Origin of the sequence: Candidatus Contubernalis alkalaceticus, assembly GCF_022558445.1 — a bacterium.
Taxonomy (GTDB): Bacteria; Bacillota; Dethiobacteria; order SKNC01; family SKNC01; genus Contubernalis; species Contubernalis alkaliaceticus.
The window spans coordinates 2245001-2706373 of the sequence record NZ_CP054699.1 but is presented as its reverse complement, the minus strand read 5'-3'; the positions used below and the strand labels follow the sequence as shown (position 1 = coordinate 2706373).

General features: G+C 40.8%; 442 protein-coding genes, 12 tRNA genes, 2 other RNA genes, 6 pseudogenes, 4 riboswitches and 5 other annotated features (1 of these 471 running past the window's edge). Of the genes and pseudogenes, 398 read left to right on the top strand and 64 right to left on the bottom strand.

Going from position 1 to position 461373, the window contains the following annotated elements; translation table 11 throughout:
- The 5 genes in view from HUE98_RS13565 to HUE98_RS13545 are tightly spaced (at most 56 nt apart) and all read left to right on the top strand, a layout consistent with a single transcriptional unit that may run on beyond the window.
- Positions 1-636, top strand: partial view of an ABC transporter permease gene (locus HUE98_RS13565; RefSeq protein WP_320415617.1) — the 3' portion only. It extends 372 nt beyond the left edge of the window; 636 of the gene's 1008 nt are visible here — the last part of the coding sequence; the start codon falls outside the window, past its left edge; its stop codon occupies positions 634-636.
- 41 nt (positions 637-677) lie between these two features.
- Positions 678-1502: an ABC transporter permease gene (locus tag HUE98_RS13560; protein ID WP_241423565.1), complete on the top strand. Its 825-nt coding sequence runs from the start codon at positions 678-680 to the stop codon at positions 1500-1502.
- 55 nt (positions 1503-1557) lie between these two features.
- Positions 1558-3249, top strand: a complete 1692-nt coding sequence (locus HUE98_RS13555) for an ABC transporter ATP-binding protein (protein ID WP_407080322.1) — start codon at positions 1558-1560, stop codon at positions 3247-3249.
- A 56-nt stretch (positions 3250-3305) separates the two neighbouring features.
- On the top strand, positions 3306-5066 hold the full coding sequence (locus HUE98_RS13550; protein WP_241421156.1) for an ABC transporter ATP-binding protein: 1761 nt from the start codon (positions 3306-3308) through the stop codon (positions 5064-5066).
- The gene (locus HUE98_RS13545) at positions 5066-6901 is read left to right on the top strand and encodes an ABC transporter ATP-binding protein (protein ID WP_241421155.1); all 1836 of its coding nucleotides are present in this window, start codon (positions 5066-5068) and stop codon (positions 6899-6901) included. The genes HUE98_RS13550 and HUE98_RS13545 overlap by 1 nt, the downstream gene beginning before the upstream one ends.
- A gap of 19 nt (positions 6902-6920) precedes the next feature.
- Here the strand turns inward: HUE98_RS13545 and HUE98_RS13540 are convergent, their stop codons facing one another.
- From HUE98_RS13540 to HUE98_RS13525, 4 genes are read right to left on the bottom strand one after another with little or no spacing between them, the layout of a single operon-like run.
- A complete protein-coding gene (locus HUE98_RS13540) occupies positions 6921-9002 on the bottom strand; it encodes a hybrid sensor histidine kinase/response regulator (protein ID WP_241421154.1) in 2082 nt (693 codons plus the stop codon).
- Positions 9003-9025: 23 nt separating this feature from the next.
- Entirely contained in the window at positions 9026-9157 is a 132-nt protein-coding gene (locus tag HUE98_RS13535) for a cyclic lactone autoinducer peptide (protein ID WP_241421153.1), read from the bottom strand.
- A 19-nt stretch (positions 9158-9176) separates the two neighbouring features.
- Entirely contained in the window at positions 9177-9800 is a 624-nt protein-coding gene (locus HUE98_RS13530) for an accessory gene regulator ArgB-like protein (RefSeq protein WP_241421152.1), read from the bottom strand.
- Positions 9793-10230, bottom strand: coding sequence for a hypothetical protein (locus tag HUE98_RS13525; RefSeq protein ID WP_241421151.1), 438 nt, complete (start codon positions 10228-10230; stop codon positions 9793-9795). Before HUE98_RS13525 ends, HUE98_RS13530 begins: the two co-directional genes overlap by 8 nt.
- A gap of 763 nt (positions 10231-10993) precedes the next feature.
- Here HUE98_RS13525 and HUE98_RS13520 point away from each other — a divergent pair.
- From HUE98_RS13520 to HUE98_RS13485, 9 genes and pseudogenes are all read left to right on the top strand, one after another.
- Positions 10994-12610 carry an ABC transporter substrate-binding protein gene (locus tag HUE98_RS13520; protein WP_241421150.1) on the top strand — a complete coding sequence of 539 codons (1617 nt, stop codon included), beginning with the start codon at positions 10994-10996 and terminating at the stop codon, positions 12608-12610.
- A gap of 158 nt (positions 12611-12768) precedes the next feature.
- Positions 12769-12909 carry a hypothetical protein gene (locus HUE98_RS13515; RefSeq protein ID WP_241421149.1) on the top strand — a complete coding sequence of 47 codons (141 nt, stop codon included), beginning with the start codon at positions 12769-12771 and terminating at the stop codon, positions 12907-12909.
- Positions 12910-13169: 260 nt separating this feature from the next.
- Positions 13170-13870, top strand: a pseudogene (locus tag HUE98_RS13510) (response regulator transcription factor).
- Between the two features lie 125 nt (positions 13871-13995).
- Positions 13996-15384 carry a sensor histidine kinase gene (locus tag HUE98_RS13505; RefSeq protein WP_241421148.1) on the top strand — a complete coding sequence of 463 codons (1389 nt, stop codon included), beginning with the start codon at positions 13996-13998 and terminating at the stop codon, positions 15382-15384.
- Between the two features lie 220 nt (positions 15385-15604).
- On the top strand, positions 15605-16660 hold the full coding sequence (gene vanG, locus HUE98_RS13500; protein ID WP_241421147.1) for a D-alanine--D-serine ligase VanG: 1056 nt from the start codon (positions 15605-15607) through the stop codon (positions 16658-16660).
- Position 16661: 1 nt separating this feature from the next.
- On the top strand, positions 16662-17429 hold the full coding sequence (locus HUE98_RS13495) for a M15 family metallopeptidase (protein ID WP_241421146.1): 768 nt from the start codon (positions 16662-16664) through the stop codon (positions 17427-17429).
- 1 nt (position 17430) lies between these two features.
- A complete protein-coding gene (locus HUE98_RS13490) occupies positions 17431-18912 on the top strand; it encodes an alanine racemase (RefSeq protein WP_277623678.1) in 1482 nt (493 codons plus the stop codon).
- Entirely contained in the window at positions 18864-19583 is a 720-nt protein-coding gene (alr, locus tag HUE98_RS17685; protein WP_277623677.1) for an alanine racemase, read from the top strand. Before HUE98_RS13490 ends, alr begins: the two co-directional genes overlap by 49 nt.
- A gap of 281 nt (positions 19584-19864) precedes the next feature.
- A complete protein-coding gene (locus tag HUE98_RS13485; RefSeq protein ID WP_241421145.1) occupies positions 19865-20749 on the top strand; it encodes a class I SAM-dependent methyltransferase in 885 nt (294 codons plus the stop codon).
- A gap of 139 nt (positions 20750-20888) precedes the next feature.
- Here the strand turns inward: HUE98_RS13485 and HUE98_RS13480 are convergent, their stop codons facing one another.
- The 3 genes from HUE98_RS13480 to HUE98_RS13470 are packed head-to-tail and all read right to left on the bottom strand — an operon-like array spanning position 20889 to position 21661.
- Positions 20889-21122, bottom strand: coding sequence for a helix-turn-helix transcriptional regulator (locus HUE98_RS13480; protein ID WP_241421144.1), 234 nt, complete (start codon positions 21120-21122; stop codon positions 20889-20891).
- A complete protein-coding gene (locus HUE98_RS13475) occupies positions 21112-21357 on the bottom strand; it encodes a hypothetical protein (RefSeq protein ID WP_241421143.1) in 246 nt (81 codons plus the stop codon). Before HUE98_RS13475 ends, HUE98_RS13480 begins: the two co-directional genes overlap by 11 nt.
- 52 nt (positions 21358-21409) lie before the next feature.
- Positions 21410-21661: a hypothetical protein gene (locus HUE98_RS13470; protein WP_241421142.1), complete on the bottom strand. Its 252-nt coding sequence runs from the start codon at positions 21659-21661 to the stop codon at positions 21410-21412.
- 362 nt (positions 21662-22023) lie between these two features.
- On the opposite strand from HUE98_RS13470, the gene HUE98_RS13465 reads away from it, so the two are divergent.
- Together HUE98_RS13465 and HUE98_RS13460 are read left to right on the top strand one after the other, a co-directional pair.
- Positions 22024-22959 (top strand): ABC transporter ATP-binding protein, encoded by a 936-nt coding sequence (locus HUE98_RS13465; RefSeq protein ID WP_241421141.1) that lies wholly within the window; start codon positions 22024-22026, stop codon positions 22957-22959.
- Positions 22949-23737 (top strand): ABC transporter permease, encoded by a 789-nt coding sequence (locus tag HUE98_RS13460; protein ID WP_241421140.1) that lies wholly within the window; start codon positions 22949-22951, stop codon positions 23735-23737. Before HUE98_RS13465 ends, HUE98_RS13460 begins: the two co-directional genes overlap by 11 nt.
- Before the next feature lie 41 nt (positions 23738-23778).
- On the opposite strand, the gene HUE98_RS13455 is transcribed toward HUE98_RS13460, so the two are convergent.
- The 10 genes from HUE98_RS13455 to HUE98_RS13410 all read right to left on the bottom strand — a co-directional run bounded on the left by HUE98_RS13455 (position 23779) and on the right by HUE98_RS13410 (position 32149).
- On the bottom strand, positions 23779-24315 hold the full coding sequence (locus tag HUE98_RS13455; protein WP_241421139.1) for a nitroreductase family protein: 537 nt from the start codon (positions 24313-24315) through the stop codon (positions 23779-23781).
- 77 nt (positions 24316-24392) lie between these two features.
- Positions 24393-24491, bottom strand: coding sequence for a DUF1624 domain-containing protein (locus HUE98_RS13450; protein ID WP_241421138.1), 99 nt, complete (start codon positions 24489-24491; stop codon positions 24393-24395).
- Positions 24492-24505: 14 nt separating this feature from the next.
- The gene (locus tag HUE98_RS13445) at positions 24506-25249 is read right to left on the bottom strand and encodes a hypothetical protein (protein WP_241421137.1); all 744 of its coding nucleotides are present in this window, start codon (positions 25247-25249) and stop codon (positions 24506-24508) included.
- Between the two features lie 2 nt (positions 25250-25251).
- A complete protein-coding gene (locus HUE98_RS13440; RefSeq protein WP_241421136.1) occupies positions 25252-25953 on the bottom strand; it encodes an ABC transporter permease in 702 nt (233 codons plus the stop codon).
- Positions 25950-26804: an ABC transporter ATP-binding protein gene (locus tag HUE98_RS13435; RefSeq protein ID WP_241421135.1), complete on the bottom strand. Its 855-nt coding sequence runs from the start codon at positions 26802-26804 to the stop codon at positions 25950-25952. The genes HUE98_RS13440 and HUE98_RS13435 overlap by 4 nt, the downstream gene beginning before the upstream one ends.
- A complete protein-coding gene (locus HUE98_RS13430; protein WP_241421134.1) occupies positions 26797-27444 on the bottom strand; it encodes a TetR/AcrR family transcriptional regulator in 648 nt (215 codons plus the stop codon). The genes HUE98_RS13435 and HUE98_RS13430 overlap by 8 nt, the downstream gene beginning before the upstream one ends.
- Positions 27445-27766: 322 nt before the next feature.
- A complete protein-coding gene (locus tag HUE98_RS13425; RefSeq protein WP_241421133.1) occupies positions 27767-29521 on the bottom strand; it encodes a ferrous iron transporter B in 1755 nt (584 codons plus the stop codon).
- The gene (locus HUE98_RS13420) at positions 29511-29813 is read right to left on the bottom strand and encodes a FeoA family protein (protein WP_241421132.1); all 303 of its coding nucleotides are present in this window, start codon (positions 29811-29813) and stop codon (positions 29511-29513) included. The genes HUE98_RS13425 and HUE98_RS13420 overlap by 11 nt, the downstream gene beginning before the upstream one ends.
- A complete protein-coding gene (locus HUE98_RS13415; protein WP_241421131.1) occupies positions 29810-31525 on the bottom strand; it encodes a flippase-like domain-containing protein in 1716 nt (571 codons plus the stop codon). Before HUE98_RS13415 ends, HUE98_RS13420 begins: the two co-directional genes overlap by 4 nt.
- 69 nt (positions 31526-31594) lie before the next feature.
- Positions 31595-32149, bottom strand: coding sequence for an SAM-dependent methyltransferase (locus HUE98_RS13410; RefSeq protein WP_241421130.1), 555 nt, complete (start codon positions 32147-32149; stop codon positions 31595-31597).
- A gap of 426 nt (positions 32150-32575) precedes the next feature.
- On the opposite strand from HUE98_RS13410, the gene HUE98_RS13405 reads away from it, so the two are divergent.
- From HUE98_RS13405 to HUE98_RS13365, 9 genes are all read left to right on the top strand, one after another.
- Complete coding sequence (locus tag HUE98_RS13405) at positions 32576-32842, top strand: hypothetical protein (RefSeq protein WP_241421129.1); 267 nt, start codon at positions 32576-32578, stop codon at positions 32840-32842.
- A gap of 367 nt (positions 32843-33209) precedes the next feature.
- On the top strand, positions 33210-33665 hold the full coding sequence (locus tag HUE98_RS13400) for a DUF3842 family protein (protein ID WP_241421128.1): 456 nt from the start codon (positions 33210-33212) through the stop codon (positions 33663-33665).
- Positions 33666-33765: 100 nt separating this feature from the next.
- A complete protein-coding gene (locus HUE98_RS13395; RefSeq protein ID WP_241421127.1) occupies positions 33766-34671 on the top strand; it encodes a methyltransferase domain-containing protein in 906 nt (301 codons plus the stop codon).
- 29 nt (positions 34672-34700) lie between these two features.
- Entirely contained in the window at positions 34701-36266 is a 1566-nt protein-coding gene (locus HUE98_RS13390) for an ABC transporter substrate-binding protein (RefSeq protein ID WP_241423564.1), read from the top strand.
- A gap of 80 nt (positions 36267-36346) precedes the next feature.
- A complete protein-coding gene (gene nikB, locus HUE98_RS13385; RefSeq protein ID WP_241421126.1) occupies positions 36347-37291 on the top strand; it encodes a nickel ABC transporter permease in 945 nt (314 codons plus the stop codon).
- A 29-nt stretch (positions 37292-37320) separates the two neighbouring features.
- Positions 37321-38121 carry a nickel transporter permease gene (nikC, locus tag HUE98_RS13380; RefSeq protein ID WP_241421125.1) on the top strand — a complete coding sequence of 267 codons (801 nt, stop codon included), beginning with the start codon at positions 37321-37323 and terminating at the stop codon, positions 38119-38121.
- 19 nt (positions 38122-38140) lie between these two features.
- A complete protein-coding gene (locus HUE98_RS13375) occupies positions 38141-39160 on the top strand; it encodes an ABC transporter ATP-binding protein (RefSeq protein WP_241421124.1) in 1020 nt (339 codons plus the stop codon).
- Complete coding sequence (locus HUE98_RS13370; RefSeq protein WP_241421123.1) at positions 39161-40192, top strand: ABC transporter ATP-binding protein; 1032 nt, start codon at positions 39161-39163, stop codon at positions 40190-40192. It begins immediately after the preceding gene.
- A gap of 205 nt (positions 40193-40397) precedes the next feature.
- Positions 40398-41018: an FmdE family protein gene (locus tag HUE98_RS13365; RefSeq protein WP_241421122.1), complete on the top strand. Its 621-nt coding sequence runs from the start codon at positions 40398-40400 to the stop codon at positions 41016-41018.
- Between the two features lie 168 nt (positions 41019-41186).
- Here the strand turns inward: HUE98_RS13365 and HUE98_RS13360 are convergent, their stop codons facing one another.
- Positions 41187-42899, bottom strand: a complete 1713-nt coding sequence (locus HUE98_RS13360; protein WP_241420966.1) for an IS1634 family transposase — start codon at positions 42897-42899, stop codon at positions 41187-41189.
- A gap of 261 nt (positions 42900-43160) precedes the next feature.
- Positions 43161-43331, top strand: a riboswitch (M-box (ykoK) riboswitch).
- A 204-nt stretch (positions 43332-43535) separates the two neighbouring features.
- On the opposite strand from HUE98_RS13360, the gene HUE98_RS13355 reads away from it, so the two are divergent.
- The 13 genes from HUE98_RS13355 (at position 43536) to ppdK (ending at position 56611) form a co-directional block, all read left to right on the top strand.
- Complete coding sequence (locus tag HUE98_RS13355) at positions 43536-43826, top strand: CBS domain-containing protein (protein ID WP_241421121.1); 291 nt, start codon at positions 43536-43538, stop codon at positions 43824-43826.
- 108 nt (positions 43827-43934) lie between these two features.
- Positions 43935-44120: riboswitch (cobalamin riboswitch) on the top strand.
- 295 nt (positions 44121-44415) lie between these two features.
- A complete protein-coding gene (locus tag HUE98_RS13350; RefSeq protein WP_241421120.1) occupies positions 44416-45192 on the top strand; it encodes an Mrp/NBP35 family ATP-binding protein in 777 nt (258 codons plus the stop codon).
- Between the two features lie 172 nt (positions 45193-45364).
- Entirely contained in the window at positions 45365-45751 is a 387-nt protein-coding gene (locus HUE98_RS13345) for an iron-sulfur cluster assembly scaffold protein (protein WP_241421119.1), read from the top strand.
- Positions 45752-45805: 54 nt separating this feature from the next.
- On the top strand, positions 45806-46246 hold the full coding sequence (locus HUE98_RS13340; RefSeq protein WP_241421118.1) for a Fur family transcriptional regulator: 441 nt from the start codon (positions 45806-45808) through the stop codon (positions 46244-46246).
- A 22-nt stretch (positions 46247-46268) separates the two neighbouring features.
- Positions 46269-46739, top strand: a complete 471-nt coding sequence (locus tag HUE98_RS13335; protein ID WP_241421117.1) for an HAD family hydrolase — start codon at positions 46269-46271, stop codon at positions 46737-46739.
- A 144-nt stretch (positions 46740-46883) separates the two neighbouring features.
- The gene (gene era, locus HUE98_RS13330; RefSeq protein ID WP_241421116.1) at positions 46884-47777 is read left to right on the top strand and encodes a GTPase Era; all 894 of its coding nucleotides are present in this window, start codon (positions 46884-46886) and stop codon (positions 47775-47777) included.
- Positions 47778-47794: 17 nt separating this feature from the next.
- Positions 47795-48547, top strand: a complete 753-nt coding sequence (recO, locus tag HUE98_RS13325; RefSeq protein WP_241421115.1) for a DNA repair protein RecO — start codon at positions 47795-47797, stop codon at positions 48545-48547.
- Between the two features lie 149 nt (positions 48548-48696).
- Positions 48697-49077: a DUF4342 domain-containing protein gene (locus HUE98_RS13320; protein WP_241421114.1), complete on the top strand. Its 381-nt coding sequence runs from the start codon at positions 48697-48699 to the stop codon at positions 49075-49077.
- A 315-nt stretch (positions 49078-49392) separates the two neighbouring features.
- Positions 49393-50274, top strand: a complete 882-nt coding sequence (gene glyQ, locus HUE98_RS13315; RefSeq protein WP_241421113.1) for a glycine--tRNA ligase subunit alpha — start codon at positions 49393-49395, stop codon at positions 50272-50274.
- A complete protein-coding gene (glyS, locus tag HUE98_RS13310; protein ID WP_241421112.1) occupies positions 50274-52361 on the top strand; it encodes a glycine--tRNA ligase subunit beta in 2088 nt (695 codons plus the stop codon). Before glyQ ends, glyS begins: the two co-directional genes overlap by 1 nt.
- A 105-nt stretch (positions 52362-52466) precedes the next feature.
- Positions 52467-53105: a helix-turn-helix transcriptional regulator gene (locus tag HUE98_RS13305; protein WP_277623676.1), complete on the top strand. Its 639-nt coding sequence runs from the start codon at positions 52467-52469 to the stop codon at positions 53103-53105.
- A gap of 22 nt (positions 53106-53127) precedes the next feature.
- The gene (locus HUE98_RS13300) at positions 53128-53958 is read left to right on the top strand and encodes a pyruvate, water dikinase regulatory protein (RefSeq protein ID WP_241421110.1); all 831 of its coding nucleotides are present in this window, start codon (positions 53128-53130) and stop codon (positions 53956-53958) included.
- Positions 53948-56611: a pyruvate, phosphate dikinase gene (gene ppdK / locus HUE98_RS13295; RefSeq protein ID WP_241421109.1), complete on the top strand. Its 2664-nt coding sequence runs from the start codon at positions 53948-53950 to the stop codon at positions 56609-56611. The genes HUE98_RS13300 and ppdK overlap by 11 nt, the downstream gene beginning before the upstream one ends.
- A gap of 173 nt (positions 56612-56784) precedes the next feature.
- On the opposite strand, the gene HUE98_RS13290 is transcribed toward ppdK, so the two are convergent.
- On the bottom strand, positions 56785-58011 hold the full coding sequence (locus tag HUE98_RS13290; protein WP_241421108.1) for a D-alanyl-D-alanine carboxypeptidase family protein: 1227 nt from the start codon (positions 58009-58011) through the stop codon (positions 56785-56787).
- Positions 58012-58271: 260 nt separating this feature from the next.
- On the opposite strand from HUE98_RS13290, the gene HUE98_RS13285 reads away from it, so the two are divergent.
- From HUE98_RS13285 to rnpB, 13 genes are all read left to right on the top strand, one after another.
- Entirely contained in the window at positions 58272-58871 is a 600-nt protein-coding gene (locus HUE98_RS13285) for a flavodoxin family protein (RefSeq protein WP_241421107.1), read from the top strand.
- A 92-nt stretch (positions 58872-58963) separates the two neighbouring features.
- Entirely contained in the window at positions 58964-59959 is a 996-nt protein-coding gene (locus HUE98_RS13280) for a deoxyguanosinetriphosphate triphosphohydrolase (RefSeq protein WP_241423563.1), read from the top strand.
- A 416-nt stretch (positions 59960-60375) separates the two neighbouring features.
- Positions 60376-62193, top strand: coding sequence for a DNA primase (gene dnaG / locus HUE98_RS13275; protein WP_241421106.1), 1818 nt, complete (start codon positions 60376-60378; stop codon positions 62191-62193).
- 30 nt (positions 62194-62223) lie between these two features.
- Positions 62224-63318 carry an RNA polymerase sigma factor RpoD gene (gene rpoD / locus HUE98_RS13270; RefSeq protein ID WP_241421105.1) on the top strand — a complete coding sequence of 365 codons (1095 nt, stop codon included), beginning with the start codon at positions 62224-62226 and terminating at the stop codon, positions 63316-63318.
- A 58-nt stretch (positions 63319-63376) separates the two neighbouring features.
- Positions 63377-63451: transfer RNA gene (locus tag HUE98_RS13265), tRNA-Asn, on the top strand.
- A gap of 6 nt (positions 63452-63457) precedes the next feature.
- Positions 63458-63532, top strand: a tRNA-Ile gene (locus tag HUE98_RS13260).
- 253 nt (positions 63533-63785) lie between these two features.
- A tRNA-Glu gene (locus tag HUE98_RS13255) sits at positions 63786-63860 on the top strand.
- Positions 63861-63864: 4 nt separating this feature from the next.
- A tRNA-Val gene (locus tag HUE98_RS13250) sits at positions 63865-63940 on the top strand.
- Positions 63941-64169: 229 nt separating this feature from the next.
- The gene (locus HUE98_RS13245; RefSeq protein ID WP_241421104.1) at positions 64170-64775 is read left to right on the top strand and encodes a TetR/AcrR family transcriptional regulator; all 606 of its coding nucleotides are present in this window, start codon (positions 64170-64172) and stop codon (positions 64773-64775) included.
- A 60-nt stretch (positions 64776-64835) separates the two neighbouring features.
- Positions 64836-65534: a tRNA (adenine(22)-N(1))-methyltransferase gene (locus tag HUE98_RS13240; protein WP_241421103.1), complete on the top strand. Its 699-nt coding sequence runs from the start codon at positions 64836-64838 to the stop codon at positions 65532-65534.
- Complete coding sequence (locus HUE98_RS13235) at positions 65525-66637, top strand: Nif3-like dinuclear metal center hexameric protein (protein WP_241421102.1); 1113 nt, start codon at positions 65525-65527, stop codon at positions 66635-66637. Before HUE98_RS13240 ends, HUE98_RS13235 begins: the two co-directional genes overlap by 10 nt.
- A gap of 40 nt (positions 66638-66677) precedes the next feature.
- Positions 66678-67400, top strand: coding sequence for a zinc ribbon domain-containing protein (locus HUE98_RS13230; RefSeq protein ID WP_241421101.1), 723 nt, complete (start codon positions 66678-66680; stop codon positions 67398-67400).
- Positions 67401-67460: 60 nt separating this feature from the next.
- Positions 67461-67987: RNase P RNA component class A (rnpB, locus tag HUE98_RS13225), an RNA gene on the top strand.
- A gap of 270 nt (positions 67988-68257) precedes the next feature.
- Here the strand turns inward: rnpB and HUE98_RS13220 are convergent.
- Positions 68258-69970, bottom strand: a complete 1713-nt coding sequence (locus HUE98_RS13220; protein ID WP_241420966.1) for an IS1634 family transposase — start codon at positions 69968-69970, stop codon at positions 68258-68260.
- 338 nt (positions 69971-70308) lie between these two features.
- Between HUE98_RS13220 and HUE98_RS13215 the strand changes: the two genes are divergently transcribed.
- Positions 70309-71688, top strand: a complete 1380-nt coding sequence (locus HUE98_RS13215; RefSeq protein WP_241421100.1) for a CalY family protein — start codon at positions 70309-70311, stop codon at positions 71686-71688.
- Between the two features lie 134 nt (positions 71689-71822).
- Here HUE98_RS13215 and HUE98_RS13210 read toward each other — a convergent pair whose 3' ends face one another.
- Positions 71823-72311, bottom strand: coding sequence for a J domain-containing protein (locus tag HUE98_RS13210; RefSeq protein WP_241421099.1), 489 nt, complete (start codon positions 72309-72311; stop codon positions 71823-71825).
- Positions 72312-72526: 215 nt separating this feature from the next.
- Between HUE98_RS13210 and selD the strand changes: the two genes are divergently transcribed.
- The 4 genes from selD (at position 72527) to HUE98_RS13190 (ending at position 75722) form a co-directional block, all read left to right on the top strand.
- Positions 72527-73573, top strand: coding sequence for a selenide, water dikinase SelD (gene selD / locus HUE98_RS13205; RefSeq protein WP_241421098.1), 1047 nt, complete (start codon positions 72527-72529; stop codon positions 73571-73573).
- Between the two features lie 245 nt (positions 73574-73818).
- Positions 73819-74499, top strand: a complete 681-nt coding sequence (locus tag HUE98_RS13200; protein WP_241421097.1) for a hypothetical protein — start codon at positions 73819-73821, stop codon at positions 74497-74499.
- A gap of 1 nt (position 74500) precedes the next feature.
- On the top strand, positions 74501-75244 hold the full coding sequence (locus tag HUE98_RS13195) for a DUF3793 family protein (RefSeq protein ID WP_241421096.1): 744 nt from the start codon (positions 74501-74503) through the stop codon (positions 75242-75244).
- Positions 75234-75722 (top strand): ferritin-like domain-containing protein, encoded by a 489-nt coding sequence (locus tag HUE98_RS13190; protein ID WP_241421095.1) that lies wholly within the window; start codon positions 75234-75236, stop codon positions 75720-75722. The genes HUE98_RS13195 and HUE98_RS13190 overlap by 11 nt, the downstream gene beginning before the upstream one ends.
- A 96-nt stretch (positions 75723-75818) precedes the next feature.
- On the opposite strand, the gene HUE98_RS13185 is transcribed toward HUE98_RS13190, so the two are convergent.
- The 3 genes from HUE98_RS13185 to serC all read right to left on the bottom strand — a co-directional run bounded on the left by HUE98_RS13185 (position 75819) and on the right by serC (position 79138).
- Positions 75819-76406 (bottom strand): DUF2179 domain-containing protein, encoded by a 588-nt coding sequence (locus tag HUE98_RS13185; protein ID WP_241421094.1) that lies wholly within the window; start codon positions 76404-76406, stop codon positions 75819-75821.
- A 308-nt stretch (positions 76407-76714) separates the two neighbouring features.
- Positions 76715-77905 carry a pyridoxal phosphate-dependent aminotransferase gene (locus HUE98_RS13180; RefSeq protein ID WP_241421093.1) on the bottom strand — a complete coding sequence of 397 codons (1191 nt, stop codon included), beginning with the start codon at positions 77903-77905 and terminating at the stop codon, positions 76715-76717.
- A 150-nt stretch (positions 77906-78055) separates the two neighbouring features.
- Entirely contained in the window at positions 78056-79138 is a 1083-nt protein-coding gene (serC, locus tag HUE98_RS13175) for a 3-phosphoserine/phosphohydroxythreonine transaminase (protein WP_241421092.1), read from the bottom strand.
- A gap of 269 nt (positions 79139-79407) precedes the next feature.
- On the opposite strand from serC, the gene hisG reads away from it, so the two are divergent.
- Complete coding sequence (hisG, locus tag HUE98_RS13170; RefSeq protein WP_241421091.1) at positions 79408-80280, top strand: ATP phosphoribosyltransferase; 873 nt, start codon at positions 79408-79410, stop codon at positions 80278-80280.
- 147 nt (positions 80281-80427) lie between these two features.
- Here the strand turns inward: hisG and HUE98_RS13165 are convergent, their stop codons facing one another.
- Complete coding sequence (locus HUE98_RS13165; RefSeq protein WP_241421090.1) at positions 80428-80616, bottom strand: ferredoxin; 189 nt, start codon at positions 80614-80616, stop codon at positions 80428-80430.
- A gap of 318 nt (positions 80617-80934) precedes the next feature.
- Here HUE98_RS13165 and HUE98_RS13160 point away from each other — a divergent pair, with 318 nt between their 5' ends.
- From HUE98_RS13160 to HUE98_RS13130, 7 genes are all read left to right on the top strand, one after another.
- Positions 80935-81663, top strand: a complete 729-nt coding sequence (locus HUE98_RS13160) for a coenzyme F420-0:L-glutamate ligase (RefSeq protein WP_241421089.1) — start codon at positions 80935-80937, stop codon at positions 81661-81663.
- A gap of 121 nt (positions 81664-81784) precedes the next feature.
- On the top strand, positions 81785-82612 hold the full coding sequence (locus HUE98_RS13155) for an SDH family Clp fold serine proteinase (protein WP_241421088.1): 828 nt from the start codon (positions 81785-81787) through the stop codon (positions 82610-82612).
- A gap of 248 nt (positions 82613-82860) precedes the next feature.
- Complete coding sequence (locus HUE98_RS13150; RefSeq protein WP_241421087.1) at positions 82861-83313, top strand: cytochrome c3 family protein; 453 nt, start codon at positions 82861-82863, stop codon at positions 83311-83313.
- A gap of 106 nt (positions 83314-83419) precedes the next feature.
- Positions 83420-83514, top strand: a tRNA-Sec gene (locus HUE98_RS13145).
- A gap of 76 nt (positions 83515-83590) precedes the next feature.
- Positions 83591-85018 (top strand): L-seryl-tRNA(Sec) selenium transferase, encoded by a 1428-nt coding sequence (selA, locus tag HUE98_RS13140; protein WP_241421086.1) that lies wholly within the window; start codon positions 83591-83593, stop codon positions 85016-85018.
- Between the two features lie 21 nt (positions 85019-85039).
- Complete coding sequence (selB, locus tag HUE98_RS13135; RefSeq protein WP_241421085.1) at positions 85040-86944, top strand: selenocysteine-specific translation elongation factor; 1905 nt, start codon at positions 85040-85042, stop codon at positions 86942-86944.
- Between the two features lie 15 nt (positions 86945-86959).
- On the top strand, positions 86960-87871 hold the full coding sequence (locus tag HUE98_RS13130; protein ID WP_241421084.1) for a selenium metabolism-associated LysR family transcriptional regulator: 912 nt from the start codon (positions 86960-86962) through the stop codon (positions 87869-87871).
- Here the strand turns inward: HUE98_RS13130 and HUE98_RS13125 are convergent.
- Positions 87821-88027 (bottom strand): aspartyl-phosphate phosphatase Spo0E family protein, encoded by a 207-nt coding sequence (locus HUE98_RS13125; RefSeq protein WP_241421083.1) that lies wholly within the window; start codon positions 88025-88027, stop codon positions 87821-87823. The genes HUE98_RS13130 and HUE98_RS13125 overlap by 51 nt on opposite strands.
- Positions 88028-88355: 328 nt before the next feature.
- Between HUE98_RS13125 and folE the strand changes: the two genes are divergently transcribed.
- From folE to folK, 5 genes are all read left to right on the top strand, one after another.
- A complete protein-coding gene (folE, locus tag HUE98_RS13120; RefSeq protein ID WP_241421082.1) occupies positions 88356-88925 on the top strand; it encodes a GTP cyclohydrolase I FolE in 570 nt (189 codons plus the stop codon).
- Between the two features lie 7 nt (positions 88926-88932).
- Positions 88933-89424 carry an HD domain-containing protein gene (locus tag HUE98_RS13115; RefSeq protein ID WP_241421081.1) on the top strand — a complete coding sequence of 164 codons (492 nt, stop codon included), beginning with the start codon at positions 88933-88935 and terminating at the stop codon, positions 89422-89424.
- Between the two features lie 25 nt (positions 89425-89449).
- On the top strand, positions 89450-90661 hold the full coding sequence (folP, locus tag HUE98_RS13110; protein ID WP_241421080.1) for a dihydropteroate synthase: 1212 nt from the start codon (positions 89450-89452) through the stop codon (positions 90659-90661).
- 61 nt (positions 90662-90722) lie between these two features.
- Complete coding sequence (gene folB, locus HUE98_RS13105; protein ID WP_241421079.1) at positions 90723-91094, top strand: dihydroneopterin aldolase; 372 nt, start codon at positions 90723-90725, stop codon at positions 91092-91094.
- On the top strand, positions 91087-91557 hold the full coding sequence (folK, locus tag HUE98_RS13100; protein WP_241421078.1) for a 2-amino-4-hydroxy-6-hydroxymethyldihydropteridine diphosphokinase: 471 nt from the start codon (positions 91087-91089) through the stop codon (positions 91555-91557). The genes folB and folK overlap by 8 nt, the downstream gene beginning before the upstream one ends.
- Positions 91558-91645: 88 nt before the next feature.
- Here the strand turns inward: folK and HUE98_RS13095 are convergent, their stop codons facing one another.
- On the bottom strand, positions 91646-91807 hold the full coding sequence (locus tag HUE98_RS13095; protein WP_241421077.1) for a hypothetical protein: 162 nt from the start codon (positions 91805-91807) through the stop codon (positions 91646-91648).
- Positions 91808-92138: 331 nt separating this feature from the next.
- Here HUE98_RS13095 and HUE98_RS13090 point away from each other — a divergent pair, with 331 nt between their 5' ends.
- From HUE98_RS13090 to dapG, 25 genes are all read left to right on the top strand, one after another.
- Positions 92139-92756 (top strand): ABC transporter ATP-binding protein, encoded by a 618-nt coding sequence (locus HUE98_RS13090; RefSeq protein ID WP_241421076.1) that lies wholly within the window; start codon positions 92139-92141, stop codon positions 92754-92756.
- On the top strand, positions 92728-93411 hold the full coding sequence (locus HUE98_RS13085) for a heme exporter protein CcmB (RefSeq protein ID WP_241421075.1): 684 nt from the start codon (positions 92728-92730) through the stop codon (positions 93409-93411). The genes HUE98_RS13090 and HUE98_RS13085 overlap by 29 nt, the downstream gene beginning before the upstream one ends.
- Positions 93412-93620: 209 nt before the next feature.
- Entirely contained in the window at positions 93621-94274 is a 654-nt protein-coding gene (locus tag HUE98_RS13080; protein ID WP_241421074.1) for a cytochrome c biogenesis protein, read from the top strand.
- Positions 94275-94287: 13 nt separating this feature from the next.
- Positions 94288-94395 (top strand): CcmD family protein, encoded by a 108-nt coding sequence (locus HUE98_RS13075; protein WP_241421073.1) that lies wholly within the window; start codon positions 94288-94290, stop codon positions 94393-94395.
- A complete protein-coding gene (locus tag HUE98_RS13070; RefSeq protein WP_241421072.1) occupies positions 94392-94760 on the top strand; it encodes a cytochrome c maturation protein CcmE domain-containing protein in 369 nt (122 codons plus the stop codon). The genes HUE98_RS13075 and HUE98_RS13070 overlap by 4 nt, the downstream gene beginning before the upstream one ends.
- Before the next feature lie 5 nt (positions 94761-94765).
- Positions 94766-96934, top strand: a complete 2169-nt coding sequence (locus HUE98_RS13065; protein WP_241421071.1) for a heme lyase CcmF/NrfE family subunit — start codon at positions 94766-94768, stop codon at positions 96932-96934.
- A gap of 53 nt (positions 96935-96987) precedes the next feature.
- A complete protein-coding gene (gene hemA / locus HUE98_RS13060) occupies positions 96988-98304 on the top strand; it encodes a glutamyl-tRNA reductase (RefSeq protein ID WP_241421070.1) in 1317 nt (438 codons plus the stop codon).
- A 3-nt stretch (positions 98305-98307) separates the two neighbouring features.
- Positions 98308-98967: a precorrin-2 dehydrogenase/sirohydrochlorin ferrochelatase family protein gene (locus tag HUE98_RS13055; protein ID WP_241421069.1), complete on the top strand. Its 660-nt coding sequence runs from the start codon at positions 98308-98310 to the stop codon at positions 98965-98967.
- Positions 98964-99884 carry a hydroxymethylbilane synthase gene (gene hemC, locus HUE98_RS13050; protein WP_241421068.1) on the top strand — a complete coding sequence of 307 codons (921 nt, stop codon included), beginning with the start codon at positions 98964-98966 and terminating at the stop codon, positions 99882-99884. The genes HUE98_RS13055 and hemC overlap by 4 nt, the downstream gene beginning before the upstream one ends.
- 46 nt (positions 99885-99930) lie before the next feature.
- Entirely contained in the window at positions 99931-101457 is a 1527-nt protein-coding gene (cobA, locus tag HUE98_RS13045) for a uroporphyrinogen-III C-methyltransferase (RefSeq protein WP_241421067.1), read from the top strand.
- A gap of 11 nt (positions 101458-101468) precedes the next feature.
- The gene (gene nirJ1 / locus HUE98_RS13040) at positions 101469-102644 is read left to right on the top strand and encodes a putative heme d1 biosynthesis radical SAM protein NirJ1 (protein ID WP_241421066.1); all 1176 of its coding nucleotides are present in this window, start codon (positions 101469-101471) and stop codon (positions 102642-102644) included.
- Between the two features lie 52 nt (positions 102645-102696).
- Positions 102697-103671 carry a porphobilinogen synthase gene (hemB, locus tag HUE98_RS13035; RefSeq protein ID WP_241421065.1) on the top strand — a complete coding sequence of 325 codons (975 nt, stop codon included), beginning with the start codon at positions 102697-102699 and terminating at the stop codon, positions 103669-103671.
- Positions 103672-103704: 33 nt separating this feature from the next.
- The gene (gene nirJ2 / locus HUE98_RS13030) at positions 103705-104685 is read left to right on the top strand and encodes a putative heme d1 biosynthesis radical SAM protein NirJ2 (RefSeq protein ID WP_241421064.1); all 981 of its coding nucleotides are present in this window, start codon (positions 103705-103707) and stop codon (positions 104683-104685) included.
- A gap of 143 nt (positions 104686-104828) precedes the next feature.
- Positions 104829-105323, top strand: a complete 495-nt coding sequence (ahbA, locus tag HUE98_RS13025) for a siroheme decarboxylase subunit alpha (protein ID WP_241421063.1) — start codon at positions 104829-104831, stop codon at positions 105321-105323.
- A 62-nt stretch (positions 105324-105385) separates the two neighbouring features.
- Positions 105386-105853 (top strand): siroheme decarboxylase subunit beta, encoded by a 468-nt coding sequence (gene ahbB, locus HUE98_RS13020; RefSeq protein ID WP_241421062.1) that lies wholly within the window; start codon positions 105386-105388, stop codon positions 105851-105853.
- 28 nt (positions 105854-105881) lie between these two features.
- A complete protein-coding gene (hemL, locus tag HUE98_RS13015; RefSeq protein ID WP_320415612.1) occupies positions 105882-107174 on the top strand; it encodes a glutamate-1-semialdehyde 2,1-aminomutase in 1293 nt (430 codons plus the stop codon).
- A gap of 30 nt (positions 107175-107204) precedes the next feature.
- Positions 107205-108392, top strand: a complete 1188-nt coding sequence (locus HUE98_RS13010) for a M20 metallopeptidase family protein (RefSeq protein WP_241421061.1) — start codon at positions 107205-107207, stop codon at positions 108390-108392.
- Between the two features lie 371 nt (positions 108393-108763).
- The gene (locus HUE98_RS13005) at positions 108764-109246 is read left to right on the top strand and encodes a SoxR reducing system RseC family protein (protein ID WP_241421060.1); all 483 of its coding nucleotides are present in this window, start codon (positions 108764-108766) and stop codon (positions 109244-109246) included.
- 29 nt (positions 109247-109275) lie between these two features.
- Positions 109276-111480, top strand: coding sequence for a heavy metal translocating P-type ATPase (locus tag HUE98_RS13000; RefSeq protein WP_241421059.1), 2205 nt, complete (start codon positions 109276-109278; stop codon positions 111478-111480).
- A 16-nt stretch (positions 111481-111496) separates the two neighbouring features.
- Positions 111497-112660, top strand: coding sequence for a M24 family metallopeptidase (locus tag HUE98_RS12995; protein ID WP_241421058.1), 1164 nt, complete (start codon positions 111497-111499; stop codon positions 112658-112660).
- Positions 112661-112894: 234 nt separating this feature from the next.
- Positions 112895-113077: riboswitch (Lysine riboswitch) on the top strand.
- Between the two features lie 88 nt (positions 113078-113165).
- Positions 113166-114518, top strand: a complete 1353-nt coding sequence (lysA, locus tag HUE98_RS12990; protein ID WP_318036558.1) for a diaminopimelate decarboxylase — start codon at positions 113166-113168, stop codon at positions 114516-114518.
- 20 nt (positions 114519-114538) lie between these two features.
- The gene (gene dapF / locus HUE98_RS12985) at positions 114539-115375 is read left to right on the top strand and encodes a diaminopimelate epimerase (RefSeq protein WP_241421056.1); all 837 of its coding nucleotides are present in this window, start codon (positions 114539-114541) and stop codon (positions 115373-115375) included.
- Between the two features lie 43 nt (positions 115376-115418).
- Positions 115419-116597: an LL-diaminopimelate aminotransferase gene (locus HUE98_RS12980; protein ID WP_241421055.1), complete on the top strand. Its 1179-nt coding sequence runs from the start codon at positions 115419-115421 to the stop codon at positions 116595-116597.
- Positions 116598-116737: 140 nt separating this feature from the next.
- On the top strand, positions 116738-117772 hold the full coding sequence (locus HUE98_RS12975) for an aspartate-semialdehyde dehydrogenase (protein ID WP_241421054.1): 1035 nt from the start codon (positions 116738-116740) through the stop codon (positions 117770-117772).
- Positions 117773-117786: 14 nt separating this feature from the next.
- Positions 117787-119028 (top strand): aspartate kinase, encoded by a 1242-nt coding sequence (gene dapG, locus HUE98_RS12970; protein ID WP_241421053.1) that lies wholly within the window; start codon positions 117787-117789, stop codon positions 119026-119028.
- Between the two features lie 183 nt (positions 119029-119211).
- Here dapG and HUE98_RS12965 read toward each other — a convergent pair whose 3' ends face one another.
- Positions 119212-120846 carry an IS1634 family transposase gene (locus HUE98_RS12965; protein ID WP_241421052.1) on the bottom strand — a complete coding sequence of 545 codons (1635 nt, stop codon included), beginning with the start codon at positions 120844-120846 and terminating at the stop codon, positions 119212-119214.
- A gap of 760 nt (positions 120847-121606) precedes the next feature.
- Here HUE98_RS12965 and HUE98_RS12960 point away from each other — a divergent pair.
- From HUE98_RS12960 to HUE98_RS12860, 20 genes are all read left to right on the top strand, one after another.
- A complete protein-coding gene (locus HUE98_RS12960; protein WP_241421051.1) occupies positions 121607-121954 on the top strand; it encodes a type 2 periplasmic-binding domain-containing protein in 348 nt (115 codons plus the stop codon).
- A gap of 69 nt (positions 121955-122023) precedes the next feature.
- Positions 122024-122746, top strand: coding sequence for a TRAP transporter substrate-binding protein DctP (gene dctP, locus HUE98_RS12955; RefSeq protein WP_241421050.1), 723 nt, complete (start codon positions 122024-122026; stop codon positions 122744-122746).
- A 100-nt stretch (positions 122747-122846) separates the two neighbouring features.
- Positions 122847-123410, top strand: coding sequence for a TRAP transporter small permease subunit (locus HUE98_RS12950; RefSeq protein WP_241421049.1), 564 nt, complete (start codon positions 122847-122849; stop codon positions 123408-123410).
- Entirely contained in the window at positions 123407-124738 is a 1332-nt protein-coding gene (locus tag HUE98_RS12945) for a TRAP transporter large permease (protein WP_241421048.1), read from the top strand. The genes HUE98_RS12950 and HUE98_RS12945 overlap by 4 nt, the downstream gene beginning before the upstream one ends.
- Positions 124739-124856: 118 nt before the next feature.
- Complete coding sequence (locus HUE98_RS12940) at positions 124857-125885, top strand: uroporphyrinogen decarboxylase family protein (protein WP_241421047.1); 1029 nt, start codon at positions 124857-124859, stop codon at positions 125883-125885.
- A gap of 482 nt (positions 125886-126367) precedes the next feature.
- Positions 126368-128104, top strand: a complete 1737-nt coding sequence (locus HUE98_RS12930) for a UGSC family (seleno)protein (RefSeq protein ID WP_273701411.1) — start codon at positions 126368-126370, stop codon at positions 128102-128104.
- A 757-nt stretch (positions 128105-128861) separates the two neighbouring features.
- Positions 128862-130148 carry a glycine/sarcosine/betaine reductase component B subunit gene (locus tag HUE98_RS12925; RefSeq protein ID WP_241421044.1) on the top strand — a complete coding sequence of 429 codons (1287 nt, stop codon included), beginning with the start codon at positions 128862-128864 and terminating at the stop codon, positions 130146-130148.
- A 22-nt stretch (positions 130149-130170) separates the two neighbouring features.
- Positions 130171-131502 (top strand): glycine/betaine/sarcosine/D-proline family reductase selenoprotein B, encoded by a 1332-nt coding sequence (locus HUE98_RS12920; RefSeq protein WP_241421043.1) that lies wholly within the window; start codon positions 130171-130173, stop codon positions 131500-131502.
- A 205-nt stretch (positions 131503-131707) separates the two neighbouring features.
- Complete coding sequence (trxB, locus tag HUE98_RS12915) at positions 131708-132931, top strand: thioredoxin-disulfide reductase (RefSeq protein ID WP_241421042.1); 1224 nt, start codon at positions 131708-131710, stop codon at positions 132929-132931.
- Between the two features lie 31 nt (positions 132932-132962).
- Positions 132963-133280, top strand: coding sequence for a thioredoxin family protein (locus HUE98_RS12910; protein WP_241421041.1), 318 nt, complete (start codon positions 132963-132965; stop codon positions 133278-133280).
- Between the two features lie 13 nt (positions 133281-133293).
- Entirely contained in the window at positions 133294-133737 is a 444-nt protein-coding gene (gene grdA, locus HUE98_RS12905; RefSeq protein WP_241421040.1) for a glycine/sarcosine/betaine reductase complex selenoprotein A, read from the top strand.
- Positions 133738-133808: 71 nt separating this feature from the next.
- A complete protein-coding gene (gene grdC, locus HUE98_RS12900) occupies positions 133809-135344 on the top strand; it encodes a glycine/sarcosine/betaine reductase complex component C subunit beta (RefSeq protein WP_241421039.1) in 1536 nt (511 codons plus the stop codon).
- 5 nt (positions 135345-135349) lie between these two features.
- Positions 135350-136507: a glycine/sarcosine/betaine reductase complex component C subunit alpha gene (gene grdD / locus HUE98_RS12895; protein WP_241421038.1), complete on the top strand. Its 1158-nt coding sequence runs from the start codon at positions 135350-135352 to the stop codon at positions 136505-136507.
- 120 nt (positions 136508-136627) lie between these two features.
- Entirely contained in the window at positions 136628-137836 is a 1209-nt protein-coding gene (locus tag HUE98_RS12890) for an acetate/propionate family kinase (RefSeq protein ID WP_241421037.1), read from the top strand.
- 474 nt (positions 137837-138310) lie between these two features.
- A complete protein-coding gene (locus HUE98_RS12885) occupies positions 138311-138712 on the top strand; it encodes a hypothetical protein (RefSeq protein WP_241421036.1) in 402 nt (133 codons plus the stop codon).
- 47 nt (positions 138713-138759) lie between these two features.
- Positions 138760-139467: an ABC transporter ATP-binding protein gene (locus HUE98_RS12880; RefSeq protein ID WP_241421035.1), complete on the top strand. Its 708-nt coding sequence runs from the start codon at positions 138760-138762 to the stop codon at positions 139465-139467.
- Positions 139464-141038: an ABC transporter permease gene (locus HUE98_RS12875; protein WP_241421034.1), complete on the top strand. Its 1575-nt coding sequence runs from the start codon at positions 139464-139466 to the stop codon at positions 141036-141038. The genes HUE98_RS12880 and HUE98_RS12875 overlap by 4 nt, the downstream gene beginning before the upstream one ends.
- 13 nt (positions 141039-141051) lie before the next feature.
- Positions 141052-141552 (top strand): hypothetical protein, encoded by a 501-nt coding sequence (locus tag HUE98_RS12870; protein ID WP_241421033.1) that lies wholly within the window; start codon positions 141052-141054, stop codon positions 141550-141552.
- Between the two features lie 177 nt (positions 141553-141729).
- Positions 141730-142425 (top strand): GntR family transcriptional regulator, encoded by a 696-nt coding sequence (locus tag HUE98_RS12865; protein ID WP_241421032.1) that lies wholly within the window; start codon positions 141730-141732, stop codon positions 142423-142425.
- Positions 142426-142748: 323 nt separating this feature from the next.
- Entirely contained in the window at positions 142749-143198 is a 450-nt protein-coding gene (locus tag HUE98_RS12860; RefSeq protein ID WP_241421031.1) for a pyridoxamine 5'-phosphate oxidase family protein, read from the top strand.
- Positions 143199-143237: 39 nt separating this feature from the next.
- Here HUE98_RS12860 and HUE98_RS12855 read toward each other — a convergent pair whose 3' ends face one another.
- Positions 143238-143795: a DUF1648 domain-containing protein gene (locus tag HUE98_RS12855; RefSeq protein ID WP_241421030.1), complete on the bottom strand. Its 558-nt coding sequence runs from the start codon at positions 143793-143795 to the stop codon at positions 143238-143240.
- A gap of 590 nt (positions 143796-144385) precedes the next feature.
- Here HUE98_RS12855 and HUE98_RS12850 point away from each other — a divergent pair.
- The 29 genes from HUE98_RS12850 to aspS all read left to right on the top strand — a co-directional run bounded on the left by HUE98_RS12850 (position 144386) and on the right by aspS (position 175413).
- On the top strand, positions 144386-144958 hold the full coding sequence (locus HUE98_RS12850; protein ID WP_241421029.1) for an RNA polymerase sigma factor: 573 nt from the start codon (positions 144386-144388) through the stop codon (positions 144956-144958).
- A gap of 3 nt (positions 144959-144961) precedes the next feature.
- Entirely contained in the window at positions 144962-145384 is a 423-nt protein-coding gene (locus tag HUE98_RS12845; RefSeq protein WP_241421028.1) for an anti-sigma factor family protein, read from the top strand.
- 12 nt (positions 145385-145396) lie between these two features.
- Positions 145397-146086: a hypothetical protein gene (locus tag HUE98_RS12840; RefSeq protein ID WP_241421027.1), complete on the top strand. Its 690-nt coding sequence runs from the start codon at positions 145397-145399 to the stop codon at positions 146084-146086.
- 68 nt (positions 146087-146154) lie between these two features.
- On the top strand, positions 146155-146532 hold the full coding sequence (locus HUE98_RS12835) for a GerW family sporulation protein (RefSeq protein ID WP_241421026.1): 378 nt from the start codon (positions 146155-146157) through the stop codon (positions 146530-146532).
- A gap of 216 nt (positions 146533-146748) precedes the next feature.
- Positions 146749-147588: an arginase family protein gene (locus HUE98_RS12830; protein ID WP_241421025.1), complete on the top strand. Its 840-nt coding sequence runs from the start codon at positions 146749-146751 to the stop codon at positions 147586-147588.
- A gap of 193 nt (positions 147589-147781) precedes the next feature.
- Positions 147782-148061, top strand: a binding site (T-box leader).
- Positions 148062-148198: 137 nt separating this feature from the next.
- The gene (gene aroF / locus HUE98_RS12825) at positions 148199-149212 is read left to right on the top strand and encodes a 3-deoxy-7-phosphoheptulonate synthase (RefSeq protein WP_241421024.1); all 1014 of its coding nucleotides are present in this window, start codon (positions 148199-148201) and stop codon (positions 149210-149212) included.
- Positions 149213-149323: 111 nt separating this feature from the next.
- Positions 149324-150433: a prephenate dehydrogenase gene (locus HUE98_RS12820; protein ID WP_241421023.1), complete on the top strand. Its 1110-nt coding sequence runs from the start codon at positions 149324-149326 to the stop codon at positions 150431-150433.
- 24 nt (positions 150434-150457) lie between these two features.
- Positions 150458-151735 carry a 3-phosphoshikimate 1-carboxyvinyltransferase gene (gene aroA, locus HUE98_RS12815; protein ID WP_241421022.1) on the top strand — a complete coding sequence of 426 codons (1278 nt, stop codon included), beginning with the start codon at positions 150458-150460 and terminating at the stop codon, positions 151733-151735.
- Positions 151736-151820: 85 nt separating this feature from the next.
- Complete coding sequence (locus HUE98_RS12810; RefSeq protein WP_241421021.1) at positions 151821-152429, top strand: hypothetical protein; 609 nt, start codon at positions 151821-151823, stop codon at positions 152427-152429.
- Positions 152430-152731: 302 nt separating this feature from the next.
- Positions 152732-154012 (top strand): histidinol dehydrogenase, encoded by a 1281-nt coding sequence (gene hisD, locus HUE98_RS12805; protein ID WP_241421020.1) that lies wholly within the window; start codon positions 152732-152734, stop codon positions 154010-154012.
- The gene (gene hisB, locus HUE98_RS12800; protein ID WP_320415611.1) at positions 154005-154595 is read left to right on the top strand and encodes an imidazoleglycerol-phosphate dehydratase HisB; all 591 of its coding nucleotides are present in this window, start codon (positions 154005-154007) and stop codon (positions 154593-154595) included. Before hisD ends, hisB begins: the two co-directional genes overlap by 8 nt.
- Positions 154596-154628: 33 nt before the next feature.
- Entirely contained in the window at positions 154629-155249 is a 621-nt protein-coding gene (gene hisH / locus HUE98_RS12795; RefSeq protein ID WP_241421019.1) for an imidazole glycerol phosphate synthase subunit HisH, read from the top strand.
- A gap of 4 nt (positions 155250-155253) precedes the next feature.
- The gene (gene hisA, locus HUE98_RS12790; RefSeq protein ID WP_241421018.1) at positions 155254-155970 is read left to right on the top strand and encodes a 1-(5-phosphoribosyl)-5-[(5-phosphoribosylamino)methylideneamino]imidazole-4-carboxamide isomerase; all 717 of its coding nucleotides are present in this window, start codon (positions 155254-155256) and stop codon (positions 155968-155970) included.
- 22 nt (positions 155971-155992) lie between these two features.
- Positions 155993-156754 carry an imidazole glycerol phosphate synthase subunit HisF gene (hisF, locus tag HUE98_RS12785; protein WP_241421017.1) on the top strand — a complete coding sequence of 254 codons (762 nt, stop codon included), beginning with the start codon at positions 155993-155995 and terminating at the stop codon, positions 156752-156754.
- Positions 156754-157089, top strand: a complete 336-nt coding sequence (hisI, locus tag HUE98_RS12780; RefSeq protein WP_241421016.1) for a phosphoribosyl-AMP cyclohydrolase — start codon at positions 156754-156756, stop codon at positions 157087-157089. The genes hisF and hisI overlap by 1 nt, the downstream gene beginning before the upstream one ends.
- Positions 157090-157198: 109 nt before the next feature.
- Entirely contained in the window at positions 157199-158005 is an 807-nt protein-coding gene (locus HUE98_RS12775; RefSeq protein WP_241421015.1) for a histidinol-phosphatase HisJ family protein, read from the top strand.
- Positions 158006-158039: 34 nt separating this feature from the next.
- Positions 158040-158570 (top strand): methylated-DNA--[protein]-cysteine S-methyltransferase, encoded by a 531-nt coding sequence (locus tag HUE98_RS12770; protein WP_241421014.1) that lies wholly within the window; start codon positions 158040-158042, stop codon positions 158568-158570.
- A complete protein-coding gene (gene aroC / locus HUE98_RS12765; RefSeq protein WP_277623735.1) occupies positions 158545-159717 on the top strand; it encodes a chorismate synthase in 1173 nt (390 codons plus the stop codon). The genes HUE98_RS12770 and aroC overlap by 26 nt, the downstream gene beginning before the upstream one ends.
- Positions 159718-159869: 152 nt before the next feature.
- Positions 159870-160976: a 3-dehydroquinate synthase gene (gene aroB / locus HUE98_RS12760; RefSeq protein ID WP_241421013.1), complete on the top strand. Its 1107-nt coding sequence runs from the start codon at positions 159870-159872 to the stop codon at positions 160974-160976.
- Positions 160977-161216: 240 nt separating this feature from the next.
- Positions 161217-162929, top strand: a complete 1713-nt coding sequence (locus tag HUE98_RS12755) for an ABC-ATPase domain-containing protein (protein ID WP_241421012.1) — start codon at positions 161217-161219, stop codon at positions 162927-162929.
- Between the two features lie 121 nt (positions 162930-163050).
- A complete protein-coding gene (locus HUE98_RS12750) occupies positions 163051-163725 on the top strand; it encodes an HD domain-containing protein (protein WP_241421011.1) in 675 nt (224 codons plus the stop codon).
- A gap of 40 nt (positions 163726-163765) precedes the next feature.
- Positions 163766-165040, top strand: coding sequence for a protein translocase subunit SecD (gene secD, locus HUE98_RS12745; protein ID WP_241421010.1), 1275 nt, complete (start codon positions 163766-163768; stop codon positions 165038-165040).
- Complete coding sequence (gene secF, locus HUE98_RS12740) at positions 165018-165914, top strand: protein translocase subunit SecF (RefSeq protein ID WP_241421009.1); 897 nt, start codon at positions 165018-165020, stop codon at positions 165912-165914. The genes secD and secF overlap by 23 nt, the downstream gene beginning before the upstream one ends.
- Positions 165915-166156: 242 nt before the next feature.
- A complete protein-coding gene (locus HUE98_RS12735; protein ID WP_241421008.1) occupies positions 166157-166528 on the top strand; it encodes a LapA family protein in 372 nt (123 codons plus the stop codon).
- 42 nt (positions 166529-166570) lie between these two features.
- A complete protein-coding gene (gene recJ / locus HUE98_RS12730; protein ID WP_241421007.1) occupies positions 166571-169024 on the top strand; it encodes a single-stranded-DNA-specific exonuclease RecJ in 2454 nt (817 codons plus the stop codon).
- Positions 169021-171177, top strand: coding sequence for a RelA/SpoT family protein (locus HUE98_RS12725; protein ID WP_241421006.1), 2157 nt, complete (start codon positions 169021-169023; stop codon positions 171175-171177). Before recJ ends, HUE98_RS12725 begins: the two co-directional genes overlap by 4 nt.
- A 15-nt stretch (positions 171178-171192) precedes the next feature.
- Positions 171193-171630 (top strand): D-aminoacyl-tRNA deacylase, encoded by a 438-nt coding sequence (dtd, locus tag HUE98_RS12720; protein WP_241421005.1) that lies wholly within the window; start codon positions 171193-171195, stop codon positions 171628-171630.
- 135 nt (positions 171631-171765) lie between these two features.
- Positions 171766-172026 (top strand) — a binding site (T-box leader).
- A 160-nt stretch (positions 172027-172186) separates the two neighbouring features.
- On the top strand, positions 172187-173446 hold the full coding sequence (gene hisS, locus HUE98_RS12715) for a histidine--tRNA ligase (RefSeq protein ID WP_241421004.1): 1260 nt from the start codon (positions 172187-172189) through the stop codon (positions 173444-173446).
- A 197-nt stretch (positions 173447-173643) separates the two neighbouring features.
- Complete coding sequence (gene aspS / locus HUE98_RS12710) at positions 173644-175413, top strand: aspartate--tRNA ligase (RefSeq protein ID WP_241421003.1); 1770 nt, start codon at positions 173644-173646, stop codon at positions 175411-175413.
- Between the two features lies 1 nt (position 175414).
- Here aspS and HUE98_RS12705 read toward each other — a convergent pair whose 3' ends face one another.
- Positions 175415-175696: a hypothetical protein gene (locus tag HUE98_RS12705; protein ID WP_241421002.1), complete on the bottom strand. Its 282-nt coding sequence runs from the start codon at positions 175694-175696 to the stop codon at positions 175415-175417.
- A 168-nt stretch (positions 175697-175864) separates the two neighbouring features.
- Here HUE98_RS12705 and ssrS point away from each other — a divergent pair.
- From ssrS to HUE98_RS12565, 28 genes are all read left to right on the top strand, one after another.
- Positions 175865-176045: non-coding RNA, 6S RNA (ssrS, locus tag HUE98_RS12700), on the top strand.
- Between the two features lie 74 nt (positions 176046-176119).
- A complete protein-coding gene (locus tag HUE98_RS12695) occupies positions 176120-176389 on the top strand; it encodes a metal-sensitive transcriptional regulator (RefSeq protein ID WP_241421001.1) in 270 nt (89 codons plus the stop codon).
- 37 nt (positions 176390-176426) lie between these two features.
- A complete protein-coding gene (gene mgtE, locus HUE98_RS12690) occupies positions 176427-177776 on the top strand; it encodes a magnesium transporter (protein WP_241421000.1) in 1350 nt (449 codons plus the stop codon).
- Positions 177777-177883: 107 nt separating this feature from the next.
- On the top strand, positions 177884-178429 hold the full coding sequence (locus HUE98_RS12685; RefSeq protein WP_241420999.1) for a pyruvate kinase alpha/beta domain-containing protein: 546 nt from the start codon (positions 177884-177886) through the stop codon (positions 178427-178429).
- 213 nt (positions 178430-178642) lie between these two features.
- Positions 178643-178825, top strand: coding sequence for a hypothetical protein (locus HUE98_RS12680; RefSeq protein ID WP_241420998.1), 183 nt, complete (start codon positions 178643-178645; stop codon positions 178823-178825).
- A gap of 283 nt (positions 178826-179108) precedes the next feature.
- Positions 179109-179552, top strand: coding sequence for a division/cell wall cluster transcriptional repressor MraZ (gene mraZ / locus HUE98_RS12675; RefSeq protein ID WP_241420997.1), 444 nt, complete (start codon positions 179109-179111; stop codon positions 179550-179552).
- A gap of 19 nt (positions 179553-179571) precedes the next feature.
- Positions 179572-180522, top strand: a complete 951-nt coding sequence (gene rsmH, locus HUE98_RS12670) for a 16S rRNA (cytosine(1402)-N(4))-methyltransferase RsmH (RefSeq protein WP_241420996.1) — start codon at positions 179572-179574, stop codon at positions 180520-180522.
- A 6-nt stretch (positions 180523-180528) separates the two neighbouring features.
- Positions 180529-180900, top strand: a complete 372-nt coding sequence (gene ftsL / locus HUE98_RS12665) for a cell division protein FtsL (protein ID WP_241420995.1) — start codon at positions 180529-180531, stop codon at positions 180898-180900.
- 23 nt (positions 180901-180923) lie between these two features.
- Entirely contained in the window at positions 180924-183023 is a 2100-nt protein-coding gene (locus HUE98_RS12660; protein ID WP_241420994.1) for a penicillin-binding transpeptidase domain-containing protein, read from the top strand.
- Positions 183024-183173: 150 nt separating this feature from the next.
- Complete coding sequence (locus HUE98_RS12655; protein ID WP_241420993.1) at positions 183174-184664, top strand: UDP-N-acetylmuramoyl-L-alanyl-D-glutamate--2,6-diaminopimelate ligase; 1491 nt, start codon at positions 183174-183176, stop codon at positions 184662-184664.
- Positions 184665-184709: 45 nt separating this feature from the next.
- Complete coding sequence (locus tag HUE98_RS12650) at positions 184710-186113, top strand: UDP-N-acetylmuramoyl-tripeptide--D-alanyl-D-alanine ligase (protein ID WP_241420992.1); 1404 nt, start codon at positions 184710-184712, stop codon at positions 186111-186113.
- Position 186114: 1 nt separating this feature from the next.
- On the top strand, positions 186115-187071 hold the full coding sequence (gene mraY, locus HUE98_RS12645; RefSeq protein ID WP_241420991.1) for a phospho-N-acetylmuramoyl-pentapeptide-transferase: 957 nt from the start codon (positions 186115-186117) through the stop codon (positions 187069-187071).
- Positions 187072-187102: 31 nt separating this feature from the next.
- Entirely contained in the window at positions 187103-188482 is a 1380-nt protein-coding gene (gene murD / locus HUE98_RS12640) for a UDP-N-acetylmuramoyl-L-alanine--D-glutamate ligase (protein ID WP_241420990.1), read from the top strand.
- Positions 188479-189582: a stage V sporulation protein E gene (gene spoVE / locus HUE98_RS12635; protein ID WP_241420989.1), complete on the top strand. Its 1104-nt coding sequence runs from the start codon at positions 188479-188481 to the stop codon at positions 189580-189582. The genes murD and spoVE overlap by 4 nt, the downstream gene beginning before the upstream one ends.
- 130 nt (positions 189583-189712) lie before the next feature.
- Positions 189713-190816, top strand: a complete 1104-nt coding sequence (gene murG, locus HUE98_RS12630; protein ID WP_241420988.1) for an undecaprenyldiphospho-muramoylpentapeptide beta-N-acetylglucosaminyltransferase — start codon at positions 189713-189715, stop codon at positions 190814-190816.
- A 151-nt stretch (positions 190817-190967) separates the two neighbouring features.
- Entirely contained in the window at positions 190968-191873 is a 906-nt protein-coding gene (gene murB / locus HUE98_RS12625) for a UDP-N-acetylmuramate dehydrogenase (RefSeq protein WP_241420987.1), read from the top strand.
- A gap of 17 nt (positions 191874-191890) precedes the next feature.
- Positions 191891-193159 carry a UDP-N-acetylglucosamine 1-carboxyvinyltransferase gene (murA, locus tag HUE98_RS12620; RefSeq protein WP_241420986.1) on the top strand — a complete coding sequence of 423 codons (1269 nt, stop codon included), beginning with the start codon at positions 191891-191893 and terminating at the stop codon, positions 193157-193159.
- A 56-nt stretch (positions 193160-193215) separates the two neighbouring features.
- A complete protein-coding gene (locus tag HUE98_RS12615; RefSeq protein WP_241420985.1) occupies positions 193216-193986 on the top strand; it encodes a cell division protein FtsQ/DivIB in 771 nt (256 codons plus the stop codon).
- Positions 193987-194110: 124 nt separating this feature from the next.
- Positions 194111-195334 (top strand): cell division protein FtsA, encoded by a 1224-nt coding sequence (gene ftsA / locus HUE98_RS12610; RefSeq protein ID WP_241420984.1) that lies wholly within the window; start codon positions 194111-194113, stop codon positions 195332-195334.
- Between the two features lie 26 nt (positions 195335-195360).
- Entirely contained in the window at positions 195361-196416 is a 1056-nt protein-coding gene (gene ftsZ / locus HUE98_RS12605; protein WP_241420983.1) for a cell division protein FtsZ, read from the top strand.
- Between the two features lie 225 nt (positions 196417-196641).
- Positions 196642-197541, top strand: a complete 900-nt coding sequence (gene spoIIGA / locus HUE98_RS12600; protein ID WP_241420982.1) for a sigma-E processing peptidase SpoIIGA — start codon at positions 196642-196644, stop codon at positions 197539-197541.
- A 34-nt stretch (positions 197542-197575) separates the two neighbouring features.
- A complete protein-coding gene (sigE, locus tag HUE98_RS12595) occupies positions 197576-198298 on the top strand; it encodes an RNA polymerase sporulation sigma factor SigE (protein WP_241423559.1) in 723 nt (240 codons plus the stop codon).
- A gap of 104 nt (positions 198299-198402) precedes the next feature.
- Complete coding sequence (sigG, locus tag HUE98_RS12590) at positions 198403-199173, top strand: RNA polymerase sporulation sigma factor SigG (protein WP_241420981.1); 771 nt, start codon at positions 198403-198405, stop codon at positions 199171-199173.
- Positions 199174-199209: 36 nt separating this feature from the next.
- Positions 199210-199428, top strand: coding sequence for a hypothetical protein (locus HUE98_RS12585; RefSeq protein WP_241420980.1), 219 nt, complete (start codon positions 199210-199212; stop codon positions 199426-199428).
- Positions 199429-199691: 263 nt separating this feature from the next.
- Positions 199692-200165, top strand: a complete 474-nt coding sequence (gene nrdR / locus HUE98_RS12580; RefSeq protein ID WP_241420979.1) for a transcriptional regulator NrdR — start codon at positions 199692-199694, stop codon at positions 200163-200165.
- Positions 200162-202249 carry an anaerobic ribonucleoside-triphosphate reductase gene (gene nrdD / locus HUE98_RS12575; protein ID WP_320415609.1) on the top strand — a complete coding sequence of 696 codons (2088 nt, stop codon included), beginning with the start codon at positions 200162-200164 and terminating at the stop codon, positions 202247-202249. Before nrdR ends, nrdD begins: the two co-directional genes overlap by 4 nt.
- Positions 202250-202256: 7 nt before the next feature.
- Positions 202257-202787, top strand: coding sequence for an anaerobic ribonucleoside-triphosphate reductase activating protein (gene nrdG, locus HUE98_RS12570; RefSeq protein ID WP_241420978.1), 531 nt, complete (start codon positions 202257-202259; stop codon positions 202785-202787).
- A gap of 161 nt (positions 202788-202948) precedes the next feature.
- On the top strand, positions 202949-203215 hold the full coding sequence (locus HUE98_RS12565) for a YlmC/YmxH family sporulation protein (protein ID WP_241420977.1): 267 nt from the start codon (positions 202949-202951) through the stop codon (positions 203213-203215).
- A gap of 98 nt (positions 203216-203313) precedes the next feature.
- On the opposite strand, the gene HUE98_RS12560 is transcribed toward HUE98_RS12565, so the two are convergent.
- The gene (locus HUE98_RS12560) at positions 203314-204303 is read right to left on the bottom strand and encodes a M23 family metallopeptidase (RefSeq protein ID WP_241420976.1); all 990 of its coding nucleotides are present in this window, start codon (positions 204301-204303) and stop codon (positions 203314-203316) included.
- Positions 204304-204673: 370 nt separating this feature from the next.
- Between HUE98_RS12560 and HUE98_RS12555 the strand changes: the two genes are divergently transcribed.
- The 9 genes from HUE98_RS12555 (at position 204674) to HUE98_RS12515 (ending at position 214167) form a co-directional block, all read left to right on the top strand.
- Complete coding sequence (locus HUE98_RS12555; protein ID WP_241420975.1) at positions 204674-205195, top strand: peptidylprolyl isomerase; 522 nt, start codon at positions 204674-204676, stop codon at positions 205193-205195.
- Positions 205196-205590: 395 nt separating this feature from the next.
- Positions 205591-206319 carry a SurA N-terminal domain-containing protein gene (locus HUE98_RS12550; protein ID WP_241420974.1) on the top strand — a complete coding sequence of 243 codons (729 nt, stop codon included), beginning with the start codon at positions 205591-205593 and terminating at the stop codon, positions 206317-206319.
- Between the two features lie 784 nt (positions 206320-207103).
- Positions 207104-207517 carry an RrF2 family transcriptional regulator gene (locus tag HUE98_RS12545; protein ID WP_241420973.1) on the top strand — a complete coding sequence of 138 codons (414 nt, stop codon included), beginning with the start codon at positions 207104-207106 and terminating at the stop codon, positions 207515-207517.
- Between the two features lie 203 nt (positions 207518-207720).
- Positions 207721-209349 (top strand): hydroxylamine reductase, encoded by a 1629-nt coding sequence (gene hcp, locus HUE98_RS12540; RefSeq protein WP_241420972.1) that lies wholly within the window; start codon positions 207721-207723, stop codon positions 209347-209349.
- 153 nt (positions 209350-209502) lie between these two features.
- Positions 209503-209826, top strand: a complete 324-nt coding sequence (locus HUE98_RS12535; protein WP_241420971.1) for a cupin domain-containing protein — start codon at positions 209503-209505, stop codon at positions 209824-209826.
- Between the two features lie 148 nt (positions 209827-209974).
- Positions 209975-211159: an ammonia-forming cytochrome c nitrite reductase subunit c552 gene (locus HUE98_RS12530; RefSeq protein WP_241423557.1), complete on the top strand. Its 1185-nt coding sequence runs from the start codon at positions 209975-209977 to the stop codon at positions 211157-211159.
- A 343-nt stretch (positions 211160-211502) separates the two neighbouring features.
- Entirely contained in the window at positions 211503-211829 is a 327-nt protein-coding gene (locus tag HUE98_RS12525) for a cupin domain-containing protein (protein ID WP_241420970.1), read from the top strand.
- 274 nt (positions 211830-212103) lie between these two features.
- Positions 212104-213183, top strand: coding sequence for a redox-regulated ATPase YchF (locus HUE98_RS12520; protein ID WP_241420969.1), 1080 nt, complete (start codon positions 212104-212106; stop codon positions 213181-213183).
- 147 nt (positions 213184-213330) lie between these two features.
- On the top strand, positions 213331-214167 hold the full coding sequence (locus HUE98_RS12515; RefSeq protein WP_241420968.1) for a GGDEF domain-containing protein: 837 nt from the start codon (positions 213331-213333) through the stop codon (positions 214165-214167).
- 19 nt (positions 214168-214186) lie between these two features.
- On the opposite strand, the gene HUE98_RS12510 is transcribed toward HUE98_RS12515, so the two are convergent.
- On the bottom strand, positions 214187-215203 hold the full coding sequence (locus HUE98_RS12510; protein ID WP_241420967.1) for a uroporphyrinogen decarboxylase/cobalamine-independent methonine synthase family protein: 1017 nt from the start codon (positions 215201-215203) through the stop codon (positions 214187-214189).
- 330 nt (positions 215204-215533) lie between these two features.
- Between HUE98_RS12510 and HUE98_RS12505 the strand changes: the two genes are divergently transcribed.
- The 30 genes and pseudogenes from HUE98_RS12505 to HUE98_RS12370 all read left to right on the top strand — a co-directional run.
- Positions 215534-217246 (top strand): IS1634 family transposase, encoded by a 1713-nt coding sequence (locus HUE98_RS12505; protein ID WP_241420966.1) that lies wholly within the window; start codon positions 215534-215536, stop codon positions 217244-217246.
- A gap of 196 nt (positions 217247-217442) precedes the next feature.
- A complete protein-coding gene (gene pgeF / locus HUE98_RS12500; protein ID WP_241420965.1) occupies positions 217443-218204 on the top strand; it encodes a peptidoglycan editing factor PgeF in 762 nt (253 codons plus the stop codon).
- Positions 218205-218316: 112 nt separating this feature from the next.
- A complete protein-coding gene (locus HUE98_RS12495; RefSeq protein WP_241420964.1) occupies positions 218317-219630 on the top strand; it encodes an HlyD family efflux transporter periplasmic adaptor subunit in 1314 nt (437 codons plus the stop codon).
- Positions 219631-219688: 58 nt separating this feature from the next.
- Positions 219689-220354, top strand: coding sequence for a YggS family pyridoxal phosphate-dependent enzyme (locus tag HUE98_RS12490; RefSeq protein ID WP_318036557.1), 666 nt, complete (start codon positions 219689-219691; stop codon positions 220352-220354).
- 98 nt (positions 220355-220452) lie between these two features.
- Entirely contained in the window at positions 220453-220896 is a 444-nt protein-coding gene (locus HUE98_RS12485; RefSeq protein WP_241420962.1) for a cell division protein SepF, read from the top strand.
- A gap of 55 nt (positions 220897-220951) precedes the next feature.
- Positions 220952-221215, top strand: coding sequence for a YggT family protein (locus tag HUE98_RS18160; RefSeq protein WP_407080321.1), 264 nt, complete (start codon positions 220952-220954; stop codon positions 221213-221215).
- A gap of 28 nt (positions 221216-221243) precedes the next feature.
- Positions 221244-222017 (top strand): YlmH family RNA-binding protein, encoded by a 774-nt coding sequence (locus HUE98_RS12480; protein ID WP_241420961.1) that lies wholly within the window; start codon positions 221244-221246, stop codon positions 222015-222017.
- Positions 222018-222097: 80 nt separating this feature from the next.
- Positions 222098-222607, top strand: coding sequence for a DivIVA domain-containing protein (locus HUE98_RS12475; protein ID WP_241420960.1), 510 nt, complete (start codon positions 222098-222100; stop codon positions 222605-222607).
- Positions 222608-222686: 79 nt separating this feature from the next.
- Positions 222687-222910, top strand: a binding site (T-box leader).
- Positions 222911-222962: 52 nt separating this feature from the next.
- The gene (gene ileS / locus HUE98_RS12470) at positions 222963-225773 is read left to right on the top strand and encodes an isoleucine--tRNA ligase (RefSeq protein ID WP_241420959.1); all 2811 of its coding nucleotides are present in this window, start codon (positions 222963-222965) and stop codon (positions 225771-225773) included.
- A 294-nt stretch (positions 225774-226067) separates the two neighbouring features.
- Complete coding sequence (locus HUE98_RS12465) at positions 226068-226370, top strand: DUF5665 domain-containing protein (protein ID WP_318036499.1); 303 nt, start codon at positions 226068-226070, stop codon at positions 226368-226370.
- Between the two features lie 62 nt (positions 226371-226432).
- Entirely contained in the window at positions 226433-226942 is a 510-nt protein-coding gene (locus HUE98_RS12460; RefSeq protein ID WP_241423556.1) for a nitroreductase family protein, read from the top strand.
- Positions 226943-227024: 82 nt separating this feature from the next.
- Positions 227025-227699, top strand: a complete 675-nt coding sequence (locus tag HUE98_RS12455; protein WP_241420957.1) for a TraR/DksA C4-type zinc finger protein — start codon at positions 227025-227027, stop codon at positions 227697-227699.
- Positions 227700-227938: 239 nt separating this feature from the next.
- Positions 227939-228382: a signal peptidase II gene (lspA, locus tag HUE98_RS12450; protein WP_241420956.1), complete on the top strand. Its 444-nt coding sequence runs from the start codon at positions 227939-227941 to the stop codon at positions 228380-228382.
- Positions 228383-228398: 16 nt separating this feature from the next.
- Positions 228399-229157 (top strand): prolipoprotein diacylglyceryl transferase, encoded by a 759-nt coding sequence (lgt, locus tag HUE98_RS12445; protein ID WP_241420955.1) that lies wholly within the window; start codon positions 228399-228401, stop codon positions 229155-229157.
- Positions 229141-230070, top strand: coding sequence for an RluA family pseudouridine synthase (locus HUE98_RS12440; RefSeq protein ID WP_320415607.1), 930 nt, complete (start codon positions 229141-229143; stop codon positions 230068-230070). The genes lgt and HUE98_RS12440 overlap by 17 nt, the downstream gene beginning before the upstream one ends.
- Positions 230071-230239: 169 nt before the next feature.
- Complete coding sequence (pyrR, locus tag HUE98_RS12435; RefSeq protein ID WP_241420954.1) at positions 230240-230776, top strand: bifunctional pyr operon transcriptional regulator/uracil phosphoribosyltransferase PyrR; 537 nt, start codon at positions 230240-230242, stop codon at positions 230774-230776.
- Positions 230777-230974: 198 nt separating this feature from the next.
- Positions 230975-231184, top strand: a complete 210-nt coding sequence (locus HUE98_RS12430) for a hypothetical protein (protein WP_241420953.1) — start codon at positions 230975-230977, stop codon at positions 231182-231184.
- Positions 231185-231187: 3 nt separating this feature from the next.
- Positions 231188-231562: a spore coat protein gene (locus HUE98_RS12425; RefSeq protein WP_241420952.1), complete on the top strand. Its 375-nt coding sequence runs from the start codon at positions 231188-231190 to the stop codon at positions 231560-231562.
- A 236-nt stretch (positions 231563-231798) separates the two neighbouring features.
- Positions 231799-232233 carry a hypothetical protein gene (locus tag HUE98_RS12420; protein WP_241420951.1) on the top strand — a complete coding sequence of 145 codons (435 nt, stop codon included), beginning with the start codon at positions 231799-231801 and terminating at the stop codon, positions 232231-232233.
- A 493-nt stretch (positions 232234-232726) separates the two neighbouring features.
- Positions 232727-233125 (top strand): isoprenoid biosynthesis enzyme family protein, encoded by a 399-nt coding sequence (locus tag HUE98_RS12415; RefSeq protein WP_241420950.1) that lies wholly within the window; start codon positions 232727-232729, stop codon positions 233123-233125.
- 6 nt (positions 233126-233131) lie between these two features.
- Positions 233132-233650 (top strand): response regulator transcription factor, encoded by a 519-nt coding sequence (locus HUE98_RS12410; protein WP_318036556.1) that lies wholly within the window; start codon positions 233132-233134, stop codon positions 233648-233650.
- Complete coding sequence (locus tag HUE98_RS18155; RefSeq protein ID WP_318036498.1) at positions 233613-233738, top strand: LuxR C-terminal-related transcriptional regulator; 126 nt, start codon at positions 233613-233615, stop codon at positions 233736-233738. Before HUE98_RS12410 ends, HUE98_RS18155 begins: the two co-directional genes overlap by 38 nt.
- Positions 233739-233793: 55 nt before the next feature.
- Complete coding sequence (locus HUE98_RS12405; RefSeq protein WP_241420949.1) at positions 233794-235593, top strand: sensor histidine kinase; 1800 nt, start codon at positions 233794-233796, stop codon at positions 235591-235593.
- Between the two features lie 977 nt (positions 235594-236570).
- Complete coding sequence (locus HUE98_RS12400; protein ID WP_241420948.1) at positions 236571-237923, top strand: B12-binding domain-containing radical SAM protein; 1353 nt, start codon at positions 236571-236573, stop codon at positions 237921-237923.
- 58 nt (positions 237924-237981) lie between these two features.
- Positions 237982-238161, top strand: a complete 180-nt coding sequence (locus HUE98_RS12395) for a hypothetical protein (protein WP_241420947.1) — start codon at positions 237982-237984, stop codon at positions 238159-238161.
- A gap of 76 nt (positions 238162-238237) precedes the next feature.
- Positions 238238-239257 (top strand): radical SAM/SPASM domain-containing protein, encoded by a 1020-nt coding sequence (locus HUE98_RS12390; protein ID WP_241420946.1) that lies wholly within the window; start codon positions 238238-238240, stop codon positions 239255-239257.
- 28 nt (positions 239258-239285) lie between these two features.
- Positions 239286-240083 carry a hypothetical protein gene (locus tag HUE98_RS12385; protein WP_241420945.1) on the top strand — a complete coding sequence of 266 codons (798 nt, stop codon included), beginning with the start codon at positions 239286-239288 and terminating at the stop codon, positions 240081-240083.
- A 45-nt stretch (positions 240084-240128) separates the two neighbouring features.
- Positions 240129-240482: an SdpI family protein gene (locus HUE98_RS12380; RefSeq protein WP_241420944.1), complete on the top strand. Its 354-nt coding sequence runs from the start codon at positions 240129-240131 to the stop codon at positions 240480-240482.
- Between the two features lie 28 nt (positions 240483-240510).
- Positions 240511-242223: an ATP-binding cassette domain-containing protein gene (locus tag HUE98_RS12375; RefSeq protein WP_241420943.1), complete on the top strand. Its 1713-nt coding sequence runs from the start codon at positions 240511-240513 to the stop codon at positions 242221-242223.
- Between the two features lie 280 nt (positions 242224-242503).
- Positions 242504-243076: pseudogene (locus HUE98_RS12370) on the top strand (reverse transcriptase N-terminal domain-containing protein); the annotation flags it as partial.
- Positions 243077-243423: 347 nt separating this feature from the next.
- Here the strand turns inward: HUE98_RS12370 and HUE98_RS12365 are convergent.
- Together HUE98_RS12365 and HUE98_RS12360 are read right to left on the bottom strand one after the other, a co-directional pair.
- Positions 243424-243762 (bottom strand): DUF6618 family protein, encoded by a 339-nt coding sequence (locus tag HUE98_RS12365; protein WP_241420941.1) that lies wholly within the window; start codon positions 243760-243762, stop codon positions 243424-243426.
- Between the two features lie 10 nt (positions 243763-243772).
- Complete coding sequence (locus HUE98_RS12360) at positions 243773-244006, bottom strand: hypothetical protein (RefSeq protein ID WP_241420940.1); 234 nt, start codon at positions 244004-244006, stop codon at positions 243773-243775.
- Between HUE98_RS12360 and HUE98_RS12355 the strand changes: the two are divergent.
- A pseudogene (locus tag HUE98_RS12355) lies at positions 243975-244724 on the top strand (ISL3 family transposase); the annotation flags it as partial. The gene HUE98_RS12360 and the pseudogene HUE98_RS12355 overlap by 32 nt on opposite strands.
- 180 nt (positions 244725-244904) lie before the next feature.
- Here HUE98_RS12355 and HUE98_RS12350 read toward each other — a convergent pair.
- The gene (locus HUE98_RS12350; RefSeq protein WP_241420938.1) at positions 244905-245642 is read right to left on the bottom strand and encodes a helix-turn-helix domain-containing protein; all 738 of its coding nucleotides are present in this window, start codon (positions 245640-245642) and stop codon (positions 244905-244907) included.
- Between the two features lie 95 nt (positions 245643-245737).
- On the bottom strand, positions 245738-246163 hold the full coding sequence (locus HUE98_RS18150) for a DUF6431 domain-containing protein (RefSeq protein ID WP_241423554.1): 426 nt from the start codon (positions 246161-246163) through the stop codon (positions 245738-245740).
- Here HUE98_RS18150 and HUE98_RS12340 point away from each other — a divergent pair.
- The 20 genes and pseudogenes from HUE98_RS12340 (at position 246130) to HUE98_RS12250 (ending at position 267888) form a co-directional block, all read left to right on the top strand.
- Positions 246130-246288 (top strand): hypothetical protein, encoded by a 159-nt coding sequence (locus HUE98_RS12340; protein WP_241423603.1) that lies wholly within the window; start codon positions 246130-246132, stop codon positions 246286-246288. The two genes, HUE98_RS18150 and HUE98_RS12340, sit on opposite strands and share 34 nt — an antisense overlap.
- A 360-nt stretch (positions 246289-246648) precedes the next feature.
- Positions 246649-246990 (top strand): HEPN domain-containing protein, encoded by a 342-nt coding sequence (locus HUE98_RS12335; RefSeq protein WP_318036497.1) that lies wholly within the window; start codon positions 246649-246651, stop codon positions 246988-246990.
- The gene (locus HUE98_RS12330) at positions 246960-247280 is read left to right on the top strand and encodes a nucleotidyltransferase domain-containing protein (protein WP_241420937.1); all 321 of its coding nucleotides are present in this window, start codon (positions 246960-246962) and stop codon (positions 247278-247280) included. The genes HUE98_RS12335 and HUE98_RS12330 overlap by 31 nt, the downstream gene beginning before the upstream one ends.
- Positions 247281-247706: 426 nt before the next feature.
- Positions 247707-247907 (top strand): hypothetical protein, encoded by a 201-nt coding sequence (locus HUE98_RS12325; protein ID WP_241420936.1) that lies wholly within the window; start codon positions 247707-247709, stop codon positions 247905-247907.
- 129 nt (positions 247908-248036) lie between these two features.
- Positions 248037-249020, top strand: a complete 984-nt coding sequence (locus tag HUE98_RS12320; protein ID WP_241420935.1) for a polyprenyl synthetase family protein — start codon at positions 248037-248039, stop codon at positions 249018-249020.
- Between the two features lie 6 nt (positions 249021-249026).
- Positions 249027-249635 carry a response regulator transcription factor gene (locus tag HUE98_RS12315; RefSeq protein ID WP_241423552.1) on the top strand — a complete coding sequence of 203 codons (609 nt, stop codon included), beginning with the start codon at positions 249027-249029 and terminating at the stop codon, positions 249633-249635.
- A 55-nt stretch (positions 249636-249690) separates the two neighbouring features.
- Positions 249691-251559 carry an ATP-binding protein gene (locus HUE98_RS12310; protein WP_241420934.1) on the top strand — a complete coding sequence of 623 codons (1869 nt, stop codon included), beginning with the start codon at positions 249691-249693 and terminating at the stop codon, positions 251557-251559.
- Positions 251560-251953: 394 nt separating this feature from the next.
- Positions 251954-252241, top strand: coding sequence for a hypothetical protein (locus HUE98_RS12305; RefSeq protein ID WP_241420933.1), 288 nt, complete (start codon positions 251954-251956; stop codon positions 252239-252241).
- 13 nt (positions 252242-252254) lie between these two features.
- The gene (locus tag HUE98_RS12300; protein ID WP_241420932.1) at positions 252255-253340 is read left to right on the top strand and encodes a hypothetical protein; all 1086 of its coding nucleotides are present in this window, start codon (positions 252255-252257) and stop codon (positions 253338-253340) included.
- Between the two features lie 102 nt (positions 253341-253442).
- Positions 253443-253601: a hypothetical protein gene (locus HUE98_RS12295; RefSeq protein ID WP_241420931.1), complete on the top strand. Its 159-nt coding sequence runs from the start codon at positions 253443-253445 to the stop codon at positions 253599-253601.
- 73 nt (positions 253602-253674) lie between these two features.
- Positions 253675-254496 (top strand): hypothetical protein, encoded by an 822-nt coding sequence (locus tag HUE98_RS12290; protein WP_241420930.1) that lies wholly within the window; start codon positions 253675-253677, stop codon positions 254494-254496.
- A gap of 390 nt (positions 254497-254886) precedes the next feature.
- The gene (locus HUE98_RS12285; protein ID WP_241420929.1) at positions 254887-256119 is read left to right on the top strand and encodes a tyrosine-type recombinase/integrase; all 1233 of its coding nucleotides are present in this window, start codon (positions 254887-254889) and stop codon (positions 256117-256119) included.
- Positions 256112-257122: a tyrosine-type recombinase/integrase gene (locus HUE98_RS12280; protein WP_241420928.1), complete on the top strand. Its 1011-nt coding sequence runs from the start codon at positions 256112-256114 to the stop codon at positions 257120-257122. The genes HUE98_RS12285 and HUE98_RS12280 overlap by 8 nt, the downstream gene beginning before the upstream one ends.
- A 45-nt stretch (positions 257123-257167) precedes the next feature.
- A complete protein-coding gene (locus tag HUE98_RS17680) occupies positions 257168-257299 on the top strand; it encodes a hypothetical protein (protein WP_277623674.1) in 132 nt (43 codons plus the stop codon).
- A 38-nt stretch (positions 257300-257337) separates the two neighbouring features.
- Positions 257338-258585 carry a group II intron reverse transcriptase/maturase gene (gene ltrA, locus HUE98_RS12275; protein ID WP_241420927.1) on the top strand — a complete coding sequence of 416 codons (1248 nt, stop codon included), beginning with the start codon at positions 257338-257340 and terminating at the stop codon, positions 258583-258585.
- A gap of 549 nt (positions 258586-259134) precedes the next feature.
- The gene (gene ltrA / locus HUE98_RS12270) at positions 259135-260439 is read left to right on the top strand and encodes a group II intron reverse transcriptase/maturase (RefSeq protein WP_241420926.1); all 1305 of its coding nucleotides are present in this window, start codon (positions 259135-259137) and stop codon (positions 260437-260439) included.
- Positions 260440-260601: 162 nt separating this feature from the next.
- Positions 260602-261030: an integrase core domain-containing protein gene (locus HUE98_RS12265; RefSeq protein ID WP_407080263.1), complete on the top strand. Its 429-nt coding sequence runs from the start codon at positions 260602-260604 to the stop codon at positions 261028-261030.
- 780 nt (positions 261031-261810) lie between these two features.
- On the top strand, positions 261811-263574 hold the full coding sequence (locus tag HUE98_RS12260; RefSeq protein ID WP_241420925.1) for a sensor histidine kinase: 1764 nt from the start codon (positions 261811-261813) through the stop codon (positions 263572-263574).
- 1406 nt (positions 263575-264980) lie between these two features.
- Positions 264981-266201, top strand: a complete 1221-nt coding sequence (locus tag HUE98_RS12255) for a hypothetical protein (protein WP_241420924.1) — start codon at positions 264981-264983, stop codon at positions 266199-266201.
- Positions 266202-266645: 444 nt separating this feature from the next.
- Positions 266646-267888: pseudogene (locus tag HUE98_RS12250) on the top strand (IS4 family transposase).
- A gap of 399 nt (positions 267889-268287) precedes the next feature.
- On the opposite strand, the pseudogene HUE98_RS12245 reads toward HUE98_RS12250, so the two are convergent.
- Positions 268288-269304, bottom strand: a pseudogene (locus HUE98_RS12245) (IS30 family transposase); the annotation flags it as partial.
- A 197-nt stretch (positions 269305-269501) separates the two neighbouring features.
- Here HUE98_RS12245 and HUE98_RS12240 point away from each other — a divergent pair.
- Both HUE98_RS12240 and HUE98_RS12235 read left to right on the top strand, forming a co-directional pair.
- Positions 269502-269738 carry a hypothetical protein gene (locus HUE98_RS12240; RefSeq protein WP_241420922.1) on the top strand — a complete coding sequence of 79 codons (237 nt, stop codon included), beginning with the start codon at positions 269502-269504 and terminating at the stop codon, positions 269736-269738.
- A 145-nt stretch (positions 269739-269883) separates the two neighbouring features.
- Positions 269884-270969 carry a hypothetical protein gene (locus tag HUE98_RS12235; protein WP_241420921.1) on the top strand — a complete coding sequence of 362 codons (1086 nt, stop codon included), beginning with the start codon at positions 269884-269886 and terminating at the stop codon, positions 270967-270969.
- Between the two features lie 173 nt (positions 270970-271142).
- Here the strand turns inward: HUE98_RS12235 and HUE98_RS12230 are convergent, their stop codons facing one another.
- Positions 271143-272918 carry an Rqc2 family fibronectin-binding protein gene (locus tag HUE98_RS12230; protein WP_241420920.1) on the bottom strand — a complete coding sequence of 592 codons (1776 nt, stop codon included), beginning with the start codon at positions 272916-272918 and terminating at the stop codon, positions 271143-271145.
- Positions 272919-273106: 188 nt separating this feature from the next.
- Between HUE98_RS12230 and HUE98_RS12225 the strand changes: the two genes are divergently transcribed.
- The 14 genes from HUE98_RS12225 (at position 273107) to coaBC (ending at position 289543) form a co-directional block, all read left to right on the top strand.
- Positions 273107-274549, top strand: a complete 1443-nt coding sequence (locus HUE98_RS12225) for a menaquinone biosynthesis decarboxylase (RefSeq protein ID WP_241420919.1) — start codon at positions 273107-273109, stop codon at positions 274547-274549.
- Positions 274536-275393, top strand: a complete 858-nt coding sequence (locus tag HUE98_RS12220; RefSeq protein ID WP_241420918.1) for a UbiA-like polyprenyltransferase — start codon at positions 274536-274538, stop codon at positions 275391-275393. The genes HUE98_RS12225 and HUE98_RS12220 overlap by 14 nt, the downstream gene beginning before the upstream one ends.
- 119 nt (positions 275394-275512) lie before the next feature.
- Positions 275513-277030, top strand: coding sequence for a UbiX family flavin prenyltransferase (locus tag HUE98_RS12215; RefSeq protein WP_241420917.1), 1518 nt, complete (start codon positions 275513-275515; stop codon positions 277028-277030).
- A 41-nt stretch (positions 277031-277071) separates the two neighbouring features.
- The gene (locus HUE98_RS12210) at positions 277072-279051 is read left to right on the top strand and encodes a peptidase U32 family protein (protein WP_241420916.1); all 1980 of its coding nucleotides are present in this window, start codon (positions 277072-277074) and stop codon (positions 279049-279051) included.
- A 105-nt stretch (positions 279052-279156) separates the two neighbouring features.
- Entirely contained in the window at positions 279157-280443 is a 1287-nt protein-coding gene (locus HUE98_RS12205; protein ID WP_241420915.1) for an aspartate aminotransferase family protein, read from the top strand.
- Between the two features lie 263 nt (positions 280444-280706).
- Positions 280707-281675: an ABC transporter substrate-binding protein gene (locus tag HUE98_RS12200; RefSeq protein WP_241420914.1), complete on the top strand. Its 969-nt coding sequence runs from the start codon at positions 280707-280709 to the stop codon at positions 281673-281675.
- Positions 281676-281679: 4 nt separating this feature from the next.
- Positions 281680-282450: an ABC transporter ATP-binding protein gene (locus HUE98_RS12195; protein ID WP_241420913.1), complete on the top strand. Its 771-nt coding sequence runs from the start codon at positions 281680-281682 to the stop codon at positions 282448-282450.
- Positions 282428-283180 carry an ABC transporter permease gene (locus HUE98_RS12190; RefSeq protein WP_241420912.1) on the top strand — a complete coding sequence of 251 codons (753 nt, stop codon included), beginning with the start codon at positions 282428-282430 and terminating at the stop codon, positions 283178-283180. Before HUE98_RS12195 ends, HUE98_RS12190 begins: the two co-directional genes overlap by 23 nt.
- Positions 283181-283281: 101 nt before the next feature.
- Positions 283282-286071: a calcium-translocating P-type ATPase, SERCA-type gene (locus tag HUE98_RS12185; protein ID WP_241420911.1), complete on the top strand. Its 2790-nt coding sequence runs from the start codon at positions 283282-283284 to the stop codon at positions 286069-286071.
- Between the two features lie 59 nt (positions 286072-286130).
- On the top strand, positions 286131-287003 hold the full coding sequence (locus HUE98_RS12180) for a YicC/YloC family endoribonuclease (RefSeq protein WP_241420910.1): 873 nt from the start codon (positions 286131-286133) through the stop codon (positions 287001-287003).
- 91 nt (positions 287004-287094) lie between these two features.
- On the top strand, positions 287095-287367 hold the full coding sequence (remA, locus tag HUE98_RS12175) for an extracellular matrix/biofilm regulator RemA (protein ID WP_241420909.1): 273 nt from the start codon (positions 287095-287097) through the stop codon (positions 287365-287367).
- A 24-nt stretch (positions 287368-287391) separates the two neighbouring features.
- Positions 287392-288015 carry a guanylate kinase gene (gene gmk / locus HUE98_RS12170; RefSeq protein WP_241420908.1) on the top strand — a complete coding sequence of 208 codons (624 nt, stop codon included), beginning with the start codon at positions 287392-287394 and terminating at the stop codon, positions 288013-288015.
- Positions 288012-288218, top strand: a complete 207-nt coding sequence (gene rpoZ / locus HUE98_RS12165; protein WP_241423551.1) for a DNA-directed RNA polymerase subunit omega — start codon at positions 288012-288014, stop codon at positions 288216-288218. Before gmk ends, rpoZ begins: the two co-directional genes overlap by 4 nt.
- A gap of 137 nt (positions 288219-288355) precedes the next feature.
- Positions 288356-289543 (top strand): bifunctional phosphopantothenoylcysteine decarboxylase/phosphopantothenate--cysteine ligase CoaBC, encoded by a 1188-nt coding sequence (gene coaBC / locus HUE98_RS12160; protein WP_241420907.1) that lies wholly within the window; start codon positions 288356-288358, stop codon positions 289541-289543.
- 78 nt (positions 289544-289621) lie between these two features.
- Here coaBC and HUE98_RS12155 read toward each other — a convergent pair whose 3' ends face one another.
- A complete protein-coding gene (locus tag HUE98_RS12155) occupies positions 289622-290239 on the bottom strand; it encodes a stage II sporulation protein M (RefSeq protein ID WP_241420906.1) in 618 nt (205 codons plus the stop codon).
- Between the two features lie 108 nt (positions 290240-290347).
- Here HUE98_RS12155 and priA point away from each other — a divergent pair, with 108 nt between their 5' ends.
- The 14 genes from priA to HUE98_RS12085 all read left to right on the top strand — a co-directional run bounded on the left by priA (position 290348) and on the right by HUE98_RS12085 (position 304934).
- Positions 290348-292585, top strand: coding sequence for a primosomal protein N' (gene priA, locus HUE98_RS12150; RefSeq protein ID WP_241420905.1), 2238 nt, complete (start codon positions 290348-290350; stop codon positions 292583-292585).
- Positions 292586-292602: 17 nt separating this feature from the next.
- Positions 292603-293067: a peptide deformylase gene (gene def, locus HUE98_RS12145; RefSeq protein ID WP_241420904.1), complete on the top strand. Its 465-nt coding sequence runs from the start codon at positions 292603-292605 to the stop codon at positions 293065-293067.
- 80 nt (positions 293068-293147) lie between these two features.
- Positions 293148-294089, top strand: coding sequence for a methionyl-tRNA formyltransferase (gene fmt / locus HUE98_RS12140; RefSeq protein WP_241420903.1), 942 nt, complete (start codon positions 293148-293150; stop codon positions 294087-294089).
- 6 nt (positions 294090-294095) lie between these two features.
- Positions 294096-294866: a DUF116 domain-containing protein gene (locus HUE98_RS12135; protein ID WP_241420902.1), complete on the top strand. Its 771-nt coding sequence runs from the start codon at positions 294096-294098 to the stop codon at positions 294864-294866.
- A 167-nt stretch (positions 294867-295033) separates the two neighbouring features.
- Positions 295034-296386, top strand: a complete 1353-nt coding sequence (gene rsmB / locus HUE98_RS12130) for a 16S rRNA (cytosine(967)-C(5))-methyltransferase RsmB (RefSeq protein WP_241420901.1) — start codon at positions 295034-295036, stop codon at positions 296384-296386.
- A gap of 245 nt (positions 296387-296631) precedes the next feature.
- On the top strand, positions 296632-297387 hold the full coding sequence (locus HUE98_RS12125) for a Stp1/IreP family PP2C-type Ser/Thr phosphatase (RefSeq protein WP_241420900.1): 756 nt from the start codon (positions 296632-296634) through the stop codon (positions 297385-297387).
- A gap of 33 nt (positions 297388-297420) precedes the next feature.
- Positions 297421-299325: a Stk1 family PASTA domain-containing Ser/Thr kinase gene (gene pknB, locus HUE98_RS12120; protein WP_241420899.1), complete on the top strand. Its 1905-nt coding sequence runs from the start codon at positions 297421-297423 to the stop codon at positions 299323-299325.
- Positions 299326-299340: 15 nt separating this feature from the next.
- On the top strand, positions 299341-300213 hold the full coding sequence (gene rsgA / locus HUE98_RS12115; RefSeq protein WP_407080320.1) for a ribosome small subunit-dependent GTPase A: 873 nt from the start codon (positions 299341-299343) through the stop codon (positions 300211-300213).
- 2 nt (positions 300214-300215) lie between these two features.
- Positions 300216-300875, top strand: coding sequence for a ribulose-phosphate 3-epimerase (gene rpe, locus HUE98_RS12110; RefSeq protein ID WP_241420897.1), 660 nt, complete (start codon positions 300216-300218; stop codon positions 300873-300875).
- 39 nt (positions 300876-300914) lie between these two features.
- Positions 300915-301065, top strand: a riboswitch (FMN riboswitch).
- Between the two features lie 72 nt (positions 301066-301137).
- The gene (gene ribD / locus HUE98_RS12105) at positions 301138-302247 is read left to right on the top strand and encodes a bifunctional diaminohydroxyphosphoribosylaminopyrimidine deaminase/5-amino-6-(5-phosphoribosylamino)uracil reductase RibD (protein ID WP_318036555.1); all 1110 of its coding nucleotides are present in this window, start codon (positions 301138-301140) and stop codon (positions 302245-302247) included.
- 4 nt (positions 302248-302251) lie between these two features.
- Positions 302252-302905 (top strand): riboflavin synthase, encoded by a 654-nt coding sequence (locus HUE98_RS12100; RefSeq protein ID WP_241420895.1) that lies wholly within the window; start codon positions 302252-302254, stop codon positions 302903-302905.
- 17 nt (positions 302906-302922) lie between these two features.
- A complete protein-coding gene (locus tag HUE98_RS12095) occupies positions 302923-304119 on the top strand; it encodes a bifunctional 3,4-dihydroxy-2-butanone-4-phosphate synthase/GTP cyclohydrolase II (protein ID WP_241420894.1) in 1197 nt (398 codons plus the stop codon).
- Positions 304120-304199: 80 nt separating this feature from the next.
- Positions 304200-304667 (top strand): 6,7-dimethyl-8-ribityllumazine synthase, encoded by a 468-nt coding sequence (ribH, locus tag HUE98_RS12090; protein ID WP_241420893.1) that lies wholly within the window; start codon positions 304200-304202, stop codon positions 304665-304667.
- 42 nt (positions 304668-304709) lie between these two features.
- Positions 304710-304934, top strand: coding sequence for a sulfurtransferase TusA family protein (locus HUE98_RS12085; protein WP_241420892.1), 225 nt, complete (start codon positions 304710-304712; stop codon positions 304932-304934).
- Here the strand turns inward: HUE98_RS12085 and HUE98_RS12080 are convergent.
- Positions 304931-305851 carry a LysR family transcriptional regulator gene (locus HUE98_RS12080; protein ID WP_241420891.1) on the bottom strand — a complete coding sequence of 307 codons (921 nt, stop codon included), beginning with the start codon at positions 305849-305851 and terminating at the stop codon, positions 304931-304933. The two genes, HUE98_RS12085 and HUE98_RS12080, sit on opposite strands and share 4 nt — an antisense overlap.
- Before the next feature lie 320 nt (positions 305852-306171).
- Between HUE98_RS12080 and HUE98_RS17675 the strand changes: the two genes are divergently transcribed.
- Both HUE98_RS17675 and HUE98_RS17670 read left to right on the top strand, forming a co-directional pair.
- Entirely contained in the window at positions 306172-306816 is a 645-nt protein-coding gene (locus tag HUE98_RS17675) for a YeeE/YedE thiosulfate transporter family protein (RefSeq protein WP_277623672.1), read from the top strand.
- A gap of 32 nt (positions 306817-306848) precedes the next feature.
- A complete protein-coding gene (locus HUE98_RS17670) occupies positions 306849-307385 on the top strand; it encodes a YeeE/YedE thiosulfate transporter family protein (protein WP_277623671.1) in 537 nt (178 codons plus the stop codon).
- Positions 307386-307671: 286 nt separating this feature from the next.
- Here HUE98_RS17670 and HUE98_RS18145 read toward each other — a convergent pair whose 3' ends face one another.
- The 6 genes from HUE98_RS18145 to rpmB form a co-directional block, all read right to left on the bottom strand.
- Entirely contained in the window at positions 307672-307749 is a 78-nt protein-coding gene (locus HUE98_RS18145; protein WP_407080319.1) for a stage V sporulation protein M, read from the bottom strand.
- Positions 307750-307783: 34 nt separating this feature from the next.
- A complete protein-coding gene (locus HUE98_RS12070; RefSeq protein ID WP_241420890.1) occupies positions 307784-307957 on the bottom strand; it encodes a hypothetical protein in 174 nt (57 codons plus the stop codon).
- Between the two features lie 196 nt (positions 307958-308153).
- Complete coding sequence (locus tag HUE98_RS12065; RefSeq protein WP_241420889.1) at positions 308154-308690, bottom strand: C-GCAxxG-C-C family protein; 537 nt, start codon at positions 308688-308690, stop codon at positions 308154-308156.
- Between the two features lie 21 nt (positions 308691-308711).
- The gene (locus HUE98_RS12060) at positions 308712-308981 is read right to left on the bottom strand and encodes a hypothetical protein (RefSeq protein ID WP_241420888.1); all 270 of its coding nucleotides are present in this window, start codon (positions 308979-308981) and stop codon (positions 308712-308714) included.
- A gap of 428 nt (positions 308982-309409) precedes the next feature.
- Positions 309410-309730 carry a hypothetical protein gene (locus HUE98_RS12055; protein WP_241420887.1) on the bottom strand — a complete coding sequence of 107 codons (321 nt, stop codon included), beginning with the start codon at positions 309728-309730 and terminating at the stop codon, positions 309410-309412.
- 234 nt (positions 309731-309964) lie between these two features.
- Entirely contained in the window at positions 309965-310156 is a 192-nt protein-coding gene (rpmB, locus tag HUE98_RS12050; protein WP_241420886.1) for a 50S ribosomal protein L28, read from the bottom strand.
- Between the two features lie 455 nt (positions 310157-310611).
- On the opposite strand from rpmB, the gene HUE98_RS12045 reads away from it, so the two are divergent.
- The 6 genes from HUE98_RS12045 to coaD all read left to right on the top strand — a co-directional run bounded on the left by HUE98_RS12045 (position 310612) and on the right by coaD (position 315357).
- Positions 310612-310971: an Asp23/Gls24 family envelope stress response protein gene (locus HUE98_RS12045; protein ID WP_241420885.1), complete on the top strand. Its 360-nt coding sequence runs from the start codon at positions 310612-310614 to the stop codon at positions 310969-310971.
- Positions 310972-310994: 23 nt separating this feature from the next.
- Positions 310995-312662, top strand: a complete 1668-nt coding sequence (locus HUE98_RS12040; protein ID WP_241420884.1) for a DAK2 domain-containing protein — start codon at positions 310995-310997, stop codon at positions 312660-312662.
- Positions 312663-312692: 30 nt separating this feature from the next.
- The gene (locus HUE98_RS12035; RefSeq protein WP_241420883.1) at positions 312693-313532 is read left to right on the top strand and encodes a DegV family protein; all 840 of its coding nucleotides are present in this window, start codon (positions 312693-312695) and stop codon (positions 313530-313532) included.
- A 243-nt stretch (positions 313533-313775) separates the two neighbouring features.
- A complete protein-coding gene (locus HUE98_RS12030) occupies positions 313776-314033 on the top strand; it encodes an alpha/beta-type small acid-soluble spore protein (RefSeq protein WP_241420882.1) in 258 nt (85 codons plus the stop codon).
- A 246-nt stretch (positions 314034-314279) separates the two neighbouring features.
- Positions 314280-314840: a 16S rRNA (guanine(966)-N(2))-methyltransferase RsmD gene (rsmD, locus tag HUE98_RS12025; RefSeq protein ID WP_241420881.1), complete on the top strand. Its 561-nt coding sequence runs from the start codon at positions 314280-314282 to the stop codon at positions 314838-314840.
- A gap of 1 nt (position 314841) precedes the next feature.
- The gene (gene coaD, locus HUE98_RS12020; protein ID WP_241420880.1) at positions 314842-315357 is read left to right on the top strand and encodes a pantetheine-phosphate adenylyltransferase; all 516 of its coding nucleotides are present in this window, start codon (positions 314842-314844) and stop codon (positions 315355-315357) included.
- Here the strand turns inward: coaD and ylbJ are convergent.
- The gene (ylbJ, locus tag HUE98_RS12015; RefSeq protein WP_241420879.1) at positions 315354-316607 is read right to left on the bottom strand and encodes a sporulation integral membrane protein YlbJ; all 1254 of its coding nucleotides are present in this window, start codon (positions 316605-316607) and stop codon (positions 315354-315356) included. The genes coaD and ylbJ overlap by 4 nt on opposite strands.
- 94 nt (positions 316608-316701) lie before the next feature.
- On the opposite strand from ylbJ, the gene HUE98_RS12010 reads away from it, so the two are divergent.
- From HUE98_RS12010 to ftsY, 15 genes are all read left to right on the top strand, one after another.
- Positions 316702-317469 (top strand): patatin-like phospholipase family protein, encoded by a 768-nt coding sequence (locus tag HUE98_RS12010; RefSeq protein WP_241420878.1) that lies wholly within the window; start codon positions 316702-316704, stop codon positions 317467-317469.
- A gap of 82 nt (positions 317470-317551) precedes the next feature.
- Positions 317552-318649, top strand: a complete 1098-nt coding sequence (locus tag HUE98_RS12005) for a YlbL family protein (protein WP_241420877.1) — start codon at positions 317552-317554, stop codon at positions 318647-318649.
- Positions 318650-318755: 106 nt separating this feature from the next.
- The gene (locus HUE98_RS12000; RefSeq protein ID WP_241420876.1) at positions 318756-319265 is read left to right on the top strand and encodes a YceD family protein; all 510 of its coding nucleotides are present in this window, start codon (positions 318756-318758) and stop codon (positions 319263-319265) included.
- A 23-nt stretch (positions 319266-319288) separates the two neighbouring features.
- Positions 319289-319465 (top strand): 50S ribosomal protein L32, encoded by a 177-nt coding sequence (rpmF, locus tag HUE98_RS11995; protein ID WP_241420875.1) that lies wholly within the window; start codon positions 319289-319291, stop codon positions 319463-319465.
- Between the two features lie 198 nt (positions 319466-319663).
- Complete coding sequence (gene plsX, locus HUE98_RS11990; protein WP_407080318.1) at positions 319664-320668, top strand: phosphate acyltransferase PlsX; 1005 nt, start codon at positions 319664-319666, stop codon at positions 320666-320668.
- Positions 320669-320686: 18 nt separating this feature from the next.
- Positions 320687-321679, top strand: coding sequence for a beta-ketoacyl-ACP synthase III (locus tag HUE98_RS11985; protein ID WP_241420873.1), 993 nt, complete (start codon positions 320687-320689; stop codon positions 321677-321679).
- A gap of 63 nt (positions 321680-321742) precedes the next feature.
- Positions 321743-322708, top strand: a complete 966-nt coding sequence (gene fabK / locus HUE98_RS11980) for an enoyl-[acyl-carrier-protein] reductase FabK (protein ID WP_241420872.1) — start codon at positions 321743-321745, stop codon at positions 322706-322708.
- Positions 322708-323658: an ACP S-malonyltransferase gene (gene fabD, locus HUE98_RS11975; RefSeq protein ID WP_241420871.1), complete on the top strand. Its 951-nt coding sequence runs from the start codon at positions 322708-322710 to the stop codon at positions 323656-323658. The genes fabK and fabD overlap by 1 nt, the downstream gene beginning before the upstream one ends.
- Positions 323645-324382, top strand: coding sequence for a 3-oxoacyl-[acyl-carrier-protein] reductase (gene fabG / locus HUE98_RS11970; protein ID WP_241420870.1), 738 nt, complete (start codon positions 323645-323647; stop codon positions 324380-324382). The genes fabD and fabG overlap by 14 nt, the downstream gene beginning before the upstream one ends.
- Positions 324383-324422: 40 nt before the next feature.
- Positions 324423-324650: an acyl carrier protein gene (acpP, locus tag HUE98_RS11965; protein ID WP_241420869.1), complete on the top strand. Its 228-nt coding sequence runs from the start codon at positions 324423-324425 to the stop codon at positions 324648-324650.
- Between the two features lie 79 nt (positions 324651-324729).
- Positions 324730-325971 (top strand): beta-ketoacyl-ACP synthase II, encoded by a 1242-nt coding sequence (gene fabF / locus HUE98_RS11960; protein ID WP_241420868.1) that lies wholly within the window; start codon positions 324730-324732, stop codon positions 325969-325971.
- A gap of 11 nt (positions 325972-325982) precedes the next feature.
- A complete protein-coding gene (gene rnc, locus HUE98_RS11955; protein ID WP_241420867.1) occupies positions 325983-326675 on the top strand; it encodes a ribonuclease III in 693 nt (230 codons plus the stop codon).
- A gap of 135 nt (positions 326676-326810) precedes the next feature.
- A complete protein-coding gene (locus tag HUE98_RS11950; RefSeq protein WP_241420866.1) occupies positions 326811-327071 on the top strand; it encodes a stage V sporulation protein S in 261 nt (86 codons plus the stop codon).
- A 133-nt stretch (positions 327072-327204) separates the two neighbouring features.
- Positions 327205-330765, top strand: a complete 3561-nt coding sequence (gene smc / locus HUE98_RS11945; RefSeq protein WP_241420865.1) for a chromosome segregation protein SMC — start codon at positions 327205-327207, stop codon at positions 330763-330765.
- 12 nt (positions 330766-330777) lie between these two features.
- Positions 330778-331683, top strand: a complete 906-nt coding sequence (gene ftsY, locus HUE98_RS11940) for a signal recognition particle-docking protein FtsY (protein WP_241420864.1) — start codon at positions 330778-330780, stop codon at positions 331681-331683.
- Between the two features lie 81 nt (positions 331684-331764).
- Here the strand turns inward: ftsY and HUE98_RS11935 are convergent, their stop codons facing one another.
- On the bottom strand, positions 331765-331929 hold the full coding sequence (locus HUE98_RS11935) for a hypothetical protein (protein ID WP_241420863.1): 165 nt from the start codon (positions 331927-331929) through the stop codon (positions 331765-331767).
- Positions 331930-332109: 180 nt separating this feature from the next.
- On the opposite strand from HUE98_RS11935, the gene ylxM reads away from it, so the two are divergent.
- From ylxM to HUE98_RS11860, 15 genes are all read left to right on the top strand, one after another.
- Positions 332110-332442 (top strand): YlxM family DNA-binding protein, encoded by a 333-nt coding sequence (gene ylxM / locus HUE98_RS11930; protein ID WP_241420862.1) that lies wholly within the window; start codon positions 332110-332112, stop codon positions 332440-332442.
- Positions 332443-332470: 28 nt separating this feature from the next.
- Positions 332471-333814, top strand: a complete 1344-nt coding sequence (gene ffh, locus HUE98_RS11925; RefSeq protein ID WP_241420861.1) for a signal recognition particle protein — start codon at positions 332471-332473, stop codon at positions 333812-333814.
- 69 nt (positions 333815-333883) lie between these two features.
- The gene (rpsP, locus tag HUE98_RS11920) at positions 333884-334129 is read left to right on the top strand and encodes a 30S ribosomal protein S16 (protein WP_241420860.1); all 246 of its coding nucleotides are present in this window, start codon (positions 333884-333886) and stop codon (positions 334127-334129) included.
- Between the two features lie 58 nt (positions 334130-334187).
- Entirely contained in the window at positions 334188-334418 is a 231-nt protein-coding gene (locus tag HUE98_RS11915; protein ID WP_241420859.1) for a KH domain-containing protein, read from the top strand.
- Between the two features lie 17 nt (positions 334419-334435).
- A complete protein-coding gene (rimM, locus tag HUE98_RS11910) occupies positions 334436-334954 on the top strand; it encodes a ribosome maturation factor RimM (RefSeq protein ID WP_241420858.1) in 519 nt (172 codons plus the stop codon).
- An 8-nt stretch (positions 334955-334962) separates the two neighbouring features.
- Positions 334963-335697: a tRNA (guanosine(37)-N1)-methyltransferase TrmD gene (trmD, locus tag HUE98_RS11905; RefSeq protein WP_241420857.1), complete on the top strand. Its 735-nt coding sequence runs from the start codon at positions 334963-334965 to the stop codon at positions 335695-335697.
- Between the two features lie 120 nt (positions 335698-335817).
- On the top strand, positions 335818-336159 hold the full coding sequence (gene rplS, locus HUE98_RS11900; protein WP_277623669.1) for a 50S ribosomal protein L19: 342 nt from the start codon (positions 335818-335820) through the stop codon (positions 336157-336159).
- A gap of 42 nt (positions 336160-336201) precedes the next feature.
- Entirely contained in the window at positions 336202-336717 is a 516-nt protein-coding gene (gene lepB, locus HUE98_RS11895; protein ID WP_241420856.1) for a signal peptidase I, read from the top strand.
- A gap of 23 nt (positions 336718-336740) precedes the next feature.
- Positions 336741-337577 carry a ribosome biogenesis GTPase YlqF gene (gene ylqF / locus HUE98_RS11890; protein WP_241420855.1) on the top strand — a complete coding sequence of 279 codons (837 nt, stop codon included), beginning with the start codon at positions 336741-336743 and terminating at the stop codon, positions 337575-337577.
- A gap of 50 nt (positions 337578-337627) precedes the next feature.
- On the top strand, positions 337628-338404 hold the full coding sequence (locus HUE98_RS11885) for a ribonuclease HII (RefSeq protein WP_318036495.1): 777 nt from the start codon (positions 337628-337630) through the stop codon (positions 338402-338404).
- Positions 338405-338410: 6 nt separating this feature from the next.
- Positions 338411-338791 (top strand): YraN family protein, encoded by a 381-nt coding sequence (locus tag HUE98_RS11880; protein WP_277623734.1) that lies wholly within the window; start codon positions 338411-338413, stop codon positions 338789-338791.
- Between the two features lie 517 nt (positions 338792-339308).
- Positions 339309-340013: a cell wall hydrolase gene (locus HUE98_RS11875; protein WP_241420853.1), complete on the top strand. Its 705-nt coding sequence runs from the start codon at positions 339309-339311 to the stop codon at positions 340011-340013.
- A gap of 432 nt (positions 340014-340445) precedes the next feature.
- Positions 340446-343049 carry an ATP-dependent chaperone ClpB gene (clpB, locus tag HUE98_RS11870; RefSeq protein ID WP_241420852.1) on the top strand — a complete coding sequence of 868 codons (2604 nt, stop codon included), beginning with the start codon at positions 340446-340448 and terminating at the stop codon, positions 343047-343049.
- A 463-nt stretch (positions 343050-343512) separates the two neighbouring features.
- The gene (locus HUE98_RS11865; protein ID WP_241420851.1) at positions 343513-344499 is read left to right on the top strand and encodes an acyl-CoA dehydratase activase-related protein; all 987 of its coding nucleotides are present in this window, start codon (positions 343513-343515) and stop codon (positions 344497-344499) included.
- Positions 344500-344501: 2 nt separating this feature from the next.
- A complete protein-coding gene (locus HUE98_RS11860; protein WP_241420850.1) occupies positions 344502-345584 on the top strand; it encodes a CoA protein activase in 1083 nt (360 codons plus the stop codon).
- Here HUE98_RS11860 and HUE98_RS18140 read toward each other — a convergent pair.
- Positions 345581-345913 (bottom strand): magnesium chelatase subunit ChlI family protein, encoded by a 333-nt coding sequence (locus HUE98_RS18140; protein ID WP_407080317.1) that lies wholly within the window; start codon positions 345911-345913, stop codon positions 345581-345583. The two genes, HUE98_RS11860 and HUE98_RS18140, sit on opposite strands and share 4 nt — an antisense overlap.
- Before the next feature lie 15 nt (positions 345914-345928).
- A pseudogene (locus HUE98_RS18135) lies at positions 345929-346309 on the bottom strand (ATP-binding protein); the annotation flags it as partial.
- A 2453-nt stretch (positions 346310-348762) separates the two neighbouring features.
- Between HUE98_RS18135 and HUE98_RS11850 the strand changes: the two are divergent.
- The 32 genes from HUE98_RS11850 to HUE98_RS11695 all read left to right on the top strand — a co-directional run bounded on the left by HUE98_RS11850 (position 348763) and on the right by HUE98_RS11695 (position 380876).
- Positions 348763-351495, top strand: a complete 2733-nt coding sequence (locus tag HUE98_RS11850) for a hypothetical protein (RefSeq protein WP_241420849.1) — start codon at positions 348763-348765, stop codon at positions 351493-351495.
- A gap of 928 nt (positions 351496-352423) precedes the next feature.
- Positions 352424-352759 (top strand): hypothetical protein, encoded by a 336-nt coding sequence (locus tag HUE98_RS11845; RefSeq protein WP_241420848.1) that lies wholly within the window; start codon positions 352424-352426, stop codon positions 352757-352759.
- Between the two features lie 106 nt (positions 352760-352865).
- Positions 352866-353270 (top strand): hypothetical protein, encoded by a 405-nt coding sequence (locus HUE98_RS11840; RefSeq protein ID WP_241420847.1) that lies wholly within the window; start codon positions 352866-352868, stop codon positions 353268-353270.
- Complete coding sequence (locus HUE98_RS11835) at positions 353263-353442, top strand: hypothetical protein (protein ID WP_241420846.1); 180 nt, start codon at positions 353263-353265, stop codon at positions 353440-353442. The genes HUE98_RS11840 and HUE98_RS11835 overlap by 8 nt, the downstream gene beginning before the upstream one ends.
- Positions 353443-353457: 15 nt before the next feature.
- Positions 353458-356118 (top strand): hypothetical protein, encoded by a 2661-nt coding sequence (locus tag HUE98_RS11830; RefSeq protein WP_241420845.1) that lies wholly within the window; start codon positions 353458-353460, stop codon positions 356116-356118.
- A gap of 86 nt (positions 356119-356204) precedes the next feature.
- The gene (locus HUE98_RS11825; RefSeq protein WP_241420844.1) at positions 356205-356909 is read left to right on the top strand and encodes a GIY-YIG nuclease family protein; all 705 of its coding nucleotides are present in this window, start codon (positions 356205-356207) and stop codon (positions 356907-356909) included.
- Between the two features lie 460 nt (positions 356910-357369).
- Entirely contained in the window at positions 357370-357603 is a 234-nt protein-coding gene (locus tag HUE98_RS11820; protein ID WP_241420843.1) for a hypothetical protein, read from the top strand.
- The gene (locus HUE98_RS11815) at positions 357603-357968 is read left to right on the top strand and encodes a hypothetical protein (protein ID WP_241420842.1); all 366 of its coding nucleotides are present in this window, start codon (positions 357603-357605) and stop codon (positions 357966-357968) included. The genes HUE98_RS11820 and HUE98_RS11815 overlap by 1 nt, the downstream gene beginning before the upstream one ends.
- A gap of 9 nt (positions 357969-357977) precedes the next feature.
- Positions 357978-358199 (top strand): hypothetical protein, encoded by a 222-nt coding sequence (locus tag HUE98_RS11810; RefSeq protein WP_241420841.1) that lies wholly within the window; start codon positions 357978-357980, stop codon positions 358197-358199.
- On the top strand, positions 358200-358712 hold the full coding sequence (locus HUE98_RS11805; protein ID WP_241420840.1) for a hypothetical protein: 513 nt from the start codon (positions 358200-358202) through the stop codon (positions 358710-358712).
- Complete coding sequence (locus tag HUE98_RS11800) at positions 358712-359020, top strand: hypothetical protein (RefSeq protein WP_241420839.1); 309 nt, start codon at positions 358712-358714, stop codon at positions 359018-359020. The genes HUE98_RS11805 and HUE98_RS11800 overlap by 1 nt, the downstream gene beginning before the upstream one ends.
- Before the next feature lie 110 nt (positions 359021-359130).
- Entirely contained in the window at positions 359131-359484 is a 354-nt protein-coding gene (locus tag HUE98_RS11795) for a hypothetical protein (protein ID WP_241420838.1), read from the top strand.
- 160 nt (positions 359485-359644) lie between these two features.
- Entirely contained in the window at positions 359645-360037 is a 393-nt protein-coding gene (locus HUE98_RS11790; protein ID WP_241420837.1) for a terminase gpP N-terminus-related DNA-binding protein, read from the top strand.
- A 484-nt stretch (positions 360038-360521) separates the two neighbouring features.
- Positions 360522-362048, top strand: coding sequence for a phage terminase large subunit (gene terL, locus HUE98_RS11785; protein ID WP_241420836.1), 1527 nt, complete (start codon positions 360522-360524; stop codon positions 362046-362048).
- Positions 362049-362070: 22 nt separating this feature from the next.
- Complete coding sequence (locus HUE98_RS11780; protein WP_407080316.1) at positions 362071-363399, top strand: phage portal protein; 1329 nt, start codon at positions 362071-362073, stop codon at positions 363397-363399.
- Complete coding sequence (locus tag HUE98_RS11775) at positions 363399-364313, top strand: phage minor capsid protein (RefSeq protein WP_241420834.1); 915 nt, start codon at positions 363399-363401, stop codon at positions 364311-364313. The genes HUE98_RS11780 and HUE98_RS11775 overlap by 1 nt, the downstream gene beginning before the upstream one ends.
- A gap of 186 nt (positions 364314-364499) precedes the next feature.
- Positions 364500-365063, top strand: coding sequence for a hypothetical protein (locus tag HUE98_RS11770; RefSeq protein WP_241420833.1), 564 nt, complete (start codon positions 364500-364502; stop codon positions 365061-365063).
- 73 nt (positions 365064-365136) lie between these two features.
- Positions 365137-366042, top strand: a complete 906-nt coding sequence (locus tag HUE98_RS11765) for a N4-gp56 family major capsid protein (RefSeq protein ID WP_241420832.1) — start codon at positions 365137-365139, stop codon at positions 366040-366042.
- Between the two features lie 76 nt (positions 366043-366118).
- Positions 366119-367255: a S8/S53 family peptidase gene (locus tag HUE98_RS11760; RefSeq protein ID WP_241420831.1), complete on the top strand. Its 1137-nt coding sequence runs from the start codon at positions 366119-366121 to the stop codon at positions 367253-367255.
- The gene (locus tag HUE98_RS11755; protein ID WP_241420830.1) at positions 367256-367555 is read left to right on the top strand and encodes a hypothetical protein; all 300 of its coding nucleotides are present in this window, start codon (positions 367256-367258) and stop codon (positions 367553-367555) included.
- Positions 367555-367929 (top strand): HK97 gp10 family phage protein, encoded by a 375-nt coding sequence (locus HUE98_RS11750; protein WP_241420829.1) that lies wholly within the window; start codon positions 367555-367557, stop codon positions 367927-367929. Before HUE98_RS11755 ends, HUE98_RS11750 begins: the two co-directional genes overlap by 1 nt.
- 57 nt (positions 367930-367986) lie before the next feature.
- Positions 367987-368787, top strand: coding sequence for a hypothetical protein (locus HUE98_RS11745; protein WP_241420828.1), 801 nt, complete (start codon positions 367987-367989; stop codon positions 368785-368787).
- Between the two features lie 10 nt (positions 368788-368797).
- The gene (locus HUE98_RS11740; RefSeq protein WP_241420827.1) at positions 368798-369310 is read left to right on the top strand and encodes a hypothetical protein; all 513 of its coding nucleotides are present in this window, start codon (positions 368798-368800) and stop codon (positions 369308-369310) included.
- Positions 369303-369680, top strand: coding sequence for a minor capsid protein (locus HUE98_RS11735; protein ID WP_241420826.1), 378 nt, complete (start codon positions 369303-369305; stop codon positions 369678-369680). The genes HUE98_RS11740 and HUE98_RS11735 overlap by 8 nt, the downstream gene beginning before the upstream one ends.
- 54 nt (positions 369681-369734) lie before the next feature.
- Positions 369735-370256: a hypothetical protein gene (locus HUE98_RS11730; RefSeq protein WP_241420825.1), complete on the top strand. Its 522-nt coding sequence runs from the start codon at positions 369735-369737 to the stop codon at positions 370254-370256.
- A 3-nt stretch (positions 370257-370259) separates the two neighbouring features.
- Positions 370260-370841: a 7-cyano-7-deazaguanine synthase gene (locus tag HUE98_RS11725; RefSeq protein WP_241420824.1), complete on the top strand. Its 582-nt coding sequence runs from the start codon at positions 370260-370262 to the stop codon at positions 370839-370841.
- A 27-nt stretch (positions 370842-370868) separates the two neighbouring features.
- Positions 370869-371243 (top strand): hypothetical protein, encoded by a 375-nt coding sequence (locus HUE98_RS11720; RefSeq protein ID WP_241420823.1) that lies wholly within the window; start codon positions 370869-370871, stop codon positions 371241-371243.
- Between the two features lie 71 nt (positions 371244-371314).
- Entirely contained in the window at positions 371315-371590 is a 276-nt protein-coding gene (locus HUE98_RS11715; protein ID WP_241420822.1) for a hypothetical protein, read from the top strand.
- 203 nt (positions 371591-371793) lie between these two features.
- The gene (locus tag HUE98_RS11710; RefSeq protein WP_241420821.1) at positions 371794-374271 is read left to right on the top strand and encodes a phage tail tape measure protein; all 2478 of its coding nucleotides are present in this window, start codon (positions 371794-371796) and stop codon (positions 374269-374271) included.
- Between the two features lie 34 nt (positions 374272-374305).
- Positions 374306-375196 carry a phage tail domain-containing protein gene (locus tag HUE98_RS11705; protein WP_241420820.1) on the top strand — a complete coding sequence of 297 codons (891 nt, stop codon included), beginning with the start codon at positions 374306-374308 and terminating at the stop codon, positions 375194-375196.
- 15 nt (positions 375197-375211) lie between these two features.
- Positions 375212-378847: a phage tail protein gene (locus HUE98_RS11700; protein WP_455423875.1), complete on the top strand. Its 3636-nt coding sequence runs from the start codon at positions 375212-375214 to the stop codon at positions 378845-378847.
- Between the two features lie 340 nt (positions 378848-379187).
- The gene (locus tag HUE98_RS11695; RefSeq protein WP_241420818.1) at positions 379188-380876 is read left to right on the top strand and encodes a recombinase family protein; all 1689 of its coding nucleotides are present in this window, start codon (positions 379188-379190) and stop codon (positions 380874-380876) included.
- 4 nt (positions 380877-380880) lie between these two features.
- Here HUE98_RS11695 and HUE98_RS11690 read toward each other — a convergent pair whose 3' ends face one another.
- Both HUE98_RS11690 and HUE98_RS11685 read right to left on the bottom strand, forming a co-directional pair.
- Positions 380881-381744 (bottom strand): YifB family Mg chelatase-like AAA ATPase, encoded by an 864-nt coding sequence (locus HUE98_RS11690; protein ID WP_241420817.1) that lies wholly within the window; start codon positions 381742-381744, stop codon positions 380881-380883.
- Positions 381745-381746: 2 nt separating this feature from the next.
- Positions 381747-382229 carry a TIGR00725 family protein gene (locus HUE98_RS11685; RefSeq protein WP_241420816.1) on the bottom strand — a complete coding sequence of 161 codons (483 nt, stop codon included), beginning with the start codon at positions 382227-382229 and terminating at the stop codon, positions 381747-381749.
- Between the two features lie 344 nt (positions 382230-382573).
- On the opposite strand from HUE98_RS11685, the gene HUE98_RS11680 reads away from it, so the two are divergent.
- On the top strand, positions 382574-385462 hold the full coding sequence (locus tag HUE98_RS11680) for a PAS domain S-box protein (RefSeq protein ID WP_241420815.1): 2889 nt from the start codon (positions 382574-382576) through the stop codon (positions 385460-385462).
- A 17-nt stretch (positions 385463-385479) separates the two neighbouring features.
- On the opposite strand, the gene HUE98_RS11675 is transcribed toward HUE98_RS11680, so the two are convergent.
- Genes HUE98_RS11675 through HUE98_RS11665 form a run of 3 tightly spaced genes read right to left on the bottom strand, consistent with a single transcriptional unit; the run spans position 385480 to position 388084 of the window.
- The gene (locus tag HUE98_RS11675; RefSeq protein WP_241420814.1) at positions 385480-386295 is read right to left on the bottom strand and encodes an ABC transporter permease; all 816 of its coding nucleotides are present in this window, start codon (positions 386293-386295) and stop codon (positions 385480-385482) included.
- Positions 386285-387061 carry an ABC transporter ATP-binding protein gene (locus tag HUE98_RS11670; protein ID WP_241420813.1) on the bottom strand — a complete coding sequence of 259 codons (777 nt, stop codon included), beginning with the start codon at positions 387059-387061 and terminating at the stop codon, positions 386285-386287. Before HUE98_RS11670 ends, HUE98_RS11675 begins: the two co-directional genes overlap by 11 nt.
- Before the next feature lie 18 nt (positions 387062-387079).
- On the bottom strand, positions 387080-388084 hold the full coding sequence (locus tag HUE98_RS11665; RefSeq protein ID WP_241420812.1) for an ABC transporter substrate-binding protein: 1005 nt from the start codon (positions 388082-388084) through the stop codon (positions 387080-387082).
- Positions 388085-388381: 297 nt separating this feature from the next.
- Here HUE98_RS11665 and HUE98_RS11660 point away from each other — a divergent pair, with 297 nt between their 5' ends.
- From HUE98_RS11660 to HUE98_RS11635, 6 genes are all read left to right on the top strand, one after another.
- Positions 388382-389494: a DUF362 domain-containing protein gene (locus HUE98_RS11660; protein WP_241420811.1), complete on the top strand. Its 1113-nt coding sequence runs from the start codon at positions 388382-388384 to the stop codon at positions 389492-389494.
- A 154-nt stretch (positions 389495-389648) separates the two neighbouring features.
- Complete coding sequence (gene glgB / locus HUE98_RS11655; protein ID WP_241420810.1) at positions 389649-391538, top strand: 1,4-alpha-glucan branching protein GlgB; 1890 nt, start codon at positions 389649-389651, stop codon at positions 391536-391538.
- A 133-nt stretch (positions 391539-391671) separates the two neighbouring features.
- The gene (locus tag HUE98_RS11650) at positions 391672-392883 is read left to right on the top strand and encodes a glucose-1-phosphate adenylyltransferase (RefSeq protein WP_241420809.1); all 1212 of its coding nucleotides are present in this window, start codon (positions 391672-391674) and stop codon (positions 392881-392883) included.
- Positions 392880-393995 (top strand): glucose-1-phosphate adenylyltransferase subunit GlgD, encoded by a 1116-nt coding sequence (glgD, locus tag HUE98_RS11645; protein ID WP_241420808.1) that lies wholly within the window; start codon positions 392880-392882, stop codon positions 393993-393995. Before HUE98_RS11650 ends, glgD begins: the two co-directional genes overlap by 4 nt.
- Positions 393996-394035: 40 nt before the next feature.
- Positions 394036-395487, top strand: coding sequence for a glycogen synthase GlgA (gene glgA, locus HUE98_RS11640; protein WP_241420807.1), 1452 nt, complete (start codon positions 394036-394038; stop codon positions 395485-395487).
- Positions 395488-395550: 63 nt separating this feature from the next.
- Positions 395551-396729, top strand: a complete 1179-nt coding sequence (locus tag HUE98_RS11635) for a THUMP domain-containing class I SAM-dependent RNA methyltransferase (protein ID WP_241420806.1) — start codon at positions 395551-395553, stop codon at positions 396727-396729.
- Between the two features lie 524 nt (positions 396730-397253).
- On the opposite strand, the gene hpt is transcribed toward HUE98_RS11635, so the two are convergent.
- Both hpt and HUE98_RS11625 read right to left on the bottom strand, forming a co-directional pair.
- On the bottom strand, positions 397254-397778 hold the full coding sequence (gene hpt, locus HUE98_RS11630) for a hypoxanthine phosphoribosyltransferase (RefSeq protein WP_241420805.1): 525 nt from the start codon (positions 397776-397778) through the stop codon (positions 397254-397256).
- A gap of 38 nt (positions 397779-397816) precedes the next feature.
- The gene (locus tag HUE98_RS11625; RefSeq protein WP_241420804.1) at positions 397817-398659 is read right to left on the bottom strand and encodes a cytidylate kinase family protein; all 843 of its coding nucleotides are present in this window, start codon (positions 398657-398659) and stop codon (positions 397817-397819) included.
- 333 nt (positions 398660-398992) lie between these two features.
- On the opposite strand from HUE98_RS11625, the gene HUE98_RS11620 reads away from it, so the two are divergent.
- Positions 398993-399226: a glutaredoxin family protein gene (locus HUE98_RS11620; RefSeq protein WP_241420803.1), complete on the top strand. Its 234-nt coding sequence runs from the start codon at positions 398993-398995 to the stop codon at positions 399224-399226.
- Between the two features lie 150 nt (positions 399227-399376).
- Positions 399377-400597: a cation:proton antiporter gene (locus HUE98_RS11615; RefSeq protein ID WP_241420802.1), complete on the top strand. Its 1221-nt coding sequence runs from the start codon at positions 399377-399379 to the stop codon at positions 400595-400597.
- A gap of 153 nt (positions 400598-400750) precedes the next feature.
- On the opposite strand, the gene HUE98_RS11610 is transcribed toward HUE98_RS11615, so the two are convergent.
- Positions 400751-401062, bottom strand: coding sequence for a hypothetical protein (locus tag HUE98_RS11610; protein WP_241420801.1), 312 nt, complete (start codon positions 401060-401062; stop codon positions 400751-400753).
- Between the two features lie 203 nt (positions 401063-401265).
- Between HUE98_RS11610 and HUE98_RS11605 the strand changes: the two genes are divergently transcribed.
- The 20 genes from HUE98_RS11605 (at position 401266) to HUE98_RS11510 (ending at position 414866) form a co-directional block, all read left to right on the top strand.
- The gene (locus HUE98_RS11605) at positions 401266-401946 is read left to right on the top strand and encodes a YetF domain-containing protein (RefSeq protein ID WP_241420800.1); all 681 of its coding nucleotides are present in this window, start codon (positions 401266-401268) and stop codon (positions 401944-401946) included.
- Positions 401947-402069: 123 nt separating this feature from the next.
- Positions 402070-402627, top strand: a complete 558-nt coding sequence (locus tag HUE98_RS11600; RefSeq protein WP_241420799.1) for a class I SAM-dependent methyltransferase — start codon at positions 402070-402072, stop codon at positions 402625-402627.
- A 157-nt stretch (positions 402628-402784) separates the two neighbouring features.
- Entirely contained in the window at positions 402785-404077 is a 1293-nt protein-coding gene (locus HUE98_RS11595) for an NAD(P)-dependent malic enzyme (RefSeq protein ID WP_241420798.1), read from the top strand.
- 206 nt (positions 404078-404283) lie between these two features.
- Entirely contained in the window at positions 404284-404856 is a 573-nt protein-coding gene (locus tag HUE98_RS11590) for a 4Fe-4S dicluster domain-containing protein (RefSeq protein ID WP_241420797.1), read from the top strand.
- Entirely contained in the window at positions 404856-405725 is an 870-nt protein-coding gene (locus tag HUE98_RS11585) for a CoB--CoM heterodisulfide reductase iron-sulfur subunit B family protein (RefSeq protein WP_241420796.1), read from the top strand. Before HUE98_RS11590 ends, HUE98_RS11585 begins: the two co-directional genes overlap by 1 nt.
- A 342-nt stretch (positions 405726-406067) precedes the next feature.
- Positions 406068-407036 carry a polyprenyl synthetase family protein gene (locus HUE98_RS11580; protein WP_241420795.1) on the top strand — a complete coding sequence of 323 codons (969 nt, stop codon included), beginning with the start codon at positions 406068-406070 and terminating at the stop codon, positions 407034-407036.
- 43 nt (positions 407037-407079) lie between these two features.
- Positions 407080-407721, top strand: coding sequence for a redox-sensing transcriptional repressor Rex (locus HUE98_RS11575; protein WP_241420794.1), 642 nt, complete (start codon positions 407080-407082; stop codon positions 407719-407721).
- Between the two features lie 75 nt (positions 407722-407796).
- A tRNA-Val gene (locus HUE98_RS11570) sits at positions 407797-407872 on the top strand.
- 16 nt (positions 407873-407888) lie between these two features.
- Positions 407889-407964 (top strand) — tRNA-Asp (locus tag HUE98_RS11565).
- Positions 407965-408040: transfer RNA gene (locus HUE98_RS11560), tRNA-Phe, on the top strand. It abuts the tRNA gene before it with no gap.
- Between the two features lies 1 nt (position 408041).
- A tRNA-Gly gene (locus HUE98_RS11555) sits at positions 408042-408116 on the top strand.
- A gap of 8 nt (positions 408117-408124) precedes the next feature.
- Positions 408125-408199, top strand: a tRNA-Cys gene (locus HUE98_RS11550).
- A 5-nt stretch (positions 408200-408204) separates the two neighbouring features.
- Positions 408205-408293: transfer RNA gene (locus HUE98_RS11545), tRNA-Leu, on the top strand.
- A 216-nt stretch (positions 408294-408509) separates the two neighbouring features.
- On the top strand, positions 408510-408683 hold the full coding sequence (locus HUE98_RS11540; protein ID WP_241420793.1) for a Spo0E family sporulation regulatory protein-aspartic acid phosphatase: 174 nt from the start codon (positions 408510-408512) through the stop codon (positions 408681-408683).
- 268 nt (positions 408684-408951) lie between these two features.
- Positions 408952-410082 (top strand): site-2 protease family protein, encoded by a 1131-nt coding sequence (locus HUE98_RS11535; RefSeq protein WP_241420792.1) that lies wholly within the window; start codon positions 408952-408954, stop codon positions 410080-410082.
- 4 nt (positions 410083-410086) lie between these two features.
- Positions 410087-411397, top strand: coding sequence for an MFS transporter (locus HUE98_RS11530; RefSeq protein WP_241420791.1), 1311 nt, complete (start codon positions 410087-410089; stop codon positions 411395-411397).
- Between the two features lie 186 nt (positions 411398-411583).
- Entirely contained in the window at positions 411584-411772 is a 189-nt protein-coding gene (locus HUE98_RS11525; RefSeq protein ID WP_241420790.1) for a hypothetical protein, read from the top strand.
- A 158-nt stretch (positions 411773-411930) separates the two neighbouring features.
- Complete coding sequence (locus tag HUE98_RS11520; RefSeq protein ID WP_241420789.1) at positions 411931-412374, top strand: hypothetical protein; 444 nt, start codon at positions 411931-411933, stop codon at positions 412372-412374.
- Positions 412375-412680: 306 nt separating this feature from the next.
- On the top strand, positions 412681-413382 hold the full coding sequence (locus HUE98_RS11515; protein ID WP_241420788.1) for a response regulator transcription factor: 702 nt from the start codon (positions 412681-412683) through the stop codon (positions 413380-413382).
- 95 nt (positions 413383-413477) lie between these two features.
- Positions 413478-414866 carry a sensor histidine kinase gene (locus HUE98_RS11510; RefSeq protein ID WP_241420787.1) on the top strand — a complete coding sequence of 463 codons (1389 nt, stop codon included), beginning with the start codon at positions 413478-413480 and terminating at the stop codon, positions 414864-414866.
- A gap of 65 nt (positions 414867-414931) precedes the next feature.
- Here the strand turns inward: HUE98_RS11510 and HUE98_RS11505 are convergent, their stop codons facing one another.
- Positions 414932-415423: a DUF1440 domain-containing protein gene (locus HUE98_RS11505; RefSeq protein ID WP_241420786.1), complete on the bottom strand. Its 492-nt coding sequence runs from the start codon at positions 415421-415423 to the stop codon at positions 414932-414934.
- Positions 415424-415890: 467 nt separating this feature from the next.
- Positions 415891-416634: a ZIP family metal transporter gene (locus HUE98_RS11500; protein ID WP_241420785.1), complete on the bottom strand. Its 744-nt coding sequence runs from the start codon at positions 416632-416634 to the stop codon at positions 415891-415893.
- 393 nt (positions 416635-417027) lie between these two features.
- On the opposite strand from HUE98_RS11500, the gene HUE98_RS11495 reads away from it, so the two are divergent.
- Both HUE98_RS11495 and hypD read left to right on the top strand, forming a co-directional pair.
- Positions 417028-417246 (top strand): HypC/HybG/HupF family hydrogenase formation chaperone, encoded by a 219-nt coding sequence (locus HUE98_RS11495; RefSeq protein ID WP_241420784.1) that lies wholly within the window; start codon positions 417028-417030, stop codon positions 417244-417246.
- 34 nt (positions 417247-417280) lie between these two features.
- Positions 417281-418423, top strand: coding sequence for a hydrogenase formation protein HypD (gene hypD / locus HUE98_RS11490; protein WP_241420783.1), 1143 nt, complete (start codon positions 417281-417283; stop codon positions 418421-418423).
- Positions 418424-418462: 39 nt separating this feature from the next.
- Here hypD and HUE98_RS11485 read toward each other — a convergent pair whose 3' ends face one another.
- Positions 418463-419488 carry a Gfo/Idh/MocA family protein gene (locus HUE98_RS11485; protein WP_407080315.1) on the bottom strand — a complete coding sequence of 342 codons (1026 nt, stop codon included), beginning with the start codon at positions 419486-419488 and terminating at the stop codon, positions 418463-418465.
- Positions 419489-419988: 500 nt separating this feature from the next.
- Between HUE98_RS11485 and nifH the strand changes: the two genes are divergently transcribed.
- The 13 genes from nifH (at position 419989) to HUE98_RS11420 (ending at position 431777) form a co-directional block, all read left to right on the top strand.
- The gene (gene nifH / locus HUE98_RS11480; RefSeq protein WP_241420781.1) at positions 419989-420807 is read left to right on the top strand and encodes a nitrogenase iron protein; all 819 of its coding nucleotides are present in this window, start codon (positions 419989-419991) and stop codon (positions 420805-420807) included.
- A gap of 29 nt (positions 420808-420836) precedes the next feature.
- A complete protein-coding gene (locus HUE98_RS11475; RefSeq protein WP_241420780.1) occupies positions 420837-421163 on the top strand; it encodes a P-II family nitrogen regulator in 327 nt (108 codons plus the stop codon).
- A 12-nt stretch (positions 421164-421175) separates the two neighbouring features.
- Entirely contained in the window at positions 421176-421550 is a 375-nt protein-coding gene (locus tag HUE98_RS11470; protein WP_241420779.1) for a P-II family nitrogen regulator, read from the top strand.
- Between the two features lie 18 nt (positions 421551-421568).
- Positions 421569-423152 carry a nitrogenase molybdenum-iron protein alpha chain gene (nifD, locus tag HUE98_RS11465; RefSeq protein WP_241420778.1) on the top strand — a complete coding sequence of 528 codons (1584 nt, stop codon included), beginning with the start codon at positions 421569-421571 and terminating at the stop codon, positions 423150-423152.
- Between the two features lie 29 nt (positions 423153-423181).
- Positions 423182-424546, top strand: coding sequence for a nitrogenase molybdenum-iron protein subunit beta (gene nifK / locus HUE98_RS11460; RefSeq protein ID WP_241420777.1), 1365 nt, complete (start codon positions 423182-423184; stop codon positions 424544-424546).
- 162 nt (positions 424547-424708) lie between these two features.
- Positions 424709-426067 carry a nitrogenase iron-molybdenum cofactor biosynthesis protein NifE gene (nifE, locus tag HUE98_RS11455; protein WP_241420776.1) on the top strand — a complete coding sequence of 453 codons (1359 nt, stop codon included), beginning with the start codon at positions 424709-424711 and terminating at the stop codon, positions 426065-426067.
- A 138-nt stretch (positions 426068-426205) separates the two neighbouring features.
- Entirely contained in the window at positions 426206-427594 is a 1389-nt protein-coding gene (locus HUE98_RS11450) for a nitrogenase component 1 (RefSeq protein WP_241420775.1), read from the top strand.
- Positions 427591-428499, top strand: a complete 909-nt coding sequence (gene nifB, locus HUE98_RS11445) for a nitrogenase cofactor biosynthesis protein NifB (protein WP_241420774.1) — start codon at positions 427591-427593, stop codon at positions 428497-428499. The genes HUE98_RS11450 and nifB overlap by 4 nt, the downstream gene beginning before the upstream one ends.
- A gap of 104 nt (positions 428500-428603) precedes the next feature.
- Complete coding sequence (locus HUE98_RS11440; RefSeq protein ID WP_241420773.1) at positions 428604-428915, top strand: 2Fe-2S ferredoxin; 312 nt, start codon at positions 428604-428606, stop codon at positions 428913-428915.
- Between the two features lie 67 nt (positions 428916-428982).
- Positions 428983-429618, top strand: a complete 636-nt coding sequence (locus HUE98_RS11435; RefSeq protein ID WP_241420772.1) for a Fe-only nitrogenase accessory AnfO family protein — start codon at positions 428983-428985, stop codon at positions 429616-429618.
- A 32-nt stretch (positions 429619-429650) separates the two neighbouring features.
- The gene (gene modA, locus HUE98_RS11430) at positions 429651-430433 is read left to right on the top strand and encodes a molybdate ABC transporter substrate-binding protein (protein WP_241420771.1); all 783 of its coding nucleotides are present in this window, start codon (positions 429651-429653) and stop codon (positions 430431-430433) included.
- 58 nt (positions 430434-430491) lie between these two features.
- Positions 430492-431151 (top strand): molybdate ABC transporter permease subunit, encoded by a 660-nt coding sequence (modB, locus tag HUE98_RS11425; RefSeq protein WP_241420770.1) that lies wholly within the window; start codon positions 430492-430494, stop codon positions 431149-431151.
- Between the two features lie 5 nt (positions 431152-431156).
- Positions 431157-431777: a sulfate/molybdate ABC transporter ATP-binding protein gene (locus tag HUE98_RS11420; protein ID WP_241420769.1), complete on the top strand. Its 621-nt coding sequence runs from the start codon at positions 431157-431159 to the stop codon at positions 431775-431777.
- Between the two features lie 218 nt (positions 431778-431995).
- Here HUE98_RS11420 and HUE98_RS11415 read toward each other — a convergent pair whose 3' ends face one another.
- Positions 431996-433708, bottom strand: a complete 1713-nt coding sequence (locus tag HUE98_RS11415; protein WP_241420768.1) for an IS1634 family transposase — start codon at positions 433706-433708, stop codon at positions 431996-431998.
- 250 nt (positions 433709-433958) lie between these two features.
- On the opposite strand from HUE98_RS11415, the gene HUE98_RS11410 reads away from it, so the two are divergent.
- The 17 genes from HUE98_RS11410 to HUE98_RS11330 all read left to right on the top strand — a co-directional run bounded on the left by HUE98_RS11410 (position 433959) and on the right by HUE98_RS11330 (position 450578).
- A tRNA-Val gene (locus tag HUE98_RS11410) sits at positions 433959-434033 on the top strand.
- Between the two features lie 293 nt (positions 434034-434326).
- Positions 434327-435217, top strand: a complete 891-nt coding sequence (gene ytxC / locus HUE98_RS11405) for a putative sporulation protein YtxC (RefSeq protein WP_241420767.1) — start codon at positions 434327-434329, stop codon at positions 435215-435217.
- 112 nt (positions 435218-435329) lie between these two features.
- Positions 435330-435929, top strand: a complete 600-nt coding sequence (locus HUE98_RS11400) for a DUF445 domain-containing protein (protein ID WP_241420766.1) — start codon at positions 435330-435332, stop codon at positions 435927-435929.
- Between the two features lie 46 nt (positions 435930-435975).
- Positions 435976-436204: a binding site (T-box leader), on the top strand.
- Positions 436205-436256: 52 nt separating this feature from the next.
- On the top strand, positions 436257-438179 hold the full coding sequence (gene thrS, locus HUE98_RS11395; RefSeq protein WP_241420765.1) for a threonine--tRNA ligase: 1923 nt from the start codon (positions 436257-436259) through the stop codon (positions 438177-438179).
- Between the two features lie 198 nt (positions 438180-438377).
- Positions 438378-438923 carry a translation initiation factor IF-3 gene (infC, locus tag HUE98_RS11390; RefSeq protein ID WP_241423547.1) on the top strand — a complete coding sequence of 182 codons (546 nt, stop codon included), beginning with the start codon at positions 438378-438380 and terminating at the stop codon, positions 438921-438923.
- Positions 438901-439092, top strand: a complete 192-nt coding sequence (gene rpmI, locus HUE98_RS11385; RefSeq protein WP_241420764.1) for a 50S ribosomal protein L35 — start codon at positions 438901-438903, stop codon at positions 439090-439092. The genes infC and rpmI overlap by 23 nt, the downstream gene beginning before the upstream one ends.
- A 61-nt stretch (positions 439093-439153) precedes the next feature.
- The gene (rplT, locus tag HUE98_RS11380) at positions 439154-439513 is read left to right on the top strand and encodes a 50S ribosomal protein L20 (protein WP_241420763.1); all 360 of its coding nucleotides are present in this window, start codon (positions 439154-439156) and stop codon (positions 439511-439513) included.
- A 115-nt stretch (positions 439514-439628) separates the two neighbouring features.
- Positions 439629-440960, top strand: coding sequence for a TrkH family potassium uptake protein (locus HUE98_RS11375; protein ID WP_241420762.1), 1332 nt, complete (start codon positions 439629-439631; stop codon positions 440958-440960).
- Between the two features lie 12 nt (positions 440961-440972).
- Positions 440973-441623: a potassium channel family protein gene (locus HUE98_RS11370; RefSeq protein WP_241420761.1), complete on the top strand. Its 651-nt coding sequence runs from the start codon at positions 440973-440975 to the stop codon at positions 441621-441623.
- Positions 441624-441636: 13 nt separating this feature from the next.
- Positions 441637-442452 (top strand): TrmH family RNA methyltransferase, encoded by an 816-nt coding sequence (locus HUE98_RS11365; RefSeq protein WP_241420760.1) that lies wholly within the window; start codon positions 441637-441639, stop codon positions 442450-442452.
- 77 nt (positions 442453-442529) lie between these two features.
- Positions 442530-442628, top strand: coding sequence for a YqzL family protein (locus HUE98_RS18130; protein ID WP_318036494.1), 99 nt, complete (start codon positions 442530-442532; stop codon positions 442626-442628).
- A 3-nt stretch (positions 442629-442631) separates the two neighbouring features.
- Positions 442632-442878: a binding site (T-box leader), on the top strand.
- Positions 442879-443030: 152 nt separating this feature from the next.
- A complete protein-coding gene (locus HUE98_RS11355) occupies positions 443031-444053 on the top strand; it encodes a phenylalanine--tRNA ligase subunit alpha (RefSeq protein ID WP_320415605.1) in 1023 nt (340 codons plus the stop codon).
- A 107-nt stretch (positions 444054-444160) separates the two neighbouring features.
- Complete coding sequence (gene pheT, locus HUE98_RS11350; protein ID WP_241420759.1) at positions 444161-446572, top strand: phenylalanine--tRNA ligase subunit beta; 2412 nt, start codon at positions 444161-444163, stop codon at positions 446570-446572.
- Between the two features lie 106 nt (positions 446573-446678).
- Complete coding sequence (locus HUE98_RS11345; protein ID WP_241420758.1) at positions 446679-446957, top strand: cell division protein ZapA; 279 nt, start codon at positions 446679-446681, stop codon at positions 446955-446957.
- Positions 446954-447490 carry a CvpA family protein gene (locus HUE98_RS11340; RefSeq protein ID WP_241420757.1) on the top strand — a complete coding sequence of 179 codons (537 nt, stop codon included), beginning with the start codon at positions 446954-446956 and terminating at the stop codon, positions 447488-447490. Before HUE98_RS11345 ends, HUE98_RS11340 begins: the two co-directional genes overlap by 4 nt.
- A gap of 30 nt (positions 447491-447520) precedes the next feature.
- A complete protein-coding gene (locus HUE98_RS11335; protein ID WP_241420756.1) occupies positions 447521-448129 on the top strand; it encodes a DNA-3-methyladenine glycosylase in 609 nt (202 codons plus the stop codon).
- 91 nt (positions 448130-448220) lie between these two features.
- Positions 448221-450578 (top strand): endonuclease MutS2, encoded by a 2358-nt coding sequence (locus HUE98_RS11330; protein WP_241420755.1) that lies wholly within the window; start codon positions 448221-448223, stop codon positions 450576-450578.
- Between the two features lie 152 nt (positions 450579-450730).
- Here the strand turns inward: HUE98_RS11330 and HUE98_RS11325 are convergent, their stop codons facing one another.
- On the bottom strand, positions 450731-453436 hold the full coding sequence (locus HUE98_RS11325) for a transglycosylase domain-containing protein (RefSeq protein ID WP_241420754.1): 2706 nt from the start codon (positions 453434-453436) through the stop codon (positions 450731-450733).
- A gap of 254 nt (positions 453437-453690) precedes the next feature.
- On the opposite strand from HUE98_RS11325, the gene tyrS reads away from it, so the two are divergent.
- From tyrS to HUE98_RS18125, 6 genes are all read left to right on the top strand, one after another.
- Positions 453691-454896 carry a tyrosine--tRNA ligase gene (gene tyrS, locus HUE98_RS11320; protein WP_241420753.1) on the top strand — a complete coding sequence of 402 codons (1206 nt, stop codon included), beginning with the start codon at positions 453691-453693 and terminating at the stop codon, positions 454894-454896.
- A 118-nt stretch (positions 454897-455014) separates the two neighbouring features.
- Complete coding sequence (gene yunB, locus HUE98_RS11315; protein ID WP_241420752.1) at positions 455015-455698, top strand: sporulation protein YunB; 684 nt, start codon at positions 455015-455017, stop codon at positions 455696-455698.
- A gap of 640 nt (positions 455699-456338) precedes the next feature.
- Entirely contained in the window at positions 456339-457439 is a 1101-nt protein-coding gene (locus HUE98_RS11310; protein ID WP_241420751.1) for a saccharopine dehydrogenase NADP-binding domain-containing protein, read from the top strand.
- Between the two features lie 173 nt (positions 457440-457612).
- A complete protein-coding gene (locus tag HUE98_RS11305) occupies positions 457613-458047 on the top strand; it encodes a hypothetical protein (protein WP_241420750.1) in 435 nt (144 codons plus the stop codon).
- Positions 458048-458599: 552 nt separating this feature from the next.
- A complete protein-coding gene (locus tag HUE98_RS11300; protein ID WP_241420749.1) occupies positions 458600-459025 on the top strand; it encodes a hypothetical protein in 426 nt (141 codons plus the stop codon).
- 58 nt (positions 459026-459083) lie between these two features.
- The gene (locus tag HUE98_RS18125; protein ID WP_407080314.1) at positions 459084-459446 is read left to right on the top strand and encodes a CPBP family intramembrane glutamic endopeptidase; all 363 of its coding nucleotides are present in this window, start codon (positions 459084-459086) and stop codon (positions 459444-459446) included.
- 264 nt (positions 459447-459710) lie between these two features.
- Here the strand turns inward: HUE98_RS18125 and HUE98_RS11295 are convergent.
- Positions 459711-460872 (bottom strand): IS3 family transposase gene (locus HUE98_RS11295; RefSeq protein WP_407080262.1). Its coding sequence is split into 2 segments (ribosomal slippage): positions 459711-460599 and positions 460598-460872, totalling 1164 coding nucleotides; the frame shifts between segments, so codons are not numbered across the junction.
- Between the last annotated feature and the right edge of the window lie 501 nt (positions 460873-461373).

Below are 461373 nucleotides of genomic sequence, written 5' to 3'. Positions count from 1 at the left end.
GGCTGCATATCCGCCTGGTATAGGGAGAAATGGCCGGACAAGCTCTTGTTTTTTCAATTAATTGTTTTAGCAGAGATTCCGGTTTTTCTTCTGGGTCTTATTATATTGTTTATATTTGCCGCCGGGTTGGGACTATTCCCTTTGGCAGGGGCCATAACGCATTTTGCCAACTATGATAGCTGGTGGGAAAATCTTTTAGATATTTTACACCATGCTTGTTTACCGGTTATGGCCTTAACCATTTCCCGGATGGGCGGCATGTATCTGCTTGCCAGAAACAGTATGACAACGGTGTTGAAAAAGGATTACCTGCGTACTGCCTGGGCCAAAGGGCTTCCCCAAAAGCGTATTATTTTTCGTCATGCTTTAAGGAATGCCCTGCTTCCTATCGTAACCCGTGTATTCTTAAGCCTTGGAACCCTTATCGGTGGTGCTATATTAGTAGAAAATGTTTTTGCTTATCCAGGGCTGGGGCTTTTAATGAGAGAAGCGGTAAGGCGCCATGATTATCATGTTATACAGGGTATTTTTCTGGTGGTTACCCTGCTTGTTTTATCAGCTAATTTTTTTGCGGATATTGTTTACAGGAAGCTTGACCCAAGGGTTAACGATTATAGTAAGAAACATGGAGGTTAATTGTGGCCGCAATACATGAATTTTTGCTGAAAGTATTAAAAATGGTAGATGAGTTTTCCCTGCTGGGGAAAGCAAGCCTTTTTTTAATTTTGCTTATCTTTTTGGCAGCTATTTTTGCTCCTTATATCTCAATTCATCCTCATAACTTTACCTCGGGTCCAGCTCTTTCTCCGCCGAGAGGAGTGCACCTTCTGGGCACCGACGATTTGGGTGTTGACCTTTGGGCTCAAATTTGTTATGGGGCCAGGGTCAGTCTGCTCATAGGTTTTGGTGCAGCTTTTTTGGCAGCTCTGGGTGGCGGCCTTATAGGTATTATTGCAGGATACCTGGGCGGGTGGATGGATAAGGTGATTATGAGGTTAATTGATGTGATGATAGTGCTGCCGGATTTTCCGCTGATGATTGTGCTGGCCGCTTTTTTGGGGCCCAGTCTTCTAAATATTATTTTAGTGTTGGCTTTGTTTTCCTGGGTTTTCCCCGCTAGAATTGTCCGTTCACAGGTATTGATGTTAAAGGAACATAGTTATATCAAATCAGCGGAGACATATGGTGCCGGTGCCTGGTACCTGATGAGGAAACACTTTTTTCCGGAAGTTTTTCCTTTGTTGGCAGTGAATATGATCAGGCTTACAGGGAGGGCCATTGTTTCTGAAGCGGGACTCTCTTTTTTGGGTTTGGGAGACCCTACATCCAAAAGCTGGGGTTTAATTATCAATCATGCTACCAGTTTCCGGGGAATATATTATACAGAATTTTGGAAGTGGTGGTTGCTATATCCATGGTTAGCTTTAACGATAATAGTAATTTCCCTGGCTTTTATTAGTCGTGAGTTGGAAAGAATAGTTGACCCCCGCATTAGGAGTTAACAATTTTCTTGAAGGAGGAGCCGATTTGACTGTTGAAAGTAAGTATTTATTGGAAATGAAAAACTTTTCTATTACCTATGATTGTGTGCATCCGCCGGTAAAAGCCGTTGATGGTTTTTCCTTGCAGCTTAGAAGACAAGAGAGTGTGGGGATTATTGGGGAATCCGGGTGCGGTAAAAGTTCTCTGGCCTTAGGTATTATGGGCCTGATCAAGGAGGGTGTCGTCGCAGGTGAGATGATTTACAACGGACAAAAGTTGACGGGGCTGCCGGAAAGTGAAATGAGGAAGTACCGTTGGAAAGATATTGCCCTGGTATTCCAAAATTCCCTGGAGGTACTTAATCCCGTACTTACCATAAAAGAGCAAATAGGAGAGCCATTAAAAACTCATTATAACTTTTCTTCTGTGGAGATTGACCAAAAAGTAGTAAAGCTATTAGAAATGGTGGGGCTGGACCCGCAGTGGAGGAAACATTACCCGCATCAACTATCAGGGGGGATGAGGCAGCGAGTGCTGTTGGCCATGGCCTTATCCTGTGACCCGGAATTAATAATTGTTGATGAGCCTACTACTGCCTTAGACCCTTTAAGTAAAAATGAGATTTTACAGTTACTGCAAAGCTTACAAAAAAAGTTGGGCTTTACAATGGTTATAATATCACATGATTTGGGAGTAGTTAAAAATCTTACTTCCAGGGTTATAGCCATGTACTGCGGACGGGTAATTGAGACGGGAATTACTTCGGAAGTGCTTAAGAACCCTATGCATTGTTATACCCGGGGCCTGCTTAATTCTTCTTCTAATCTTTTTAAATACAAGGACCTGTGGGGGCTTGAAGGAGAACCTTCCTTAGGAAGCTCTTTAGAGGGCTGTTCTTTTTATCCCCGCTGCTGCCAGGGGGAAGAAAGCTGCAGCTATACCAGGCCTTCTCTGGAATATGTAGCTTTGGAACGCATGGTAGCGTGTAACAAAGGAGGCATTGAAACCTTTCTCCAGGCTGTGGGCATTAGAAAGACATATAAGATGAAAGATATGGAAATTAAGGCTGTAAATGACGTCAGCCTGGAAGTAAGAAGCGGTGAAGTTATAGCTTTGGTAGGTGAATCCGGTTCCGGCAAATCTACCCTGGCTCATATATTAGCAGGGGTATTACCGGCAGATGCGGGTCAGATATATTTTAAAAACAAAAAGGTGGAGGGAAGATGGGTCACCAAGATGCTGGAGGGGATGCAGATAATTTTCCAAGATCCCTTTTCTGCCACAAGTAATCGTATGAGTGTGCTGGAAGTGGTGAAAGAACCCCTGGACATAATTAAATGGGGCAGTAAAAAAGAAAGAGAAGAAGAGGTAATTAAGGTTTTAGAGACGGTCCAATTGCCCGTTTCTAAAGATTTTTTAAATCGTTATTGTTACACTTTAAGTGGTGGACAGCGTCAGCGTTTGGCCATTGCACGGGCACTGGTAACAAAGCCCAAATTGTTAATTGCCGATGAAGTGACTTCTATGCTAGACCCTTCAACCCAGGCTAACCTTTTAAGAGAGCTCAAGGGACTTCAAAACAAGCAGGGGTTTGCTATGTTATATATTACCCACGATCTGCATCTGGCCCGGAAAGCTGCTGATAAAGCTTATGTTATGTATCAAGGGGAAATTGTGGAACAAGGTGTATCTTTTGAAATATTTGAAAACCCGGAACACGTTTATACAAAACAACTATTGAGGGAGTCCTTCAGAGATTTGGTTTAAATTAATCTGATTTACCTTATTGTTTACCTTACATAGATAATTGGAGGCTTAAAATAATGTTATACAAACTTTTGAAGTTGGCCCGACCTTCTGTGTTATTGCTTTCATTAACGCTACTTTTGATAATTCTGTCAACAGTTTCCGGCCTGGTTTCCCCCTGGGTAATTCGTTACTCTATAGATAATTTTATTTTAACAGGAAGGGAAAATTTACTGGGGATGGCGGCATTGGCTATTATCGGGTTTTCTCTCCTGCAGATTGTTTTTAATTTTGGGGCCCGATATCTGGCAGAATATGTGGGGCAGAATTCCCTTTTTCGGCTGCGTAATACCATGTACCGTCATTTAAACCAATTATCTTTTTCATTTTTTGACGGTGCCGGCACCGGGGATATCATGTCCCGGCTTACGGTAGATACCAATATCTTGAATAATTTTTTTGGTTTTGCCCTGGTCAATATTGCTGCTAATTTAATGACTATAACCGGAATTGTGGCCGTCATGTTTTATTGGGATTGGCAGTTGGGATTAGCCTTTTTATTAATTACACCGGCCATAGCCCATGGTATTTTAACTTATGCCCGCAAAGTTCATCCAGCTTATTCCAGGATATATAAGCAGTTAGGGAAAATGAGCAGTACTCTGGAAGAAAGTTTAATGGGGATTACACTGGTTAAGTTAACCGGCAGCGAAGAGCATGAATTAAATAAATTCAAGAAGCAAAACAAAGAGTATCTTTCAACTACTTTGGGTGTGTTAAAAATATCAGCGCTGTGGCAGCCTTATGTACAATTTTTAACCGCCTTGGCTACTGCGGTGGCCTTGTGGAGCGGTGGCCGGGCAGTTATAGAGGGGCGGGTTTCCCAGGGTGTGCTGGTGGGGTTCATAACTTATATGGGGATGCTGGTCAGGCCCATCCGCATGAGTGGAAGAATGGTGGGGATAGTAACCCAGTCAGCTGCAGCAGGGAAGCGAATCCTGGAGGTATTGGATTGGGAATCCGATATTAAAGATGCTCCTGATGCTTATTCCCTGCCCCCGGTAGAGGGCAGGGTTAGTTATGAAGGCGTGGACTTTTCATATGACGGCAAGAATCAGATATTAAAGGATATAAATTTTACCATAGAACCTGGACAAACAATTGCATTGGTGGGGCCTACGGGTACCGGTAAAACTACCCTGGTACATTTATTAACTAGATTTTACGATCCAGAAAAGGGCAGAATTTTAATTGATGGCCATGATATTAAAAAAGTTACTCTGGAAAGTTTGCGAAAGCAAATTGGCGTTGTGCTTCAAGATGCTTTTATTTTTAATACTTCTATCCGAGAAAATATTGCTTATGGTAAACCTTCTGCTTCTTCTGCAGAAATTGAAAGGGCTGCTAAGCTGGCCCAGATTCATGACTATATTTCTACTCTACCCATGGGTTATGAGACTCTGGTGGGCACCAGGGGGATGACCTTATCCGGCGGGGAAAGGCAGCGGCTGGCTGTGGCCAGAGTGATTCTTACGGACCCAAAGCTGCTGATTTTAGACGAAGCCACCTCTGAGCTGGATGCACAAACAGAGGGAGCTTTACATACAGCGTTGCAGGAAGTAGTCAAGAACCGGACAGTTTTTATAATAGCTCACCGGCTGTGGACAGTACAGAATGCAGATAAAATACTGGTGCTTTCCCGGGGCAGGGTGGTTGAGTCAGGTAGTCATAAAGAACTCCTGGGTTCAGGAGGAATGTATGATAAGTTTTATAATCATTTTCTGCAGAACAAAAATTTTCCCCGTGATGACAATTATTGGGAAGGGGGGCAGGTATAATGAAAGGAGAAGGATTCTTTCAGAAGTATTCCTCCCGTCAGGAAAAAAACTTTCGATTTTCTAACTTGAATACCGGTGCTTTACGGTTTTTCCTGGCATACCTTAAACCCCACTATCCATGTTTGTTGGGTGCTCTGGCTGCTGCACTGCTGGTGACTGTTTGTACTGCCGCTGCTCCTTACCTGGTTATGCAAGGAATAGATAGGTACATTGACGGGGGTGATTTACATGGGCTAACGGTATTAACGCTTTTCTACATTGGAATTAACGGTCTTTTATGGGTTGGTTCCTACTGGCAGTCATATCTGGCCGGAGTTGTTGGGGAGAAAGTCGTTTTTAAAATACGTCAGGATTTCTTTGCCCATCTGGAAAGATTATCCCTGGACTTTTTTGTAAAACAATCTCCCGGTGGGATTATGTCCAGGCTGATTAATGATGTTAATATTTTATCGGACCTTATATCCACAGGATTGGTGGAGCTAATTGGCGATCTTTTTATTATCATCGCTATAATGGGGATGATGCTGGCCCTTAATACAAACCTTGCTTTACTGAGTTTTATTACAATTCCTATAATTTATATTTTCACCGTGTATTTCGGGAAAAAATTGCGGGAGGCCTTTCATGAGGTCAGGGCAAAAATAGCTGAAATTAACTCAGAGCTGCAGGAAAACATTACTGCCAGCAAAGTGGTCCAATCCATGTACCGCAAGGAGACAAATATTGAGAAGTTTGAAACAATTAATTTTGATAATATGAAAGCTAACCTTAGGGCTATGGGTATTTTTGCTCTGTTTTTCCCTCTGGTATTTTTAATCGGCAGCCTGGGCACAGCCCTAGTTTTATGGTACGGTGGAAATCTTGCCGCTGGGGGCCTGGTAAGTGTTGGCCTGCTGGTAGCTTTTTTGCAGTATGTGGAAAGATTTCATCGTCCTATACGGGAAATCAGCCAGATGTTCAACGTTATTCAATCAGCGGCGGCTTCTCTAGACAGGATATATGAATATCTGCAGATGAAGCCCCAGGTAGTGGAACCTGATGGCATTATATCTATTAAAGAGGATGGAATTACACAAATAAAATATGAGGGGAAAGTTGAATTCTCGGATGTCAGTTTTGCCTATGAAAATGACCGGCCCGTGCTTCAAAAAATCAACATGCATTTTGAGCCGGGCAGCACAGCAGCAATAGTTGGGCTTACCGGGGCAGGCAAAACTACAATAGTAAGCCTTTTGGCCCATCTTTATGAAGTGCAGGAGGGGCAGATTTTTATTGATGGGGTGGATATCAGGAAAATTCCTTCGGTGAGCTTGAGAAATATTTTGGCGGTTGTCCCTCAGGATCCCTTTTTGTTTTCTACTACAGTTATGGACAACATACGTTATGGTAATCCATCGGCATCTGATGAAACGGTGATTAGTGCAGCAGAGTCCCTGGGGGTTCATCAGCTGCTAATGAAGCTGCCTGAAGGGTACATGACAAAAGTGGGCCGCCGGGGTGAGCGTCTTTCTGGTGGGCAGAAGCAGTTAATTGCTCTGGTCAGGGTGTTTCTATCTAACCCCCGGATTCTGGTGCTGGATGAAGCTACTTCCAGCCTGGACAGTTCTACCGAAGCCATTCTTAAGAAGGCACTGAAGCTTATGCTCAAAGGCCGAACCGGTATTATCATAGCCCATCGTTTTGTGCTGTTGGATTTAGCGGATCAGGTCTTTGTCCTGAAAGAGGGAAATATCGAAGCATCAGGTCAGCAGGAACAGGTGCTTATGAAGAGTGAATTATTTAGGGAACTGTATGAAAGTCAGATGTTTTTAGAGAAAGTAGAAAGCGAACACTAACAGTATAAATATTTTTAGGTTATGATAAACTTTTTTCATTATTCATAATTTTCACCAGGGTTCGGCTTAATTCTTTAATTTGATAGGGTTTTCTTAGACAAGCGGAAAAACCGTATTCTTTATAGTTGGCCATCACGGGATCATCGGAATAGCCGCTGGAGACAATGGCTTTTACTGCTGGATTCAATTTTCTGAGCTGCTTGATGGCTTCTTTCCCTCCCATACCGCCTGGTATGGTTAAATCCATTATTACAGCGTCAAAGTCAAATATGTCTCCTTCTTGTGCAGATTTTTTGTAAAGGCTTATGGCTTCCTCTCCATGGTATGCCCAGGAAACCTGGTAGCCCAGGCTCTTCAGCATTTCTCCACAGGTTTTCAGGACTAACTCATCATCGTCCATGATTAAAATATGGCCGCTGCCGAAATATAGTTCTTCATTTTTATCCGTTTCCGGGCAGGCACCGGCACAGGCAGGCAGATAAATAAAAATTGTTGTCCCCATACCTGGTTGTGACTCTACCTGAATCAAACCACCGTGGTTTTGGATGATTGTATGGGCGGTTGCCAGGCCAAGGCCGCTTCCTCCTGGTTTTGTGGAGAAGAAGGGGTCAAATATTTTATCCAGATGGTAGGGGGTTATGCCGATTCCATCATCGCCAATGGTTATACATACATAGTCACCGGGGGATAAGGGTATACTGTTTAATTCATCGTCTGTTAATATTAAGTTACAGGCGGTTAAGGATATTTTCCCCCCTTCCGGCATGGCCTGTACGGCATTGATCAGGATGTTATTAATTACCTGGCCGATTTGTGTACTGTCGGCCTCTATGGGAAAGAGATCCTCTGCTATCTGGACTTTGCAAATGGAGGCAGAACCGCTTAAAATAAAACCGATGGTATCCTTTAACAGATTTTTTAGGTAGATAGTTTTCTTGATCGGTGCGCCCCCCTTGGCAAAAACAAATAACTTACAGGTTAGCTCCTCGGCCTGCAGGGCTGCTTTCTCCATATGCTCCAAATAAACACTAATTTTTTTATCTTTATTGCGAATATTTACCAGGGAGATATTGCCCAGAATAACCGCCATAAAATTATTAAAATCGTGAGCGATTCCACCGGCCAAAAGGCCTATGGAGTTCAGCTTATCCGCCTTAAGGATTTCTTCATTTATTTTCTTCTGCTGGGTGATATCGTTCACGGTGAGAACGACTTGCTCAACGTTATCCTCCGCATCAAAAACCGGTGCACCGCTGATGGAGACATAAGCTGTTTTCTCATTTCCATCTAAAGTGCCTGAATAATTATAGGCCGGTTTTTTTTCAGACATAACTATTTGGAATACTTCTTTTGGGTTGTGGGGATTGTTTTCTTTTGGACCGGCTGCCTTCTGCCATAACAGTTTCTGCAGCTCAGTTTTTTTAAGTTTGAAAATCTGTTCTAGCCGGGAGTTGGCATAAATAATATTTCCACAGCGGTTTAACACCATGATTCCGGCGGGGCTGGTATCCATCATACGGGCGATCAGGTCCCGTTCCTGCCGGAGCTGTTTGGAGTTTTCTTTTTCAATTTCCAGGATCCCTCCCAGAAACCAGGCTAAGAGAAAAAAAATACTACCGAGAACCAGGGTTGGTTCAAGGATACCCAATTCCTGGTTCCCGGTAAAGTTTAAACCGCTGGACAAGAAGAAAATGCACAGGGATGCTGCTCCGGCAAAGGCTGTTCCCCATCGTTTCCCCAGGGCGATACAGGAGAGGGCTACCGGCAGCAGGTAGATTGAACCAAAAAGCCAAACCTGTTCTCTCTGGGAACTGGCCAGCACCATAGTAATTATTATGAACAGTAAGGTGTGTTTGGCAATATTCCACCATAGAAGCACCGGGTATCGATATTTTCGCTGTAAAAAATGATAATCTATCAGGATAAATACTGCTGCTGGGGATACAGTTCCTGTTAATAATATAGTTGAAGTATAAAAGGTATATTCTTTTAAATTAGCTACGAAAATTAATATTATAACTGTTACCAAATAAGCCAAAATATGTGTAACAAGGTTTACCTCTGCCAGACTTTTTTGCCTTTTTTTTTGCCAGTTTTTCATTTTTTATACCCCTTTAAATACCTTTAACGTTTCAGTTTGGTTGGCATTTCTGGTTCGTAGGAAAACCACCAGGAAGCTGAGGCAGCACCAGCGTTGGCTACTAGGGTCAGCAGAAAAGCCAACATTGATGATAGTAAAATAAGTGTCCTTTTCACAATTATTCACCTCCTTTTTTTAGAAGCGGCTAAGCTTTTCTAGTTTTTGATCCAGGCGTTTTACTAAACGGAACCCAATGGGAGAAAGCATAATTCCTCCTGCTGCCAGCCCAGTAGCCCCTGCTGCAGCTAAAGATGACCAGGGTTCAACAGTAATATTTGAAGCGAAAATAACCAATGAGCTAATAACTGTAACCATAAACAGAGCCCTCAAGCGCAGTTTTCTACGCATCTCTGGTTCATTCACCGGTTTTTCGCTGTTATTGGGTGCCCACAGCCAGGTGGCAGATATAGCCCATATTACGGAGATGCCAACCCAGAAGATTGTAGGGAAAAAGTAATAAACACCCTTGGTAAAAAATATAGCTGCAGTAATCCCTAAACAATTGACAACGGTGCAGCGCCACAGTGCTGTGCAGTGGACTCCGCCGGCAAAAATTCGTATAAAGGTCCAGCAAGAAATAATAACTAGAGTTTCTGAAAAGAACCCCAGTGCCAAGCCAATAGCAAGCATCAATGTCAGCCCTATGATCCCAGAGAGTAGGTAATCCAGTCCGTAAGCCACTACCTCTCGGTCTTCGGGGGAGAGTCCTGCCAATTGTCCAATTTTTTCGGCAGTTCCCTGAGCCAGGTATTTAGCCATGATATTTTTTTCCTTTCTTATAGTGGCCTTTTTTCCATTTTTCTACAACCAAGGCCATTACAAATAGAAAAGCTATGTGACCCCAACCAAAAGAAATGTGTAATAGAAGGCCATGTATTTCCGGGTCCATATTAATACCTGTTAACAATGAAAAAAAATTAATAAAAAATGTTTCAGAAACAGCCAGGATCATACCTACTAATAATGCTGTTAGCAGGCAACTACTTAAAGATTTTTTCAACTGCGCAGCAAGTTGCATTGAAAGCAATATCATTAAAATAATAAAGTGAACACCAAATTCAAGAGGAAGCAGGCGTACCAGGAAGACTGAAAAAGCAAAAGGTATGCTAATTATGAAAACTTGCTTCCATTCTAATTTGCCCACACATAAAACTACCGCCAGGCTGGCTACGGCCAGTGATTCCGGCAAAGTATGGCACAACCAAAATAATAGGGATAGTCTCATTTTTTTATCTCCTAAAATATAGTTAAAAATACCAATATTATATATTTCTACTTCACCCCAAAAAACCCCTTTTTTGCTAATGCATAAAAAATAAATATAATTATTGCCATATTGGCACTAAAAATAATAAAACCCGTTCTTGAGTATTGTTAATGAAACGATTTTCTTCTAAAGAAAGTGGTTAATTGAAACTTTGCACAACTTTTTGCCAAAAAATATCCGCACCCTAAATTCTAATTTATGCAGGGGTGTGCATATTTTGTTTAGGGCGTGCGAAAAAACTCAGACAAAGCACTCAAAGTCGTTTATGATGTAATTTCAGTAAGGTCGAAACCATCTGCGTTCATCACTCTATTCCAGGTGGATCGAAGTAAAAAATGCTAAAAAAATTTTTTTATAAAGTAAAAGGAATAAAATAAAATATGTCGAAATGAATAATAACACCAATTGTAAAAAAGTAGCAACAAAATTGCTGTAATATAATAACTTTAAAATGTGACCATGAAGGTTATTGTCTTCCAGAAGGAAGAGCCTTCTTTTGGTCATATTTTTATTTGAAATATTTAATATTAATATGGCTGATTCAGTGATAAATACGGCTATCAGGAGACAGCTTCTGCATCAGCGTTGAGAAGGAGGCGTAGCAGGTTATTATAAGCAGTTTACCAGTACAAGGGTCTTTCTGCTTTTTATGTTAAAAAAGCTTTATAATCAAGGGGGTTTTATAATGAAGATTAATTTGGCAGGGATGAAAAAATGTTTCATTTTTTGTTTGGTGTTTCTCCTCATGACCGCTTTCCTGGGTGGATGTAGGGGAGATGGACAAAAAGATGAACAGACAACGGAACAAAAAACTGAAAAAAGCATTGAAGAACTAGTGGAAGATCCTGTAATTCAGGAGGTTGTTATTGGGGAGCAGTTTGACCTGGGAGGGTATGACCCTTCCTCCTCCATGTCCTCTTTTGTAAGGGCGCTGGTTTATAATAACCTGGTGGAACTGGATTTAAATTTTAATAAGGTTCCCGGTCTGGCGGAATCATGGGAAATGAGTCCTGATGGAAAAACCTGGACCTTTGGCCTCCGGAGGGATGTTTTTTTTCATGACGGCACTCCCTGGGATTCCGAAGCGGCAAAGTTTAACCTGGAATGGCAAATAGAAAAGGGGCAGACCTGGCTTTCAGCGGTAGAAGATATACAAACACCGGATTCCCATACCCTGGTTATAAACCTTAAAGTGCCGGTGTTTACATTCGTGTCTGACATTACTCCACCCTTTTTAGCCATGGTGAGTCCAAAGGCCATTGATGATGAGGGAAATGTTACAGAGGCTATAGGTACTGGCCCTTTTAAACTGGTCAGCTGGACTAAAGACAGCCAGTTTGTTATGGAAAAGAATGAAGATTATTTTGATAGCGCTCCTACGCTGGACCGGTTAATTTTTAAAATAATTCCCGATGCGGAAACTCGGGCTCTGGCTCTGGATGCCGGGCAAATTGATATGATGAGCGGCCGGGAAGCACTGACGGTAGTCCAGCGTTTCAGCGATTATGAGGGTATCGATATTATCAAGAGAATGGGACAGACCTCAGAACTGCTCTTTTTTAACATTTATAAAGAACCTTTTGAAGATATCAGGGTCCGGCAGGCTGTGGCTTATGCTGTGAACATGGAGGCATTAGTTAGCGACCTTCTGACAGATTTGGCAGAACCGTCGTCAAACTTTTTTTCTGAGGCATATAAGGAGTATCTCAACATCAACCCCAATATGCCGTCTTATAATCCAGAAAGGGCTCAGACCCTGCTGGAGGAGGCAGGTTGGACCATTGCTAGTGATGGAATTTTGGAAAAGGGCGGACAAAAACTGAAAGCAGTCCTTTGCTTTGGGGCAAAAAATGAAGAGAACCGCCTTTTAAGCACAGCTATTCAGGGGATTTTAAAAGATATTGGAATAGAGGTGGAGTTAAAAGCCTTGGAGGATGCGGCTCTCAGGGAATCGTTGACAGAAAAGGATTATGACATGCTGATGATAGGTCAGTGGTTTGTGCCCCATGATGACCCCACTAGCCATTATCAAGGGGGTTACTGGCATTCAAATTCGGCATATACCATCTACACTTCAGAACAACTTGACGGTATGATTGATGATTTGGCCGGCAGTCTGGACTACCAGGAGCGGGTAAAGCTCCACCGGGCAGTGCAGGCAGAAATACTGGAACATACACCTTTTATGGTGGTTTTCCACCGCAATAATATTATGCTGGTTAACCAGAAAGTGAAGAATTTTAATATTTCCATAGGAACCTGGCAGATATTCCGCGGCCTTACGGAGACAGTGGTGGAGTAAATCCACAAGCCGGGAAGGAGCAGTGTAACAACGGTATCTTATTTAGATTTAAAGTAAGAGAATAATTAGGGAACAAGGAGGTACAAACAGTGCAGGGAAGAATCGAAAAATATTGGGAAGGGTAAGCATCACAATATAGTCAAAGTGTATGGTAGGAGATGAATAGTTTTAAAAAACAAGCATGGGTTGATTTAATAATTGAGTACAGGCCTGGTGGCTCTCCGTTGGAGGTTTTAGATATTAGAACCGGTCCTGGGTTTTTTACAATGTTAATGGCTGAAGCGGGATATCCTGGATAATATTAGGCACAGTAAGAAATAGCCTTTAATTGCTAAATTAATAAGTTAATCAAAGATTAATTTTAAGAAAATCTTAGGATTTTTCCATATATAAACTTAAGAATAATTGATTAGAATGTCACTATCTTACTCAATCTTTAGGATAGTGGCATTTTGATTGAAGTTCCTATGATTATGAAATATACTATATCCAGTGATTGAATAGCAGGCAATTACATAGTGGTTGGTCACATAGTTTAAATTTAGAGGTGAATGGCGTTATGGAACAATTCAACATATTAGTTTGTGATGACGACAAAGATATCGTATCTGCAATAGATATCTATCTGACCAATGAAGGCTACAGAGTCTTGAAGGCTTTCGACGGCCTGGAGGCCCTGGAAAAACTTAAGGCAGAAGAAATTCACCTTATTATCTTAGATATCATGATGCCAAAAATGATGGCATTCGGGTGATAGTAAAGATCCGTGAAGAAAAGAAACTGCCTGTTATAATGCTCAGCGCCAAGGGGGAGGATACAGACAAAATTATAGGGCTTAATATGGGAGCTGACGACTATATCACTAAACCCTTTAACCCTCTTGAACTGATGGCCAGGGTGAAGGCTCAACTTAGAAGATACTCTTCGCTTGGCAGCCTGGAAATAAATGATAGTATATATCAATCAGGGGGGCTTTTGCTGGACGACCAACAAAAACAGGTGACAGTTGACGATAAACCGGTGAAACTAACCCCAATTGAGTATAATATCTTAAAATTGCTAATTTCCAATAGAGGGATGGTCTTTTCTTCGGACCAAATTTATGAAAAAGTTTGGAATGAACTGCCTGTGGGATCGGATAATATTGTTTCGGTGCATATTCGGCATCTGCGGGAAAAAATTGAAGCCAATCCCAAAAGCCCTATGTATCTGAAGGTAGTTTGGGGGCTTGGTTACAAGATTGACAGGGTGGGAAAATGAAGGGTTTACGATATAGCCTTGCTGCAAAAATTTTCGCTTACATTTTATTGTTTGTATGTATTATGCTCTGCCTTGGGGCTGCTTATATCCTCGTTCTTAATTATATTATGTTTAAGCAGGTTTATATGATATTATTAAATATTTCTTATTATGTTTTACCTCTTTCATTGTTTGCTGGTATTTTCTTGTTTGCTTTTTTGATATCCAGCGCGGGAGTAATTAAAGGTAAAGATGCTCCCGCCCTTAATGGATTGGACAGGATTTATACGGATCTTTATATACTACTTTCAGCAGCGGCCTTGATGCCAGGAGCATTAATTTATCTAGATATAGAGCGCGTGCTTAGAGGCGATATTATGCAGTACATGCTGTTTTTAATCGCTGCCTTTTATCTCTATTCCATTATTATGTTGGGTGCCATGACATTTTCTAAGCGCATAAGGAGTGGTTCCTTTTTAAAAAACACAATTATTTATGGATTGATAATGTTTGGCAAAGAGGTCTTTACCAATATAGGCACAGTCTATCAGGCAGGTTTGGCTGTTATTATTTTCGGTATTATAAATATCTTACTACTTAATAATATCCGCGACGGGATTGCAAGCCTGGCCTTTTTAGTTTTTAACCTTTCTGTATTTGGATTTGTGCTGTATCTGTCCCTTCAATTTGATAACCTAAAAAAAAGCGTGGGTCAAATCGCCGGCGGTGATTTGGAATCAAAAATTGATAGTTCCAAACTCATTTTAGGTTTTAAAGAGCAGGCGGAAGCACTAAATGAAATTAGTGATGGACTTAATAAAGCTCTGGATGAGAAAATGCGAAGTGAGCGGTTTAAGACTGAACTTATAACTAATGTCTCCCATGATATCAGAACGCCGCTTACCTCTATTATTAACTTTATTGATCTTTTAAAAAAGGAGGATCTGCAGAATCAAAAGGCCTTGGAATATTTAAATGTTTTAGAACAGAAGGCCCAGCGGTTGAAAGATCTCATTGAGGATCTAATGGAAGCTTCAAAAGCCAGCACCGGCAATATTACAGTGCTCTTAAATGAGATTAATGTAAATGAGCTGGTAAAACAGGTAACGGGAGAGTACCATGAGAGGCTTAGGGAAAAGAGACTGGAAATTATACACACCCTGCCCAAAGAAAAAATAATTATAGAGGCTGACCGAAGGCATATGTGGCGAATTTTGGACAATCTTTTGTCCAATATAAAAAAATATGCCCTGCCGGGCACCCGTATGTATATCGACCTTAAAACCAATGAAGGATTAATGAATCTTACCTTGAGAAACATATCTTCTGAGATGCTGAATATTTCTCCGGAAGAATTAATGGAACGTTTTGTGCGGGGTGACCAGGCCAGAACCACAGAAGGCAGCGGCCTGGGCCTTTCTATTGTCAGAAGTTTGACTGAGATTCAAGGGGGAACTTTTGATATAAAGATTAAAGGGGATTTATTTGAGGTAGAATTATGTTTCCCGGTAAAAGAGATTAAATCCTTGTTATAGGTTTGTGTGTTCTTGGTAAGTATTTTTTAGTGGAGAGCCATTTTTAATTCACTCTCTGAATTAACAGGATAAGACCTTATCATCAGCCCCTGAGCTATAAGGGGTTTTTTTGCATGGTGGAATAATCACCTTAAGATAATCTTAGGATTTTACTATATCTGAAGTTAAGATTCATTGGTTAAAATGTCATTATCTAAAGATCTGGAGGTGGCATTTAACTATGAAAAAGAAAAAAGTTGCCGTATTATTTGGAGGCTGCTCTACAGAATATGAGGTTTCTTTAAAGTCTGCTGCGGCAGTAATAGACAATTGCTGTAGGGACAAATACGAGATTATTTTAATTGGAATTACCAGAGAGGGAAAATGGTTTCGGTATTATGGCGATACCCAAAAGATTGAAAATGATACATGGTTCTTAGAGGGTGTTTGCGTAGAAGCAATTATTTCTCCCAGCAGAGATGTGCATGGAATGATTGAGTTTGGCAGTGAGGGTTTTTGTAGGACAAGAATTGACGTGGCCTTTCCTGTTTTGCATGGGAAAAATGGCGAAGATGGAACTCTGCAGGGGCTGTTAGAGGTGGCAGGTATTCCTTTTGTTGGTTGTGATACTCTTTCCTCCTCCATGTGCATGGACAAAGATATTGCACATAAGATTGTTGGGCTTGAAGGGATAAAAACGCCCAACAGTATCTGCATAACAAAACCCCGGGACAACCAGCCTGCCCTTGATTTTGCATTACAGCAGGGCTTCCCAGTATATGTGAAACCCGCCAACGCCGGTTCATCCATGGGAATTACCAAAGCTAATTGTGAAGCGGAACTACTTGCTGGCATGGAAAAAGCTTTTGAACATGATCGTAGGGTCCTTATTGAAGAGAACATTGACGGGTTTGAAGTGGGATGTGCTGTTTTAGGTAGTGACAAATTGCTCACAGGGGAAGTAGATGAAATTGAATTGTGCGGAGGTTTTTTTGATTACAGGGAGAAATATACCCTGGAAACTGCCAAAATACATCTGCCGGCAAGGATAGATGAGCGGACAACTGAAAAAATCAAGGATACCGCATTAATTATATATAAAGCTTTGTGCTGCAGGGGTTTTGCCAGGGTGGATATGTTTTTAACAGGGCAGAAGGAGGTTGTATTTAACGAAATAAATACTATTCCCGGCTTTACGACTAAAAGCAGGTACCCCACCATGCTTTGCGCGGTAGGATTATCCTATGGAGAAATTATTGATAACCTCATAAATTTTGCTCTAAGGAGTGGGGATTAAAATGAACATAATACATATGAATACTTTGTCAAATTTCTATATTTACCAGGGGGACCTCATTCTCGTAAATAGAAAGTGGCCTGTCAGTACAGATAACGGCATATTACGAAAGAACCTTGTCCCCTCTATTAATGATAGCATTGTTCTTTTAGAAAAGAGATGCGCCTTAATGTTCCAAAGGCTTCTTAGTGCCTGCGGCGGAGCAGCAGAAATTATTCCCGTAAGCGGATACCGTTCCAAAGTTGAGCAGCAGCAGATATACAGTGAATCCATGAGGGAAAATGGCGCTGCCTTTACTTCAAAATTTGTCGCCCCTCCCAATGAAAGTGAACATCAGACGGGACTGGCCATTGATGTGGCTAAGAACAAAGAAAGTGTTGATTTTATTTGCCCGGATTTTCCTGATGAGGGGGCATGTAAAACCTTTCGAAAGCTGGCGCCGGATTTTGGTTTCATAGAGCGTTATCAAAAGGGTAAGGAACAAATCACAGGCATAGCTCATGAGCCGTGGCATTTTCGATATGTAGGTTATCCACACTCTGTTGTTATGAGGGATTATAATTTTTGCCTTGAGGAGTATCATGATTTTTTAAAAAACTTTCTCTTTAACGGGAAACATTTTATAATTCCCAATGGTAAGCATCAATTTGAAATTTATTATTATCCGATATTAGAGGCATCGGACAAGAGTATAGAAATTTCACTTCATAAGCCCTGTCAGCTCTCAGGCAATAATGCAGATGGGCTTATTGTAACGGTGTGGTACTAAAATGAATGAAACTAAACAAGGATATAACTGGATTGATAATTTTAGAATAATCGCCGTGATATTAGTCATAGCCATACATACTTCACCCCTGGTATCTATTAATGAAACTGCAGACTTTATATTGACCCGCGTTTTGGCTCGCACCGCTGTCCCTTTTTTCTTTATGGCCACAGGATTTTTTTTGCTTCCGGGGCTGGTCACACTAAGCACTAAAGAAACTACAGATAATGCGGCTCTTTTAAGATTTCTGAAAAAGATAGTTATTTTATATGGGTTCTCCATTATCATATATCTTCCTTTAAACATTTATTCCGGGTTCTTTGGATTAAGGACAACTGTTTTTTCTCTTTTTAAAGCCCTGGTGTTTGACGGCACCCTTTATCATTTATGGTATTTTCCTGCAGTTACTTCAGGAGTTCTTATAGTATATCTGTTTGCCAAGAAATTACCGGAAAAAGCGCTGGGGGTAATGGTATTAATTCTATATTTATTGGGACTTTTGGGGGACAGTTACTTTGGAATTACAGTGCAGATACCCTTTATTAAAATATTTTACGATAATATGTTTGTTCTGTTTGATTATACAAGAAACGGATTGTTTTTTGCTCCTGTGTTCCTGGTAATGGGAGGTTGGATCGCCTGTGGGAAGAAAACAATTGGAGTAAGAAAAAGTATCATGGGATTAATTTTTTCCTTATCCTTAATGATTGTTGAAGCAATGATATTAAATCACTATGATTTACAGCGTCATGACAGTATGTATGTTATGCTGCTTCCCTGCATGTATTTCCTCTTTCAATTGATACTGTCAGTTCCAGGGGAAAGCCGAAAAAATCTTCGAACCCTCAGTATGCTTGTTTATATCTTACATCCTCTTTGTATTGTCCTGGTGCGGGGGTTTGCTAAGATGACAGGATGGACCCCTGTGTTAATTGAGAACAGTTTTACTCATTTTGTGGCTGTCACAGCAGCATCTTTTGCCCTCTGTATTATTCTGCAGAGAATATCAGGGTGGAGGAAAGAGAAACCGTACTCCAGAGGAAGAGCATGGCAAGAAATTAATTTGTCCAACTTGATTAGCAATGTAAAAAGTTTTCAAGGGATACTGCCGGAATCATGTTCAATCATGGCGGTCGTAAAAGCAAATGCCTATGGTCACGGTGATATTGCCGTTTCCAAGGCATTATACCAACAGGGCATACGTGCTTTTGCTGTTTCAACTGTTACAGAGGGAATTTCCCTGCGGCAGCATGGAATTGGTGGTGATATCCTTATAATGGGCTGTACCGGTTTTCAAGACCTTCATCTGCTTACGAGATATCGTCTGATTCAGACAGTGGTAGATTGTGAATATGCAGGCTTACTAAACAGTTATGGAAAGAAAATTAAGGTACATATAAAAATTGATACAGGGATGAACCGTTTAGGAGAAAATTGCCACAGGTTACATCAAATTGCACAGATGTATCATATAAAAATCTGATTGTCTGTGGAACTTATACTCATCTTTGTGCTTCTGATAGTATGGATGAAGAGGATGTGGTATTTACTAAAAACCAAATTGAGTATTTTTATAATGCCATATCTGAACTTAAAAAAATAAATATAAATACGGGAAAGCTGCACATACAAAGCAGTTACGGCGTGTTGAACTATCAGGAGCTTCAGTGTGATTATGCACGTCTTGGAATTGCTTTATATGGAGTACTCAGTAATCGAGATGATTGGACTAAAGTGCAAATAAATCTCCGGCCTGTATTTTCACTTAAAGCTAGGATTGTTCTTACAAAAAAGGTGGCTGAAGGTGAAACCATTGGATACGGGCGTAAATTTACAGCCCCTGGGGATATGCTGATTGCTGTTGTTTCCATAGGGTATGCTGATGGGCTGTCGCGAAATCTATCTTCCATGGATGGGTATGTCTTGATAAAAGGCCATAGGGCTAAAATAATTGGTTTCATCTGTATGGATCAGATGATGGTGGATATTTCCAACATTAAGGGTGTGCGGTCAAACGATATTGTAACCATTATAGGGGAAGACGGAGATCAGCAAATCAGGGCGGAAGAGGTGGCATGGCAGACGGGAACTATTACCAATGAGCTGCTGAGCCGGATGAACCATAATCGGGTAAAAAGTATTTGCGTAACTTAAAAAAATAAGCCTATAAGCCTATAAGCCTATAAGCCTATAAGCCTATAAGCCTATAAGCCTATAAGCCTATAAGCCTATAAGGAAGTATGATTGGAAAACGTTTTTAATACCATTACTTGAATAATTAGCCTTTTATATTTTAGAAAATGTTTACGATATTTTATAAAATTATGCAGGAAGTAGCAAGAAAATGTAGAAGTAAATAAGACGGCGTGTTACAATTATTTAATAAGTATTACTACGCATGCATTTATGTAAATTCTAGATAGGGAGGTTAAATAATGACTATAGTACAGAAGCTGGATCCAGAACGTTTGAAAAGCTCGGAGTTTTGGGAGGATGCCTGGTTTCAGGCTAAGGAAAATTCAATCTTTAAAAAAAAGAATAAAACAATGCAGGATATTGTAAAACACTGGAATAAGAGGGCAGAAAATTTTACGGAAAATGTGATGAGTGAGAAAGGGAAAGGTAGAATAAATAAGGTTATTCAATGGTTGGAAGTCCAGGGGGTAAAGCTTGAAGGTGCTAAAGTCCTGGACATTGGTGCCGGTCCCGGCCCTTTTTCTCTGGCCTTTGCCCAAAAAGTTGAACAGGTAGTGGCCCTGGAACCGGCAGAAAATATGGCAGCTTTTTTAAAAGAAAAAATACAAGAAGGCAAAATTACAAACATTGAAGTTATCCAGGATACCTGGGAGGAGATAGATTTGGAGGCTAATGGACTGAAGGGGCAGTTTGACCTGGTTTTTGCCTCCATGACCCCAGGGATTAACAATTGGGAAACCATACATAAAGCACTGCAGTGTTCAAAAAAATACTGTTTTATCAGTCAGTTTGCCGGCAAAAGGCAGAGCAGCATTATGGAAGATCTGTGGCAGGCGGTATATGGTGAGGAAATCCCTAAATGGCCTGCTCATGTTATGTTCATTTTAAACCTTCTCTATTCCAGGGGTTACCAGCTGGAGTTCAGTGTCTGGGAAGAAAAAAGGGAAATAGAAACAACTGTTGAAGAGGCAGTGCCCTTCTTTATAAATGAACTGCAGATGTTTGGTAAAGAGGAACCTTACCCGGAAGATTCAGTCCGAAAGTTTTTGGAGGGCCGGGTGCAAAACGGAAAGCTGTCTCATCAGATGGTCAGCCGTTTGGGGAAAATATTGATCAGACTGTAAAAAAAAATTCATTACAATACATTAGGGGGGCAAGCTTGAAATATTCCCTTGTTGAAGTAAGCGAATGAAAAGTCTCGACATTAATAACGGAATATTTCAAGCTTGACCCCTAACCTGCCCACATGACAAAACAAAATGGTTACTTGGGAGGGGCGGGAGGGCTAAAATCTTCATCTAAAGAAAATATTGTTTCCAGGGGTTTATTTAATAACTTTGAAATATTTAGTGCCAGGGCTAAGGTAGGATTATACTTTTCATTTTCTATAGCTATAATTGTTTGTCTTGATACCTTTAACTTCCCGGCAAATTGTTCCTGGGTTAAATTAAGCTGTTTTCTGTAAAATCGTACCCTGTTATGTACTTTATTTTGCATCTTTTCCCACTAACTTCTTTCTATAGTATAAAAGTGATAAGCTGTTTACTATTCCTGTTAATATTAGCAGGAAAAAAGGGAGCCCAAAAATTTTAGATGTAAAAAAATCATATAATATCCAAATAAACAAAAAGATATATACTAACAACAATTGATTTCTCATAGATAAATTTGCTATATACATATCCATTTCATCAGCTCTGTTAAAGCCAAGCTTTTTCAAAAACTTCTTCATCAAATCCCTCCAACGTTCCTTTTTTAAAAAAGCCTACAAAAGTGTTTTTAATTTACTGCTCACTATTACCTACAAATTTTTTTCTATAGTATATTATAGAACCAAAATATACTAATTTTGACAAGGCAGCTAAAAGGAAAGGAGTTCCAATAGTTTCAGTTTTAATAAAATCATACCATATCCAAATTAACAAAAATATCCAAACTAAACCTGCCAGGTTTCTTGCGGCCAAATAGGATATATGGATATCCATCTCATCAGCTGTGTTTAAGTTGTAAAAGCCAATTTTTTCTAACCATTTCATAGTAATCCCTCCGATGTAAAGAGCTCTTAACATTAGTATATCAAGATTTGCTCAAAATGTAAAGAGTGTTTAACAATTTTAATGAGAGGAGATATATATCGGAAGTTATGCCAATTGTTTTGGGGATATGGCTGGGAAGGATGGAAGTTAGTTGCATTACATAAAGGAAGAATAGAAAATCAGAAATTAAAGTGGGCTTTATATGGCGATAAGTTTATGGTTTAAAACGCCGGTAAAATAATACAATAATAATATTCTCAATTTGCTATACATTTCAATGAATATGCTATACTATCAATATACGTACGAAGACTGGCATTATATCCTTTAAATAATATGAGCTTTTTGAAAGTAGGAATAGCATGAACGTGGTAAAAGCAGAAAATCTTACAAAATATTATGGCAATGATAAAGCAGTAGATTCCATAAATTTTCAAGTTCATAAAGGGGAATGTTTTGGACTTCTAGGGCCCAACGGTGCTGGAAAAACTACTGTGGTAAAAATGATGTACTGCTTTTCTCCGGTCACCTCCGGTATTCTTCAGATCTTGGGCATGAACGTTATGAAAAATCCGATAGAAATTAAAAAAATAACTGGAGTTGTGGCGCAGGAAAACAACCTGGACCCGGAGCTGCACGTTCTAGAGAATATGATTGTCTATGCCAGTTATTTTAATATTAAACGCAAGATTGCAGAGAGTAGAGCCCGGGAACTGTTAGAATTCATGGATCTATCTTCGAAAATAAATACTCCCGTAGAAAACCTTTCGGGAGGCATGAGAAGACGGCTGGCTATTGCCAGATCTTTAATTAACCAACCTCAACTTCTGGTTCTTGACGAACCTACTACCGGCCTGGACCCCCATGCTCGGCACTTGGTTTGGGAACAGCTGCAAAAACTAAAAAAAGATGGCTTGACCATCATCCTGACCACCCATTACCTGGAGGAAGCTTCTGTTTTATGTGATCGGTTAATCATTATGGATCAGGGAGTAATTATTGAAAAAGGAGCTCCCCGGGAGTTAATATTAAAGCATGTGGGAAAAGAAGTGGTGGAAATAGAACTGGCGGAAAACCTTCAGGAAAAATCCAGTTACCTGGTAAGTGAATTTAGGGAACATGTAAGGGGATATCACCTGGAAAGGGGAACTCTTTATCTGTTTACAAACAAAGGACAGGAACTTTTATCTAAGATATCCCATTTGAATATTACCACTGGTTATCGGCTGCTGAGACCCGCTACTCTGGAAGATGTTTTTCTAATATTAACCGGAAGGAAACTAAAAAATGAATCCTAAAATGATATTTTTCCGGCCGCAAATTACCCCTCTCTTTATCAAAGTCTTTAAAAGAAACTTTCTGGTTTTTTTGAAAAACTGGAAAAGCAGTTTAATGTTTAACTTCCTTGAACCAGTTTTGTACCTGACCGCCCTGGGGTTTGGGCTGGGCTTATATGTTGAAGATATCCAGGGGCTAACCTATCTACAGTTCATTGCTCCGGGATTGGTGGCATCCTCAGCCATGTGGTCCACTTCCTTTGAATCTACTTACGGTAGCTTTACTCGGATGCAGCTGAACCGAATATTTCATGCCATGATCGCCACTCCCCTCAGTCTAGATGAGGTGGTGGCAGGAGAAATACTATTTGGAGCTTTTAAAAGTGTTCTTTACGGTACAGTCTTTTTACTGGTAATTTCCCTACTGGGATTGACTGCATCCCCCTGGGCGCTGTTAATTATCCCTGTTCTTTTCCTTACTGGTATTGTATTCTCGGAACTGGGGATGATTTGGACCAGCATCTCCCCCAATTTTGATTCTTTTGCCTATTTTTTTACTATAATTATTACTCCTATGTTTCTTTTCTCGGGCATCTTTTTTCCTTTAAATACCATGCCCCTGTGGGTACAGATTATAGGCTGGTTTACTCCTCTGTTCCATGCGGTACAGTTAAGCAGAAGTCTTGTTCTGGGTGAGCTGTCAACATTGCTGTGTGCCCATTTTTCCATTATTCTGGCCTTTGCTCTCGCACTGGCTGCTCCCCCTATGGTACTGATGAAAAAAAGGATGATTAGTTAAGCAGACACAAGCAGTCAAGGGGGACAAGGGCTTATATGGCTTTATGGTTGAACCGGTTCGCTATATTTCTCATACATCACTGTTTTCTCAAGCGGTTTTCTTTCAGTGGTATGGCGGTCAGGACTCAAAAAGCCCTTGTCAGGATAACCTAGGAAAATTAAAATTGTCGGCTCAATGTATTCAGGGATGTTAAATCCTTTTCTTATAATTTTAGGGTCAAACAATCCCACCATTACACTGCCGATATTTAATTCCCTGGCGGCCAGCATCATATGATCACAGATTATACCAATATCTAAATCGCCCGAACATTTCCCGTCAAAAGGACGTACTAAAGCGTTTCTCTTGTCCTGGCACACGATGAGGATACATTGCGAGCCGAAAGTTTGATATGCTTTTTCAACCTTAACAATATTATCTTTTCGCTGAACAACAACAATCCGCTGTGGCTGCATATTGCATGCAGTTGGGGCCACACGTCCGGCAGATAAGATTCGCTCAAGATCATCTTTGTTTATTTTCTTATCTGTAAATCCACGTGTAGTACACCGTTTTTTTACTAGTTTTAAAAAGTCCATTTTAAGATTCCTCCCTTTGGTTTAGATTTTTAAAGGTAACTTGTGAGCTAAAATTCTGGTTAGGCGGTCAGTGACAATTAACAGAAATGTGCATTAAGCATAAATAACACTGCCAATCCCCGCGCCAAGTCAAGTTCAACCTGCCTTTTATTGTTTACTTTTTTTGTTGCCAGCATATTTTTGCCTCCTTTTAATCTGCCTGATAAACCTTGCGGTCAAAAAGTTTGAGCAGTAAGTACAACAGAATTCCAGAGTAGAGCCACCCTGCAAGAAATGTCGGTAGTATCGGTTTGCCTTCAGCAATAACCTGATACAGGCGGCAGGGCCAATACAAAGGGATAATGCCTAACAGGTACTGCCAAGGCGGCGAGATATAAAACGCTGAAATAGGGGCAATCCACAAGGCGATTGTCCCTTTCATCATGGCAAAGCCCTGGATTTTGTTTTCTGCAAAGCAGGCCACTGCAAATGCCAGAAGTGGTGCCAGCGGCGAGGCGGACAGTGAGAGAACAAATAATCTTAACAGCCCCAAATCTGCCGGGTTCGCCAGAAGCAAAGCTAACCATGTGCCTAAGAGCGAACCGAAAAATGGCAGCAGCAGGTTGTAAAGCATATATTGACGGGGTGAAACCGGGGTTAACAGTAACACAGATGTTATCTTGTTATCTTTTTGATCCAGATGCAGAAACCCTGCAATAGCACCTGATATAATAGGAAGAAGCAAAAGAACTGAACAGACAGCTATGACCGCATAGTAAGAGCTTAAATCAGATGCAAAATATGTGCCGAGAGCATCAAGTACTGCTGGCAGCCCCCAGCGCAGCAGCAGCCCAAGACCAAGCGGCATAAAGATAAGGTAGCTGATATAGTCATCGCGCATTATGTTTTTTAAATCGTTTTTCCCCAGTATCTTTATCACCTGTATAGTCTTCATTGCTATCCCTCCATATCCTGGATAACCATACCTTGATACAGTCTTATACAGACATAAAAGAGGACGGCTAAGCTGATTATTGAATACAGAACACCATATGCCAGCAGCCCAATTTCAACAGGTGCAAAAGCTGACTGTAAGACTACTAATACAGCTTGAAGCGGATGAATGAATAAGAGAGGGCTTTCAAGTTGTGCCAGGCCTGTAATTAACGGCAAAGATGCAAGGGCACCGTACAGCACAGAAGGCAGCAGGTATTCTTCCAAAGAATTATAACGAGTGACACTGATAAACCCCACAAGCGCATAGAAGGCAGAAGCAAGAAAAATGCCGATGATAAAAGGAAACCAATTAAAGCCAAAACCATAAACCACAATTGCCAGCACAGTACTTTCTAAAACTGCCAAAAACCCAAGTGTTACTATTTTAGAGCAGAGATAATGCAGTGGAGAAAAGGGCATAACTGCACGTATTACTGAAATACCTTCGTCCTTTTCCAGCAGAACCTGTGCTGCAATAAAGTAGTAAGCCGTCATGTTCATATATAAAAGGATTGCCAGCGGTAAAAGCCAGCCCCAATCAACCCCGGGCAAACGGCTTAAACCAAGCACCACAAATAATAAAACAAAGAATGTTGCGGTATAAAACCCGTTTCTGAGCTGGATTAAAAAGTCACAATATATAGTGGATGGAAGCTGTTTCATGCCAGATTCCTCCCTGTTACCTTAATAAAGACATCTTCTAAGGTAGCATCTTTGCTATGTATGGAAAGCACTTTATGCTGCCGGATAAATGATAAAAACGATTCATTATAGCCCAGCCCATCCAGGGGAAAATCTGCACTCATTTGAGTTCCGTTTTGCTTATACTGAACCAGGACTACCGGCTCCTGGTGTTTAATGGCCAGCTCATTAGGGTCGGCAGTCAGCTTCAATTTGCCGTCCACAATAAAACCTACCCGAGCACAAAGCTCAGCGGCTACATTCATATCGTGAGTCGTCAGAAAGACCGTTCTGCCCTGTGAGCGCAGCGACAAAATAATATCCTTAACTTTGCGGACATGGATTGGGTCCAGGCTGGAGCTCGGTTCGTCAAGAAACAGGACAGAAGGGTTATGGATTAAAGCGCGGGCAAGGCTGAGGCGGTTTTTCATGCCTTTTGAAAACCTGCCAACCGGGATATCGGCACTATCATCGAGACCCAACTCTTTTAGTACCTCCAGGGGGTCCTGTGTAGCTTTCTGGTAAAGGGAGGCGAAATATTTTAAGTTCTCCAAAGCAGTTAGTTTGTTAAAATGGTGAGGCAGCTCAAAAGAGACACCAATTTCTTCATAGAAATCCCGCTTGAATCGGTTCAAGCTGTGTCCTAAAACTTTCACTTTTCCTTGATAACCCTTTAAGAGCCCAATCAGGATTTTTAGCGTGGTGGATTTTCCCGACCCACTGGGCCCAAGAAAACCAAAAACCTCACCCTGTTTTACAGAAAAACTTAAATCCTTAACTGCAGGGGCCGTACCTTTGGGGTATGTGTAAGAAAGCTGTTTTACCTCAATCATTGTTAATCCCCGTTCTATGAGCACTGTAGTTTCCTGCGCTGTTTCTTGCAATGTAATTAGCAATCAAATCAAACAAAGTATCAATAACCCTGGGGAATATTTCTGCAGGAAAGCGTTCTTCATGCAGAGAAACCAAAAAAACAGAACGCAACAGGCCGCTTACAAGCTGCGGCTCCTGCCCCATGTCTATACCGGCTTCGCTGCACAATTCCAGCAGCTGTTTTGAAAAATCTGCATCGTCAGACATGTGCTCAGCTATTAGCTCCGGCGGCATTTTTCTCAGCACATATTCCAGATCATCGCTGTCTAATCTTGCCGATAACGGATTTTCGACCCATGATTGTACAGCCTGCCTGAAGATAAATTTTAGAGTTTCGGCTTTATTGTCTGAAGGAGTATTTATTGCTGCATCCAAGATGTCTTTTTTAAATTTCTGCTGTGCCTCGTCAAGAAGGGAAAAGTATAGCTCTTCTTTAGAAGCAAAGAATTTGTAGAAGGCACCTTTAGAGATGTTTGCTTGCTGGACTAGTTCATCTACGCTGACTTTGCGAATACCTCGTGAGCCGAATAAATTTAGCCCTGCATCTAAAAGTTTCCTCCTGATATAACGGTTTTCTTGTTCTGTAAACGCTCGCGGCATTTTAACGTACCTCCAATATGACTAAATATAATATTATAGTCATATTGTCGCATGGGAAACATAGTATGTCAAGAGTTTGGACGTCCAGACAGCGAACAAGAATGAGCACAATGGGAAGTTAATAGAGAACAGTATAAGACTCCCCCTCTAAGCGTTAGCGTTTTTTAATCAGGTGGAGTAGAGTCTCCACCTGATTCCCCGATGTTTAAAGCTTGCTGAAACGAATTCACTTGTCAAAGAGGTCAATAGTATTATCAGAGATGGCTTATTTTGATGCTGACAGTAAATTTTCATACATTTTTCAAGAAGCATCCTGTTATTATTATAATATTAGAGCACCCAAACGGGCCAGTAAGCCTCCTATCAGGAAGGCACTGCCGGTGGTCATGATCAGTATCCCAAAGGCCAGGGTAAGTTTAAATTCTCTGGCTAATACCGCTATCATGGCAATGCAGGGAACATAAAAGAGCCCCACCACAGCCCCGGTAAAAAGCTGCAGGGTGTCTAGATTCATCTCCATTAAGGGAAGTACCGCCATTTCCCGGCGAAGTATACCCAGAATTAGTGGGACTGCGGCTTCTTCGGGCAGTCTGAGCCATCCGGTCACTAAAGGAGATAGAGCCTGTCCAACGACGGTCATCAGGCCGGTTTCATACATCACGGCTGCCAGTCCTACGGCTACTATCATTGGAACAGCACCGTCAGTAATAAAACGCTTAAGTCGAATCCATACTTTTTTAAAGAGAATTTCTTTTCTAGGAATCAAAAGCTCTGGTATTTCCATCAGGGTGTGGAACCGGGGGCCTTTGACCACCCGATCCAGGATCAGGCCTGCGGAGGCCATGGCAATAGCAGAAACACCAAAAACTGCCAGGACAACTGCTATGGAACGTTCCGCCAGTAGGGAAACGAAGGCGCCGGTCTGGGAGATACAGGGTACTGCTAAACAAATTAAACTGGAAACTACCACTCTTTCCTTTTGTGAGTTTAGATTGCGGGTGGCCAGTATTCCAGGAATACCGCATCCCAGCCCCAAAAGCAGAGGAACCACACTGGATCCCTGCAGCCCTATTTTATTTAATAGTCCGTCCAGCAGCGCTCCCAGTCGGGGCAGGTAGCCGCTGTCCTCTAGAATTCCCAAAACGCTGTAAAAGGATATTACATAGGGCAGTACCAGGGCAAAGGGCCATTCTAACCCTTTTACCAGGAAACCATACTCCCCAATAAAGATATTCTGAAAAATACCGGTGGGAATAACTGCTTCCACCACAAATACGATTTGTGGAATAATAAGGCTCTGGAAAAGTGGAAGAAGTACAAACCGTCTCAAACCCATTCCTATTCCAATAACTGCTGCCAGGATTAAAAACAAAAATAGGACTGCCATGGGTAGGCCAGGCCAGGGTTTAACCAGCCATTCCCCCCACTTTTGCCGCTGAAGCAGTGGAGGTTTTTGGGGGAGAGGTTTTAGTGCCCTGTGAGATAACTCCTCTGCTTTCTGCCATCGGCTGACTTTGTCCTCTTTCCAGCTTATTTCATGAGTAGGTCCCCGGGAAATAACTTTTTCTATCTCTTGTTTTAGATGCTGGATACCTTCTCCTACAACTGCTATGGTAGGTACTACCGGCACTCCCAGCTTTATAGATAAAAATGAAACATCAATTTCAAATCCCTTATCCCGGGCCAGGTCATAGCGGTTAAGGGCCACTATGGTGGGAAGCTTTTGTTCTAAAAGCTGGAGAAGCAGGTACAGGCTGCTTTCCAGGTTGTTAGCATCCACTACCACCATTACTCCTGACGGATTGCTGTTTAACATTTCTACCGCCACTTGTTCTGCTTCATTGGTAGCATCCAGGGTGTACGTCCCCGGAACATCTACCAGCAGGGCACTTATGCTGTTTAGTTGGGTTTTCCCCCGGGTATACTCAACGGTAGTTCCCACGTAGTTAGCAACGTTTACATCTAAACCAGTCAGCCGGTTGAAGAACACACTTTTACCCACGTTTGGAGGACCGATTAGTAAAATATTTAATAATGACCCTAAGTCTTTTTGAGTTTTTTCTTTACTACAGTGCATTGGCCTCAGCCTCACCACATATAACTTGAATCTCTCGGGCCAGGGTTAAACCCAGGGCGATACATCTTTTTTCTATTTCTGCTATTATGGGGCCTCCAAAGCTTTCCCGGCAGCACAATCTCACTTTTTTCCCCGGTCTGAAACCTAAGGGTGCCAGGGTCGGATTATCGGGGACAAAAAAGATAATGCCCTCCTGTCCTTTATTTAACTGCTCCAGGGTCATTTTACCGGACATTTCTTTTTTTTTAGTCAAGCTCATCGTTGTTTCCGCCTTAATTTGTTCATTTCTCATAAACAAGCTCTCCTTTCCAGTTTTTCCTCCGGGAAGATTTTTTTTAGTATTACAGTAGTTTTACCCATGGGTTGTGCTAATTTATGATGCTGGTGCTGATGGGAAGAATCCACTTCTTCCGGTTCTAACCGAGGGTACAGGAATTTGAGCCAACCTCCCGGGTTTCGGTAAATTAATACACCACCGTCTTTAAGGGTTTTGTAGGAATGAAGGATCACCTTTTTTTTTGGAAAGACATGAAGGGATATCCAAACCGCATCATAGCTGGAACAATTCAAGTCTTGTCCATGGGCTTCTTTTACATTTATTTGGTTTTCCATTCCGGCCCTTTTTACCATTATAGAAGCAGCCTTTACTGCCTTTACATCACTGTCCACAGCGGTTACGCTGCAGCCTGCACGACCCAGGGATATGGCCGTCATGGGCAGGGGTCCGCTGCCTATATGGAGTACTTTCATGCCCGGTTTCAGCCCTGCTGCTTCTGCTTCAGTGGTTATCATGGTTCGATAAAAAAAGATACCGTATAGTTTACCTAAAAAGGAATATTTGCTGCCTAAGTGTTCAAAAATTCCCACAGATATGGTAAACAGCTTAAGAATAAAAGCTCTGGGATATTTGAAATACCATAAAGGTAATAAATTTGAAAGTTTTTCCATTTTTTTTAACCCCCGTATTAAAATGATGTATTTATGAGTTTTTAACTGCAGTAAGCCGGATTCTTTGTTCAAGATAAGGTAAGCCGCTGCCCCTAGAGAGAGGAGAAGGGGAAACCAGTAGGTGACTAAACGAGAAACCAGTGCCACTGCCAGGCCCTCTGCCGGAGTTAATCCCATACTTGTTAACATCAATGTCATGCTGCCTTCAAAACTTCCCAGCCCTCCGGGCAGCAGTGGAACCATACTGATCATGTATGCTGTAAAAACTGCGGAAGCCAGGGGAAATATCCCAATTGAAAAACCCAGCATGTCAGCAGCAATTAAGGTCTTTACCGGATAAAGGATCCACACCAAAAGTGATATGGACATCAAAAAACACTTTTCCTTTCCGGTTACTGACAACCGTGAAGCGTGGGCGGCTTCTCTTAAAAAAAATTTAATTCTTCGAATTATTGCTATTAATTTTTCCTTAAAGGTTTTTAGTGAATTTTTTTCATATATTTCTTCTGCTGCCTGGGAAACCATTTTCCCCTGTATTTGATTTTGGTCATCCCGGGTGAACTTGAAAAGCAGGGCTACCAGTAGGGCCAGGAGGATAAATGCGGCATAAGCTGCAGTTGGAAGCTGTATCAACAGGGATGAAGTTATCAATACCAGGGAACAAAGCAGTAAAAAGGGAAGAAGAATGATATATTTTTGAACCAGCATCATACCCGTCAGCTGCGGGTATCCCAGGGAAGTGCTCTGGCGAAAGAGATAAATTCTGGCAGCTTCACCTCCTAATTTTACTGAAGGAGTTACACTTTCCACAAAGTTCCCTGTCAGGAAGAGCAGCCATACTTTCCCAAAGGAAATTTCTTGATTTTGTTTTTTTAGGAGAAAATACCACTGGTAAGAGGTCAGGGAAAGTGTAGTCAGCTGAATCAGGCTTAGAACAGCAATAGTTTTAGCATTAACATCTTTTAAAAGGCTTCCGATTTCATCCCCACCAAAAGTTATTACCATGAGAGTGATTATAATAATTCCCAGCAGCAGTAATAAAGGTTTTTTACCCATGATTATGCACTCCTTAGAAAAAGTAAGGCCAGTGGCATTTATAATTGCAGCAAAATATTTAAGTAATTTTTATTTATTTTTAATAAACAATAGAGATTTGTCAAAGGTTTTCATGTTTTGTTTTTGATGTGCTGCCGGGCAATATTTTTCAGGCAGCTGGTCATAGAATGATTTGTAAGAGGGGCTGGGATGTCGAAAGATAAGGCGGGCACCGGGACTTCCTAAGGAAAAAAGGTTTTTGAAGATAGTTTCCTTGGGTTCCGCCTGCAGGGCGACCACTGCTGCAGTAAAACCTGAGGGTATTTTTTCTGAGCCATCTCCCTCTATTACCAGTACTTTTTTAGTAAGGCCCAGCAGTTTTAAACTGTACCTGGCCCCTTCTACAGCGTTAATGTCCCGGTCTACCGCCCATACTTTGGCCCCGGTAAGCCGTGCCAGGTGTATTGCCGTAAAGGGTATGGCTCCGCAACCTATGTTTAAAACAGTATCCTGACAAGAAATGTTGGCCAAGGTAATTTCCCTGGTGACTACATCTTTGTAGAAGGATGTATATAAATTAATCAGCATCTTTTTTTTGCTGCATGTTTTTTCTATATAAGAAACTACTGGCTGAATAATTTGCATCTCTTTCCCCCCTGTGCAGCATGAGTTTTGTTTAAAACATAATGCACGAATGAAAAATATACATCTGTTAATATATAATGAAACGCAGTCTCAGTATATGCCAATATTATCTTAAGCCATAGTTTTTGTCAATAATAAAATGGGGAAAAAAGCAAATGTCTTGAATTGGTACTGAGTGAAAGTGAAGTTTGAGGTTGAAGTTGAAAGTTGGTTGAAAGTTTGCCCAATTTTATGCTTTAACCCTTGACAAGAAAAAAAAAAGTTGTTATATTAACCATAGTTGAAAATAAGACTCAATATCAATTATGGTTAATTTTTGCAAGAATTTCTTTAATCCAAAAAAAATAAGGGAGGGGTGTTTTATAAGAAATAATCTGTTTCTATTAATAATTCTATTTTTTAAAAACGCGAAAGGGAGTTGATGTTATGAATTTAATGGCTATAAACAACAAGAAGACCGCAATTGTTTTTGTTACGGCTTTAATATTAACTATGGCTTTATTAGCTATTTATGCGGATGGGGTACAGGCTCAGATTACCGAGGAGCAGGGAGCTGAAATAATTCATGAATTGGAAGAAATTGCACACGAATTAGAGCACCTTGATGGTCGACTTAAATTAATGTCTTATATGTCAGTTGGAATGTTTGCAGCCCTGTTGGGTTTAGTTGTGGTAAAATGGGTAAAGAGTTGACAAAAAACGTGGTATTATATTATTAATTCTCAATAGTATAACTTTTCCCAATAAATAACATTTCCTATCGGTTGTATTGCACATAAACAAAGGAATTGATAAGTAGACAGTTGTAAAATATAATTTTAATAGGCCGCTCATTCTCTTGGCAGTTTTGTTAGCCGGTAATTAAGAGAAATGAGCGGTTTTTATTTTGTAATTATTTTAAAATAAAAACTATTTTTTAAAGGAATTCAAGTAAAGATGTAGAATAAACAATAATTAAGAAGGTAATACAAAATAAAAAATAGTAACACACCAGGATGTTTATTTTTTACTCATGAGGTGGCACATGATTGAATTCAGCACAAGGAATGGATGTGATTTTATGAAAATTGCGGTTATTGATGGGCAGGGTGGAGGTCTGGGGAAGGTAGTAATTGAAAGGTTAATAAAGGAAAGAATACATGAAAAAGCAAGTCTTTTTGCCCTGGGCACCAACGGAGTAGCCACCTCAGTAATGTTAAAAGCCGGTGCTCATGAGGGGGCTAGTGGAGAAAATGCTCTTGTATATAATTTGACAAATACTGATATTATTATTGGATCATGCAGTATACTGCTGCAAAATTCCATGTTGGGGGAAATTACACCCGGGATGGCATGTGCTATTTTGGAAAGTCCAGCCTGTAAAATTCTTGTCCCTCTTAAGAATCATAAAATTATGCTGTTAGGATTGAAAGAACAGCAGCTTCCCCGATTTTTGGATGAAATGGTGCAGAAAGTAAATGAGTATTTACTGAATAGAGGAAGGACGGCAGGAATAAAGAAAACTAAAAGCAATTAACAGGGCCAAAAGGGTCTTTCTTCTTATTAGCACCATTGTTGTTGCTAAAAGTATCAAAATAGTTTACTTTATAATCTATTAAAAAAGGAGTAATTCCGGGTTGAAAAAGTCAGAGGCTATTAAAGATAATATGGGGTTGAACTATCCTTCTTTTTGGTTAAATGCCTGGCAAGAGCATCGGAATAATTCATTGAGAAGTAGAAGGATTAAGGGACAGGATGAGGTGAATTTCTGGAACGCCTTCGCTGAGAAAATGAAGCGCTGGTCTAAAGAGGAGAGGTCCATTTCCAGAGTCCAAAAGGTCTTGCAGTGGATAGGACAACAGGGAATTCAAATTTCGGACATGAGAATACTGGATATTGGAGCAGGAACCGGTTCTTTTGCCATTCCTTTTTCCAAGGCAGGGGGCCAGGTTACTGCCTTAGAGCCTGCCGAAAAACTGGTGGAAATATTGAGGGATAATATGAAGGGAGAGGGGGTGCGTGAGCTTTCTATAATAACTGATATGTGGGAGGACATAAATCCTAAAAAGGAAGGGATTGAGGGTGGATTTGACCTGGTTTTTGCATCCCTTACCCCGGCGATTCATGATAAAGATACGTTAGAAAAGATGATAACTTGTTCCCGAAAGTGGTGTTTTCTCTGTGAGTTTGCCGGAAGACGCCGAAATCGGGTTCAGGAAGAACTGTGGAATGAGATATTTATGGAATCCATGCCGCTGCCGGAATATAATATTTTTTATCCCTTGAACTATTTGTATTCTAAAGGATACTGCCCATCTTTACAGTTGTGGAGGGAGCAGTGGGAGGAAGAAGCTTCAGGGGAAGAGGCTGTTGAAAACTTAACCCGACATTTTTCCCTGTACACTAAAATAACTCCTGAGGTGAGGAGGATTATCTGTGATTATGTGGCGAAACATTTGCAGGAGGGTATTTTTCGGGAAGAATTTCAGTCTCTATTAGGGATGACCCTGTGGAATGTAAATGATATGTGGGGTGCGTTTTAAAAAAGAAAGAAGGTGTTGTAGTGTTAAAGATGAAAAGGAATGCAGTTTTCCTGCTGCTGTTTTTGTTTATGATGGGGTGTTTTTATGGATGCAGTGCAGAGGAAGAAGCTGTTGACCCGTCGGCAGCGTCGGATGGAGATAACATAGAAGAGGCTTTAGGCATACCTCAGGAATTAATTATTGGAATAGGAAGAGATTTTTATCAGGGACCGGAGAGCGGAGTATTTGTCCATGGCAGTACCGGGGTATGGGAAAGTTTTACCTATTTAAATGAAGATATGATACCCGAGCCTCAATTGGCGGAAGAGCTGACGCCCAATGATGATGCTACCCAATGGTCTGTTAAACTCCGTTCGGGAGTAAATTTTCACGATGGAACACCCTTAAATGCAGAAGCTGTTATGGCTAATATTGACCGTATTTTGAACAATCCCAAATTTGATGAGTATGGTACATTTTTACATTTTGAAGGAGCAGAAGCTGCTGGAGATATGGAGGTTGTTTTTAAATTTAATCAGCCTGAACCTGCCTTCCCCTTAAAGGTCAACTATCATGGGTTTGCTATTTTTAGCCCGGCAAGTTTTGATGAAGAAGGGGCAATTACCGTACCTTACGGAACCGGTCCCTTTAAATATGAAGATTACATAAAAGATGAGGAGTTGATTCTCACCCGTAATGATGATTACTGGGGAGAAAAAGCAAAGTTGGAAAAAGTCACTTTTAAGCCAATCCCGGATCCATCAACCCGCCTGGCTGCTCTTCAGGCAGGGGAAATACACGTGATTGCCGATGTGGGAGGGGTACTGCCGGAACAGGGAGTAGTTGTAGAAGGGGATTCTGATCTGGTGCTGCAAACAAAATTGGTGACTACTTCCCATTATATTTTATTCAACGGTCAAAAAGCTCCCTTTAATGATGTAAATATCCGTCAGGCCGTTAGCATGGCTGTAGACCGTTCTGTTATTGTAAACCAACTGCTGGAAGGTTATGGAGAGCCTGCGGATTCAATAATTACTCCAATTGCCACAGATTATGTGGTGAGGGATCTTTTTAAAACAGATAAGAATAAAGCAGAGGAACTAGTCAAAGGGGCCGATGGCCTTACGGTGACATTGGTAGTAAGTTCAGCCCTGGCCAACCGCTGGCCCTATAAGCCTGTTGCAGAAGTCCTGCAGATGGAGTTAGGAGAACTGGGGTTTGAAGTTGAAATCCAAATGATGGAAGCCGCTGCCTGGGGGGAGGCTTTGAAAAATGGGGATTATCATATGACTTTGACTCCTTACACCTTCATGACCGGTGACCCGGACTTTGTTTTTGCCCGATGGATTCATTCTCAAGGTCAGATGAACGCTTCCCGGGGGTTGGGATACAGTAATGCTGAGGCTGATCGGTTGATTGAGGAAGCTGCGGTTGAGAGTGATTTAAACAAAAGAAAAGATCTTTATGGTCAGCTGCAGAGATTGATGGATCAGGAAGTTCCCATGGCTCCAATTTTCCACGATGTTACCCTTTACGCCTATAGAAAAGAAGTTAAAGATATGACTCTGGATGCCTATTTTCGTCCCAGCCTGGATAAAGCCTGGATTGGAGAGTAGAGGTTAGATATATAACTTTTCAAATATAAACGGAGATAGCAATTTATTAAATTGACCCCTGGTTTGGGGAGGTAGGTTAGATGAAGAAATATATTGTTAAACGATTGCTGTATTTATTCGTGGTAATGCTGGGAGTTTCTCTTCTGACTTTTAGTATCAGTCAGCTTACACCGGGGGACCCGGCAGAACTTATTTTAAGGGAAAGTGGAGTGGAACCTACCCGGGAGGCAATTCAGGCCCTGCGGGAGCAGCTGGGCCTGAATGAACCACTTCCGGTTCAGTATGGTAAATGGCTTTGGGCCGTGCTCCAGGGAGATCTGGGACAGTCTTTTAGGACCGGTCAGCCGGTGCTGGAGGAAATTGCCCACCGGTTTCCTGCTACCATAGAGCTGACTTTGGCCGGGTTGTTGGTAATGCTGGTTGTTGCCCTGCCGGTGGGGATTCTGTCGGCTCTTTTTAAAAATACTTTTATGGACCATTTGAGCCGTTTTTTTGCACTGCTGGGGGCATCCCTTCCCTCTTTTTGGCTGGGACTTTTACTTATTTATTATTTTGCTGTAAAGTTGTCTATTCTGCCGGTTATGGGCAGGGGAGGCATTTTACATCTGGTTCTCCCGGCCCTAACTTTGGGGCTGGGGATGTCTGCTACTTATGCCCGTCTCCTGCGGGCCAGCATGTTAGAGGTTTTAGGTCAGGATTATATTCATGCCGCCCGGGCCCGGGGATTGAAAGAGCATACAGTTCTGGTGAAGAATGCCCTTAAGAATGCCTTATTGCCGGTGGTAACTGCTTTTGGTATGAGCCTGGGCCATCTGCTGGGGGGCACAGTCATTGTGGAAACCATATTTGCCTGGCCGGGAGTTGGGCGGTTTGTGGTGCAGGCGATATTCAATCGGGACTATCCTGTAATTCAGGGCTATGTCCTATTTATGGCGTTAATCTTTGTGTTGGTAAATCTCGTGGTAGATCTTTCTTATAAATTTATTGACCCCCGCATTCGTCTGGAAGGGGGGGACTCTTCATAGATATTATCAAGCGGCTTAAAAAAGATAAGATGGCCTGTCTGGGGTTTATTATTATTGTAATAATTGTAGTTGTGGGGCTGCTGGCACCTCTGTTTTCTCCCCATGACCCGGTAAAAATTGATTTAAGCCAGCGGCTGCAGGAACCTGGAGGGGAGTTTCCCCTGGGGACGGATCACCTGGGGCGCTGTATTCTGTCCAGGATCATTCATGGCACCCAGGTGTCCCTCAGGACCTCCTTCCTGGTACTGGTAATTATAATGACCGTTGGGATTTTTATTGGCACTCTGTCCGGATACATAGGGGGAAAACTGGATATTGTGGTTGTCAGCGTAATAGATGTGCTCCTGGCTTTTCCCGGGCTGATTCTGGCTTTGGCTATAGCAGGGATGCTGGGTCCCAGCATTACCAACGTGATGATTGCCATTGCCTCCGTAGCCTGGGTGGGTTATGCCCGTATTATTCGAGGGATGGTGGTTTCCATTAAGGAAAAAGAATATGTTCTGGCTGCCCGGTCTGTTGGAACCACTGGACCGGGGATTATTTTGCGTCATGTGCTGCCCAATGTATTATCCCCGGTGATTGTCCTGGCTACTCTGGATATGGGTTCAATTATATTAAGTATCTCCGGGCTTTCCTTTTTGGGCCTGGGGGCTCAGCCTCCTATGCCGGAATGGGGAGCCATGCTAAATGATGGCCGTCCCTACATGCAGACAGCCCCCTGGCTGATGATTTTCCCAGGGCTTGCTATTCTTATTTCGGTACTATCTTTTAACCTCATGGGTGATGGACTGCGGGATATTTTCGATATTCGGGGAATTAGAAGATTATAAATTATAGGGGTGTTCTACCATGGATTCATACCAGCAAAATTATTTGGATGTGAAAGAACTGACTGTGGAATTCCGTACGGACTTTGGGAAGCTGAAGGCCGTAAATCGGGTGAGTTTTTCATTGGGTAGGGGGGAGGTGCTGGGCCTGGTGGGAGAAAGCGCCTGCGGGAAAAGTGTTACGGCACTGTCTATGCTCCGCCTGCTTCCCCCCGGGGGAAAAATTAGCCATGGGGAAGTGTGCCTGGAGGGTGTAAATCTTCTTACTCTCTCCCGGGAAAAAATGCGTCGGTTAAGAGGTAAGAAAATTGCTATAATCTTTCAAGATCCCAGTTCGACATTGAACCCGGTGCGAGCCATTGGTCCGCAGTTTATGGAAACTTTGAAAACCCACCTGTCCCTGAGTAGGGAAAAGGCACGTCACAGGTCTATGGATATGCTTTCCGCTATGGGATTGGCTGCCCCGGAGGGGATCATGAGAAAATATCCTTTTCAGCTCAGCGGTGGTATGAGGCAGAGAGTAATGATTGCCATGGCTCTGGCCTTGGAGCCGGATATCTTGATTGCCGATGAGCCTACCACGGCTCTGGATGTAACGGTTCAGGCTCAGATTCTTTCAGAAATGAGAAGGCTAAAAAAAGACTTTGGCACAGGCATAATGCTGATTTCCCATAACATGGGGGTTATTGCTCAGCTTTCTGACCGGGTAGCAGTGATGTACGCCGGTTCAATTGTAGAATATGGACTGGTAAAGGAGGTATTTTATCGAGCATCCCATCCCTATACCCGAGCTCTTCTCAATTCAATACCGGACCTGGGCCAGGATAATCAGGAACTATGTTCTATTAAGGGACAGCCGCCGGCTCTGCATAGTATGCCGGAAGGGTGTTCCTTTTACCCCCGATGCAGCAGAGCAGAGGAGATTTGTAAAAGCATATATCCATTATGGATGGATATAAATGACGGTCATAAGGTCGCCTGTTTCTTCCCACTGGATGAAAAAACCTGCTGTGAAAGTCATGCCGAAGAGGTGCTGATATAGATGTCTGTGGAGATTGCAAATACTGTGGGAATTAACAGGTTAGAAGCAGGTACTTCCCAGGAAAAAGAAACTTTTCTTTTAGAAGTAGTTAATTTGTTTAAGCACTATTCACAAGACAGTCTGTTTTCTGAAAAGCAGGAGAAGGTCAGGGCTGTGGATGGTGTATCCCTTCAGATTCGGGAGGGGGAGACCCTGGGCCTGGTAGGTGAGAGTGGATGTGGGAAGAGTACCCTGGGCCGATTGATCCTGCGTTTGGAGGAATCTACCTCCGGAAGTATCTATTACTCTGGAGAGGATATTACTCAGTATAGGGGAGAAGGACTCAGGCAGTGGAGAAAGAATGTTCAGGTAATTTTTCAGGATGCCTACGCTTCACTGAATCCCCGGATGAAGGTAGAACAGATCATTGGAGAACCCCTTTATAACTACAAAAAAGGTTCATTTACACAGCGCCGGCAGCAGGTGGAAAGGCTTTTAAAGGATGTAGGGTTAGAACCGGAACATCGTGGACGTTATCCCCATGAATTCAGCGGCGGCCAGCGGCAGCGAATAGCTATAGCCCGGGCCCTGGCATTAAATCCGTCAGTTATTGTTTGTGACGAGTCTGTGGCCAGTCTTGATGTGTCCATTCAAGCCCAAGTTCTGAATTTACTAAAAAAGCTTAGGAATGACTACCAATTATCTTATCTTTTTATTTCCCATGACCTGGCTGCAGTCAAATACATCAGCCATCAGGTTGCGGTCATGTACCTCGGGAAAATCGTAGAAGTTTTGGATAGCCAACGTCTAGTGGAGGAAGCGCTGCATCCTTATACCCGCTCTCTTTTGGCTGCAGTCCCAAAACCGGATCCCGGGGAAAAAGCTAATGTAGAACAAATAATCAGGGGAGAACCACCCAACCCTATTTTTCCTCCCCAAGGCTGTCGATTTCATCCCCGATGCCCCCAGGTGAAAGAGGTTTGCTCTCGGGAGGAACCTCTTCTGTTGAAGATTGGAGAGCGACATTGGAAAGCCTGTCATCTGGTTTTTTGATCAAACTGTCAGTTAATAAATATGTTTTTATATAACAGGTTGGCATAAAAATTGTTTGGCTTTAATTCTAGAAGTGTGTTACCATATAGTTAGCGGTACCACTAATCATATGGTATTGTTGATTAGGGGCAAATGAATCTAAAGGTTGTTTCTAGCAAAGACCGGGCGATTTCAGCTCTATACTTAAAACTGGAGGGATTATAATATGTGTATGGAAAAAACACCCTGGGAAAAAGCTGTGGAGTTTCATGGTCATGTTTGTCCAGGGTTAGCTTATGGGTATCGGGCGGCTATGGAATATTTAAAGAGGATGGAAGCTGGCCCTTCTAAGGACGAAGAGGTAGTGGCCATAGTGGAAACAGATAATTGCGGGGTCGATGCAATACAGGTGTTGACCAGCTGTACCTTTGGTAAGGGGAATTTAATATTTAAAGACTATGGAAAAAATGTTTTTACTTTTGCTTCAAGGGATACACAAGAAGGTTTAAGAATTTCTCTAAAACATGGAGCTATGGAAAAAGTAGCTCCGGAGGGCTGGAAGGAACTAAGGGAAAAGCTTTTCAGTGGCGGGGAAGTGAAAGAAGAGGAAAGGCAGCTATTTAAAAAACATCATGCTGAACTAACCCAAATAATTCTTAATGTGCCCGTAGAAGAAATATTTGAAATTAAAACAGTTAAAGTTGACCTTCCATTTAAAGCCAAACTATTCGATTCTGTTCAGTGTGGTTTTTGTGGAGAAGGGATAATGGAGCCCAGGGCCAGGGTTAAAGAGGGTAAGTTTGCCTGTCCTGAATGTTTTGAAGGCTATCGCAGTAGAGTTAATTAGGAATTCCCACTCTAGAGCCCACTCTAGAGCAATAAACAGGAGTTTTTTTATTGAAAATTATTATTTTTTATCTCGTCTTTGACAGTTGTTACAAGCAAAAAGCTTGATGATCCCTGATTTACAAGGATTATCAAGCTTTTTTTGTATTCAAAAAAGTGAGTAATGTTTTTATTTTTTTGTCGCTTTAAAAATTTTTTTCATTTGTTTTGTTTTTATAATCTGGTAGTCTGTACGGAAATCAAATGCCTCATGTAAATCATCAGTAAAGTCAGTTCTCGTATATGTTGGAGTGTAACCCTCCCCCTTTATTTCATGAAAGTTCATATCCTTTAATCCTCTAATTATTTCACTGCAGGTATATTTCTCACCAAGCTTTTTTTCCAATAATCTGTAAATAATTAAGGATATAAAGCAAGTTGTAAAATGTGCTTCTATTCTGTCATCACGGCTTAAATAAACAGGTCTGGCTTTAAATTCACTTTTCATAATTCTAAAACATTCTTCAATCTCCCATCGTCTATTGTTTACTTTAATTATTTCAGAAGCATCATCCTCAAGGTTTGTACATACAGCATAAAACCCATCAAAGGCTTCTTCTTTAGCGATAACCTCTGTATCAATACTGTATATTTCTTTTTCAGCAATTTCTCCATCAGGAGTAAAATTAGTTTTTTTAATAAATCTTCTGCAATCATTCTGATTACATTTTTTTATTTTTGTAGGATTTGAATCTATTGTTTTTTGTGCACGTTCTATCTGTGAATTACGGATTTTTCTTTGATAATCTCTATACTTGATAGAGTACGTCACAATGATTTTTTGTTCAAGGTCATTTTCTTTAATCCAACGTTCTTTGTAAAACATTTTATTTTTAGCTTTCTCATCATCTAGTTTAGAGATGTCATAGGTTTTTACATCGTTAGAGAGGTGCCATTCGTTTGGATCAAGTGCCCATTTTTTTAGATGTGCTTTTAATTTCTTAATTGATTGAGTTGTAATAAATGCTCGTTCTTCCCTGTCGTTAAATTTTCTGTTATTTTTGGACGCTAGACCGGCATCGGTACATACGATAAATTTAGAAAGATTAAAATCAGATAGAATTTTCTTTTCTAAGGGTTTTAGTGTTAATTGTTCATTTGTATTTCCTTTGTTGATGCTAAATGCAAGAGGGATACCGTCTCCATCCATAAATAGGCCCATTTGAATGATTGGGTTTGGTCTATGCTCTTTTGATGGACCGTATTGCTTATCGCCATCTGCCTGTTCAATTTCAAAAAAATAATTGGTGCAATCATAATAAAGTACACCAGTATTTCTCTTAGAAACTTTTAAACTGTTGTTGTACAAGGATGATTGTAAAAAATCCGTTTCCTTAGCAATAACTTCAAGAGCTCTGTATATATGTTGAAGTTCAAAGTTAGGTTGTTCTATAAATCTTGAGGAAAGTTGGTAAGTGGCGAGCTTAGATGAAGGGAAGATTATTCTTCCGTAAATCAATCTGGAGAGTATGGAGTTTAGGTCATATGTAACCTTGTATTTTCCTAACATTTCTTTACATATTTTGTGAAGGCCAAGTTGATAGTATATTTGTTGAAGAAAAAGATAACCACCGTTAAAAGAGCGCTGTTCATCTTTCGTAATGACCTTGGAAGGTGAGTACTTTACCAACACATCAAGCTTTTCTTCCTTCTCTTTTTGATTCAGCTCTGCTATGTATTTCTTTGCCCATTCAATGGGATCCTGGCCGTTTAACTTTTTACTCAAATCATTAACTGTTCCAAGTTTTTCAACAATCTTTGATGAATGTACACCATTCTCATAAGTTGATTTAATTACGTAAAGAGATGTGGAATTTTTTGATTTCGAAATAGACAATCTCATATTAACCCCCCAATCCCTTATATTATAACATAATACTCAATAATACTCAATAGAAATAGGTGAAAAATTGACAAATTTGCAATAAAAAAAGCCCTATTTTCAAGGCTTTTAAGACATGTGTTCATTATTCAACTGTCAAAGACCCGGGTAACTTTTCATACTGCTGTTATCTGTTATTTGCCATCTCTTATTTATTAAATTAACCCAGGTTTCTATTGACAATTTCTCTTTAACTGTCATATAATAAAGGATGAAAAGTGAATATGCACTTGTTAGGGGAGGCTCCTAAATGAACACAGGCTGCTGCCCAAAAACGTCCAGAGACGCCAATGGGTATAACAGGCATGATCGGATTAAGGTCTGCTTAATGTAGCTGATTCTGTTTTGAATCTACGTCATTTAGTGCTGAATCCAAAACGAGGAGTTGTGGTTTCCATAGCAGGCAAATTTTAATTTTTTTGTCATGTGTGGTTGTGGTATTTAAACGGCTCTTCTGGGCCGTTTTTTGTTTATAAAGAATTTTTTTACAGAGGGGGTGGTGTTCGTGACAGGAGACCCTGATAAATCAGGCGACTTATTTGAAATTAAAAAGTTTCAAAGAGAGCAGTATAAAGTATTAACTCAGGAGGGATTAATATGGCAAACATCAGGAGGAAAGTCAGGACACTGCCGAAAAGAGTGGTTGATCAAATGGCTAAAAATGCAGAGAAGAATATACACTCCCGGCCCGTTAGCCTTAAAGAAGATGTTACCGTCCAGGAAGCCTTGGACCGGGTTAGAAATTCCGGAAAAAAAGTAAAAATTGTTTATGCCCTTTTTATTACTGATGATGGAGGAAAGCTAAAGGGATACTTGACCTTGAAAGATTTAATTGCAGCAGCTCCAGAAATGACTGTACATGATCTTATGGATGAGATGAGAGTGTGATTCCTTGGTCTATGCTGTCTTAATCTTTTTGGAATAAGGTATTTATAAATAAATTATTTCTTTAAAGAAGGAAAAATTAAATTTAGGTAGAATAAAAATATAAATAAGTTAATATCACATCAAACAGGTGCCAATTCATTTGGATAATAGGGAATCGGGTTAGAGTCCCGAGCGGTCCCGCCACTGTAAAGGGGAGTCTCCTGCTTTTTAGAACCACTGTTTCTAAAGGAAACGGGAAGGTGCAGGAGGACGAAGAACCTGAGTCAGGAAACCTGCCTGTTTTTTAGTCACTTGTTTACCTTCGGAAGAAAGGAAATGGTGTGGTGTGTAATGTATTGTACACAGACCGGTCTTCCAAAGGCCGGTTTTATTTTTGCGTGACCTGTTAAATTCATATCGGCTCTTTGCCGTACCTCCCCCGGGAGGTTTATTTTTTTGTTTTCGTAAGCCTTAGTAAAATATAACATTTGCTTTTAAGAAGGTCTTTACGGAAACCGGTCAATAAACTATAATTAAGGCGACAAGAATATTTAAGGATAAATTTGGAGAAGGTTATTATAGTATATTATGAAAAGAAGGAGAAAGTAAAGTGAATTCATCCAGGGATTGTTCGGTTGAAGAAACTGAGAAAAATACGGATCAGGAAGATTGTAAGATAAAAAAAGTGGTGGCGGTGATGAGTGGAAAGGGAGGTGTTGGGAAGTCATCCATCACTTCTCTTTTAGCGCTGCAGTTATCCAGACAGGGACATAAAGTTGGGATCATAGATGCAGATATTACGGGACCCAGCATTCCTAAAATATTTGGGCTGCAGCAGCGGCTCAAAACCGCTGAAGGGAAAATGCTGCCGGCAGAAACTCCGGGAGGTATTATGATTGTGTCTATTAACCTTCTTTTGGATGAAGAGGATGATCCGGTTCTTTGGAAAGGACCCAAGGCTGGAGGAGCAGTAAAACAGTTCTGGAAAGATGTAGATTGGGGAGAACTGGACTATCTGCTGGTTGACATGCCCCCCGGCACATCGGATGTTCCTTTGACAGTCCTGAAATCTATACCTGTAGACGGCATAATTGTAGTAACTTCTCCCCAAGAATTAGCCCTGATGGTGGTGAAAAAGGCGGTTAAAATGGCTTACCGCTTAAGGGTTCCCATAGTTGGTTTGGTGGAAAATATGAGCTATCTTCGCTGCTCCCACTGTCAGGAAAAATTAGAAGTATTTGGCCCCAGCCGGGCTGAAGAATCTGCTGAGATAATGGGGGTCCCACTTTTAGGCAAGATTCCCATAGATACAGATTTTACCCGTTTTTCTGATCAGGGGAAAGTAGAAGAATACCAGGGGAAAATAGAAATTAAATTGAATTTTTAAATTTTTCCCTTTGGTGAAATTCTCTGATTATTGCCCTGGGCAATTGTTTGTCAGTCCCATTATTAAATTAGTGATGCTAATTTACTATTTATATAGAAGGACTTTATTAAATTATAGAGAATAAAGAATTAAGATGCTTTTTTGTATGGAATCTCATGAGGTGGGGAAATATATGGAAAATCAATTGGTTGTAGACCACTTTACTAATCCCAGGAATATAGGGGATCTGCCTGATGCCCATGGGATAGGCACTTACGGAGCCCCCGATTGCGGAGATTATTTAGTTATTTATATAAAGGTGAATCGAGAAAAAATCTCTGATATTAAATATAAAATATACGGATGCAGTACTTTGATAGCTACTACCAGTATGATGACGGAAATGGCAAAGGGGAAAACTATTCAGGAGGCCAGATTGATCACCGGAGAGGATGTTGTGAAGGCTTTAGGCGGGCTGCCGGAAGATAAAACCCATTGCGCTAACTTAAGCATAACCGCACTTCATTTTACTTTTCAGGATTTTAATAAGCGGAAAAGCCTGGGCTGGACCCGTTATTAGGAGAGTCCAAGATATATTTGGACTGCGGTTAAAGTATAAAGTAGGTGAAAAGCTTTGAAAAAGGAAGCAATGGAAAAATTTAATAAGTACCTGAAGTTAAAAGGTTTTAAGCTCACCCAGGAAAGAAGAATCATACTGGAGCAGGTTTTTTCGGTTCATGATCATTTTGATGTAGAAGATCTTCTTTATATGCTCCGGAAAAGCAATCGACAGGTTTCCAGGGCATCGGTTTACCGGACTTTGAGCTTGCTGGTGGAAAGCGGCCTGGTGGAAAAAGTAGATTTTGGAGATGGCAGGGCTTACTACGAGCATGTTTTTGGTCACCTGCATCATGATCACCTGATCTGTAAAAATTGTGGTAAGGTGGTTCAGTTTGAGGATATGACTATAGAAAAGCGGCAAAAGGACATATGCAAAGAACATGGATTTCAATTGGAATATCACACTTTAAACATTTTCGGGTTTTGTACGGAATGTCAAAAAGAAGATAAGTAAAATAAAAAAAAGTAGGAAAATTATGTTAATAATTAGCATTCCAGGATACAAGGACTTGAATCTTAAATATCTGGTCACTGATTTAAATGGGACTTTAGCTAATAATGGTTTAATTAAAAAAACTACTGCTTTTCTTTTGAATAAAATATCTCAAAACTTGAAAGTATATATAATTACAGCAGATACCTTCGGCATAGCTGGTGAAGTTTGCTCATCCCTTCAAGCGGAGCTTACAGTTTTGAAAGGTGGAGGAGAAAGGGATGAGAAGGCGGCTTTTATCAAGGGACTGGGTAGTGAAGAGACAGTAACTTTAGGGAATGGTGCCAACGATGAATTGATGTTGGAGCAGTCAGTCTTAGGTATTGTAGTGATTGGGGAGGAAGGCTGCTGTACCAAATCTCTTTTAAAGTCGGACATTGTGGTAAAAGATGTAGATGATGCCCTGCGAATGCTTCTCAACCCTGACATATTAAAAGCGGCACTGAGATCATAATTTTTGACTAAAATTACACCTGGGGAATGAAAGGTGTTTTTTATATTTCAGGTTATTTGATGTAAGTTAAGGGGTTTCTTCTTATTAACTTCAGATTTCATGGGAAAATCAAATTTAAAAAGCTAATAATACAGGGGGCAAGAGATGTTTAAATCAGGAGTAGTAGCCGTAGTAGGCAGACCCAATGTGGGGAAATCCACCTTATTGAATTATTTAATGAAGCAAAAGCTTACCATTATTTCCGACAAGCCTCAGACTACCAGGAACAAGATAACTTGCATTCTTACTACCCAGGAAGCTCAGATTATTTTCCTAGATACTCCCGGGCTGCACAAACCCCGGACCAAGTTGGGAGAATATATGGTTAAGGTTTCGGTCGGTTCCTTGAGGGAAGTAGATATCGTTCTATTTTTGGTAGAAGCCTCTCATCCTCCCGGGAGAGGGGATGGGTATGTGGTAGATCTCTTAAAGCAGGCTGAAACCAGGGTATTTTTGGTTATCAATAAAATAGATCTGGTAGAGCCGTTAGAACTAGAAGGAATCATTGAGCGTTACCGGGAACTATATGATTTTTCTGAAGTGATTTTAGTTTCAGCGGTGAATGGTACCAATGTAACGCTGCTCCAGGAGAAGTTGGTAGCTCATCTTCCAGAAGGCCCAAAGTATTATCCTGAGGATATGATTACTGAACAGCCGGAACGTTTTGTGGTCTCGGAATTAATCCGTGAAAAAATATTGGAGCAAACTCGGGATGAAGTGCCCCATTCTGTGGCTGTTGAAGTGGATGAAATGAAGGAACGGAAGGGCAAAAATATGATTTACATTCGGGCTAATATCTTTGTGGAAAGAGATTCCCAAAAAGGAATTATTGTAGGTAATCAGGGCAAAATGCTCAAAGAAATTGGGATGAAAGCCCGTCAGGATATCCAGGTTCTGCTGGGCTGCAAAGTATTCCTGGAACTTTGGGTTAAGGTACAGAAGGACTGGCGCAATCGGAGTAAGTTTTTGAAAGATTTCGGTTATCATGACAGAGAATGAAAGGGCAGGGGCTTTAGATGAAACATCTAAAAACGGAAGCGCTGGTAATCAGGTCACAAAGTTATAGTGAAGCAGACAAGCTTTTGACCCTGTTAACCCTGGAAGGGGGTAAGATACCCTCCATTGCCAGGGGAGCCTGTAAAACTAAAAGCAAACTGTCTGCCTCTGTAGAGCTTTTTACCCGGGGGGATTTTCTTCTTTACAGGGGGAGAACTCTAGCTACTGTAACTCAGGGAGAGATTCTAAATTCTTTTTATTCCTTGAGGATGGATCTGTTAAGTTATGCTTACGGCCAGTACTTTTGTGAACTGATTGGCCGTTTGTTGGAGGAGAATGAACCCTGTCCAAAGGAATACCGCTTGTTTTTATCAGCCCTGGAAGCCATGAACGGTGACACGGCTTACCTGGAGGTGCTGGCACGTTCTTTTGAATTGAAGCTTGTGAAAAATCTAGGGTATACCCCATACCTGGATTCCTGTCTGGTTTGTTCTACACAAAAAACCCCCTTTCGTCTCAGCTTTCGGGAAGGGGGGCTTCTTTGCTCCAAATGTAGTATGCGGGATCCCGGGGCTAATAAGATTACTCCTGGGACCCTTTCACTTCTGGCCAAGCTGCTTACAGCTGATTTTAAAAGGCTGAGAATTCTAAAAATGAATTCAAAACAGCGGCAGGAGATTTTTTCCATTAACCAGGCACTTCTAAGTTATAATTTCAACCTGGGAAGATGTAAAGCTTTAGCCTTCCTGGAACAATTAGGATGTTCCAGATAATTTATGTATATATATCTTCAAAAATTCACAAGATTCCTTAAAATATATTATTAAAGACGCAGAAAATGTTAGTTATTCAGAAAATTATTATAAATTTCTCAATATTTACATAAACTATGCTCAAACGGATTATACAGGAGGGAAATACCGTGTCGATAACACTAGAAAAAATAGACCTGCTTCGGGATCGTACCGGAGCTACGTACAAGGAGGCCCGGTTGGCGCTGGAGGCCACCGGAGGAGAAGTGGTGGAGGCCCTGATTATACTTGAGGATCAAAGTAAGTCTTGGTTGGAGGAAGGACCGCACACAGATTTTATTGCCAGGGCGAAAGAATTTGCACAGAAGAGCGCCGATATTCGAATTTCTGTAAAGTCTCATGAAAAAACTGTGGTGGATATTCCTGCTCCTTTGGGGGTGGCAGGAGCTGTGTTTCTCCCCAAAGCCGCTGCTTTGGGGACACTGTTTTTACTTTTTACCAAGTACTCACTTCATATGGAGAAAAGACAGCCCCAAAATGGGGAGAATTAAGAAGGCCAGGCTTGACATTTGAACCCTAATTTGTTAAAGTTAATGAAATTAAATCCCTTATGCGATGCGGGAAAAGAGTAACCAGTGGGGCTTATACAGCGAGCCGGGGGTAGGTGAGAAGCCCGGTAAAGGAAACTGGCCAAAGGCGTTCTCAGGGCATAGATAAATCAAGGGGGGTCCAAAATAGTTTTTGGACCAAATAGGGTGGAACCGCGGGAGATCCTCTCGTCCCTATATGCATGTATTAGGGGTGTAGAGGTTTATTTTTTTGTCTAAAAAGCTATAACATAAATTTGAGGAGGAAGGATTAAAAAAATGAATTTTCAGGAAATCATATTAAATTTGGAGGATTATTGGGCCAAGAAAAACTGTATTATTTGGCAGCCCTATGACGTAGAAAAAGGTGCAGGAACCATGAATCCCGCTACTTTTTTACGTTCGCTGGGTCCTGAGCCGTGGAATGTAGCGTATGTGGAACCTTCCCGTCGTCCAACAGACGGAAGATATGGGGAAAACCCTAACCGTCTGCACCAGCACCATCAATATCAGGTGATTTTGAAGCCGGCACCCCATAACATTCAGGATCTTTATCTGGAAAGCTTGTACATTCTGGGGATTGACCCTTTAGAGCACGACATTCGTTTTGTGGAGGATAATTGGGAATCACCTACTCTGGGGGCCTGGGGGTTGGGCTGGGAAGTTTGGCTGGACGGCATGGAAATTACTCAGTTTACTTACTTTCAGCAGGTAGGGGGCTTTGATGTGGAGGCTGTCCCTGTGGAGTTAACCTATGGCCTGGAGCGCATCGCCATGTTTATCCAAAGGAAAGAAAATGTTTTTGACTTGGAATGGGTGAACGGGATAACCTATGGAGATGTTTTTCACCGGGCAGAGGTAGAGCACTCTTTTTACTGTTTCCAAAAATCAGATCCGGAGGTTCTTTTTAATCTTTTTACTATTTACGAAAATGAGGCTCAACGTCTCCTGGAGCAGGACCTGGTCTTACCCGGTTATGACAGTGTGTTAAAGTGTTCCCATACATTCAACCTGTTGGATGCCAGGGGAGCCATCAGTGTTACGGAGAGAACTGGATACATAGGAAGGGTAAGGAATTTAGCCCGACTCTGTGCGCAAAAATATTTAGCTCAAAGGGAAGAATTAGGATTTCCCCTTCTAAAGAAGGAGGTCAAAAGATAATGAGTAAAAGAGATTTGTTGCTGGAGATAGGAACTGAAGAAATACCAGCTCGCTTTATGGAGCCTGTGCTTAAGCAGATGGAACAAATCGCCACAAATTTATTTGGTGAAAATCGCATAGTATTTAATAATGTGAAAACCTTTGGCACTCCCAGGCGTTTGACCCTTTTGATAGAAGGAGTTGGAGAAAGACAGGCGGACCTGGAGGAACAGAAAAAGGGCCCTGCCAGGAACTCTGCCTTTGATGCTCAAGGCAAACCTACTCGAGCTGCAGTAGGGTTTGCTAAATCCCAGGGAGTTTCTGTAGAGGACCTGGAGGTAAAGGATTTTCAGGGAGGAGATTATGTTTTTGCAATTAAAAGGGTTATGGGCCAGGACAGCCGCAGCCTTTTACCTTCCTTAATGCAGGGAATTATAAAAGAATTACATTTTCCTAAGCCGATGTACTGGTCATCTAAAGACTTTCGTTTTGCCCGGCCCATACGCTGGCTCCTGGCATTGTACGGGAAAGACGAGGTTGTTTTCCCTTTGGATGAATTAGAGTCTGGTAGATTCACTTATGGTCATCGTTTTTTAGCCCCGGGCCCCTTTGAAGTGAAAGATATCCCCAATTATTTTCAAATTATGGAGGACTCCTATGTGCTGCTGGACCAGGAAAAGAGGAGAGGCCTAATACGGGAACAGGCTGAAAAAGCGGCCCGGAATCTGGGCGGCACTGTTCATTTAGATGAAGAACTTTTAGAAGAGGTAAATTATCTGGTAGAGTATCCCCAGGCAGTGGTAGGTGAGTTTTCTTCGGATTACCTGGAAATCCCCAAAGAGGTTTTAATTACCAGCATGCAATCTCACCAGAGGTATTTCCCGGTGGTGGGGGAAAAGGGCCTGATGCCAAACTTTATTACTATTAGTAATGCCCGGGAGGATCTAAAGGGCAATATAAAGATGGGAAATGAAAGGGTCCTTCGGGCCCGTCTGGCGGATGCCCGATTTTTCTATTCTGAGGATCAGAAAACTTCTCCAGAACAGTACGTGGAAAAACTAGAGAGCGTTCTTTTCCAGGAGGGTCTGGGTACAATGCTTGAAAAGACCTGGCGCCTGACTCAGATTTCCCAGTATATGGCTGACTGTTTAGGTCTGGAGGCTGAAGATAAAAAAACGTCTGCCCGCATTGCTCATCTTTGTAAATATGACCTGTTGACCAATATGGTATATGAATTTCCCGAAGTACAGGGTATTATGGGCCGGGAGTATGCTCTTTTGTCAGGTGAGACTCAGGAGGTTTCCCATGGAATTTATGAGCACTACCTGCCTCGGTTTGCCGGAGATGATCTTCCAGAAAGCCTCACCGGTTCCCTGGTGAGTATTGCTGATAAATTAGATAATATTGTAGGCTGTTTTGGAATTGGTATTAAGCCCACCGGTTCCCAGGATCCCTATGCATTAAGAAGGCAGGCCTTAGGTATTATGTACATACTCTTGGATTCAGAGATTTCTCTTTCCCTTTCGGAGCTTATAGGGAAGTCAGTAGATTATTACAGTCCTCACAAGTTAATAAAAGATAAAGAAGAAATTATCACCGAAGTGTTGGAATTCCTCCGTCAAAGAATCAGGAATATTTTCCTGGAAAAAGGACTGCGCTATGACCTGATCGATGCAGTGCTCAGTTCAGGGTTTGATGTGCTGCCCCATGCTTATAAAAGGGCAGTTAGTCTATCCAGGGAGATTGATAATTCTTCCTTCTTAAAATTGATGACCGCCTATACCCGGGCGGCAAACCTGTCCAAGAATGCTTCAGCCGGTGATTCTGTCAAATCAAATCTTTTGGAGGCTTTGGCGGAAAAGGAATTGTATAAAACTTTTCAGAAAATATCTGAGGAAGTAGCGGAAAAATTATCAGCTCAAGATTATGAAGGAGTCTTGGCTCAGTTTTCTAAAATGCAGGAACCGGTGAATAATTTCTTTGACCAGGTGATGGTGATGGTTGAGGATGAGAAGGTAAAAAACAATCGCCTGAACCTGCTCAGGGAGATCAGGGATATGTTTCATAAGTTTGCTGATTTTGGTAAGATTGTGATAACTCACAGTTAATCACAGTTGTTTTAAAAATTTCCTAAAAAAAGAAGGATTAAATCAAGTAAATATAGTATACTAATCTAACAAATTAATTAAATAGTACAGCATATTTATATAAGGATGGTGGTAAAGGTCGACTTAACTGAAAGACAGGCCAAAATAATTGAAATTGTTAAGAGAAACGGCCCCATTTCTGGGGAGGATATCGCCTCTCAACTTGAATTAAGTCGGGCCGCCCTAAGGCCTCACCTGAGCGTCCTTACCATGTCCGGCCATCTTGAGGCCCGCCCCAGGGTGGGTTATTATTACACCGGTAAAACAGAAAATTCTTTAGTTACTAAGGCGTTACGTAAAATTAAGGTAAAAGACGTCAAGAGAATGCCGGTGGTAGTAAAAGAGGATGTCTCCGTATATGACGCTGCCGTGTCTTTAATCTTAGAGGACACTGGGACTATTTATGTGGTGGGTGAAGACGGGTACTTAGCCGGTGTGGTTTCCCGTAAAGATTTTCTTAAGAGCTGTATCGGGGGAACTACTACCCGCAGCATGCCTGTTGGATTTATTATGACTCGTATGCCTAACATTATTACTACGGAGCCCGAAGAGGATGTTCTAGACGCAGCAAAGAAAATTATGGAATATCAGGTGGATTCTCTGCCCGTGGTCCGGGAAGAAAAAAACGGAAAATTAAAGATTTTGGGTAGATTTACTAAAACCAGTATAACCGGGCTTATGATAGAACTATGCGGAGAAATGTAAGGAGAGGAAAGGTGGTTTTGTGATGGACAATAATACACTGCCGGTAGTATATGTAATATCAGATTCAATAGGGGAAACCGCAGAATTTGTTGTAAAAGCGGTGGCAAGTCAGTTTAATTCGGGCCATGTGGAAGTAAGAAGGGTGCCCTTTGTGTATGAAATAGAGACCATATTGGATGTTGTGGAGGAGGCGGCAGGGGTTAACAGCATTATAGCCTATACCCTGATTCTTCCTGAGCTTAGGAAAACTTTAAAAACCGCTGCTGATAAAAAGAACATTGCTACGGTAGATATTTTGGGCCCCATGATGAACGCCTTTGAAACCATCATGATAGAGGGGCCCCGCATGGAACCAGGGTTGATGAGACGTCTGGATGAAGAATATTTTCATCGGATTGCTGCCATTGAGTTTGCTGTTAAGTATGATGATGGGAAGGACCCTCGGGGAATGCTCAGATCAGACGCCGTTTTGGTGGGAGTATCCCGGACTTCCAAGACGCCTTTAAGCATGTATCTGGCACATAAAAGGATAAAGGTGGCCAACCTCCCCTTGGTTCCGGAAATAGAGCTGCCCGAAGAGCTGTTTATGGTCCCTCCTCATAAGATTGTGGGATTGACTATAAATCCCCAACAGTTATATGATATTCGGGTAGAAAGGCTGAAAACTTTGGGACTGACTGCAAATGCTAATTACGCTAACCTAAAGAGGATAATTGAGGAACTGGAATATGCGGAAAAATGTATGAAAAGATTAGGCTGCCCAATTTTTGATGTATCTAATAAAGCAGTGGAAGAAGTTGCAAATTATATTCTGCAATATATAAGAGAAGGGAGAAAGCTGGATGGACATTGAGAAATTGGTTTATTTATTTACCGAGGGAAATGCTCAGATGAAGCAGTTGTTGGGAGGCAAAGGAGCCAATCTGTCAGAGATGACCGGTATCGGGCTGCCTGTTCCCCCAGGATTTATTATTTCCACCACGGCCTGTAATCAGTACTACCAAAAGGGTGATTCCTTGATGGAAGCGGTTCAGGCAGAGGTGGATGAGGCCCTGGCCGCAGTAGAACTAATGCAGGGTAAAAAATTCGGTGACCCTAATAATCCTCTTCTCCTGTCCGTAAGATCCGGTGCAGCAGTTTCCATGCCGGGGATGATGGATACTATATTGAACCTGGGATTGAATGACCAAACGGTAAAAGGTTTGGCAGAAGTTTCCGGTGATGAACGTTTTGCTTTGGACTGTTACCGACGTTTCATACAAATGTATGGGGATGTGGTCCTGAAGGTAGATCACGCATTTTTTGAGAGGGTTTTGGAAAGGAAAAAAGAGGAAAAGGGAGCCCGGGATGATACTCAGCTGACTAGTGAAGACCTGAAGGTACTGGTGGAGCAATACAAGGGGATTGTCAAAACTAAAGCTTCCAGAGAATTTCCTCAGGAGCCTATGGATCAGCTGATGGAGTCTATCAGGGCGGTTTTTGATTCCTGGAATAATCAGCGGGCTATAGTATACAGGAAAATACATAAAATTCCAGACCAACTAGGCACTGCCATCAATGTACAGGCTATGGTTTTCGGCAATTTGGGGGAAGACTGTGCCACGGGAGTAGCTTTTTCCCGGGATCCCTCCACCGGTGAGTCCAAGCTATACGGGGAATTTCTGGTTAATGCCCAGGGAGAAGATGTAGTGGCGGGAATCAGGACTCCTCTGCCCATATCACAACTGGAAGGGCTTATGCCGGAGCTGTATAATCAGTTCCATGATATTAGCAGGCGGTTGGAGACACATTACCGGGATATACAGGATATCGAGTTTACTATTGAAAAGGGACGCTTGTTTATCCTCCAGACCCGTGGAGGAAAGAGGACTGCCAGGTCTGCGGTAAAGGTAGCGGTGGATTTTGTTAAGGAGGGGATTTTAACCCGGGATGAAGCTGTCATGAGAGTGGAACCGGAACAGATTGATCAGCTGCTTCACCGCCAGATTGACCCAAAAGCTCAACTGGATTTTATCGCCAAGGGCCTTCCTGCTTCGCCCGGGGCGGCTTCGGGGAAAGTAGTTTTTAATGCGGATGAAGCGGAAAAAATGAATCAGCAGGATGAAAAAGTAATTCTGGTACGTCCGGAAACAACTCCTGATGATATTCATGGTATTGTAGCCGCTCAGGGAGTATTGACCAGCCGGGGTGGTATGACCAGTCACGCTGCTGTTGTAGCCCGAGGCATGGGTAAGCCTTGTGTATGCGGCTGTGAAAGCCTAAATATTGATTTGGAAAAGGAAGTTTTTAGTGTAGACAATGTAACCTATTCTAAAGGGGATATCATTTCTATTGACGGTGGGACAGGCAGGGTTTTTGTAGGGGAGGTCCCGTTAATTGATATTCAGTTAAGTGGTGAGTTCCGGGAAATCCTGGAGTGGACTGATGAAATAAAATCTCTGGGGGTCAGGGCTAATGCTGATAATCCCCAGGACGCAAAGAAAGCCCGGGAGTTTGGTGCGGAAGGCATAGGCCTTTGCCGCACAGAGCATATGTTTATGGCCCAGGATCGGCTTCCAATTGTGCAGGAAATGATTCTTTCGGAATCTGAAGTGGAACGGCGGAAGGCTTTAGATAAATTGCTTCCAATTCAACAAGAGGATTTTTATGGAATATTTGAGGCGATGCAGGGTCTTCCGGTGACTATCCGGCTTTTGGATCCTCCGCTGCATGAATTCCTGCCGGATTCCGAAGAGCTGGTGGAGGAATTGGTAAAGCTAAAACTTACCGGGGGAAGCCTTGAAGAAATAAGGGCCAAACAGATACTGCTGAAAAAAGTCAAGTCTCTCTCAGAATTTAACCCAATGCTGGGCCACCGGGGATGCCGGTTAGGAATCGTTTACCCGGAAATATATGAAATGCAGGTGAGAGCCATCTGCCAGGCAGCGGCAAAGCTGTCCAAAGAAGGAAAGGAGGTTGTTCCTGAAATAATGATTCCCCTGGTGGGGCACGCGGAAGAACTTCGCATAATGCGGGAACTTACCCAACAGGTGGCCCTTCAGGTCTTTTCCGAACAGGGGATAACCTTAGATTATAAAATAGGTACCATGATAGAACTGCCCCGAGCCTGTGTGGTAGCTGATCAGATTGCAGAGCATGCTGAATTCTTTTCCTTCGGCACTAATGATCTGACTCAGACTACCTTGGGTTACAGCCGGGATGACGCCGAGGGGAAGTTTCTCCATGAATATTTGGCAAAGAAGGTAATAGGGGAGAATCCTTTCATTACTTTGGACCGGGAGGGAGTAGGGCCCCTGGTACAAATGGCTGCAGAGAAGGGTAGAGGGCTGAAACCTGATATTAAATTGGGAATCTGTGGTGAGCACGGTGGAGACCCCGATTCCATCATCTTCTGTCATGAAGTCAACTTAAACTATGTCAGCTGTTCTCCCTTTAGGGTGCCTATTGCACGGCTGGCTGCGGCCCAGGCAAAACTTGGGAAAAAAGCCGGGGGATACGGAGACTAAAATTACTTGAGGCAAGGCTCTGGATATATAATCTGTGAGACACTGCCCATAAAAAACTGTCAACTATAAAATAAAAGCTGCCTAAATATAGGGCAGCTTTTATTTTATAGTTGTAATACAGGGAACAATTTATCTGATGAAGTTATTGTTGTTTTCCCACAAAAATATTTTTATTATTCAAAGATACCTTTTATCATATCTACTAATCCAGTGGTCATATTCTTAAAGAACCCTCCAACCTGCCTTAGGGCGATAACAGCAAAGTTTGTTTTTTCGATATCTTGTTCGGCTACCAAAGTAACCCGGCTGAGAATTTCATTCTCCAGCAGGATGTGCATTTCTCCTACCCTGTCTCCCTTTTCAATGGGAGCAGACAATTTATCATAAATAACCTGGGTTTCCAGTCTATCCTCATCCGGCAGGGTAATTACCGCACCTAGAGAATTTTGGGTAGAAGCTGCTACTTCTTTGTCTTTTCCGTCAGGTACCGGTGCCTCTCCCACAACTTCTCCCTTGTCAACCATGACCTTGAAAATATAGTTTCTAAACCCGTAGTTTAGTACAGCTTCCGTGGAAGACAGCCGGGAAGAAAGGTTGGGAGAATTTAGAATTACCGAAATTAAACGGAAATTATTTTGTTTAGCTGTTCCTGCCAGACAATAACCTGCCTCAGTAGTCCATCCGGTTTTTAAACCGTCTGCCCCGGGAAAACGCCCCAGCAAGGGGTTGCGGTTGTACTGAACGATATCATTAAAGGTGAATTCCCTTTGGGATTCCAGTTCTAGAATTTTAGGATAGTTATTGATGGTATAAGCGGACAGAATGGCGATATCTCTAGCGCTCATATAATGATTTTCATGGGGTAGTCCTGTGGTATTTTCAAAATGGCTATTTTTCATCCCCAGTTGTTGTGCTTTTTGATTCATTATTTGTACAAACATTTCTTCTGAGCCGTAAAGGTGTTCTGCTAAGGCTACGCAGGCATCATTGGCGGAGACTACGGATATTCCCTGGAGAAGTTGGTCCACCGTTACCTCTTGACCAATTTCCAAAAACATTTCAGAGCCCTTCATCCGCCAGGCGTTTTCGCTTACCTCAACGGTATCATTCCAATCTGTTTTGCCTTCTTCAATAGCTTCTAAGGCTATGAGCAGGGTCATTATTTTGGTTATACTGGCAGGAGGATATTTAGCGTCTGCGTCTTTTTCATAGAGTATTTCACCGGTGGTAGCTTCCATAAGCAGTGCAGATTTTGCATCTACGTCAAAGGGTAGTTCATCTTCTAGTTCTTCCTCTGTGGCGTCTGTATCAGGTTCAGCCCATGCAGTTAAAGGTGTCAAACTTAAAAAAAACAGGGAAAATATCAGTAATAGAAGCGCCAATTTTTTTAACTTAATCATAAATAATTCCCTCACTTTGCTGTTATAATTGTCAGATAAGTTTATGAAGCATTTTAGAATAATATTGTTATACCAATAATATTTTATAACACTTGAGATAATTCTTCTAACATATAATTATTAAAATTCCTTAAGCAGGAAATATAAATTATTAATTGTATTATATATAAGTACTGTTTTTTTATAGTTAGACATTAGAAATGAAAATCCTTTAATTCCGACACAATTATTGAAGGTACAATTTTTAAAGGAGGTTGATTATGTTAATATTAGGCATTAATGGCAGCGTGCATCAGCATGGAAATACTGCGGATCTTCTTACGTTTGGTTTGGACGAAGCAGCTAAGTTGGGAGCTAAAACACAATTAATTTTTGCTCAGGAGGCACTGGATGAATTAAAACAACCTTATTGTAATGTTTGTGAGCCCAGGTGTCCCGGGGTCTGTTACGAGGGGAAAAAACTGGAGGGCATTTATAATCTTTTGAGGGAATGTGATGGAATTATTTTAGGCAGTCCAGTTTACTTTGGTACGGTTTCTACCCAGTTAAAAAGTTTTTGGGATATGTCTCGTAAATTAAGAAATGAGCATGCCCTGCTGGATACCGTAGGGGGGGCCGTTTCAGTGGGGGCCGCCCGGTTCGGCGGTCAGGAAACTACGTTGAGGGCTTTACATGACATGATGTTGGTGCAGGGCATGCTTATTGTAGGGGATGGACACGTTTCTATGGATCCGGGACACCACGGTGCCTGTGCTCAAAGGCCGGCAATCAAAGATGATTATGCCATTACAAGGGTACAAATTTTGGCCCGCAGGTTGGTTGATGTTGCTAAGGCTACTTTGACTTTGCGAAAAAAGTAAATAAGAAATAATAAAACCCTTATGTATGGGAGGAAAGGGCAGCTGCCGGAAAAAAATGGTCTGCTTTAAGGTAAGTTTGCCCGATATCTATGATCAGTTTGAGGGAAAAAAGAGAACAACTGGAGGAGCAGATTCTTTCTCCCCAGGCTATGCGAAGCTCCAGGAGTAAAGGCCGTCAAGATTATGAGGAGGAGTGTTCGGTCAGGACTGCATTTCATCGGGACAGAGACCGCATTATTCACTCCAAAGCTTTCAGGAGATTAAAACATAAAACTCAAGTGTTTATCTCTCCTGAAGGGGATCATTATCGGACTCGATTGACCCATACTCTGGAAGTAGCCCAGATTGCCAGGACTGCTGCTCGAGCTCTTACTTTAAACGAAGATCTTACTGAGGCTATTGCGCTGGGTCATGATCTGGGGCACACTCCCTTTGGGCATGCGGGAGAAGCGGCTTTGAGTCAAATTTACGGACCATTTAAACATAACCAACAGAGTCTGAGAATTGTTGAAAGCCTGGAGGGGGGAAAGGGGTTAAATCTCACCTGGGAAGTAAGGGATGGGATATTGAATCATACCGGAAGCACTCTTCCATCTACCCTGGAGGGACAAATTGTTAAGATTGCAGACCGGATTGCTTACATAAATCATGATATTGATGACGCTCTTCGGGCGGGGATATTAAAAGAGGAAGATCTTCCCAGGGATGTACCTTATATTCTGGGCAATACCTCCTCCATGAGAATAAATACCATGGTGAGAGACTTGATAGAAAACAGTTTTGCCCAACCGTTAATTCAGATGAGTCCCCAGGTAATGCAGGTGATGTTGGATTTACGGGAATTCTTATTTGAAAATGTTTATGTAGGGTCTGAGGCTAAGAAAGAAGACCAAAAAATAATTAAAATGTTCAATCATGTTTTTAATTACTTCTTAGAAAGGCCTGAAGAAATTCCTTTGGAGAACGGGTCACTTCAAGGGGGAAGCCTTCTGGAAAGAAGGGTTTGTGATTACATAGCCGGAATGACTGATATTTACTTTATTAATCTCTATCAGAAATTGTTTATTCCCAAGCCCTGGTCTAGTTAACCAGACTTTGGGAACAGCCGTAGAAAAGATTTCTATTATTTCTATGATTTTGGTAAAGAGAGAATAAAAAACTATAAATGGTATATAATATTGATTGATAATCATAGGTTTTTATATATTATTATTATTTTTATTTACTTTGCAGGAAATAAAATGCGCCATGTAGAATATATTTTAATCATATAGAATATGTGTTTGTTAAAGAGAGACTAAACCGGGAAAGAGGAGGTAGATTCTTACCAAACCTGGTTGTGTAATTTAAGTTGGCAGATTAAATATTAAGCAGTATTTACACCTCGTCTCTCCTATTATGGGATGGGGTTTTTTGATAAAAATGTACGTTTGTGCAGGAATTTGTCATTTATTGACGAATATGAAAAAAATCTCATAAACCTTTTTTTACCTTGGGGGGTTTTATGGAAAATATCGTGCCGGAGGAAACCATAGAAGAAATCAGGCAGCATTTTAATCTGGTGGAGGTTATTTCCAATTATACTGCGTTAAAAAAATCCGGTCGTAATTACTCAGGCTTATGCCCTTTTCATTCTGAGAAAACTCCATCTTTTACCGTTTCACCGGATAAACAGCTCTATCACTGCTTTGGTTGTGGAGTAGGGGGAAACCTGTATACTTTTATTATGGCCATTGAAAACTTAACTTTTAGAGAGGCCGTAACGCTTTTAGCAGGGAGAGCAGGAATTTTTTTACCAGAAAAACCTTTATCACCCGGAGAAAAAAAAGTAAAAGATTTAAAGGAAGAATTACTGCTGATCAATGAAGTTAGTATGAAGTTTTTTTCCTCGGTTCTATTTAGCAAAAAATATGGAATTAAAGCGTTAAATTATTTAAAGGGTAGGGGGCTAAAAGGGGAAACATTAAGGAAGTTTAATATTGGTTATTCCCCTTCCTCTTGGGAATTTTTATTAAGATATTTAAAAAACAAAGGTTTCAGTGAAACAAACATAGAAAAAGCCGGTTTAATTGTTCGCCGTTCCCGAGGTTCAGGTTATTATGACCGTTTTCGAGATAGAATTATTTTCCCTATTTTTAATCAGCAAAATCAGGTGGCAGGTTTTGGGGGGAGAGTTTTGGAGGGTGCGCAGCCTAAATATCTAAATACTCCGGAAACTCACCTTTACAATAAAAGAAAAATTCTTTATGCTTTGAATCATTCTCGTTCTTCAATCAGGGAGAAGGATGAAGCCATAGTTTTTGAAGGATATATGGATGTGATTACTGCTCATCAAGAGGGAGTGGAAAATTGTGTTGCTTCTCTGGGCACCAGTCTTACGGAGGAACAGGCAGAAGTTTTAAGAAGAAATGCCTCCAGCGTGGTAATTGCTTACGATTCTGATGCGGCGGGGGAAGCAGCGGCCTGGCGGGGCATGGATATATTAGTGTCCGCAGGCTGCAGGGTCAAGGTGGCCCAAATGCCACAGGGTATGGACCCAGATGATTTCATCAAAAAAAAAGGAATCAAGGCATTCGAAAAAGAAATAATAGAAAAGTCTTTACCATTAATAGATTATAAACTGGAAAAAACCCAAAGAGATTTGGGTGTGCTGGATTTCTGTACGCCACAAGAAAAGCTTTTATATATTCAAAAGATATTACCTGTTTTAGCTAAACTGAATAGTTCTGTGGAGTTGGACGTATACCTTCAGAAGGTAAGCAGTCAGATTGGTGTTGGCCTGGATTCGCTGCAGTTAGAATTGAAGAAATTCAGGCGTGCCAAAGGAAAAAAACAGATAAAATTTGGGAACACAGAACCAGATGGTTCGGCAAACAATCAGGTAAAGCCCCCGGCAGCAGAAAAAGAGATTCTTGCACTTATGCTTAAAAATCCTGATTATATTTTTGAAGTAAAAAAATGGCTTAAGGATTCAGACTTTTGTTATCCTCCCTATAGAGGGATCATAGAGAAACTGTTTTATTTAAGGAACGATGGTAATGCCATTTCAGAACATACTATACTGAGGCTTTTCCCGGGCTTTGAAGAACAAAAAATTGCTGCGGCCTTGATTTTGGAGCAGGAAAGAAATCCGGATAATCGGGAAAAAATAATAAAAGATTGTGTTAGGAAGATCAAGTGTCATAAATTGAGCCTGAAAAGAAAAGAAATAGAAAAAGAAATTTCTAAATTGGATAGGCAGCAGGACGGGGAAAAAATCAATGGACTTCTGGTTGAGTGGACTGAAATAAAGCGCCTGGAAAAAGATTTTAATCCTCAGTGATAGGGTGTTATGGAAGGGGAGTAGTATAAATTGAGCGATAGAGACAAAGACATAAAAAAAGTTCAAAAGTCGTTGATTGACAGCGGAAACAAAAAGGGGTCTTTGACTTACCGGCAGATTATGGAGTATTTGCAGGATTATGACCTTAGCCCTGAAGAGATAGATGATTTTTATGACAAACTGGCTAACCAGGGAATTGAAGTAGTAGATGAAATAAACGAGGAAACCAAGGTTACAGAGGGTTTGGAAAAGGCAGAGATAGATACCAATATTAATTTGAGTGTTTTGGAAGGGGTCACTGTTAATGACCCTGTTCGAATGTATTTAAAAGAAATCGGAAAAGTCCCTCTACTTACTCCCAGTGAAGAAATTAATCTAGCCCAGGGGATGGAATCCGGGGATGAAGTGGCCAAAAGAAAACTAGTCGAGGCAAACCTGCGCCTGGTGGTGAGCATAGCCAAAAAGTATGTTGGTCGGGGTATGCAGTTTTTAGACCTGATCCAGGAGGGCAATCTGGGCTTGATTAAAGCCGTAGAAAAGTTCGACTGGAGGAAAGGCTATAAATTTAGCACCTATGCCACCTGGTGGATACGCCAGGCCATTACCCGGGCTATTGCTGATCAGGCCCGTACTATAAGAATCCCGGTGCACATGGTTGAAACCATAAACAAGCTGATTCGGGTATCCCGGCAGCTGGTTCAGGAGTTAGGCAGGGAACCTTCGCCGGAGGAAATTGCTCATGAGATGGATATCACTGAAGACAGGGTCAGGGAAATACTTAAGATAGCCCAGGAACCTGTTTCATTGGAAACTCCCATTGGAGAAGAGGACGACAGTCATCTGGGAGACTTTATCGAGGATCAGGAGGCTACGGCTCCAGCAGATGCGGCAGCCTTTGAACTATTGAAAGAACAGCTTAAGGATGTGCTGGACACGTTGACTCCCCGGGAGGAAAAAGTGCTCCGGCTGCGTTTCGGGTTGGATGACGGCCACTCTAGAACACTGGAGGAGGTAGGCCAGGTATTCGGGGTTACCCGGGAAAGAATAAGGCAGATTGAGGCGAAAGCCCTTAGAAAACTGCGTCATCCCATGCGAAGCAAGAGGCTGAAAGATTACCTGGAATAGACCTTGACTTAAAGTCAAATATCCTTTATAATCTTAAATGCAGTGAAAAAGATATTGTTCCTCAGTAGCTCAACGGTAGAGCAATCGGCTGTTAACCGATAGGCTGTAGGTTCGAGTCCTACCTGGGGAGCCAATATTAGGGCCCATAGCTCAATGGCAGAGCTCCCGGCTCATAACCGGTTGGTTCCAGGTTCGAATCCTGGTGGGCCCACCACTTATTGGAGGTTAGAAGTTGGAGGTTGGAGGTTAGAAAAGCATTCTACATCTTCCTGGACTTCCAACACATGTCAATATAAGTAGTTGGAGTTTACTTTTGTGAAGAAAATTTTTTGTAGTGTGGTTGAGAAGAGAGAAGTTAAAAGTGGGAAGAAGAAATAGACAGGATAGTTTTTTGGGCCGTCTTGTTAAGCCTAAAATCCCATATCTAACATCCCACCTCCCACATCTCACGTCCCACATCTCAATTTGGCCCCTTGGTCAAGCGGTCAAGACACCGGCCTTTCACGCCGGTAACGGGGGTTCGATTCCCCCAGGGGTCACCAATTAGGGCGATTAGCTCAGCTGGGAGAGCGCCTGCCTTACAAGCAGGATGTCGGCGGTTCAAGCCCGTCATCGCCCACCATGGTTATTAAAGGTTTTTTACCCTTTTATGATATTTATAAATTTTTAAAAATTTCTAAATTGAGGCTGCAGAATTCCTTAAATCTGCAGTCTCTTTCTTTTCTGAGAGTTAACGGAGCCGTCTTTAGGGTTTCTTTTAGCTTTACTTAAAATTCTTGACATAATAACATATGTTATATATAATAACAGCAGTTATAGAACATAATAATAGTTAGTAAGGATGTGGTCTTATGATTCAACCCAGTGTGTATTCATATGCCCAAATTATTGAGGCTGCCTTTGAACTAATTCGGGAACAAGGCTGGAGTGCAGTTTCCACAAGAGCCATTGCTAAAAAACTTGGATCGTCTACCATGCCTATTTACTCTCACGTGCGTTCTGTAGATGAACTGGAAAAGGAGCTGCGAATAAAAACCAGGGGTCTATTGAAGGAATTCCAACAGCGGCAGTATACCGAACACACTCTTTTAAACCTGGCATTTGGTTATGTAGTGTTTGCACGGGATGAAAAGAATTTGTTTCGTTTTCTTTATCTGCAGAACCCTGAGAAGATTGATTCAGAGGATACGTCAGTGATTAAAGAATCATTTTTTTTAGAATTTGGCGAGGATAGTGCAGCAGGAAAAGCTCTCTTGGAAATGCAGGAATCTGGTCAGGATGCGTTGGTTCAGTATACCTGGATCTTTACTCACGGCCTGGCTATGTTAGTTAACTCCGGTGCCTTTGATTCTAGCTCTGATCAGGCTATTCTTCGCTTCCTCATGGATGCAGGAGAAGCGTTTTATATGTGGGGGATCAATCAGGACAAGGGTAATACAGAGAAAAACGATGAGTGAATAAAGGTTTTTCATATTTTTTAAGGAATAGTAGAATATTAGCGGTTAAGGGGGAAAACGATGAAACTTACGCCCCGTCTACAAACCATTGCAGATTCAGTTCCAGGGGGCTGTACTGTGGCTGATATTGGCACAGATCATGGTTATCTGCCGGTATATCTGGTTGAAGAAAAAAACAGCCCCTATGTGATTGCCGGAGATGTGAACGAGAAACCTTTGGCAAAAGCTGGACAACTGGTTCATTCTTTAAATTTACAGGAAATAATAAGTGTTAGATTAGGAGACGGCTTAAAGATAATTGAGTTAGAAGACCGGGTTGAGGTTATTATTATAGCAGGGATGGGTGGAAAAACTGTATGTGGAATCCTGGAAGAAAGTCCTGAAATTACTGCCGGAATAAAAATGCTTGTTCTTCAACCTATGGTAAATATACCTCATGTTCGATTCTGGTTGGGGGAGAATAACTTTGCCATAATAGATGAGAAAATTGCTCAGGAGGGTAAGCATTTCTATGTAATTATTATGGCGGTTCCCGGAGAAGGGGAGCAGTTGGATGATGTTCAGTTAGAATTGGGCCCTCGTCTTTTGGAAAAGAAGGATGTTGATCCTCTTTTTAAAGCATTTTTTGAGCATAAAATGAGAAAATACAATACAGTTCTGGAAAGTTTAAAAGGATCAAGGCAGGAAATTGAGCCTCAAAAGTATAACTATTGGATAAGACTGGTGAATAGAATCCAGGAGGAACTCAAATGCATATAAAAACATTAACAAAATACCTGGAAGAGCTGGCTCCACCCTTCTTAGCCCTGGAGGGAGACCCTACGGGACTGCAGATTGGTTCCCTTAAAGCAGAAGCTGCCAATGTTCTGATTGCTCTGGATTTTAATCGGGAAGTGATGGAAGAAGCTCTGGAATTGGGGGCCAACCTGGTGGTAACTCACCATCCTATCATTTTCCGTCCGCTGAAGGCTGTAGAACCAGACTCTCCTGCGGGAAGCCTGATATGTGATGCAGTTAAAAAAGATCTGACAGTGTACTCCGCTCATACCAATCTGGATGTAACGGAGCAGGGAGTGAGCCGGAGACTGGCAGAACGACTTTCTTTAAAAAACCAGAAAGTTTTAAAACCTACCTATTACCAGAAGCTGTATAAAATTGTGGTTTTTGTTCCTAAAGGATATGAGAATGGGGTAAGGGAAGCATTAGCAGAAGCCAAGGCGGGATGGATTGGAAATTACAGCCACTGCACTTTTAACCTGGAGGGAGTAGGAACTTTTAAACCTTTGGAGGGCACAAATCCCTTTATTGGTCAACAGGGTAAAATAGAAACGGTATCTGAATTCCGGTTGGAAACTATTGTTGCAGAGGAAAACTTGAATAAAGCTCTCAGCAGTATGATTAAGGCACATCCTTATGAGGAAGCTGCCTATGATGTATACTCTTTGAAAAACAAGGGAAAAGTAATGGGATTAGGTATAGTAGGGGAGCCTACCCAAGAATTGAGTCTAGCAGAACTTGCAACAGAAGTGAAGGAGAGGTTACAGGTGAAGGAACTTAGGCTTGCCGGTCCTCGGGAAAAAATAATAAAAAAAGTGGCGGTATGTGGTGGCAGTGGAGGTGGTATGATAGAACAGGCTGCATCCAGGGGCGCTGACCTGTTAATCACCGGGGATATAAGTTACCACCAATTTCAAAAGGCCCTTTCTATGAACATTGCTTTGATTGATGCCGGTCACGATGCAACAGAGAGGGTGGTGGTTCCTTTTCTAGCGGATTATCTGCGAGACAGGGTAGAAAAAGGCGGTCATACTAACAAAATATTTGTATCCGGGGTTGAAACTAATCCCTGGTCAATTATGTAGAGATAGACTATATTTTAGTCTATCTTTTAATATTTAGGGGGTGAAGAAGATTAGCGATATTATGCTTTTGTGGGATCTTCAGGAAACAGAAAAGAACATGAACAAGATTAATAAACAATATAAAAGTCGTACATCACTAAAGGATGTGGAGGAGGCCAGAGCTTTGTTGGATGGTATTGAAAGGTCGCTTAAAGCTCTGGAAGAAGAACTAAATGCACAGAGAAAGGTACTTCGCCGCCTGGAACTGAAGGGAGAGGAGATTGCCGAAGATATTCAGGAAACTAATAAACAATTATATGGGGGAGAAGTTACTGCTACCAAAGAATTAGTTCAGATGGAAAAAAAGTTGAAGCTGTTATCTGAGGAAAACGGCAAACTGGAGGATATGGTTATTCAACAGATGGAAAAGATAGAAAAAAAAGAAAAAGAACTGCTGGGGAAACGAAGCCAAGAAAAGGAAACGCAGGAGAGTCTAAAGGAGTTGGAAGAAAAGGATAGACAGGAAAGCCGCAAACTGAAAGGCCGGTATCGAAAACACAAGGTAAGTAAAGAACAGCTGGAGGCAAAGATAACCTCTGAGCTTTTGGAAAAGTATGCTTACTTGAAAAAAAAGGCAGGATTTAATGTTGTGGCTAAAGTGAAAGGGGGGGTCTGCCTGGGGTGTCAGGTGTCCTTATCTTCTTCTACTATTGGTAGCCTTTACACTCCAGGAATCTTGATTACTTGCGAAAATTGTGGAAGGCTAATATTTCAGCAGGAGTAATGCATAAGGTATAATACTTTAAAAAATGGTGAAAATATGTTATAATTACTGCAGACAAAAGAAGTAGGCTGGATAGTCGCAGGAGCAGTACAATATTGTTTCTGAGGAAAGTCCGAGCTCCATAGGGCAGGGTGCTGGGTAACACCCAGTGAGGGCGACCTTAAGGAAAGTGCCACAGAAATAAACCACCCACACATTGGAGGTTAGAAGTTAGAGGTTGGAGATTAGAAAGGGAATTAACTCTTTATTTCAGGATACATTCCCATGCCGTCTAAATTCGGCAGCGCCATGGAAAGCAAGTATATAAGACAGGTGAACCGTCCCGTTTTTTTACTTGTCTTAAATCCAACTTCCAACTTCTAACTTCTAACCTCCAATGTGGGGTAAGGGTGAAACGGTGCGGTAAGAGCGCACCAGCGGTTAGGTGACTAACCGGCTAGGTAAACCCCACCCGGAGCAAGACCAAATAGGAGGGGATGAAGCGGCTCGCTGATCCCTCGGGTTAGGTCGCTTGAGATGTTAGGCAACTAACATTCCAGATAGATGGCTATCTAAGACAGAACTCGGCTTACAGGTCTACTTCTAACTTTACTTATAAACACTGCGTTTTTCTCGCAGTGTTTTTTGCCTTTGCTTTTATACGAAAAAAATGAAAAAACAACAGCAAAACAAAGAATGTTTAAAAATATTTACAAAAACAGGTGAATAATGTATAATTAGTATTATTATTGTTTGGTTTCCAATTGTGCTACAGTTTAATCTCGTCTTTGACAGTTGTTACAAGCAAAAAGCTTGATGATCCCTGATTTACAAGGATTATCAAGCTTTTTTTGTATTCAAAAAAGTGAGTAATGTTTTTATTTTTTTGTCGCTTTAAAAATTTTTTTCATTTGTTTTGTTTTTATAATCTGGTAGTCTGTACGGAAATCAAATGCCTCATGTAAATCATCAGTAAAGTCAGTTCTCGTATATGTTGGAGTGTAACCCTCCCCCTTTATTTCATGAAAGTTCATATCCTTTAATCCTCTAATTATTTCACTGCAGGTATATTTCTCACCAAGCTTTTTTTCCAATAATCTGTAAATAATTAAGGATATAAAGCAAGTTGTAAAATGTGCTTCTATTCTGTCATCACGGCTTAAATAAACAGGTCTGGCTTTAAATTCACTTTTCATAATTCTAAAACATTCTTCAATCTCCCATCGTCTATTGTTTACTTTAATTATTTCAGAAGCATCATCCTCAAGGTTTGTACATACAGCATAAAACCCATCAAAGGCTTCTTCTTTAGCGATAACCTCTGTATCAATACTGTATATTTCTTTTTCAGCAATTTCTCCATCAGGAGTAAAATTAGTTTTTTTAATAAATCTTCTGCAATCATTCTGATTACATTTTTTTATTTTTGTAGGATTTGAATCTATTGTTTTTTGTGCACGTTCTATCTGTGAATTACGGATTTTTCTTTGATAATCTCTATACTTGATAGAGTACGTCACAATGATTTTTTGTTCAAGGTCATTTTCTTTAATCCAACGTTCTTTGTAAAACATTTTATTTTTAGCTTTCTCATCATCTAGTTTAGAGATGTCATAGGTTTTTACATCGTTAGAGAGGTGCCATTCGTTTGGATCAAGTGCCCATTTTTTTAGATGTGCTTTTAATTTCTTAATTGATTGAGTTGTAATAAATGCTCGTTCTTCCCTGTCGTTAAATTTTCTGTTATTTTTGGACGCTAGACCGGCATCGGTACATACGATAAATTTAGAAAGATTAAAATCAGATAGAATTTTCTTTTCTAAGGGTTTTAGTGTTAATTGTTCATTTGTATTTCCTTTGTTGATGCTAAATGCAAGAGGGATACCGTCTCCATCCATAAATAGGCCCATTTGAATGATTGGGTTTGGTCTATGCTCTTTTGATGGACCGTATTGCTTATCGCCATCTGCCTGTTCAATTTCAAAAAAATAATTGGTGCAATCATAATAAAGTACACCAGTATTTCTCTTAGAAACTTTTAAACTGTTGTTGTACAAGGATGATTGTAAAAAATCCGTTTCCTTAGCAATAACTTCAAGAGCTCTGTATATATGTTGAAGTTCAAAGTTAGGTTGTTCTATAAATCTTGAGGAAAGTTGGTAAGTGGCGAGCTTAGATGAAGGGAAGATTATTCTTCCGTAAATCAATCTGGAGAGTATGGAGTTTAGGTCATATGTAACCTTGTATTTTCCTAACATTTCTTTACATATTTTGTGAAGGCCAAGTTGATAGTATATTTGTTGAAGAAAAAGATAACCACCGTTAAAAGAGCGCTGTTCATCTTTCGTAATGACCTTGGAAGGTGAGTACTTTACCAACACATCAAGCTTTTCTTCCTTCTCTTTTTGATTCAGCTCTGCTATGTATTTCTTTGCCCATTCAATGGGATCCTGGCCGTTTAACTTTTTACTCAAATCATTAACTGTTCCAAGTTTTTCAACAATCTTTGATGAATGTACACCATTCTCATAAGTTGATTTAATTACGTAAAGAGATGTGGAATTTTTTGATTTCGAAATAGACAATCTCATATTAACCCCCCAATCCCTTATATTATAACATAATACTCAATAATACTCAATAGAAATAGGTGAAAAATTGACAAATTTGCAATAAAAAAAGCCCTATTTTCAAGGCTTTTAAGACATGTGTTCATTATTCAACTGTCAAAGACCCGCGTTTTTCTCGCAGTGTTTTTTGCCTTTGCTTTTATACGAAAAAAATGAAAAAACAACAGCAAAACAAAGAATGTTTAAAAATATTTACAAAAACAGGTGAATAATGTATAATTAGTATTATTATTGTTTGGTTTCCAATTGTGCTACAGTTTAATGTTTGTACACAAGAACCAGTTTGCGGGGGATTATCTATGAAAAAGAAAATTATTTCAAGTTTGATTATGATAACGCTGGCAGCAGCCGCTATGTCTTTAGGAACTATGGCCTGGTTTACATATGAAAGTGATTCCATTGCGAATACATTTACTGCCGGCACCGTCCTTATTCAGGCGGATGAAACAATAACTCCGCCAGCTTATATGGTTGAAAACTGGAACCCCGGTGACTGTACAGAAAAAGAATATACTATCATTAATATGGGAACCAAGGCTGCCTATATAAGGGCTGTTATCACCGGAAGTTGGTACAACCAGGACGGAACTCCTTTTTTTCCTGATCCAGATTTAGATGTAGTTTACTGGGGTTTCTGTGACTTAGACATGGGATCTCAAGTGTCCGGTGAAGGAAATTCTGCTCAGGGGTGGATAAGAGATGGGAACACCTGGTATTATGAGCATCCCCTGCCGGGAACCTATAGCGGTGCATCTGAGACAGAGCGACAGGCGGTACTATGTCTTAGAGTCTGTCTTGACGGTTTAAACACTGATAACCAGTATCAGGGAAAAGTATTTAAGCTATCTGCAGTTTTTCAAGCGGTACAAAGTTCAAACGAAGCTGTTAACCAGGTATGGCCGGAAAACCCTTACGTCAGCAGCATTGATGAAAATATCCAGGACTTTAGCATGGCTGTTTTTGTTGATGATACCATTAGGGTTAACGGCAGCACAAAGATTATAGGAAATATTGCCACAAACTCTACAGCCCAAAATAGTGTTTCTTTAAATTTTCAAAATGATGTTATTGTTGGAAATGTATTCATTGGGCCAGGTGGGGACCCGGAAAACGTAATAAATGTACCAGGCTCTGGACGCACTATTGATGATGCCATAACTGGAAGTGTTTTTACTCTTGATAGTAAAAGGACGTATAATCTCCCGGCCTATCCCACTGATTTACCGGCTTTGGGAAATTTAACGGTGAATTCTTCAAACTATACAATAGAAAACGATAGTTATTATTCAAGTATAAACATAACAGGAAATAGTACTCTTTACATAAATACCGGAAATACTGATCGAATTATCCGGGTTGGTTCATTGAGCATTGCAGGTCATATTGTCCTGCAGGGTTCCGGAAGATTGCTGCTTTATGTTGATAATTTCAATCAGGTTACCCAAACCATTAATATTAATGCAGCAGGAACAGCCAGCAGATTGATCATGTATGTTCAAGGAAACAGTGTCAATTTCGGTTCCGGCAATACAGTCTTCCGGGGAGGGCTCTATGCCCCCAACGCTGACGTAAAATTGTTAGGAAGTTCAAGAATTATGGGTGCATTAATTGCAAAAAGTCTTGAAGCAGGAGCAGCGGATAAGGCTGCTGTGAGCTTTGAGTCTATTAATCTGAACTAATAATCATAATGATTATTAGTTAGCTTTTGCACATAACAAAACACTGCGTGTATCCATAGCAGTGTTTTGTTATGTCGTAGATTAGTGCGTTTGACCGGCTATAAGCAGCGCCGGATATCAAAGGCTATTGTGTATTATTGTGCGTGACCCGTTAACTGTTCTACAGCCCTTTCAGCGGCTTCTTTTAAGGCTTCTGCCGCAGGTTTTGTGCCATTATTGTCCAAGTCTAAATTTTTAATACGCTTATGATACTGCTCCCATATTTCATTTACGGAGGAGGGCTTTTGAGTGAAACCCAGAAGTTCATAATATTCATTAGTATTATTAATTTCAGAGGGCAGCCTCATTCCGGATAGCCAGGTGTCCAGATTGTAAATTCCCCGGTTAATTACCTTGTATAAATCTTCCAGGGCCAATACAATCTGGGCGAAAGCCTCTGATCCATAATGTATGATAATACCTTGAATTCTGGCTTTTTCAATATTGTGTTCCAACCTGTATAGGTCTTCTTTGTAGTGAAACTGTATCCAACTTCCGTACCTGTCCCAGTTGTAGTCATACTTATTTATTTTCAGGTTTTTCATGATTCTGTCTAGTTTTTTTTCATATTTGGATTTGTTCAAAGAAGTACCCTCCAATGATGGCTTTTTAAAGGGAAGTCTATAATGATGATCACATTGTCTCTTATTATTATTTAATATCTCCATAAATGATTAAAAATTATACTTTAATTGATGGATAAGGTGAGAACCTGCATTTTAAAGTACCTGTAATATATGTTATACTTATTATATTCAAAAGAAATACTGGAAAAATCATCAAAAGAGGGTGTTAAATTATGGATGAGCAGAAGATTAAACTCACACAGCTCAGCTGCAGTGCCGGGTGAGCAGCAAAAATCGGTCCCGGGACCCTGGCTCAGGTTCTGAGCCTGTTACCACAGCAGAAAGATGGAAAGCTTTTGGTAGGCAGTGATACTTTTGACGACGCTGGAGTTTATAAACTGGATGAAAACACGGCATTGATTCAAACCCTAGATTTTTTTACGCCTATTGTGGATGACCCTTACATGTTTGGTCAAATTGCGGCGGCCAATTCTTTGAGTGATATTTATGCTATGGGGGGAAAGCCCCTAACAGCTATGAATATTGTGTGTTTTCCCGTAAATACATTAGATATTTCAGTGCTGGGGGAAATATTGAGAGGTGGTTTTGATAAGGTTCAGGAGGCTGGCGCTCTTAGTCTGGGCGGTCACAGTGTAGACGATAAAGAACCTAAATACGGACTGTCTGTCACCGGAATCGTTCATCCGGATAAGATAAAAACCAACGCCGGAAGCAGAGCAGGGGATAAACTGATTCTGACTAAGCCCCTGGGTACAGGGGTAATCAGCACAGCTTTGAAAGGGGAAGTGATCAGCCAGGATGAAGCCCGGGAGGCTGTATTCTTAATGGCTGAGTTAAATGCAGGGGCGGCGGAGGCATCGCTGGCATTTAACGTAAGCGCCTGCACTGATGTGACTGGTTTTGGTCTTTTGGGACATATGTACGAGATGGCATGTGCCGGTAAAGTAGGTTTCCGTCTCAATTTCTCACGGGTTCCTTTCTTAAATAAGGTTAAGGAACTGGCAGAGGAGGGGCTTGTTCCCGGGGGAGCTTATCGTAACAAGGATTATTTAAAATCCTGCATTGAGATCAAGCCTTCGGTAAGCCAGTTGGAAGCTCTGCTTCTTTTTGACCCCCAGACTTCTGGAGGGCTGCTGCTATCTGTCGTCCCAGAGGAAGCCGATGAACTGCTTCTTCGTTTAAAGGAGAAGGGACTTCGGGCAGAAATAATTGGAGAGGCTGTAAACAATCCCGGTATAGTTACTGTATCCAGGGATTAATTATAATTGATTAAACGAAACTCTCTCCGGAGGCTTAATTGAAGCCGCCGGAGAGAGTTTTTTAATTAAAATTTTGCATTAGTGTTATAATAAGGAAAAAGCTTTTCAGGACATATAGGTTTTCAGGTATTTAAGTAATTATTTGAGCCGGCATTTTCTAAAACTTTAATAAAATTTCAGTTATCTTTTTAACTCATTGGACAAAAGATATAAGAAAAGATATTAAATAAATTTTGGAGTAAAATATGACCAGTTATAAATATCTTAATTATCTTAAATATTCAATAGGCAGTGGAAAAATGAAAGGCCACCTGGATGCTGTTCATGCTAAACCTCCCAAAAGTGATTTATATACAGAGGAGATTGTTAGAAAAACGACACAAAAAATTGGTTGTGGCGGCATTATTTCTCTCATCTCCAGGGTGGAAGCAGATTTGAATCGCACCTTAAATTCAAAAAACAGGAAAGCTGTAGAGGAATATCGCATGGTATTGAATGAGATTCTAAAAAAACAGGAAATCCTTGATAAAAATGGCCAAATTGTTTCACCATACCTTCATTTGAGTATTCATGGTATGGCAGACAGGCCCAGTTTTGACGTGGAAATCGGCACATATAAAGGGGCCAGTTGTTCTGAGAAGTTACGCCGGTGGTTTATTCCTAGATTTACACATTATCTAAAGGAAAAAATTCCTGGGATTAGAATTAAGGAGGATTTTTATTTTTATGGTTATCCTTCGTTAGTTCATCATCGTCTGGGGGATCCCTCCAGCCATTATCCTGGTTATGGGGAGCTTTTTAATACCATTCAGTTAGAATTTTCTAAGAGCCTTAGAGAAAAGAAAAGAGAAGAAATTATTAAAACTATTTCTGACATAATTTTAGAATTTAATGACTGGAAAGATGGATTAAAGTTGGTGAGGTAAAATGATTCAAGAAAAAAAGTACCTGAATCCTGTATTAAATTCCTTTATAGAAAAGGTCGGGGCAACTCTAGCTGGAGTTAAACCTGCAGAATTAATGAATATCTCTATGAGAGGAGAACGAAAAGATCAGTGGGAAGAGGGGAAAAAAATTCTGGAAGAATATAACTGCTTTAAAGTGATTGAAGTGCAGGAAAAAAAACATAAAAGGCAGGTTTTTTTCCTGCACCTTGAAGCATTAAATAATACCCTGAGTCAGAAGTCGGTGCAGCTGCTTTTAAAGGATTTAAATTATCCAAGGGAATACTCCCTAAAAAATTATGTACATTTTCTGGTAAAAAAAATAAAGGGTTCCAGCTTTCCTCATGAAATAGGAGTTTTTTTAGGATATCCGGTAAAGGATGTCCTTGGTTTTATTGGCTGCCCCACTTTAAAGCTTACGGAAATTAAAGGATGGAGATATTACGGTCATCGGGGGTTGTCTGTCAGAACCTATGAAAGATTTAAGGAAGCCAGGGAAAAAGCAAAAAGAATATTGGAAAAAAAAGAAGTTCCAGGGGAGATATTAAAGTTTTGGGAAGAACATAGTAAGCCAAGCAGTTATGGTTGCTGTTTCGAGCAATGCGGTAAAAAATTAGAAATGTTAGATGGTAAAAATGATAATATTTATCAAGGAAATTCATTCTCTTTGGAGAATTATTATAATATACTAAGTTTTGATGGGGAGGGTAAACCATATGGTAAATGAGTTGGAAATCATTAAGACAGCCGTTATAAATGAGGTTGAAGGTTATAGTTTTTATCGCCTGGCGGCAGAAAAAACAGATGATTTGGAAGTTAAAGAGTCATTTAATCTGCTGGCAGAGGAAGAAAAAAAGCATGAGACATGGTTAAGGGCTTTGTATCGTGATATTTCTGAAGGGACAAATGGCCAAAATGATGCAGATAAGCCGGTGAAGGGGCAGTCACCGGGTATTTTTAGACGGGAGAATATGAATTCTGAATCAGGATCCCTGGAGGTATCGGTCTTAAGAATCGGTATACTGATGGAAAAGGCCTCAATAGATTTTTACCGGGAAGCAGCTGAAAAAACTGGAAACCCCAGAGCTAAAGAATTGTATGAGAATCTGGTGGAATGGGAAAGGGAACATATGGAATCTTTGGAAAAAATGTACGAGATGGCCAGAGAAGAGTGGTGGGATAGACAGGGTTTTTCCCCTGCTTAAATCTTTAGATGTTTAATTAACTATTTGTCGGTTGAATAGAAAAGGTATTAAAGTTAGAAGAGGTCAGCCTAAAGGCAGTCCTCTTCTATATCGAAATTATATTTTTTTTGCTTTTGCTAATTTAAAAGCAGCGTTTTTTTTGCTGAATAACGGAACCTTCTGGTTGAAAGTATCTTGGCCAAAAAAGCCTCCGGATATTTTTTTGGCGTCTAATACAGTAATAAAACATTCCTTATCAATGGCTTCTATGTGTTTTAATAAAATAGCAAGTTTTTTTCTTTTTGTTAGAATATGCAAAAGACATCTTTCGGCCTGATCTTTTCCATAGCCGTTACAGACGGTTACCCCATACCCCAGGTTTCTAATTTCTTTTATCAATTGGTAAGAGCAGTGTTTGGAAATTAATTGTAGAGTCACATGGCCTATGGCGATCTTTTCCTCTAACAGGCTTCCTATATAATTACCCAGTGCAAATCCCAGGGAATAAAAAATCAGGTTTATTGGACTGTCGAGATGTTGGACCATCATTCCCAATATAAAGATGTAGATTAAGCATTCAAAAAAACCAATTATTGCAGCATAACCACGGCTTCCCTGCATCAGTAGTAGAATACGGATTGTTCCCAGGGAAACATCGATAACCCGGGCTAGAAGAATCAGTAAGGCTGTCAAAATAAAAGGCATTATAATCACCCCTCTTAAATAAAATAATATCTTTCATCATCCTAACTTGGATTCCTGGAAAAGTAAATATGTATAATACAAATTAACATATAAAAATTATTCATATATGGTATATATCTTAGAATATGGTTCTTAATAATCAAAAAATTTAAAATAAGTCAGTATTACTAAATAATACTTATAAATAGTGATTATTTAACCCAAAAAAGAAAGAAGAAAGTTTTAAAAATCTTTCTTCTTTCTTTTGATAAAGATAAAGTTTTAGTTCTGCTAAATAAATGGTAATCAATGTGCACGTTTTCTTGTTTCTAGCTTAATTCTCTGGCAAATGCTTCAATCCTTTTAAGGCCTTCTTGAATGTTTTCCATGGAGGTCGCAAAGGACAATCTAACACAGTCCGGAGAACCGAATCCGCTTCCAGGTACCAGGGCCACTTGATAGCCCGTCAGAAGGCATTGGGCAAACTGGTCTACATCATTGATAACCTCACCCCGGAAGGATTTGCCCAGGGCTGCTCCCACTTCCACAAATAGATAAAAGGATCCCTGGGGAGTAAGACAGTCCAGCAGGGGAATTTCTTTTACCCTGTTTACCATATAGTCTCGTCGTTCTAGAAAAGCTTTCCGCATAACTTCTACACAGTCCTGAGAACCTGTTATGGCCGCCAGGGAGGCTTTTTGAGCTATGGAATTGGCATTGGAGGTCAGATGACTTTGAATATCCCCCATGGCTGTAGCTAAAGCTTGGGGCGTTGCAGTATAACCAATTCTCCATCCGGTCATTGAATAAGTCTTGGAAACTGCATTAACCACAGCAGTAATTTTTTTAATTTCCTCACCTAAGGAAGCAATGCTCACATGTTCCACTTGATCATAAATAATCTTTTCGTAAACCTCATCGGATATTATGAACACATTGTTTTCAACTGCAAACTTTGCAATTTTTTTCAACTCTTCCCGGGAGTAAACCTGACCGGTGGGATTGCTGGGGCTGTTGAGAATCAGCGCTTTAGTTTTTGAAGTCAGGGTTTCTTTAAGTTGGTCCACGGTAATTTTAAAACAGGTTGTGCTGTTTGTTTCAATATACACTGGTATTCCGTCATTGAGTTTGACCATTTCCGGATAACTTACCCAGTAGGGGGCCGGGATGATTACTTCATCACCGGGGTCTAACAAAGCGGCAAAAATATTATCCAGTGAGTGTTTAGCTCCATTGCTGATTACAATTTCGGTGGGGTTGTAATCTAATCCGTTTTCCTTTTTTAATTTGGCGCTGATTGCTTTTTTTAAGTCAGGTATTCCTGCTGCCGGAGTATATTTGGTAAAACCCTCTTCAATTGATTTAATGGCTGCCTCCTTGATGTGATCCGGAGTGTCGAAATCCGGTTCCCCGGCACCAAATCCAATTACGTCAATCCCTTCACTTTTCATTTGTTTTTCCTTGGCACTGATGGCCAGGGTGGGGGATGGGCTTATATTTAAAGCTTTTTTGGATAACACTTTAATCCTTCACCTCCAGTAAAAAGTATTGTGTTTATTCTATTATAATTTGCGCTATAAGAAAAGAAAAAAATATTAAATATTTTTGTTTAAACAGCCAATATCTTTATTCCAACACTATGTTTTTATCAGCGGTAATAGTCAAGGGGATTAATTTTTCTTATTGAATTCTTTCATAAAGGAGGCCAGTTTTTCGCATCCTTCAAAGGGCATGGCATTGTAGATAGAAGTCCGTATTCCCCCTACGGAACGGTGCCCTTTTAGATTTACCAGACCATGAGAAGCTGCCTCCGTTACAAATTTCTTTTCCATTTCCTCGTCAGGCAGTCGGAAGGTTACATTCATGGTGGAGCGGTATTCTTTTTGGGCGTGTCCACGGTAAAACCCGTTACTTTGGTCAATAGCTTCATAAACCAGAGCAGCCTTGTTTTCATTAAATTCTTTTATTTTGGCTAAACCTCCCTGTTCTTTTAACCATTCCAGTACCAGTTTTACCATGTATATGGAAAAGGAAGGAGGTGTATTATAAAGAGAGTTATTTTCCGCATGAAGGTCATACCTGAACATTGAAGGAATGTTTGAGGGTACTTTCTCCAGCATGTCTTTTCGAATAATAACCACAGTGACTCCAGCGGGGCCCAGGTTCTTTTGGGCTCCGGCATATATCAATGCAAACCGGGAAACATCCAGGGGGCCGCACAGGATATCGCTGGACATATCTGCTACCAGGTTAAGGTTGTTAAATACAGAATAATCCTTCCACTGCGTTCCAAAAATTGTGTTGTTAGAGGTGATATGAACAAAGCTGGGAGATGGGCTGAAGTTAATTTCTGCAGCAGTGGGAATGCGGTCATGGTTGGTATCTTTAGTGCTGGCAGCAGTATGTATGCTGCCAATTTTTACCGCCTCTTTATATGCTTTTTCCCCAAAAATTCCGGTGGTAATATAGTCAGCCGTTTCCTCTTCCTTCAGAAAGTTTAAAGGAACCATGGCAAACTGTGTGCTGGCTCCACCCTGCAGGAAAAGAACTTTATAGTCATCGGACATTTGAAGCAGTTCTTTAAGGAGAGCTGCGGCATCATTGACGATGGCTTCAAATTCTTTGGAACGGTGACTTACTTCGATAACGGACATCCCTGTGCCCTGGTAGTTTAGTAGTTCCTTTTGTGCTTTTTCCAGTACGGATAAGGGCAAAGTAGCCGGTCCCGGATTAAAGTTAAATACTCTTTCCATAAAAATAATTCCTCCTTCTTATAATTAGGTTAATACGCTGCGAGAAAAGTTAGAGAAAAAAATAACTTATGATCCCTATTATATTATAAAACTCCCCTTTAGCTCAACCAATTTATTTATGGTTATTTACATAATTTTATTTTGTGATATACTATAGTAATCAAAAAGCCCTAAAACCCCTGTTATTTCAGGGAGTTTTAATATTAAGACTGGAATTGGCACCCAGGCAATGTTATAATTTATTATACCTTAGAAAGGATTGAGTAATAATGAACAAGTTAAAATTAGGGCTGCCTGCAGGAAGCTTGCAAAAAGCCACTATGGAGATGTTTAAAAAAGCTGGTTTTAACATATTTGTTGGGGAAAGGTCTTATTTTCCTTCTATAGATGACGAGGAAATCGAATGCACCTTGATCAGGGCACAGGAAATTGCCAAGTATGTGCAGGATGGAGTGCTGGATATGGGACTGACGGGGAAGGACTGGATTACCGAAACAAAATCAGATGTGGTAGAGGTAGCCGAGCTTATTTATTCAAAACAGGGACTAAAACCCATTAAGCTGGTCTTGGCTGTCCCTAATGATTCTGATATTAAAGAGGTAAAAGACCTGGAGGGGAAAAAAATAGCTACAGAGATGGTGGAGTCAACCCGGGAATACCTTAAAAAACATGGTATTAATGCCCGGGTAGAATTTTCCTGGGGTGCTACTGAGGTTAAGCCTCCCAAGTTGGCTGATGCTATTGCCGAATTGACGGAAACCGGTCGTTCTTTAAAGGCAAACAACTTGAGAATCCTGGATACTATTTTGGAATCTACCACTAGGGTTATCGCTAACAAAGAAAGTTTTAAAGATTCCTGGAAGAGAAAAAAGATTGAAAATATGGTAACTCTTCTTAAAGGGGCCCTTTTAGCCGAAGAAAAAGTGGGTTTGAAGATGAATGTCAGCAAAGATAACCTGGCTGAGGTTATGAGTCTGCTTCCTGCGTTGAGAAAACCAACCATTTCCAACCTTAACGATGAGGAATGGGTAGCTATTGAAACCGTCATTGATGAAAAAAAGGTGCGGGAACTCATTCATAAATTGAAAGAAGCTGGAGCAGAGGGAATTATTGAGTATGCTTTAAGAAAAATTATTCCTTAAAATCTGTGTTTTTTACAATAAGATATAAAACTAGAAAACAATTGCTTCAGTTGGAAAAGCCTATATTATATGTACTTAATCAAGGTAATAATATTACATAAAAACTGGATAGTGCCAACGAAAGCGCTGTCCGGTTTTTCTATTGCATTATTTTTTTTGTATGGCGTCTACCGGGCAGTCTTCCAGGGCTTCCAAAGAGCAGTCCTGTTGTTCTCCGGGGATTTCTTCTGCCATTACATCTGCTCTTCCTTCTTCGTTCCAGTCAAAAATATCGGGGCAGGTATCCACACAGAGTCCACAGCTTATACATAAATCCTGATCAACAATTAATTCCATAAAAACACCTTCCTCATAAAAGTATAAAAACATCTTATTGAATTTCCAGGGATAGCAGTGTATGTTTTTTAGGTCCCTGCATTGATGCATTGGATTGGATGTTGGAAAATAAGACAGGAGAACTGTGCCCACGCCTTATTATAATAGTTATGTTTCCCATTTTTAAGCCATATACTCTTTTTTTAGAAAAATAATCTCTCTTATTAATAACTAGAGGGGCAAGAAAAAGGAGTTTATTATTTTTTGGCGAAATATGTTTTGATATTTTTTATGTTTTTGACAATACGGATTCTGTCAAAAAATAAGGGGGAGAGTCACTTGAACGAAGCAATTGTCAGCGCAGAGGAAGCCGTAAAAACATCAATGGTTGAATTGAACGGTAATAGCTATGAAAGAATTCTTTTTAAAACTCATTTTATCCAGCGGGGAGAGGACATAATTAAAGTAATAAAGGATTATATGGGTTCTCATCTCCAGGAGGGGGATGTGGTTTTTGTTAGTGAAAAAGCTTTGGCCCACAGTCAAAAAAGGTCTATTCATGTGAAGGATATAAAACCGGGGCTTTTGGCTCGTCTGCTCTATCGTTTTGTGAGGCCTACCAAACACGGCCGTGGAATTGGGACTCCTGAGAAAATGGAAATTTCCATTAGGATTGCCGGTACCTTTAGAATTCTATTGGCTGCTGTGGTTAGTGCCGTGACCAAGCTGTTGGGCCTGAAAGGCTATTTTTATACCATTGCCGGGGAAGCGGTACAGAGATTAGATGGACAAAGCGGCGGTGAAAACTGGCCTTACTATAATTATGTGATACAGACTGTGGATGACCCCGATGGTGCTGCCGGAAGGATTAAAGAGAGTATTGGGTTTGAAGCAATCGTTGCAGATGTAAATGACCTGGGAGGTTCAATTGTAGGGTTTTCTTCTCCAGCGTTGAAGGAGGTTCCCTTTTTAGACATTTTAAAGGACAACCCTATGGGGCAGGAAACCCCCCAGACTCCCATAGGGATCATCAGAAGGAAACCTCTATCCGGCACAGATCAATCTTGAATGCTTTGGGACAAATTTAAGCAATCTTTTTTTAAAAAATCTTTGGGAAGTGCCCTTTTTAAAGGGCATTTTTTTTTAAATACAGGGATAAGCTATAAAAAATAATGTAGGGGTGGAAAAAATGTTTTTTAATGTTTTTTGGCTTCTTTTTATTCTTTATGCTTTGGTTCCCACTATTAAACAGTGGAGGACCTCAGCGCACCGCTTTCGAATGCTGGAGAAAATTGAAAAAAAGAAAAATTCCCGGGCCATTACCTTGATACATCGGCAGGAATCATTTAATCTGCTGGGTATTCCTATATCCCGATATATAAATATTGAAGATTCAGAAGAAATACTCCGTGTTATCCGTTTGACTCCCGATGATGTCCCCATCGATTTGATCCTTCATACACCGGGGGGATTGGTTCTGGCTGCGGAGCAGATTGCCCTGGCAATCTTGAAACATCCAGGGAAAGTGACGGTTTTTGTCCCTCATTACGCTATGTCCGGCGGCACTCTGCTGGCATTGGCTGCGGACCAGATTGTATTGGACCCCAATGCGGTTCTGGGGCCTATAGACCCCCAGTTGGGTACTTATCCTGCGGTTTCTATTTTAAAAGTTGTAGATAAAAAAGATATTAACGAGGTGGATGATACCACTTTAATTTGGGCCGACGTGGCACAGAAAGCCATGAAGCAGGTAAAAAGCAGCGTCAGCTATATTTTGAAAAGTAGGGATATTCCGGAGGAAAAGGCAGAGGAATTGGCTCAAATTTTTACCGAAGGCCGATGGACCCATGATTACCCTATTACCGGAGAAGAACTGGAAGCCATGGGACTGGATATATCTTATGATATGCCCCGGGAGGTGTATGCTTTAATGGAGCTATATCCTCAGTTTCCCCGGAGAAGGCCTTCGGTTCAGTATATTCCTGTCCCTTACCAGAGGAAAGAGGAAAGGGAATAGAAAAAAATAGTTTGTGATAAAAATAATTAATATTTTTTTTTTAAGAAGGATTATTAAGGAGCGGTATAGAAATAAAATATGGTTTAACATATGTGTGTTCATGTGTGTGCTGCCTTTATTCTTGTAGTTATATATTTTTATGTGCAGATATGTTAAAATATCTTTAAGTTCATATGAATACATATAAAATGTGTTATAACTTATTTAAGGAGGCATGGTCATTTCATAAAGAAAGGAGGGGAGCTTATTTGAGCAAAAAATCCATAATTATTATTGCTATTGTTATCTTATTAATTGTGGTCAACGTCGCAGCTTTAAAGTTTACCAGCACACCCAGTTTCTGCGGGTCCTGTCATTACATGGCTGAGTCAAAGGAATCTTGGGAGGTTTCGGAACATTATAAAGAAGCCAAGTGTTTAGACTGCCATTCTGATCCAGGCATGATTGGTTATTTAATGGCCAAGATGAACGGCATTAAAGAACTGTATGTTCACTTGACCGAGGATGTTACTCGGGAAAGAATTGAAGCCATGGACGTACATGTTAACAAAGAAAGCTGTATTCAGTGCCACCAAAGTGTTAAGGATGACGGTACCCATAAGCTTCATGAAAGTATGGAGTGCGGGCAGTGTCACATAGGGATCGGTCACGGTGCCGAAGTGGACACCATAACATGCAATACCTGTCACCCCAATATGTAATTTATTAATTTCTAATATTTTTACTTACAAGTAGGGGCTTTGCCCCTACTTTCTTTATGTACAACTTGACAAAATAATAATTATTCTCTATAGTAGGTGTTAAAGTGGGAGTAGATAGTAGTCTGGTGACGCTCTTGGACTTCAAATCCAATGGTGGGCCGAAAAGTCCACGGTGGGTTCGATTCCCATCTACTCCCGCCATTTATTTAGAAAAATTAAAGCGCTTTGGCGCTTTTACTTTTATCCTCCCTATTTGTACATGAATGGAGTGGTTTTTTTGAATGACAGCATTAGACAGAGATATCTCAGATCTCTACCTGGAGTAGATCAGATACTTCAGTGTGAATATCTTTTGGAAATAAAGGGGGATTATCCTCAGCGGGTGATAAATGATTCAGTCCGGGAAACGGTGAGCAGCTTGAGGGCAGCCATAATTCAGGCGGAATCTGAAGAGGAATTATTGAATATTGAGGTTCAGGTGGAGCAGCTGGCCCAGAGGGCTCTGGAAAAGGCAAAAGAAATTCTAAAACCTAATCTGTGCAGTGTAATTAATGCTACCGGGACGGTACTCCATACTAATTTAGGACGTTCACTGCTGGCCAAAAAAGCGGTGGAGGCAGTTAGTGAAGTATCCCGAAATTATTCAAACTTGGAGCTGGATCTTTCCACCGGGGAAAGAGGTTCCCGTTATTCCCATGTGGAGGAGATGCTCTGTAGTCTGACCGGAGCTCAAGGAGCTGTAGTAGTAAACAACAATGCCGCTGCAGTTATGCTGGTGCTAAATACCATGGCTCAGAGCAGAGAAGTAATTATTTCCCGGGGCCAGCTGGTAGAAATCGGCGGCTCTTTCAGGATTCCTGATGTGATGAGCCAAAGCGGAGCGCATCTGGTGGAGGTGGGTACCACCAATAAAACTCATCTTCGGGATTATGAGAATGCCATAAATGATAATACAGCTATGCTTTTAAAAGTGCATACCAGCAACTATCATATTGTGGGTTTTACCTCCCAGGTCAGCGGTTCTGAACTGGTGGAACTGGGAAGAAGATACAGTCTCCCTGCAGTAGAAGATTTAGGCAGCGGTGTGTTGATTGATTTGTCCAAATATGGTTTAATGGGCGAGCCTACAGTACAGGAATGTGTAAGGGAAGGGCTGGATGTGGTTACTTTCAGCGGAGATAAACTTTTAGGGGGCCCCCAGGCGGGAATTATTGTAGGAAATGAAAAATATATCCAACAGGTGAAAAAAAACCAGCTGACCCGAGCTCTGCGCATTGATAAGATGACCTGTGCGGCTTTGGAGGCAACGCTTAAGCTTTACATGGATGAAGGTCAGGCCGTCAGACAGATTCCTACGTTAAGAATGCTGACTATACCTGTACAGGTATTAGAGTACAGAGCCTCCAGTTTGGCTGCCTTTTTAAAGGAACATTTAACTGGTAAAGTAAGTATCCAGGTGATAGACGGTTATTCCCAGGTAGGAGGAGGCTCTCTTCCTCTGGAGAAAATGCCGACAAAACTAGTTTCTTTGCAGCCCAATAGAATGGTTACCACCGCGGAAGCTGTGGAAAGGTTGAGGAGAGAGGTAGTTCCGGTGGTTGCCCGGGTACACAAAAACCAGCTTTTAATTGATGTACGGACAGTTCTGCAGGAGGAAATACCTCTGCTGCAGGCCAGCCTGGTACGGGTATTTAAGAAGTTTTAATAATGAGGGGAGAAGTCTTTGATGAAATCCATTATCATTGGAACAGCAGGACATGTGGATCACGGCAAAACCATGCTGATCAAAGCTCTTACCGGCGAGGATACCGACCGGTTGAGGGAGGAAAAGGAGCGGGGAATTTCTATTGAGTTAGGGTTTGCTCCTTTCAGGCTTCCCAGCGGAAGAATTGCCGGCGTAATCGATGTGCCAGGTCACGAAAGGTTTATTCATAACATGTTGGCCGGCATCAGTGGAATTGATCTGGTGCTGCTGGTGGTGGATGCATCTGAGGGGGTTATGCCCCAGACTCGGGAGCACCTGGGAATTTTACAGCTGCTGAAAATTAAAAAAGGGATTGTAGTCATTACTAAAATAGATCTGGTAGAAGAAGAATGGTTGGACCTGGTGGAGGAAGAAATCAAGGAGGAACTGCAGGGGACTTTTTTGAAAAATGCCTTTATTCACCGGGTTTCTGTAGTTAAGGAAGAGGGAATAGAAGAACTGAAAGGCCTTTTGGACAAACTGGTGGAGGAGGTTCCTACTAAAAAGCAGAATGCTCCACTGCGGATTCCGGTAGACAGGATTTTCAGTGTGGCAGGTTTTGGCACGATAATTACCGGCACTCTGCTCAGCGGTACTATTTCTACCGGCGAGATAGTGGAGATCCTCCCTCAAAAAATTGAGGCCCGGGTCAGGCAGATCCAGGTTTTTGAAACTACAGTGGAAAAGGCTTTTGCAGGTCAGAGGGTGGCTTTAAATCTGGCGGGAATTGAAAAGGCCCGTATTGAAAGGGGAGACGTAATCGTCGGCCCAGGGTTTTTTAAGGCAACGACAATTATAGATGCCCGTCTAAATCTTTTGTCGGTGTTAAAAAAGCCTATGTCCAATCTTACACCGGTACATTTTTATCTGGCGGCAAAGAGGCTGGTAGCCAGGGTGCTGCTCTTGGAAAAGGAAGAACTTTCCTCGGGAGAATCTTCTTTGGTGCAGTGTATATTGGATAAACCTGTGGTAGCCCATTCCGGGGATCATTTTATCATACGCTCTTATTCCCCCATGACTACTATAGGGGGAGGGGTGGTTTTGGATGGACAGCCCGTAAGACACAAGCGCTTTCGGCAGGAGGTTATAGAACGGTTGAATATTCTGGAGGAGGGGGATCCTGCAGAATTAATTATGCAGGTTTTGGAACAGCAGCATACGGCCTCTCTACAGGATTTGAAGGTGCTTACCAAGCTGCCTGAAACCATTATTCATGAACAATTAGAAAAGCTAAAACAACTGAATCGAATTGTAGAGCTCTCCGTCAGCTTAATCAGTAAAAAAACTGTGGATTCTTGGGAAAAGATTACCCAAGAAAAGATATTAGAATATATAAATAAAAATAATTTGTCCCGGGGGTTGCCCCGTTCTCAGTTGAAAAGTATTCTGTCCTCAGAACTTAGTCAGAAGGATTATGATTCTTTTTTGAATTTGCTGGAGAAAAAAGAAATGATTCAGCTACAGGGAGAGATGATATCTCCCCGCGGTTATGAGATCCAGCCTACGCCCCAGCAGTCCAAAATCCTTGCAGGAATAGAAAAGCTGCTGCTTAAAAATGGGTATTCTCCTCCAGATAAAAAAGAGATTATAGAAACATTGAAAGTATCCTCCCGAGATATCGACAGTCTGCTGGCCTATCTTCAGGAAAAGCAGGTTGTGATAAAAATTAATGAAGATATTTATTTTCATTCAAAGACATACCATCAAGCAATTCAACTGCTGAAGGAGCAGCTTTTATCCCAGGGGGAAGTGGGGGTTTCCGATCTCAGGAATTTTTTGAAAACTTCAAGGAAATATGCGCTGCCCTTAATGGAACATTTTGACCAAAAAAAATTGACCCGAAGGATAGGGGACAAGAGAGTAGCCTGGAAAATAAAAGAGGAATAAAATGGGGGCATTCATATGAAAATATCCATTTTAAAAACTTTTCTAATGGTGGTGGAGGAAAAGAGCTTGACCCGGGCTGCGGAAGCCCTTTATTTGACCCAACCGGCTGTGAGCAAGCATATAAAAATGTTGGAAAAACATTTTAGCACCCGACTTTTTCACCGGCAGGGCCAAAAAATAACCCTGACTGAGGGGGGAGAAATATTATACCTCAAAGCTAAGAGGATTTTGAAGGAATGGGAGAATACAGAGCAGAGTATCAGTGAATTAAGCAGTACCGTGGGAGGGGTTCTAAGAATCGGAGCCAGTACCATCCCAGGGGAATACCTGCTTCCTTATCTGCTGGGTTCTTTTAAGAAAGAATACCCTGATGTAGAAATCAAGCTGGAGGTGGCAGATACATTGGAAGTGGTAAGAAAAATCCTTGCGGAAGAAATTCATCTGGGGGTGGTTGGAGCCTGGATTGAAAGAAAGAAACTGATGGCCAAAAATTTTGCAGATGATGAATTGGTCTTGATTATGCATCCCCAACATCCCCTGGCAAAAGAGGAGAAGGTCTCTCCTTCTGCCTTAGTAAAAGAAAGCTTTATCTGGAGAGAAAAAGGCTCAGGAACTCGAAGGGTCGTAGAGGAAAAACTTCAAAAAGTGGGAATTGCTGTGGACAACATTACTCCAGTTTTAGAGCTGGGGAGTACCCAGGCAATAATAACTGCGGTAGAGGCCGGCCTGGGCATTTCTTTTGTTTCTTTCTGGGCGGCACGCAGGGATGAGGCTTTAAAAAGAATAGCAGTAAAAAAGCTGGATGGTTTCCTGCTCAAAAGAAAGCTGTACTACCTTTACCCAAAAGAACAGTATCTTCCCAGGGCAGCAATAGAGCTACTCAGTTTCAGTGAAAAATTGGATATTCCTTCTCTTATCCAGTTCTAAGTCAGTGTACTCATAAATCAACTGGTCCAATTGAGTGCTTAGAGAATACATTTCGCTGTCATTCAGTGAAAAATCTTTTTTTTCTCCCATATGATTCAGTTTTTTCCTAAGTATTTCGATCCGGGTGGTAATTATGTTCTCTTCCCTTGTACACATAGCATTTAAAACCTCCTTACTGCGTTTAATTACCGTCTTAACATGTTCGACATGAAGTTCCAAATTCCTTTTTAAAAATTACTAAAAAAGTAATTATTTAGATTTTTCAACAATTAATTTAAATAATGTCTATAATAGCAAATGTTTAGGAGAGAAAAAATAACCATTGATTTTGTTTTTTATTCTTTAAAAACAGTTTTTTTCAAGTAAAAGATATTAAAAAAAAGGATTTTTCGTGTTTTAGCATAATTATTTAAGTAATTGAATGTGATGTGCCAGCTGATAGAACTTTAAATATTTATTATATTTAGAAGGAGTGTCACAAACAATGATTGATCAGCCGAAAATCGAAGAAGCAGTGAAAATGATTTTAGAGGCCATCGGGGAGGATCCACAGCGGGAGGGTCTGGTAGAGACCCCTAAGCGTGTGGCTAAAATGTATGAGGAGATTTTTAAAGGAATGCATGAAGATCCCAGCGTTCATCTTACAAAATGTTTCACTGAAGACCAGCACGATGAGATGATTTTGCTCAGGGATATTGCTCTTTATTCCATGTGTGAGCACCATCTTCTACCTTTTTACGGTAAAGCTCATGTAGCTTATATTCCCTCCCGAGGGAAGATTACCGGATTGAGCAAACTGGCCAGGGTAGTGGAAACTATTGCCCGGAGGCCTCAACTGCAGGAAAGGTTAACCAGTAAAGTGGCCGATGTTATTATGGAGACTTTGGATGCTAAGGGTGTAGTTGTAGTGGTGGAGGCAGAACATCTATGTATGACCATACGGGGCATAAAAAAACCAGGTTCATTTACGATTACTTCAGCAGTAAGGGGAATTTTCCGCAGAAACCAGGTTTCCAGGTCCGAAGCATTTTCTTTGATTAAAGGACACCATTAAAAGTAAGATGAAAAAGATATATATAATTCTTAAAGATACACGTTTCCAGGAGTATGTGCGTAAAAATTTTAAAGCAGAAAAAAAACGAGCATTCTGTCATCATAATTTTGAACATTTGCTTTCGGTAGCCCGTATTGCTTATATTCTGGTTTTAGAACAGGGACTGCAGTCTGAATTTTCCAAGGAAATGGTGTATGCCTCGGCGTTATTACATGATATTGGCCGCTGGAAAGAGTATGAAACGGGTAAGGATCATGCTTTATTGAGTGCAGAAATGGCCAGGGAAATATTAGAACAAGCCGGTTTTGAAAGAAAGGATATGGCTAAAATACTTCGTTCTATTAAGGAGCACCGGGGTCCTGAGCATATTGAAAGGACAATACTGGGGGATATTTTGCATCGGGCAGATATTTTTTCGAGATCCTGCTTTGACTGTGCCGCTCAGGAAAAATGCTATAAATTCGACAGTATGCCAACCAGCCGAGGACTGTGGTATTAGTATTTTTGATAAAGGGGAAGTTAAATTGTCAAAAGTTAGAATTCTCCTTCCCAAAAGCAGGGAGGACATCAGAAAAGAAATAGATAAAATTGGGGCCAGTAAACAGGGATCTGTGATTATGCAGTCTAAGGGGCAATTTTTTTGGGTAAAGTTGTATGATGTTTCTTTAAGAGCTTCTATATTTGTAAAACAGGAGATGCTGTCTAAGGGGGGGGAAGCTGCCGTTGCTCATGGAGTGGGGGATTTCTCTCAGGACAAAACGGATATCCTATTGATGGGAACTTTGAAGCAGTACAAACAGCTGATCTTGAAGTTGAAGATACAGCCCTTTGGATTAAAAGCAATTTCTGCAGACATTGAAGAAGCGTTGAATCAGTACAATAACCATCACTGGATGAATTCTTCAAAGGAAAACATCCTAAAATTAGGGAAAAAAGCTTTTAAACTGGGGCAGAGAACTCTGGTAATGGGTATTTTAAACGTTACCCCGGATTCTTTTTCTGACGGTGGCAGGTTTAATAAACTGGACAATGCTTTGGAGCAGGCCAGGCTGATGGTGCAGCAGGGAATTGATATTCTGGATATAGGCGGTGAATCTACCCGGCCTAATCATCAGTCAGTTTCTGAACAGGAAGAGATGGAAAGGGTGTTCCCGGTACTGGAAAAGATTTTAAAGGAATTGGAAGTGCCGGTTTCCATAGATACCTATAAGGCTTCAGTGGCTGAGGAAGCTTTGAAAATGGGAGCGCATATGCTAAACGATATCTGGGGCCTTAAGAAAGACCCACGTTTGGCCTCAGTAGCTGCCCGGTATGAAGTACCCTTGTGTATTATGCATAATCGAACAGTACATCAATATCAGGACCTGATGAAAGATATTGTCTTCGACCTGAAGGAAAGTGTGAATCTGGCCTGTGAGGCTGGGGTGAAGAATGAGAATATTATTCTTGATCCTGGTATAGGCTTTGCCAAAAATCTAAGTGAGAATCTGGAAGTAATGAATCATTTGGAGGAAATTTCTGCCTTGGGATATCCTGTTCTTCTGGGAACCTCTCGCAAGTCCATGATTGGAAAGGTTTTGGATCTACCCCCGGAGGCTCGCCTGGAGGGAACGGCTGCAACACTGACCCTGGGTATTACCAGGGGAGTTGATATTGTCAGGGTTCATGATATAGAATATATGAAGAGGGTAGTGGATATGACCGATGCAATGGTCAGAAGAAAGGAGTATTGTTAATTTTATAAAAGGAACTACAGGTGTGATGAGGATCAGGCCTGTTAGGGGAAAGGTGAAAAATATGGCAATAGGTAAAATTATATTAAATGAACTTTCTTTTTACGGTTATCATGGGGTGCTTCCCACGGAGAGGATTCAAGGCCAAAAGTTTTTGGTTTCCCTGGAAATATATATGGATTTTTCTAAGCCTTCAGAAACAGATGGATTGAAAGATACTATATGTTATGTTGAGCTTTATGAAAAGATTAAAAGATTGGTCCAGCGGGAACGGTATAACATTTTGGAGACATTGGCAGAAAAGATTGCTGAGATGGTGCTGGAAGATCCCCTGGCTGTGGAAGTGGTGGTCCTAATTAAGAAGCCCTGGGCTCCTATACCTGGTAATTTGGACTATGTAGGAGTAGAAATTAGAAGAGGCGGGTTAAGTGGCTAAGGTTTATTTAGGCCTGGGGACTAACCTGGGCCATAAGCAGGAAAATTTGGAGAAGGCTTTAGATATTCTAGGTTCCCACCAGGGGTTCCGGGTGCTGAAGATTTCTTCATTTTATGAGACTGACCCGGTGGGTTATGAGGAGCAGGATAAATTTTTAAACGCAGTTGTAGTGGGGGAAACTCTTTTGAGTCCCTATGAGCTTTTAGATTTTTGCCATGAAATAGAAAACGCTTTAAAAAGAGTTAGGAGCATTCGTTGGGGGCCCAGGACTATTGATGTGGATATTTTAATGTACGATTCCCTGGAAATAATGGATGAACCCCTTTTAATCATACCTCATCCCAGGATGGTAGAAAGGGAGTTTGTCCTGGAGCCATTGGCAGAAATTGCGCCAGAGGCAGTGCATCCGGGGACAGGGAAAAGCATTGCTGTTCTTCTAAGGGAATTGAAAAAGATTAGTTAAATGATAAAGAGAAAAAAAGGAAACCTATAAACAGGTTTCCTTTTTTTCTTGTGAAAATAATAAGATAGGCTGTTACAATTTAAATACACTAATTTCTTCCTTTGTCCACAAAGGCCAAAAGAATAACTTCCTGGCCCTTTTCGTTCATGGTTTTGTTTCCGGATCCGGTGTTAATTATCTGTTCCGTTTCTTTAAGTTTACTTAGCTCAGTGTCTGAAAGATCTGCAAATTGTAAGTTTTGTAACTCCATAAACATGCCTCCTATATTTTATTCAACCATTATTATTCTTTATTTGGTTTAAAAATATGCAGCATAGTACCCATAACTTACAAAAATTAGAATAAAGACATATTTCACGCAGTTTATTAGTTTTATTAATTACTAAGAAGAAAATCTTATAGGGATAATTAAAACTTATAATAAAAATTACTTACTTTTGTGGTAAGATATTAAGGGAAGTTTGACCTCTCTGATTAGGTATGATATTTTAGGGGAGAGAAGTCAATTCCAACAGTGCTATTTATTAATTATGCAAATAAAAATAATAGGGTATTTAAGCTGTTTAGGGAGAAGGGTAGATTTGATTTCAATTCAAATGTGTGATCTAACTAAGGTGTATAATGAGCAGGTAATTTTTAGCGGAATTGGGGAAGCTGTGGAACAGGGAAATTGCCTGGTTGTTTCTGGTTCCAATGGCTCCGGTAAAACTACCTTGTTAAAGATTATAGCCGGGTTGATCCGTCCTACCTCTGGGGAGATTCATTTCAAGGTAGAAGGGGAAAACATACCCCGGGAAAAGCAGAAGGACTGTATAGGTTATGTTTCTCCAGACCTCATGCTGTATGAAGAGCTCTCTGCCCTGGAAAATTTATACTTTTTCGCCCAGGTTAGAGGTCTTTTGGGGGGCCTGGAAAGGGCAGAAGAAATGCTTAGGAAAGTACAATTGGAAAAGTGGAAAGTAAAAATGGTTTCCACTTATTCCACCGGCATGAAACAGAGGCTAAAATTTGCTTTTGCTCTTTTGCACAGGCCACTGCTGCTTCTTCTGGATGAACCAGGTTCAAATCTGGATGAGTCGGGACATGCCCTGGTTCAGGAGATTATTGAGGAACAAAAGCGGTGGGGATGTGTGATCCTCTCTACTAATGACCCTGGGGAGGTGTCCCGCTATGGTGATCAGATTCTTCAACTGGATTAAGCAGGCATATGCACTGCTGGGGAAGGACGTTAGGGTAGAATTTCGCACTAAATATGCCCTGAATTCCTTTTTAATGTTTGCTCTAACTACTCTGGTTTTAGTAAGTTTTGCAGTGGGCCCATATATCTTAGATGAGATACTGCATTCAGCATTGATTTGGATTATTATATTTTTCTCTGCCATGGCAGGACTGGCCAGGTCTTTTGTAAGCGAGCAGGAAAAGGGGACAGTATATGCTCTAAAGCTTTCTGCAATTCCTGAAACCGTTTATTTTGGAAAATTTATTTATAATTTTGTTCTTCTTTTTTTCGTAATGATTATTGTAATTCCATCATATATTTTTTTTCTCAGCCCACCGGTAGGTAATCCTGGCCTGCTTATTCTAGTTCTGTTACTGGGGGGCCTGGGACTGGCCGCTACCACTACAATTTTGGCGGCCATGGTTTCTCAAGCAAATGTGAAAGGTAATTTGCTGCCGGTTTTGGCCTTTCCTGTCCTTTTGCCTCTGTTGATTTCAGCCATTAACGGTACCCGGTTGGCTCTGGAGGGGTTCCCTCTGGGGGAGGCCCGGGCTGAACTGCAAATTTTGTTTTCCTTTTTTATGATTATGATTACTGTTTCTTTAATGCTGTTTAGTTTTGTATGGGAGGACTAAAAATATATTTTAAAAAAGACAGCTTAGGTCAAGTCTAGAGAGAAGAATATCCTATATAATTGGGGATGAATTTCCTATATAATAATGTTTCTATAAAAGTTATAATATAAATGATATGAAGGCTTGAATTTATTTAATAATAGGATTGATTAACAAAGGGTAATTATTGTTTGAATTTGAACAGTTGATGAGATAGGGGTGAAAGAGATTTGATTTGGAAGATTATCGTAGGGTTGTGGATGTCTGTGGTGATTGTGGCTTCATTTTTATATGCCCCTCCGGCTTTGGAGTTGGGAGAAGTGTCACGAATTATTTTTTATCATGTTCCGTTGGCCTGGGTAGCCGTTTTAGCGTATCTGGTGTCCATGGTAAATGCTGTTCAGTATCTGCGGACAGGCAGTATGGAACTTGACCGGCGAACCGCCTTCAATGCAGAAATAGGAACTGTTTTTGCGCTGTTGGCTACGGTTACCGGAGCGGTTTTTGCGAAAAATACCTGGGGTGCTTATTGGAACTGGGATCCCCGGCAGACCTCAATATTTGTCTTACTATTAATCTATGCAGCGTATTTTGCTCTCCGTTCAGCGGTGGAAGAAGAGGGACAGCGGGCCAGGCTTTCGTCGGTGTATGCCATTATCGCTTTTTTGACGGTGCCCTTTTTGGTGTTTATTATTCCCAGAGTTTATGCTACCCTACATCCGGATCCCATAATTAATGTAGAGGGCAGTATGAATATGAACACTCAAATGCTTCAGGTCTTCCTGGCCTCTCTGGCGGGTTTTACGGGGATCTATTTTTGGATATACAGTCTGCAAAATCGAATTATTAAACTACAGGAAAAATTTAAGAGAAAAAAAATTTAAAGGAGGTAATGTCATGTCTGATCTCTATGTAGTAATGGTGGTTACGCTTTTATCCTGGATTGGCATATTTCTTTATCTGTTAAAAATGGATTTAAAAGTTCGGGAGTTGGAAAAGAAATGAAACCAAAGTTCTATATAGGTATTGTTGTAATTATTGCTTTTTCTATATTTGCCTTTGGTGCCTTCCAGTCTTCGGTAACCCCTTATGTCACCTTTAGTGAATCCTTTGATTCTGTCAGGAATGTTCAGGTCATGGGATATTTTACCGGAGGAGAGGCTCGTTATGACCTGGAAAAGGGGTACCTGGAATTTGAACTGGAGGACGTTGAGGGAACCCGGGTTTGGATTAATTTCCATGGGGCCAAGCCTGCCAATTTTGAAAATGCTGAAAGTGTCGTGGTGGTAGGGAAATACGACGGTATTCTTGAAGTTTTTCAGGCGGAAGATATTCTGGTGAAATGTCCCTCAAAATATGAAGGAGGTTAGGACACTTGATAGGTAGTTATGCAATATACGCAGCATTTTTCTTTGCTCTGTGCGCAGTTCTGATTTACGGGGGCGTATTTTTCTTTAAACGGGAGGAATTTCTTCCCTATGCCCGAGGCGTGTACTATTTAAAAACAGCAGCCGTTACTGCTGCTTCCTCATATCTTTTATGGGGATTATTAACGCATCAATTTAAGTATTTTTATGTTTATTATCACAGCAGCACTGACCTCCCCCTGGAATATTTAATTTCGGCATTCTGGGCCGGGCAGGAGGGGACTTTTCTCCTTTGGGTTCTTTTGGCTGCTGTTTTTGGCCTTTTTATTATTCGCTGGGAAAAAGAATACGAGAGTCCGGTGATGTTTTTTCTCCTGGTGGGACAGGCATTTCTTTTGCTATTTTTACTATTATACAATCCTTTTCGGATTATGCCGGGAATTCCTCTGGAGGGAGTCGGCCTTAACCCTCTCTTGAAAGATCCCTGGATGGTTATCCACCCTCCCATAATTTTCGTGGGTTATGCGGCCCTGCTCCTTCCCTGTGCGTATGCTTTTGGGGGGCTTTGGAAAAAGGATTACCAGGAGTGGGCTTCCCGGGCTCTTCCCTGGGCTTTGACCGGATGGCTGTTTTTAGGGGCAGGGATTATTATCGGTGGCTACTGGGCGTATCGAACCCTGGGTTGGGGTGGTTACTGGGGATGGGACCCGGTGGAGAACGCCTCCCTTGTGCCCTGGTTGACTTGTACTGCCCTGATACACGGGATTTTACTGCAGAGAGCCCGATTCTTAAGTTATCGTTCAAACCTGTTTTTTGCTTATATTACTTTTGTGCTGGTTATCTATGCTACCTTCCTTACCCGAAGCGGTATACTGGCAGACTTTTCAGTTCATGCCTTTGGGGAAACGGGATTGAATGCTTATATGCTGGCCTTTATGCTGTTTTATTTCCTGGTGGGGACAGTTCTTATGCTGTTCCGTTGGCGGGATATTCCCGGCCTTGATCCAGGGGAAAAGTGGTATTCCAAGGTGTCCACCTTTTCATATACTGCCATATTACTTTCTATTTCGGCGGTATTAATTACCGTGGGGACTTCATCTCCTATTTTGACAGGATTGTTGGGGGATCCCGCCAGCGTAGATATTTCTTTTTATAATCTAACCAATGCTCCTATTGTGGTTCTGTTAGCCTTGGTTCTGGCATTATGTCCCTTGTTGGGATGGAAAGATGAGGATCTCTCGGGGATTAAGCGTAAGATGAGAGGTCCAATGCTCTTTACATTGGCAGGACTGATAGTATCTATTGCCCTGGGGGTTTACTCTCCTCTTAAACTGGCTTTTATAGGCGCTTCCTTGTTGGCCCTGGGAACTAATGCCCTTGCCTTTTTACCGGCTGTCAAAAGGGGACTGAAGAACAGCGGTGGCTATTTGGCCCATTTAGGCCTGGCTTTGATGTTCATTGGCATTTTAACATCCTCTGCATTAAGTCACAGTCATATCATATCTCTGAAGCAGGGGGAGACGGTGGAGGCCCTGGATTATCATTTCACTCTTATAACTAATACTGTGGTGGATGAAAAGGAAGCCTTTGAGATTCAGGTGGAAAAAGGCGGTCGCACATGGACCGCTACTCCTAAGATCTATTTGGCTGGGAGTGAACCCCGTTTAATGAGGGAGCCCCATATACTTCGGGGATTAAGCCGGGACCTGTATTTGAGTCCCCTGGAGGAAAGGCTGGAGTTTCCTGGGGAGACGGTAACTATGATTAAAGGGGAAAAAGTGGAGGTTGGAGAATATTTAATAGATTTTGAGGGGTTTGATTTTGATTCCCATGAAGGTGGGAGTAAAATACAGATAGGGGTAGTGTTAAATATTGTTAAGGGAAACCTGGAGGAGAGGGTAGTACCTACACTGAAGAGCACGGAAGATGGAGTAAAACCTGGGGCTAAAGACCTGCCTGGAGGGATAGATGAGGTTTTGGTAGAAGCCCTGGATGCCAGCGAAGGAATGGTTAGATTTAGGGTAGCGCCCAAAGACAGCCCACCTCCGGAAGAATTGTTAGTGATTGAGGTAAGCCGCAAACCACTGGTTTCAGTTCTAGTTATTGGTTCCGTGCTGCTTATGGCAGGTACCGCCCTGGCGGCCTGGAGAAGATTTTCTGTGTATTTCAGGGGTTAACTGGTCACACTAAAAAATACTAATGTTTGAAAAGATTTAAGGGAGAGATATTGATGCAGAATGAAATTGTGGTTCTGGGAATAAACCACCGGACGGCCCCGGTAGAGATCAGGGAAAAGCTTTCTTTCACCGAAAAAGAACTGGATCAGGCTTTATCCTTTAGCAGTGAAAAAGACGAACTGGAGGAGACAGTAATTATCTCCACCTGTAACCGTACAGAAATTTACTGTGCGGGAGCGGGCTTGAAAAAAAACAGTGATGCTGTGGTGAGTTTCCTTACGGATTTTAAAGGTATCCGGGAAGAAAAAATGAAAGACTGTTTTTACTTGTATCAGGGGCAGGAGGCGGTGGAACATCTTTTCAATGTAGCTGCCGGCCTGGATTCTATGGTGTTGGGGGAGACTCAGATTCTAGGACAGGTAAAGGAAGCCTATCAGAAAAGCATGGAGAAGCAGAGGGTTGATACAATATTTCATGCCCTTTTTAGGCAGGCACTGGTGGTAGGGAAAAGGGTACATCGAGAGACGGCTATTAATGATCATCCGGCGTCGGTGAGTTACGTGGCGGTAAGCCTGGCTAACCAGATTTTCCCGGTGCTGAAGCATCAGAAGGTTATGGTGGTGGGTGCAGGTGAGATGGCGCAGTTGACTATTAAACATCTGTGCGACGAAGGGGTTAAGGATCTGGTGGTGGTTAACCGCAGTATTCAACAGGCGGGAAAGCTGGTTGAATTGTTCGGGGGACGGGTTGAGGATTACAACCGCTTGTTACAGATTATACCCCAGGCAGATATAGTAATTAGTTCTACCAGTGCACCCCACTTTATTTTGAACAAGGAAAAAATGACCAGGGTGATGGAACAGCGAAATCATAAAAAAATCTTTCTTATAGATATTGCGGTTCCCCGGGACATTGCCCCTGATGTTCGGGAAATTCCAGGAGTTAACCTTTATAATATGGATGATCTCCAGGCGGTTTTGGAAAACAACATGAAAGAAAGAAAGTTGGCGGCAAAACAAGCGGAAAAGGTCATTTCCCAGGAGACAGAAGATTTTCAAAATTGGCTGAACACCCGCAGGGTAGTTCCGTTGATTACGGCTCTGAGGGCTCGGGCGGAGGACATTCGCAGGGAGCAGTTGGAAAGTGCCCTGGAAAAACTTAATGGACTCTCCGAGAAGGAAAAAAAGACGGTGGAGCGGCTTTCTAAAAATATTATGAATGACCTTTTACGGATTCCGGTGCTCCGATTGAAAGAAAAGGCTGCGGAAAAAGATGTGGAAGGCTGTATTGCCAGCCTTTGTGAATTATTCAGCCTGGATATTGAGGGAGAACAAGGGGAAAAAGAAAAAAAGTCAGACAGGGGTTTTTAGTCGATGGAAGGGTTTTACCCTATAAACTTAAAAGTAAAAAAAAGAAAAGTCTTAATCGTTGGGGGCGGAAAGGTGGCTTTTAGGAAAGTGAAAAATTTGCTCTCCTATGGGGCACATATTCTGGTGGTAAGCCCAAGGGTGCTGCCGGAGATAGAAAGTATGGCTGTGGATGGGCTTATAAAGCTTTTTCAGGTAAAATACAACCGTACTTATCTGGAAGGCTGCTGTCTGGTGATTGGAGCTACCGATGACCGGGAGGTAAACGAAAAGATAGCTCAAGATGCGCAAAATGCCGGTATTCCTGTAAACATTGTGGACATTCCTTCCCTGTGCACCTTTCTGGTGCCGGCAGTTTTACGAAGGGGCTCTCTAACCATCAGTGTATCCACAGAGGGAAAAAGCCCGGCAATGTCTGGCAGGATTAAAAAAGGTTTGGAAAACAGTTATGGTGAGGAATTTAGCCTGCTTCTGGATTATCTGGGGGGCTTGAGGAAAAAAATTCTTCAGGAGGTTGATGACCCAGGAATTCGCCGGAAAATATTTATGGAAATGTCTGACCCGGAACTGGTAAAACTGGTTCAGGAGAAGGATTTGAGCCGGCTGGAGGAGAAGTGCAGGGAAATTATAAATAAAAATCAAGGTTTTATCATGGAGGATTTATGAAAACAATAGTAATCGGTACCCGGGGCAGTAATTTGGCCCGGGCGCAGGCTAACTTTATTATGGAGCGTTTAAAGAATCATTATCCTGATCTGGGTTGTGAGATTAAGATTATTCAGACCACCGGGGATAAATTTCTTACGGAATCCTTTGATAAAATGGAGGGCAAGGGAGTCTTTGTCAAGGAAATTGAAAGTGCCCTGTTGGAAAGGGAAATTGACATTGCTGTTCACAGCATGAAGGATCTTCCAACGGAGGAACACCCGGATCTGGTGTTGGCGGCCATAACGGAGAGGGAGGATCCCCGGGATGTGTTGGTGTCTCATAAAGACTACTGGCTGGCCACACTGCCCAAAGAGGCATTAATTGGTACCAGCAGTATCCGCCGCCGGTCACAACTTCTTCACTTTCGCCCGGACTTAAAATTTGAACCCATTCGGGGGAATGTAAATACCCGTTTAGGAAAGATGAGGGACCAGGGGATGGATGGTGTAATTTTAGCCTATGCCGGTTTAAAACGTCTGGGTTTGGAGGACCAGGCCCGGGAAATTATTCCTTTTAATATTTGTATGCCTGCCGTGGGCCAAGGAGCCCTGGGCATTCAGTTGAGGAAAGATGATGAAGAGGCCGTAAAACTGGTTTCATTTTTGAATCATTTTTCTACAGCCTGCACGGTTACAGCAGAAAGGTCAATGCTGAAAACTTTAGGGGGAGGGTGTCAAGTCCCCATAGGTGCTTTTGGAGAGCTTAAGGGTACGGAGGTTAAACTTTCGGGATTGGTAGCTTCCCCTGACGGAAAATTTGTCTTAAAGGATTCTTTGACAGGGCCTTTGACCCAGGCGGCTTTTGTGGGGCGGCATTTGGCCCGAAGGCTTTTAAAAAAAGGAGCAGATAAGCTCCTTAAAAGTAATCGATGTTAATAAAAGAACTCATGATAAATTAATTGTACAAAGGATGAAGATAATTATGAATAAAGGAACAGTTTACCTGGTAGGCGCAGGACCGGGAGACCCCCGTTTAATTACTTTAAGAGCTTTAGAATGTATTAGGGGAGCTGAGGTTTTGGTTTATGACCGTCTGGTCAACCCGGGCATTTTAGATTTTGCCTCCGATGGGGCGGAAAAAATATTCGTGGGTAAAAGGTCTGGGATGCATGCCCTTCCCCAGGAGAAAATTAATCTACTACTGGCGGAAAAAGCGTTAGAGAATAAAATTGTAGTTCGATTAAAAGGGGGTGACCCCTTTGTATTCGGGCGTGGGGGGGAAGAGGCCGAGCTTTTAGTGGAAAAGGGAGTACCTTTTGAGATTGTCCCGGGCATTACTTCCGCAGTAGCGGTGCCGGCTTATGCCGGTATTCCCGTAACTCATCGTGATTTTGTTTCCGCTTTTTCGGTGATTACCGGACATGAAGAGGAAAAAGAATCTTCAGCTCTGGATTGGGACAAACTGGCTAAATCTGAGGATACCTTAATTTTTCTGATGGGTATGAAAAACCTTTCCTTAAATGTTCAAAGCCTGCTTGCCCGGGGAAAGCCTCCGGAGACACCGGTAGCTCTAATTCGATGGGGTACTCTGGCTAAACAGGAGGTGCTGCAGGGCACCCTGGAGAATATCGTTTCTTTGGTAGAAGAAAGTGGTTTTAAGCCCCCGGCGGTGACCATAATGGGTAGGGTAGTGGGTCTTAGGGATAAATTGAAGTGGTGGGAGAAAAAGCCGTTAATGGGCAGGTCTGTTGTGATTACCCGGCCCCGTCACCTGCAAAAGTCTTTCCGAGAAAAAATACTGGACCTGGGGGGAGATCCGATATACTTTCCCACGGTGGAAGTGATTTCACCTCCGGACAACGTAGAACTGGATAGGTGCCTTGAACACATTAGTGAATATGGTTGGATAATTTTTACCAGCATCCATGGGGTACAATACTTTTTCCAACGTATGCGGGAAAAAGATATTGATTTTAGAGATTTGAAAGGGGTCAAGCTGGCAGCCATTGGGCCAAAAACCCGGGAGGCGGTAGAAGCCCTGGGGATTAAAGTAGAATTCCAGCCCGGTGAATACCGGGCGGAGGCCATTGCCCAAGGGATGAGGGGGTTTTTGACTCCGGGAGAAAAAATTCTGCTTCCCCGGGCGGATTTGGCTCGTCCGGAACTGGCGGAGGCATTGAAGCAGATGGGGATGCAAATAACTGAAGTGACGGCCTATTGCAATATCCTTCCCCGAGTAGAAGTTGATTTTCCCTTAGAAGACCTGTTGAATCGAAGGGAAAAACCGGTGATTACTTTTACCAGTTCTTCTACGGTTACAAATTTTTTCCGGCTTTTAGGGGAAGAACGGGGAAAATTGCTGGCAGACAGAGCTTTACTGGCCAGCATTGGCCCTATAACCAGCGAAACTATCAGGTCCTATGGAAAAAATGTAGACATTGAGGCCTCAACTTATACCATGGAGGGTCTGCTGGAGGCTATTTTAAAATACATGCTGGAGATTAGTTAGGGGGAAATAACTTGATTAGTATTACCAGGCTTTTATGTGGTTCAGAATACTATGGTGACAGTTTAAGATACCGCCCTGGCGCAGGGAAAGAGATTCACGGCACATCTCCCGGCAGTGGGCCGGTAGTAATCTGGAATATTACCCAGAGCTGTAACCTGAAGTGTAAACATTGCTATGCCAATTCGGAATCGAAAAAATATGAAGGGGAACTATCCCCAAAGGAAGGTCTAAAACTAGTTGATGACCTGGCGGCTTTTAAAGTTCCGGTTATTTTATTTTCAGGAGGGGAACCCCTGATTCGGGAAGATTTTTTTGATCTGGCCTCCCGGGCCGCTAAACTGGGAATTCGGGCTACTATATCTACCAATGGGACATTGATTACTCCAGATACAGCCCGCAGCATAAAAAAAGTAGGTATCAGCTATGTGGGAATCAGCCTGGATGGCCTGGGAGAGCTTAATGACCGTTTCCGAGGCAGCCAGGGCGCCTTTGATCAGGCTCTGCAGGGGATTAGAGCCTGTCGGGAAGCGGGACAAAAGGTAGGTCTTCGCTTTACCATCAATCGTCACAATTTCAACCAGATTGAAGATATTTTATACCTTGTCAAGGAGGAGAAGATTCCCCGGGTTTGTTTTTACCACCTGGTGTATACCGGCAGGGGTAAGGAAATGATTAAGGAGGATATCTCCCACGAAGAAACCCGGGAGGTATTGGATTTGCTCATGGAAAAAACTAAAGAGTTTCACCAAAAGGGCCAGGAAAAGGAAATCCTTACGGTAGATAATCACGCGGACGGTCCATATATTTATATGAAGATGAAGGAAAAAGATCCGGAAAAAGCCCAGGAAATCCTGGAACTTATAACCATCAACGGCGGCAATCGCAGCGGTATGGCCGTGGGCTCCATAAACAGTCTTGGGGATGTATACCCGGACCAGTTCACCCGGACTCATAAACTGGGCAGCGTTAAGGAGCGTTCCTTTAAAGAAATCTGGACCAATGAAGATAACGAATTTTTAAGGAAATTGAGGGATCGAAAGCCCCTGTTAAAAGGAAGATGTTCTTCCTGCCGCTGGTTGGATATGTGTAACGGAAATTTCCGGGCCAGGGCTGAAGCCTTTACAGGAGATTATTGGGAAACAGACCCTGCCTGTTTCCTGACCGATGAAGAAATCAGGGCAGACTGACAAGAAATTCATTTTATTATAACGATTGTTATTCGTTTGGAGGGAGTTTATTATGTACTTTCCTGAAAATAGGCCCCGACGCCTGAGGGTTTCTTCCAGCTTACGGCAGATGGTAAGGGAGACAGTGGTTACTGTGGAGGATTTGATATATCCTTTGTTTGTTGTCCACGGCAGGGGGGTGAAGGAGACCATTCCCTCTATGCCGGGGGTATTTAGATATTCTGTGGATTGTCTTTTGGAGGAGGTAAGGGAAGTGTCTGCCTTGGGCATAAAAGCAGTGCTTCTTTTCGGTATTCCTGCTTATAAGGATGACAGGGGATCTTCAGCTTATGATCCTCAGGAGGTGGTCCAAAGGGCAGTAAAAAAGTTAAAAAGAGCTTTCCCAGATTTGTTGGTTATTACTGATGTCTGTCTTTGTGAATATACCAGTCATGGCCACTGCGGCCTGATAGAAGAGGGCCAGATATTAAACGATGCCACTTTGGACCTGTTGGCAGAGACGGCTCTGTCCCATGCCAGGTGTGGGGCGGATATTGTGGCCCCCTCAGATATGATGGATGGCAGGGTGGGGGCTATCAGGGAGAGTTTGGATAGGGAGGGATACCAGTCTGTAAACATCATGTCTTACAGCGTGAAATATGCTTCTCATTTTTATGGTCCTTTTCGGGATGCTGCTGGTTCAGCCCCCTCATTTGGGGACCGGAGAACCTATCAAATGGATTCGGCCAATGCCCGGGAAGCCTTGAGGGAGGTTCAGCAGGATGAGTCTGAGGGAGCTGATATTATCATGGTAAAACCAGCTCTGGCCTATCTTGATATCATACAAAAGGTAAGAGAAGAAACTCTGCTGCCGGTAGCTGCTTACAATGTCAGTGGGGAGTATTCCATGGTTAAAGCAGCCCAGGAGAAAGGTTGGCTTGATGGACAAGATATTATGGTGGAAATATTAACTTCAATCAAAAGGGCCGGAGCGGATATGATTATTACCTATTTTGCCAGGGACATGGCCCACCTTCTTAACAAGTAATATTTAAAAATAAAAAACCGGGAGAGAATGAAGATGCTTGTATCTTGGAATACTACCAGACAATGCCATCTAAAATGTAAACACTGTTACCGGGATGCCGGATTAAAGGACTCCGATGAACTGGATACCGCTCAGGGGAAAAAGTTAATAAAGGACCTGGCGGCAGCGGGCTTTAAGATGATCATTTTAAGCGGGGGGGAGCCTCTGCTTCGTCCAGATATTGTAGAACTAACAGCATATGCCCGGGAATCGGGGCTGCGGACAGTTTTTGGCACCACGGGAACTTTGTTGGACTTTGAGCTGGCGAAAGAATTAAAAAGTGCTGGTGCCATGTGCATGGGCATCAGTCTAGACAGCGCCAACCCGGCGATGCATGATAATTTCAGGCAGGTGCCGGGTTCTTGGGAAAAAGCAGTGCAGGGTATGAAAAACTGTCTTCAAGTGGGCCTGCCTTTTCAAATTCACACCACCGTGGTGAATGAAAATTTTGAGGAATTTGAAAATATAACGGATTTTGCCGTAAAGATAGGAGCCCGGGCTCATCATATTTTTTTCCTGGTTCCCACGGGCCGGGGGAAAGATATTGAAGAAGATGGCTTGAGGCAGCGTCAGTATGAGCAGTTAATTCATCGTATATTAAAAAAACAAGGGGAAGTGGATATCGAAATCAAACCTACCTGTGCTCCCCAGTTTATGCGGGTAGCCGTTCAAAAAGGAATGGAAATGCGTTTTAACCGGGGTTGCCTGGCGGGAAGGTCGTACTGCTGTATCCTGCCCAATGGCGACCTTCATCCCTGTCCCTACCTTCCTATAAAGTTAGGAAACGTGGTAGAAACAGATTTTAAAACCTTATGGCAGGAATCACCAGTTTTAAAAGATCTACGCCAGCCCTCTCAGGGAAAATGTGGAGAATGCCGTTATGAGGAAATGTGCGGAGGATGTAGGGCCAGGGCCTATTATTACAGTGATGGAGACTATATGGCAGAAGATCCCTGGTGCGTATACGGCAAATAAGGTTATCAAGTTTCAAGGGTTGTCAAGGGGACAGTTCTTGTGACAATATTTTTGGCATGATTAATTTGTTTTATGTTTTTCAAGAATAAAAAAAACACCGGGATTCCTCGGTTCTCTATAGGGAATAAAAAAAGGAGTTAATTATGAATCCAGTGGACAGTAAGCTTTTAAATATAATTCAAAAGGAATTCCCATTAAGTTCCCGGCCCTATCAAGAATTAGGTAATCGACTGGGTCTTAAGGAAGAGGAAGTTATTAAAAAAATTACCGCTTTTAAGGAGCAGGGACTGGTGCGGAGAATTGGTGGGGTCTTTGACCCCCGGGGTTTGGGCTACCGCAGTACCCTGGTGGCACTGGAAGTTATTCCGGAAAAATTGGAGGAGGTAGCCCATCAGGTTAACAGCTTTTCTGAAGTGACCCATAACTACCAGCGGGATCACCGTTTCAACCTGTGGTTTACTTTGATTTCACCTGGGGAGGATAGGATTAAAGAGATAATACAGATTATTGGCAAAAACCCCTCAGTGGTTAATTTGATGAACCTGCCTTTTCTAAAGCTTTTTAAAATTGGCACTTATTTCGAGGTGGGCACAAAAACTGCTGAAGCAGTTCATACACAGCATTTAGATAGGAATTAAGAATATATTTTGGTAGCGTTATCGGGATGCTTTAACCAACTTTACAGCGGGGATGTGAAGGAATGTTAACAAATCAGGAAAAAAAGATTGTGAGTTTCCTCCAGGAAGATTTACCCTTGGATCCACGGCCCTTTGAAAATTTGGCAGATAGTTTGGGGATTGAGGAAGAGGAATTATTAGTTAAGGTGAAAGAACTTCAGGATAGGGGTCTATTGAGACGTATTGGAGCTGTAGTTCGACATTACCATGCAGGATATCGTTATAATGCCATGGGCTGTTGGCAGGTTGAGGAAAGCCTGGTAGATGAAGTGGGCAGTAAAATGAGCGCATATTCTGAAATTAGTCATGTCTACCAGCGTCCGGCTTTTCCTCCTCATTGGCCGTATAATTTATTTACGATGATTCATGGAAAATCAAAGGAAGAGTGCCAGGATACTGCGGAAAAAATTTCTAAGGAAACTGGGACAAAAGATTTTAATTTGCTGTATTCTATAAAAGAATTTAAAAAAACCAGCATGCGCTATTTTTAGCGCTTTTTTTAACAAAGGAGGGTTTAAGGTGACTGAAAAAAAATCCATAGAAGCATTTGAGAAGGCTAAGAAAATAATGCCTGGCGGGGTTAATAGCCCCGTAAGGGCTTTCAGTTCTGTTGGGTTGAATCCCCCTTTTATATCCGAGGGTAAAGGGTCTAAAATATATGACCTGGAGGGAAAGGAGTATATTGATTACGTTTGTTCCTGGGGGCCGTTGATTCTGGGGCACTGTCACCCTCAGGTGGTGGAGGCGGTAAAAACTGCTCTGGAGAGTGGTACCAGTTTTGGGGCACCCACAGAGATGGAAACGGAAATGGCGGAACTGGTGACAGGAGCTTTTCCTTCCATGGAAATGGTGAGGATGGTGAATTCCGGGACAGAGGCTACCATGACTGCTCTGCGCCTGGCTCGAGGATTTACCCAGAGGGATAAAATCTTGAAGTTCAACGGCTGTTATCACGGACATGTAGACAGTCTGCTGATTAAAGCCGGTTCTGGAGTTACTACCCTGGGTCTGCCGGATAGCCCGGGAGTTACCCCGGGGACGGCCCGGGATACCATTAGCATATCTTATAATGATATAGATTCGTTAAAAGAAGTATTTGAACAGCAGGGAGAGGAAATAGCCGCAGTGATTCTAGAACCGGTGGCCGGAAACATGGGGCTGGTTTTACCTCGTTTGGGTTATCTGGAATTTTTACGGAAAATCACTGAAAAGTATGGTTCACTGTTAATCTTTGATGAGGTGATTACCGGTTTCAGGGCTGCCTTTGGAGGGGCCCAGGAGGTTTATGGAGTGAGACCGGATCTGACCTGTTTGGGTAAAATTATTGGCGGTGGTCTTCCTGTGGGCGCCTATGGTGGAAGAAGAGAGATAATGGAGAGCATGGCTCCCCTGGGTCCTGTCTATCAGGCAGGCACTCTTTCGGGGAATCCTCTGGCCATGTCTGCAGGGATTGCTGTATTAAAGGTTTTAAAAGAAGGGTCAATCTATACCCAGTTGGAGGTTAAAACGAAGAAATTGTTGGAGGGGGTAAAGAAAGGTGCGGATAGACTGGGGATACCGGTTCGTGTCCATAGGATTGGATCCCTGTTTTGCGTTTTCTTCCAGGAAGGGGAGGTTTGGGATTTTGACACAGCTGCCCGCTCTGATCTAAATATGTTTACTAGATATTTTCAGGCTATGCTGGAGAGAGGAATATATCTGGCTCCTTCTCAATTTGAATCAGGATTTGTTTCTGCAGCTCATACGGAAGAAGATATTGAAAGGACCATCGAAGCGGGAACAGAATCTCTTGAAAAAGCAGCACGGAGTTAATTGAAAAATTGTTGTGCCGGAGGTGTCGAAATGTTTTTTAATGAAGAATTAAAATTCAGTGCAGAAATTTTAAAAGAGCAGCTGGTGGAAATCCGTCGGCATTTTCATCGTTATCCTGAGACAGCCTTTGAGGAGGAAAAAACCGGGGAATATATTTCTTCCCTATTGGAAAAATTGGGGCTGAAGGTCCAAAAGAACGTAGCTGGTACTGGAGTGACAGCTTTGCTAAAAGGAAGTGAGCCGGGCAAAACCATTGCTCTGAGAGCGGATATGGATGCTTTGCCCCTGCAGGATGGTAAGGATGCCGACTATTCCTCCCGTTACCCTGGTGTCTGTCATGCCTGCGGACATGATGCTCATATGACGGTAGTCTTGGGAGCAGCAATGCTTTTATTGAAATATTCAGAAAAGATAAAGGGACAGGTTAAGTTTATCTTTCAACCTGCTGAGGAAAAACCCCCCGGCGGTGCTTGTTTCATGATAGAAGCGGGTGTGCTGACCCAACCTTCAGTGGACGCCATTTTAGGGATACATACCAACCCGTACTATCCAGTAGGTTCTGTAGCCCTGAAAAGGGGACCGGTTATGGCGGCGGCGGACTCGTTTAAAATAAAAATTATTGGAAGCGGAGGGCACGGTGCAGCTCCTCACCAGACGGTGGATTCGGTGGTGGTGGCTTCCCAGGTGATACAAGCTTTGCAGCTGATTTCCAGCAGGAGGGTTAATCCAATAGAACCGGTGGTATTAAGCATTGGGAAAATTCAAGGGGGGGAAAAGTTTAACATTATTGCTGCGGAAGTGGAGATGGAGGGGACTGTGCGTACTTTGAGTTCTGAACTACGGGATCGGATGGAAGGAATGATTGATGAAATCCTTAAAGGGATTACTTCTGCTTGTGGTGCAGCATATGAATTGGAATACACCAGAAATTACCCGGTATTGGTGAACGAAGACAAAGTAACTGCTCTAGTTGAAGAAGCCTCTAGAGAAATCTTGGGAGAAGAAAATACGTTGATTATGGAAAGCCCACTCATGGGCAGTGAGGATTTTGCACATTATTTAGAGCATGTTCCCGGCTCCTATTTATTTCTGGGAGTTGCTCCTGAAGCAGGGAAGTCAGTTCATCCCTGGCATCATCAGGATTATGATATCAACGAAGAATCTCTGCCTGTGGGGGCAGCAGTGTTGGCTTGGGCTGCCTTGAAGTTATTGGAATGATTGATTAACCATAAATATAGGACAGACTGTCTGGTGTCTCAGCATAAAGTTTATGGTTTTGTAAAAAGGTTTAACCCAAGGTTTAAATCTTGTTATTTTCACCAAAAAAAAAGCCCAGTATAAACTGGGGATATGGGGAAATTATGAATAAGGGTTGGTAGTTTACGTTGTAAGCTCACTGTAAGTATTTGAAAATTTACTAAATTCTGAACTTAATTATAATACAAAGATTGAACCTATGCAAGGATTATTTTAAAATAAATAGAATAATTAATTATTAATATTTTTTATTGTGGTTTTCTTCAGCTGGAGGGTAATGATAATAATATAAATATTCTAGCTTAAAAAGAACTGGTAAAGGAGAGGGTTTTTTGGAGCAGGTTGGTGAAGTTTTTGAAGTAAATGATGATGGTATGGCAAAAATAATAGTTAAGAAACATTCTTCCTGTAAAAGTTGTGGTGGATGTGGCATTTTATCAGCAGGAGGGGGGACAGAAGTCACCATAGAAGTTCCTAATCCTGTGGGGGCAAAAGTAGGGGAATTCGTTAGAATAGGAGTAGAGACAAATAAAGTAATACTTGCTTCCCTCATTGTCTACGTCATTCCTGTAATTGCACTGGTTATTGCCATGTTTATAACGCAAAAGGTGGCCATAGGCAGTGGCTATCAGGAAACTGCAGAAGTTATGAGTATTGGAGTAGGCTTTTTGGCTATGGTATTAGTATTCGTGGTTATCAGGCTTATGGACAAGCGAATTGCCCAAACACGAAAGTTTAAACCCACCATAACGGAGATTATTCCCGAGGATCAGTTGGAAGCCTGTTTGGTAGAATACAACGGAGAGAAAGAATAATTAAGTCCACAGAGGGTAAGGAGTTTGACATGACAGGAAAAAACAATAATGATGGACACATAATAAAATTGAATATAGGAGGCATGCATTGTGCTTCCTGTGCGGCTAACATAGAGAAGAGCCTAAAAAAAACTGAGGGAATTATAGATGTTTCTGTAGTTTTCCCTCTGGAAAGCGCCACCGTTAGCTATGACCCTCAAAAAATAGAACCTGCTGAAATTGATAAAATGGTCCAGGATCTGGGGTTTGAAGTTCTGGCTCAGGACCCCCTCTTTGAATCAGAGGAAGAAACTAAAGTGGAACTGGAGCTTCGAAGCCGAAAAAGGGTGCTGTTTTTTGTGATGGCAGTTACGATATTCCTGGAAGCGCTGATGCTGATGGAGATGTGGCATGTGGTACATGTTCCAGGTCACGATTGGATTATGCTGGCGGCTGCCCTTCCTATTGTATTTTGGGCCGGCCTGCCCACCCATAAAGGCGCCATGAACTCCCTGCGCCACGGCAGTGCCAATATGGATGTGTTAATTTCCATGGGCACAATAGCGGCATTCAGCTGGGGTATTGCCTCTTTTTTCATATCGGACAGTGTTTCTTTTATGGGTCTATCCGCCATGATTATGGCCTTTCACCTGCTGGGCAGATATCTTGAAACCATCGCCCGGAGTAAAACCTCCTCCGCTATTCGCAAGCTATTAGAACTGGGAGCTAAGACTGCTCGAATGATAGTTGACGGAGAGGAACGGCAGGTTCCCGTGGAAGCTCTGAAGCAGGAGGATTTAGTAATGGTCAAGCCTGGGGAAAAAGTACCTGTAGATGGTGTGGTAGTGGAGGGTTACTCCAGCGTGGATGAGTCAATGGTTACTGGAGAGAGCATACCGGTAGACCGGACGGTTGGGGATGAGGTTATCGGAGGAACTATGAACAAAAATGGAGTCCTGATGGTAAAGGCCAGCAAGGTGGGGAAAGATACCTTTTTGGCCCAAATTATTAAGGCGGTGGAGGAGGCCCAGGCTTCCAAGGCTCCTATACAGGTGCTGGCGGATCGGGTTACCGCTTACTTCGTTCCAGTGGTAGTCACTATTGCTGTTCTCACCTTTATTGCCTGGTTTTCCATAGGAGGTCTCTCGGGCATGGAAAGAGCTCTGTTCGCTTCCATTGCTGTTTTGGTTATTTCCTGTCCCTGTGCTCTGGGGTTGGCTACACCCACGGCCATTATGGTGGGTACGGGTATGGGTGCGGAAAACGGAGTTCTGATTAAGGATGCCGAAAGTTTACAGACTATGAAAGACATAGATACGGTAGTTTTTGATAAAACCGGCACCTTAACTCGAGGAGAACCTTCTTTGACCGATGTAGTTGCTTTCAGTGAGGGGGAAGAAGATATCTTGAGGCTGGCCGGCAGTGTGGAGTATGGGTCGGAGCATCCTATCGGCCAGGCTTTGGTACAGGGAGCCCGAAAAAAAGGTCTAGTATTGGATTCAACAGAAGTGTTTGAAGCGGTGACGGGAATGGGGGTAAAATCCCGGGTTAATGGCAGGGAAGTTCTTTTAGGGAATCCCAAACTGCTCTTTAGTGCTGGTATTTCATTGGAGGACAGGATAAAAGAGGAAGTGTACCGCCTGGAGAACCAGGGAAAAACTGTAGTATACCTGGCAGTGGAGGGGAAGCTTGCAGGAATTCTGGCGGTGGCCGATACTCTGAAGGATGATGCCCGCTGGGCAGTAAATTATTTAAAGGGAAAAGGCTTGGAAACGGTTATGCTTACCGGTGACAACCAGCGCACTGCTACGGCTATTGGAGCTCAGGTGGGTATAAATCAGGTACTTTCAGAAGTGCTGCCCCATGAGAAGGAGGCGGAAATCCGCCGTCTACAGGAGGAGGGCAGAAAAGTGGCTATGGTAGGGGATGGGATTAACGATGCTCCTGCTCTGGCCCAGGCAGACGTAGGCATTGCCATCGGCACCGGCACAGATATTGCCATAGAAGCCTCAGATATAACCTTGATCCGAGGAGACCTTTCCTCAGTGGTAACCGCTTTGAATTTAAGTCGTTTCACATTTAATATCATTCGCCAAAATCTTTTTTGGGCTTTTGGTTATAACACCCTGGCTATTCCCATAGCTGCTTCAGGACTGCTGAGTCCGGTGATTGCCGCTATTGCCATGGCCATGAGTTCTATTTCGGTTTTGCTGAATTCTCTGAGATTAAAGCAAAAAAGAGTGGTTAAAAATTAAATTTTGGAGGGTAATGATGAAGAAGAGAATTGATGGTTTGAAGAGGAGAATGGAAGAAAAGGGATTTGATGTGGCATTATTGATGTATCCCCGGGATGTATATTATTATGCGGGCACTGCTCAGCCCTGTAATCTGTTGGTCACTCTGAAGGAGGAGCCAATTCTCTTTGCCAGAAGGGCCTGGGACTTTGTCCAGGAGGAGGCCACCCTGGAGGATATAAGGCCGGGAGGCAGCCTAAAAGAGATAAAAAAAATCCTGCACAGCTTTGGTGTCAAAGGGGGAGTTATAGGCATGGAGGAGGATGTGCTCCCTGCCAGGCTTTACAGTAAGACGGCAGAATTTTTTGAAGACTTCCGGTGTGAAAACATATCTCCTTTAATTATGGACCAGCGGATGATAAAAGATTTAGAAGAAATAGAGCTGGTTAAAAAATCTGCCGGGCTGTTTTCCCATATTCATGAGGTAATATTAAACAACCTCAGGCCGGGGATTACGGAGGTAGAACTGGCGACATTGATTTGGGTGGCTAATCGCAGAGAGGGTCATGAAGGTTTGACAGCCCACAGACGTTGGGATGGATATCTGCCTGGGGACGGAATTGTAGCTTCCGGTGATAACATGTGGAAAATTAGTGGATATGCCATGACTGTAACCGGTGTAGGAAAAAGTAAGGCTCTTCCCTGGGGTTCCTCAGACCGGGTAATCCAAAAAGGAGATTTGGTGATGGTGGATATAGCTCCCAGCTATCAGGGATATCACGGGGATATTGCCCGGACTTACGTGGTGGGTCAGGCAGATGACAGGCAAAAGGAAGTTTTTGGCTCATTACTTAAAATAATGGAGTCGGTGCTGAGCCATATACGAGCAGGTATTCCGGTAAAGGAGCTGTATCATCTGGCAGTAAAGATTGCGGAAGAAGAGGGATATGGTGATTATCTGCAGGGCTATGGCAGCCAGAAGGGTGAATATATTGGGCATGGGTTGGGCCTGGAGGTGGACGAACCCCCGGTGGTGGGCCCACATGCGGATATGCTGCTCCAGGAAAATATGGTCCTGGCTATAGAGCCTAAAATAATCATACCTCAGTGGGGTGCAGTAGATTTAGAGGACACGCTTCTTGTGACTAAAGAAGGGTGTGAAATATTCAGCCCCATTGATAAACAGCTTTTTGAAGTGTAACAAGACAGCAAGCCAAAAAAATTATCGGAGAGTAAAGATATAATAAGGTAAGGTGAGCTTGGGAAAATCAAAAGGTTCTGGCTGCATATCAGGGGCCCTTTTAAGAAATGCACATGACGGAGGCAATAGAGAAAGCTGGTTACAAGGTTTTTAAGCTAGCTATTATTTCCGTTGACTTTTATAGGGGTGTATGTTAGTATTAAAAAAAATTAAGAATTACCTCATCTCAAAAAGGGGTGGGGTAGAGGAGCGGTTGTCAAAAGTACTGCGGGGAGCTTAGGAAGGCTTTGAAGCGCAGGAAAGGGGCTGCCGCCGAAGTCGTAATTTTTCCTAAAATTACGGCTGGGTCTGCAGTTAAGAACTGCAGGACTGTCATCAAGGGTTTCCCTGGACCCCTGGTGGTGTGCTATCTCACGGTAGGGATAGGGAGAGGTGACTGTTTCGGCTGACTGAAATCACCTGTTAGTCGTTTTTTATTTTTACAGGTAAGGGAGAGAATATAATGATGTTAACAGGGACCATGAGAATCAACTCAAAAGGCCATCTGGAAATCGGAGGATGTGATGTGGTGGGTTTGGCCAGCCGCTACGGGACGCCTTTAAATATTATGGATGAATCACTGGTTCGCACCCGGTGTAGATATTATCTACAGAGTATGGAGAAGCACTATACAAACTTTGAAGTGATTTATGCAGGGAAAGCTTTTTTAACCACGGCTATGTGCCGACTGCTGGAGGAGGAGGGCATGTCCTTGGACGTGGTTTCCGGTGGGGAACTTTTTACAGCTCTTCAGGCGGATTTCCCTCCGGCTCGCATCTATTTTCACGGGAACAACAAAACCCCAAAAGAGATAGAAATGGCACTAGAAGCGGGCGTGGGGAGGTTTATCGTTGATAGTTTTAGTGAATTGGATCTGCTGGAATCTCTGGCCGGGAGTATGGGCCTGCAGGCAGAGGTTTTGTTCAGGGTGAAGCCTGGGGTAATGCCCGATACTCATCAGTATATACAGACCGGGCAGGTGGATTCAAAGTTCGGCTTTGGATTGACGGACGGCCAGGCTTTGGAAGCGGTAGAGAAGTGTTTGGGTATGAAGCATATTCTTCTAAGGGGTTTGCACTGCCATATTGGTTCACAGATTTTTCATACGGAGCCCTTTGTCCAGACGGCTAATATCATGATGTCCTTTTTACGGGAAATTGATGTTATTAAAAATGTGCAGCTGACAGAATTAAACTTGGGGGGAGGATTGGGCATCCGCTATTTAAAAGATGACCAACCCCCTTCTATTGATAGTCTTATCAGTGCCATGGCGGAAGCAGTAAAGACCAGGGCAGTGGAATATAATCTTCCTTTACCTAAATTAATGATCGAGCCGGGCCGTTCCATTGTGGGTGAGGCTGGTACTTCTCTCTATACTATTGGGACCATCAAAGAGGTTCCCGGAATCCGACGGTACGTATCTGTGGACGGGGGTATGTCCGATAACTTAAGACCGGCCTTATATAATGCTAAATATGAAGCTCTGGTGGCAAACAAGGCGGAACAGTCCCGGGGAGAAGTGGTATCTATTGCCGGTAAAGCCTGTGAATCTGGGGATATGTTAATCTGGGATGTGGATCTTCCTCCGCTGGAACGAGGAGATTTATTGGCTATCCTCAGCACCGGTGCTTACACTTACTCTATGGCAAACAACTATAACCGCATTCCCCGACCTGCTGTAGTCTTTGTGCAGGGGGGAAATTCAGACCTGGTTATAAAAAGGGAATCTTACGAAGATCTGGTGATGAATGACCTGATTCCCAAAAGAATGAGAAAAATTAAAGGTGAGCCGTTGATAAAGAAGGCAGCCAATCCATAATTCTAGGAGAGTTTTGAGAAATGAAATTTGTTAAGATGCACGGACTGGGTAATGATTTTATTGTTGTGGAGGATTTCTCGGGGAAAATTCAGCTTTCTGATTTACAAATACAAAAGCTCTGCCACCGTAATTTTGGCGTTGGGGCTGATGGATTAGTGCTGATCCTTCCCTCTCAAAAGGGAGATATTCGCATGCGTATATTTAACAGCGACGGCACTGAGGCAGAGATGTGCGGCAATGCTATACGCTGTGTGGCTCGGCATACTTATGAGAGAGGTCTGGTGGATAAGGAAGAAGTCCTGGTAGAAACCCACAAAGGTTTAAATCTGACTAAGGTTTTCTTAGTTGAAGATCAGGTGGACAGTGTAGAGGTGAATATGGGGGAACCTGTGTTGGATTCTCAGTTGGTACCTGCCCAGGGAAAAGATAGATTGATCCTCATGGAGGATCTGGTGCTGAACCAGTTGGGACTCACTTTTAAGATTACTGCTCTGTCCATGGGAAATCCCCACTGTGTAATTTTTGTGGAGGACGGTGAGAAAATGCCCTTTAACGAGATTGGGTATCAAATTGAGCATCATCCCCTTTTCCCTCAAAAAACTAATGTGGAATTTGTAGAAATAATAAGCGATAAGGAAATCAAGATGAGGGTCTGGGAGAGGGGCGTGGGGGAAACTCTCGCCTGCGGCACCGGAGCCTGTGCTTCCGTGGTAGCCTCGGTTCTAAACAACCTTACGGAAAGGAGGGTGACGGTTTACCTTCCCGGGGGGCAGTTAGAGATTTACTGGGATGAAGAACAGAAGACAGTATTTATGAGGGGCCCGGCAGAAAGAGTTTTTAATGGTGAAGTTCTGTAGAGGTTTTAAAAAAGGTCTATAGTAGAGGAAGAGGTGTTCTAGAGTGAAAAAAAAAGCAGGACGTATAGAGAAACTACCCCCGTATCTTTTTGCGGAAATCGATAAAAAAATTCGGGAGGCTTTAGATAAAGGCGTGGATGTGATTAAGCTTGGAATTGGAGATCCTGATCGGCCTACCCCGGCATATATTGTGGAACGAATGCAGCAGGAGGTTACACTGCCCCGTAATCACAGTTATCCCCCCGATGAGGGGTTGATGGAGTTTCGGGAGGCGGTAAGCCGTTATTACCTAAGAAGATTCGGGGTGAAATTGGATCCCCAAAGAGAGGTTCTCCCTCTAATCGGTTCTAAAGAAGGAATTGCACATATCTCTGCTTGTTTTGTTGATTCCGGAGATGTTAACCTGGTGCCGGATCCAGGATATCCAGTATACGGTATTGGAACCCTTTTTGCCGGCGGCCAGACTTACCGTATGCCTCTTCTGGAGGAAAACAGTTACCTTCCTGATTTAAGCATAATCCCGGAGGAGACAGCCCGTAGGGCGAAACTGATGTTTTTAAATTATCCTAATAATCCTACCGGTGCCGTGGCAGAAAAAGGCTTTTTTGAAAAAGCCGTAGAGTTTGCTAAGAGATACGATGTGGTAATATGCCACGATTCTGCTTACCTGGAAATTTCCTTTGACGGTTATCGACCAGTGAGCTTCCTGGAGGCCTCGGGAGCCCTGGAATGCGGCATTGAATTCGGTTCCCTGTCCAAGCCCTTTAACATGACCGGCTGGCGGGTAGGTTATGCCGTAGGTAATGCTGAGGTGCTGGAAGCACTTTACCGTTACAAGACCAATATTGATTCCGGTAACTTTAAAGCGGTTCAGTATGCCGGAGTGGAGGCCCTGGACAATCCCAAGGCATTGGAACATATGGAAAGCATGCAGAAGGTTTATCAGGACAGGAGAAACGTGGTGGTGGAAGCACTGCGGGAGGCAGGATGGACTGCTGCTGCCCCTAAAGCTTCTTTCTATGTATGGGCACCGGTCCCCCAGGGATATACTTCCACGGATTTTGTTTCTTACATTCTGGAGGAGACTGGAGTGGTGGTGACCCCCGGCAGCGGGTTTGGGGAATACGGAGAAGGATATTTCCGTATTGCTCTCACCGTAGAGGTGGAGCGGCTCAAAGAGGCTATGGACCGGATTAAAGGTGTTGTGCGTTTTAAAGGATAAGACTGTGCTCAGGTTGTCATTTTTATAAATTTCTAGAAAAATTCTTATGGGGGTAGAAGATAATCAGTCATATAATTACATTACAATAGTATACTCATGTATATTCATTATAAAAATAATAAATGGAGGGGATCAAACTAATGAAAAAGTATAACGTGGCTATCGTCGGGGCGACGGGAATGGTTGGGCAGACTATGCTTAAAGTGCTGTTGGAAAGGAATTTTCCCATGTCAGGGTTGAAATTATTGGCTTCAGCCCGCTCTGCTGATTCTACTGTAGAATTGGAGGGCAAGGAATACAAGATTGAGGCAGCAGAACCTGCCGCTTTTGAAGGAGTGGATTTTGCGTTCTTTAGTGCCGGAGGGGATGTCAGTCTGGAACTGGCTCCTGAAGCGGTAAAGAGAGGCACTATTGTGGTGGACAACAGCAGCGCTTTCCGCATGGATGCGGATGTTCCGCTGGTAGTTCCCGAGGTAAACCCCGATGCCCTGGTGGGACATAAGGGCTTGATTGCTAACCCCAACTGCTCCACCATCCAGCTGGTTGTGGCTTTAAAACCTTTACAGGACATTTCTCCCATGAAGAGAATTGTAGTTTCAACTTACCAGGCGGTTTCCGGTGCCGGCAAAGAAGCGGTGGATGAGCTGGTGGACCAGTGCAGGGCAGTAATTGAGGGTAATGAACTGGTAAAAACTATGATCCCCCACAAAGGTGCCAAGAAAAACCATCAGATTGCTTTTAACGTGGTGCCGCAGCTGGATGTATTCCTGGATAATGACTATACCAAGGAAGAGATGAAAGTAGTTAAAGAAACTAGAAAGATTATGGGTCTCCCTGACTTAGGGGTTTCTTCTTTTGCTGTAAGAGTGCCGGTGATGAATGGTCATTCCGAGTCGGTGAATATAGAGTTTACTGCTCCTATTACCGTGGAAGAGGCCCGGGAAGCACTGGCTAAATTCCCCGGAATTATTGTAGTTGACAACCCGGCGGAGCTGTTGTACCCCATGCCATGGGATTGCAATGGAAAAGATGAAGTATTTGTGGGTAGGATTCGTAAAGATGATTCCGTGGAACACGGACTCAACATGTGGGTGGTTTCCGACAATATTCGTAAGGGAGCTGCTACCAACTCTATACAAATTGCTGAGTGCATAATAGAAAAAGGACTTTGCTAGAGGCGGGGGATAAGATGAAAATTATAGTACAAAAGTTTGGAGGCACCTCTGTAGCCACTCCTAAACATAGGGAGATGGTGGTGGAGCGGGTCAAGGAGGCTATTGATCAGGGTTTTTCCCCGGTGGTGGTAGTTTCTGCCATGGGAAGATTGGGAGAACCGTATGCCACTGATACCCTTAAGAATCTGGCACTATGCGTAAATCCCGATACCAACTTGAGGGAACTGGATATGGTTATGAGTTGTGGAGAAATTATTTCTACTGTGGTTATGGCCAGTACACTGCAGGCCAAAGGGATTCCCGCCCGGGCCATGGCTGGTTTTCAGGCAGGGATGCACACCGATGGTGAATATGCTCAGGCGGAAGTGGTGAAGTGCAAGCCCCATAAGATTCGGGAAGCCCTGGAGAAGGGGGAAGTGGTAGTGGTTGCCGGTTTTCAAGGAATTTCTCCGGATTGGGAAATTAACACCATGGGCAGGGGTGGAAGTGATACTTCTGCAGTTATCCTGGGAGCAGCCTTGGATGCGGAACAGGTAGTGATTTTCACCGATGTCAGCGGCGTGATGACTGCAGACCCCAAAATGCTGGAGGACGCCCGTATCATAGATCACCTGACCTACAGCGAGGTATGCCATATGGCGTATGAAGGGGCAAAAGTGATCCATCCGCCGGCTGTGGAGATTGCTATGCAGCACAATGTCAGTTTAGTAATCAGAAATCCTGCGGATCCCGGATCCGGCACCCTTATTAACAATGAATACAGCGACCATGGAGGGTTTCATAAACGAAGAAGGATTATTACGGGAATTGCCCACGGACACGATTTGGCCCAGGTAAAAGTAAAATTTTTACAGAACAGCAGCGTTTCTGAGCTGGATCTTTTCCAGCAGCTGGCGGAGGCCAAAATTAGCATTGATCTGATTACGGTTTTTCCCGAAGTAAAGGTCTTTACCGTTCAGCAGCCGGTCTTACCCAAAGCGGAAAAAATTCTTACTGGCTTGGGAGTAGAATATGAGGTGATAAAGGACTGTGCCAAGGTTTCTGTGGTAGGTGTGGGTATGAGGAATATACCCGGAGTTATGGCAAAAGTGGTGAGGGCTTTTAATGATCAGGACATTAAAATACTACAGACCGGTGATTCTAATATTACTATTTCTCTATTAATCAACCAGGAAGATTTAAAAAAAGCAATCAAGACTCTTCACGATCACTTTGAATTGGGAAAGGGCCACAACTTTTCTGCAGAGGTTTATTAAAAATTATGTCATAATTTCTGTCATGAACAACCAGTTGGATTTGAGTAGTTACTTAATTATAAAAAAAGAGCGGAACATCGCTCTTTTTTTTTAAATATATGAGGATAATTCGGGGTCATTTCATCCTAGAATAGATATTCAACACCCTGGGACACAAAAATCTTTAGTTAATTTCTGGAATTTCTAGGAATTATCTTTAACATCAAGATAAATATCCGGCTCAAAACCAGCGAGTGCTAATACTCTGGGCACTTTAAAACTTTTAGAAAAAGCACGGCGATCAGGGTTTGAAGTGGTCATTACCAACACATATTCCAGGCTTTGCAGAATCTTTTTACCGGTTGGATTAAATGTTTTCACTTTTCCAGGGATGACGAGTGGTTCCGTTTCTTTTTTTAATGCTTCCCTGACTCGACGTTCCAGGATACCAAATATAAGTAGAGCAATTAACAAAACATAGGCCAATGCTTCTACCCGTTCCGGGTTCTTCAGGTAAATAGGACCGACAAAAAACGGGTCTTTGAGAAACTTAAAAGAAGTTTCCACACTGCTCTGGGCTTTGTATTCTTTTAAAATCTCAGACGATGTATACTCATTCAGGTTGGTAATTAGCACAAAACAACTCAGACGTTCCTTTTCTTTTTGTATCTCTTTTTCATCGGTGGAATACTGAAGCTTAAGAAAATAGACAATTTCTTTGGGGGTATTCTTCCCCGGTCGACCGGGCTTTCGCTTTTCCCGAGCCAAGACTTCACCTGTTACGGGATAAATTGAATCCCCGCACTGTTTTTTAAAGGCTTTTAGAGCAGCTTCGGCATCAGGTGCACAGGCATAGGCATTTTTCTCTAGTTCGTCAATGGCCTTTTCTAGCTCTTTTTGCCTTTTAAGAAGCTTTTTTTCAAGAGACCGGGTTTTACGACCGTCTAGCTTGGATGAATGCATCACCAGAAAACGATAGCTTTTTCCACAGAGCTCCTCTGTAAATTCCTGAACCCGGTAAACAGCTGAATCTTTTTTATCAGAAAAGGTTCCCAGTTCTATAAAGCTATCTTCTTTCCAGGCCCTAGCCTTGATTTCTTTTTCCAGTGAAAAATTGCCCGGGAGTCGGGAAATAAACTTTAGCTTGTGCTTGTCGATTTGCATCAAATTATTCTCAGTAACCAGAGATGAGTCAGCCACGTATATAATGTCTTTTAAAGTATCTGGGTCAAAATTTTCTGCTAGTTTTTCGATAAATTTAAAGTTCCAGGTCTTATCGCTGGTATTTCCGCTTTTTACCTCCGCACAGACCGGTACTTTGTCTTGAGTTACACTAAGGCCAAATAAGAATTGGTTAAGATCGGGCCTCTTGGCTTTGCTGTGTCCTTGCGTAATGATAAAGTCGTCTCCGTCTTCTTCGTTATAAGCACCGTACACAGATACAGATGTTGTGTCATTGTGTAAATACTTTATTTTAATTTGCTCATGACATATGGCCCTAAGGCATAAGGTGGAAAACACCTCCTGGGGCCCTCGATCTGCAAGTTTATCTAAAGAACGGGCCAGGGTATAGTCCGTCAGATCTTTTTTGATTACACCCTTGCCGAAAAGGTTTTCAATATCCAAATTTGCATAAAATTCATCCATTCGATATAGGGGTTTGCGTCCTCCAAACATATTGATGACCAGTGCTTTAATTCTTGTGCCAGGAGAAAGTCGGCACTGTGCCGGATCCCAGTAAACCATTTCATCAATGGTATTGCCAATCTTCAACTGGTCATATAGAGCTGAAATTAGTGCAGCAGGGCCACAATGGTACATTTCAATATCAGCAGTCATGTTCATCCCCTCCTGTTTTTATCATATAACAGAAGGGAAAATAGTACAAGGCAATATCTGTAAATTAACGCTATTTATGAAAATATTTTTCTTAAATGTGATTATCTAGTATAATTAGCTCGAATGGGAAAAATTAGGTTGTTGAATGTCTACTAGAACTAAGCCTTTGTGGTAATGGGCGAAATATTTTAATTATTCTAATTAATTATTTTAATTAATTGAAAAATGTGCAAAACTCATAGATAACGAGAGCAAATGTCAGGTAAAACAGTTTAAAAAAGTTTTTAGCAAGCTAAATTACACTTTGTTTAATTGGAACAAGTATGTTATATTTATAGCATGTAGACAGTAGTCAGTAGTCAGTAGACAGTAGTCAATCCTTGGCAGAGTAAAAATAACTAGAAGTTAAATCCATTGACACCATAATTGCCGTTTGATAAAATATTTTTGGTAGACAAATTAAAATTCTACATAATACTACATGATGCTACATATTTCGACATAAGGTATGGGTAAGTTGTTAAATTTTTTAAATATGTTTTTAGTAACAACGAAATTGAATTTCAAGGTTTTTCCTGGCTTGCCGGAATTTTTTTGAACCTCAAATATTAGTAGCAGAGTAAATATATTTATTATTTTTTACAATTATGAGGTAATCTTATAATTTTTGCAATGAATAATGATTGGAGGTGATAATGAATAGTTTTGAGAGGTTTTTTTACCGTGCAGTTATTATTTTAAAGGGAGGGGTATTTAAAAAGTGAAAAGTAAGAGGTTTCGTTTATTAATGATTGCTATGTTGGTCGTTGTTATGAGTTTTACCCTGGTTGGCTGTGGGGGAGATTCAGGGAATACTTCATCAGGAAATACAAGTAATGGGGCATCAACAGGTGGACAAGCTGTGGAACCTGAGCATGTCTGGACAGTTACTTCAGCCTGGGTTGCCGGGTTCAGATTTAATGAGTACGTTGAGAAGCATATGGAAATGATTGAGAAGTATAGTGATGGTCGTATTAAAATCAACCTTTACACAGGTAATGAGCTTGTTCCCTCAATGGAAACATGGGACGCAGTTGAAAGCGGTCTAGTTGACGCAGCACATATGTGAACTTGCTATTCAGCCGGCAGGGTTCCTGCCAGTCAGCTTATGTGTTATGCGGAATCTACAATTTCTTCTATGATGAAACATATGTGGTATACCGATGGTGGTGGGTTAGAGTTGATGAGGGATGTATTTAAGGATGAATATGGCGTTGTGCTTTTCCCCAGCACACCTCTTATTGCACAAACATATTGGTACACTAAAGATCCTATTAATAATGTTGATGATCTATTAAAATTGAAAGTACGATCCGCTGGTGCAAGGGCTCTTACTGCTGATAATGCTGGTATTTCAGTAGTTACACTTCCTGGTGGAGAAATTGTTCCTGCCATGGAGCGGGGAGTTATTGATGGATGCGAATTTAGTGATGCCTATTCAGACGGTGGAATAGGGTTTTTTGATGTCTCTAACTATTTATACTATACAGAACGTGCCATTGGCGGACATCTTGACTTTGCCGTCAACGGGGCAATTTGGGATGCGCTGCCCCAAGATTTAAAGGATGCAGTGGACCGGGCAAGCAGAGACGTTGCAGATTATGCTCTAACAAGATCTACTATTAATAATATAAACATCTGGAAAGAGGCTGAAGCACAAGGCCTGGAAATAAGGATGCTGCCCAAGGATGTTGAAGATTATATGCATGAGAAGAACTTAGAATTTTATGCTGAGTGGAGTGCGAAAGACCCCTTGGTTAAAAAGATTCTTGATTCTATGATGGAATTTGGAGAAGAGCATGCGCATTTTGAACAAATTGCTGCAAGAGGTGTGTTCCAGATTGATGACCTGGTTAGATAATTTGCAGATGAAGAGTTTAAGTTAAAATAAAGTTAAGTTCATTCGGTTTGGGCAGATGCCTGAACCGAATGAACTATCTTTAAAGAAGGGAAGTGACAAGTTGAAAAAGTTTACTAGTATTATAGATAGTATTACAGAATGGGCTGGTAAAATAATTAGTTTTCTTATAGTGCCCCTGATGCTAATGTTAGCCTATGATATCATAATCAGAAAAATAGATACGGCTTCTATATATGTTTATGATTTAAGCTTATGGTTATTTTCCTTGTTGTTTTTGACAGGGATCTCATGGGTTCTGTTAAATGGGGACCATATCAGCATTGAAGTTTTTTCTGAAAAATACCCTGCTCGCATGAAGATATTTCTTAACCTGATTACTCTGGTAATCTTTCTTTTACCTTTATGTTTAATACAGATTTCCGGAGGATTTGAAGACTTTATGTTCGCACTTACAACAAAACAGCAGTCTGTTTATTCACCCTGGCGGGTAGTTGTCTGGCCGATGAAGGCGATGCTGCCGGCTGGGTTTGCCTTATTGCTTTTACAAACAATATCTGAAACTGTGAAGAACATATATGCGTTAATTGATTCCCCGAAAGATGCTTCAACAGATGCTTCGGCAGATAATTCAACAGTTATTTCAGAAGGGAGTGATCCTGCATGAATCCAGAAATAATTGTATTGGTAGGGTTGGTTGTTTCCATATTATTAATGATTGTAGGCATTCCAATAGCATTAGCTCTTGGTGGAGTGGCCATTGTTTGTGGATTAATTACACTGGATGCTGTCTTCTTAATGGACATGTTTGCTCTCCGTGCTTTTGGGGTGATGAGCAACTATACATTGATTGCCATACCGTTGTTTGTCTTTATGGGGGCAATATTACAGCGGTCCGGAATAACGGAAAAACTTTTTGACGTGCTTTTTGTAATGTTTGGAAAGTTAAGAGGCAGTTTGGCTCTGGTAACTATTATTGTTGGGATTGTCTTCGGTGCCTGCACGGGCGTTGCCGGAGCTTCAGTAGTTACTTTGGGTATGTTGGGAATTCCTGCTATGTTAAAAAGAAAATATGATCACAGCTTAATAGCGGGGTGCATATGTGCCGGTGCCGGGCTGGGAGTTATTATACCTCCTAGTATCGTGTTTATTCTATACGGCAGCACGGCAGGTGTCTCCATAAGCGCACTATTTGCGGCGGGAATTCTACCCGGTTTGCTTCTTGGTCTCTTATATCTAGTATATATATACGTCAGATATCATATTCTGCAGCCGAACTTAGCCCCTGCAATATCTATAGAAGAAAAGGGAGAATATACACCAGCTGTTTTAATTGCAATGACTATTAAATCGGTGCTCCCACCCCTTTTACTCATCGGAGCTGTATTGGGTGCAATATTTGTTGGATGGGCTGCCCCGTCTGAGGCAGCTGCTTTAGGAGCTATTGGCGCAATATTAGTAAGCCTTGCTTACAAGCAATTTAATGTAAGAACCCTTGTTGATTCTTGTTATTCAACCATAAAGGTATCCAGTGCCATAATGTTTATTGTATTGGCCGCTGATATGTTTGCCGGTGTATTTCTCAGGGCAGGAGCAAATAGATTTGTTCGAGACTTGATCCTGGGAATGGATGTTAGTCCATTAGGCACCATTATTATTATGGTATTGATTTTGTATGTTTGCGGCATGTTTATGGACTGGATTGGGATGATTTACATTTTCATTCCTATATTCTCTCCAATTGTTGCTACTTTGGGATATGACCCTCTTTGGTTTGGAGTAGTATTCTGTATTATTTTACAGCTGTCTTATCTAACTCCACCATTCGCTTACAATGTTTTTTATCTAAAAAGTATAGCGCCTAAAGAGATAACTATTGGAGAAATGTATAAAGGAGTTCTTCCTTATATTGCGGTGCAGCTTGTATTTTTAATTTTAATCATTGCCTATCCCAATATCATCCTTTATGTGCCAAATCTCATAGCAGGTCAATAATATTTTGCCTGGCTGTCACTTTATAGGGGTATATGTAAAGTGACAGCAATTATAAGTAAAGTTTTTGTAATCTTGTTCAGTCATGAACAACTAATCAAAATAATAGGAGGGAAGCATTATGAATTCATTTGAAAGAGTAATGACGGCAATGTCCGGAGGGAAACCTGACCGAGTGCCGGTGATACCTTGGGTCAGGGATTGGTGTGCTTTTCAAGCTGGTTTTAACATTAAGGATATTATGGATAATGTTGAGAGGCACGTATTTTCTCAGTATTACTGCATGAAAGAGTTTGGCTATGATGCGGTATTCGATCTCTTAGGTTGTATGGCGGAATCTGAAGCAATGGGGATGAAACTCAAGTATAGTGAAAAAACAGCCCCAATGCCAACAGACCATCCTGTTCATAATTATGCAGAAGATTTTCCAAAGCTTAGAATTCCAGACCCGCAAAAAGATGGACGTCTACCCATGGTTCTTGAGGGAGTTAAAAGGTTAAAGGAAATTTGTCAGGGTGAGGTTCCGGTCATTTCTTATGTTCAGGGTCCCATGAGGCATACCACTATGCTTAGAGGCTTTGACAATGTTATGAAGGATATGTATAAGAAAAAGGATGACTTAAGGGCTCTTTTAGACCTGGCCACTGAATGTCAGATCATTTATGGTACTGCACTGGTTCACGCAGGGGCAGATATAATCATGATTTCTGACCCATCCTCATCCGGTGATGCTATTTCCGGTAAAATGTACAAAGAATGGAGCGCTGAACCTACAAAACGATTGGTTCAAGCAATGAAGAGGGCAGGGGCAAAAGCAGTCATGCTTCATATTTGCGGTAATATTACCGATAGATTAGATCAAATCGCTGATTTCGGATTGGATGCCATGAGCCTTGATGATGAAGTAGATCTGGAAGTTGCCCGGGAGATTCTGGGAGACAAGACTTGTCTTTTTGGAAATATCAGTCCTGCTACAACTTTGTATTCCGGGCCGGAGGAAAAAATTATTGCGGCAGCCAAGGAAAACATTGAAAAAGTAGGGAAAGACGGAGCGTATATTCTGGGGTCTGGCTGTATAGTATCCGGTATTAACCCGCCTGAGAATATTAAAGCAATGGTGGACGCAGTTAACCAGTATGGTGTTTATTAATACCTGGCCAAGGTCAGTTGAGTTGTATTGAAAAGAAGCTCTACCCTTTATGTGGGCAATATTTGTGGGGAATTAGTAATAATTTAAGGGTTCCTTATCCTTGTAAAAATAAATACATAAGGTTTGGAACTCAGGGGAAATGCAGGAAAAACTAATTGGCAATTTGTTTTGCTGGTTCTAGCAGAATATTTTTCATCTTTGACAGCCATATATCATTAGGGGTAAATGTGTTCTATTGTTTGTCTTTCAGGAGATTTAAATAGGCAAATATCACTATTTGGTATGATACGGCTGGGTGATACAAATAATGGGGCGACTTTATGGTCGCCCTAATAAATCCCCTGTATTTTAGTAAAAAGGGAATTTGGAGTAGCATAATAAATAGGCAGAGATAAAAGGCAGTGAACTGAAATAAGAAAGAAGTAAACCTTAAAGAATCACAAGAATGACTTAAGGTTAGATGCCTTGAAAGGAGGAAAAAAATGGATAATCAGCAGCCAGAAGTTAAGCTTGAGGTGCTTAATCCTCGGGGTGAAATATCTCCCCCACCTACTTATAGTCTAAGTCCCCGTCTTGATGATTTAAATGGTAAGACAGTTGGTTTAATGGATAACTGGAAGTCTGGAGCTGTATATTTACAGGATGCTTTTGAAGCTTTGCTAAAAGAAAGATACCCTGACATAAAAGTAGTACGTACAACTAAACCCCAAGGAAAACCAGGGGGGGGAAGATTGTTATTTTCTACTGAAGACTGGTATAAAGATGTGGCCTCTCAGTGTGATGCATTCATCTTTACCGTAGGCGATTGAGGGTCCTGCACATGGTGGGGTTCCCACGATTCAATCGGAGTAGAGAAGGAAGGCACTCCAGGTGTTCTGCTTGTAACTGAAACATTTTATCTTGATGCAATTCACGCTGGGGAAGATGTTGGAATGCCCGGGTTGCGTTTAGTTAAAATGTCTGATAGTTGGTACCGGGCACGAATAGACCCGGTAATGTGTAAGGATCTTGTAGGTAAAGTTTTTGATAAAGTGGTGGAGGCTTTAATTAGCCCCTTAACTCCTGAAGAAATTAATCCACCGCAAAAAGAACAAGAGAAGCTGGAAGAAACCTTAACAGTTGTAGGAAGGGATATTCCAGATACTGTAGATGTATTAAATCAATTGTTTATGGAAAAAAAATTAAGCGACGGTCTGCCCATCGTTCCACCCACTAGAGAGGCCGTCCGCCAGATGCTTACGGGTACAACTCGTTCGCCCGAAGAGGTTATCGGTACTTTTCCTCCAAAAGGAGGGATTGCCACTGTTGAAAAAGTTGCCGTTAATGCAGTAATGGCAGGGGCCAGGCCGGAGTATTTCCCAGTCATTCTTGCTGCCTTAGATTGTTTGGCAGATAAATATTATGATGTCACTTTTTGGCGGATGTCAACGTCTTCTTCTATGCCGGTTATTATTATCAGCGGTCCAATCGCTGATGAATTAAATATTAACAGCAGTTCTGGATTAATTGGTTATGGCTATCGTGCCAATGCTTCCATTGGACGTGCCGTACATTTGACCACTATGAATATGGGACATACATGGCCTGGAGAAAACGATATGGCGGAAATAGGCAGGCCCAATTCACATACCTTATTTACCTTTGCAGAAAATTTAAAGCATAGTCCCTGGGAATCCTACGCTGAGGAGAAAGGACATAAGAATGTTGTGTTGGTGTCTACCGCAGTTGCAGGAAGCTTGGTTGTATTGGGAGGGGGAGCCATTGCCCCCTGGACGGAACAGGGGGTTTTAGACAAGTTAGTCGCACATATTATTAGCGTTGGCGGACTATCCCCTCATCCCGGTAGTTTCATTTCTGCAGGAACTGCCTGGACCAGCGCATATACGGTGGTAATGCATCCGGAATGTGCAAGGTTGTTAAGGAAAAGAGGCATGTCCAAACGGGATGTTCAAGAATATCTTTATGAAAAAACTAAAGTGCCTTTTGAAGAGGTAGGGCCAACCAATGTTGAACTAATCCAGGAGGCTCTTCAGGGCGGCAATTTTATTCCAGAAGCAGTATCTGTGTATGAAAATGCTCTAAAACCAGGCGGCATGGTACCAAGTGTTCAGGTTCCGGATCATATTGACATTATAGTTGCCGGCAGTAGATCTGGTCATACTTTTGTGTTTGGAGGCTCAACTCCCAATCCAAACCATCAGATAAGATCAATACTGTAAAAATGCCTGCAAACTGAGAGCTTCGCTTAAATTAACTTTTACACCTATCGTAAGAGTTTGAAGCTTTTTTCGGAAAAACATCAATTGAAAACTGAAAACCTGTTAAGGCGCTGTTAAAAAGAATCAGGCGAATGGAATGACTAATCTCGGTGAACTGTGTGTTAGGGAAATCATGTATTACTGCCTAAAAAAAAGAAGGCCGGTTTTACATGATTTCCATTTTGAACTACTGCAGGCATCACCATGATGGTTAACAAGGTTTGTGAAAATTAAAGTTAGTTAGACGTTTAAGAAAAACGACAAAATACATAGATATAGAAAGCTAATTGTCAATTAAAAACCCTAAAGAGTTATAACAAGTAATAAGATAACTTGTGTTATCAAAAGCGCGTATGTTAAAGTGTAGACAATAGACAGTAGACAATAAGAGCATTTAAGATATAATAGTGTGGAGTATATGGAACATCCTCGGGAGCCCTTCAGGTATTTTTCGATGAATGGCAAATGTTAAGCAGATTTTTAGTTAAAATCAAGTAATTTAAACGGCGGCCGCCATCCAGTAAACGTTAAATAACTGAGCAAAGTCTTATTCTGGGCGGTCACAGCATATCCGGTGGAGAAAGGATGTGAGAGTGCAGCCAAAAATAATAAAGAAGATCCCTTACAGTCAAAATTGATTTTACTTAAGGATTTTGGAAAATATTTAGTAGATTTTAGATTATGTTTTTTATTCTTGTATGTTAGGAGATGAGAACAGATGAGATTAGAGTTAGAATCCATTGAAATTAATGATATTCAAGAGGGTTCAAAGACATTTGCCGAAGACTGTGTATTGTATGTTAATCTAAAGGAACTAGAGGAACTAATTCTTGGAGATTCCAGGATAGCATCTGTAGATATTAATTTGGTTTATCCCGGTGATAAAACACGAATTTTGAACGTTCAGGACGTTGTACAGCCTCGCTGCAAGGTTGATAAAGAAAATGCTGACTTTCCCGGATTTATTAACAAGATGCAAATTGCAGGGGATGGAAAGACCAGGTCTTTAAAAGGGGTTGCAGTAATAGTCTCCAATCCCAGCACCAACAGAAGAGAGAGTGGGCTGCTTGACATGAGCGGTCCCGCTGCTGAACTGAGCCCCTATGGAAAAATGAAGAATGTCAGTATTGCTCTATATGCTGCAGATGGGGTAGAGGAAAGAGATTTTGAAGATGCTGTTAAAAATGCAGGGCTTTTGACAGCAGTCTATCTTGCTAAAGGTGCAGAAGGACACCCGGTCAGCCAGGTGGAAGTCTATGATCTGGATATTCCTAATCTTGATAACAATCTTCCCCGGGTAGCCTGTTATTATCAGGCATACAGCCCACAGTTTGATTACCTCGCAGTATCGGACCGCATAGTTTATGGAACCGCTCTTACTAACATGGTTCCTACAGTGTATCATCCAAATGAAATCTTAGACGGTGGGTTTGTAGGGTGGAATGCTCTTAAAGCTATTGATACCTATAGTATTCAAAATCATGGGGTTATTAAAGAGCTGTTAAAGAACCATGGAAAGACATTAAATTTTGTGGGTGTGGTTGCTGTATCTGCAAACATGAATGCTGAATCGAGAGAACGCTGTGCCTGCATGTCTGCTAATTTAATTAAAAATGTATTAGGGGCAGACGGAGCGATTCTGGTTAAGATTTTAGGTGGAATGCCCCACATTGACATTTCTGCTACAGGGGAAGAATGTGAAAAGCTTGGCGTTAAAACTGCTGTATTTACTACTCCACTGACTGCTGTGGGCACTTTGTCTGATACTATTTTGTTTAATTCAGAATCACTGGATTTGATTATAACCTCCTGTGCCCCCTTTGAAAGAACTAAAGTGCCTTTTAAAGCGGAGAAGTTTCTGGGAGGGACAGCTGAGACTAGAATATATCATCCGGAACCTGTTGTTCAGTATGCGGGTGACCCTGAAATTGATGTTGAACAGTATCTGCTTGCCGGAGTTCATGATCATACCGGAAGTGCAAAGGTAGTCGTTAAAGAATATTAAGCGTGAAAGGAGAGGTGTAATTATGGTTAAAAAAAGAGTAGTTCACTATCTTAATCAGTTTTTTGGCCAGGTCGGCGGGGAAGAACAAGCCAAGGAAGGTTTTGTTGTTAAAGAAGGTCCTGTGGGTCCCGGTATGTCATTACAAAGAGAGTTTGGAGATGAAGCTGAAATTATAGCCACAGTTATTTGCGGTGATGACTATTTCGCGGCTCACCCCGAGGAGAATGCAGCAGAGGGTTTAAAATTAGTCGCATCATATAAGCCTGATTTGTTTTTTGCTGGCCCTGCTTTTGCTGCCGGAAGGTATAGTGTTGCCTGTGGTGCGATGTGTAAAGCGGTGGGTGAAGAATTAGGCATTCCTGTTATAACGGGAATGAATGAGGAAGTTCCCGGTATGGAAATGTACAGGAAGCATGCCTTTATATGCAAGACCGGCAATCACAGCAGAGAGATGGTTGCTGTTTTGAAAAATATGGCAAAGTTAGCTTTCAGAGTTATTTCTGAAGAAGAAGTATCAAACCTGGTAACCTTAGAAAAATTACCGAAACCTGAGGAATTTAACTACTTCTCCCGGGACATGTTGAGAAATGAGTTTTGCGAAAAGACTGTAGCTGAAAGAAGTGTCGAAAAGCTGCTGCAAAAACTAAAAGGGGAACCCTTTGAGACTGAAGTAGTTCCTCCGGTATTTGAAAACTTTGAGATTCCTTCAGCTGTTAAGGATTTTAGTACCAGTGAAATTGCTTTTGTCAGCGATGGAGGCCTGGTGCCAAAGGGGAATCCTGATGGAATGACCACCAGAAGTAATCTTCGCTGGGGAGCCTATAAAATTGATGAACTTTTCGAGAATTATGAAGTGATTCATGCAGGCTATTTCAATGACTATGTTCTGCAAAGTCCTGATAGGTTAGTACCGTATGATGTACTGAAGGATTTGGTTAGTGAAGGGAAGCTTGGGAAAGTGCACGACACATTCTACTCTATGCCGGCCTGTACCACAGTTGCTAAGGCCTGTGAAGATAATGGTGCAGAGATAGCTGATGAAATTATAAAGAGGGGAACTGTTGATGCAGTTATCCTTACATCTACGTGAGGAACTAGTACTCGTTGCGGGTCAACGATGGCTAGAAGTATCGAAAAGGCGGGTATTCCTGTAGTTCAGATAACAGCTATTCCTAACATTGCAGAGATGTTGGGGGTAAACAGAATTGTAGTCGGAGATGCTGTTCCTCACCCGACAGGCAATCCTAAGCTGGAAGATAGTGAAAAAGAAAAAAATTTACGACGTAAGTATGTTTTAAAGGCTCTGGAGTTATTGCAGACAGAGGTTGAAGGACCGACGATCGCAACTTTATAGTAATAGAAATTTAAGCTAGATCAAAACTGGTGAAGTGTGGGGACGGTTCTGGACAAGCTGTGTTAAAGGTAACATGGTTAAAGGGATAGAACTGTTCTCTTCACTTCTAAAAATACAGTTAAGCTGCTGGTGCAAAAACATTTTACATTCTGCCGGAAACAGATAGCCGGTAAGTCGTGATTTTTGAGATAAGAGGTGAAACAATTTGAATCAAGAGATTTGGGATGCCTTGATTATAGGTGGAGGTCCTGGGGGATTGGCTGCAGGTATATACTGCGGAAGGTCTAAGCTTGAGACTTTAATGCTGGAAAAAGGGTCTTTGGGTGGACAGGTTGTTGAATATGAAGAATTGGAAAACTATCCTGGATTTCGCAGGGGGAGTAAGGGAACTGAAGTTGTTGGTTCAATGGCGGAACATGCCAAGGATTTCGGCCTGCAAATTGAAAAGGAAGAAGTTATAAAAATAGAATTGGAAGACAATTTAAAGGTAGCTGTCACAAAGAGCGGCAAGAAGTATTATGCTAAAACTGTTATCCTTGCACTGGGAGCAAAACCTCGTTTTTTAGGGGCAAAAGGGGAAAAGGAATTGACAGGAAAAGGCGTTTCCTACTGTGCAACTTGTGATGCTAGTTTCTTTGAAGAGTTGGAAGTTATGGTTATAGGAAATGGTGATAAAGCAATTGAAGAAGCTATGTATCTTACTAAGTTTGCTGAAAAGGTGACGATAGTAATAAGGCGGGGTATGACTGAAATTGGTGCTAACAAAGTGAGTGTAGAAAAAGCCCTGGCCAATCCTAAAATATCCTGGATATGCCATTCAACAGTAGAGGAAATCAAGGGGGACGGGATTGTAGAAACCCTTGTTTTAAGAAACCTAAAAGATGGTGGACTCTCAGAACATACAACTGATGGAGTTTTTGTTTTCATAGGGATAGAACCCAAAACGTCATTTCTTTCTGATTTGATTGAACTGGATAGTCATGGTTGGATTGTTACAGATGACAAGATGGAAACGTCGGTTGAAGGGATTTATGCAGTGGGAGATGTAAGAAATAAATATCTGCGTCAGGTGGTAACCGCAGTAAGCGATGGGGCCATAGCAGCGGTAGCTGCGGAAAAATACATGGAAGAACAGGAGGATTTCAGAGAGCGAGTTCTGAATTCCCAAAAACCTGTGGCAGTAGGGTTCTGGTCAATGGATAAAAAGGAGAGCGCTGTTGTTTTAGAAGAAGTAGAGAAAATAGTGAATGAAACAGAAGGCAGCGTTACAATTACAAAAATTGAAGTAAGTAAAAAACAAGAACTGGCTTCCAGATATGATGTTAAGGAAGTTCCCACCGTTTTATTTTTTGAAAAAGGTCAGGTGATCAATCGTTTATCCGGGAGCTTTAGTATGGAGGATGTCAGGTCTATTCTAAAAAATTTTTAGTCTCTTATATAAATTTGAGAGGAGCCAAAGTATGCTTGAATTAGATAAAGATAATTTTGAAAAAGAGGTATTGCAGGAAGAAGGAGTAGTATTGGTTGATTTTTGGAGTACACAATGCGGCCCGTGTAAGGAATTGCTGCCTGAGTTGGTTGAATTGGCTAAAAAATATGACGGTAAGGTAAAGTTCTGCAAATTAAATATTGCAGGAAACAGGAGACTTGCCATTGGGCAAAAAGTGATGGGAGTGCCTACGGTAGCGATTTACAAAGGGGGGATGAAAGTATCCGAACTGAGTAAAGAATTTGATATTAATGATGTTGAATCCAAACTAATAGAGGTAACAAAGTAAAGGAGGGTAAAAAATGCTTGACGGGAAAAAATTAATAATTTTAGGCGACCGGGATGGTGTGCCTGCACTAACTATCGAGCAGTGTGTCGGCTCTTTAAATGTTGAAGTTGTGTTTTCATCTACCGAGTGTTTTGTCTGAACAGCTGCAGGAGCAATGGACCTTGAGAATCAGTCAAAAGTTTTGGAAATAGCTAATAAATACGGTAAAGAGAATATTATGGTTATTCTCGGCAGTGCTGAAGCAGAAACTGCTGGCCTTACAGCCGAAACCGTAACGAATGGTGATCCTACTTTTGCAGGTCCGTTGGGTGGAGTTCAGTTAGAGCTCCCAGTGTATCACATATTTGAATTAAAGGAATTTGTTGACGCTGATGTTTATGAGGAACACGTTGGTACTATGGAAATGATACTGGAAGTGGATCAGGTAATTGCGGAAGTTAAAGCGTATCGAGCTTAAATGATGGTTATTGATAAGGGTAATGAACATTGCCCTTATCACGATTACATTATTTTCTGGAGGTGTCAAATATGGGATACCCGGTTATAAAAGGAGCCAGTTATGCTCTTATACATGCCAGGGGAACACTTTTGAATCATGGCACGACTCAAACGGTAGAATACAGGAACGACCCAACTAAAAAATATTATTCAGAGCTTTCTAAGCAGTTAAGGAGCTTTGAACAGGCAGTAAGTTATGCTCCAAACCAGGCATTTATAGGCAATATTTCTCCTGATGACCTGAAAGAAATTCCTCGTCCCTGGTATGAAAATGGTTTAAGTGATGCAAAAAAAGATGGTAAATTTGGGGCGATTATAGAAGAGGATGAATTAATCGGACTGGTAAAAATTGCTGATGTTTTCAATCTGGTAGTACTGGAAGAGAAATTTCAGGAAACAATCAGGGAAAAATTGTCAGCCGATTCCGATATAGCTGCTCTTGGTAATTTTAAAGTCCTTAATGGAAATGCTGCTGCAATTGAAGAAATAGAGGAACTTATCAAAAATAAAGGAGCCCAACCTTTAAGTAATGGAACACAACTGGTGGGTTGTGTAAAGGCAGCTCATCCCTATGACCATGCTTTATCAAGTGAGGCAATGGTGGAAAATCTTGTTTCCAAGGCTACTGCCGCATATACTATACTGCTTCACTTCAAAAAGAATGACCTGCGGCCAGAAGATGTTGATTACATTATTGAATGTTCTGAAGAAGCAGTTGGAGATATGAATCAAAGAGGCGGAGGAAATCTTGCCAAGGCTATCGCTGAAATGTGCGGCTGTCTAAATGCTACCGGATCAGATACAAGAAGCTTTTGTTCAGCTCCTGTCCATGCTATAGTCCAGGCTTCAGGCCTGGTACAGTCAGGTATTTTCAAAAATGTAGTGGTGGTTGGAGGAGGCTCTACTGCCAAATTGGGCATGAATTCAAGAGAGCACCTGAAAAAGGGCATGCCCATACTGGAAGACATGATGGGGGCATTTGCTATCCATATCACTGAAAATGACGGAGTAAATCCTGTTATTCGTACTGATGCTATTGGCAGGCATAAAATAGGTTCCGGTAGTTCTCCGGTTGCCTCCATGAGTGCAGTTGTTTTAGAACCTCTGCAAACACTTGGTTACGAAATTACGGACGTTGACCGATTTGCGGCTGAATTGCATAACCCGGAATTAACAGAACCAGCAGGAGCAGGAAATATTCCCCAGGGTAATTTTAAAATGATAGCTGCTTTGGGCGTACAAAAAGGACAAATACTAAAAGAAAATTTAATGGCATCTGTAGAAAAGTTTGGTATGCCTGGTTTTGCTCCTACCCAGGGGCACGTTCCTTCGGGAGTACCTTTTGTAGGTCATTGTCGGGATTGGATCCTGGAGGGAAAAATTAAAAGAGGGTTGATTATAGGTAAAGGAAGTCTGTTCTTAGGCAGAATGACCAATCAGTTTGACGGTATTTCTTTTGTTCTTGAAGAAAATACCGGAATAGAAAAGGAATTCTCAGGAGAAGAAGAAGTAAGAAAAACGGTTGCTAAACTATTACGTGACTGTGCGAACTCGCTGAAGGAGTGATCACTGTGAGTGAAAAATTAGCGATACAAACGCTTGCCCGTGTACTGGAGGATACGGCTGATTCTTTAGAATTTGGGTTCAGTCAAAAGAAGACCAGAGTTGGCATTACTATTTATGGCAGTGAACTGGGTGTAGAAGAAGTAATGTTGGGAGCACAGCTTGCTCAAGATAAAAATCCTGACATTGAGATAGTTGTAATAGGAAGCGGAGTACAAACTGACCTTGAAGTGGTGGAGGCAAGCAGTGAAGAAGAAGCCCACGAATTGATGGATAAAATGCTTGCATCAGGAGAAATTGAAGCCTCGGTTACCATGCATTATAATTTTCCCTTGGGAGTATCAACGGTAGGAAGAGTAATCACTCCTGCCAGGGGAAAGGACATGTATATTGCCACAACCACAGGGGTATCCGATACTGACAGGATAATATCCATGTTAAAAAACACAATTTATGCCATAGCCACGGCTAAAGCCTGCGGAAATGAAAATCCCAGTGTTGGGATATTAAATGTTGACGGGGCCAGGCAGGTGGAAAGAATATTAAAGCAGTTAAAGGAAAAAGGTTACCCCATAAACTTTGCAAATTCCGGGAGGTCTGACGAGGGCGTTGTTATGAGGGGGAATGACCTTATCATGGGTACTCCGGATATTATGGTAACTGATAGTCTTTCAGGTAATATTTTTATGAAAATATTCTCCGCATATGTAACCGGAGGAAAATATGAAGCTCTAGGATACGGTTATGGCCCTGGCATAGGAGAAGACTACAAAAAAGTGATTTGTATTATATCCCGGGCTTCAGGAGCTCCAGTAATAGCAGGAGCCTTAAAGTTTGCAGCAGAGTCTGCCAGTGGGAATGTAGTAAGCAAAGTAAAAGAAGAATTCACCTCTGTTAGGAAAGCCGGATGGGCTGAAGCTCTTGATTCCTTAAAGAGCAAGCCTGCCACAGAGCAGGAAGAAAAAGTTGCGGCTCCTCCTCAAAAAGTCGTAACGGAAGAAATCCCAGGAATCGAAATATTGGAAATTGAAGATGCAGTACAGTCTCTATGGAAAAACAAAATTTATGCAGAAAGCGGAATGGGTTGTACAGGTCCCATTGTGCAGGTTGCGGAAGAAGATAAAGATAAAGCGCTGGAGATTTTAAAGGAAAAGAATTATATTTAATTAATGCTTTCAATGCACTTGTCATGGGGGCGCTTGTTTCAAAAGATGCTTGCACAGCGAGTAAAAAACGAGCGTCCTTAAAATTGTAATTGGATGATGTAGTAATAGGAGGTAAGCCTGGTGAAAGTTTTGATATTAAATAGTGGCAGCTCATCTTTAAAATATCAAGTTTTTAATATGGAAAATGAAGATGTCCTGGCAAAAGGATTAGTGGAGCGTATTGGATCAGCCGGTTCTAAGTTTAGTCATAAAAAAATATTGGCGGAAGAAATAAAAGAGTTAGAAATAGTTAAAGATGTTAACAATCATAAGGAAGCTATAAGTTTACTGGTGGATGCTTTGCAGGATAAAGAATTTGGCATGCTGACGGATTTGTCAGAGATTAAGGCCGTTGGACATAGAATCGTTCATGGTGGAGAAGATTTTTCTGATTCAATGGTTATTGATGATAAGGTTTTGAGTGTAATTGAAAAATGTTCTGAACTGGCACCTCTACACAATCCACCTAACATTTTAGGAGTAGAAGCGGCCAAAGAGTATTTTCATGATACGGTACAGGTAGGTGTTTTTGATACAGCGTTTCATCAAAGAATTCCCAGGAAAGCTTATTTATACGGTTTACCCTATGAATTGTATGAAAAGTATGGTATTCGTCGTTACGGTTTTCATGGAACTTCTCATAAATATGTGGCAGAAAGAACTGCACAAATTCTCAAAACACCTTTAGAGGAGTTAAAAATTATCACCCTTCACTTAGGTAATGGGGCCAGCATTGCAGCAGTTAAAAATGGTATGTCCGTGGATACATCAATGGGATTAACGCCACTTGAAGGCTTAGTAATGGGAACCAGGACCGGCAGCTTTGATCCGGCCATAGTACCTTTTATTATGGATAAAGAAAATTTAAATCTTGATGAAATTAACAACTTGCTAAATAAGAAATCTGGTGTGCTGGGCTTATCAGCAGTAAGTAGTGATTTTCGTGATTTGGAGCAGGCTGAAGAAGAAGGAAACCAACGGGCTAAAATGGCACTAGAAGTATTTGTTTATAATATAGTTAAATATATAGGCTCTTATTACATGGTAATGGGGGGAATTGATGCTCTTGTATTCACTGCCGGAATAGGTGAAAATTCGAATACCATCCGGGAAAGAGTTTGTAATTATTTGAACTTTGCGGGGATCGAGATTGATAAAGATAAAAATGACATCAGAGGTGTAGAAGCCGAAATCAGCACTGATAATTCTTCATTTAAAGTATTTGTTATTCCTACTAACGAAGAGCTGATGATTGCAAGAGAAACCAAAAGATTAAGTATGATGTTGTAATATTCATTTAATTTGTTGATTTATCCAATGGATTTTTTCAGCCGAATTTTAGCTGCCTTTTTATAATATTCAACAGAAACAAGCATTAGCAACTGCTCCAAGTTTTGGTTAATGGAATGAGAGCAGACAAAAAAAGCGGTAATGCTCCAAGGTAATAGAAGCATTACCGCTTTGTAGTTAGAAATGTTAACTTTAGGAATATCGGCGGGAACCCTTGGGGTCTATTGACACGAAGAGGATGTCACTAATAATGCTTGACAATAAATATTGTCTTTGGTAGCCTTATGTTAGTAGGAGTGAAACTTATTTATTATTGTTTATGTTTAAATATTCTTTTGTCTATTAAATGGCGGCTTTCATGTGTTTAGGTTTTTAAGGACAAGTAAGTGCTCTTAGGAACTCACAAGGTTTATTTTTAAAAATAAAGATTACTGTGTGAATTACTTAACACAGGCCGTTAGGAGGATTGAATTTATGAGGACTGGAAGGTTGTTATTAGTCTTATTGCTTATAGTTATTAGCGTGATTGGCTGTAGTGATGGGCAGGGAAAAGATACCAAAAGCCCCGAACAAGTTGCGGAATTATTTGTGCAGAGCCTAATAGCAGTTGATGTGGATGAAGCTAAAACATATTGCACTGATCCTCGTATTGTAGACAGCCTGCAGCAGCATCTAACTAGTTTACATGATATTATAAATTATTATACTTTTACTTATAAAAATGTTACAGATGAATCTGCGGTTTTTGGGTCTGATGAAAATCAAGCTGTTGTAGATGTTATTAGTGATAATGGAGTGATATGGTTTAAAATAGTGTTTGAAAATATAAGCTCTGAGTGGAAAATTGTCTGGGTTATTGCCCCTTGTTGTGGCTAGTATTTAGAATATGTAAGGAATACTTTTAACTAGAAAGGATAACGAATATGAAAAGCCTTCTGGAATTAAAAGAATTTAGAAAAGAATATAAAAACAGAGATGCTTCATTAGAAGTTTTAAAGATACCTTTACTTATTCTTCAAAAGGGACAGCAAGTTGCTTTAATCGGGCACAGTGGTTCAGGTAAAACTACTTTATTAAATACTATTGCCGGGTTGAGTATGCCCACAGAGGGAAAAGTGATGATTAATGGTCAGGACATTTATGGTTTGAACGAAGCTCAACGGGATATTTTCCGCGTAATGAATATAGGCTATATTTTTCAGAACTTTAACCTGGTGCCTAGTCTTACCGCTCTAGAGAATATACTGCTGCCTATGTATTTTGTCGGAACTATGCCAAAAAAAAATCAGCTTAGATTTGCAAAAGAACTGTTGGCACAGGTGAAATTAGAAAATCGCTTATATCATAAGCTGGGGGAATTATCTAGAGGTGAACAACAACGGGTTGCCGTAGCCAGGGCAATGGCAAATAAAGGTAATATAATTTTAGCGGACGAGCCTACAGGAAATGTTGATTTAAATAATGGCAGAATCATATTAGAACTTATTAAAAATATGTGTCAGGAACATAATGCAGCACTACTTTTAGTAACTCATAATCCGTATGTAGTTGAAACATTTAATGAGGTTTGGGATATGGAAAAGATAAACCATGCTGCTATTATGACGGAAAGGAGTGAAAAAATAGGATGAACACCTTTTCTTTAATTTATAGTTATTTTCGTTACCGACCTATTCCTACTATTTTAAATATTTTTGCTGTTGCGGTGGGGACAGCACTTGTCTTAACTATACTGATAATAAACTCTGGATTGAATCAAGGTATTACTAACCAGGGTTCCGGATATGATCTTGTCGTTGGTGCTGAGGGCAGTCCAAGTCAACTGTTATTGAGCACTCTTTTTCATTATGAAAAGCCCATAGGAAATATACCTCATGAGGTATATTTGGATATTAAAGAGAATCCAAAGGTAAATAAAGCCGTTCCCTTGCTTTTAGGGGATAATTACAACGGTTTTAGGATTATTGGTACCACATATGAATATTTTGAAGATTACAGTTTTAAAGAGGTCATAGATGAAATAACCTGGGATGCTGGAGAAGCAATATTAGGTTCTGTTGCGGCTCAAGTTACCGGGCTTAGTCTGGGGGATACATTTAAAGGAGTGCATGGTTTAACTTCTGGGGATGATGACCATGTTCATGATTTTGAATATACAGTTATTGGTATTTTAGAAAGCACTGGTGGAGGAGACGATTTAAGTATACTGACCCCTGTTGAAAGCGTATGGCTGGTGCACGATGATTGTGACCATGACGACCATGCCCACGATGACCATCACCATGACGACCATGCCCACGATGACCATCACCATGACGACCATGCCCACGATGACCATCACCATGACGACCATGCCCACGATGACCATCACCATGACGACCATGCCCACGATGACCATCACCATGACGACCATGCCCACGATGACCATCACCATGACGACCATGCCCACGATGACCATCACCATGACGACCATGCCCACGATGACCATCACCATGACGACCATGCTCATGATGACTGTGCCCATGATGACTGTGCCCATGATGACCATGCCCATGATGACTGTGCCCATGATGACTGTGCCCACGATGACCATGCCCATGATGATTGTGCTCACGACGACCATGACGACCATCACCAACATCATGATCATGATGATGAGCGGGAAGTTACAGCTATACTATTAAAATTAAACGATGAGGAATTAATAGGTCAAGTAGAAATTAAAAATTATTTAGATGAAAAGACAGGAGTTCAAGCAGTTCATACTGCTGAAGTGTTAAGACAGCTTTTAAGCACATTGGGCAATGGGGCTATTGTAGCAAATCTGCTTGCCTACACTGCCATGTTTTTGGCAGGAATATCTGTTTTAATATCACTTCTATCTTCTGTAACAGAGAGAAGGAAAGATGCTGCAATTTATCGGGTGCTTGGTGCTCGCAAAGAAATCGTTTTAAAGATAGTTGTACTGGAAGCTTTAACATTAACAGTAATTGGAACAATCTTTGGTGTTTTGTCAGCCCATATTATTAGTTATTTTGTGAGCGAATGGATCGCCTTTACAGCTGGAGTTAGAATCAGTGCATTTGCAGTTGCTCCTGGAGAAATAGTGTCTGTTATAGCAATTTTATTGATAGGAATTATAGTTGGTGTTTTATCTGGATTGAGTATTTATAAAACACAGCCAACAAAATTTCTTCAGTAGGGAGGGGACAGCTTTGATTAAAAAACACAAAAATTGTTACAGGTTATATCCAATCATTCTGCTATTATTAACTATAATTGTATTTTCTTTATTTGCAGGTTGTGGCACAAAGGAAATAGCTGAGAAAGTAACATTTGATGAGCTTTCGGAAATTAAAAATGGAGAGCGGGTTTTGTCTGAAAAGGCTCAGAGCCTGGATGGCCAGATGGTAAACATTAAAGGCTGGATATCACCTATCTCTCCATTAGGTGGAGATATGTTTTACTTAATTAGGGTTCCGGGGGCAGAATGCCCCTTTTGTGCAAACGAAGAGGTTGATTATTTTGATTTTTTAATTGTCCACCTGGATAAACAGTTCCCGTTTACTTTTGATCCCATAAGTGTGACGGGGATTCTTGAGATAGAAAAATCCAAACCTACTGATTATGAAGCATATGACCATAATCAAGAAACTGATGATGAATATCAAATATTTTTAAAAATAAAGAATGTGACAGACTTAAAGATTGTTTAAAATTGTTGGCTGTTGCAAGCTTGAAGTGATAAAACTCATAAAAAGAAACTTATACACTTATTTTAAACCGATAATAGGCAGCAAAACAATTTGTGTTATTATAAGCATTTATGATAAAGTAGAGATAATAGACAGTAGACAGTGGCAAAGGATATTATATTAATGTGGGGTGTATTTATGGAAAATATTGGATTTCCTACGGAGAACATAAGCATAACTGTTAGTACTTATGACTATCTAAGAAAAAATATAATTTTCGGTAAAATTAAACCCGGCCAAAAACTGAATGAATATAAGCTGTCAAAAAAGCTTAATGTCAGTCGGCCGCCTCTTCGTGAGGCTTTTAGATTACTGGAAAAAGATGGTCTGGTGATTAATATTCCCAGAAAAGGGGTTATTGTATCAGAATTGTCGGTAAGGGATTTCGAAGAAACCTCTCAGATTAGAGAAATGTGCGAATGTTATGCAATTGATTTACTTAAAACAACTAACAGCACAGATTTGTCTCAGTTGATTTCGGCTTTAGATAGTGCTTCAGCTTTGAATGTGCCATTAAATACTGTTGAAGCTGAGACATCATTTAAATATATAGAAAATCATTTAGACTTTCACAAAAATTTGGTTGTTTCTGCTGCTAATTCACAGTTGAATTCTATATATAATTTAGTTAGTTTAAAACTTATACGCTACCAATTTATATATTTTCAATCTGCCCATACAGATCAATATTCCTTAGAGTATCACGAAAGAATTCTGGAATATTTAAAAAAACGTGAATACGAGCAGGCCAAAGAAGAGCTAAAAAGACATATCGATCATATTGTACAGTTAGTAAGAAACATAATTGTAAACGAGACTAACAGCCTGGAATAGTGATTTTGACTTTTATCTCGTTTGTATTTATTTTTTTGCAGTTCATTACATTGTGCTCTTTTTTTCTAATGAATTTTTCAAGTCTAAATTCTGAAAAACTACCACCAGAACTCTGCTGCTTATACTAGATTTGCTGTAATTAAAGATACCAATAATAATAGAAGTCAGGCCCTGCCGGAAGTGGCAATGGATCTGACTTCTTTTATCGCTACGGAAGAAAATATTGTCCCTAATTATAATCATAACTTAAATATAAAAGAGATAACTTGAATTGTTAAATATGATAGTATAGTTTAAAAGGATTCATTGAAGGAGGAAGTAGGATGAGTAAAGTGCTTGGAAATTATTTGCCTTCAGAAGTTGTGGATATGTTAAATCAAGGGCGAACTACTGCTGTTCTATCTAGCCTAACAGAACAGGGTAATCCACATGCAATGCCGGTTCACCTTATGGCAGCGCCCAATGAAAGAACTATTTTTGCGGCACTCTTGAGAAATCATCAGACTGTAAAGAATATAATAGTTAATGGTAGAGCTTTTCTAACTCTCATGGAAGGCAGTGATATGGCTTATGGAATCCAATGCGGTGCCAGCCTGATCAGAGATCCCATGAAAGCAAGCAAAGCAATGTGTATGTTAAAGTTGGAAGTAAAAGAAGTTAAAAGTGACACAACCCCCACAGTAATTGTGGTTGAAGGGATTAAGATAAAGCACCGCTCTTTAAAGACCACGGAATTTCTTGAGGCAATATTTGATGAGCTGAGAAACAGTTAAAACAAAAACTTTTAAGGTAGAATTGTTAATTGGTAAAACTTAAGAACCCGCCTCATTCTTCAGTTCTTTGGTCAGGGTACGCATAAGAAATAAAGTTGGAATTAATAGTGCCAAAGGAGGTACTATTGTAAAAGTAGCAAACCACGAGGGCAAACTCTCTGCTGCCGCACCTAGAAATAACATCATCATTAGAGCAACCAAATAAAATGTGAGGACAACACCTACCAAAAGAAGTATCTCAAAATACCTGTTTACCCAAAACCCTCGTCTTTTTGGCGATATTTTATTAATATGTAAGAAAAAAGTCGGAAGATTAATCAGGTAGGGATATTTATTTATTAAAGTGAAGCGATATCTTGCCAGCAGAATAAAAAATATAGGCAAAGCACTTAGAGCCATGGCTATGTTTAAAAGAGTTAATTTATTTCCATATGTAGTTGGTTTTCCAACAGCATCGAAATGGATGGGAACTTGATCAGCTAAACTCAAAAAAGCATAAATACCGATTCCCCATAGAGCAACTAAACCCAGGGCATTTAAATAAACAAAAGTTTTACCTTTAGAACTTAAGGGTACAGGTTCTATTACAGTTTTCATTATAAACCTCCATATTAGGACTTTTATTATTTATAAGATTGTTTAAATTAGTGTTTTCCTTCTTAATGGGGAAACATGAATAAAAGAGAGGGTTTTTTTAAAGTAATATTTTATGAAATTAACTTAAGGTTTTGGCGTTTCCTCCTTTTTTATATTATTTATTAAATGATTGGCTATCAACCCTCTTTTGACTCTTTTATCTCTTTTTTTTAGGGTATAAGACCCCCACCTCTAAGCGTTAGCGTAGGTGGGGCTTTTAATCAGGTGGAGTAGAGTCTCCACCTGATTCCCTGATGTTTCAGCTTGCTGAAACGAGTTCACTTAACAAAAAGAGTCAAATAAAAGAGGTTAATATAGGTCATAATACTTTTTTCGTTAATCTGGAGAAAGATAGCTGAAATTGTATTATATATTAATAGTACCACAGCTTTAAGCAGTATTCAATTTTTTTTTATAAAAGGCAAATTATATCGCACAAGGATTAATTTTATTATTTTTTGTTGGATTAAAAAATATATTTTACATTTATGCAACTTTACTTTCTTTATTGGGTATTAACAATAGTAGGCTGTGGTGAAGGGGAGAGCACTGTGGATATTGAAGTGAATTTGATCAGGCGTTGTAAGAATTATGAACGGGCGGCCTTTGATACCCTTCTAAAAAAATATGAGGGTTACCTTTACAGCATATGTTACGGGTTTACTCAACAGCGGGAAGAATCCCTGGACATTATGCAGGAGGTCTACATTAAACTATTTCGTTCTATTTCCAAATTTGATGAAAAGCGCCCTTTCCTGCCCTGGTTGAAAAGGATTACGGTGAATACCTGCATTAATTATCACAGGGACAAAAAGACAATAAATCAGGTTTCAATTAATGGTAATACCCGGGGCGAGCTGGCCCTGGTCAATTCCCTGGCTTCATCGGACAATACGGAAGAGAACGTTATTTTTTGGGATACCCGGGAAACCATAGCCCGGTGTCTCCAGGGACTTCCGGATAACTACCGGATGGCCATCACCTTAAGGTATCTGGAAAATATGAGTTATGATGAAATTGCTTCTACTCTCAAGCAGCCCATAGGGACAGTTAAAAACAGTATACATAGGGCCCGGTGTTTGTTGAAAAAAAACTTAGAAGAATACGGTGTTTTGGAGGTATAGGAAATGTGCGAAAGTTATAATATTTTGCTGCAGTCTTTCATAGATGGTGAATTGAGCCAGTTAGAATTGATTTTCTTGGAAGACCACCTCAGTTCCTGCCGGGACTGTCGGAGGGAATTGAACCGTCTTAAAATACTGGATTGGGATTTAAAAAATCAGTTTAGAGAGATACAGGCTCCCCCGGAGCTATCCCAACTGCGGGAAAAGTGTATGGATGAATATCTTACTCCTCAGGAAATGAAAAAAGAAAAGTCAGAAAAAGGCATAGACGTTTGGGAGCTGCATTATCGTAATTTGAAAAAAACTGTGGGTTTCATGAGATATTTGCCCGGCAGCAAAGTGCTTCAAAATGTCGTAGAGAGTCAGCAGAAATCCTTTAAGAAAAGTCTGAAGAAATATCGCATTTTAAATATCATAGGAAGCTAGGGGGCGATATGGTTGAAAATATTATTATTCCTGCTGCTGGCTTTAGCCGTAGTGCTGGCTTTTCTTCTGCTGACAGTACTTCTCCTGCCCCTTACTTATCGGGTGAAAGCCGGTTATGGGAAAGAGTTTTTTGCCCAGGGCGGGGTCTCTCAGATGCCTCTTTATTCTTTTCTTTTTAGCTACTGCCCACAGGAGGCCAGGGTCCATTTAAAGTTTCTTTTTATACCCTTTAGCTTCCAGGTAAACCCCGGAGAACAAAAAGAGAAAAAGCCCAGGAAAAAAAAGGAGAATAAAAAACAGAAGGAGAAAGAGTCTTCATCCCAAAAGGATTCTAGTAAGTTTATAAAAGTATTTATGAAAAGAAGCACTCTGGAACATATGCTGTCATTACTCTGGGACCTTTTGGGGATACTAAAGCCTGAGAAGTTGGAAATCCGTGGAGAAATAGGACTGGAGGAACCTCACCTTCTGGGCTGGCTCCTGGCCTTCCTCTGGTCTTTTAAAAGCCTTTGCAATATTTTTCGTATTGAATTACAGCCTCTCTGGGACAGAGAGCACTATGACCTAGAAGTTAATCTAGAAGGGAAAATGGTTCCGGGGGCTGTGCTGTTTCGCCTGCTGAAGTTTTTGTTTTCCAAAAGGACATTGGAAATCTGGCGCCAGTGGAGGAAGCAAAAAAAAATATATAAAACTGCAACCTGAACCTGGTTTTACGGGTATCTATCCATAAGAAAGACAAAAAAATGAAGATTATAAGGAGGAGATAAAAAATGGAAATAAACGATGTTTTGACTTCACTTTTTGAGAAGCTGGAAAGAACATTAAAAACGGAAACTGTAGTGGGTGAACCCATTGAGGTGGGTGGAGTCACTCTAGTACCTATTATCAGCGTATCCTTCGGCCTGGGCGGAGGCGGAGGCGGAGGGAAAGATCAGGGTGGTCAAGAGGGGACCGGCAGTGGTGCCGGAGCTGGCTGTAAAATCAGCCCCAATGCCATGCTGGTAATTAAAGATGGGGAAGTAAGCGTTATTCCTTTCTCCGGAAGGGGTTCCTTGGAGAAGCTTTTTGAAATGGCTCCGGACATTATTTCCAAGTTCAACCTGGGTGCTAAAGACGGAGAGAATAAAAAAGAGGAAAACGGGGAGTAGTTAAAGTGGGGCAGGGGGACAGGAGGGACAAGGGGCCTGTCCCTCCTAACTGATTCTGTAGCTTATAAACCTAAAGCCGGCATTACAATTAATTATAATTATGGGTTGGTTGTCATTTTGTAAAGTTGTTTCAGAGGGGAAGGTTAAAAAGGGAGACTCTGTTGAGATAGTATAATAGCAGAAATAAGTGGGAATTGGTGGATGAGAGGGGATGCCATGAAAACCGGGGTTTTTTTTCATGAAATATTCAGCCAGAAGTTCTGGCCGGTAATGGGTCATAAATTTAAAAATTTTCCTAAAATAATGGACAAGTTCCTTGGTCTGCCGGAAGTGGTTTTAATAGAGCCTCAAAAAGTTAGCAATCTCCTTTTATATCAGGTACATGAGGCGCAGCTGGTGGAGGGCCTTTTTCGGCAGGACTATGCTCAGGGAGCCCTTTTTTCAGTGGGGGGTTGTGTGGAGGCGGCGGAAAAGGTGTATCGGGGAGAGCTGAAAAATGCTCTGGTATTTAACGTGGCAGCGGGACACCACGCAGGTTATTTCAATGCCTGGGGGGGCACCTACATTTCATCCACTGGCCCGGCCTTAGCTAATTTACAGCAGAAACATGAAGGGGTCCGGGCGGCTATAATAGACACCGATAGTCATCACGGTGACGGCACCCGGGAAATCTTTTTGGGAGACCGCCAGGTGCTGCATGTTTGCTTCTGCGACCTGGATGTGGTGGAGGATCTGGGGACCAAGGTGGATGTCAGGGTGGGAAATATCATGTCAGATGAGGAGTACCTGGAAAAGGTAAGGAGTGAGTTCTTCCCCAGGGCTCGGACATTTGGGCCGGACATAATTATTCACCTGTTGGGCCACGATACCCACAAAGATGACTATGGTTCCCGGGGTCTGGGTAGGGACTTATTTGTGGATTTAGTCAGGGAGTTGAAAAAACTGGCGGAGGAGATATGTTCAGGAAAACTGGTGGTGATTACTATGGGGGGCTCCAATAGAGAGGTGTCGGAATATATACACCCCCGGGTGCTGGATGTGTTGGCCCGGGAGTAGAGTGATTAGTTGGGGTTGAAGCAAATAAAACATCTATATCCTTAAAAATGTAAGGTATAGTTTTATTTTTGCTTTTGATACGACCAGCAAGGAGTTTCAATTAATATTTCTTACCTAATATCCGACTAATATCTCAAAAAACCATTTGACAAAAGGGTTCTTCAGTAGTAAAATTAACCTCAAATTATGAATCGTTAATTCGATGACTGGGAAGAGTAAGTATGAATAAGGCTGAAGAGAGCCGGGGGGTGCTGAGACCCCGGTGCCGGGTTCATGCCGAATACACCTGGGAGAGGCAAACCGAAAGCTGCTGGTTTAAAGACCATCGGCCGTTAGGCTTTGACGGGTTCTCCTGCCGTTACAAAGGGGGGGGTATAAGAAGGGTTAAGCCCTTTCGTACCTTACTTAAGTGGGTTGGATTTTATTTCAGCCAATCAGGGTGGCACCGCGGAAGAACAGCTTTCGTCCCTATGGGGATGTAGGCTTTTTTTAGTATATGGCTTTTTTTTACGGCATTAAAACTTTTACACATTACAAAATGAACAAGCTCTGTGTTGGAAATAATAAATTCAGCCGGAATTTGTTTATAGTTTAGAGGAGGGAATTAAAAGTGATTATTGTCATGAATCCGGGGGCAAAAAAAGAACAAGTTGATGATGTGTTGGCAAGGCTTAAACAGGTTGGGTTTGGCATTCACCTTTCGGAAGGGGAGACCCGTACGGTAATCGGAGCCATCGGGGACCGAACCAGAGCCCATTCCCTGGGTCTGGAGGCCATGGAGGGGGTAGAGAAGGTAGTTCCCATATCTAAGCCCTTCAAACTGGTAAGCAGGGAATTTAGGCAGGAGAATACTATTATAAACTTAAACGGTGTAAAAATTGGGGCTGAAAAATTAATTGTTATGGCAGGTCCATGTGCTGTGGAAAGTAAAGAGCAGGTGAAGCAGATAGCAGCTTCTATTAAAGAGGCTGGTGCCGATGTTTTACGGGGCGGAGCTTATAAGCCTCGCACTTCTCCTTATGCCTTCCAGGGCATGGAGGAGGAGGGGTTGAAGCTTTTGGCGGAAGCCCGGGAGAAAACCGGTCTCTGTATCGTTACTGAGGTGGTGAATCCCCAATGTGTCCCTCTGGTGGAAAAATATTCGGATATACTGCAGGTGGGAGCCCGGAATATGCAGAACTTTCATCTTTTAAGGGAACTGGGTCAGACCCGCAAACCGGTCCTTTTGAAGCGGGGACTTTCTGCTACCATAGAAGAATGGCTGATGGCCGCAGAGTATTTGATGTCCGGAGGCAATTACAATGTAATTCTTTGTGAGAGGGGAATCCGGACCTTTGAAACTTACACCCGCAATACTCTGGATTTAAGTGCAATTCCTATAGTCAAGGGTCTAAGTCACCTGCCGGTGATTGTAGATCCCAGCCACGGCACCGGACAGCGGCGGCTGGTTAGCTCCATGTGTAAGGCCGCCATCGCCGCCGGAGCAGACGGGTTGATGATTGAAGTTCATCCTGACCCGGAAAGGGCTTTATGTGATGGGCCTCAGTCCCTAAACCCAGGGCAGTTTAAAGAATTAATGCAGGAATTGGGGCGGGTCGCGGCCAGTGTGGACCGCACCATGTAAGTATAATATCTATAGTTTTAGTCTCGGGAGTGGTGGGAGTTAACTAAGCCGCATTTTTGTTTGGGTCAACGATGACTTAAGTTTCAAGGTTTTTATAAAGGAGAATTATCTGTGGAAAAGGTATTATTTGGGAAAGTAGCAATCATAGGAGTTGGGTTAATGGGCGGATCCCTGGGGATGGCTCTGAGAAATCGACGCCTGGCCGAGGAAGTAGTCGGGGTATTTCGGGACCAGGGGAAAATAGAAAATGCTCTGATGCTGGGGGCTGTGGATAAAGGGACAGTTCACCTTTCACAGGCGGTAGAAAATGCGGAACTGGTGGTGTTGGCGGCACCGGTAGGGGTGAGCCTTCCGGTTATTAAAGAAATTTTACCTTTTTTAAAAACCGGATGCATCATTACAGACCTGGGCAGCACTAAAGGGGAGATTACAGAAAAGGTTGAGGAATTTTTGCCCGCAGAAATCTATTTTGTGGGGGGGCATCCCATGACGGGTTCTGAAGAATCTGGGGTGGAGGCTGCCAATCCCTACCTGCTGGAGAATGCCATATATGTTCTGACGGCCACTGAGAGCACTAATCTCACCGCCCTGCAGACCTTAAAACTGATGGTAGAGGAGATAGGGGCACAAGGTTTGGTAATGGATCCCCGGGAGCATGATCTGCTGGTGGCGTCAGTAAGCCATCTGCCTCATCTGGCTGCGGTAATTTTGGTAAACACTCTGCCTGAAATCGGTGTGGATATGGGTAAGGCTCTATTTCTAGCTGCCGGGGGGTTCAGGGATACCACTCGAGTTGCCATGAGCAGCCCATTTATGTGGAGGGATATTTTCCTTTCCAACCGGGAGATGATTTTAGAAATCTTGGATGCTTTTAAAGAAAAAATACAGGTGTTTGAACAGATGCTAGAGGAGGAAGACGGGGAAAACCTGGTAAAAGAATTTGAAAGAGCCCGTAAAACCCGGTTAAACATTCCCAAAAGGGTTAAAGGTTTGCTGCCCGGCATTTACGATCTGGTGGTATTGGTAGGGGATGTTCCCGGAGTAATTGGAAAAATGGCTACTCTGTTCGGAAATAATGATATTAATATTAAAGACATAGAAATTTTAAAAAGTAGAGAAGAAGAGGGAGGCTCTATACGTTTTAGTTTCTCCATTCTGGAGGAAAGGGACAGAGCTGTTAAGACTCTAAAAGCTGAAGGGTTTCAGGTTGTTGTGCGTTAGTTTCTTAAAAAAAGGAGAGGGAAAATGGAATTGAAAATTCAACCCAAACCCTTTATTCGGGGAAAAGTTAAGGTCCCTGGAGATAAATCTATATCTCACCGGGCTGTTATTTTTGGTTCTTTGGCAGAAGGTACTTCAGAAATTGAAGGCTTCCTGCAGGGAGAAGATTGCTCCCGAACTATAACATGTTTCAGGGAAATGGGAATATGTATTGATATAGAGGGAGAAAAAGTAACCATTCAGGGAAAGGGTTTACAGGGTCTAAAAGAACCCGGGGATGTTTTAGATGCTGGTAACTCAGGAACAACTGCCCGATTACTCCTGGGAATTCTGGCGGGAAACCCTTTTTACAGTGTAATTACGGGGGATTCTTCTTTGAGGAACAGGCCCATGGGAAGAGTTGTGAATCCTCTTGAGCAGATGGGGGCCAGGTTCTATGGAAGAATTAAGTCTGGTCTGTTACCCCTGACGGTGATTGGAGGGGATTTAAATGGGATAAATTACCAATCCCCTGTGGCCAGTGCCCAGGTAAAGTCCTGTGTCCTGCTGGCGGGCCTTTTTGCCAGAGGGGTTACTTCAGTAATTGAGCCGACTCTTTCCCGGGATCATACTGAAAAGATGCTCCAATATTTTGGTGTTCCAATTAACAAACAGGATTTAAAAGTAGAAATACAGGGAGGATATCGTTTTTCAGGCAAAAGGGTAAAGGTGCCCGGTGATTTTTCCTCTGCTGCCTATATTATTACTGCTGCTGCCCTTCTGCCGGGTTCAGATGTAACGGTGTTAAATGTGGGAGTAAATCCTACTCGCATTGGACTTTTGGAGGTTTTGGCGGATATGGGAGCAGATATTGCCCTGGAGAATAAAAGGCTGGAGAATATGGAACCTATCGCAGACATACGAGTTAAAGGGGCGCAATTGAAGGGTGTCAGCATTGGAGGAAGTTTAATCCCCCGTCTCATTGATGAAATTCCGGTTCTCACGGTGGCTGCAGTTTTGGCTCAGGGGAAAACGGAAATACGGGATGCTGCAGAGTTAAGAGTTAAGGAGAGTGACCGTATTGCCACTATGGCCCATGAGCTGGGTAAAATGGGTGCAGGTGTGGAGACTTTGTCTGACGGGTTAATAATTAACGGTCCTCAAAAACTCAAAGGGGCTAGTTGTAATAGTCACGGAGACCATCGCGTAGCCATGGCTTTAGCTGTTGCCGGCTTGACGGCAAAAAGGGAAACATGTATTAAAGACAGCCAGTGTATCAACATTTCTTTTCCAGATTTTGAGGATATTATTAAAAAATTGTAAAGGTTAGAATTATTTTTAGTGTAGAAGGATTTTGTCAAATTGTGACGAATTAAATGAATTAAATATTGTAACTTTAAAGGGGGTAATGACTTTGCTAAGACGAATTAACCTGTTAAAAATATTACTTCCTTTTTTATGTTTGTTATTTCTGTTTGCTCTGGTTAAAAAAGAGATTATTAATATTCCTAACTCGTTCCACCAAGATGACATCCAAATGCTGACTCAGGCTCCCTTCCGTGGGCTGGGAAAAGATACTTTGGGAGAAGAATTTAATATCTATCAAGATGATAAATCTTTATTTCCTGAGCGGTTGGGAGATATGCGTTTAATTAAGGTTATTAAAGATGATGAAGCCCTGGCCAACGTCCAGAGATTTCAAGGGACTACTATTGATATCGCCAGGGCCTATATCCCCCATTACCAAATTGGAACCCGGCAGGCTATAATCTGGATTACAGAATCTTATCATGAAGAAGATGCTAGAGATCTTATTAAAAAAATGACCCAAGCAATACCTAAAAATGAAAAATTTTTTAACTATGAAGTATACTATGACAATGGAATAAAAGTGTATCGAGCAGAAAGCAAGGACTGGGTTAACTATTTTTATCAAAAAGGAAATGGAGTTTATTGGGTTAGTATTCAAGACGATACCCCTAATGATGTTCTTTCCCTGGTATTAGAAGATATTTAATACTGGTTGTTATCTTCATTTATAAGGGTATTTATTTTTTAGATAAAGTTATTGTGCCGCCGTTTTGTTTAATAAGTAGCGGCTTTTTTATGTTTTGACTCTGAAGTGATAAGGTGTCAAAGTTCTGTATTTACTAAAATGGGAAGACCGTACATAAAAGATAGAGAGTTAAATGAAGGTGAAATAATTAGAAAAATCTGCTGATTGTTGCATCAGTTGACAGGGAATAAAGAAGGTGTTAAAATACCCATAGCTGTTACTTTATCGCTTTACCAAGGTAAAGCAAAGCGAGGTGAAAGGTTATGCTAAAAGTATTTACAAAAGAGGAATGGGAAAAAACTTCTCCTCGAAAGAATATAGGTTCATGGGAAAAAGAGGAAAAGGTAGTTAAAAAAATCATCGCAGATGTAAGGAAACGTGGCGATGAGGCATTGTTGGAATTAGCCCTGAAATATGATGGTTGTCTTTTGGAAAACCTGATGGTGGAGGAAAAAGAAAAAAAGAAGGCCGTAAAAAAGGCAGGTACTGATTTTTTAAAAGCCTTACATAAGGCCCTTGAAAATATAGAGAAGTTTCACCGGCGTCAGGCTAGAAATTCCTTTATTAGTAATGAGGAATCTGGGATCATGCTGGGACAGATGGTAATTCCCTTGGAAAAAATTGGAGCATATGTCCCCGGGGGTACCGCCTCATATCCTTCGTCAGTTTTGATGAACGTAGTTCCCGCAAAAATTGCCGGGGTGAAGGAAATATTTGTTTGCACGCCCCCGGGTAATGACGGAAATATTAATCCGTACACGTTGGCTGCAGCTGTAGAGCTAGGGGTAGAAAAAATATATAAAATGGGCGGAGCTCAGGCGGTTGCGGCCTTTGCCTATGGCACTGGTACCGTGCCGGTGGTGGATAAGATTGTGGGACCAGGCAATATCTATGTTACCCTGGCCAAAAAAATGGTTTATGGAGATGTGGATATAGACATGCTGGCAGGTCCCAGTGAACTGCTGATTATCGCAGACTATTCGGCTAATCCTGAGTTTATTGCTGCAGATATTATGTCTCAGGCGGAGCATGATCCTCTGGCAGCCAATTTTATAGTTACATCAAACCCGGAATTGCCGGGAAAAGTTTTGGATTCTTTGAAGATACAGCTTCCTCAGATGAATCGGCAGGGAATCATTGAAAAGTCCTTGAGGGAGCATTCAGCCATAATTACTGTAAAGGATTTGGCGGAGGCTTTTAGGGTTTCCAATGACATAGCCCCGGAACACCTGGAGGTTATTGTTGAAAACCCTCTGTCTTATCTACCCTGGATTAAAAATGCCGGGTCAGTATTCTTAGGGGCATATACACCGGAACCCTTAGGGGATTATTATGCCGGACCTAATCATGTGCTGCCCACCGGAGGAGCTTCTCGGTTCTCTTCGGGATTAAATGTGGATGACTTTATTAAGAAGACTACATTATTATATTATCCACCCCAGGCTTTGAAAGAGGCAGCGGAGGATGTAATTCTTTTGGCAGAGGTGGAGGGCCTGGATGCCCACGCTAATACGGTCAAAGTGAGGATGAAAAGCCTTGAATAAAAGAGAAGCTGAAATAGAGCGTAAGACTAATGAAACGGATATTAAAATGTTTTTAAACCTGGATGGCACGGGAAAAACTCAGCTGCAGACGGGAATTCCCTTTCTGGAACATATGCTTAATCTTATGGCCCGGCACGGTTTCTTTGACTTAACGCTGGAGGCATCGGGAGATTTGGAGATCGATGCTCACCATTTGGTGGAGGATATCGGGATAGTCCTGGGGCAGTCTTTAAGTAAGGCGGTGGGCAGCAAAGAAGGTATTCAACGATATGGCTTTTTCATACTGCCCATGGATGAAGCATTGGTCATGGTTTCATTAGACCTGTCGGACAGGCCCTTTTTAGTTTATAATGTAGATATTCCTGCGGAAAAAGTGGGGGATTTTGATACTGAACTGCTGGAGGAGTTTTTTCGGGCTTTTGCCTATGAGGCAAGAATAAATCTGCACTTGAAATTGATTCATGGAAAAAACTCTCACCATATTATAGAAGCCCTTTTTAAAGCACTGGGGAGGAGTTTGGATCAAGCCTTAAAGACTGATCCCCGGGTGGAGGGAGTGCCTTCCACTAAAGGGAAACTATAAGAATGGTGTAAACTAATTTATGGGGGAATTATTTTGATCGCCATTGTAGATTACGGTATGGGCAACTTGCAGAGTGTACAAAATGGTTTTGCTCGCATGGGCTATAGTACCCTGGTGACCAATAAAATAATGGATATCAGGAAGGCCAATGGAATAATTCTGCCGGGAGTGGGCGCTTTCAGCCAGGCCGTTCAGAATTTAAATGAAGGGGGCCTGGGAGAGGCAGTGAAAGTTCAGGCCCGGCAGGGGGTGCCGCTTTTAGGGATCTGCCTGGGATTGCAGCTCCTTCTGGACAAAAGCCAGGAGGGTACCGGTCAAAAGGGGGAAGGGCTGGGACTGTTTCCTGGAGAAGTGGTAAAATTTCAGGGTAAATTAAAAATCCCCCATATGGGCTGGAACCGGCTGATGCTCTGCCGAGAAGACCCTCTATTCTGCGGTATTGAAAACAGGGACTATTTTTATTTCGTTCATTCCTATTATGCTGTTCCTAAAAACCAGCAGTCCGTGTTGGGCAGTGTAATGTATGGTACAGAATTTGGTGCTGTGCTCAAAGAAGAACCATATATTTACGGTGTCCAGTTCCACCCGGAGAAGAGCAGTGATTCGGGACTTAAAATATTAGACAATTTTGGTAAAATTGTAAGTAGGAGCTGATCTTATGGAAGTAATACCGGCTATTGACTTGAAAGGCGGAAAATGTGTTCGTCTATTCCAGGGTAGGGCAGACCGGGAGACGGTGTATTATGAGGACCCTCTGGAGGTGGCTCTGATGTGGGAACAGAAGGGGGCCAGTCGTCTTCATCTGGTGGATCTGGACGGGGCCTTCCAGGGAAGCCCAAAGAATAAAGAAGTGATTAAAAAAATTGCTGCAGTTCTGAAAATCCCCATTCAGATGGGAGGGGGAATACGGGAGGAAGAAACCGTAGCGGAACTTTTTTCTTTGGGGATAAGTAAGGCAATAATAGGCACCGCTGCTGTGGATAACCCAGACCTGGTGGAACGATTGGTGAATGCCTATGGAGAAAGAATTATGGTTGGGGTGGATGCCCAGGAGGGCATGGTGGCTGTTAAAGGTTGGGTGGAGTCTTCCAATCTTAGAGCTCTTGACCTGGTTAAAAAAATGGAACAGGCAGGAGTCAAAGAGGTGGTTTATACGGACATTTCCCGAGATGGTACCCTGCAGGGACCTAACTTTGATTCTACCCGGGAAATTGCGGAAAATACAGAGGTTAAGATTATTGCCTCCGGCGGGGTTTCTTCCCTGGAGGACATTAAAATAGCCAGACAGTTGGAAGGGGTAGGCATCAGCGGCATTATCGTAGGGCAGGCTCTTTATACCGGTAAGTTTACCCTGGAAGAAGCTTTGAAAATCTAAAGGCTAATAAGTGGAGGGAAAAATGTTGGCAAAAAGAATTGTACCTTGTTTGGATGTATTTGAAGGAAGAGTGGTTAAAGGGGTTCAGTTTGTTAATCTGAAAGATGCCGGAGATCCGGTGGAGCTGGCCAGTTTTTATGATCAAGCGGGGGCTGATGAATTGGTATTTCTAGATATCACCGCCTCCCACGAGAAGAGAAAAACGGTGATTGATGTAGTTTCTCGGACAGCTGAGAAGGTATACATACCTTTTACTGTAGGGGGAGGACTGACCACCATAGATCAGATTAAAGATATCTTGAGCGCCGGTGCGGACAAGGTTTCTCTTAACACTGCTGCCTTTGAAAATCCGACACTGGTCAGTCAGGGGGCAGAAAAATTTGGCACCCAGTGCATGGTGGTGGCTATAGATGCAAAGAAAATGGAAGGGAAAGACGATTGGGAGGTTTACCTGCACGGAGGCCGGACCCCCACGGGAGCATCCGCTCTGGATTGGGCCCAAAAGGTGGAGGAATTGGGTGCTGGAGAAATTCTTCTGACCAGTATGGATTGTGACGGTGGGAAAGACGGTTATGACCTGCCCTTAACTTCAGCCATTGCCGATAGGGTTGGGATTCCAGTTATTGCCTCCGGCGGAGCCGGTACCATGGAGCATTTTCTAGATGCCCTTACCACGGGGAAGGCAGATGCGGCTTTGGCCGCTTCAGTATTCCACTACCGGGAATTTTCTGTGCGGGAAGTTAAGGAATATTTGGCCAAGAATGGGGTGGAGGTTCGTCTGTAATGGAGGTATCTAATATGGATATTGAGAAACTAAAATTTGACAGCAGGGGACTAATTCCTGCCATCGTTCAGGATGTTAACACAAAACAGGTGCTGATGATGGCCTACATGAATCTTGAATCTATAGAAAAAACCCTGGAAATTGGAAAAGCCTGTTATTGGAGCCGCAGCCGGCAGGAACTTTGGTTGAAGGGGGAGACCTCCGGCCATTTTCAGATTATAAAAGAAATTTATTATGACTGCGATGCCGACACGATCCTTTTGGTGGTGGAACAGGTGGGAGGGATAGCCTGTCATACGGGAGAGGTATCCTGTTTTTTCAATCGATTAACGTAATTTTTTTATTCTATTATTAGAAACGTAGAGTTAAAATGCTTTGATAACAGATTGAACGAATAAAAGTATAACAATCTTGTAAATTCTACCTTATAAAGGAAGATGTTAGATGATTGATTATCACCTGCATACAGTTCGGTGTGGTCATGCTGAGGGAACTCTGGAGCAGTACTGGCGGGAGGCAGTCTGTAAGGGGTTAAAGGAGATCGGATTTGCAGACCATTTTCCCTTGGATGTACTAAATTTTGAACCTCCGGAAAAAGTTACCATGGAGGGATGGGAGCTTCCTCAGTACATAGGGGAGGTTTTGCAGTTGTCTTTAAAAAATGGCAGCCCCAATGTTAAGTTGGGGATAGAGGTTGATTTTTTGCCCGGGCTGGAAAAGGCAATTTATGAGGAGCTGTCTCATTATCCCTTTGATTATGTGATTGGTTCTGTGCATTTTTTGGAGGATTGGGATTTTACCAATCCGGCCTGTGCCGGGGCCTATGAAAAATGTACGGCAGAAGAAATTCTAACTCTTTATGAAAAATATTATATTTTAATAGAAAAGCTGGCAGAGGCTGAGCTGTGTGATATCGTAGGTCATTTGGACGTGATAAAAAAGTTTGGTTATCGTCCCCCAGGTGGCACAGCTCATTTAATAGAAAGGGTTACGGATCTTTTGAGGGAGGCGGATCTCTGTATTGAACTAAACACCGCCGGTCTTTATACTTCAGCCAGTGAGGTTTATCCTTCTAAAGAAATTTTGGAGAGCTGTTTTCGCAGGGGAATTCCGGTAACTCTGGGTTCTGATGCCCATAGACCGGAGGATGTTGGCCGAGACCTGGAAATGGCCTTGGATTTACTGAGGGAGATAGGATACCGGGAAATTGCTGTTTTCAAGGATAGAAAACGGGGGTCATTGAAAATTTGAAAGTATTGTCAGTCCAAAAGGAAGGGTTTTGAATTTGTATTATTTTAAAATGTTTACCCTGTGGGGAGATATTTTAATATTATACGGTCCCCGGGGGCTTCAAGAGTTGAAATTTTTACAGCGGGACAACGGTTATGAGAACGTGAGCATACTGACTATGGGAAGGATTGAAAGAATCTGGCCGGAGTTTTCCCATGCCCTTGAGCACTATTTTAAGGGAAAAAGAGGTGTGGATTTTAACCAGTTTTCTATTGACTTAAAGGAATATCCTCCTTTTACGGCCAGAGTACTGGATTATATACGCCGTATTCCTTATGGCCGTGTTTGTTCATATTCTCATGTAGCTCAGGCTATGGGCTGCCAACAGGGAAGCCGGGCTGTGGGCAGGGCTTTGAGCCGAAACCAACTGCCGGTGATTATACCCTGTCACCGGGTGGTCAGCCTGGATGGAGGGCTGGGGGGTTATTCAGGCGGCCTGGTGAAAAAGGTAGGCCTTTTATATTTGGAAGGGGTTAAATTTAATGAACTGGGGAGAATTGATGATGAGGTATTTATCAGCCGGTGAATCACACGGTCCCTGTCTGATGGCGGTTATAGAAGGGCTGCCATCTAACTTGAGCCTGGAACGGGAAAAAATAAATGATCAACTGGCCCGTAGACAGAAAGGGTACGGCCGGGGGGGAAGGATGAATATTGAAAGGGACCGGGTAGAGGTCTTTTCTGGTTTGCGTTTTGGAAAAACTTTGGGCAGTCCCTTGACTTTGTCCATTACCAACCGGGATTATGAAAACTGGAAAAGTAATATGGATCCCTATAATCCTCCGGAAATAACTGATGATGCAGAGGTCATTTTGACCCGTCCCCGACCTGGTCATGCCGACCTGGCCGGTGCTCTTAAGTATCATCATGCTGATCTTAGAAATGTCCTGGAAAGGGCCAGCGCCCGGGAAACCGCTATCAGAGTGGCGGTGGGCAGTGCAGCCCGGCAGATGCTTACCTGTTTTGGCATTGAGGTATTCAGCCATGTGGTGGGAATAGGTGGTGTTAAGGGGGAACCTTTGGATCTGTCTCCGGGGGAACTTCATAGACGGGCCGAAGAATCACCGGTGAGGTGTGCTGACTCACAGGTGGAAGAGCAAATGATATGGGAGATTGACCAGGCCAAGAAGGAGGGAGATTCTCTGGGAGGAGTATTTCAAATAATGGTTACCGGGGCGCCTCCTGGATTGGGCAGTCATGTCCATTGGGACCGAAAATTAGATGCCCGACTGGCAGGTGCTCTCATGAGCCTTCAGGCTATAAAGGGTGTGGAAGTAGGGCTGGGTTTTGAGGCGGCTTCTTTAAGGGGTTCCAAAGTTCATGATGAGATATATTATGATAACCGTAATTATAGATATTTTCGAAAAACCAATGGTGCGGGGGGAATTGAGGGAGGACTTACCAATGGGGAGACTATACTGATTCAATGTGCCATGAAACCTATCCCCACCCTGTATAAGCCTCTTACCAGTGTGGACATGATTAGCAAAAAAAGCCTGGAGGCGGGAGTGGAGCGCTCTGATGTATGTGCGGTTCCGGCTGCCAGCGTAGCTGGGGAGGCTATTGCCGCCTGGGAGATTGCCTGTGTTCTCCGGGAAAAATTTGGTGGAGATTCTTTGGAGGAAATGGAGACGGCTTATCTTAATTACCAAAAAATCATTTCCGGCCGTTAAACTTTTATTTAGGCTTTTAATTATTCCATTTAAACGCCAAAGTAACAGTAGAATAACAGGGCTTCAGAATGAAATACAGATAAATTAAAATGTAAGTTAAATTGAGAGAAGACATAAACAATATAGTAAAGTGGGAAAGGGTAGGCCTGCATATGAAAATCAAGGAACTGTCTGTAGAGCTGGAAAGCCGCAGTTATATTATAAAAGTTGGATATGATTTTTTAGAATCCCTGGGGGAGGAACTGAAACGCCTGGGGTTTAAGGGCCAGCTGTTGGTTATTACCGATGAGAATGTGTTTCCTCTATATGGAACAAAATGCCTGCGGGGTCTTGAAAGTGCTGGTTTTTCTGCTAAAATTGAGGTTGTTCCTGCAGGAGAAGGTTCTAAAAGTTGGCCGGCCATGGATAAACTGCTGACTTCTGCTCTGGAGTTTGGAATGGACCGGGATTCAGGAATTGTTGCTTTAGGGGGCGGTGTGGTGGGTGATTTGGCCGGATTTGTAGCTGCCACCTATCTTCGGGGGGTCTCATATGTTCAGGTTCCTACTACGCTGCTGGCTCAGGTGGACAGCAGTGTAGGGGGAAAGGTGGCCATCAACCACCCCCGGGCAAAGAATATGATCGGTGCCTTTTACCAGCCACAACTGGTGTTTATTGATTTAAAAACATTGGAAACTTTGCCTGAAAGGGAATTAAGGTCCGGTATGGCTGAGGTGGTTAAGTACGGCATAATTAGGGACCGGGATTTTTTTGATTACTTGTTGAATGAATTAACTCTAGAACTTAAACAAACAAAAGATTTTTATCAGAGTATTGTTTACAGGTCATGTGCTATAAAGGCAGAAGTGGTTTCTGTAGATGAAAGAGAAAGTGGCCTTAGAGCCATTTTAAACTTTGGGCATACCCTGGGTCATACCCTGGAGTCATCTGCTTCCTATAAGTATTTCAATCACGGGGAAGCAGTGAATTACGGGATGCTGCTGGCCTCCCGCCTGGCTTGCAGCCGGGGGCTTTTAGACAGAGATTCCCTGACAACTATTGAAAAATTATTATTTCGCCTGGGGTTTAAGGAACTGCCATCGGATTTGACTGTGGAAGGGATTAAAGAAGGGTTGAAGTATGATAAAAAACGTCGAGAGGGAAAAATAGTTTTTATTCTTCCGGAAGAAATAGGGAAAGTCCGGGAATATACCGACATTCCTGGGGAATGTTTAGACTGGCTCATAACAGATTTTTTGAAAGAATTTAAAAAAAAGTAAAAGACTCTAGGGAAACTGCATGTCAGCAGTTTTTTTTTATAGAAGATTAAGGCAGAAGAAGCTGCTTTAAAATCTTTTCCAACCTCCGGCATTAAACTAATGTTTAATCGGGAATTTTTTAAATTGGTGGTATAATTGATATTTTTGTAAAAAACATTTATAATAAATAACAATCTGTAGGAGTTATTAATTAAAAAGAACTATAAGGTGTATTTATAATAGAATTACAGGAGTGGTTGAATGAAGTCAAAGGATTATCTGGGAAGTACTCTAAAACGAATAGAAGGAAAAGGTTATAAAGCATATAAGGATATTCAGGGCAGTTACGATTTTAAAGAGTTTCAACTGTACATGGACTATGTGCAGGGGGACCCCTTTGCCTCTCCCTCCCGATTAAGAGTCAGGGTGCCCCAGAAAAGAGCTCAGTTTCCTAAAAGCTTTTTTTCATCCCGGGTACGGAGGATTGCCCTGGAGGATTACCTTACCCGGGAGTTTGGTGAGGCCATCAGCCGGGTGGCTAAAAGGAGCCGGGGGACCGGTATGAGTGGAATTATTTATATCGATAACTGTGGTCAGGAAATTTTAGAAAGAACCTCCATGGTGGTAACAATGGAATATGTGGAGGCCAGGATTTCCTTAGGGCTCCCTGCTCAGGGAAGGAGGGTTCTGGCTAAGGAAGCAGCCGACATGTTTTTTAAAGAGATACCTCTTATGGTGAAGGAGGCAATGCTCTATGAAAATCTGGACTCTGAAAGAATAAGAAACCATGTGGAGGGAAACGAAGACCAGGAATTTTTAAGGCAGGAGCTTTTGAAGAGAGGCCTGGTTTGTTTTGTGGGAGATGGTTCCATATTACCTCGAAAAAGCGGGGTAATAGATCTGCCCATGGATCGGGAAACAGCGACACCCTTTTCTTCTCCCCGGGAACTACAGGTGGAAGTTGATCTGCCTAATGTCGGAAGAGTGAAGGGTATGGGTATCCCCGCAGGGATTACTCTTATTGTAGGCGGTGGATATCATGGAAAGTCTACCCTGCTTCGGGCGGTGGAAAGGGGGGTGTATAACCATATACCTGGAGACGGCCGGGAAAGAGTGGTTGCACTGGAGGACGCAGTTAAAATCCGAGCTGAAGACAAAAGAAGGGTAGAGAAGGTAAATATCAGTCCCTTTATCAACAATCTTCCTTTCTTAAAAGATACTGTAGGTTTTTCCACAGAAGAGGCCAGCGGTTCTACCTCTCAGGCGGCTAACATTATGGAATCTTTGGAGATGGGGGCCCGGTTGTTTCTTTTAGATGAGGATACCTCGGCCACCAATTTTATGATTCGGGATGTGCGTATGCAGTCTTTGGTGTCCAGGGATAAAGAGCCTATTACTCCTTTTATCGACAAGGTTAAACTCTTAAAAAAGGATCTGGATGTTTCCACAATCATGGTGCTGGGGGGATCAGGGGATTATTTTGACGTGGCTGACCGGGTAATTATGATGGATCAGTACCAGGCTCGGGATGTAACCTCAAAGGCTAGAGAAATTACCGAACAATACCGGACTGAACGTATTGAGGAGGGCGGCGGAGAATTTGGTCAAATAATTCATCGTATACCGTTAAAAAAAGGCCTGGATCCTACCCGTAAAGGAAAGACTAAGATTTCTGCCAGGGGCCTTTACAGCCTGCAGTTCGGTCGCCAGGAAATTGATCTATCATTGGTGGAGCAGCTGGTGCAGGCAAGTCAAACCCGGGCTATTGGAGATATCATGTTATTTTGCGGTCATCTAATTGATGGGAAAAAAACTTTACGGGAAATAATTGAAATTACCCTGCAGCAGATAGAAATACAGGGTCTGGATCTGCTGTCGCCCTATCGGGGGCAGCATCCAGGGGAGTATGCCCTACCCCGGAAATATGAAATTGCCGCTGCTTTTAACCGTCTTAGAACCTTTCATGCCTTTTAAAAATATACTGTGGGATTAAGAGGATTTTATTTAGAAAAAGAGAAGTAATCCCTTTAACACGTTCAGTTTATAGTAGGGGAATAATAACCCTGCTGTTGGAAAAGGAGGGAAAAGAGAAAAAATGCAGGAAACTAAGCTGATTACCCTGGAGGATATTAAGCAAGACCAGCAGGTAAAGATATATATTGAAAAGGCTAATGATCAACTGGGAGCTTTAGGTTTTACCGAGCATGGTTTTCGGCATTGTAATCTGGTGGCCAAAATTGCTTACAATATTTTGTCCCGGTTGGGTTACCCGGAGAGAGAAGCTCAGTTGGCGGGGATTGCGGGATACCTGCATGATATCGGAAATGTGGTGAGCCGATACGGCCACGCTCAGACGGGGGCCAATATTTGTTTGAATATCTTAGATCGGATAGGAATGCCCTATCATGAGATTGCTGATATTGTTTCCGCTATAGGAAACCATGATGAGAAGGAGGGACGGGTGGTTAATCCAGTTTCAGCAGCCCTTATTCTGGCCGATAAATCCGACGTGCATCGTTCCAGGGTCAGGAATGCAGACTGTTCCAACTTTGATATTCATGACCGTGTAAACTTTGCGGTCCAGAGGTCTTTTTTACGGATTGACAAGGACTCCAAAATGATTACTCTGGAGCTGGTCATTGATCCTGTAATTAGTCAGGTTATGGAGTATTTTGAAATATTTTTGAGCCGCATGATCCTGTGCCGCAGGGCAGCGGACTTTCTAAATACCCAGTTTTCTCTGGTTATCAATGATACCAGGCTGCTATAATAAATAATTAAATTATCAATAATAGGAATGGGGAAATAATATGAAGAAAAAGACAAAAAAAGGGAAACAGACCGCCCGTAAATCCCTCTCCTTGTTTTTAGGTTTGTTGATTCTGCTTTCCGCTGTTTCTTACCTGACTTACAGCCAGATCCAGTCCCATCTAAAACTAGGACTTGATCTGGAGGGGGGCGTGTATGTGCTTCTTGAGGCCAGGGAAGAGGACGGTGAAGTGGAGAAGGATACTATAGAGAGGGCTATTACCATTATTCGAAACAGGATTGACGAGTTCGGTGTAACGGAGCCTGTTATACAGCAGGAGGGGGACAAACGAATAAGGGTAGAACTTCCCGGCATCGATGACCCGGGACGAGCTATTGATATTATAGGCCGTACTGCCCTCTTAACTTTCGAGGATCCCCAGGAGAACGTTGTGCTCACCGGGGCCAACCTGAAAGAGGCAACTTTCACTCTGGACAGGTTTGGACATCCGGCGGTAGGCCTTGAATTTGACGGGGAGGGAGCGGCTAAATTTAAAGAGGCTACCAGAAAGCTGGCGGGCACCGGACTTCCCATCTATATTAAGTTGGACGGCGAGGTAGTTTCAGAGCCCCGTGTGGAAAATGTAATTGACGACGGAAATGCTATTATTACCGGTAGATTTTCTGCTCAGGAGGTAAATGATCTGGTGCTGATATTACGCTCTGGAGCACTTCCGGTTGAGTTAGTGGAACTAGAAACCCGTACTGTGGGGTCTACCCTGGGAAGGGATTCCCTGGACAGGAGTTTGAGGGCAGGGTTTATCGGTTTTGGGTTGTTGTTTATCTTTATGCTGTTGGTGTACCGGACGATAGGTCTTATTGCCAGTTTTTCTCTAGGGGTTTACGTGGCCCTGGTTTTAGGTATTTTGACGGCCTTGAATGCTACTTTGACCCTGCCGGGAATAGCAGGATTGATACTTTCTGTGGGGATGGCGGTTGATGCCAATGTGATTATTTTTGAAAGGTTTAAGGAGGAATTCCGCAGCGGCCGAACTTTACGGTCTGCGTTAGAAGCGGGGTTTAAAAATGCTTTAAGCACCATAATGGATGCCAATATCACCACCTTGATTGCTGCCGGTGTCCTCTTTTATTTCGGTACCGGGCCGGTTAGAGGTTTTGCGGTAACTCTTACGGTAGGAATTTTGACCAGTATGTTTACGGCTATTGTGCTAACCCGTTACTTGCTCCGGTATCTTATTGGTGCCAATATTATTACTAATCCGAAACTGTTCGGAGTCAGGGGGATAGAAGATTATGTCACGTCTACGGATCATTAATTATCGGAAATATACCTTTCTTTTCTCCTCGTTTATCATCGTAATAGGAATCATCTCCCTGGCAGTAAACGGGCTGAATATGGGAATTGACTTTACCGGTGGTACCGTGCTTCATTATAGAATCGGACAATCCTATGAAGTGGAGGAGGTCCGGGAGATTTTGCAGGATTTCAATCTGGAGGGAAGTACTATTCAAAAGACAGGGCACGAAGGCATTTTTGATGCGGAAAAAGATGAGGTCATCATAAAGACGGTTTATCTTTCCGAGGAAGAACGCCGGGAAATATTTCAGGAATTTCAGGACAGATGGGACTTAACAGAGGAAGCTATTATCAGCGAAGATAACGTGGGCCCTGTAATTGGTGAGGAGTTGAAGCGTAATGCTTTCCTGGCTTTGTTGGTAGCTACTGCAGCCATGATTGCCTACATCACCATACGGTTTGAATTTAAGTTTGCCCTTTCGGCCATTGTTGCCCTGGTCCACGATCTCATTATTCTGCTGGCGATATTCTCTCTGCTGAGGATTGAGGTAAACAGTGAATTCGTGGCGGCCATTTTAACTATCTTTGGTTATTCTATTAACGATACCATCGTGGTCTTTGACCGAATTCGGGAAAATTTAAAAGTTATGAAAAAGGACAAAATTATTGCCATTGTTAATGAAAGTATTAACCAGACCATAACCCGTTCCATCAATACTTCTGTAACTACACTGTTGGCACTGACGGCCTTGTTTGTCTTTGGAGGTATTACCCTTCGTCCCTTAATTACAGCGCTGCTGGTGGGGGTTATCAGTGGAACTTATTCATCGATCTTTATAGCCAGTCCAGTCTGGTTTACTTTGAAGCAGATGGAGGTTTCGGGGAGGAAATAAGTGTCTTTTAGATACTATTTTTCAAATCATTAGTATGATATAATTGTGGTTATCATAAGGAAAAAATACCCTATCCTCTTCCAAGAGACGACAGGGTGTTGGATTCACGAAAACCTGCCGCTTTAGTGGGTAGGGGGAGCTAGAATTGGGGATAGTTCGGTTATCCCCAATTTTTGCATATTGACTCTTTGACGGGCTGTCCATGTGGTGACAGGTGACGCAAATGATTGGGAGGTGATAAGATGCAGTTGGGAGTTATAGTGGCCCTGTTGTTCAGTATTTTAATTGCTTTATTTGCTATACTGAACAACGAAGTGGTAGAGATAAATTATCTGTTGGGCAGGGCTCCGGTTTCGGTGGTCATTGTCATTTTAGCTTCTGCTTTTACGGGAGCTTTGATTGTGGGATTGTTCAGCCTGGTAGGCCGGGTTAAATCCGGTTTTCGTTCCAGGGAACACCAGAGCCACCTGAAAAAGCTGGAGGATGATTTGAATCAGATGGCACAAAGGGAGTCTGATCTTTTAGAACAGGTTTCCCGGTTGGAACAGGAACTGTCTGGGGTAGAGGAACAAGAACCGATGAAAAAATATACTCAGGATTTAACCCTAGAGTAAAAAGATTTGTCGGGGCAGGGGATTCATATTGGGGGAAATAGTATGCATTGTTTTCAATATAGTTGGCAGTTAAAGGAAGGGGATCCGGCCTTACGAGATAGGCTCAGTGCTGCGTTGAAGGTGAAGCCTGTGATAGCTCAACTGCTCATAAATCGAGGTATCACCGATGCTGTACAGGGGAGAAGATTTTTATATCCCCGACTGGAGGATTTAAATGATCCAGAGAGCCTGAAAGGGTTGATTTCTGCCCGGGATCGCCTGAAAGAAGCCCTGGATAAGGGAAAAAATATTGTGGTTTACGGGGATTATGATGTGGACGGTATTACCGGCACAGTTATCCTGGTTACTTTTTTAAGAAAGCTGGGGGGCAGTGTTTCCTACTATATCCCTCATAGGCTTACGGAGGGCTATGGACTGAACAGTGCAGCTCTAGATAGACTGAAGGAGCAGGGTGCAGACGTGGTAGTTACCGTGGATTGTGGAATCAGTTCTCTGGTGGAGGTAGAGCACGCCAAAAAACTGGGGTTGGAAATTATTGTTACTGACCATCATACCCCTTTGGATTCTCTGCCCGAATGTGTTATTTTGAACCCAAAACAGGCTGAGTGTGGTTATCCTTTTAAAGAGCTGGCAGGAGTGGGAGTTGCTTTTAAATTATTGCAGTCCTTTCTGCCTCGGGAACAGTGGGAGGAATATTTGGACCTGGTGGCTTTGGGGACTATTGCTGATATAGTTTGTCTCTTGGATGAAAATCGGGTGCTTACTCGTTATGGGATGGATCAGCTGAATGTGTCCTCAAGGCCTGGGGTACAGGCTCTTAAGGAGGCCTGTGGTTTTGGGGGCCGGGAGATCAGCTCCGGGCAGATTTCTTTTTCTTTAGCCCCCCGTTTGAATGCCGCCGGCAGGATTGGGCAAACAGAAAAAGCAGTAGAGCTGCTTTTAACTTCTTCCAAAGATAGAGCCCAGGAATTGGCTGCACTTTTAAACGGTTTTAATCAGGAAAGGCAGAAGATTGAAGGGAAAATTTTAAAAGAAGCTGTAAAGGAAATAGAAGAGAAGGGTGTGGAGGGAAAGAAGGTTATTGTCCTGGCTCGGGAGGGATGGCATTCCGGGGTTATGGGAATTGTGGCTTCTCGACTGGTGGATAATTATGGGCGGCCGGTGGTTATAATTTCCTTAGAGGGAGAAGAGGGCAGGGGTTCTGCCCGAAGTGTGGAGGGTTTTAACCTGATTGGAGCTATCCAAGGGTGTGCGGACCTTTTAATCCGATACGGCGGTCACCAGCAGGCGGCAGGTTTAACCATATCCCATTCCTGTATTCAAGAATTTGAGCGGCAGATTAATCATGATGCTGAGAAAATGCTTCCTTCTCAAGTATTGGGGCGGAAAATTTCACTGGAAGCGGAACTGGAGGCCTCCCAAATTGACCTGGAACTATTGGATCAGCTGAATCTTTTAAGTCCTTTTGGACAGGGAAACCCCCTCCCTTATTTTAAGACCTCAGAACTGGAGGTAGAAAGCTTTCATTTTGTGGGGAAACAGAAAAATCATCTGAAGATGAAGCTTAAAAACGGTGAAAATCTACTGGAGGCCATCGCTTTTAAAATGGAAGACCGGGAACTGCAGTTAATGGGAAGGAAAGTTTCCGCCGCATACCTGTTGGAGGATAATTTCTGGGGGGAACTTAGAACTCCGGTGATGCAGCTGAAGGATTTACACTTTTGTGATTCTACAAAGGCCGGTGGCATTATGGTTATAGACCGCCGGGGCCTGGACAAAAAAGAGAAATATCTTCGGGCGTTAGCGGAACAGAAGAATTGTTTGGTGTATATAAATACCTTGGGGCAGAAGAAGAGATTATCCCAACTCCTGGGGAAGGACCGGGGCTGTTTCTATTCTCACCAGGGATGTATAAATGATCAGGTTTTAGGAAATATTGAAAACTTAATAATTTATGACCTGCCCCTGGAAGAGGAAAAACTTTCTTCTCTGGTAAAGGCACTCTCCGGAGCCATGGGAAACGTGAGCTTACACCTGCTCTACGGTCAGGAGGACTTCAAGGCTAACCGGGTTTTTCTGCAGGCGATTTTGCCTCAAAGAAACAGTCTTATACGATTATTTAAGGCAATCAAAAAGGTGGAACGACAGGGAAATATACAGGTAAAAGAATTGATTACATATTTAAAAAATGATAAACCTTTCAGTTATACAGATCATCTTTTAAAAAAGAGCCTGGACATATTCCAGGAAATAAACCTTTTGGAACCCATAGACCAGGGTTCGGGTAATTTTAGGATGCTCAGTTCCCAAGAGGTAGGGGATCTAAGCCAATCTCAAGTATATCAAGATAACTTGAGTTTGTGGAAGGACTTGGAAGCATTTCAAACCTTCCTGCTGCAGGAGGATAAGAGCACTATTGTCTCTTTTTTTGTCGGCAGCCAGGTAGATGATACTCTCTACAGTGAAGTACCGCTATTAAAGAAGGTGGTCCAATGAGCTTGGAGATGGTTAAGAAAAAATTTCAATCCTACAGCCCTGATGGTAACTGGGCCATTATTGAAAAGGCTTATTCTTTTGCCTTAAAGGTCCATGCAGGGCAAAAGAGGGTTTCTGGAGAGGTGTACATTATTCATCCCCTGGGCGTGGCCCAAATTATTGCTGATTTGGAGCTGGACCCGGTGACTATTGCTGCAGGAATTTTACACGATGTGGTAGAGGACACCGAAACTTCCCTGGAGGAACTTCGGGAAATTTTCGGAGAGGAGATTAGCCTGTTGGTTGATGGGGTGACCAAGCTGAGTAAGCTGCAGTTCACCTCCAAGGAGGAACATCAGGCAGAGAATCTCCGGAAGATGTTTGTAGCTATGGCCAAGGATATACGGGTAATCCTTATTAAATTGGCGGACCGTCTTCACAACATGAGGACCTTAAAATATCTGTATCCAGCCAAGCGAAAGGAAATTGCCACAGAGACCCTGGAAATTTATGCGCCTCTGGCCCACCGCTTAGGTATTTATAAGGTGAAATGGGAATTGGAGGATTTGGCTTTTCGGTTTCTGGAACCGGAGAAATATTATAACCTGGTGGACCGATTGGTGAAAAAGAGAGAAGACCGGGAGGAGTTCATTTCCCGGGTAATTATCAGGTTAAAGGAACGGTTGGAGGACGTGGGCATTGAAGCTGACATTCAGGGGCGGCCCAAGCATCTTTACGGAATTTATGAAAAAATGGAGCGGCAGGACAAGGATATTAATGAGATATACGATCTGACGGGAATCCGATTGGTGGTTGAAAATATCAAAGACTGTTACGGGGCTTTAGGAATTGTCCACACTCTTTGGAGGCCAATACCAGGCAGGTTCAAGGATTTTATTGCCATGCCCAAAGCCAATATGTATCAATCTCTGCATACCACTGTAGTTTGTGCCAAAAATGAGCTTTTGGAGGTTCAGATTAGAACCTGGGAAATGCACCGTACCTCGGAATATGGAATTGCCGCTCACTGGCGCTATAAGGAGGGCGTTAAGGGGGATGAAGAATTCGAGGAGAAGCTTTCCTGGTTGAGGCAGCTGTTGGAGTGGCAGCAGGACCTGAAGGATGCTCATGAATTCATGGAAAATTTAAAGATTGATTTGTTTACTGACGAAGTTTTTGTTTTTACCCCTAAAGGGGATGTAATTAACCTTCCTGCGGGGGCTATTCCCCTGGATTTTGCCTATCGTATTCATACGGATATCGGGCACCGCTGCGTAGGGGCTAAGGTAAACGGTAGATTGGTACCCCTGGAATATAGATTGTCCACTGGAGATATTATGGAAATTATTACCTCAAAGCAGGGTACCCCCAGTCGGGATTGGCTAAAAATGGTCAAGAGTTCCCAGGCTAAGAGCAAAATTCGCAGCTGGTTTAAAAAAGAGAAGAAGGAAGAAAATATTATAAGGGGTAAAGAAATTCTGGAGAAAGAGTTGAGAAGGATTTACCTGGACCCCAGAGAGCTGCTGAAGCCGGCTATACTGGTGGAAATCGGCAAGAGGTTTAATCTACTTTCTGAGGAGGATGTTTATTCTGCAGTGGGCTACGGGGGAGTAACCCATCAGCAGATTATTACCCGGCTTCGAGAAGAACATAAAAAAATGCACAAGGACGAGGTTCCTCTGGAGGAACCTAAATTAAAGCCCTGGAAGGATAAGGCTAAAGCCGGCAAAGGGGTTCGCATTGAGGGTATGGATAACCTGTTAATCCGTTTTGCCAGATGCTGCAATCCTCTCCCCGGGGATCAGATTGTGGGCTTTATTACTCGGGGGCGGGGCGTGTCCATTCATCGGAAGGACTGTCCTAACATTTTGAGTCGTGAGGATTCTTTAGAGAGAGGTCTCAATGCCTCCTGGGAGCAGGACTCCAAGGTTTCTTATCCTGTGGAGGTGCAGATTACAGCCCTGGACCGTACTAACCTACTTCAGGAATTGGTGGCGGCAGTATCGGAAAGCAAGATTAACATTACGGCGGTGCACGGCCGGACTAATAAGAATCAGGTAGCCACTATTCATCTTACCATTGTGGTTCGGGACCTGGAGCATTTGCAGCATACTATGAACAGGCTGAGGAAGGTTAAGGACGTTTTTACCGTGGGAAGAACTACTTCCAATTAAGGAGATGTAAGTGAAGTGAGAGCAGTTGTGCAGAGGGTAAGCCGGGGAAGTGTTTTTGTAGAGGGTAAAGAAATAGGTTCCATCGGAAGAGGTGTGGTGGTGCTTTTGGGCGTGGGCATGGGAGATGACCTGTCCCATGCCCGTTTTCTGGCAGACAAAACAGCTAATTTAAGAATATTTGAAGACCTGGAGGGGAAGATGAACCTTTCTCTTTTGGATATACAGGGAGACGCTCTGGTGGTGTCCCAGTTTACTCTTTATGGTGACTGCCGCAAAGGCCGCAGGCCCAGCTTTATACATGCTGCCCCGCCAGAGGAGGCCCAAGGGCTTTATCTGAAATTTTGTGATTTTTTGAGGGAAACAGGGGTCAAGGTAGAAACTGGACAATTCCAGGCTATGATGAAGGTGGAAATCATAAATGAGGGCCCCGTTACTCTGCTTTTGGAGAAGTAGACCCTATTGATGCAGTGGTTGGTTATTTTTTTCTTTAGTAATTCGAATTCGGGGGACACCATACTTAATTACTATTCTCAATCGTTGACAAGCGGTTTAAAATTGTTTACAATCTATGCTATAAGTAAATTAGGAATAAAGGCATTGATCAGGAAGAGTAAGCAGACTTTACGGCATCAGGAAGGGGATAACGTGACTGAAATTATCCCTTGTTGGAAACTGCTGAAAAACCCCTGTTAGCCTCCTGCTGAAATCTTATGGAGAGTAGGCCCAGGACGGATTTCACCGTTAAAGAAAGAGATGATCCCCGGTCAGCTGGAAAAGAGGTTTTCTGGTGCCGTTAAGTTATGGGATATAAACAGGGTGGTACCGTGAGCAAGAGTCCTCGCCCCTGAAAAGAGTTTTCTTTTTCAGAGGCGAGATTTTTATTTTCAGAATTTTTCGTGGGCTTCCCTTAAAACAAGGATATGGTAAATCTTTAAATAAAATGTATTATTAAAAGCCAAGTGAATTAAATAAAAAAATAATAAAACTTGTGTAAACAGGAGGGAATCATATGCTGGCCAAGGCACCCCGGGGAACCCGGGATATACTGCCGGAGGAAGTGGAAAAGTGGTCAACCTTAGAGGCTTTTTTTCGGAATTTATGTAAAAATTATAATTATCGGGAAATCAGGACCCCCATTTTTGAACATACGGAACTTTTCAGCCGGAGTGTGGGGGAGGATACGGATATTGTGGGCAAGGAGATGTATACCTTTTTTGATAAGGGAAAGAGGAGCATGACTCTTCGGCCTGAGGGCACCGCTTCCACGGTGAGGGCTTTTTTAGAGCATAAATTGTATGCTCAGGCCCAACCCACAAAGCTATTTTATTTCGGACCTATGTTTCGCTATGACCGCCCTCAGGCCGGTAGATACCGGCAGTTCCATCAACTGGGAGCAGAGGTTTTTGGTTCTGTCAGTCCGGAAATCGACACTGAGGTTATTGCTTTGGCTATGGATTTCTTTCACAGTGTCGGGTTAAATCAATTATCTTTAGAAATCAACAGTGTAGGGTGTCCACAGTGTCGTCCCATTTATCGGGAGGAGATACAGAAAACGCTGGATAAATACCGAGGTGATCTTTGCCCCGACTGTCAGGGCCGTTTTGAGAACAACCCTCTACGCATTCTGGATTGTAAGGTGGAGAACTGTCAAGAAATAACTGAAACGGTTCCAGATATCTTGGATCATCTTTGTAGTTTTTGTGTTCAGCACTTTGAAGATGTTGTTTATTTTTTGAAGCTTTTGGATATTTCTTATCATATTAATCCCAAGCTGGTCCGGGGGTTGGACTATTATACTAAAACCGCATTTGAAATTGTGGATACCGGTCTGGGGTCGCAGAATTCACTGGGGGGAGGAGGCAGGTACGACGGTTTGGTGGAGACCTGTGGTGGAAGCCCAACTCCGGGAGTGGGTTTTGCCATTGGGGTAGAGCGGGTGCTCCTTTCCCTGGAACAGCAAAATATTCAAACGAAACTATTGGGAGTTCCCCGGATATTTGTGGCTGCGCTGGGGACAAAAGCTTCAGCCCGAGGCCTGCAGCTGATGACTGAACTTCGACGGCTGGGGATAGCAGCAGAAAAAGACTATCAGGACCGAAGCCTGAAGGCACAGATGAAACAAGCGGATCGGGTGGGAGCTTCTATTGTTTTAATCCTAGGGGAGGAAGAGTTGGAAAAGGGTAAAATAGTAATCAGAGATATGGTTAAAGGAGACCAGCAGGAGGTGGACCTGGAGGGGGTTACTGATTTTCTTAGAAGCAGCCTTTGATTCCTGTCTTTGGTTTTTATCTCTTTTTTTTAGGGTATAAGACCCTCACCTCTAAGCGTTAGCGTAGGTGGGGCTTATAATCAGGTGGAGTTGAGTCTCCTCCTGATTCCCCGATTTTTTAAGCTTGCTGATACGAGTTCACTTGTGGAAAAAGTGATGGTTAGAGAATGACAATATTTTTATGGAGGTAGTGAAGGATGAAAAAAACGCATGATTGCGGAACTCTCAGGTTAACAAATGTGGGAGATTCGGTTAGTTTAAGCGGTTGGATCCAGGTGCGACGGGATCACGGGGGGGTTATTTTTGTAGATTTAAGGGACCGAACTGGGATAGCCCAGGTGGTTTTTGACTGCGAAAGAAATAAGGAAATATTCCAATTGGCCCAAACTCTCCGCAGTGAATTTGTCATATCCATAGTAGGTGAGGTGACAGCTAGAAGCCAGGAAACGGTTAACCCTAAAATTCCCACCGGAGAGGTGGAAGTTTTTACAGAGGAACTAGAAATACTAAACGTATCTAAAACGCCGCCCATCTACGTGGAGGATGATAAAGATGTAGATGAAAACCTGCGGTTGAAATACCGCTACCTGGACTTGAGAAGACCGGAGATGCAGAAGAAATTGTTTATGCGTCATAATATTATCAAAAAAATTCGGGATTATCTGGATGATAAGGGCTTTTGGGAAGTGGAGACCCCGGTTTTAACCCGGAGCACTCCTGAGGGGGCCCGGGACTATCTGGTGCCAAGTCGAATGAAGCCCGGCAGTTTTTATGCTCTGCCCCAGTCTCCTCAGCTATTTAAGCAGCTCTTGATGGTGGCGGGGATGGAAAAATACTTTCAAATTGTCCGCTGCTTTCGGGATGAAGACTTGAGGGCAGACCGACAGCCGGAATTTACTCAACTGGATATGGAGATGTCCTTTGTGGATACAGAAGATATTCTAGCTTATATTGAAGGGCTGGTGCAGCATATCTATCGGGAGGTTTTAGGAGTGGAGCTGACCCTTCCCTTTCCCCGTATGTCCTATGGGGAAGCCATGGAACGATATGGCTCCGATAAACCTGACCTGCGATTCGGATTGGAGATTAAGGAGGTTTCTGACCTGGTTTCTGACAGCCAGTTTAAGGTTTTTACCGGTGCCATTAAAAAAGGAGGTATCGTTAGGGGAATTAACGCCAAAGGGGCAGCTTTTAGTCGAAAAGATGTGGATGACCTGACGGAATTCTGTATCCGTTTGGGTGCTAAGGGTCTGGCCTGGTTTATGGTGGGCCCTGAGGGATTGAAGTCTCCATTACTTAAATTTTTCACTTCTGAGAGGTTGGAGCAGTTGAGCCAGCGGATGGAAGCCCAAGAGGGTGATGTTCTGTTATTTGTGGCCGACGTCAAGGAGAAAGCAGAGGAAATTCTAGGGCATTTAAGAAATCAATTGGGCCATAAGATGGATTTAATCAAGGGGGGAGAAAATAATTTCCTTTGGTTGATAGATTTTCCATTACTGACCTATGACCCGGAGGAAAAAAGGTACGTGGCTAATCACCATCCATTCACCTCTCCCCGGGAGGAGGACATAAAGCTTATGGATAGTGAACCTGAAAAAATTCGAGCTCAGGCTTATGACCTGGTTTTGAACGGGTTGGAGGTGGGCGGTGGGAGTATTCGAATTCACCGCCGGGAAATGCAGGAAAAAATGTTTGAGCTTTTAGGTTTTTCCAATGATGAGGCCTATGAACAGTTTGGTTTTCTGCTGCAGGCCTTTGAATATGGGACACCTCCCCATGGGGGAATTGCTCTGGGACTTGATCGGTTGATTATGTTAATGCTGGGTGCTTCATCTATTCGAGAGGTTATTCCCTTCCCCAAAACTGCCGGAGGCAGCTGTCTTTTGACCGATGCTCCCGCTCCTGTTGAAGAAAAACAGCTGGAGGATCTACATATTGGACTCAAGCTGCCGGAAGGAGGGGCTTAACTCACTTTTTTTCAAATTGTTTGAACAAATCATGTATCACATTTGAGCCTCGGGAAATAATAAGTCCTGTAATCAAATAATCCAGGTATACAAAACTCACGGTAATATTAAGGAGAGTCAAAAGGCCGCTTTGGGTGACCAGACAGATGAGCATTCCTATAACGGCAGCTGCCTGTTTGCTTCCAATTTCCTTAAGGCCGGGGAAAATGGATTTGATGATTTCTGTCACAAATTCAACTATAAAGGCCAACACGGTTATTGTTGCTAGAGGTTCCATTGACATAATTCCACATCCTTTTTAAAAATGGTGAAAACACTTACTTGAGTATATTGGTATAAAAAGAAAACTATGTCATTTATTTTTACTTGCCTAATATTTTTGAATGTGATATTATAAGTTTACAAAAAAGTTTGAAAAAAGATAAACAAATTTAATATTATAAACTTTGAAGGGACCCTGCTGTGTGCGTATGACCCCGAGAAGTTTTGAGCTAACACTATGTTCATGGGAGCTTAACTCTATGTGTGGCGTATATGCCTTCTTTGAAAGGACATACAAAGCATGTAGGAGGGCACCCACCTGTGGGGGGAGCAGTTCAAAACAATCGGTTTCACGGCTCAGTGGGGTTTTTTATTGTTAAAAAAATTGTAATAAAAAGTGGGAAAAGCTATAATAATAGTTGGGTATGTTTTGGAGGTGATTTATATGATGGATGAAAGAAATAAAGAGTCTATAATTAACCGGTTGAGCCGGATTGAGGGTCAGGTTAAAGGTGTATCCCGTATGATAAAGGAGGAAAAATACTGTTCAGAGGTTTTGATTCAAATAGCAGCCACTCGATCAGCTCTGCACAGTGTGGGGGTACAGATGATAAAGGATCACTTAAGTCAATGTCTAGATACAGCCATTCGAGAGAACAGGAAAGATGAATTTGTTGAGGAGCTGGGAGAACTTTTTGCCAGGTATTTAAAATAATAATCAGCAGTTTATGGTAGGAAAGGAGGTGTGAAGGTTGCCAGCAAAAACAGTGCAAAAGCTTATAAAACTTTTAAAACAAAGAAACCAGGATTTAACCAATATCATGGATCAACTCCACCCCTCTGATTTGGCAGAAATTCTGGAGGGTCTGGAGGAAGAACAGCAGAAGGAACTCTTTGCCCTTTTAAGCGATGAGGAAGCTGCTCTGGTAATTCAGGAAATGGAGGATATTGACCAGGTTGCCCTCTTTAAGGTGCTGGACAAAGAGAGAGCCTCCTCTATTTTAAAGGAAATGTCCTCTGACGAGGCGGTAGACCTGTTAAGCGAGCTTTCCCAGGAGGACGCTCGGGAATTGCTGACCCGTATAGAAGATACGGAAGAAATTGAAGGCCTTTTAAAGTATGCGGAGGATACTGCCGGGGGTCTGATGACTACAGAGTATATCGCTCTTCCGGAAAACATGAATGTGGAAGAGGCTATTATAAGGCTCCGGGAAATAGCTGCAGAAGTAGAAACTGCTTACTATATTTATGTGATCGATGAAGAGAACCTTCTGATTGGAGTATTATCCTTAAGGGAGCTGATCAGTGCCAAAGACGGATCTTTGTTAAAAGATGTGATGAGGACCAACGTGATCAGTGTAGAGGTTGAGATTGACCAGGAGGAAGTTGCCCGTCTGGTTTCCCGTTACGACCTGTTGGCCATCCCCGTTGTGGACGAAAAGGGAAATATGCGGGGAATCATCACCGTTGACGATATCCTGGACGTTGTGGAGGAAGAGGCAACCGAGGATATATATCATTTTGTGGGAACATCGGAAGTTCGGGGCGTGGACCTTGTAAATGCCACGGTGTTTCAGGTGGCGGCCAAAAGGCTTCCCTGGCTTCTTGTCTGCCTGGTGGGCGGTTTAGCCTCCGGAAGAGTCATAGGGGTCTTTGAAGATACCCTGAAGGCCATCGTCGTTCTTGCCTTTTTTATCCCGGTAATAATGGATATGGGGGGAAACGTGGGCACCCAATCCTCCACAGTGTTTGTGCGAAGTTTGGCAACCGGGGAGATAGAGGCAAACGAAGTGTGGGGATACTTTTTTAAGGAAATTAGGGTGGGATTTCTTATGGGTACAGTCTGTGGTGTGATGGTCAGCCTGGCAGCTAATTTGCTAGAGCAGGGTCTTGCCCCATGGATTGGCGTGGTGGTGGGTATTGCCATGTTTTCCACAGTGACAGCAGCGGCAATCATCGGAACCCTGATTCCCCTATTGTTTTGGAAGATGGGAGCCGACCCGGCTCTGACTGCCGGACCTTTTGTGACAACTATAAAAGATATAACGGGTTTGATTATATTATTTTATACTGCTGTTTTATTTATGGATAAACTATTATGAGGATTAAATGATGTTATGAGTTTTACCAAATTTATTTTTTTTAAAAAATTCGAACATAGAGCAGAATGAAAGAAAAGAATGTAGAAATGCGAGGGAGGAAATTATTCATGTTATGGGATCAAAAAGGGATAGAGATGACTGAAAAAACCCTGGACCAGGCGGTTAAGAGAGGCGAAGAGCTGGGCATACAGCATTATGTGGTGGCTTCAAGTACTGGTTATACCGCCGGGCTTTTGGCTAAAAAGAAGGTGAACCTGGTTTGTGTTCGCTATCATATGGGGTTTAAAGAAGCAGGAAAGCAATTGATGTCGGAGGAAATTGAACAAGAGCTTAAGGGCCAGGGGGTGAAAGTGCTGACCACCACCCATCTGATGGGGGGTATTGACCGTGGTTTGGAAAACAAATTGGGGGGAGCGTATCCTCCCAGCATTGTGGCACATACTTTGAGGATGTTTGGCCAGGGTACTAAGGCAGCAGTTGAGATTTCTGTGATGGCCTTAGATGCCGGATTGATTCCTTATGGCAGCCCGGTGATTTCCATTGGAGGTTCAGGCCGGGGAGCAGATACTGCCCTGGTGATTCAGCCTGCCCATGCCAAGAATTTTTTTGATACTCAAATCAAGGAAACAATCTGTAAACCCCGGATTTTTTAAATCTTTCGATAATTTCGGAAGGATTTATGGATTCTTTAAAGAAAGGTATTATAAATATCATAAAAATCATACATAGTGACAAGAGTGTAAAATATTATTTTAGAATATTATTTCTGCCCAGGTCATACATTTACTAATATCCAAAAACTTAAGTTTTCTAGAGATTGGCAGGCAGGGGAAAATTAATATCCATAAAACCATTAGGAGGTTTCCATGGAACAAAGTGCCAAGCTGGTTCAATTTCTGTGTTTAACTTGTGGTCTGCAGGGTATGAAGGAATACAGCGCGGGAGAAGAGACAGAAACACTATTATGCTCCAGGTGCAGCAGTAAGGTTATATGTACTACAAAATTTTCAGAGGGTTCCATCATTTCTAATCTTTCTACAGCCAGATAATTTCATAAAAGTCAATGGAGGAATAGTTAATAACAGACGTGGGCCTCACTTTAGAATGAACATTCTTTGGGTCTAGAGTGGTAACTTATAAAGAACATAATGGGTGATTAAAAAGCAGGTATTAATTGGTTAACCGATTAATACCTGCTTTTTAATTATTTATATTTATTTTTAAAATTTTTTTAAAGCAGCAGGAATTTTAGAAAATAGAACGAATTAGAAATGGAAGTGGTGGAAAGTGGTGTAAAGTGGGTCAATAATATTCAAAGCGGTGGTAATGAATATGTTAATGGGAGAATATCAACATTCCATAGATGGAAAAGGGAGAATAATTATTCCCGCTCGCTTCAGAGAAGAACTGGGAGATAAATTTATTATAACCCGGGGACTGGATAGCTGTTTGTTTGTGTATCCTCAAGGGGAGTGGGAGAAATTAGAAAAAAAGCTTAAGGCTTTGTCCTTCACTAAGGCTGATGCCCGGGCTTTTACTCGGTTTCTTTTTTCAGGAGCGGTGGAGTGTGACACTGATAAGCAGGGTCGGGCCCTTATACCACAGAATCTCAGGGAACATGCGAATTTAGATAAAGAAGTGATCGTCATCGGAGTCTCAAGCCGGGTAGAGATTTGGAGCCGTGAGGATTGGGAAAAATATAAGGAAGAAGCAAACCTGTCCTTTGAAGAGATTTCTGAGAAAATAGCAGATCTGGATTTAGATATTAGTCTATAAAGGAAGGGAGTTCCTTCAAATGCATGTTCCTGTTTTGTTAAAGGAAGTAATAGAGCATTTAAACTGTGAAACCGGTAAAAAATTTTTAGACTGCACCCTGGGACAGGGAGGCCATTCACGAGAAATTTTAGAAGCTGTTGGCCCTGGGGGTTTTTTGTGGGGATTGGACCAGGATCAAAGAGCGCTGGACAATGCTAAAAAAAATCTTTCTCCTTACTCTAATTTTAAGCTGATTCAGGGAAGCTTCAAAGATTTGAGCCAAATAGCACAGGATGAAGGGATTAATGCTTTGGACGGGATTCTTTTCGATTTGGGGATATCGTCGGCACAGTTGGACAGCCTGGAAAGGGGTTTTACCTATCAGCAGGAAGCTCCATTGGACATGCGAATGGACCTCAGCCAGAAAACAACTGCCCAGGATTTGGTGAATGAACTTTCAGAAAGAGAATTAGTGGAAATTATTAAAAATTTTGGAGAGGAATTATGGGCTCGTCGGATTGCCAAGTTTATAATTCGAGAGAGAAAAGAGAAGAGAATAAAAACCACCGGTCAGATGGTGGACATTATAAAGGCAGCTATACCGGCCAGGGCCAGAAGGAAGGGTGGTCATCCCGCCAGGCGTACTTTTCAGGCCTTGAGAATCGCTGTAAATCAGGAGCTGGAGAGTTTAAGCCGGGGCCTGGAGGCATCTATAAGTATTTTAAAGCCTAAGGGAAGGCTGTGCGTAATTTCTTTTCATTCCCTGGAGGATAAGATTGTTAAAAAATTTTTTGGGGATAAATCTCGGGGGTGTGTTTGTCCCCCACAGATGCCAATCTGTAACTGCGCACAGAAACCAGAGCTGAAAATAGTTAACAGGAAACCAATTTTGCCCGAGCCGGAAGAGATCCAGGTAAATCCTCGGTCCAGAAGTGCAAAGTTGAGAGTTGGAGAAAAAATAGACGAAAGTTCTAAAAAAAGGGGCAGGTGAATAACCTTGTTAGTAGCGAAACAAAGACAGTTCCAATACCAGACTGATTATAAAGGACAGCAGGATTATCAACCTCAGAGTAAAATTAAACTTAAAAACAATAAGTTACTAAAAATATTTTGTTTCTTATCACTGTTTATCCTTTTAGGAATGGCCATCACTCTGGTTAGTCACTACAATCGGGTCATAGCAATAAACAATCAAATTATTCAGCACGAAAGACAGCTCAACGCTCTTAATGAAGAACAGGAGTCTTTAAAGATTCAGATTGCTCAGTTGAGTACTTTAAGAAGAATAGAGGATATTGCTATTAATGAAATCGGAATGTATTATCCCCAGGAAGGTAGTGAAAAGAGCCTAGTCGCTACAACCAACTGATAAAACACAGGAGGGTTAGTGTATTGAGTAAACAATCTCTACCTACTATAACCTTTAAAAAACGACTAATCTTCCTCTTCCTTATAATTTCTTTGAGTATGTTTATGCTCATTGGCAGGCTGGCCTGGATTCAACTGGTTAAGGCAGAAGAACTTCAGCAGGAGGCCCGGGATCAATGGAATAGGGGGATTACTGTTTCTGCTCTTCGGGGCACCATTTATGACCGCAATGGAAGGATTTTAGCGGGCAGCGCTACTGCAGAGACGGTGGTAGCTATTCCCAGACAGGTGGAGGACCCGGAGGAAACCGCCCGGGCATTAGCCCCTGTACTGGAGATGACCCAGGAGAGGCTGGTAGAGATTTTAACCCAGCAAAGTGCCTTGGTGTACGTGAAAAGAAAAGTGGATGAAGAAATTGCCCGCGAGGTACGGATGTTAGACCTGCCGGGCATTGATTTTGCCAAGGAAAGTAAGCGTTTTTACCCAAATGATAGTTTGGCCTCCCATGTTTTAGGGTTCGTGGGTATTGATGAAGGCCTGGCCGGCCTGGAATACTATTACGAGGAAGAATTAAAAGGTACTGACGGACGGATTATTTATCAGGCAGACGCCCGGGGAATTCGAATGCCCCAGGGTATTCAACAATATATGCCCTCAACTCCAGGGCTGGAAATGGTTTTAACCCTGGATGAGACTATTCAATTTATTGTGGAAAGGGAACTGAACAAAGCACTGCTGGAGTATGATGCAGAAAGTGTCCTGGCCATAGCTGTTGACCCTAAGACAGGGGAAGTGCTGGCATTGGCTAAAAAGCCGGATTATGATCCCAACCGTTACTATGATTACCCGGAAACCAGTTGGCAGATTACCCCAATATTTGCTACATTTGAACCGGGTTCTACTTTTAAATTAATGACCCTGGCTGCTTCTATTGAGGAGGGTCAGTATAATATGAACGAGAGTTTCTTTTGTCCTGGCCATGCTACCGTTTCAGGCCAACTTATACGATGCTGGACCTCTGATCGGGGTGGTCACGGCAGTATAAACTTTCTGGAGGTGGTTCAGGGTTCCTGTAACCCTGGATTTATTACTCTGGGCCAGAGGTTGGGGGAAGAAGATATGATTAAGTACCTCCATGCTTTTGGTTTTGGATCCCGGACCGGCATTGATCTGCCGGGGGAAGGGCTAGGAATCTTATTTACCCCTGAACAAATGGGGCCGGTGGAACTGGCCACTACATCTTTTGGCCAGGGGGTTTCGGTAACTCCCCTTCAGCAGGTTATGGCGGTAGCTGCCATGGCTAACGGGGGGAATCTCTTACGGCCTTATATAGTTAAGGAATTTCGGGATGAGCACGGAAATGTGGTAAAAAGAAATGAACCTGAAATAATTCGACAGGTGCTTGCGCCTGAAACCTCTGAACAGGTTACCTGGATTATGGAAACTGTGGTACAGGAGGGAAGCGGATTAAATGCTTATATAGAAGGATACCAGATTGCTGGGAAGACAGGAACTGCGCAGAAGGTAGGCGATGGCCGCTATCTGGCCGGGAAAAACATTATGTCCTTTGTGGGTTTTGTGCCGGCAGATGATCCCCAGATTCTCCTTTTTATTGCTGTGGATGAGCCTAAACGGGGGCCTATGTGGGCATCTCAGATTGCTGCCCCTATTTTCCGTAATATGATGGTGGATATCTTAAATTATTTGAATATACCTCAACAGGCGGCAGAGGAACAAGAGGTGCGAACCGTAAGTGTCCCGGATATGGTGGGTATGACTATTGATGAAGCCAGTGCCGGGGTTAATAATGAAGGATTGATCTTAAAAATTGTGGGAGAGGGAGATGTGATTGCTCGGCAGACACCTAAGCCTGGAGCTCTGGTGCCTATTCAGACAAATATTTTAGTATATGTGGGAGAGGAGACCATGGAGGATTCAGAAGAAGTGTTGGTTCCCGACCTGCAGGGGAAAACTCTTAGGGAAGCAGGGGAGATTCTCAGTTGGATGGGTTTAAAGCTGTATCCCGTGGGAACAGGAATAGCTGTTAAGCAGGAGCCGGCCGCCGGGTTCAAAGTAAATGTAGGAAGTACAGTAACGGTGGAGTTTAATTCTCCCGTACAATAAAATGTAAAAAGAAGAGGGTTGGGGTAGTCTCACCTTGAACCCTCCTTTTATTTTATAAAAAAAATGTTTCTTTTTATCTCTTTAATTATAAAATATAGAATATGAGCAATAATACTTTATTGATATTATTCATGATAGGAAAGGGAAAATATGAAACTAAGCCAACTTTTGAAAAGTCTGATGGTTAAGAGTCTGGAAAAATACCAGGACTTTGAAGTGACAGGTATAACTCACTTTACGGAAAAAATTCAACCCGGTGGAATTTTTGCCTGTCTTCCTGGAACTCAAGATCATGGAATAAAGTTTATTCCTCGGGCTCTGGAGAAGGGGGCCCGGGCAGTACTTACTGATATTAAAGAAGTACAGGTTCCCGGAGCTGTAAAGATTCTGGTTCCTGAAGTTCGCGAAGCCCTGGCGGTACTTTCAGCTAAATTCTTTGACTTTCCATCTACCAGGCTTCGGATGATTGGTGTTACGGGAACAAACGGTAAGACTACTACCTCTTATTTAATTGAGCTGCTTCTGGCGCAGAGGGAACAGAAAACTGGCCTTATTGGGACTATTCAGTATAAAATTGGTGAAGAAATGCTTCCGGTGCTGGCCACTACACCGGAAGCTCCAGATCTTCAGTCTATTCTTCGGCAAATGGAACAACAGGGGGTCAGCTGCGTTTCCATGGAGGTTTCCTCCCATGCCCTGGAACTGAAGAGAGTATCTGGCTGTGATTTTGATATTGCAGTGCTCACCAATGTAACTGAGGACCATCTGGATTTCCATCAGACTTTTGAGAGTTACCTCAATGCTAAGGGAAAATTTTTTTCACGCATGGGAAATGCATATGAAAAATCTGGAAGGCCGAGGGTGGCAGTATTGAACCGAGATGACCCCAACTTCCCTTTCTTTTATGAGCAGGCCGGGGTGCAGATTGTAACCTACAGTATCAAAAGACCCGCAGAGGTTAGGGCTAAAAATATTCTTATCCGGGATGAAGGAGCCTCTTTTTATGTGGAGAGCCCCTGGGGTGAAGGACCTATAAATTTGAAATTAACGGGTCTTTTTAATGTTTATAATGTGCTGGCTGCTTTGACGGTAGCTTTAGTGGAGGGATTGGACTTTGAGGCTTCCAAAAAAATACTGGAGAATGTACATGGGGTCCCCGGGCGTTTTGAAAAGATTAATCTAGGGCAGGATTTTACGGTTATTGTAGATTATGCCCATACTCCGGATGGTTTAGAGAATGTTTTGAGAACGGTCAAGGAATTTGCTCAAAACAAGATTATTACGGTATTTGGCTGTGGAGGGGACCGGGACCGCACTAAGAGGGCACCCATGGGGGAAATTGCCGGTTTCTATAGTGATTTTTGTATATTGACTACCGATAATCCCCGCAGGGAGAACCCGTATCAGATTTTTAGAGAAGTAGAACCGGGCCTTTTGAAGGTCAAGGGTAAAGAGGGTTACCAGGTCTGCTTAGACCGCTTTGAAGCTATCACCCGGGCTATTCAACTGGCTGAGGCTGGAGATGTGGTGGTAATTGCAGGGAAGGGTCATGAAGATTATCAGATATTTAAGGACAGTACTATACATTTTGATGACCGGGAAACAGCCCGGGATATAATCCGCCGAAGGTTGGAAGGCTGACGGAGGGTTTTGGCCTGGCTGTCTTAAGGGAGGGGGTAATATATTATGGATTTAACCATTGAGGAAATATTAAAAGTGACCAAAGGAGAACTGCTGCAGGGTAACGTTTCCCGTCCCCCCACTGGTTTTTCCATTGACACCAGGACCCTAAAATCCGGTGAGTTTTTTGTGGCCCTGAAGGGGGAGCATACCGATGGTCATAAGTTTTTGAGTCTGGCAGCACAAAGGGGAGCATCGGGAGCCCTGGTTTCAGAGTTGACTTCCTATAAAATACCCCAAGAATATGTTCTGGTCCGGGTAAAAGATTCTCTAAAGGCCCTTCAGGATATTGCGGCCTATTACCGACGAAAGCTTCCTGTACGTATCATTGGAGTCACGGGAAGTTCAGGAAAGACGACCACTAAGGACTTGATTGCCGGTGTCCTGGAGAAACGTTTTCATACTCTGAAAACTCTCGGAAATTTGAACAATCATCTGGGTTTGCCATTAATGCTGTTAAAGCTTACTTCACAACACCAGGCAGCAGTACTGGAGATGGGTATGAGCGGTCGGGAAGAAATACGATTTTTAGCCCGGCTTTCTGCACCAGAAATTGGAATTATCACTAATATCGGAGAAGCCCACTATGAACTATTGGGTTCCCGTGAAGCAATCGCCGAAGCCAAGGGGGAACTGCTGGAGGAGATGGGTCCCGATGGCACCGCCATTTTAAATGGTGATGATTTCAGACAGCAGGAATTGGCCAAAAAATTTCCCGGGAAGGTCATTTTTTACGGCATGGGGACAAAAGCTGAGATAAAAGCTTTTGAGCTGCGGTCTATCCAGGAAGGCCAGGAACGGGGAACTGCTTTTGCTGTGCAAATTGCCGGCAGCAGGGAGGAGTTTATTCTTCCTTTGGTCGGGGAGCATAATGTTTATAATGCCCTGGCTGCAGTGGCCTGCGGTCTGCACCTGGGGCTGAACCCGGAGGAAATTCGGCAGGGGCTTTGGGATTTTAGTATGTCAGCCATGAGAATGGATATTCAGCAGTATGCTTCAGGGATTACCGTGATAAATGATGCCTATAATGCCAACCTGTCCTCTACCAAGGCTTCCCTGAAAACTTTGTCCCAGGTGGGTCGGGGGCATCGTTGTTTTGCAGTCCTGGGGGATATGTTGGAACTGGGAGATATTCGGGAAGAATGTCACCGGGAGGTAGGCCGCGAAGCTGTCCGGATGGGAATTCATTGTCTACTTGGAATGGGGCCCCTGATGTCTTACGCGGTGGAAGAGGCCAGGAAACATGGGTTGAAGGAAGCTGAACATTTTGAGGAGCACCCTTCACTTTGTCGAGAACTAATAGATAAAATAATGCCTGGGGATTATATACTGATTAAGGGTTCCCGGGGAATGAAGATGGAAAAAATTGTAGAATGTTTATCAAAAAATCTAGCAGAACCGGGGAAATAAGATGAATATAGATTTTTACTATACCATGGTTTTTGCATTCGTAATAAGTATTATTATGGGTCCTGTGGTAATTCGCATTATTAAAAAATATAAGATGGGTCAGCAGGTTAGAGATGATGGCCCTAAAAGCCATTTGAAAAAGACGGGGACCCCCACCATGGGAGGAGTTATTTTTCTTTTTTCCTTTCTGATTACCTTTCTGTTTTTTATCCCCAAGACCCTGGAGGTATTTTTAATCCTTCTAGTGATGTTGGGAAACGGGGCTATAGGCATGTTGGACGATCTTACCAAGTTTGCCCGACGACGTTCCCTGGGGTTAAAGGCTCGAAATAAACTTTTGGGACAGGGCATTATGGTGATTGTACTGTTCTTAATCTTATGGGCTACCGGTCACAGCACCATTGTGGAAATTCCCTTTGGAGGGCCATCTTTTAATTTGGGAATTTTTTATCCATTTCTGATGCTGTTTATCGTTATTGGAGCTTCCAATGCCGTTAACTTGACCGATGGTCTAGATGGCCTGGCTGCAGGGACTGCCAATATCAGTTTATTGGCTTACCTGTTCATTGCTCTAAGCCTTGGAATGGCGGATATCGCCTTTTTTTGCGCAGCCATGGTAGGGGCCTGTTTTGGTTTCTTAATTTTTAATTTTCACCCGGCAAAAATATTTATGGGGGATGTGGGTTCACTTTCACTGGGAGCGGCCCTTGGAACTATAGCCATTCTTACTAAAACAGAGATACTTTTTGTTATCATTGGAGGTATTTTTGTCATCGAAACCTTATCGGTAATTATTCAGGTTATTTCCTACCAGGCTATTGGCAGAAGAGTATTTAAAATGAGTCCTCTGCACCACCATTTTGAACTGAGCGGTTGGAGTGAATGGAAAGTAGTGGCGGTTTTTTGGGGAGCAGCCTTTATCCTTTCTTTTTTTGCTCTCTTTTCCATGGGAGCCTAAATACTTGTCCTTTAGGAGGAAATTATAGCTAATGGAGCTTAAACATAAAACAGTGGTAGTTATTGGTATGGGACTGAGCGGAGTATCCGCTGCCCGGCTGCTGGCACAAAAAGGGGCCAGGGTAATCATAAATGACTATAAGTCCAGGGAGGAGCTAACTCCCTGCCTGGAAGCTTTAAAACCTTATCCGGATATCAAGATTGTAACCGGGGGACATCCTGAGGGGATTGTTAACACCGGAACAGACCTGGTGGTAAAAAACCCCGGGATCCCTATGGATATTAAGCCTCTGAAAAGAGCTGGCGAACTGGGGATAAAGGTGATAACCGAAGTGGAACTAGCCTACTTATTTACCCGGGCTCCTATCATTGGGATTACCGGGACCAATGGCAAGACTACTACTACTGCACTTTTAGGGGAAATTTTTAAAGAGGCTGGGAAAAAAGTTTATGTAGCGGGGAACATTGGAGTCCCCTTGTGTGACATTGCTGAGAAAGCCTCTGCGGATTCATGGATTGTGGCGGAACTGAGCAGCTTTCAGTTAGAGGGGATAGAGAAATTTAAGCCAAAAATTAGTGCCATTCTAAACATCTCTGAGGATCATATGGATAGACACGAAACCCTGGGAGATTACCTGGATGCCAAAAAAAGGATTTTTCTAAATCAAAAGGATAATGATTTCTGTGTGCTGAACCAGGACGATCTGCTCTTGTCTGAAATAGCCGTAGGTGGACAGGTGAAGAGTCAGGTAGTACCTTTTAGTAGGCAAAGAACATATAAAAATGGAATCTACGTCAAAGACCAGCATATTGTTATTAGTAAGGAGGGCAAACTTATTTCCGTATGTCCCCAAGGGGAGGTGGCGCTTCCGGGAAAACATAATCTTGAAAATGTTCTGGCCGCCACTGCAGCGGCCTATGCCGCAGGCATTAAACCGGAGATCATAGGAAAAACCCTGAGGACCTTTAAGGGAGTAGCTCATCGGTTAGAAAGTGTAGGAAAATTCAAGGGTATTGTTTTTATCAATGATTCTAAGGGAACAAATGTGGAAGCTACCATAAAAGCTCTGGATTCTTTTAGCCAGCCAATTATTTTAATTGCCGGCGGGAAGGACAAGGGGGGAGAGTTTAATTCACTGTCCTTACACATTAATAAAAAAGTGAAGCACTTGATTCTTCTTGGGGAAACCAGCAGTAAAATAATTCAGGCTGTTGAAAATGAGGGTTTTACGGATTACAGCCGGGTACAGGATCTGGATGAAGCTGTAACCATGGCTTACCAGTTAGGGAAGGAGGGGGATTTGGTTCTCCTTTCACCGGCATGTGCCAGCTGGGATATGTTCAGAAGTTACGAAGAACGAGGTAATGAATTTAAGCGGGCTGTTAGAAGCCTGGGGAGGAAGATGGGATGAAAAAGATGAAGGGGAAGCCCCCGGATTTTATCATATTTTTTATCACCTTGGTACTGGTAGGCCTGGGCCTGGTTATGGTTTTTAGTGCCAGTGCTTATACCGCCGGTGAACTTCGGGGGGACGGTTATTTTTTTCTAAAGCGACAGGCATATTGGGCTTTTTTTGGACTGATAGCCATGGTGTTTTTGGCCAATTATGATTATCGGAAGTTGAAAAAATATACCAAGTTAGCTCTTATTATCAACTTTGTGCTGTTGGCATTGGTTTATGTACCCGGAATTGGGGTGAAACTCAGCGGAGCCTCCCGTTGGATTGGTATCATGGGTTATACCATTCAGCCTTCAGAATTTACCAAGCTGGCCCTGATACTTTTTGCCGCGGCGTTTCTATCCCGGGAAAATGTTAATGTAAAAAAATTTTGGATAGGGGTCGTTCCTCTATTGGCAGTAATGGGGGCATCCTTCCTATTAATATTGAAACAGCCGGACTTGGGTACCGCCATAGCTATTGCGGGGACGGTAATGGTAATTTTATTTGTAGCGGGGATGGAAGGAAAGCATTTTTTTCTTTTAGGAATTACAGGACTGCCCCTTTTGGGATACCTGGCTCTGGCGGAGGAATATCGCCGCCGGCGCTTTTTGGCTTTTTTGGACCCCTGGGAGGACCCGTTAGATACAGGATATCATATTATTCAGTCCCTTTATGCTCTGGGTCCCGGCAGACTTTTTGGAGTAGGGCTGGGAAGAAGTCGGCAGAAGTTTTTCTATCTTCCGGAACCCCACAGTGATTTCGTCTTTGCTATGATCGGTGAAGAGCTGGGGTTTATCGGGGGAGTTACGGTGATTTTTTTATTTTTTCTGCTAATCTGGAGAGGATTCAAACTGGCCTTGATGGCCCCGGATATGTTCGGAAGCCTTTTGGCTTCAGGAATTGTATCCATGATTGCCATCCAGGTAGTGATTAATATCGGGGTGGTTACCGGTTCAATTCCAGTCACAGGGATTAACCTTCCCTTCATTAGTGCTGGGGGAAGTTCACTTTTCTTTATGCTCTCTTCTATAGGAGTGCTATTAAACATATCCAAATATTCCCAGTATTAGGAACCATTATTTTTTTTCTTTAGACAGGTCTTTTATATTATGATAATATTAATGTGGTGTTATGTAAATGATATTTTACTCAGGGACCATCTTAAAATACTAAGTTTAGCGGGAAGGAAGGATGGAATGAATGAGGATTGTACTGACCGGCGGCGGCACCGGGGGTCATGTTTATCCGGCGTTGGCGGCAGCACGGTACATAAAAGAGCAGGAACCAACAGCGGAAATACTTTTTATGGGGACTGAAAAAGGGCTGGAAAGCCAAATCATTCCTGATGCAGGCTTTCCCCTGGAGACAATCAGCGCCAAGGGTCTTTCTCGAAAGATATCTCCGGATTTGATTAAAACATTTTTTTCAACTTTCCGGGGAGGGTGGGAAGCTAAGAAAATTTTAAAAAGATACAGGCCTCAGTTGGTTATGGGTACCGGAGGGTACGTATGTGGACCGGTAGTTTTTTCTGCTTCACTGATGGGAATCCCCTGCTTACTTCACGAACAGAATGTTATTCCAGGAATGACAAACCGCATGCTTTTTCCCTTTGTAAAAAAGGTATGTTTGTCTTTTGATGCCTCACAAAAATATTTTAAAGATACTTCAAAAACTATAGTTACCGGTAACCCCAGAGCTTCTGAGGTGGTGGGTATTTGCCGGGAGGAGGGAATAAAGGCTCTAGGATTAAATCCTAATAAAAAAACGGTTTTAATTGTAGGGGGAAGCCGAGGGGCGGAGAGGATTAACCAGTGTGTAACCGCAATTCTTCCTGATCTGGCAGCCTTTTCTAAGGTGCAATTTATTTATGTTACTGGAAATATATATTATAATCAAGTGATGGATAATAAAAATATAAAGGAAATCGCAGGTTATCATAATCTTTTTATTCGATCATACATAGCACAAATGCCTTTGGCTCTGGCAGCCACTGATTTGATAATAAGCCGGGCGGGTGCTACCATGTTGGCGGAAATTACTGCCCGAGGGATTCCTTCGGTTTTAATCCCTTCTCCCAATGTGACCAATAACCATCAGGTACTAAATGCCCATGTTTTGGCAGATGCCGGGGCAGCAGAGATGATATTGGAGAGGGATTTAACCGGGGGGCTCTTAAGGGATGTTATATTTAAGCTGTTAAAAGATACAAAAGGATTGGGAACTATGTCTCATAAAAGCAGAGATTTAGGATATCCTGATTCTGCCCATATGGTTTACAGGCAAATCAAGGAGTATCTCAAGTGAGTATTTGTTGTCTTAGTTCCTTGGAGCTCTAACGACATATAAGGACAAGCAGGAAAAGCACACAAAAAGAACTCTTAGCATAGAATAAAAATAAATAATATAAGTTTTAAACACTAATATATATTGTAAAAAAATATGGAGGATTAGAAAATTGACCCAATTAGCGGTCGGGCTGCAGGAAATAGCCCCTGGCTTTATCAAAACTCAAGAACCCATGAGAAAACATACATCTCTACACATCGGTGGATCGGCAGATTACCTGGTTGTTCCCCAAGGAATTGATCAGTTGAAAGCCCTTCTTCGCTTTTCTCAGAAAGAATTTGTGCCTTTATTTATTTTAGGAGGTGGAACAAATCTTTTGGTAAGCGATAAAGGAATTCGGGGAATTGTGGTTAAGCTTGATGAGTCCTTTAAAAAAATCCAATTTGATGGGTCCAGGCTTAACGTAGGTGCTGGTGTATCACTGCCTGTTCTGGCATTTAGAGCTGCCAGGCAGGGTCTTTCGGGACTGGAATTTGCCGGAGGGATTCCCGGGACTATAGGAGGTGCCGTGGTCATTAATGCCGGCGCTTATGGAGATTGTATGGCTCTTGTAATCCGTTCTGTAACGGTGCTTACCTGGGAGGGGGAAGTCTTGGAAATTCCGGCACATCAGCTGAATTTTAGTTACCGCTGTTCCGGTCTGTTGAAGAAGAACTGGATTGTGCTGGAATCCCACTTACAGCTGGTTCCGGGAAATCCTATAGCAATTCGAAAACGGATGGAGAGTTATTTAGCCCAGAGAAGGGCTAAACACCCCACGGAACCCAGTGCTGGGAGCGTGTTCAAAAATTTGCCCGAGGAACCCGCCGGCAGTCTCATAGAAGGGGCCGGTTGTAAGGGGCTCAGGGTAGGAGATGTCCAGGTTTCCTTAAAACATGCTAATTTTATTGTGAATCTTGGGAGAGCAACCTTTAAAGATTATCTAAAAGTGATATTAATGGTCCAAAAAAAGGTATTTGAAAAATATGGAGTTTGGTTGAACCCGGAAATCAATATGGTGGGAGAAGAGAGCTAGCAGGGGAGTGAATTTACATGGAAAAATTTGTTATCTCGGGCGGATTAAACCTGTCAGGGAAAATACGGATTAAGGGTGCTAAAAATTCTATACTGCCAATCTTGGCCGGAAGCCTTCTCACTTCCGAGAGGGTTGAGATAAAAGACGTACCAGATATAAGTGATGTTAAAGTGATGTTAAAAATTTTAGAGTGCCTGGGGGTAAGGATATCTTGGAAGGAAGACCTTCTAATTCTGGAGCCGGGGTCTCTTTATACTTCTGAAATTCCTGAAACATTAATGTGTGAAATGAGGTCCTCAATCTTTCTTATGGGACCATTGTTGGGCCGGCTGGGGAAAGTAAAAGTATCATATCCCGGCGGTTGTGACATTGGCCCCCGGCCTATTGACCTGCATCTGAAAGGATTGGCCTCCATGGGAGTGAAAATACTGGAGGAAAATGGCTGTGTGCAGGCTGAGGCAAAAACTCTTAGGGGAAGTGATATTCACCTGGATTTCCCCAGTGTAGGGGCCACAGAAAATATTATGATGGCTGCAATTTACGCAGAAGGAAGTACCCTGATACATAATGCAGCCAAGGAACCTGAAATTATAGATTTACAGAATTTTTTAAATAAAATGGGAGCGAAAATAAAAGGTGCTGGAACAGACACCATAAAAATAGAGGGAGTTAAAAGTTTAAATGACGTTAACTATACCTTGATTCCCGACCGAATTGTGGCCGGTACTTTGGTAATTGCGGCGGCGATTACCAGGGGAGAATTGATTTTGGAAAACGTCATACCGGAACACTTGGAGGCGGTTACTGCCAAACTTCAGGAGGCGGGTGTAGAAATCTGGGAGGAGCAGGATACTCTTCATGTCAGAGGAGGAAACATTAAAGCCATTCAATCTGTGCGAACTCTCCCCTATCCTGGATTCCCAACGGATATGCAGGCTCAAACTATGTCTCTTTTAACTCTGGCTAAAGGCAACAGTACAATTATAGAAAATGTATTTGATGGGCGATTTAGTCAGGTGGGTGAATTGAAAAAGATGGGTGCCCGGATTTCTGTTCAGGGACGTTCCGCCATAATACAGGGAGTGGATCAGCTAAAGGGTGCAGTAGTAAATGCTCCCGATTTGAGAGCCGGTGCAGCGTTGGTTCTGGCGGGCTTATCTGCCCAAGGTCAAACTATCATTAAAGAAATTCATCATATTGACCGGGGTTATGAAAAATTTGAGGAAATCCTGCAGCAGTTAGGAGCCAATATAAAAAGGGTAGGAGCCCAGGATGAGAATTTTTAATTTTTAATGGAAAACGCCTTTACTTGAAGGCGTTTCCATTAAAAAGAGGTGAAATTATGGACAAGCCTTATAATCAATACGGCTACCGGGAACCGGAAAAAGAAAAAGTTCAAGGTAAAGTTAGAAAAAGAAAGGGTTTGTATTTTGTTCTCCTTTTAGTTTTTTTAATTATACTTGCATTTGTAGTCTTGTTTTACTCTTCTCTTTTTGAACTGGAGGGGGTGGAACTGGAGGGGCTGGATCGCATAGAAACAGAGGAGATCATACGGACATTAAGGCTGAGGCGGGGAATGAATATTTGGGAGGTTAATACCCGTCTTATAAAAGCTCATTTGGAGGACATGCCATTGGTGTTTTCAGCCGAGGTAAGGTATCGTTTCCCCCGGTCCATTGTGGTTTCCATAGTAGAAAAGGAGCTGGTAGCTTTAGCTCCATATCAGGACAAATACCTTGAGCTGTCCCAAGATGGAACGCTGCTGGGGATTGTTGAAGGTATGAAGGAGGAAAAACCTCTGCTGACAGGGATGGATTTCAGTCAGCCTTATATTGGGAAGGTGCTGCCGGTGGAACAGAATCAGAGCTTCAAGGAGATACTGGAAGTGCTGCCGCTGATGTCTGAGGAGGAAATATCCATATTGTCTGATTTTAATGTATCCAACCCCTTAAATTTAGTAGTTTATACCTTAGATGGTACGGTTATTTGGATGGGTACCGGAGATTACCCTGAAAAGATTCGGATGATTCCGGAGGTGCTTATGGAGATTCAACATAGAGAACAGGAACCCAGTTATATAGACTTAAGAGTTCCTCACTTTCTATCAAAGTGAAGAATTAGCAATATTTTTAAGTACGGTAAAAATTATACTGTGTAAAAAAAGGGAATTTTTAATAATGTGTTGAACTACAATTATATAGGTTTTATGTAATGTAGGTTTCGGGGGAGGTTCAAAGGTGACAAAAAAAAATATCGTAGTTAGTATGGATATAGGAACTTCAAACATTAGAGTTATTGTTGGAGAAATTACTCAGGATCATACCTTAAATATTATAGGTGTAGGCACCAGTCCTTCCGGAGGTCTGCGTAAAGGAATTATTGTAGATCTGGATAAAACAATACAGAACATGAATGAAGCGGTTTCCGAGGCAGAACGCATGGTAAATATGGAAATTAATTCAGTTTTTTTGGGTATGGTTGGCACGCATATTACCTTAATCAACAATCGGGGTGTGGTGGCTGTTACCGGGGAGGACAAAGAGATTACTCTGGAGGATGTAGACAGAGTAATTCAGGCTTCCCGGGTTATTGCTATGCCCCCGGACAGGGAAATTATTGATATAATTCCCCGTCAGTTTATTGTGGATGGTTATGATGGAATCCGGGATCCCGTGGGAATGGTAGGGGTAAGATTGGAAGTTGAAGCTATGATCATAACCGGGGCAGTTACCTCCATTAGGAATTTAATGCGCTGTGTTAACCGGGCAGAACTGGAGGTGGATGGCGTAGTTCTCAACTGTCTGGCCAATGCTCAGGTTCTTTTATCTGAGGACCAGAAGGAGTTGGGAGTGGCTCTCATCGATATCGGTGGAGGTACAACAGAGGTGGCCATGTTCCAGCAGAACGCCTTGAAAGACGTAACCGTACTGCCTATGGGTGGGGATCATATTACCAACGATATTGCTGTAGGCCTCCGCACTACCATTGAACAGGCGGAAAAGTTAAAAGTTAAATATGGAAAGGCTTTGGTTTCTATGGTGGAATCCGAAGAAGATATAGAGGTTACCAGTGTGGGGGGAAAGGAAAACCGCAGGATTAATGAAAGAATTCTTTGTGGAATTATAGAACCCAGAGTTCAAGAAATATTACTTCTTGCCAGGGAAGAATTGGAAAAGATGGGTCACTTGAAATCTCTTCCAGCGGGGATTGTGTTGACCGGTGGGGCTTCTTTAATGAAGGGAGTTACAGAGATGTCTGAGGAAATATTTGAATCTCCTGTTCAACTGGCTCAACCAGATTACATTGGTGTCAGCAGCCCGGTATTTTCTACAGGTGTGGGTATTATCCATTATGTACAGGGAAATCAGATGATTCCTACCAGTCAAAAAAAAGAAACAAAGTTGGTTATGCCCAAATTTATAGGGCGCATTAAAAATTGGTTTTATGAAATATTTGATTAACCCAAAGGGTAAGGGGGTAATAATACATGATAGAATTTGATAATGATATTGAACAATTTGCGCAGATTAAGGTCATAGGTGTTGGGGGCGGAGGAAGTAATGCTGTAAAACGGATGATTGAAGCTAACCTCAAGGGGGTTGACTTTATAGCAGTTAATACAGATGCCCAAGCACTGCATCTGGCCAAGGCTAACCTAAAGCTTCAGATTGGAGAAAAGCTGACCAAAGGTCTGGGAGCCGGGGCCAACCCTGAAATCGGACGTCAGGCAGCGGAGGAAAGCCGTGAACAGATTGAGGAAATACTGAAAGGTTCAGATATGGTATTCGTGACTGCCGGTATGGGAGGGGGAACCGGTACTGGGGCAGCATCTATCATAGCCGAAGTTGCCAAGGAACTGGGAGCCCTAACCGTAGGAGTGGTGACCAAACCATTCAGTTTCGAGGGCAGGAAGCGGCGCAGCCAGGCGGAGGAGGGCATTGAGGTCCTCAAAGAAAAGGTAGATACCCTGATTATCATTCCCAACGACCGTCTTTTGCAGGTGGTGGAAAAGCGGACACCTATCGTAGAAGCTTTCCGCATTGCTGACGATGTTCTCAGGCAGGGGGTGCAGGGGATTTCTGATTTGATTGCCATTCCGGGTCTTATTAATCTAGACTTTGCCGACGTGAAAACCATCATGCTGGAAACCGGTTCTGCGCTGATGGGTATCGGTGTGGGCAGTGGTGAAAGCCGGACCATGGATGCCGCTAAGACAGCTATATCCAGCCCGCTTCTAGAAACTTCTATTGAAGGGGCCCGGGGTGTTCTGTTAAACATCACCGGAGGTTCCGATCTAGGCCTTTTTGAGGTGAATGAGGCTGCTGATATTGTTGCAGAAGCGGCAGATCCCGAAGCTAATATCATTTTTGGTGCGGTTATTGACGAATCCCTGGAGGATGAAGTTCGAGTGACAGTTATAGCTACTGGGTTTGAAGAGCGCAGGGATATAAAGTCGGCAGTGAAAGGGGTAGAAGAGGGGACCTTCTCAAAAGATGACCTGGATATTCCCGCTTTCTTGAGGAAGCGCAAAGCTATTAAGTAGATAATTAGTTACTTAATCAATAGAAAAAAATGACTAAAAAGCAGCCTATTATGAGGCTGCTTTTTGTATTTTGTCGTTAAAAAAATAAATGTTATTTCAAGTTATGACAAATTTTATGAGATCAATGATTTATAATTATACATAGATTGAATTTCCCTGGCATATATTTAAAAAGATTATATTTAAGTGGAGACTTTAGGTTGTGTAAAGCAGAGGTGAACCGTTATGTATCTGGATGAGGTAATTGTTGTAAACCTGGCTATGAATTACCTGATTCTCTGGCTCACCGCCCGCCTGCTGCACAGAGAATATGTTTCTAACCGCCTGTTGTTAGGTGCTCTATTGGGAGCGATTTACATACTTACTGTGTTTTTGCCGGCAAAAGATATTTATTTTACTCTCTGTTCTAAATTTATCCTTTCCCTGGCTATTATCTTTGCAGCTTTTTATCCTATGAAGTGGCAGGACCTGCTGTCCCTTTTAGGAATGTTCTATCTGGTTTCGTTCACGGTAGGTGGGGCTGTGTTGGCCTGTTCGCTTTTCTTGGCGGTGCCTGTGCAGAATGCAGATGGGGTTTTTATCTTCCCCTCTTTTACCGGCTTGAATTTAGTGTTTCCTATTTTTTTAGTTTTGGTTTTAGGCCGGTGGGGAATGGGTTACATGGAAAAGAAAAAGTGGCAGCGCCTGTTTCATGTGGATCTGGTAATTCGGCTTATGGACAGGGAAGTTAAGGTTGAGGCAATGTTGGACACGGGTAACAAGCTAAAAGAACCAATTTCCCGTGAACCGGTGGTGGTGGTTCAGTATAAGGCCTTAAGGGAGTTATTACCCCAGGAATTAAAAGAATATTTTGATTGTGTTGATAGCTTGTATCCGGACCTGGTGTCTGAGGTATTGACTACTTCTCCTCTAGCTGCCCGGATCTGTTTTATTCCCTATACTTCACTGGGAAGGGAAAAAGGTTTTCTTATTGGATTTAGGCCCCATGATTTAAGTCTTTGGGATAAGGACAGGGAAGTGGAGGTGGCTCAAAAAGCAGTAATTGCCGTTTATTTACAGGCTTTTTCTCCCAAGGCTCAGTACCAAGCCCTTATACCACCGGATATAGTGGGAAACGTCATCTAATAATAAACTGGGAGGGATATTCTTGCTTTCATTTATGCCGAAATATAGGCTCCTGACCCGGCTGGCGGTACTGCGCTTATTAAACTGGGTGGGGTTAAGTGCTATGCCGGAAATCTTTTATGTAGGAAGCAGTGAGGCGCTGCCTCCGCCTTTGACTCATGATGAAGAGCACTTTCTGATTCGAAAACTCAGAGAAGGAGAGAAAGAAGTAAAGAGCGTGCTCATTGAGAGGAACCTGAGGCTGGTGGTGTACATAGCACGGAAATTTGAAAATACCGGGGTTAGTATTGATGACCTGGTATCCATTGGAACCATCGGGCTAATTAAAGCAGTGAACACTTTTGATCCTCATAAAAACATTAAATTGGCCACTTATGCTTCTAAGTGTATTGAAAACGAAATATTAATGTTTTTAAGGCGGAATAATAAAGTGAAGGCAGAGATCTCTTTTGATGAGCCATTGAATATTGATTGGGATGGCAACGAACTTTTGCTGTCTGATGTCCTGGGTACGGAAAATGATTTAATTTATAAAAGCATTGAAGCAGAGGTGGATAAAAGGCTGCTATATTTGGCTATGGAGAAGCTTTCCAGCCGGGAAAAAAAGATTATGGAACTGCGCTTTGGGTTAGCTAACGGTCAGGAGAAAACCCAAAAAGAGGTGGCAGACATGCTGGGTATTTCTCAGTCTTATATCTCCAGATTGGAAAAAAGGATTATCAAAAGATTAAAAAAAGAAATTAAAAAAATGGAATAAAATAACATATTCTCCCGCCTTTTCCTGGTTTCTTCAGTATAAAAAAAACCCTAAAGGAAATACTTTAAAATAATCTGAAAAGAAACTGGGAGGGAAACAAAATCATGAATAAAGTAGAGATTTGCGGGGTAAATACCTCGAAACTTCCAGTACTGACCAGCAAGGAGATGCGAAAACTCTTTGTAGAGCTGCAGAGTGGAGACCTCGAAGCCCGAAAAAAATTGGCCAATGGGAACCTCAGGCTAGTATTAAGTGTTATCCAAAGATTTAACAATCGAGGTGAATATGTTGACGATCTTTTCCAAGTAGGGTGTATTGGTTTGATGAAGGCCATAGACAATTTTGATTTAGGTCAAAATGTAAAATTTTCAACCTACGCTGTTCCCATGATTATCGGGGAAATCAGAAGATATCTAAGGGACAATAACCCGGTACGGGTTAGCCGTTCGTTGAAGGATATTGCATATAAGGTGCTGCAGGTTCGGGATGAAATGGCCAACCGATTTGGTCGGGAGCCCTCTATAACTGAGATAGCCCAAGAATTAGACATTGGCCGGGAAGAGATTATCTTTGCTCTGGAGGCCATTCAGGAACCCGTTTCTTTATTTGAACCCATTTACCACGATGGAGGTGATCCTATATTCGTCATGGACCAGATTAAAGATGACAAAAGTTTGGATGATCGCTGGCTGGAGGGAATCGCCATCAAAGAGGCGATTAATAAATTGAACCAGAGAGAACAGCTGATTTTGGATCTCCGTTTTTATCGGGGAAAAACCCAGATGGAGGTTGCTGATGAAATTGGAATATCACAGGCTCAAGTTTCCCGTTTGGAAAAGGCGGCCCTTGGGCATCTGAAAAAATATATTCAGTAGATCTAATCTGCTTTTATTAAGAGAGGAGATGGTTATATGGTTAATCAACAAAAAATAATGGCCGTTACTTTAAGCGTATTCTTACTATTTTTTAGTCTTTACTGTATCAGCCTCTCCGATGAAGCAGTCTGGTCTTTTAACCAGAATAATTTGAGCAGGATTATTGTAATTTGGCAGGAGGATGATGAGATTAGGGAAATTTACGAACCAGAGGAAGTAATTCCTTATGTGCCGGTATTTAAGATTTATCCATGAACTTTATGAATCGCTCCATTTTATATTTGTTTTCGTAAATGGCTTCTTGATACAGGAGTTTCTTAGATATTAAGACTTGGAATAGATAAAAACAAAAATTCAGACCGGGGTAAGCCCGGTCTGAATTTTTGTTTAATTAAAAAAAGAAAAAACTATTAGTACGGGGAAGGAATTTTTTAAATTTAGGCGAATATAACAACATGTGGTATGCAAACACATAAATAACAACAATATATAGCGTTGGAAAACCAGGAGGGATTTAGGTGAAATGCCTGTTCTGCGGCTCTTTAGAAAGCAAAGTTGTGGATTCCCGTTCTACCGAAGAGGGGTTGGCTATTCGCCGCCGGAGGGAATGCATAGAATGCGGCAGGCGTTTTACCACCTATGAAAAGATTGAGGAGGTACCTCTGGTAGTCGTCAAGTCCGATGGTAAACGGGAGGTATTTGACCGTAGTAAAATTATTGGCGGTCTCCTCAGGGCCGGGGTGAAGCGGCAGATTGAACTGAAGACCTTTGAAGAGCTGGTAGATGATATGGAACGAGAGCTGAGAAACAGTTTTATTCAGGAAGTAAATTCCAGTCAGTTGGGGAAGATGGTCCTAGAAAGGCTTCGGGGGCTGGATGAAGTGGCCTATGTTCGTTTTGCGTCGGTTTACCGGAAGTTCCAGGACATTCAGTCCTTTAAGGAAGAGCTTGATTATCTTTTTACTATAAAAATGAAACCAACGAGGAAGTGATAACCATTTTAGAATTAACTACTCAAAGGCAAACAGAATACAGCGCACCGTCTAATTTCGAAGAAATCAGGAAGAGAGATGGAAGGGTTGTGCCCTTTGACCGGCAAAAAATTACCGAAGCTATTTTTAAAGCTGCTAAGGCTGTGGGGGGTGAAGACCGAACTATTGCTGAAAATTTGACCCAGCAGGTAGTTCAATACCTGCTGGAGAATAACCAGGAAATCATTCCCACAGTAGAGGGTACTCAGGACACAGTAGAAAAGATTCTCATCGAAAATGGACATGCCCGTACCGCCAAGGCATATATTCTTTATCGCTCTCGCCGCACTCAAATGCGGGAGGGGAAAAGCGCGCTGATGGATGGAGTAAAGGAAATATTAATGGAGACCAGCCGAGAGAACGCTAATATCAGCAATTCTCCCTCTGCTAAGATGCTGCAGATTGCTATGGCTGCCAGTAAAAACTATTATTTAAGCAACCTGCTTCCTGAGGACTCAGCTTGGGCACATCAGGAAGCATCAATACATATTCATGACCTTGATTACTATGCCAAGACATTAAATTGTCTTCAGATTGATTTGAAAAAACTTCTTCATGAGGGATTTCACACTGGAAATGGTTGGATTAGGCCACCCCAGAGAGTGTATTCAGCGGCGGCTTTATCTGCCATAATTTTGCAGAGCAATCAAAACGATATGTACGGCGGACAGAGCTTCTCACATTTTGACCGGGATATGGGGGAGGTCATCAGGGGTTTTGCACATCAGCCCTCCCAAGAGGAAACATTTCAGGCCATGGAGGGACTGGTTTATAACCTGAATACTATGCATTCCAGAGCTGGAGCTCAGGTGCCTTTTAGCAGCATTAATTTCGGGACAGACACTACTAAAGAGGGACGCATGGTTACTAGAGCCTTGTTGGAGGCCTTTAATAAAGGGTTGGGCCGGGGGGAAAACCCGGTGTTTCCTAATCTAGTATTTAGAGTGAAGGAAGGGGTTAACTTTGAACCTGAAGATCCCAACTATGATCTTTTCCGCCTGGCCATGAAAGTAGCTTCACACCGGTTAAATCCTACCTTCAGTTTTATGGACGCCTCCTTTAATCAAAAATATGGTGATGAAGTTTCCTACATGGGCTGCCGCACCCGGACCATAGCTAACCGGCATGGTAAGGAGATATCTGCGGGAAGGGGTAATATTGCTTCTGTGTCTATTAATCTGCCTCGTCTGGCTCTGAAGGCCAAGGAACCCAAGGCTTTTTTTGTGGAACTGGATCAAATATTGAGGCTCAGTGTGAGTCAGCTTTTACACAGATTTGAAGTTTTGAGTGAGTTAAAAATAAAAGATTTGCCTTTTCTCATGGGACAGAGTCTTTATATGGGTTCAGAAAAACTTGAATGTAACGAGCCTATACGAGAGATTATAAAACATGGCACTTTATCAATCGGCTTCATCGGTCTGGCCGAAGCATTGATAGCTTTGGTGAATTATCATCATGGCGATAGTCAGGAAGCACGACAGCTGGGACTGAGCATTGTGGAACATATGTGGAAACGCACCCAAGAGTTCTGTGAGGAGTACGACTTGAATTTTGCCCTCTATGCTACTCCTGCCGAGGGATTATCGGGACGATTTATAGATGCTGACCGGAAGCTTTTTGGGGTGCTGCCGGGGATAACTGATAAGGAATACTATACAAACTCTTATCATCTGCCGGTAAATTATTTAACATCTCTTTATGAAAAAATAAATATTGAAGGGGAGTATCACAGCTATTGTAACGGCGGTCATATTAGTTACGTGGAGCTGTCCTCACCTCCACGAGATAACATCGATGCCATTGAAAAAATCCTTAGACATATGGCGGCCTGTAATCTGGGATATGGGGGAATTAATTATCCCATAGATGAATGTACCGGCTGTAGTTTTTCAGGGCTGATTCCTTTAGCCTGTCCCCAATGCGGGGAAACAGAGATTCGTCGTATTCGAAGGATTACCGGCTATCTTTCTACTCAGGACCGGTTCAATGGAGCCAAGCAAGCAGAACTCAGGGATCGCAAATCCCATATTTTTAACCAGTATTAGGAGGGACATGCAGTTGAAATTGAGGATTGCCGGAATGACAGAAGAAAGCGTGGTAGATGGCCCAGGAATAAGGTTTGTGGTTTACGGTCAGGGTTGTCTGCATGCCTGTCCCGGGTGTCACAACCCTGAAACCCAGGACCTGGAAGGGGGAAGCCTGGTAAGCCCGGAGGAGATTGCTAAAAAAATAGAAAAGAATCCGTTGTTAGACGGGGTGACCTATTCAGGGGGAGAACCGTTTCTTCAGGCAGAAGCTTTTGCACAGCTGGCTGAAATAGTAAAGCCCTGGGGCCTTAACCTGGTGATTTATACCGGTTATACCTTTGAGTTTCTTTTAAATAAAAGTAGAAAAGATCTAAGTTGTTACAAACTACTGAAATCAACGGACCTCTTAATAGATGGTCCCTATCTTCAAGAAAAAAGAGACATAAAACTGCTCTACCGGGGCTCTTACAATCAGAGAATAATAAATATTCCAAGGACCCTATCCAGTGGTGCCCTTTGTCTATGGCAGGACACAACAGCTTTACCGTTAGAATAAACAAAAAGGTAAGGGATTAAAATGTCAGGTTAAATTTTTAGGTTAGATATATAGAGGGGTTAGTTCAAAAAATGTACACTAAAATAAGTGTACATTTTTTGTGCATTTTTTTTAATTTCTGCATATATTTATAAATAGAAGAGTATCGGGGAGGGTAGTACATGTTGAAAACATCTGACCTTAAAACCCGAGAGGTAATTAATATACAGGATGGCAGGAGGCTGGGTATGGTCAGTGACCTGGATATTGACCTGGAACACGGCAAAATCCGGGCCATTATTATACCTGGTTCCGGGAAACTATTGGGTTTTTTTGGAGGCGACCGGGACTATGTGATCCCCTGGAGTAAAATTGTTAAAATCGGTATTGATACGATCCTGGTGGAACTTCCAGATTACTCCTATGATAGAGAGGATTACTACAGGTAAACCGTCTCCATCTGCATCATCTTAGAACATTTGAAAATATTAGGAGATTAAAAAAGGAAGCCTTTAATTAAAATGGCATCCTTTTTATGTGTTTTAGTTTATTTTAGTGCCTGGCTATAAATATTACGAACAGTAGAAACTGACTTTCCTTTCCCTAAAAAGGAGCCGTTCAGCCATATCTCAAAATGGAGATGAATACCGCTGCCTGAACCCTGTACAGATTCACGAGTGCCGGTATTCCCGGTATTACCAATTTTTTGACCTTTTTGAACCACTGTACCTACCTGAATACTGGAGTCAATACTGTCCAGGTGAGCATATCGGGTGATAATCCCGTGCTCATGCTGAATCCAAATCTGCATACCCCTGAACTTGTCCAGCAAATCCTCAGGAGTAATTGCTGAGGATTTAGATATCTGGATAGCTTCATCATATTCTGCCTGAGTCATTTCTAGAAAGCCGTGGTCTGCCCGGATGACGGTTCCTGGACCTGCGGCCAGCACGGAAGTATCTTTAGTTACGGAAACCCCACAGCTTCCGCCATAGTAATCCAACCCTTCATGTACTCCGTTTCTGTACGTTCTGGGGGCATTGGGAAGCTGTCCATTAACAGAACTGACCTTGGCCCCCTGTATAGGATGGCTTAAAAAGGAAAACAGGAAAATCAGTTCTTCACTACTCATTTGAGTAATGTTTAAAGCTGAAGGATTCTGTATATTTATTAAGTGTTCTAAAGGAACTTCAGTATTCTCTTGGGATGTTGATACTTCTGGCTTGGAATTTTCTGATTCTGTGTTTTTTACTGGACTTTCCTTATCATCTGGTTCTTCTTTGTCTGCTGTACTTTTCTTATTATCTGACGTTTCCAATGAGTTTAAGAATTCTTGGCCATTTAGGGCGTATATTCTATCATAAAATTCTTGATTAAAAACATTCCCGCTGTAATCATTACCTGTGTTATCTTTATCTGCAGGATTTGCACCAGAAGAAAAAGAGTCTTCCGTCAGTGAAAGTTTATGTATATTCATACATCCAACAGCAATAAGAATAATTACTATAATTAAAATTAGGACTTTGCTATATTTCATATAGTTTTCCTCCCTTTTCACCTTCTCACTACATTGTAGCAAATTTTTTTCTTTATTACAAATAATTACTTTCATTTAAATAATTACTTTCATTTAAAAGATAGTTAAATCGATTTAGTGATTATTTTTTAATTTTAGATTCAACATTTTCTCTGAAAGAGAAGGAAATACCTTATTAAAAATGAAATTATAATTATTTAGGTTAGCAGTTTATAAGTATTATGTTGTGGGAAAAAGTAGATTGTTTCATATAATTAAAAATAGAAAAAGATGAACATATTAACTTTTATAGGACAACTAATTATGGCCGGAAAGAAGAATTCATCTCTTGTTATAAATTAAAAAAACAAAAAAAGGAGGAAATTTAACGATGACTAATCCAGTGGCAGAAATAGAAATGGAAGGTGGCGGAGTGATTAAGGTGGAACTGGATCCCGAAAATGCTCCAAATACCGTGAAAAATTTTATCAACCTGTCTCAAAAGGGGTATTATGATGGGTTGATTTTTCACCGGGTCATACCGGGCTTTATGATTCAAGGGGGCTGTCCACAGGGCCAGGGTACTGGAAACCCCGGGTATGCTATTAAGGGGGAATTTACCGCTAACAACTTTCCTAACCACCTGAAGCACAGCAAAGGTACTATTTCCATGGCCCGTTCTATGTCACCCAATTCTGCTGGCTCACAATTTTTTATTACTGTAGCTGATACTCCTCATCTAGACGGACAGTATGCAGCCTTTGGCACAGTGACAGAGGGTATGGAGGAAGCTGATAGAATTGTGGTAGTTAAAAGAAATCAGCAGGATAAACCTTTGGAATCCCAGGTGATTAAATCCATTAAAGTGGACACTTATGGAGTGGATTATGGTGAACCGGAAATAATCAGTTAATATTATGGAAATCTAAAACTATAGTAGTAACTCGTTTCAGCAAGCTAAAAAAATCGGGGAATCAGGTGGAGACTCTACTCCACCTGATTAAGACCCCCCACCTACGCCAACGCTTAGAGGTGGGGGTCTTATAACCTAAAAAAAAGAGATAAAAATAAATAGCAATATTCGAAAGTCCCTAAAGAATCATTTATAGGGATTTTTTAATATCCTTTAAAGACTATTCTTAGTTGAGAGCTATTTCTCTCCATGTTATAATAGGGACAATGTCAATTTACTTTTTCGAAAAGAAGGGTTAATTATTGTCTTCCTGATACACGAATATGTGTGAGAAAACAAGAATAAATTGGTATATATTATTAAATTGGTATATATTATGAAAAGGAGAAACTTATATGATGAAAAATAAGAAAAGTACCTTAAATAAGGTTATCTACATTGTCCTTGCTCTTTCCCTGGTTTTGGGACTTGTTTTAAGTGCCGCCTATGGATTGTTTGACGTTATTAGGGATGGCCGGGCAGCGGCCACATCTCCAGATGATGTGGTGGCTCTAGTAAACGGTGAGGAAATTATCAGGCGTGATTATACTTTGCAGTTGGAACAGACAAAAGCTTCTTATGAAATGCAGGGTATCGATTTAAGGAGTAGAGAGTCTCAGGAATTATTACAGCAGTTGGAGTATTTTGTTTTGGAGGACCTTATTAATCAAAAGCTGGTCATTCAGAAGGCTCGTGAGGAAAATATGCAGGTAAATCAGGAAGAGATCCAGGAGGAATATGAAGAAACGGTTTCCCTTTTTGAAAATGAGGAGCAGTTAGTGTCACAGCTGGCAGATATGAACCTGACTCTGGAGGATTTCAAGACACTCATTGAGGAGCAGCTGTTATATTACCAGTATTTAGAAGAATATATGGAGAGGGTAGACCCCAAAGAGTTGGAGGTTTCCCCGGAAGAAATTGAAACCCTGTATTCTCTTTACAGTTCTCAATATCAAGATATGCCGGATTATGAAGAGGTTCAGCAAGAACTGGAGGAAGAATTAAGATGGCAGAAGCATGATGAAGTTGTAAAATTGTTGATGAATAAAATTAGGGAAGATAGCGAGATCAAGATTCTTTTGTAGAACCTGTAAAGAAATTATAACATTAGAGCTTTTTAAATTAATGTAATATTTTTAAAATGGTTTTCCAATTACTTTGCTGCCTGTTGATAGGCAGCTTTTTGCTTATATTAATAATGAAAATCAGTGCTTGTTATAATTAAAGGGGACTCCTCTTTGGGATAAATGGTATCTATTAAAAAAAAATAACAAATAATAAAAATTATTCCCTTGAGGAGAATCCTGTGATATAATACCCATAGGGGGTATATTTGAAAAGGAGATGATACGTTATGTTAAAGGTTACCGAGAAGGCTGTAGAAGAGCTCAAAAATTATTTAACCAAAGATGACCAGTTTGTTAGAATTTATATAAGTGGTATGGGATGAGGAGGTTCAGTCCGCTATGGCATGTCTCTGGAAGAGACAAAAAAAGAGGATGATTTAGAAATATCATTGGACAGTATATCAATAATTTTAGACCCCGGAGCTTATGACAAACTGCAAAAACAAAAACTGGATTTTCAAAATAGCGGTTTGACTATTACCTCTCAATAATAAAATTTTTAGTTATAATATCTCTCTTGTCCCATGCCAGGGGGACGGTTCTTCTGACAAGGTTGTCAGGGGGACAGTTCTCTTGGCAACTTTTTTGAAGTTTGTCAAGAGAACTGTCCCCCTGGCAGTCCCTAGCACTTGCCCTTGCTAAAATTTTTTTTTAAAATATTTAATTTGAAGAAGGAATTCTTTTTAAGATGTAGAATATAGATAAAGTAGATGAAAATAGTCCTATTTAAGGGGAGAAGAAAATGCAGATTACTCGTCAGACGGAGTATGCGGTTCGTACTTTGCTGGAGTTGGCTAGTGTTCCTTACGGTCAACTATTGAGCACCCACATTATTTCCGAACATCAGAATATCCCCGAGGTTTTTTTAAAAAAGACAATTCAATTGTTGGCCAGGGCCGGCCTGGTAAAGACTCAGAGGGGCAGCCAGGGGGGAGTTGGTCTTTTGGTAGTCCCGGAGAAAATCACAATTGCAGATGTTTTAACGGCGGTGGAAGGGAAAGTAGCCCTAAATGTCTGCCTGGGGGATGGGGATGTTTGTCCAAATAAGGCCAACTGTGGGGTCAGGTGTATACTGCTGCGGGCCCAGCAAGCAATGATAAAAGAATTAAGTCGAGAGAGCCTGTTGGATATTGTAAGGGGAAAAATTGGGAATTAGAAAGGAAAATGGGTATAACTACAGAGTTTTTTTAAACTCTTGGAGACTAAAAAGGTCTAAAATGCCTAAATAGTAGGAGGTGGCATCTAACCCAATATTATTAATTATTTTTGTAAACGAAAAAAGTTATAACAACGCTTTAAAGTTTTAGTGTTATGTTTACAATTATTGTTTGCTAACTATAAAAAAAGGAGAGGATTTAAATGTTTTGTAATCAATGTGAACAGACGGCCAAAGGTACAGGGTGTACGGTATCGGGAGTCTGTGGTAAGAAGCCGGAGGTAGCAGCGCTGCAGGACCTTCTAATCTATGCTGTCAAGGGTCTTTCTATATATGCTAATGAAGGACGTCAAAAAGGTGTGGTCAACCAGGAGGTTAACCGGTTTACTACCAAAGCTTTGTTTACCACTCTTACCAATGTTAACTTTGACCCTAAAAGATTTCAGGAATATATTAACTACTGTGTTGAATTGACTACTGGCATTAAGGATGAGATCAGTGCTGCCGGGGGGATTGTTGATTTTTCAGATCCTGCTTCCAAGCTGAAACCTGCGGCTGAAATGGAGGGGCTAATAAAACAGGGAGAAGAATTGGGCCTGCCGGTGGACCATGGTGCCGGGGAAGATATTAAATCCCTGCAGCTGACCACTTTGTTTGGGATTAAAGGGGTAGCAGCTTATGCGCATCATGCCGAACTTCTGGGTCAAGAGGACGATAGGGTTTATGCCTATATCCACCAGGCCCTTTCGGCCATGGGTGATAGGAACCTGGGTTTAGAGGATTGGGTAGGTTTTGCCCTTAAATGTGGAGAGGTCAACTTAATCGCTATGGAACTGCTGGATAAAGCCAATACGGTTAAATACGGTCAACCTGTTCCTACCGAAGTACCCCTGGGTCATAAGAAGGGAAAATGTATACTGGTTTCAGGGCATGACCTGAAAGATCTGGAGGCTCTGCTTCAGCAGACTGAAGGGAAGGGAATCAATATTTATACTCATGGCGAAATGCTTCCCACCCACGGTTATCCGGAATTAAAAAAATATGGACATTTTTATGGGCACTACGGAACAGCCTGGCAGAATCAGAAGAATGAATTTGCTGATTTTCCCGGATCCATTGTTATGACTACTAACTGTATCCAGAAGCCCAAGGATTCTTATCTAGAAAGTATCTTTACCGTGGGGACAGTTGGCTGGCCCGGCCTCAATCATATTGAAAATGAAGACTTTACCCCTGCCATTGAAAAGGCCTTGAAAATGCCTGGTTTCTCTCAGGATGAGGATAAAGGTAGTGTCCTGGTGGGCTTTGGGCACAATGCGGTACTGGGTGTAGCAGACAAAGTAATTGAAGCGGTTAAAAACGGTGACATTAAGCATTTCTTCCTGGTGGGGGGATGTGATGGGGCCAAACCCGGCCGCAGCTATTATACTGAATTTGTTGAGAAAGCGCCAGATAATACTATTATCCTGACCCTGGCCTGCGGTAAATTCCGTTTCTTTGATAAGAAACTGGGTGATATCGGCGGCATCCCCAGGCTGCTGGATATGGGTCAGTGTAACGATGCTTATTCTGCCATCAAGGTGGCGACAGCCTTAGCGGGAGCTTTTGATTGTGGAATTAACGATCTCCCTCTATCCATGGTCCTGTCCTGGTATGAGCAGAAAGCCTGTGCCATTCTGCTTACACTGCTGCATTTAAATGTTAAAAACATCCGCCTGGGCCCCAGCCTGCCAGCCTTTGTTACACCCAACGTGCTGGATGTCCTGGTTAAAAACTTCAATATTCAGCCCATTAAAACTGCTGATGAAGACCTGGCTGAATTACTGGCCTGATAGGTGTATTTAAAAGGACTTAACTTAATTTATCATCTTATAACCTGTTCCCCCCAAGGAGCTCTCACTTTTCTCTCCTCCGGTCTATGCCTGAGGAGAGAAAACAAAAATTTTAATATTTATTAAGAATATGTTAAGGAAGAAGGGCTTGAATTGTTGGAGAAAAGATTTACATATACAAAGGTCAGTGAAAAGAAGATAGAGAAGATTGTTGACGATAATAACGTCGTAATAAACCATATGACTTTATTAAAAGACGCTGGACTACCTGTACACTTATCAAATTCCAATGTATATATGATTATTATTAATGGGAAGATGTCCATCGCTTTGGATGATCAGGATTTTCATCAATATGAAGAAGGGGATATTATAAATATTCCCTATAATGTTAAGATGGATGTGAGAAACTTTTCTGAGGACATTCTTGAGTTTTTTGTGGTTAAGGCTCCTAATCCCAAGGATATGAAAAGATAACTTTATTACCATTTTAGAAGGTTTTTTTCTGCTACTTACTATCTTGTTAACCACAAAATAAAGGATATAATTATGGGGTCTCGAATTCATTAAACAAGTTCAATGGTAAGCAAAGAAATTTTTTGAGGAGGTAGAGCCATTGAGAAAAATGGTTATTGGCCTGGTATGTTTGTTATCTATGTATGGGCTGTTTTTATGGGGTTGTCAGGTTCAACCCCAGGGAATTCCCTCAGGTGAACCTGATCCGGCTGTTTGGGGAGAAGCGTATCCAGACCAATATGCATCCTACTTGAAAAACTCTGAAATGAATTCTACTGTATACCGGGGTTCTGTTCCTATTGACTATTTGGAACTGTACCCCCAATTAAAAACCATTTACGAAGGTTATGGGTTCAGCAAGGAATATTTACGTTCCAGGGGCCATGTATATGCTTTGGAAGATGTGAAACACATTGGGCGTCCCAAACCAGGAGCCACTTGTATGTCCTGCAAAAGCAGCAATGTTCCCGGACTTATAGAAAAATATGGAACACAATTTTACAGTATGTCCTTTGACGAAATTGCTGAAGAGTCCATATACTCCATTTCATGTTTGGACTGTCATAACCCTTCCGGCATGGAGAACAGGATTTCCAGGCCTTTTTTGACAGAAGCCATGGATAAAACCGTTGAACCACCGGCTAATAGATCTTCCCGGGATCTGGTATGCGCCCAGTGTCATGTTGAATATTATTTTGACCAGGATACCCTGGAAGTAGTCTTACCCTGGGAGAAGGGATTGAAGCTGCATCAAGTGGAGGAATACTTTGATGAGATGGGATATGCCGATTGGATTCATCCCCGGTCTGGAACGCCGCTGATTAAAATTCAGCATCCAGAATACCAGTTTTATTTGGGGAGCGTTCATGATAGCATAAATTTGGCCTGTGTGGACTGCCACATGCCCTCGGTTCAGGGGGAGAGCGGCGAGAGCATACCTTCCCATTGGTGGACCAGTCCGCTGAATCATATGGAGGAATCCTGTGGTTCCTGCCATCAAGACCTGGCGGATATCCGTTCAAGGTGTGAAAAAATACAGGAAGATACCATTAACTCCATGGAATCTATCATGGATAAACTGGTGAACGTTATTGAAGGCCTGGCTGTCCTGACAGAGCAGGGAGAATCGCAGGAACTGGATGAAATCAGGAGTCTACACCGAAAAGCCCAAATACGTTTTGATTGGGTGTTTGCTGAAAACAGCTGGGGATTTCATCATTCCAAAGAAGCCTGGGAACTTCTGGATGAAGCCCATGATTATGCTGATCAGGCCCTGGAGCTGTTAAATAACTAAATAGACACATTTGTTTTTAAGCAGGTCTACAAATTTCAACAGTGTTTGGAAATAAATTAATTGTAAATAGTAAATAAATAGATATAAGTTAACTCGTTTCAGCAAGCTAAAAAAAAGGGGAATCAGGTGGAGACTTTACTCCACCTGATTAAAAGCACCTACGCTAACGCTTAGAGGTGGGGGTCTTATACCCTTAAAAAAAGATAAAATAGACTAAGGTATCATGAACACATTGGAAAACAAAAATGTAACTTTAAATCAATTGTTAAAAAAATGAACATGAGCAGCTGACATCTGAAAAAACATTCATATGTGCTGCTGCTCATGGATAGGAGATGGCAGTATGGAAGATCAAAACATTATAGGTAAGGTAATTCCTTTGACAAATCTGGTAAAATACCAGGAGAAGTCTGTAGTGAGCAGACAGGTTATTGCTCAAAAGACAGGTACGGTGACCATTTTTGCCTTTGACCAGGGGGAAGGACTCAGTGAACATACAGCACCATTTGACGCCCTGGTTCAGGTGTTGGAGGGGGAAGTGGAGATATCCATTGCCGGAGAACCTCACATAGTTAAAGACGGGGAAATGATCATCATGCCCGCCAACAAGCCCCATGCTTTGAAGGCTTTGTCTCAGTTTAAAATGATGCTGGTGATGATTCGGCCTTAGAAGTTCGTTAATTCATAAAAAATTTGTAAAACGGGTTGTAAAAGCTGTTAAAAAAAATATTGGCTCTGCCTTTTTCAGGTAAAGCCAATTTTTTATTTTTTTTAAAGTTCCTGTTACTTAAATAAAAATTTTAAAATTTGATATTTTGAGTTTAAAAATAAGATTTGTAAAAAATGATATAATCTGCTATGATTTTAAAGGCTAAAATAATTTTAAAAGTGTGAACTATAAAATCATTAAAAGAATTATTTACTTTTATGGGGAGATGAAGATAATGCAAATTGGATTAATAGGAATGCCTCTTTCCGGTAAGACCACAATTTATAATCTGCTTACAGAGCAGCACCTGGAAACCGGCCCGGGGGCAAAAAGCGAAATTCATGTGGCTTCGGCAGCTGTTCCCGATGACAGAATTGAGTTTCTTTCAGATCTTTATCATCCACAAAAAATCAGTCCTGCCCGAATTCAGTTTATGGACCTACCCGGTATGTGTTCTCAAAATGGAACTGCTGCCCAGGGAGCATTTTTGTTAGATAAGGTTAGGGGAGCAGATGTTTTGGTTCAGGTGGTAAGGGCATTTCATGGTGATTATGTCACTCAGTCTGTTGGGGAACCTAATCCTTATAAAGAGATTTGTGATTTTGGCGATGAACTAATGCTGGCGGATCTGGCAGCGGTGGAAAACCGTTTAAAGAAACTGAAAGAGGGGCGGAAGCTCCCTAAAGATGTGGTATATCAGATTACTTTTTTTGAACGCCTTCAATCTGCTTTGGAAATGGAAACCCCTCTGGAAAAGGTGGAAATGACGGAAAAGGAGAGGGAATACCTGTCAGGGCATCACTTTTTAACGGAAAAACCTTTAATTTTGGCGGTCAATATTGACGAAGACCAGCTGGCATCAAGGGATTATTCTGATAGGGACAGGGTAATTTCCTATGCAAAAGAGCGGGGTATCCCGGTTATAGAAATATGCGGGCTGATGGAGATGGAGATCAGCCTTTTGCCCTTAGAAGAACGGATAGAATTTATGAATGACCTTAACCTTAAAGAGTCGGGAATTACCCGGTTAGCCCAGGCTGCATACGGATACCTGGGTCTTATGTCCTTTTTTACCGTAGGGGAGGATGAGGTCAGAGCCTGGACTATAAACAACGGTACACCTGCTCAAAAGGCGGCAGGGAAAATCCACTCGGACATTGAACGGGGTTTTATTCGGGCTGAAGTCTTTCACTTTGACAGCCTTCATGAACTGGGAAGTCCCACCAAAGTCAAGGAAAAAGGTCTTTTCCGTTTGGAAGGTCGGGATTATACTGTTAAAGATGGAGATATTATCAGTTTTCGTTTTAATGTATAAAAAAAATAATTGAAAAGCAATAAGACTCTTTACTTTTCCTGAGTTTGCTTTAAAATAAGAGAATAGGTAGAAAATTAGCAAAAATTGTTCTAGAATTCCCGTTTTTGTATTGAAAATAATGGTAATAATCAGGTGGTGAACAGAATTTTGTCAAACAGCAGGATTGATAAACCCGATGATTCAAAAATTCCCGGAATAGATAATTATCAAGATATGATGGACAGGATTTGGAATCACCTTTCTTCAATTATTGGTCAGGCAGCTACTGCTGTAGTTTTTCAAAATGCCATGCAGGAAATACAGAGGGGTTCTCCCTGTTTGAATAAAATTAAAGTGGATTATGCAGGAGTTAGTTTAAAACAGTTGTTTAAGCAAGAAGAGCCTGTGGAGGAGACTCTTATGTTAAGGAGTCTCCTTTTTTATTTTGAAGGAATTACAACTGTTCTTATTAACTTGACGGAAGATATGCTAATTCGTCAGGTGCAGCCCCTTATGCGGGATATTAGAATAAACACGTTTTCAACCAATCTTCCAAACCGTTTTTCGCTGGAAAAGGCACTGAGTTGTCAGGTAGCCAGGGCAAACCGAGGAATCGGAGGAGCTCTTTTAATGATTAGCCTTGATAATTATAAACCGGCAAATGATAATCTCAGGTCAGTCTGGGGAGATCAACTAATGAAAGAACTGGCAGACCTGTTAATGAGCCGTTTAAGAAAGGACGATTTTTTAGCATGGCTGGGAGCAGATGAGTTTGCATTAGTCCTAAATGATGTTTCAGAGCAGGATGTTAAAATTATTATAGGTAAACTAAGGGGAGCAGTAGAACAGCATGAATTTACTTTCCTGGAAATATCTTGTAAACTGAGTCTTATATTTCAGGTAATTATGGTGGATGGATTAATGGATGCACAGCAGATTCTCAATAAGATGGATAATATTCTGTGCTCCGTTAAAAAAGATGAAACGAATGGATTGTTATGGTAAAATCCAGGGAATAGTATTATTAAATTTGATTCTTATAGTGTTCTGATACTGCTTTCAGCAGGCGATAGGATTTTTCTACAGTAACCTCTCCATCTACGTTGACTAAACAGCAGCGGGAGGGTGCAAGCCAGGCTTGAGAAAGAATTTGCCGGCGGGGAACACCGGATTTTTCCAGGTATGTCCACATTTCTTCCAGCTTTTCAATCATTGTTTTTACATTTTCCTTTTCATATTCCTCGGTAAGGGTGGGTGTTATGCCCCAGGAAATAATCCCCCCTCGTTCTAAAAAGGTTTTTACCTCTTCCTTATACCGACTAAAGATGTGCCCCCAGGTGAAGACATCTGCGGAGAGGATATCCAGGTCCAGCTGCAGAAGGAAGGACCAGTCCGGGTTTCCACAGAGATGTACCCCTTTGGGCCCGGGGAACTTTTCCAGGAAGGAATGGTAATCCCTTTGAGCACCATCGCTGGTATACCCGGTAAAGGCTTTAAATATCATTTCTAATCCCGGTTCATCTACCCAAACAAAAGAGCCGGGATGTTTCTCCAGCATATCTTTCAATTGTACCTCTGTTTTTCTGGCTACAAAGTCAAAAATGATGCTTTTTACTTCCTCATGATAAATCATGGATTTCTTATTTTCATCCAGAATCTTCAATCCCAGGCTTACGGGTCCAATGTTTTGACCACGAACATATTGATAGCCTGTTAAATCCATATCTAGAAATCGATGAAACAAAACAGAGTAATCCGGGGAAAGACGGAAAAAATTATCGTCATCCCAATTGTTCATAAGATTATCAAATTCTTGATAAAATTTATCCAATGAAAAACTAATATTTTGTTTCTCAAAATTTACAATTATACCGGGGAAATGCTCGGAAATCTGCACGTACATATCTTCAAAATAACTGTATCTGGGCAGTTGAGGCCAAAAGGGAATGTCCATTGACAAGGAGAGTTCTAGCGCTTTCTCCATGTCGGTATGGGGTAAAATTCCCATAGCAGTAGTCTGGCAGTTTCCTATTAATTTCATAATCTGCCTCCTTCGTTGTTCATATATTAATTTACCTTTCAATCAGCGTTATACTTTACAGGGCTGCATCACCTTTAATTTTCTTTACTGACTTCATATATAAAAAATATTATGCTCTTATAATATAGTATAATTTAAGTTAAATAAAGTTTTTTATATAGAAAGGGTAGATCCAAATGGGAGACGGGTCTTTGACAGTTGAATAATGAACACATGTCTTAAAAGCCTTGAAAATAGGGCTTTTTTTATTGCAAATTTGTCAATTTTTCACCTATTTCTATTGAGTATTATTGAGTATTATGTTATAATATAAGGGATTGGGGGGTTAATATGAGATTGTCTATTTCGAAATCAAAAAATTCCACATCTCTTTACGTAATTAAATCAACTTATGAGAATGGTGTACATTCATCAAAGATTGTTGAAAAACTTGGAACAGTTAATGATTTGAGTAAAAAGTTAAACGGCCAGGATCCCATTGAATGGGCAAAGAAATACATAGCAGAGCTGAATCAAAAAGAGAAGGAAGAAAAGCTTGATGTGTTGGTAAAGTACTCACCTTCCAAGGTCATTACGAAAGATGAACAGCGCTCTTTTAACGGTGGTTATCTTTTTCTTCAACAAATATACTATCAACTTGGCCTTCACAAAATATGTAAAGAAATGTTAGGAAAATACAAGGTTACATATGACCTAAACTCCATACTCTCCAGATTGATTTACGGAAGAATAATCTTCCCTTCATCTAAGCTCGCCACTTACCAACTTTCCTCAAGATTTATAGAACAACCTAACTTTGAACTTCAACATATATACAGAGCTCTTGAAGTTATTGCTAAGGAAACGGATTTTTTACAATCATCCTTGTACAACAACAGTTTAAAAGTTTCTAAGAGAAATACTGGTGTACTTTATTATGATTGCACCAATTATTTTTTTGAAATTGAACAGGCAGATGGCGATAAGCAATACGGTCCATCAAAAGAGCATAGACCAAACCCAATCATTCAAATGGGCCTATTTATGGATGGAGACGGTATCCCTCTTGCATTTAGCATCAACAAAGGAAATACAAATGAACAATTAACACTAAAACCCTTAGAAAAGAAAATTCTATCTGATTTTAATCTTTCTAAATTTATCGTATGTACCGATGCCGGTCTAGCGTCCAAAAATAACAGAAAATTTAACGACAGGGAAGAACGAGCATTTATTACAACTCAATCAATTAAGAAATTAAAAGCACATCTAAAAAAATGGGCACTTGATCCAAACGAATGGCACCTCTCTAACGATGTAAAAACCTATGACATCTCTAAACTAGATGATGAGAAAGCTAAAAATAAAATGTTTTACAAAGAACGTTGGATTAAAGAAAATGACCTTGAACAAAAAATCATTGTGACGTACTCTATCAAGTATAGAGATTATCAAAGAAAAATCCGTAATTCACAGATAGAACGTGCACAAAAAACAATAGATTCAAATCCTACAAAAATAAAAAAATGTAATCAGAATGATTGCAGAAGATTTATTAAAAAAACTAATTTTACTCCTGATGGAGAAATTGCTGAAAAAGAAATATACAGTATTGATACAGAGGTTATCGCTAAAGAAGAAGCCTTTGATGGGTTTTATGCTGTATGTACAAACCTTGAGGATGATGCTTCTGAAATAATTAAAGTAAACAATAGACGATGGGAGATTGAAGAATGTTTTAGAATTATGAAAAGTGAATTTAAAGCCAGACCTGTTTATTTAAGCCGTGATGACAGAATAGAAGCACATTTTACAACTTGCTTTATATCCTTAATTATTTACAGATTATTGGAAAAAAAGCTTGGTGAGAAATATACCTGCAGTGAAATAATTAGAGGATTAAAGGATATGAACTTTCATGAAATAAAGGGGGAGGGTTACACTCCAACATATACGAGAACTGACTTTACTGATGATTTACATGAGGCATTTGATTTCCGTACAGACTACCAGATTATAAAAACAAAACAAATGAAAAAAATTTTTAAAGCGACAAAAAAATAAAAACATTACTCACTTTTTTGAATACAAAAAAAGCTTGATAATCCTTGTAAATCAGGGATCATCAAGCTTTTTGCTTGTAACAACTGTCAAAGACGAGATAATATAGTATAATTTAAGTTAAATAAAGTTTTTTATATAGAAAGGGTAGATCCAAATGGGAGACTTCATCTTACAAAAAAAGGAGGGGTTAGAATACTTGACCATACCATCCTTTACAAAAAGAGGTATAATACATGGCTTTTCTACCCGTAAGTTAGAGAAAAGTAAAAACCCTTCTAACCGTCTGGATAATGAATGTGGACAGAGGGGTGATGAGTTCAAAGTTTATGAAAACAGGCAGACATTTTTTAATGTTTTAAATTTGAAGGGTGATTTCTGGTCATTAAAGCAGATTCACGGCAGCAAAGTAATAACTGTTGGAAAAAAGAGGGAAGCTTTCTTAAACAAAGAAGGCGTTTTGGAGGGAGATGGATTGGTTACAGGGCAGAGAGGGGTTATTCTAACCATGTATTCTGCCGATTGTGTTATTATTTTTCTCTTTGACCCTGTAAAGCAGGTGATTGGCCTGGGGCACGCCGGTTGGAGGGGTACGGTAAGAGGAATTGGGTCAGAACTGGTAAAGACTATGGTTAACAGTTTCGGCAGCAATGCAGGGGATATCCTGGTAGGAATTGGACCGGCAATCGGTGCCTGCTGTTATGAAGTTGGATTTGAGGTCATTAAAAAGGTATCGGAAGCGGTGAAAGAATCTCATCTCTTTGTAAAACTTATTGGTGAAGAAAAATGGATATTGGACTTAAAAATGTTAAATGTTGGAATTTTGGAAACTGCAGGGGTCAGGAAAGATAATATTACCATTAGCAGTCACTGTACTTTCTGTCATCCGGATTCATTTTTTTCCTTTCGTAGAGATGGGGGTAAGACTGGACGGATGGTGTCGGTAATAAGCCTGTCATAATCTGTATTATATTAATAATCTATAAACCCTCGACTTTTTCAGGTAAAATATATTACAATAGTAGTATGTTGGGTTACATAAGTAAAAAATGGATATTAAAGGTGTTAAAAATATGCGTAAAAAGCATTTAAAATTGATTCCGGGTAATAAGAAAGAGAAAAAAGAACGTACGCCACTTCAAAAATTCTTTAGAAAAACGGTAGTAATCTTAAGTATAATTCTTTTTGTCTTTTTTCTAGGCCGGTCAGTTTTTTTATGGGGTTACGGTATGGCTTCATCTTACGTGGTTAAGACTGTTATCACAGAGGATAGTGTTCTGGAGGAAAAAATTGCTGTTGAAGGTTTTATTATCAGGGAAGAAAAGGTTGTGACTTCTCCTCAGGAGGGTTATCTAATTTGGGCATTAGAAGAGGGAACTCGAGTTGGTGTTGGCAGGGAAGTAGCAGAGATTGTATCCCGTCCTTTGTATACAGTGGAATACCGGGAAGAAGAAAGCCATGTTCTGCAAAATGATGAACATGAACAGGATAAACAAGAAAAAGAAAATGATGAAGGGGACAATGAGGAAGATTTACTAGTTGACGACAACAATCTGGAGAATGATGCTGCTGAAGTTTTCGAAGAAAATGAAGAATTATTTGATCCTAAAGAAATTGAATACCATACCTCAGTCGTTGTGAACCGCCTGCGAAGTGCTTTGTCAGCGGGAGATATGGAGGAAGCTGAAAAATATTATCATCAGCTGAAAGGGATTTCCCAGGAACAGCTGATTGTACATAGTAGTCTTCATCCTACTAATAGTAAACTATTATCTCCTTTTTCAGGGATCGTTGTTTATTATACTGATGGGTTGGAGGATTTTTTTCAGCCTTCCCTTATACATTTTTTAAGCAGTCATCAGTTAGGTGCTTTTAAACGGGAGGGTAAAGAAATAAACTTTGGCGAGAAAATAGGGCGGGGATCTCCTATTTTTAAAATTGTAGATAATTATACCTGGTATTTTACAGTTCCTGTGACCCCGGAGCAGGGGGAAGAATTTAAGGACAATAAAAGGGTATATATCAGGTTTGATTTTGTTTCTGATTATGATGTCAGAGTTGATGTTTTTCACATTGAGGAAGAGCAAGATAAAACCTTAGTGACTTTTAAAGTAAATGAACAGTTGGAAAATTTTTATCTTTACAGGCAGACTCAGGCAGAGATTATTTATAATTATCTTCGGGGTATTATCGTTCCGGAGGAAGCCTTACTTACGAAGGGCGAGGAAACAGGAGTCTATACCATAGAAAAGGCAATGGTGAGATTTCGTCCGGTTACTGTAAAAGAGGAACATGAGGGAGATGTTATAGTGGAAGGTCTGCCTGCAGGAAGGGTTGTTATTACAAATCCCAGGTTTTTTAGAGAAGGACAATATATTCCCTCCTAGACTTAGGGAAAAGAAAAAGTAAAAATAACTCTATAAAAATGGGAGGAAGATGATTGTGATGCAAGATAACTTGTTAAAAATCGTAGATAAGATAAAGGAGGCCCAGGTAAAATCGGGACGTCAAGAAGATACCATCACTCTTATTGCTGTAACCAAGGGGGTTGCTCCGGAAAAAATAAAAGAGGCAGTTTCCATAGGGATTAACAATTTTGGAGAAAACAGGGTTCAGGAGGTTATCCCTAAGATAGAGATTCTCCCGGATAAACTGACCTGGCATTTCATTGGGCACCTACAAAGTAATAAGGTCAAAGAAGTTCTGCCTCGTTTTTCTTTAATTCATTCTTTGGACAGACTTTCCCTGGCAAAAGAGATTCAAATACGATCTGAAAAATCCAGCAGGATTACGGAAGCTCTGGTTCAGGTAAATGTAGCTGAAGAAAAGTCCAAATTTGGTCTTTCTGTTAATGAAGTAGAAGGATTTATTGAGATGGTTGTAGAAAAATTTCCCAATATAAAAATAACAGGATTGATGACTATTGCCCCCTATGTGGAAGATCCCCAGGAGGTCAGGACTATTTTTCGGGAGTTGAAGAATCTATCCTGTAAAATTAAGGTGCCGGGGGTTGAACTGAAAGAACTGTCTATGGGTATGAGCAGTGATTATGAAGTAGCCGTTGAAGAGGGGGCTACTATGGTAAGAATCGGCACGGCACTCTTTGGTTAATTTTAGATATTATGTTTGAAAAGATACTGTATAAATAGTTGAATAATTAGTTATTATGAACAAGGGGTTAAAAAACAGGTCAAGGAGGAATAATGACAATGGGATTAAAATTTTTTGATAAGATATTAGTATTTTTTGGATTGGCTGAGGAGGAGGTTGACCATCAAGAAATGGCTTCTGTAGTTGATTCTGCAAATCCCTCTAATCGGAAAGGAAAAGTAGTAAGCCTGCATACCAGCAAAAATCTTAGGGTGATTGTGGCAGAACCAAAAGACTTTGACGAAGCCCAGTCCATTGCCGAGAACCTGAAAAACAAGCTCCCCGTAGTAATTAATCTGGAGGGCACTGAACTGGAGATTTCCAAGCGGTTAATTGATTTTATCAGCGGAGCGGCTTATGCTCTCAATGCCAATTACCAAAAAATTAGTAATCATATTTTTATTTTCACTCCGAATAATATAGATATTAATTCTACCATTACTCGTAGTGAAGTAAATGCTTTTACAACAGGTTCCTTTGAAGATTCTGAACTGGATGATTAACCTTCCATAAGTAAAAAAAAATGGTGAGGTGATACCTATTTTTAATTTTGCTCAGATGATTAATGTTTTTTTCAGGTTACTTTATTATTTTTTAATAGCTCGAATTATCTTAAGTTACTTTGCTTTTAATCCATACGGGAAACCCTGGCTGGTTCAACTTAAAAAGGTCGTTTACCAGGTGACGGAACCTATACTTCTTCCCTTTAGAAATATTATTCCTTTAATTAATATGGGCGGAGGTTATATAGACCTTTCTCCCATAGTTGCCATTATTGTTTTGAATTTTATTCGAGGTCTGTTAATAAATCTGGTGAGGTAACTAATAAACTTTGATAAAAGGAGATAAAATGCAAGGAGAAAACCACATTCCTCCTTTGGAGAGGGCCATGTTGGAGAAAATAAAGGATAAAGTTCAGTTGGTATGCCGTTCAAATTCCCCTCAGATAACTGATTTTATGGATCCTTATCAGCAGCAGGTTATGGAATCGTATTTGAAAACCTGTAAAGAGATCAGGTTTTTAACCTATGGCGGTTACCCTGGGGCGGAGAGAGCAAAAATAGCAGTGATGCCCGGCAGCTGGACTGCTGAATCCGTGGATTTAGGGATATCTTTGATGGAATTTAAGGGCGGTTCTAAGTTTAAAGAGCTGAGCCATCGGGATTATCTCGGGGCTTCCTTAAATCTTGGATTGAAGAGAGAAAAACTAGGGGATATTATTATGGGAGAGCAGGGGGCAGTAATTATAGTGGATTCAAGTATAGTTCCTTTTCTCTTACAAAATTTAACCCAGGTAAACACAGTACCAGTAACTCTAGAGGAGATTGATTTGGAACATCTGGTGGTTCCAGAGGAACGCAGTAAAGAGATTAAGGGCACTGTGGCCTCTTTAAGGCTGGATACAGTAGCCGGTTTGGGGTTTGGATATTCCCGGTCAAAGATTGCCAGGGTAATTAAAGCTGATCAGGTAAAGTTGAACTGGCAGAGGGCAAATGATCCTTCTTCTCAAGTAAAAAAGGGAGATGTGATTTCTTTAAGAGGTAGAGGAAGGATAATTTTGGAAAACATATTAGGGGAGAGTAAAAAGGGCAGATTGAGAATTGTTGTAAAAAAGGTGCGGTAATAGAAGGAGTTTGCTAAAATTTGGCGAAGAAAAAAGGAAGATATGACACGAACCAATAGCTGAACCAAGGAGGTTTTAAGATGCCATTAACTCCGCTGGACATTCAAAACAAGGAGTTCACAGTTGCACTACGGGGATTTAACCGGGACGAAGTAAATGAATTTTTGGACAGGCTTACCAAAGATTACGAAACAATGATTAAAGAAAATGTTCTTCTTAAGGAAAAGGCGGAGGGTCTGGATGGGAAGCTGGAGCATTATAAAAGGATAGAGGAAACTCTGCAAAAGGCTATATTAATTGCTCAGGAGACAGCCGAAGAGGTGAAAAGGAATGCCAACAAGGAGGCAGAACTGATTCGCAGGGAGGCTGAAAAGGATGCTTCAAGAATTATAGAAGAAGCCAGATACAGGGCAAGCAAAGTTTTGGCTGAGCATGAAGATCTGCATAAACAGGCCCAGGTTTTCAAGCTGCGATTGCGTTCTCTGGTTGAAGCACAGCTGTCTGCCCTGGAATCCGAAACCTGGCTGGATTTCCAATCAGGAGGAAATAAGTATGAAGAAGAGGATGACCTGGAGGGCAGGCTGGGTTAAGCTTCCTTTTGTTATTAAAGTGGTATAAATATTGACTTTTAAGAAAATAATGATATATTAGTAATAATGATTGTTAAAGAACAAATCGATGAACGGGCGGAGTATTCAGGTTATTGCTGTACAGAGAGTCAGGGAAGCTGAAAACTGACCTTCAATGCCTGCTGAAAATCACCCGGGAGTGCTGTGCGAAATTTTAAAAAAGAGTAGACACAGCCGGTGGCGCCGTTACTGCCAGTTATGCCATTGTTTTATTATTTATTTTATACCAGGGTGGTACAGCGGGAATATTATCCCGTCCCTATCAGGACGGGTTTTTTTAATTTTATTTTGATAGAAAAGCGAGGTATTAAAAGTCATGGATTACAAAGAAACACTTAATCTTCCCCAAACCGAGTTTCCCATGAGGGCAAATCTTCCTAAACGGGAACCGGACATTTTGAAATATTGGGATGAAATTAATCTCTACGAACTGGTTCAAAAGACCAGGAAAGGTAAGGAAAAATTTATACTTCATGACGGTCCCCCCTATGCCAATGGGGATATTCACATGGGAACAGCTATGAACAAGGTAATTAAAGATATTGTGGTAAAGTATAAAACCATGAAAGGGTATGACTCTCCGTACGTTCCCGGGTGGGATACCCACGGCCTTCCCATCGAGCACCAAATTATTAAGACTAAAAAAATTAAACGTCATGAGGTAGGAGACCTGGAGTTTAGGCACCAGTGCAAGAACTATGCTTTAAAATTTGTGGACATTCAAAGGGAACAATTTATGAGGTTAGGGGTTCGAGGAGATTGGTTTAATCCATATCTTACCCTGGCCCCTTCTTTTGAGGCTCGGCAGATTGAAGTTTTCGGAGAAATGTACAAAAGAGGATATATTTACAAAGGCCTTAAGCCGGTTTATTGGTGCACTTCATGTGAAACAGCCCTGGCCGAGGCGGAGGTTGAATATGATGATAGTAAATCTCCTTCTATCTTTGTTAAATTCCCTATCATTCAAGACAAGGGTCTATTTGGTGGGGAACCCAATCATTATGTGGTAATCTGGACCACTACCCCTTGGACTCTTCCGGCTAACGTAGCTGTAGCATTACATCCGGACTTTGATTATGTGCGGATTAAACTGGATGAGGAGTATTATATTATGGCAGAGGGATTGGCTGCCCGAGTAATGATGGTATTAGACCGTACCGACTGGGAAGTGGTAGGCCGTTATAAGGGGACTGATCTTTCGGGGCTGAAATATCAACACGCTCTGCTGGATAAAGAAGGAGTGGTGGTTACCGGTGATCTGGTAACCCTGGAGCAGGGTTCAGGTTGCGTTCACATAGCCCCCGGCCATGGTATGGAAGACTATCAGTTAAGTCTGGTTCACGATCTTCCCATCGTGGCTCCTTTGGATAACAAGGGTATTTTTACAGAAGAAGCGAAACAGTTTCAGGGACTGTCCTATTCTGAAGGGAATAAGGCGGTTACTACGGAGCTTAAAGAGAAAAATTTATTATTCCATCTTGACTTTTTATCTCATCCTTATCCTCACTGCTGGCGTTGTAAAAAGCCCGTAATTTTTAGAGCCACAGAGCAGTGGTTTGCCTCCATAGACCAGTTTCGGGAAAAAGCTTTGGAGGCGGTCAAGGAGGTTAATTGGACTCCTTCTTGGGGAGAAGAGAGGATCACTAAAATGGTAGGGGAACGACACGACTGGTGTATTTCCCGACAGCGAATTTGGGGAGTGCCCATTCCTATATTTTACTGCAACGACTGTGATAAAGAATTGATTAATGATGATACTATCAAGAAGGTTAGGGATCTTTTTGCTGAAGAAGGGTCTGATGCATGGTTTAGAAGAACGGCGGAGGAAATGCTGCCGGCGGGACTCCAGTGTCCTCACTGCAGTGGTTCCGGGTTTCGTAAAGAAACAGATATCATGGATGTCTGGTTTGATTCCGGGTCTACTCATGCTGCTGTTTGTGACGCCAGGGAAGAACTGGGTTGGCCTGTGGACCTTTACCTGGAGGGCAGTGACCAGTATCGGGGATGGTTTCAATCTTCTCTGTTAACTTCGGTGGCAACCCGGGAAAGTGCCCCATATCGTTCTGTTCTAACCCATGGATGGGTAGTGGACGGAGAAGGCAAAAAGATGTCCAAATCAGTGGGCAATGTTGTTGCTCCTAAGGAAATTATTAAAAACTATGGTGCTGATATCTTGAGGTTGTGGGTTTCTTCTTCTGATTTTAAAGGAGATGTCAGAGTTTCCCCCAACATACTGAAGCAGCTGTCGGAGGTATACCGAAAAATCCGCAATACTGCTCGGTATATGCTGGGGAACAGCCGAGACTTTAGCCCTTCTAAAGACCGGGTACCGTACAGTGAAATGTGGGAAATAGACCGGTGGGCTTTACACAGGCTTCAGGAATTGGTAGAAACGGTTACCAGGGCTTATGAGAAATATGAATTTCACCAGGTATTTCATTCCATTCACAATTTCTGTGTAATTGATATGAGCAATTTTTATCTAGATGTCTTAAAAGATAGGCTCTATGTATTTCCCGCCGGAGATTCAGGCAGGAGAGCAGCTCAAACGGTAATGTATGAGATACTGAACTCTCTGGTAATAATGATTGCTCCAATTATGCCCTTTACCGCAGAAGAAATATGGCAGTTTTTGCCGGAGAAGCCGGAGGAAGTAGAGAAGACGGTACAGCTGGCTTCCTGGCCTGAAGTGAATAAAAATTATTTAGACAACCGGTTGAAAGAGAAATGGCAGGGTATCCTGGAGGTGCGCAATGAGGTCTCCAGGGCATTGGAGGAGGCCAGGAGAAGTAAAATCATATCGGGCTCTCAAGGGGCGTCGGTGGATATTTATCCTGCCCCAGATGTTTACGAACTTCTGAAAGAATATGAAGAACAACTGGCCATGATTTTTATCGTGTCGCATATTCTTTTGCATAAACCGGATACTTTGGTGGCCCTGGAGGGGATTTACGAAAGCTCTTCCATAAGGGATTTAAAAATAGGGGTCAGTCAAGCCCGGGGCGGCAAGTGTGAAAGATGTTGGAATATCAGCGAAACTGTAGGCACTCAAACAGAAAATCCAGAGCTTTGTAACCGTTGTTATTCTGTGATAAAGGAGCTGGATGTTAGCCTTTCCACAGAATAGTAATACTGTGAAAACTGGCAAATAAGCGGTGCCGAATTAGCGGTGCCAATGGGACGTTCTGAAAGCGTGGACAATGGAACCGTCCTTCATGGCTTAGCGGTGCAGCTCAAAATAAGCAGCCTTTTGCTGTAGTGGTAGAAAGATGTAATATAATCTGAATATAAATTTATTATCAAGGGAACAGGGTATTCTATAAAGAAGAAACCCTGTTCTTTTTTTTCATGTTTTTAATAATTAAAAGTTTTTCATAATGGCAGGTAATTACGCATATTTTTGGGTAAATTATAAAGAGGGGTGCTTATGGAACAGTATAGAAAGAATATCCTTCTAAGAGAGTTAAATGAGAAAATGGAAAAATTGAGCCAGGATATGGAGCGATTTAATCTTGCAGAATACCTGGAGCTTTTAAATAATCCGCGCAGGTACCTATGGTTAAATTTTGCTGGTGGCCTTTTCCGGGGGTTGGGAATTGCTCTGGGAGCAACTATTCTGGGGGCCCTGGTCCTTTATATGCTGCAGCGGTTGGTGGTGCTGAATCTGCCGGTAATTGGGGACCTGATCGCGGAATTGGTGCGAATTGTTCAGGTTCATCTTTAAAAAATATTCACTGTAATAATATTTAGAAATACATTAATGAGGAGGTGAATTAGGTGGAATTGATGGAAGCCATCCAAAAAAGACACAGCATAAGAAATTTTAAAGAGGATGAAATTGCACAAGAGGATCTTAAAAAGATACTGGAGGCAGCCTGTCTGGCACCCACTGCAGGGAATATGCAGGCCTGGAGATTTGTGGTGGTAAAAAATAAGAAAATCAAAAGAGACCTGGGTATTTCCGCCTTAAATCAAATGTGGATGTCTAAGGCACCGTTGATTTTGGTTATTTGTGCAGACATGGCCCGGGCAGAGCGTTTTTATGGTGAAAGGGGAAAGAATCTTTATGCTTTACAGGATACAGCTGCTGCAGCCCAAAATATTTTATTGACCGCCGTTTCCTTAGGCATGGGCGGTTGTTGGGTTGGAGCTTTCAGTGAACCTAGAGTTTCTAAAATCTTGGATTTATCTCACTGGGTTAGGCCCCTGGCTATGCTTCCCATTGGTTTTACGGATGAGGAGGTGAAATCTTCATCTCGTTTGAAACCGGAGGAACTGACTCAGTATATAGATTGATAAATGAGATTATTCATTAAACAGCAGGATGACTGAAAGCGAGATTTTGTTTTTTACCCTATTAAAGGAGGTTCATTTGAACATGAACCAATACTTTTACCAAAGATTAAAAGAAATGGAGAAGCAAATAACTGTGGCCTTGGACAATATTACTGGTATTGGAGCTCACGAATCCTTTCGAGACAGTGTTGGAGAGCTGTCGCTTTATGATAATCATCCGGCGGATTTGGGCAGTGAAAATTTTGATAGATCTAAAGATTTATCACTGCATGAAAGCCGTTTGTTGGAATTACAGAAAATTCGGAGGTCTCTTAAAAAGATTGAAAAGGGGATTTATGGATCATGTGCTTCTTGCGGAAAAACCATAGAAAATTCCAGGCTGGAGGCCCTCCCCTATGCTGATCTGTGCATAAATTGTGCAGAAAAGGCCCAGGGTTTTCCCCATGCTGATTCCAGGCCCGTGGAAGAGGAAGTTTTAGATCCCCCGTTAGGGAAAGTATTTAAGGACAGACAAGATTATGTGGGTTTTGATGGGGAAGATGCCTGGCAGCAGGTGGCAGAGTTTAATCAACTGCCCCATGTGCATTACGAAGACGTGGATCCCGGAGAAGATTTAGAAGGTCCCCAAGGGATTGAAAACATTCCAACAGCAAAGGATCAAGGGGGAACTTTTGTGCAGACGTACTGGAAAGATGATCGCAATTTTGAACAGGGCAAAAAACCTTCTGGTAAAAATAAAAATAATCCCAAAAAGTGAAAACATTCAGCAGTATTGATTGAATTCTTCGGACCCATCCGGGTTCTTTTTTTTCGGGAAAAGCAGGGGGCGGTCCTCCTGCTTCCTTTCCTTACTTGCTTTATCCCTCCTGGCCCTGAAATATAAACGGTGAAGCAGGAAAATCCTCCCTTTGCTTCTATGCTTAGAAGGTTTGAGGTTTTAGGGTTGTCTATTTATCATGTTTTGTGCTAGAATGTAGAAAGTTAGGGGGGGATTTTTTGGTTTTACTGTTATTAGGAATTGGAGTCGTTTTTGCTGATCAAGTGTTTAAGTACCTGGTTGAAAGTTATTTGTATTTGGGTCAGTCTATCCCAGTTATACCAAACATTTTTCATATAACCCTGCTTAGAAATCCCGGGGCAATTTTTGGGGTTATGCCAAATGGCCGCTGGTTTTTTATTGGAATTACTATTGTTTCTTTGGCTGTAATGGCCCTGCTTATGCAGGAAATCCCCAGGGGCAAGAACTTTATGAGGGTTGGCTTGACTTTAATTATCGCAGGAGCCCTGGGAAATCTAATAGACAGGTTACGTTTTGGTTATGTTATTGATTTTCTTGATGTTGGTTTTTGGCCGGTCTTTAACATAGCGGATATGGCCCTGGTTATAGGTGCAGTTTTTTTCATTTATGAGTACTTAATGTACAGCTTTAAAAAAGAGTAATCAAGGGAGGGTTATAATGCATCCGGTCTTATTTGAGATAGGTTCTGTTAAAGTATATTCATATGGTGCTGCCCTGGCGCTGGCCTTTTTTTTAGGAGCGGTGCTGGCCATGAGGGAGGCTCCCCGGGTAGGTATTGAGCAGGAAAAAATTTTAGATTTATCAATCTTGATTGGAATTGGTGCCCTGGTGGGCTCCAGGATTGCTTATATTATATTGGATCTACCTTATTATTTGGAGACACCAATGAAAATTATCTCCAGAGAGGGGGGCCTGTCCTTTCATGGGGGGTTGATTGCCGGGTTTTTGATTTCATTTTGGTACCTGAAGCGTCATAAAATACCTGTGGGAGTAACAGCAGATCTGATTGCGCCATACGTTGCATTAGGATACGCTATTACCCGTATTGGATGTCTGATGTATGGGTGCTGTTATGGAAAGGTAAGCAATCTTCCCTGGGCATTGGCGTCATCCTTTGTAGATAATGCACTTCGGCATCCCACCCAAATTTATGCCAGCCTGATTAACTTTGTTTTTTTTGGGCTGCTCCTTTATTTGAGGGATAAAAAGCCTTTCCATGGTTACCTGTTTGTATTGTATGTTGGTTTTTATGGTTTATATCGTTTTGGCATCGAGTTTTTTAGGGATTCAGATGTTTTTTTTGGTCCCGTTACGTTGGCCCAGGCGATTAGTCTTTTGATGATTCTGGCCTCAGCCCTGCTTATAAGGCTTTGGCCCTGGAAACAGGTGGATAAAATCAGTGATAAAAAAATATAGTTTTTTAGTATCCCCTGAGGAAAGCGGCAAACGACTGGATATTTTATTAATGGAGAAAAATCCAGATATGTCCAGGTCCCGTCTGCAGGTTTTGATTGAGGAGGGACTAGTTTCTGTGAAGGGGAAAAAAATTAAATCTAATTATAGGGTAAAAAAGGGTGACAAGGTTTTTTTAGAGGTGCCTCCTCCCCGTGTAGTAACCATTGAGCCGGAAAACATTCCTCTGTCTATTTTATACCAGGATAAAGACATTGTGGTGGTGAATAAGGCTCAAGGTATGGTAGTTCATCCTGCGGCAGGTCATTATCAGGGGACTCTGGTTAATGCTCTTTTATTCCACTGCAGGGATTTGTCGGGGATTGGAGGGGAGCTTAGGCCGGGAATTGTACATCGTTTGGATAAAGATACTTCAGGAGTTTTGGTAGCGGCTAAAAACGATTATGCTCACCGTTCCCTTGCTTATCAGATGAAAAAACGTTCTATAAAGAGGGAATATCAGGCTCTGGTTCACGGAAGGATTGTAGAGTCCCGGGCAACCATCGATGCTCCTATAGGCAGGCACCATAAGGAGCGTAAAAATATGGCCGTAAGCAGCAAAGGGCGGGTGCGGGAAGCCGTAACTCATTTTGAAGTGCTGGAGAGGTTTAAAAAATATACCCACCTTCGCCTTAAACTGGAGACAGGGAGGACGCATCAAATCAGAGTTCATATGGCTTATATCAAGCATCCTGTTTTGGGAGACCTTCAGTACGGCCCCTCCAGGAATGAATTTAATTTAAAGGGGCAGGCACTGCACGCCGGCACATTGGGATTTGTACATCCTCAAAGTGAAAATTATATGGAATTTTCTGCTCCCCTGCCGGAACGTATTCAAAGTATTTTGAGGTTATTAACACAGGAAAAAACACAATAATTCTAAGTATACAGCGGTTCAGCCGGCAGAAACCTTGTTGACAAATAATCGGTTTATTGGTATATTTTAGTTGAAGAAAGTACCTTTAAACGGATCTGGAGAGATTGTGAGGAATAGATAGAGGGGAAAGTCCTTTTATATGGAGGGGCTTTTTTTCAGGAGGGTGACCATGTCCCAGTATAGAAAAATTATTATGGATGAAAGTGGTATGCGCCGGGCACTGACCAGGATATCACATGAAATATTGGAGAAGAATAAGGGAACTGAAGACCTGGTTCTGGTGGGCATTCAGACCAGGGGAGTACCCCTGGCTTTACGGATTGGAAAAAAAATTAATGAAATTGAGGGTGTTGAGATTCCCATTGCGGTTTTGGATATTACCTGTTATCGGGATGATTTGGATGAAACCAAGATGGTTGAAAAAGAAAAGGCCAGGCTTCCCTTTGAGGTAAATGAAAAAAAAGTGGTTTTGGTGGATGATGTGCTCTATGCCGGAAGGACTGCCCGGGCTGCCATGGACGCATTGATGGACCTGGGTCGGCCTAAGCTGATTCAACTGGCGGTTTTAATAGATAGAGGGCACCGGGAACTGCCCATCCGGGCGGACTATGTGGGAAAAAACGTTCCCACCAGCCGCACCGAGTTAGTCTCCGTCAATCTGGTGGAAACCGATAATGTAGATCAGGTGCTGATTGAAAAAGATTAAGAGTAAATAACCCCTATGGGGTTTTATTTTTTGTATTTTTACTCCTAAAAAGCAATTGGCAATAATTAATTGGCTTTCAAACATCACACGGGTGCTGCGCCGCAGTTCGCAATCTTTTGGTATAATTTTAGTTATATAACAAAAAATAAAAAAGTAAAAAATAAGAAACTAAATGCAGAAATCTTTGGAGGTGTTTTTTTGAACAATATTTCCAATAAGGAACTAAATTACATTAAAGATTATCTTTCCTGGGAACTTTTGATGGCTAAAAAGTGTTTTGAGTATTCCAATGAAGTGCAGATTCAAAACATTAAGGGACTTTTTGATCAAGCAGGCAAAATTCATCAGCAGAATTATCAGGTAACCTTAAATTACCTGGGGCAGGTAAGCCAGGAGGTGAACAGCTGATTTATGGACACTCAATCAACTATAACTACTAAAACCGGTGCCGTTAAAATCGGGAAAGAAGTTACGGCTCAGCTGCCTAAGAAGAAGGATGCCACCGTAAATGACCGGGACAGATTAAATGATATTTTGCTGCATGAGAAGCACATGCTTACAGGTTATAGTACCGGGATTAACGAAGTGTTAGACCCTATTCTTTTTAATCTACTGCAGGAGAACCGAGAACAGCTGCAGCAGGTCCATCAACAGATGCTGGAAGCGCTTTTTGATATGGGAGAGTATACGGCGGATATCGCCCTTCGCAATCAGGTTGTTGATGCTTATGATGTCTTTAGCGGTTACAAAACCCAGTTTCCTTATCCTGAGAATGAACTTCATTAATTAAGAACCCCATCGGTGAGCCGGCGGGGTTTTTTTAATAATTAACAAAATATAACAATTTTTTGGCAGGATAGGAGCATAAATTCAAAGAAGGTAAAAATATAAATTATTACAAAAAACTGTGGACTAGAATATTAAGAATTATTAATAATTGAAACAGTTTTGATGATTTTGTTGTCTATATTATAAAGAAGGTTTAAAAAAACTCTTATAAAGAGGAAGAAAGGACTTATTAAATGTTATTTTTTAGCCCCTTTAGGTTTGTATTCATGCTGTTTGTTTTTCTTCTGTTGTTCTCTACAGGATGTTTGAACTACTACAGCGCTCCCAGTTTAACCCTGGATTACCTGGATGCAGTTCAGGCCGTATCAGTGATAAAACCTTTCAAATTTTTTAATAATACTGCGGTGGAGATGGAAATAAAGGAACCTGAAGAGGTTGAGGTAGTAATGGAAACCTTAAAGAGTGCCAGTGTTAAGGGAGTATATAAGCCGGGGGATTCCGGGCTTCCCGATATGGGTTTCCCTGATTATTACCTGGATTTAAAGTTAGGGGAACTGGAGGTCAGGTGTTTTTACTGGAATGATAGACATATACTTTTGCCCAATTCATTGGGGACAGAACAGGCAGAGGAAAGATACCTGCTGGAACTGGATAGGGATATATTTTAACGGTTCCAGTCCCTTTTCAAATCAATTACTTCCGATAATGGTTTTGAGTTTGCCTTCCTAGTTAGCAAATAAACAGTTTTTTGTCTTGTCTTTTGTCCCCCTTTGTCCTCTTACATTGAAAAACTAAGTATAAAAATACCAGGGATATATCCCTGGTATTTTAGATATTCTACTGTTTTTCAAAGCTAAAAAATTTTGACCATGCTTTCTTCCGGTGTTACGTAAATGGTTTTGTGGTGGTCGTAAATTACCATCCCCGGTTTGGCCCCCCGGGGTTTTCTTATGTGCTAGAAACTGTTTTCCTGCAGCTTGAACAGTAATACTTTCGGATGTGAATGTAGTAATCATGTTTTGATAATATCGTTATGGAAGTAAAAACCGTGCTTATCTAAAGGCTTTTTTAGCACAACCACATGGGACAGCTAGAAAAATTAAGAAATATATTGTCGAATCTTTTAATTCTATTTGAGCGCCGCCAGGAGCAATTAATGAGTTGGGGAAGCTTGGGGAAAATCTGGGAATTATTGCTCAGATAAGTAATGACTTAAGGGATATTTTAGATTTTCACAATAAAAGTGATTTTAAAAATCAGAAACAAACCCTTCCTTATTTATACTTAACTAATGTTTTAACAGGGGAAAGGGCTAAAGAACTTAATCAACTTATAAAAATGGCAGGTAGCGGACAGGGAGTTTTTACTGAAAAAGAACAGCAGAGATTGACTAATATAATCCGGGAAGAGGGAGCAATTCATTATTGCCTGGTTTTTCAAGAAATGTTTCGGCAAAAAGCATTAAGTATATTAGAAAAGATTCAGGCAAAGGATGAGAGAAAAAGAAAATTAAAAAAATTGATTAATGTTATCTCGGGTCAGGATGAAGGTGGTGGTTAGGTGGAAATGGTCAATGGCAGGAAAATAAAAGTCTTAGTGGTGGATGACCATCCGGTAGTGGTACAAGGTATAACATCATTGCTGGTTGGAGAACCACAAATTAATGTGGTAGGAGTAGGGATGAATGGAGCAGAATGCTTAAGTTTAACTGAGGATGCCAACCCTGATGTAGTTTTGCTGGATATTAACCTGCCTGATGGTTGTGGCATTGATTTAATTGAAAAACTGAAAGAGATTAAACCCCAGGTAAAAATAATTATTATAACTGGACAGGATCCTAGTCCATATGTAAATATATCCATGAAAAAGAAGGCTGATCATTTTTTAGTAAAAGATTGCCACAATTATGAAATAATTTCTGCAATCTTTATCGTATTAGGTAAAGAACCGCCTTACCATAAAGAAATTAATAACTCAAACAACTTGTTAACAGCAAGGGAAAAAGAGATTATGAACATGGTTGCGATGAGTTTACATAATAAAGAGATTGCCCGGCAGTTTAAAGATTGCCACCAGAACAGTTGATTATCATGTCAGCAACATATTAACAAAATTAGGAGTAAGAACCCGTTTGGAGGCTGTACTAAAGTGGATAAAAACAGTCAACGCCTGAACTGCCTTTCCCAGGCAGCAGGCTTTTTTATTTTTTTGAAAAGGAGATTTAGGTCTTGTTATTAAAAAAATTAATCCGAAGCAATAAGTATACAGCTGCCCATATGGTTTTTATTATAACCTTTCTTATTTATTTTGGAACTACATTTTTTCAACCTTATTTGGGGATAAGTTTAGAGAAACTAGATGGTGACCAATGGGTGGTGATGCAGCTTGACCTGCAGGGGGAAGGCTATAAACAAGGAATTCAGATTGGAGATATAGTTGTGAAAATCGATCAGGATGATCCTGGGGTTTATCCGTCGGTAGAAAAATGGAGAAAAGTAGAAGGTGCCACATATTTAGAGATAGTCTCACCTGAAGAGGTAACAAGATTGATAGAAATTCAACCCACTCCATTTTTGCAAAATTTGATTCATGAGGCTCCGCAGGTGTTGTTAAGTCTTGCTTTCTGGGTAACAGGATTGGCAACCTTGCTAAAAAGGCCGTTTATTTTACATGCTCAGGTTTTATATTGGTTTAACTGGATTGTAGCCATGGCAGTAATTTTGGCTCCTGCCTCCGCTCGCCAAATATTGTGGGGTCGAGAGCTTGAGATAATATTTTTCTCTATAATTCCCGTTATGCTGCTCAAGCTCATTACTGTCTTCCCTCTTGAACGGAAAACTACCATTTTCGATTGGTCAATTATGGTATTTGCCTTGTTACCGGCTATAGCTATTTTGATGCTGTTGTTTCAAATTACTATAATTACCATAAGTGATTTTTTAATGTTGGCAGTAATGCTTAGTGTGGTCATTGCATTAAGTTCCCTTGTTATTTTAATGCTTAAAATAAGAAATAGAAAAGAAAAAAACCAGGTAGCAATAATATTAAGCGGTTTAACATTAGGTCTTTCTCCCTTTATAATTCTTACGGCTGTACCTGTTTTGTTTTTTGGTGAGCCGGTATTAAATCCCAGGTTTAGTGTGATGTTCTTACTGGTGCTGCCATTATCTTTTAGTTATGTGATTATTAATAAATACTTGCCCGATGGTAAAAAAATTTTTATAGCTGTAAGTACTTTTTTATTTTCTGCAACTCTAGCTGGAATTGTCAGCTCAATTTTTATAACACTTATATTTAGTGACCACTATATAAATCAAATAATATTTACTCAAGCACTATTTGCTGTTTTAATTTATGTTGTAGTTAAAGAAGGAATTAGCTATCTCTTATATAAAAAGGGGATTGCCGGGATAAAAGCGAGTGGGGCAGAGACGGAAAAATTGCAAAGCTTGCAGGTTTTGAAAGTTGTAAATAAAGCTTTGTTTTTCAATCTGGAAGAAGAAAAGAAAAAATTAGCAAGAGAGATTCATGATGGTCCGTTACAACTGGGGGTAGAGCTTAGTCGAAGAGTAAAACAAACTTCTCAGCATGATAACAGTGAGTCCCACATAGAACTCAGTGAATTAGCCGATGAATTAAACTTCCAGCTTCGTTCTATCTGCACAGAACTGCGTCCGGCTACTTTATCAGATTTAGGTCTTATCCCTGCAGTGGAACTATTGTGTCAACAACTAATGGAAAGACATCTCATAAACATTTCTTTGGGTTTAGATAATATATCAATTGAGCAGCGGTTTAATGAAGAAATAGAAACTGCAGCTTACCGGTTTATACAAGAGGGTCTAAATAATTCAGCTAAACATTCCGGCAGTGAAAAGGTTATAATTAGGATTTCCTTGAAAGATAATATGTTGAGTTTGTCTTTACAAGATTACGGAAAAGGGTTTGATAGTAAATTGGTCGAAGAGCGGGCACTGCAGAATAAGCATCTAGGGATAATTGGAATGAAGGAGAGGATTACCAGGTGAGACGGCAGGGTAACCATTAATTCCTTACCAGGTAAAGGAGTTTTACTTACAGCAAATATTCCCGTTTGAAGTGATAACAGATAAGACACGCTGACCCAAAAGCAAAATAATATGCTTTTGGGTTAATTTTTTTTTAAAAACCTGTAGGAATTACTGATTTTTAAAAAAGGTAAATATGGTAATGTAATAGTAATAGTTCAAGGCATGATTAAGGGAACATCGGTATGGGACTGGAACATTATACAACTAACATAGTATTTGTTCAATATACTCTAGACTACACAGGGCTCCTAGCAAATCAGCCCTAGCAAATCAGGAAGCAGTGTAAACAATAATAAAACTTGGTCAGGCAGTCATGTTCCTCAATTTAGTTCTGTAGGTGTTAAAACAGTAATTTTTACCGGATTGGGCTTGTTATCAAGCGGCAATGGGTTTGCAGTACTTCCACCTACAGATTCTACCTACATTTATTAAAAAATAGCGGAAACTGTTAAAGTTATAATAAGGGGTTGATAAAAAAACTGGAAATGCAGAGCGTATCTTCTAAACAACACAAAAGAACCGTCCCTCTGTGTTTCCAAAGAACCGTCCCTCTGTGTTTCTCTGTGTTTCTGTTTCAGTTTTGAAGTCCTGGTTTAAAAGATATTCTGCTACCGGCAGCTGGTGGTTTGAATCAGTGGTAGCTTAAGGCTTTCTCTTACGTTTTGAGTATAGCTTGTTCTCTTTTTGGATTCTATACAATCTGTTTCAGCCACATTTGGGGAATTTTGCTCGAACATCTTTAAGTAATTTAACCAGTTCATATATACCGCCGCTTTCACGGTGCTTTTGTTCGTTAATCCAGTTTCGCAATGTCTGAGGATTGATACCAAGGTTCTTGGCTACACTTGGGACGGACCATAGATATATATGTATATGACATTGATATGTTTATGAATTAGGTTGACGCAGAATTTAGGTGAAAAAAGGAGCTAAGTATGAAAGTATTACTAATCTATATGCCAGTACATAAGAGTCATGACTCGGTTGGAATGAGAATTATTCCGCCATCCGTACTTTACTATTTGGGTGGTATACTGGAGCGAGACGGGTTTGATGTTGATATAATTGACCCTCATGATGTGAGGCGATTTATGCCTATTGAGAATTGCCGATCAGAGTTTGTAATAAGCGTTACTGAACGTATTAGAAATGCGGATATTGTATGCTTGTCATCGAACACTCATAATTGGCCTACAACAAAAGACATGGTTGCCATAGTAAAGGAGGTAGATCCTTCAAAGAAGGTTATTCTTGGAGGTCTACATCCAACGTATTTTCATGAGCATATAATTCGGTCAACAGAAGCTGACTTTATAATGAGGGGCGAAGGAGAAAAGGCACTACCAGAGCTTTTACGATGTCTAGATGAAAATGAAGATGTGTCTAATATTGTTGGATTAACATGGCGCATTGGTGAGCAAGTATATTTAGCAGACAAAATTGCAAGAGTAGACAAGTCTGAGTTTATTACTGCACCATTACCACTATATGATCTGCTGCCTGACAATGCTTACAATATCATGCCTATTCATACATCAAGAGGATGTCGTTTTGCATGTAAGTTCTGCTCTATTCCTAGAAAGAGAGACTGGGTGGGGTTGGATTATACATGGGTGGTTGATCGTATCGAAAAAATTGTTGGGCACTATGCGAGTAAGTTCAACGATAAGTGCATATATATTACCGACGACTGCTTCACTGCTGATCCTCAACGAGCTACAAAACTCTTAAACAAGATGATTGATATGAATTCTGAAATGTCGATCATTTTGGAAGCAAGAGCAACTGACCTATTTGATGAAAATCTGTTGAATACATTGAAACATAAGAATATTGTAAGGATAGCAATCGGTATCGAATGCGGTTATGATGAGGGTCTTAAAAAAATCAAGAAAGGTCTAACAACCGATCAAATCTTAAGAACCATGGATAAACTTCGAGAATTTAAATTGCATGACAAGTTATTTCTATCATTCATTATTGGATTTCCTTGGGAAGGACTTGATGAATGCAGCGAAACGATTGAGTTCGCGGTTAGTCTAATAAAACAGTACGAATTGGATGCTGTTAATCTGAATTGGCTGACTTTGTTGCCTTCGGAATTATGGGATGAAAGAAATATTTACGGCATAAGACTGGAGCCATCAGTTTTCGATGACAACTACTATTTTGTATCACAGAAGTATTTCTTTGAAACACGTCCATTGCTTGATTCCAGTAGTGTCTTATATCTGAATAAGCTCATCAGTGACTATGAAGATCGTGGTGTGTATCTTCACAAGGCTTAGTTTTAAATGAAAGGGCCATTGATTATGAACTCAACATTAACAGGAAGGAGGTTACAAGATGGAATATAAAACTCCCATATTGGAAGATATGAATATGCTCAAAGACTCGGAAGGTAGAGTTAGTACGCAAGGTGTAATTGTACTGGGTGTTATTCTGGTTGGAGTTTATTCTGTTGCAGCAGCTACTGTTTTTGTGTTCGCAGCGACGGTGATCAATAAAATTACAACGCCTACTTAAGTTTTAGTTTAACTGGCTCTTTCATTTAACATAAAACACTAACTAAAGGATTACTATTCTTTGGAGGGAGAAACATATGTCAGAAAGAAAGTCATATATTCAAAAGCATTACCTTGAAAATGGAATCAATATACAAAAGGTAAACTCACCAATCATGATTGCAGTAGATGTTACGAACAAGTGTAACCTTCGGTGTGTACACTGTTTCAATAATAGTGGAGAAGGAAGCAGGAATGAAATGACTGATGATGAGCTTATAGAGCTGATGGATCAGATAATCGAATTAGCGCCGTTGTGCGTTTGTATATGTGGTGGAGAACCACTTTTGCGCCCTGTGATATATTATTTGATTGAAAAGCTATCAGGTAATGTTGGAACAATCAATATGGTTTCAAACGGCTACTATATAGACGATACTGTAGCTAAAAAACTTGTGGATAGTGGATTGAAACTATTGCAAATCAGCATAGATGGAACAACAAGTATGCAGCATGATACATTGCGAGGCATAAGAGGCTCGTTTGATAAGGCGGTTCGAGCGGTACAATACGCAAGGCAAAATGAGTTGAAAGTAGTTACATCATTGGTACCGAATAAGCTTAACCACGAATACATTGAGGAGTATCTTGATCGTTGTAAAGAAATGGGGGTTTCGGAAGTTCGGATGATGCCATTTATTCCTATGGGGCGAGGTAGCACGGCTGAAACATTATTACTAGACGGGGACGACTATGTAGTGTTACAACAAAAAATACTAAAAAAGAAACAGCAGTACCAGTTTGATAATTTCAAAGTTGAATGGGGTGATCCAATCGATCACTTATTAAGAATGCCATTGAACCAACAGTATGGCATGAAAGCATATGCAATGGAAGTAAAATCAGATGGATCAATAACAGTAAGTACATATCTCCCAATCCGAGTTGGGAATGTTCGGGAGCATAGTATGAAGGAGTATTGGGATGCTGGTTATGCTGATATCTGGGGTAATGAACAGTTCTTAAGACATGTAAATAAGATAGACAATATCTATGATTTTGATAGAGTAGAACCACGCCCGTATACAGGAGAATACATTGATATCAAGTTGATATAAATATATACCAATGGGGAGGAATATGGAGATGAAATACGAACTTGTGAATGAAAGTGATTATTTTATCAAGAAAGACTCAAATAACATGAGCCTTATTCTGATGAAAAAGACAGGACATCAAGTATTCTTGAATAAAATAGCAGTTTTCATTATGGAAGTTGCAAAGAATTTTTTTGATACTAGAGATCTTCTAAAAGAGTTGAAAGTTCAGTTTCCCAAAGTGGATATACGTGTTTTAAGAAATGATATGCATGAGCTGTTCCACCTAATGGAGGTATATGGCTTGCTACGTCTTGAAAAAACGAATACTGATCCAATGGAACATTCCGAAGTAATTGTTAAGTTTGCTGGAGATCGCGACTATGTAAGTGTTAATAAGTTTATCAAGGAATCCGAAGGAATGTCGCCATACAATTTTTGTCAGGTTGATTCCATTGAATATTTTGAGCCTGTGTCGATGCGCTTTCACACTTTCAATAACCAAGAGTATTATTTAGTAGCAAAAAGAGATGAAAAGATTATAGCAACGATGTCGGTAGTTCCTCCAGGTGTTAGCAACAAATCTTCGGTTGCGCTAATCACCTCATTCTTTTGTGATGAATTAATTGGGGAAGACGAACTGCCAAATCTCATTAACAAAATGATTAAGAGATTGGTTAAGCCTGCAGTGACAGATATATATAAGATAAGGATTAATCAAATATCAGGGCATGAGCATAATGTAATAGAACTGTTCAAAATACTGGGGTTTGAGTTGGAATGTACACTTAAAAATGAAATTCAAGGCAAAAGTCTGAGTATGTACACTTATACACTTGTGAGATAAGTGAATAAATTGTATAAATAGATTGTATAAAAGGAGGCGTATGTAATGTATGACTTTTTAAAGTTAGTAGCTTCTCCATTAGTATTGTTCATTGCGGGGATTCACTTTACTTTCCGTCCACCGATGGAGCGGAATAATATTATCGGATTCCGAACGAAGCTGTCTTCTCGAACAGACGATACATGGAAATTCGCAAACAATCTTGCTGGAAAATTCATGCTAGTATTAGGCGGTGGGTTGATTGTCATCATGTCAATAAGCTATTTTCTCTACTTGACTGATATTGAGCGACTAATTAGTTTTGCTGCACATGGAACAGTACTATCATTACTGATTACAATAATATTTGTTCAAGTCAATTTGAAAAACAATTTTACAAAGGATGGTCTTAGAAAATGAATATACTAATTTTATGGATGAGTTACGTATGAAGTTAAAAAAAATGATTAACAGGGTTGAAAAGCTCCGAATTGTTCGATTTATCAAAACATTTAATGCATTAAATCAGACAAGTAAATTCTATATACTTGTGATCATCGTTCTTGCGACAGTGAACATAGGATCAGGCTCCATTACGTCATTTTTTGCAAAGGCATCACTTGAAAGTATACTAGATGGTCGTTCATTGGAGTATTTATTGAAACTATCATTTGTAATAATTGCCTTGTATATTATTTTCTCGCTAACCAAGATTGTTGAACGGTATATGATTGCGCGAGTTAAGAATGAATTCGGATACTCAATCAAGAGTAAATTCTATGATCGAATTCAACGAAGTTCATACATTACGAATATTGGAAGTGATACAACTGAGATATACTACAGAATCTCAAGCGACCTAGCGATACTTACTTCCTTTTACTATAAAGTGGTTATTGACATTCCAGTGTATCTAATGAGTTTCGTTTTCTTTATAACAATAATGTACGTTTGGTCGCCAACTTTAACACTTTTTGTAATAACTATTAGTTTCCTACAAATTCTATCAGCTATAATGATAAAGAACCCAATCAAGGAGAATCGTGAAAAGCAAGTATATCATGAAACGGAATTTGCGAAAGAAATTGGGCGTCACTTCAACTCGATTGAAACAGTTAAACTATTTGGCCTAGAGAATCTTAAGCTTAACAAACTACAGCAATATATTGATAACTTAATAAAAATAAATATCAAATCGACGTTTACAATGTCTGTACTACAGTTTATCACAGGCATAGTAGGACAACTTGGTTTGATTGGCTTGCTGATTTTATCTGGGTATCATGTGTATCAAGGAAGCATCACAGCAGGAACGTTTATAGCCTTCTATATGACCACCGGTTTACTAGGGCAACCTATTAGTGCCCTTCTTGAGATTATTTTTGCTTTTGAGGAAGTTAATGTGAGTTATTTACGATATGTGCAGTTCTGCTCTGAATTTGATACGTATAATTACTCCGGTAGAAAAGTTGCTACTATGACTGAGAAACTTGAAGTATCAAATCTAACCTTTGGCTATCAAGCTGAGCGCCCGATACTAAATGGTGTCAATATGCACGCTTCACTTGGAGAGGTGATTGGGATAAAGGGTGCGAGCGGTGTAGGGAAGAGCACCTTAGCGAAACTGTTGATAAGGCTCTATAAGCCAGAACAGGGTGTTGTCAAAATTGATGGTACCGACATCAAAGAGTTTGAGAATAAGTCATTTAGGGATCAGGTAGCTTATTTCTCACAAACTCCTTTTATTTTGCCTGGCTCAATTCTTGAGAATCTTATAGGACATGTTGAAGAAGTGGACAATGATTTTCTCAAAGAGCTACTTTCTAGAACCGCGTGCGATAGTATAATAGAGAGTCAGAGTAAAGGGGTGCATACAAAAATTGGTATGGAAGGCGTAACTTTGTCGCTGGGGGAAGCTCAACGGATTGCACTTGTTAGGACATTAGTAAAAAAACCGAGGCTTGTTATTTTGGATGAACCCACATCTTCACTAAACGTTGAGTTGGAAAATACAATAATACCATTGGTGAAAGACTACGCAAATCGTTTCAATGCAATTGTTGTAGTAATATCACATAACAATGATATGCTTAAAAGCACTGATAAGTTATATACACTAGAACAAGGTGAATTGCGTGTGAGTAACAAAAAAACTGCATAATCTACTGAATCCTGGTGATTCGGCCAGGGTTTATTGTTGGCCGGGGGATCGGGTATATCAAATACTGGCACAATGCAGTCAACTTGGGAGAACCTGTCTGCTCTTCTGGAATTTAGGAGTATGATGGACAAGCCTTAATAGGCATAGAGGGCAGAAGAAAAGGATAAAAAGTGAATGCTACTTTTGTAATGAAAGAAGACAGGGGTTCAAACTTTGTCCTAACTCGAAAGAGTGCTGACTTATTCTACGGTATTTCTTGGCAGGATTGGATGGTAAACCTATGAATTTTAGTAATTCAACGACGGATAAAACCGAGAGACTAAAAGACACAAACGCACTAACCGCTCAATGGGAATCCATTGAATGGATGCATGTGCAAAAAAATGTCAATAGGCTACAATCCAGAATTGCCAAGGCAACAGTGAAGGGTGATAAGAACAAGGTAAAAAGATTACAATACTTACTAACACATTCATTCTATGAAAAAGCCTATGCGGTAAAGAAAGTTACCTCAAATAAGGGGAAAAACACCTCTGGTGTAGACAAAAAGCTATGGTCAACATCTGCGTCGAAAATGAAAGCAGTATTAACAAGTACCGATAAGCGCTACAGAACAAAACCTCTTAGGCGAGTCTTCATTAAAAAGAAGGGCAAAAACAAGAAACGACCGCTGGGAATACCCACCATGCATGACAGAGCCATGCAGACACTATATGCACTAGCATTAGAACCAGTGGCTGAAGTTACAGGAGACCACATTTCTTTTGGTTTTCGTAAGGGAAGAAGTTCTAACGATGCCTGTGAACAGATATTTTGTGTGCTGGCAAGAAAATGTTCTCCTACATGGGTATTAACTGCAAAAGATAAACTGGAAAAATAAGGTTGAGTAAAATCAAAAATTAGTATATTCTATTATTAATTAACTCTAAACTTCTAGGGACATGTCCTGAAAACAATTTGTGTAAGGTAGGTGAATAAATTGGAAAAACAAGAATTGATTGACTTTTGGAAAACTACTGTTGAGCGGCAAAATCGAATCCGGTCAAATAGCAAATTATTTTCTGTTAGATTTAATAGTGTAGCAACACTTTGATTTCAGTGTTTCACTTTAATATCAGTAAAACAGTACTTTACCGTCAAGGTTCAGTTTGAAAAACTGAACCACAATGTAGGGAACACTGTGGTTCGTTTTAATCATATTTATCTGTTTCTGCTCAAAGTCCGGAGGGTTTCTGCAACAGTGGCGGCATCTACGGGATTCATAAGTTGTGCCAGATGTTCGTTGTTCCAGAAGTAATCGCTGTATCCTGCAAGATCGCATCCTACACCAAAAGTGGGAATGCTGATAAAACTGCCATTTATATATTTTCCAACCATGAAAATGAAACCGCTTCGGCTTTCTATCTGTATTTCATAATGACTACCGTAATTGTGAAAGCGTTTCACATAACCGTCCCATTCCTCATAGTTACTGCCGATTTTTTCACGACAGTGGAAGGTTATGGGACATGAAAATACAGAAGTTTTTGTATTCGTCATGATGCACCCCCTAACCTAAAGCAAGGCTGTTGCTTGCAGCAAGAATGATTTCCGAGTCAATGCTCTGCTTTTTCATCTGTGCACCGAGCATGAAGGCACTGGTCATAATGGAATTAATGATACGAGGTGTTCCCTGACAGTATCCGGCAACTGCCCGGACAGCCGCTTCATCGATTATAGAGCGGGCAGCGCCGGCGGCTTCAATGCGGGAAATTGATGAAACCTCCAGCAAGCGTGGACACAATTACGTGAGTGTCTTTGTAGATTTAGATGAATCCAGTGTGCTCTATGCTACCGAAGGTAAAGATGCGAAAACCGTTGAATCATTCAAAGACGATTTGCAAAAACACAACGGTGAGCCAGAAAACGTTAAAGATATCTGTTGTGATATGTCACCCGCTTTCATCAAGGGTGCAGAAGAAAACTTCCCTCATGCAGCTATCACTTTTGACAAGTTTCATGTGATGAAAATTTTAAACGAAGCCGTTGACCAGGTAAGAAGACAGGAACAGCTTGAAAACAAATATCTGAAAAGCACAAGATACATCTGGCTGAAAAACCCTGAGAATTTAACAACAAAGCAAAATAATAAGCTTAAATCCCTTTCCAAGATGAATTTTAAAACAGCAAGGGCTTACAGCATCAAATTAAGCCTTCAAGAATTCTGGGCGATAGAGGACCTAGATACCGCTGCAGCCTATCTTAAAAAGTGGTATTTCTGGGCTACCCACAGCCGCCTTGAGCCAATCAAAGAGGTTGCTTATACCATTAAAAGACACTGGGATGGAATCATCCAGTATATTACCAGCAGAGTCAACAATGGCATCCTTGAAGGTATCAACAGCCTCATTCAGGCAACCAAAAGAAAGGCCCGGGGCTACCGTAATACTAAAAACCTGATCACAATTATTTATCTTACATGCAGTAAACTTAAAATGGATTTACCCAAGGCATTTATATAAATTCACTGATATAATAATGTCTTAGCTGAGATAAATTTAGGGCTCCATAAATGCCAAATATGTTAATTAATGTTAATGAAGTTTTCCACACTAAATAGCGAAGAGCCAAAAATTTATCGGCTATAGAGCAGAAAAACTATGCCGAAACTTCCAAGGAAGAACCCAGTGATCATGCGCCTTTCAAAAAACTTTCGGCATAGTTTTTTCTTCGGTATAATCCATATAAATTTTTTTACAAAGACCGTGACGTGCAACAGCTTCTTTCAAAACCAGCTGAAAATTGTAAGCATTATCATTGTAAAAAAATTTTGCACCTACAATAAGCCTTGAGTGGTCATCGACTATGTGATATAGAAACGTTTTCCGCTTTGTTCCGTTTTCAGTAATGTAAATGCTGTGGCAGGTATCCGCCTGGTACATATCACCTGGAAATTCCTCTTCAAAAGCTTTACGATCTTTAATGTTGAGATTGTTTACAGATTTGAGGTCGTTCTTCTTAATGAACCGCTGTACGGCAGAGACAGATACTTCGGACTGCTTAATAAAGCCGTCGGCAATAAGTTTTGTATAGATTAAAGTGGCATTAATGCGTGGGAACTGCTGCTTTAGTCTGAATATCTCCGCTATGGCGGTGTCCGGAAGTACACGGGATCCCCCTTTATCCGAGCGTGACCTTGGCATAAGGCCATCCATTCTGTCTTTTTTATAGCGGGCTTCCCATTTTTCAAAAGTGTTAAAATTTAGAAGCACCTCTCTACCATCCGGCATTTTCAGTGGTTTTTCTGCTATCTTTTTGTAGTAAGCAGTTTTGGTGGGTTCGGAAAACAGCCCCTGGATGACAGGAGCTATGACTGCAAAGCGCATATGGGCGGTTTGCACGGCTTCATTGTAAGATTTGTCATTAAAAGTATTACTCATGACATAAATCACCTCCTGGAGATATCATAACAGGGGAAAAAATGGAAAGGAATTCTGCTGTTATGTGAAATGGGAGATGAAAAAATGCAGAAAGGTTATGGCGGAGCGAAATGTGCTTTTCTCATATGGGATGAACCTTGTAGAAACGAAATATTTGCCGTGAGGAAAAATTCTTTAAGGGTATATAAAAGACTGCAGTTAAAAAAGCAATCTAAGAATTGCAGAGATGATGTGCAAGCATCCTCAAGGAGACCAATCCAGATTTTTTTGTGTCTCAAAAAAAGTTTTTTCCACGAGTAAATGGTTGAAACGGAAATACCATATTTTGCACAGATGCCCTGTATAGTAAGAAAGCTTGTGAAATAATCCCTCATAACTGCAATAATGAAAAGAAAGCTGTATGATTGATACGGTATGATACATTCCGGAAGTATGGCATGGGTGCATCCGCAAGACGAGCATCTGTATCTGATGATAGTAACCCTGTATGTTACAGAACATCCTTTCTCAAAGGAGATCAGGAATCGATCATAATCAGCATGTTTTTTCCAGTCAGGATGTTCAACTTGGCAGAAAGGGCATCTGTGATCAGCCGGATGAAATTTGGCCATGGATTGAAGAAATAGATCCTCTGCAGAAAGATTGATAAAATTTAACTTGCGAAACAGTTCAAAAACTCTTATCATAATATTGTACCTCAGTGGTTTGGAGCCTCTGTCGTATGGTTAATCCATGTACCCAGCATACCAAACATAAGGGGCATGGACAGTTGGGAGAAAGAGTCGAACTGTGGTAGGGTCGACTCTTTCTCTTCTTATTACTTAAATAACTATACGAAAGCTGCACACTAAGGTCAAGAAACAACAGATAAAAAAATGCCGTAATCTACGGCACGATGAAATCAGATATGGATAAAGATAACATAAATTAATTCGCAGTAATTTTAAAATCCCAGGGAATTTAAAATGTAATTCTACAAACTACATCCGATAAAGATTTTATTACCATGATGAACTTATTAAAAAGCAAAGATTATCATTGGAGTTTGTTTATGGGACATTTAGTGATAGAAAAGATTTTAAAGGCAATATATTTAAAAAATACTAAAGATGAAAATCAACCACCGCGAACTCACGACCTTTTGTTACTAGCAAAGCGGGCTAAAATTGATCCCAGTGAAAATCAACAAGATTTACTTGATATGATAACAACATTTAATATAAGTGCCAGATATCCGGATTATAAGCATAGTTTTTATAAAAAGTGCACAAGTAGTTACACTAAGGAAAGAATTGATGAAATAAAGGAGTTGAGAAAATGGCTGATAATAGAGCTAGAAAACAAGTAAATCAAACTATATTAAAATACGCTGAGTACTTAAAAAAAGAATATAATATAAAAGGAATTTATTTATATGGTTCATATGCAAAAGGAATCAATACGGACGATAGTGATATTGATATTGCCGTGGTTTCTGATGATTTTACCGGAGATATAATAGAGGATACGTTCCGTCTAATGAAATTGCGAAGAAAAGTTGATTATAGAATTGAGCCACGCCCTTTTGCTGTTGCTGACTTTAATGAAGGCAATCCTAATGCAAGAGAAGTAATACAGACAGGAATTAAAATCATGTAATAATACTTGGTCTCAACCGAACCTCTAACGGTATTTTAGTCCCTTTTCAAATCAATTATTTCCGATAATGGTTCTGAGTTTGCCTTCCTAGCTAGCAAATAAACAGTTTTTTGTCTTGTCTTTTGTCCCCTTTGTCCTCTTACATTGAATGTAGTAATCATGTTTTGATAATATCGTTATGGAAGTAAAAGCCGTGCTTATCTAGAGGCTTTTTTAGCACAACCACATGAGACAGCTAGAGAAATTAAGAAATATATTGTCGAATCCTTTAATTCTATTTGATTTAAGAATATGCTTTTAGAATTTATAATCTAAAAATTACAACCTTGCTTAACCTGTAGGAATTACCAGGTATGCAAACGCTTAAATTTGTAGTAAAATAATGCATAAGGAAAGAAATAACAGAAAAGGAAGGTGGAAGATAGAATGTATGGTCAAAATTTGGCTAAATTAGTCCATCGGTTAGTAAAAAACCCGAAAGAACGTCAGGATTTTTTAAAAGGCAGAAATGTATCCGGAGAAACTTGTAATTCCCTTGAATACCTAAGTATAAAAAAAGCATTTTCACAGCCTGAAAGAGTTAATGATTCAGTGGCAAGTATTGTTCCTACTGGTTATTGGTTGTAATGAATGAAATTGACCTTAAGTAAACATTTTTATTTTTCCAGTCGATATATAATTGTTTGTTCCGGCTGATTAGGATGGGGTTGAAAATAAAGATTTTGCTCATTGAATAAAAATAATTGGAGAACCAACATGACTTTAGATGTACAAATTACCGCTGAGATAAATAAAATTTTATCTACATCAATTATAGATAATGAAATGAAAAAGATGATTATCTCAAATTGGGAAGAATCAGGTACAGGGGTTTCAGCTCCATTGGAACGGTATAAATGGGCAAAGTTAACTTATGTTAGTGGCCAACTATTTAATGAATCCAAAGAAGCAGTTTTACCTGGAGCTATTGCAATGGAATTATTCGCTTTTGCAGCAGATATTTTTGATGATATTCAGGATCAAGATAATCACTTGATATCCTGGCGAAAAATACCCTTATCTCAAGCTATCGCATTGGCTCATTCTTTACTTTTTATAAGTTACGATACTCTTTTGTCAGTCGAAAATTATGAAATTTCAAAAATCCTTATGCAACTTTTTAATCAAACAGGTCTCAAAGCCAGTGCCGGGCAGTATGAAGAATTTACTGAACAAACTAAATCCTATTCCAGTGTAGACAAGTACTTAGCTGTAGTATCAAAAAAATCGGGGAGTTTTACAGAATGTGCTTGTAAAATTGGTGGAGTGTTGGCAGGAGCGCCGCCAGGAGCAATTAATGAGTTGGGGAAGCTTGGGGAAAATCTGGGAATTATTGCTCAGATAAGTAATGACTTAAGGGATATTTTAGATTTTCACAATAAAAGTGATTTTAAAAATAAGAAACAAACCCTTCCTTATTTATACTTAACTTATGTTTTGATAGGGGAAAGGGCTAAAGAACTTAATCAACTTATAAAAATGGCAGGTAGCGGACAGGGAGTTTTTACTGAAAAAGAACAGCAGAGATTGACTAATATAATCCGGGAAGAGGGAGCAATTCATTATTGCCTGGTTTTTCAAGAAATGTTTCGGCAAAAAGCATTAAGTATATTAGAAAAGATTCAGGCAAAGGATGAGAGAAAAAGAAAATTAAAAAAATTGATTAATGTTATCTCGGGTCAGGATGAAGGTGGTGGTTAGGTGGAAATGGTCAATGGCAGGAAAATAAAAGTCTTAGTGGTGGATGACCATCCGGTAGTGGTACAAGGTATAACATCATTGCTGGTTGGAGAACCACAAATTAATGTGGTAGGAGTAGGGATGAATGGAGCAGAATGCTTAAGTTTAACTGAGGATGCCAACCCTGATGTAGTTTTGCTGGATATTAACCTGCCTGATGGTTGTGGCATTGATTTAATTGAAAAACTGAAAGAGATTAAACCCCAGGTAAAAATAATTATTATAACTGGACAGGATCCTAGTCCATATGTAAATATTTCCATGAAAAAGAAGGCTGATCATTTTTTGGTAAAAGATTGCCACAATTATGAAATAATTTCTGCAATCTTTATCGTATTAGGTAAAGAACCGCCTTACCATAAAGAAATTAATAACTCAACAAATAACATGTTAACAGCAAGGGAAAAAGAGATTATGAACATGGTTGCGATGAGTTTACATAATAAAGAGATTGCCCGGCAGTTAAAGATTACCACCAGAACAGTTGATTATCATGTCAGCAATATATTAACAAAATTAGGAGTAAGGACCCGTTTGGAGGCTGTACTAAAGTGGATAAAAACAGTCAGCGCCTGAACTGCCTATCACCAGGCAGCAGGCTTTTTATTTTTTTGAAAAGGAGATTTAGGTCTTGTTATTAAAAAAATTAATCCGAAGCAATAAGTATACAGCTGCCCATATGGTTTTTATTATAACCTTTCTTATCTATTTTGGAGCTACATTTTTTCAACCTTATTTGGGGATAAGCTTAGAGAAACTAGATGGTGACCAATGGGTGGTGATGCAGCTTGACCTGCAGGGGGAAGGCTATAAACAAGGAATTCAGGTTGGAGATATAGTTGTGAAAATCGATCAGGATGATCCTGGGGTTTATCCGTCGGTAAAAAAATGGAGAAAAGTAGAAGGTGCCACATATTTAGAGATAGTCTCACCTGAAGAGGTAACAAGATTGATAGAAATTCAACCCACTCCATTTTTGCAAAATTTGATTCATGAGGCTCCGCAGGTGTTGTTAAGTCTCGCTTTCTGGGTAACAGGATTGGCAACCTTGCTAAAAAGGCCGTTTATTTTACATGCTCAGGTTTTATATTGGTTTAACTGGATTGTAGCCATGGCAGTAATTTTGGCTCCTGCCTCCGCTCGCCAAATATTGTGGGGTCGAGAGCTTGAGATAATATTTTTCTCTATAATTCCAGTTATGCTGCTCAAGCTCATCTCTGTCTTCCCCCTTGAACGGAAAACTACCATTTTCGATTGGTCAATTATGGTATTTGCCTTGTTACCGGCTATAGTTATTTTGATGCTGTTGTTTCAAATTACTATAATTACCATAAGTGATTTTTTAATGTTGGCAGTAATGCTTAGTGTGGTCATTGCATTAAGTTCCCTTGTTTTTTTAATGCTTAAAATAAAAAATAGAAAAGAAAAAAACCAGGTAGCAATAATATTAAGCGGTTTAACAGCGGGTCTTTCTCCCTTTATAATTCTTACGGCTGTACCTGTTTTGTTTTTTGGTGAGCCGGTATTAAATCCCAGGTTTAGTGTGATGTTCTTACTGGTGCTGCCATTATCTTTTAGTTATGTGATTATTAATAAATACTTGCCCGATGGTAAAAAAATTTTTATAGCTGTAAGTACTTTTTTATTTTCTGCAACTCTAGCTGGAATTGTCAGCTCAATTTTTATAACACTTATATTTAGTGACCACTATATAAATCAAATAATATTTACTCAAGCACTATTTGCTGTTTTAATTTATGTTGTAGTTAAAGAAGGAATTAGCTATCTCTTATATAAAAAGGGGATTGCCGGGATAAAAGCGAGTGGGGCAGAGACGGAAAAATTGCAAAGCTTGCAGGTTTTGAAAGTTGTAAATAAAGCTTTGTTTTTCAATCTGGAAGAAGAAAAGAAAAAATTAGCAAGAGAGATTCATGATGGTCCGTTACAAATGGGGGTAGAGCTTAGTCGAAGAGTAAAACAAACTTCTCAGCATGATAACAGTGAGTCCCACATAGAACTCAGTGAATTAGCCGATGAATTAAACTTCCAGCTTCGTTCTATCTGCACAGAACTGCGTCCGGCTACTTTATCAGATTTAGGTCTTATCCCTGCAGTGGAACTATTGTGTCAACAACTAATGGAAAGACATCTCATAAACATTTCTTTGGGTTTAGATAATATATCAATTGAGCAGCGGTTTTATGAAGAAATAGAAACTGCAGCTTACCGGTTTATACAAGAGGGTCTAAATAATTCAGTTAAACATTCCGGTAGTGAAAAGGTTATAATTAAAATTTCCTTAGAAGACAACATGTTGAGCTTGTTTGTACAGGATTATGGCAAAGGGTTTGATAGAAAGCTGGTTGAAGAGCGGGCACTGCAGGAGAAGCATCTAGGGATAATTGGAATGAAGGAGAGGATTACCAGGTTAGACGGCAGGGTAACAATTAATGCCTTACCAGGTAAAGGAGTTTTACTTACAGCAAATATTCCCGTTTGAAGTGATAACAGATAAGACGCGCTGACCCAAAAGCAAAATAATATGCTTTTGGGTTAATTTTTTTTAAAAACCTGTAGGAATTACTGATTTTTAAAAAATGAAAATATGGTAATGTAATGGTAATAGTTCAAGGCATAATTAAGGGAACATCGGTATGGGACTGGAACATTATACAACTAACATAGTATTTGTTCAATATACTTTAGACTACACAGGGGCTCCTAGCAAATCAGGAAGCAGTTTTGAAGATTGTGGAAATTGCCGTAAGGCAAAGACTGGAATCTCTGCGCATTCAGATTTAGGTAGCGTAAACTCAATAACAGGTCGATGCTGAAAATAAAAAAGGGGTGATGCGGCAAATCAAAAGGACGAAGAATCCATTCGGTCTGCATATATGAATGACCCTGAATTTCGTGCCCATCTGGCCGCAGATCCGGCAGATGCTATGGATGTACTGGATAACGCGGTTAATAACCTTGGTGCCATAGATCCTGCCGACGAAAAAAAATATATTCAAGAGATCAGCGCTAGCATGGGGACAAGGCACTGGGATAATTATAATTACGCATGGGTAAACACAAGCCTCGTACAACAAATCAACGGATATTATTGCGGGCCAGCAAGCGTGTTGATGGCAATTTGGGGTTGGGGAGGTATTTTGCGCCATTCCAAACTATCTTAGGGAGAATTCAAACATGAAATTAAAACAGATGGTCTCCATTGGTCTGGTATTATTGATGGCAGCGTTAAGTGCCGGATGTGAGACAAGCACCGGGGAGACTTTAAAAAAATACGATGAAGCTCAGACGCTTTCCTACACGGAAAACGCATCTTCTTTTTCCAATGATGTATCGGAATATGAAATATTCATTCCAAAAGGATACGAGTCGGGATGCATTGCAGGAACGAAAAATGACCTGTATTATACACTTGTAAAAAATATCCCCATGGGTATGGGGTCAGAGTGTACCGACATATTTCACCTTGATACAAAAACCGGAAATGCAGAGCGTATCTTCCAGATAAAAACCGGAGAGCATTGGCAAAACGAACTTGTTGCCGCCGATGGAGCACTGTTTTGGATTTTGCAGGATGCATCGGGGATGCGGCTAGAACGATATGATCTTGAGCATGGCACCGTTTCCACAGTGAAGGAGTTTTCCGATACAAGCCCGGAGATTATTATATCCGGCGGGCAGGATTATTTGACATGGTATGAATACAATCAAGAAGAAATATCCTTGTATGCGTACGCTATTGACGAAGAACGGATTTTTTGCGTAAGTGAAAAAATTGCCCCCCAATCGAGCTATACCCGAGCCTATGTAAATGATGGGATTACAGTCTTTACCGAGAGTCGGAAGGGCGTCCTCTACCTGTGCGTCTATGATATCCATGAGCAAATGTATCTCAAGCAGCTGCGGGTTACTGATTCCCAATCAATTATTAATCCTCAGGCAAACAGCCAGTACATCGTCTGGATTGACGGATATGAAGACCCTGCACTCTATGCATATACTTTGGGAAGCAATGAATTAAGGTGCATCAGCAAACCGGGCGGCAGCATCAATCTGTTTTCCTTCCATTTGTTAAATGACATGGTAATTTTAAACGATAGGCGGTCCGGCCAAATCATTGGACGTTTGTTGGATGAAGGGCAGGAGGCTGTTTTGAGCGAACAGATTCCGGGCGAGCATCTCTATATCCTTGGGACAGTATTTGATGCACGAAAGTTTATTGCCTTTGATAGCGCACGCAATTCCATTTTGTTCATTCGGTAATATAAATAAGAAAGTTGCTCCCTTGATAATTGGTGGTTTTGAAATTCTAAGAATAAGTGAGTAGGTGCAAGAAAATTAATTTATAGTAGGAGAAATAAAATAATGGAGTTTGATATAAACTATATTTTTCAATATATTAATTTTTTTATATTTTTAGCTATACCAATAATCTTGTTGTTTTGGCTTTTTAAAATCAGCAAAAGGTTAAAAGACATTGAGGAAAAATTAAACAAAAAAAACGGAAACAATAATAATTTATGAGTATAATAGAAATTTTTAAGATCATAAGAGACAGTTAGAAGGTTTCAATTACACTACTAACTAGGAGGTATTTATGGTGAACAATAAAAAAATCAAAAAAGTAATGGTGATGATATTATTAGTAATGTTAATGTGCTTTAATTCAAATTCTGTGGTGTTTAGTATGAATGCTGAAAGCACAAACAATGATGTAGATGATATTACTGAACCTCAACAAGCAATAGACACAGAAATAATGATTAAAGAAAATGAAAGAATGATTAAACAAAACGATAAAGAAGTAGAAGAATATTTAAAATCATTAAAAGAAAGTAACGACTTTTCTATTATGTCAACAATTCCAACGGTAAATGTTGGACAAAACAGAACTTTTTATTATGCAAATATAGGTAATTCTGGTCAAAATAGCTGGGGGGTTGGAATTGCAAATGGAGATTATAGCATAACGAACAGAAGGGCAAGGTCTAGTGCTTCTGCAGTTGGAATTGGAAGTGGTCAATCTTGGGGATTAGTGGGATTAAGATTTAACGTATCAGGATCAAGCAATCGAACTGCGTATATAAGAATGGCTGGATCATATAGAGGTTCTTTACTAGGTAGCTTTACAGGTTATTCTAATGCTCAAATTAATTTACATGTATACGATTTAAGTGCATCATCAGAACTTGATAGTAGGAGCATTTTAAACATTACCTCAAGTGATGGCATTGCTAGAAACCCTAATAATTCTTACAATCGCTCAAGTTTAGTATCACTACAACCCGGCAGACAATATTTAGCTTATTTACGAATTGATGGAGCAGTTCAAGAATACGGTGCAGGTATATCGAACTTAAATTTTAGAGATAGCATCAGATTTACTGATTACAGTTCGATTAGGATAGATTGGCAATAATATCATTAGCAAGGACATTATCGTTCCGGCCGGCAGCCAGCGTCAATGTAGATAAGCTTTGTTCCTCAGCCCTGAGTTTTTTGTCTTGCGCTCCCATGGTAAATAATGTATAATGGGGGACTTCCTTTTTTCGTTTGGTCTGGTAGAGGGAAGCAAGCTCTGCTGAAAATGCAAGTATCTTAGTAAGAAGAGGCGTTCTATCAGAACAGCTTACAGTACCGTTTTTCGAGCCACTAATACTTCATTCTGATTATGACGAAGTTTTAACTATGCCGAAATATGAGTAGAAAATCGCTGAGCAGAACTGTTTTTCGGTTGATTTTTCGGCATAGTTTTCTCGCTTCCTTTCATGTTACAGTAATAGTATCCAACACTCAAGGAGGTATGAAAATGGAACTATTACTGAAAGAACATGTATCTCGCGTGCTACAGCTGCAATCGGATGCCGGGTATAAAGATTCAACGATTAGTTTTTACAGGATCGCATACAACCGATTGGAAGCATTGGCAGAACAGATGGGAATTGACAGGTTTAATGAAAAACTTGCCAGAGCTTTTTTGAAAGATCGTATTGACCGAAGAACCGGTACAATCTGTAAAAGCAGGTGTCATCTGCAGAACATTGCGGTTAGACGACTGAGGGAGTATGCTGATACCGGGCAGATTAACTGGAAAAACAACATGCACCACAAACAAATCAGAAAAACCCCGGACTCATTATCCTTTCAGCTATTGTCAAGAGCCTATCTATCTATTCTGTCAGACGAAGGGAAGAAGCAAAATACGGTTAATGGGTATCGGAACGTGTCTACTTCATTTCTGCAATTCTGTGAGAGACAAAGCATATCAGATCTTTCAACACTTAAGCCCACCGTAGTCGTGAATTTTTTCAAAGAACTGTCTCAAACTTGGTCTGCCCTCAGCATGAGGACGGCTGCACCAGCACTGAGGTCATTCCTAGACTTTGTAAACGCACCTATTGAGGCTGTGCAGGCAATTCCACTGAATTGCCCACGAAAAACCGTCATCCCGCAGGTGCTTACAGAAGATCAGGAAGACAGGCTGTGGAACACTTTGTGTGCCAATGAAACTTCTGCCAGAGATCGGGCTTTGGTCATGCTTCTTTTTGTCACAGGCCTACGGCCAGTGGATGTCGTGAATCTAATGCTTGAAGACCTTAACTGGAAAAAGGAAGTGATCCATCTTGTTCAGCGAAAAACTGGAAGACCCTTGATGCTTCCCATTGCTCCGTCTGTGGGAAACGCAATAGTTGAATATGTTACTACACACCGTCCTCCATCTCCATATCGGAATGTATTTCTGAAAACAATGGCACCTTACACGCCATTAAAAGATCATGCGGCGTGCTATGCTATCATTAAAAGCGTGTTTCATCGTGCGGGTATTAAACGGACAGATCCATCGGGCGGTGCCCGATTATTCCGATGCGGAACGGCATCAAACTTATTGAAAGCTGGCGTTTCATTCAATCACATTGCGGCCTGTCTGGGACATTCAGATCATGACAGCGCCCATGCCTACTTGTCAGTTGACAGACATAGGATGCTACAGTGTATACTCCCACTCCCCCAAAAAGGAGAGGCGGGTGAGGGCCATGCGTGAAAAAGAATGCCTTTTGGATGAATTAATGCAGGAGTTCATTGCCTTCAAGCGTTCTATGGGATATGCCTATGGGCAGGAAGCCTACCACCTCGTTAAGTTCAAAGAGCTATGTTACAGCATGGGGTGCTATGATATTCCCGGAAAGAAAGAATTCCAGCTGTGGATGATGCGAAAGCCATCAGAGTTGCCACAAAGTCAGCATCGTCGGGTTTCTTCTGCAAGAGGATTTCACATTTACTTGCGTAAGATGAGCATTGATACAGGTTATGTCCTGCCGAAGAATAGAAAATCATCCAGTCTTCTATGTCGGCCTCATTTTTTTAGCTCCGAAGAAATCGTCGGATTTTTCAATGCTTGCGACTCCCTTCGGCCACGCAAGGAAAACCCTGGTCGGGAAATTATTCTACCAGCTGCATTCCGGTTGCTTTACTGTTGCGGCCTGCGGCCAATCGAAGCCATCCGGCTGAAGACAGAACATGTGAATACAAGGGAAGGCTACGTGGACATCCTTGAGTCAAAACACCATAAGGACAGGCGGTTGCACCTAAGCAAAGAGATGGCAGCCTATCTCGCTCAGTACCAACAAGAAATTGAAAGAGTCTGGCCGATGCACACTTACTTTTTCCCCAAAGACCTTCACAATTGCTTCGGAAACGCATACCTAAGGTCCAATTTCAAGGTAATCTGGAACATTGCCAACAGAGAATCTAGCGCCTCACCGGTTCGGTTATACGATCTCAGGCACCATTTCGCATTCGCTAACTTGAATCGATGGATCCAGGAAGGAAAAAATGTTGACTCAATGATCCTGTATCTAATGAAATGCATGGGGCATGTATCCCTTGATAGTACCTATTACTATCTGCATCACACAAGTGAATCACTGATAAGGTGTCGAAAGCGTAGGGATGTCATCAAAACCAGGGGGGAGTCGTTAACCTGGGATGAGCCTGGAGGATACCTGCTTACTGTCCAGGTGGTGGCCGGCATGAAGGTGGCGTGAACATAGCATAGGCTTTTGTGCGGAACGTGGGAACCTACGACTCTGATGATAAGGGAAAAATCCAAGTGGAGGACCCACAAGGATGAAAGTACCAATGCAGAGTATAGGGGCGGAACAGCCAGTAGTAGTGAAGAAACCTCTGTAATGGAGGTGGAGCGAAGGGGCTGTGTTATCTAGTTTTAAGCTTTAGTCAACCAATTTATGGGAGGAACTAAATGATTAAAACAAAGTCGTTCAATATTTCAAAACAAGTAGTATATGAAGCCTACAAAAGAGTAAAAGCAAACAGAGGAGCCGCAGGAATAGACGAAGAATCATTAGCAGACTTTGAAAATAATCTGAAAGATAATCTATACAAACTGTGGAACAGGATGTCCTCCGGTAGCTACTTCCCACCACCGGTTAAAGCGGTAGAAATACCGAAGAAAAATGGTGGAGTAAGAGTGTTGGGAATACCAACTGTATCAGACAGAATAGCACAAATGACAGTAAAGATTTACTTTGAACCAGGAGTAGAACCATACTTCCATCCGGATTCATATGGATACAGGCCAGGAAAATCAGCCATAGATGCAGTACGAGTCACCAGAGAAAGATGCTGGCGATATGACTGGGTTCTTGAGTTTGATATTAAAGGTCTGTTTGACAGTATTGACCATGAATTGCTAATGAAGGCAGTAAGGAAACATACTGATTGCAAATGGGTTATTCTCTATATAGAGAGATGGTTGAAAGCACCATTCCAGACCAAAGACGGTAAAGAGGTAGAAAGAGAGTCAGGAACGCCTCAGGGAGGCGTTATAAGTCCGGTTTTGGCTAATTTATTCCTGCACTATACCTTTGATAATTGGATGCAGAGGAACTTTCAACAGACTCCATGGGCAAGATATGCTGACGATGGAATAGCACACTGTCGTACAAAAGAAGAAGCAGAAGAATTGCTCAAGAAACTTGAAGAGCGGTTTAACGAATGTGGGTTAGAATTACACCCGGACAAAACCCGAATAATTTACTGTAAAGACGATGACCGCAGAGGGGAATTTCCTATAATTAAATTTGATTTTTTGGGATATACATTTAGACCAAGAAGGTCAAAGAGCAAATATGGAAAACATTTTATCAACTTTACCCCGGCAGTCAGCAACAAAGCCTGTAAGGCTATGAGAAATGTTATAAGGAACTGGCGAATGCATTTAAAGCCGGACAGGGAGTTGATAGATTTATCTAGGATGTTCAATCCGGTCATAAGTGGATGGGTAAATTACTATGGGCATTTCTATAGGTCCGAGTTGTATAAAGTGCTCAGGCACATGAATAAGGCATTAGTTCACTGGGCAAGAAGGAAATACAAAAAGCTCACTCGACACAGGCGACGTGCGGAACACTACCTGGGAAGGATAGCAAAACAAGAACCACAACTGTTTGCACATTGGAAGATGGGAATATTACCAGCGGCTGGATAATGGGAGCTAAATGAGCTGAGAAGCTCACGTTTAGTTGTATGTCCAGCGAAGGCTGGTGTGTTCAGCAGGAGACAAACCTGCCAGGGTAAAAGCTAGAAGCTCTGTAGCTTGAATAGCAGTGTTAAGGGAAACCGAAACGCTGAAGTCTATTGACAAAGACACTTTTTAGAGTGCGGCGAGTCATCAGGCCGTAGCGAAAGCGAACGCATAGGTGGCCTCGATAGTGAGAACCTCCGAAGGCCGAGCCCCCAACTGTAGGGTGAAGGCAGTATAAGCAGTTGAAAACTAGCTGAAACAACGGCTTGCTTCGGCGGGGTGGTAGCGACAGCATGATGACAAGGACACACCAAGCAACTGGAGAAGCCCTCCTTGCCCCTGGAAGAAATTCCAGGAGAAAGGTAGATTCTATAACCAGCAAAACTGGGAAGTGAATCGAAGGCAAGAGGGTGGCGGATGGGTCCGTAAGAGCAATGAGTCGGGGTAACTCCCAAGGAGCAAAGGGACCCTGCTGTTAACAATGTCTCCAACAAAATGGGAGGTAAGGACGAGATGACAAATGCGTCCATTGGTTTACAAGACCTGAGGCGGAGAATATACATCAAGGCGAAGGCTGAACCGGATTGGAGATTTTGGGGATTATACGTTCATGTATGTAAGCTGGAAACCCTAAAAGAAGCCTATAGACTGGTTAAAGAGAACAAAGGAGCACCAGGACTCGACGGTGTGACCTTTCAAGACATTGAAGGGAACGGACGAGAAGAGTTCCTACAGCAGATACATGACGAACTAATTTCCCACACCTATTTTCCCACCCGGAACCGGAAGAAAGAAATACCTAAAAGTAACGGCAAATACCGGACATTAGGTATACCCACAATCCGGGATCGGGTAGTCCAAGGAGCACTGAAATTAATCTTGGAACCCATCTTTGAAGCTGACTTTCAAGACGGCTCGCATGGTTATAGACCCAAACGTACAGCACACCAAGCGATTAACCGGGTAGCAAAAGCAGTGGTGGAAAACAAAACAAGAGTCATAGACATTGACCTTAAAGCCTACTTTGACACAGTCCGCCATGATTTGTTACTAAATAAGGTGGCAAAACGAGTGGATGATGATGACATCATGCGACTGCTAAAGCTCATACTCAAAGCCGGCGGTAAGCGAGGCGTGCCTCAGGGTGGCGTTATTTCGCCACTTCTTTCAAATCTGTACCTGAACGAAGTAGACAAAATGCTGGAAAAAGCAAAAGAAGTGACACGCCTGGGGAGATACACATACATTGAGTATGCGCGTTTTGCGGATGATCTAATCATCTTGGTTGATGACTACTCGAAGTGGGATTGGCTGGAAAAAGCTGCTTGTAAAAGGCTTACAGAAGAATTCGCAAAACTAGACGTACAAATAAACGAAGATAAAACACGACGAGTTAACCTAAAAACGAGGGAGAGCTTTAGTTTTCTGGGTTTTGATTTTTGGAGAGCTAAAACGAAACGAGGAAAATGGGGTGTGCACATAACGCCAAAGATGAAGGCACGTACTGCCCTGCTGGCCAAACTTAAGGATATTTTCCGACGGCACCAGTCGCAACCTGTTGAAAAGGTGCTCGAGCGAATCAATCCCATTCTTCGTGGCTGGGTTAACTACTTCCGCGTGGGTCATTCGAGTCAGTGTTTCGGCTATATCAAAGATTGGGTGGAGAAGAAAACAAGGCGGCATCTCATGCGCGCACGTAATCGCCAGGGTTTCGGTTGGAACAGGTGGAGTAGGGACTGGTTGTATCAAAACTTGGGTCTATACAATGACTATAAGGTACGTTACTACCAGGAAACGAAAGCGCTGTCAGCACGATAGGTCACATAAACTTTGATACGAAGTTAACAGGAAAGCGTAGTGCGGGAAATCCGCATGCTGCGTTTGACGAGGCGGGGGCTGGAAACGGGCTAAAAGGTACCGCGCCAGACCTCGACCCTACCTTAGACGAGGGAAAGGGAGCAATCCCTTTTCTTTAGTCGATTGAAGGGGGCATCGCTCTTAGAAACCTTATATTCCCTGGGCATAACGCCTTCAAAGAGCCGGCCCAGAGTAAGCAATGATAACCTTTATGCTGAATCCGTCTTTAGAACCTGTAAATATCGACCAAGCTATCCCGCCTCCGGATTCTCAGACTTAACAAAAGCTCGAGAGTGGGTCCTGAAGTTCGTAAAATGGTATAACACAGAGCATCGTCATAGTGGATTGAAATTCCTGACACCAAATCAACGGCATACAGGAATCGGTAAAGAAATACTACTTAAACGGCAAAAGCTCTATGAACAAGCAAAATTAGTTCATCCTGAGAGGTGGTCAAAAGGAACCCGGGACGGGACTTTACCTGATGAAGTATGGTTGAATCCAGAACAAACAAATACAATAACAAGGCAGAATCGGGCTTTAGAGATTTAAAGTATTACAGTGTCTTTTAAAAGAAATAGAAAAAATGGCAGTCGTGGTTGTGGGTATGTGGGCAAGGCAACGCTTTGTCCAAGGGATGTGGTTTTTGTGGGTAACCTCGCAGAGGTTATCCAGCAAAATCCATGTCCCGGCATATCCATAACCATAAAAAAATGGAGTCAAGGCGACAACTTACTTGACAAACGCCGCTAAATTTATGAATATAATACCTGGAATAAATATTTGTTTAACTGCCCGGGAGTTTCCTGCCCTTGCCCTTGGCAATTTCCAGAAACTTCCTTTCAGTTCCCAGTCCCCCACAACTTTAAAGCACTAAAGTATTTTTCTTGTAAATATTTAATACTCTAGTTTTTATTCTGGCTAATTGGGACACCAGTTCCGGCAAAATTGGACAAACCGTTTTGGAAAGATAAGGACAAGGGGTTTCGATAGCCCTTTATTGGGAGATTCTAGAAAATGACGAAAACAGGGGCCGAATTTTCGGGCAATTAAATGACAAAACTAGACAATTTACTACAATGGGATTTCGGCAAGTTTGCAGAAATAAGATGTAATTAGAATAATTATCCATTAATTATTTCACTTGGAATCAGTGAAGAGTGCGGAGCTAAAATAGTTTCTATCCTTTTAACAAATGTGAGGTTGGTATTTTAATATTGTGTAACATTTCCGGATAACGCTTTAACACATTAAATTGGTGAGGGACTGACCCCATTTAGGAGATTCTGGAAATTGCCGAAGGCAAGGGCCTGAATCTCCGGGCAACCTTATTTGGGGATAAGCTTAGAGAAACTAGATGGTGACCAATGGGTGGTGATGCAGCTTGACCTGCAGGGGGAAGGCTATAAACAAGGAATTCAGGTTGGAGATATAGTTGTGAAAATCGATCAGGATGATCCTGGGGTTTATCCGTCGGTAAAAAAATGGAGAAAAGTAGAAGGTGCCACATATTTAGAGATAGTCTCACCTGAAGAGGTAACAAGATTGATAGAAATTCAACCCACTCCATTTTTGCAAAATTTGATTCATGAGGCTCCGCAGGTGTTGTTAAGTCTCGCTTTCTGGGTAACAGGATTGGCAACCTTGCTAAAAAGGCCGTTTATTTTACATGCTCAGGTTTTATATTGGTTTAACTGGATTGTAGCCATGGCAGTAATTTTGGCTCCTGCCTCCGCTCGCCAAATATTGTGGGGTCGAGAGCTTGAGATAATATTTTTCTCTATAATTCCCGTTATGCTGCTCAAGCTCATTACTGTCTTCCCTCTTGAACGGAAAACTACCATTTTCGATTGGTCAATTATGGTATTTGCCTTGTTACCGGCTATAGCTATTTTGATGCTGTTGTTTCAAATTACTATAATTACCATAAGTGATTTTTTAATGTTGGCAGTAATGCTTAGTGTGGTCATTGCATTAAGTTCCCTTGTTATTTTAATGCTTAAAATAAGAAATAGAAAAGAAAAAAACCAGGTAGCAATAATATTAAGCGGTTTAACAGCAGGTCTTTCTCCCTTTATAATTCTTACGGCTGTACCTGTTTTGTTTTTTGGTGAGCCGGTATTAAATCCCAGGTTTAGTGTGATGTTCTTACTGGTGCTGCCTTTATCTTTTAGTTATGTGATTATTAATAAATACTTGCCCGATGGTAAAAAAATTTTTATAGCTGTAAGTACCTTTTTATTTTCTGCAACTCTAGCTGGAATTGTCAGCTCGATTTTTATAATGCTTATATTTAGTGACTACTATATAAATCAAATAATATTTACTCAAGCACTATTTGCTGTTTTAATTTATGTTGTAGTTAAAGAAGGAATTAGCTATCTCTTATATAAAAAGGGGATTGCCGGGATAAAAGCGAGTGGGGCAGAGACGGAAAAATTGCAAAGCTTGCAGGTTTTGAAAGTTGTAAATAAAGCTTTGTTTTTCAATCTGGAAGAAGAAAAGAAAAAATTAGCAAGAGAGATTCATGATGGTCCGTTACAACTGGGGGTAGAGCTTAGTCGAAGAGTAAAACAAATTTCTCAGCATGATAACAGTGAGTCCCACATAGAACTCAGTGAATTAGCCGATGAATTAAACTTCCAGCTTCGTTCTATCTGCACAGAACTGCGTCCGGCTACTTTATCAGATTTAGGTCTTATCCCTGCAGTGGAACTATTGTGTCAACAACTAATGGAAAGACATCTCATAAACATTTCTTTGGGTTTAGATAATATATCAATTGAGCAGCGGTTTTATGAAGAAATAGAAACTGCAGCTTACCGGTTTATACAAGAGGGTCTAAATAATTCAGTTAAACATTCCGGTAGTGAAAAGGTTATAATTAAAATTTCTTTAGAAGACAACATGTTGAGCTTGTCTTTACGAGATTATGGAAAAGGGTTTGATAGTAAATTGGTTGAAGAGAGGGCACTGCAGGAGAAGCATCTAGGGATAATTGGAATGAAGGAGAGGATTACCAGGTTAGACGGCAGGGTAACAATTAATGCCTTACCAGGTAAAGGAGTTTTACTTACAGCAAATATTCCCGTTTGAAGTGATAACAGATTAGACACGCTGACCCAAAAGCAAAATAATATGCTTTTGGGTTATTTTTTTTTAAAACCTGTAGGAATTACTGATTTTTAAAAAAGGTAAATATGGTAATGTAATAGTAATAGTTCAAGGCATGATTAAGGGAACATCGGTATGGGACTGGAACATTATACAACTAACATAGTATTTGTTCAATATACTTTAGACTACACAGGGGCTCCTAGCAAATCAGGAAGCAGTGTAAACAATAGTAAAACTTGGTCGGGCAGTCATGTTCCTCAATTTAGTTCTGCAGGTGTTAAAACAGTAACTTTTTACTGGATGGGGCTTGCTATCAAGCGGCAATGGTTTTGCAGTACTTCCACCTACCCAGGTTATATCCCACTTATCCCGACATCAGAATAAGGGAGATTATTCCGATATAAAAGTTATTCCGATTTTTTTGCTAAGAAGCAATATAATAAACAATTTCTTTGTAAAAAAATCGGAATAACATTTGCTTTACACAGATATAGCTTTTATTCTGATTTTGATACTATAAAAAGTTCAAAATCAGAAAGGAGCTAGACTGTATGAGCAAACAACCTATTAAAGATGGGGTTACGGCAATAGAGGGCCGCCATTGAGAAAGCAACCGCTGCAAATCATCCTCTTCGTAAAACCGAAACATTCAATGGGGTAGACCTGGATGATGAAACCATTAAACGTCTTTATGGACTGAAATAATATGTAGCAAAAGTTGTTCTGATTTTTTCAATGACTTGTCTTTTATCTATCTATCATTTTTACGAAAGATCGGAATAACTTTAATATCGGAATAATCCCACATTCACACTTGATTTGGACCGTTGGCACAATGAGTTGAAACAGGTTTTTTGTCAGGCTTTTTACTACGTCCTCGGTGATGTTGCATATCTTGGGATTTCAGTACCGATAAAATGTTGATTCTGATGTTATATAAGTATTACCTCATACATTCTGTGGGGGTTGCTGTGGAAGGAGGAGGAAAAAACACTTGAAAGCAAGACAACTTTTTCTGGGGATTGTTATTAATACTATGCACGGTAAAAAAACTAATAAATGGTATTGACACAAGAAGAGCAAGTTATTGGGAGGTTGATATCTTATAGAAGATTTGGAAATTGCCGTAAGGCAAAGACTGGAATCTCTGGGCACTCAAATTTAGGTAGCGTAAACTCAATAACAGGTCGATGCCGAAAATAAAAAAAGGGGTGATGCGGCAAATCAAAAGGACGAATTTTGTGGAAAACTTGAACCAAGGAAAAACAATTAAACAGGAATCAAAAAAAAATTAAGGAGATTAAAAAATATTAATTATATTAAAAATGTAGTAATCTTATACAAAATGAGGGAATGAAAAAAGATGAAGGAGGAGGAAAAAACACTTGAAAGCAAGACAACTTTTTCTGGGGATTGTTTTAATACTATGCATGGTAATTGTTATTAGTGTTCCAAAAGTATTTGCCAGTTTAGATAATTTTTATTGTAGCGCTCCATCTGCTGAATTGTTAATAGACGAAGCAAAAGTTCATGAAGGTACTTTTTTACTTACGAACAAACAGGTGGAAGGATTAGAACTTCTGTTTGATTCAATGGTAACAGAAAAAACAGATTTAACAAAAGAGGAAATATCTCATATTATTATATCTAACAACAGTTGGCAGGGTTTAAAGAATTCCTCAAGCTTCTTAACTGATCTGAACAATAACATAGAAAATGGGAAAACAGTAATTTTTCTTGGTGTTCCTGAAAAAGAAATATTTAGTAATATAAAATTTGTTAACTATGAGATGGTAACCCCAGCATTAGTGCCAAGAGAATCAGGAAAGATAACAGCAATTCGGCGTCGTGCTGGAGGCACCCATATTTACACAGGCGCAATAGATATTAATGTAAGTATTGATCAATTTGCTGTTGTTGTACAGGATATAGTAGATTATATGACTGAAGAAGCGTATATTATTGAAAATAGTCCTAATGCTGTATTAACAACTCAGGAGCTTAATGAAATAGATGCCAATATAGGAAACAGGAGTTTCACTCCAGGGACGTATTGGACTCGGTCAAATACAACGCGTACGCTAGAGCGTAACTATTTAACCAGCTTAAAAAGTAGAAGTTATTCACAGTACTATTATGCAACTGTAAGTGGAACTGATTATTGGGTAAATGTTACAAACAGGTCTACAGAACCAGTAGAAACACATACAAGAACAAGACAACAGCAGACGCTACATTGGACGTCTACCAGTTATACAGGAGAAAAGAATGGTCCTACTACTGAGGACGGCCCCTCGACATACTCGTATACGTTAGGTCTTTCTGGAAGTGGTTTAAGCTTTAGCCTTTCGGGCAACATACCGGACAGAAGATATGTTGCTGAAGCCAGTTATTCATTAAGACGATTTGGCGGCTATGTAGAACACAATCGCAGCAGTTCAACAGCTAGCAATCAATGGGAAATGGACAGTGGGTGGAGAATCACGAAAGGAACAGGAAATAGTATTTACATTCAAAATATGAAACATTACGTGTTATATGATATTAACTATGCTCTTTTTAATTATGAACTGTGGTCAGGATCACACTACATATATAAAAACTAATAAAGGTATTGACACAAGAAGAGCAAGTTATTGGGATGTTGACATCTTATAGAAGATTGTGGAAATTGCCGTAAGGCAAAGGCCGGAATCTCCGGGCACTCAGATTTATGCAGCGTAAACTCAAAAACAGGTCGAAAAGAATAAATCGATACTCAGAATGCTATTACTGGAGGGTCCTGTAATTTTTACTGAAACCTAAATATATGCTCCCCTCTTCTGTAAGAGATAATAAATCTAATCTGTCACATAAGAGGGGAGCATTTTTATATAACAAGTCACTAGCCTTGCATAAATAATTATTTAAAATGTCAAATCACGAAAACCGATGAAATAACGATTATTTTAAAGAATTTGTAATATAGTATTGTACCAAAAGAAAAAATCCTTTATAATAGAGATATAGGGTAGTCCTTGCTCAAATCTCTATTATAAAGGAGATCAAATATGCAAGGCAAGGATACCACGAATTCCACATTTTTTCAACTGTTTGAGCTATTTAATAATGAAAATTTTCAAGAAAACTTGGAACAACTGGAGTCTGATAAGTATTTCAAAAAACTCAATACTGTCCAGATGATCGAATTAATCTCCTATGCACAACTGAATCAACTAAAAAGTCTTAGGGATATCAGCAGCAGCTTTAATAATAAAGGTTTTCAGGAAGCCATGGATCAGGAATCTTTCAAAGCTTCTCAAATCTCTAGAAGATTAAAGGATCTTCTCACAGAACTGCTGGATACCTTGTTTAAAGAGCTGGTCAAAGAATTGGGGAAAGACCTGGGCTTTCATAAATTAAGCCAACCTTTGAACTGACTGTACTTGATTGATTCCAGTACTGTAAATTAGCTTGTGACTTACCCAGTATCCATGGGCAGATTTTAGGAAAACTAAGGCCGGAATCAAACTTCATCTAAGGCTTGTCTTTCATGATAACGTATTACTGCCGGATGATGTAATAATAACTCCCGCAAAACCTTCGGATAAAACCCAGATAGATGCACTGGTGATTGAAGATAAAGAAGCGTTACATGTCTTTGATCGGGCATACGTGGACTATGATAAGTTTGATCGTTACTGTAAAAAAGGTATTGGATTTGTTACCCGGCTTAAGAAAAATGCTGTTGTCCAAGTGATGGAGACCCTTCCTGTTACAGGGAGCATTCAAAAATACCAGGTAGTCTACCTGGGTACCCCAGCAAAAAAGATGAAGCACCTCCTTAGATTAATTGAAGTAGTGGATACAGAAGGAAATCCCGTAATAATCATGACCAACAATTTCGCCCTGGACATTGAGGAAATCAGTGATATTTATCGGAACCGCTGGCAAATCGAATTGTTTTTTAAATGGCTTAAGCAGAACATGTACGTAAAACATTTTTATGGATTGAGTCAACAAGCTGTAATGAATCAGCTGCTTATCGCTCTGATTACCTACTGCCTGCTGGTATCGCTCCAGCTCAAAACCGGTTTTATTGGAGCACTTTTAGATCTAAAAAGGATACTGAAAACCTGTCTTTATGAACCATTTACTTACTTTGTCCTTACACTTTATTGGAAACCTTCTCGAATCTCAAAAGGACGAAGAGCCATCGACTATGATTTAATCTTTGATGAGACAGAAAGGCTGGTGATAGCAGGCGAAGTCGAACATCTATATGATGTGACTTACGATCCTATGTATCTCTAAGAAATCCATAACTGTAATAATGTGGAAGCAGGGGCTACTCATAACTGATTGTTCCTTTGGCTTTCATAGAGAATACCTAATGTTAATATATTGAAAATATGTTATTAATAGTTAGTATATTTTGTCAGTAATCAGGTATTGACAATTTTCCAATTATTTAATGCAACATTAGTGAAAAACCCCCAATTGAATAAATAAGTGCAAATATCATAGGAACCCATAGTATTGCTACGTCTTTCATAGAGAGGCATCTAATAGTCGGCAGTCAAGGGCCGGCGTAGCCGGGACGAAGTCTTTACCCTTGAGGGCCTCACATAACCCAAACCCTTGAAGGTACTCGTCATGCAACGCATGGCGGGCTGCTACCGGCGAGGGCGGGTTTGGGTAGAGCCCATAAGATTAACAGGCAGTAGAGATTGCAAGCTGTTTAGTATAGGCCTCTTGTGAAGACTGGTATCCGATGATACGTCTAGGCAGTGAATTTATCCAGTCTTGTATTCGCTGAATCGTTTCAATCGGCACATCATCAAATGGTCGTCCTTTTGGCAAAAACCTACGGATTATCCCGTTGCCGTTTTCATTTGAACCCCGTTCTCCGGAGCAGTATGGATGGGCATAGTATATTTTGGTGCGGTTTGCGCCAGTGAATACTGACTTTTCCATTAGAGATGTGAAGGCAAACTCAGAACCATTATCGGAAGTAATTGATTTGAAAACATCTTGAAACGGATCTCCGAATTCCTGCTCAAGCTCATCTAGAGCTATCACAACAGCAGAGGCGGTCTTACTCGGTAGCTTTCGGATAATTTCTTGTCTTGTCATACGCTCAACGAGGGTCAGAAGTGCTGCACCCTTAGTCCTCTTGCTAATGACAGTGTCAATTTCCCAGTGGCCGAACTCGCTACGGTTATTTACCTCCGCTGGCCGATTATCTATACTGTTCTCCCGTGTATCATCCCTAATGACAGGAGGCTTGTGGGAGCATTTTCGACGGACTTTAAGATGAAGATCAATAGGCTTAACTTTACTGAGGCCAATATGTATGTAATTGTAAATAGTTTTCGTTGTTATTGATTGCTTGATCATTTCACCTATTCGGTTGAGGTAGCCCACAGTAGCGTCTGGGGACCACTTCTTTTTTAGTATTAGATCTTCAATATTACAGACAAGTTCCGGTATAGAGGCGATCTTATATGTACGTCCACAATTCTTGCGAGCTTTCTTGTAAAGTATTTGAGCTGTGCTAGCATAGTAGGCCTTGTGCTCTTTTAAGTTTGTGTCCAATTGCTTGACTGAATTACGTTTAATTTCACGATATATGGTTGATGGGTTTCTGTGTAATATAGCCGCGATAGCTGTGGGTTTTAGCATTAATTTCAACATAGCTTGAATTTGGTCCCGATCAGCTTCAGAAAGGTGTGTATAATGTTTTTAATTCGTGGTAAAATTAATCTGACTCATAGGAATCCCTCCAGTAAATGTTTGTTTGATCGCTTATATTTATATTTTACCTGGATTCCTATGAGTTGTCATTTTCTATTGCACTTGAATTTTCAATTCACCATTAGTGAAAAAATATGAAAAATTTATTTTCAATATTGCTTTGTCTGATTTTGGTAACATCTTTACCATTAACGGTCTTTGCAGCAGCCGACACTTTTTCCGACACCGAAGAATCCATTCGATCTGCATATATGAATGACCCTGAATTTCGTGCCCATCTGGCCGCAGATCCGGCAGACGCTATGGATGTACTGGATAATGCGGTTAATAACCTTGGTTCCATAGATCCTGCCGACGAAAAAAAATATATTCAAGAGATCAGCGCTAGCATGGGGACAAGGCACTAGGATAATAATAATTACGCATGGGTAAACACAAGCCTCGTACAACAAATCAACGGATATCATTGCTTGACAGCAAGCGTGTTGATGGCAATTTGGGGTTGGGGAGGTATTTTGCGCCATTCCAAACTATCTTAGGGAGAATTCAAACATGAAACTAAAACAGATGGTCTCCATTGGTCTGGTATTATTGATGGTAGCGTTAAGTGCCGGATGTGAGACAAGCACCGGGGAGACTTTAAAAAAATACGATGAAGCTCAGACGCTTTCCTACACGGAAAACGCATCTTCTTTTTCCAATGATGTATCGGAATATGAAATATTCATTCCAAAAGGATACGAGTCGGGATGCATTGCAGGAACGAAAAATGACCTGTATTATACACTTGTAAAAAATATCCCCATGGGTATGGGGTCAGAGTGTACCGATATATTTCACCTTGATACAAAAACCGGAAATGCAGAGCGTATCTTCCAGATAAAAACCGGAGAGCATTGGCAAAACGAACTTGTTGCCGCCGATGGAGCACTGTTTTGGATTTTGCAGGATGCATCGGGGATGCGGCTAGAACGATATGATCTTGAGCATGGCACCGTTTCCACAGTGAAGGAGTTTTCCGATACAAGCCCGGAGATTATTATATCCGGCGGGCAGGATTATTTGACATGGAATGAATACAATCAAGAAGAAATATCCTTGTATGCGTACGCTATTGACGAAGAACGGATTTTTTGCGTAAGTGAAAAAATTGCCCCCCAATCGAGCTATACCCGAGCCTATGTAAATGATGGGATTACAGTCTTTACCGAGAGTCGGAAGGGCGTCCTCTACCTGTGCGTCTATGATATCCATGAGCAAATGTATCTCAAGCAGCTGCGGGTTACTGATTCCCAATCAATTATTAATCCTCAGGCAAACAGCCAGTACATCGTCTGGATTGACGAATATGAAGACCCTGCACTCTATGCATATACTTTGGGAAGCAATGAATTAAGGTGCATCAGCAAACCGGGCGGCAGCATCAATCTGTTTTCCTTCCATTTGTTAAAGGACATGGTAATTTTAAACGAAAGGCGGTCCGGCCAAATCATTGGACGTTTGTTGGATGAAGGGCAGGAGGCTGTTTTGAGCGAACAGATTCCGGGCGAGCATCTCTATATCCTTGGGACAGTATTTGATGCACGAAAGTTCATTGCCTTTGATAGCGCACGCAATTCCATTTTGTTCATTCGGTAATATAAATAAGAAAGTTAAAATGCTCCCCTCTCTATAACAGATTAGATTTCTAATCTGTTATAGAGAGGGGAGCATTTGCTTAGGTTTCAGATCTAATGAGAGAAATTGGAAGTACATTAAGGCTCCGGTTCCAACCAAGCAAAAAATACTAAAGGGAGTTTCTCGACTTCCGTTTACTGTTTCTCACTACTTAAACTATCAATCACGCTTTTTTCAGGAGTTACGTATAGAGTCTTGTGGTGGTCGTAAATTACCATCCCCGGTTTGGCCCCCCGGGGTTTTCTTACGTGTTTGACTAGAGTATAGTCTACGGGAACGTTGGAGGAGCCGGCGCCTTTGCTGTAATAGGCGGCCAGAATGGCTGCTTCCTGTAGCGTCTGTGGGGGGATAGGGTTCCCCTTGACCACTACGTGGGACCCGGGGATATCTTTAACGTGGAACCAAAGGTCTTCTTTGGAGGCCATCTTTAGAGTCAGATGCTCATTTTGGTAGTTGTTCTTACCCACAAAAATGTCAAAACCTTCGCTGGATAAAAATTTTGCTGGTTCTGATTTTCTTTCATCTCTTTTCTTTTCAGGGGTACCCTTTCGGGTTGAAGGTTTTTTGAGATATCCCTCTTTGGTCAGTTCTTCTTTGATGTATTCTAAGTCTTCGGGGCGGACAATTTCTACACTGAACCTTACTCCCTCCAGGTAACTCTTTTCCCGGGAGATTTTAGTCAGTTCTTTTTTTAATAAGGGCAGGGCCTTTTTGTATTTCCGATACCTTTTAAACAATTTTTGAGCATTGGCCCCTGGTGAGAGTTTAGGATCCAAGGGTATTATAATTTTTTTCTGTTCTGGGTCATAGAAGTTGACCAGTTCAACCTGTTCAAACCCTCTTTGTACCAGGTACATCTGGGAAGTCAGCAGATCTCCCCACAGCCGAAGCTTTTCTGCTTTTTCTGCCAATTTTAGTTTCAACTGCAGTTTTTCTTCTTTAATCTTTATCTTTTTAATTTCTTCTTCCACAATACTTAGAAGGTTCTGTTTTAAACTGTCTGTTTTCTGCTGTTTTTCTTTAAAACTAAAAAATGTGTTCAGCAGTTTGTTCATATTTTTAAAATTTTTCTTGAAAGTGGAGGGCACACTTTTCAGGTCCAAACAGGTAAATTCTTTAAAGTATCCGCTTTCGTTTATAACTATAGTGGGCTCCCAGAGGTTGTTCCGTACGGTATCTCCCAAGGAGCAGAGAGTTTCATAGAGTTTTTCTATTTTTTCTGGACTCAAATGTTCCACTTTACTTCGGGGATCCAGGGAGGCTTTATGAGCAATTTCTCCTGCCAACAGTGGGTCAAGGCCGTTAAAAACACCAATAAGGGCCATAGAAATATTTTTGCCCTCTTGAGAAAGGATTTTTTCAGTCAGTTCCTCTCGGGGGATATTGTTAAGCCCGTTAAGGTTGATCTTTTCTTGGTAAGGAGGAGCCACATAAGGTTTTCCCGGCAGCACAATACGATGACGGCTGACAGCGGGGGGAATTGTTTTAATACTGCCCAGGATGGTTTCCTGGTCATCCAGGAGAATAATATTGCTGTGCTTACCCATGAACTCCAGCACCAGGACTTTTTCCTCCATCAGGTCGAACTCATCCCGGGTGCGGATATTCAGCCGCAGCACACGGTCGGTGCCCTCCTGCTTGATTCCAGTAATCTTTCCTCCTGTCAGGTGTTTGCGCAGAAGCATGCAGAAGGATGGGGGATTTTTCGGGTTTTCTTTTACTCTGTCTGTTAAGTGGATGCGGTGAGACATAGGGTTGGCAGAAATTAATAGCCGATGGCGGTCCTGTTGACGGATTAACAGGTTAATTTCATATCTAGAGGGCTGCAGTACCCTTTCTATTTTTTTCCCCAATATTTTTTCCTGAAGCTGATGGGTAGTGGCAGCCAGTACCAGTCCGCTGAAGGCCATTTTAGTTCTTCCCCCTTTATTTTAGACTACTCCCATGATACATTATGCTTGACGTTATTTCAAGTTTACCCAAAATATGGTGAAGGGCAAAAGTATTTAGAAAAGGGAAGGAAATAGTATATCAGTGTCGAATTAGATTAGTTGATTGTCCAAAAGAATGTCAATTTATTAGAATTGGAGTGAGATAATTGGCTTATAAGGACCTGCAGGAATTTGCTGCTGATTTGGAGAAACGGGGACTTTTAAAGAGGATTAAGACGGAAGTCGATCCAGAACTGGAAATCACGGAAATCACGGACCGGATATCTAAGAAGTACGGTCCGGCTTTATTGTTTGAGAATGTTAAGGGTTCAGAATTTCCTTTATTAATAAATACTTTTGGGACCTATGAGAGGATGAGCATGTCACTTGGGGTGGAAAAACTGGACGACATTGCGGAGGATGTTACCGCTATGGTGGACATTTTTTCAGCCAAGAAATTAATGGATAAGCTTAAAAGTATCCCTATGATTACTCAATTGGCTGGGTTTCCTCCTAAAAAAGTAAAAAAAGCCCCCTGCCAGGAAGTGGTGGCTGACCCGGACTTAAGTAAGCTGCCCATATTAAAGTGTTGGCCTTTGGATGGTGGAAAATTTATTACTCTGCCCCTGGTGTTTAGTAAGGACCCGGAGACCGGGGAGAGAAACTGTGGTATGTACCGTCTGCAGGTATTTGATGAGAAGACTACCGGGATGCACTGGCACATGCATAAAGATGGTGCCAGTAATTTTTCCAAGCATAAGAGGAGAGGGGACCGGATGGAGGTGGCTGTAGCCTTAGGAGGTGACCCTGCCACTATTTATTCCTCTACGGCGCCTCTGCCCAAGAATCTGTATGAGCTGGTTTTTGCCGGGTTCCTCCGGAAAGCAGCGGTGGAGGAGGTTAAGTGCAAAACAGTGGATCTTTACGTTCCTGCTCATGCGGAGTTTATCCTGGAGGGTTATGTGGACCCCCAGGAGGAAACTAGAATTGAGGGGCCCTTTGGAGATCACACCGGTTATTATTCTCTGGCGGATCAGTATCCGGTCTTTCATGTGACCTGTATTACCCATAAGAAAAATGCGGTTTATCCCGCCACTATTGTAGGCAAACCTCCCATGGAGGACTGCTACCTGGCTAAGGCCACGGAGAGAATTTTTCTTCCTTTGTTAAAGATGATTATTCCCGAGGTTTTGGATATGAATCTTCCTTTGGAGGGAGTGTTTCACAGCTGTGCCATTGTTTCTATCAAGAAAACTTTTCCGGGGCAGGCCCGTAAGGTAATTAACGCTCTTTGGGGCCTGGGTCAGATGATGTTTACCAAGACCATCATTGTGGTGGATGAAAAGGTGGATCCCCAGGACCTGTCTACGGTGATGTGGAAGGTATTTAATAATGTAGATCCCAACAGGGATTTAATGATTGTTGACGGGCCATTGGATGCCCTGGACCATGCTTCACCCCTGCCTAATTACGGGGGGAAGCTGGGAATAGATGCCACAGTAAAAGGCCCCTCCGAGGGTCATTTCCGGGAATGGCCCCAAGATATTGAAATGGATGAAATAGTCAAAGAACTTGTGAACAGAAAGTGGGAGGAGTATGGTCTGGAATAAATTAAAAACGTACGGGGAACTGGTGATGTTTCGTCATACACTGTTTGCCCTGCCTTTTGGCCTCATGGGGGCTTTTCTGGCCAGCGGTGGTTGGCCGCCCTTTACAAACTTGTTTTGGATTCTGGTGGCCCTGGTAGGGGCCAGGAACGCGGCTAATGCTTTAAACCGCCTGATTGACTGGAAGATTGATGCCAAGAATCCCCGTACCGCCTCCAGGCATATGCCCAGGGGACTGGTGAAACCCCAGGAGGTGCTGATACTCAGTGGGGTTGGGTTGGCTCTGATGGTTTTAGCGGTTTTCCGTCTAAACCACCTCTGTGTCCAGCTGATGCCCCTGGCGGTAATTATACTGGTGGGTTACTCTTATACCAAACGCTTTACCTGGGCCTGTCATTTGGTTCTGGGCCTGGCGGTGGGCTTGGCCCCTCTGGGAGCCTGGATTGCCATTACCGGGCAGATGGCCCTGCCTCCAGTGATACTGACCCTGGTGGTTGCCCTCTGGGTGGCGGGATTTGATATCATTTATGCCACTCAGGATATCAGCTTTGACCGGAAGGAGAGGATTCACTCCATCCCCGCCCGTTTTGGGCTGAAAAATGCTCTGTACATTGCCCGGGCTTTTCATTTGACCACTATACTGCTGCTTTTGAGCGTGCCGCTATTTTTGAACCTGGGTTTTTTATACTTTATGGGGATTTTGGCGGCAGCGGGGCTTTTGCTTTATGAACATCAAATTGTATCTCCCGACAACTTGAGCCGGGTGAAGATTGCCTCTTACCATGTAAACGAGCTGATTGGGGTTACTGTTTTTGCCTTTACTCTGGGGGATATGTTTATTCTATAGTTTATTACTAAAAGATTAGTACTACAGCGAAAACTGGCAAATAAGCGGTGCCATGGGGACGGTTCTATATTTGATACGGTTGTTATGGTTACTTTTACAGTATGAGGAGCTGTTTATAGATGAAAAAAATTATTGTTGGAATTACCGGTGCCAGCGGCATTGATTATGCCCGCATACTGGTGAGGGAGCTCTATCGTAAAGATTATACCATTTATCTTATTATCACAGAGCCTGGGAAAATTGTGATGGATAAAGAATCGGATCTTAAACTGTCAGGGGATGTGCAGGCTCAGGAACGGAAACTTAAGAATTTTTTTGAAATACCTTTGAAAGAGGACAGGCGCTTTTTTCTGCTGGATAACCAGGATATCGCTGCTTCTGTGGCCAGTGGGTCTTTCATCGTGGAGGCCATGGTGGTGATTCCCTGTTCCATGGCTGCAGTTTCCTCCATAGCCCGGGGTAGTTCCCAGAACCTATTAGAGAGGGCGGCGGATGTTATGATTAAGGAGTGCCGTCCGTTAATTGTGGTTCCCCGGGAAACCCCTTTAAGCAGTATACATCTAGAAAACCTTCTGGCCTTAAGCCGGGCAGGAGTTACAGTTCTTCCTGCCATGCCGGCTTTTTATCATAACCCCGGTTCGATAGAGGATATGGTAAAGTTTGTGGCCGGAAGGGTTTTGGAACATTTGAGGTTAGAACATGACCTGTATCAGTCCTGGTCCCCGGAAAGAGTTAGGGTTGGAAGGAGCAGGGAATCTAGCTATAAAATTGGAATACTGCAGCTGACTTCACACTTAGATGATACGGTGGAGGGTTTTAAAGAAGGCCTTTCCACAATGATTAATGTAGAGTTTGAATATGATTACCGCAATGTGGAGGGCAAAGTGCCACAAATGGCTCAGGAGGCGGAAGAACTGGTGGGCCGGGGAATGGACCTGATTTTTGCCTGTACCACACCGGCGGCCAAATTTGCTGCCTCTGCTGCGGTGAGTAAGGGGACTCCGGTGGTGTTTACTCCGGTGTTGGACCCGGTGAAGGTGGGGTTGGTGGCCTCTTGGGAAAGCTCTGAAAATAATCTTACTGGGGTCAGCGGATTCGTTTCTTCTGAACAGAAGCTGGCCCGGTTTAAAGAGATATATCCAGGCCTGCGTAAGCTGGTAGTGGTCTATGAAGGGAAAAACCCCAACGCTGACATTGAGATGGAATATGTGCTGAAAGCGGCGGCTCAGATGAGGCTGGCAGTACAGACGGTGGAAGTAACCGGGGTGGAGGATATAAGGGCACTGGCCAAAAGTAAGTTTTCTTCCCATACCGGTTTCTTTGTGCCGGTTAGTCCCCTGGTGGAGCAGAATATAACTCTTCTGATTAAACTGGCAGAGGAACAAAAGCTGCCTTTGATGGCCCCTAATGAAGGGGCTGTAAAGCAGGGTGCACTACTGGGATTGGTAGCTTCTCATTATAATTTGGGAGTGATGGCCGGGAAGATGGCCTTGGAAATACTGCAGGGGAAGGATCCTGCAGATATAGCCATAGGCCGGCCTGAGAATCCTGATTTGATTATTAATCTAACTTCTGCTATGAATCTGAAGTTAGAAATACCTGCTCACATTTTAGAGCAGGCATCTATTTTATATTAAGTATAGATTTTTTCTTGCTTCCTGGAGGAGGGTGAAATAACATGTACCAAAAGATGGAGCTTTTAGCCCCGGTGGGTCGCTGGGATGTCCTGGAGGCTGTAATTGAGGAGGGTGCCGATGCGGTTTACCTGGGGGCAAAGAAACACAATATGCGGATGTTCCGCAGTGATTTCAATTTTACTGAAGAAGAAATTGAAGCAGCCATTAAATATGCCCGACAAAGGGGTGTAAAAGTATATATTACTTTGAATAACCTGTTATTTGATCAGGAGTTGGAGGAATTAAAACCCTATTTAAGGTTCCTGGGAAAAGTAAAGCCTGACGCCTTAATTATACAGGATTTAGGCGTAATTAAGTTGATGCAGGAACTGAGGGTTTCATTGCCCCTGCACGCCAGTGTGATGGTAAATGTTCACAATGAACCGGCTGTCAAGCTGCTTTCGGAACTGGGAGTCAGCCGGACTATTTTGTCCCGGGATATTTCCCTGGCAGAGGCAAAACAGCTGCTGGACAAGACAGGGATGGAATTGGAATATTTCATACACGGGGATATGTGTCTCAGCCAGAGCGGTCAATGCTATCACAGTGGGATGGTTTTTGGAGAAAGCAGCAACCGAGGCAAGTGCATGAAGACATGTCGTTGGGCCTATAGCCTCTGGGATCGGAACCAGGAGGCTGCGCTGTCCCTTCCCCGGGATAAAAAATACCTGCTGGCAATAAAGGATATGTGCATGCTGAACTTTATTCCTGAACTGCAGGAGTCGGGAATTTGTTCCTTGAAAATTGAAGGTCGGATGCGCACTGTGGACTATCTGAGTAAAGTGGTCAGGATATATCGAAGTGCTTTAGACCGCTACTATAAAGATCCTCTGGGTTATCAAATGCATCACGGGGAATGGAAGGCGTTACATGCTGATCGAGTTCGGGATTTCAGCAGTATGTATGCTTTTAAAAACCCGGGTTCTACTTCCATAGGGTATAGTGGTGAGCGGGAACCCCGGTTTTTTAGTTATGCTGTCAGGGAAAAGGAAATTACTGAAAAGGATATACAACAACAGGTTTTTTCTGGACAGCTGGAAAGGAAGAAAATGTTTCCCAATCCTAAGCTGGCCGTTCGGGTAGGAAATATAAAAGGTATGATAGAAGCGATAAAAGGTGGAGCACATCGGGTATATATTGGGGGAGAATCCTTTGTTTCCTCCGGGGGAGGCTGGTCTGCCGCGGATCTTTATTATGCCGTAAACTACTGCAAGACCCAGGGAGTTGAAGGGGTGGTAACTACCCCCAGGGTAACCCAGGGTAGGCAGATGGCCAGGGTGGAGGAACTTTTTGCCCACCTGGAAAAACTAAAACCTTCGGGAATTATGGCGGCCAATCTGGGAACTCTTTACCTGGCGTTGCAGTTTAAAAATATGACGGTTTACGGAGATTATTCTCTAAATGTTATTAACCGCTGGTCTGCAGAGCTTTTGAAAAAACTGGGGGTTAAACAGCTGACTTTACAGCCGGAGATTAACTTCCGCTTTGGTGCGGCACTGATGCAGAAAGCAGGTTTGCCCTTTGAAGTTTTGGCTCACGGGCCCCTTACAGCCATGATAACAGACCACTGTCTTCCGGCAGCTCTGGTGGAGGGAACAACCCAGGCGGATGGCTGCCGCCTTTCTTGTCGGGAGAAAAAGATTTCTCTTATAGATGAAAAAGGCCAGGGGCATCCTGTGGAGGTGGATGAAGACTGCCGCAACCATGTTTTTTTGGCTAATGAATTAGCCCTTTTACCTTTTATGAAGGACTTTATCCCTGCTGGAGCTGCAGGGTTTCGTCTGGAACTTAGGACTTATCCGCCCAAGGAAGTGGGGCAGGTGACATCGCTATATCGAAAACAACTGGATATGATTACTGCTGATCCGGATAATTACCGGTTTGATTTTAAGGATTGGATTAACTTGAAGAAAAGCCATAACACTACCTACGGTTTCGGAGGCTACATGAAAGGAGTAAAAATCAGGAGCAAAGATATTTAATTATCTTGCCTTGTATTAACTCTGATTTTGCTGTTAACCAAAAGAAAAGTTCACCATGAATTCGCCTGTTGAGTTAAGAATAAATAAATCAGGAGGGTTTACAAAGTGAAAGGTTATATTGGACCTGAGAAAATCATTGACAAGAAAAAGGAATATATGATTCCCTGCGTATATCATTTCTATCAGGAACCTGTACAGATGGTCAAGGGTGAGGGAAAATATTTATATGACCATCAGGGGAAAAGTTATTTGGATTTTTTTGCAGGAGTTTCCGTGGTGGCGGCAGGGCACTGTCATCCAGAAATCACAGATCGAATTTGTGAGCAGGTAAAGACTCTACAGCACACCACCACCGTATATTTAACTCAGCCCATTGTAGACCTGGCGGAGAAACTCGCTCAGGTAACCCCGGGCAAATTGAAGAAGAGTTTTTTTTGTTCCAGTGGGACAGAAGCCAATGAAGGGGCGGCTCTTCTAGCCAAACTTCATACCGGGTCTTCGGAGTTCATCAGCCTGAGGATGGGCCTGCACGGCCGGACCCACCTGACCATGAGCTTGACGGGACTGACTTTTTGGAGGACGGATCCTACCCCGGTGGGAGGGATAAGTTTTGCACCTAACGCTTACTGCTATCGCTGTCCCTTTGAGGGAACTTATCCAAACTGTGACCTGGAGTGTGCCAAACAAGTGGAGTTTATTATTCAAACCAGTACCTCTGGAAAGCTGGCGGCCATGTTTGCGGAACCCATTCAGGGCAATGGGGGAATTATTACTCCACCACCGGGTTATTTTGAAAGAGTGAAGGAAATCCTGGACCGGTATGGGGCTTTGTTAATTGTGGACGAGATTCAGACAGGGTTTGGCCGAACTGGAAAAATGTTTGCCATAGAGAACTGGGAGGTTAGCCCTCAGATTATGACGGTGGCTAAAGCTTTGGCTAACGGTACTCCCGTGGGGGCTTTTATCGCAGAAAGTGAAGTGGCTGAGTGTTACACCCGTCCTGGGGCTTCAACCCTGGGTGGAAATCCGGTTACAGCGGTGGCAGCCCTGGCTACGTTAGAGGTTATTGAAAAGGAAAAACTGGTGGATAACGCAGCGAAGGTAGGGCATTACTTCAAAGAAAAACTGATGGAATTGAAGGAAGAACATGAGTTAATTGGAGATGTCCGGGGTATTGGCTTGATGCTGGGCGCGGAGTTGGTGCGGGAAGGGAAGGAGCCGGCAGTAGAGGAAACTGACCGGGTTCTGGAAGCTTTAAAGAATAATGGTGTTCTGATCGGTAAAAACGGTCATAACCGAAATGTATTGGCTTTTCAACCTCCCCTGATTATTACCAAGGCTGATGTGGACCAGGTGATTCATGAATTGGGCAGCGCCCTTTCCCAGATTTGAAAATATCTTTGTTTTTCATGAAATGTAACAATATAAAGACATTCTTACTTTTTGGGGTTGATTAGTCCACTAAAAGAAGGGATTTACAGAAGCTAAAAAAGAATACATCTTGATGATACTCCAAATATTAATAATACTGAATGCAAAGGAGACAGCAGAGATGACAGCAGTTATTAAAAATATGGGAGTAACTTTTGAAGACATTTTGCTGTTGACCTGATATTGATAAGAGTTAATCCCAAAAAAAAGGGAGAGTGTAAGGGATGAAGAAGAAGTTTCAAGGTAAGGGGAGTTTTGAAAGGAAGGTTATTTATATCACTCTTTTATTACTTCTGCTGACGGTACCTCTTTTGGGGGGCTGCGGTGATAAAGCTTTGGAACAATCCGGGGTGGAGCTAATGCGTTTCGGCCTGACCCCTGATGTTACCTGTCTTCCCATGGTATTGGCTGAACAGGAGGGTATTTATGAGAACCTGGGGTTGGAGGTAGAGTTGATATATTTTACCAGTGCCATGGAAAGGGACCAGGCTATTCAGGCAGGTCAGATCGACGGGGCTGTTTCAGACATTGTGGCGACAGGCTTTTTCTTGGACAGCGGGTTTGATATTCAAATTACCTCGTTAAATGAAGGAAATTTTGCACTTGTTGCGTCTCCTGAATCAGGTATTAACTCTGTTAAGGACTTAAAGGGAAAATCTATTGGACTTTCCAACAACACCATTATCGAATTTATGGTGGATGAGATTCTGACTAAAAATGGTTTAACTTCTGAGGAGGTTAGAAAAGAATATATTGCTGCCATACCCCAGCGGCGGGAGATGATGCTTCAGGGGCAAATTGACGCTGCCTGCATGCCGGAACCACTGGCCAGCCTGTGTGTGGAGCAGGGGGCATTGATGATTACCGACAGTGATAAAGAAGGGATTTTACCTTCGGTAATTATTTTTACCGAAGAATATATTGCTGAAAAACCCGAGGCCATTAAAAAATTCTATCAGGCTTATCGGGAAGCAGCCGATTTAATTAATCCAGATCCTTCAGTTTATAACCAGCTGCTTTTAGAGAAGTTGAGGTTCCCGGAGGAAATTCTTGATAAGTATGAAATACCGCATTTTAATGAACCTGCCCTGCCCCATGAGGAAGGGGTGCAGAGCTACCTTGATTGGCTCAAAGGAAGAATTGAAAAGGATCTGACCTATGATGATATGATAAATAAAGATTTTGTGGAGTAGATAAATGATTAAAATTGACAATATGGCTGTGGAATATAAAGATTTTAACAGCAGTCTTTTAGCCCTGGAGGGGGTAAATTTAGAGGTGGACAGTGGGGAGACCTGTGCTATAATCGGTCCCTCGGGGTGTGGTAAGACCACCCTTTTATTTGTGTTGGCCGGGCTGACTCCTTTTCAGCGGGGAAGCGTAATGATTAACGAAAAACCGGTCAGCTCTAAGAGGAAAAAAACTGCTTTAATTCTTCAGGACTTTGGTCTTTTACCCTGGAAAAACGTCTGGGACAACACTGCCTTAGGTTTAACAATCAGGGGGCTTTCCCCTGATGTCAAGGAAAAGAGGGTAAGGAATATCTTACAGCATCTGGATCTGTTTCAGTTCAAGGATTATTTTCCTGGGCAGCTTAGCGGAGGCATGCGTCAAAGGGTGGCCATTGCCAGGGCACTGACCCTGCGTCCGGATCTTTTATTGATGGATGAGCCCTTTTCAGCCCTGGATGCTATAACCCGGGAGGAACTGCAGAGCCTTCTTTTGACCATCTGGCATGAGAGGCCCATGAGCATTGTCATGGTCACCCACAGTATTGAAGAAGCTGTTTATCTGGGACAGAGAATTATTATATTTTCCTCTGTCCCCGGTTATATTGTATCGGATATAAAAAATCCTTATTTCGGAGATCCGAAATTGAGGGAACGTCCAGAATTCTATACCCTTTGTCATAAAGTGCGCACTCTACTGGAGGAAGGAAAGTCTAATGGAAAAAACAGGGTTCAATAAAGCATTACAATTGTTCCTGGCATTTGTCTTTCTTCTGCTCTTTTGGGCAGGACTGTCTTTACTATTAGACAGGCCGGTGCTACCGCCTCCCTGGTTGGCCATAGAGATCTTTGTGGAAAAGTTTCGTTCGCACCTGCTTCCTCATTTGATGCAGAGCACCTTTCGGGTGCTGCTAAGCCTGTTGATAGCCCTGGTTTTAGGGTCTCTATCAGGTCTTTTTATTGGCCGCTGGTCCAGGGTGGATAGTTTTACCTCCCCACTGATTTATTTAACCTACCCAATTCCTAAAATTGCTCTTTTGCCGGTACTTATGGGAATCTTGGGAATTGGGGAGACTTCTAAGATTTTTTTAATAAGTCTTATTGTTTATTATCAGATATTGGTCACCACCCGGGATGCCGCCCGGGATATTAATAAACAAATCATTTGTTCCATGGTTTCTTTAGGGGGGAGTGAGTGGGACCTTATCAAGCATGTTTTTGTACCGGCAGCCCTGCCTAAGATATTTACTTCACTGCGCATAAGCCTTGGGACAGCTATGGCTGTGCTGTTTTTGACAGAGACCTTTGCCACTACTCAAGGAATTGGTTTTTATATTCTGGATGCTTCCATGAGAGGGCGGTACGAAGAGGTTTTTGCGGGGATAATGGCTATGAGTCTTTTGGGTTTAATCCTTTTTGTTATTGTTGATTTTTTAGAGAAAAAACTCTGTCCCTGGCAGTACCTTTAAAGCTAATGCTTCCCTGGTCTTTTTAGGGAAGTTTTTTTATAGTTATTTTTTTGCCTCCTTAAGAATACTTTTTAGGTAGAAGCTACTTAAGGAGGAAAAGAATGAAAACAAAACCATGGTTTGCCCTTACTGGAGGAAAAGTGCTGGAGTATTTAAAGGTGGACCCGGTTCAGGGGTTGAACCAGAGGGAAGCGGAAAATAGGCTGACAAAAGTGGGGCTGAATATCCTGAAGGAGGAGAAAAAGCCATCCCTGATTTCCATGTTTTTAGGGCAGTTTAAAGATTTTATGGTGCTGGTGCTTTTGGGAGCCACCCTGATTTCTTTTTTGCTACAGGAATATTCCGACGCATTGGTTATTATTGTCATTGTATTCTTAAATGCTTGTTTAGGTTTTTTCCAGGAGTTTAAGGCGGAAAAATCTCTGGACGCTTTAAAAAAATTGACCGCTCCCAGTGCCCGGGTGCTTCGGAACCGGGAGACCAGGATGGTTAATGCTCAGGATGTGGTTCCTGGGGATATCATATCCCTGGAGGCGGGGGATAAAGTTCCGGCGGACCTAAGACTTTTAGAAGTTAGTAATCTGGCGGTGGATGAATCTGCCCTGACTGGAGAATCGGAACCCATAAACAAGAATACAGCACCTTTAAGCAGTGCCCGGCAGTTTTCTCCGGGGGATCTGAAAAATATGGTGTTTACGGGGACGGTAATTACCCGGGGGCGGGGCAGCGGAGTGGTGGTGGCTACCGGCATGCAGACGGAGATGGGGAAAATTGCCCACATGATTCAGCATACGGAAACGGAAATTACTCCACTGCAGAGGCGTTTGGCTTCTCTGGGGAAAATTCTAGTTGCAGTCTGCCTGGTGATTTGTGCAGCGGTGGTGGCTTTGGGAATTTTGCGCGGGGAGTCTGTGTACAAGATGTTTTTGGCAGGGGTCAGCCTGGCAGTAGCAGCGATACCAGAGGGCCTCCCTGCGGTGGTTACCATCGCTCTAGCCCTGGGGGTGCAGCGTATGATTAAGAGGAAGGCTATTGTACGAAAGCTGCCGGCGGTGGAAACCCTGGGATGTGCTACGGTAATCTGTTCTGATAAGACGGGAACTTTGACTCAAAACAAGATGACGGTACGTCAGATTTATTCCGGTGGCAATTTATATCGGGTAGAGGGAGAGGGGTACGATCCCCATGGAAAAATTTTCTTGGGTTCCCGGGAAGTGCAGCCCAAGAGCGACAGTAATCTGCGTCTTCTGATGAGAATAAGTGCACTCTGCAGCAATGCCCGCCTTATCCGTGGAAATGTCCCTATCGCTTCGAAATGGCGTACAGGAAAAATTTCTTCCTGGGAAATTCAGGGGGATCCCACCGAGGGAGCCCTGCTGGCAGCCGCCGCTAAAGGCGGTTTCTGGAGGGAGGATATGGAGAAGAGAGATAAAAGAATAGCGGAGTTACCCTTTGATTCTGAACGTAAAAGGATGACGGTGGTCTATGAGAATTCCAAGAAACAGCGGAGGGCTTATACCAAGGGAGCTCCCGATGTCATTTTAAGTTTATGCACTCATTATTATGATAACGGTATGGTCAGGGAACTGAATGATTCATTAAAAAAAGAGATTATTAAAAAGAACTCTACTCTGGCTTCCCAGGCTCTAAGGACTCTGGCTTTTGCTTACCGGGAGCTGCCCTCAGGGTCAAAATTTTCTATAAATGAAAAACAGTTGGAAAGGGAATTAATATATGCAGGGATTATGGGGATGATTGATCCCCCCCGCCCGGAAGTTCCTGCGGCGGTACAGAAATGCAAAAGGGCCGGTATTAAAACAGTAATGATTACGGGAGACCATCAAAATACGGCTTTGGCTATTGCTAACAGCATAGGCCTGGCCCCCACCGGTGGAATGTCGGTTACCGGGGATGAATTAAACCGGCTTAGTGACAGTCAGCTGGAGGAAAAGGTGGATAGAATATACGTATATGCCCGGGTTTCTCCAGCTCACAAACTGAGGATTGTCAGGGCACTGAAAAACAGGGGACATGTTGTGGCCATGACTGGGGACGGGATTAATGATGCCCCGGCGGTTAAGGAAGCGGACATAGGTATTGCCATGGGTATTTCCGGTACCGATGTGACCAGGGAAGCCGCTTCTTTAATCTTGGCAGATGATAACTTTTCTACCATTGCCAGTGCCATTGAAGAGGGCAGGAATATTTATAATAATATCCGTAAGTTTATACGTTTTCTTTTGTCCTGTAACACCGGTGAAATCTTTACCATGTTCTTTGCCCTGTTGATTGGACTTCCTTTACCCTTAAGGCCTATACAAATCCTTTGGGTGAACCTGGTAACGGACGGACTGCCGGCTATGGCTTTGGGGGTGGAGCCCCCGGAGAAAGGGATCATGAAAATCCCGCCCCGGGAGAAAGATGAGGGAATATTTGCCCGGGGATTATGGCAGAAAATATTAAATAGGGGGAGTGTAATTGGCTTTTTAACCCTGGTCAGTTTTTCCGCCGGGTTGTCTGCCACCGGCGATTTAGAACGGTCCAGGACTATGGCCTTTGTTACCTTGATTCTTCTGCAGCTGTTTCATGTTTTTGACTGCCGTTCGGAACATCTTCCCTTTTGGAAAGTGAGTATAAGGACCAATCTGGCGCTGGTAATGTCTGTCGCTTCTTCTCTGGCAATGTTGTTAGCAGTGATTTACTGGCCGTTTCTTCAGGAAATATTCCGAACTTCAGTTCTAACCAGTGAAGAATGGTTTTTGGTAATGGTGTTATCGATTCTGCCCTCCCTGGGCACTTTATTGAAAAGTGCTGCCACTGCCCTGTTTCCGGATAAGGACTGGAGGATGAAGAAAAGAACAAGTCATTTTATTAAACAATTCTTTCGGTAATCAAAAGGTTAACTTAGATTATTAAATATGATAAAATAAGCTTCAGGGAGGTAATTTCAATGATCAGCAGTATGACTGGATATGGACGGGGAGAAGGCGAAATGGAGGGTTTGAGTTTTTTGGTGGAAATTCGCTCTGTTAACCATCGATACCGGGATATAATATTTCGAATGCCCAGGGAGTTTAACCCCCTGGAGGAAAAGATGAAACAAGGGATAAGCCGGCAGGTTTTTCGAGGGCGTATGGAGGTATCGGTGATTGTAAAGGAATCTTCAGAACGGGAAAAGAAAGTAGAGGTTAATCTTCCCTTGGCCCAGGGTTATTATCGGGCTATGAAGGAATTGAAAGAAAAACTAAAATTGGGGGAAGAAATAACGTTAAAGTTGATTTCCGGTTTTCCTGAAGTTCTGAAGGTGGAGAAAGAGGATGCCCTTCGTTACTGGTCTGCTCTGGAGAAAGCCTTGACAGAAGCTGTTTTGGGATTGATTTCTATGCGGCGGCAGGAGGGGGAAAATCTTTCCCGGGATTTGCTATTACGTATGGAAAAGATCGAAGAGCTGTTGATAGAAATAAAAGAAAAAGCTCCCCTGGTGGTTGAGGGGTATAGAAACCGACTCCTTGAGAGGATAAAGGACCTGGGCCCTAACCTGGAGACTGAGGAAAACCGCTTGTTGATGGAATGTACTCTTTTTGCGGAAAGAAGTGATATTAACGAGGAAACGGTACGTATGTCCAGTCATTTAGAAGCTTTTCGCCGTACTCTAGAGGAGGGAGGTCCGGTGGGAAGAAAAATGGATTTTTTAGTCCAAGAACTTAACCGGGAAACCAACACCATTGGTTCCAAGGCAAACGATTTTCAAATATCTCATCGGGTGGTGGAGATTAAAAGTGAGCTTGAAAAAATTAGAGAACAGGTGCAAAATATAGAATAGATTAATTTTTGTGATTCTATTGATATATTTCTTGCATTAATTAACTGATATCCGTTATACTATGTAGTACAAAGACTAAGGGGGTTTTGTTATGCAGATTAAGTTAATCAACATTGGTTTTGGAAATATTGTTTCCGCCAATCGTATCATAGCTATAGTCAGTCCGGAATCAGCGCCTATAAAAAGAATAATTTCTGAAGCCCGGGATAGAGGTATGTTGATTGATGCTACTTACGGTCGCCGCACCCGAGCAGTTATCGTTACCGACAGTCAACATGTAATCCTGTCCGCCGTGCAGCCTGAGACTGTAAAACATAGGCTTCATACTAAGGAGTCCTCTGCTGTAGAAGAAAATGAAGAATAGAAACTTTCAAAGGGAGGGAGAGAGATGGCAGAAGGGTTATTAATTGTGCTGTCAGGGCCCTCTGGAGTTGGAAAAGGAACGGTAGGCAAAATTCTTGCCGCTGAAAAAGAAGACTTATTTTTTTCAATTTCCATGACCACCCGATCTCCCCGGCCCGGTGAAATAGAAGGGATTAATTATTTTTTTGTGGGGGAAGAGGAGTTTAAAAAAAAGATAGAACAGGGGGACCTGTTGGAGTGGGCCAGGGTATATGATGATTATTACGGCACTCCCAAAGAAGTAGTTCTAAATAGTTTAAAAAGAGGGCAGGATGTCCTGTTGGAAATAGATACTCAGGGAGCTGGAATGATAAAATCCAATTTTCCTGATGGGGTTTTCTTGTTCCTGCTGCCACCCTCTTTAAACCAGTTGAAACTGCGCATTATCGGAAGAGGGACAGAAACTGAAGAAAAGCTAAATAAACGTTTTAATTCAGCCTACCAGGAAATTCTTGAGGCAAAAGGATATGATTATTTTGTGGTCAATGATTTTCCGGAAAGGGCAGCTCAAGAAATATTACATATAATAAGGGCAGAAAAGCTTAAAATGAAAAGAAATGCTCATCTGATTGAAATTTTAAGGGGGGACGGTTGTATACAATGTCCATGATTTATCCTTCCATTGATAAACTACTGAAAAGTGTGGACAGCAAGTATTCTTTGGTGATTGCTGCTGCAAAAAGAGCCAGGCAGATCCAGGAGGGAGCATCAATTTTAATTGATACTTCATCCAAAAAGGATGTCACAGTTGCTCTGGAGGAGATTTCTGAGAAACAGTTAATTTATGAAAAAACCAAGCAAGGTATTAAATAACAATCACGCATTATATGAATTAAACAATATTATCTACTGCCGGCCTTACAATGAAAGGCCGGCACAAGTTTTCCCTCTTTAAATAGCAGGACAGAGGGTTATGTGCAATTTTTTAGAATCGAGAGGTGGAGGAAAAGGTGGGCAGGACAGTGGTGTTGGGGATTACTGGAGGTATAGCTGCGTATAAAGGGGCTGAAATTTGTCGGCTGTTGGTGAAGTCCGGGTATAAAGTGAGGGTAATTATGACCCGGGCGGCCACTTCCTTTGTCAATCCCCTTACCTTTGAAACTTTGAGCGGCGGCCCTGTAGGAATGGAAATGTTTAAACGTCCAGAGGGTTGGGAGATTCAACATATCAGCTGGGCCCAGGAGGCCTCATGTCTTTTGGTGGCCCCGGCCACTGCCAATATTATCGGTAAAACTGCCTGCGGCATTGCAGACGATCTGCTGTCCACCACAATCATGGCCACCCCGGCCCCGGTGGTTTTTGCTCCGGCCATGAATGTAGAAATGTACAATAATAAGATTGTCCAGGAAAACATGATTCGGTTGAAGAAGCTGGGCTTTTGGTTTATAGAGCCGGATTCAGGTTTCTTGGCTTGTGGGGATCAGGGCAGGGGAAGGTTGGCGGAACCCCAGGCCATTGTAGATTTTCTCCTCCAAGTGCTTGAGAAGAAAAGGGATTTTGCCGGACAGGTTTTTATGATTACAGCGGGACCCACCCGGGAACCACTGGATCCAATTCGGTATATCGGAAATTACTCCAGCGGTAAAATGGGCTTTGCCCTGGCGGAAGCTGCCCGGGATAGGGGCGCTGAGGTGGTACTGGTTTCGGGGCCAACGGAACTTAAACCTCCTCAAGGGATTCAGTTTTTCCCCATTAGAACTAGCCTGGAGATGAGAGAGGTAGTTTTAAAACAATTTCCTATGTCGGATATTGTTATTAAGGCTGCGGCGGTTGCTGATTATCGACCAGAGGAAGTATCGGAACAGAAAATTAAAAAAACCCAAGGAAATCTAGTGTTAAAGTTAAAGAAAAACCCTGACATTTTAGGGGAACTGGGAAAATTAAAAAAAGAACAGCTGTTGATTGGTTTTGCGGCGGAGACGGAGGAACTTAGGGATAACGCCCTGAAAAAATTAAAAAATAAAAACCTGGATATGATTGTTGCCAACGATATCACTTTGCCGGGAGCAGGGTTTGAGGTGGATACCAACCAGGTTAAGGTGTTTAAACGCAGTGGAGAGGTTATAGAGTTTCCCCTTATGACTAAAGGAGATTTGGCGGATAAAATTTTAGACGAAATTAAAAAAATAAGACCATAAGATAGTGCAACCGTAATTTTTCTTATCATAAAGCATTAAAAAAATCGACTCAGTGTCGATTTTTTACTTAAAGGTGGTCTAGGGAAACATAAACTGAATCAGGTAGGGAGTCACCAGGATTTCTACAATAGCAGCGGCTAAAAAAATAAGGGTAAGATAAAAGATTACATTTATGGCCTCCTGGGCCACATAAATGATGCTTTGGGGCCGGTTCATCCCCTCCATTGGAAATATGGCGTGGTAACCTAGCTTTAGACCTAAGGCTGCACTAATTAAAAAAGCCGGTATTTCCAGGATACCGTGGGGCAGTAGTCCAAAGATAAAAAATAGAGCTGGATTTACATTTTGCTCCACCATAAATATGCCGGCCAATATCCCAATCAGGCCGCCGTTTACTATTAAGCCCAAAAGGGGTGCCAGTCCCAGCAGAACACCTAAAAAAATAATCCGTACAGAAGCAATCAAATTATTGGAAAAGATCAGAAAGATTCCCTTTAGGGGACCCCCCTTCATGACCTCCTCTGCCAGGTCCTCCAGCAATCCGAAATAGGGCTCTGTAAGTTCTTCCAGTATTGACTGGTTTTGTCCTACTGCGGTAAAACCTGCGGCAGTTCCCAAGATAAAAATTACAGCGGCCAGAAAAATCCAGGAGGAATTCTCTTTGATAATTCTTAAAAATTTATTAAAGTTTAACATTTATTTTTCCTTCCCAGTGAACTATGATTATTATATATGAAAGACAAGGAAAATCAAATACAAATATTTTTTAAGTTACTCAAGATGTAGAACGGAAGGAAGGGTTACATGGATAATCTTTATGCCAGGGTGGTGGTGGACCTATGGGCACCGGGAATTGGAGACAGGTATTTTCATTATTTAATCCCCTCAAAATACATCTCCCAGGTCCGGGAGGGTACCCGGGTTATGGTGCCTTTCGGTAATCGAAAACTGTTGGGTTTTGTGATGGGGTTTGATTCCACCCCTGATGTAGATAAAGTGAAGGAAATTATTAGTGTGGTTGACCAAATTCCTTTGCTTACCCGGGAATTGTTGGACCTGGCCCGCTGGATTTCCAGTTTCTATATCAGTCCCCTGGTGGAGGTTTTAAAGGCGATTTTACCTAACTTTTATGCAACTACCATTAAGGCTAAGGAAATAACTGTGGTGAAACTGGCGGTATCAGATGAAGAAGCCGGGAAGTACGCAGCAGTGAACAGGAAACGGGCTCCAAGGCAGTCCAGGATTTTAGATATACTTCTAAAGGGGGGGGAGATGTCCCTCAAGGATTTGTTAAACCTTTCCCAGGCAGGGCGGCAGTCGGTGAAAGCCCTCCAGGGTAAGAATCTTTTAGATTTGAGTAATAAGCGAGTTATCAGGGGGCCTTTTGAAGACAAATTGTTTGGTTTAAATCCGCGGTTGAAGCTGAACCCAAAGCAGGAGGAAGTGTTAACAGGGATTAAAAATCATTTACAAAGAGGCCTTTCGGGTAATATTCTACTGCATGGGGTTACCGGCAGTGGAAAAACTGAAATTTATCTTCAGGTTATTGAAGAGGTGGTCAAGGGGGGGAAGGAAGCCCTGGTGCTGGTGCCGGAAATATCCTTAACCCCTCAGATGGTTAAATGGTTCAGAGGAAGGTTTGGATCACTGGTAACAGTGCTGCACAGCCGCCTCTCCCAGGGAGAGAGGTATGACCAATGGTGCCGAATTAGGCAGGGGGAGATTAAAATTGTGATAGGGCCCCGTTCTGCTGTTTTTGCACCTTTCTCAAATTTGGGTATAATAATAATAGATGAGGAACATGAGACTACCTATAAGCAGGAGGAGAGTCCCCGCTATGATGCCAGGGATGCAGCCAAAAGGAGGAGCTGTTTTTTTTCCTGTCCGGTTGTTCTAGGCAGTGCTACCCCATCGGTGGAGGCCTATTATAGAGCTCAAGAAGGGGAGGATATGCTCCTGAGCATAAGGGATAGGGTAGAAAAGCGCCCTCTGCCGCCGGTAGAGGTGATTGACCTTAAAGAGGAGATTAACAGAGGAAACAGGACACTCTTCAGCAAAAAACTTTATGAAAGCATAAAAATAACCCTGCAGAAAAAACAACAGGTTATTCTATTTTTAAATCGTAGGGGTTTTGCTACTTTTTTGGTCTGCCGGGAGTGCGGTTATGTGCTCCGCTGTTCTCACTGCAGCATTACTTTGACTTATCATGCCAACCAAGAGCTGTTAAAGTGTCATTACTGTCATCAGGAGAAAGGGGTGCCGGAGGCATGCCCCGGGTGTGGAGGTAATTATATCCGTTTTTTGGGTTTGGGTACTCAGAGAGTTGAAAAAGGAGTCAGGGATTTGTTTCCCCAGGCCAGGATTCTGCGTATGGATGTGGATGCTACTACCCGCAAAGGATCTCACCTGGATATTTTTAAGACTTTTCAGCGGGGGGATGCTGATATTCTCATAGGCACGCAGATGATTGCCAAGGGGTTTGATTTTCCTAGGGTAACTTTGGTAGGGGTAATTCTAGCGGACACCGCTTTGAATTTACCGGATTTCCGCGCGGGGGAAAGGACTTTTCAACTGCTGACCCAGGTTGCCGGAAGAACCGGCCGCAGTTCTCTGGGGGGAAAAGTGATTGTCCAGACTTTTAACCCGGAACATTACAGCATCATGGCGGCAAAAAAACACGATTATCAGGCTTTTTATCAGGAGGAATTACGCTTACGGGAACAGTTCCAATATCCTCCCTATAACCAGCTGGTAAGGGTAGGTTTTTCCAGTGTATCAGAAAATAACTTGAGCCAAAAGGCTGGGGAGTTTAAAGGGATGCTCATGGAGTCCCTTAAAGGAATAAAGGCAGAGGTGTTGGGTCCCTGCCCCTGTCCCCTTTCCAAAATACGGGGCCGTTACCGCTGGCACCTGGTTATAAAGAGTAAAGATTTCTCAGGCATACACCGGGCATCCAGGCAGGTATGGGAGGAATTTTATAAAGGTTCGAGGAATAAAGATTTTAGAGTAATACTGGATATTAATCCAATAAATATGTTGTAACGGCAGGAGGAATGAAAATGGCCATACGAATAATCCGAAAAAAAGATGACCCTGATTTACGGAAGAAGTGCAGTGAGGTTAAGGAAATTACCCCACAGATTATTGCTATTTTGGAAGACATGGCGGAGACTATGTATTATAATGACGGTGTGGGGTTGGCGGCCAATCAGGTTGGTATTCCCAAGCAGCTGGTGGTTATAGATTTAATGGATGATGAGGGTCTAATAGAGCTGGTTAATCCTAAAATTATTCAGGTTGAGGGAAAAGAAGTGGAAGCAGAGGGCTGCCTGAGTTTCCCCGGTATTGTGGGAGAAGTAGTTAGAGCCAAAAAAGTTACTGTGGAAGCCCTAAATCGGGAAGGGAAAAAAATTAAGGTAACGGGTAGCGGGCTCTTCGCCCGGGCACTCCAGCACGAGCTGGACCATTTGGAGGGGAAACTTTTTGTTGATAAGGTGATTCGTTTTTTAGAGCCTTCCGAATAGCGCTGTGGGCAGCAATACTTCTATTTTTTGGATAAATGTGTTAAAATTAAAGCAATAAATTGAAAAAAGGATGCGTTTGAATGAGTGAAGGTTCAGGTATGGTCTTTATGGGGACTCCAGAATTTGCAGTTCCTTCTTTAGAATTGATGATTAAAAGTAAGTATAAGCTTTTAGCGGTGGTAACACAGCCGGACAGACCCCGGGGAAGAGGAAAGAAGGTAATTCCCTCACCAGTTAAAAAAGCAGCACAACAGTATGGGATACCGGTATTACAGCCTCAAAAGCTTTCTACCGATTTTGTCCAGGAGATGAAAGGTTTGGCTCCAGAGGTTATTGTGGTGGCAGCATACGGAAAAATCCTGCCCAAAAGCCTGCTGGAAATTCCCCCCCTGGGCTGTATCAATGTGCATGCCTCTCTGCTGCCGGCGTACAGGGGCGCTGCCCCTGTTCATCGGGTTATTATGAACGGAGAGAAAATTACAGGGGTGACCATCATGTACATGTCTGAGGGTATGGACACCGGGGATATTATTCTGCAGAGGGAAACAAAAATATCTTCTCAGGAGAATGTAGGCTCTCTTCATGACCGGCTTTCTTTAATGGGGGCAGGACTTTTGGGTTTAGCTCTGCAAAAATTGTCAGCCGGCTGTGCCCATCGAACAGAACAGGATTCTGCGCTGGCAACCAATGCACCTCCTTTAAAAGGGGAAGAAGAGGTTATTAACTGGGAAGATGATGCTCAAAAAATCCATAACCAGGTCAGGGGGATGAATCCCTGGCCCGGGGCTTATACCCTGTGGCAGGGCCAAAGGGTAAAGATCTGGCGTTCTTCTGCAGCAGGGTATGAAGGAAAGGGTGCTCCCGGAGAGATTATCGAACTTGGAAAGGACAGTATTTTGGTGTCAACCGGTAGAGGTGCCCTGTCAATTCAGGAGCTGCAGCTCTCCGGGGGAAAGAAAATGTCTGTGGGAGATTTTCTTCGGGGTAACCGTCTTAAGGCGGGTACTGTGTTGGGGAGTTGATCAAAAATGAAATTTCAAACCAAAAAAAGAACTTTTGTAGGTTTATTGTTGGCTGCTTTATTAATTTTAGGGCTTTTTGTTTATTATATCTGGCACTTGACTTTTTTTAAAACCACTTTTTTCAGCCAGCTTATTTTTTTAGGGCTAATTATTTTTTTGGTAGGTTTAGCCGGGGTTACTTTTTTGGGCCTGGTGGGAATAATTCTGTCGGTATTTAATATCCCTCTTTTCCCCAGCTGGCAAAAAATTACTCGCATATCAGTTAATGCTTTTTATCCCTTTATTATTCAGCTGGGAAAGGTTTTTAAAATTACTCAAGATAAAATTCAACGTTCTTTTATAGAACTTAACAACTATCTGGTGGAGGTCCGAAACATTCAGGTTCAGCCCAAAGAACTGCTGCTTCTTTTACCCCACTGCCTGCAGCAGAGTGATTGTTCTTATAGAATTACCATAGATATTAAGAACTGCCGCAGTTGTGGAGGTTGTATGATTGGCAGTTTGATGGACCTGGCACAGCGATATCGGATAAAAGTTAAAGTGGTGACCGGGGGCACTTTGGCCCGGAAAGAAATTGAATCTTTAAAACCTAAAGCCATAATAGCTGTGGCTTGTGAAAGGGATTTGAGCAGTGGAATCCTGGAGGCCAGCCCGCTGCCGGTGCTGGGTATTTCCAATGAACGTCCCTATGGGCCTTGTCATAATACCTGTGTTAATTTAGGATTGGTTGAAGAGGGGATAAATTTTTTCCTGAAGAGATGTGGAGAATGGAAATAATCGGGCAGGGGCAGCGCCCCTGCCCGATTATTTTTTTAGTAAAAATCTAGGTGCAGATGGGATTTGCAGGAGGGGCCAAATTCTAAGGTGAACTGGTTACCTGTGAAAAAGGATGGAAGTATTCTGACCAAGGTGAAATAAAAAGAAATGTAGAGGTGAGTAAAATATTGGTTAAAGAAGGAGCCCGCAGTACTGCTCTTATGATTCTCCGGGAAATGGATATTCGGGGTACTTATGTGGACCTGGCATTAAAGTCTTATCTTCAAAAAGGCAGGCTTTCTTATCGGGACAGGGCATTGGTTACAGAACTGTGCTATGGGGTAGTTAGACACCTGTTGACCCTGGATTGGTGGATAGAGCAGGTATCAAAAAGGAAAGTCAAGGATATGGATCCTTGGATTAGGAATATCTTGAGGATAACTTTATACCAGGTTGCATTTCTGGATAAAATACCTGTCCCTGCTGCCTGCCATGAGGGGGTAGAAATGGCCAAAGAATTCAGCCATCAGGGTGGGGCAAAATTTGTAAACGGGGTTTTGCGGGGATATCTTAGGAAGAAAGATGAAATTAACTTACCTGATCTTGAAGAGTCTCCTTACCGACACCTGTCATTAAAATATTCGTTTCCTGCCTGGATGGTGAAAAGGTGGTGTAAGAGATGGGGAGCCGGTGAAGCTTGGGAGTATATGAGTGCTCTGAATTCTCCAGCTCCATTGACTGTGCGGGTCAATACATTAAAGGTGAGCCAAAAGGATCTGAAGGAAATCATGGTTAAGGAAGGAGTTGTGGTGGAGGAGAGTAAGTTATTGTCAGAATCTCTGATTTTAAAGAAGGTGAGAGATTTAGCTGCGTTGAATTCTTTTAAAAAGGGCTTGTTTCAGGTACAAAGTGAGAGTTCTATGCTGGTTTCTCGTATAGTAGACCCTGTTAAAGGTGAAACACTTCTGGACAGCTGCAGTGCCCCGGGGGGGAAATCTGCGCATTTGGCTCAAGCAATGATGAACCGGGGAAAGGTTATAAGCTGTGATATTCACGGACACAAAGTAAAGCTGGTGGGAAAAAATGCTTGTCGTTTGGGGATTAATATTATCGAGCCCCTGGAGCAGGATGCCCAGAGGCTTCCTGCTAATTTCTTGAACAAAATTGACAGGGTTCTGGTAGATGCTCCCTGCTCAGGCCTGGGTGTAAATCGTAGGAAACCTGACTTAAAATGGAAAAGAAAGCCTGGGGATTTTTCATCCCTGGCAAAAATACAGCTGCAGCTTTTAAAAGAAGCTGCCAAGGTTTTAAAACCCTCAGGAGTCTTGGTGTACTCGGTATGCACCAATGAACCGGAGGAAACTACGTGGGTAGTTAAGAAGTTTACGGCTGAAAATACAAACTTTTTTCTCTCAGACCTGACGGCTTTTTTACCGGAAAAATTAAGGCAAGAGGACTCAGTTTCAAAAGGCTTTCTCCAATTATACCCTCATAAACATTATTTAGATGGATTTTTTTTAGCCCGCTGGGAGAAAAGGTAGCGTATTGCCTTTTTATCAGCCATTTGTTATACTTTCCTTAAAGTTACAGCAGGTTTTCTTATATATTTTTAAACCTCGAAAGGGGATAGTTCTTTTTGTGGCGAATCTATTAAAGCTGGCTATTATAATCTTTTATCTACGGTGAAATTGGCAAATTAGCTTTTAATTAAGCGGGTGTTTTTAGGAGTAGAAAAGGAGATTATATATTGGTGATGAATGCTGGCCAGGTGGCCTGAGGGGCGGTGATGTTAGTGTTTTTAACGGGAAGGACCGATGTTGGACAGGGAAGGCAAAACAATGAAGACTGTTACCTTATTATGGATGGGGATGATTCCATTCAATTCTTTGCTGTAGCTGATGGGATGGGCGGACATAATGGGGGCGAAGTGGCCAGTTCTATGGCTATTGAGCTGGGGAAAAGCTTTTTCCTTCGAAACAAGGAACGACTTATAGAACTATCCTTTCAGAATGTAAACCAGTTTATCACCGATTTGTTTGAACAGGCCAATGAGAGTGTCTGGAATAAGGCTCTAGAAAATGAACACCTGGCAGGAATGGGGACAACTTTGACCCTGGGAATTATAATGGGTTCACATTTGCATGTCGGCCATATTGGGGACAGCAGAGCATATATTATTAGTTTGGGAAATATCATTCAATTGACTGAAGATCACTCCTATGTTCAAAAACTGGTTAATGAAAATCAACTGAAGGCGGGAGAGGAAAAAAACCACCCCAAACAGAATTTGTTGACCAGGGCGTTGGGAACCGATTATTCGGTTGAAGTAGATATATATCATTACTCCCTGAAACCAGGGGATTATGTGCTGCTATGTACCGATGGCCTTACCCGGATGGTTTCTGATGAAGAAATACTTGATATCATTAACTCCTGCCCGGGGTCGGAAGCGGCTGACCGTTTAATAAGTACGGCCAATGCCCGTGGAGGACCTGATAACATTACAGTTCTTTTGGTAGGGTTAAGTAATGAAGATCAATAAATTGAACTTTAGCTTAACCGTGAGGTGAGACAGATGATTGATAAAGTTCTGGCCAATAGATATAAAATTGAAGAAAAAATTGGTGACGGGGGCATGGCCGTCGTTTATCGGGGATATGACAAAATATTAAACCGCTCGGTAACAGTAAAAGTACTTCGGGCTCAGTTTGCGTTGGACGAAAATTTTGTTCGTCGTTTTAAGCGGGAAGCCCAATCAGCTGCCAGTTTGTCCCACCCCAATGTGGTGAATATTTTTGATGTAGGGGAAGAGGATGGAACGTATTATATTGTGATGGAGTATGTAGACGGAAAATCATTAAAGGAATTAATTACAGAAAATGGAAAGCTTCCGGTAAATGCAGCGGTTAAGATTGCCCATCAGATTTGCGAAGCCTTGGTACATGCTCATAAAAATAAGATTATACATCGGGATATTAAGCCTCACAACATACTTCTTACCCGGGACGGGCGGGTGAAGGTGACAGACTTCGGTATTGCTAAGGCGGTAACGGCAGCTACGGTAACTTATGATAATAATGTGGTCATGGGTTCAGTTCATTATTTTGCCCCGGAACAGGCTAAGGGAGGAATAGCGGGGGAGAAGGCTGACCTTTACTCTTTAGGGATTGTTCTCTATGAGATGCTTACGGGAGAAGTCCCTTTTTCTGGGGAAACCCCTATTTCTGTGGCGCTGCAGCATCTGCAGGAAAATATTAAATCTCCTAAGGAGTTAAATTCAGAAGTTCCTCAAACTTTAGAGAAAATTATATTTAAAGCAGTACAAAAAGATCCGGATATGAGGTATGAGAGCGCAGAGGTTATGTTGGAGGATCTGGATTTATGGATTAACAATGGACATGTTAGTCCTGGAAGATTTGATCGACCCGGGGTAAATAAAATACAGGATCAGTTTGTGCCTGTGAATAATAATAATCATAGTAATGGAAATCATGAACAAATTATACCCTCCGGTGAAAAGGAACCGAAAGAGAAAAAGTGGAAGAAAAGATGGCTGGCAGTAGGTTTTGTATCTTTTATAGTGTTTGTGATTGTTTTGAGCTTTTTATTTAGTCAACTTCGGGGTATGCTGGTGGTGGAGGAGGTTAATGTTCCCGATGTAACTAATATTCCTCTTGCTGAGGCGGCAGGGATACTGGAGGAAGCGGGGCTGGAGTATGTGGTCCTGGAGGAAATTGAAAATGATGAAGTTCCTGAGGGTAATGTAATTTCTCAGTTTCCTGAAGCAGATAAGAGTGTTAAAAAAGGCCGGGAAGTGGAACTGGTGGTCAGTAAAGGGCCTGCACTGCTGCAGGTACCTCTGGTGGAGGGATTGATGGAATCGGCAGCAAAGATATTGCTTCAGGAAGCCGATTTAGTCGTGGAGGTTGATGAAGAATTTAGTTCTACTATCCCTGTAGGAGAAGTGATTTCTCAGAACCCCAGGGCTGGCTCCGAGGCTAATAGAGGAGATATAGTAACTATTGTAGTGAGCAAAGGTTCCGAACCCTTCCGTATGCCCAACCTGGTAGGCAGATCCCTGGCAGATGCCCTGGATTGGATTGAACTGTATAAACTGACCTCCGGCAATATCGATGAACAGTACAGCAGCAGTGTTCCCGAGGGAAGAGTTATTGAACAGTCGCCCAAGGCCGGGGATATGGTTCAGCCTCAGGAATCTGTGGCTCTGGTGATCAGTAAAGGTCCGGACCCGACGGAAATCGGTTTTAATATCACCATTGACCCCAGCTTGTGGGGAGTTCCGCAGGGAGAAGGGGTTAGAGTAGATATTGAAGACAGTAAAGGGGTTAGGACTGTCTTTGAAGGAATTTTTGAAGGCAGCAAAATCGAGGTGGAAGGATGGGGGTCCGGTACGGTAACCATCCTGATGCTGACGGAGGACGGGTATATTACTTTGGGAGTTGAGCAATTTCCCCAATAGAAAGGAGGGTATTACCTGGAAGGCATAGTAGTTAAAGCGGTTGGTGGTTTTTATAATGTAAGGACCGACGACAACAAGATGTACCAGTGTAAAGCCCGGGGCCGCTTTAAACAAGAATCTTTAAATATCTTCGTCGGGGATAGGGTATATTTTACACAGACTAATGAGAATGAAGGGGTAGTAGAAAAAGTAGCTCCAAAAAAGAATCGGCTGGTGAGGCCTCCTATTGTAAATGTGGAGACGGTAATTATTTTTTTTTCCTTGAAAGACCCCCCTATAAACCTACTTCTTTTAGACCGTATACTGGTTTTGGCAGAGAGTAATTATCTGGAACCGGTAATCTGTTTGAACAAAATTGACCTGGTGAAGGAAGAAGAAATTGAGGCCCAAGAGATCTATCAATCAATAGGGTATTCTATTATTTTGACCAGTGCCCTCACCGGACAGGGAGTCCAACAAGTTAAGGAATGTCTGAAGGATAAAATTTCGGTCTTTACCGGTCCATCGGGGTCAGGGAAATCCACATTTTTAAACCGGGTTCAACCTGCGCTAAAGCTAAAAGTTGGAAAAATCAGCTCTAAAACCCGCAGGGGGAAACAGACTACCCGGAATGTGGAGCTTTTACCCTTTGATTTTGGAGGAATGGTGGCGGATTCCCCGGGATTCAGTCAGCTGGACCTGGTGGATATTCAATCTGATGAGCTTCCCTTTTTATTTCCTGAGTTTGCTAGAATCAGTGTAAATTGCAAGTTTTCCAGCTGTGCTCATGAGCATGAACCCTCTTGTGCCGTTAAAGAGGCTTTAGAACGGGGAGAAATTAATCAATCCAGGTATAAACACTACCTGGTCTTTTTACAGGAACTCAGGGAAATGGAAAGGAGTTATTAAACATGGTGAAAATCGCACCATCAATTCTTTCAGCAGACTTTGCTCATTTATATGAAGAGATTAAACAAATAGAAGAAGCCGGGGCAGACTGGATCCATATTGATGTGATGGATGGACATTTTGTCCCTAATATTAGTATCGGACTTCCGGTGGTGGAGTCATTACGGGGCAGAACCGGGCTTCCCTTGGATGTGCATTTGATGATTTCTAATCCGGAACAATATATTGAAAGGTTTGTTGAGGCGGGGGCAGCTGTGATTTGTGTCCATGCAGAGGCCAGTATACATCTGCACCGGACCATTGAGTTAATCAAAGAAAGGGGAGTTTTGGCCGGGGTGGCTTTGAATCCTGCTACGCCTCTTTCTGTGCTGGATTATGTGTTAACGGACCTGGACATGGTTTTAGTTATGTCCGTAAACCCCGGTTTTGGGGGGCAGAAATTTATCCCCACCAGTTTAAAAAAAATCAGTGCTTTAAGAGAGTGGATAGACAGGGAAAGGCTTTCTGTACTTATTCAGGTAGACGGAGGAATTAATTCTGAAACAGCTCCAGAAGTTATTGGGGCAGGGGCCGATATTTTGGTGGCGGGTTCTGCTGTATTTTCAGGATCCGATGTAAGGCAGGCCATAAATATGCTTCGCACAGAAAAAAAAGTAGTTTGACCGGTTTTTTTATGCTATAATAATTTTTAGAACATTTGAATATTCCTTCAGGGTCTGGTGAGAAAGGCGTTTCAAGCGTTTTTCAATTCCGAACCGGCGGTAATCCCTTTAGGGTGAGCCCGCGAGCCTTTAAGGCTGATCTGGTGAGATTCCAGGGCCGACAGTAAAGTCTGGATGGTAGAAGGAACTTTTGTTGCCTTGGAGGAAATCTTTAAGGTATTTTATTTTGCCATTAATTATTAAAGAGGTGAGCTTTTTTATTATGGAGGCCGACGAGAAATATATGTGGCTGGCGTTGGACTTGGCGGTGCAGGGATTGGGACGGACAAGTCCCAACCCTATGGTGGGTGCTGTTGTTGTTAAAGATGGAGAAGTGATAGGTTCCGGGTATCATCATGAGGCCGGGGCACCCCATGCCGAGATTAACGCCCTGGAATCAGCAGGGGAAAGGTCAAAGGGAGCAGTTCTGTATGTAACACTTGAACCATGCAGTCATTTTGGCAGAACACCCCCTTGTACGGAAAAGATTATAGCTTCCGGCATAAAAAAAGTAGTGGTATCGGTGCTTGACCCCAATCCTTTGATGAACGGTGGAGGGGTCAAGATCCTGGAGGAGGCCGGTATTAAGGTGAAGGTGGGGGTGTTAGAGGAAAAAGCCCGGAAAATAAATGAAGTGTTTTTTAAATTTATTACCACGGGCCTTCCCTTTGTTACCTTAAAAACAGCTATGAGCCTGGATGGCAAAATTGCTACCCATAAAGGTCATTCCCGCTGGATATCTTCGGAGAAATCCCGGCAGTTTGTCCATCGTCTAAGAAACCAGGTGGATGCGGTTATGGTGGGAATAGGCACGGTTTTAACGGACAATCCCCGGTTGAATACTCGATTAGAAGGGGATGAGGATGTAAGAAATCCCTTACGAATAATTGTGGACAGCCGAGGGCGATTGCCGCTGGAAGCCAGGCTTATCAAATATATTGCTGATTCCCCGGTTATGTTGGTCACCACTGAACTTGCACCTCCGGAAAAACTGGAGTCTCTTTCCCGTCTGGGGGTTCAAATTTTGAAGATCTCGGGGAGGGAAGGCCGGGTTGATTTGAAAGAATTGATAAAGGTTTTAGGGGAAAGACAGATTGCCAATTTGCTGGTGGAGGGAGGTTCAACCCTTAATTACCAGCTTTTGCAGGATGGTTTAATAGATAAAGTTATGTTTTTTATCGCTCCGAAGCTAATTGGTGGGGTAGAAGCCCCTACACCGGTAGGTGGTGAGGGGGTTGAGTTAATGGAAGATGTATTTCACCTTTTTGAACTTCAGGTAAAGAACCTGGGAGAAGATATACTGGTGACGGGATACCTGGGAAAAGGGAGTTGAGATTATGTTTACAGGTATTGTGGAAGAACTGGGGGTAATTCAAGGGCTGGAATTGGACAGCTCAAATCCTGCTCTGGCAATTAACGCTCAGATTATCTTGTCAGATGTTAAAATTGGAGATAGTATTTCTGTAAATGGGGTCTGTCTGACGGTAATATCTTTTGACAGCAGTTTGTTCAAAGTGGAGGTAATGCCGGAAACCCTGCGCAATACCGGGCTTTATGAACTGAAACGGGGAGACCGGGTCAACCTGGAAAGAGCTCTGGCCCTGGGGGATCGGTTGGGTGGTCATCTAGTCAGCGGTCACATTGATGGAGTGGGAACCATCAGGAAAAAGAACCGGGAATCCAATGCCCTGGTGATTGAAATAAACGCACCACCAGAAATAATGAAATATGCTGTTCCTAAGGGTTCCATGGCTGTTGACGGGATAAGTCTTACTATTGTGCAGGTTAAAGGGGACAGTTTTACCGTTTCATTAATCCCCCATACGGCGGAGAATACCACTTTGGGTTTTAAAGCCGCCGGGTCTCAAGTGAATCTAGAAGGAGATATGATTGGAAAATATGTGGAAAATTTTATGTCTGCCCGTAGGAAAGAGGATAGCCCGAGCAGGGGGCTTACCATGAATGATCTGGCTGATAATGGATTTTTATAGAAAGCGAGGGATGTCAAATGAAGTTTAATACTATTGACGAAGCTTTAGAAGAGCTAAAGAAAGGCAATATGATTATTGCCGTAGATGATGAGGACCGGGAAAACGAAGGGGATTTGATTATGGCGGCGGAAAAGGTTACTCCGGAGGCCATCAATTTTATGGCCAAATTTGGCCGGGGGTTGATTTGTGTGCCCCTGACCAATGAGCGCATGGATGAACTGGACCTTCCCCTGATGGTGAACAGAAATACCGAGGGCCATAGTACAGCCTTTACGGTTTCGGTGGATGCCAGCTCTGTAACCACCGGTATTTCCGCTCCTGAAAGGGCAGCTACTGTAAAAGTTTTGATCTCCGAAGAGACAAAACCCCATGATTTAAACCGTCCCGGTCATATATTCCCACTGCAGGCAAAAGAGGGAGGCGTTCTGCGGCGGGCGGGACATACTGAGGCTGCTGTGGATCTGGCTGAAATGGCAGGGTTGTATCCGGCGGGAGTAATCTGTGAAATCATGAATGAAGACGGCACTATGGCCAGGGTGCCGGAGCTTATGAAATTTGCCCAGCAGCACGGATTAAAAATTATTACTATTGCTAACTTAATTAATTACCGTATGAAAAAGGAGAAGCTGGTAGTTCGGGCGGGGGAGGCAGAACTGCCCACCCGGCACGGAGAGTTTAAATTAATCGCCTATGAAAATTCCGTAGATAACGAAGCCCATGTTGCCCTGGTCAAAGGAGAAATTGACAGTGAACAGCCGGTTTTGGTCCGGGTGCATTCGGAGTGTCTGACGGGGGATGTCCTGGCATCTCTGCGCTGTGACTGCGGCAACCAGTTGGCCCAGGCTATGATTCAGATTAATAACGAAGGCCAGGGAGTGGTGATTTATATGCGCCAGGAGGGCCGAGGGATTGGCCTTGCCAACAAAGTAAAAGCGTATCAGCTTCAGGATGAAGGAAAGGATACTGTGGAGGCTAACGAAGAGTTGGGCTTTGCCGCCGATCTCAGGGATTATGGTATCGGTGCCCAGATATTAGTAGACCTGGGGGTAAAGAAGATTAAGCTTTTGACCAATAATCCTCGAAAAATTAAGGGATTAGAGGGGTACGGCCTGGAGATTGTAGAGAGGATACCCCTGGAAATAAAACCGGGGATTTATAATTATAACTATCTGAATACCAAGAAGGAAAAATTGGGACATCTTTTAGGGTATTAGGTAACATTTTTACAACTGCCCTTTTGTAAGTAGAAATTCAATTATTAGACTTTAATATAAATTAGGGAGATGATTAATAGATGAATAAGGTTTATGAAGGACAGCTTATTGCTGATAAATACCGATTCGGCATTGTGGTCAGCAGGTTTAACGAATTTATTTCTAACAAATTGTTAGGGGGTGCTTTAGATTCCCTGCAGAGGCATGGGGCCAAATCGGAGAATATTGAGGTAGCCTGGACTCCAGGAGCTTTTGAGGTTCCTCTAATTGCACAGAAAATGGCCAAAACTAAACAATACGATGCCGTAATCTGTCTTGGGGCTGTAATCCGGGGCAGCACTCCTCATTTTGAGTATGTGTCCAGCGAAGTGTCCAAGGGGATTGCTAAGGTGAGTCTGGACACTGAAGTTCCGGTTATCTTTGGGATTGTAACCACGGATAATTTGGAACAGGCTATAGAGCGAGCCGGCAGTAAGGCGGGCAATAAGGGTTGGGACGCTGCCATGGCAGCCATTGAAATGGCTGACCTGTCCAGGCAGATCGGCTGAGGAAGTTATATTGATACCAAAACAGTCTGGAGGAAGATTATCATGGGAACATTTTTCATAGACGCCCTGGGGGATATGTGTCCAATTCCGGCGTTAAGGGCGGAACAAAAATTAAAAAAGTTAAAAAAAGGTGATGTTTTGGTGATAGAAACGGATCATAGCTGTGCAATGACCAGTATCCCTAACCATTTAAAAAAGAAGTGTTCTGTGGAAATTAAGGAAGTTGAGGAAGGGATTTGGCAGATTATTATGACCAAAAAAAACTAACAAAAACTTCTGGAATGGGGACATTTAATAAATTCAATAAAAGTCTTTTGGAGGCCGGTTTTAGGTTTCACACAGGAATAGATGACCGTGAAGTAATGAGGGAAAGAAATTCCTTCTACCTGCAGGGCTTTTAAGGTGCCATGTCGCAGTTCTCGGCGAACCGCCAGGCGGGAAATTATTGAAATTCCTTGTCCAGCTTCAACACAGGATTTGATAGACTCTAAGGTGCTTAATTCCATGGTTAGTTGACAATCATTCATCTGTAAATCATTATCATTGAGGGCTTTTTCTACGGTTTCCCGTATACCGGAGCCCTTTTCACGAAGGATCAGAGGTAGTCTCGTCAACTCATCTAAGGTGATAACTTCTCTATCTATCCATTTCTCATTAGCCGGGGTAATCATAACCAGTTCATCCTTGCATATGTTTTTGGCTATAAGTTTCTGCTGGTTTAAAAGTTTTTTATTCAAGGGCCCTTCGATCAATCCAATATCAAGAACTCCGTCTTCGGTTTGTTCTAAAATTTCTTTTGTGTTGGCAATGGTCATTTTTACATCGCTTTGGGGATATTTTTCTTTAAAAATATAAATGCTGCAGGGAAGTGCATACCCACCGATGGTGGAACTGGCTCCAATCATCATCTGTTCATTGCCCAGGCTGGTCAGGGCATTGATTTCCTGAATCAGGTTTTCGTTTAGGGACATCATTCTTTGCCCATAGGAATAAAGAAGTTCACCGGATAGGGTGACTTTTACCCCCCGGTTGCTTCTCTCCAAAAGTTGTGTCTGAAAGTGCTCTTCCAGGTCTTGTATTTGGAGGCTCAGTGCAGGTTGGGTTAAATGCAGATGTTTTGCCGCTTTTGAGATGCTTCCGGCTTTAACTACAGTACAAAAAGCGGTAACCTGGCTTAGGTTCATAATGTTTCCTCCATTTTTTTCAAATGTTTTTAAATTGTTATTTGGGTTAAATGGATACATTTTACTTTTATATTAACACTACTACCAAAAGCTGCTTATTTTGAAATATACCGCTAAGCCACGGGGACGCTTCTATCGCCCAAGCTTCTTGGCCTCCGTTTAAGCTGGAGGCAGATCTTGTTTGACAGTTTTCGCTGTTGGTATTAAAACTAATGCTACAGCTAAATATACATTAATTATAATTATATATAATGTTATGAATTATATCAATAGAGCATAAGGTTTTTTATTACAATGACGTCATAACTTGGGAGAAAATCATGGGAGAAATTGAAAGAATTACAGCACAGAAAAAAACAAATAAAGTAAAGCAGCCAAAGATAGCCGTTGTGGTATTGCTGATCAACCTGGTAATTTGCTTGTTTTTATTTTTATACAAGCCTTACCTTCCGGGGATTTGGTTTTTTGGTTTGGGTTTCGGGTATGTTCTGCAGAGGTCTCGTTTCTGTTTTGCCGCCTCTTTCAGGGACTTAATTGTACTGAAAAACTCTACCATAATGAGGGCGGTCATCATAGCCATGGTAATTTCCACTTTGGGGTTTTATGTTTATAATGTCTACTTTGCTTCAGGGGATGCTGTAGGAATTTTCTATCCAGTGGGCATTAATACTGCGATAGGTGCCTTTTTATTTGGGTTGGGAATGGTGATCGCTGGGGGGTGCGCCTCAGGTGTCTTAATGCGCATGGGGGAAGGATACATGATGCAGTGGTTGGCCTTTGTGGGCCTTGTAATGGGTTCTGTAATGGGTTCCTGGTCTTTTGGCTGGTGGCACAGGGTTCTTATCCAGAATGCTGTTGAAATTATCCTGCCGGATTTACTGGGCTGGCCTCTATCATTGTTGACTCAGCTCTTTTTTTTGGGGATATTATACTATGCATTTTTGAAATGGGAACAAAGACAGTAATATTTTAATTCATTGTTTAAAGGGGGATCCTGGTGAAGAATCAAGGGGAAAATACTTTCTACCAAAGATATATTAAAAAGGTCTGGCCGTATTGGGTGGGGGGGGTTGTTTTGGGGGTTCTTAATGTCTTAATACTATTTGCTTACGAGAGGTTTTATAGTTTTTCCTCAGCCTTTGGGTACTGGGGAGGGTGGTTTTTAAATAGAATTGGTGTTTCCATTCAAGATTGGACGTATTTTAGTTATGGACGATATACTCGTGTGTTTACAGAGGGTTTTTTTGATAACCCTGAAACGCTGATATTACTGGCAATGATTTTAGGAGCTTTTATTTCAGCCCTGGCAGCTGGTGAATTCAGAGTAAGGAAAATTAAATCGTACCGGCATGTGATTACTGCCCTGGTGGGAGGAATACTGATGGGATACGGGGCTAGGATTGCTCAGGGCTGTAATATCGGTGCATATTTAAGCGCTGTTGGTTCTATGTCCCTGCAGGGTTGGGTTTTTGGATTGTTTACTTTTTTTGGGGCGGCAGTGGGGAGTAAAATATTGATTAAATATCTAATGTGAAGTCCTTTGCTTTATGTTTTTTATCTCTTGTTTTATCTCGTTTTTTTAGGGTATAAGAACCCCCCTCTAAGCGTTAGCGTAGGTGGGGATTTTAATCAAGTGGAGTAGAGTCTCCACCTGAATCCCCGATGTTTTTAGCTTGCTGAAACGAGTTCACTTTTAAATTAGTTAATTTAAATATTGTTATCAACATAATAGCTCTACAGCGGCTGCTGTAGAGCTATTATGTTGTTTACGGAACAAAACTAAAAGAAAATTTTAAACATTGACAATAATGGAAAGTAATCTATTTATAAAAAATATTTAGAATTCCTTTGACCACTTTACCCAGGAATCCAGGAAGTCTAAAGGTATAAAATTTCATTTTTCTTCCCCCCTTAAGATTGTATTGAAATATTTTAACATATATCTAACTGGAACAAATTCCAACCGAACCAGATTAAAAAGAATCCTAACAGAATGAACCAGAGGTGTGAGGGAAGAGTATCAAAAATGATCCCAATCCCTGCAGCGGCCAAAACAACTCCGGCTATTTTTCGGGTGAAGCCCTTCATCCGTCTCCATCTCAACATGACCACCTCCACTCCTCACATTTGTCTGAATTCATTATATTCATTTAAATGAAATGTGTGAAAACATTGATATAGTTTTAAAAAAAATTAGGGGACGTTTTGTCCCCTAATTTTTTTTATGTTTATTTTTTACCTGGATACCGGGTAAAAAATTTATCTCTATTTAATATAACCCTTAACCCATATATAGTATTAATTAAAAACCATCAGGATGGGGGTCTTCCAGGGTGTGACACTCATTACAGCTGTCTTTGCCCTGGGTAAAGGTACCGTGACAGGCTTTACATTCAGCAACATCAGGAGCCAGCTTGTGTTTCGCTTCAAAAGAAGCAAGATCAGTAAAATCGTTAAGCAGCTCCACTGTCCATCTGGCTACATCGGCACTCAGTCCACCACAGCGATATTTTTTCTCTGTGGAATCCATGGTCCATGGTCCCTGGGCTAGGAATTTGGTAATAGAAACGTGACAGAGGGTAGAATTAGCCACTGTGGTGGGCAATTCATCCTTAGGTTGGTATATAGGGAAGGCGGCATCCTTGTACCAGGCCATCATTTCATTGATAATGGCTATCTGAGTTTCTTCATCGGTTACAGCAGCGATAAACATTGCGGCGGGGGGCAGTGCTCCACAAATTGAACCCCAGCCGGCTACGCCTCCCCGTCCCCACCACAGCATTCTAGGGGATATTTGGTTGAAAGGATAACCGTGTTCTTCTGCAGCTAAGCCGAACAAACCGTCGGCTACAGCAGTTCCTCAGCCATGTCCGTCCAAATATGATTGGAAGGCTAACTCCTCTGCTTTATCAGGATCTAACTTTTGATAGGTAAAAGGCCATGCTGCTGCTGCTATTTCAGAGTTATTGTTGTTGTTGTTGTTGTTTGTATTTGCCGGGGGAGAATCTGATTCTGCTGTTTCTGAACAACCGGTAAGCAGTGCTCCGGCACCGCCGACTAAGACCAGACCTGCTAATGAACCCTTTATGAATTGTTCTCTGGTTAAAATTCTCTTTTTTTCATTTGACATATACCCAACCTCCAATATATTTGTTATTTATGTGCCTGTACAATAGTGAAAAATAAAGGTAAAACAACCTGGATTTACCTCACCTCCTTTATAAGTTTATATTAAACTGTTGTAATTACTCAGGCTGTAAATAATTGTATTTTAACGGTGATCAGGATCTTTTTTTTGGTGAAGCGGTGATGGGTTCCAGCGTTTCCTGAGCGGAGCTTCGGACACAAGAGAACTGTGTGAGAAAGTTCCTGATGCAGTGTAACAAATAACCTGTTAGGTTGAGCAGTTACAATTTGTTAACTAATATAAGTTCAGTTGTTTGGATTGTTTATGCTATATAGTAATAATAAAATCATCCAAAACAAACATTCAGTTATAATTATAACATCATGAACAGCCAACGGAGCATATTGATAACTTATAGATATAATGCAAACTTATACCAACAGCATTACATAATAACATGACATCCGGTGAGAGGCAGGACGGGTAAGCAGCAGAATAAAATCTCCTTCGGCGGGTTCTTCTTTACGGGGTCTCCAGTTAGGAAGAGGAGCATACCCGTGTTCTTTCAACAGGGTGGTATAGAGCTCCACCTTACCATTGGGGGTCCCAAATTCTTCTTTGGGAGTAAAGGGTTTCTTGTCGCCCCAGAGGCCGTTTGCGGCCAGTTCATCCCATGAGGAACCCAGGGATTTTAGAATCTCGTCATCTTCGGTTTTGCTGTCGTAACTCTCAAAGTAGTCTCCCAGGCCCATGGCTTTGGCTAAAGCAGGGATGTTTTAAATAGTGAACTCGTTTCAGCAAGCTTTAAAAATCGGGGAATCAGGTGGAGACTCTACTCCACCTGATTAAAAGCCCCACCTACGCTAACGCTTAGAGGTGGGGGTCTTATACCCTAAAAAAAAGAGATAAACAGTTAATAATGATGATAAATAAAAAAACCCGGTATTAACCGGGTTTTTGTAAATACTTTATTTTTAAGTGGGCACTTAAACCGCCCGCTTAATTTTGCCACCCTTAAGGCAGCGGGTGCATACGGGGACTTTCCGGGGAGTTCCATCAACCAGTATTTTAACTCTTTGAAGGTTGGGGACCCAAGTCCTTTTTGTTTTAATATTGGAGTGACTAACATTATGGCCGGTTGTAGTTCCTTTTCCACAGACAAAACATTTTTTTGACATTTATCATCATACCCTCCTTTATGCTGTAGGCTAAATAATCATATTTATTTTCTAACGGCAAATTATTGCCGAAAATACCTTTTAACCTATTAAATTCTAACACAAGCTTTATCTAGTTGCAATAAAAATTACCGAAAACAGCAGGATATTTTTATCGTTTATTGAATAAATATAAATCCATGTATTTATATTTATTAATAAAGTTTGGTTATTTTAATGGAAAATGTTAAAAATATGTATTATCAAAGGCTTCAAATTGTAAATATCTTAATCTAATTCAGAGTGAACTGGATTCAGCAAGCTCAAAACACATCGGGGAATCAGGTGGAGACTCTACTCCACCTGATTAAAAGCCCCACCTACACTAACGCTAAAGAGTGGGGGTCTTATAGCATAAAAAAAGAGATAAACCAGGAAGGAGGTGAGTTCCTGATATTTAAGTCAGGAAAAAGTATATGGGTGAAAATAATAAAGTTAAAACTAATTTTGGAGAAATATTTATTTCCAAAGAGGTTATTGCTCTGCTGGCAGGGATGGCCGCGGTGGAATGTTACGGAATAGTTGGAATGGCCTCCGGCAGATTGAGAGATGGCATTGCTGAATTGTTGAAGAAGGAAAATTTAAGTAGGGGAATTAAGGTAATAACCGAAGGAGAAAATTTGATTATTGAGTTAAGTGTGATTGTAGGTTACGGAACCAAAATGTCTGAGGTGGGCCAAAATGTTGTGGAAAAAGTGAGATATGTGGTTGAAAATTTAACAGGTCTTAAAGTTCATCATGTACTAATTAATATTCAAGGGGTTAGAGGAGTATAAGCAGCGAGGAGGTTTGCTCACCGATGGGGATACAGGTTCTTGAAGGAATAAACCTGAAAAAAATGTTTTTAGGGGGTCCTATACTACTAAATCAAAAAAAACAGTTTATAGACTCATTAAACGTTTTCCCTGTCCCTGATGGGGATACAGGGACAAATATGTCATTGACACTAAATTTTGCAGTTCAACAGCTTGAGCAGCTGGAGGATAACTCGGTGGGGAAAGTAGTGGAAACCATTGCCACCGGTTCATTGATGGGGGCCAGAGGAAATTCCGGAGTTATAATGTCTCAGCTATTTCGGGGTTTTTCTCGGGGGGTAGGGGAAAAGAAGGATATAACACCGGAAGAGTTTTCTAGAGCTTTACAGGAGGGGGTTAAAACCGCTTATAAAGCGGTAATGAAACCTGTGGAGGGAACAATGCTGACGGTAGCCAGAGAAGCCGCCGATGCTGCCCTTAGGAAGGCTGAAATGTGTGGAGATTTTATACCAGTAATGGAAGATTTTTTACGTCAGGCCAGGCAGACATTGAAGAAAACTCCACAAATGCTTCCAGTTTTAAAACAGGCCGGGGTGGTAGATGCTGGTGGCGAAGGATTGTGCGCTATTTATGAAGGTTTCCTCAAGGCGTTACAGGGTTACGATTTTGACAGTGAAGTAATAGCAGAGGAAAAAACAGAAATAGAAGTGTTACAAGTTCTAAAGAATGAGGAAATCATCTTTCAGTACTGTACTGAACTTTTAGTAAAGGGAAGTAATCTTCAGTCCGAAGAACTTCAAGAAAAACTTATGGACCTGGGGGATTCCCTTCTGGTGGTAGGGGAAGGAGAGATTTTAAAAGTTCATGTTCACACTAACAACCCTGGTAGAGTGTTAGATATTTGTATCGGGTTTGGAGAACTAAGTCAGATTAAAATAGATAATATGAAGGAACAAAAACAAGAATTTGTTCAGGAGGAAACTAATCTTAGTCAAGATAATGATAAATTAAATAATTATTATCCTAATATAAACACAGAGAGGGAAGCAGTAGGGGGCATTCAAATTATTGCCGTTTCACCTGGAGATGGCATTAGTGAGATTTTTAAAAGCATGGGGCCAACTTTAATTATTGAAGGTGGACAAACCATGAATCCCAGTACTGAAGATTTTTTACAGGCAATTGATAAGTCTAAAGCTGAACAGCTAATTATCCTGCCGAATAACAAGAATATTATTTTAGCAGCCGAACAAAGCAGTAAATTGAGCACAAAAGAGGTTGTGGTAGTGCCCAGCAAAACGATTCCCCAGGGAATAACTGCTCTCATGGCATTTGATTCTATTGAAAAAGATATTGATAAAAATGTCTATACTATGAAGGAGTCTCTATCTCAGGTGAAGACCGGGCAGGTTACTTATGCAGTGAGAGATTCCACCTATGAAGGCAAAGCCATAAAAAATGGATCGGTGATTGGCCTTGAGGAAAATACCTTAAAAATTGTAGGGCAGAATACAGAAGAAGTTGTTATTTCACTTATTCAGGAGTTATTTCAAGATGGAGATGAAATAATTACATTGTATTATGGAAAAGGTGTAACCAAAGAGGAAGTAGAGCAGCTGTGTCAAAAGCTGCAGAATTTATTTCCCCAATCAGAAGTCGAATACTACCTGGGCGGACAGCCATTATACTATTATTTTATATCCGTTGAATAATATTCATCGGACCTTGAGGAGGGCTAATTAATGAGAGTTATTACAGACAGTACGGCAGATTTACCGGAATCTATTTTGGAAGAATATAAAATAGAAGTGATTCCTCTAAAAGTTCACTTTGGAGAGGAGCAGTTTCTGGACTGGGTGGATTTAAGGCCAGAAAATTTTTACGACAAATTACAAAAATCTGATATACTTCCGAAAACATCCCAGCCATCTCCTGCTGAATTTGTAGAAAAATATAAAGGACAGAATAGTAGTAATACAATTTTTTCTATTCATATTTCTTCTCAGTTGAGTGGAACATATCAGTCCGCTATGATGGCCAAGGATATGCTGCCTGAAATGGATATTGTGGTGGTGGATACCAAACTAGCCTCTATCCCTCATGGTTTGGTGGTTTTTGAGGTAGCCCGGGCTGTAAAAGAAGGTAAATCAAAAGAAGACATATTGGCTTTAATAGATTATCTGTTGAGTAATGTCAGGCTTTTCTTTATGGTGGATACCTTGGAATATCTGCAAAAGAACGGTCGGATTGGAAAAGCCCAGGCCCTGCTAGGTGGACTTTTGAAGATGAAACCTATTTTAACCCTGGTGGATGGAGTGGTGACGCCTAAGGATAAAGTCAGGGGTCATCAAAAAGCTCTGAACCGGCTAATTGGACTTTGTTTAGAGGAGTTTAGTTCTGAAAAACCGGTCCAGGTGGCAATTTTGCACGGGAATGTTTTAGAGGAGGCTTTAAAGGTCAAAGCGATGGTGGAGGAGACCTTCAATAATGATGAAATTATTATTACTAATCTGGGGGCGGTCATAGGCACCCACGTTGGTCCCGGTGCGGTAGGAATAGCCATGTATCACAAATATGCTTGATGCTAAAGCGAGAGTTTTTTTGTAATAATATTTAAAAAAATTTTTTAATTTATTATTAATTGATAGCAGTTTTTTTGTTTTAAAAAATATGATCAATAAGTAAAATGTCGACGGATAAAGTATCTATAAAAATATACGCTATAGTATATATTTTTAATAACTATTGAGGAAAACACTTCTAGTATATAAAACTTGTATTGAGTTAAACTATCATTACAAGCTCATAAGGAGGTGAATTCTTAAATGGTTACTCAAAACAGGTCCGGCGGAAGAAACAGAATTCTGGTTCCCGGAGCCGAGCAAGCAATGGAGAAATTCAAGTATGAAGTAGCAAACGAGCTGGGGTTGGATTACAATGGTGATCTAGGGAATCTAACTTCTCGTCAAAACGGTTACGTTGGCGGACTGATGGTTAAAAAGATGATTGCTGACTATCAGAGCAAAGCATCTGGTCAACCTTACAATGAACAATCTGTAATGCAAAATCAAACTCAAGTTTAATTTGAGAATGAAACGGGCTGCAAAAAAGGCGGCCCGTTTGTTTTTGCTTTTTTTTAAAAAAACAATTAAAATAAAACTGGTGACTTTTTACAAAGTCACCAGTTGGGAGAGGAGAAACCGGAGGAAGAGCTTATGGGGAAATTATTTGGCTCTTTAATAAGTATTTTGTCTTTTTTCCGGAATAATATACGGAAAAGGCTAAGGTAATATTATCCAATATATAATTTAAACATTTTTGGAGGAAAAATGAGAGTAAATACAGGATCAGCCAAAGGGAAAAAACTAAAGACTATTCCAGGTATAGAAGTAAGGCCTACTTCTGATAAGGTTAAAGGGGCTATTTTTAACACCATCGGTCAAGATTTAACAGATTGTAATTTCCTGGATCTTTTTTCCGGTACTGGTGGGATGGGAATAGAGGCATTGAGTAGAGGCGCTGATTTGTGTGTTTTTATTGAAAAAAAATTAGAGTGTGTTAAAATAATCTATGAAAACCTTAATATTACAGGTTTGGCTCAGAGAGCCGTAGTAATAAAAACTGATATTTTCCGCGGGTTAGCTAAGCTTTCCAGGGAGAATATGTGTTTTGATTTTGTTTTTTTAGATCCGCCGTATTTTAAGTCTTTTTATGTGCCAGTTTTAGAAGTCATTTCGGAAGGGGAACTTTTAAAAAGAAATGGATCTCTCATTGTAGAACATTCTAAGCAAATTATAATGCCTGAAAAAGTTTTCCGGTTAGAACAAGGAAAAATAAAAAAATACGGGGATACTATGATTACATATTATCATTTTACAAAGGGAGGGTAATATGACCAAGACGAAAATTGCCATATATCCTGGAAGCTTTGATCCCGTTACCAACGGGCATTTGGATATAATAGATAGGGGAAGTAAAATATTTGACCGACTGATTGTGGCGGTGCTGGAAAATCCCAGAAAAAACGCAGTTTTTTCCGCAAAAGAAAGACTGAACATGCTGGATTTGTTATTGGAGAAAAATTTTGCCAATGTGGAAGTAGATTATTATCAGGGGCTTTTAGTAGATTATGCAGAACAAAAAAATGCCCAGGTTATTATTAAGGGTTTGAGAGCAATTTCTGACTTTGAGTATGAATTTCAGATGGCTATGATCAATCATAAGCTTAATCCTTCGGTTGAAACCATGTTTATGATGACCAGCAGCAAATTCTCTTACTTAAGCTCCAGTATCGTCAAGGAAGTTGCCAGTTATGGCGGTTGTATTAAGGGATTGGTCCCAGATTCCTTGTACGATCTTATTCTAAAAAAGTTTGATGTGGATATGAAATGTAATAAAATTGTTTAATATTTTTTTTTGTTTAGCCGGAGGAAGATGATTACCATGTTTGTATACAGGTAAATAACCATAGAAATGGATAAAAGGATGAGGAGAAAAAGGAAAACTTGACTGCTCATAAAAATCAGGCGTTCCAGCCAAAAAGATAGTGTGCCTTGAGGCTGAGTATGTAAGAATACAGGAACACTAATTCCTTGTAAAACAGTTTGTGCCGGCTTCATTAACAGAAAGGTATAAAGAGCAGCCAGAATGCCGTGAATAAAACGAGCGAAGAAAAAGGGACGAATGCTCATGTCGGTTTTGCTGATAATGCTGGCTACCTGTGCGTGCACAGACAAACCGCTCCAGGCAATAATGAAACCTGCAGCCATGGTTTTTTGAATTAGAGGAACGGCGGCTGAAGCTGAACCGGCTTCCTGACAGCCCAGGGTAACTTCAAAAAATCCGTTTATGAGAGAAGGGATAAGGTCAGAATGGATGCCTATGGGGGCCAGGATTTTAAATAGTGCTGTGGACAGCACAGATAGAACACCCAGGACTTCCATAATTTTAATCAAAACGGAAAATAAAATGATAAAACCGCCAACCAATAAAAGGGTGTTCATAGATTTTAGTATGGCATCTCCCATGAGTTGTCCTAAAGGACGGCCGTCTTTTTTTCTGGCGGTATATAATTGGATTACGGCCCGATAAAAAAGCTTGCCGCTGTTTTTGTAAGGAACTGTTTTTTCCTGATTGTGTCCATGAAAACGCATGATTAGTCCTGTAGAAAGGCTGGAAAGATAGTGAGCTATAGCTATAGTTCCTCCTAAAACAGGATTTCCAAACATCCCTACGGCCACTGCTCCAAACATAAACAGAGGGTCAGCAGTATTGGTAAAACTCATAAGCCGTTCTCCTTCTAACTTTGTACACATGTTTTGCTCTCTTAAACGGGTAGTTAAGATGGACCCTATGGGAAAGCCGCTGGCCAGTCCCATGGCCATTACGAAGGAACCTTCCCCGGGAACATTGAACACTGGACGCATCAATGGTTCTAATAATACGCCCATAAAATGGACTACCCCCAGCCCCATGAGGATTTCGGCACAAACGAAAAATGGCAGTAGGGCTGGGAATACTACATTCCACCATATATTTAAACCATTCACTGCTGCTTCAAAGGCATGCTCAGGGAACATAACCAGGGAAATAGTAATAAATATACTTATTGCTGCCGTGGTGTAAACGCTGAAATAGGATTTTTTGTTACTATTCATTTTTTTCCCCCTTCTATCGATATGTATAAAACAATAAGAGTTAGTATAAATATATTTGAAGAAACATTTAATATGCTAAAATTTTGAGGTGTTCATGGTGAAAGGACGTAACGTAGGTTTGGCTCTCAGTTCTGGGGCAGCCAGGGGGCTGGCTCATATTGGAGTGATTAAAGTTTTTGAAGAGGAAGGTATACCCATCCACTGTATTGCCGGGTCAAGCATGGGAGCCCTGATTGGAGCATTGTACGCCTCAGGTATAGAAATAAAGGTTATTGAAGGCCTGGCGGTGTCCTTAGATAAACGTCGTTGGACAGATTGGAAATTCTCAGGGCTTGGGGCCATGGGGGGAAAGAAAGTAGAAGACTTAATTAAGCTTTTGCTTAGAGGTAAATCATTTCAAGATCTGATTATTCCTCTTACCATAGTGGCTACAGATTTAATAAGTGGTGAAGTGGTTAAGATTAGGGAGGGCCTCCTGGTTCCCGCTGTCATGGCTAGTATTTCTGTGCCAGGCGTTTTACCTCCGGTGCAGCACCAGGGGAAAACCCTGGTGGACGGAGGGGTATTGTGCAGGGTGCCGGTGGAGGAAGTCCGGGATTTGGGAGCAGATGTGGTTGTGGCTGTAGATGTAGGAGGACTGATTCAAGAAACACAAATAAATAATTTTTTTGATGTAGTGAGTCAATCTATATCCATTATGAGCAGTGAAATCATGAAAGAAAAGAAGGTCAAGGCAGATGTGTTAATATGTCCGGATGTTTGCGATATTGGCTTAACTCAATTTCAAAAAGCGGAGGCTTCTATCCAGGAGGGGGAGAAAGCTGCCCGTAAAGCACTTACTATTCTTCGGGGTTTACTATAGGTTTTTTTGAAATATTAATTAATTAACCAATCATCTTAATATGTTATGGAAAAGGTAAATGATACTAGGAGAGTGTGTATTATTGAAAGGTATTAAAAAGTTTATTATTATTGCAGTTATCCTGTTAGCGGTAAATATTTTTTTGCAGACAAATTATGTTGTTTTCAGGCCTGGTTCTGCTGAAAATTTAAAACAAATTATAACTGTGGAAAATGGAACTGACAATTCTGAAGAAGGTTCTTTCTTCTTAGTTACAGTAGCCCAGCAGCCTGCCAACCTTTTATTTTTTATGGCTTCCCTGGTGGCGCCCTCCATAGAAATATATCCTGCATGGCGGATTCATTCTCCGGATATAGATTTAGATGAGCACTATGAGATAGAGAGACAAAGAATGCAGGACAGTCAGCGCCAAGCTAAAATTGTTGCTTTGAGAAGATTAGGTTACCAGGTTCCCATAACTAGTGAAGGTGCCCTGGTGATGGAGGTGATGGAGGGCAGTCCCCTTCAAAATAAAATTCAACCCGGAGATGTAATTATTCAATTAAATGGTGAGAAGATAGAGATGGTTGAAGAGCTGGTAAATAAAGTCCAAGAAAGGCCTGTGGGGGCAGAATTCAATATCACTTTTAGGAGAGATAAACAGGTTTTAACTGAAGCTGTTTCTACAGTCTCCCATACCGAAGATGATCAAAAGGCCGCATTCCGTATAAGTATTAGGAACTGGTACCCTGATCTGCCGGTAAATATTGATATAGGCACCGGAGCTATTGCTGGACCTTCAGCGGGGCTGATGTTTGTATTGGAAATAATCAACCAGTTGGAACCGGAGGATATCAGCCAAGGGAAAAAGATTGTAGGCACCGGCACCATAAACATACAGGAGGAAGTAGGGCCTATTGGGGGAATAAAACAAAAAATAGCTGCAGCGGAAGCTATAGGGGCTGACTTTTTTTTGGTGCCCTCAGAGAATATGCAGGAAGCCAAAGAAGCAGCCAGGGGAATTGAACTTATAGAGGTTAAAACGTTACAGGATGCCTTGAATTTTCTTGAGAGTATTCAGGTTAATATTGGTTTAAGTTTTGAGCAGGAACATCTTATTAATGTTTATCAAGGGGCCCTCAATATAGAGAAAGAATGGTTCCTTTTATCATATACAACCACTTATTCTCTTGGTAGGTAGGAGAAATTTAAGATATATGGCTGATAGTTCCTTATGTGCTTATCTTGACAAAGGAGAAAAGTTTCGATTATAATTGATGTTAGTTTTAATGAAGAGGTGCTCAAGAGTGAAAATATACCTTGATGATTTGAAGAAATTACAGGGAGATTTTCTTAACTATTCTTATCGGGTCAATCCCAAAGACATCAACCTTGAAAATACAGGGTTCTACTTAAAGTGCCCAGCCATTTTTAACGTAGAAGCTTCTTATCAAGGCAGGGAACTATTTTTAAAGGGTACTATTAAAACCCAACTGAGAACAGCCTGCAGCAGATGTGTATCAGAATTTGTTTTTCCTCTGGATATTGAATTTCATGATAAATTTCAGAACCCGGGAAAATCTGATGATGAGGATTTGGACTTTGATGAGAATTTTTTTCAAGGGGAATCCTTTAACCTGAGAGCACTTTTGAAAGAAATCTTGATTATATCACTGCCTTTAAAACCACTCTGCAGCAGTAACTGTCTGGGTTTATGTCCTGTCTGTGGATTAAATTTAAACCTGGAGGAATGCAAGTGTGAGGTTTCGGGGGTAGATCCTCGGCTAGAAGATTTGAAGAATTTTTTTGAAAAATAGAGAGATTAAGGAGGTGTTATGAATTGCCGGTACCAAAGCGGAGAGTAGCGAAAGCTCGGGGAAGGAAAAGACGTGCTCATTGGAAGTTAACCTTACCGGGTATAGTAAATTGTCCTCAATGTCATGAGGTGAAATTATCCCATAGAGTATGTCCTAATTGTGGTTTTTATAAAGGAAGGGAAGCTGTTCCAACAAAATAATGTATTTTACATGGGTAAGCTCTAAAATTCGAAGGATGCTTACCTTTTTTTTGTCCAAAAACGCTGATTAATAGGGACTTTATATAAGCTTGTTTTTTAAAAAAAAATAGTATATACTTGGTAATAATGCTCTAGGGTAGCGAAGTAAATATTAAAATATATATTGTTTTCGGTTATAAACAGGGGGAATGAGCCATTATTAAAATCGCGGTGGATGCTATGGGAGGAGACTTGGCCCCCCAAGAGATAGTAAAGGGAGCTGTTGATGCACTAAGGGTTATAGATGACCTGGAAATTTTTCTGGTGGGCCAAGAAGATAAGGTATTACAGGAATTAAAAAAGTTGCCTGATTACCCGGTTAAACGAATAACTATAATTGATGCCAGGGAAGTGATTGCCGCTGATGAACAAGCCGGAATGGCCATTAAAAGGAAAAAGGATTCTTCTCTCAGTGTTGCCATGAGGATGGTAAAGGAAAAACAAGCTGAAGCTGTGGTATCTGCGGGAAATACCGGAGCCTTTATGGCAGGCGCTTTGCTGCTAATCGGTCGTCTAAAGGGCATAAACAGGCCCGCGCTGGCACCTTTGATACCCACAATAAACCGGGAGAGGTTTATGCTTCTGGATGTAGGTGCCAATGCAGAGGCACGGCCGGAACATCTCATGCATTACGGAATTATGGGAAATATTTATGTGCAAAAATTGCTGGATAAAAAGGAGCCCAGGGTAGGGCTTTTAAATATTGGTACAGAGGAAGGAAAGGGGAATCAACTTACCCGGGAAGCTTTTCCTCTACTAAAGGCTTGTGGAATTAATTTTATTGGAAATGTCGAGGCCAGGAATCTTCTGGAAGGTGTGGCAGATGTCGTGGTTTGTGATGGCTTTACCGGGAATATAGTATTGAAATTGATGGAAGGGGTAGTGGGAGGTATTTTTTCTTCATTGAAAAAGGAAATGGTAAAAAATGTAAGGAGTAAGTTGGGAGCGGTTATGTTAATGCCTGGTTTAAAAGATATTAAAAAGCGGCTGGATTATATGGAATACGGAGGAGCTCCGCTTTTAGGGGTAAAGGGTATTTGTATTAAAAGCCATGGATCTTCCAATGCTAAAGCTATCAAAAATGCTGTTGTAAACCAGGCTTATCCGCTGTCCAGGGCAGCAGTGAACGATATCATCCGTACCGAAATTGACAGAATGTCTTAAATTGAAGGGGTGGTAGGATTGGAACAACAGGTTTCTGCCGGAATCATTGGTACCGGCTCCTTTCTTCCGGATCAAGTACTGAGTAACAATGACCTGGAAAAATTGGTTGATACAAGGAATGAATGGATTTGTGCCAGAACCGGCATTCAAGAAAGGCGAATAGCCCAGGAGGATGTATCTGCTTCTGATTTGGCCGTTGAAGCGGCCCGGAGGGCCCTAAAAAAAAGTTGTTTGTCGGCGGACAGAATAGATCTAATTATAGTGGCTACCATTACTCCCGATATGTTTTTCCCTTCTACCGCTTGTATCGTTCAGGACAGGATTGGGGCGGTAAATGCGGCTGCTTTTGATATATCTGCAGCCTGCACAGGATTTATTTATGGTCTTTCTATCGCAAAACAGTTCATTAAAACAAAAACATACCGATATATTTTAGTAATCGGTGTGGAGGTTATGTCCAAGATCGTAGATTGGTCGGATCGGAATACATGCATTCTGTTTGGTGACGGTGCCGGCGCGGCGGTTTTAGGGCCGGTGGATCCCCAAAGAGGGATTCGATTCTCTCAGTTAAAGTCCGACGGCTCAGGGGGAGACCTGCTGAAGCTGCCGGCAGGAGGTTCAAAAATACCCTGCAGCCAACATTCACTGGACAACGGGCTGCACTTCCTAAAAATGTCAGGGAAAGATATTTTTAAGTTCGCTGTAAAGGTTATGGAGGAGTCTACCCGTGATGCTCTTAAATCTTGTGGATTAGAGGTTTCAGATATTGATCTTTTAATTCCTCACCAGGCAAATTTGAGAATAATTAGCTCTGGGGCAAAACGACTAAAACTCCCTTTGGAAAAGGTATGGGTGAACATACATCGGTACGGCAATATATCAGCAGCTTCGATTCCAGTAGCCCTGGATGAAGCTCTCTCTTCAGGAAAAATCAAAGAAGGTAGTTTGGTGGTGCTGGTAGGTTTCGGTGGGGGGCTAACCTGGGGAGTGAATATTATTCGCTGGCAATAGAATAGTTTTTTGTTAGGTTTTTTGGAACACCAGGGAGAGGTTTTTTAGAAAAAGGAGGGTAAAATGCAAAAAAACAGACTTTGCAGGTTGTTAAATATAGAGTTTCCTATACTTCAGGGGGGTATGGCCTGGGTGGCTACAGGGGAACTGGCTGCCGCTGTTTCTCAAAGCGGGGGGCTGGGTATCATAGGAGCCGGGCATGCTTCAGCCGATTTGATTGAAAAAGAAATAAACAAGGTTCAAAACCTTACGGACAAACCTTTTGGAGTAAACATTATGCTCCTTTCGGCTTATGCAGAAGATATTATTCAACTGGTACTGGATAAAGATGTGCCTATCGTTACTACCGGTGCTGGAAATCCAGGAAAATATATGGAAGCATTTAAGGAAAAGGGAGTCAAGGTCATACCGGTGGTGGCTTCTGTGGCCCTGGCCAAGAGGTTGGAGAAACAGGGGGTAGATGCTATTATTGCCGAGGGCATGGAATCCGGTGGGCATATTGGTGATATTGCTACCATGGTATTGATTCCCCAGGTAGTGCAGGCGGTTAAGGTTCCGGTGATTGCCGCCGGGGGGATTGCAGACGGCAGAGGAATGGCTGCGGCGTTAGCATTGGGAGCTGAAGCAGTGCAGATAGGTACCCGGTTTATTTGTGCCCGGGAATGTACTGCACATCAAAACTACAAAGAAATGGTAGCTAAGTCAAAAGATAGAGATACGGTGGTGACTGGAAGGTCTACCGGTCATCCAGTAAGAATATTAAAGAACAAACTTTTCCGGCTCATTGAAAAATTGGAAACTGAAAACGCTCCCAAAGAAGAAATTGAAAAAATGGGGGTGGGTAGGCTGAGGGCTGCAGCAAAAGAAGGGGATATCGTTATGGGTTCAGTAATGGCCGGGCAGTCTGCTGCTCTGGTGGAAAAAATAGAACCTGCGGGAGATATTGTCAGGCAGGTTATGGCGCAGGCTTGTGAAATTATGAAGAATTTAAACCAGGTAAGTAAATCATGCTTGGGAGAGAAAAAATAATGGAAAAGAAGACAGTTTTTCTTTTTCCCGGTCAGGGTTCTCAGTATCCGGGGATGGGCATGGAACTTTACGAGAAATTTGAGGAGGCCAGAAAAGTTTTTAATTTGGCCGGAAAAATATTAGGATTTGATATTGCATCTTTAGTATTTGAGGGTTCTAAAGAGGAACTGAATAAAACAGAGGTGACTCAACCGGCAGTGTTGGTAACCAGTATAGCTGTGCTTGAGGTATTAAAGGCCCACAAAGTACTGCCTAAAGGTTCGGCGGGACTGAGCCTGGGGGAATACTCTGCTCTGACGGCAGCGGGGGTTATTTCTTTGGAGGATGCCGTTACGCTGGTGCAGAAGAGGGCAAAATTTATGCAGGAGGCGGTACCTGAGGGAAGAGGTGCAATGGCTGCCATTTTGGGACTGCCAGAGGAGAAAGTCCGGGAAGTCTGCCGGGAGGGGCAGGCCTTTGGTTTGGTCAGTCCAGCTAATTATAATTGTCCCGGCCAAGTGGTAATTGCCGGGGAAAGGATAGCGGTGGAAAAGACGGTGGAACTGGCTAAAGGTGTTGGAGCTAAAAGAGCAGTGATTCTGCCTATGAGTGTTCCATCGCACTGTGCCCTGCTAAAGCCGGCGGGAGAAAGGCTGGATGAAGAATTAAAGAAGGCAGTTCTTAGGGATTTTGACTTTCCGGTGGTATCTAATGTCAGAGCAGATAAATATCAAGATCCGGGGGAGGTCAGGGAGCTTTTAACCCGGCAGTTAAGTCAGCCGGTCCTGTGGCAGAAGTCAATGGAATATCTGTTTAAGCAGGGTTATAATTATTTTATTGAAGTAGGACCCGGGAGCATCTTGACAAATTTTATGAAAAAAATTAATAGAAATGTTAACTGTATGCCGGTGGAAGACCTTTCTACCTTGGAAAAATTGATTACCTCATGGGAGGGAAATGATCATGGATAAAACCTGTATAGTGACGGGAGCTTCCCGGGGAATTGGCCGGGAAATAGCCCTTACCCTGGCCGGGGAGGGCATGAATGTGGTTATAAATTACGTGGGAAACAGAGATCGGGCTGAAGAAACTGCCGTTGAAGTAGAAAAATTTGGGGGACGGGCGCTGGTAGTCAAAGGTGATGTTGCCTCTTTCAAGGAATCTGAGGAATTGATTAAGAGCTGTGTTGATAATTTTGGTAAAATAGATATACTTATTAATAATGCCGGGATTACCCGGGATGCATTAATTATGCGAATGAAAGAAGAGGATTGGGATAAAGTAATTAATACCAATCTGAAAGGTGCTTTCAACTGTTCCCGGGCAGCGGTGCGTCATATGATGAAACAAAAGAGCGGAAGGATAATTAACATTGCTTCAGTGGTGGGTATTTCCGGCAATTCCAGTCAGACCAATTATGCAGCGGCCAAGGCCGGAATTATTGGTCTTACGAAGGCTCTGGCTAAAGAAGTGGCATCCAGGGGCATTCTGGTTAATGCCATTGCCCCTGGTTATATAGAAACTGAAATGACAGAAGTCCTCCCTGAGGAAGTCAGGGAAAAGATTCGTAAAAATATTCCCCTGGGGTGGCTGGGACAGACTAAAGATATCGCGGAAGCGGTTAAATTTCTTTCCTTGAAGGCTAGTTATATTACAGGTCAGGTAATAGTAGTTGACGGCGGCATGACTATGTAATAATGTATAAATAAAATCTTAAATTTAAGGGGGTGAGTTTATGGACGTGTTTGAAAAAGTAAAGGGAATGATTGTAGAACAGCTGGGAGTTGACGAAGAAGAGGTTAAAAAGGAGACTGCTTTTAAGGATCTCAATGCAGACTCCCTGGACATTGTGGAGCTGGTTATGGCCATGGAAGAGGAGTTTGACCTGGAAATTTCCGATGAACAAGTGGAAAAGATTAAAACTGTGGGCGATGTGACCGAATATCTTGAGGCAAATCTTTAACTAAAGGATGGTTTGTCCTGGCCTTGAATTTTTTAATAACTATTTATTCATTCGCCCTCTGGCGGCGGGAGGTGATTCTTTGAAAAACAGAGTTGTTGTTACAGGAATAGGAGTTATAACGCCTATTGGCATCGGAAAGGATGCTTACTGGGAAGGATTGAAGGAAGGCAGATCTGGAGTTGATGGAATCACAGCATTTGATACAGCAGAATATCCTGTTCAGATTGCTGCCCAGGTAAAGGATTTTAACCCGGAGAATTATATGGACCGAAAGGAAGCCCGAAGGATGGACCGATTTATTCAGTTTGCAGTAGCTTCTGCCGGTTTAGCATTGGAGGATTCCGGATTGGATCTGGGAAAAGTTGATTTAAACCGGGTTGGGGTATCTGTAGGCTCTGGCATTGGGGGGGTACAAACCATGGAGGAACAGGCCCGGGTCCTGATAGAAAAGGGTCCGAGACGGATTTCCCCTTTCCTGGTTCCCATGATGATTACCAATATGGCTTCAGGATGTGTATCTATCGCTTTTGGTGCTAAAGGGCCTAATACGACTCTAGTTACTGCCTGTGCTACATCTACTCATTCTGTGGGAGATGCTTATAAAATACTGCAGCGGGGAGATGCAGATGTGATGTTTGCCGGTGGTTCAGAGGCAGCCATAACTCCCCTTTCTGTGGCGGGATTTTGTGCTTCTAGAGCACTTTCCACCAGGAACCATGAGCCCAGTAAGGCCAGTCGGCCCTTTGATGCCCAAAGGGATGGATTTGTAATGGGAGAGGGAGCCGCAGTGCTGATTATGGAAACCTTAGAACATGCTCGTGCCAGGGATGCCAGAATTTATGCAGAGGTATGTGGGTTTGGAATGTCCGGAGATGGCTATCATATAACTGCTCCTGATCCCCAGGGGGATGGCGCTGCCCGTTGTATTGCTAATGCTTTAGCAGATGCCGGCATGGAACCGGGAGATATCGACTATATAAATGCCCATGGTACTTCTACTCCCTTGAATGACAAGCTGGAAACCATGGCCATTAAAAAAGTTTTTAAAGAACTTTCAAAAAAAATACCTGTAAGTTCTACCAAGTCTATGATTGGACATCTATTGGGAGCAGCAGGGGGAGCAGAACTGGCTGCTTCCATGTTATCCATGTATCATAGTATGATTCATCCTACGGTTAATTATGAAAATCCAGACCCAGAGTGTGATTTGGATTATGTCCCAGGAAAGTGCCGGGAGACTGAAATCAAGGCATGCCTATCCAATTCCTTTGGTTTTGGAGGGACTAACGCTTCCTTAATTATTAGAAAGGTTTTAGAGTAAGGGCTAAAATAATGATTAATAATAGTGAGTGTATTATAGCCCGTAAATTAGATATAAAACTTAATAATCCTTTTTTAGTCAGTCAGGCACTGATTCATTCTTCTTTTGCCCATGAAAACAAAGATAAACCATGTCATAATGAAAGATTGGAATTTTTAGGAGATGCAGTCCTGGAGTTGATTATAAGTGAGTATCTTTACAGAAATTTCCCCAAGCTCCCTGAGGGAGAACTTACCAAATTACGGGCCAGTATTGTATGTGAGACGTCTCTGGTGGAGGTTGCCAGAGAGCTAAATCTGGGGGAACATCTGTCTTTGGGCAGGGGAGAGCAGTCTACCGGAGGCCAGGATCGTCCTTCTATCCTGGCAGATGCTCTGGAGGCCTTGATTGGAGCTGTATATTTGGATCAGGGGATAAATGTCACCTGTAGAGTAGTTATTAATCTGTTTAATCCTGTAATTACAGTGATTAAGGAGGGAGCTTTACACAGGGACTATAAAACCATGGTTCAGGAATTGTCGCAGTTAAAATATCATACTACTCCAAGATACAAGATAGTAAGTGAGCTTGGACCTGACCATGATAAGGTTTTTGTAGCTCAAATTTTGTTAAAAGAAAAAATTCTGGGAGAAGGCAGGGGCAAAAGCAAAAAAAATGCCGAACAGGAGGCCGCCCGTATAGCTTGGGTAAAACTTCAGGAGTAAATATTTTTGGATATAGCAGGAATTTTGTTGGCAGACAAGAATATAATAACTTAAACATTATTCTTGCTAACAGTTAAGATTACGCTCAAGGTATACTATGATGAAATATTGTACTTCAAGGAGGCTCTTCTATTCATGGAAATACTGAAGGTATCTGCTCATTCTAAGCCCAAGTCTGTTGCCGGGGCCCTGGCTGCAGTAATCAGGGACAAAGGCAGAGCTGAGGTTCAGGCGGTTGGAGCTGGAGCCGTAAATCAGGCTATTAAGGCGATTGCTATAACCAGAGGTTTTGTTGCTCCTAACGGTATTAATTTGATTACTATTCCGGCTTTTGCGGAGATTATGATTGATAATGAGGAGAGGACGGCTATAAAGTTTATCGTTGAACCTCGTTAATTCATGTTTTTAATTGGCCTGCTTGTTCACACAAGCAGGTATTTTATTGTAGAATACTATTATCAGCCTATAATACAGACGGGTTGTTTGACCTGTTTATTAACTGAGTAAAAGTGTGCAGAGGAGGGGTGGGATGTTACTAAAGAAGATCGAAATATTTGGCTTTAAATCCTTTTCTGACAAGGTGGAGATCCAGCTTTCCCCAGGGGTTACTGGAATTATTGGCCCCAATGGGTGTGGAAAAAGCAACATAGCTGATGCGGTCAGATGGTGTCTGGGGGAGCAGAGCATTAAAACTCTGCGGGGAAGCCGGATGGAAGATGTAATTTTCAACGGGACGGATGCACGGAAACCAATAAGTTTTGCAGAAGTTTCCCTTCTTTTTGATAATCTCAAACCGGAGATTAATCTGGATTTCACTGAAGTAAATGTTACCAGACGGTTGTTCAGGTCAGGGGAAAGTGATTACCTGTTAAATAAAGCCCCCTGCAGGTTAAAAGAGATTACAGAATTATTTCATGACACCGGTGTGGGCAAAGAGTCTTATTCTTTCATTGGGCAGGGGAAGATTGACCAGATTTTGAGTGCCAGGCCCCAGGACAGGAGAAGTATTTTTGAAGAAGCTGCCGGGGTTTATAAATATAAGAGCCGTAAGAAGGAAACCTTGCGACGTCTTAAAGAGACAGCGGACAACCTTTTGAGAGTAAGTGATTTAATCGAAGAGCTTAATCATCAGCTGGGCCCCATGGAGGAACAGGCACTTTTAGCCAGGGATTATATGGTCTGCCGGGATAGATTGAAAAAATTGGAAATTGGTGTGTTGGCGTTAGAAATTAAAGAGGTATCTAACAAGAAATTTAAATTGCAGGAGAAACTGGAAAAATTGTCTTTAGAGATATTTAAAAAGTATTCCTTGATTAACCGGCTGGATTCGGAGATTGCTGAACAGAAATATAAAAGCAGTACCTCTGAAGAAGAAATATCTGAGCTTCGAGAAAAGCTGCATCAGGTTGAGAGCTCTCTTAAGATTAAAAATTCAGATACTGAACTGTACCAGGAAAAATTAAAAAATTTGCAAAATCAAATAAAAGAACTGGAACTGGCTGAAGAAGAATACAAGGAAACATTGTCGGCAGTTGAAGAGAAAAAGGCCGGGATCCAAGATAACTTGTTGGAACTGGACCATAGGGCAGCGAGGCTGGTCCAAGAGCTGGTCCAGAAGGAAAAGAAGCTTTTGGAGCTGGATTCTTCCACCACTGAAATTACTCAAAAGATAGAAGATGCTTTAAATATTGTTTTGCGTATTCTTGAAGAAAAATCTTTAAAATTTAAAAAAACACAGTTGGAGCAGGAATATTTAAAAAGCAGGTTGGAGGAAATAATAAAGGATACCGAAGGCAAGAAAACTGAGATGCTTGATCTGAAAAATAAAAAAATCCATGAACATCAGATTTTAGTACAAAAAAAAGAGTTTCTTCAAGACCGGGAAAGGGAGTATCAAGAATCTAACCGGGAATTACGAGATCGAGAGGTCAGTGTTTCTTCAAAGCAGGATGAGTTAAGGGATATTAAGGGTCAGTTGGAACAATCCAGGGCATACCTGGAGGCCCTTTGGGCAATGCAGGAGAAACTAGAAGGATTTAACGAAGCAGTCAAGACTGTTTTAAAAGCAAAAAATAACAATCACTCTTCTGCTGTAGGAGTAGAGGGAGTGGTGGCCGATCTGCTGCAGGTTCCGGAGAATTTAGAGAAGGCTTTAGAGGCTGGCTTAGGTTCTGCTGCCCAAAATATTGTAACCCGGGACGAAAGCACGGCCAAAGAAATGATTTCCATGCTGAAAGAGCTAAAAAAAGGAAGGGCGACGTTTTTACCTCTTTCTCTGATTCGTTCTGCATTCCAAAAAATTCCTGTTCCCAAGGAAAAAGGAGTAATCGGGTGGGCCAGGGATCTGGTTAGTTTTGATCCCGGCTATGAAAAAGTATTTGATAGGCTCCTGGGAAGTGTCTTAATCGCTGAGGATTTGGATTCTGCACTGGCTGCCGCCAGGAAGCTGAAGATGAAATATAAGATTGTAACTTTGGAGGGGGAAATAATTTTCCCTGGAGGGGCCATAACCGGAGGAAGTTACAAACATTCCAGGCCTGGATTTATCAGTCGAAAGAATGCCATAAATAGTAATGAACTTAAAAAAGAAAAGCTGGAGAACATGGTTCAGAATCTGCAGGCAGAGTTGGACCATTTGATAAAAGAAAAAAAAGCTCTGGAGGAAGTGGGGAAAGAGAAAGCAGAGTTACTGCAGCGATCAGCCAGGGAACTGCAGCGTTTTGAAGAAGGATTCCAGGGCCTTCAGGATATAATAAGAAAGACAGAGAAGAGCATAAAAGAATTGGAAGAGCAAAAAAAAATAGAGGTGGGAAAGATAACGGGGAATAATGAAAAACAAAAAGTCCTGAAGAGTGAGCTGCATGAGCTTAAAAGAAGAAGAGAGTGCCTTGACGCAGATTTAATTGAAGAAAAAGAGCTGCAGCAGGAGTCCCATCACAGGCGAACACAGATTGACAAAGAAGCAGCCCGGCTCAAAGTAGAGATTACTTCTGCCAATAAAGAAAAACAGATGGTGAATGAAAAACTTCAGGATTTGAACCAGGAAAGGGAAAACTTGAAATCCAGAATTATAAAGGTTCAGCAGAAGGCCGGTGAACTGGTACAATGTATTAAAGGATTAAATTTTTCGATAAAAAGGGTAGAAAAAGAAATAAAGCAGTTGGAACAAACACAATATTCAGTGTCTAACAGGTTCGGCCGTCTTCGAGAGCAGACAGGGGAGTTAACTGCTAAGCTTACAGAAAATGAAAATCAGGTCAGGGCCCACCGTAGAGCGCTGCAGAGTCGGGAAAAAAAGAAACATGAGACAGAGCTGGAAATCGCTCGGGTAGAGATTGAAATTAAAAATTATTCCCGACGTCTGAGAGAAGAATTTTCCCTTTCCCTGAAGGAAGCCTCTGATTATTCTATGGAAGTAGATGAGGAAGAAGCTATTTCGGAAATTGAAAACTTAAAAAGCACGATGCTGGAGTATGGCAGTGTAAATACAGGAGCTGTGGAGGAACATAATCGGCTGCTGGAGAGAGTAGACTTTTTAAAACAGCAGAGAGATGACCTGCGGGAGGCAAAAAATACGATACATAAAGTAATACAAGAATTGGACGGCAAGATGAAGGACAAATTCCTAAATAGTTTTAACCAGGTGAAAACTATATTTTCCTCGGTTTTTAAAGATTTTTTTGAAGGAGGCCGGGCCTATTTAAAGCTTACCGATTCCAATGATGTGCTGGAGTCAGGTATAGAGATTATTGCCCAGCCACCGGGTAAAAAACTGCAGAATCTAAACCTTATGTCCGGTGGGGAGAAGGCTTTAACCGCCATTGCCCTGCTGTTTTCCATCATCAAGGTGAAACCTACTCCTTTTTGTATACTGGATGAGATTGAGGTTTCTCTGGATGGAATGAACTTAAACAGATTTTTAAAATATTTAAAGGTATTATCAACCGATACTCAATTTATTTTAATTACCCACCGCCGAAATACTATGGAGGCAGCAGGAGTTCTTTATGGAGTAACTATGGAAGAGCCGGGAGTATCTAAAGTGTTTTCCTTAAGGCTTCCAGAGGAAAAGGAAAAAAGAGTAAGTTAAGGAGAGTGTAAGATGGGATTGTTGGATAAGTTTAAGCGGGGATTAAAGAAAACTAGAGAAAGCTTTGTAGAAAAAATTGATAAACTGGTTAAAGGGAAAAAAATCAGTGATGAATTTTATGAGGAACTGGAAGAAATACTCATTGGTGCAGACATTGGGGTAGAAACTACCCTGGGCCTAGTGGAAGAATTGAAAAATAGGGCCCGGGAAAAAAGAGTAGGGGATACTCTAGAGGTTAAGGAACTGTTAAAGGAGATATTAATTGAGAGGTTGGGCAACGAGAGTAAACCTTTAAATATCTCTGGAGAACTTTCCGTAATTCTGGTAATGGGAGTAAATGGTGTAGGAAAAACTACCAGCATCGCCAAGCTGGCTTATCTTTTGAAAGAAGAAAGAAGACGGGTCATGATTGCTGCAGGAGATACGTTTAGAGCAGCGGCAATAGAGCAGTTGGAAATATGGGCGGATAGAGTAGGAGTGGATATTATTAAACATAAAATCGGCTCTGATCCTGCTGCAGTAATTTTTGACGCAATTTCGGCAGCCAAGGCCCGGGGGGTTGATGTAGTCCTTTGTGACACGGCAGGAAGACTGCATACAAAAATGAATCTGATGGAGGAATTAAAGAAAATTTACAGGGTAGCGGGGAAAGCTATGACCGGTGCACCGCAGGAGGTTTTGCTGGTTTTAGATGCCACTACGGGACAGAATGCTTTAAGCCAGGCCGTATTATTTGGAGAAGCGTCCCCTATCACTGGAATTGTGTTGACCAAGTTGGACGGCACGGCAAAAGGGGGCATTGTTGTTGCTGTAAGTCAAACCCTCAAGGTCCCTATTAAATATGTTGGAATTGGCGAATCTTTAGAGGATCTTCATGAGTTTAACCCCCGTGATTTTGTGGAGGCGTTATTTGAGTAAATTTTAAAAATATGTAATATAAATAACCGGGTAGATAATTAACCCGGTTATTATATTCTTGGACTTACATTTTACATTTAGTTATTTGTTTTTATTTTTCTTTTTGCTTTTGTTTTGCTTCTTAGTGTTTTCTTCTTTTACAATGCTCTTTCGTTCAATATTTTCATCCAGTGGGTCACTGAATTCCACCGAATCGGAGCATGATTGATTACAGGAACGAAAACTTTTATCTTTATTTTTGGTCATTAGAGTTAACCTCCTTTGAATAAGAGTTTCGTGTATTTATTTTATCCAAAAATTTTTTTTGTAATCCAAACAAAACAATAAAATATGTGGACAAGAGATAAATGCCTTGACATTATAAAGGAAATTCGTTAATATTGTCATGTAAAGCAAAAATGCTTAACACTAATAGAGGGTGATGCTTTGCTTGAAAAAACAACCCGGGTTAACCTGCTTTATGATTTTTATGGGCCGCTGTTAACCAAAAAGCAGCAAAATATTATTGAACTTTACTTTCAACATAATTTATCTCTGGGAGAGATTGCCAAGGAACAACAGGTTAGTCGACAGGCAGTTTATGATCTTATAAACAGGTCAGTTAGGTCCCTGGAAAAATTTGAGGCCAAACTGCAGTTATGCAGCAGGTATCAGGGGCAAAAGGAAAAATTAAGTGAGATATTAGCATATATAGATTCAAATAAGGGAATTGAAAATAAAAAATTAAAAATGTTTCTGTTTGAGCTTATGGAATTGTAATTTGTAAGTTGGGAGGTTCTAACCAATAATGTTATTTGAAGGCCTGGCGGGAAAACTACAGGAAACCTTTAAAAAACTTAAGGGTAAGGGAAAGCTGACGGAAAAGGACGTGGAGGCGGCTCTGAGAGAGGTGCGCCTGGCTCTTCTGGAAGCCGATGTTAATTTTAAAGTGGTTAAAAATTTTATATCTCAGATTAAGAACAGATGCATAGGCCAGGAGGTCTTGGGAAGCCTGACCCCAGCTCAACAGGTTATAAAGATAGTAAATGAGGAACTTACATCATTGATGGGGGAAACCACCAGTAAAATTAACATTAATGCCGGAGGCATTACGGTTATCATGATGGTTGGGCTTCAGGGTTCGGGAAAAACTACCACCTCAGCCAAACTGGCAAAATATCTGAAGAAATTAAATGTAAATCCTATGATGGTGGCGGCTGACGTTTATCGTCCGGCGGCAGTCGATCAGATAGAATACCTGGGAGAACAGCTGGATATGCCGGTCTTTTCTATGGGGCAGGGGGATCCCGTAAAGATTGTACAGGAAGCCCTGAAGACTGCAGCAGCTGATAATCGCAATGTGGTAATAGTAGATACGGCGGGAAGACTGCATGTAAACCAGGAACTGATGGATGAACTGCAGAGAATCAAAACGGCGGTTGATCCTTCAGAAATCCTGTTGGTGGTTGATTCTATGACCGGTCAGGATGCTGTTAATGTAGCCGAAAGTTTTCACCAACAGCTTGGCCTGACAGGAGTTGTTCTGACCAAACTGGACGGGGATACCCGGGGTGGTGCGGCCTTATCAGTGAATGCTGTTACTGGTTGTCCCATAAAGTTTGTTGGTATGGGAGAGAAACTGGATGCTCTGGAACCTTTTCATCCGGAAAGAATGGCTTCTCGGATTTTGGGTATGGGGGATGTGCTCTCCCTGATTGAAAAGGCTCAATTCACTATGGATGAAGAGAAAGCTAAAGTTCTGGAGGGAAAGATTAGGACACAGCAGTTTACCCTGGAGGATTTCTTAGATCAACTGCAGCAGGTGAAGAGCATGGGGCCTTTGGATCAGATTATGGATATGATGCCTGGCATGGGTGGAATGAACAAGAAACTTAAAAATTTGTCCGTTGACGAAAAGCAATTAGGTCAAGTGGAGGCTATTATAAAATCAATGAACCGGGAGGAGAGAAATAACCCGGAAATTATTAACAGCAGCCGCCGCAGAAGGATAGCTCTGGGAAGCGGCACAAAGGTTCAGGATGTTAATAAATTGTTAAAACAATTTGATCAGATGAAGAAGATGATGAAACAATTAACTAAGATGGAAAAGGGAAAAAGAAAAGGAAAGAAAAGCTTTCCTTTTCTACCTTAAATTATACAATACAAAAGTTTGCTGCAAATAATAAATATATAACAAATTATAACGAGTGGAGGTGAAAAAATGGCAGTAAAAATACGTCTAAAAAGATTAGGAGCTAAAAAGAGCCCTTTTTACCGGATCGTGGTGGCAGATTCTCGCTTTCCAAGAGACGGTCGTTTCATTGAGGAGATTGGTTATTACAATCCGCTGACGGATCCTACAACCTTAAAAATTGATGAAGAAAAGGCTGTTCAGTGGCTTCAAAAAGGGGCACAACCCTCCGACACTGTTCGGGCACTGCTTAACAAAGCCGGGATTAAGAAGTAGACAAAGATATTGTTTCTTTCTTTCCTAGAATATTATCATAGGAGGTATAGCCGTTAGGATGAAGGAGTTATTAGAGTTTATAGCAAAATCTCTAGTAGACAACCCTGATGAAGTTACAGTACATCAGGTTGAAGGGGAACGTTCATTAATCCTGGAACTCAAAGTAGCTGAAGACGATATGGGCAAAGTGATTGGAAAACAGGGAAGGATTGCTAAAGCAATTCGTACTGTGATAAATGCTGCAGCGGTGAAAGACGAAAAAAGAGTGATTGTGGAAATCATCCAGTAGTTTTATGGAGGGAAGTTATGTCTGAGGATTTAGTTGCGGTAGGAAAAATAGTAGGTTCTCAAGGGTTAAAGGGAGAAGTAAAAGTAATTCCCTTAACAGATCACCCCCAAAGGTTTAAAACATTGAAGAAAGTACAGCTGGTTTTAGGGCAGAGAGTTATCGAGACAGAGGTGGAAAAAGGCAGAGAGCAGAAAAACATATGGGTTATCAAGCTGAAAAACTTTAATTCTTTAGAAGAAGTAAAGGAATTAAAAAACAGTTATCTTATGATTCCCAGGGAAGAGAGGATGACTCTGCCTCAAGACCATTTTTATATTGATGATCTTATTGGCCTAATGGTGTATACAGAGGAAAACAAGCTGGGTGAAATTACAGATGTCCTTCAAGCGGGCGGTAACGACGTGTTTGTGGTAAAGCCTGAAGATCTTTCTTGCTCCAAGGACATACTTATTCCTGCCCTAAAAGAGGTTATAAAAGAGGTAGATCTAAGAGAAAAACTGGTGCGGGTTAAACTGCCGGAAGGGCTATTGGATTAGGTGGTTACATGCGTATAGATATCATAACTCTATTTCCAGAAATGTTTCAGGGCCCCTTTGACAGCAGCATTATAAAGAGGGCCAGAGACCAAAATAGAGTCCAGTTGAACCTGGTAAACTTGAGGGACTACAGCAGGCAGAAGCACCGACAGGTGGATGATTACCCCTACGGGGGGGGAAAGGGAATGCTAATAAAACCTGAACCTGTTTTTGAGGCGGTGGAATCTTTACTCAGCCAGCAGGAAAAGCCCCGAGTAATTCTGTTGTGCCCCCAGGGGGAACCATTTGACCAAAAAAAGGCTGTAGATTTGGCCTCCATGAGCCAACTAATTTTAATCTGCGGCCATTATGAAGGAGTGGACCAGAGGGTTAAGGATCACCTGGTGGATGAGGAAATCTCTATCGGGGACTATGTCCTAACTGGAGGTGAGATTCCGGCCATGGTGATAACAGATGCTGTGATTCGTCTTTTACCGGGGGTTTTGTCTTCTAAGGAGAGTGTACAGGAGGAATCCTTCTTTGATCATCTTCTGGAATATCCTCAGTATACAAGGCCGGAATTATTCCGAAGTCTTCAGGTGCCGCAAATATTGCTCTCCGGGAACCATGAAAATATTCGTCTCTGGCGTAGGAAGCAGGCTTTAGTTATGACTTTTAAGAAAAGGCCTGATCTTCTTCAAAAGGTTTCGCTGAATCCTGAAGATAAAGAGATTCTGCAAGAGTTATTTACAGAAACTAAATGATAACCTGTTAGTTGTTTTGGAAAATAAATTGTGCTATAATAGTTCCGCTATTAAAGAACAAGTAAAAGTATTTAACAATATTAATTTATATAATTTTTTTTGAAAGGAGGTTTGAACAAAGTGGATATTATTAAGGAAATTGAAAAGGAACAGATGAAAGAGGGCCTACCCCGTTTTTCTCCTGGTGATACAGTAAGAGTACATGTTAAAGTAATTGAGGGAACCAGGGAAAGAATTCAGACTTTTGAAGGAACGGTGATTAAAAGACAAGGCAGTGGTATTAAAGAAACCTTCACCGTCCGCCGGGTTTCCTATGGAATTGGGACAGAGAGAACTTTTCCGGTGCATTCTCCGAAAATTGAAAAGTTAGAGATTATTAGGAGAGGTAAAGTGCGAAGGGCAAAACTATATTATCTGAGGAAGTTAACCGGTAAGGCTGCCCGTATTAAAGAGCTTCGGTAAATTCCTTTTTAATAAGTATGTATTTCTGTTGGGGGCTTATTCATGGTAAAAAAACAAAATGAAGCTTGGGAATGGGTTAAGTCCATTATAATTGCTGTGATTATAGCCCTTTTGATCAGGGGTTATGTAGTGGAGACATTTCTTGTTGATGGTTTATCTATGATGCCTACCCTGGATGATTATGATAGGCTGATTGCTAATAAATTTATATACCGCTTAAGAGAGCCGGATTATGGGGATATTATTGTGTTCTCCTACTCTGAAGACAGGGATTTTATTAAAAGGGTTATAGCCAAAGGTGGAGATACTGTTAGGGTTAACGGAGAACAAGTATATTTAAATGGGGTTCCTTTGGATGAAGATTATATTAAAGAATACCCCCATGGCGAATATGGTCCGGTAGAGGTTCCCCAGGGGCATTATTTTGTGCTGGGGGACAACCGTAACAACAGTTGGGATAGCAGGGAGTCCAGTGTGGGTTTTATTTCTTCTGAACGGATAAAGGGAAAAGCTTTTTTTGTATACTGGCCTCTGGATCAAGTACGTATTCTCCACTAAATAATTTCAAAGGAGCTGTAACATTGGACATTCAGTGGTATCCCGGGCATATGAAGAAGACCATGGATATGCTTAAGAAAAATATCAGGCTGGTTAATGTAGTAATTGAAATTTTAGATGCCCGAATTCCAATGAGCAGCCAAAATCCTGAGCTGCAGAGTTTAATTCAAAATAAAAATAGGATTATAATTCTAAATAAAGAAGACCTGGCGGAGGAAAAATCTACCATCCGCTGGGTTCATTATTTTAAGGAGCAGGGAGTCAGTGCTGTTCCTGTAAACTCGCCAAAAGGTCATGGCATTAAGGGTATGAAAACTATACTGCAGAATTTTAAGCCTTCCAGCTTGAGGGGAAAGAGACCGGTAAGAGCCCTGGTGGTGGGCATTCCCAATGTAGGTAAGTCGTCTTTAATTAATACCCTTTCCGGCAGAGCCGCGGCCAGGACCGGAGGAATACCCGGTATAACCCGGGGTAAGCAGTGGATTAAAATTCCTCCGAATATTGAACTTTTAGATACCCCGGGGATTTTGTGGCCAAAGATAAGTAGTGCACAGATGGGTTTTCATTTGGCTGTCACCGGAGCTATTAAATTTGAATTGATAAATAACCAGGAGATGTCTCTTCAGTTATTGGATTTTTTATCCAAAGATTTTCCAGAAAGATTGAAACTTCGGTATAAATTGTCGGAAATACCTTTCACCATGCCTGAGCTCCTGGAAGCCATCGGCCGCAGGAGAGGGTTTTTACTTTCCGGAGGAGATATTGACTTTTCCAGGACTTCAGAAGTTCTTTTAAAGGAATTTCGAGAGGGTCTTTTGGGCAGGTTTACTCTGGATGTTGTTCCACAGAAAGATTTTTAAACTTTGACCTTGAAAAGTAGAATGAAATATTTTGAAATGAGTGGGAAAAAATGAATCTGTCCAAAATGACCCTGAGGGAAATGAAAAGCTGGCTGGAGGAGAGTTCCATTGATGAGAAAACCCTGGAGAGCTTTCTTCAAATGGATGGGCGTAAGGGTGTCAGGGAACTTATACAGAAAAGATTAAGGTTGATAAGAAGAAAAGAAGACGAGGAAAATCGTTTGGAACGGTTAATGCTGTTTGAGAGAGAGCTTTGGAACAGGGGCCTTCAATTAATAGCTGGAGTAGATGAGGTGGGGAGAGGTCCACTGGCGGGGCCTGTGGTAGCAGCGGCAGTTATTCTACCTGTAAACAAAAAAATTTATGAAGTCCGGGATTCTAAGCAGCTAAGTCCAAAGAAGAGAGAGCAGCTTTATTTTTGTATCAAGAAAGAAGCAGTTTGTTATAGTCTGGGTATCGTAGATGTTTTGTACATAGATCAATTTAATATATCCCAGGCGGGTTTGGAAGCCATGAGGAGAGCCCTTAATGGTTTAGAAAAGAAGCCGGAGCACATATTAATAGATGCTTTTGCAGTTCCTAACATAACTATAAGTCAAACTCCTCTGGTCAAGGGGGATACTTTGAGTCTTACTATAGCCTGTGCTTCTATTTTAGCTAAAGTCACCCGGGACAAGCTTATGGAGGATTATGACCGGCAGTATCCTCAATATGGTTTTGCTCAACATAAGGGATATGGCACCGGTGAGCATTATGCAGCAATCAAAAAATACGGAATTTCTCCTATACACCGGCGTTCTTTTAGATTAGAAGCAGAAAGAGGGTAGTGATTTATTAATCGAGATAAAGTAACGGAAGATCGAAAAAAATTGGGTGACTTCGGTGAGGAGATGGCAAAAAAATACCTAATAAATAAAGGGTATACAATATGTCATGAAAAATTCAGATGCCCCCGGGGGGAAATAGATTTAATCGCCAAAAATCAGGATGACCTGGTTTTCATTGAAGTTAAAACCCGCCGGTCTTTACGGTTCGGTGAGCCCTTTGAATCGGTAGATATCAGGAAGCAGAAAAAAATGATAAAACTTGCCCAGTATTATATGAATTATTATAAAATCAGTCAGGTAAATGTCAGGTTTGACGTGGTATCTGTGCTGCTGGATGAATCCTGGGACGTAAAGGAGATTAAGTTAATTGAAAATGCTTTTTATTAGTAACAACCTTGTCAAGGGGACGGTTCTTCTGACAACCCAATTAATGTAAATGATAGAAAGAAATAACTTGTCAGAAGAACCGTCCCTTTGATACCTTGACACAACGAGAAACACAAATTACATAAATTGTAATTTATAGCCCCGTCACATGTGTGACGGGTTATTTTTTTCCCTAAAGTTTAAGTAATGGCAGAAGTGAGAGCCTTTTAAAAAATGTTTTATATTACCATTCCCTTATATTCACTGGGAAAAAAACAAAATAGTAATAACAAAGCTACTAGTTTACATAAATAGTGTGCATGGAAAAGAATTGTTTTTATAGAGGGCCTTACCGTAATTGCCAGAAGCCATTATTGTGTTTATAATTGTTAACATAATATTAAGGTATCTTAAAAAATGCCGAATCTCAATTTTTTGAGTGCGGAGGAAACCAAAGGTTGGTTAAACCTTAACAGGTGGGGCTGCTCCGGCCCTAAGCCTAATGGTAACTTTCCAGGCAAAAAGGAGGAAGGATTTTATGAGTCGTAAGTATGTAATGATTCTAACTGTTGTGTTAATTTCTATGGTGTTAATGGGCGGTACTTTGGAGGCATCGACCCTGGGAAGCCGGACCTTACAATTCGGTTCCAGGGGAGATGATGTGGCAGAACTGCAAAAGACTCTTAATGGTTTAGGTTTTTGGACAGGCCCAGTGGATGGTATTTACGGTAAACTTACCGAAGGGGGAGTCATTAACTTTCAGATTGCCAAAAAAATCAGAATCGATGGCATTGCAGGGCCTCAAACTTTTGGGGCATTAAACATAAGCCAACCGGAACTTTTATCCAGAAGTGGGACAAGTAATGCCTCCCGGTATTCAGCCTCAGACTTGGATCTTTTGGCCAGATTGGTTCGGGCGGAAGCCGGAGGGGAGTCTTACCTGGGTCAGGTGGCTGTGGCAGCCACGGTTTTAAACCGAGTCAAAAGCAGTCAATATCCTAATACTATACGGGGAGTTATCTATCAGGTGTCAGGGGGATACATACAGTACTGTCCAGTACGAAACGGAACTATTAATCAACCGGCCAATGCTTCGACCCGCAGGGCGGTTGAGGAAGCCATAAATGGTTCGGACCCTTCAAAAGGAGCATTATCTTTCTATAACCCTAGATATACTAGCAATGCATGGATTTTGAGCCGTCCTAGAACTACAGTTATTGGAAATCACGTTTTTGTCCGCTAAGCCGGGGAGTTTTGTTAAAACTGGTTGGCGGCGAGGTCAGGCAGCAGTAGTTCAAGTTCAAGTTTTATAAACTATTGCAATAGTGATTTTTAAAAACAGGAGTAAAAAAACCGGGGAATTTTTCCCCGGTTTTTTTATGGGTGGGTTCATGCCCGGTAGATTAAAATTTCTTTTAGGAATATTCACGGGGCAGTTCGGTATAATATTTTAAAATTATTTAAAAGAACAAAGCATTAGTTTGTGCTATAATAGCTATTGACTAATAATAAATATTCCAATTTTATTAGTGAACTCGTTTCAGCAAGCTTTAAAATCGGGGAATCAGGTGGAGACTCTCCTCCACCTGATTAAAAGCCTCACCTACGCTAACGCTTAGAGGTGGGGGTCTTATACCCTAAAAAAAGGAGATAAAATTCGAAAGGGAGTGACATAATGGACTTAAATAAATTTACTCACAAGGCACAAGAAGCTGTGCTAGGCGCTCAGAATGCTGCGCTTAAATATAACCACCAGAGAATTGAGCCAGAACATCTCTTGTTTGCTCTCTTGGAGCAGCCGGAGGGTATGGCTGGAAGAATTCTGAATTTGTTAGAAGCTAACCCTAATGCTTTGTTGGAAAAGGTGGAAGAACATCTGAAGAAAATGCCTCAGGTTTATTCCAAGACTGGTCAGGAACAAATATACATGAGCCCCAGTGTGGGCAGAATTATTGAAAAAGCAAAAAGCGAAGCGGAAGCTTTTAAAGACGAGTATATTAGTGTGGAGCATTTGTTTTTGGCACTGCTCTCCGCGGAAGCCAACGATGCAGCTAAAATATTACGGCAGGAGGGGTTGGGTAGAACTCAGGTTTTAGAAGTATTGCAGAAAATCAGGGGACATCAGAGAGTTACCAGTCCAGATCCGGAAGGAACCTTTGAGGCTCTTACCCGTTATGGTCGGGACCTTACGGAATCAGCCCGGTCCGGCAAACTGGATCCGGTGATTGGTAGGGACGAAGAGATTCGGCGTATTGTTCAGGTTCTTTCCCGGCGCACCAAAAATAACCCGGTTTTGATTGGGGAGCCTGGAGTGGGAAAAACGGCTATTGCAGAAGGTTTGGCTCAACGGATTGCTAAAAATGATGTTCCGGAGGGCTTGAAGAATAAGCTGATTTTTTCTCTGGACATGGGGTCTCTTATTGCCGGAGCCAAATATCGGGGTGAGTTTGAGGAAAGGCTAAAAGCGGTATTGAAAGAGATTCAGGAGTCCCAGGGGGAAATTATACTTTTCATTGATGAACTGCATACGGTAGTGGGTGCTGGTGCAGCGGAGGGAGCTATGGATGCCAGCAATTTACTTAAGCCTTTGCTGGCAAGGGGCGAACTGCACTGTATCGGTGCTACTACTTTGAGTGAGTACCGTAAACATATTGAAAAGGATGCAGCTTTAGAACGTCGCTTTCAGCCGGTGGTGGTGGGAGAACCCAGTCTTTCCGATACCATATCTATTTTGAGAGGGTTAAAGGAAAGATATGAAGTTCACCACGGTGTACGGATTAAAGACTCAGCATTGGTTTCTGCGGCTGCTTTGAGCAGCCGCTATATTACCGATCGTTTTCTTCCGGATAAAGCCATAGATCTAATAGATGAGGCGGCAGCGCTGATTAGAGCGGAAATTGACAGTATGCCTTCAGACCTGGATGAAGTTTCTAGAAGGGTGCTTCAGTTGGAGATTGAAAAGGAGGCACTAAAAAAAGAAGTAGACGATGCTTCCCGTGGACGATTAAGCAAAATTGATGATGAACTGCAGAGGTTAAAGGAAGAAGCAGACCTGCTTCGAGCCCGCTGGGAGGAGGAGAAAAGCTATATCACCCGTCTCAGGGAGCTGAGAGAGCAGATCGAAGAGACTAAGCTGGAAATTGAACAGGCGGAACGGACCTATGATTTGAATCGTTTGGCAGAGTTGAAATATGGACGTCTGGCCCAACTGGAGAGTCAGCTGGCAGAAGCCGAAAAGAAAACGGCTGAAAAACGTTCCGGGGACTCTCGACTGTTAAAAGAAGAGGTGGACGAAGAGGATATTGCTTTAGTGGTTTCCCGATGGACCAAGATTCCTATCAGTAAGTTGATGGAGGGGGAACGGCAGAAGCTTTTGCACCTGGGCGAGCGCCTGCATCAGAGGGTGGTGGGTCAGGATGAGGCGGTTCAACTGGTCAGTGATGCGGTGATTCGGGCCCGCTCCGGCATCAAGGATCCTGACCGTCCCATTGGTTCTTTTATCTTTCTCGGGCCCACCGGTGTAGGAAAAACAGAGCTGGCCCGTTCCCTGGCACATCTTTTATTTGATGATGAAAGTGCTATGATTCGGATGGATATGTCTGAGTATATGGAGAAACATTCAGTAGCCAGGCTTACGGGAGCTCCCCCAGGATATGTGGGATATGAGGAGGGGGGACAGTTGACCAATGCTATACGCCGACGGCCTTTCTCAGTTATTTTATTTGATGAAATTGAAAAGGCCCATGCTGATGTTTTTAACGTGCTGCTGCAGTTTTTAGATGAAGGACGACTTACTGATTCTCAGGGCAGGACTGTAGATTTTAGGAATACAGTTATTATTATGACCAGTAACCTGGGCAGTGAAATTATTATGGAAGATACAGCTAAAGGCCAAGAATCCTTTACCCTAATTAAAGAAAAAGTAATGCAAAAACTCAGGACTTCTTTTAGACCGGAATTTCTAAATCGGGTGGATGATATAGTAGTATTTCATCCCTTGAACCGGGAGCACTTGGTTCACATTGTGGATATCCAGCTGGAGCGGCTTTCCCGTAGGTTGAGAGACCAGAACATTGAAATTGAGCTGACATTTGAGGCCAAAGAGTTTCTGGCGGATACCGGTTATGACCCCTTATTTGGTGCCCGGCCCTTGAAAAGGGCCATCCAAAAAGAACTGGAAAATCCCTTGGCTAAAGGAATATTGGCTGGAGATTATCAGGAGGGAAGCCGGGTTTTGGTTGATCGCAAAGACAGCCGTTTAATTTTTACTGAAAAATAGAGATATGTACTAAACTCAAGGTAACTCACAGTCAAGCAGTGAATAAACTATCCAATATGGGTAGTTTATCTCTTTTTTTTAGGGTATAAGATCCCACCTCTAAGCGTTAGCTCAGGTGGGGCTCATAATCAGGTGGAGTAGAGTCTCCACCTGATTCCCCGATGTTAAAGCTTACTGAAACGAGTTCACTCATTAAAGAATTGTTATTTTTTTTTAAAGAAAATTATTTTAAAGAAAAAAGGAAGCAGTCCACTTAAAAAGGAAAGAAAAAGAATTAGAGACTTAAAAATTTAAAAAATAATTATCAACTTAAACATTATTTATAATTTATGTATGTAAATATATAGTAAGCTGTGTTAAAATCTCTTTTGAAGAAGTATTTATTCTTTTATAGGCAGACTCTTTATTAAAAGAAAGAGTGAGGTTAATATTTTTGGCATTTTAATGATGGCAGGTGATAAATATGGCAGAATCTATCAAAATAGGCATTCCCAGAACTTTATACTTTTATACTTATTTTCCTTTGTGGACGACTTTTTTTGAGGAGTTGGGTTTAAAGGTAGTCATCTCTTCTCCTACTAATAAAGCCATTATGGACTACGGAGTAAAGGAAACGGTTAATGATGCTTGTATCCCTATAAAGGTTTTTCATGGCCATGTTATGGCTTTAAAAAACAAAGTTGACTATATTTTTATTCCCCGTCTGATTAGTATTGATGGTAAAGCTACTCTTTGTCCCAAATTTTTAGGCCTTCCGGATATGGTTAAATGTTCTATAGATAACCTTCCTGAGTTAATTGTAGAAAACTTAAATTTTAATCGGCACTGGTTTGATTTTTCCCGTTTTTATTATAGGTTAGGACGAAAATTCACGAGCAATGTTTGGCGTATCTGGTGGGCTTATTTTAAGGGGCTTTACGCCTGGAAAAGATATAAAAAACAGTTGTTGAAAGGGTTGTATCCAACATCAGCGGAGAGTCAGGATAGAGAAATTGCTATGATTCCCCGCAGAAATCAAGGATGTAAATCTTTAAAGCTGGCAGTACTAGCTTATCCTTATGTGCTTTATGATGGTTTTATGAGCGTTAATCTGATAAAAAAGTTAGAGGATATGAATGTTATACCCTGTGTTGCTGATGATATATCTCCTGGAGATTTAAAATTGGCAAAGCGCCGTTTACCTCTGGATCTTTTTTGGTATTACAGCAATCAGGTGATCTGGGCCTGCCTGCATTATCTTGATAAGGAAAAGGTGGATGGCATAATACATGTTACGGCATTTGGCTGTGGTCCTGATGCTATGGTGGATAAACTCGTAGAACTAGAGGCAAAAAAAGCCGGAATGCCTTTTATGACCGTGACTATAGATGAGCACACCGGGGACACAGGACTGCATACCCGTCTGGAGGCCTTTACAGATATGCTGAAGAAGAAGAAAGGATTGGTTTAGTTATGAAGACTACTTATGCTCACATGGGAACTTCTTCTATCGTTTTTCAAAGTCTATTGGAGGATTTAGGGCATGAAGTAATTGTCCCTCCTCAACCTACAAAAAAGACCTTAAGTTTGGGCACTCAATACTCCCCGGAATTTGCCTGTATTCCCTTTAAAATTGTGTTAGGAAATTACTTGGAGACACTGCCAAAGGGTGTGGACACTATTGTAAGCGGTGGAGGTAAAGGCCCCTGTAGGGCAGGATATTATGGGGAGCTTCATATTAGAATTATTAGAGATTTGGGTTATGATCCGGAAATGATTTTTTTTTGGCCGCCTTTAAAAACACCAATTGATTTTATGAAAAAGGTGAAACGTTTAAAGGGCAATAATTCTTGGAAGGCTCTGTGGCACTATTTAAAAATCAACTGGGAAAAGTTAAAAGCTCTAGATGATGTAGAATTGGGGGCACATCAGCTTAGACCTCGGGAATTAAAACGGGGAGAAGCCACCAGGGCTATGGAAAAGGGACTTAAGTATATAAAGGAAGCCCGTACCATGTCAGAAATATTGGAAGCCCGGGAGTCCGGCCTGAGAGAACTGGCAAAGGTAGCTCAAAATCCTAACCGGGAAGTATTAAAAATTGGAATTATCGGAGAAATTTATGTGCAGTTGGAGCCTTTTGTTAACTTTACTATAGAAGAAACTCTAGGAAATATGGGTGCGGTTGTAAGGCGTAGTATATTTTTAACCCAATTTATGCGGGATGATGTATTTGCTACAGGATCTAAGGATATAAAGAAACTAGCTGCTCCTTACCTTTCCCAGAAAATCGGGGGTCATGGCCAAAACAGTATTGGGGAGACAGTGCATTATGCAGCACAGGGTTATGATGGAGTTATTCAGTTGGCGCCCTTTACCTGTATTCCAGAAATTGTGGCAAAGAGTATTATGCCCAAGCTGAGCAGAGATTTAGATATCCCTGTTTTAACTCTGTTTATTGACGAACAGACGGGGAAAACCGGGGTAGAAACCCGGTTGGAGGCTTTTATCGACCTGTTGTGGCAGAAGAAAAGGCAAGGACAAAAAGAAGTCGTTTAACCGGAGATATGTTCAGTGGGGCGGTACTGCAGGGCTTCTCCCATATATTCAGGACGAATTTTTTCTGATCCCTCCAGGTCGGCTATGGTGCGAGCTACTTTAATCAGGCGGTGATAAGCTCTCCCGCTGAGTTTGAATGTTTGAAAGGCTTGCTTTATAAGCTTTTGACTGATGTGATCCAGCATACAGTGCTTTTTTAAAAGACATGTGTTCATTTGAGAATTATAGTAAATGCCGGTACCTTTAAATCTTTTATTTTGTATGTTTCTAGCTGCAGTTACTCTGTTCCGTATGCTTTTTGAGCTCTCTACATCTAAGTTTTCCGTCAGTTCTTCAAAGGAGGGCCTGGAGATTTGGATGTGCAGGTCGATGCGGTCCAACAATGGTCCGGACAGTTTTTTTCGGTAACGCCTTAGTTCAAGATAAGAACAGGTGCATTCTCTGTGAGGGTCATTGTAATACCCGCAAAGACATGGATTCATGCTGGAAATAAAGGTGAACCGGGCGGGATAGGTATAAGTGGCATTCATTCGAGAGATGGTCACTTCACCATCCTCCATAGGCTGCCGTAACATTTCTAGAGCTTCTTTCCGAAATTCCGTAAGTTCATCTAGAAAAAGAACTCCGTGATGGGCCAGGCTCACTTCCCCCGGCTTGGGATATTTACCCCCTCCGATAAGTGCAGTATTTGAAATGTTTAATCTAGGGAAGATAAAAGGAGGCTTCCCTAATGCCTGGAAAACGTGAGATAGTTCTAAATTGGATCAATCAAAATTTCAACGAACAATCTATCACTCTCAAAGACTTTCCCTTCCTACCATTCGGTATCAGAGTAATAGACTGCCACAACCAAGAGATATTAGTATTCTATGACATCCTAACAAATCAAGTAAAATATCTTTTCCCTTCAAACGTCTAAATGACGTTTTTTTCTTTGTCTAAACCAATTAAAACTCCTTTAAATCCCCTCCAAAATGCCCCGTATTTATCCAACCCATACATTACCCTTCGTTTAAATTTAAAATCCAATACAGACTCTAATATCACGTATTACCCCTATGTTTTGGAGTATTAAAATAGAGTAGTATAACCTGCCAAATTGATTAAAATTTAAATTATGATTTTTACTAATATAATTTACTAATATATTGTTAGAAATGATATTTTAAATCCATTTAAAAGCCTCTATTTTAATTCAACTTATCTCCCCCTAACCCTTACCCTTCGCAAATTCTAAACGTCGAAATTTGAGTGCGATTTTAAGGATTATATATAGGTTTTGAACATTGTAGAGGGATAGGTATAGGGTATAAGATATTAAAATTAAAACTAAAATGTGGACACTTAGGATTATGCAGATTATTCATATAAATAAAGGCTATCTGAAAATTATATTTTTTTTATAATGTGATAATAAAACTCAAATGTGTATTTTTAGGAATTCTCCAAAAACTCTTATAAATAAAGGATTATCTAAAAATTATATATTTTTTAGTAGTGGTAATAATCTAAAAAAACAAGATTCTAACCAAGTTAAAAATCTTCCAAACTACCACAAGTAAAGGGTTTTTTAATTCAAGATTACGAAAGTATAAGTAATGACTAATAAATAACAAAAATACAATTCTGTATAAGCAATCAAGTATTCCTAAGTCCCATAAATAAAGGCTCACAGCAGACGTTAAAGGTACCCTATTATTAGACATATTTAGCAAAAAAAAATATTGTTGCTAATTATGGTATTAATATATATGGGTGACATTTTTAAAAACAGTAAATAAAAAATATTATTGCTGTTTATGATATTAATACTAGGAAAACTCCTGATACTTAACAATCCCGCAAATAAAGGGTTTATTAATCATTAAGTTTTTTTTAGTTATGAAAGAGAGCAAGAAGAAAAAATCACATCACTTCAAGTTTACTGGTTGTTAAGTTTTTGGTTATATTATGAAAAGGATAGTAAATTTTAAAAAGTTTGAAAATCAAAATCTCCAAAACCCCTATAAATAAAGGGGTTGCAGATACCCTTAAAGAGAGTCTATTATAGAGGATTTAGAGCAAAAATAAAATTCATTACCACTTTTTAAAAACTTCCAAAAATCCTATATTAAAAGGGTTGTTCTGACACTTGTGTATTTTTTAGATATGGTATCCAGATAGATATAAGAGATGTGAGGAATGTGGGGTTCCTGTGAAAATTACAAGCAATAATTTGAGATATTGCCGGAGTTGCTGGAAGAAAAATAGAAATGAATATCAAAAATTTCTTATGAGAAAAGTAAGAAAGTGATTTTGTTAGCATTTTAAAAATCCTAAAAACCCCCATGAATAAAGGATTGTTAATATTTGGTTTATGAACGTATAAGAGTGAAGATAAATTACAAAAATAGTTTTTGCTAGAGTAGTAGGAAAATCTAAAAACTCCCATAGATAAAGGACTATTTGAAATTGTTGGTTTTTTATACTATGGTAAAGAGACAAAAAAAACAAATGTGAAGTAGTAGGAATTCTCTGTAGACTCCATGAATAAAGGGTTTTTTGATTTAAAATTACCATCTTATTTAATTAGAATAGAAATAACAAAATCAAAATTGTTGAAAGCAAACTACTCCCCCTAATTCCCATAAATCAAGGATTTTTTGAGATTGTTGGTTTTTTTTAGTAATGACTAATAAATGACAAAAATAAATTTCACATGGTTTTAAAATTCCCTGAAACCATTATGAATAAAGGGTTTATAACTACCCTTAAAGAGTTATGTAAACTAGAATTTCTAAATCAAAAAAGTGTCAAAAATGCAAATCTAACCGTTTTAAAATCCTCTGTAAACCCCGTAAATAAAGGGTCACAGCCGACAAGCAAGAGACGCTTATATGGATAGTATAGAGCAAGAAAAAGATAACTCAGCCTGTTGTTTTATTTTTTTTAAAGCAAGTTTTTTTAGCAAGGAGAAGAGCAATTTGTAAAACTTGACATCACCTTAAAAATTTTATAAAATCAGTTTTGTAAAAAAAAAGGGAGTGGCGTTTTAACTTTTTATATAAAATGAATAGAATCAAAATCCTGAGTTTTGAGTTTTGAGGTGGCCAGGTAACAGTTGGCTACCTTTTTATATGTAAAAAAAAAGAAATATATAGAAATAAAAAAATAAAAAATTTAAAGGAGGATTTAAAAAATGGGTAGTGAGAAAAACAAATTAATTCAAGTTTATAGTATTGATACTCAGAGTTTCTATAGCAAAGAAGAAGAAAAGGTGAACAAAAGAAAAATTTGGTTTGAAATTAAAAGGAGAACATTGGAGGAATATTTATTATTTACATATTTATGCTTAGATGATTTTGATTTTAACAATATATGCCAATTCTATAGGAACAAATTTTATATTGTCAATAAGGATGGCAAAAAAATTAGATTTAGGAATAAGCACTTTCGAAAGCAAGTAAATAAATGTTTTAAAGATAATAAAGAAACCTTTAAATCAAAGGAATTTCAGAAATTATTGAAAGAAAATGTATTATATAAAAATTATCAGCAAGAAATTACTAAACTAAAGAAAGAGTTAAATGAATTATTAAACCAAAACAAGAAAACCAGATCATTAAATCCTGAGAAGGTTTCTAAATACAACATTGTTGGAATGTTTGATGGTTCATTAACCAGAACATTAAACTTAGATTATAGTAAATTAACTAAAGATATTATGATTGTGAGAGTATATCATTATCCTGTCATGGAGCAAATCATAGATGATGGGTTCCTATATAATAATGAAAAATATATTTTTTATACTGCCTCAGCAGGGCAGATTAGGACAAAAAAAATAGTAATGATTAAAGAATCAGTATTTAAAGAATATCAGAAATCATTGATGTGTGGTTTAACAGATAAAAATATTAATAAATCCGGTGGTTGTAATATTAATAAATATTTAAGTTATTTAGCATTGAATAATTCAGCTACAAACAAATGGGAAAATTTTAATATTGATAAGGCAATAGTTATAGAAGATTTTAAGACTACAGTAACAGGTGAAGTTGATTATATCGACAATAAAACATTCAAGAGTGAATCAAAACCAATGGATATAGAAATTGAACATTCGGATGGTTGCGGTTGGATATTGGCTTCAGAATCAACAAAAACCTTCATGGTAAGGCTTCCCTGGATAAAGGGCATCCTAACCCCAGTGGACTATCTAGAATACTGCAAAGAAGAAAATGAAGGCAATTACAAGGTAACAGATATATATGGTAAAGAGTGGGATTTAAAAGAAGATAATATCAAATATGTTTTCTCTAAATCACAATTCAAAATGTCGGGATTTTATGAGAATTGGCAGGATTATAAAGATAAGTTTAAGTTATACAACTGTCATGCTTCAATCTGCAATGTAGAGCCTGATAATTTTAAAAATAAATCATTTAACTATCAAATGTGGCAGACTTTAACTGATATGACAGATGATGAGATTAAGAAATTCACTGATCCTATAGATAAAAAAATAACTAATGCTTATACAAAAAAAGAAACTATGTTAGATATTTTAGGAGCTTCAATAAAAAATGAAAATAAAAATTATCTTCAGGAGGCATTAAGCATTTATCCAGAACTTTTGAATGACAATCACGTCAAACACAAACTATCCGGCATAATTAATTCAACCAAAAAGAAGTCAAAATATGGTAAGTTTTCGATAAATGCAAAAAATACATATATTATTCCTGATGTATATGCCTGGATGCAGTATTCATTAGGTAATATTGATAATCCAGAAGGTTTATTAGAGAATGGTCAGGTATCATGTAAGCTGTATAAAAATAACAATGAATTGTTAGTAAATCGGAGTCCTCATTTATACAGAGAACATGCGGTGAGGGATAACGTATTTTCTAAAGATATAAATAAATGGTTCACCACTAATGGTATTTATACATCTTGTCATGATTTAATTTCAAAGATGCTTCAGTTTGATGTAGATGGTGATACTAGTCTTGTTGTGGCTGATTCTACATTAATCAAAGTAGCCAAAAGGAATATGAAAGGGGTTCTGCCCTTGTATTATGAGATGGGAAGTGCTGAACCACAAATTATAAACAACAAAAACATAATTAATAGTTTAAAATTAGCCTTTAAATATAGTAATATTGGTAAATACTCTAATGCTTTATCTGTTGGCTGGAATTGTGAGAGTATTGACTTAGACTTACTTAAAGCAATTACAGCTTTAAATAACTTCTCCATTGATGCAGCAAAAACATTAGAGATGCCTGAGATTGAAGGAGAGATGGCTTCTAAAATTAAACTACATAATTTAAAAATGCCTTATTTCTTTAGGTTTGCTAAAGATAAAGACAATGTTTCAAAAATTAATGATTCAACTGTTAATAGGATATGTAAAAATATTGAGGATATTAAACAAGGTGATTTTGATTTTAGTGGCACTGGAAAATTTAGATATGATAAATTAATCAATAATAAGAAAATAGAAATTGATGGTAGGGTAATAAATGAATATATGAGGATGAAAGAAGAATCTCAGAAGTATTTCTTTAATGAAGATTCAGCAAAAAAAGAGGAAATAGGTATTGCAGTTTGGAGTATTATGAAGGATGAATTTTCCTTATTTTGCGAATCTATAAATGTTAAACTTGAAGATGCTGTAGATATGATTATAAAATACATCTACAAATCTAACAAAAAAGAAAGAGATGGAAGAAAGGAATTATTGTTTAAAGTTTTTGGTGATGTGATTGTAGAAAATTTAACCAAAAACTTAAATGGAACTATTATGTGTAATTGTTGTGGGGCCAGAGCAAAGAAGAAAAGCAATAGACAAAAAATGTGTCCTGGGTGTGCTGAAAAAATAAATAGATTAAATGCTAAATTAAGAAAAAAGAAAACAGCTTAAAGTTTTATTTAGGAAACTGTCAAAAAGTCAATAAATACAAGGGTTTCAGCGATTTTTAACACAAATTAATTTTTAGAAAAAGTGTTATAAACCCTTATAGAATGGGAGTTACAGCCATTATTTTACTTTTTACAATATGAGAAGGGAATGTGGGAGCAATACTTAGATTATTGCGATGGTACCACATTCTCTTTTTAAAAAAATTTTTGCTTGACTTTTAACAATAACAGTGATAATATATAAAGTTTTAATATATTTTAATGCAAGTTTTTTACGATTACTCAAAATTAATTAATTAGAAAGGAATGAATTAAAAATGTATACTTTCCAGGATCAATCTTGCCTGAGAAAAAAATTAGATAAATATTTAAAAGAAAACGGAATCAAAGCTAGATGGCTCTGCAATAAATTAGGGATACATGAAACTAGATTGAGTCATTTCAAAGCAGGCAGAGAAAATTTATCGAATAGCAATTTTTTAAAGCTAACATATTATTTTGTAGATTTATTTGAACAACAAAAACAAAAAAGTTTATAGAGTTTGTAACATATCCGGTATGTTACAATTTTAACATTATATTATTTTCCTCTTTGCGGGTGGTTAATACTGCCCGCAAAACCTTTAAAAAGTTTAAAACCTGAAACTATTTCTTAGTAGTTTTGGGATTTAATAAACCCGTTTTTGTTGGCTAAAACCCATTGTCAACAAAATACTCCTTAAATTTTTATTTGATAATGGGCGGTAGTTGATGCTGCCGCCAACTTTTTTAATGGTTTTATTCTCCTGTTTAGGAGATTAAAATACTAATTGATTTTTCTGAGACATTGTTAAATGTCGGTGGTGGCTGGAACTAGTCATTTCAGCTGCCATTATTTTTTAAAACAAAGATTCAAAATATAACTAAACTAAGAAAGTGAGGTGAGAAAAATGACAAAGACAAATACTGAGAGGATAGAGAGTTTAGAGACTAGGCTTGATAAAATGTGTGATAGATACGAACAAATGGTGGACAAATGGTTTGTGGATGCAGCGGAAAGAGCAAAAAAAGAAGAAGAGATGTTTAGAGGTATAAATAATACTTTGGCTGACGTTGGGAAGGTGTTGAAGAAGATTAATGTGAATTTGGATTGTTTGAACAAAAACGCAAAAGTGATGAAAGATGAATTGCGAGATACTGGAAAGAGATTAGATAGTTTAGAATCTAAAGTATTCCAAAATGATAACAAAAATACAAAAAAGAGAACAAGAAAGTATGCTCTCTAATAAAAAAAACTTTTTTGTGATTTAGGCATAAATACCTAACATTAGTATAACAGATTTAAAATAGATAGTCAAGTTTTATATTAAAAAAAGAATGGAGAGATGGTCAATGGCATATCAAGGTTCAGATGTCAAATTAATTTTTAGTGGTAAATTAGCAAGTGGTTTATTGAGATTAAACTATCAAATTTTAGACGTTAAGCAAAATAAGCATCAGCCGGATAAAACAATATTCGTTTTTAAAGATATGGATGGATTAGAAGAAGATTTAAAAACAATACGTAAATTAGGAAATCTGAGAGGACTCAAAAAAAATCTAAAGCAACAAACAGCAAATGCTAAATTGATTTTTAATCCAAAGATTGCTAGGAGGTTGTTGGGAATGGGTTATGAGGTTATTGATATTAAAAAAAATAAAGATAATCCTGAGAGAATAGTATTTGTTTTTGAGAATGTGAGTGGGTTGGAGGAAGATTTAGATGAGATTGGGTTGGAGGAGAAAAAAAATGATTAAGGAAGCAAAATTAGTTTTTACTCCACAACTGGCAAGACATTTATTAAAAAATGGTTATCAGATTATTGATATTAAGCCAGACCGAAAAAAAATGCATGATACAGTTTTCGTATTTCGGTTTGATGATGGAATTTTGGAGGAAATTAAAAATTTTAAATTAAAAACAGCGTAAAAAAAGGAGGTTTGAATGTTAAACGTCGCAACAACAAATGAACTAATGATTAATGTAAGTTTAGACAATCAGAGATTTTACAGTAAACCTGCCAAAAAATCAATCGCAATAATAAGCAGCAGAATACCAAAGTTAATTAATAACAACAAATTAAAAAATCTAGCAGTTTTGACTGGAGAGAAAGGATTAAGTTGGTGTCCTTCCACTTTCACAGATGGAAAAAGGAAAATTGCTAATTTTAGGAGTCAACAAGTATTCGCTTTAGATTTTGACAATGGCATAACTTGGGAAGATGTTAAAACCAGAGCTGATAGGTATAGATTACCTATTAGTTTTGCTTATGAGACCTTTTCCTCAGTTAATAAAAATAAATTTAGGGTGGCACTCTGTAACGATGTAGTAATCACTGACAGTAGAATTGCTAAAATAATTCAGTTGGCTTTGATGGAAATATTTCCAGAGTGTGATATAAGTTGTAAGGATTGCTGTAGGATGTTTTTTGGTGGAAAAGGTTTAATTTATACTAATGAGAATATTGACAAAGCAGTATTTAATATAAGTGATTTGATGTTGTCTTTAGTGGAATATTATAGAGACACAGACAAAATTAATTATTTAAGGCTTATAAAGAAATATGCTGAACAAGTAGGAATTGAGTTAAAAAATGGTTTGCCTTGGGTAGAATTGATAGATGAAGATTATGAAAATACAAAAATTGAAATTTCAGGGGCAAGTCCTATATATATATATAATATAGAAGATGCCCCCAGAATTTCAAAAAATAAATATGTTGTTTATTTTACTGAAAAAATCAAGAAAGTAAAAAAAGATGGTTCTGTAACTTTTTCTCCTACCAATACTAAAACTGGCAGGAGAGATTTGATTAGAAATTTTAACTTCGATGATTTATCTAATCGATGTCAATTATACCGGCAATTTGCCGAGGGTGAAAGATGGTGTTATCACAATGAACTTTTTGGAATGGCTACAAATCTATGTCAGGTTAAGAGTGGTTCCAAGAAGTTTTTGGAAATTCTAAATAATATTGAATTTGATAGTTATACCGAAAAAGACTGGGGTTATTATGTAAATTATATCCAAAAGATGGATTATGCTCCTATGCGTTGTGAAAACTTTTGTCCGCTTGCTGATGATTGTGAACATGCTAAAAATATGATCTTAACAGCTAAGACAAAAAGGAATACTATCGTTAAGTTAGATAATGATTTAGATTTTGTTAGTTTACAGGAAGCCGAGAGGGATTTAAAAGAGAAGTTTGTTAATATCCAGAAAGCAAAAGATGATAATATTCATGTTTTAGTAGCTCAAACTGGAATAGGAAAGTCACAGTTATATATTGAATTATTAGAATCTTCAGATAAACCTTATATAATTGCGGTTCCTACCCATAAACTCAAAGATGAGATTTATGATAGGTGTAAGGAACAGGGGTATGATGTATTAAAAACTCCTGTTTTGCCGGAAAAATTACCTCAAAATGTGAAGTTAGAAATTGAGAGACTTTATGCTTTGGGAGCTACATATATTGCCAGTAAATTTATTAGAAAAATGGCAAAAGAGAAGAATATATCTAGTTTAATTGATTATATTAATAAACTTGATTTGCTGAAGGAGTTTAAAGGCCATATTATAACAACTCATGATAGGTTGTTATATTTCCAGGAAGATCAATTTAGCAATCATAATATCATAATTGATGAGGACATTATTAAGACGTTATTTAAAATACAAAAAGTGACTGTTAAGGATTTGCTGAAGATACAGAAGATTGAATATATATCTAGTTACGACAAAAGAGAAGTTAGTCAAAAATATAGAGATATTTTATTAGATACTTTTTATATGACGTATTCTAAAGTAAAACCTATAAATTTAGATAACGAACATAACTTTGAGAGCCAGGTGGCAGACGTAGGTAATGAGATTAATTCTAATGTCATTGGGTTTTTAAAAAGTTGTGCTGCATATAGGTATAATCCCGATAAAAATAAGATGACTGTTGAAGGATTTTATTCTGAATCAGACATCATCCAATATATAGTTAAACACGAATTACCAAAGACTAAAATAATAATCCTAAGTGCTACTGCTAATGAGCAGATTTATCAAAAAGTTTTTGGTGATAGATTAAGATACCATCTCTGTAGGGAAGCTGAGTATCAAGGAGAATTACTTCAATATCCTGAGAGAAGTTTTTCCAGAGATTGTTTAAAGAATGATGAAGAATTGTTTGAGAAAGTAAAAAATCTTGTTGGAGATATATCAATCATCACTTATAAATCACACAAAGAATCTGAATCTGAATTGAATTTTGGTGGTTTAGATGGAAATGATTGTTACAACGGACAAGATATTGCTGTCGTTGGAACTCCCCATCTAAATGAGATAGTTTACATGATGTTTGCTATTGCTTTGGGTGTAGAGATTAACGATGCAGAAATGAAGTATCAAGAGATAAATTGGAGATATTACAATTTCTGGTTTATGACTTATGAGAATAAAGAACTAAGGAATATTCAGTTGTGGTTTATAGAATCAGAATTAGAACAGGCTGTCGGAAGAGCCAGACTGTTAAGAAATGATAGTAAGGTATATTTGTTTTCTAACTTTCCATTGAAACAGGCTAGTTTTAGATATATGGATTCAGATAGTTAAGAGACTTCATAAATGAGGTCTCTTTTTTAATTAAAAAATATAAAAAATAAAACCAATAAAAATTTAAAAGGAGGAAATATAAAACAATGGGTCAGATTTATAAAATCAAGAACATAGAAAACGGGATGGTATATATTGGTAGTGCGAAAAATGCGTTTGCTAGATTTGATACGCATATGAGTCAACTTGAGAATGGCAAACATTATAATCAGGAATTGCAGGCTGATTTTAACGATTTGGGTAAGGATAGTTTTGAGTTTAAAATAATTGATGAGGTTGATGAGAGATATTTAAGGTGGAAGGAATTGGATAATATATTTGGGTATGACCAGTTATATAAAATCTATAATGTGATTACTGACAAAGACAAAATTGTATATGCTGTGTGTCGGTATCTAAGTAATCAAGGTTGGCGGTTTAGGATTGATTACAAGGTTAAAGTTAAGGGTAAGAGGATGAATATTAATTTAGTCACTTTGGTTAATGATAGTTTGTTTTATTTCAATCTTAGAGACAAGCGTTATATTGATGAGAAATCGGAAAAAAATAATGAATTAAAATTGGAGCATATCAAACATGAGGAAAAATATGATGGTTATGTTAGAAAGTATCTGTTGGATATGGATTACAACGGGATGCCATGGCCTGTCGAATGGAAGATTGACCAGGTGTTAGACTATATAAAGTGGATGGAAAATAGTAAATTGTTGAATGGAGTAGTTGTTCCGATACATTGGGATGAGGAAGATTTAAAGAATGCTGAAGCATTAGAAGAAGCAAATGTAAGTTAATATATGATAGGTATATGTTGTGTCACTCGATGCAGCATTTTTTTATAATCAAATTGGCTAATTGAACCTAAATCCTTGAGGAAGGAGGGTAGAGTGATATAGGAGCCGAGTTATCTAACCCTGTGATCCCCATGTTTAAAGGGTTTTTTAAGTTGAATTTATTTTAAATGGTAAAAAATTAGGAAGATAGTTAACGTTCTGCTTAACGTTGCTATTTGTTTGTTGAGTAATTGATTTACGCTCACGATTCAAATGGGGAGTTGGTCGCTCCCCTATTTTTTATATAAAGAGGTGTTTTAAATAAAAGACAAATATGAGATTAAGCATGTTCCTTTTCGGTATTTTGTTAAGAAAAAATTAAATATTAGTTTTGATGAGATGTTAAAAGATTTCATGGAAGAGTCAAAAATTAGACAGCAGGAAATTAAAGTTAGGGAGTTAAGGAAGAGGGGGATAAAAGTTGAGCGATCTTTTAAAACGAATGAGTGATTTGAAGGATAGTGTTGTTGATGAGATTGTGGAGGAAGTAGTTGAATCTAAGAAAGTATCTGATTTGAGTGTTGAGGATTTAGAAAAGTTGATTTTAAAGGCCAGTAGGGAGGCTAATAAACATCTTTACGATGGATTGAACAAACGGATTAAACAAATAGAATTTCAAATAAGTAAAATACCTACCAAGGGGGAGAAAAATTAATGAATATTTACTTAAAACAATTTTTTGAGGAAGAAATCAAGGCAGCTAGGCAAGGTTGGGAACAAGTTGAGGGTGAGTTATTGGAGTATTTGGATAGTATTGAGGATATGGATGAGTTGAAAGAGATTTGTGAATGTGTTTGTAAGATGTTTGCTTCTTATACGGATGGTGCTAAGAAGTTTTATAAAAAGTTTGAGGATTATATTGAGAAAAGAAGTGGAAGTATTTCAGATGATGATAAGAAAAAGAATGATTTGATTAGAAAATTAATAAACGAAAATAATTTCCAGCTGGATTTAGATGATTTGCTGGGGAATAAGATAAATAATATTGTTTATGTTAAAAAACCTAAGTGGTTTAGTTAGGAGATGACTATGGATAAAACAGAGATTTGTGATATTTTGGAAGCTAATGTTGAGTATTCTGATAGTAAGTTTGATGAATTGGGTAGTAGGATGGATAGTTTGTTTAAGGATATTGATTATAAGATATGCGAATATGAGAAAAAGGTTGATGAATTAGGTGATAGAGTGGACAAGTATTTTGAAGGTTTAGTTGATTTGGTTGAGATATTGATTAAGAGAGAGGGGAAATAGATGGCTAAAAAAATTGAGGCTTTTATAAAAGATAATAAGGAAATAAATAAATGCGATAAATGCGGAAGTTTATTTGTTGATGTTCAAATGGTTATAGAAGAAGAAGTGTTGGATGATGTTGTTAAATTAACATTTGTTTGCGGTGAGTGTGGACAAGATGTAGGTTGCGGTGAGATTAAAAAGGAAGTAAAAAAGGAAAAGAAATGTGTTGGAGATAGATTGTCAGAAGCTTTGGAATGGGCTGGTTGGGAAGTTCAGTGCCAGTGGAATTATTTGATAGAGCAGATGAATGTTGTGAGTGATGAGATGATGGAAGTTAGTAGGATTATTGAAGAGCAGAAGGTTGAGCAAGAGATTAGTTTGAGGTTGGGCGATAAGGAAAGTGCTTTTGAATTGAATAATGATATATTCAAATTGAAGGATAAGTTAGAGTGTTTAGATAGTAGGTATGATGTATTGATGGATATGTGGGAGGAAATGTTTTTTGACCTTCTTCAAGGGGGTTTGGTTTAATGGATGCTATTTGTGATAAGTGTGGGTATGATTTTAGGATTGAGAGTGTTTTAGTGGAAAAGGTGGACGAGAATGTGAGTCGTCATTATTTTTGTTGTTATGAGTGTGGAGAGAAATATTACTATATGATAGTTGATGAAGAGATTGAGAAATTGTTGCTGAAGCAGAAAGAGTTACAGATGTTAAGACATTTGGCGTTAGAGGCTGAAGATTATGATAAGTATGAGGATTTATTGGAAGAATATGAAGGAAATAAGGATATTATTTTGAAGATGCAGGATGAATTGAAGTTGAAGTGTAGTGTTTAGTGGTTAGTTGATAGTGGAAATTATTATATTTATTTGTAATAATTTAGATTAAATAGCAGGGAAAACCTTCCTTTTGTTGAATTAGTGGGCAGAAGGGAGGTGATGGGTTATTGTTATACCAAGCTGTTGTATGGGAATTAAAAATTAAAACTATTGAAGATTGGGCTGTAATAGGAGATATAGGTGATAAAGATTTACATGTTGATTATTATTATAATAGCAAGGACAAGGTGAAAGAATTATGGTTTAGTGTAGATGATGAGATTATTAAAAAGATTAATGAAAAAGAGGTTCACGGATTAAAGCTAAGTTTTGAATTAACAACTAAAGAGTTTGACGAAAATGAAGAGCCTCGTATTTTGGTGAGGTATCATTTACGAATTTGTCAAAAAGTAGAAAACAAAATTTATGCTTTGAATCCAATGCATACAGTTACGATAACCAGAGAACCAATAAATAATTAAATAATGAGATTTTAATATTAGCACAATATGTAGGTATTAGATTTATTGATATACCATATATTGTGGTATTGTTTTGGTGGTTATACTATATGTTGTGGTAGGAAATAAGAGAAAAGCTACACACAAATAAACATTACTTAAAATTTTAGGGGGTGATTAAATGCTAAAAGATAATCAGTTACAAGCAGTAGAGATGTATGTTAGCGGAATGCCTGTAACTGAATTAAGTGAACAAATTGGAATAACAAGAAAAACTTTTTATGATTGGTTTAAAAAAGATGAATTCCAAAAAGCAATAGAAGAAGCATTAGAATTAAGAGTAAAAGAAATGAAGCAACAAATTAGAGGTAGGGCAAAAGAATATATTCTTATCTTAGAAGATGTTGCTAAAAAATCTAAGAACGACATGGCCCGTGTGACAGCCGTGACGAAATTATTAGGAATTATTGGTCTAGATCCTGGAACCAAGCAGGAAATAACAGTTAGTCATGGCAAAGAAGATGACTCTAAAAATGATTTAATGGATATACTTCAAAACAAAAAAGCTAGTTAACAATTACTTACATAAATGGAGATTGGCTTTAAAATAGTGTTACAATGTTACTATAAATTAAAGTAAAGTATGTAGATTGTGTTATTATATATTAAATTAATAACATTATTGGGCTGTTTTCTTGTTTGAACGTCTGGTAATAAATCTTATGTAGACTTAAAGAACATAAGTTTGGTTTAAGTTTTAACAAAAGAAAGTTTTTATACAGATATTTAAGAAAGACTCAATTCGGAATATTATCTTCCCTATTGAGTCTTTTACTTATTATGGGATTTGATAGGGGGGTATACCCTTTTTCTGGAAATCGTATAGCCCAGCCCCTATCCCTCACAAATTTTTTTACTATTTTTTTAATTCCGAAACAAAAAGAAGGTGATACAAAATCGACAAAAACGAATTGTTCCTAAAATACCTAAAAAAATATTTCTCAGATGAAGAAATCATAAACCTAATAGAATCTTATCCTTTAACAGGCCCAAAAGGTTTGCGTAAACAACTAGCAGAATTTGACATTGAGTTTTTTGCTTTGACTTATCTCCCTGATTTCTTTGATAAACCATTTTGTCAATTTCACAAAGACTTAATAAAGCAAATCAAAAATTTAACTCTAGAATATTCCTGTCAAAACTCACAGCAAATCCAAGATTTCCGTTCTAACAAACAAGGACAAAAACTTATCACCATTGCTCCAAGGGGACATGGAAAAAGTATGTTGCTTAATTTCTTGATTATCTTGTGGAGTCTATGCTTCAATAAATCCCCATTTATAGTTTGTATCTCAGCTAATGAAGCCCTGGCTCAAGATTTCCTTCAAAAAATTAAGGATGAGATTGTTTCAAATGATCTTATTTTAGAAGATTTCGGTAATCTAAAAAAAGACAGAGGTATTTGGAACGTATCTCAAATCGAACTAAGAAACGGTAGTTCTCTAATTGCTAAAGGTATCAAATCAAAAATAAGAGGCTTAACATATAAACAATGGAGACCTACTCTAATAGTTTTAGATGATATTGAAGATGATAGACAATCTAAGTCAGAAATCTCAACTGAGGAAATAAAGTCAATATTCTTTAACACCGTATTAAGTTCAGGTGATTCTTATACTGATTTTGTTTATTTAGGGACAATCATCAGTGAGAATACGCTTATAAACGAACTCTACAAATCAGCTACAGGTTGGAATAAGTTATTTTACCAGGCAGTAATCAATTTCTCAGATTCCCCTTTGTGGGAACATTGGCAAAAAATATATACTGACCTATCAAACATAAATTGTGTAGACGATGCAGATAGATTCTTCAACAAGCACAAACAAGAGATGCTTAAAGATACAAGCGTTCTATGGGAAGAGAAGAATGATTACTATTCCTTGATGAAGCAACGAATAGATTCAGGGGAAACAGCATTTTGGGCAGAACAAATGAATAATCCAAGAAGTAGTTCTGACTACATATTCCAATCCTTAACATATTGGACAGAACTCCCCAAACTTGAAGAACTAGACATATGTATGTTCGTTGACCCCGCAATGGGTAAAAAAGGTGGAGATTATTCAGCTATCACTATCTTAGGAAAGCATACTTCAACTAACTATAAATACATCATAGAAGGTTTGCTCTATAGAATCAAACCTGACAAATTATTAAACGAAATAGTTAATCTCTGTAAAAAATATCCAATTAATAAATTAGGCTTCGAGAGTGTCAACTTCCAAGAATATTTACTAGATGACTTAAAGAAAAGATTAAGTAAAGAAGAACTCTACCATGTTCTTCCTAAATCTGTTAAACCTAGATCAAACAAACATAATAGAATAATGAACCTAGAACCATTCATCTCCAGGGGTGAGATATTATTCAACAATTCAAACATCCTCTACAACAATCAAGTAAAAGACTATCACAAAAAAGTTAAGAATGATGATGCAGCTGATTCACTCCAAGGATGTTTTGAACTAATACAAAAAATAAAGAAACCTAAAAAAATCTATGACAAGCCTCAAGGCTGGTAGATTAGAAAGAAGGTGAGAGCAAATAGAAATTCAATTTGATACAACTCGACATCACAAATACGATGATTATTTAAATTTGTTTAAAAATAAACCAGAAGAAGTATTCCTTCATAGAATCCCAGGTTTTAATCAGTCAGACGTTTATTTAGCATTAGCAATTCCGAGAGAGCTACCTCTCCTATATTCTGACTTATCATTTAGAAACAATATCAATGCCACAGTCAATAACACTGATGCAAATACAGCTCTAGACAGACTAATCAACGAGAATAGTCTTGACTCTTTACTGTCAGAGGCAAGCATAGATACAGCTATCAAAGGCGGTGTGGTATTCAAAAACTATCTTGACAATGGTAAATCAAAAATAACCTATATTCAACCAGACTTCTATTTCCCTGAATTTAGTAAATTCGATAAAAGGAAAATAGTTAAAGAGACTATAGCTTATACATTTGATGATGGTAAAGGGGAATTCCTCTATCGTGAGATATATGAACCTGATGCAAATAGTCAGTATTGGTGCATAACCAAAATCAATAATTGGTATAACGGTAGAATCGGAAAACAAATATCCTCAGAAGAAATTAACATTAAACTAACCGAATCTCCATTGACCTACATACCCTATTTCCGCTCAGGTGGTGAGTTTTGGGGTTACAGTATATATGACGGTTTAGAACCTCTGTTTGATGAACTAAATCATCGGTGTAGTCAAATCTCCAAAATACTCGATAAACACTCTGACCCTAATATGTATGGAGACCCATCATTCTTAGATGAAAAAAATAATATAGCTTCAGGAGGAAAATTTTTTCCTGTAGAAACCGGAGAGGAAAAGCCAGGTTATTTAACCTGGAAATCTGAACTTGAATCCAATTTCAAGTTTATTGAGGAAGTCCTGTTTAAAATCTTATATATGGTATCTCCATTAAAACCTTCTCTTTATGGACTAGATAAGGTAGGCTCAGGAACATCAGGCAGAGTCCAAAAACTCAAAGCATTCAGGACTGAGTGTATGGTTGAGCGTAGTTTACTCTATTGGAAGCAATCTCTCAAAAAAATATTATATTTATCACAGCAATTAGAAATTATCTCAGGTAATCAAAAATATAAACCTGAAATACCTAACATTGAGATTTACGTTAGTTTGCCTAGAGATTCCTATGAACAAGCACAAGAAGAGCAATTAAAGACTGTATCTGGTTTAACTTCTGTAAAATCTGCTATTGCTAGAATCAATCCTCATTACACATCTGCTGAAGTAGAAAATGAATTCCTAGAAATCATAAATGAGGAAAACGAAAAATCTCTTCAAATGTTTTTAGGTGATAGAGGTGGAGTTGGTGAGTAATGAATCTAAACGATTTAGATAAATCAGCTAATAAATTAATTAATCTCTATAAATCTACTTATAGATATATTTTGTCTGAAATCCAGCGTAAGATTGATTTAGGACTCTCTGACAGGCATCAAAGGACAATGTTAAAAGAAATTCAATCTGAGTTAAAAAAACTAGATGAAGAAGCCTTCAAATGGAGTCACAATGTATTACCTGAATATTACAAATTAGGTATCTCTACAACTGATATAGATGTTGCCCTATTGAGTGACATTTCTTTGTTAGGAGATAGCATTAATCTTAATATTCTACATAGAAAAGCAATAGAAAATGCTGCTAATGATTTATATTTAGATTTAGCAAAAAATACATTCTATATGGAAGCAGAAGCTAAACGTATTATCAGAAATAATGCCTCTGAGATAATTAATAGAAGTATTATCACAGGTGAAAGTCAGAAAAAAATTAAGTCTGAATTAAGAAATCAACTCCAAAAAGATGGCATTCATTCGTTCATTGATTCATCAAATAAAAGATGGAAAATTGATAAATACACTGATATGGCAGTAAGAACTAAATCTCGTATCCTACATAATGATGGGACTTTAAATAGATTAAAGGAATATCAAATAAGATACCCTGCTAATCCTAATTTTGATTATGTTCAAATCTCATCTCATGGAGCAGAAGATTGGTGCAGAAATTTTGAGGGAACGGTTTGGAGTATCTCAGGCAGGAGTCAGGAATACCCTCCTGTTAGTTCTCTGCCAAATGGATATTCAACTTTACATCCTAATTGTAAACATGTATTTTTACCTTACATTCCTGCTTTGAGAGGAAAGGGTGATATTGTTTCTGATAGTTATATTGGAAAATCTGTAAAAGAACTAAATAAACAAGATTACCACATTAGGAAGGCATCTTAGAATGTTCAAAAACACTATGAAAACCGATAAATTACCCTCAAATTTCAACATTTAGAAATTAAGAAGGGTAATGTATAGGCAAGATAATTTGGATTGAATTTGAAGCAAATTTTAAGGTTTACTACTTGTTTTTTATTAGAAATTATATCGTGACTAAACACGTAAAAATGAAAGGAGATTTAATCAATGGAAGAAAATAAAAATCAGAACCAAAATGAAAACGAAAACGATAATGGGAATAACACGAATGACGATTCGCAAAATACGGGTAATACCATTCCCTATTCCAGATTCAAAGAGGTAAATGACAACTACAAAAATGTTAAGCAACAATTAGATGATTTGATTAAGAAGCAAAAAGAAGATGAAGAAGAATCAAAAAAGAAACAGGGTGAATATCAGCAGTTATATGAGCAGGTTAAGGCTGAATATGACCCATTAAAACAAGAACACGAACAAATTAAATCAGTATTCAACTCAATCTTAGAAACCAAATTAAAGCAAATACCCGAAGAATACCGGGAATTAATTCCCAATACCACAGAGATTGAGAAATTACAATGGATAGAGTCAGCCAATTCTAAAGGATTATTTTCTAAAGAACAAATCAAAGACTTTGGTAACAAAGGCGATAATCCTAATCACAGTTCAGAGATGACACTAGAAGATTTTAACAAATTGGGTTATAAGCAGAGACTTGAGTTAAGTATCAGCAATCCCAAATTATACGAACGATTATCTAAACTGTAAACTAACTACTTCTATTGAAGTAGTTTTTTAAATTAAATTAAACTAAAAAAAAGAAAAAGGATGGTATTTAAAAATGACTACAAATACAACACATTTAAGTAATTTGATTAATCCTCAAGTGATGGCAGATATGATTGCGGCCGAGTTGCCGAAGAAAATTAGGTTTGCTCCTCTAGCGGAGATTGATTTTACTCTCCAAGGACAACCTGGTAACACTATTACCCTGCCAAAATGGGTATATATTGGTGATGCTACCGTAGTGGGTGAGGGTGTAAACATTGACCTGACTAAACTCGAATCTGATACTGACACTGCTACCATAGTTAAAGTTGGTAAAGGTGTAGAGCTGACTGATGAATGTGTATTATCTGGATATGGCGATCCTGTTGGAAGTGCTAAAGACCAACTGTTAAAATCTATTTCTGCGGGTGTGGACAATGCCTGTCTAGCTGCTCTTGATAATGCCGTGTTTACTTACACTGTCGATGAAGAAGATGAAAGTTGGGAAGATGCGATTTATGCTGCTGCCGATTTATTCGATGATGAAGATGATGAGGTTAAAGTATTGTTCGTTAATACTAAAATGAAGTCTATGATTAGAAGAAGTTTAGAGTTCACGAAGCTAAAAAATATGGATTCTACTCCATTAATGGATGGCGTGTTCGGAGAAATTGGCGGTTGCCAGGTCGTGGCAAGTAAAAAAATTGCTTTAGATGCGGATACTAACACATATACGTGCTACATCGTGAAATTGGACGCACTCTCCATATTCCTCAAAAGGAATGTTATGGTCGAAAAAGAAAGAGACATTGTAGCAAAATTAACTGTCATAACCGCAGATCAGCATTTTGTTGCTCATTTAAAAGATGATAGTAAAGTCGTTAAAGTTATCGTTCCTGCGATTGATGCCGGTGCTGGAGAAGGCGAAGGAGAAGGTGAAGGAGAGGCAGTAGGTGAGGGTGAAGGAGAAGGCGTTTAGTCTTTGATTTTTTGATTTAGAATCTAAGTAGGGGGAGATTAACCTCTCCCTCTATTTTTATAAAGTAGGTGATAAAATGTTAGAGCAAAATCTAGAAAAATTTAATTATTGCGGAATTTTAAATTATCACGATTTGGGATTTAAAGGACAAAATATAAAAGTAGCAATTTTGGAGGATGAAGCAGATCCAGAAGATCATGCCAAAAAAGTAGAAAATCTGCTTTGGCAGATTGCTCCTGAAGCAGAAATACACTTTAGGAATCACGTTTTTTACAACTATAATGTCGATACGGGAGAAATCCCTCAAGAGTCATTGAATAACATAACTGACTATTATCAATCTTTGGTAAATGAAGGTTTTGATATGTTAGTTTTGAGTGAGAAAAAAAAAGTCAACCCCGACTTTGAAGATATTTTAATAGATACTGTCATTGAGAATGGCCTATATTTTACTGTATCTGCCGGAAACGATAACTCAACAATTCCTCCTGATGAATTGGCTGGCTTATCATCTACAATTTCTGTGGGTGCAGTTTTTACTCCTAGTGGTGTGATTACTAAATTTGGGTATTCTAATGATGGTGAATTGTTAGATGTATATGGTTTTGCTAACCTGCTGCTCACTGACGGATTTGTTAAAGATTATAATGCTGGTGGTGGAGTTTATTTCTCAGGAACAAGTTGTGCTAATCCATTTTTTGCTGGATTGTTGATTCTTTATCTGAATTACTGTGATGAAAACAATATAGATAGACCTACATACCCCGAATTAAGAGATTTAATTAATGCGAATGGGGAAGAAATTGATGAATATGCGAAATTATTTATACTACCAGAAATTGAAGAGGTGGTGATACCTATTAGTATTCAAAAGGCAAATGAATATTTTGAGAATAGATTGTTTAGTGATAGTTGGGATAATTCAACTACTACAAAAAAAGAAAAAGCACTAAAAACAGCAGAACAAATTATCATAAATCAATTTGACCTGAGAGAAGATGTTTTAGAATCTGATGCTTATGACCATGCAGTATATGAACAAGCAATACATTTGTTAAACTTTGGCAGAGACAGATACCAATTACAACAAGAAGGGGTAACTAACTATAAAGTTGATGATATATCTATCACTATGAGTAATAGTTTAATCTCTCCCGTTGTTAAAGGTATCCTTAAACCCTACATTTATAAAAATGTTGGGAGAGTGGTTTAATTGATTAATGATTTTTTGAATGAAGATTGTGAAATCATTCCTACTGCCAGAGATTCTTATGGCAAATATATAGAATCTACTCCAATCCCCACGAAATGTAGAGCCAAAGAGGATATTAAACAGGTTAAAAATAAAGCTGGAATTGAGAAGGTTTCAGAAATTGAGTTTTGGTTTAATCCTGATTTAGATATTGAACTTGATTATCTAATTAATCATAAATCTAAAAAACATACCATCATTAATATTAAATCAAAAAAAGATTTGAATGGTGATGTGATATATAAGGTGGTGTTTGTTTAGTGGATTTAACACTAGAGCAATTCATTGGGAAGTTATCTCAAATATCAGATGATGGTGTAAAAAAAGCACAAGAAGGAATTAATGAATGTGCTGAGGATTTATTGAATGAATCAGAAAAATTAACTCCTTTACTTGAAGGTGGATTAATGGAGTCAGGAAGTGTTGACCCTGCTACAACTCTTAGCGGAGAAATCAAGGCAAGGGTAGGATATTCAAAGGAGTATGCTCTTAGACTCCATGAAGATGTATATAAGCCTGGCCCGTTGACCAGCAAGAAACCAGGAGCAGGAAGAAAGTATCTTGAAAGAGCAACAAAAGCAAATACAGATAATTATGCAAATTACATAATGAAGAAATTAGAGGAGGTGTTTTAAATCACAAAAATACCGATTGGAATGGCTGATATATATGTTGGCGGTGAGGATGTCGGCTTGATTGGAGATGGATGTATTTTCTCCGTTGAGCAACAATATCAAGATGTTGATTTGTTCACTATACCACATTTTGATAAAGTATTAGTTGGTTGGAATGTTAGATTAAAAGTAGTTGTCAATCAAGAAAATTATTCAAAACTAAAATTAGCTCTACCGATGTTAAAACATGTTGAGCAAGGTATGGATAATTGGTTAACGGATGAACAATTATTCAAAAGAGGTAGGAATTTTGCGAAAACTATACATGTTAGGCCGCAAGACGCTGATAGTTTAAAATATGATGTTTTAATTTACAGGGGATTCCCTGTCTCTTCCTATGAGAGAAAATACGGAAAAGAAATTTCAAAGTATGAGGTTGAATTTATTGCTTTAGCAAAAGGTTTAGAGACCGATATTTCTAATTATTTTAGGATTGGGTTAGAGCCTATTGGTTCTATTGATGGTGGTAGCTATGTTGAATATAATGGAGAACTTTACCAAAAATTAACAGGTGAAAATAGTAGAGTTATAGAAACTGAGTTTGATGGTGAAGGTGTGTGGAGTGATGCTACAAGTAGACCTTTAAAGGCAGAATTAGAGGGTGGAGTTTGGACAAATGAGTTAAGAGAATTAGATGAAACTGCCTATTGGACAAGATCTGTTGCCGGTGCTGATGGTTGGTATGTTTCAACTACAGGTAGTTTTTCTAACGATGTGAAGTCAACTGTTTATTCTATCAGGAAATCTCTTTCGTTGCCTGGTGTATTAGGTATTATTAGTGGCGATGGAACGGAAGAAAATCCATTTGTTGTAGGGTAGGTGAAAAATAATGGAAGAAATTAGAATTCCTATTGGATTATGTAAATTAATATATGGCACACAAACATTAAACAATCTAGCGGATAGAGCAGTATTCCAGGCGATTCCTAAATATAAACAATTGTTTGGGGGAAAAGGGAATACTACTCAAAAATATCTGTTAGAAAAATATGATGTTTCAATGATTGTTAGTTTAACAGAGGAAAACTATGATACTTTAAAACTGTCTATACCATATCTTGAAACCTATGAACAAGGTTTTTATGACAATCCTAACAATCCAAACATGGAAGGTAAACCTTTAATCATTCATCCATCAGAAGCAGGAGAAACCAAAGAATACGACATTGTGATTTTGGATGCTATATTAAATCCTGAGAAACCTTTTGTCAGGACATACGACAAAAGAGTTGACAAAATCAATGTTCATTTTTTGGGTAGACCTGTTATGAGAAATGACAAATTGTCTTACTTTTTCATTGGCGATTGGGATAGTTCGGGGGTGTTGGATATAGATGATTGATGATATTACACAAAAAATAGAATCTGAAATAGCTGAATTAACAGAGAACGTTAATTTGTTTAAGAACTACTATCCAGATGATCCTGACACAATAGTATCAGTTATTGCTTCAGGTGGCTTTCCTCCTGATAGATATGATGTTACAAGAGAGCCAACGATTGAGATTAAAATTAGAGCTTCAGATTACAATGAAGGTATGAGTCTAGGAAATCAAATATACGACTTGTTTCATTCGAGAGAGAACTACCAATTAGGTAGTTTTTTTATTTTAAGTAGTTATGCTTATTCAGATTTATCCTATCTATATTCTGACAAACAGAATAGAGATGAGTTTAGCCTAGAGTTAGCATTTTTAGTAAAAAGAGTTTAATTTAAACGTTTAGATTAAAACAAATAAAAAATTAAGTAAAGGAAGGTGTTATACATGAGTGAAGAAATTAGAATACCTATCGGTTTAGCCGATATAACTATTGGAAGCGGAAGTGGTGAGACTCCACTAGAAGTTGAAGTTCAGGGGGATGCTGCGGTGTTAACTGTTGAGCCGATGACTGAGGCTGTTGATTTGTATACTATGCCACATTTTGACCAATTATTAGTTGGTTGGAATGTCCAATTAAAGATTGTTTTAGAGAGCGAATCTTACGAGCAAATAGAGGCTGCTTTACCATTCATCAACAAATATTCCGCTGGTTCAGATAATTGGCTTGAGGATGGAAAGTTATTCCAACGAGCAAGGGATAAAGCGTTAGAAATCACAGTTCATCCAGCAGATTTACCTGCTGATAATAAAACTTACGATGTTACTATATTTAAAGCAATTGCTACTGGAACCTATGAAAGAAAATATGGTAAAGAGGTATCCAAATACGAAATCACATTCCAAGCATTAGCTAAAACTTTAGACTATACAGAAGCAGGAAACTTCTTCCAAATTGGTGGATATTAAAGATTGGACACATTAATTAACTTTTCAGGCGGTGTAGATTCAACCTATACCGCTTTTGAGTTTTTGAGAAATAATCCTGAAGATAAATTGTTACTGCATCATATTAACTTAATTTCTCCTGAAGCGGTTAGGAGACATAAAAAGGAGTCAATTGCAGTTAACAATATTCTTAATTGGTTCAAACAAAACAAATTAAATAATTTTGAATATTTAGAAACTACATTCGATTATAAAAGTTTTGGATATACAATCAAAGATGTTGTTATCGTTATGTTTATCACTGGTGTAATGTTAAAAAATCCTAAACGCAATAATATCAAAAAAATCATTATGCCAAATAACAAAAATGATTTTAGCAGAAAAGACTATGAAAATATGGAGTTGACTAGATTCAAAGTATTTAAAGATATGGTTGATAGGGATATTGAGTTTATTTTTCCTATTAAGGAGATCTCAAAATTTGAGATCACTCAATCATTACCTAAAGATTTATTCGATTTAACCTGGTATTGCCGGAGACCATTAAGAAACGGTAAACCATGCGGAAAATGCGGAACTTGTGAAGAAGTAAATACCAAAATATAACAACCACAAAGGAGGATATTCTACAAATTGAAGAATACCAAAAAAATTAAAATACAAGATAAAAATTATGAAATCACAAAACTTTCTATTGGTCAATTCGCCAGCTTGATGCTGTCGGTGGACAATCTACCAGCAAAATTTCAGAAAGTATTTACATTTGATGAATTAGCAAATCTAACCAATGAAGCAATGTTGACAAAGATTCCTAAATTAATTGCTGAGATGCAGGATGATATTTTTAGTTTGGTCAGTGTTGCTAGTGGAATCGAAAAAGAAGAAATTGAATCAGCAGATTTTGAAGAGTTTGTTGATTTAATTACTATAATTTTAGAACTAAATAATTTCCAGGCGGTGTTCAATAAACTAAAAAACTTGGGGAAGGTTCTCCAAAGTCAGAAGTAGCAATTGATGATGGAGAGCCAATTTCGCTTGAAGAAAGAATACAAAAAATACTTTTTAATGTAGTTGACAGTTTGGCTTCAGAATATGGTTGGACAAAGGATTATATCTTATATGAGATTTACATAGATGAAGTATTTTTCATTCTAGAAAACATCAAGAAAAGAAAAAATCAGGAATTTCTAATGCAAATTCAAATTAATTCCTTCCCGCATATGGAGGAAAAATCAAGAAAAGAAATCTTAGAAATTTTTAAAGAAGAAAACAAAAAATCAACAATAAATATTAATCAAAAAACTGATTTTAGTGCTTTGGATAAGGCTAAAATGCAGTTTAACTCTAAAAATTGAGGTATCTAACGATGCCTCTTTTTTATTTAAGGTGGTGAGAAAAAATAAGTAAACAATATAATGTTGTTACCAATTTAATAGCAAAAACTACTGATTTTGTTAAGGGTATTAATGATGCAAAAAATACTTCTGAGAGTTTTTTAAAAGGTTTTCAGGAGAAAACTCAGCAAATTGGAACGTCAATGGTTAATGCCGGAACCACAATGAGCAAATATATAACTGCTCCTTTAGCTTTAGTTGGCGGTGCTGCCCTCAAAATGTCGGCTGACTTTGAGAAGGGTTTGGCTAATGTTGATACTCTTCTTGGTGGAAACGCAAAAAGAATAGATGAGTTTAAAACTGGTATCCAGGATTTGGCTATGGTTACAGGAAAGTCAACGTCTGATTTGACCGATGGTATGTATCAGGTTGTAAGTGCTTTTGGCGATACCGCTGAATCAATTAACATATTAGAAACAGCAGCCAAAGCAGGAGCAGCAGGACTTTCCTCGACGGAATCTAGTATTAATTTGTTGAGTGCTGTTATAAAGGGTTACAATCTTGATGTAAAAGAAGCTGAACAAGTATCTGATTATGCCTTCAAGACTGTTGCATTAGGCCAGACAACATTCGATGAATTAGCATCATCCATGGGAAAAGTTATTCCTTTAGCAGCAAGCATGAATTTAGGACAGGAAGAATTATGGGGAACGATGGCTACTCTAACAGGTGTCACTGGCTCAACTGCTGAGGTCACTACTCAACTAAGAGCAGTTCTTCAAGGGTTGATGAAGCCTTCTGGCGATATGCAGAAAGCACTTAAAGCAATCGGTTTTGAGTCTGGCACTGCTGCTATTGAGACATTAGGCTTAGAGGGTGTTTTGAAAGCACTAGAAGAAACCACAGGCGGTAACTCGGAGGAATTAGCAGGATTGTGGGGACAGATTGAAGCTGGTACTGCTGTATTAGCTCTAACAGGTGGACAGGCTGAAACATGGTCTGAAAAGATAGGTGAGATGGGCGATGTTGCCGGAGAGACAGCTAATGCCTTTGAAATCCAATCTCAAACTATGGCTTTCCAGTGGGAGCAGATGAAACAAGCAGGAGTTGTAGTTCTCCAAGAGATAGGTGACGCTGTTAAGGAATTAGTTATGCCGATAGCACAGGAATTGATTCCTAGAGTCCAAAAAGTCGTTGAGTGGTTTAGAAACCTTGATTCCGGAACTAAAACAATGATTGTCACTATTGCTGGATTGTTGGCTGCAATTGGGCCAATATTAGTTGTTTTGGGGACATTAATTACCTCAATCGGCACTGTTGCCGGTGCTTTGTCAGGGATAGCGTTAGGCCCGATAGCTTTAGTTGTAGGTGCTATTATAGGGTTAATTGCGATATTTAAACACTTGTGGGAAACGAACGAGGGTTTTAGAGATACTGTCTTAGAAATATGGGAAAATCTCAAACAATCAGGTATTAATATATTTGAGACATTAAAGGAAACTTTAACATCTGTTTTTGAATCTATCAAACAAACAATAGAATTTGTTTTAGATGGTATAGCTGTTTTTTGGGATAACTGGGGAGAGACTATTTTAGGTGTAGCAACTGTGATTTGGAATCAGATTGAACTAGCTATTACCACAGCCATTGAGTTAATCTCTTCAATTATCAATATTGTTTTAGCTTTAATTCGGGGAGACTGGGAAGAAGTTTGGGAAAATATTAAAGAAATTGGATTGACGATTTGGAACTTTATTTCTCAGACAGTTCAGAATATTTTTGAAGCTTTAGCAATTTTCCTTTCTGGTATTTGGACAAACATAAAAAATAAAGCAGAAGAAATATGGACAAATCTCAAAAACAGCTTAGAGGAAAGAGCCAGGAGTATGGCTGAGAGTGTTTCTAATAGGATTACAAATTTGAGAGAGACATTGTCAAATTTATGGGGTAATATGCTTGCCAAAGTAAGAGAAATTTGGGAAAATATTAGGTCAAATGCTGTATCTAAAGCATTAGAATTGTATAACAATGTAAAAACCAGGCTAGAACAACTCTGGAATTGGATAAAAGGTATTCCCTCACAAGCTTCAACCTGGGGAAGAGATATATTTGAATCTTTAAGAAGTGCAGCAGTTCAAAAGGCATCTGAGACTTATACCAATGTTAAATCTAAGTTTGATGAGATATGGACTTATTTTAAAAACTTACCTTCACAGGCTAGACAGTGGGGTAGAGATATCATTGATGGTCTTAGGAATGGTATACTTAGTTTGGCTGGCTCTGTAGGAAGTTCGGTAACTAACTTTATCAAAACCAACATTACTGACCGGATTAAAAACGCATTAAAACTTTCATCTCCATCAAAGGTAATGTTTGAGTTTGGGGAGTTTGTTTCTATCGGTCTAAGTCAAGGTATTTCAGCAAAAGCCAAAGACGTTATGGATGCTGTATCTAATATGACCGATAAAGCAATCAATATTGGAAACGTGATGCCTGATTTAAACTATGCTGTTGCTGGCGTTGGTTTTGTTGATGATTTTAAAGAGGAATCTGATGGAGTTAGTTTAAGGATTGATAAATTAATAAACATTGAAGGCAATGTTGATAAGAGCGTTATTCCTGATATTGAGAAAATAGCAAAAGAGACAGTTTCCAGAATTAATAAAACATTTAAAATGAGCGGATACAAAAGGAGAGTTTAGATACTCTCCTTTTTAAATTAAAGGAGGAAAAATATTGGACAATACAAATTTTATATTTAATGGGATTGCCAGTGAGGAATACGGTTTGAGTATAGTCAAACTAGAATCTGGCTTTTATCCCTCACCATATATCTCAGGACAACAAATTATAGAAGATAGTGTTCCTTCAAAACATTTAAATTATTTTTATGGCACTAAGAAAGAACCATTAATTTTTGATGTTACTTTTTCTTTGGATGAAGAGTTTACTCCAGAAAAAAAATATGAGATTGCTAAATGGCTTATTCATGAAGATTATAAACCATTTCAAACTTTGGACGATTTAGAAAAAATATATTATGTGATAGCCATAAATCAATCAGATTTTTACAGTGCTGGTAATGGCCAAGGATATTTTACCTTAACCTTTCAAACTGATGCTCCTTGGGCTTGGAGTCCTGTATTTGAGGAAGAGTTTGATTTTAGCGAAATTGATAGTTCAAATAAAGTATATTTTGCGGATACTGAAGTTGACCTTAATCATGAGTTAGATTTGGACACTGAATTCGATGAGGAAAATGATGCGGTTGAGTTTTTTGATACGATTTTTGATACAGAATCTTTTGCTTTAATGGAACTAGAAAATAAATCGAATATATCAAAACAATATTATCCTGAAATACAGATTGAAGCAAAAGAAACAGAGATTGAATTAATTAACTTAACCAATGAAGATCAATTGTTTAAATTTGAAGCTATAGAGGTTGATGAAAATATTTATGTCGATAATGAAAATCAAAAAATAATTTCAGACAAAGAATCAGTCCTAAGTAGATTAGGCAATTTTAACAAAGGTTGGTTAGAATTAGTTCCAGGTGTTAATCAAATTAAAGTTAACAAAAAATGTAAAGTAAAAATAAGATATCAATTTCCGATTTTTGTTTAAGGGGAGGTGTTATAAATTTTAATAGATAATATATCAAAAAAGAATATAAAGTATAGACTAATTCTCTGCCATCCAAATGAGAAAGAACTAGCAGTTTTGAGTGAAGCCCAGGACATAATATACGCTCCAAAATTTCCGACAACTGATGAGTTGTCTTTTTTTATTCCTCTACATCTAGAACGAGGGAATATAAATGAGAACTTTGATTATGTCCAGGGAGATTATTTAATTAAATTAATCACTACAGGAATTAACAACGACATAATTAGCACTAAATTTTTTATCATTGTTGAAGCTAATCCTGATTCATCCAATAATATCCAAAAAAAACAAGTCATTTGTTTGAGTAGAGAATATGAGTTAAACAAAAAATGTATCTTGGAATATGAGTATCCATCAAGAAAACTTTTTAGTCTAGTGAATGAATTAGATACTCAAGGTTTTCCGGTAGGTGTGATGAATTATATTACAACTCTAACGAGTTGGAGTTTAGATGTTGATAGTTTTTCTGCTAGACCAGATTTAATTAATAAAATCAGAAATATTGAGGTCAAAGAAACTAATATATTTGAGTTTTTAATTGAAGAAATACAAACTAATTTTGGTTGTGTATTTCTTTTTGATACAGAACAGAAAAAAATAATTTTAAGAAGTATTGAGGAGATAGGAGTAAATAGAGGCTTATATTTGTCGGAAAAAAACTATATCAAAGCAATAAATAAACAGATAAATCATGATGAGATAATAACTAGATTGTATTGCTTTGGTAAGGATAATATAAATTTTTGTAATGTAAATATTACAGGTGAGCCATATATTGAAGATTTTTCTTTTTATAAAACTACTGAATTTATGAGTCAAGATTTGATTGATGCCTTAAACAATTATGATGTTTTGTTAGAAACTGAATTTGAGATATTCACCACAAAAAAAAATGAACTTGGAATTCATTTATCAACAAAAGATAATTTAGAAAATGATTTGGTAGATAAAATTAATGAATTACACGAAATTCAAGATGATATAAACGATAGAATTGCGTCAAATGAAAGCTACAGTGACTTGAATATTGATTTGGCAGCGAAAGAAATTGAGGTATTAACTATTCAATCGGAAATAAATCATTCGACATTTGAGGAAACACAAAATACAGCTTCAGGATTAGAAGTTAAAGAAATGCTCCAAAAGCATCCTGAGTTTGATTATGAGGGAATTTCCCCGATTGATAATAATATAAATGAAAAAATAATAGAAATATTAAATGTTAGAAATTATTTAAAAAAGGAAAATCATTTTACACCGGAGCAATTAGCTGAATTAGATTATTTCGTACGAGAAGAGGTTTGGCAAGATTCTTCCATAGAAAATGCTGAAGATTTATTTAATGAAGGAAAAATTAAACTCCAAAAATTAAGTCAACCTAAGATTCAATTTAGCATTGATTCGATTGACTTCTTACAAATATTAGAAAAAAATCTAGATAAAAGTAAATTGATTTTGGGTGATTTAATTAATATATGCTTTAAGAAATTTGGAATTGATATTAAAGTCAGATTGGTTGGATATATCCACGATTATGATAACAAAAAATTAACTTTAGAATTTTCTAATAAAGATAGTTTAGATGATCCATATAATTATTTTGTTGATTTACAAAAAAACGCAATTAAAACCTCAAAAACTGTTGATGTGAGTAAACATCAATGGGATAAATCTGAGGAAAACGAATCTCTAATCAACAATTTAATTAATAACAATCTAAATACCGCAACTCAAAAAGTGTTGGCAGGTTCTAATCAAGATGTTCAGATTGATAGACAGGGTATATGGTTAACCAAGAGATTAAATGAGATTATTGAGCCTGAGCAAATGAGAATAATCAACAATATGATTGTTTTGTCTGATGATTATTTCCAGACAGCTAAAACTGCTATCAGTCCTGCTGGTGTGAATTCACAAGTGGTCTATGGAAAGATGATAGTTGGAGAGCAGGGTATATTTGAGGGTATTGATATTTTAGATGGTGAAGAAGTAGGTATCAATATTGGCAAATATTTAGATGGTGAAGAGGATAAATACGGAATTAGGATTGTTGGGCAAAATGGCGTTCAGACTCTCCTTGACAGAGAAAATAACATATTGATTAAAGATGCCGACAACAATTACAAGTTTTGGGTAGATGCGGAAGGTAATATTTGCTTTAGAGGCGTTTTGATTCAATCTCCATCGGAAGATACTTTTCCACTCCCTGTATTCAGGGGAAACTTTAGTGTATCGGCTGAATATTTTAGAGGCGATGTTGTTACTTTTAATGGTTCAACATGGCTATATATGAATGATGATAGCTCAACCGGCAATCATCCGGCTGAGAATGTATATTGGACAACGTATGCATCCCGTGGCAATGATGGGAATGATGGAGAAGATGGAAATGATGGCTTAGATGGGAATGACGGACAAGACGGACAAGACGGAAGTCCAGGAGATTCTGTCTATGTAGAGTTCTCTATAGATGGAGAAACGAATTGGCACTTTCCATATGTAGAAGGCGATTTATACATGAGGACTAAAATTGGAATTTCTGGTTCTTGGACTGATGCTATTCGCATTGTCGGGGAAGATGGAGCAGATGGCTTAGATGGTCAAGATGGCAATGATGGAGCAGATGGAGAAAAGGGCGATACTGGGCCTGGTTTGGTATTTAGAGGAGATTTTGAGGAAAGTGAGATTTATGTTTTTACTGAACATAGGAGAGATGTAGTCAGATATAATGATACTTATTATTTATTTAATGTAGAAACTGACGAAAACGGAACTACTATTTCAAGTTGGGTTATTGCTCAATGGATTAATTTTGGTGCTACTTTTTCTAGTGTAGCTACTAAACTTTTGCTTGCTGAAGATGCTAATATCTTAAAAACACTTGTTATGGGTTATGATTCAGCATCAAGCAGAGGAATTATTCGTTCTGCTGGTAAAAGTGACTACGGGGAAGGTGCTGGTTTTTGGTTAGGGCAGCACGATGCGCAGAAAGCTAAATTTGATATCGGTGATGAAAATAATTATATTCGGTGGGATGGAGAGATTTTAAATATAAAAGGCTTGCTAGAATCCATCTCTGGAACGTTTGAAACAATGGAAGCAGGAGAAGGTTTCCACAAAATAACAATCGGTAAAGAACATCCGGTATTCGGGACTCCTTATATTCTAATGAAAACAGACAATTATGCATCTTACTTCGATGGTATTCGTTGGAGGTTTTTATGGAAGGCTGGTACGGAAGATGAAAGAGTAATCGGTAATTTTAGTCCCAGTTATAATGAGGTAACAGGAGCAAAAACAATTGCTCTCGGTGCTAGTGATTGCAATATGGATTTTTTAGGCTATGCAAATACTGGGAATGTTTACCATAGAACAAAAAGAATAACCGGCACTTGTGAGTCAAATGGAGAAGCAAGGTTTGATCATGGTATCACAAATGGCTTAAATAAAATACTATCCGTAAATGTATTTGTCAAAGTGAATAGTGAAGAAATGATACCAATGAATCCTTACTCTATTGGTGATGATGATATTTTTGCTTCCGGCGGCAGTAATGGACTCCCGTTTAGAGCATTTTTGACGTATAGTGAGGATGAACACAATTGGTAGATATCTCCCTGTCACATATTTGGCAGGGAGATATTTTTTTTCTTTAAATTTGTTGAGTTAAGATACTAGGTTTAGTTATGGGTTTGGCTATAGGTGAGGTTAGGGTGCGGAGGATATGGTGTACAAGTTAAAGTGGTGATTTTTTGGGAGCTGGGGAGCCGGTATAGGAGGTTGGAGGAACGACAACTACGACAGGGAGAGTGTTTTATATTAAACATATGTTCGGAAAAGGAGTTTTACGAACAGTTATCGAACAGATTAGAAAAAAACTTGTAAATCTTTCCTGTGTATATTATAATAAAACATAAGTCATACTAAGTTTATAGGAGGAATGATATAAATGAGAGCAGTGGCTTATTGTAGAGTTTCAACGGATACGGATGACCAAAAAAATAGTTTAACCAATCAGATTCAGCATTACAGCAAACTTTTTCAGCAGAAAGGTTTCAATCCCCCAAAGTTAGGAATGTTCTTTAAAAAGGAGGGGAGGAAAGAAATAAAAAATCTATTAGATAACGGTATTTTTGCTGATGAAGGGATTAGCGGAACTAAATTAAAAAACAGAAAAGCCTTTGAATATCTAATGGATTGTGCAAAAAAGAAAGAGTTTGATGTTATTTTTGTTAAGGATGTTCGACGTTGGGGAAGGAGTGTTGAAGATGGAGTTAAAGCTTTAAAAGACTTGAAGGAATTAGGTATTAACGTATTTTTTGAGGAAGGTAATTTAAACTATCGAGACCAGGAATTTTTTGTAAATATGTTTTTAAATTTAGCACAAGAAGAATCGAGACAAAAAAGCGAATCTATACAATGGGGAATTAGAAAAGCACAAGAAGTAGGGAAATGGAACTCTCAGCCTCCATTTGGATATGATATTATTGATGGGTATTTACAAAAAAATGAATCTGAAATTAAGATAGTTAAAAAAATATATGATTTATATGTTAATGAAAATTTTGGAACTAGTAAAATTTGCAGAATCTTGAATAAAGAAAACATCCCGACAAAAAACAATGTTCAATGGTCTCAAACTCAAGTATGTAAAATACTGGATAATGAGATATATACCGGAAAACAAATAACTCACACAATCAGAACCGATGACATCAACAGAAATTTAAAAGAGGTTATAAGCCCTGAAAAATGGATTATCAATCAAAAATCAGAATTAAAAATTATTGATGATGAAACATTTTTAAAGGCAAAAAAGCTAAGGCAGGAAAAAAAAGAATTAAATAAAAGAAATCAGAAATTTTCAGACAGACATTTGTTGAGCAATCTACTATATTGTGGAAACTGTAATAGTGCCATGAGAAGAAAAAAAAGAAATTCATATACCAGAAAAAAAGACGGGACAAAAGAATATAAAGATATTGGCTATTCTTGGACATGCCAAAAAAACGATATGTATGGAAAGGCCAAGTGTCCCTTTACTAATATGGTTGTGGAAGAAGATTTGATTGAGAAAATTAAGCAGCGGATTTACATTATGCAGAAGGAAAAACATATTTTAGATGATAATTTTGATAAATATATTGAGAACAATTTTACCTATGAGGATTCTGACAAAAGGCTAGAGGAAATAAATAAAGAAATTGATAAGCTACATAAAAAAGTTGATTTGAATTTTGATCTATTATCGGACAAGACTATTAAGCAGGAAGAATATAAAATTAGGAATGATATACTTCAAAATAAGTTGTCAGAATTAAAGGGAGAGAAAAATAAATTAGACCATCTGGAGCAGGAATTGGAATTAGCAAAAGTAAAATTTAGGGAATACTGCAAAAGTTTAAAAGAGGTTGATATAAATAATTTGAGTAATGCTATATTGAAACAATTAGTTGACAGAATTACAATTACCACAACTAAACAAATTGCTGATGATGTTAGTGATGGTAAATTAGAAGAGATGAATCTGAGTAGAGATTTATATTTAAGGAGATTAAATGTTTCAAGTGCGTGGAATTTAAAAGGCAAGCGGATAAGTATTGACTGGAGATTTGTGAGTGGTATAATAGAGGTATAATAATCTACCCTAATTTAAACGTATCTTTAGAAATGTTGTGGTGTGGGCTTCTGAAAGGTCTTTCTCTTACCAGCAGCTTTTTTTCTTTGAGTAAACCGGAAATGCTGTAAATTCTCGTTACCTCCAGGCTTTCTTCTAATGTCAATTCCGGTAGGATAGAAGGAAACCCTTTGGCCAGCATGGTCTTTCCAGAGCCGGGAGAACCTACCATAATTAAGTTATGACCACCGGCTGCCGCTATTTCCATGGCCCTTTTGGCATGATACTGCCCTTTCACTTGAGAATAATCAAAGGTTGATATTTCCAGCGGTTTTGGTGTTTTTGAAGTTTCCTGGCATTTAACCGTAAGAGATTCTCTGTTCTCTCTTAAGAGACTCACCAGCTCCTGCAGGCTGCCGGCGGCCAGAACCTCAATTTTATTAGTCAGTGCTGCTTCCTGGGAATTTTCCCGGGGCACCAACAATCTATTTCCATCCTCTTCAATAATCCCCAGGGCAATAGGAAGAACCCCTTTTACTGGTTTAACCCGACCATCCAGAGAAAGTTCTCCGATTACAACCAGGTCCTCTAGTTCTTTGCTTTCCATCTGATGGGTGGCGGCTAAAATTCCTAAAGCTATGGGAAGATCGAAAAGGGGAGCCTCTTTTCTTATGTCTGCCGGAGCCAAATTTACGGTTATTCTACGGTTAGGAAATTCAAAGCCGCTATTTTTAATGGCAGCCCTTACCCTTTCCCGGGACTCTTTTACGGTAGAATGTGCAAATCCTACCAGTTCAAAAGCCGGAAGGCCGTTGGAGATATCCACCTCTACCTCCACAGGAAAGCTGTCTATTCCTAATATTGTCCTGCTCTTGACTTTTGAAAGCATATTTATATTTCACCCCACTTCTTTTGTGCTAACTGCAGTGCCATTGCTACCGCTTTAGTCGGTTGGTCTGTCTCCTGTATGATTTTCTCTCCATGAGAATTCTTAATGTTCCAAGTTTTTAAACCTATCACCGGGATTCCAGCCTTCAATGCTAAGCCAATTTCCGAAAGAGTGCCATAACCACCGCAGACGGCAATTACTGCGTGGGAAGACCTGGCAATCACTGCATTTCGAGCATCATTTAAGCCTGTTACAATGGAATAGGTTAAGTAAGGGTTCTGATCTTCCCGGTCAGTGCCCGGTAGAATCCCTATAACCGTTCCACCCCAAAGGCTGGCTCCCCGGGAAGCCGCCTCCATCACTCCTCCCCGGCCCCCGCACAGCAGTACTGCACTTTTCCTGGCTACTTCTTTACCCACTTCCTCCGCCAACCTGTAAACCTCAGGACTGCAGGAAGCTGTTCCGATTACACCTATGTAATACACCCTAAAAACCTCCTATCTCTATACTTGAATGTTTTAAAAAAATTTTTATTAATCTAAGCTTATTTATAACAGTGGCCCCCATACCTAAATATCTAAAAATTTACTGGTTATGGCAATATATGTCTTTGCCCCATTATACCATACATATGTTTGGAGTGCAATATGAAAATAAACGTTATTCCCTAACCAAAAAAGTAGGGGTTTTTAAATTGGTTTTTAATTGGCTATTTTGTTAATTTATACATTAGTTAACAGGATTAAAAACTTTTTTATCGAATTAAATAAAACAAAGTTATCCTAAGTATTATATATAGGTGGGGCGGTTACTGTAAACGAGGTGTAATATGGGTATTGATAAAAATAAGGATTTTTACAGTTTGACCAATAACATTATTTGGGGAACGCAGTTTTGTCTGTTTTACCGCAGTAAAGAGGAACTTATTGAAATATTGGCCCCTTATTTTAATGCTGGGTTAAAGGACGATTGTATATGTTTATGGGTAATCCCTTCATTATTAACCCCCAGGGAAGCTGAAAACACATTGGCACAGGCTATTCCTGATTTTCTTCAATATGTAGGTAAAGGACAGATAAGAATTGTTCCCTATGGAACCTGGGACTTTGAACAGGGAGCAGTTTCTTTTAGTGAGGCAATTCATGAATTAAAAAATCACCTGGAGAATTGTTCTCACAAGAATTTTACCCGGGTGCAGGTGGCTGTGATTTATAATTCTGCGGGGGAGCAGCTGGAAAAAGAGAGTAAAGAGTATGATATTTTTTTTCAGGAAATTGCAAAAAAATACAAAACAAAAACTGTTTGTAGTTATGCTCTGGATCGTTTAGATGTTCTAGATATTTTATCAATAGCTTTTAAATATCCCGGGGTATTGATGAAGAGCAAGGGGATTTGGAATTTTTTTCAAAGTGATGAATTAGAAAAAGTGCAGAACCGGTTGGTGGATGAAAAAAGCTTCAGTCAAGCTATAATTGACACTATTGACGGTTTGGTTATTATTTTAGATTCCCTGGGAAACATTATCAGGTATAACCTGGCCACGGAAAGAATTATAGGTTGCCATTTAAAGGAAGTGCAGGGGAAACCTGTTTTGGATTTGTTGCTGCTGCTGTTATCGCCGGAAGATAAGCAGGAAGTTGAAGCAGCTGTTAATACATTAAGGGATGGAAAATCCTTAAAAAATGAAAACTGGTTGTTATCTAAAGAAGGGAAAAAACACCTTATTAAGTGGTCAGGTAGACATTTTTGGGACAGCGGGGGTTCTCTTAAATATATAATTTGTTCGGGTATTGACATCACTGAATGGAAGCAGGCAGAGGATGAACTGCGTAAGAGTGAAGCCTGGTTTAGAGCTTTATATGAAAAAGCAGCCATGGGAATTGGCATTTGCGATCTCGAAGGAAAATTGCTTACGGTAAACCCTGCTGTCTGTCGAATGTTGGGGTATGAGGAGGAGGAACTTAGGGGTGAATTTTTTAATAAGTTTACTCATCCAGAGGATGTTCAAAGAAACCGGGAACTTAGGCAGATGATGGTTAAGGTTGATAGTCAGGATTATTTTTGTATGGAAAAGCGTTATTATAAAAAGGATGGGCAGATGATCTGGGTACGGCTGACAGCAACTCTTGTCCGGGACCGGGAGGGCCGTCCTCAGTTTACCATAGAGATGTTAGAGGATATTACCAATAACAAGGCAACGGAGGAGGCGCTGCGGGACAGCGAACAGCGTTATCGCCTGTTGGTGGATTTATTGCCTGATGCAGTGTTTATTTTGCAGAAGAGGGAGATAGTCTATGCAAATCAGGCTGCTGCCGACCTGACCGGGGCAAAAAGCCCGGAAGAACTTCTGGAAAAAAATGCAAAAACTTTTCTTTCCCCGGATTTTTGGGAAAAAATACGGGGGGAAATAAATAACATATCTGAAGAACAAAGAGAGGCAAGCATGCTCCAGGAACAGCTCTCCCTTCCCAACGGAAGAGCAGTGGATGTGGAGGCTTTCATAAATTCCATTATGTATAAAGGTAGACCATCTAATTTACTGGTTTTGAGAAATGTTACCAAGCGTAAAAAAATGGAAGAAGAATTTTTTAAAGCCAGTAAACTTGAATCCCTGGGACTGTTAGCCGGGGGCATCGCCCATGATTTTAATAATATTTTGTCCATCATTTTAGGTAATATTTCCCTGGCCAGGTTGTACCAAGGGCAGAAAGAGAAGATGTCACAAAAGTTAAAAGAAATTGAAAAAGCTACAGTCATGGCTAAAGAGCTAACTCACCAGCTTCATACCTTTGCCAGGGGAGGAGAGCCGTTAATAACGACTGTATCTGTTGAGGAATTGGTTCATGATGCAGCCAGCTTAATTTTAAGTGGTTCTAATGTGCGATGCCAGTATTCTTTCCCTAGAAACCTTTATATGGTAGAGGTGGATCAGGGGCAGATCAAGCAGGTTATAAACAACATAATTATAAATGCTTTACAGGCCATGCCCGACGGGGGCACCATCTACATATGGGCTGAGAATGCGGTAATTGAAGGAAGGGGCCATGACAGCAGGGTTCCTTTAAAAAATGGGCCCTATGTAAGGGTCTTTATCCGGGATGAAGGGATGGGAATTCCCAAAGAGCAGCGGCAGAAAATTTTCGATCCCTTCTTTACTACCAAAGAGAAGGGAAGCGGCCTGGGGTTGGCCACTTCCTACGCTATAATTAAACGGCATGGAGGGCTTATCTCCGTAGATTCCGAAGTGGGTGTCGGTACCACCTTCTATATTTATCTTCCGGCTTCTACCCTTAAGGAGGAAGGAACGCAGGTAGAAAAAGATGATAATGATATCTCCCAACGCCGGGGTAGTGTTCTGGTGATGGATGACGAGGAGATGCTCAGGGAGGTGATAGGGGAAATGCTCTCTCTAATCGGTTATGAGGCGGTTTTTGCCCGGGATGGTGCAGAAGCGGTAGATCTGTACCAAAGTTATCTGGGTGCCGGACATATTTTTGATGCGGTGATTATAGATTTAACTATACCCGGTGGAATGGGAGGCAAGCAGACGATTCAAAAATTACTGGAAATTGATCCCAAGGTTAAGGCTATTGTTACCAGCGGTTATTATGATGACCCGGTAGTATCTAATTATAAGGAATATGGTTTTAAGGGTTTTGTCCTTAAACCTTATATTATTGAGGACCTGGCGGAAGTACTGGACCAGGTCCAAAAGTAACTAATTTGGGAGCAAAGCTACTGCCATTTAACAATGATCCTTTCTAACAGCACTACTCCTTGGTACATCACTGCTGCGGCTGCAGATAAAATGATTACGCTGGTCATAACTAAGTCCAGTCGAAATACCTGACCACCGTAAACAATTAAATAGCCCAGACCCGCCCTGGATACTAAGAATTCACCCACAATGACACCCACCCAGGAAAGGCCGACGTTTATTTTTAAGGCTGATACGATTGTTGGTACACTGGCGGGAAAGATTACCTTTTGAAATACCTGCCACTTGGCAGCACCAAAGGTTTTTAGCAGCCTTATTTTGTGGGGGTCTACCTGGGAGAACCCGGTGTAAACACCTAGAACCGTTACGACTACAGAGATCAAAAGGGCCATGGTAATAATTGCCGGGATTCCGTTTCCGATCCAGACGATTAAAATGGGGCCCAGGGCAATTTTAGGCAGGCTGTTCAATATCACCAGGTAAGGGTCCAGGACTTTTGAAATAAAGTCTGACCACCAAAGAACCATGGCCATAGCAGTTCCTATAATGGTCCCCAGGACAAATCCTACTACAGTTTCGAAAACAGTAACTGCGATGTGATAATATAATACTCCTTCACCGTGCAGCGAAGAGAGGGTCCTGATAATTCGAGAGGGTTGACTGGTAATAAAGGGGTCTATCCATCTGAAGTTGGCTGCTAACTCCCAAAGAAATATAAAGGCTGTCAATAAAAAAATTTGAGCAAATAACACCCGGGCTTTATAAATTTTTTTAGAGCGCAGATAAGCCTGGTGTTCTTTGGTTATGGACGAATGGGAAATATTACCTGACATGCATCTCCAACTCCTTCCAGATGGTGTTAAAATAATAACTGAATTCCGGGGCTTTTCGGCATTTCAATGGGGTATTCTCTTCACAGGAAAGTGTTATGGAATGTTTGCTTTTAATGCCTGCAGGCCTTTGGGTCAGGACGATTACCTTATCAGCCATACTAATGGCTTCGGCAATATCGTGGGTTACCAATATTGTAGTTTTCTTTTCTTTTTTTATAATTTGTTTCACTTCATCGGATACAACCAGTCTGGTCTGATAATCCAGGGCGGAAAAAGCTTCGTCTAAAAGAAGGATCTCCGGGTTAACGGCTAGAGTACGAATTAGAGCAACTCTTTGTCTCATGCCTCCTGAAAGCTGGCGGGGGAAACTATCCTTAAAGTTCAATAGACCGTAATTTTTCAGCAGTTTTTGGGCGAAAGCTTCAGTTTGGCTGTTTATTTTGTGCTGTACTTCTAAACCCAACAGCACGTTTTTCCATATGGTTCGCCATTCAAACAGCTGGTCGCTTTGGGGCATGTATCCTACCAAGGAACTGGGTCCTTTTACCTCTTTGTTTTTCAAAAAAACTTTTCCGTTGGTGGGCAGAATAAGGCCGGCTACGATATTGAGCAGGGTAGACTTTCCACAGCCGCTGGGGCCCACTATGCTCACAAATTCTCCCGGAAAAATTTCCAGGGAGAGGTTTTTAAGGGCAGCAATTTCACCTTCATCGCTGTGATAATTTAGAGATATATTCTTTATTTCTACCAGGGGTTCTGCCCTCATGCTTTCCTCTCCTTTCAATTATTTTACTTTTTCAATGGCTTTTTCCGCATATATATTTGAGACTAGCTTTTCAAAAGGAGCTCTTTTGTCTAATTCTCCGGCGGTTTCCATGACATCCTGCAGCCGTTCAAAGGATTCTTCGGTAAAAATGGGACTATATGCCCAGGCATCAATATCTTTGTAGCGTGTAGCTACCGCTGTCAGAATTTCTTCATTTACGTCAGGGAATGAAGGGCTGATGACCAGGGCGATTTCTTCTGGTGTGCTGTTTTCTACCCATCGCTGTCCCAGGTAGATGGCGTTGGTAAAACGCTGGATAATATCCGGATTTTCTTCTATGAAGCTTTTTCGGGCGGAAAATACTGTATAGGGTATTTCTCCGCTCTCTTCTCCTACGGAGGCAACCACGAACCCTGAACCCTCCAATTCTAAAGCGGCAGCTACCGGTTCAAACAAAGTCACAAAATCACCGGTCCCGCCGGTAAAGGCTCCAGCCATCAAGGCGAATTGTATGTTGGTTAGAACATCAACATCTTCTCCAGGGGTAATCCCTTTATTCTTAAGTACATATTCCAGGGTCATCAGGGGCATTCCCCCTTGTCGGCCCCCTATAATGGTTTTGCCTTTCACCTTATCCCAGTCAAAGTCTGGGTCTGGTTCCCGGGCTACCAGGAAGGAACCGTCCCTCTTGGTTAACTGTGCAAAGTTGACGGCATAATCCTCCTGTCCCTGGTTATAAACGTAGATAGTAGCTTCAGGCCCCATAAATCCAACATCCGCTTGACCGGAGAGCATAGCGGTCATTACCTTATCAGCCCCTTGACCTGTGGTTAATTCCAGGTTTATGCCCTCCTGTTCAAAGTATCCCTGGTTTATGGCTGCATATAATGGGGCGTAGAAAACGGAATGGGTAACTTCATTTAGTCTTACCCGGGTCAGAGATTGGTCTTGGCATCCAACCAGTACAGATGCTGCTGCCGTTAAAATCAGAAGACATAACAGTAAACTAATAATTTTTTTCATCTCTTTATTCCTCTCCTTATTTTTTTGTTTCCATATCATAGTATTATTGTGGAGACAATTTTGTTACGGGTAGTGAACTCGTTTCAGCAAGCTGAAACATCGGGGAATCAGGCGGAGACCCTACTCCACCTGATTAAATAAAAAACTAATAATATTAAGTTATAATTTTTAATATAGGAAGTTAAAATGTTTGCTATCCTGAGTCAAGCTTTGTTAGAATATAACCATAATTTAAATTCTTGAACTTTTACTAAAGGTATAACAGTTAGTTCAAATAGTGAACAAGGGGTGGAGCAGTTGAGCCGAGTAGCCGTTTTAAAGGTAGCAGACTACCAAGAAAAAAGTGTAAAGGAAGCAGTAAGTAGGGGACTTATGTTGTTGGGCTTGAGCGAAAATTTTTTTAAAGAAAAAAATGTTTTATTAAAGCCTAACTTTTTGGCACCCTCCCCAATAGAAAGGGCCGTGTGCAGCCATCCCGTAGTTATTGGTGAGACGGCAGCTTTAATTTTAGAGATGGGTGGAATAGTCAAGGTAGGAGACAGCCCCGGCTTAGGTTCCGTTTTTAAGGTGGCCGGTTCATGTGGTGCAGACCGAGTTCTAGAAAATCTGCAGGTGCCCCTGGTTTCTTTTGAGAATCCTGTGGAGGTAAAGTATCCTGAAGGCAGGCTCTGTATAAACTTTCCCTTGGCCCGGCCGGTGGTGGAGACAGATATACTGGTCAGTATTGCCCGGCTTAAGACTCACAGCCTTACCCGGTACACCGGGGCGGTAAAAAATCTTTACGGCTGCATCCCGGGAAAGGATAAAGCTGCGCTGCATTTACGTTACAATAAAATAGAGAATTTCAGCAGAATGTTGGCAGATTTGTTGGGGCTGATTAAACCAGCACTTTCCATTGTGGATGCTGTTGTTTCAATGGAGGGTCCTGGGCCCCGCTCCGGGAATCCTCGAAAAACAGGCTTTATGGTGATGAGTGAAGATGCGGTAGCGGCAGACGTTACAGCCTGCCGCCTGGTGGGGATAGATCCTGAACAGGTGCTGCATTTGAAATATGCCGGAGAAATGGGCCGTGGTTCAAATTTAATAAATCAACTGGATTTGGTGGGAGATCCCTTGAGTGAAATTAAGGTAAAGGGTTTTAAACAGGCTTCTGGTTCAATTACGTCTACAGGGTTTATGCCTCCTTTTGTAGCGGGATTTTTAAGGAAATGTTTTGTTCCTAAACTTCAGATAATACCTGAAAAATGCTGCGGATGCGGGGTTTGTGCTGAACGCTGTCCTGCCGAAGTCATAAGTATGGGAAAGAAAGCATATATAAAGCAGGACGGCTGTATTCAGTGTTACTGCTGTCAAGAACTCTGCCCTCATGAGGCGGTGGAACTAAAGAGACGTTTTCGTGTTTTAAAATAGTAATTTTTTAGTGTGAACGAAGATAAAATGTGTTTTAAGATTTGGTAATAATCAGATTAAAACTTAAGGAGTAGAAAGGACTTACTGGAAAAATGAAGAATTTATCTATTAGAAATATAATATAATGTACTGACAAAAGAAGGGAAGCGGTTTCATGCCTGGGAATGCACCCAACGATTTTGACCTTTATCTTTTTCATGAGGGTAATCACTTTCACATCTATCGAGTGTTGGGAGCACATCCGTGCCAGGAAAATGGAATAAGTGGAGTAAGGTTTTCCTTATGGGCTCCTAATGCCAGGGAAGTGAGACTGGTGGGAAATTTTAATAACTGGCAGGGACATTCTCACTCCATGAGCAAGACTCAGGATTCCGGTATCTGGTCTATTTTTATTTCAGGATTGGGAGAAGGTTCGCTCTATAAATATGAGATATATGCCTGTGATGGAGAGGTGCTGTTAAAGTCCGACCCTTTTGCTGTTTATTCTGAGAAAAGGCCGGAGACCGCATCTATAGTATATTCACTTCAGGGATATGAATGGCAGGATCAACAATGGCAGAACAGGAAGAGTGAACCAATCTATGACCGCCCCATGTCCATCTTTGAAGTGCATCTGGGTTCATGGAAAATAAAAGAGGATGGAGATTTTTATACATACCGGGAACTGGCCCAGGAGCTGGTGGATTATGTGGCAGACATGGGTTTCACTCATGTGGAACTTATGCCCCTGGCGGAACATCCTTATGATGGTTCTTGGGGGTACCAGGCTACGGGTTATTATTCAGTAACCAGTCGATATGGTACTCCTCATGATTTTATGTATTTTGTAGATTGCTGTCATCAAAAGGGTATTGGGGTCATATTAGATTGGGTCCCTGGTCATTTTTGCCGGGATGCCCATGGGTTGAGAAGGTTTGATGGTTCAGCTCTTTTTGAATACCAGGATTTCTTGAAGGGTGAAAATTTCCAATGGGGAACTATGAATTTTGACCTGGGAAGGCCGGAGGTACAGAGTTTTCTGATATCTAACGCTATTTTCTGGATGGAAATCTTTCACATCGATGGGCTGAGAGTGGACGCCGTGGCCAGCATGCTCTATCTGGACCATGCTAAAGAGCTGGACCAGTGGACTGCTAATCAATATGGAGGCAGGGAGAATCTTGAAGCCATTAGTTTTCTCCGCAAGTTAAATGAAGCAGTTTTTCGATATTTCCCTCATGCCTTAATGATGGCGGAAGAGTCCTCCGATTGGCCTTTGGTGAGTGCTCCTACATATCTGGGGGGCCTGGGGTTCAATTTTAAGTGGAATATGGGTTGGATGAATGACACTCTAAAATACATGGAACTTGACTCTATGAACCGAAAATGGCATCATGACTTACTTACTTTTTCTTTCTGGTATGCTTTTTCTGAAAATTTTATTTTACCTCTTTCCCACGATGAAGTTGTCCACTTAAAGAATTCTCTGCTGCAAAAAATGCCTGGAGATTATTGGCAGAAATTTGCTAATTTGCGATTGTTGTACGGCTATATGATGGCACATCCGGGAAAAAAGCTTTTATTTATGGGTGGAGATATTGGACAGTTTATTGAATGGAGGTACGGAACCGGTCTAGACTGGAATATACTGGCTTACGATATGCACAGAAACCTCAACTTATTTTTAAAGGACCTGAACTGGTTTTATCGCAGGGAAAATACGTTGTGGGAAAATGACTACAATCAGGAAGGCTTTGAATGGATAGACCCCCATGATTACAGTCAAAGTATTATTTCTTTTATAAGAAAGGGTAAAAATAAAAGGGATTTTATGGTGATCATATGCAACTTAACTCCTAAAGTATATGAAAACTACCGGGTAGGGGTGCCTGAAGAGGGAGAATACGAAGAAATTTTTAGCAGCGATTTGGGTATTTATGGTGGAACCGGTCAGTGGGTGAACGAAAACATGAATTCTATGAAACAACCTTACCATAACAAACCATTCAGCCTGGAAATAAAAATTCCTCCTTTGGCAGTTGTCTTTATAAAACTCCGCCGGTAAAATGCTTTTTATTAATAATCATTAGTAATTTTTGATGGTTCCCCCTTTGCAGTATGAAAGTCTAGACAAAAAAATCATAGGAATTTAATTAGAACCAAAGAGGTTTACTTAAAACAGAGAGGGTGAGGACTACATGCAAAAAAAGTGTATTGCCATGCTTTTGGCAGGGGGCGCAGGAAAGAGATTGGGAATATTGACCAGGGATATGGCTAAACCCGCAGTACCCTTTGGCGGGAAATATCGTATTATTGATTTCACCCTCAGCAACTGTACCAACTCCGGTATTTACTCTGTAGGAGTACTAACCCAGTACCAGCCGTTAATACTCAATGCTCATATCGGCATCGGTATTCCTTGGGATTTTGACCGTAAGAATGGAGGGGTCAGCATTCTACCCCCTTATGTATTAAAGGGGGAAAAGGGTAAGTGGTACAAAGGAACAGCCAATGCAATTTTCCAAAATATATATTTTATTGAGAGATATAATCCGGAGTATGTGCTGGTGATTTCCGGAGATCATATCTACAAAATGGATTATTCCTTAATGCTTGAGTATCATCAGGAAAAAAAGGCGGATGCCACCATAGCTGTAATTGAAGTTCCTTGGGAAGATGCCGGCCGCTTTGGCATTATGAATACTGCAGAAGACGGCAGTATTTTAGAGTTTGAGGAAAAACCGGATAAACCCAAAAATAACATGGCTTCCATGGGGGTTTATATATTTAGCTGGCCGGTCTTAAAAAAGTATCTGCATAAGGATGATGATAATTCAAAGTCCAGCAATGATTTTGGAAAGGACATAATTCCTCTGATGCTGCGGGAAAACTGTTCCATGGTTGCCTATCCTTTCAATGGTTATTGGAAGGACGTTGGGACCATAGAAAGCCTTTGGGAAGCCAATATGGATTTGCTTTCCGAGAATCCAGAGTTGGATTTGTATGATCGGGATTGGAGAATTTATTCTGTGAACCCTAACCGGCCACCTCACTTTTTGGGACCCAATGCCCATGTTCACCGTTCTATGGTCAACGAAGGCGGTATGGTTTTTGGGACGGTCCATCAGTCTGTTTTATTTACGGGGGTGTATGTGGGTGAAGGTTCGGATATAAAAGATTCCGTGATTATGTCCAACGTTAAAATAGGTAATAATGTTAAAATAGAGAAGGCCATCATAGGAGAAGGCACTACTATAAAGGATAATTGTAGAATCGTCCCGGACGCTAAAAATCCTGAGATTATACTTCTTAAAGGGGATATCACCATACCTGTTAATTCTGTGGTAAAAAGTACTTTGGTCAGTTTGCGGGATTTACAGGAGAACGGAGAGGAGCAGAGCCTGGCATGAAGAATGTAATGGGAATAATCAATGTCAGCAGAAGAGATGAACTATTAAAAGAACTTACTTCACTCAGGTGTATTGCTTCCGTTCCTTTTGGCGGCAGATACCGCCTGATTGATTTTGTGCTCTCCAGCATGGTGAATTCCGGTATTTATAATGTAGGAGTTTTCACTTTAAACAAATATCGTTCTTTAATGGACCATCTAGGGTTTGGTAAAGAGTGGGATTTAAACCGGAAGAGGGATGGGCTGTTCATCCTGCCGCCTCCCATTAACTATCCTTTTGGCTATTATCGGGGTGATATGCAGAATTTTTATAGTCATATTGACTATTTTCACCGGAGCAAGCAGGAATATGTAATTATTGCTGGGAGCAATATTGTCTGTAATATTAATTTTAACCAGGCTTTTGCTGTTCATCAAGAGACCAAAGCCGATATAACTGTTTTTTATAAAGAGATTAAAAATGAAGAAGAAGAGTTTGCCCAGTGCAGAAGAATTGAAGTGGATGAATATGGCAGGGTGACGGATATAGAAGATAAAACCGGCAGGTTGAAATCTAAAAAAGTTTTTATAGAAATGTTTATCATGAAAAAAACACTGTTTATCGATATTATTGAAGAGAGCAATAAAATGGAGTATTCTAACCTGATCAGAGATGGGTTGATTCGAAATATAAATCGATTGAATATATTTGCTTTTCATTATTCGGGTTATTTGGCCATCGTCAATTCTGTTAATAATTTTTTTAAACACAATATGGATCTGCTTAAGAAGGATGTTTGGCAGGAGTTATTTTATAGGCCTGGTTTAATTTATACAAAGGTCAAAGACGAACCCCCGGCTAAATATATGGATCAGGCCAGTGCAGTGAACTGCTTGGTTGCCAACGGCTGCTTGATTGAAGGCAGGATAGAAAATAGTATATTATCTCGGGGGGTAAAGGTTCGCCAGGGGGCTTATATCAAAAACAGTATCGTGATGCAGAGAAACGAAGTGGGGAAAAATGCTGTAATTGAAAACGCCATATTGGATAAAGAAGTGTATGTTTCGGAAGGAAAAGAACTAATCGGTGAGAAAAGTCAGCCGCTGCTAATTGGTAAAAAAATTGTACCCTAAAGTTATGGAAGATGGCAGGGATATAGGGAGGTAACCGGTAATGAAAATTTTGCATGTTGCCGCGGAGGCGGTACCCTTTGCAAAAACAGGTGGTCTGGCTGATGTGGTAGGGTCTCTCCCCAAAGAATTAATAAAACAGGGTTTTGATGTCAGGGTAATTATGCCCAAATACAGAAATATTCCATCCCACTTGAAAGAGGATATTATATTTAAGAGAATGATTAGTGTTCCTGTAGGATGGAAGAGCCAGTATTGCGGAATAGAAGAGACAACCCATGAGGGGGTAACTTTTTATTTTATAGATAACGAATATTATTTTGGCAGGGAAGGGTTGTATGGGTACTGGGATGAGGCAGAACGGTTTTCCTTTTTTTGTAGAGGTGTTTTGGAGAGCCTTCCTTACTTGGGTTTATCTCCAGATATTATTCACTGTCATGATTGGCATGCGGGGTTAATCAGTCTTTTTTTAAAAACCCATTTTATCGATAATCCTTTTTATAAAAATATTCGTACTGTCTGCACCATACATAATTTAAACTATCAGGGGATTTACCCGAAAAAGGTATTATATGAGCTGTTGGATTTAGGAGATGAATTTTTTACTCCAGAGGGAGTAGAATTTTTTGGTCAAGTAAATTTTTTAAAAGCCGGTCTGGTATTTTCCGACTGTTTAACCACTGTAAGCAGAACTTATGCCCAGGAGATAAAAAGTCCATTCTATGGAGTAAAAATGGAGGGCATACTTAAAAAAAGGAGCCAGGATCTATACGGTATTATTAATGGAATAGATTATGAAGTCTATGATCCCTTGACTGACCCTGAAGTTTTTTTCCCTTTCCGCAGGTCACTTCAAAAAAAACAAAAAAACAAGTTAAAGCTCCAGGAATTATTAAACCTTCCTCAAAATGCCGACATACCGATGATTGCTTTAGTATCCCGATTAGTGGAGCAAAAGGGTTTGGACCTTATTATTGGAGTTCTAGATGAAATATTGGATATGGATGTTCAACTGGTAGTGCTAGGAACCGGGGAATATGGTTATGAAAAAAAATTACTGGAGAAGTCCCGTCTGTTTTCAGATAAAATGTCTGTAAATATTATGTTTGCTGATTCCTTAGCTCGTAAGATATATGCCGGGTCTGATTTGTTTCTTATGCCTTCTATTTTTGAGCCCTGTGGTATTGGACAGTTAATCGCTTTACGCTATGGATCTATACCGATAGTCAGGGAAACCGGGGGGTTAAAAGATACAATACAATCTTATAATGAATATACCGGGGAAGGTAATGGTTTTAGCTTTTCTAACATAAATGCCCATGACATGCTTCATACTATAAGGAGGGCAGTTTATTTTTATCACCAAAAGAAAGTTTGGACAAAGATTATAACAAATGCTACCAAAGTAGATTACAGCTGGGAAAAATCTGCCGCAGAGTATGTGGAACTGTATAAGAAACTGGTAAATCCATCCAAAGGCAAATTGGATCATTAAATTTTTAATTGCTTATTTTTTTGGAAATACAAAATATATAAGACTGTCAGGAGTGTAACTACAATGTCTTACCTGGAACTGATTGCAACCTCTACCTTTGGTTTAGAGGCCGTTGTGGCTGAAGAGGTAAAAGACTTAGGTTATAAGGATATTAAGGTAGAAAACGGTAAAGTCACCTTTTTAGGTGACTGGGAGGCGCTGTGCCGGGCTAATTTATGGCTGCGGGTGGCAGACCGGGTTCGCCTAAAAGTAGGAGAGTTTAAAGCGGTGACCTTTGAAGAGCTTTTTGAGCAGACTAAAGCTCTTCCTTGGCCGGAACTGATTCCCGGGGATGCAGAATTTCCAGTAGAGGGTAAGTCGGTGAAGTCCGGTTTGTTCAGTGTGTCGGACTGTCAGGCTATCGTTAAAAAGGCTGTAGTAGAAAGTATGAAAAAAAAATATAGAAGTCAGTGGTTCGAAGAAAAAGGCCCTCTTTACAAGATAGAAGTGGCTCTTTTAAAAGATACTGCTGTTTTAACTCTGGATACCACCGGTGCAGGACTTCACAAAAGAGGATATCGGGAACTTTCCAGTTTTGCCCCGTTAAAGGAGACCCTGGCAGCAGCCTTGATTAAACTGTCCCATTGGAGGGCCGACATGATTCTGGTAGATCCTTTTTGTGGTTCCGGGACTATTCCTATTGAAGCGGCTCTAATTGGGCAAAATGTGGCACCCGGCATGAACCGGGAGTTCGTTTCAGAAAGCTGGCCCAACATACCCCGTCAGGTGTGGAGAACGGCTAGAAAGGAGACTCATGACCTGGCAAAATTTGACCAGCCGTTAGAAATAATAGGTACAGACATTAATGAGAAGGTTTTAGGGTTAGCCCGCAAGAATGCCTTTGAAGCCGGAGTAGATCAAGGGATCCACTTTCAAAAAATGTCTTTTAATGAATTTCGTTCCAGGAAAAAATATGGTAAATTTATATGCAACCCCCCCTATGGAGAACGTCTGGGTCAATTAAAAGAGGTAGAGAGTATGTATCGGGAGCTGGGAAAGTTTTTAAAAGAATTTGATACTTGGTCTTATTATATTTTAAGCTCTCATCCGGATTTTGAAAGTCTTTTGGGTGAAAGGGCCACCAAAAGGAGAAAACTATACAACGGAAATATCAAAGTCCACTATTATCAGTATTACGGTCCGAAACCTAAAAAGAGAAAAGAGAGGAGTACAGAAGTTGGTCTTCATACCGGCCTTAAATAATAGTGAACTAAAATACTTAATAAAAATATTTTAAAAATTCTGATAATTGTATTGACAAATTAATCGAGTCATGGCATAATTATATTACCAGATTCCGAGAGACAAGAAAACGAACCGAATGTGGCTCCGATGGAAAATGTTAGGGGATTGATGAAGGCGTAAGTTGGAATCGTTCCTGGAGCGTCCAAAAGAGTCGTGACCATCGTAGGTCCGGAGTGGAAAGGTTAATCTTCAATATTTCGGTGTTGGGGACGAAGCCGGGAAACATCGGCAGCCGCGGAGGGGCCCATTGAATTGTCTGGAGATCGAGTGAAGCCCAATTCTAATTGAAGGGGTGGAGGTCATTCAGCGAAAGGCATGAGGGTCAAAAATCAGGCTCGGTGAACTGCCTGGAGATTGAGTGAAGCCCGATTCTAATTGAAGGGGTGGAAGTCATTCATTGAAAGGCAAAGTCATTAGGGTCGGAGCGGGGAGTTGGAAGGCCTGTTGGAATCTGGTATTAATTTGTTTTTTTTTGTTTTGTTTTAGGTTTTAACAAATTCCGCAACAAATGGTAACCCTCTGTATTGTTCATCATGATCCAGTCCATAACCAACCACATAGATATCCGGCAGGTCAAAGCCTTTGTAATCCACAGGTACATTAACAATTCTTCGGGACTCTACATTTAAAAAGGTACATACTTTCAAAGTTTTGGGATTCCGGGTTTTTAAGTTTTGAAGTAGATAACTGAGGCTGAGTCCAGTATCAACAATGTCTTCAACTATCAGGACATCCTTATTTCCAATATTTACGTCCAGGTTTTTAGTAATACGTACTACACCGGCAGGCTCTGTATTGCCTCCGTAACGGGAGATACTGATAAAGTCTATTGAAAAGGGGATGCTGAGAGAGCGGCTCAAGTCCACAGCGAAATATACGCTTCCCCTAAGCACGCTGATCAATATCAGTTCTTTTCCAAGGTAATCACTTGATATTGTTTCTCCCATTTTTTTCACCCGGGAGCAGATTTCCTCTGGAGAGATTATTTCTTTTAGTTTGTTGTTCATGATTGCTCCTTATTTATCTTTTTCTTCTTTTTCTTAGGTTAACCGCTTTCTAAACCAAATTTTCTCAAAAGACTTTTAAAATCCTTATTATAGATAATTTTAATATTAATCTCTGGATAAAATTCTTTTAGCCGTCGTACTTTTTTATTTTTTTTCCAAACTAGCTTTTGCCTTTGGGTGGTAATTTCTACGTAAAGGTCGTAATCCGGTAGGTAAAAATCTGGGGAAAAGGCTTCGGTAATATTTCCTTCGCTGTCCCATCCCAGGGGAAATGTCTTGGGCTCATACTCCCATTTTATACGGTAGAAGTCCAGCATTTTAGCGAATTCTTTTTCACTGGGATGCATAAATTTAATTTCCTTTTTTGCTTTTGAGGAGAGTTCAATTTTTGTTCCTGAATCTTCTTTTTGGTAAGGAGTAGTTGTATTTTTACATTTCTCTTTTATTAAAAATGAATTTGCTATGATTTCAGAAGCGCTTTCAATAGTTATTTTATCCGTATTTATAATTAAATCATAAAGATCTAAGTTCGACCAGTCTTCATTGAAAATTTCTTCTATATATTTTTGTATGTCTCTGTCCTTTTGTCTGATCAGTGCAGCTGCAGCTTTATCGCTTAATGAATACGTTTCTTTAACCCGAAGGATTCTCTTTTCTCGTGGACATATAATTCTTACATGAAGCGCTGGGGAATGGTTCTTAAAGAGAAGGTGACCGCCACTTTCCAGGATTACCAACTTATTTTCTTGGGACAGCTGATTTAGAAGGCCTTCTTCAATCATTTTTTTGTTCACCCGGAGGAAATTTAATTTTTCAGCAGTAAGCCAGGCAATTTCTTCTCCCCGGCTTCCGAATTCTCGGGATATAGTAATCATTGCCATGTTTCTCCCCACCCCCAGGTCTATATATTCTATGATATTTTCTGCAATATATGGTTATTTCCTTTTTTTTTATCTCTTTTTTTTAGGGTATAGACTCCCACCTCTTAAGCGTTAGCGTAGGAGGGGCTTAGAATCAGGTGGAGTTGAGGCTCCACCTGATTCCCCGATGTTAAAGCTTGCTGAAACGAGTTTATAACAAATCTGCTGTATTCATATAACAGATAACGGGAAATGGGTTCCAGGGAATTTAAAAAGGTATAATATTTTTGAAAATCCATAACTTAAAGTTAATGGTACTGGCCATCTATGAAAAAAATATATGGAGGGAATCAAATGAATGAAAAAGTGATTGTATATACCACTCCAACCTGTCCTTTTTGTGATACGGTGAAAGAATTTCTTTCAAAAAAAGGAGTGTCCTATGTAGAATATGATGTTTCAGAAGATGAAAATGCCCGCCAGGAAATGATGGATAAGTCAGGGAGGATGGCTGTCCCCACCATGGTCATCAATAATGAAGTAATTGTAGGTTTTGACCAGGAAAAAATTGATGAGCTCATACATTAGGAAATTAATAATTTTGTTTACAAAAGCTCCGGCAAAAAAAGCCAGGAGCTTTTACTATTTTTAAATATCTAGTTTGACAACAGTAAAAGGGTTGGGTATGATTAAATACAGCATATTACTAGATTACATAACTTATACGGAGGAAAAATAATGGCTATTACGGATCAGATTTTAGGGGTAGGAGTATTATTAATTCTGGGTTATGCAGGAGGACAGCTGGCAAAGAAGGCAAAATTACCGGCAGTAGCCGGTTACTGCTTAACAGGTATCCTGTTAAGCCCATCTGTTTTCAACATTATTCCCTATGACTTAAACATGGAACTTGAGGCTTTAAAAGTTTTGGGACTGAGCATGATTGCTATGATCATTGGTGGAGAACTTAACTTGCGTGTATTAAAAAAAATTGGTAAAAGCATTGTGGTGATTACTTTTGCGCAAATATTTACCACTTTACTGATTGTTTTTTTGGGCATGTTTTTGCTTATGGGAAAAGATTTGAGTGTTGCATTAATTATGGCCGCCATGGCCACAGCTACAGCACCGGCAGCTACATTGGCAGTAATGAAGGAGTATAAATCTAAGGGAAAATTTTCTACCACTCTTTTGGGAGTGATCGCCTTAGATGATGCGCTCTGTATCATATTGGTAGGTTTTGCTTTAGCTTTTGCTAAAGGGTTAATGGAGATGGGAGCCACTTTTGAAATAGCAGATTTGGCGCATCCTGCCTGGGAGCTGGCAGGTTCTTTAGGGTTGGGGTTTTTTACAGGATTGATTCTCTCTTTTGTTTTAAAGTATATTCAAGATAAACATGAGACTATCGTGATATTATTGGCTTTTGTGTTAATTAATAGTGGTATTTCTACATATTTGGATCTCTCCTCTTTGCTGGTCAACATGGTCAGCGGAGCCGTTGTGGCAAATTTATATTTAAAAAATCCTGTTGTAATTAATGTCTTAGATGATATTGATTTGCCTATATTTGTAATCTTTTTTACATTAGCGGGCGCCAGTTTGCACTTAGACCTGTTGTTAGCTAACTGGTTTCCGGCATTAATATATATTATAACCCGAGCATTGGGAAAAATATCTGGCTGTTATTACGGAGCACTAATATCTGGTGCTGATGCTGTAGTTAGGAAATATATGGGCTTTGCTATGCTTCCCAAAGCAGGAGTCAGCATAGGATTGATTCTTTTTGTTCAATCCAGATTTCCCGGTACTGAACTGGCAGCTTTGGTAACAGCGATAGAGTTGGCTGCAGTAACCTTCTATGAAATAATTGGCCCTTTGGCCACCAGATATGCTTTGATGGGGGCTGGCGAGGTCTCTATCTCTACCGGTAAACTTGACAGTCATAAAATGCAGACATAGTGAACTCGTTTCAGCAAACTCAAAACATCGGGAATCAGGTGAAGACTCTACTCAATCTGATTAAGACCCCCACCTACGCTAACGCTCAGAGTGGGGGTCTTATACCCTAAAAAAAGACAGTTAACTAAACTAAGTTTTTTGATTTATTAATTCCTATAATTTAAGCATCGGTTGTCCTAGAATTAACCAAAATATAAGTGTGGAAATCGCTGTAAGAACTCCTATCCCAATAATAGAAAGTCCGTTCAAAGAGATATTTTTGGCCAAATGTTTTTTGAAAAAGAAAAATGGACTGGCAAAAATGATAAATATAAGACCGACAATTGTTAGAGTACCCCCTACAAAAACACCGAACATCCCCGTCCATAGACCAAACAGGTTTCCCTCAGATAGAAAATAATCTGCCGTAGGTATAATTAAAACTAATAAACAAGATATGATCAATACTGTAATAAAACGCCTCAATATAATTAACCCCTTTTAAGTAATAAAATATTAATTAAAATTATATCAAACATTGGAGAAGTCTCCAATGACTTTTTTAAAAAAGATTTTTAGAATAAATTTTCCTCTTTATTCTAAAAATAGTAAAGAATCTAATTTTTATAGGTTCAAAGTAGTTATTTTAAGAAAAATCTTGTAGGAAAAAAACAATAGAGGTAAAAAGCATGGCTTTTCAAGTTGTTATGCGAACAGTCGTTTTTTATGTGACGGTACTAATTGTAATCCGCTTGTTGGGTAAAAGGGAAGTGGGTCAGCTTTCTTCTTTTGATCTGGTAGTAGCTATAATGATTGCAGAGCTGGCGGCAATTCCTATGGATAAGATTGAGATTCCCATATATGTAGGGATTCTTCCCATATTGACTCTGGCTATTTTAGAGGTAATGTTGGCTGGGGTGAGTTTAAAAAGTAAAATAGCTAGATCGGTAATTAATGGAGTGCCGTCTGTCCTTATAGAAAATGGTAATATATTAGAAGGTGAACTGAGGAAATTAAGATATAATATTAATGATCTGCTAAGACAGTTAAGAGAAAAAGATGTATTTAATATTTCTGATGTAGAATTTGCTATTTTAGAAACTTCAGGAAAAATAAGTGTAGTGTTGAAATCTCAGAGTAGGCCGGTGATCCCTAAAGATTTAAACCTCCGCCCCAGCTACGAGGGGTTATCACATCCTTTAATTATTGATGGTAATGTAAATACTGATAACTTAAAAAAAGTAAAATTAGATTCCCAATGGTTGAAGGATGAATTAAAAAAGAACAATGTGAATGATTTCAAGGAGGTTTTGTTAGCCACTATTGACAGCCAAGGCAATCTTTATGTGAGTAAAAAGGAAAAATCTTAAAAACCCTGTGAAAGCAGGGTTTTGTTTTTAAAAATTTTAATTATGGGTTTTTAGAATGTATAATAGATACAGGTGCAGGAATTAAAGGAAATAATTAAAATGATTGCTAAGGGGTGTGCAGTTGTGCAGTTTTTAAAGACCCTGGATTTTGCCCACCTGATTGTGGGCCGGTTTGTCAAGGCGGGGGATATGGTTATTGATGCGACGGCAGGAAATGGTCAGGATTCTGTCTTTTTGGCAAAATTAGTAGGGGAAGAAGGAAGAGTGATTGCCTTTGATATTCAGGAGAAGGCCATAACCGCTACTAAAGAATATTTGTTGCAGGAGGGGTTGTTGTCCCGGGTTCATTTAGTACAGGATGGACATGAGAACATGCAGAATTATATTAAGACTTGTGTATCTGCAGTGATGTTTAATCTGGGTTATCTTCCAGGGTCAGATCAAAGCATCATTACCCGTTCAGATACAACACTGCAGGGAGTTAAGGCGGCCCTTAGCCTGCTGTTTTCAGGGGGGGTTTTAACTGTGGTTGTATACACAGGTCACCCCGGAGGGCAGGAGGAATGGGATGGGTTAGAAAGCTATTTGAAGAAGCTGGATAAGAAAAACTTTCGGGTTTTTCTTTGCAAGTATTTGAATTTAAAAAAGTCCCCTTTCCTGGTAGTGGTAGAGAAGTTTTAAGGTAATCTTAACTAAAGGTGCGGTAATTAAAGCCAGGTCATATACATAACTATAAAAATGATAATAATCTTTTAGACGGCAGGATTTGATGTTTTTTTGTCAAAGATATGAACAAAAAGAATGCATAAGGTGTTGAACACAGGGAGGTAGTAATATATTGACATCAGAAAAAAATTTTGTAAGGGATTCTTTAAATTTTCATAGTAAGCATCAGGGTAAGATAGAGGTGATCAGTAAAGTCAGCATCAAGGATAAAGCAGACTTAAGTCTGGCCTATACGCCTGGGGTAGCGGAACCCTGCAAAGAAATATATCGGGAAAGGGAAATGGTTTATGAGTACACCACAAAGGGCAATATGGTCGCTGTGGTGACGGATGGTTCAGCCGTTTTAGGTTTGGGGAATATAGGCCCGGAAGCGGCTCTTCCCGTAATGGAGGGGAAGGCCGTTTTATTTAAGTTTTTTGGAGGACTGGATGCGTTTCCCATCTGTTTGAATACTCAGGATGCCGATATAATTGTAGAAACTGTAAAACTTCTTATTCCTACTTTTGGTGGCATTAACTTGGAAGATATTTCTGCTCCAAGATGTTTTTATATTGAAGAACGATTAAAGCAGGAAACAGATGTTCCTGTATTCCATGATGATCAGCATGGAACAGCTGTGGTGGTAACTGCGGGGCTGTACAATGCTGTAAAAATGACTGGAAGGGACATGGAATCTCTCAAGGTAGTAATAAATGGGGCCGGGGCTGCAGGAACCGCAATAACTAAGCTGTTATTGTACTTGGGAGTGAAAAGAATAACTATTTGTGATTCTGCAGGTATAATTTACCCTGGACGTTCCCGGGATATGAATCCATATAAAGAAGAATTAGCCGGGTTGACTTTTCCACTAGGGGAGCATAAAAATATTAATGAGGAACAAAGGACGTTGAAAGCTGCTTTAAAAAATTCTGATGTTTTTATTGGGGTTTCGGCACCAGGAGTGTTAACCGGTGAAATGGTACAGCTAATGGCTCCCAAGCCCATAATTTTTGCTCTGGCCAACCCCATTCCGGAAATAATGCCCCAGGAGGCTCTGGCCGCTGGATGTGGGGTAGTGGCCACCGGCCGGTCAGATTTTACAAATCAAATCAATAATGTACTGGTTTTCCCAGGGGTTTTGAGGGGGGCCATGGAAGTCCGGGCAAAAGATATTAACAATGAGATGAAGGTCAGAGCAGCAAAAGCTATCGCAAATTTAGTTACTGACCAGGAGTTAAGTGCTGGAATTATCGTGCCGGAAGTATTTGATCCCAGGGTAGCTCCTAACGTTGCTGCCGCTGTAGCTGCCGCTGCAGTGGAGACTGGAGTGGCCGAGCGTGAGATTAAATCCCGGGAGGTTTACGAAAAGACCCAAAATATGGCATGTTCAATTGGTGTGGGTAGAGATTTTTTAGCAAAATATTAAAATTAAATAAAAAATTCACTTATTAAAAAGGGAAACTTAAAAATATGTCGAAACTATATTTATTAACAAAATATTGGGGAACGAAAGTGCTATATCCTCTTCAATGGTTTTATTTTTTGGTTATTATTTTTTAATGTACATACCTGTGGAGGGGTGAGTAAACTTAAAAAATTTATTTTTTAATAATTATCAAAAGGAGGAATTATATGGAACAGGTAGTTATGAACACGGCATTGAAGGAATCTGAATCTTTGCTTTCAGAGATAGAACATAAAAGCCATGTAGATGTTAAAAAATGCTATCAATGCGGGACCTGTGCAGCTGGTTGTCCAGTCTCTTATGTAAGTGATTTTACCCCTCGTCAGGTGGTTAAAATGCTGCAGACTGGACTCATTGATGAAGTTTTTAAGTCTCACATGATTTGGCTGTGTATCGGATGCGGCAACTGTGTTGCTCGCTGTCCGCGGAACTTAAATATTCCCCACCTTCATGACACATTAAGGATTCTTTCCAAGGAAAAAGGTTACCCCTGTGCTGAAAAGGATGTAGATATATTTAACGATTCTTTCCTGAAAACAGTGCAGTATACCGGCAGGCTTTATGAAGCAGGTTTAACAATGCTTTACAATACACGTTCAGGTCATTTTATGGCCGGTATGGACGTGGCCCCTGGAATGTTTATGCTAGGGAAAATTAGTCCTTTCCCCCACCTGATTAAAGGTAGAAAAGAAGTAGCCAATATCTTTAAGAAAATGCGGGAAATGAAAGGAGCGAAATAATGAAGATAGCATATTATCCCGGTTGTTCTCTGGAATCAACAGGTAAAGAGTATCATTTTTCCAATAAGTTAATTGCTAAAAAGCTGGGAATTGAACTTTGGGAAATACCCAACTGGAACTGCTGCGGAGCATCACCTGCTCACCAGTCAGACCTTTTTTTACCCATAGGCCTTAATGCCCGTAACCTGGCCATCGCAGAAGAAGAGGGCTTAGATGTTCTGGCACCCTGTGCTGCCTGTTACAACAGGATGCTGGCTGCTGTAGAGGCAGTAAACAATGATGAGGACATGAGGAAAAAGGTAAATGAAAGCATAGGTCGTGATTATAAGGGAACTAATACCGCTGTTAACATGGTACAGTTTTTGCATGATATGGTTGGCATCGATAAGATTTCTGCCCAGATACAAAAAAAGCTTTCCGGGTTGAAAGTAGCCTGTTACTATGGCTGTCTTTTAGTGAAGCCTCCTGCATTGACAAAATATGACAATCCTGAAAACCCTCAGTCATTAGATAGGATTGTGGAAGCACTGGGTGCAGAACCCATTGTATGGCCTTATAAAACAGAGTGCTGTGGCGGTGGGCTGGCTATTTCTAAGACCGAAGTAATATTAAAACTGAGCAATGATATTTTCTCAATGGCCGTGGCCAGTGGGGCGGATTGTCTGGTAACCGCCTGTCCCATGTGTCAGCTTAACCTGGAATTACGTCAGGCGGCCACTGAAAAGGAATACAAGGTTAAGTATAATATGCCTGTGTTCGAAATTTCGGAGTTGGTTGGTTTAAGTTTTGGTTTCAGTCCAAAAGAACTTGGTATCAACAAGCATTTTGTTAAAAATGATGCTTTCTTAAAAGAGAAAAAATTAGCCTAAATTAAAGAAACTATAAAGATATAGAAATAAATGGCTCAGGGAACGATTAGAGCGTTATTTGAGCGGAACTACGGGCCAGAGAGAAATTAATGAGACCCGTCCCTTTGTATCACGGGTCTCATCAATAATTAATTGCCTTTTGGCCTGAGTAGTTGCAAAAGATTGAAGAAATATTGTTACTCTATACAGATAATCTATTATTTCTGGATAGGGCTGTCATGAATGTTTATTATTTGTTGATTTAAGCTCTAGTCCAATGATCCGGGTTTTGGCACTCTCCATAAACCTTTCTTTATGAGCAGTTAAATTAGCTATACGTCTATTGACCAGGGTGGTGATTGGATGAGGGTAAATCAAGTATTTGCCGGAATAGAAAGAGAACTTCATAAATTTGAAATAGAGCTGGGAAAGTCTTTAAACTCTGAAGACAGATTAGTTGCAGAGATTTCTTCGCATTTATTAAGTTCTGCTGGTAAAAGACTAAGGCCAGCATTATTCTTTTTATGTGCGAAATTAAAACGAACGGATTTGGAAAGCTGTATCCCTGTGGCTGTAGCTATTGAATTAATTCATTCTGCCACTTTAGTTCACGATGATGTAGTTGATAATTCTGATTTTCGCCGGGGGCTTCCTTCAGTTAATTCAAGATGGGGTAACCAGGTGTCTGTTTTGATGGGAGATTATTTGTTTGCCAAAGCTTTTGCTATATTAACCGGTTTCAGGTCATTATCCCTGATTGACATTATGTCTAACGTGGTGGAGAAGATGTCTGAGGGGGAAATACAGCAGCAGAACGAAATTTTTGAGGCTAATCTTACCGAGCAGGTTTATTTGGACAGGGTTAAGAAAAAAACCGCTCTATTTATTTCTGCCAGCTGCCGCAGTGGAGGGGTTGTGACAGGAGCCAGTGAGCAGGAAATAGAAGCTATGGCCAACTATGGTCATAATCTAGGTATGGCCTTTCAGATTACTGATGACCTTTTAGATTTCTTAGGGGAAGCTGATAAAACAGGAAAACCGGTTGGCAATGATTTACGGTACGGTACAATTACGCTGCCTGTCATTTATATGCTTAAAAAATGCCCCGAGAGGGAATTTTTTAAGGACAAAATCATGAACAGACAGATTGACTACAAACTTATAGATGCAATTATCCAAGAAATCAAAATTACTAATGCTTATGAGAGCACTTTTCGTCTTGCTGAAAAGTATATAGATCAGGCCGTCCGAGAGCTGACAATATTTCCGGATAGTCCTACCAAACAGACGTTGGAATTTGTTGCAAGATATATACTTAAGAGATTTTACTAGTAAATTTTCAGCTATCTTCAAGGAGTAAGGAGGCCTTGATGAAATGCCGCGACGCAATGCGCCTTTTTCAATTATTAGACGTCTTCCTATCTATTTAAGAATATTAGATAATTTAATAAAAAAAGATGTGGATATTATTTCTTCAAGGACTTTAAGTTTTAGAACCGGGTTTACAGCGGAACAGATTAGAAAAGACCTTGCTTATTTTGGTGCTTTTGGAACCCGGGGAACTGGATATAACACTGTCTATTTGAGGGATAAATTATTAAAAATTATTGCTTTAGATAAAGAAAATAATACTGTAGTAATTGGTTCCGGGCATCTGGGTAAAGCATTTGGCCGATATAATCTTACCAAAAATCCTTATATTTCAGTGGTAGGGATGTTTGATATATCAGATGAGGTTATTGGCTGCCAGGTGGAAGGTTTGACCATTAAGCATATTGACTTTATGCCGGAAGTGATTAAAGAGTATAATGTCAGGGTGGCTATACTGACCATTCCTTCGCCACAGGCTCAACTGGTGGTGAACAAACTGGTGAAATTAGGAATCGTGGCGATACTTAATTTTGCGCCTACCAAATTGAACGTGCCAGAGCATGTTCATGTACACAATATTGATCTCACTATTGAACTGCAGAGCCTGTTCTACTATACCACCCTTGAAACAGAAAAAGATATTTAGATATTTAACTTAATTTAAAAAGAAATTAAAGGCTATTGACTTTTAAAAATTATTTGTGTATACTTGTTAAGTGCCGGGTGATTAGCTCAGTTGGGAGAGCGCCTGCCTTACAAGCAGGATGTCGGCGGTTCAAGCCCGTCATCGCCCACCATAATATAATAGTAGTAGGAGCTGTGGTGTAGCGGTTAACATGCCGGCCTGTCAAGCCGGAGATCGCGGGTTCAATCCCCGTCAGCTCCGCCAGGCGAGATAGCTCAGTTGGTAGAGCAGCGGACTGAAAATCCGCGTGTCCCCAGTTCAATTCTGGGTCTCGCCACCATGCGGAAGTAGCTCAGCGGTAGAGCATCGCCTTGCCAAGGCGAGGGTCGCGGGTTCAATTCCCGTCTTCCGCTCCATTTTTTTTGGCGACATAGCCAAGTGGTAAGGCAGAGGACTGCAAATCCTTTATTCCCCGGTTCAAATCCGGGTGTCGCCTCCAAATCTGCCGGAGTGGCGGAAATGGCAGACGCAAGGGACTTAAAATCCCTCGGGCTTTAACGCCCGTACCGGTTCAATTCCGGTCTCCGGCACCACTTAATAAGAACAGACTTTAATTGGGTTTAAGGTTTTTTTAACAATTTGAAACGAGTATATTAAAACAGAAGTTATTAGATTTGTCCTCTTCGCAAAAAGTGAAGGGGGTTTTTTAATTTATCATTTAAGGGAAAAGCCTTTGTCTCCCTTAGATTACCTTAAAAACCAGGTAATAAAAAAAGTATATATGGGCAGACTGCTTAAGGGGTGATCAGATGGTTAATATTGAAGAAGTTTTGGGTGAAATATCAAGGGTTAGAGATGAACTGCAGGAAATGGTAGTAGAAAAAGACTGTATAGATAATGAAGTCTTGGAAAAAAGCAGGGAACTGGAGGATTTGCATGAGAATTATTACAATCTGTTGAGATTAGTAAACTGGCAGCATTAATTTTTTTCAATTATTTCACTACTTTAAAAAAAAATAATTAATAATCTAAGGTAAGCACCTTTTTGCTTAGAGAGGGGTGCTTATTTTTTTTCTTAAGGGACAGCAGGAAGTTTATAAAAAAGAGAGAATTGTTTTTAAAATATGGTTCTTAAGTTAGAACTTAACTTTTGGAGCTTATCATGCATAATAGTAAATATTTTTATTGTGTTTGACTATTATTATATCAGGCATAGTTTGATTAGAAGATAAAATATAAGGAGATGATAGTTTGTTTCGCAATACGGTTAAGATATTTAAAATTTTTGGCATAGATGTGGAGCTGGATATCAGCTGGTTTTTAGTATTTTTTCTTTTCAGCTTCACCCTTTCTCGCCATTACTATCCACAGGCACTTCCCGAAATCCAGGATACAGTTTATTGGATATTGGGGATAAGCACAACCATAATCGTTTTTATTTCCGTTTTGATTCATGAATTGGCTCATTCTTTAATGGCTATAAATGAGGGTATTCCTATCAATAAAATTACTTTATTTATTTTTGGAGGGGTAGCTCAAATGAAGAAAGAGCCTGAGCTGCCTCAAGCAGAATTAAAAATTTCTGTGGTAGGACCACTATCCAGTATTGGTTTATCAGTAGGGTTTGGAGTATTGTTTTTGGTTTTTCCCAGAGGTATTCCCTGCAGTGAATTTGTTTGGTTTTTAGCCAGAATGAATCTATTGGTGGGCATTTTGAATCTTATTCCTGCCTTTCCCCTGGATGGCGGTAGGATATTAAGGGCTCTTTTATGGATGCGTAAGGGCAGTCTTTTAAGTGCCACCAGGATTGCCGTGGCAGCAGGCAGCTACTTTGCTTTTTTTGCTATGGGCATTGGTTTTGTAATGCTGTTTTTTTCCGGTTCTGTATGGGGCCTTTGGTATATTTTTTTAGGATGGCTGCTGTATCAGGCGGGACAGTCCAGTTACAGCCAGGTGGCATTAAAAGAAACCCTCTCGGGAATTAAGGTCAAAGATGTCATGAGTGACCAGGTTCAGGTGGTAGATACAAGTATAAGCATTGAAAAATTAATCGAAGAATTTTATAAGTATAAATTTGGAGCCTTTCCGGTTTTGGAGGACTCTACCCTCAAAGGTCTAATTACCATGAACAGGGTAAAAGATATTCCTGTGTCTCAGTGGGTCAAAACAGTGGTAGGTGAGGTGATGGTGCCCCTGGAGCACTGTTTGGCAGTTGACCCTGATGAAGAAGCAGTGGATGCTATGATGAAAATGGCTTCTGAGGGTGCAGGAAGGGCATTGGTTGTTAAGGGGGACAGTTTACTGGGGATCCTCAGTAATACAGATATGATGAGACTGATTAAAATAAAGACAATGTTTGGTTCATTGGAATCAGGAGATTAATTCTATGGTAAAAGCCTCTGGCAATCAAAAAGGTAAAATACATTTTTCCTTTCATTACGCCTATGTAATACTTGTTATGAGTGTTCTTACGGTGATGGCTTCTTTAGGCTATGGCCGTTTTGGGTATACGGCAATTTTACCTTCTATGAAGGAAGGGCTAGATCTCAGCTACACTCAAATGGGGCTTTTAGCTTCAGGGAATTTTATTGGTTATTTGTTATTTGCTCTTGCCGGAGGGATATTGGCGGTTAAATATGGGCCAAGGCTGGTTGTATTTTTTGCGCTTCTGTTAACAGGAGCAGCTATGTTTTTTACGGGACTCTCAAATACTTTTTTATCCGCACTTATTTTTAGGGTGATTACGGGAATTGGAAGTGGGGGCAGCAATATTCCTATCATGGGTCTGGCCAGTTCCTGGTTTTCAGGAAATCGAAGGGGAATGGCCACAGGGCTTATGGTGGGAGGATCCGGCTTGGGCCTTCTGAGTACTGGTTATTTGGTCCCCAAGTTATTAACGGGTTATCAGGGGATGGGTTGGCGCTATAGTTGGTTTGTTCTGGGAAGTATCGTTGTTTTAATTGCTGCAGCGGCATACATTTTTTTACGAAACCACCCCAGGGAAATGAATATGCTTCCTTTGGGAGATTCAATAATAGAGAATCAAAAGGAAACTGTTTTTGATAAACCTTCTACTGTTAAAGAAACTGCAGTTTTATTTAGTTTTAAACAGGTTTGTACTCATAAATTTTTATGGTTGTTGGCCGGGACCTATTCGCTATTTGGTTTTTCATATATTGTTTATTCCACGTTTTTTATTGCATACCTGGTAGATGGAAGAGGCCTGGAGGAGGTAGCGGCAGGGAACCTTTGGGCCATTGTGGGAATCATTAGTATTTTTAGCGGTTTTTTATGGGGTTCCATTTCTGATTTTTTAGGTCGTGAAAAGACATTGGCTATGGTTTTTCTTTTTCAATCAGTCTCTTTTGGAATAATGGGGGGATCTCAGAGTATGGCCGGATTTTTGTTCTCCAGTGTTTTGTTTGGGTTAACTGCCTGGAGCATTCCCGGGATTATGGCTGCGATTTGTGGAGATACTATGGGCCCCAGACAGGCACCAGCCGCTTTGGGTTTTATTACTTTAGGTTTAGGAGTGGGACAGTCCTTAGCGCCCTGGGTTTCAGGATTACTGTTAGATTTGACTGCCAATTTTAGCCTTCCATTTTTTTTGGCTTCCTTTATTTCTTTATCCGGAGCGTTAATAACCTATGTCTTGAGAGGCAAAAAAGTTCGGGGACATATTTTTCAAAAGTTATAAAGTGCACTGGTTTCAGAAAGCTGAAACATCGAGGAATCAGGTGGAGACTCTACTCCAACTGATTATAAGACCCACCTACGCTAACGCTTAGAGGTGGGGGACTTATACTCTAAAAAAGAGATAAAAAAATGTATAAAATAAGTGTATCAGGGACAGTATATACGTAAAAAGGAGGTTATGACACTTATGACTACATTTCATTTAATCCACATTGTAGTTGGTGCGTGGTTGGCAATCGTAAACTTTACTAATATCCTAACCCCTGGTACACTGTTGAGTAACAACGTTGTGCTGGGTATTGTAGTCGCACTTTATAATGCGTATTTTTTGTTTGTAAAAAGCAACGTAGATGCCAAACCAGAAGGTCAAGGTTAATTTTTTAGGAAACCTATAATTACATCAAAAGGGCTGTGGGATTTAAAACCCCTCAGCCCTTTTGATATTTCTTGATAAAATCTTGACATTTGCTTAAAAGGTTCTGGAGAACTATTGGGTATACTAGAGTCCAAGTCATTTAGGAAAGGAGGTAAGTAATGAAAAAAACAATCATTTTAATGGTCGTAGTGGCTCTGGCAATGTCACTGGCCGTCGGTCCCATTTATGCCAATGAGTCAGTTTCCTCGGAGGTTCAGAGCAGTTGGCAGGGGAAGAAAGCAGGTAACTGGATGGTTAGGGTCAGCGATATTCTACAGATGAAAGTGGAAGAACTGAGGGAACAGTTAAGGGATGGAAAGACCATTGTTGAAGTAGCCGAAGAAAAAGGTATCAGCAGTGAAGATTTAACAAAATCTGTAGTTGAGGACCAAAATGCTCATATTTCCGAAAGGTTTGAACAGGGCATGATATCAGAAGAAAAAATAAATCAATGCCTGGCTCAGGTGGAACAAAGGATTACCGAAAGATTAAACCGGGTTCATATGTTTCGGCAGAGAGCTGCAGATGGCAGCAGGCCTCTACAGAAACGAGGAAATTTCTAAATGTAAATAAATAGAAAATTATAAATTAACCCGGGCTTATTTGGCCCGGGTTAATTTATAAGTGAAACTCGTTTCAGTAAGCTAAAAACATCGGGGAATCAGGTGGAGACTCTACTCCACCTGATTAAAAGCCTTACCTACGCTAATGCTTAGAGGCGGTGGTGTTATACCCTAAAAAAAGAGATAAATAAGGGGAGGATTCTTTAGTAAAAATAGACATGATAAGATATTTTTGATAGAATGTGATTAAAATTTAGCAGGCTAGGCTCCGCATAGCTGAATAATAAAAAGCCAGGGGTGATTTTGATGTCCCTCAAAAAAATACTGTTTATTGAGGATGAACAGAAAATACTTATATTGGTAAAAAAATATCTGGAGCAGGAAAGGTTTGAAGTTTTGACGGCTGACAGTGGAGACAAGGCCAGGGAATTATTAAAGAATACTGAGCCGGATTTAGTATTGTTGGATTTAATGCTGCCGGAAATGAATGGTCTAGACCTCTGTCGGGAGATAAGAAAGACGAGTAACGTCCCTATAATCATGCTTACGGCGAAGGCTCAGGAGACAGATAAAATATTAGGTTTGGAAATAGGAGCTGACGATTACATTACCAAACCTTTTAGTCTGGCAGAATTAACAGCAAGAATCAGGGCAGCCCTGCGCAGAAGCGATTTTGGAAGTTTAGAAAAGGAAGAATCCATTGTCAGGGGCGGCTTACTTATAAATTTTGATCGTTATCAGGTAAAGGTGAAAGGTAAGGATATTCCTTTGACGGCTACAGAATTTAAAATTTTGGCTTTATTATCACAAAACCCCGGGAGGGTTTACAGCCGTCTGCAGATATTAAATGCTGCCCTGGGAGAATCATACGGGGGATATGAAAGGTCTATAGATACTCATATTAGCAATTTAAGACACAAAATTGAGAAAAATGCTGCTGATCCTGAGTATATTATGACAGTATATGGGCTTGGCTATAAATTTAATGCTGCCGAGTTAAATACGTAAAAATTATCAAGAATTGTCAAGGGGACGTTCTTCTGACATTGTTTTGGTAAACTAAGAAATTTATTTGAAAAAAGGAACAGGTGCAATTAATAAAAATGTTTAAAAACATGAGGCTTCATCCAAAGATTACTTTTGCTTTTGTTACAACAGTAATTATAACAGCCATGATAATAATAATTATAGCCAATATCTCAACTAATTTTATTTTCAAAGATTTTGTGGTTCAGTACCGTACTGTCAGGTTAGAACAGTGGGCGGATATTTTTACAGTTCATTATATTCAAAAAGGTGGCTGGGAAGGGATAGAAGATATCTTTGAAGAACCCGGGCATAGAAGGGGAAGGGGGGGAAGGCTGCTCCCCGGTGACCAGATAATGTTGGCCGATGACGGGGGAAGGGTAATACTGGATACCCGGGATCCTGTATCAGATAACAGAATGTTATCCAAAACTGCCCTGGCGGGTGGTTTTCCCATACAAGTAGCAGGCATAAGGGTTGGCACTCTGTTTTTAAATCCTGCCGCGCCCCAGGGAACTCTGTCCCTGGAGGAGGAATTCTCCCGCTCGGTAACTGGTGCTATTCTTGGGGGGGGAGTAATTGCAGTAGGCTTGGCGGCAGTTATAAGCTTGTTCTTTACACGAAAAATTGTTTCACCTCTCTACAGGCTTAACGCCGGGGTAAAGGAGTTTGCCCGGGGTAATTACAAAACCAGGGTGATTGTAGATTCTCAGGATGAGATCGGTAAGTTGGGGGAAGCGTTTAATTTCATGGCTGACAGTGTGGAAAAAAGTGAAGAGTTAAAAAGAAATATGACAGCTGATGTAGCCCATGAGCTGAGAACCCCGTTGTCAATATTACGGGGGAACCTGGAGTCGCTTCAGGCGGGGGTAATTGAGCCGGATCCTCAGGTTATTTCTTCCCTTCATGATGAAATAATTAGAATTTCGATGTTGGTTAATGACCTTCAAGATATTAGCTTGGCGGAGGCAGGAAAGCTGAACTTAAATCTTTTGAAGACAGACGTAGAGGATCTATTTAATAAAGTATTTCAGACTTTTCAGTATGAAATATTTTTAAAAAGAATTAAATTTGAAAAAAATGTTTTCCAGGAACACCTTATCTTGAAAATTGACAGGGATAAGATTATGCAGGTATTGATTAATCTTTTAGGAAATGCTCTTCGCTATACGCCCAAGGGGGGTAAAATTGTTTTAGGGGCAGAAATAAAAGGGGCCCATGTTGTTATTAATGTATCCGACAGCGGTCCTGGAATAAATTCAGAGGATTTGCCCTACATTTTTGAGCGTTTTTATCGCTCCAGAAAAGAATATCCCAAAAAAGACGGGGGTAGTGGGCTGGGCCTGGCTATAGCCAGGAGTTTTATTGAGGCTCATGGAGGTTATATTTGGGTAAAGAACAATACCCAGAGGGGCAGCACTTTTTCTTTTTCCCTTCCTTATACCGCCAGTCAAAGCAGTGAATAAAAATTTCCTTTGATTTGAGGGAAATTTTTCATTCACTGCTTTGACTATTTTCAAGGGGAGAACTTTTAAACAGCAGCACTCTTCTTTTCTTTTTTGTCAGAAAAGACCCAGCGACCGGAATAGTACCCTAAAAAACCACCATAAATCAGACGGACAGATAAGGTAGAAAGCATTCCTTTTATGGGCATATTCCAAAATGGAGCGTGAAGGGCCATCAGGGGGGCCATTATCCCTGCATTAACCACAAATATAATTACTCCGTACATAAACCCTAAAACAGTATAGTTTTTGTACTTAAGTAATTCTGCCAGGAAAACGAATATCAGGGCAAAAAAAGTTGAAAAAAACATGTGAACCAGCATCCCAGCGGGAATGACCCAGTTAGTATCCATTAATTCTGAGGGTAATATCATGCTGGCGTTTAACTTCATACCTGAAACAGTCATAATTCCCAGGGCATGCAGAGTATAACCTACAGCTCCCATAATCATCCCTGCAGCAATACCGGCAAGGATTCCCCATAAAACTTTGTGCTTGAGTGAAATAGTCTTGGTCATAGTAATCTACCTCCTGTTTTAAATTAATCAATTTACTTATAAATCTTACCCTATACCCCATACCCCTAAGGGGTATTTCTCGTATTCATTATATTTTATCAATGTATTAATGTCAATGTAAATTGAACAATTGGATTGTCAAGTTGTCAAGGAAATTCTGAAATTCTGGGGACAGCTTACTTAATTATTGAGCAGCAGTATGCCAACCTTGTAATTCGGTATGCTGTCCCTGTAATTCTCTGTAATCTGTAATTCCCCCTGTAATTCCTGTAATTCGATTCTAAGCCCCACCTACGCTAGCGCTTAGAAATGGGAGTCTTATACCCTAAAAAAAAGAGATAAAATAGGGCTTAGAAGATAAAAAAACCGGACAAGAGATATTTTCTATTGATCCGGTTTTTTATCTTTTAATTATAAATTTCTTAGAATTTAAATAATTTTAATAATCGACCCTGAAAACATATGGGCTAATGTAAAAAGTAAAGTATTACTGTGCCAAAGATGGCGCCAAATACGGCTCCAAAGGTTCCTGAATGACCTTTGGCCAATTTTTGCGCGTCGGGAATAAGTTCATCAAAAACAATGTAGAGCATGGCCCCTCCGGCAAAACCCAATGCTACTGATAACACGATAGGTGAAATGTTGCTGATGGATGCTCCTATGAAAGCGCCAACACCCATAGGTAGTCCTGCCATTCCTGTATAAAATAAAATCTTTTTGATGCTGACCCCTCCGGCACACATAGGGGCAGCCATGGCCATACCTTCAGGAATATTGTGAATGGCAATTGTTATGGCCAGGCCTAAGCCCAGTGATGGAGAAGCCATATATCCGGCTCCAATGGCCATTCCTTCAGGCAGGTTGTGCATAGCAATACCCAGTCCCAGCATAGCACCAGTCCTGACATAACAGGCATATTCATCAGTTCCTTGGAAAAAATGAGTGTGAGGAAGATACAGATCCAACATCAAAATCAGCAGCGTCCCAATTACCAGACCCAGCACAGCCGGGATGATGCCTCCAAATTCCACGGCTTCCGGGAGGAGGTCCGAGAAAACGATGGCCAGCATAATGCCGCCGGCAAAACCTAAAAAAAAGCTTAGTAGTTCATTTTTAGGCTTTTTAAGAATCAGGGAAATTAATCCTCCTGAACCGGTCCCTATAATGCCGGCCAGGAAACCAATCAAAGTTATTTCATAGATGTAATTCATAAGTATTGAGTCCTTTCTGAGAGAGAATTTTAAAATATTTGTTTGAAACATACAATTATTTATATTATATTGAGACAGAGATTCTTTACTAGCTTATAATAAAAATATAAATTTTTCAATAACGATAAATAAAAATATAAGTAAATAATATAGTTAATATATAGTTTTTAATGGTATTTTCTTTAAAATTCAAAGAGGAAGTTTTAAATTGTTCCCGCTGTATATGTATACGTATATGTATATGTATTTGTATATGTATATGAAGAATTGAATAGGTGAGGGTTTTGCATGGATTAGAGATATATAAAAGGAAAAAGCAGTCCTTTTGGCGAATAACTGTTAAGGCAAATAGTACTGGAGGGGTGGTAATTACGTACTTGGAGGTGGAAAATCATGTGTCTTGCGGTTACGGCCAAAGTGATGATGATTGATGATGAAAACCGAACTGCTCTGGTAGATTCCTTCGGGGTACCCAGTTGGGTGGGAATTACCCTAATTCCTGATTTACAAGTGAATGAATATGTTTTGATACATGCGGGATACGCTCTGGAAAAAATTGATCTTCAGGATGCAGAGGAGAGAATTAGGCTTTGGGAGGAAATGTTAACGTAAGAAATGAAATCCAAAGGGAAGGAGGCCCTACGGTGTGGCTAAATGGATTTTAAAGCAGGAGGAAGAAGAGAGGGAATGTCTTGTTAAGTTTAGGGATCGGCATCTTTCCGGTCGGCTGCTCCAGGAGGTTAAGAGCATAGGCCAGGAATTGAAAGAGCGGCTAGGAAGACGTCCGGTGTTCATAGAGGTTTGCGGTACTCATTCTGTAAACTTTTCTCAGACAGGTTTAAGGAGAGCCCTGGAGGAGACAGTAGACTTAAGGAGCGGCCCAGGATGTCCATTGTGTGTTACTGACCAGGGGGATATAGATAGAATTATTGAGTTAAGCACTCAGGAAAATGTGGTGTTGGGGACTTTGGGGAACGTGTTAAAAGTGCCCGGGAGTCGCTCTTCTCTGGAACAAGAGAGGGCCCGGGGTGCCCGGGCACTAATGTTTAATTCTCCCTCTGAGGCGGTTCGGTGGGCCTGGAGGAATCCGCTGAAGCACATTGTCTTTCTGGGGGTTGGCTTTGAACCCACGGCTTCAGTAGTTGCTCTGAGCATACTGGAGGCAGAGGATCAAGGGATTAAAAATTATTCCGTATATTCTGTCCATAAGAGAATTATACCTGCACTGAAAACCCTGCTTAAGGACAGTGAATTGAGAGTAGATGGGTTTATACTTCCTGGCCATGTAAGTGTGGTTGTCGGCAGAAAACCCTTTGATTTTTTAGCGTTAGATAACGAAATCCCCGGGGTCATCGCAGGTTATGAGCCCATGGATCTGTTGGGAGCAGTGGAGAACTTAACTCAGCAGCTTCTTAAGAAAACCTGTCGGGTAGACAATAATTATACCCGGGTAGTTCGAGAAGAGGGAAACATTACGGCACAAAGGGTTATCCAGGAATATTTTGACCCCTGTGAGGTATCCTGGAGAGGTTTGGGTAAAATTCCCGACAGCGGCCTGGCTTTAAAAAAAGAACTGCAGGTTTATAATGCCGCTAAACGTTTTCCTGTGGAGGTGTCCAGGCCTTTAAATCAGTCGGGTTGCAGCTGTAGAGAGGTGCTTACAGGAAAAATACTGCCTACTCAATGCGACCTCTTTGGCAGGGAATGTATACCTTCACGACCGGTTGGCCTCTGTATGGCATCTCCAGAAGGTGCCTGTGCCTCTTACTACCAGTATGATTATCGGTAATAGGCGGTGATTTACCTGAGGTCAAGTTGGATTCCCTTCTTACAGTCTGGATAAAACCGGATCCTGGTCTATCTGAACAGGATTCCCTGTTTCTATGGATTCTAAGATGTCAAAAACCATTTTCGCGTCTCCATATTCGATTTCCGGTGTTACGGTAATTTCCTCCTGCCCTTGAGCCGCCCGGTAAAAGTTCAACAATTCATTGTAGAAGCCCCGCTGCGTTCGAAAGGGTATTTGTTCCTGGCTTTCGTCGTTATAGAACAGGTTAATTACACCGCAGGTATTTTCTTCTAAATAGATGGTGCCTCGGGTGCAGAAAATACGAAGACCAATTAATGGACGCTGTACTTCTGGGCCTCCACAGTAAAAAGTAAATTGACCGGGCATTCCACTTTTAAAAAGAATGTTCACATTAATTACAGAATAGGGGCTCCAGTCGGCATTTTGCTTTTTCCCCAGCCCATGGACTTTGTCCACTGAACCGAATATATGCCTTAAGGCAGACAGGTTGTGCACCGCCATATCCAGGATAGCGCCGCCCTGGTATTTTGGGTGCTGACGCCATTCTTTGGCGGGAAACTGGTTTTCCCAGCGTTCCTGAGGAAAGTCTGTTACCTTAGTATGAATAAAAAATACTGGCTCTCCTAACTTTTTTTGGTCAATTAAGCTTTTTATAATACTGGTCTCTTCGCTGTAACGGTAGTTTTCTGCAATCATAATGGGAACATTGAATTTTTTAGCCAGGTCCCGGTGCGCTTTGGCTTGTTCCCGATCTGCCGCCAGTGGTTTTTCACAAATAATGGGTATACCTGCCTTGGCGGCCTCCTCAGTAATTGGATAATTTTCTTCAATGGGTACCATGATATCTACCAGGTCTATGTTTTTGTCCTGAAACATTTTTTTGTAATCGGTATAAACATTTTTGTCGTCCAATTGGAGATACTGAGCCCAGTACTGTAGTTTTTCCGGGGTTGAATTGCAGATAGCGGTTATATCATAATAATCCGACAGTTCTTCAAAGGCGGGATAGTGCAACCGCTCAAAGGCCATCCCTGTTCCAATAATACCTACTCGAAGTTTATTTATGACAGTCTCCTCCTTTTAATTTTCACTTTTATGTTTACCGGGTTAATTAAAAATATAGTACATAAGGTTTATTTTTTTTAAAAAGTAATCTTTATTACGTTATTTTTTGCAATGTGAAAACATATTCCACAATGCAAAAAAAACTATTGACACCTCTGATTAGTCCGTGCTATGATATAGCACATAATAAGATGGTGAGATAAAAAATTCATATTAAGTACATCGTTTGTACAGTAGTGGCACAGATGCCTTCCGGCCTACCGGGGGGCTTCTTACGTTTTCTACCGGGCAGGGTCGCTCATTGGTTATGAAGCGGCCCTGTTTTTTTTAACATGTAAATTGTATTTGACCAAACAACGATTCCTTTGAAGGGAGTGATGTTTTTTTAAAAGGAAATAAAGTATCAGAATATGTAGAACATTTTATTTTAAGGAATGGTAAAGGGTTAAAACAAATTAAAACTAGGGGGAGTAAAAGAGATGAGACAAATAGCCATTTACGGAAAGGGTGGTATCGGCAAGTCTACTACCCAACAAAACACGGTGGCGGCCCTGGCGGAGATGGGGAAACAGGTTATGGTGGTGGGCTGTGATCCTAAAGCTGATTCTACCCGGCTTTTACTGCACGGGATGAACCAGAAAACGGTTTTAGATACCTTAAGGGACGAGGGGGAAGACATTGATCTGGAGGATATCCTTATTACCGGTTTTGAAGGGGCCCGTTGTGTAGAGTCCGGGGGCCCGGAGCCGGGAGTGGGTTGTGCCGGCCGGGGAATTATTACCTCCATCAACCTGTTGGAATCCCTGGGAGCTTACACAGAGGATTTGGAATACGTTTTTTACGATGTCCTGGGGGATGTGGTATGTGGGGGGTTTGCCATGCCCATCCGGGAGGGTAAAGCGAAAGAGATTTATATCGTGGCCTCGGGGGAAATGATGGCGCTGTATGCAGCCAACAACATCTGCAAAGGGGTGAAAAAATATGCTCATTCCGGGGGAGTGCGGGTTGGTGGAATAATATGCAACAGCCGGAAGGTTGATAATGAACTGGAATTATTGACTTCCTTTGCGGAAGAGTTGGGTTCCCAGCTGATTTATTTTATCCCCAGGGACAATGTGGTACAGAGGGCGGAGATTAACAGGAAGACGGTAATTGATTTTAATCCTGAGGAAGCCCAGGCTGAGGAGTACCGCAATTTGGCCAAGAGTATAGATGAAAATCAGATGTTCATAGTTCCTGAGCCCATGAGCCAGGACCGGTTGGAAGAGCTTATGATGGATCACGGGATTTTGGGGTAAGGGTTAATTAAAATTAAGGAGGGAAATTTATGCTGATGATAAAAGCCATTGTGAGGCCGGAAAAGTCAAATCAAATTTTGTCGGAGTTGAATGATGCCGGGTTCCCCTCGGTAACCAAGGTTGATGTGGTTGGCCGGGGTAAGCAGAGGGGAGTTAAGGTGGGGGATGTGATTTATGATGAAATACCCAAAGAAATGCTGATTATGGTGGTACGGGATGAAGACAGGGAAGATGTGATTAGCACCATCATGAGATATGCGAAAACCGGCGAAAGTGGCACCTTTGGTGACGGAAAAATATTTGTATTCCCGGTGGAGGAAGTATATACCATCAGCACTGGGAAAATGGAACTGTAGGAGGGATGGCTTATGAAAGAAGTGATGGCAGTAATCCGGATGCACAAGGTAGCTGAGACCAAAAGAGTTCTGGTGGAGGCCGGATATAACAGTTTAACTGCAATCCGGGCCGTGGGCCGGGGGAAAATGCTGAAAGATTTAAGTGTAATCGATAAAGTAGGTGAAGAAGCCCGGGATATGATTTTGGAAAGCATGTTGAAGGGGGGGAGGCTGATTCCCAAACGTCTGCTGAACATTATTGTTCCCGATGAAGAAGTAAAGAAAGTAGTGGAAATCATTATTTCCGTGAACAAGGAAGGCCACAGCGGTGACGGAAAAATCTTTGTATTACCAGTAAATGACGCTGTAAGAGTTCGTACCAGTGAACGGGGCGAAGAAGCTATTTAAAGAAGGAGGGGGATTAACATGGGGTTACATGAAAAAGACCTGAATGCTATATTTGAACGATATCCGGCCAAGGTGAGGCGGAACCGGAAAAAACATATCCTGGTGGTGAAAGATACCTCTCAAGAAAGGCAGCAGATTGAAGCCAATACCCGTACTATCCCAGGAATAATTACCACCAGGGGATGTGCTTTTGCCGGCTGCAAGGGGGTGGTGCTGGGACCCCTTAAGGATATGGTTCATATCGTCCATGGTCCTGTAGGCTGTGGATATTATGCCTGGCTGACCCGGCGGAATAAGGCACGGGCCGAAGATCCGAAAAAGAATTTTCTTCATTACTGTGTTACTACTGATATGCAGGAGAGTGATATAGTTTTTGGAGGGGAGAAAAAACTTTCCGGGATGATTGATGAAGTAGTGGAGATTTTTAAACCCAACGCTATCACCGTTTCTGCAACTTGTCCTGTGGGCCTTATTGGTGATGATATCAATGCTATTGCCCGGGAAGCTCAGGAGAAACATAAAATACCCATTTTGGCTTTCAGCTGTGAGGGATACAAGGGGGTAAGCCAGTCTGCCGGACACCACATTGCCAACAATGGGTTGATGGAGGGGATCGTGGGGCAGGGGGAAATGACGGAACCACCTCACCGGTTTTCTATAAACCTGCTGGGGGAATACAATATTGGTGGGGATAGCTGGGAGATTGATAGGATTTTGCAGGGGATCGGTTACTATCTGGTAGCGCCCATGACCGGGGACGGCTCCTTTGAAACCTTAAAGAATGCCCATGTAGCGGAATTGAACCTGGTACAGTGCCATCGTTCTATAAACTACATTGCAGAAATGCTGGAAACAAAATATGGCACTCCCTGGTTAAAAGTTAACTTTATCGGTATTCAAAACACTATAGATTCTCTACGAGATATGGCTCTTTATTTCGGAGATCGGGAATTAACTCAGAGAACAGAGGAGTTTATCGCAAGGGAACTGGCTATGATTGAACCGGTTATGGAACAGTATAAAAAAATATGTCAGGGTAAAACGGCTTTTTGTTTTGTGGGAGGGTCCAGGGGACACCATTACCAGGGGCTTTTCGGTGAAATGGGCATGGATACGGTATTGGCTGGATATGAATTTGCCCATCGAGATGATTATGAAGGACGGGAGATAATCCCGGATATCAAATTGGACGCAGATTCCCGAAATATTCCTGACCTGAAGGTAACTCCGGACAAGGAACTATTTCGCCTTAAAATTACACCGGAGAAGAAAAAAGAGCTGCAGGATAAGATACCCTTAAGCAATTATCAAGGGATGATCCAGGAGATGAAGGACGGCAGCCTGGTGGTGGATGACCTGAATCATTTTGAGACGGAGGAATTTATTCGGCTGTTAAAGCCCGATTTATTTGCTTCGGGAGTGAAGGATAAATATGTAGCCCAGAAGATGGGCATCCCTTCCAAACAGCTGCATTCTTACGATTACAGTGGTCCCTATGAAGGGTTCAGGGGTGCAGTGAAGTTTGCAGAGGATGTAGCTATGGGGTTTGTATCCCCTACCTGGAATTTTATCCTACCTCCCTGGAAGAAAGACCCGCTTTAGAGTGGAACCATTGAAGAGGAGGGAACAAAATGTTAGATTCTACACCTAAGGAAATGATTCAGCGTAAAGTCGGCCTGATTAACCCTGCCAAGACCTGTCAGCCCATCGGGGCTATGTATGCGGCTCTGGGTATTTACCGATGTCTTCCTCACAGCCATGGTTCTCAAGGGTGCTGTTCTTATCACCGTTCGCATCTTACCCGGCATTTTAGAGACCCTATCATGGCCTCCTCCAGTTCTTTTACAGAGGGAGCTTCGGTTTTCGGAGGCGGCGCCAATTTGAAGACTTCTATAAAAAATGTATTTGAAATCTATGACCCGGACATTATGGCTGTTCATACCACCTGTTTGACGGAGACCATCGGTGATGATATTCCTTCCATTCTCAGCACTGCTGAGGTGCCTGAAGGTAAACGGGTTATTTACGCCAGCACTCCCAGTTATGTGGGCTCTCATATAACCGGTTTTTCTAATATGACCACAGGGATGGTCAACTGTCTGGTGGAGCCTGGGGAAAAAGAGAAGAAAGAACAGGTAAACGTCTTACCAGGTTTTGTAAATCCCGGAGATATGAGAGAGATTAAAAGGATGTTAAAAGAATTGGGAATAAAATTTATTATGTTTCCCGATACCACCGGGGTAGTAGATTCTCCTATGACCGGTAGGTACCAAATGTTTCCCCGGGGTGGCGCCCGGGTTAAGGATATCCAAGATTCTGGCAGTTCTAAATTTACCATAGCCTTAGGATTTTTTGCCTCCAGTGAAGCAGCTTTCCTGTTGGACCGAAAATGTAGTGTTCCGCCGGTAGTTTTAAGGACACCTGTTGGTATTAAAGCTACTGATGAATTTTTAATGACTCTACGAAATCGATTTATCCAGGATATTCCCTATGAGCTGGAGGAGGAGCGGGGACAGCTGGTGGATATAATGACAGATACCCATTTTCATTTCCACGGCAGGAAAGTGGCCCTTTTCGGGGATCCGGATATGTTAACTGCTATGACAGAATTTTTGTTGAGCCTGGGGATGATTCCTGCTTACGTTCTCACCGGTTCACCCGGAGCGCTTTTTGAGAAAGAAATAAACACCATGCTGAAAGCGGCCGGGGTGGAAGGAAAGGTTAGGGCGGCCGGGGATCTGTTTGAACTGCATCAGTGGATTAAAAACGGCCCGGTAGACCTGCTGATAGGAAATACTTACGGTAAGTATATTGCCCGGGCGGAGGATATTCCCTTTGTCCGGCTGGGATTTCCGGTGATGGACCGCAGTGTTCATTCTTATCTTCCGGTGGTAGGATACCGGGGAGCCATGAGATTAATAGAAATGATAAGCGGAGCTCTATTGGATAGAGCTGACCGGGATGCGGCAGAAGAGGACTTTGAACTGGTTATGTAGCTCCATTGAGAAGTGGGAAGTGGGAAGTGGGAAGTGAGGTGTTGGAATAGATCCATTTTAATCAGGTAGTTTTATTAATTCAGCGGGATGAGAAACCAGATATAAGGCAATACTGCTCTGCTTTAATTCCATATTTCGCCTATCATAAAGGAGAGGTAAAAGATGAGTGTGTTTGAGCCCGGTTCAATTGTTGAAGAAAGGAAAGACTTTATTCATACTAAAGGAAGGCAGAAGAAGAGTCTAAAATGTGATAGCGACAGCATCGCCGGCTGTGTCAGCCAGCGGGCCTGTGTTTACTGCGGTGCCCGGGTGGTATTGAATCCTGTTACAGATGCGGTACACCTGGTGCACGGCCCCATCGGCTGTGCCAGCTATACCTGGGATATTCGGGGCAGCCTCAGCAGCGGTTCGGAACTGTACCGGAACAGTTTTTCTACCGACCTGCAGGAGGAAGATGTAATCTTTGGCGGAGAAAAAAAGTTGACAGCAGCCATCGACCAGCTGGTGGAAAAATACCCGACAAAACTGGTTTTTGTATATGCCACCTGTATTGTGGGGGTGATCGGGGATGATCTGGAAGCCGTCTGTAAAAACGCCTCCTTAAGGCATGGGATAGAGGTAATTCCTGTGGAGTCCAGCGGTTTTATCGGAAACAAGGCCGCCGGATACCGGGCCGCCTGCCATGCTCTGCTCCGCTTGATTAATTCGGGAGTTAATCAGGACAATAATAAAGTAGAGAAAATACCAATGAGTGTTAACTACCTGGGGGATTTTAACCTGGCGGGGGAGGCCTGGATTATTCAAAATTATCTCCACCCTTTGGGAATAAAGGTGAATACAAACTTTACAGGAGATTCCACCTACAGGTCTTTAAAGGATGCACCTAAAGCATCTTTAAACATTATTCAGTGTGCTGGTTCCATGGCTTTTTTGGCTAAAGAAATGGAGGAGATGTTTGGAATCCCCTATATGAATATTTCTTTTCTAGGGGTGGAGGATACATCTGGTTCTCTTTTGAGAATCGCTGAGTTTTTTAACAGCCATAAGGCCGTGAAAGCGGCGGAGGAGTTGATTAATAGGGAAGAAGAAATCGTAAAACCTCTGATAGAAGGTTACCGGAGGGAATTTCAGGGGAAAAAGGCCGCGGTTTACGTGGGGGGAGGTTTTAAAGCCATCTCTTTAATCAAGCAGTTCCGGGAGATTGGCATCGAAGTAGTGATGGTTGGGACCCAGACCGGGAGGCCGGAGGAATATGAGACTATCAGTGATATGGTGGAGGAGGGAACGGTGGTCCTGGATGATGCCAATCCCACTGAACTGGAAAAGTTTATGATGGAAAAGGAAGCTCATCTTTTGGTGGGAGGAGTGAAGGAAAGGCCTCTGGCTTACAAGTTGGGGATTGCTTTTATCGACCATAATCATGATCGAAAACACCCTTTAAGCGGCTTTGCCGGAGCTGTTAATTTCGCCGGGGAGGTATATTCTACACTATGTTCTCCGGTATGGAAGTATTTGAAGTAATTGTTTTTTTCGCCTGGGTATTATTTTTGGATAGAGACTGCTGCTGCTATTATAAAGCAGCAGCACCACCCAGTCATGAAAATAAGACAAAAGAAACCTCCCCTTGTTTTGTTATTAGTCAGGAAGGAGAGAAGGGAAATGAAAAAAGTAAACGAGAACTCATGTCATATGTGCATGCCTATGGGTGGCATTTTCTCCTTTAAAGGGGTGGAAAAGTCTATGGTAATTCTTCATGGTTCCCAGGGCTGTGCTACATATATGCGCAGGCATATTGCCGAGCATTTCAATGAACCGGTGGATGTAGCTTCCTCCTCTTTAAATGAAAAGGGGACCATCTATGGAGGGGAAAAGAATTTAAAGCAGGGACTAGATAATGTCATTAAAATATATAATCCAAAATTTATAGGGGTGCTGACCACCTGCCTGGCAGAGACCATCGGAGAGGATGTTGATAGAATTGTATCGGCCTATTTGAAGGAGAAAGGACTTGTCCACCTTTCGGCAGCAGCGGTATCTACTCCGGGCTATGGGGGAAGCCACAGTGAGGGATATTTAAAAGCTTGTCATCAAATTGTGGCGGCCCTGGCCAAAAAGAGTCCTGGACATAACAAAATAAATGTAATTGTGCCTAATATTAGCCCGGCAGATATCCGGGAGATTAAGAGAATTCTAAATATAATGGGGGTTGATTTTACCCTTTTTCCAGATTATTCCAATACCTTGGACCAATCTTTTGTTAAACCATATCAAAAAATGCCCACCGGTGGCACTAAAATCTCTGATATTCAAAGTATGTCGGGAGCTGTAGCTACAGTACAGACAGTACTTACAGCTGGAAAACAACCTACGGCAGGAGCTTATCTGGAAAAGGAATTTGGTGTACCCCTATACGAGACCCCAATTCCGCTGGGATTGGAAAATACCGATATTTTCCTTAATACAGTCAAAAGAATAACCGGGAAAGAAATTCCCCGGAGCCTGGGGGAAGAAAGAGGACGACTATTGGATGCCATGATTGACTCCCATAAATACAATTTCCAGGGAAGAAGTATCCTATTTGGAGATCCAGAACTGGTTCTGGCTGCTGTCGGTGTTTGTCTGGAAAATGGAGTGTTTCCAGTGGTGGTGGCCTCCGGCAGTAAGAATACCAGGCTGCAGCAGCTGCTTCAGCCCCGGTTTAACCAATTAAATAGAGAAGCTTGTTTTCTAACGGGGGCTGACTTTGTTAGTATCCGGGAGAAAGCGGTGGAGTACAAGGCAAATATTGCTATAGGTTCTTCTGAAGGCAAATATCTCACAGAAAAAGAGGGAATTCCTCTGGTCAGGTTTGGATTTCCCATTCACGACCGGGTAGGGGGACAGCGGCTGCTTTCGGTAGGGTACAACGGAACGGCCATGTTTTTAGACAGAATTACTAACACTTTGCTGGAAAATAAGCTAAATAACTATCGGAGAAAAATGTATGAAAGTTTTTATCGGGGAGAAAACAAGGAATTAATTGGAGCAGAATTGAGGTGGAAAGAATGAACTGTCGTGAAACCTGTTTCACAGATGTTAAAAAAAGTAATCCAGAAAAATTGATTAAAACTGGAAAGCATCCCTGTTTTTCTTATGAAGCCCATCATAAATATGCCAGAATGCATCTTCCAGTGGCACCCCGGTGTAATATTAAATGTAATTACTGCAGCCGTAAATATGATTGTGCAAATGAAAGCCGGCCGGGGGTAACCAGTACAGTTCTTTCTCCTACTTCTGCCCAAAAAAAATTTATTCAAGTAAGAAATAAAATTCCGCGGCTCAGTGTGGTGGGAATAGCCGGCCCGGGAGATGCCCTGGCCAACTGGGAGAATACAAAAGAGACTATAAAATTGATTAAAAAGGTTGATCCGGAAATTATTTTCTGTCTGTCCACCAATGGACTAATGCTTCCGGACCTGGCTCAAAAAATAGTAGACTTAGGAGTGAGTCATATAACGGTTACGGTTAATTGTTTGGACCCCCGGGTGGGAAGGAAGATTTACAGTTATGTCAGTTATAAAAGAATGGTTTATAAAGGCTTAGAGGGTGCTGAACTGCTGGTTAATAATCAATTTCAAGGGATAAGGCAGCTGGTGGATGAAGGGGTGGTGGTGAAAGCAAACATAGTCATGATTAAAGATATCAATACCCATCATATTCCGGATACTGTTAAGGGTTTAAAGAAGGCGGGTGTTTTCATAAATAATATTATGCCGCTAATTCCAGCTTTTGGCAGCCCCTTTGAAAATTATCCACAGACCAGCTTAGACGAGCTGGACAATATGAGGAATCTTTGTGAAACAGATCTGAAGCAGATGCGTCACTGCAGGCAGTGCCGGGCTGATGCTGTCGGCTTATTGGGAGAGGATCGATCTGTGGAGTTTATGCAGACTGAAAAAGCGATTAGCCAGTAAAACATGGGGATGTTTACAGTGTTCTCTAAAGTGGGCTATGGGCCGAAGAGAAGATGATGTGATGCCAGGTGACGGTTCAAAATCATATGAGGAGTGATTTTTAGGTGAAAAAACCAAAATATCATGTATTTATTTGTTCCAGTTCCAGAATAAATGGGCAGCAGAAGGGTTTTTGTCATTCTAAAAACTCTGTAAATCTGCTGGAGGAATTCATGGAGGAAATTGAAGAACGGGGGCTGGGGGGAGATGTTCTTGTGACCCATACCGGCTGCTTTGGAATTTGTGAAAAAGGCCCTGTGGTTGTAGTCTATCCTCATAACGTTTGGTACGGTGGAGTAACAAGTGATGATATAGAGGTAATCATGGATGAACATATTGAAGGGGGAAGTCCAGTAAAATCCCTGGAAATAAATTGAATGTCTTAAAAAAGGGTTACTTTACACTATAAAAGTGAACTGGCTCTATGGAAAGGGGAGAGGGTGAATGACCAGAGAAATCGCGGTGTATGAAGATCAATCAGGAGTTACTGCTTCTTTTGAACAGGATGGGAAAATTGTAATTTATCGGAAAATTAAAGGTGCATGGAAAGTGCTTCGAGAAAAAGGGCTTTTTGGGGATAAAATATTAAGCCTTAAGGAGCTGCGAAAGCGAATGGACAACATTACGGATTTTTTAGGGGAATGCAGAATTTTTGTAGGCGCATCCATAGCCGGTATTCCCTATTTTTCATTAGAGAAACATGGATGTAATCTCTGGGAAATTGAAGGAAGACCACAAGATTTTTTAGATTTAATTATTGAAAGTGAAGAAGAGGAAAAAAGCAGGGAGTCAGAAAGAAAATTAAAGGATATTTTGCCGATCCCCTTAGAGGTTTTTCCAGGACGCTATATTATTTCCATAAAGGAAATCCAAGAAAAAGACCTGGGGATAACCAGCAAGCAGGTGCTACGGCCCTATTTGCAGAAGGGCAGGTTCTATGAACTGGAGGTTACTGCCGGCCATGTCCCTCCCTGGTTGGAGGGGGACCTGATGGTTAATGACTTGAACAGCAGGGTGGATCAGGTTAGTGAAAATGAAATAAAAATAACGATTACAAAAAAGACCTGTGATGAAAAATAGATACTGTAGACAAAGGTTAGGAGGGGTGGGTTGTGCTGCGAAAAATGATTTTGATCACATTAATAACGGTTTTTGTTATTATTCTCATAGGAAGCTATACCCGCTTCTTCCCTGGAGAGGCCGAGGGCCATCAGAAAGAATTAACTGTAGCTGCAGCTTCGGACCTATATTTTGCTTTTCAAGAATTGGGTGGTTTGTTTGAGGAACAAACCGGGGTTACCGTCACCTTTCTTTTCGGGTCGTCAGGAAATTTGTCTCAGCAAATTATGCATGGAGCACCCATAGACCTATTTTTTTCTGCAAACAGGCAATGGGTAGAGCAACTGGAGCAATCGGGTCATTTGATTGAAAAATCCCAGAAATTGTATGCTAGAGGCAGGATTGTGCTTGCGGTCAACAAAAAATCCGGACTGAAAATAACTTCACTGGAAGATTTATTGTTCTCTGATATTGAACGGATGGCTATAGCCAATCCCAACCATGCTCCCTATGGCCAGGCAGCTAAGGAAGCCCTGGAGAGCGCAGAGGTTTGGCAGGTTTTAGAGGAAAAAATGGTATATGGGGAAAACGTGTCTCAGACGCTTAAGTTTATACAGAGCGGTAATGCCCCGGTGGGAATTATAGCCTTGTCATTAGTGGATGTTTTAGATATTGATTATTATATAATTGATGAGTCTCTACACAAACCTTTGGAGCAGATGATGGCGGTGGTAGCAGGTTCCCCTAATCAGGAGGAGGCTTTGAAATTCATCCAGTTTATGGAGAGTGATACAGGCAGGACTATTATGAAGAGTTACTGCTTTTTCCTACCTTGAATTTGTTAAGATCACAATGGTGCAGCTTAAAAATAAAGTTATCAGGGAGGGAAAGGCTGTGAACTGGTTTCCAATTCTATTGACTCTAAAAATAGCCGTATGTTCCACTCTAATTGTGGTCCTCACAGGAGTGCCCTTTGGATGGCTGATGGCCCGGGGGAAAATACCCGGAAAATCTCTCTTATCCTCTCTGGCAGCTCTGCCTATGGTACTGCCCCCTACGGTTTTGGGTTATTATTTACTGGTTCTTTTAGGAAGGCAGAGCTTTCCAGGTCGTTTTCTTCAGGAGCAGTTGGGGATAAGTCTGGTGTTTACCTGGCAGGCGGCGGTTATTGCCGCAGCCGTTGTTGCTTTTCCCCTGCTGTCAAGAAATTTCCAGGCCGCGGTGGAGACAGTAGATAAAGACCTGGAGGATGTGGCCCGCACCCTTGGAAAAACGGAAATACAGATTTTCTTTACCATAACCCTTCCCCTGGCAAGAAGGGGGCTGTTAGCTGGTGTGGTGCTGGCCTTTGCCCGTTCTATGGGAGAGTTTGGAGCAACTTTGATGGTTGCTGGAAATATTCCGGGTAAAACCCAGACCTTATCCATTGCTATTTATGATGCTGTGCAGTCTGGGAACAGCCAGTTGGCGGGGTTTTTAGTATTACTAATCAGTATTTCAACCGTAGTTATTTTGATGAGTCTTAACTTTTTAGATCAATTAAAAAAGTGGTGAGTATTTTGTTAAAAATTAAAATAAATAAGAAATTTGGTTGTTTTAAATTGCAAAAGGAATGGTCGGTGGATAAAGGAGAGGTAATCACCCTTTTGGGTCCTTCTGGTGCCGGCAAAAGCTTGACCTTGAAATGTATCGCCGGGCTTATTGAGCCTGAACTGGGGAAGATTACTGTTGACGACCAGGTTCTTTTAGATACCGGGGCTGGAATTAATCTTTCTGCTAGAAAAAGAAAGATAGGATATGTTCCTCAGAATTACGCTCTTTTCCCACATCTTTCTGTAGCTGCAAATGTTTCTTTCGGGTTACAAGAGAGAGACAGGGGAGTCAGGGAGCTAATTATTGAGCAATTACTGCAGAGTGTGGGGCTGGTTGATTTAAAGCATAAATTCCCAGGGCAGCTTTCTGGTGGGGAAAAGCAGAGGGTGTCCCTGATCAGGGCTATAGCGGCAAAGCCCAGGGTTCTTCTTTTGGATGAACCCTTTACTGCGGTTGACGCTCCAATGAGACAGATCTTGAGGGATGAGGTCAAGGATTTTTTACGGAACTCTAACATACCTGTAGTGTTAGTAACTCATGATCCTCAGGACGTTTCTCATCTGGAGGCAAAGGTTTGTTGTTACTAAGTAGAATTAATCAATATTGGCTTCCAGGCCAAGACTGGGGATAGATTTAAAAACATTGATTAGCTGTTAATCTGTTTGGGGAAAAACCAAACTTGATTTTTATTGTCACAGCTTGTATAATCCCGTATTTGACACTTGATAGAAATAAAAATCCTGCAACACCTTGATATTAGGGTATTTGCAGGATTTCATGTTAATGTAAAAAGTGCGTAATGTTTTTATGATTTTGTACTTTTAAAAATTTTTTTCATCATACTTGTAGTAACAATCTGATAGTCAGTGCGAAAGCCAAAAGCTTCATGTAAGGCATCAGTAAAATCTGTTCTTGTATATATTGGTTCATAACCTTCACCCTTAATTACTTTGAAATTCATTTCGCGCAATTCACTAATAATTTCATGACATGTAAAATTTTCACTAAGCTTCTTTTCCAGTAATCTATAAATAATTAATGATATAAAGCAAGTGTTGAAATGTGCTTCTATCCTATCATCATTACTTAAATATACAGGTCTTGCTTTAAACTCGCTTTTCATAATTCTAAAACATTCTTCTATTTCCCATCTTCTATGATTCACCTTAATTATTTCAGTGGCATCATCATCAAGATTGGTACAAACCCCATAAAAACCATCAAATGCTTCTTCTTTTTGGATAAGAACGGTATCAATATGATATATTTCATTTTCTGCAACTTCACCGTCTGGAGTGCAGTTTGTTTTATGAATAAATCTTTTGTAATCGTTTTGCCTGCATTTCTTTATTTTTGCAGGGTTAGTATCTATTGTTTTTTGAGCTCGTTCTATTTGAGAATTGCGGATTTTGCGCTGATAATCCCTGTATTTAATGGAGTATGTTACAATAAGTTTTTGCTCAAAACCGTTCTCTTTAATCCAGCGCTCCTTGTAAAAGACTTTGTTTTTATCCTTATTCTCATCAAGTTTGGAGATATCATAAGATTTCATATCTCCCGAACGTTGCCAGCCATCTGTAGCAAGTGCCCATTTTTTAAGGTGTTTTTTTAATTTTTTTATAGACTGGGTTGTAATGAAAGCTCGATCATCCTTATCATTAAACTTTCGATTAGCCTCAGAAGCAAGACCGGCATCGGTGCAGACGATAAACTTAGAAAGCTCAAAATCGGATAAAATCATCTTTTCTAAAGGTTTTAATGTGAGCTGTTCATTCATATTTCCCCTATTAATACTAAAAGCAAGAGGAATACCGTCCCCATCCATAAATAGACCCATTTGAACAATAGGGTTTGGTTTATGCTCTTTTGATGGGCCGTATTGCTTTTTGCCTTCTTCTTGTTCAATTTCAAAAAAGTAATTGGTGCAATCATAGTAAAGAATACCGGTATTCCTCTTGGAAACCTTTAAACTGTTTTCATATAATGAGGATTGTATAAAATCTGTTTCCTTAGCCAAAACTTCAAGAGCTCTATATATTTGATGGAGATCAAAATTCGGCTGCTCTATAAACTTCTTAGAAAGTTGATAAGTCGCGAGTTTTGAAGAAGGGAAGATAACCCTGCCATAAATCAGTCTGGAAAGAATTGAATCCAAATCAAAATTGAATTTATACTTCTGAGTTATTTTCTTACAAATCTTATGTATTCCGAGTTCATAGTAAATTTTTTGCAGGAAAAGATATCCACCGTTAAAAGAGTGCTGTTCATCTTTGTTGATCAGTTTTGAGGGAGAATATTTAACCAGCACTTCTCGTTTTGTTTCTTTTTCTTTCTCGTTAAGCTCCTCAATATACTTTTTTGCCCATTCAATGGGATCTTGGCCGTTTAATTTTTTCTCTAACTCTGTAATGGTTCCGAGTTTTTCTACAATTTTAGTAGTGCGCTTATTCTTTTCAATAACATCTTTTATTACATAAAGTGAAGTGGCATTTTTAGATTTTGAAAACGATAATCTCATAAAGTCAACTCCTCCAATCCCTTATATTATACCACATTACGAGGCATTACGAAAGATAAACTTGGCAAATTTGACAAAAAAAATAAGCCTTTTCAAAGGCTTGAGCGATTTTTTATTATTAAACTGTCAAAGACCCGTGTTCATTATTCAACTGTCAAAGACCCGAGCTGTTAATCTGTTTGGGGAAAAACCAAACTTGATTTTTATTGTCACAGCTTGTATAATGAATAGTAGTTGAATAAGAAAATGTGGGTCGTTAGCTCAGTGGGAGAGCACCTCCCTGACGCGGAGGGGGCCGCAGGTTCAATACCTGCACGACCCACCACTTATAAAATAACACCATTACAGGTGTTTTTTTGTTTTTATCTCTTTTTTTTAGGGTATAAGCCCCCACCTCTAAGCGTTAGCGTAGGTGGGGCTTTTAATCAGGTGGAGTAGAGCTCCACCTGATTCCCCGATTTTAAAGCTTGCTGAAACGAGTTCACCGGTGACACTTTTCGGGGTTAACTTCCCCAAATTAAATAGAAAATTATAAATATGTTTTTTCTTCCCTTCTATTAAAGTATACAAAATTTTTTTGAAACATATAATAAATTGATAAAGGAGGGAGAAGGAATCATGAGCAGTACTGGTGGGATAATTGTTGTAACAGATAAATACCATTCTAAATTTAAAGAAAAGTTCATTTCATACAAAAATAATGTAAAAAGAAATATGGCCGCGGTAAGGTTTAAAGAGATGCATAGAGATGGTATTCCTTTTTTGTTTTTTTTCTTAGATGTTAAAAAGCCCTTAAGTAAAGATTATAACAACTTATTAAAACAACATATGTCTCATTTCATTTGTGATTTTATCATGAATTATATGAGAGATACGGTATTGGAGAATCTGATAAAGAGGAATTATTCCTATTTCAGCCAACGGGAAAGGGAGATTATACTTGAATTAACTCAACAAGAATTAAATGAACAAAACAGTGCTAAAAAGTTTAATGAGAAAAAGGTCTATATTATAGATAGCATACAGCATTATTTTCAGGAAAAAGAATATATGAACCTAGAGGGTTTTGTTAATTTCCGCCTTAAGAAAATTATTGCAGGCTTAAAATATAGTGTTGAGTCTTCCATAGATGAACTTTTGATGGAACAGGAATACCAAGAATTTCTAAAGTTGTTAAAATATTTTGTTACCCTTCAAGAGCCTAAAATTGAACAGGTTCACATTACAGCGGATCAGGAGGGGTCTTTACAACTTAGAGATGCTGAACAGCGACTATTAGACTATTCTTTCCCCGTAAGTAATGGCCTGAATTTATTTAGTTCAAAGATACAAAAAGAGGATTTTATAATTAGTTTTTTGGTTAACTTTGCTCCTAAAAAAATTATAGTTCATCAGGTCTTGTGCTGTTATTATCCCAAGGCGGTGGAGGCTATTTTAAACATATTCAGTGAAAGAGTAGTGATTTGCAAGAAATGTAAACTGTGTCAGGGGCAGAAGCTCCAATTATAAATTTTTCTATAGAAAGGTTTGCTGTTCAGCTATTAAAAAACCGTAAAGGTTTTTTTTTATGTTTCTTTTTGTTAAAATAGAGACATAGAATGGCAAAGGAGACGTTTCCTGCATGTATTTGTTTATATTTTTACCTGTAATCGGCGGGTTGATTGGTTGGCTTACCAATATAATTGCTTTAAGGCTTCTGTTCCGTCCCTTGACTCCTGTAACAATACCTTTTTCTAAATATAGTTTTCAGGGTTTAATCCCTAAGAGGAAGCTGGCGCTTTCCCGTTCTATTGGGGATATTGTGGAAAAAGAACTGCTGTCCCGAAGAGATATTCTCCAGCAGGTTAATTATGATTCAATGGAAAGGGAAGTTTTGTCGGCTTCAGAGAGGATAATTAAAGGTTGGACTGAGGAGAAGCTGACCAATTTTATTCCTCCTGGAATTAAAAAAATCCTACATGAATATATTGCTGACCTGGTAAAAAAAGAATTGAGTATCCATGTAAAAGTAATCATGAGAGATATGATTCATAAGGCCTGGGATGAAGTTAATATTAGTAAAATGGTAGAAGATAAAATGAACAAGCTTTCCCTTGAAAGGGTAGAACAGATGATAATATTTATAGCTTCTAAGGAGCTTAAACATATTGAATATTTGGGGGCAGCTCTGGGTTTTTTCATCGGCATAGTTCAGGCTGGGGTGGTTTATATTCTACAGTAACTTGACATGCTTTAGAATAAGCATTATAATTTTTTTAAATTTAAATAAAAAAGCTATGATGAGAAAGAGTAGGTTAGATTACTTCTAAAAAAGAGAAAGGCGTCTCGGCTGAAAACGCCTTTAGAATATCTGACTGAAAACCATCTCTGAGCAGTACAGGTGAAAGCCCTCCGGTAAATAATCTGTGCCGTTTTCTCCCCGTTACGGAGAGCTTGAGTTCTTGTGAAAGTTAGTTTAATTAGGGTGGAACCGTGGGAAGTTTTCCTGCCCCTTTAGGGGTGGGTTTTATTATTTTGAGTTAAAAATTTTTTTAAGAGGGAGATGTTTATGAATAATAATATTAAAATTACCTTTCCAGATGACACTCAAAAAGAATTTCTTAAGGGGATTACTCCACAGGAAATATTAAACCAGATGGGAGGCCGATTAAAGAAAGAAGCGCTGGCGGCCCAAATTGACGGAAAGTTAGTTGACTTGAGCTGTCCTATATCTAGTGACACTCACCTTTCCTTCATCAGATTCGATGACCCTGAAGGCAGCAGTGTATACCGTCACAGCTCAAGCCATATATTGGCCCAGGCGGTGCAGAGGTTGTTCGGTAAGGTGAAGCTGGGGATAGGACCTTCTATAGAGAACGGTTTTTATTATGATTTTGAGGTTCCCCAATCCTTTACTCCTGAAGATCTGGAAAAAATAGAAAAAGAAATGAAAAAAATTATAAAAGAGAATCTTCCTATTGTAAGAAAAGAGCTGAGCCGGGAGGAAGCTTTATCCCTGTTTAAGGAAAAGGGAGAAGATTATAAGGTGGAACTGATCCAAGATTTACCCGTTGATCAGACCATCAGTTTTTATCAACAGGGAGAATTTCTGGACTTGTGTGCCGGCCCCCATGTTCCTTCTACAGGAAAAATTAAGACCGTGAAATTGTTGAGCCTGGCTGGAGCGTACTGGAGGGGTGATGAGCGAAACCCTATGCTGCAGCGCATATATGGGACCTCCTTTATCAAGCAATCTCTGCTGGAGGAATATTTGAATCGTTTGGAGGAGGCCAAAAAGAGAGACCATCGTAAACTGGGCAGAGAATTGGACCTTTACAGTATGCATGATGAGGCTCCGGGGTTTCCCTTCTTTCATCCCAAGGGCATGATACTTAGGGAGGAGCTTTTGAAATTTTGGAGGCAGGAACACCAGAAGGCCGGTTATCAAGAGATTAAAACCCCTATTATTTTAAACCGTAAGCTTTGGGAGCAGTCTGGGCACTGGGATCACTATAAGGAGAATATGTACTTTACCAAAATCGATGACCAGGATTTTGCCATCAAGCCTATGAATTGTCCCGGGGCCATGCTGATCTATGGTAACCGAATGCACAGTTACCGGGAATTTCCCCTCCGATATGCAGAACTGGGATTGGTCCATCGTCATGAACTCTCCGGTACCTTACACGGATTGCTGCGGGTAAGGAACTTTACCCAGGATGATGCCCATATTTTTATGCTGCCCTCTCAGGTAAAGGGGGAAGTAAAAAAGGTGATAGATTTGATTGACACTTTTTATAAAGTTTTCGGATTTACCTATCATGTAGAACTGAGCACAAAACCTGAGAAGGCCATGGGCTCCCAGGAGCTCTGGGAGACTGCTACCCATGCTCTTCGGGAGGTGTTGGTGGAGAATGAAATACCTTTTAACATTAATGAAGGTGATGGAGCTTTTTACGGGCCCAAAATTGACTTTATTTTAGAGGACTGCCTGGGGAGAAAATGGCAGTGCGGCACAGCTCAATTAGATTTTCAGATGCCTGAAAAATTTGACCTCTCGTATATTGGTGAAGACGGACAAAAGCATAGGCCGGTTATTATACACCGGGTAGTTTACGGGGCTATAGAAAGGTTTTTTGCTCTTTTAATAGAACAATACGCCGGGGCATTTCCTCTCTGGTTGGCGCCGGTACAGGTCATCCTTTTACCTATTGCCGACAGGCACTTTGAGTATGCCCGGCAGAATGCCAATTATTTACGGGATGGAGGTTTCCGGGTAGAAGTAGATGAACGTAATGAAAAAGTTGGTTATAAGATAAGGGAGGCCCAGGTTCAGAAAATTCCTTATATGCTGGTTGTAGGGGATAAAGAGATGGAAACAAATCAGGTATCCGTCAGGAAACGAGGAGAAGGTGATATGGGCCCGCAGTTGTTAGGTGTTTTACTTGAGACCTTAAAAAAGGAGAGAAAAGAAAAAACTTTGACTAGATAGTTTAATTATGGTATATTATATAAGATGTAATATAATAATAAAATTTCAAGAAGAAGCCGCCGCTTCTCACCCCAAGACGCTTACAGCTGTCGCCGGGTACTAATATTTACAGGTAAGCAGGTGGTTTTTGCCTGCTTTTTTATTTATTATTTTAGTACCGTTCAATCTGGACTATATATATTCTGGAGGTGAAATAATATTAGTAGAGATTCATTTATTAATGAACAGATTCGGGCTAAGGAAGTAAGGTTAATTGACAGCGAGGGTGAACAAATGGGAATAGTACCTTTAAAAGAGGCTCTTAATATGGCCAGGGAAAAGAACCTGGACCTGGTTAATGTGGCTCCTAACGCAAAGCCTCCTGTCTGCAGGATTATGGATTACGGCAAATATAAGTATGAACAGAGTAAAAGAGAGAAGGAAGCCCGTAAGAATCAAAAAATTATTACGGTGAAAGAGGTAAAAGTCCGTCCTAATATTGAAGATCATGATTTGAATGTTAAAGTAAGAAATGCAAAACGTTTTTTAGAAAATGAAGATAAGGTGAAAGTTACCGTAATGTTCAGGGGTAGGGAGATTACTCATTCACAACTGGGAAAAGTCATTTGTGATAGAATCGCCGAAGAATTAAAGGATTATGCAGTGGTAGAGAAAAAGGCAAGAGTAGAAGGAAGAAACATGATTATGATTCTTACTCCTATACAAAACAGGGGGGATAAAAATGCCAAAAATGAAAACCCATAGAGGGGCTGCAAAACGTTTTAAAAAAACGAAAACAGGAAAAGTGAAGAGAATGCGAGCTTATAAGAGTCATATTTTGACTAAGAAGACGGCAAAGAGAAAAAGAAGACTGCGCAAATCTACTTTGATTAGTTCTTCAGATATGAAAAGAGTACAGAAGCTTTTGCCTTAATTTGGGAATTTCTAAAAGATAAATAACTGTCTTTTACAGACAATGTAAGGGGGAATAATTAATGCCTAGAGTTAAAAGGGGCGTTAATGTTAAACGCAGACACAAAAAAATATTAAAGATGGCCAAAGGTTATCGGGGTTCAAACAGTAAAATATTTAAAATTGCCAATCAAGCGGTGATGAAGTCATTAGCTTATGCTTATAGAGATAGAAGGGCTCGAAAAAGAGATTTCAGGCGCCTTTGGATTACCCGCATCAATGCAGCGGCCCGCCTGAACGGCATGTCTTACAGCACCATGGTAAATGGCCTAAAAAAAGCTGGAGTAGAAATCAATCGTAAGATGCTGGCGGAACTGGCTATTTCTGATTCACAGGCTTTCAGCCAGTTGGTGGATGTTGCCAGGGAAAAACTTAATAATTAACCATCTAAGGCCTGAACATGAGGAATGATCGCTGCTCCTTCTTGAAAGATAGTATCTCAGGCCTTTATTTTATTTACAATATTTTATTATTGGGAACTGTACTGGAGTGAAAAATATGCAAAAACAGGGTGATAAGCTTACTCCTGCCAGGGTTTTGGTGTTGGGTTTTGCCTTACTTATTTTGGCGGGAGCCATATTATTGACTTTGCCGGTTTCCACTTATACAGAGATTAATTTTTTAGATGCCCTTTTTACTGCTACGTCGGCGGTTTGTGTTACTGGCCTGGTGGTGGTGGATACGGGGACATTTTTCACTCCCTTTGGGCAAATTGTAATCATGTGCTTGATTCAAATTGGCGGCCTGGGTTTCATGACAGCGGGTACCATCATATTTGTTGTCTTGGGAAGAAAGATAACCTTGAAGGAACGACTGGTTATTCAGGAATCTCTAAATCAGCTTACTCTTGCGGGATTGGTCAGGCTGACCAAAAGAATTATTCTATTTACCTTTATCCTGGAGGCCGTGGGAGCTCTTGTATTAAGCACTCGATTCGTTCCCTTGTACGGTTGGCAGACCGGGCTGTACTACAGCGTGTTTCACTCCATTTCCGCTTTCTGTAACGCCGGTTTTGATTTAATAGGAGGTTTTCGAAGCCTTACGATTTTTAATAATGATTATGTAGTGATGGGAATTATTATGTTTCTTTTTATTATCGGGGGGCTTGGTTTTACAGTGCTTTTAGAGCTCTCTGAAAAAAGAAATCTTAGGAAGCTGTCTCTTCACTCCAAAATCGTCCTGTTTACCAGTTTTGTATTAATTGTTCTGGGGACATTAGTAGTTTTAATCCTGGAATACTCAAACCCCGAAACTCTGGCTTCCCTGGGTATTACCTCCAAGCTGGCTAGTGCCCTCTTTACGGCGGTTACTCCCAGAACGGCGGGGTTTAATGTAATTCCCACAGACAGACTTTATGATGCTACTTTGTATTTTTTGCTGGCCCTTATGTTTATCGGAGCTTCTCCCGCTTCAACCGGGGGAGGGATAAAGACCACTACCTTCAGCACTATAATCATTGCTGTACTTTCGATCATCCGGGGACAGGAGGAGGTTTTTGTTTTTCGCCGCAGACTTCCATTTGTCATTGTCAACAAAGCCCTGTCTATCATCGTAGTTTCAATCCTTTTGGTATTTGTTGTGTCAATTATTTTGACCATAACCGAGAGCGCTGATTTTATGGGAGTATTATTTGAAACCATTTCAGCCTTTGGAACAGTGGGGCTGTCTGCAGGGCTGACACCTGAATTAAGTCCTGTGGGAAGATTATTCATAATAATTACTATGTTTGCCGGCCGGGTAGGGCCTTTGACCTTAACCCTGGCGTTGGCTCAGGCCATAAAAAAGAAGGCTCCCTTCAGATATCCGGAAGAAAAGATTCTGGTGGGATAAGGAGGTGTTACCATGAGACAGTTTGCGGTTATCGGCATGGGTATTTTTGGGGCCAGTATAGCCACAACACTTTTTGAAATGGGGCATGATGTCCTGGCAATGGATAAAAATGAAGGCAAAATCCAGGAGATTACTGATCTGGTGACCCATGCAGTACAGGCGGACTCTACCAATGAGGATGCCCTGTTAGCTCTAGGGATAAAGAATTTTGATGTGGCCATTGTAAGTATTGGCCAGGATATTCAGGCCAATATACTTACCACATTGATTCTAAAAGAGATTGGGGTAAAACAGGTGGTGGCCAAAGCCCGCACGGAACTGCATGGTAAAGTACTGTACCGAATTGGCGCTGACCGGGTGATTTTTCCTGAAAGGGATATGGGCATTCGGGTAGCCCACAATCTGGTGGCAGCAAATATCATTGATTATATTGAGCTTTCTCCGGATTTCAGTATAGTTGAAATTGTGGTGCCTGAGTCCATTGCCGGTAAAAGTTTGTCTGAGTTAGATATGAGGGTTAGATATGGTGTCAATGTTATTGCCATCAAGAAAGCCGGGGGAGAAATCAATCTTACACCAAAAGCTGAGAATTTAATAGCACAGGGTGATATTATGATTGTTGCAGGAAAGAATAAAAATATCCGTAAATTGGAGACATTGTAGGAGTGGTGAAACAGTGGCCTTAATAACCAGCAGACAAAACCCGGAGGTAAAACTGTATACCTCTCTTTTAAAAAAGAAATATAGGGACAAGATGGGGCTGATTCCACTGGAGGGTGTTCGACTCATTAGAGAGGCATTGTCCTGCGGAATAGAATTCACTTCTGTTTTATACTCTGAAGAATTGTTGAAGGGATTGAAGGGGCGAGAGCTGCTCCAGTCCATATCCATAGGGAATCCCGGCGTAAAAACCGTATATATTGCTAAAGGGCTGTTAAGGGAGACGGCTGATACGGAAAACCCTCAAGGAATTCTGGCGGTGGTAAAGAAGCCGGATTATAATCTCAGTCAGATATCAGAAACAGAAAAACCTTTAGTTATGGTTATATCGGGGCTTCAGGACCCGGGAAACCTGGGCTCAATGATCAGGACAGCTTCAGCAGCCTGTGTTTCGGGAGTGATTGTTTCCCGGGGTACAGTGGATATATTTAATCCCAAGACTTTGAGAGGGACTATGGGAGCTATTTTCCATTTACCGGTAATAGTAATTAAAGACGCAATGAGCATAATAAATTATTTGCGGCACTGCAATATAAAGATTGTAGTTACGGATCTGGAGGCAGAAGCGAACTGTTTTCAGGGGGATTTAACCGGTCCCACAGCTGTTGTTTTTGGCAGTGAGGCCTTTGGGGTGAGTGATGAGTTTAAAGTAGAGGCAGACTTACGATTAAAAATACCGCTTTTAGGGGCAGCGGAGTCTCTTAATGTATCAGTTTCTGCAGGGATAATTATATATGAAGCAGTCAGACAGAGGCACTTTTCTTCATTTTAACAGCTTCAACTTGTTTTTTCAAAAATCGTGTGTTATAATTCTGTTGAGTTAATGAGTTCCGAAACTACGGAAGGGAAGTGCTTATTTTGCTTACCGCCGATTTTTTTTGGAAGTTATTTGTGAACACAGGTTCTGTGGCTGCTTATTTGATTTATAAGAGGATGATTGTATTGTAAAAAGGAAAGGTTATGAAGGAGAAGAGTATGTTAACCGGACCCTAAGGGAGGAGAAGTCATTGACTGAAAGCTTCTCTGGTGAAAGTTATCTGAAGTTCACTCCTGATACCGCCTGCTGAAGGGGATTAGTTTTATTTCCTGTGTAAGCAAGGACGCCGACTCAGCGTTAAGAGGATTAAAGTAGAGTTTAACTAAAAAATCAGTTAAACTAAACTGGGTGGTACCGCGGAAGAAAACTTTCGTCCCTTAGACGAAGGTTTTTTATTTTTGTCTTTTCAAAGTCAAAGGTTAACCCTTCGGTCCTTCGCTCCGCTTCGATTGTAAACTAATTGTCCCCTTATCTTACTATTTCTGTACCTAAAAAGTTTTATTAAATAAAGATATGTTAGGAGGATATACGTTTTGAAGGAAAAATTGCATAATATCAAAACAAGAGCAGAGAGGGATGTTTTAGAGGTTGTTGATTCCAGCAGGTTAAAAGATGTGCAGGTAAAATATTTGGGTAAAAAGGGAGAAATAACTCAAGTGCTGCGCAGTATGGGTTCTCTTTCCAAGGAAGAAAGGCCCATCATGGGGAACCTGGCTAACCAGTTGAAAGTTGAGATTAACTCACTTATTGAAAACAGAAAACTAGAGTTGGCTCAAAAGGAAAAAGCAGCTCAGTGGGAAACTGAAAAAATAGATGTTACTCTTCCGGGAAGTATGCCCCTGATAGGCCAGAATCATCCTTTAACCCTGGTTATGGAGGAAATAAAAGAAATATTTTTAGGGATGGGATTTACTATTGCCCATGGGCCTGAGATAGAAACAGACTTTTATAACTTTGAGGCATTGAATATGCCTAAGGAGCATCCGGCCAGGGATATGCAGGATTCTTTCTACATATCTGAGGAAATAGTATTAAGAACCCATACTTCACCGGTGCAGATCAGGACCATGGAAAAAGTGGCTCCCGAAGTTCCCTTGAGAATTATAGCCCCCGGTAGGGTTTACCGAAGGGATGATGATGCTACTCATTCTCCTATGTTCCATCAGGTGGAGGGTTTAGCCGTGGATAAAGATATATCCATGGGTGATTTGAAAGGAACTCTTCTTTTGTTTGCCAGACAGATGTTTGGTAAAGAACTTAAGATAAGATTGCGTCCCAGTTTTTTCCCCTTTACAGAACCCAGCGCGGAAGTGGATATTTCCTGTGTAATCTGTCAGGGCAAGGGATGCCGGGTTTGCAGCCATAGCGGTTGGTTGGAGGTTCTGGGAGCAGGAATGATACACCCTAAAGTTTTAGAAATTTCAGGTTACGATCCTGAAGAGGTAACCGGATATGCTTTTGGCATGGGAGTAGAGAGAATTGCTATGCTAAAATATGGTTTTGATGACCTGAGGCTTTTCTTCAGCAATGACTTGAGGATGCTCAGGCAGTTTTAAGAGGCCAATAACTTTCGTTAGAGAAGGGTCTAGTTTGATAGCCAAAAGAGAGTTAAAGATAAATAATATATTAAATTATATGATTAGCGAAAACGGGAGGTTTGGTTATGCTTGTATCATACCAGTGGTTAAAAGATTATGTAGATTTGCAGATGGGTCCGGAGGAACTGGCAGAAAAATTAACTATGTCTGGAATTGAAGTAGAGTCTGTCTGCTCCTGTAATCCGGGAATCTCAAATATGGTGGTGGGGAAAGTCTTGTCTGTAAAAAAACACCCTGAAGCAGATAAATTGTTCATTGTACAGGTGGACATAAAGGATGAGATATCTCAGATTGTGGCGGGAATTGATAATTTTCAGGTGGGTGATTTGGTTCCGGTGGCAAAACCGGGAGCAGTGCTGCCCGGGGGTTTTAAAATCAAAAAGAGAAAACTTAAGGGAGTGGCCTCCTCCGGAATGCTGTGTTCCGCCCAAGAATTGGGGTTGGAAATGGTCCATAGTTACGGCATTCTGATCCTGGAGGGAGATTATCCCGTAGGCATGGAGATTGAAAAAGTCCTAGGGCTGGATGACTGTGTTCTGGAACTGGGACTTACTCCTAACCGTTCTGATTGTCTGGGGTTATTGGGGGTTGCTTATGAAGTTTCTGCCGTTACCGGAGCAGCCTTGAAAATTGATTTTCCTATATTTTCTACCCTGAAAGAAAATATAGATGATTTGGCAGCGGTAAAAATTATGGATGAAGATTTATGCTCTCGTTATACCGCGAGAATAGTGCGGAACATAACAATTAAACCATCCCCTCTGTGGCTGCAGACAAGGCTGCTGGCGGTGGGTATTAGGCCCATCAATAATATAGTAGATGTAACTAACTATGTAATGTGGGAATGCAATCAGCCTCTTCACGGGTTTGATTATGATCGGATTAAGGATAAAAGCATTATAGTAAGAAAAGCTAAAGCCGGAGAAAAGCTGGTGACCCTGGATGAACAGGAAAGAAAACTGGATGAAACCATGCTGGTTATTGCTGATCCCTCTGGCCCCGTGGCTTTGGCAGGGGTGATGGGTGGACTAAGCACGGAAATTACAGAGCAGACCCGAACTGTACTAATAGAGTCTGCCTGTTTTGAGCCAGGTTCTATTCGCAGGACATCTCGGAACCTGGGTCTCAGATCTGAGTCTTCTCTAAGATTTGAAAGGGGAACAGATCCAATGGGCACCCGTATAGCCGTTGATAGAGCAGCCCAGCTTATGGCAGAACTTTCTTCCGGTCAGGTTGTCGAGAGTACTATAGATGAATATCCGAGGCCGGTATTAAATACATTGGTCCAGTTAAGGCCGGAAAGGGCCAGAAAAATTATTGGCCTGGATATTTCTGATGCAAAAATCAAAGAAATCATGAATAATTTACATTTTGAAAGCCAGGAATCAGAAGGCCTGTTAGAAATTAAGATACCAACCCGGAGGCCGGATATAACTGGAGAGATTGATTTAATAGAAGAAATTGCTCGAATATATGGATATGAATATATTGAGGCCAGTCTGCCCCGGGGGGTTATAACCCAAGGGAGGAAAACCAGGGAACAAAAGCTTGAGGATATGGCAAAGAAATTTCTGACTTCATGTGGTCTTTTTGAAGTCATTACCTACTCTTTTATTCATCCTCGTCAGTATGATGATTTGCTGCTGGATCCAGATGATCCTTTAAGAAAAGTAGTTAGGATCTATAATCCCCTTTCTGAAGAACAGAGTGTAATGAGAAGCACTATTTTAGGAAATTTGTTCAATGTGATAAAATATAATCATAATAGAAATCTTTATGATATTAAAATATTTGAACTTGGTTCTGTATTTATCCCTCAGGAGGACTGCAAGGAGGCCCTTCCCCAGGAAAGAAATACACTAACCATGGCCATTACAGGGAAGTGGGGGATGGAGAGCTGGGGTCAAAAACCAAATCATGTTAACTATTATCATTTAAAAGGGATTTTGGAATTATTTTTTGAAAAAATGGGATTAAGTAACTGTAGGTTTTCTCCGGTAAGTCATCCATCCTTTCATCCCGGCAGAGCTGCGGAGCTTTTAATTGATGGAGAAAGAATAGGGATATTGGGTGAAGTTCATGGGGACGTGATGTCTGAGTTTGACCTGGATGGAAAAATTTATGCTGCAGAAATTGATTTTTCCTCTGTTTACAAACATGCAGATATTAATATAAACTTTAAGGCACTACCCAGATACCCTGCTGTTTTGAGGGATATTGCCCTCATCATCAAAGAAGCTGTTCCGGCAGATGAGATCAGCCGGGAAATTATGAAAACAGGAGGCGAACTGGTAGAGAATTTGACTTTGTTTGATCTTTATCACGGAGAACAGGTCCCTTCTGGATGCCGAAGTTTGGCTTACTCCATTGTCTATCGTTCCAGGGATAAAACCTTAACGGACCATGAAGTTAACCGTCTTCATCAAAAGATTATAGATTCTCTAGTGAATCACTTTGAGGCCCGTATACGGGAATAATCATTATTTTTTTTAACCCCCATATCTTCGGGGGTTTTTTAAAAGGAAGGAATTTGTTGTTTTCTCTCGAAATAAGTAATAATTTTATCTCCCTGGAGGGTTATCTATGAGTGAAAATAAAAACAAGGTCAAAGTGAATATTTACGGGGAAGATTACACCATAAGAAGCAGCCTGCCTGTCAATTATATGAAAAGATTGGCAGATTACGTGAATTCAAAAATGAATGAGGTTTCCGGTTCCAGCACCAGCGGTATTGGGATGCACAAGATTGCCATTCTGGCTGCCCTTAATTTAAGTGACGAAATCTATAATTTAAAACGGGAAGTAAAAAAACTAAATAACAAGCTGGAGGAGAAAAATATAAAGCCTGGTGATTTAGAATGAGCAGTTGGCTGGATATTGCTTTCTTAGCAATTTTTTTGCTGAGTGTATTTTCCGGCTTAAAAAGAGGAATGATCCGACAGCTTTGTGATTTGATTGGTTTTATTGTTTCCTGGGTTTTAGCTCTAAAACTGGGCCCTGGGGTAGGGGAGTGGCTTGATAGTATTTTTGATATTAGTATTTTCTTAAGGAATATAGACAATGAAATTTTTAGTTTTCTTCAATTTGAGGAGTATGTGGTTACGCTGATGGGAGTATTTTGGGTTTTGTCTTTATGCGGAATCTTTTTTATGTTATTGGGGAGAATCCTATGCCTGGTCAACTCACTGCCCTTTATTAAGCAGGTTAATTCAGCCTTAGGCGCTGTATTAGGGGGAGCAAAAGGGATACTGTCTATCCTTTTTATTATTATTATTCTAAACTTTTTACCACTTCCAGCTATTATAGAGGCAAAAGAGACTTCGACTTGGTTTTCTTCCTTTGAGAAATATGCAATGGAAATAATTGATCTGGGCCTGGAGTCTTTAACTGTATAAAAGCTTCAGAAAATTTAAAAGGTGACATTTATGAAAAAAATTTTGAAAAATTTTTATTACGACAATACAGTTGATGTAGCCCGCAGGCTTTTAGGGAAGATTTTAGTTCACTCAACGTCGGAGGGGTTATTAATGGGTAAGATTGTGGAGACAGAAGCGTATCTCAGCAGGGATGATCCCGCCTGTCATGCTGCAAAGGGGAAAACAAAGCGGAATGAAGTCATGTTTGGCCCACCTGGGAACGCTTATGTTTATTTAATTTATGGGATGTATTACTGTTTCAATGTAGTAACCCGGAAAGAAGGGGTAGGAGAGGCAGTTTTAATTAGAGCAATGGAACCTCTGGAGGGAATTATGGAGATGCTAAAAAGACGAGGAATTTCAAAGGTAGAGAATTTGACCAATGGCCCTGGAAAGCTGTGTCAAGCTATGGGCATAAATAAGCTGCACAACGGAATAAGTTTAACCGATAGTGAACTTTTTATTATGGATACTAAAGCAAATGCTAAGACTTTTGAAATTGCATCAAGTCCCCGCATCGGCATAAAAACCGGTAAGGATTTATTGTTGCGTTTTTATATATCTAACAACCCTTTTGTGTCAAGTATGCCAAGCGTGCCAAGGGGACGGTTCTCTTGACACACCAATTTTACTTTTATTCACTTATTTCATTTATTTTGTGTCAAGAAAACAATTCCCTTGGCACAACTTGAGGAGGGCGGAGAAAGTTATGGAAAAAAATCTGCAAATAATGGAATTTGATAAAATTCTTGCGATGCTTTCTTCTAAGTGTGACACGATACTTGGAAAAGAACTGGCCGAAGACCTGCGGCCGGTATCAGATTTAAGTATTGTGGAGAGATGGCAGAAAGAAACTACGGAAGGCTGTAGTTTGTTGGGCCAAATTAGTATTCGTCTGTCGGGAGTGACAGACATTCGTTCTAGTTTGGTTCGAAGTCAAAGGGGAGGAACTCTTAACGCCAGACAGCTGCGGGAAATTGCAGATAATTTAACGGCATGTAAGAGAATAAAAAAACAAATTCAGGAATATGGGACCGGTAGTATTCTGTCTATGACTAAGGTTATAGAGGATTTTTCATCACTGGAAGCTCTTCTTGTCCGGAGCATTAATGAGGAGGGGGAAGTGACGGACGCTGCCTCTGTAGAACTTGCTTTTGTCCGGAGGCAGAAAAAAATTTCCCAGGTTCGAATCCAAAGAGAGTTGGAAAAGTTTCTAAGGAGCAGTATTACCAGCAAGTATTTACAAGAGAATATTGTTACTCAGCGTAATGACCGGTATGTGGTTCCGGTGAAGATAGAAAATAAAGCACAGGTGCCTGGTATTGTTCATGACCAATCTGCCAGTGGTGCCACTCTTTTTATTGAACCGATGGCAGTGGTGGAAGCCAATAATCAATTAAATCAGTTGAGGAGCAGTGAACTTAAAGAGATTGAGAGGATACTGGTTTCTCTCAGTGTTCAGGTATCTCACTGGGTAGAAAGCATAAGGGAAGTACTAAACATAATAGCTGAACTAGATTTTATCTTATCTAAGGCCAGGCTGAGCTTGGAGATGGACGCTAATGAACCGCTGTTAAATGAAAACGGTTATTTTAGAATGGTGAATGCCCGGCATCCCCTTTTGAAGGTAGAGGTTGTGCCGATATCGCTGGATTTGGGAGACAGGCACCGTACTATGGTAATGACCGGGCCTAATACCGGTGGCAAGACTGTTGCTTTGAAAACGGTAGGATTGTTAGTCTTGATGACTCAAGCGGGTCTTCATGTGCCCGCGGAAGCAGGAACTATTATAGCTGTATTTGACAGTGTTTTGGCAGATATTGGAGATGAACAGAACATTGAACAGTCTTTGAGCACCTTTTCGGGCCACATGAAAAATATTGTAGAAATATTGCGTAAAGCTTCAGCCAATTCTATAGTTCTTTTAGATGAACTGGGGGCTGGGACTGACCCTGCGGAGGGGGCCGCGCTGGCTATGGGGATATTGGAGCAGCTGCATATGTTGAAAGTTCGGACTATAGCTACAACCCATTACAGCAGTCTAAAGAGTTTTGCTTACGACCACCAGGAGATGGAGAATGCTTCTGTGGAATTTGATTCTCTTACTTTGCAACCTACTTTCAGAGTTCTTCAGGGGGTAGCTGGAAGCAGTAATGCCTTTGAGGTGGCATCTCGTTTGGGTCTTGAGGAAGAAGTGATTGAGAAAGCCAAAATGTTTTTAGGGGATGAACAGTTAAAATTAAAAAAATTGATGGAAAACTTAGAAGAGAGTCAGAGAAAAATTCATCAGAACCAGCGGTCCATGGAGGAGGAAAGGAATGAAATTATTCGCCTTAAAAGGCAGCTGGAACAGGATTCCTTATTCTTGGAGCAGAGAAAAAAGGAAATTATTCAAAAGGCCAGGGAAGAGGCACTTTTAATTGTTAATCAGGCGAAAAGAAAAACCGAAAGTATGATTAAGGAAATGGGGAAAGTGTCCCGGGAGCAGGATTGGAAGAAAAGGAATGAAGTTTTCCAAAGATTAAAAGAAGAATTCAAGAATTCTCAAAAACAATTGATTGATGAAATGGACAGTATGGAGCGCCAGTGTCAGGTTCCTCTGGAGAATTTAGATATTGGAGATTTAGTTTTTATTAAAAGTATGAAACAAAAAGGGAGAGTGCTGGAGTTAAATGAAGATAGTCAAGAAGTTGTTGTCCAGGTGGGGATCATGAAAATTTGCACTGATTTTTCTGATTTAAAAGGGGTTCACGATAAATCCCAGTTGCCACAGACTCTGGAAAGTAGTGCTGCTCCCGGGCTGCTGTTTCAAAAAACTATGGAGATAAAGACTGAACTGGATTTACGTGGGACTACTCTTCAAGAGGCGGTAGAATTGGTAGATAAATATTTTGATGACGCTTGTTTAGCTGGATTGGGCAAGGTTTATTTGATTCACGGTAAGGGGACAGGGGCTCTGCGGAAAGGACTACATGAATATTTAGTTTCTCATAATCAGGTTGAGTCATTCAAGTTGAGTGAATATGGAGAAGGGGGCAGCGGGGTTACTGTTGTGAGTCTGAGGTAAATGTAAACACTTATATTAGTTAAATAATAAATCTTTATTGGCCTGCCCTGAGGAGCGTTAAGGTTTTTAGGTTTAACTAAGTATAGATATAAAGAAACAGGAACCGCACTTTAAAAATGCGGTTCCTTTTTTGTTAATGGACTAACTTTCGTTTATCTATTACCACTTCCATTGCCGTTCCCATTTTCATCACCATTATCATTTCCATTGCCATTATCAGGCGGATCTATTGGTGGATCCACTGGTGGATCAGGATCTGGTTCTACCGGTGGATCAGGATCCGGCGGTGGGGTTGGAGTCTCTTTGGTAGTAGTAATAGAACCGTGTAGAGGTTGGGATTCCACTCCATGTTCATTAACTGCCATAATTCGGTAATAATAGGTTGTTTGGGGTGCTGTTGTTGAATCAGTAAAGCTGTTAGAATGAATAATATTACCGTTCAGTCGTTGGAAATTAACATTATCTGTGCTTCGATAAATATTAAAACCAAAGTAATGTGCGCTGGGGTAACTCCATGTGAGATGAACTTGATTCCCCTCAGGATTGCTGGATAAAGATAATCCAACGGGAGCTAAAGATCTTTCATCATGTATATTACAGGTTTCCGTAGGAGGTTGAGATCCGTCACCAGCATCGGCAGGTATTCTACCCACAGCCCCTCTCCAACGATGGTCTGTAGCTATAAAAGGTATGACCCTTTGAAAAAAGTACTGTATTGTTATATTTGGACAGTATTCTCCGGCCAGGAGGCCTGATTCAGCACATACTTCCACGGCAACGTGGACATTACAGGTTTCTTTAGGCTCATATCCCCGGGGGAACAGTTCGCTGGCGATGTGCTCCGCAGGACAGTGCTCCGAGGGAAGATGTCCTGATTTAGTGCATATGCTTACCCTGGATATTCCTCCTGGGGATTCAAAGTTTCGTACCGGCAGACCTTCATGAACTTGTTTCATAATATCAATGGACATAGAGACACAATATCCAGGGGCGCCGTCTATGCTTCCCATGGTCAGCAGGTCATAACCAATCCAGGTAGAGAGCACATAGTCTGGAGTATAAGAAACCATCCAGCCGTCTTTATTATCGCTGGTGGTACCGGTTTTTCCAGCAATGGGCCTACCTACTGCGCTGAGTCTTGCGGCTGTTCCAATACCCCGGGTAACATCCCGTAACACATCGGTTATTAGAAACGATGTAACTTCACTGAGCACTACTTCAGACTTTGGCCTATAACTGTATATCTCTTTTCCCTGGTGGTCTTCTATATGCAGAATAGTAGTAATGGGTATTTTTACTCCTTTGTTGGCAAAGACTGCAAAAACCTGGGCCATGTCTATAGGCATTACCCCGGTGGTAAAACCTCCTAATACCAAGGCAAGTCCTCCTTCGTCCTGTGGGCGAAAGGTAGTTATACCTAATTTTTCAGCGTAGGCCATTCCAACTTCAGGAGTTACAATTTCATAAGCCTTTACTGCTGGAACGTTCCGAGAACGAGCTACAGCATGCCTTACTGTCATCAGCCCCTGAAAAGTTAAACCGTAGTTTTCAGGGAAGTAATTGCCAAAGGCAGTAGGGGCATCATCCAGTACGGAACCCGGGAATAAGAGATTCTCTTCAAAAGCCGGTGCATAGCCTAAAACTGGTTTGGTGGAGGAGCCAGGCTGTCGTTCGCTTAAGTATCTCAGGTCTTGATTGTGCAGGCCGTAATCTCTACCCCCTACCAGGGCCTTAATATGTCCTGTTTCCGGTTCAGCCAGAACTGCTGCTGCCTGGGGCTGCAGTTTCCCCTTTTCGTCTTCAATAGTCCGGGGGTAATATTTCTCGTTATCCAAGACATCCTCTACTATTTTTTGAATTTCTGGTTCCAGGGTAGTATATATTTTTAAACCTCCCCGGTTCATAGCTAAATACGGGTCTTCATAAATATCTAGATCCGCCAGTATTCTGCGGGCTTCCAGTTCAACGTAATCTATAAAATATGGATTGTCATAAGATTTTCTTTTAGAAGGAAATATTTCTATTTCTTCTTTCTTGGCTTTATCTGCTTCCTGCTGGGAAATATAGTTATACTCTACCATTTGATTTAGAACTAGTTCCTGGCGTTTTTTTGATTCCTGGAAATTTCTTCGGGGAGAATAAAAACCCGGATTTCTTGGAATCCCTGCCAGCATAGCAGCTTCAGCCAGGGATAATTCTCCTACATCTTTTTCAAAATAATCCTGGGCAGCTGCTTGTACGCCATAATTCTGGTAATCAAAATAAATGATGTTTAAATAAAATTCAAGAATTTCTTCCTTGCTGAACTGCTGTTCCATTTTAATGGCCAGCCATGCTTCCTGAAGTTTTCTGGTATAGTTTTTGTCCGGTGTAAGAAAAGCGTTTTTTATCAGCTGCTGGGTAATGGTGCTGCCGCCGTGGTCTGTTAAATCCCGCTTACGAAAGTTATTATAAGCTGCTCTTATGATATCTTTGGGACTGATTCCTATGTGATCATAAAAACTTTCGTCTTCAATAGCGATAAAAGCTTGTTGTAAGTATAATGGCATTTCACGAAGCGGCATTTCAATGCGGTTGTGACCGTCGTGTAATCTAGCAACTTCAATTTCGTTCATATCATAGATATACGAAGTTAGTGGCTGCTGAAAATTCCTTGGATCAAAATCTGGAGCATCTTTAAAGCTGGATAGAACTATATTAAGTCCACATCCTCCTGCAACAAATATTACAATTAATAATAAGATAAATAAAGTCCGAAAAGACAAACGAAGGACTTTGCCCATCAACCCGCCTGTACTATTTTCTTTTTTTTCATTACCTTTTTTCTGGTTGTCCTTGGGCTCATCAACCTTCGCCATTTTGAGACCCCCTTTTGTTTATATACTTATAGAATTATACCATAATGTGAGATTTTGTTAAACTAACTTATTGTTTAAAATAACTTAAACTATGTAAGGAAAAGATACTTTCATTTATTCAAGACGAATATGAAAGGGCATATGTTGTTAGTTGAGTACGGGTTTGCAAAAGAATTTTCCATATGTTAAAATTATTCTGCTTAAATGTTTAATATTACCTAATTATATATAATTTTCAGGCAGGAGGAAGATAAATGAACGCACAGCAGCAATTTGAAATTATAAAAGGCGGCACCGTTGAAATCCTTCAAGAGGATGATCTTCTAAAGAAGCTGGAAAAATCAATTAAAACCGGGAAACCTCTTATTGGTAAGCTGGGGTTTGATCCTTCAGCTCCGGATTTGCACCTGGGACATGCGGTGGTCTTACATAAGATTAAAGATTTTCAGGATTTGGGCCACGATGTGGTGATTATTCTGGGGGATTTCACTGGACGGATTGGCGACCCTACCGGAAGGTCAGAGACTCGGAAGCAGTTGACAGAAGAAGAGGTAATTGTTAATGCTAAAACTTATCAGGAACAAATTTTTAAAATATTAGACCCAGATAAGACCCGGTTAGTTTTTAATAGTGAATGGCTGCAAGAACTTAATTTTGTTGATGTAATAGAGCTTTCATCTAAATATACAGTGGCCAGAATGCTGGAAAGGGATGATTTTTCTAAACGTTTTAAAGAAAATTACCCCATCAGCATACATGAATTTTTTTATCCCTTAATGCAGGGGTATGATTCTGTGGCAATAGAGGCAGATGTTGAATTTGGAGCTACAGAGCAAAAATTCAATCTTTTAATGGGAAGGCATTTGCAAAAAGAATACGGACAGCAGCCCCAAATAGCCATTACTATGCCCATTCTGGTAGGACTGGATGGGGTTAAAAAAATGAGTAAAAGTTTGGGTAATTACATTGGGATCAGTGAACCCCCAGCAGAAATATATGGAAAGGCTATGTCGATTGCTGATGAGTTCATGATGGAATACTTTCGTTTAGCTACCCGTCTGGACTCACAGGAGATATTGAAGTTTGAGGAGGGGCTAAAATCTGGAGAGCTCCATCCCAGGGATTTAAAAATGAAGTTAGCCCGGGAATTGGTTGCCATGTATTACAGTGAATCAGATGCATTATTGGCGGAACAAAACTTTCAAAAAGTTTTTAAACAGAAAGAAATACCTTCAGAAATACCTGAAGTAATCCTGGAAAAAGAAAGTGTCTGGATAGTTAAATTACTGACCGAAACTGGACTGGTACCCTCCAAAAGCGAAGCCCGTCGAATGGTAAAACAGGGGGCAGTTAAATTTAATGGAGAAAAAGTCACGGATATTGAAGGAATGCTTAGGATGGAAGATGGAGCAGTATTGCAGGTAGGAAAAAGGAAATTTGTTCGTGTTCTCCTAAAATAATTTTTTTTAGCAGGTTCAAGGGAAGAAAGGATAATTTGATTTCTAGCTGAAGGTTTTTAAAAATAATAATGAAAAATCATAGGTCCCTCTGCATAGGATTATAGTGGAGGGATTTATAATGTTTAAAAGAAAGTCTATGTTTTCTTTAAATCGTAAAAAGGCCGCTTTTTTACTAATGGCTTTAATGTTATTTTTATTTTTAAGGCTGATGAGCTATATGGAACATAGACTTCGCCCTACTTTTTTGGCAGCAGCAGTTTATTATGCGGATATGGCCGCTATAGAAGCTATTAACGAGGCTGTTTATCATGAAGTGGCTCAGAGCATGCTTTATGACGATCTGGTAAAAATTCAAAAGGATAATACAGGTAAAATTACCATGGCTCAGGTTAATACTCCTGAAGTGAATCGAGTGATGAGCCTTACCACCTTAAAGGTTCAGGAAAGCCTCAGGTCCTTACAGGGCGAGGTAATCCGGCTGCCTTTGGGGCAGGCTCTGGGGAGTTATTTCCTGGCGAATTTAGGCCCTCGGATTCCGGTGTCCCTTGTTCCTGTGGGAAGGGTTAACACAAATATTATAGATGTTTTTGAAGAAGCCGGGATAAACCAAACCAGGCATAAGATCTATTTGGACATTATTGTAGAAATTCAGGTAGTTATCCCTTTTGTTTCTTCTTCTACAGAGGTGGCAACCAAGGTGCCTATCGCTGAGTGTCTATATCAGGGAGAAGTTCCGGATACAGTAATTAATATGCAGTTTCCATCCACTGGTTTACAGATGCCACTTACCGAAATTCCCTAAGTACAAACCGTTTGCTGGTCGGAACCGGAGCCCTAAGGGACTTACAGTTTTTTCCCATAAGTGGTCTGACCCTGAAATAGCTTTGGCATCCGCTTTTCTTCCGCCCAAATCGGATTGAATATAGCTGAAATTATTGTGTTTGGAACGGCAGTAAAAATCTTGAAGGGAAAATAAAACATAAAAAAGTCCAAATATTCCCGCTGAAAGGTAGGTATTTTAGCTCCATAATTTTAAAAAAATCAAGCCTTTTTTTGTTTCATTTTCTTTTTTTCCCCACTTTAATAAATTATTCGTTTACCACATGTGTATTTATTAAAAAATATATAATCCTGATTGACCGGACAGCATTGTTTATACCAATAATATAAACATTTGAGGCCACTGTCAATGGTAAGGGGCATACTGCTTATAAATAAACGATATTCTTATTTCTTTTTTTTCGTAAATTTATAGTATGGTAAATCTCTACTACCAGCCGGATCTGCTCAAAAAAGCTTATGAGAAAAAAAGGTTTTTTACCTTAAAAGAAAGAATTTGTAAGTGTACATGAACCTCTGCCCTGCAAGTTTATATGTGGTGCTGTTTGATATTAGACTGCGGCAAGCAAATAAATTATAAAGAAGTGGGTATAAAACAAATCATGTCAAAAATACTAATACTTGGCGGTACCGGTTATACCGGAAGATTGATAGCACGGCATCTGCTTGAGCAATCCGAAGCAGAAGTTACAGTTGCGGCACGAAACGTTGATAAAGCACAAACATTTGTCCGGGAGTTGAATCAGCAGTATTCCGGCCAATGTGCCGGTGCTGTTTATGCTGATACGGCGAATTTGGAATCTTTAAGAGCAGCATTTCGTGGCCAGAATCTTGTTGTAATTGCTGCGCCGACCACTGTTTATGCTGAAACAGTCATCTATGCTGCGCTGGAGACGGGAGTAGACTATCTTGATGTGCAACTCTGTGCCAAGAAATTTGCCATCTTACAATCAACTGCCGGAGAAATAAAGCGTGCCGGACGGTGCTTTATCACCGAGGCCGGGTTCCACCCCGGGCTGCCTGCTGCATTGGTGCGTTATGCCGCTGCTAATTTGGATACCATCCAGAATGCCATTACCGCCGAATATTTTAATACGGGTAGAGACCTTCCCTACACCGAGGCTGTTAACGAATTAATCGAGAGTTTAAGGATATCTCAAGCACAGGTCTACAAAAATAACCAATGGACAAAGGGCGGTACTTTTCAATTGCGCAGCATCGATTTTGGAAGCGACATTGGTTTGAAGCAATGTTACTCAATGTTCCTTGAGGAGCTACGTCCTTTACCAGAAATATATCCCTCACTCAAAGAAGTCGGATTTTACTTATCAGAGTCACACTGGATGACAGACCGGGTCATTATCCCGATTACCTGGATGTTGTTGAAAATCATGCCTCATTTTATTCGTCCCATTGGAAAGTTTCTATGGTGGGGTTTGAGTACCTTTCACAAGCCGCCTTATCGGGTCGAGCTTCAAATTCATGCAGCCGGCCTTAAGGATGGAAACGTCTCAAATTTCCGGACGAGCGTTGCATATCCTGATGGTTACGGGTTAACAGCCATCCCTGTGGTTGCGACTTTACTTCAGTACTTGGATGGTTCTGCCCGTAAGCCTGGATTATGGATGATGGGCTATTTTGTTGAGCCGATCCGTTTGCTGAGAGACATGGAAAAAATGGGCTGCATCATTCGCCAGGGCTGAATTAATATTTAGACTGATGTGTTTTCCGTTATAACGTCCTCTGTTCCCAGGTGATCTTTCCAAACACTTAGTAATGCAGGACATTCAAGAATTACCTTCTAAAAACTATAGATAGCAAGCTGTTATATATCACTCAAGGTCTGGATTTATAGAGGGAGGGTGGGTGTTAGTAAATGAAGAAACGGATAATACATATTAGCTTAACACTCATTGTGGTTGTGGTTTTTGCTCTGCTTTATTTTCATTATGTTTTACCTCGAGAAAATATTATATCTGCATCCCTTACACAGCAAACCGTAGAACAAATTACCGATGAATCAGATATCATTATTACAGGGACTGTCAAGTCAGAAGATACTTCATGGTTCCACAACACAAGCAAACGAATTCAAGTGGAAGGTTGGGAAAGTGACAAAGTAAGATATGACCTTAAGTATATCGTTACGTACTACACCGTAGAAATAGAAGAATACCTGAAAGGAGATGGCCCGAAAGAAATAACTGTAGGACTTCTCGGCGGAACTGTGAGAAACCACACCTATATTTTTGAAGATTCGCCCACATTGACGGAAGGAGAAAAAGTACTTCTCTTTTTGCAGCCATCATGAGAAGGCAGTATCAATTATGTGGGTTCCGATACGTATATAATTTACGGTTTTTATCAAGGAAAGTACTCGTTAAACAATGATAAAGCCATAAATCAGGACAGCAATTTAAACACAACAAAAGATACACTCATTGAAAGAGTAAAGGTTTCTATGGAATAAACTTAAAAAATCACACTGCAAAATAATTGTAAATTTTTAAATTAAACTTCTGAATTTAGTCAATTTTAATAAGGTCAAAAAACACACGTTAATTTGACTAATAAGGGGGAAGCTGTTTAGATGTCAATTGACTGCTATGACCCAGCCGATATGGAAGGGTTTTTTTAATACTCAAAATTACATTTTCAGGCATGAAAATGAGCATGTTATAACCCACTTTGGACCAGTTATGCCCAAGGTATTGTAATTGTTTTATAAATAGGTATTATTATATAAAGAAGGAAGTAACTCCGAAAACTTGTCTCTTCAAAATTAATTTACTAAGCTTTAGGAGTTGACACACTACAAATTGAGGAAACAGGTAATTGACTTCTCCATAAGCGAGGTATAAGAATGTTTGCAAAATCAATAAAACTATATTTAATTTCATTTGTATTCATTATATATTCAAATATAATTGTAAACCAACCTCCATTGTTAAGACACGAAATAATACTGGAAATTACTATTAGCATTGCCTATTTAAGCTCTTGGTTTTATTATGGATATAAACTGTGCGAGGGCTTTCTCAATGGCATCAAAATTGGAGGAATAGCTGCAGGAATAGGTGTTATACTTTCTTGTATTTCGAAGATTTTAAATTGTTCAAATACTACCCCATGGGTTGCACCTTTAACTGGGATTATTAGAGTTATTCCAGAAAATCGAAGTTATTACAGTATTGTTATCGGAACATTTGTTATTATTTCTCTGTTAACAGCAATAGGTAGTCAGATGGGGCTAAAGAAGAATCAAAAAAATGCTTTCGGCGAACCGTAACTCATATCTTTATGGCCATTTCGATATCAACGATGCTCGGTCGGAACCGGAACCTTAACTGATCCAGGTTTTTGCTAGAACAGGAGAAGAATTATTTTTTAGGGGGTTTCTGTATACGCTAATAATAAAAATATTTAAGCATGAAAATAAACCCTGGTTATGGGCAATCTTTTTATCTAGTTTACTTTTTGCACTAGTACATACACAGACTTTTCTGCCAGAATACGGTACTAATATGACAACAATTTTCATGATAGGTTATGTGCTCGCCTTATTAAGAAAATGGACTAATTCAATTTTACCTGCAATTATGATTCATGTATTTGTGCAGTCTAATATTTTAGGAGTAATTTTCAGTGTAATTATTTATTACTTGTTTATATCAATCTCATATATGAAAAAAGAATATAAAATGAGCTAAGGATTCTTCTAGTGTCTGGTGTCTTATGATGGACCCCAATGTCAAGACACGATTTTTAACTTTTTAAGCGACACGGGGACCTCCTTTCTTGTTTAGTCTTTAGGTCTTTAAATCTTTTAAAATATAAAAGTCTTTTTGTAAGTAGCAGAGGCTGTGGATATGTGGGCAACACGCAGTGTTGTCCAAGCAGGTGTGGAGCTTGTGGATAACCCTGCTTTTTGGGTTATCCATAAATCCACGCCTGCGGCATATCCACGGCCCAGGTTACGCAATCTGTTTCTGCTGCCAATAAGAATGGGCATAGTAGATATCTGCGGGTTTGCACTTATTCAGAGATTGATGCCCTCGCTCATAATTGTAGTAGCGGATAAAATCATCGATTCCCTGGCGGAGAGCTTTTGGTGTTTCATATTGCTTAATGTAGATATCTTCCCATTTAATAGTTCTAAAAAACCTTTCTGTAATCGCGTTATCGAGAGCCCTGCCTTTACCGTCCATACTTATCTTGATGCCGTGTTGTTTTAATGTATCGACATAGGTGGAGCTGGTGAATTGACTGCCCTGATCTGAATTAAGAATGATCGGCGCTCCGTGGTTGTTAACTGCTTTATTGACAGCTTTGATTACAAATTCTTTATTCATGGTTTGAGATAATTCATGTCCCACAATTTTCCGTGAATACCAGTCAATGATTATGACAAGATACATCCATCGGCCCTGCATAGCACAGTATGTAATGTCTATTCCCCAAACATGATTGGGGTGAGCCGGCGTAACGCTCCGCAGCAGGTAAGGGTAAACATATTGTGCCCTGTTGCGTTTGCTCAGATTGGGGCCGGGGCAAATGACTTTTATGCCCATATCCCTCATATAGCGTTGGATGCGTTTGCGGTTTACCTTAAAGCCCAGTTTCATGTCATTGATGTCATCCCTGATGCGCCTGGTTCCTTTAAATGGATGTTTTGTGTGAATTCTGTCGATCAGGTGCTTAATCTTAACTTCCAGTTCCGACGGTTCTTTCACTTTACGATACAGCCCTGTGCGGTTTAAGCTGAGAAGCTCAGCTTGTTCCTTAATGTTAGGGTCTGAATTATCCCAGTCTACCATTGCTGCCCGGTCCCTGACGGGGTATAATTCCTTTAGATTTTTTTTTCAGCCATTCCAACTGCGTAGTTAGACGGCCAACTTGAGAGTATAGGTTTTCAATTTCTTCTTCCTGCTGTTGTTTCTCTTTAGCAGCAGCTTTAGCGTTCTTAGAGGCGGCAAAAACTCTATCCGGATTTTCCAGCAATTCCTTCTTCCAGCGGTGGATCACGCTGGGATGGATATCATAATCTGAAGCAATATCAGTAACAAGGCGTTCTTCTTTAAGGGCCTCAAGGACTATTTTTAATTTTTCTTCTGGTGAATATTGGTTCTTTGGCATTGGGATATGCTCCTTTCCGGTTTGTCGTAATACTTCAACATCGGTGTCGCTTTTCCTCTGCCAAATCGTGTCTCATTTCCTGGGTCCATTATATCTGGCGTCTGGTTACAGTAGTAAAAATGTTGAGAATTATTGGTGTTTTGTCCTTAGCGACCTTGATTATTTAAGCAATTCATGGTAAAATATAAGTCTATACGGAAGTTGTTCAGGCTCGTTAATTGTTTTTTAAACAATTTTCATTAAATCTTGACAATAAAAATTTACTGTGTTATTATAACTCTTGCCCGCAAAAAAGGGCACTGTTCTTTGAAAACTAAACAGGACTCACTAGACTCTGGTTTTTTTATAAATCATGAGTCAAAAAGTTTTTAAGCCAAGAAGGCGATTTATTGATGAATCATTAATAAATCCCTTTCAATTCCTAATAACGACCGATTCAAAAATGGTAGGGATCAATAGTCCTTATCACGGACAAAAGGTCAGCGTTACGAAGCAAAGGCA

What these genes read in the sequence shown, in the direction of transcription:
- HUE98_RS13560 (WP_241423565.1), top strand. Translation starts at nt 678, where the DNA reads ATGGTAGATGAGTTTTCCCTGCTGGGGAAAGCAAGCCTTTTTTTAATT.
- HUE98_RS13555 (WP_407080322.1), top strand. Translation starts at nt 1,558, where the DNA reads ATGAAAAACTTTTCTATTACCTATGATTGTGTGCATCCGCCGGTAAAA.
- HUE98_RS13550 (WP_241421156.1), top strand. Translation starts at nt 3,306, where the DNA reads ATGTTATACAAACTTTTGAAGTTGGCCCGACCTTCTGTGTTATTGCTT.
- HUE98_RS13545 (WP_241421155.1), top strand. Translation starts at nt 5,066, where the DNA reads ATGAAAGGAGAAGGATTCTTTCAGAAGTATTCCTCCCGTCAGGAAAAA.
- HUE98_RS13540 (WP_241421154.1), bottom strand. Translation starts at nt 9,002, where the DNA reads ATGAAAAACTGGCAAAAAAAAAGGCAAAAAAGTCTGGCAGAGGTAAAC.
- HUE98_RS13530 (WP_241421152.1), bottom strand. Translation starts at nt 9,800, where the DNA reads ATGGCTAAATACCTGGCTCAGGGAACTGCCGAAAAAATTGGACAATTG.
- HUE98_RS13520 (WP_241421150.1), top strand. Translation starts at nt 10,994, where the DNA reads ATGAAGATTAATTTGGCAGGGATGAAAAAATGTTTCATTTTTTGTTTG.
- HUE98_RS13515 (WP_241421149.1), top strand. Translation starts at nt 12,769, where the DNA reads ATGAATAGTTTTAAAAAACAAGCATGGGTTGATTTAATAATTGAGTAC.
- HUE98_RS13505 (WP_241421148.1), top strand. Translation starts at nt 13,996, where the DNA reads ATGATATTATTAAATATTTCTTATTATGTTTTACCTCTTTCATTGTTT.
- vanG (WP_241421147.1), top strand. Translation starts at nt 15,605, where the DNA reads ATGAAAAAGAAAAAAGTTGCCGTATTATTTGGAGGCTGCTCTACAGAA.
- HUE98_RS13495 (WP_241421146.1), top strand. Translation starts at nt 16,662, where the DNA reads ATGAACATAATACATATGAATACTTTGTCAAATTTCTATATTTACCAG.
- HUE98_RS13490 (WP_277623678.1), top strand. Translation starts at nt 17,431, where the DNA reads ATGAATGAAACTAAACAAGGATATAACTGGATTGATAATTTTAGAATA.
- HUE98_RS13485 (WP_241421145.1), top strand. Translation starts at nt 19,865, where the DNA reads ATGACTATAGTACAGAAGCTGGATCCAGAACGTTTGAAAAGCTCGGAG.
- HUE98_RS13480 (WP_241421144.1), bottom strand. Translation starts at nt 21,122, where the DNA reads ATGCAAAATAAAGTACATAACAGGGTACGATTTTACAGAAAACAGCTT.
- HUE98_RS13475 (WP_241421143.1), bottom strand. Translation starts at nt 21,357, where the DNA reads ATGAAGAAGTTTTTGAAAAAGCTTGGCTTTAACAGAGCTGATGAAATG.
- HUE98_RS13470 (WP_241421142.1), bottom strand. Translation starts at nt 21,661, where the DNA reads ATGAAATGGTTAGAAAAAATTGGCTTTTACAACTTAAACACAGCTGAT.
- HUE98_RS13465 (WP_241421141.1), top strand. Translation starts at nt 22,024, where the DNA reads ATGAACGTGGTAAAAGCAGAAAATCTTACAAAATATTATGGCAATGAT.
- HUE98_RS13460 (WP_241421140.1), top strand. Translation starts at nt 22,949, where the DNA reads ATGAATCCTAAAATGATATTTTTCCGGCCGCAAATTACCCCTCTCTTT.
- HUE98_RS13455 (WP_241421139.1), bottom strand. Translation starts at nt 24,315, where the DNA reads ATGGACTTTTTAAAACTAGTAAAAAAACGGTGTACTACACGTGGATTT.
- HUE98_RS13450 (WP_241421138.1), bottom strand. Translation starts at nt 24,491, where the DNA reads ATGCTGGCAACAAAAAAAGTAAACAATAAAAGGCAGGTTGAACTTGAC.
- HUE98_RS13445 (WP_241421137.1), bottom strand. Translation starts at nt 25,249, where the DNA reads ATGAAGACTATACAGGTGATAAAGATACTGGGGAAAAACGATTTAAAA.
- HUE98_RS13440 (WP_241421136.1), bottom strand. Translation starts at nt 25,953, where the DNA reads ATGAAACAGCTTCCATCCACTATATATTGTGACTTTTTAATCCAGCTC.
- HUE98_RS13435 (WP_241421135.1), bottom strand. Translation starts at nt 26,804, where the DNA reads ATGATTGAGGTAAAACAGCTTTCTTACACATACCCCAAAGGTACGGCC.
- HUE98_RS13430 (WP_241421134.1), bottom strand. Translation starts at nt 27,444, where the DNA reads ATGCCGCGAGCGTTTACAGAACAAGAAAACCGTTATATCAGGAGGAAA.
- HUE98_RS13425 (WP_241421133.1), bottom strand. Translation starts at nt 29,521, where the DNA reads ATGCACTGTAGTAAAGAAAAAACTCAAAAAGACTTAGGGTCATTATTA.
- HUE98_RS13420 (WP_241421132.1), bottom strand. Translation starts at nt 29,813, where the DNA reads ATGAGAAATGAACAAATTAAGGCGGAAACAACGATGAGCTTGACTAAA.
- HUE98_RS13415 (WP_241421131.1), bottom strand. Translation starts at nt 31,525, where the DNA reads ATGGGTAAAAAACCTTTATTACTGCTGCTGGGAATTATTATAATCACT.
- HUE98_RS13410 (WP_241421130.1), bottom strand. Translation starts at nt 32,149, where the DNA reads ATGCAAATTATTCAGCCAGTAGTTTCTTATATAGAAAAAACATGCAGC.
- HUE98_RS13405 (WP_241421129.1), top strand. Translation starts at nt 32,576, where the DNA reads ATGAATTTAATGGCTATAAACAACAAGAAGACCGCAATTGTTTTTGTT.
- HUE98_RS13400 (WP_241421128.1), top strand. Translation starts at nt 33,210, where the DNA reads ATGAAAATTGCGGTTATTGATGGGCAGGGTGGAGGTCTGGGGAAGGTA.
- HUE98_RS13390 (WP_241423564.1), top strand. Translation starts at nt 34,701, where the DNA reads ATGAAAAGGAATGCAGTTTTCCTGCTGCTGTTTTTGTTTATGATGGGG.
- nikB (WP_241421126.1), top strand. Translation starts at nt 36,347, where the DNA reads ATGAAGAAATATATTGTTAAACGATTGCTGTATTTATTCGTGGTAATG.
- nikC (WP_241421125.1), top strand. Translation starts at nt 37,321, where the DNA reads ATGGCCTGTCTGGGGTTTATTATTATTGTAATAATTGTAGTTGTGGGG.
- HUE98_RS13375 (WP_241421124.1), top strand. Translation starts at nt 38,141, where the DNA reads ATGGATTCATACCAGCAAAATTATTTGGATGTGAAAGAACTGACTGTG.
- HUE98_RS13370 (WP_241421123.1), top strand. Translation starts at nt 39,161, where the DNA reads ATGTCTGTGGAGATTGCAAATACTGTGGGAATTAACAGGTTAGAAGCA.
- HUE98_RS13365 (WP_241421122.1), top strand. Translation starts at nt 40,398, where the DNA reads ATGTGTATGGAAAAAACACCCTGGGAAAAAGCTGTGGAGTTTCATGGT.
- HUE98_RS13360 (WP_241420966.1), bottom strand. Translation starts at nt 42,899, where the DNA reads ATGAGATTGTCTATTTCGAAATCAAAAAATTCCACATCTCTTTACGTA.
- HUE98_RS13355 (WP_241421121.1), top strand. Translation starts at nt 43,536, where the DNA reads ATGGCAAACATCAGGAGGAAAGTCAGGACACTGCCGAAAAGAGTGGTT.
- HUE98_RS13345 (WP_241421119.1), top strand. Translation starts at nt 45,365, where the DNA reads ATGGAAAATCAATTGGTTGTAGACCACTTTACTAATCCCAGGAATATA.
- HUE98_RS13335 (WP_241421117.1), top strand. Translation starts at nt 46,269, where the DNA reads ATGTTAATAATTAGCATTCCAGGATACAAGGACTTGAATCTTAAATAT.
- era (WP_241421116.1), top strand. Translation starts at nt 46,884, where the DNA reads ATGTTTAAATCAGGAGTAGTAGCCGTAGTAGGCAGACCCAATGTGGGG.
- recO (WP_241421115.1), top strand. Translation starts at nt 47,795, where the DNA reads ATGAAACATCTAAAAACGGAAGCGCTGGTAATCAGGTCACAAAGTTAT.
- glyQ (WP_241421113.1), top strand. Translation starts at nt 49,393, where the DNA reads ATGAATTTTCAGGAAATCATATTAAATTTGGAGGATTATTGGGCCAAG.
- glyS (WP_241421112.1), top strand. Translation starts at nt 50,274, where the DNA reads ATGAGTAAAAGAGATTTGTTGCTGGAGATAGGAACTGAAGAAATACCA.
- HUE98_RS13305 (WP_277623676.1), top strand. Translation starts at nt 52,467, where the DNA reads ATGGTGGTAAAGGTCGACTTAACTGAAAGACAGGCCAAAATAATTGAA.
- HUE98_RS13300 (WP_241421110.1), top strand. Translation starts at nt 53,128, where the DNA reads ATGGACAATAATACACTGCCGGTAGTATATGTAATATCAGATTCAATA.
- ppdK (WP_241421109.1), top strand. Translation starts at nt 53,948, where the DNA reads ATGGACATTGAGAAATTGGTTTATTTATTTACCGAGGGAAATGCTCAG.
- HUE98_RS13290 (WP_241421108.1), bottom strand. Translation starts at nt 58,011, where the DNA reads ATGATTAAGTTAAAAAAATTGGCGCTTCTATTACTGATATTTTCCCTG.
- HUE98_RS13285 (WP_241421107.1), top strand. Translation starts at nt 58,272, where the DNA reads ATGTTAATATTAGGCATTAATGGCAGCGTGCATCAGCATGGAAATACT.
- dnaG (WP_241421106.1), top strand. Translation starts at nt 60,376, where the DNA reads ATGGAAAATATCGTGCCGGAGGAAACCATAGAAGAAATCAGGCAGCAT.
- HUE98_RS13245 (WP_241421104.1), top strand. Translation starts at nt 64,170, where the DNA reads ATGATTCAACCCAGTGTGTATTCATATGCCCAAATTATTGAGGCTGCC.
- HUE98_RS13240 (WP_241421103.1), top strand. Translation starts at nt 64,836, where the DNA reads ATGAAACTTACGCCCCGTCTACAAACCATTGCAGATTCAGTTCCAGGG.
- HUE98_RS13235 (WP_241421102.1), top strand. Translation starts at nt 65,525, where the DNA reads ATGCATATAAAAACATTAACAAAATACCTGGAAGAGCTGGCTCCACCC.
- HUE98_RS13220 (WP_241420966.1), bottom strand. Translation starts at nt 69,970, where the DNA reads ATGAGATTGTCTATTTCGAAATCAAAAAATTCCACATCTCTTTACGTA.
- HUE98_RS13215 (WP_241421100.1), top strand. Translation starts at nt 70,309, where the DNA reads ATGAAAAAGAAAATTATTTCAAGTTTGATTATGATAACGCTGGCAGCA.
- HUE98_RS13200 (WP_241421097.1), top strand. Translation starts at nt 73,819, where the DNA reads ATGACCAGTTATAAATATCTTAATTATCTTAAATATTCAATAGGCAGT.
- HUE98_RS13195 (WP_241421096.1), top strand. Translation starts at nt 74,501, where the DNA reads ATGATTCAAGAAAAAAAGTACCTGAATCCTGTATTAAATTCCTTTATA.
- HUE98_RS13190 (WP_241421095.1), top strand. Translation starts at nt 75,234, where the DNA reads ATGGTAAATGAGTTGGAAATCATTAAGACAGCCGTTATAAATGAGGTT.
- HUE98_RS13185 (WP_241421094.1), bottom strand. Translation starts at nt 76,406, where the DNA reads ATGCCTTTTATTTTGACAGCCTTACTGATTCTTCTAGCCCGGGTTATC.
- serC (WP_241421092.1), bottom strand. Translation starts at nt 79,138, where the DNA reads ATGGAAAGAGTATTTAACTTTAATCCGGGACCGGCTACTTTGCCCTTA.
- hisG (WP_241421091.1), top strand. Translation starts at nt 79,408, where the DNA reads ATGAACAAGTTAAAATTAGGGCTGCCTGCAGGAAGCTTGCAAAAAGCC.
- HUE98_RS13165 (WP_241421090.1), bottom strand. Translation starts at nt 80,616, where the DNA reads ATGGAATTAATTGTTGATCAGGATTTATGTATAAGCTGTGGACTCTGT.
- HUE98_RS13155 (WP_241421088.1), top strand. Translation starts at nt 81,785, where the DNA reads ATGTTTTTTAATGTTTTTTGGCTTCTTTTTATTCTTTATGCTTTGGTT.
- selB (WP_241421085.1), top strand. Translation starts at nt 85,040, where the DNA reads ATGAAATCCATTATCATTGGAACAGCAGGACATGTGGATCACGGCAAA.
- HUE98_RS13130 (WP_241421084.1), top strand. Translation starts at nt 86,960, where the DNA reads ATGAAAATATCCATTTTAAAAACTTTTCTAATGGTGGTGGAGGAAAAG.
- HUE98_RS13125 (WP_241421083.1), bottom strand. Translation starts at nt 88,027, where the DNA reads ATGTGTACAAGGGAAGAGAACATAATTACCACCCGGATCGAAATACTT.
- folE (WP_241421082.1), top strand. Translation starts at nt 88,356, where the DNA reads ATGATTGATCAGCCGAAAATCGAAGAAGCAGTGAAAATGATTTTAGAG.
- HUE98_RS13115 (WP_241421081.1), top strand. Translation starts at nt 88,933, where the DNA reads ATGAAAAAGATATATATAATTCTTAAAGATACACGTTTCCAGGAGTAT.
- folB (WP_241421079.1), top strand. Translation starts at nt 90,723, where the DNA reads ATGGCAATAGGTAAAATTATATTAAATGAACTTTCTTTTTACGGTTAT.
- HUE98_RS13095 (WP_241421077.1), bottom strand. Translation starts at nt 91,807, where the DNA reads ATGGAGTTACAAAACTTACAATTTGCAGATCTTTCAGACACTGAGCTA.
- HUE98_RS13085 (WP_241421075.1), top strand. Translation starts at nt 92,728, where the DNA reads ATGGTGATCAGATTCTTCAACTGGATTAAGCAGGCATATGCACTGCTG.
- HUE98_RS13075 (WP_241421073.1), top strand. Translation starts at nt 94,288, where the DNA reads ATGTCTGATCTCTATGTAGTAATGGTGGTTACGCTTTTATCCTGGATT.
- HUE98_RS13070 (WP_241421072.1), top strand. Translation starts at nt 94,392, where the DNA reads ATGAAACCAAAGTTCTATATAGGTATTGTTGTAATTATTGCTTTTTCT.
- hemA (WP_241421070.1), top strand. Translation starts at nt 96,988, where the DNA reads ATGCAGAATGAAATTGTGGTTCTGGGAATAAACCACCGGACGGCCCCG.
- HUE98_RS13055 (WP_241421069.1), top strand. Translation starts at nt 98,308, where the DNA reads ATGGAAGGGTTTTACCCTATAAACTTAAAAGTAAAAAAAAGAAAAGTC.
- hemC (WP_241421068.1), top strand. Translation starts at nt 98,964, where the DNA reads ATGAAAACAATAGTAATCGGTACCCGGGGCAGTAATTTGGCCCGGGCG.
- cobA (WP_241421067.1), top strand. Translation starts at nt 99,931, where the DNA reads ATGAATAAAGGAACAGTTTACCTGGTAGGCGCAGGACCGGGAGACCCC.
- hemB (WP_241421065.1), top strand. Translation starts at nt 102,697, where the DNA reads ATGTACTTTCCTGAAAATAGGCCCCGACGCCTGAGGGTTTCTTCCAGC.
- nirJ2 (WP_241421064.1), top strand. Translation starts at nt 103,705, where the DNA reads ATGCTTGTATCTTGGAATACTACCAGACAATGCCATCTAAAATGTAAA.
- ahbA (WP_241421063.1), top strand. Translation starts at nt 104,829, where the DNA reads ATGAATCCAGTGGACAGTAAGCTTTTAAATATAATTCAAAAGGAATTC.
- ahbB (WP_241421062.1), top strand. Translation starts at nt 105,386, where the DNA reads ATGTTAACAAATCAGGAAAAAAAGATTGTGAGTTTCCTCCAGGAAGAT.
- HUE98_RS13010 (WP_241421061.1), top strand. Translation starts at nt 107,205, where the DNA reads ATGTTTTTTAATGAAGAATTAAAATTCAGTGCAGAAATTTTAAAAGAG.
- HUE98_RS13000 (WP_241421059.1), top strand. Translation starts at nt 109,276, where the DNA reads ATGACAGGAAAAAACAATAATGATGGACACATAATAAAATTGAATATA.
- HUE98_RS12995 (WP_241421058.1), top strand. Translation starts at nt 111,497, where the DNA reads ATGAAGAAGAGAATTGATGGTTTGAAGAGGAGAATGGAAGAAAAGGGA.
- lysA (WP_318036558.1), top strand. Translation starts at nt 113,166, where the DNA reads ATGTTAACAGGGACCATGAGAATCAACTCAAAAGGCCATCTGGAAATC.
- dapF (WP_241421056.1), top strand. Translation starts at nt 114,539, where the DNA reads ATGAAATTTGTTAAGATGCACGGACTGGGTAATGATTTTATTGTTGTG.
- HUE98_RS12975 (WP_241421054.1), top strand. Translation starts at nt 116,738, where the DNA reads ATGAAAAAGTATAACGTGGCTATCGTCGGGGCGACGGGAATGGTTGGG.
- dapG (WP_241421053.1), top strand. Translation starts at nt 117,787, where the DNA reads ATGAAAATTATAGTACAAAAGTTTGGAGGCACCTCTGTAGCCACTCCT.
- HUE98_RS12965 (WP_241421052.1), bottom strand. Translation starts at nt 120,846, where the DNA reads ATGACTGCTGATATTGAAATGTACCATTGTGGCCCTGCTGCACTAATT.
- dctP (WP_241421050.1), top strand. Translation starts at nt 122,024, where the DNA reads ATGATGAAACATATGTGGTATACCGATGGTGGTGGGTTAGAGTTGATG.
- HUE98_RS12945 (WP_241421048.1), top strand. Translation starts at nt 123,407, where the DNA reads ATGAATCCAGAAATAATTGTATTGGTAGGGTTGGTTGTTTCCATATTA.
- HUE98_RS12940 (WP_241421047.1), top strand. Translation starts at nt 124,857, where the DNA reads ATGAATTCATTTGAAAGAGTAATGACGGCAATGTCCGGAGGGAAACCT.
- HUE98_RS12925 (WP_241421044.1), top strand. Translation starts at nt 128,862, where the DNA reads ATGAGATTAGAGTTAGAATCCATTGAAATTAATGATATTCAAGAGGGT.
- HUE98_RS12910 (WP_241421041.1), top strand. Translation starts at nt 132,963, where the DNA reads ATGCTTGAATTAGATAAAGATAATTTTGAAAAAGAGGTATTGCAGGAA.
- grdC (WP_241421039.1), top strand. Translation starts at nt 133,809, where the DNA reads ATGGGATACCCGGTTATAAAAGGAGCCAGTTATGCTCTTATACATGCC.
- HUE98_RS12885 (WP_241421036.1), top strand. Translation starts at nt 138,311, where the DNA reads ATGAGGACTGGAAGGTTGTTATTAGTCTTATTGCTTATAGTTATTAGC.
- HUE98_RS12880 (WP_241421035.1), top strand. Translation starts at nt 138,760, where the DNA reads ATGAAAAGCCTTCTGGAATTAAAAGAATTTAGAAAAGAATATAAAAAC.
- HUE98_RS12875 (WP_241421034.1), top strand. Translation starts at nt 139,464, where the DNA reads ATGAACACCTTTTCTTTAATTTATAGTTATTTTCGTTACCGACCTATT.
- HUE98_RS12865 (WP_241421032.1), top strand. Translation starts at nt 141,730, where the DNA reads ATGGAAAATATTGGATTTCCTACGGAGAACATAAGCATAACTGTTAGT.
- HUE98_RS12860 (WP_241421031.1), top strand. Translation starts at nt 142,749, where the DNA reads ATGAGTAAAGTGCTTGGAAATTATTTGCCTTCAGAAGTTGTGGATATG.
- HUE98_RS12855 (WP_241421030.1), bottom strand. Translation starts at nt 143,795, where the DNA reads ATGAAAACTGTAATAGAACCTGTACCCTTAAGTTCTAAAGGTAAAACT.
- HUE98_RS12845 (WP_241421028.1), top strand. Translation starts at nt 144,962, where the DNA reads ATGTGCGAAAGTTATAATATTTTGCTGCAGTCTTTCATAGATGGTGAA.
- HUE98_RS12835 (WP_241421026.1), top strand. Translation starts at nt 146,155, where the DNA reads ATGGAAATAAACGATGTTTTGACTTCACTTTTTGAGAAGCTGGAAAGA.
- HUE98_RS12830 (WP_241421025.1), top strand. Translation starts at nt 146,749, where the DNA reads ATGAAAACCGGGGTTTTTTTTCATGAAATATTCAGCCAGAAGTTCTGG.
- aroA (WP_241421022.1), top strand. Translation starts at nt 150,458, where the DNA reads ATGGAATTGAAAATTCAACCCAAACCCTTTATTCGGGGAAAAGTTAAG.
- HUE98_RS12810 (WP_241421021.1), top strand. Translation starts at nt 151,821, where the DNA reads ATGACTTTGCTAAGACGAATTAACCTGTTAAAAATATTACTTCCTTTT.
- hisD (WP_241421020.1), top strand. Translation starts at nt 152,732, where the DNA reads ATGCTAAAAGTATTTACAAAAGAGGAATGGGAAAAAACTTCTCCTCGA.
- hisA (WP_241421018.1), top strand. Translation starts at nt 155,254, where the DNA reads ATGGAAGTAATACCGGCTATTGACTTGAAAGGCGGAAAATGTGTTCGT.
- hisF (WP_241421017.1), top strand. Translation starts at nt 155,993, where the DNA reads ATGTTGGCAAAAAGAATTGTACCTTGTTTGGATGTATTTGAAGGAAGA.
- hisI (WP_241421016.1), top strand. Translation starts at nt 156,754, where the DNA reads ATGGAGGTATCTAATATGGATATTGAGAAACTAAAATTTGACAGCAGG.
- HUE98_RS12775 (WP_241421015.1), top strand. Translation starts at nt 157,199, where the DNA reads ATGATTGATTATCACCTGCATACAGTTCGGTGTGGTCATGCTGAGGGA.
- aroC (WP_277623735.1), top strand. Translation starts at nt 158,545, where the DNA reads ATGATGAGGTATTTATCAGCCGGTGAATCACACGGTCCCTGTCTGATG.
- aroB (WP_241421013.1), top strand. Translation starts at nt 159,870, where the DNA reads ATGAAAATCAAGGAACTGTCTGTAGAGCTGGAAAGCCGCAGTTATATT.
- HUE98_RS12755 (WP_241421012.1), top strand. Translation starts at nt 161,217, where the DNA reads ATGAAGTCAAAGGATTATCTGGGAAGTACTCTAAAACGAATAGAAGGA.
- HUE98_RS12750 (WP_241421011.1), top strand. Translation starts at nt 163,051, where the DNA reads ATGCAGGAAACTAAGCTGATTACCCTGGAGGATATTAAGCAAGACCAG.
- secD (WP_241421010.1), top strand. Translation starts at nt 163,766, where the DNA reads ATGAAGAAAAAGACAAAAAAAGGGAAACAGACCGCCCGTAAATCCCTC.
- secF (WP_241421009.1), top strand. Translation starts at nt 165,018, where the DNA reads ATGTCACGTCTACGGATCATTAATTATCGGAAATATACCTTTCTTTTC.
- HUE98_RS12735 (WP_241421008.1), top strand. Translation starts at nt 166,157, where the DNA reads ATGCAGTTGGGAGTTATAGTGGCCCTGTTGTTCAGTATTTTAATTGCT.
- recJ (WP_241421007.1), top strand. Translation starts at nt 166,571, where the DNA reads ATGCATTGTTTTCAATATAGTTGGCAGTTAAAGGAAGGGGATCCGGCC.
- HUE98_RS12725 (WP_241421006.1), top strand. Translation starts at nt 169,021, where the DNA reads ATGAGCTTGGAGATGGTTAAGAAAAAATTTCAATCCTACAGCCCTGAT.
- hisS (WP_241421004.1), top strand. Translation starts at nt 172,187, where the DNA reads ATGCTGGCCAAGGCACCCCGGGGAACCCGGGATATACTGCCGGAGGAA.
- aspS (WP_241421003.1), top strand. Translation starts at nt 173,644, where the DNA reads ATGAAAAAAACGCATGATTGCGGAACTCTCAGGTTAACAAATGTGGGA.
- HUE98_RS12705 (WP_241421002.1), bottom strand. Translation starts at nt 175,696, where the DNA reads ATGTCAATGGAACCTCTAGCAACAATAACCGTGTTGGCCTTTATAGTT.
- HUE98_RS12695 (WP_241421001.1), top strand. Translation starts at nt 176,120, where the DNA reads ATGATGGATGAAAGAAATAAAGAGTCTATAATTAACCGGTTGAGCCGG.
- HUE98_RS12685 (WP_241420999.1), top strand. Translation starts at nt 177,884, where the DNA reads ATGTTATGGGATCAAAAAGGGATAGAGATGACTGAAAAAACCCTGGAC.
- HUE98_RS12680 (WP_241420998.1), top strand. Translation starts at nt 178,643, where the DNA reads ATGGAACAAAGTGCCAAGCTGGTTCAATTTCTGTGTTTAACTTGTGGT.
- mraZ (WP_241420997.1), top strand. Translation starts at nt 179,109, where the DNA reads ATGTTAATGGGAGAATATCAACATTCCATAGATGGAAAAGGGAGAATA.
- rsmH (WP_241420996.1), top strand. Translation starts at nt 179,572, where the DNA reads ATGCATGTTCCTGTTTTGTTAAAGGAAGTAATAGAGCATTTAAACTGT.
- HUE98_RS12655 (WP_241420993.1), top strand. Translation starts at nt 183,174, where the DNA reads ATGAAACTAAGCCAACTTTTGAAAAGTCTGATGGTTAAGAGTCTGGAA.
- HUE98_RS12650 (WP_241420992.1), top strand. Translation starts at nt 184,710, where the DNA reads ATGGATTTAACCATTGAGGAAATATTAAAAGTGACCAAAGGAGAACTG.
- mraY (WP_241420991.1), top strand. Translation starts at nt 186,115, where the DNA reads ATGAATATAGATTTTTACTATACCATGGTTTTTGCATTCGTAATAAGT.
- murD (WP_241420990.1), top strand. Translation starts at nt 187,103, where the DNA reads ATGGAGCTTAAACATAAAACAGTGGTAGTTATTGGTATGGGACTGAGC.
- spoVE (WP_241420989.1), top strand. Translation starts at nt 188,479, where the DNA reads ATGAAAAAGATGAAGGGGAAGCCCCCGGATTTTATCATATTTTTTATC.
- murG (WP_241420988.1), top strand. Translation starts at nt 189,713, where the DNA reads ATGAGGATTGTACTGACCGGCGGCGGCACCGGGGGTCATGTTTATCCG.
- murA (WP_241420986.1), top strand. Translation starts at nt 191,891, where the DNA reads ATGGAAAAATTTGTTATCTCGGGCGGATTAAACCTGTCAGGGAAAATA.
- HUE98_RS12615 (WP_241420985.1), top strand. Translation starts at nt 193,216, where the DNA reads ATGGACAAGCCTTATAATCAATACGGCTACCGGGAACCGGAAAAAGAA.
- ftsZ (WP_241420983.1), top strand. Translation starts at nt 195,361, where the DNA reads ATGATAGAATTTGATAATGATATTGAACAATTTGCGCAGATTAAGGTC.
- spoIIGA (WP_241420982.1), top strand. Translation starts at nt 196,642, where the DNA reads ATGTATCTGGATGAGGTAATTGTTGTAAACCTGGCTATGAATTACCTG.
- sigE (WP_241423559.1), top strand. Translation starts at nt 197,576, where the DNA reads ATGCCGAAATATAGGCTCCTGACCCGGCTGGCGGTACTGCGCTTATTA.
- sigG (WP_241420981.1), top strand. Translation starts at nt 198,403, where the DNA reads ATGAATAAAGTAGAGATTTGCGGGGTAAATACCTCGAAACTTCCAGTA.
- HUE98_RS12585 (WP_241420980.1), top strand. Translation starts at nt 199,210, where the DNA reads ATGGTTAATCAACAAAAAATAATGGCCGTTACTTTAAGCGTATTCTTA.
- nrdG (WP_241420978.1), top strand. Translation starts at nt 202,257, where the DNA reads ATGCAGTTGAAATTGAGGATTGCCGGAATGACAGAAGAAAGCGTGGTA.
- HUE98_RS12565 (WP_241420977.1), top strand. Translation starts at nt 202,949, where the DNA reads ATGTTGAAAACATCTGACCTTAAAACCCGAGAGGTAATTAATATACAG.
- HUE98_RS12560 (WP_241420976.1), bottom strand. Translation starts at nt 204,303, where the DNA reads ATGAAATATAGCAAAGTCCTAATTTTAATTATAGTAATTATTCTTATT.
- HUE98_RS12555 (WP_241420975.1), top strand. Translation starts at nt 204,674, where the DNA reads ATGACTAATCCAGTGGCAGAAATAGAAATGGAAGGTGGCGGAGTGATT.
- HUE98_RS12550 (WP_241420974.1), top strand. Translation starts at nt 205,591, where the DNA reads ATGATGAAAAATAAGAAAAGTACCTTAAATAAGGTTATCTACATTGTC.
- HUE98_RS12545 (WP_241420973.1), top strand. Translation starts at nt 207,104, where the DNA reads ATGCAGATTACTCGTCAGACGGAGTATGCGGTTCGTACTTTGCTGGAG.
- hcp (WP_241420972.1), top strand. Translation starts at nt 207,721, where the DNA reads ATGTTTTGTAATCAATGTGAACAGACGGCCAAAGGTACAGGGTGTACG.
- HUE98_RS12530 (WP_241423557.1), top strand. Translation starts at nt 209,975, where the DNA reads ATGGTTATTGGCCTGGTATGTTTGTTATCTATGTATGGGCTGTTTTTA.
- HUE98_RS12525 (WP_241420970.1), top strand. Translation starts at nt 211,503, where the DNA reads ATGGAAGATCAAAACATTATAGGTAAGGTAATTCCTTTGACAAATCTG.
- HUE98_RS12520 (WP_241420969.1), top strand. Translation starts at nt 212,104, where the DNA reads ATGCAAATTGGATTAATAGGAATGCCTCTTTCCGGTAAGACCACAATT.
- HUE98_RS12510 (WP_241420967.1), bottom strand. Translation starts at nt 215,203, where the DNA reads ATGAAATTAATAGGAAACTGCCAGACTACTGCTATGGGAATTTTACCC.
- HUE98_RS12505 (WP_241420966.1), top strand. Translation starts at nt 215,534, where the DNA reads ATGAGATTGTCTATTTCGAAATCAAAAAATTCCACATCTCTTTACGTA.
- HUE98_RS12495 (WP_241420964.1), top strand. Translation starts at nt 218,317, where the DNA reads ATGCGTAAAAAGCATTTAAAATTGATTCCGGGTAATAAGAAAGAGAAA.
- HUE98_RS12490 (WP_318036557.1), top strand. Translation starts at nt 219,689, where the DNA reads ATGCAAGATAACTTGTTAAAAATCGTAGATAAGATAAAGGAGGCCCAG.
- HUE98_RS12485 (WP_241420962.1), top strand. Translation starts at nt 220,453, where the DNA reads ATGGGATTAAAATTTTTTGATAAGATATTAGTATTTTTTGGATTGGCT.
- HUE98_RS18160 (WP_407080321.1), top strand. Translation starts at nt 220,952, where the DNA reads ATGATTAATGTTTTTTTCAGGTTACTTTATTATTTTTTAATAGCTCGA.
- HUE98_RS12480 (WP_241420961.1), top strand. Translation starts at nt 221,244, where the DNA reads ATGCAAGGAGAAAACCACATTCCTCCTTTGGAGAGGGCCATGTTGGAG.
- HUE98_RS12475 (WP_241420960.1), top strand. Translation starts at nt 222,098, where the DNA reads ATGCCATTAACTCCGCTGGACATTCAAAACAAGGAGTTCACAGTTGCA.
- ileS (WP_241420959.1), top strand. Translation starts at nt 222,963, where the DNA reads ATGGATTACAAAGAAACACTTAATCTTCCCCAAACCGAGTTTCCCATG.
- HUE98_RS12460 (WP_241423556.1), top strand. Translation starts at nt 226,433, where the DNA reads ATGGAAGCCATCCAAAAAAGACACAGCATAAGAAATTTTAAAGAGGAT.
- HUE98_RS12455 (WP_241420957.1), top strand. Translation starts at nt 227,025, where the DNA reads ATGAACCAATACTTTTACCAAAGATTAAAAGAAATGGAGAAGCAAATA.
- lgt (WP_241420955.1), top strand. Translation starts at nt 228,399, where the DNA reads ATGCATCCGGTCTTATTTGAGATAGGTTCTGTTAAAGTATATTCATAT.
- pyrR (WP_241420954.1), top strand. Translation starts at nt 230,240, where the DNA reads ATGTCCCAGTATAGAAAAATTATTATGGATGAAAGTGGTATGCGCCGG.
- HUE98_RS12425 (WP_241420952.1), top strand. Translation starts at nt 231,188, where the DNA reads ATGGACACTCAATCAACTATAACTACTAAAACCGGTGCCGTTAAAATC.
- HUE98_RS12420 (WP_241420951.1), top strand. Translation starts at nt 231,799, where the DNA reads ATGTTATTTTTTAGCCCCTTTAGGTTTGTATTCATGCTGTTTGTTTTT.
- HUE98_RS12410 (WP_318036556.1), top strand. Translation starts at nt 233,132, where the DNA reads ATGGTCAATGGCAGGAAAATAAAAGTCTTAGTGGTGGATGACCATCCG.
- HUE98_RS12400 (WP_241420948.1), top strand. Translation starts at nt 236,571, where the DNA reads ATGAAAGTATTACTAATCTATATGCCAGTACATAAGAGTCATGACTCG.
- HUE98_RS12395 (WP_241420947.1), top strand. Translation starts at nt 237,982, where the DNA reads ATGGAATATAAAACTCCCATATTGGAAGATATGAATATGCTCAAAGAC.
- HUE98_RS12390 (WP_241420946.1), top strand. Translation starts at nt 238,238, where the DNA reads ATGTCAGAAAGAAAGTCATATATTCAAAAGCATTACCTTGAAAATGGA.
- HUE98_RS12385 (WP_241420945.1), top strand. Translation starts at nt 239,286, where the DNA reads ATGAAATACGAACTTGTGAATGAAAGTGATTATTTTATCAAGAAAGAC.
- HUE98_RS12380 (WP_241420944.1), top strand. Translation starts at nt 240,129, where the DNA reads ATGTATGACTTTTTAAAGTTAGTAGCTTCTCCATTAGTATTGTTCATT.
- HUE98_RS12375 (WP_241420943.1), top strand. Translation starts at nt 240,511, where the DNA reads ATGAAGTTAAAAAAAATGATTAACAGGGTTGAAAAGCTCCGAATTGTT.
- HUE98_RS12365 (WP_241420941.1), bottom strand. Translation starts at nt 243,762, where the DNA reads ATGACGAATACAAAAACTTCTGTATTTTCATGTCCCATAACCTTCCAC.
- HUE98_RS12350 (WP_241420938.1), bottom strand. Translation starts at nt 245,642, where the DNA reads ATGAGTAATACTTTTAATGACAAATCTTACAATGAAGCCGTGCAAACC.
- HUE98_RS12340 (WP_241423603.1), top strand. Translation starts at nt 246,130, where the DNA reads ATGTTACAGAACATCCTTTCTCAAAGGAGATCAGGAATCGATCATAAT.
- HUE98_RS12335 (WP_318036497.1), top strand. Translation starts at nt 246,649, where the DNA reads ATGATGAACTTATTAAAAAGCAAAGATTATCATTGGAGTTTGTTTATG.
- HUE98_RS12330 (WP_241420937.1), top strand. Translation starts at nt 246,960, where the DNA reads ATGGCTGATAATAGAGCTAGAAAACAAGTAAATCAAACTATATTAAAA.
- HUE98_RS12325 (WP_241420936.1), top strand. Translation starts at nt 247,707, where the DNA reads ATGTATGGTCAAAATTTGGCTAAATTAGTCCATCGGTTAGTAAAAAAC.
- HUE98_RS12320 (WP_241420935.1), top strand. Translation starts at nt 248,037, where the DNA reads ATGACTTTAGATGTACAAATTACCGCTGAGATAAATAAAATTTTATCT.
- HUE98_RS12315 (WP_241423552.1), top strand. Translation starts at nt 249,027, where the DNA reads ATGGTCAATGGCAGGAAAATAAAAGTCTTAGTGGTGGATGACCATCCG.
- HUE98_RS12305 (WP_241420933.1), top strand. Translation starts at nt 251,954, where the DNA reads ATGAATGACCCTGAATTTCGTGCCCATCTGGCCGCAGATCCGGCAGAT.
- HUE98_RS12300 (WP_241420932.1), top strand. Translation starts at nt 252,255, where the DNA reads ATGAAATTAAAACAGATGGTCTCCATTGGTCTGGTATTATTGATGGCA.
- HUE98_RS12295 (WP_241420931.1), top strand. Translation starts at nt 253,443, where the DNA reads ATGGAGTTTGATATAAACTATATTTTTCAATATATTAATTTTTTTATA.
- HUE98_RS12290 (WP_241420930.1), top strand. Translation starts at nt 253,675, where the DNA reads ATGGTGAACAATAAAAAAATCAAAAAAGTAATGGTGATGATATTATTA.
- HUE98_RS12285 (WP_241420929.1), top strand. Translation starts at nt 254,887, where the DNA reads ATGGAACTATTACTGAAAGAACATGTATCTCGCGTGCTACAGCTGCAA.
- HUE98_RS12280 (WP_241420928.1), top strand. Translation starts at nt 256,112, where the DNA reads ATGCGTGAAAAAGAATGCCTTTTGGATGAATTAATGCAGGAGTTCATT.
- HUE98_RS17680 (WP_277623674.1), top strand. Translation starts at nt 257,168, where the DNA reads ATGATAAGGGAAAAATCCAAGTGGAGGACCCACAAGGATGAAAGTACC.
- ltrA (WP_241420927.1), top strand. Translation starts at nt 257,338, where the DNA reads ATGATTAAAACAAAGTCGTTCAATATTTCAAAACAAGTAGTATATGAA.
- ltrA (WP_241420926.1), top strand. Translation starts at nt 259,135, where the DNA reads ATGACAAATGCGTCCATTGGTTTACAAGACCTGAGGCGGAGAATATAC.
- HUE98_RS12235 (WP_241420921.1), top strand. Translation starts at nt 269,884, where the DNA reads ATGAAACTAAAACAGATGGTCTCCATTGGTCTGGTATTATTGATGGTA.
- HUE98_RS12230 (WP_241420920.1), bottom strand. Translation starts at nt 272,918, where the DNA reads ATGGCCTTCAGCGGACTGGTACTGGCTGCCACTACCCATCAGCTTCAG.
- HUE98_RS12220 (WP_241420918.1), top strand. Translation starts at nt 274,536, where the DNA reads ATGGTCTGGAATAAATTAAAAACGTACGGGGAACTGGTGATGTTTCGT.
- HUE98_RS12215 (WP_241420917.1), top strand. Translation starts at nt 275,513, where the DNA reads ATGAAAAAAATTATTGTTGGAATTACCGGTGCCAGCGGCATTGATTAT.
- HUE98_RS12210 (WP_241420916.1), top strand. Translation starts at nt 277,072, where the DNA reads ATGTACCAAAAGATGGAGCTTTTAGCCCCGGTGGGTCGCTGGGATGTC.
- HUE98_RS12200 (WP_241420914.1), top strand. Translation starts at nt 280,707, where the DNA reads ATGAAGAAGAAGTTTCAAGGTAAGGGGAGTTTTGAAAGGAAGGTTATT.
- HUE98_RS12195 (WP_241420913.1), top strand. Translation starts at nt 281,680, where the DNA reads ATGATTAAAATTGACAATATGGCTGTGGAATATAAAGATTTTAACAGC.
- HUE98_RS12190 (WP_241420912.1), top strand. Translation starts at nt 282,428, where the DNA reads ATGGAAAAAACAGGGTTCAATAAAGCATTACAATTGTTCCTGGCATTT.
- HUE98_RS12185 (WP_241420911.1), top strand. Translation starts at nt 283,282, where the DNA reads ATGAAAACAAAACCATGGTTTGCCCTTACTGGAGGAAAAGTGCTGGAG.
- HUE98_RS12180 (WP_241420910.1), top strand. Translation starts at nt 286,131, where the DNA reads ATGATCAGCAGTATGACTGGATATGGACGGGGAGAAGGCGAAATGGAG.
- remA (WP_241420909.1), top strand. Translation starts at nt 287,095, where the DNA reads ATGCAGATTAAGTTAATCAACATTGGTTTTGGAAATATTGTTTCCGCC.
- gmk (WP_241420908.1), top strand. Translation starts at nt 287,392, where the DNA reads ATGGCAGAAGGGTTATTAATTGTGCTGTCAGGGCCCTCTGGAGTTGGA.
- rpoZ (WP_241423551.1), top strand. Translation starts at nt 288,012, where the DNA reads ATGATTTATCCTTCCATTGATAAACTACTGAAAAGTGTGGACAGCAAG.
- HUE98_RS12155 (WP_241420906.1), bottom strand. Translation starts at nt 290,239, where the DNA reads ATGTTAAACTTTAATAAATTTTTAAGAATTATCAAAGAGAATTCCTCC.
- priA (WP_241420905.1), top strand. Translation starts at nt 290,348, where the DNA reads ATGGATAATCTTTATGCCAGGGTGGTGGTGGACCTATGGGCACCGGGA.
- def (WP_241420904.1), top strand. Translation starts at nt 292,603, where the DNA reads ATGGCCATACGAATAATCCGAAAAAAAGATGACCCTGATTTACGGAAG.
- fmt (WP_241420903.1), top strand. Translation starts at nt 293,148, where the DNA reads ATGAGTGAAGGTTCAGGTATGGTCTTTATGGGGACTCCAGAATTTGCA.
- HUE98_RS12135 (WP_241420902.1), top strand. Translation starts at nt 294,096, where the DNA reads ATGAAATTTCAAACCAAAAAAAGAACTTTTGTAGGTTTATTGTTGGCT.
- HUE98_RS12125 (WP_241420900.1), top strand. Translation starts at nt 296,632, where the DNA reads ATGTTAGTGTTTTTAACGGGAAGGACCGATGTTGGACAGGGAAGGCAA.
- pknB (WP_241420899.1), top strand. Translation starts at nt 297,421, where the DNA reads ATGATTGATAAAGTTCTGGCCAATAGATATAAAATTGAAGAAAAAATT.
- rpe (WP_241420897.1), top strand. Translation starts at nt 300,216, where the DNA reads ATGGTGAAAATCGCACCATCAATTCTTTCAGCAGACTTTGCTCATTTA.
- ribD (WP_318036555.1), top strand. Translation starts at nt 301,138, where the DNA reads ATGGAGGCCGACGAGAAATATATGTGGCTGGCGTTGGACTTGGCGGTG.
- HUE98_RS12100 (WP_241420895.1), top strand. Translation starts at nt 302,252, where the DNA reads ATGTTTACAGGTATTGTGGAAGAACTGGGGGTAATTCAAGGGCTGGAA.
- HUE98_RS12095 (WP_241420894.1), top strand. Translation starts at nt 302,923, where the DNA reads ATGAAGTTTAATACTATTGACGAAGCTTTAGAAGAGCTAAAGAAAGGC.
- ribH (WP_241420893.1), top strand. Translation starts at nt 304,200, where the DNA reads ATGAATAAGGTTTATGAAGGACAGCTTATTGCTGATAAATACCGATTC.
- HUE98_RS12085 (WP_241420892.1), top strand. Translation starts at nt 304,710, where the DNA reads ATGGGAACATTTTTCATAGACGCCCTGGGGGATATGTGTCCAATTCCG.
- HUE98_RS12080 (WP_241420891.1), bottom strand. Translation starts at nt 305,851, where the DNA reads ATGAACCTAAGCCAGGTTACCGCTTTTTGTACTGTAGTTAAAGCCGGA.
- HUE98_RS17675 (WP_277623672.1), top strand. Translation starts at nt 306,172, where the DNA reads ATGGGAGAAATTGAAAGAATTACAGCACAGAAAAAAACAAATAAAGTA.
- HUE98_RS18145 (WP_407080319.1), bottom strand. Translation starts at nt 307,749, where the DNA reads ATGAAATTTTATACCTTTAGACTTCCTGGATTCCTGGGTAAAGTGGTC.
- HUE98_RS12070 (WP_241420890.1), bottom strand. Translation starts at nt 307,957, where the DNA reads ATGTTGAGATGGAGACGGATGAAGGGCTTCACCCGAAAAATAGCCGGA.
- HUE98_RS12060 (WP_241420888.1), bottom strand. Translation starts at nt 308,981, where the DNA reads ATGTCAAATGAAAAAAAGAGAATTTTAACCAGAGAACAATTCATAAAG.
- HUE98_RS12055 (WP_241420887.1), bottom strand. Translation starts at nt 309,730, where the DNA reads ATGGGCCTGGGAGACTACTTTGAGAGTTACGACAGCAAAACCGAAGAT.
- rpmB (WP_241420886.1), bottom strand. Translation starts at nt 310,156, where the DNA reads ATGTCAAAAAAATGTTTTGTCTGTGGAAAAGGAACTACAACCGGCCAT.
- HUE98_RS12045 (WP_241420885.1), top strand. Translation starts at nt 310,612, where the DNA reads ATGGGTGAAAATAATAAAGTTAAAACTAATTTTGGAGAAATATTTATT.
- HUE98_RS12040 (WP_241420884.1), top strand. Translation starts at nt 310,995, where the DNA reads ATGGGGATACAGGTTCTTGAAGGAATAAACCTGAAAAAAATGTTTTTA.
- HUE98_RS12035 (WP_241420883.1), top strand. Translation starts at nt 312,693, where the DNA reads ATGAGAGTTATTACAGACAGTACGGCAGATTTACCGGAATCTATTTTG.
- HUE98_RS12030 (WP_241420882.1), top strand. Translation starts at nt 313,776, where the DNA reads ATGGTTACTCAAAACAGGTCCGGCGGAAGAAACAGAATTCTGGTTCCC.
- rsmD (WP_241420881.1), top strand. Translation starts at nt 314,280, where the DNA reads ATGAGAGTAAATACAGGATCAGCCAAAGGGAAAAAACTAAAGACTATT.
- coaD (WP_241420880.1), top strand. Translation starts at nt 314,842, where the DNA reads ATGACCAAGACGAAAATTGCCATATATCCTGGAAGCTTTGATCCCGTT.
- ylbJ (WP_241420879.1), bottom strand. Translation starts at nt 316,607, where the DNA reads ATGAATAGTAACAAAAAATCCTATTTCAGCGTTTACACCACGGCAGCA.
- HUE98_RS12010 (WP_241420878.1), top strand. Translation starts at nt 316,702, where the DNA reads ATGGTGAAAGGACGTAACGTAGGTTTGGCTCTCAGTTCTGGGGCAGCC.
- fabK (WP_241420872.1), top strand. Translation starts at nt 321,743, where the DNA reads ATGCAAAAAAACAGACTTTGCAGGTTGTTAAATATAGAGTTTCCTATA.
- fabD (WP_241420871.1), top strand. Translation starts at nt 322,708, where the DNA reads ATGGAAAAGAAGACAGTTTTTCTTTTTCCCGGTCAGGGTTCTCAGTAT.
- fabG (WP_241420870.1), top strand. Translation starts at nt 323,645, where the DNA reads ATGATCATGGATAAAACCTGTATAGTGACGGGAGCTTCCCGGGGAATT.
- acpP (WP_241420869.1), top strand. Translation starts at nt 324,423, where the DNA reads ATGGACGTGTTTGAAAAAGTAAAGGGAATGATTGTAGAACAGCTGGGA.
- rnc (WP_241420867.1), top strand. Translation starts at nt 325,983, where the DNA reads ATGATTAATAATAGTGAGTGTATTATAGCCCGTAAATTAGATATAAAA.
- HUE98_RS11950 (WP_241420866.1), top strand. Translation starts at nt 326,811, where the DNA reads ATGGAAATACTGAAGGTATCTGCTCATTCTAAGCCCAAGTCTGTTGCC.
- smc (WP_241420865.1), top strand. Translation starts at nt 327,205, where the DNA reads ATGTTACTAAAGAAGATCGAAATATTTGGCTTTAAATCCTTTTCTGAC.
- ftsY (WP_241420864.1), top strand. Translation starts at nt 330,778, where the DNA reads ATGGGATTGTTGGATAAGTTTAAGCGGGGATTAAAGAAAACTAGAGAA.
- HUE98_RS11935 (WP_241420863.1), bottom strand. Translation starts at nt 331,929, where the DNA reads ATGACCAAAAATAAAGATAAAAGTTTTCGTTCCTGTAATCAATCATGC.
- ffh (WP_241420861.1), top strand. Translation starts at nt 332,471, where the DNA reads ATGTTATTTGAAGGCCTGGCGGGAAAACTACAGGAAACCTTTAAAAAA.
- rpsP (WP_241420860.1), top strand. Translation starts at nt 333,884, where the DNA reads ATGGCAGTAAAAATACGTCTAAAAAGATTAGGAGCTAAAAAGAGCCCT.
- HUE98_RS11915 (WP_241420859.1), top strand. Translation starts at nt 334,188, where the DNA reads ATGAAGGAGTTATTAGAGTTTATAGCAAAATCTCTAGTAGACAACCCT.
- rimM (WP_241420858.1), top strand. Translation starts at nt 334,436, where the DNA reads ATGTCTGAGGATTTAGTTGCGGTAGGAAAAATAGTAGGTTCTCAAGGG.
- trmD (WP_241420857.1), top strand. Translation starts at nt 334,963, where the DNA reads ATGCGTATAGATATCATAACTCTATTTCCAGAAATGTTTCAGGGCCCC.
- lepB (WP_241420856.1), top strand. Translation starts at nt 336,202, where the DNA reads ATGGTAAAAAAACAAAATGAAGCTTGGGAATGGGTTAAGTCCATTATA.
- HUE98_RS11885 (WP_318036495.1), top strand. Translation starts at nt 337,628, where the DNA reads ATGAATCTGTCCAAAATGACCCTGAGGGAAATGAAAAGCTGGCTGGAG.
- HUE98_RS11875 (WP_241420853.1), top strand. Translation starts at nt 339,309, where the DNA reads ATGAGTCGTAAGTATGTAATGATTCTAACTGTTGTGTTAATTTCTATG.
- clpB (WP_241420852.1), top strand. Translation starts at nt 340,446, where the DNA reads ATGGACTTAAATAAATTTACTCACAAGGCACAAGAAGCTGTGCTAGGC.
- HUE98_RS11865 (WP_241420851.1), top strand. Translation starts at nt 343,513, where the DNA reads ATGGCAGAATCTATCAAAATAGGCATTCCCAGAACTTTATACTTTTAT.
- HUE98_RS11860 (WP_241420850.1), top strand. Translation starts at nt 344,502, where the DNA reads ATGAAGACTACTTATGCTCACATGGGAACTTCTTCTATCGTTTTTCAA.
- HUE98_RS11850 (WP_241420849.1), top strand. Translation starts at nt 348,763, where the DNA reads ATGGGTAGTGAGAAAAACAAATTAATTCAAGTTTATAGTATTGATACT.
- HUE98_RS11845 (WP_241420848.1), top strand. Translation starts at nt 352,424, where the DNA reads ATGACAAAGACAAATACTGAGAGGATAGAGAGTTTAGAGACTAGGCTT.
- HUE98_RS11840 (WP_241420847.1), top strand. Translation starts at nt 352,866, where the DNA reads ATGGCATATCAAGGTTCAGATGTCAAATTAATTTTTAGTGGTAAATTA.
- HUE98_RS11835 (WP_241420846.1), top strand. Translation starts at nt 353,263, where the DNA reads ATGATTAAGGAAGCAAAATTAGTTTTTACTCCACAACTGGCAAGACAT.
- HUE98_RS11830 (WP_241420845.1), top strand. Translation starts at nt 353,458, where the DNA reads ATGTTAAACGTCGCAACAACAAATGAACTAATGATTAATGTAAGTTTA.
- HUE98_RS11825 (WP_241420844.1), top strand. Translation starts at nt 356,205, where the DNA reads ATGGGTCAGATTTATAAAATCAAGAACATAGAAAACGGGATGGTATAT.
- HUE98_RS11815 (WP_241420842.1), top strand. Translation starts at nt 357,603, where the DNA reads ATGAATATTTACTTAAAACAATTTTTTGAGGAAGAAATCAAGGCAGCT.
- HUE98_RS11810 (WP_241420841.1), top strand. Translation starts at nt 357,978, where the DNA reads ATGGATAAAACAGAGATTTGTGATATTTTGGAAGCTAATGTTGAGTAT.
- HUE98_RS11805 (WP_241420840.1), top strand. Translation starts at nt 358,200, where the DNA reads ATGGCTAAAAAAATTGAGGCTTTTATAAAAGATAATAAGGAAATAAAT.
- HUE98_RS11800 (WP_241420839.1), top strand. Translation starts at nt 358,712, where the DNA reads ATGGATGCTATTTGTGATAAGTGTGGGTATGATTTTAGGATTGAGAGT.
- HUE98_RS11790 (WP_241420837.1), top strand. Translation starts at nt 359,645, where the DNA reads ATGCTAAAAGATAATCAGTTACAAGCAGTAGAGATGTATGTTAGCGGA.
- HUE98_RS11775 (WP_241420834.1), top strand. Translation starts at nt 363,399, where the DNA reads ATGAATCTAAACGATTTAGATAAATCAGCTAATAAATTAATTAATCTC.
- HUE98_RS11770 (WP_241420833.1), top strand. Translation starts at nt 364,500, where the DNA reads ATGGAAGAAAATAAAAATCAGAACCAAAATGAAAACGAAAACGATAAT.
- HUE98_RS11765 (WP_241420832.1), top strand. Translation starts at nt 365,137, where the DNA reads ATGACTACAAATACAACACATTTAAGTAATTTGATTAATCCTCAAGTG.
- HUE98_RS11760 (WP_241420831.1), top strand. Translation starts at nt 366,119, where the DNA reads ATGTTAGAGCAAAATCTAGAAAAATTTAATTATTGCGGAATTTTAAAT.
- HUE98_RS11740 (WP_241420827.1), top strand. Translation starts at nt 368,798, where the DNA reads ATGGAAGAAATTAGAATTCCTATTGGATTATGTAAATTAATATATGGC.
- HUE98_RS11735 (WP_241420826.1), top strand. Translation starts at nt 369,303, where the DNA reads ATGATTGATGATATTACACAAAAAATAGAATCTGAAATAGCTGAATTA.
- HUE98_RS11730 (WP_241420825.1), top strand. Translation starts at nt 369,735, where the DNA reads ATGAGTGAAGAAATTAGAATACCTATCGGTTTAGCCGATATAACTATT.
- HUE98_RS11710 (WP_241420821.1), top strand. Translation starts at nt 371,794, where the DNA reads ATGAGCAAATATATAACTGCTCCTTTAGCTTTAGTTGGCGGTGCTGCC.
- HUE98_RS11695 (WP_241420818.1), top strand. Translation starts at nt 379,188, where the DNA reads ATGAGAGCAGTGGCTTATTGTAGAGTTTCAACGGATACGGATGACCAA.
- HUE98_RS11690 (WP_241420817.1), bottom strand. Translation starts at nt 381,744, where the DNA reads ATGCTTTCAAAAGTCAAGAGCAGGACAATATTAGGAATAGACAGCTTT.
- HUE98_RS11680 (WP_241420815.1), top strand. Translation starts at nt 382,574, where the DNA reads ATGGGTATTGATAAAAATAAGGATTTTTACAGTTTGACCAATAACATT.
- HUE98_RS11675 (WP_241420814.1), bottom strand. Translation starts at nt 386,295, where the DNA reads ATGTCAGGTAATATTTCCCATTCGTCCATAACCAAAGAACACCAGGCT.
- HUE98_RS11670 (WP_241420813.1), bottom strand. Translation starts at nt 387,061, where the DNA reads ATGAGGGCAGAACCCCTGGTAGAAATAAAGAATATATCTCTAAATTAT.
- HUE98_RS11665 (WP_241420812.1), bottom strand. Translation starts at nt 388,084, where the DNA reads ATGAAAAAAATTATTAGTTTACTGTTATGTCTTCTGATTTTAACGGCA.
- glgB (WP_241420810.1), top strand. Translation starts at nt 389,649, where the DNA reads ATGCCTGGGAATGCACCCAACGATTTTGACCTTTATCTTTTTCATGAG.
- HUE98_RS11650 (WP_241420809.1), top strand. Translation starts at nt 391,672, where the DNA reads ATGCAAAAAAAGTGTATTGCCATGCTTTTGGCAGGGGGCGCAGGAAAG.
- glgD (WP_241420808.1), top strand. Translation starts at nt 392,880, where the DNA reads ATGAAGAATGTAATGGGAATAATCAATGTCAGCAGAAGAGATGAACTA.
- glgA (WP_241420807.1), top strand. Translation starts at nt 394,036, where the DNA reads ATGAAAATTTTGCATGTTGCCGCGGAGGCGGTACCCTTTGCAAAAACA.
- HUE98_RS11635 (WP_241420806.1), top strand. Translation starts at nt 395,551, where the DNA reads ATGTCTTACCTGGAACTGATTGCAACCTCTACCTTTGGTTTAGAGGCC.
- hpt (WP_241420805.1), bottom strand. Translation starts at nt 397,778, where the DNA reads ATGAACAACAAACTAAAAGAAATAATCTCTCCAGAGGAAATCTGCTCC.
- HUE98_RS11625 (WP_241420804.1), bottom strand. Translation starts at nt 398,659, where the DNA reads ATGGCAATGATTACTATATCCCGAGAATTCGGAAGCCGGGGAGAAGAA.
- HUE98_RS11620 (WP_241420803.1), top strand. Translation starts at nt 398,993, where the DNA reads ATGAATGAAAAAGTGATTGTATATACCACTCCAACCTGTCCTTTTTGT.
- HUE98_RS11615 (WP_241420802.1), top strand. Translation starts at nt 399,377, where the DNA reads ATGGCTATTACGGATCAGATTTTAGGGGTAGGAGTATTATTAATTCTG.
- HUE98_RS11605 (WP_241420800.1), top strand. Translation starts at nt 401,266, where the DNA reads ATGGCTTTTCAAGTTGTTATGCGAACAGTCGTTTTTTATGTGACGGTA.
- HUE98_RS11590 (WP_241420797.1), top strand. Translation starts at nt 404,284, where the DNA reads ATGGAACAGGTAGTTATGAACACGGCATTGAAGGAATCTGAATCTTTG.
- HUE98_RS11585 (WP_241420796.1), top strand. Translation starts at nt 404,856, where the DNA reads ATGAAGATAGCATATTATCCCGGTTGTTCTCTGGAATCAACAGGTAAA.
- HUE98_RS11580 (WP_241420795.1), top strand. Translation starts at nt 406,068, where the DNA reads ATGAGGGTAAATCAAGTATTTGCCGGAATAGAAAGAGAACTTCATAAA.
- HUE98_RS11575 (WP_241420794.1), top strand. Translation starts at nt 407,080, where the DNA reads ATGCCGCGACGCAATGCGCCTTTTTCAATTATTAGACGTCTTCCTATC.
- HUE98_RS11540 (WP_241420793.1), top strand. Translation starts at nt 408,510, where the DNA reads ATGGTTAATATTGAAGAAGTTTTGGGTGAAATATCAAGGGTTAGAGAT.
- HUE98_RS11530 (WP_241420791.1), top strand. Translation starts at nt 410,087, where the DNA reads ATGGTAAAAGCCTCTGGCAATCAAAAAGGTAAAATACATTTTTCCTTT.
- HUE98_RS11525 (WP_241420790.1), top strand. Translation starts at nt 411,584, where the DNA reads ATGACTACATTTCATTTAATCCACATTGTAGTTGGTGCGTGGTTGGCA.
- HUE98_RS11520 (WP_241420789.1), top strand. Translation starts at nt 411,931, where the DNA reads ATGAAAAAAACAATCATTTTAATGGTCGTAGTGGCTCTGGCAATGTCA.
- HUE98_RS11515 (WP_241420788.1), top strand. Translation starts at nt 412,681, where the DNA reads ATGTCCCTCAAAAAAATACTGTTTATTGAGGATGAACAGAAAATACTT.
- HUE98_RS11510 (WP_241420787.1), top strand. Translation starts at nt 413,478, where the DNA reads ATGTTTAAAAACATGAGGCTTCATCCAAAGATTACTTTTGCTTTTGTT.
- HUE98_RS11505 (WP_241420786.1), bottom strand. Translation starts at nt 415,423, where the DNA reads ATGACCAAGACTATTTCACTCAAGCACAAAGTTTTATGGGGAATCCTT.
- HUE98_RS11500 (WP_241420785.1), bottom strand. Translation starts at nt 416,634, where the DNA reads ATGAATTACATCTATGAAATAACTTTGATTGGTTTCCTGGCCGGCATT.
- HUE98_RS11495 (WP_241420784.1), top strand. Translation starts at nt 417,028, where the DNA reads ATGTGTCTTGCGGTTACGGCCAAAGTGATGATGATTGATGATGAAAAC.
- nifH (WP_241420781.1), top strand. Translation starts at nt 419,989, where the DNA reads ATGAGACAAATAGCCATTTACGGAAAGGGTGGTATCGGCAAGTCTACT.
- HUE98_RS11475 (WP_241420780.1), top strand. Translation starts at nt 420,837, where the DNA reads ATGCTGATGATAAAAGCCATTGTGAGGCCGGAAAAGTCAAATCAAATT.
- HUE98_RS11470 (WP_241420779.1), top strand. Translation starts at nt 421,176, where the DNA reads ATGAAAGAAGTGATGGCAGTAATCCGGATGCACAAGGTAGCTGAGACC.
- nifD (WP_241420778.1), top strand. Translation starts at nt 421,569, where the DNA reads ATGGGGTTACATGAAAAAGACCTGAATGCTATATTTGAACGATATCCG.
- nifK (WP_241420777.1), top strand. Translation starts at nt 423,182, where the DNA reads ATGTTAGATTCTACACCTAAGGAAATGATTCAGCGTAAAGTCGGCCTG.
- nifE (WP_241420776.1), top strand. Translation starts at nt 424,709, where the DNA reads ATGAGTGTGTTTGAGCCCGGTTCAATTGTTGAAGAAAGGAAAGACTTT.
- HUE98_RS11450 (WP_241420775.1), top strand. Translation starts at nt 426,206, where the DNA reads ATGAAAAAAGTAAACGAGAACTCATGTCATATGTGCATGCCTATGGGT.
- nifB (WP_241420774.1), top strand. Translation starts at nt 427,591, where the DNA reads ATGAACTGTCGTGAAACCTGTTTCACAGATGTTAAAAAAAGTAATCCA.
- HUE98_RS11435 (WP_241420772.1), top strand. Translation starts at nt 428,983, where the DNA reads ATGACCAGAGAAATCGCGGTGTATGAAGATCAATCAGGAGTTACTGCT.
- HUE98_RS11415 (WP_241420768.1), bottom strand. Translation starts at nt 433,708, where the DNA reads ATGAGATTATCGTTTTCAAAATCTAAAAATGCCACTTCACTTTATGTA.
- ytxC (WP_241420767.1), top strand. Translation starts at nt 434,327, where the DNA reads ATGAGCAGTACTGGTGGGATAATTGTTGTAACAGATAAATACCATTCT.
- HUE98_RS11400 (WP_241420766.1), top strand. Translation starts at nt 435,330, where the DNA reads ATGTATTTGTTTATATTTTTACCTGTAATCGGCGGGTTGATTGGTTGG.
- thrS (WP_241420765.1), top strand. Translation starts at nt 436,257, where the DNA reads ATGAATAATAATATTAAAATTACCTTTCCAGATGACACTCAAAAAGAA.
- rpmI (WP_241420764.1), top strand. Translation starts at nt 438,901, where the DNA reads ATGCCAAAAATGAAAACCCATAGAGGGGCTGCAAAACGTTTTAAAAAA.
- rplT (WP_241420763.1), top strand. Translation starts at nt 439,154, where the DNA reads ATGCCTAGAGTTAAAAGGGGCGTTAATGTTAAACGCAGACACAAAAAA.
- HUE98_RS11375 (WP_241420762.1), top strand. Translation starts at nt 439,629, where the DNA reads ATGCAAAAACAGGGTGATAAGCTTACTCCTGCCAGGGTTTTGGTGTTG.
- HUE98_RS11370 (WP_241420761.1), top strand. Translation starts at nt 440,973, where the DNA reads ATGAGACAGTTTGCGGTTATCGGCATGGGTATTTTTGGGGCCAGTATA.
- pheT (WP_241420759.1), top strand. Translation starts at nt 444,161, where the DNA reads ATGCTTGTATCATACCAGTGGTTAAAAGATTATGTAGATTTGCAGATG.
- HUE98_RS11345 (WP_241420758.1), top strand. Translation starts at nt 446,679, where the DNA reads ATGAGTGAAAATAAAAACAAGGTCAAAGTGAATATTTACGGGGAAGAT.
- HUE98_RS11340 (WP_241420757.1), top strand. Translation starts at nt 446,954, where the DNA reads ATGAGCAGTTGGCTGGATATTGCTTTCTTAGCAATTTTTTTGCTGAGT.
- HUE98_RS11335 (WP_241420756.1), top strand. Translation starts at nt 447,521, where the DNA reads ATGAAAAAAATTTTGAAAAATTTTTATTACGACAATACAGTTGATGTA.
- HUE98_RS11330 (WP_241420755.1), top strand. Translation starts at nt 448,221, where the DNA reads ATGGAAAAAAATCTGCAAATAATGGAATTTGATAAAATTCTTGCGATG.
- HUE98_RS11325 (WP_241420754.1), bottom strand. Translation starts at nt 453,436, where the DNA reads ATGGCGAAGGTTGATGAGCCCAAGGACAACCAGAAAAAAGGTAATGAA.
- tyrS (WP_241420753.1), top strand. Translation starts at nt 453,691, where the DNA reads ATGAACGCACAGCAGCAATTTGAAATTATAAAAGGCGGCACCGTTGAA.
- yunB (WP_241420752.1), top strand. Translation starts at nt 455,015, where the DNA reads ATGTTTAAAAGAAAGTCTATGTTTTCTTTAAATCGTAAAAAGGCCGCT.
- HUE98_RS11310 (WP_241420751.1), top strand. Translation starts at nt 456,339, where the DNA reads ATGTCAAAAATACTAATACTTGGCGGTACCGGTTATACCGGAAGATTG.
- HUE98_RS11305 (WP_241420750.1), top strand. Translation starts at nt 457,613, where the DNA reads ATGAAGAAACGGATAATACATATTAGCTTAACACTCATTGTGGTTGTG.
- HUE98_RS11300 (WP_241420749.1), top strand. Translation starts at nt 458,600, where the DNA reads ATGTTTGCAAAATCAATAAAACTATATTTAATTTCATTTGTATTCATT.